This is a genomic window from Streptomyces sp. HUAS YS2, assembly GCF_033343995.1.
In the GTDB taxonomy this organism is placed as follows: Bacteria; Actinomycetota; Actinomycetes; order Streptomycetales; family Streptomycetaceae; genus Streptomyces; species Streptomyces solicathayae.
In genome coordinates this window covers 6,331,560-6,782,086 of record NZ_CP137573.1, presented here as the reverse complement: position 1 = coordinate 6,782,086, position 450,527 = coordinate 6,331,560, and the positions used below count along the sequence as shown (strand labels likewise).

Below are 450,527 nucleotides of genomic sequence, written 5' to 3'. Positions count from 1 at the left end.
CGAGCCAGGCGTACCGGGTGGTGTTCATGGCCTGCTCGCCGACCTGGTCGACGGTGCCGCCGATCACGTCGTCGACGAGGGCGGGGTCGATGCCGCTGCGGTCGACGAGGGCGCGCAGCGTGTGGGAGAGCAGGGCGACGGGGTGGACCTCGGCCAGTGCTCCGTTGGCCTTGCCCCGCCCCATGGGCGTACGGACGGCTTCGACGATGACGGCGTCACGCATGATCACAGCTCCTGAACCGAACGACGTAGGTTGGAAAACTGGACTAACACTCACGAGTAACATAGCCCAGTGAATCCAGTTTTCAAACCCTCTCTTCGTCCTGCCCTACCCTGGTCCCCATGAAGGCCGCGCCCCGCCCCTGCTCCATCGCCGACACGCTGGCCCTGGTCGGCGAGAAGTACTCGCTGCTCGTCCTGCGCGAAGTGCTGCTCGGCGTGCACCGGTTCGACCGGATCGCCCGCAACACCGGCGCGCCGCGCGACATCCTGACCGCGCGGCTGCGCCGCCTCGTGGAGGCCGGGATCCTGGAGAAGGTCCCGTACAGCGAGCGCCCGCAGCGCTTCGAGTACCGCGCGACCCCGGCCGGCGCCGAACTGCAGCCGGTGCTGCTGGCTTTGATGGCCTGGGGCGACCGACACCTCAACGAGGAGCCGCCGGTGGTCCTGACCCACCGCTGCGGCGCGGAGCTGAGGCCGAAGGTCGTCTGCTCCGACTGCGGAGGAGACACGGACCGGGCGAGCCTGACCGCCCGCGTGGACGCGCCGGGTTGGACCACGACGGGCCCGGCGGACGCCTGACCCCCGACGCGCCCGGAGCTGCGGCCGATGGGCGGGGACCGGCCCCTGCCCAGGGCGGGCGGCGGGCCATTCACCCGAGGGCGGTACGCTGCGGGGCGACCGGCGGTCGATCATCGACCGCCCCGCCCATGACCGCACGCGCACACTCGGGACGGCCCTAGCCCCATGAGTTGGTTCGAATCATTCATCCTCGGGCTCGTCCAGGGGCTGACGGAGTTCCTCCCCATCTCCTCCAGCGCGCACCTGCGCCTCACCGCGGCGTTCGCGGGCTGGGAGGACCCGGGCGCGGCCTTCACCGCGATCACCCAGATCGGCACCGAGGCCGCGGTCCTGATCTACTTCCGCAAGGACATCGCCCGGATCATCTCCGCCTGGTTCCGCTCGCTCACAAACAAGGCGATGCGCAGCGACCACGACGCGCAGATGGGCTGGCTGGTCATCGTCGGCTCGATCCCGATCGGCGTCCTCGGCGTCACGCTCAAGGACCAGATCGAGGGGCCGTTCCGCGACCTGCGGCTGACCGCGACGATGCTGATCGTCATGGGCGTCGTGCTCGGCGTGGCCGACCGGCTGGCGGCGCGCGACGAGATCGGCGGCCGGCACCGCGCCATCCGCGAGCGCAAGACGCTCCAGGAGCTGTCCGTGAAGGACGGCCTGATCTTCGGCCTCTGCCAGGCCATGGCGCTGGTCCCGGGCGTCTCCCGCTCCGGTGCGACGATCTCCGGCGGTCTGCTGATGGGTTACACCCGTGAGGCCGCGGCCCGTTACTCGTTCCTGCTCGCGATCCCGGCGGTGCTCGCCTCCGGTCTCTTCGAGCTCAAGGACGCGACCGAGGGCGGTCATGTGTCCTGGGGGCCGACGATCTTCGCCACGATCATCGCGTTCGGCGTCGGCTACGCGGTGATCGCGTGGTTCATGAAGTTCATCACGACCAAGAGCTTCATGCCGTTCGTGATCTACCGGATCGCCCTCGGCGTCCTGCTCTTCATCCTCGTCGGCGCCGACGTCCTGAGCCCGCACGCGGGCGAGTCGGGCGACTGACCCACGCGCGAGTCGGGCTCGACCGACCCCCGCGCCTCCGCGCGACCACTGGGCGGGCCCGGCCGCCGCCGGGCACCGGGGGGCGGGGCGGCGGGCGGCCGGGCTCGCGTCGCGAACGGGCGGGAACCGGTTCTCCGCGCCGGAGGGGGACGGGTCGCCGGACTCGGGGGGTCTCCCGGCGGCCCCAGGTGCGCCCCGCCCGAACGGACCTGCCGATCCTCCCGCGCCTCGGCCCACCACCACGAGCGTGTGCGCGGCACCGGTCGCCGTGCGCCCTTCACACCCCGTGCGAAACAGCGGCCCGGGGCGCGACCCGGCCGACGGGGCGCTGCACGGCTCTTGGCCCCGCGGGCCCGGGGGCCGACACTGTGGCGATGACGCAGCGCGTGGATCTCGCGACCGTGATGGACCGGATGGCCGTCGACGAGGTGGTCACCGGATACGCGGCGGCCGTGGACGACGGCGACTGGGCGGACTACCGGGCCCTGTTCACCCCGGACGGCCGCGCCGACTACCGCGGTTCGGGCGGCATCGAGGGCCCGGCGACGGAGGTCGCCGACTGGCTGGCGGAGACGATGCGGCTGTTCCCGGTACGCCAGCACCTGATCGTGAACCGGCGGATCCGCCTCCAGGACCTCGGCGGCTACCCCGGCGACACCGCCGACGTACGGGCCGACTACGTGAACCCGATGAGCCTGGAGTCGGGCGGTGACTTCGTCTGCGGCGGCCGGTACGCCTTCGGGCTGCTGCGCACCGAGGCGGGCTGGCGGCTGCGCTCGGTGGTCGTGCACGAGAAGTGGCGCCGTATGCCGTCCGGCTGACCCGCTCGATCCGGCCGGCCGCCCTCGTCGCGCCCTCTGTTCGCTCGCGCGCCCCGCGCGCCACACTGGAGGCGACACCGCTCCCCCGGCGGTCGGCAGGAGGAGGCGTCGCGGTCATGCGGATTCCGGTGGCGGCCCGCGGTACGGCTCGCAGCACGGCCCGCACCGCCCTGGCTTCCCCATGGTGGCGGGCCGTCCTCGCGGTGACGGCCGGCGCGCTGCCCGCGCTCACGTTCCCCGAACCGTCGCTGTGGTGGTTCGCGTACGTGGCGCTGGTGCCGTGGATGCTGCTGATCCGCTCGGCGGACTCGGCCGGCCGGGCCGCCCTGGACGGCTGGCTGGGCGGGATCGGGTTCATGCTGGCCGTGCACCACTGGCTGATGCCGAGCCTGCACGTCTTCATCCTCGTCGTGGCCGCCCTGCTCGGGCTGCTCTGGCTGCCCTGGGGCTGGCTGGTACGCGCCATGCTGGGCCACGAACCGTCGGTACGGCGGGCCGTGGCCGCGCTCGCCGTGATCCCCTCCGGCTGGCTGATCGTCGAGCTGGTGCGGTCCTGGGAGGGCCTGGGCGGCCCGTGGGGTCTGCTGGGCGCGAGCCAGTGGGAGGTCGCACCGGCACTGCGGCTCGCGTCGGTGGGCGGAGTGTGGCTGGTGACGCTGCTGGTAGTGGCGGTGAACACTGCGGTCACGCTGCTGGTGTCGGCGGGCGCCGTGCGGATCACCGCACTGGTGGGGCTGCTGGTGTGCGCGGTCACCACGAGTCTGGTCTGGCTGTGGGTGGCGCCCCCACGGACCTCGGAGCACGTCCGGATCGCCGTCGTCCAGCCGGGGGTGTTCGACGGACCGGGCGGCGCGGACCGGCGGTTCGCCCGGGGCGAGGAGCTGACCCGCGAGCTGGTGGGCCGGGACGTGGACCTGGTGGTCTGGGGCGAGAGCAGCGTGGGCATGGACCTGGCCTCGCACCCCGAACTGGCGGACCGGCTCGCCGCGCTGTCCCGGGCGGTCGACGCACCGCTGCTGGTCAACGTGGACGCGCGCCGCTCGGACCGGCCCGGCATCTTCAAGAGCAGCGTCCTGATCGGCGCCGACGGACCCACCGGCGACCGCTACGACAAGATGCGCCTCGTGCCGTTCGGCGAGTACATCCCGGCCCGCGCCGTGCTCGGCTGGGCGACATCGGTCGGCAAGGCGGCCGGAGAGGACCGCCGGCGCGGCGAGGCGCCCGTGGTGATGACCCTGCCGGGCCGGGAGGGGCTGCGCGTCGGGCCGCTGGTCTGTTTCGAGTCGGCGTTCCCCGACATGACCCGGAGGCTGGTCAGGGACGGCGCGCAGGTGGTGATCGCCCAGTCGGCGACGTCCACCTTCCAGCACAGCTGGGCGCCGGAGCAGCACGCCTCGCTGGCGGCACTGCGGGCCGCGGAGTCCGGCCGGCCGACGGTGCACGCGACGCTGACCGGGCAGAGCGCCGTGTACGGCCCGGACGGCGCGCGCGTCGGCGAGCCGCTGGGCACGGACGCGAGCGAGGCTGCCGTGTACTCCGTACCGCTGTCCACGACGACGACCGCGTACGTCCGGTACGGCGACTGGCCGGTGTACGCGGCGCTCGCCGCACTGGCGCTGCTGTGCGCGGTGGAGGGCGTGGGGTCGCTCAGGAGGCCTGCGCGAGGCACTGGCGCACCACGTGCTCGCACAGCTCGTGGGTGAGCAGCGCGTCGCGGGCACTGAGGGTGCGCTTGTCGCGCACGGCGTCGAGGAAGAGGTGCACGGCCTGCTCGATGCCCCGCTGGCGGGCGACGGAGACCCAGTCGCCGCGCCGCCGTACGGTGGGCTGGCCCTTGTGGTCGATGACCTCGGCCAGGTTGACCACCTGACGCTTGGTGTCCTGGCCCGACACCTCCAGGATCTCCTCGGTGGACCCGCTGAGCCGGTTCATGATGCCGATCGCGGTGAACCCGTCGCCCGAGAGCGTCAGCACGACGTGGTGCAGCAGTCCGTCGCGGAGGCGGGCGCGCACGTCGGTGTGCTCGACGGGGCCGGGGAGCAGGAAGCGCAGCGTGTCGACGACATGGATGAAGTCGTCGAGGACGAAGGTGCGCGGGTCCTCGGGCAGGCCGATCCGGTTCTTCTGCATGAGGATCAGCTCGCGCGGGTGGTCGAGGCACTGCGCGTAGCCGGGCGCGAGCCGCCGGTTGAAGCCCACGGCGAGGCTGGTGCCACGCTCCTCGGCGAGCTCCACCAGCGTGGTGGACTCACCGAGTTCGTACGCGAGGGGCTTGTCCACGTACGTCGGCACCCCGGCCCGGAGCAGCCGGCCGGCGATCTCGGGGTGGGCGGCCGTCGAGGCGTGCACGAACGCGGCGTCGAGGCCGGCGGCGAGCAGTGAGTCGAGGTCGCGGTGGCGCCGGGCGACGGGGACGTGGTGGGCGTCGGCGACCCGGTCCAGCGTCTCCGGGGTGCGGGTCTGGAGGTGGAGCTCGACGCCCGGGAGGGTGGTGAGGACGGGCAGGTACGCCTTCTGCGCGATGTCGCCGAGCCCGATGCAGCCGATCCTCACGAGGGTCTCCCTGTCACTTCGTCACGTCATGTCCCCGCAGGTCCTGAGGGCCCCGCAGCTCCCGCTGTTCCCGCAGGTCCCGCCTGTCCGCAGCATACGTCGCACCCGGCGGGGACCAGTCGGCGATGCCGTCGAAACCGCGCAGCACGAGCCCGGGGCCGAAGCGCGAGACGGCGGCGACGAGGACGTCGCGGACGGCGACGCCGGGCCGGGAGGACATCGTCGTGAGCCGGCCGGCGCGGGCGGCCTTGCGGACGATGTCTGTGGTGCGGGGCAGCCGGTCGGCGGTGTACCCGGCGAGCGCCCGGCTCGGCGGCAGTCTGCCGGCGGCGTGGTGGGCGAGCACGATGCCGTCCTCGATGGCCTGGTTGCCGCCCTGGGCGAGGGTGGGCTCCATCGCGTGCGCGGCGTCGCCGAGCAGCGCCACCCGGCCGCGGTGGAAGGCGGGCAGCGGCGTGATGAGGTGGTGCACGTCGTGGCGGAGCACGCCCTCGGGCGACGTGGCGGCGAGGATCGCGGGGATCGGGTCGTGCCAGTCGCCGAAGTGCCGCAGCAGCTCGGCCCGTTCGTCGTCGGGGGCGCGGTCCCCGGCGGGGGCCACGGCCATGGCGTACGCGTAGATCCGGCCGTCCTTGAGCGGCTGGGTGCCCCACAGGCGGCCACGGCCCCAGGTCTCGTGCGGCGCGAAGGGCCGGTCGGGGGCGGGGACGACGACGCGCCAGGTGGTGAAGCCGGAGTACTCGGGCCCCGGGTGGTCGGGGAAGAGGCCGCGGCGGACGGCCGAGTGGATGCCGTCGGCGGCGACCACGAGACCGGCCTCGATCGTCTCCCCGTCGCCCAGAGCGACCACGGCCGGACGCTCGTCGTCGCCCGGGTCGGCGACCGAGGCCGTCACGCCGGTGCGGACGGTGCCCTCGGGGAGCGCGGAGACCAACAGGTCGACCAGGGCGGCGCGGTGGAGCAGGACGAGCGCGCCGCCGAAGCGCGCGGCGACCGCCGCGGCGTCGAGGCGGACCAGCCAGCGGCCGGACGGGGTGCGCATCCCGCCGTCGCCCTGCCAGGCGGCGAGCTCGCGGACGCGGTCGCCGAGGCCGATGACGTCCAGGGCCCGCTGGGAGTTGGGGGCCAGGCCGATGCCGGCCCCGACGGGGGCGAGGGAGGCGGCCCGTTCCAGGACGGTGACCGGCCGGCCCTGCTGGTGGAGTGCGACGGCGGTGGTGAGTCCGCCGATGCCGCCCCCGATGACGACGGCGTGCTGCTGCATGACCCCTCCTCGGGACTACATCTGTAGTGACCTGTCGACCGTACTACACCTGTAGTCGCCTGGCCAGGGAGCGGCCGATAGGTTGGCCCCATGACCGCTCGCACCCCCGCCGCACCGCCCTCGTCACGGGCCGACCTGATCGGCGACGCCGCCCTCGCCCTCCTCGCCGAACGCGGGATGCGCGGGCTCACCCACCGCGCCGTGGACGAGCGGGCCGGCCTCCCCCAGGGCTCGACCTCCAACCACGCCCGCACCCGGCAGGCCCTCCTGGAGATCGCCGTGGCCCGCCTGGCGCACCACGAGGCGCAGGTGCTCGGGCCCGACGAGCTGCCGCCGGCGGACGGCGGCGTCCAGGCCGTGGTCGACGCGCTCGCGCTCGCGCTGCACCGCTACCTCACCGACCACCGCCCGCTCCTGGTCTCCCGCTACGAGCTGGCGCTGGAGGCGACTCGCCGCCCGGAGCTCCGCAGCTTCTTCGACCGGGCCGGCGCGGCCTTCCACGGACCGGTGATCGCGATGATGACGCAGGCCGGTTCGCCGACGCCCGAGCGGCACGCGCTGTCCCTGATCGCCTGGTGCGAGGGGCTGATGTTCTCCTGCGCGGCGGGGTCGTTCCACTCCGCGGTGCCGAGCCTCGAGGAACTGCGCACCGGTTTCGCGGAGTTGCTGCGCGGCATGCTCCCGGACCGCCAGGGGTAAATGCCTGGCGCGCCCCCGAGGTCGTGCGTGACGATGCCGGACATGACTGTAGAACGCATCGAACCCCCCACCATCGCCGGCGAGCGCGAGATGCTCGAGACCTGGCTGGACTTCCATCGGGCCACGCTGGCCACGAAGTGCGAGGGCCTGGACGACGCCCAGCTGCGCACCGCCTCGGCTCCCCCGTCGAACCTGACGCTCTTCGGCCTGGTCCGGCACATGGCGGAGGTCGAGCGCGGCTGGTTCCGGCGGGTCCTCGTCGGCGAGGACGCCGGGCCGATCTACTACACCGAGGAGGACCGGGACGGCGACTTCCACCCGGGTCCGGAGGCCACCTTCGAGGAGGCGTACGCGACCTGGCAGGCGGAGATCGAGCGGGCCCGCGAGCTGGCCGCGGGCCGTGAGCTCGACGAGGTGGGTACGGGCAAGCACCGCTCCGGCGAGGAGTTCAACCTGCGCTGGATCTACGTCCACATGATCGAGGAGTACGCGCGGCACAACGGGCACGCCGACCTGCTCCGCGAGGCGGTCGACGGTGTGACCGGGGACTGACCCCGGTACGCCTCGGGCCGGCGCCCCGGCGGCGGCCGGGAACCGCGCGGCACGAAGATCACTCGTGCGGGGCATTCCCGGCCGGTAGGGGCGCGAAGAACCCGTGCGGGCTGCAAGGTTGCGCGGGTGCATCGAACGAGAACCACAGCGAAGCTCCTGGTCGGAGTGGCCGTCGCGGCCGTCTCCGGCTGCGTGTCGGTGGAGCCGCCGCCCGTCGCGCCGCCGTCCGCGCCACCGCCCGGGATCGGCCGGCCCGCCCTCGACGAGCCACCCCGGCTCGTCGAGGCGCCCGCCCGGGAGGCCCTGGAGGCCGCCACCCGGCCGGAACCGGCGAGGACGTCCCCGCCGCCCCCGCACGGCGCCCCGGAGCGGGCCCACGGCAGGAACGCGGAGACGGACCGCCCGGGCAAGGGCAGGAAGACGGGTGACGGCCGCCTCCGGGGCGGCCTGCCAGTCACCCTGCCGCCGCTCCTGCCGAAGCTCCCCGACCGTCCACCCCGCTCCCGGGGTGAGGTCTGCGCCCTGGGCGAGAAGTACGGGGGCTGGCGCGCGGACAGTGACCAGGCCCGGATCTGCCGCGGCACGTACGGCGCTGGCAAGGGCTGAACGAGGCCGGGCCGCGGGCCCGCCGGGTCCCCGCCGCCGCGGCCGCTATTCGGTCCGCAGCCGGCTCTCCAGCCGTCCGATCGCCGCCCGCACCCCGTTGCCGTACCCGTCGTCGTCGAGCACGTCGGACGCGGCACGGGCGCGGTCCAGGTGGACCCGGGCGGCGTCCGGACGGCTCAGCTTGACGTAGTCGGCGGCGAGATTGAGGTGGAGCGAGGGGTACAGGGAGCGCAGCGCGACGGCCGAGTCGTGCCGGGCGACCCGCTCCTCGCTCAGCTCCTCCGCCGCGCTCAGGGCCCGGAGGTCCCAGGCGAGCTCGGTGTCCGGGTCGTCCTGGGTGTCGGCCATGTAGTGCGCGAGGGTGCACCGGTGCAGGGGGTCGCCGTCGGCCCCGATCTCCGCCCACAGCGCGCCGAAGCGGTTGCGGGCCTCCTCCCGGTCCCCGCCGTGGAGCAGCATCGTCGCCTGCCCGATCCGGGTCATGACGGCGTCGTCCGGCGTCTGCTGCTGCTCGCCCACTGCGGCCTCCCTGAGTGCGGTCCGTCGATCTGCCGGCGGCACATCGACGGACCGACGCTAGCCCCCGCCGTGCCCGATCGCGGTCAGGCTCGGGCGGGCGCCCGGGCCTGTGTCGTGCGTCCGGGTCCGTTCCGGGGTCAGCCCAGGTCCGGGATCCGCCAGTCGATGGCCTCGTGACCCTGGGCCGCGACGGCCTCGTCGATCTGGGTGAAGGGGCGGGAGCCGAAGAACTTCTTCGCCGACAGCGGCGAGGGGTGGGCACCCTTCACCACGACGTGCCGCTCCTGGTCGATGAGCGGGAGCTTCTTCTGCGCGTAGGCGCCCCAGAGCACGAAGACCGCCGGGTCGGGCCGCGAGGCCACGGCGGTGATCACCGCGTCGGTGAACTTCTCCCAGCCCTGGTTCTTGTGCGAGTTCGCCTCGCCGGCGCGGACCGTCAGCACCGCGTTGAGCAGCAGGACGCCCTGCTCGGCCCAGGGCATCAGGTAGCCGTTGTCCGGGACCGGGTGGCCGAGCTCGGCGTGCATCTCCTTGTAGATGTTGCGCAGCGAAGGCGGCGTCTTCACACCGGGCCGCACCGAGAAGCAGAGCCCGTGGCCCTGCCCCTCGCCGTGGTACGGGTCCTGGCCGAGGACCAGGACCTTGACCTTGTCGTACGGAGTGGCGGCGAGGGCGGCGAAGACCTCGTCGCGCGGCGGGTAGACCGGCCCCTTGGCCCGCTCCTCCTCGACGAACTCGGTGAGCTGCTTGAAGTAGGGCTTCTGCAGTTCCTCGCCGAGGACGCCGCGCCAGGACTCGGGCAGCATGTCGGTGTCGGTCACGTCAACAACCTCCGGTAGGCGATCACTTCTACGAGCAAGAACCTACCGGGGGCCACTGACAACGCCCGTGGGCGGGCGTCCTACCAGCTGGCCTTCCGGCCGAGCTCCCACATCTGCATGACCGTCTGCGGGTCCAGGGCGCGCTCCCCGCCGGAGACCTCCTCGCTGGCCGCCACGTACAGCTTGCCCTGCCACAGCGGCAGCAGCCGGACGTCACCGGCCATGATCTCCTGGGCGGTCTCGAAGTCCTTGCTGACCGAGCCTCGGTCGCTGACCTTGCGGGACCTCGGCAGCAGCGTCCCGGTGATCTGCGGGCTCTCGTACGGCGTGCGGAGCACGTTGTCCTTGCCGACGAACGGGGCGACGAAGTTGTCCGGGTCGGGGAAGTCGGGGAACCAGCCGCGGCCGAAGACCGGGTACTGGCCGTTCTGGTAGCCCTTCTGGAAGTCTTCCCACTTCTTGCCCTGGATGGTGACCTTGAACAGGCCCGAGGCGTCGAGCTGCCGCTTGATCTCGGCGAACTCGGCGGCGGTGGCGGAGCCGTACCGGTCGGTGGCGTACCAGAAGGTCAGCTCGACGGGCTTGGTGATCCCGCCCTCCCGGAGGATCTTGCGGGCCTTGTCGACGTCGGGGTCGCCGTAGCGGTCGAAGAACTTGGTGGTGTGGGCGGCGATGCCCTTGGGGACCATCGAGTACAGCGGCTCGGCGGTTCCCTGGTACACCTTGCCGACCAGTGCGTCCCGGTCGATCAGCTGGGCGATGGCCCGGCGGACCGGGAGCTTGCGGGCGACCGGGTCCGCGGAGTTGAAGACCAGGTAGCGGATGTCCGCACCGGAGGACTCGACGAGCTGCAGCCCCTCGTTGCCCTTCTTCTTCTCCTGGAGGTCGACGACCTCCTCCGCGGTCAGACCGCGGTAGATCGCGTCGATCTCCTTCTTCTTCAGCGCCGTGACCATCGGCTCGGACTTCTCGAAGTACTTGATGGTCACGCCGCCGTTCTTGCGGTCGGCGAATCCCTTGTAGCTGGCGTTCCTGGTGAGGACGGCCTCTTTGCCCTTCTCGTACGAGTCGAGGACGTAAGGGCCGGAACCGAGGAGCTTGCCGTCCTCGCGAAGTTTGTCCTTCGGGTATTCGGCCGGGTCCACCAGGGACATGGCGGGCGTGGCCAGAACGAACGGGAAGGTCGCGTCCGACTGGTTCAGCTTGAAGACGATCTTGTTGGCGCCGACGGTCTCGATCGTGTCGAGCGAGCCGAGCATTCCATTCGGACCACCCTTGTGGTTGATCGTCCGGATGCGCTCGATGGAGTGCTGCACGGCCTTGGCGTCCAGCGGGTGCCCGTTGGAGAACTTCAGACCGCTACGGAGCGTGCACTCGAAGACCTTGCTCGTGGCATCACTGAATTTGCAGTCCGCTGCGTCCGGCTGCGGGGTCGAACTTCCCGTCGGGAAAGCCACCAGCGTCTGGAAGACATTCCGGTACAACTCCCACGAGTTGTCCCACGCGGCGGCCGGGTCCAGGCTGGTCGGGGAGCTGGTCGTGCCCACGACGAGCTTCATGTCCGTCGCGGACTCCTTGTCCGCGAACAGACCGCAGCCACTCACCAGGGATATGGACGCAAGGGCTGCAGCGACCTGCAGACTGGTCCGGTTGAACACGTGCACACTCCTCGTTCAGCCATGGGTCGGCCGACCATACCGCAGTGCCCCGCCAGGTCAATGTGGAGCCCTGGCGGGGCACTTGAGGCATTCGGCGCGTAACCGGGAACAATCCGGTCACCCGGCGGCCCCGAATTCGGTAACGCGACGGTCACGCCACTCCGGCGTTGAGGAACAGACCGCCGTCCACGACCAGTGTCTGGCCGGTAATCCAGTCCGACTGCGCGGACGTGAGAAATGCGGCGGTACCGCCGATGTCCTCGGGAAGTCCGAGCCGGCCCATCGGGTACCCGGCGGCCGCCTCGGCCTCCCTGCCCTCGTACAGGGCCTGCGCGAACTTCGTCTTGACCACGGCCGGCGCGATCGCGTTGACCCGGACCTTCGGGGCGAACTCGTGCGCCAACTGAAGGGTCAGATTGATCATTGCGGCCTTGCTCATGCCGTACGCGCCGATGAACGGCGAGGCGGAGACTCCGGCGATCGACGCGATGTTCACGATCGCGCCGCCGTTCTCCTTCTGCCACGCCTTCCAGGTCTGCTGGGCGAATCCGAGCGCCGAGACCACATTCGTCTCGAAGACCTTGCGCGCCACATTCAGGTCGAGTTCGGCGATCGGCCCGAAGACCGGATTCGTCCCGGCATTGTTGATCAGGAAGTCGACGCGGCCGAAAGCAGCCATCGTCGCCTCGACGGCGGCGGCCTGGTGGGCCTCGTCGTGCGCCTTTCCGGGCACCGCGATCACCCGGTCCGCGCCGAGCCTCTCCACGGCCTCCTTGAGGGCCTCCTCGCCGCGCCCGGTGATGCACACCCGGTCGCCGCGGGCGACCAGCGCCTCGGCGACGCCGTAGCCGATGCCCCGGCTCGCGCCGGTGATCAGCGCGACCTTCCCGGAGAGCGGCACAAGCTCCTGCTCGGTCATGTCACTGCCCCTGTCTCGTCGGAACGGTCGGCGTCAGTTGAGCGGGCCGCCGGCCACGTACATGACCTGGCCGGAGACGAAGCCGGCGTCGTCGCCCGTGAAGAAGGCGATGGCGTTGGCGACGTCCTCGGGGCGGCCCACGCGCGCCACCGGGATCTGGGTGGCGGCGGCGGCCTGGAACTCCTCGAAGCCCATGCCGACGCGGGCCGCGGTCTGCGCGGTCATCTCGGTGACGATGAAGCCCGGGGCCACGGCGTTGGCGGTGATGCCGAACTTGCCCAGCTCCTTGGCCAGGGTCTTGGTGAAGCCCTGCAGGCCGGCCTTGACGGCGGAGTAGTTCGCCTGGCCGCGGTTGCCGAGGGCGGAGGACGAGGAGAGCGAGACGATACGGCCGAAGCCGGCGTCCACCATGTGCTTCTGGACGGCCTTGGCCATCAGGAACGCGCCCTTGAGGTGCACGTTCATCACGATGTCCCAGTCGGACTCGCTCATCTTGAACAGCAGGTTGTCGCGCAGCACGCCGGCGTTGTTGACGAGGATGGTCGGCGCGCCGAGTTCGGCGGCGACCCGCGCCACGGCGGCCTCGACCTGGGCGCTGTCGGAGACGTCGCAGCCGACGGCGATGGCCCGGCCGCCCGCCGCGGTGATCTTCTCGACGGTGTCCTTGCAGGCCGCCTCGTCGAGGTCGAGTACGGCAACGGCCCGGCCCTCCGCGGCCAGCCGGACGGCGGTGGCCGCTCCGATGCCCCGTGCCGCACCGGTGACGACGGCTACGCGCTGCTCGGTGGTCATGCTGGTTCTCCTCGCCCTTGGATCGTCCCTGGATGCGGAACGAGACCGCCCGGCCCGCACATGAGCGACCGCTTAGTACCTTCCGCAGACGAGACGCTAGAAGCCCTGGCACCCGGTGTCAACGGCCCACCGGGTGCACCATCTCACCCGCGTCCGGCGGTCGTCGGGCTCAGCGCACCAACAGATCGAGAAGTCTTTCGACCTCGGCTTCCGGATCGGTGGTCAGACCGGTGTGCACGGGCCCCGGCTGGACCACCGTCGAGCGCGGCGCGATCAGCCACCGGAAGCGCCGTCCGGCGTCGTCCCGGGCCGCCTGCCCGGCGTCCTCGCCGCCCAGGCAGACCCCCTCGACCGCGTGCAGCGCCGCCCGTACGCCGGTGACGTCGGCGGCCGGGTCGAGCGCGGCCAGCTTGGTCTCGTCCAGGTGCACGCGGGCGGCCACGTAGGAGCGGGCGCGGCAGTAGACGACCACTCCCGCGTTGAAGCACTCGCCGCGCTCGACGCGCGGCACCACGCGCAGCAGCGCGTACTCGAAGACGTCCCGGTCGCTCACGTGCTGCTGTCCTTCGTACGGTCCTTCTTGGTGGGGTGCGGCCACGGCGTGAGGTGCTCGGTCAGCCACCCCGGCGCCTGTGAGGCGCGGCGCTCGGTGCGCGGCCCGAGCTCGATCCGCTCGTGGATCGTCGCGGCGCGCGGCAGCAGCGCCTCGACGTACGCGCGGCGCAGCGCGTCGGTGGTCTCGAAGCCGGGCTCGTCGACGAGCCATTCGTCGGGCACGTCGGCGGCGACCTCGGTCAGCAGCTCCTCGGTGACCAGCGGCGCGAGCTCCTCGGCCGCGGCCGCGACGTCCGGCGAGAACGGCGCGAGCGCGTGGTCGGAGGCGTCGTACGACTTGGCGGCGGATGCCTGGGCGCCGGGCCAGTTGTGGTGCCAGATCATGGTGGCGCCGTGGTCGATCAGCCACAGGTCGCCGTGCCAGACGAGCATGTTCGGGTTGCGCCAGGACCGGTCGACGTTGTTGATCACGGCGTCGAACCAGACGACCCGCCCGGCCTCCTTCGGGTCCACCTCGTACGCCAGCGGGTCGAAGCCGAGCGACCCGGGCAGGAAGTCCATCCCGAGGTTCAGCCCGCCGCTCGCCTTGAGCAGCTCCTGGACCTCCTGGTCGGGCTCGGAGAGCCCGATGACCGGGTCGAGCTGCATGGTCACCAGCTCCGGCACCCGCAGCCCGAGCCGCCGCGCGAGCTGCCCGCAGATCACCTCGGCGACCAGCGTCTTGCGCCCCTGCCCGGCGCCGGTGAACTTCATGACGTACGTACCGAGATCGTCGGCCTCGACGATCCCGGGGAGCGAGCCGCCCTCCCGCAAGGGCGTGACGTAGCGGGTCGCTGTCACTTCTGTAAGCATTTCCCCAGGCTATCCGGCGGCCGATCTTCACGATCCGAGGACCGGGCGGGAGGAGCCTGCCTCGTTCCGACGTGCGAAGCGCTCCGGCGAATGCTCAACTGGCTCTGGGGACCTCCCAGCTGTGTTTGGAGTGCTCATGAGTGACGATTTCGAGGACATGGGACCGGTTGACTATCTGGTCATCGAGTTCCCCGGCAACCGGATGACGGGCGAGGGGTTCCCCCTGCTCCTCGACCTGGTCGACAGAGGCATCGTCCGCATTCTCGACCTCATGTTCGTCCGGAAGGACACCGACGGCAGCGTCGTCGCACTGGAGCTGAGGGATCTGGACGCCGACGGCGAGTTCGACCTGACCGTGTTCGAGGGATCCTCGTCCGGGCTGCTCGGGCAGGACGACCTCGACGAGGCGGGGGCGAGTCTCGAACCGGGCAATTCGGCTGGAATCCTGATCTACGAGAACCTCTGGGCGGCTCCTCTCGCGCGGGCCCTGCGGCGCTCCGGTGCGCAACTCGTGGCCGGCGGGCGGATCCCCGTGCAGGCGATCCTGGCCTCGCTCGACGCCGCGGAGGCGGCGGAAGCCGGCGGAGCCGCTGCTTGACGCCCCCTGGACCGGGAACCCGATCAGTCGAGAGCGGTCAAGGAGGACCGACATGCCAGGACTTCTTCGAGGAGTAGCACGCACCGCGGTGGTGGCCGGGACGGCGACCGCGGTGTCCAACAGGGTCTCGCGGCGCCAGGCGGGCCGCTGGGCCGCACAGCAGGACGCGCAGGCCGAGCCGTACCAGCAGCAGTACCAGCAGCCCCCGCCGCAGCCCGCGGCGCCCCCGCCCGCGGCGCCGGGCGACGACATGAGCGCCAAGATCGCCCAGCTCAAGGAGCTCGGAGAGCTGAAGGACCAGGGCGTACTGACCGAGGAGGAGTTCGCGGCTCAGAAGAGCAGGATCCTCGGTTCCTGATCGCGCGGGCGTTGCCAGGGCGCACTCCGTCCGGCGCTCCCCGCCGGTTCACGGCCGCCCGGCCGAGCCACGACGCGCTCGGCCGGGCGGCCGCTCGGCGAACGCGGGGATGCGCGGACCCTGCGGCAGCAGTTCGCCGACGACGAAGGACACGACGGCGGCCAGCACCACCAGGGCCACCGTCTCCACGTTGCCGAGCAGGAGTACGACCAGGACCACGCTGCTCACGGGCAGCCGCAGGGCCGCGGTCACCGAGGCCGCCATGCCGACCGCCATCGCCGGCACCACACCCAGGCCGGGCAGGGGGGCCAGCAGGACACCGGCCGCCCCGCCCAGGAACAGGGCGGGGAAGACGGGGCCACCGCGCAGGCTGCCCAGACACAGTGCGTACGCCAGGCCCTTGAAGGCCAGCACCGCGACCAGGGCGCCGACCGACCAGGCGTGCGGGTCCTGTGCCAGGTCGGACAGGGTCGCCTCGCCGGACAGGCCCGCGTCGGCCGGCGAACGACCGGTGCTGACGGCGAAGAGGGTGACGCAGACAGCAGCGCCCACCGCGCACAGGAAGGTGTTCCGTACCGTCCGGGACGCCACGAAACGGGCCGTGAACCGGCCGCCCACGAACGTCCAGTGCACGAAGAACGCGATGGCCGGCGCAAGCACCAGCGCCCACAGCACGTCCGCCCAGTCGAGCGGCGGGGGCGGGGGAAGGCCGATGTCCAGGCTCCCCGTGTCGAAGCCCGTCCAGTGGACGAACCCGGTGAAGATCAGGTCTCCCACCCCGCTGGCCAGCAGGGCCGGCAGCATCACCGCGAACAGCTGCGGCCCGCCCACTCCCGCCACCTCCATCAGCAGCACGGCACCCACCACGGGGTTCCCGAAGAGCGCGGAGATGGCCGCCGCCGCTCCGGCCGCACCGAGCAGTGCCGTGCTCGATTCGGTCTGTGGGGCCCGGGCCAGGCTCGCGAAGAACAGCGCCAGACCACCACCGAGGGCGATGAGCGGCGCCTCGGGGCCCAGTACGGCGCCGAGCGGCAGACCGACCAACGCGGCGATCACGACACCGGGCAGTGCCTCCTTCCCCGCCCCGCCCGCATGCAGCCCGCCGGCCGGGATGTGCCCGCCCCGGCCGGGAAGGCGGGCGACCACCAGACCGACGACGAGCCCTGCCACCGGCAGCAGCACGAGCCCCCACCACCAGGGGGCCTGCTTCCACCCCAGGTCCTTCGGCCAGTCCGTCCAGATGAGCCGTTCCAGCTCGTGGACTCCCACGAGGAACCAGAAGGCGATGAGTGCCACCGGAACGCCGATCAGTCCGCTGAACACCAGTGCCTTGCGGTACTCCGGTCGGCTCAGCATCGTCCGCAGCAGGTCGGCTTCCTGAGGCTGACTGCCCGGCGGGGTCCCGGAGGGGCTCTGCGACGCGATTCCGGCGATGGGGTCCTCCTTGGCTCAGCGCCCGCACAAGGTGGTGAAACTGGCGCATTTGCGGACGTACACCATGCAGACCGCATGCTCAAAGCCCCACGCACCGCCGGCAGGTCGGGAGCACCGAATGGCCCACCGTCAGAGCCACCGGTTCCCCGAGCGAGGCCCCATGCTTCGGAACGGTCCTCCCGGGTCGGGGGCATGACGTCTCGGGGCCCCGCCTCTTGAACGCCGGGCGCTGATGGTGCGTACTGCTCACTGAAGGCATCGATCCGGATCAAGGGGAGCGGCAGATGAGCGCAGTGGCACGGCGGACGGTGGTCGCGGCGGCGGGCGGGGCCGGGCTGATCGGAGTGCTGGCCGGATGCGGCAGTACGGGGGACGCCGGCGCGGACTCCCCCGGCGCCGGCGGCACCGGCGGTTCCGCGTCGGGCGGCGGCACGGCCTCCGGCGGCGGGGCGGGTTCCGGCGCGGTGCTGGCCAAGACCGGAGACATCCCGCAGGGCGGCGGCAAGGTGTTCGCCGACCGGGGCGTGGTGGTCACGCAGCCGACCGCGGGCGAGTTCAAGGCCTTCTCGTCCTCGTGCACCCACTCGGGCTGCGCGGTCAAGGACGTCACCGACGGCACGATCACCTGCCCCTGTCACGGCAGCGCGTTCTCCGCCGCCGACGGCAGCGTGAAGCAGGGCCCCGCGACCCGGCCGCTGCCGCCGGCCGCCATCAAGGTCGACGGGGACTCGATCACCCTCGCGTGACGCTCCGGGGTCGCTTCCAGCAGCCGAGCACCTCGTCGGTGGTGGTCACCGTGGAGACGAGGGCGAGGGTGTGGCGGATCATCGCGGGGGTGTATTCGGCCGGCACCCCCGCGACGGCATCCCCCGGCACGACGACCGTGTAGCCGAGATTGACCGCGTCGAAGACGGCGTTGGGGATGGCCACGTTCGCGGAGACACCGCTGACGATCAGGGTCCGGCAGCCCAGGTTGCGCAGCAGCGCGTCGACGTCGGTGCCCGCCACCGGGGAGAGCCCGTGCAGCCGGCGCACGACCAGGTCCTCGTCGGCGACCTCGATCGGTTCGGCGATCCGTACCGCGGCGCTGCCGCTGTGCTGCTGCACCGGCAGCCGGGAGGCGGCCCGGAACAGCCGGGCATTGCTGTTCGCGCCGCGGCCGTCCGGCCGCCGCTCGGCGACCGCGTGCATCACCTGCACGCCGGACTCGTGCGCGGCGGCGACCAGCCGGGCGATGTTGCTCAGCGCGCCCGACGCGCGGGCGGCCGCGGCGAGTTCGGGCAGCGCGCTCTCCCGCCCGACCACACCCTGCTGGCATTCGACGGTGAGCAGCACGGTGATGGCCGGATCCAGCTGTTCCGCGAGCCGTGCGGACGACTGCGCCATGGCTTCCCCCTTCTCCACGTCCTGGGCGCGCGAGGCTAGCCACCATTGCGTCCGGGCGGAAGAGCGTCCATCATCTTTCTGACATTCCGTCAGAACTACGAGGAGGGGCGGCAGATGACCGTCGCACAGCGCCGCGGACGCAGGATCATGATGACCTCGGCCGAGCGGGACGCCTTCCTCGCCGAGCAGCGCACCTGCCGGGTCGCGACCGTCTCGGCCGACGGCCGTCCGCACGTCAGCGCCCTCTGGTTCGCCTGGGACGGCACCTCGCTGTGGCTGTACTCGATCACCCGCAGCCGCCGCTGGGCGGAGCTCCGGCGCGACCCGCGGATCGCGGTGGTCGTCGATTCCGGCGAGGAGTACGGGGAACTGCGCGGCGTCGAGCTGTCGGGCACCGCCGACTTCGTCGGCGAGGCCCCGCGCACGGGTGAGCCCTGCCCCGAACTCGACGTGCCGGAGCGGCTGTTCGCGCGGAAGAACTTCGGCCTCGACGAGATGCCGCACGACGGCCGGCACGCGTGGCTGCGGCTGACGCCGGACGCGATCGCGTCCTGGGACTTCCGCAAGCTGGCCGATCTCTGACCGATGGGGCGGCCGTACCCGTCGGCCCCCGCCCCGTCAGTCCTCCGCCAGCCGGCCCGCCCCCCGGAGCGCCTCGACCGCCGCGCGGATCGACGGCCGCCGGTCGGCGTCCGTCCGCCACACCGCGTAGATGTGCCGGCGCATCCGCTGCCGTACGGGCACGAGCACCACGCCCTCCGGCACCGGACCGCGGCCGAGTCGCGGCGTCACGCAGACACCCAGCCCGGCCGCGATCAGGGCGAGCTGGGTGTGGTGTTCGCCCGCCAGGTGGGCGATGTGCGGCTCGATGCCCTGGGAGCGCAGGGTGAACATCAGCCAGTCGTGGCAGAACTCGCCCTCGGGCCAGGACACCCAGTCGTCCTCGCAGAAGTCGACGAGGTCGACCTCGGTCCGGTCGGCGAGCGGGTGGTCCGCGGGCAGCGCCACGTCGGCGGAGTCGTCGAGCAGATGGGCGCGGGCCAGGCCACCGGGCACCGGCATCCGCTTGTTGCTCCAGTCCAGCACGATCGCGAGGTCCGCGTCCCCGCGCAGCACCTCCCGGATGCCGCGCTCGGGCTCCAGTTCGCTGGTGCGTGCCCGCAGTTCGGGGTGGTCGGCGCGCAGTGCGCGCAGGGCGGCGGGGAACAGTCCGCGGGCGGCCGTCGGGAAGGCGGCGATGCGCACCTCCCCGACCACCCGGCCGCGCTGCGCCTCGATGTCGGCCTGAGCCATCTCGACCTGCGACAGGATCCTCGCGGCGTGCTCGGCGAGGAGCTGTCCGGCGTCCGTGAGCCGCACGCCGCGGCCGTTCTTGGCCAGCAGCTGCTGGCCGACCTCGCGCTCCAGCTTGGACAGCTGCTGCGAGACGGCGGAGGTGGTCACGTGCAGCCCGTCCGCCGCGCCGCTGACCGAGCCGTGCCGGGCGAGGGCGTCGAGGGTGCGCAGGCGCTCCAGGTTCAACATGTAAGCGATGCTACGAGAAAGCGCGCAGGAAATCTCGCTTGTCCTACGAGGTACCGCGGGCCACTCTTGACGTCATGACCGCCGCCTCCCGCTCCGGGACCCTGCCGACCCCCTCCCCCGCCCGCCGCTCAGTCGACTGGCGCGTCCGCTTCGGCGTTCTGGCCCTGATCTGGGGCTTCAGCTTCGTGTTCATCAAGGTGGGCAACGAGAGCTTCGCGCCCTTCCAGGTGACCTTCGGCCGTCTGCTGTTCGGTACGGCGGTGCTCGCCGTCGCCATGGCGGTCAAGCGCGAGCGGCTGCCGCGCGGCCTGCGCACGTGGGGGCATCTCATGGTGGCGGCGTTCCTGCTGAACGCGCTGCCGTTCTCGCTGTTCGCGTACTCCGAGCTGACCATCCCGTCGACGCTCGCGGGCATCTGCAACGCCACCACCCCGCTGTGGGGGATGCTGCTCTCCCTGGTCGCGCTCTCCGAGGACCGCCCGACCCGGCTGCGCGCGGCGGGCCTGGGCATCGGGTTCATGGGCGTGCTGACCGTGCTCGGCGCCTGGCAGGGCTTCTCCGGCCTGGACGTCACCGGCACGGCGATGGCGCTGCTCGCGTCCTTCAGCTACGCGGTCGGCTGGATCTACGTGCGCCGCACGCTGGCCGGCAACGAGGCCTCGAACCTGTCGCTGGCGGGCGCCCAGGTCGGCCTCGCGACGCTGCAGCTGGCCGTCGTCACGCCGCTGTTCACCACGGTCCCCAGCTCGGTGGAGGTCCTCCCGCTGCTGTCCGTGATCGCCCTCGGCGCGCTGGGCACCGGGTACGCGATGCTCCTCCAGTACGGCGTGGTCGCCGAGGTCGGCCCGACGACGGCGGCGATGGTCACGTACTTCATCCCCGTCATCGCGACGGCGGCGGGCGTGGCGCTCCTCGGCGAGTCGCTGTCCTGGAACACCCCGGTCGGCGCGGTGATCGTCCTCGCGGGCGCCGCCCTCACCCAGACCCGCGGCCCGGCGCCCCGCACCACGAAGCGGCCCGTGGCGACCGGCGGCCCCGAGACCCCGCCCCACCAGGCCCCGGCCGAGGCGAACGCCCACCGGTAGGCGGGCACCGGCAGACCTCGCGCTCCCGCGCCGGCCGTACGCGCGGGCCGGCGCCCCCGCCTCAGCCGTACGCGCGGGCCGGCGCCGGGCCCGCGGCCGACGCGATCGCGTCGGCGAGCGGTTCGAGTTCGGTGAGGGCCAGGCCGGACACCGTCACCCGGATCGCCGGGCCCGTCGCCATGCGGAAGCGGGCGCCCGGGGCCACGGCCCAGCCCGCGGCGAGCAGACTGGTGACCGCGCCGGTCTCGTCGGCGACCGGCACCCAGACGTTCATGCCGCTGACGCCGTGCGCCGCAACGCCCCGCGCGGCCAGCCCCGCGACGAGCCCGTCGCGCCGCTCCGCGTACCAGCGGGCCACCGCCGCCCCGTCCAGCGCGTCGCTCGTCCACAGGTGGGCGACGGCGCGCTGGAGCATCTTGCTGACCCAGCCCGGGCCGAGCCGCTGACGGCCCATCACCCGGTCGAGGGTCACCGGGTCGCCGGTCAGCGCTGCGACGCGCAGATCGGGCCCGTACGCCTTGGCGGCCGAACGCACCAGCGCCCAGTGGTCGGTGCCGCCGGCCAGCGGGTGGAACGGCAGGTCGACGATGCCGTGGCCGTGGTCGTCCTCGACGAGCAGCGTCGCGGGGTGCGCGGCGAGCACTGCGCGCAGTTCGGCGGCGCGGGCGGCGGTCACCGCCGCGCCGGTCGGGTTCTGCGCACGGTCGGTCACGACCACGGCCCGCGCGCCCGCGCGCAGCGCGCGGGCGACCTCGTCGGGCAGCGGCCCCTCGTCGTCGACCGGCACCGGCGCGGGCCGCAGCCCGAGCGCGGGCACGAGGTCGAGCAGCCCGCCCCAGCCCGGATCCTCGACGACGACCGCGTCGCCCGGCTTCAGGTGCGCGGCGAGCACGCGCTCGATGGCGTCCAGCGATCCGGAGGTGGCGGCGACCGGCCCGGCGGGGACGCCGTCGGCGTCCATCGCCGCCCGCGCCACCCGTGCGAACTCCTCGTCCACCGGCGGCTCCCCGTACATCACCGGCCGCTCGGCGTTGCGGCGCGCCGCCGCCGCGAAGGCCTCGCCGAGCGGGGGCAGCAACGACACCTCCGGGTTGCCCTTGCTGACGTCGCGGACGCCGGGCGGGGCCTCCACCCGGATGGAGCCGCGGGCCGTGGTCGCGGGCTTCGGCCGCACCCGGCTGCCCCGCCGCCCGGCGGTCTCGATCACCCCGCGTTCGCGCAGCGTCCGGTACGCGGCCGCGACGGTGTTCGGGTTGACGCCCAGATGCGTCGCCAACTCCCGCATGGGCGGCAGCAGTTGCCCCGGCTGAAGCTCGCCCGAGCCGACCCCGCGCTCCACGCTGGCGGCAATCTCCGACGCACGACGACCTTCGATCCGATACTCTCCTAGCACAAAGCAGATTATGCACTAGTGCAATGGAGAGCGCAATGCCGGAGAACAGCACCGCGTACGAGCCGACCGAGCGCACCGTCCCGAGCCGCAACCGCCGCCGCGCCTCGTACGACCGCGAGCTGGTCCACTCGATACTCGACGAGGCGTACGTCTGCCACCTCGGCTTCGTCCGCGACGGCGCGCCCGTCGTGCTGCCGACGCTGTACGGACGGATCGGCGAGCGGCTGTACGTGCACGGCTCCACCGGCTCCCGGCCGGCCCGCATGGCCGACCCCGGGCTCGCTGTCTGCCTGACCGTCACCCACGTCGACGGCCTGGTCCTGGCCCGGTCCGCCTTCCACCACTCGATCAACTACCGCTCGGTCGTGGTGCACGGCACCGCCCACCAGGTGACCGACCCCGACGAGTTGCGCGAGGCCCTGGACGCGCTGGTCGACCAGGTCGTCCCCGGCCGCTCTTACGACTCCCGGCCCGCGAACGCCAAGGAGCTGGCCGCCACCGCGGTGCTCCGCCTCGACCTCGACGAGGTCTCCGCGAAGGTCCGCGCCGGCGGCCCGAACGACGAGCCGGAGGACCTGGACCTGCCGCACTGGACGGGCGTGGTCCCGGTGGCCACCCGTTACGGCGCCCCCGTCCCGGCCGACGGCCTCGACCCGGCCGTCGCCGTGCCGGACTACCTCACGGTGCTGTGAGGACGGTCTCGCGCGGAGCGGCCTCGCGGCGGCGGGCCGCCGCCGTGCGCGCCTCGGCCGCGGCGAGGCCGGTGACCGCGGTCAGCAGCAGGAGCGTGCCGGCCACGGTCGCGGCCGTGAGCCGCTCGCCCAGCAGCGTGACCGCGATCAGCGCGGCGCTCACCGGCTCCAGGAGCATGATCACGGAGACCGTCGCCGCCCGGACGACGGCCGCCCCGGCGAAGTAGAGCGCGTACGCGAGTGCCGTCGGCACCGCCGCGACGTAGACCAGGAGCGCGAGCACCTCGACCGGCCGGCCGGTCTGCGGGAGCAGCCCCTCGAAGGCCGCCATGGGCAGCAGCCCGACCGAGCCGACGGCGAAGGACCAGGCGGTCGTGGACAGCGAGTCCGCCCCGCCGCCGTCCCGCCCCAGCCACCGGGTGAGCAGGGTGATCGCCGCGTACCCGGCGGCGGACAGCACCGCGAGGGCGATGCCCAGCGTGCGTACCTCCGCCCCGCCGCCGCCGAGAACGAGCACGGCGAGGCCGGCGAGCGCGCCGGCGACCGCCAGCGTGCCGCCGCGGCCGAGCCGTTCGCCCATCAGGACCCGGGCGCCGACCGCGATGAGGACGGGGCCCGCGCCGAGGGTGACGACGGTGCCCACGGCGAGGCCGGTCGTCTCGACCGCCGCGAAGTACGCGCTCTGGAAGACGGTCAGGCCGATGCCCGTACCGAGGATCCGCACCAGCCGCCGGGCGTGCGGCTCGGCCACCGCCGGCCCCGCGCCGCGGGACCGCCCGCGCCGGAGCAGGACGGCGGGCAGCAGCAGGACGAGCCCGCCGACGCACCGCCAGAAGGAGAGCGCGAGGGGGCCGAGGTCGCTGGCCCGGAACACCAGGGACGCGGCGGCACCGGCCGTGCCCCAGGCGATTCCGGCGACGACGAGGTAGACAAGGCTCCGCCCGACCGCGGGGGCGTCCGAGGACGCGGTCGCGGGCGCGGACGAGTGAGAGGAATGGTTCGACACGTGTTCTCCGTGTGAAGACAGATGGGTTGGCCGCTCGACTCCGCACGCGGGCAGCGACGAACCGCCCGGGGCGTCGGCCGCCGGTCCGGTCTTCGTCGGGAGGGGGCCGCCCGCGCCTAGGCGGCGGGAGGCGGAAGCACGGTCGAATGCATGATCAGCACCTTACGAGGCGGTCCGGCCGGCGGACAACTCGGGCTGCTCGGCCGCGCGGGCGGCCGGTCCGGAGCCGGCCACCGGCTCCGGGGACGCCGCCTTCGGCGTGGAGGACTGCGCGATGAACGCGCCGACCAGCACCACCGCGCCGCCGATGATCTGCGGCGCGTCCAGGTGCTCACCGAGCAGCACCCAGGCGAGCACGGTCGCGATCACCGCCTCCAGACAGGCGACCACGCCGGCCACCTGCGGCGACAGCCGGCGGACCGAGACGACGCCGGTGACGTACGCGACGACGGTCGCGATCAGCACGATCCAGCCGAGCAGCAGCCAGGCCGGGACCTCGGAGCCGTTCATGTCGGCGGCGCCGCCGAGGACCGCCCAGTCCATGCCCCACGGGCGGGCCACGACGGTGAGGACGAGCGCGCCGATCAGCAGTCCGTACGCGATGATGCCGAGCGGATCGGCGGGCTCGGCCTCGTCGCTGCCCTGGTCGGACAGGACGAAGTAGCCGACCTGGCAGCAGGCGGCGGCCAGGGCGAGAAGGAGACCGAGGAGGTCGAAGCTCAGCCCGGACCAGACCTGCACCACGCAGGCGAGGCCGCCGACGGCGAGGATCACGCCGAGCGCCGCGGCCCGGGTCACCGGGCGGCGCTGGACGAACCGCACCCAGCCGAGGACGAGCGCCGGGGCCAGGTACTCGATGAGCAGTGCGACACCGACCGGGATGCGCGAGATCGCGGCGAAGTAGCAGGCCTGGACGCCGGCGACGGCGAGCAGGCCGAAGCCGGCGAGGAGAGCGGGCTTGCGGCGCAGCAGGTCGCGGTGGCGCCAGGCCACCGGCAGCATGACGAGGGCGGCGCCGGCCACCCGGAGCCACACCACGTGCAGCGGGTCGAGGCCCGCCTCGATCAGCGGCTTGGCCGCCACTCCTGAACCACCGAATGCGAAGGCCGAGGCCAGGGCGAGTCCCAGGCCGGCGCTTCTCCCCTGAGACGCGTGCATCGGGCCATCATGACAGGGCGCCGTCAGGGGCGTAACCCCCGTTACACCTGTTGAGACAGCTCGGCGATCCGGGCGGTCAGGGCGTCGGGTTCGACCCCCGCGCGCAGCAGGACCTCGAAGGCCCGGCAGTCGGGGTCGGAGGCGACGACGGCGAGCACGTCGAGTCCGGTGGCGCGGTCCTCGCCGCGCAGCGCGGCCCGCTCGAGGGCGCCCTCCATGGCGGCCGCCGCGGCGGGCGACCAGCCGCCCGGCCCGGCGACCGGCCTGCTCGCGGCCTCGGCGGAGGCCCGCCAGCGCAGCCCGTACCCGATGCTCCGCTGCACGAGGTAGCCGAGCACCCGGGCGAGCTGCGCCCCGCCCTCGAAGGCGGCGCGGACCGCGGGGTCGGACTCGACGAGGGAGTGCAGCAGATGGGCGGTGTCGACCTGGCGGTCCCCGTCCCGCAGGGCTCGGCGGCGCGCCCCGGAGACGACCGTGGCCAGTTCGAGGGTGAGTCGGGCCTCGGTCTCGACACGGTGCGGCGCGGGCTGGGCGGGTATCCGTGGGACGGGATGGTGCACCCTTCCACTCCACCATTCCCCGGCGGCCGGAACATCCCCGGCGAGAAGCATGTGCGCATCCCACTGGAGTTGGGCACGGACGACCGGCCCCTCCTCCCTGCGGATGAGATTGTGCGGAATCCGGACAGGTGGAGCGCGCCGCCTTGCCCTGCGCCCCCTGCGCAACCATGGCCCCGTCCGGATTCGTCCTAGAGGTATGTTCTGGATGGTCGCTCTCGTCGCCCTGGACGGACGGCAGTACGTCTACCGCGTGTACGCACCGCGCGAGGCGCTGCCCGCCGATCTTTTCTGGGCCGCCTTCCACTGCCACGAGGAGGGCGGCGGACCGCGCGCCTCCGACTGGTTCGACGCGGCGGAGATCCGCTGGGTCGGCGGCACCGGGGAACTGGCCGTACGAAGCTGACTCCCTGACCCCCAGCACGAACTGACGGTTCATCAGTATTGAATGTTCACGCCCGCGCCGCTACGTTCCGCGACACCGGAAGCCCGACGAGAAGGGGTGGTCGCATGGCCGAAGTGAGCGCGGAGGCACGGATCGAGGCGCCGGCCGAGAAGGTCTGGGCGCAGCTGACCGACTTCACCGCGTACGGCGAGTGGAACGCCACCCACACCAGCTTCCCGAACGGAGGCCCCGACACCCTGGAGACGGGCGCCACCTTCGTGGAGAACATGAAGCTGATGGGCTTCCCGGCCGAGGTGACCTGGACGGTCGAGGAGCTGGAGACCACGCGCGTACTGGCCATCAGGGGCAAGGGTCCGATGGGCGTCAACGTCGGCACGCGTTACGCGCTGGCAGCTGACGGCGCCGCCACCACCGTCCGCATCGACGGCGAGTTCACGGGCGCCGCGGTCTCCCTGATGGCGGGCAAGCTCAAGGACTCGGCGACGGCGGCGCTCAACGAGTCGCTGCGGAAGCTGGCGGGCCTGGTGACCTGAGACGCGCAAGAGACGAGGGGCCCCGCGGCGGATCACCGCGGGGCCCCTTCCTCTTCTATTGGCGTCGGCTACGAGTTCTTGTCGGCGCCGGATACGAAGCCCTCGACTCAGTGCTCGTCGGCCAGGATGAGGTAGAGCTTCTTCCGGGCCTCGTTGATGACCTCGACGGCCTTCGTCCGCTGCTCGGCGTCGCCCGTCTTCCAGACCTGCCCGAACGCCTCCATCAGGCCGAAGCCGGCCTGCCGGATCTCGTTCACGGCGTCCCAGTCGACGCCGCGCCCGGCCTCCTCCCAGGGGGCGTCCGCACCCGACTCGGCCTCGGTGCGGCCGGCGTCGGTGAGCGTGAACAGCTTCTTGCCGCCCTCGCTGGCACTGGCGATCAGGCCCTCGTCCTCCAGGAGCTGGAGGGTCGGATAGACCGAGCCCGGGCTGGGCTTCCAGGCCCCGCCGCTGCGCTCGCCGATCTCCTGGATCATCTCGTAACCGTGCATCGGGCGGTCCTTGAGCAGCGCCAGGATCGAGGCGCGCACATCACCGCGCCGCGCCCTGCCCCGGCCGCCGCCGCGTCCGCGGCCACCGCCGAACGGACCCCCGTACGGGCCGCCGAAGCCCGGTCCGAACGGACCGAAGGCCGCGCGCCGCCCTTCGAAGTCGCCGCGGGAGAACTCGCCCCGTCCCCGATGGCCGGGGCCGCAGTGTCCGTGTCCGCGGCCGTACTCGTGGTCGTGTCCCTGTGAACGCATCGCTACGCTCCTTCCATCGTTGATCTGTCGCGATGCTTCAACGATATATCGGAATACTTCGTTTGACAACAGCCCGCCGAGCAGTCGGCCGCGCGGTCCCGGTCCAGACATCCCGGATTGGCCTTGGCCTGCGGCTTCGCCGACCACGTAGCGTCGCGTCCATGCGCATCCGAATCGTCGACGCCTTCACCGACCGCCCCTTCGCCGGCAACCCGGCCGGGGTCCTGCTCCTCGACGCGTTCCCGGACGACCACTGGCTGCAGAAGGTCGCCGCGGAGGTGAACCTCTCCGAGACCGCCTTCGCCCACCCGCTGCCCGCCGGCGGCGAGGCCGACTGGGCGCTGCGCTGGTTCACGCCGACCACCGAGGTCGACATGTGCGGCCACGCCACGCTCGCCACCGCGCACGTCATCAACGCGGCCGGCCTCGCCGAGGGGACCCTGCGGTTCGCGGCACGCTGCGGCATCCTCGGGGCGACCGCCGAGGCCGACGGGACGATCACCATGGACTTCCCCACCTCGGACCTGAAGCCGGTCCCGGTGCCCGACCGGCTCACCGAGGCCCTCGGTGCCGACGTGGTCTCGGTGCACGACACCTCCGCGCACATCGGCGACCTCGTCGTCGAGCTGGAGGACGAGGAGACCGTACGGGGGCTCACCCCGGACCACGCGGCGCTGAAGGACCTCTCCGACCGCGGCGTCATCGTCACGGCGCCCGCCGAACGGCCCGAGCGTGGCTACGACTTCGTCTCGCGCGGCTTCTTCCCGGGCGTGGGCATCGACGAGGACCCGGTCACCGGCAGCGCGCACACCGCCCTCGCCCCCTTCTGGTCGGCCCGGTTCGGGCGCGAGGACCTCACCGGACGGCAGGGCGGCGCCCGCACCGGCATCGTCCGCACCCGGCTCCGCGGAGACCGCACGCTGCTCAACGGGCACGCGGTGTCGGTGATCGAGGGCGACCTGAACGTCTGAACCGGGGACGCCGGGACGCCGGTGGCACCGGGAAACGGGTGACGCCGGGAAACGGAGAAGGGGCGTACGGCCGTTGCCGTACGCCCCTTCTCCGCTCCCGCCCGGTCACACGGTCGGCAGCCAGTCCACCTTCCCTGCCAGCAGCCCGTAACCGACGAAGGCGACGATGTCGAGCAGGGCATGCGCCGCCACCAGCGGCCCCACCCGGCCCCACCTGCGGTAGAGCAGCACGAACACCACGCCCATCACCATGTTGCCGATGAAGCCGCCGATCCCCTGGTACAGGTGGTACGAGCCGCGCAGCACCGAACTCGCCGCGAGCGCCGCCACCGGCGTCCACCCCAACTGGCCCAGTCTGCGCAGCAGATAGCCGACCACGATGACCTCTTCCAGGACGGCGTTCTGCACCGCCGAGAGGATCAGCACCGGGTACTTCCACCACACGTCGGGGAGCGCCTCCGGCACCACCGTCAGGTTGAACCCGGCCGTGCGCGCCACCAGATAGAAGGCGAGCCCGGCACTCCCGATGCCGGCCGCCACCAGGGTGCCGCGCCCCAGGTCCTGCCACGGCCGTGTGCGGTCGAAGCCGATCGCCCGCATCCCGGTGCCTTCGCGCATGAGCAGATGCGCCACCAGCGCGACGGGCACCAGGGCGCTCGCGATGCCGAAGAGCTGCCAGGCCAGATCCAGCCACGGCCGCCCCGGAGCGTACGAGCCGTTGAGCGTCGCGGCCTGGTCCTTCAGACCACCCGGCTTGGTCACCGAGCCGATGAAGCTGATCAGCGCCGACACACCGCTCGCACCCAGCGAGAGCGCGAGGACCAGCAAGGTCTCGGACCGCAGGATCTTCCGCGAGAACCCCTCCGGGGGAAGAGAATCGGCCACCGCACCCGACTCTGTCTGCACACCTGCCTCCAGTTCGCCATTCACCCCTCGGGCCCCATTCCGTCCCGCTAGGGTCTCGAATGCAATTCCGAAGACCGCGCGCGACAGGCCGGGGACCCGCGTCAATCCGACGGCGAGGTCCCCTTTCGCCTGCTCGGCCTTGTTCAGGATTCAAGGCTCAAGGTTCAAGGAGGGTTCCACCGCCATGGGACGTCACAGCTTGCCCGACGACCGGCCCGCCAGGGCAGCCGGGGCAGCGGGAGCCGGAGCAACGGGACAGACCGGCGGAACCGGAGGAGGGGACGGCGCGGGCGGTGGGCGGCTGCGCCGCCGCACCGTCGCGCTCGCCACCGTGCTCGTCCTGGCCGTCGCCGGCGGCGTCGGCCTCGCCGCCCGCAACGGACTGCTCTCCACCGGGCCCGACTGCGACGACGCGGGCGGCCGCCTCGACGTCGTCGCCTCCCCCGACATCGCCCCGGCGCTCCGGGAGATCGCCGACGACCTCCGCGCGCAGCGCGTCACCTCCGACGGCAACTGCCTGGACGTGCGGGTGACCGCCCGCGAGAACTCCGTGGTGGCCACCTCGCTGGCGACCGCGCGGAACACGCCCGACTTCGACGTGTGGATCGCCGACTCCTCCGTGTGGACCGAGCGCGCCAAGGGCAGCGGGGACGGCGTGCCACTGCTCTCCGCGGGCGGCGTGGCCTCCTCCCCCGTCACGCTCGCCACCGCGCCGGCCGCCGCCCGCACCCTCGGCTGGCCGTCCCGCACCCACTCCTGGGCGCAGCTCGCCGCCCTGGCCGGCGAGCCCGGCAAGCTGCGGCTCGGCTCGGCGGACCCGGCGCGCAGCGCCACCGGCCTGCTGGCGCTCGCCGGAATATCCGTGTCCACCCGGGGCCCGGAGAGCGACACCCGGATCGCCGCCACCGCGAAGGCCCTCTCCGCCCGGACCAGCGACACCGACGGCGCGGTGCCGCGCACCCTCGCCCTCGACCCGGCGGACGCGTCCCGTGCGGACCGCAACGACGCCGTGTTCCTCTCCGAACAGGCCGCCTTCACGCACAACCGGAAGACCTCCGACGACAAGGACCTGCGGCTCCTCTACCCCAGCGACGGGGTGCCGCGGCTGGACTACCCGTACCACCTCGTCGACGAGCGGAGGCAGTCCACCGACCAGAGCCGGGCGGCGGTGCGGTTCATGGGCCTGCTCGGCAATCGCGACGCGCTCGACGTGCTGCAGAAGCACGGGTTCCGCACCGCCGACGCCCCCGCCGCCGCGACCGACTCCCTGGTCCGCACCGCGGGCGGGCAGGCGCCGCAGCCGTACGCGCAGGCCTCCGCCGGGCCCGCGGGCCGGCCGTCCTCCGAGCTGATCGCGCAGACCCTGGGCATGTGGACCATCACCGTCCAGAGCGCCCGGCTGACCACCGTCGTGGACGCGTCCGGCTCGATGGCGGCGCCTGTGCCGGGGCGGGACGGGCAGTCGCGGATGGACGTCACCAAGGCCTCGCTGATCCAGGCGCTCCGCCAGTTCACGGCGGAGGACGAGGTCGGGCTGTGGGACTTCGCCACCACGCTCGACGGCGACCGCGACTACCGCCGACTGGTGCCGACCGCCGAACTCGGGAGCCCCGTCCGCGGCGGCACCACCCACCGCGCCCGGCTGAACGCGGCCTTCGCGCGGCTCGCCCCCGTGCCCGGCGGGGCCACCGGGCTGTACGACACCACGCTCGCGGCCTGGCAGGAGGCCCAGAAGGGGTACGTGCCCGGCAAGTTCAACGCGGTGGTGATCCTGACGGACGGGTCGAACCAGGACCAGGCGAGCATCGGCCGCGCCGCCCTGATCTCGCGCCTCCAGGCACTCGCCGACCCGCAGCGCCCCGTCCCGCTGATCGCGATCGCGGTCGGCCCGGACGCCGACCGCGACGACATCCACGAGATCGCCAGGACGACGGGCGGCGCGGGCTACCAGGTGAGCGACCCTGCGGAGATCCAGGTGGTGATCCTGAAGGCCATCATGACCGCGGGCGACACCGCCCGGGCCGCGGCGAACGCGCCCTAGGCTCCGCGCGGCTCCGATCCGCCCGACGCGCCCTGGCCGCCGAGTCCCACCGGCCAGGTGTGCACCGGTTCACCGGTGTGCATCAGCTCGGTGTAGCGGCGGGTCATCGCGGCGAGCGCCTCCTGCCGGCCGAGCCCCGCCGCCCGCGCCCGGTGGAACGTTTCGGCCTGCCAGGCCGCGCCGTTGGTCCGCCGCCGGCAGCGCTCCTCGACGATGCCGAGGTAGTGGTCGCGGTCGGCCGGGTCGATCTGCCACGCGTCGAGCCCGGCCGCGGCGAGCGGCAGCAGTTCGTCCCGTACGAGCTTCACGGCCGGTACGGTCGCGACACCGCCGCCCCTGCCCGGCCGTGGCCAGCGCAGCTCCGCCTCGACCCCGTACCGGCAGGCCGTGTCGAAGTTGTCGGCCGCGTCGGCGAAGGACAGCCGCTTCCAGACCGGACGCGGGTCGTCGGCGAGCGCGCGGACCAGGCCGTAGTAGAACGCCGCGTTGGCGACCACGTCCTCGACCGTCGGCCCGGCCGGCAGCACCCTGTTCTCCACCCGCAGGTGCGGCACGCCGTCCACGAGCCCGTACACCGGCCGGTTCCAGCGGTAGACCGTCCCGTTGTGCAGCACCAGCTCCTGCAGCGACGGCACGCCGCCCTCGTCCAGGACCCGGAGCGGATCCTCGTCGTCCATCAGCGGCAGCAGCGGCGGGAAGTACCGCAGGTTCTCCTCGAAGAGGTCGTACGCCGAGTCCACCCAGCGCTCCCCGAACCAGGTCCGCGGACGCACCCCCTGCGCCTGGAGCTCCGGCGGCCGGGTGTCGATCGCCTGCTGGAACAGCGGTGGCCGCGACTCCCGCCACAACTCGCGCCCGAACAGGAACGGCGCGTTGGCCCCCACGGCGACCTGGACCGCCGCCGCCGCCTGCGCCGCGTTCCACACCGCGGCGAACCGCGCGGGGGTGACCTGGAGGTGCAACTGCACGGACGTACAGGCCGCTTCGGAGGCGATCGAGGAGGTACTGCAGCGCAGCCGCTCCACCCCCTCTATGTCCAGCGCGAAGTCCTCGCCCCGGGCGGCCACGATCTGATCGTTGAGAAGCAGGTAACGGTCCACGGCGGAGAGGTTCCCGGTGACCATGTCACGCTGTTCCAGCGTCGGAAGAATTCCGATCATGAGAACGCCGGCGTCCACTTCCCGGGCCTTGCGGTCGGCATATCCCAGACCGGCCCGGAGTTCCTCCGCCAGTTGATCGAAGACGCGTCCGCCGAGCCGGTGCGGGGCGATGTTCACCTCGAGGTTGAACATGCCGAGTTCCGTCTGGAAATCGCGGCTGGCGATGCGCTCGAGGACCTCGGCATTCATCATGCGGGGCATGCCGTCGGCGCCGGCGAGATTCAGCTCGATCTCCAGCCCCATCAGATTCCTCGGCCGATCGAACCTCTTCTCCGCCAGCAGTCGCGCCAGTCCCGCCAGGCACTGCTGCAACTTCCTTCGGTATTTCTGCCGATCGGACAGGTCGAACCCGTCTGCCACGACCTTCTCCCCCATCGGAGGGTCCCTCCTCGAGTGCGCGGCCCGCGGCTGAAGTCGCTCGCGTCACGGACGATAATGCCCCGACTGACTGATCCATAACGCCTGCGCGAGAACCGATCGGACGGTAGGCTGTGAACGTCGAGCCGTCCGGCACTTACCCCGGGCACGAAGCACCATGCATATTCCGCACCCCGCGCGTAATCCGGCACCGGTCCCATTCGGCCGTCCGTCGCGACGGAGAAGTCGCAGGCAGCGGACCCGCGTTCGGCGAAAGGGCGTTGAATCGCCTTGAGAACAAGGCCTGATTGCGCCTTGCCCGGAATATCGAGCGCGGCTAGCGGAAACACTGTGTGAACAGGCGTCGTATAAACTCCGCGGACGAGGCAGAGAGAGTCGGCGCCCGGTCATGTCTCATGTCCCGCAGCCGACAGCGCCGTCCGCGACTGCCCGCATCACCCTTGTCTCTTGAGCGAGAGGCGACCCATCATGCTTCAGCCCTCCCCGGCTCCCGCGCCGGCCCTGCGCAGTGTCCTCGCGGCCCTCGGTTCCCCCACCGCCGTCCGCGAAGCACGAACTCCCTCCCTGCGGTCCGCCCAGGGACCGCTGAGCCCCGAACTCCCTCTGCCCGTACACGTACTGGACGTACGGGACCAGGTCGCCCCGCCCGCAGGCACCCCGCGCACCCGGCTCGCCGGCTGGCGGTTCCTGATCCGCGGCCCCGAACGCGCCGTCGCGGCCGGAGACACCCTCCTCACGCCCGACGGCTGGGCCTTCTCGCACTTCTTCGAGGGCCCCTACCTCGCCGCCACCGAACGCGCCCTGCTCCAGGCGGACTCGCTGCCCGGGACGTACCAGCCGCGGCTGCTCTCCGTCCCCGAGCTGTACATGCTGACCCTCTGGCTGCACGGCGACACCGAGGCCGACGGGGCCGACGGCGCCCCCGACCCGGCCGACCTGCTCATCCCCCTGGCGCCCGCGCCCCCCGGCATCGCCGCCCACCGGCCGCACCGCGTCGCCGATCTGCTGCCCGTCCTGACCCTGCGCCTGGCGCCCGCACCGCTGTTCGGCACCCCGGCCCCCGCGGCCTGAGCCGCCAGGACCGGCATCCCACGCCCCGCCTCGGACCCCGTCCGAACCCCCGCCCCGCGGCCGCCCCGGCCGCGGGGCACAGTTGTGCGCCCGGATGGCCCGTACGGACTAGCCCGCCGGGACCACTGCGAACCACCCGAAGAGACCGTGCAGTTGAGTTGAACCGCCCGGGCGGGTGATACGTCTTCTTGCAATAGGAACAGCTGCCGCGAAATCCCTGCGGATCGACGTCCGTAGGGGAAGACTGGGACCGGACCGAACCGACCACGGGGGGCGGCCATGAACACCGCATCGAGCCGCAGGACACTCACCACCACGCAGCGAAAGAACCCATCCATGTGCCAGCATCAGCCCGCCTGTCCCACCGCCGACTCCGCCGATCGGGAGGCGGCCCGCCTGGTGGCTCACCACCCGGAGCAGGGCTGGAGCCTCCTGTGCAACGGGGTCCTGCTCTTCGAGGACACCGGTGAGCTGCTGCCGGACGGCCAGATCATCGCGCCGCACCGGCCGTTGACGGCCGGGCAGGTGGCCAAGGCGGCCTGAGGGGGCCGCCCGGCACACCGCGCACGGGCACGCACACGACGAAGGGCCGGCCCGGAGAGGATCTCCGGACCGGCCCTTCACTCATGCTCAGTTGTCGTACTCGTCCAGCGGCGGGCAGGAGCAGACCAGGTTGCGGTCACCGAAGGCACCGTCGATGCGGCGCACCGGCGGCCAGTACTTGTCCGCGGCCGAGACACCGGCCGGGAAGGCGGCCACGTCGCGGCTGTAAGCGTGGTTCCACTCGCCGCCCAGCGCGGCCGCGGTGTGCGGCGCGTTGACGAGCGGGTTGTCGTCGGCGGGCCACTCGCCCGAGGCGACCTTCTCGATCTCGGCGCGGATCGCGATCATCGTGTCGCAGAAGCGGTCGAGCTCGGTGAGGTCCTCGGACTCGGTCGGCTCGATCATCAGCGTGCCGGCGACCGGGAACGACATGGTCGGCGCGTGGAAGCCGTAGTCGATCAGGCGCTTGGCGATGTCGTCGACGCTGACGCCGGTGGCCTTGGCCAGCGGGCGGATGTCGACGATGCACTCGTGCGCGACCAGCCCGGCCGGGCCGGTGTAGAGCACCGGGTAGTGCGGCTCCAGGCGCTTGGCGATGTAGTTCGCCGCGAGCACCGCGACCTGGGTGGCGCGCTTGAGGCCCTCGCCGCCCATCAGGCGGACGTACGACCAGGAGATCGGCAGGATGCCGGCCGAGCCCCACGGGGCGGCCGAGATCGGGCCGACGCCCGTCTCCGGGCCGGCGGTCGGCTGGAGCGGGTGGTTCGGGAGGTACGGGGCGAGGTGCGCACGGACGCCGACCGGGCCGACGCCCGGGCCGCCGCCGCCGTGCGGGATGCAGAAGGTCTTGTGCAGGTTGAGGTGCGAGACGTCGCCGCCGAAGTGACCCGGCTTGGCGAGACCGACCAGCGCGTTGAGGTTGGCGCCGTCGACGTACACCTGGCCGCCGGCCTCGTGGACCTCGGCGCAGATATCGGCGACGTGCTCCTCGAAGACACCGTGCGTGGACGGGTAGGTGATCATCAGCACGGACAGCTCGTCGCGGTACTGGGCGATCTTGGCGCGCAGGTCCTCGACGTCGACCTCGCCGTCGTCGGCGGTCTTGACGACGACGACCTTCATGCCGGCCATCACCGCGGAGGCGGCGTTGGTGCCGTGCGCGGAGGACGGGATGAGGCACACCGTGCGCTGCTCGTCGCCGTTGGCGCGGTGGTAGGCGCGGACGGCCAGCAGACCGGCCAGCTCGCCCTGCGAACCGGCGTTGGGCTGGATGGACACCTTGTCGTACCCGGTGACCTCGGCGAGGCGCTCCTCCAGCTCGGTGATGAGCGTGAGGTAGCCCTGCGCCTGCTCGACCGGCGCGAACGGGTGGATCTGGCCGAACTCGGGCCAGGTCACCGGCTCCATCTCGGTGGTCGCGTTCAGCTTCATCGTGCAGGAGCCGAGCGGGATCATGCCGCGGTCGAGCGCGTAGTCGCGGTCGGCGAGCTTGCGCAGGTAGCGCAGCATCGCGGTCTCGGAGCGGTGCGCGTGGAAGACCGGGTGGGTCAGGTACACGTCGGAGCGGAGCGCGTCGACGGGCAGCGCGTCCTCGGTGACGGCGTCGAGGGCCTCGACGTCGCCGGCGACGCCGAAGGCGCTCCAGACGGCGGCGAGCTGCGCGCGGCCGGTGGTCTCGTCGCAGGAGATCGAGACGTGGTCCGCGTCGGCGCGGTACAGGTTGACGCCTGCCTCGCGGGCGGCGGCGACGACCTCGTCCGCCTTGCCCGGGACGCGGGCGGTGAGGGTGTCGAAGAAGGCACCGGTGGTGAGCTCCACGCCACCGGCCTTCAGGCCCGCGGCGAGGATCGCCGCATAGCGGTGGGTGCGCTGCGCGATCGTCTTCAGGCCGTCGGGACCGTGGTAGACGGCGTACATGCCCGCCATGACGGCGAGCAGCACCTGCGCGGTACAGATGTTGCTGGTGGCCTTCTCGCGGCGGATGTGCTGCTCGCGGGTCTGCAGGGCCAGGCGGTACGCGCGGTTGCCGTCGGCGTCCACGGAGACGCCGACGAGGCGGCCGGGCAGCGACCGGGCGTGCTTGTCCTGGACGGCCATGTAGCCGGCGTGCGGGCCGCCGAAGCCCATCGGGACGCCGAAGCGCTGGGTGGTGCCGACGGCGATGTCGGCGCCGAGCTCGCCGGGCGAGGTGAGCAGGGTGAGGGCGAGCAGGTCGGCGGCGACGGTGACGATCGCGCCGAGCTCGTGGGCCTGGTCGATGACCGGCTTGATGTCCCGGACGGCGCCGGAGGCACCCGGGTACTGGAGCAGCACGCCGAAGACGCCGCGCTCGGCGATCTCGGCGGGGATGCCGGCGGAGAGGTCCGCGACGACGACCTCGACACCGGTCGGCTCGGCGCGGGTCTCGATCACGGCGACGGTCTGCGGCAGGGCGTCGGCGTCGACCAGGAAGACGCCGTTCTTGACCTTGCCGACGCGGCGGGAGAGCGACATGGCCTCGGCGGCGGCGGTGCCCTCGTCGAGCAGCGAGGCGCCGGAGGTGGGCAGACCCGTGAGGTCGGCGACCATGGTCTGGAAGTTGAGCAGCGCCTCCAGGCGGCCCTGCGAGATCTCCGGCTGGTACGGCGTGTACGCCGTGTACCAGGCGGGGTTCTCCATGACGTTGCGCAGGATGACCGGCGGCGTGAAGGTGCCGTAGTAGCCGAGGCCGATCATCGGGGCGAGGACCTGGTTGCGGTCGGCCAGCTCGCGCAGCTCGGCCAGGACCTCGGCCTCGGTGCGGGCGGCCGGCAGGCCCAGGGCCTCGGCGCTCTTGATCACGTCCGGCACCGCGGCGGCGGTGAGCTCGTCGAGGGAGCCGTATCCGACCTGCGCGAGCATCTTGGCCCGGGCTTCGGCGTCGGGCCCGATGTGCCGCTGCTCGAAGGGGATGCCCTGTTCGAGAACGGAGAGCGGGGGGCGGTTGGCGGTCATGGCGGAGGCCTCCTGGTCTGTCACGACCCTGAAGGGGCACCACGGCGCGGGTGCCCGGACGGCCTCCCCCTCTGTCATCTCAACCTGAGAGCTTCACCGGCACCGCGTGGGGGCGGGCCGGCTTTCACCGTCGGTGAGAGCGGGTGCCGTCGGGCTTCCGCTCTGCTTTCCAGAGTGACCTCGTCCGCGCGGTACGGGTGCCTGAGAGATTCCGGGGAGGATTTGCTCCTTCGGCGTCTCCGTGAGGATTCTGAGGATTCCCCGGAGACTCTCCCGCGCGGGGTCGACAGCCACAGCCAGCCTACCAGCGCGCTTGCGTCGCCAGATCGCTCAAGTGGCCGATATCTCGGTTGTGCACTTTCGTAGTGGTTGGAGAGCAGTTGCGACCATGTGGAGGGACCGTGCAGACCGATATCGATCCGCGCAGCCTGATCGGCCGCAAGGCGTACGACCGCAACGGACACAAGATCGGAACCGTGGACGAGGTGTACCTGGACGACGCGACGGGTGTCCCGGAGTGGGCCGCCGTCCGCACGGGCCTGTTCAGCCGGGACGCGTTCGTCCCGCTGGAGCCCAGCGAACTGGCCGGCGACGGCCTGCACGTCCCGTACGAGCGGGCGCTGATCAAGGAGGCCCCGGACTTCGGCGTGGGCCGCCACCTCTCGCCGGAGCAGGAGCTCCAGCTCTACCGCCACTACAGCATCAGCCTGCCGCCCGCGCCCCACGAGGTCCGCGACTTCGGTCGGCTGGCCGGCCAGGACGAGGCCTGAGGGGGCAGAGCGGAGGATCGGGGCCGGGCCGAGGCCGGCGGCCGGATCGGGGTGGGGCCCGCGGAACCGGCCGGAGGCCGGGCACGTCCCCTACGCCTGCCCGCCCGGCACCAGCGGCAGCGGTTCGGACCGCTCCAGATCCGGATCGTCGACGAAGAAGGTCCGCACCCGCCCCGGAACCGTCGACCCCGGTACCTCGAAGCGGACGGTGACCCGTCCGACCCCGCTCCCCTGCACCCACCCGGGGCCGTACTCCGCGTGCCGGACGTCCTGCCCGGCCGCCCACCGCCGTTCCGCGGGCGGCTCCGGCGTGGGAGCGGCCGACGCGTCGGCGGACTGCTCCACGTCGGCCTCCTCCGCGGCCTCCGCCGCCCCCGCCTGCGCGAACAGGTCCTCCTGGGTGTAGTCCGCGAGCCCGCTCACCCCGACGCCGAGCAGCCGCACCCCGCCCGTGGTGTCCACGCCCTCCAGGAGCCTGGCCGCCGCCTCCCGTACGACGACGTGGTCGTCCGTGGGCCCCCGCAGCGTCTCCGACCGGGTGAGCGTCGAGAAGTCGAACCGGCGCACCTTGAGCACGATCGTCCGCCCGGAGTGCCCCGAGGCCCGCAGCCGCGCCACGCACCGCTCCGCGAGCCGTTCCACCTCGGTCCGGATCCGCACCCGGTCGTGCAGGTCCACGTCGAAGGTGTCCTCCACGGACACCGACTTGGCATCCCGCTCGGCCACCACGGGCCGGTCGTCGTGGCCCTGGGCCATCCGGTGCAGCGAGGTCCCGTGCGCCCGCCCCAGCAGCCGTACGAGCTCGTCCTCGCCGGCCGCCACCAGGTCCGCGACCGTCGTCATGCCCGCCCGCCGCAGGTGCTCGCCGGTGGCCGGCCCGACCCCCGGGATGATCCGTACGGACTTCGGCCCCAGCAGCTCGCGCTCCGTGCCCGGCTCGATCAGCACCAGGCCGTCCGGCTTGGCCTCCTCCGAGGCGATCTTCGCGATCATCTTCGACCCCGCCAGCCCCACCGACCCCGTGAGCCCCGTGGTACCGAGAATGTCCCTGCGCAGCCGCTCACCGGCCTCCCGCGCGCTCGCCGCGTCCCAGGCCGTACCCCCGGCCTCCAGGTCCACGAAGGCCTCGTCCAGGCTCAGCGGCTCGACCAGCGGCGACAGCCGGCCGAGGAGTTCCATGACCTGCTCGCTGACCGACCGGTACAACGAGAACCGGGGCACCAGATACGCCGCGTTCGGCGCGAGCCGGCGCGCCTGCGCCATCGGCATCGCCGAGTGCACCCCGAACCGCCGGGCCTCGTACGAGGCCGTCGCGACGACCCCGCGCGGCCCCAGCCCGCCGACCACCACCGGTTTGCCGCGCAGGCTGGGCTTCGCCGCCTGCTCTGCGGCGGCGAAGAACGCATCCATGTCCAGATGCAGGATCGTCGGCGCGGCTCTCACGACTCCGATGCTGCCCTACGCCACTGACAATGGGACCCGCACTGACGTGCGAGTCCCTCAGGGTGTCACCGGCTCAGACCGCCCGGTCGCGCCGGCGGCGCGCCAGCTCGTCGCTCGGGTTGTGTCCGATCAGCGTCTCGCCGGTGTCCACGCGTTCGCCGTGCAGCTGCGACAACGCCGCCTCGACGTCCCGCCACACCACGCCCACCGCGATCCCGAAGACGCCCTGCCCGCCCTGGAGCAGGTTCACCACCTCGTCGGGCGAGGAGCACTCGTACACGGTCGCGCCGTCGCTCATCAGCGTCATGCGCTCGAGATCCCGGAAACCCCGGGCCCGAAGGTGCTGCACCGCTGCACGGATGTTCTGCAGCGCGACACCGGTGTCCAGGAAGCGCTTGACGATCTTCAGGACGACGACGTCGCGAAAGCTGTAGAGCCGCTGCGTCCCCGAGCCGTACGCGGGCCGGACGCTGGGCTCCACAAGCCCGGTGCGCGCCCAGTAGTCCAGCTGCCGGTACGTGATGCCGGCCGCCGCGCACGCGGTCGGCCCCCGGTATCCGATGGTGTCGGTTCCGATGTCGGTGCCCGTGCCGGCCGCGCCCTCCTGGAGCGGGTACAGCCCGCCGTCTCCCGGAGTGCGTCCGAGAGCGCCCCCTGCCGTGCCGTCGCCGCTGCTCATCACGCCGACCCTCCGTCCTTGACCTGCCCACTCGACGGTAGGCAGTCACTCGGGGTGCGTCAACGATCGCCACACTCGGCACGCCGAGTGATAATCACCCTGAGAGTGGTTTCCCGTGTCCCTCGCCGGGAAAGGCTTCTCGAATGCGCTGAAAGCGCCCCGAGGGACGAAGGTCGGCGGAGCCGGCCGGACGGTCGCCGGCCGGCCGCCGTCACTGGCTGTTCGTGCCGAAATCCTCGGGAGAGATCTGGTCGAGGAACTCGCGGAACTTCTCCACCTCGTCCTCCTGCTCGTCCGGAATCGCGATGCCGGCGTCGTCCAGGACGCCGTCGCTGCCGTAGATCGGCGTTCCCGTGCGCAGCGCCAGCGCTATCGCGTCGGACGGCCGCGCGCTCACCTCGACACCACTGGCGAAGACCAGCTCCGCGTAGAAGACGCCTTCACGGAGGTCGGTGATCCGGACCTCGGTGAGCTCCTGGCCCACCGCCTCCAGGACGTCCTTGAAGAGGTCGTGCGTCAGCGGCCTCGCCGGAGCCATGCCCTGCTGGGCGAAGGCGATCGCGGTCGCCTCCCCGGGGCCGATCCAAATGGGGAGGTACCGGTCGCCTCCCACTTCACGCAGGAGCACGATCGGCTGGTTCGAGGGCATTTCCACCCGGACACCCACAACGTCGAGCTCGTTCACACAGCAACCCTAGGACGTGCCCGACCGGTTTGGATAGTCGGGCCCCTCCAAGATCACGGCAGCCGGAGCCCCAGCGCGGTCTGGACCAGTGCCGCGTGAAGCCGTACGGAGAGGCCCGCCAGCTCCTTCGCGGTGGCCTCCGCATGTGCTCTGGTCTGCGGATTCCGGTGCCGGCGCAGCGGTGCGACCATCTGTTCGACCAGTCCGGCCTCGCGATCCGCGGCCGCCTTCACCGCCCGGAGGTGCCGCGGTTCCAAACCGAATCTCCCCAGATCCGCGACAAGTCTGGCGACGGTGACCGCCTCCGCGTCATAGCCGCCCTCGGCCCCCGGAACGAGGAGCCCGTACGACTCCCACTCGGCGAGCTCCGCCTCGGTGACCTCCGCGGCGGCCAGCAGCTCGGCCCGGCCGATCCGCGCCGCCGTCGGCCGGTCCTGCTCCGGGTCCCAGGCTCCGTCCAGCAGGTCCCGCTGCGGACTCGGGGAGGGCAGTTTGACCTGCTCGCCCCGGGCGAGCGCGTCGAGATGCTCGCGGATCACCTTGAGCGGCAGGTAGTGGTCACGCTGCATCCGCAGGATCTGGGCGAGCCGCTCCACGTCCTGCGGGCTGAACTTGCGGTAGCCGGAGGCCGTCCGCTGCGGCTCGACGAGCCCCTCGGCCTCCAGAAACCGGATCTTGGAGATGGTCACTTCGGGAAACTCGTCGCGCAGCTGGTTCAGCACCGTCCCGATGCTGACCAGCCGGTCGCCCGCGGTGGCGGTGCCGTGACCGGCACCGCCCGTCGGTGTTCGCAGCATGGACCTTCCCTGAAGGGTTCCCGGAGGGGTCACACGCCCCGCTGGCTGGAGTAGAACACCAGCCGGTACTTGCCGATCTGGACCTCGTCGCCGTTGTTGAGCCGGATCGCCGTCTCGATCGGCTCACGGTTGAGGTACGTGCCGTTGAGGCTGCCGACGTCGCTCACGGTGAAGCCGCCGTCGGGCTGCCGACGGAACTCGACGTGGTGACGCGACACGGTGATGTCGTCGAGGAAGATGTCGCTCTGCGGGTGGCGGCCGGCCGTGGTCAGCTCACCGTCCAGCAGGAACCGGCTGCCCGAGTTCGGACCGCGGCGCACCACCAGGAGCGCCGAACCGGCCGGCAGGGCGTCGACCGCGGCCTGCGCCTCGGGCGACAGCGACGGAAGCTGCGTCTGGCCCGTGACCTCGGCGTCGTACGCCTCCAGGCCCGAGATCGAGATCGTGGACGTCGTCTCCGACGGACGCTCGGCCGGGGCACCACGCAGCGGCGCCCCGCAGTTGGAGCAGAACCGACTGTCCGCGGCATTGCGGTGGCCGCACCTCGTACACACCGGCATGGACGCATCCTCCTGCCGCGGCTGCCCCGCGGAGGCGTGGGTCGCATACGGGTCGGGGGCAAACCCTCCACCCGCACTTGAGGTTGATGGTTCTCCGAAACCTATGCGGCCGGGACCGGCAGGGTCAACAGAAGACGCGCCCTGTCCGCCCGGAATGTCACCGCCCTGCGCACCGACCTCGTCGCGGAAGAGAGGGCGCTCGGCCTCCTGCTCCCCGCTCTGGGCCTGGCGCGGCGCGCGGTGCTTGGCGTTGCCGCCGTCCTCGCGTGCGCTCTTGCCGAACAACTTCGCAAACAACTTCACGGGCGATTCCCCTTGACCGAAACAGACCCGCCCGTGGGGCAGGACGAACCCTGACTGAACACACCTGCCGACCCGGACACTTTCACAACGTCCGTATCCTCCGGACAGTTTCCACCACGCACCCTGCTTGTGATGCGGCGACCCCCCGCAACGTCACGTCCTTGTCCCCCGGCCCCCATGCACCCCTGCCTCACTGCGATGACGACCGAGCGTAGTCAGGCCGCTCCGCCGGTCGCAAGGCATCCACGACGATCTTGTTCGAGCGGGTCACCGTGGCGGTGGCCTGCTCCTTCTCCAGCGTCTGCACCACACCGCCGGGAATGTTCAGCGCCGGCTCCAGGTCCTCCGGCTTGCCGATGACCTTGAACCGGTACGGAGCGTCGATCTTCTTGCCGTCGACCTCTATGTCGCCGTCCCCGCCGGAGAAGTAGCTGTCCGCCACCACCCGGACGTCGTTGACCTGGATCGCCTCGGCGCCCGCCGCACGCAGCTCCTGGATCGCGTCCAGCAGCATGTCCGACTCGACCGAGCCGGCACCGTCCGTGACCGTCAGCGTGATCCCCGGCCCCTGCGCGGCGACCGTGCCGGCCAGGATGCCGAGCTGCCGCTCCTTCTCGAGCGTCTGCTTGCGGGCCTCCTCCGCCTGGTCGGAGCTGCTCTCCAGCTCGGAGCGCTGGCTCTCCAGGCGGGTCTTCTCGTCCTCGAGACGCTGGGTGCGGTCGTCCAGCTCGTCGAGGATGCGGACCAGGTCCTCCTGCCGCGCCCCGCGCAGCGCGCTGTTGTCACTCGTCGAACGGACCTGGATCGCCAGACCCAGACCGAGCACGAACAGCAGCAGGGCCACGACGAGTTGGGCGCGGCTGAATCGCGGCGGCCACAGCCCGGCGGCCAGCCGCTGGCGACCGGTCTGCTCCGGCTTCGATGCCTCGGCGGCCTGCGCCGGCGTCTCCTCGGGCGTCTCCGAGGGGGTGTCCTCGGGCGTCCCCTGGGGGTTCTCCTCGGTACTCATCGGCCTCACGCCCGGAACACGTGACGCCGGATGGCGGCCGCGTTGGAGAAGATCCGGATACCGAGCACGACCACCACACCGGTCGACAGCTGCGCGCCCACGCCCAGCTTGTCGCCGAGGAACACGATCAGCGCCGCCACGACCACGTTCGACAGGAACGAGACCACGAAGACCTTGTCGACGAAGATCCCGTCGAGCATGGCCCGCAGGCCGCCGAAGACCGCGTCCAGTGCCGCGACCACGGCGATCGGAAGATAGGGCTCGACCACCGCAGGCACCTCGGGCCGGACCAACAGTCCGACCACGACTCCCACGACCAGGCCCAGTACGGCGATCACGATGTGCCCTTCCCTGTGTCGGCCGAAGCCTCTCCGGTGGCCTCCGCGGCCCCGGCGCCCCTCGGCTCAGCTGTGCGTACGATCAGGCTCGGCGCGGCCGGCAGGCGCACCTCGTCCTCGACGGAGATGCTGCTGCGGATCCCGAAGTTCTCCTGGAGCACATGCAGGTACTGGCCGTCGGCGCTGTCCTGGAACGCGGTGCTCAGCCGCTGCCCGTCCCCCACCGCCAGCACGGTGTACGGCGGCACCAGCGGACGGTTGTCGACCAGTATGGCGTCACCCGCCGCGCGGATCGCCGACAGCGAGGTCAGCCGCTGGCCGTTGATAGACACGGCCTCCGCGCCGGACTGCCACAGCCCGTTGACCACTCGCTGCATGTCCCGGTCGCGCACCCGCCCCGTGTCCGCGAAGCCACTGCTCTCGCGCGGACCGCCACCGCCGTCCTCGGCACCCTTGGCGTCGTCCACGACCAGCTTCACACCCGGCCCGCGCACCGGCGTCGCGCCGGACAGCAGCGCCACCAGCTCCGCCTGGTCGCCGCCGTGCTCCTCCAGGGCCTTGCGCTGCCGCTCCCCCACCTCGGCCCGGACCTTCTCTACGTTCTGCTCCAGCTCGTCGGCGGCCGTCGTCTCCGCGTCGATGCGGTCGATCAGCTCCTGCCGCTCCTTCGCCACGATCGGCGCGGCTATCTGTGCCTGCGCCGCACCCAGGGTGACGACCGCGGCCGCCAGGACGAGGCCGGCGGCGAGCCCGAGCTTGGCCCGCAGCGGACGCGGCATTCCGCCGCCCTTGGCGGCCCGCCGGGCCGTCGCCTCGGCATAGCCGTCGTCGAGGGCGTGGTCCATCACGTTGTTCAGCAGCGACATCGACGCGTCGGGACGCGGAGGCGGGGAGCCGGTGCTCCGAACGGGGGGCTGCTGCGACATGCCGCACATCGTCGCACGTCGTAGGGGCTACCGCCGAATGGCCCCACCAAAGCGCCAGGCGGCCCCCCTGCGGAGACCGCCCGGCACACCCGTCACAACGTCACCTACCGGCACTCTCCACGACGCCGGACCACTCGTCGAGCAGCGCCTGCGCGGACGTGTCGTCCGGCCCCTCGGCCCACAGATGGGTGACGGCCTCCGCCGGGTCGGGCAGCACCATCACCCAGCGCCCGTCCGCCTCCACCACCCGCACACCGTCGGTGGTGTCCACGAACCGGTCCCCGGCCGCCTCCACCACCCGGCGCATCACCAGACCCTTCACCGCCCACGGCGTCGCCACGTCCCGCTTGATCACATGGGCCCGCGGAATCCGCGCGTCGATCTGGCTGAGCGTGAGCTGCGTACGGGCCACCAGACCGATCAGCCGGACGAAGGCGGCCGCGCCGTCGAAGACGCTGCTGAACTCCGGCACGATGAACCCGCCGCGCCCGTCCCCGCCGAAGATCGTCGACTCCTCGCGGCCCACCCGCGTCAGGTCGTCCGGCGAGGTCGTCGTCCACTCCACCTGCGTCCCGTGGTACGCCGCCACCTGCTCGGCGATCCGGGTCGTCGTCACGGGCAGCGCCACCCGGCCCGACCGCCGCTCGGCGGCCACCAGGTCCAGCATCACCAGCAGCGACCGGTCGTCCTCGATGATCCGGCCCCGCTCGTCGACCAGCGACAACCGCTCGCCGACCGGGTCGAACCGCACCCCGAAGGCCGCCCGCGCCGACGCCACGATCTCCCCGAGCCGCACCAGACCCGCCCGCCGCGCCTGGACGGACTCGGTGGGACGGGACTCGTCGAGTCCCGGGTTGATGGTCAGCGAGTCGACCTGGAGGCGGCCCAGCAGGCTCGGCAGAACGAGCCCGGCACTGCCGTTGGACGCGTCCACGACCACCTTGAGCCCGGCCTCGGCGATCCCCGTGGTGTCCACCTGCCGCAGCAGGGACCCGGTGTACGAGTCGAACACGCTGGCCGGGAAGGACAGGTCACCGATCTCCCCCGGGAACGCCCGCCGGTACTCCTGACGCGCGTACACCCGGTCCAGCTTGCGCTGCCCGGCCTGCGAGAGGTCGGCTCCGCGCTCGTCGAAGAACATGATGTCCACCGAGTCCGGAACGCCCGGGGAGGTCCGCACCATGATCCCGCCGGCACTGCCCCGCGCGGTCTGCTGCCGCGCCACCGGCAGCGGCACGTTCTCCAGGTCGCGTACGTCGATGGCGCTGGCCTGCAGCGCCGAGATCACCGCCCGCTTCAGCGCCCGCGCCCCCCTGGAGTGGTCCCGCGCGGTCGTGACCGTCGAGCCCTTCTTCAGCGTCGTCGCGTACGCCCCGGCCAGCCGCACGGCCAGCTCGGGCGTGATCTCCACGTTGAGGATGCCGGACACCCCGCGCGCGCCGAAGAGATGCGCCTGGCCGCGGGACTCCCAGATCACGGAGGTGTTGACGAAGGCGCCGGCCTCGATGGTCTTGAACGGGTAGACGCGGACGTTGCCCTGCACGATCGATTCCTCACCGATCAGGCACTCGTCCCCGATGACGGCCCCGTCCTCGATCCGCGAGGCCCGCATGATGTCGGTGTTCTTCCCGATCACACAGCCGCGGAGATTGCTCTGCTGCCCGATGTACACGTTGTCGTGGACCACGGCCTTGTGCAGGAACGCCCCGGACTTCACGACCACGTTCGAGCCGACGACGGTGTGCTCGCGGATCTCCGCGCCCGCCTCGACCTTCGCGTAGTCCCCGATGTACAGCGGCCCGCGCAGCACGGCGTCCGGGTGGACCTCCGCCCCTTCGGCGACCCACACCCCGGGTGAGATCTCGAACCCGTCGAGCTCGACCTGCACCTTGCCCTCGAGGACGTCGGCCTGGGCCTTGACGTAGCTCTCGTGGGTGCCGACGTCCTCCCAGTAGCCCTCGGCGACATAGCCGTAGATCGGCTTGCCCTCCTTCATCAGCTGAGGGAAGACGTCACCGGACCAGTCGACCGGAACATCGGCCTCGACGTAGTCGAAGACCTCCGGCTCCATCACGTAGATGCCGGTGTTCACCGTGTCGGAAAAGACCTGCCCCCACGTCGGCTTTTCGAGGAAGCGCTCGACTTTTCCCTCCTCGTCGACGATCGTGATGCCGAATTCCAGCGGATTGGGAACCCGCGTGAGGCATACGGTGACGAGGGCGCCCTTCTCCTTGTGGAAGGAGATGAGATCGCTGAGGTCGAAGTCGGTGAGCGCGTCCCCGGAGATGACGAGGAAGGCGTCGTCCTTCAGCGCCTCCTCGGCGTTCTTCACGCTCCCGGCGGTTCCGAGTGGCTTCTCCTCATTGGCGTACGAGAGCTCCATTCCGAGGTCCTCGCCGTCGCCGAAGTAGTTCTTGACGAGAGAGGCGAGAAACTGGACGGTCACGACGGTCTCGGTGAGACCATGCCGCTTGAGCAGGCGCAGCACATGCTCCATGATCGGCCGGTTGGCGACCGGCAGAAGCGGTTTGGGCATGCTCGAGGTCATCGGGCGAAGTCGCGTACCTTCGCCACCAGCCATCACGACGGCCTTCATGTCGGAAGCGTCCTCCTTGAGAGACGACGGTCTGACCGACCTCACCCATCCGCACAGTGGACCACTCGCGTCATTGCTGGTGCCGGCGACACTGCACGGCACGGGCAGACGGGCTCAATCGGCCTCGGTGTCCGCCTTGACGAGGCGGCGGACCTGGACCACGTAGAGGATCCCTGCCCACCAATAGAGACTTGTACCCCATCCGGCGAACGCCCACCCGAAAACTTCAGCGAGTGACGCAAGCAACCCCTCTCCGTCACTGAGGAGAAGCAACGGGAAGGCGTACATCAAGTTGAAGGTCGCAGCTTTTCCGAGGAAGTTGACCTGCGGCGGCGGATAGCCGTGCCGGCGGAGGATTCCCACCATCACCAGCAACATCAGCTCCCGCGCCAAAAGCGCGAGGGTGAGCCAGAGCGGAAGGATCTCCCGCCAGGTGAGTCCGACCAGCGTGGAAAGGATGTACAGCCGGTCCGCGGCGGGATCCAGCAGCCGGCCGAGACTGCTGATCTGGTTCCAGCGGCGGGCGAGCTTCCCGTCGAGATAGTCGCTGACCCCGCTCAGCGCGAGAACCAGCAACGCCCAGCCATCGCTGTTGGGACCGCCGAACTCGGGACGGAGAATCAGCCACAGGAAGAGCGGCACGGCCGCCAGACGCGCCATGCTGAGGATGTTGGGGATGGTGAGGACCCGGTTCGTCTGAACGCGAGTCTCCTGGACCTCCACCCGGGGGCCTCCTGTGGGAAATGAGCCAACGATGCCCACTGACCTTACCGGCAGCCGCCGCCGGGGCGTGCACAGGGGTGCCGGCAACTTGGTCGTGAACGCAGGAAAGCCCCGCACCATAAGGTGCGGGGCTTTCCCACAATGATTGTTCGGCGGCGTCCTACTCTCCCACAGGGTCCCCCCTGCAGTACCATCGGCGCTGAAAGGCTTAGCTTCCGGGTTCGGAATGTAACCGGGCGTTTCCCTAACGCTATGACCACCGAAACACTATGAAGTTGAACTCAACCGGCAAAGGGAGTTCGTTACTTCAGAACTAACACAGTGGACGCGAGCAACTGAGGACAAGCCCTCGGCCTATTAGTACCGGTCAGCTCCACCCATTACTGGGCTTCCACATCCGGCCTATCAACCCAGTCGTCTACTGGGAGCCTTACCCTCTCAAGGAGGTGGGAATACTCATCTCGAAGCAGGCTTCCCGCTTAGATGCTTTCAGCGGTTATCCCTCCCGAACGTAGCCAACCAGCCATGCCCTTGGCAGGACAACTGGCACACCAGAGGTTCGTCCGTCCCGGTCCTCTCGTACTAGGGACAGCCCTTCTCAATATTCCTGCGCGCACAGAGGATAGGGACCGAACTGTCTCACGACGTTCTAAACCCAGCTCGCGTACCGCTTTAATGGGCGAACAGCCCAACCCTTGGGACCGACTCCAGCCCCAGGATGCGACGAGCCGACATCGAGGTGCCAAACCATCCCGTCGATATGGACTCTTGGGGAAGATCAGCCTGTTATCCCCGGGGTACCTTTTATCCGTTGAGCGACGGCGCTTCCACAAGCCACCGCCGGATCACTAGTCCCGACTTTCGTCCCTGCTCGACCCGTCGGTCTCACAGTCAAGCTCCCTTGTGCACTTACACTCAACACCTGATTGCCAACCAGGCTGAGGGAACCTTTGGGCGCCTCCGTTACCCTTTGGGAGGCAACCGCCCCAGTTAAACTACCCATCAGACACTGTCCCTGATCCGGATCACGGACCGAGGTTAGACATCCAGCACGACCAGAGTGGTATTTCAACGGCGACTCCACAACCACTGGCGTGGCTGCTTCAAAGTCTCCCACCTATCCTACACAAGCCGAACCGAACACCAATATCAAACTGTAGTAAAGGTCCCGGGGTCTTTCCGTCCTTCTGCGCGAAACGAGCATCTTTACTCGTAGTGCAATTTCACCGGGCCTATGGTTGAGACAGTCGAGAAGTCGTTACGCCATTCGTGCAGGTCGGAACTTACCCGACAAGGAATTTCGCTACCTTAGGATGGTTATAGTTACCACCGCCGTTTACTGGCGCTTAAGTTCTCAGCTTCGCCCTGTCGAAACAGAGCTAACCGGTCCCCTTAACGTTCCAGCACCGGGCAGGCGTCAGTCCGTATACATCGCCTTACGGCTTCGCACGGACCTGTGTTTTTAGTAAACAGTCGCTTCTCGCTGGTCTCTGCGGCCACCCCCAGCTCAGAGTGCAAGACTCATCACCAGACGTGGCCCCCCTTCTCCCGAAGTTACGGGGGCATTTTGCCGAGTTCCTTAACCATAGTTCACCCGAACGCCTCGGTATTCTCTACCTGACCACCTGAGTCGGTTTAGGGTACGGGCCGCCATGAAACTCGCTAGAGGCTTTTCTCGACAGCATAGGATCATCCACTTCACCACAATCGGCTCGGCATCAGGTCTCAGGCTATGTGCTGTCCGGATTTGCCTAGACAGCGCCCTACACCCTTACCCCGGGACAACCACCGCCCGGGCTGGACTACCTTCCTGCGTCACCCCATCGCTTACCTACTACCACCTTGGGTCAGCGGCTCCACCACTCCCCTTTGCCCGAAGGCTCCGGGGCGGCTTCACGGCCTTAGCATTAATGGGCTCGATATTGGGCGTTTCAAAGCGGGTACCGGAATATCAACCGGTTGTCCATCGACTACGCCTGTCGGCCTCGCCTTAGGTCCCGACTTACCCTGGGCAGATCAGCTTGACCCAGGAACCCTTAGTCAATCGGCGCACACGTTTCTCACGTGTGTATCGCTACTCATGCCTGCATTCTCACTCGTGAACCGTCCACAACTCGCTTCCGCGGCTGCTTCACCCGGCACACGACGCTCCCCTACCCATCACAGCGGGCGTTGGCCCTATTGCTGCAATGACACGACTTCGGCGGTACGCTTGAGCCCCGCTACATTGTCGGCGCGGAATCACTTGACCAGTGAGCTATTACGCACTCTTTCAAGGGTGGCTGCTTCTAAGCCAACCTCCTGGTTGTCTCTGCGACTCCACATCCTTTCCCACTTAGCGTACGCTTAGGGGCCTTAGTCGATGCTCTGGGCTGTTTCCCTCTCGACCATGGAGCTTATCCCCCACAGTCTCACTGCCGTGCTCTCACTTACCGGCATTCGGAGTTTGGCTAAGGTCAGTAACCCGGTAGGGCCCATCGCCTATCCAGTGCTCTACCTCCGGCAAGAAACACACGACGCTGCACCTAAATGCATTTCGGGGAGAACCAGCTATCACGGAGTTTGATTGGCCTTTCACCCCTAACCACAGGTCATCCCCCAGGTTTTCAACCCTGGTGGGTTCGGTCCTCCACGAAGTCTTACCTCCGCTTCAACCTGCCCATGGCTAGATCACTCCGCTTCGGGTCTTGAGCGCGCTACTGAATCGCCCTATTCGGACTCGCTTTCGCTACGGCTTCCCCACACGGGTTAACCTCGCAACACACCGCAAACTCGCAGGCTCATTCTTCAAAAGGCACGCAGTCACGAGACGTGCAAGCACGTCCGACGCTCCCACGGCTTGTAGGCACACGGTTTCAGGTACTATTTCACTCCGCTCCCGCGGTACTTTTCACCATTCCCTCACGGTACTATCCGCTATCGGTCACCAGGGAATATTTAGGCTTAGCGGGTGGTCCCGCCAGATTCACACGGGATTTCTCGGGCCCCGTGCTACTTGGGTGTCTCTCAAGCAAGCCGTACAGATTTCAGCTACGGGGGTCTTACCCTCTACGCCGGACCTTTCGCATGTCCTTCGCCTATCCATACGGTTTCTGACTCGCCTCACAGCCGGCAGACTGTGAAAGAGAGATCCCACAACCCCGCATGCGCAACCCCTGCCGGGTATCACACGCATACGGTTTGGCCTCATCCGGTTTCGCTCGCCACTACTCCCGGAATCACGGTTGTTTTCTCTTCCTGAGGGTACTGAGATGTTTCACTTCCCCTCGTTCCCTCCACATGCCCTATGTGTTCAGGCATGGGTGACAGCCCATGACGACTGCCGGGTTTCCCCATTCGGAAACCCCCGGATCAAAGCCTGGTTGACGGCTCCCCGGGGACTATCGTGGCCTCCCACGTCCTTCATCGGTTCCTGGTGCCAAGGCATCCACCGTGCGCCCTTAAAAACTTGGCCACAGATGCTCGCGTCCACTGTGTAGTTCTCAAGCAACGACCAGCCACCCATCACCCTGCTGCAAGCAGCAAGTTCACTGGGGCCGGCATCGCGAAGGTCGACCGTTACGGCCGTACCCTCAGATACCCAACAACGTGCCAGGCACGAGTCCCGTCCGTGTCGTTCCTTTCCACGCCGAAGCAGTACTGGGAAGACCTTCAGGTCACTCGTGCCAACTAATCAACGTTCCACCCATGAGCTGACCGTGCAGAACGTTTGTCTGCAATCGGTGCTGTGCTCCTTAGAAAGGAGGTGATCCAGCCGCACCTTCCGGTACGGCTACCTTGTTACGACTTCGTCCCAATCGCCAGTCCCACCTTCGACGGCTCCCTCCACAAGGGTTGGGCCACCGGCTTCGGGTGTTACCGACTTTCGTGACGTGACGGGCGGTGTGTACAAGGCCCGGGAACGTATTCACCGCAGCAATGCTGATCTGCGATTACTAGCAACTCCGACTTCATGGGGTCGAGTTGCAGACCCCAATCCGAACTGAGACAGGCTTTTTGAGATTCGCTCCGCCTCGCGGCATCGCAGCTCTTTGTACCTGCCATTGTAGCACGTGTGCAGCCCAAGACATAAGGGGCATGATGACTTGACGTCGTCCCCACCTTCCTCCGAGTTGACCCCGGCGGTCTCCTGTGAGTCCCCATCACCCCGAAGGGCATGCTGGCAACACAGGACAAGGGTTGCGCTCGTTGCGGGACTTAACCCAACATCTCACGACACGAGCTGACGACAGCCATGCACCACCTGTATACCGACCACAAGGGGGGCACTATCTCTAATGCTTTCCGGTATATGTCAAGCCTTGGTAAGGTTCTTCGCGTTGCGTCGAATTAAGCCACATGCTCCGCTGCTTGTGCGGGCCCCCGTCAATTCCTTTGAGTTTTAGCCTTGCGGCCGTACTCCCCAGGCGGGGAACTTAATGCGTTAGCTGCGGCACCGACGACGTGGAATGTCGCCAACACCTAGTTCCCAACGTTTACGGCGTGGACTACCAGGGTATCTAATCCTGTTCGCTCCCCACGCTTTCGCTCCTCAGCGTCAGTAATGGCCCAGAGATCCGCCTTCGCCACCGGTGTTCCTCCTGATATCTGCGCATTTCACCGCTACACCAGGAATTCCGATCTCCCCTACCACACTCTAGCCTGCCCGTATCGAATGCAGACCCGGGGTTAAGCCCCGGGCTTTCACATCCGACGCGACAAGCCGCCTACGAGCTCTTTACGCCCAATAATTCCGGACAACGCTTGCGCCCTACGTATTACCGCGGCTGCTGGCACGTAGTTAGCCGGCGCTTCTTCTGCAGGTACCGTCACTTTCGCTTCTTCCCTGCTGAAAGAGGTTTACAACCCGAAGGCCGTCATCCCTCACGCGGCGTCGCTGCATCAGGCTTTCGCCCATTGTGCAATATTCCCCACTGCTGCCTCCCGTAGGAGTCTGGGCCGTGTCTCAGTCCCAGTGTGGCCGGTCGCCCTCTCAGGCCGGCTACCCGTCGTCGCCTTGGTAGGCCATCACCCCACCAACAAGCTGATAGGCCGCGGGCTCATCCTTCACCGCCGGAGCTTTCCACCCGGGAAGATGCCTTCCCAGGTCGTATCCGGTATTAGACCCCGTTTCCAGGGCTTGTCCCAGAGTGAAGGGCAGATTGCCCACGTGTTACTCACCCGTTCGCCACTAATCCACCCCGAAGGGCTTCATCGTTCGACTTGCATGTGTTAAGCACGCCGCCAGCGTTCGTCCTGAGCCAGGATCAAACTCTCCGTGAATGTTTACCGGTTATCCGGTGACACTCGCGTTGAGCGGAACGTCCGGTCGGAATAGGACCGAACGTTCACAGCGTCCTCGCTGTGTATGTTGCCTACCTGCCACATGGGCCAGTAGGACTTCAAAGGAACCTCGACCATCCGAAGATGGACGGGGTATCAACTAATCTGGCGTTGATTTTTGGCACGCTGTTGAGTTCTCAAGGAACGGACGCTTCCTTCGTACTCACCCTCTCGGGCTTTCCTCCGGGCTTTTCCCTTCGGTCTTTCGTGTTTCCAGCTTAGCAGATCCGTTTTCCGTTTCCGCCACCCGCTGGAGCGGGCTTGCCGAATTGGATTCGCTTTCGCGTTTCCTTTCGGCGAGGTCAAACATTACCAGGCTTTTTCGCTCCCCCCGACCACCCTCCGGCGGGCACGAGGGCACGCAGAGGTGTAGACCACTGGGGTTAGGATCTGGCTTGGCAGGTGCTGCCGACCCACGACTCAAAGTCGCGTTGGGGTCAGGCAGGAGTACGACAGTACATCCCACCGTCAGTGGAGGCAAATCGTTTCCGGTCGTTCGTAGGTCCACCAACTCGTACAAGTCGGTACTAGTAGGGCGGAACCGGGACTTCCTATGACATACGCTTCTGAGCAGTACGCCGTCCGGGACAGGTAGCGACGGCGCCACACAATCTCCGCCCCTGGGAGGCTTCCCATGACAACCGTGACGTCGCCACTCGCTGGACGCGCCATCGGTCTCACCGCAGTGCCCGACCCCGTCTTCTCCGGCGCGATGGTCGGCCCCGGTACCGCCATCGACCCCGTACGTGAGCCCTCCGAGGCAGTGGCTCCCGTGGACGGGGTCGTCGTGTCTCTGCACCCGCACGCGTTCGTCGTCGTCGACGGCGAAGGACACGGGGTGCTGACGCACCTCGGCATCGACACCGTTCAGCTCAACGGGCAGGGCTTCGAGCTGCTCGTGAACAAGGGGGACACGGTGACGCGCGGACAGGCGCTCATCCGCTGGAACCCGGCCGAGGTGGAGGCTGCGGGCAAGTCCCCCATCAGCCCCGTCGTGGCCCTGGAGGCCACGGCCGACACGCTCTCCGATGTCGTCGAGGACGGCGACGTGAAGTCCGGCGACCAGCTCTTCGGCTGGAACTGACGCCTGGTTCGTCCTCGTGACGAGCACGCGTACGACATTCATCGCGGCGGCCGGATGCCGCCGCTCTATCGGAGACGGGTGAGATGGAGACAACGCTGCGAGGCGTCGGCGTCAGCCACGGGGTGGCGATCGGCGAGGTCCGGCACATGGGCACGGCGGTGCTGGAGCCGCCGGCCAAGCAGATTCCCGCGGACGAGGCGGAACGCGAACAGGGGCGCGCCCGCCAGGCCGTGGAGGCCGTGGCGGCCGATCTGATCGCGCGCGGCAATCTGGCCGGCGGGGAGGCGCAGCATGTGCTGGAGGCCCAGGCGATGATCGCCCAGGACCCCGAGCTCATCGCGGACGTGGACCGTCGTATCGCGGTCGGCAGCACGGCCGAGCGCGGTATCTACGACGCCTTCTCGCACTACCGCGAGCTTCTCGCGGGTGCGGGCGAGTACATGGCCGGCCGGGTGGCCGACCTCGACGACGTGCGGAACCGGATCGTGGCGCGCCTGCTCGGAGTGCCGATGCCGGGCGTGCCGGACAGTGACGAGCCGTACGTGCTGATCGCGCGGGACCTGGCTCCCGCGGACACCGCGCTGCTCGACCCGACGCTGGTGCTCGGGTTCGTCACGGAGGAGGGCGGGCCGACCAGCCACAGCGCGATCCTCGCGCGGGCGCTGGGTGTGCCGGCGGTCGTGGCACTGCCGGGCGCCGGTGAGCTGGCCGAGGGCACCGTGATCGCGGTGGACGGCAGCACCGGCGAGATCTTCGTCGAACCGAGCGCCGAGAAGCGGGCGGGGCTCGAGCGGGCCGCCGCGGAGCGCAAGGCCGCGCTGGCCGCGTCGAGCGGTCCGGGTGCGACGTCCGACGGGCACAAGGTGCCGCTGCTGGCGAACGTCGGCGGGCCCGCGGACGTGCCGGCGGCGGTCGAGGCGGGCGCCGAAGGCGTCGGTCTGTTCCGTACGGAGTTCCTGTTCCTGGACGACAGCCAGAAGGCGCCGTCCGAGGAGAAGCAGTACGAGGCGTACCGGAAGGTCCTGGAGGCGTTTCCCGAGGGGCGCGTCGTCGTGCGGGTGCTCGATGCCGGCGCCGACAAGCCGCTGGACTTCCTGACGCCGGCGGACGAGCCCAATCCCGCGCTGGGCGTGCGGGGTCTGCGGTCGCTGCTCGACCACCCCGAGGTGCTCCGGACACAGCTGACCGCGCTGGCGAAGGCGGCCGAGGGGCTGCCGGTGTACCTCGAGGTCATGGCGCCGATGGTGGCGGACCGTGCGGACGCCAAGGCGTTCGCGGACGCCTGCCGCGCGGCGGGGCTGCGGGCGAAGTTCGGCGCGATGGTGGAGATTCCCTCCGCCGCGCTGCGGGCGCGTTCGATCCTGCAGGAGGTCGAGTTCCTGTCGCTGGGGACCAACGACCTCGCGCAGTACACCTTCGCCGCCGACCGGCAGGTCGGCGCGGTGTCGCGGCTGCAGGACCCGTGGCAGCCGGCGCTGCTCGACCTCGTGGCGCTGTCCGCGGAGGCCGCGAAGGCCGAGGGCAAGAGCTGCGGTGTGTGCGGTGAGGCCGCGTCGGATCCGCTGCTGGCGTGTGTGCTGACGGGTCTGGGCGTCACCTCCCTGTCGATGGGTGCGGCGTCGATTCCCTACGTGCGGGCGACGCTGGCGAAGTACACGCTGGCGCAGTGCGAGCGTGCGGCGGCCGCGGCCCGCGCGGCGGACTCCGCCGAGGAGGCGCGGGTCGCCGCGCAGGCGGTGCTGTCCGGGGAGTGACGCGGTCGGGGCCGTACACGCGGTTCCGGGTGTCAGGGCCTCCTCGCCACGGCGTGGCGGGGAGGCCCTTCCTTTCTTTCTTCTGTCAGTGGTGGTCCGGCCAGGGGGTCTCGGGGCTGACGTCGAAGCCGGCGCGGTAGTCGACGTGGGGTTCGGGTGCGAGGGGTTCGCCGGTCTCCGCGTCGGTGCAGTAGGCGTTGAAGACCTCCGCCTCGGTGAGCGGCTGCAGGCTGCCGTGGTCGAGCCGCCAGCCGTGGAGCCGGTCGCGGGCGCCGGGGCGGAGGGTGCGCAGGACCAGTCCCCCGGGTCCCTGGAGCGCGATGCCGGCGGCGAGGACGGTGACGAACTCGGCGCCGGGGCCGCCGGCGGCGAGTGGGACGGGCTGGGCGGCCCGGGTCTCGGTGTGGAGGACGGCGAGCAGGGTCTCGTCGGCGGCGGGGATGCTGCAGACGAGGTGATGGGTGCCGGGTCCCGCTGCTTCGAGGAGTCGTTGCAGGAGCAGGACGGCCCGCGTGTACGCGGCGCGGCCGATGTGCTTGCCGCATTCGGCGCACTCCCCCGCGTCGGCGAGTAGCAGTCCGGCGTACTCCTGCGTCGCCTGGCGGACGGCCGTGTCGACGAGGATGGGGACCAGCTCGCTCATGGGCTGGCCGGTGTACGCCACGCGGGCACCCGTGGCGATCATTTCGGCGGTGTAGCGGCTGCGGGAGGCCGGGCTGTCGGGGTCTAGTCCGGTGTCGGTGCAGTAGTCCGCGTACTCCTCCGGGTCGAAGAGCCCGACGGTGGTGTGGCCGCCCTCGGCCGCGAGGGCCTTGAGGAGGCTCTCGACCTGGTGGAGGTAGGCGGGGTGGTCGTCGAAGGCGAAGCCGGGGTAGCGGCTGCCCATGGTCGCGAAGTCCTCGGTGTCGACGAGGAGGCCGACGGTGCGGGCCGTCTCTCGGCGGAGGGTGCGGCGGAGTGATGCGGGCGCGGACGGGCGCTTGTTCTTTCCCCTGCCCGGCTTTCCTGCCTTGGTGGGCTTGGTGCTTCGTGTCGTGCGCATGGCTCCCCCTTGGTCGCGGCGTACCTGCCGATCAGTGCTCACTCACCGTAATCGTGAGCACTGACAGTGACCATCGGGAGAGCCGGCGTGCGCATCCGTCAGTGCTGGGGGCGCTTCAGCTGTGTGTAGAAGGTGAGGAGCTCGACGTTGTCCACCGAGCCCGGGTTCACCGCCTTGGACATCGGGGTGCCCTGGAGGAGGCGCTTGACCGGGACCTCCAGGCGCTTGCCGGTGAGGGTGTGCGGGACGGCCGGGACCTCGATGATGTCGTCGGGGACGTGGCGCGGGGAGAGTTCGGTGCGCAGGGTCTGCTTGATGCGGGCGACGAGTGCGTCGTCCAGGGTCGCGCCGTCCGCCAGGTGCACGAAGAGCGGCATCCAGTAGCCGCCGTCCGGCTCCTCCAGGCCGATGACGAGGGACTCGCGGATCTCCGGCAGGCGTTCGACGGCCTCGTAGATGTCGGCGCTGCCCATGCGGACGCCCTGCCGGTTCAGCGTCGAGTCCGAGCGGCCGTGGATGACGACCGAGCCGTGGTCGGTGATCGTGATCCAGTCGCCGTGGCGCCAGACGCCCGGGTACATGTCGAAGTAGCTGTCCCGGTAGCGGCTGCCGTCGGGGTCGTTCCAGAAGTGGATCGGCATCGAGGGCATGGGGTTGGTGACGACCAGCTCGCCGACCTCGCCGACGAGCGGCTTGCCGGCCGGGTCCCAGGACTGGAGGTCGGTGCCCAGGCAGGCGGCCTGCAGTTCGCCGATGTGGACGGGGAGCGTCGGGACCGCGCCCGCGAAGCAGGAGCAGACGTCCGTGCCGCCGCTGACCGAGGCGATCCACAGGTCGTCGCGGACCTCGTCGTGGAGCCAGCGGAAGCCGTCGGGCGGGAGCGGGGAACCGGTGGTGGCCACGCACTTCACGCGCGAGAGGTCGAAGTCCCGGCCCGGGTGGACGTCCGCCTTCGCGCACGCCATGACGTACGCGGCGGACGTGCCGTAGAGCGTCGCGCCGGTGCGCTCCGCGATCCGCCACTGGGCGGCGGTGTCTGGGTAACCGGGGCTGCCGTCGTACACGACCACCGTGGTGCCGGTGAGCAGACCGGAGACGAGGAAGTTCCACATCATCCAGCCGGTGGAGGTGTACCAGAAGAACACGTCCTCGGGGCCGAGGTCACAGTGCAGACCGAGCTGCTTGTAGTGCTCGACGAGAATGCCGCCCTGCGACTGGACGATCGCCTTCGGCAGGCCCGTCGTGCCGGAGGAGTAGAGGATCCAGAGCGGGTGGGCGAAGCCGACCTGCTCGAAGACCGGCTCGGCGTCGCCCGACACCAGGTCCTGCCACTCCAGGGCGCCTTCCGGGGCCGCCGTGCCGAGCAGCGGGATGTGCACGACCGCCCGCAGCGTCGGCAGCTCCGCGCGGAGCTCCGCGACCGTGTCCCGGCGGTCGTGCTCCTTGCCGCCGTACCGGTAGCCGTCCACCGTGAAGAGGACGACCGGTTCGACCTGCTGGAAGCGGTCGAGCACGCTGCGGGCGCCGAAGTCCGGGGCGCAGGAGGTCCACACCGCGCCGACCGAGGCCGTGGCCAGGAGGGCGGTGACGGCCTGCGGGATGTTGGGCAGGTAGCCGCTGACCCGGTCTCCCGGGCGTACGCCGAGGGCGCGGAGTTCGGCGGCGAGGGAGCCGACCTGGCGGCGGAGTTCGGCCCAGGTCACCGGCACCGGCTCATGCGTCTCGTCCACATGGAGGAGTGCCGTGTCGTCGGGGCGCTCGTCGGCGGTGCGCAGGGCGTGCTCGGCGTAGTTGAGGGTGGCTCCGGGGAACCAGTGGGCGCCGGGCATGTCACGGTCGCCGAGGACCCGCTCGTACGGGGTCGAGAAGCGGATGTCGAACCACTCGGCCAGGGCCTGCCAGAACGTCTCCAGCTCGGCGACGGACCACGCGTGCAGGGCCGGGTAGCCACCGTCGGCGGGGGCGCCGAAGCGTTCGGCGGCCCAGGCCTGAAAGCGGGTGACCGCTGCGGAGTCGATGCGGTCCTGGTCCGGCTGCCACAGCGGCTCGGTCTGCGATGACGTCATTTGGGGCGGCTCCCTGGCTCCTACGCGGGGTCTGCGTGGTCCGCGCACGTGCTGGGGTGTGCGCGTGACGCGGCTGACAGGGACGATGCCATGTGATCGTCTTTCGCACCAGGGTTCCCCGCCCATGGTCCGGCGGTTGAATATGTGCTCCCACCACGGGTGAACGGCAGTTGAACGAACCTCTCCGAGCGCTTGCCGGGTGGCAGGGTGACCGTCATGAACGGTGATCGTGGGCTGGGGCGGGACGTGGGGCGGTCGGTGCGGTCGGTACGGGTGTTGGGTGCGGTGCGGGGGTTGCAGGGGTTGCGTGCGGCGTTGCGGCGGCGGCGTACGGACGCGTGGGGTCTGCCGGCCCGCGGGGCGGAGCGGGCGAGGGTGCCGGGGCCGGTCGGGGAGGCCGAGCCGTTGCCGGGCGGTGGGATCGTCCGGTTCGCCCGGTCCGAGCTGCGGGTGAGCGTGTCGGTCGGCGGCACGGTGTTCTGGGGGTGGGACGGGGCCGAGCCGCTTCCCTCGTACGCGCTGGCCGGGGAGCCGCCGGAGCCGGACGCGCGGGCCGTGCTGGAGCCGGACACGGACGGCGGCTGGCGGGTGGTGTCGGAGCGGGTGACGGTCGCCGTGTCCCGCCACGGCGCCGTGGAGGTCCGCACCCCGGGTGGTGTTTTACTGCGCCGGGATCTGCCGCCGCGCTGGTGGGAGCCGGTGGCGGGCGGGCCCGCCCGTTGGGTGCAGCGGAGCGAGGTGCCGGCGGACGCGCGGTTCTTCGGTCTCGGCGGGCGGGCGTCCGGGCCACGCCTGCGGAACGGTACGTACCGGCTCTGGAACACGGACCCCAAGGGCGGGTTCTCGACCGGTGACGATCCGCTCTACATCACCATGCCGGTGCAGGTCGTCGTCTCCGACGCGGGGACGCATCTCGCTTTTCACGACAACTCCTGGGACGGGCGGGTCACCGTCGCCGAGGGCGAGGAGGGGGCGGGCTCCGGTCACGACCGGCCGGGCACGAGCGAGGTCCGGATGTCCGGGGGGCCGCTGCGCTGCTGGGTCGTGGTCGGCACGCCCGCGCGGGTGCTGCACGGCTGGGCCGCGCTGACCGGGGCCCCGGCGCTGCCGCCGGCCTGGGCGCTGGGGCCGCAGCACGCGCGCTGGGGGTTCGGCAGCGAGCGGGAGGTCCGGCGGGTGGTGGCCGGGTACCGGGAGCGGGGGCTGCCGCTGTCGGCCGTGCACCTGGACATCGACCACTACGACGAGCACCGGGTGTTCACCGTGGACCGGGAGCGGTTCCCCGACCTTCCGGGGCTCGCGGCCGAGCTGCGGGAGGAGGGCGTGCGTCTGGTGTCGATCGTCGATCCGGGGGTGAAGGCGGAGGCCGGGGACGCCGTGTACGACTCCGGGGTCGCGGCCGGGGCGTTCGTGCGCGATCCGCGGGGGCAGGAGGTGCGCGGGGTGGTGTGGCCCGGTGAGTGCGCCTATCCGGACTTCACGGACGCCGGGGCGCGGGAGTGGTGGGGCGGGCTGTACGAGGAGCGGCTGGCGCAGGGGTTCTCCGGGTTCTGGCACGACATGAACGAGCCGGTGTCGTTCGCCCCCTTCGGTGACATGACCCTGCCGCGGTCGGCGCGGCACGCGCTGGAGGGACGGGGCGGGGACCACCGCGAGGCGCACAACGTGTACGGGCTGACCATGGCCCGGGCGGGGTACGAGGGGCTGCGACGGTTGCGCCCCGACGAGCGGCCGTTCTTGTTCACCCGCTCGGGGTGGGCCGGGATGCAGCGGTACGGCGGGACCTGGTCGGGCGACGTGTCGACGGGGTGGCCGGGGCTGCGGGCCTCGTTGTCCCTGGTGCTCGGGCTCGGGCTGTGCGGGGTGCCGTACTCGGGGCCGGACGTGGGCGGGTTCGACGGGTCGCCGTCGCCCGAGCTGTTCCTGCGGTGGTTCCAGCTGGGGGCGTGGCTGCCGTTGTTCCGTACGCACGCGGCGATCGACGCGGGGCGGCGGGAGCCGTGGGAGTTCGGGCCGGAGGTCCTGGAGCACGCGCGGGCCGCGCTGGTGGAGCGGGAGCGGATGCGGCCGTACTTCGTGACGCTGGCGCAGCTGGCCCGGCTGACCGGGGCGCCGTACGTGCGGCCGGTGTGGTGGGGCGCGCCGGACGACCGGGCGCTGCGGGACTGCGAGGACGCGTTCCTGCTGGGCGACGCGCTGCTGGTCGCGCCGGTGCTGGCGCCGGGCGCGGACCGGCGTGCGGTGCGGCTGCCGCGGGGGCGCTGGTACGACACGGTGACGGAGCAGGCGTACGAGGGGCCGGGGCAGGTGCTGCTGGATGCGCCGATGTCGCGGGTGCCGGTGCTCGCGCGGGCGGGCGCAGTGGTGCCGGTGCGGGGGGAGGAGGACGGCGCGCTGGAGCTGGAGGTGTGGGCGCCGGCGGCGGGGCGGACCGGGGGTGGACTGGTCGTGCGGGATCGGGGGGACGGGTGGGATGCGGCGGCGATCGAGCGCTATTCCACTCGTCTGGTGGACGGCCGTGTGGTCGTCGAGCGGGTCACGGAGGGCGGCACCGAGGAGGTGCGGGGCCTTTCTGTGCGGGTGCGGGGGCTTGCGTGAGTGGTGGGCGTGCGAGCGTTCGGGGGTGGCGGGGCGTTCGGGGGTGGCGGGGCGTTCGTGGGTGGCGGGGCGTGTGGGTGGTGACGTGGGGGACGTTCCGGGGGTCGCATTCGGGACTGCATGATTTACGGCGCGTTCGGGTTCCTTGAGCGCGAAGCGTTTCCCGCGCGCCACGAATCACGCTTCACGTCCCGAACGCGACCCCCTCCACGTCCCCCACTCCCGTTCGTCTCCTCCCCCCCCGCGTGGAGGGCTTACCCGTACTCACCTGCGAACCATCTGCGCGCCGCCTCAGTGTGGAGGGGGAAGCCCAGGTCCGTCGGCTCCGTGAGGAGGTGCCAGCCTGTCGTCTCGTTCGTGGGGGCCGGGGGTGGGAGCGTCGCGGCCTCGCGTGGTGGGAGGAGGCCGAAGAGGAGGAGGTGGTTCGGGGAGCTCATCGCGTCGGCCAGGCGGACGTCTTCGGCCGGGGCTTCGATGCCGGTTTCCTCACGGAGTTCGCGGACCACCGCTTCGCACCAGTCCTCGCCGTGGTCGATGAAGCCGCCCGGCAGGGCGACGGAGCCTCGGGCCGGTTCGATGGTGCGGGTGATGACGACGAGGCCGGTGCCGGCTGTGTCTCTGGCGGGGAGCAGGGCGACGGCCACCGGCAAGGGGTTGCGGTACGCCACGGCGCCGCAGGCGCTGCAGGTGCGTGGCCAGTTCGCGTCGGTGGGGTATGCCGTGCCGCAGTGGGAGCAGTGCGAGTCCTTGGTCACGTACAGGACCGTAGCCGTCTTTCCCCTGCTTCCTGAACCTGATAGACGGTGCACATGACTGGACTTGCTTCCGCTTTCCGTGCCCTGGGTGTGTTCGCCGCCGCCGGTCTGCTCGCCGCCACCGCGCCGGCGGCGCAGGCGACGCCCGAGCCCAAGGCTCCGCAGGAGTTCGTGGCGCTGAGCTCCGTCGACCCGACGATCATTCAGGAAATGCGCTACACCACCCCGCACAACTTCGTGGGCGAGCCCGTCGACGGGTACCGGCAGCCCTTGTGCATCCTCACTCGTTCTGCGGCCGAGGGGCTGCGGCGGGCGCAGACCGCGCTGCGGGCGGAGGGGTACTCGCTCAAGGTGTACGACTGCTATCGGCCTCAGCGGGCCGTCGATCACTTCGTACGCTGGGCCCAGGACTTGGACGACGAGTCGATGAAGGAGGAGTTCTATCCGCATGTCGACAAGTCGCGTTTGTTCGCGGACGGGTACATCGCCGAGAAGTCCGGGCACAGCCGTGGCTCCACCGTCGATCTGACCATCGTGCGGTTGCCGGCCGCTCCCACTCGACCGTACGTGCCCGGTGAGCCGCAGGTCGCCTGTTACGCGCCGCAGGCGGAGCGGTTCCCCGACAACTCCGTGGACATGGGGACCGGGTACGACTGCTTCGACACGCTGTCGCACACCGACGACCCGCGGATCCAGGGCGAGCAGCGGGCCAACCGGCAGAAGCTGAAGGCGACGCTGGTGGCGCAGGGCTTCGTGAACCTGCCAGAGGAGTGGTGGCACTTCACGTTCAAGCCGGAGCCGTTCCCGAGCACCTTCTTCGACTTCCCCGTGGCGCGGCGGTCGGTGGCCGGTCACTGAGTCGACGGCCGGTCGGGGCCACCCCCGTGGGTCCCGACCGGCCGTCCTCTTTCCAGACGCCGATCCGGCCCCCGTGGTTCTCACGTTTCCTCATCCGTGGCACACTTCTGACGCTTCGTCAGATTGCGAAGGGGGATCATGCCGTGACAGTGACTCGCAGACCGGTGGTGGCCGGCTGGTTCACCGGGGACGACGAGGCGGATTTCCGGCTCCTCGGCACCCGCTGCACGGCCTGTTCCTCGGTGTTCTTCCCGCGTGCGGACGACTTCTGCCGCAACCCCGGCTGTCAGGGGGACGGCGAGCTCGCCGAGGTGCCGCTCTCCCCGCGCGGACGGGTCTGGTCCTGCACCGACGGCCGCTACCGGCCGCCCGCGCCTTATGTATCGGACCCCGATACGCCCTGGGAGCCGTACACCTTGGTGGCGGTGGAACTGGACGCCGAGGCGATGGTCGTGCTCGGGCAGGCCGCGCCGGGAGTGACCGTGGCGGATCTGCCCGTCGGGTCCGAGGTCGAGGTGGTTCCGGGGATCCTGAACGAGGACGACGAGCACGTCTGGACCACCTGGCACTGGCGGCCCGTTCCGGCGGAGGTGACGCGATGAGCGCCGACGTCGCCGTGCTGGGTGCGGGCATGCACCCGTGGGGCAAGTGGGGTCGCAGCTTCGTCTCGTACGGGCGGGCCGCGGCGCGCGAGGCGCTGGCCGACGCCGGGCTCGACTGGCGGGACGTGGACGCGATCGTCGGCGCCGACACCGTGCGCGGCGGGTATCCGGGGTACGTCGCGGGCGCCACCTTCGCGCAGGCGCTCGGCTGGCAGGGCGCACGGGTCACCAGCGTGTACGCGGCGTGTGCCTCGGGCGCGCAGGCGATCGGCGCGGCGCGGGCCCAGATCCTCGCCGGGCTCGCGGACGTGGTGCTCGTCGTGGGCGCGGACGCCGCGCCGAAGGGCTTCTTCGCCCCGGCGGGCGGGAACCGGCCGGACGACCCTGACTGGTTGCGGTTCCGGGTTCTGGGGGCGACCAACCCGGCCTACTTCGCTCTTTACGCCCGTCGCCGGATGGCGCTGCACGGTGACACCGTCGAGGACTTCGCCCAGGTCAAGGTGAAGAACGCGGCAGCCGGCGCGCTCAATCCGCGGGCCCGGTACCGCAAGCGGGTGAGCGCGGAGGAGGTGGCCGCGTCGGCGGTCGTCGCCGATCCGCTGCGGTTGCTCGACATCTGCGCCACGTCCGACGGCGGGGCGGCGTTGGTCCTTTCGAGCGTGGAGTTCGCCCGGCGGCACGGGCGATCGGACCCGGTTCGCATCCGTGCGGTCTCCACGGTGACGCCCGTCTATCCGAAGACCGTGCTCGACCTGCCCGACATCGCCACCGACTCGGCCGTCGCCGTCTCGCCCGTCGCGCATTCATTTCGTGCGTCGATCGCACGGGCCGCGTACGAAGAGGCGGGCATCGGGCCCGAGGACCTGTCGCTGGCCGAGGTGTACGACCTGTCCACCGCGCTGGAGCTGGAGTGGTACGAGGACATCGGGCTGTGCCCGATGGGCGAGGGCGCGAAGCTGGTGCGGGAGGGGGCGACGGCGCTCGGCGGGCGGACCCCGGTCAACGCGAGCGGTGGGTTGGCCTCGTTCGGTGAGGCGGTGCCGGCACAGGCGATCGCCCAGGTCTGTGAGCTCACCTGGCAGTTGCGGGGCACGGCGGGCGACCGGCAGGTGGCGGGCGCCCGGGTCGGGATCACGGCGAACCAGGGGCTGTTCGGGCACGGGTCGGCCGTGGTGGCTGTGCGCTGAGCCCACGAACTGGGGTTCGTGTCACAACTATTGACGCTCTCTCAGGAGAGTTGAAGACTGCCGTCTCGTCGCCCCCCGTCATGGAACCGTTCCCACCCGGAGCTGGAGCCGCCATGAGCAACGGAGACATATTCCTCGGCGAGACCATAGGAACAGCGATCCTGATCCTCTTCGGTGCCGGCGTGTGCGCCGCCGTCACCCTGCGTTTCTCCAAGGCGAGAGCCGCCGGCTGGGTGGTCATCGCCTTCGGCTGGGGCTTCGCCGTGCTGGCCGGCGCGTACACGTCCGCGCCGCTGTCGGGCGGCCATCTCAACCCGGCGGTCACGGTCGGCGTGGCCGTGGACACCGGGGAGTGGGAGAAGGTCCCGGTGTACGTCCTCGGGCAGATGACCGGCGCGGTCGTCGGCGCCGTACTGGCCTGGCTGGTGTACTACGCGCAGTTCGCCGCCAACGCCGACGACGCGCACGCGCTGCCGACGCTGGGGATCTTCTCGACCATCCCGGAGATCCGCAATCCGGTGGCCAACCTCGTCACCGAGATCATCGCGACCGTCGCGCTGGTGCTGCCGATCCTGGCGTTCGGCCGGAACGACGGGATCGGTGTCGGTCAGATCCCCGGCCTGGACGCCGGGATCTACGGGTCGGGCATCTCGATCCTCTTGGTGTCGCTGCTGGTCGTGGGCATCGGTCTGTCGCTGGGCGGTCCGACCGGGTACGCCATCAACCCGGCGCGCGACCTGGGGCCGCGGATCGCCCACGCGGTGCTGCCGATCCCGAACAAGGGGACCTCTGACTGGGGTTACGCGTGGATCCCGGTCGCCGGGCCGCTGATCGGCGGTGTGCTGTCCGGGGTCGTCTTCAACCTGGCCTACTGATCAAGGAGCCGTCATGACGGACTCGTACGTCGCCGCGATCGACCAGGGCACCACGTCCAGCCGCTGCATCGTCTTCGACCAGGACGGCGCGATCGTCGCCGTCGACCAGCGCGAGCACGAGCAGATCTTCCCCCGGCCCGGCTGGGTCGAGCACGACGCGGCGGAGATCTGGGAGCGGGTCCAGGGGGTCGTGGCCGGGGCCCTCGAACGGGCCGGGCTACGGGCCGACCAGCTCAGCGCGCTCGGCATCACCAACCAGCGCGAGACGACCGTGCTGTGGGACCGGGCCACGGGGCGGCCGGTGCACCACGCGATCGTCTGGCAGGACACCCGGACCGCGGCGCTGTGCGCGGAACTCGGCGGCGCCGACGGGCAGGATCGTTTCCGCGATGCCACCGGGCTGCCGCTGGCGAGCTATTTCTCCGGGCCGAAGGCGGCCTGGCTGCTGGATAAGGTGCCCGGGTTGCGGGAGCGGGCGGAGCGCGGCGAGATCGCGTTCGGCACCATCGACACCTGGCTGATCTGGAACCTCACCGGCGGCGTGGACGGCGGTGTGCACGTCACGGACGTGACCAACGCGTCCCGGACGATGCTGATGAACCTGGAACGGCTGGAGTGGGACCCGGAGATCCTCGACGCGATGCGGATCCCGGCGGCGATCCTGCCGGAGATCCGGTCGTCCGCCGAGGTGTACGGGGCGGCGGTCGGGCAGCTGGCCGGCGTGCCGGTCGCCTCGGCGCTCGGGGACCAGCAGGCCGCGGTGTTCGGACAGGCCTGCTACGACCCGGGCACCGCGAAGAACACGTACGGGACCGGCAGCTTCCTGCTGCTCAACACCGGGAACCGGCCGGTGCCGTCGAAGAACGGGCTGATCACCACGGTCGGGTACCGGATCGGCGCGGAGCGGCCGGTGTACTGCCTGGAGGGCTCGATCGCGATCACCGGGGCGCTGGTGCAGTGGTTCCGCGACCAGCTCGGGATCATCTCCGACGCGGCCGAGATCGAGACGCTGGCGGCGAGCGTGGAGGACAACGGCGGCGCGTACATCGTGCCGGCGTTCTCCGGTCTCTACGCCCCGTACTGGCGCGCCGACGCGCGCGGGGTCGTCACCGGTCTCACCCGCTACGTCACCAAGGCCCATCTGGCCCGGGCCGTGCTCGAGGCGACGAGCTGGCAGACGCGTGAGGTCGTCGACGCGATGTACCAGGACAGCGGGGTGCCGATCACGACGCTGAAGGTCGACGGCGGGATGACCGCGAACGGGCTGCTGATGCAGCATCAGGCGGACGTGCTGGGCGTGCCGGTGATCCGGCCGCGGGTCGCGGAGACGACCTGTCTCGGTGCTGCGTACGCGGCAGGGCTGGCGACGGGCGTGTGGTCGGGCCTCGACGAGCTGAAGACGCACTGGCGGGCGGACGTGGAGTGGTCGCCCCGGATGCCGGCGGAGACGCGGGAGCGCGAGTACGCGAAGTGGCGCAAGGCGGTGGAGCGCAGCTTCGGCTGGGAGGACGACGCGTAGCACCGCCTCCTCATGAACGCACGGCCGCACCCCTGTCGGTGGGGGTGCGGCCGTGCTCCACGTGGTTCAGGTCCTCGCCGGCTCCCTCTCGCGGTCCGCCAGGACCAGGGCGTGTTCGACGACGGCGACCAGGACGTTCTTGACCGACTCCCGGTCGCGGGCGTCACACATCACGAGCTCGACCTCCGGGTCCAGGTCCAGCGCCCCGCGCACGCTCTCGGCGGGGAACCGCTGGGCGCCCTCGAAGCAGTTGACCGCCACCGTGAAGGGGATGCCGCGCCGCTCGAAGTAGTCGATGGCCGCGAAGCTGTCCTCCAGGCGGCGGGTGTCCGCGAGGACGACCGCGCCGAGCGCGCCCTGCGCCAGCTCGTCCCAGAGGAACCAGAAGCGGTCCTGCCCGGGCGTGCCGAAGAGGTACAGGACGAGGTCCTCGCGCAGTGTGATCCGGCCGAAGTCCATGGCGACGGTGGTCGTGGACTTGTTCTCGACGCCGTGCAGGTCGTCGACGGGCCGGCCGGCCTCGCTGAGCGTCTCCTCGGTGCGCAGCGGTCTGATCTCGCTGACCGCGCCGACCAGAGTGGTCTTGCCGACACCGAAGCCCCCGGCGACCAGGATCTTCAGGGTCACCGGTTCGACCGGGGCCGGCTTGCGGCTAGAGCGCCCGAAGGCCATTGATCACCTCGCGAAGGATGCTCACGTCCGGCAGCTCGGCCGGCGGAACGGGGCGGGTCACATGGACGAGTTCCTCCTCGACGAGGTCGCCGACGAGGACCCGGACCACCCCGACGGGGAGGTCGAGTCCGGCGGCGAGCTCGGCGATGGACTGCGGGAGGTCGCTGCAGCGTTCGACGATCTCGACGTGCTCCGGCGAGAGCGTCTGGTCGCGCCCGGGGTCGTCGGCCGCCGGTTCGGGCACCACCAGCGCGATCAGGTCGAGGCGGTGGCGGGAGGCCGTGCTGGTCCGGCCGCGGGTCATCGCGTACGGGCGGACCACCGGTCCGGCGTCGTCGTCGTACCAGTGGTGCGGCTGTTCCGGAGTCCGCTCCCCGCGGCCTGCGTCACTCATGCCACTCCCACTCACCCTCCGGCGGCCAGGCCGGACCGGGGCGCGGTGGTGAGGTGCGCGCCGACCCGCTTGACCATCAGGGTCATCTCGTAGGCGACCTGGCCGACGTCGGAGTCGGCGTCCGCGAGGACGGCCAGGCAGCTGCCGTCGCCGGCCGCGGTGACGAAGAGGAAGGCGTCCTCGAGCTCGACGACGGTCTGGCGGACCTTGCCGGCCTCGAAGTGACGGCCGACGCCCTTGGCGAGGCTGTGGAAGCCGGACGCGACGGCGGCGAGGTGCTCGCCGTCCTCGCGGGTCAGGTCCTGCGAGGCGCCGGTCGGGAGGCCGTCGCTGGAGAGCACCAGGGCCTTCCGGATCGACCCGACCCGCTGGACCAGCTCGTCGAGGAGCCAGTTCAGCTCGCCGTTGCTGCTTCCGGAGGTGTTGGGTGCTGCGGCGTTCGGTGCGGTCATCGACCGTCCCCCTCGGGTGTCGTTCCTGGTGCTGATTCGGCGTTCTGCCGTCGTCCGCGCTGCCAGCCGCGCTGCATCGAGGCCATGCGGCGGCGCACGTCCTCGGCGTCGCGCTCGACGTCCGGCTCGGTCGGTCCGGACGGCTGGGCTTCCGTGGTCCCGCGGGCCGAGGTGTCCCGCAGCTGCGGGGCGAGGCTGGCCTGGCGGACCCGGCGGGGCAGCCCGCCGAACGGCGCGGGGCCCTCCGGCGGTACGGGGACGAGCGTGGGCGCGGCCGGGGCCGCTGGTCCGGGGGCCGGCGCCGGGTCCGTACGGCGGGTGGGGAGCAGCGTCGGCAGTGTGGGGCGGTCGGGGCGGTCGGTGGCCCGGCCGGGCGCGGGGTGCGCGCGGCCCGGTTCGTCGACCCGGCGGCCGTGGTCGCTGACCAGTGTGGGCGGGCGGCGGCGGGGCAGCGGGACGGGGCCGTCGGGCCGGCCCTCGTCCTGCCCGGCGGCGCCGTGCTCGTACGCCTGCTGGTGCTGCTCGTTCGCCCCGCCGCGGCGCAGGTCGCGGGCGCGGAAGATGCCGCCGCGCTCGCTCTCGGTGTCCTCCAGGTCGCCGCTCGCGCCGAGCAGGGCGTCCATGTCGGAGAGCGGGGCCTCCAGTTCGACCGGTCCGTCGAGGACCGCGGGCGCGCCGCGCCGGGCGGCGGTGCCGCCGCTGGGGACCTGGGCGAGGGCCGGCCGGACCACGGGGGCCTCCGCCGGGCTCTTGCGGTCGAGCCGGAAGCCGGCGCCCTGGGTCTCGGGCGCGTCGGTGAGCAGCGCGGCCGGGATGAAGACGACGGCGGTGGTGCCGCCGTACGGGGAGGTCTGCAGGGAGACCCGGACGTTCTGCCGCTGGGCGAGCCGGCTGACCACGAACAGGCCGAGGCGGTCGGTGTCGGAGAGTTCGAACTCGGGGGTCTCGGCGAGCCGGAGGTTGGCGTCGAGCAGGGCGTCGGGGTTCATGCCGAGGCCTCGGTCGTGGATCTCCAGGGTGAAGCCGTTGGCGACCCGTTCGCCGAGGACCTGCACCGCGGTGTGCGGCGGCGAGAACACCGTGGCGTTCTCCAGGAGTTCGGCGACCAGGTGGGTGAGGTCCGCGACCGCCGGGCCGCCGACGCCGATCCGGGGCAGCCGGCGTACCTCGATCCGCTCGTAGTCCTCGACCTCGGCGACCGCGGCCCGGACCACGTCCATGAGCTGGACGGGCTTGCGCCACTGCCGGGAGGGGGCGGCACCGGAGAGGATGACCAGGCCCTCGGCGTGCCGGCGCATGCGGGTGGTGAGGTGGTCGAGCCGGAACAGGTCGGCGAGCTCCTCGGTGTCCTCGGTGCGGCGCTCCATCGTGTCGAGGAGGGTGAGCTGGCGGTGCAGCAGGACCTGGTTGCGGCGGGCGAGGTTGACGAACACCTCGGCGACGCCGCGGCGCATGTCGGCCTGCTTGACCGCGGCCTCGACGGCGGCGCGCTGCAGCGTGTTGAGGGCCTGGCCGACCTGGCCGACCTCGTCCTGGTCGTACTGGAGGCGCGGCACCTCGGTCTCGACGTCGACCTGCTCGCCGGCGGCGAGCCGGCGCATGACGCTGGGCAACCGGACGCCGGAGACCTCGTGCGCCTCCTTGCGCAGCAGCCGCAGGTCGCGGACGAGTTCACGGCCGATGCGTACGGAGACGATCACCGAGACCAGCAGCGCGAGGAAGCCGAGCACGCCGGCGACGCCGGCCTTGAGCAGGACGCTGTACGCGGCGGGCTGCACCCGGTCCTGGTAGCGGTCGCCGGCCTCGGTGTTCTCGCGGGCGAGGTCGTCGAGGACCGGGGTGGCCATCTCCTCCCAGCGGGGGGCGTCCGTGCCGCGCGGGTTCTTGGTGGGGCCCGCGTCGATCAGCGCGTCCTCGGCGTCGCGCAGCTGCCCGGTGGCCGGGCTGCTCCAGTACTCCTCGAACCGGCGCCGGTCGTCGGCGGGCAGGACCTCGAGGTTGACCTCGTAGGTCAGCTTGCGGTTGGCGACGAGGTCGGAGATCGCTCGGATCTCCGCGGAGGAGACCCGGCGGGCCGTCAGGGCGGAGACGACGAGGGCGTCCTCGCGGGAGAGCATCTCGCGGGCCCGGGTCACGCCGACGAGGGCGCGGCCCTGCTTGTCCATCTCCACGCTCTCGAGGGCGTGCAGGGTCATGAGGAAGCTGTAGCAGGGGTCGACGAGCCGGTTGTAGAACGTCAGCGCCTGGAGGCGGTCGACGCTGCGCCGGTCCACGGAGGTACGGAGCGAGTCGAGCCCCTTGAAGGCCTCCAGGAGCGAGCCGAGCCGCTGCGAGGCGGTCGGCCGCATCTCGCTGCGGACGCCGGAGTCGGCGGCGTTGGCGCGGATCTGGGTGATCATGCGGTCGGTGGCCTCGCGCTGCTTGCGCAGGGCGGCGAGGGAGTCCGAGGCGCGCGGATCGGCCAGGTAGATCAGGGACTGCCGGCGTTCCTTCTGGATCACCCGGACGGTGTCCTCGATCGGGTAGCCGACCTTCTCGACGATGTAGCCGACGTCGAGCAGCTGGTCGGCCTCGCGGCCGGTGAGGAGCGTGGCGAAGCCCCAGAGGCCGGTGAGCGAGATGAGCGGCACGAGCAGCAACGCCACGATCTTCCGGCGGATGGACTTCCCGCGAAAGCGCATGGCCTCCCCCAGCTCGACCCTCGCCCGCGGCGGGGGTTCTCACGTCGTCGTCTCGACGCCCGGCGTCAACACGCGGCGTCAATCTTCGGTTTCAACAAACGGCGGCGCGAGCCTACTACTGCATCACAGCCAACTCGAAGGCGTGTCTCAGCGATTTTCAGCCTTCCGAGTGACCGTTGATCATGAGATGTCCCGGTATTCAGGGAGTTGGGATTCGCCAGTGTGGCGCAGGCCACGTGGCGCAGCGTCAGTTTCCCTGCCGTGACAGATGGCTGGAACTTTTCGTTCCGGTCTGTTCCCGATGTGTCCGAACCGGTCTGACGAGGAAACCTTTCCCTCAGTTCGCTCGTCTTTCGTACGGGGAGGGAACTCGTAGGTGGGGAGTGACAGCACGATGGGGCAAGAGGCGCGGGCGCCGAGGCAGTTGTGGGTGGACGACGAGAGGGGGCGGCGCCGGATGCCCGATCCGGTCCGCTCCGCGGCGGTGCGGGCGGTCCTGCTCACGTCCGTGACCCTCGTCCAGGCGATGGTGGCGTTCTTCTGCACGCTGACCGAGTCCTGGCTGGCGTTCCCGATGGTGCTCAGCTCGGTGGGCAGCACGATCGTGGCCACATGGAGCGTGCTCGACGTATGGGTGACCCGGCAGGTCTGGAACCAGCGGAACGGCGTGGTGTCCGCGCCCAGCAGCACCGCGCGCCAACTGCGGCGCGAGCGGCGCCGGGCCCGGCGGGCGGCGAAGCACGACGGGGGTGAGCCCGCGGGAGCGGGCGGCATACCGCTCACCGCGGATGCGCTGTCCGAGGCAGCTTAGGAAAGCGACCGGCCCCGGCCCCTTCACAAGGGTGCCGGGGCCGTCGTCGTGCCCGAGCGGGCCGTCGTCGTGCCGAGCGGGCCGTCAGCCGTCGGACGGCTGGTGCTGCTGCGCCTGGGCGTCCGGCGTGCGGCGGAACATCCGGGTCGCCGTGATCTCCCCGTGCACCGCCTCGCCCTCCGCGCTCGGCTGCGGCAGGCCGGGGCGCAGGTGCTCCTCCACGCTGATGTACTTCAGGCCCGCCCTCAGGTCCGCGTCGTTGCGCAGCCGGATCACCAGCGGGAACTCCGCGAGCGCGGTCGTGTCGAACAGACCGGTCGTGTACAGCAGCTGGACGCCGAGCGCGTCCGAGACCGCCCGCTGGAGCTCCAGCAGATACGTGGCGTTGGCGCGGCCGATCGGGTTGTCGAGGAACAGCGTGCCCGCGTGCCGGTGCTTGTCCCGGCCGCGGTCGTTGGAGCGCAGCGCGGCCATCGTGCAGTACAGCGCGATGGCGGCGGTGAGCAGCTGGCCACCGGAGAACACGTCGCCCATCTGCCCGACCGGCACCCGTTCGGCGCGCAGCACCGCGTCCGGCTTGAGGATCTCGACCGCGACGCCGCGCGGTTCGAGCGCCGCGTGGACGCCGCGCAGCAGCAGGGACATGCCGTCCCGGCGCAGGTCGGAGTTCTTCCTCACGGCCGCGCGGGTCGCCTCGTCGACGACCTCGCCGAGCCGCTCGGTGAGCGTGGCCTGGTCCGGCTCCTCGAACCTTATGCGCAGGAACTCCTGGCCCGACCACTCGCCGAGCCCCTCCGGCAGCCGGGACAGCCGCTGCGCCGAACGCAGCGTCGTGAGCGCGGACTCGACCAGACCGCGCAGCCGGTCCACGATCGAGTCCCGGTTCCGCTCCAGCTGCGCCAGCTCGTCGGTGAGGACGCGCAGCCGGGGCGCGAAGGCCTCCGCCCACTTCGCGGCGTGCTCGGGCAGCGCGGCGGCCGGGAGTTCCCGGATCTGCTGACGGGCGGGGGTGCGGACCTGCTCGTACCGGTTGGAGTTGGCGTGCCGGACGAGGATGTCGCTCGCCTCGCGCACCGACGCCTCGGCGGCCGACAGGTCGGCGGCGCAGCCGCGCAGCGAGCGCCGGGCCTCGGCGGCGGCCCGGCGGGCCTCCTCCAGGTCGCCCGGGTACGGCTCCGGCTGCTCCTGGTCGTCGTCGGCGTGCTCGCGGAGCAGGTCGCGCAGCAGGGCGGCGGTCTCGTCGAAGCCGCCGGCCGCGTCCTCGGCGGCGCGGTGGGCCTGGAGCAGCCCGGTGTGCGCGGCGCGCGAGGTCTCCAGGGCGTCGGTACGGGCGGCGAGTTCGGCGGTGGCGCCGCGCAGCAGCGCCTGGGCCTGCTCGGCGTCGGCCGGGACCTGCTCCTCGGGCAGCTCGGTGTGCGCCTCGCCGTCCTCCGGCGCGAGGCGCTCGGCCTCGCCGCGCAGCCGGCCGAGCTTCTCGCTCGCCTCGGAGGCCCGCGACTCCAGCATCTGGACGAGGGACTCGGCACGGGCCGCGGCGGCCTGGCGGGACGGGCCGTCGGCGCCGTCGGTGGACTCCAGGAGCTGCTCGGCGCGGGTGCGGACCTTGTTGGTGAGCCGGTCCAGTTCGGCGAGCGCGGCGGACTCGTCGCTCTCGGCGCGGGACTGCTCGGCGCGGAGGTCGGCGCCGACGCCGACCTTCTCGTACACCTGGGAGGCGGCGCGGTACGCCTCCCGGAGGGTCGGCAGCGCGACGCGCGGAGCGTCCGGGTCGGCCTCCGGGAGGTTCTCCGGGGCGCCTGCGATCTCCGCACGCTCGGCGCGCAGCGCGCGGGCGGTGCGGTGCGCGTCGTCGGCGGCGCGCTGGGTGGCGCGGCGGTCCTCGTCAGCGGCCTTGGCCCGCTCCAGGCAGGTCTGGGCGCGGGCCTCGGACTCGGCGGCGTCGTCGGCGAGTTCGCGGAGCCTGGCCTGCCAGGCGGAGCGCTCGCGCAGCCGGAAGGCGAGGCCCGCGAGGGCGTCGGCGGCGCGGCGGGCGCGCTGCGCGGCGTCCTGCCGCTCGTCGCGCACGCGGGCGGCGTCGGCCGCCGCCTCGTCGGCCTCGGCGCGTACGGTACGGGCTTCCGCCAGCGCGGCGATCGCGTCCTCGGCGGCGGCGCGGGCCGCGACGGCGGCGGTCTTGAGCTCGGCGAGCATGCCCTCCGGGCAGTCGGCGCGCCAGGCGCCGATGCGGGCGGCGAGCGCGCGGTCGCCGGCGAGGCGGGCGGCGAGGGTGCGGATCTCCTCGTCGCGGGACGCGGCGCGGGCGCGCAGGGCCTGGCGCTCCTCGTCGGCGGCGTGCTCGTCGTGCATGGCCGGGTTCGGCGGCACGAGGAAGACGTCGGTCTCGCCGTCGCCGGCCTCGGCGGACGGGACCGGCGCGAGCAGCGCGGCGGCGGTGCCGACCGCCACGGTCGACCGCGGCAGCAGCGCGGCGCCGCCGAGCACCTCGCGGGCGCGGGCGTACGAGACGGGGTCCGTGATCACGACGCCGTCGACCAGCTCGGGGCGGGCGGCGAGCACGCGGGCGTGGTCGGCCGGGTCGACGGCCTGGGCGAGGTAGCGCCAGCCGGGCAGCGCGGGGATGCCGTGCTCGCCGAGGTACTCGACGGTCGCCAGGACGTCGGGCCCGGGCGGCAGCAGTCCGCCGTCGCCGAGAGCCCCGAGGATGCGGGCGTCGTCGGCGGCGGCGGTGCGCAGGTCGAAGAGGTTCCGCTCGGCGGAGGCGATGGACTGGTCGAGGAGTCGGCGCAGTTCGTCGGCGTACCGGTCGAACTCGTCGACGGTGAGCGGGCCGTCGAGGGGGTGGACGGGGGCGGGCACCGAATCGGCGGTGCGGGTGGCGGTGCCGGCGGTGCCGAAGGCACCGGGGCCGGCCGAACCGACCGGCAGGGCCCCCACGCCGGGAACGGAGCCGGCCGTGCCGGCGGGCGGAGCCGCGTCTTCGGCGGCGTGGGAGTCGGCCGCAAGACCCTGCGCGGAGCCCGCGGGGTGTGCGGGGCCCGCAGCGGCGCCGTCGGCACCGCGGGCACCCGGCACGGAACCGTCCACGCCGGCCGGGCCGGCGGCGCCGCTCGCGCCGGGCTCGGCATCCGCGCCGTACGCGGAAGCCGCCGGCCCGGTCGAGCCCGTCGCGCGCTGGGACGGCAGCGGGGTCTGGGTCGGGGGGAGACTGAGGAGTTGGGCGAGGCGGTCGTCGGCGGCGATCGACTCGGCGGCGCGGTGCTCCGCCTCGTAGGCGGACTCGGCGGCCGAGGCCGCGTCCTCGGCGCGCGCGGCGGTGAGTTCGGCGCGGGTCTCGGTCGCGGCGGCCTCGCGGGCGCGGTCGGCGGCCGTGCGGGCCGCTTCGCGGGCCGCGTCCCATGCCGCGACGGTCGTCTTCTCCGCGTCGCTCGCGGCGAGCGCCGCGCGCGCCGGGTCGGCGTCGGGCGCGGTGTCGTCGAGCCAGCCGGCGCGTACCGCCTCGGCCGTCTCCTGCTCGACCTCGGCGAGGCGCTGCCGCAGGTGCTGCGCCTCGCTGCGGGCGCGCTGCGCCTCGGTCGCCGCGGCGGTGGCGTCGCGGTGCGCGGTCTCGCCGACGTCCTGGAGCGCGGCGGAGCGCTCCTCCTGCTCCGCCGCGTGCCGCTCACCCTCCTCGGCGGCGGCGTGCAGGGCCCGTACGAGGTCGGCGGCGGCCGTGGCGCGGGCGGCGAGCGCCGGGGCGGCGTCCCGCTCGGCCTCGCGGATCGCGGCGGCGACGCGGGCCGAGCGGTCCGCGGCGGCGCGGTGCCGCAGCACGGCCTCGGCGGCCTGCCAGGCGGAGTGCAGGGTGCGCGCGTCGATGAGTTCGCGGCGCTGGGAGGCGGCGCTCTTCTCGGCGACGGTCAGCGCCAACGAGGCGTGCCGGTAAGCGAGTTCCGCGGCGATGAGGGAACTGCGGCCGCGCGCCTGCTCGGCCTCGGAGACGGCGTGCGCGGCCGAGGTGACCTGCTGGGCGAGGTCGGCGGTGCGACCGCGTTCGCCGGCGGCGCGGGCGGAGAGCCGGCGGGCCAGGGTACGGGTGCGGCGCTCCGCGCCGGCGTGCACGTCGCGGGCCCGGCCGCGGGTGTCGGCGGCCTCGACGATGCGGCCGAGCAGGTCGACGGAACCGGCGGTGAAGTCGCGCTCGGCGGTGAGTTCGGCGCGGCGGCCGAGCTTGTTGCCGAAGCCGCCGACGAGGTCGGCGAGGCCGTCGGTGTCGCGGGTGTCGGTGACGGCGCGCAGCAGCAGGTCGGTGAAGTCGGAGTCCTTCTTGACCGCGAAGAGGCCGGCGGCCTCACCCTCGTCGGCGTTCATCTCCCGCTGGTAGCGGAAGAGTTCGGGGTCGAGGCCGAGGTCGCCGAGGTGCTCGTTCCAGCGGTCGTGGATCTCCTCCCAGTACACCTCCAGGTGCGGGTACGCCTTGCCCGCCTCCGTGATGGCGTCGCGGAAGCCCTTCATGGTGCGGCGGCGGCCCTGCGCGCCGGACGCGCCCTCGGCGGGCGGGCGGACGGATGTGGCCTCCGCGACGGGGAGGTTGTCGAGGCTCAGCCCGGGTCCGGGGCGGAAGGAGTACCAGGCCTCGGCGAACTTCCGCGGGTCGTTGGAGACCTGGCGACCGCGCCACTCGCTGGCCTTGCCGACGACGACCAGCTCGCCGGTGAGGGTGTGCTGCCACTCCAGGGCGACGTGTCCGCAGTCGTCGGCGAGGAGGAACTTGCGCAGCACGCCGGAGCTCGCGCCGCCAAGGGTGTTGCGGTGGCCGGGCAGCATGACGGAGAAGATCAGCTTCAGGAGGACGGACTTGCCGCCGCCGTTCTCCAGGAAGAGGACGCCCGCGGGCGCGGGGCGGCGCGGCGGGCCGACCGGCTCCTCCTCGAAGAACTCCGCCTGCATGGGGGCGGGGTTGGGCACGGGCTCGCCGACTCCGCGCAGGTCCAGGACGGTGTCGGCGTAGCGCGCACCGGCGGGACCGATGGAGTAGAGGCGGACCCGGGACAACTCGTACATGGCGGCGGACTCTCGTCGTCTGTCTGGTTCGGGTGGTTACGCGGGGCGGTTACGCATGGAACGGAAGGCCGGCGTCGGCGGCCAGCTCCAGGTCGTCCCCGTCCGGCGGCGGGAGGAGGGTGGCGGAGCCGTCTGTCACCGGGACGACGCCGAGGTCGAGCAGCTCGGCCATGGCGGCGGTGCCGGCCATGTCGCGGACCTGGAGCTGGTAGCGGGCGGTGGTGCGGTACGCGCCGCCCGCGTCGTCACCGGTGCGCTGGAGGAAGCCGGAGTCGGTGAGGAAGGCGACGGCCTTGCCGACGATGCCGGTGGTGGAGCCGGCGAGGCGGCGGGCGTCCTTGGTGGCGCCGGTGGCGCTGCGGCGGGCGTAGATCCGCCAGGCGGCCTCCAGGCCGGGGGCGTCGGTGGCGGGGTCGGTGTTCTCGCCCTGCTCCTCGGCGCGCTCTTCGAGCCGGCGGCAGGCCTGGCGTACGAACGCGTCGACGCCGTTGACGGTGAGGCGGCCGATGTACGAGTCGTCCGCGAGGTCCTCGGGACGGGGGAACGCCATGGCGGCGACGGCGAGGTGGGCGAGGCCGTGCAGGAACCGGTCGGCGGAGTCGGTGTTGGCGCGGCGGGCGTAGTCGCCCATGCGGACGGCGAAGACGGAGTCCTCGCCGGCGGTGACGGCCATGCCGGCGCGCGGCGAGACCTCCAGGACGACGAGGCCGAGGCCGGTGGCGACGGCGTCGGCGAGGCGTGCGAAGGCGGGGTCCTCGCGGTAGCGGCGGAGCAGCTCGGCGTACTCGGCGTCGCGGGCCGGGAGCAGCTTGGGCTGGAGCCCGAAGGACACGAGCCGCGCGGCGTCGGCGGCGTCGGCGGGCGTGACGCCCCCGCTCGGCGCGGGCGCGGCGGCCTGCGGGACCTCGGGCTCGCTCCACGCGGCGGCGTGCTCGGCGTGGTGGTCGCTCACGGCTGGGACTCCTCGGCGGGTACGGACTTGCTTGCGGAACGCTTCAGTGGCAGCGCGACGGGCTGCACGGCCGGCAGTACGGGCGGCGGCTCGGCGGGCGACGGCTCGGTGAGCCGCACGACCCGCACGTACGGCCGCGCGACGGGCACCGTCGCGCCCCCGACGTCGACCCGCACGACCCGCGCCCGCGGCGCGGGGCCGTCAGCGCCTTCGGCGCGGGGGTCGGCCGCGGCCGACGAGGGGGCGGCGACGGGTGCAGCGCCGTCGGCGGCCTCGGCCGGAGTGGTCGGCGCACCGGTCACGGCGCTCGGGGCGGTGCCGGATCCGGCCTGCGGCGGGGCGGCTGCGCCGTCCCGCGGGCCGGGTACCGCCGCGGCAGCGGGCTCCCCGCCACCGGCACCAGGAACCGCCGCGTCCACGTGCGCGTGCGCCGCCGTCTCCCGCGGGTCGACGGCCGGGATCTGGCGGTCCTCCGGCACGGCCCCGGTCGCCGAGGTCCCCCGGGGCTCCGGGACCACGGGCTCCGCGGCCTCGTCCGTCGTGGCGGTCTCCGCCGCCTTCGCCGTCGTCACGCCGACTCCGTGCGGTCCGCGGCCATGCCGACCGCGTCGAGGAGGGCCGTGCCGACGATCAGGTCGGCGCCGCCGAATTCGGGGTCGTTCAGTTCCGTGCCGTCGTCCACGGCGAAGAGGAGGCGCTCCTCGCCCTGGCGGTAGGCCGTGCCGACCGGGGGGCTCGCGGCGTGGACCGCGAGGAGGGCGACCAGGTACGGGAGGTCCGGGTCGCGGCGGCGGGCGTCGGCGAGGAGACCGGAGAGGCGGCGCGGGGCGTCGTGCTCCAGGTCGAGGAGTTCCATCGCGCTCGCGAGCTGCTCCTCGCTGAAGCGGCTGTCGTCGGGCGTCGCGATCAGGTCCGGTTCGGGCATCTCCGCGCCCAGGTGCTCCCGCTCCACGGGCGGGGTGAGCAGCATCTCCACCAGGTCCCCCACGCGTACCGACACGGGCGTGCGCAGGCCCGTGCCGCGGGCGAAGAACGCGTCGGTGACGCGCGTCGCCTGCTCGACGGGGAGCGGCAGCAGCGGTGCGACCAGCTGGCCGTACAGGTCGATGCCGGTGTACGCCGTCGGCGTGGCGAACGCCTGCCGGTCCTGTTCGGCCCGGAACAGCGGCCCGGCCTCCAGAAGCCTGGACTGCAGCTGGGTGTGGCGGCGGATGCAGTCCTTGACTATGTCGACGAGCTCCGCCGCCCGGCGCTTGTTCTCCTGCTCCTCGGCCTCGTCGCGGGCCTTGCGGATGTTCGTCAGGATCGCGTTCTCGTGCCGGTAGCGGTCGGCCACGTGGTCCAGCGCCTCGGCGATCATGTCGGGCACGGCGTTGAGCCAGTCGACCGCGCGGACGTTGCGCCGCGTCGCCTCCAGCGTCTTCCGGAGCGTCTCCGCGTACTGGACCGTCCGGTACCGGGCCTGCTCGGCCGCGAGCTGGGCGTCGGCCAGCCGGCCGCGGCTGATCAGGACCTCCAGCTTGACCTCGGCGGCGATCTGCGCGCTGGTGACGTCCGTGTCGAGCGCGCCGACGAGGACGTTGACCGCCTCGTCCGTCGTCCGGAGGTACACGCCGCCGCCGTAGCCGGGGACCTCCTCGATGAGCTTGAAGTCGTAGTCCCGCCGGACGTACACCCCGTCGGGCCCGAACGTGCCGTAGACGGCGCGGAAGCCTCGGTCGACGCTGCCGACGTTGATCAGGTTCTCCAGGACCCAGCGGGCCACCCGCTCGTGCTCGGCGACGGGGCGCCCGGGGGCCTGCGCGGCGACGCGCGGCAGCAGGCGGGCGACGATCTGCTCGTGGTCCGCGCCCGTGTCGAAGTCCATGTTGAGCGTGACGAGGTCGATCGCGGCGAGCGCGACCTCGGCCATCGCGTAGACCGAGTACTCGCCCGCGAGATTCGCCTTGCGGGTGTCCAGGTCGTGCAGCGGAGCGGTGCACGCGAGCGCGCGGAGCCGCCGCGCCAGCCCCTCGTCGGCGGCCGGGCCCTGCGCGGGGCGCGGCCCCGCGCTGAGCTGGGGCGGAACGAATTCCGTCGAGGCAGGCGAAGTCACGGTGCACAGATTAGGTCCTGGAACTGACATGGGTCGAAACGGCGCAGATGCGACCGGCCCCGCCGGCGGCTCGCCAACGGGCCCGCGCCGCACGGGACGTGACCGGTGTCACGCCTCCCCGACGCCGGGTCCCGCCCCGGACCCCGTGCCCGGTCCTGCGCCCGGCGCCGCCACCGACCGGGCGTAGACCTCGACCATCCCGTCCCGCGAGTCGTCGAGGTAGCGCGCGAGCAGTCGTTCCGCCGCCGCCCGTTCCCCCGCGGCAAGCGCGTCCAGAATCTCCCGGTTCCGTACGAGATAGGGCTCGTGCAGCCCGCGCGTGTCGTCCACGACGTGGAAGGCGAGCCGGAGTTCGGCGAGCACGCCCCGCATCAGCTCGTCGGTGCGGGCGCTGCCGGCCAGCGCGACGAGTTCGCGGTGGAAGTGGATGTTGGCGGTGGCGGCGCCGGTCCAGTCCCCGGCACGGGCGGCCTCCTCCCCCTCCGCGACGGTCTCGGCGAGGGCGTCGAGCGCGTACGGGGGCCGCCCGAGGCCGCGCACTACGGCGCACTCGACGAGCCGGCGGGTGCGGTAGATGTCGGCGACGTCGTCCACGGCGAGCACCCGGACGAAGACCCCGCGGTTCAGTTCGTGGACGAGCAGCCGTTCGTGCGTGAGCAGCCGGAACGCCTCGCGAAGGGTGTTGCGGGAGACCCCGAGCGCGCCACCGATGCTCTCCTCGGAGAGCCGGGCGCCTGGCCGGAAGAAGCCCTCGGCGATCCGGCCGCGCAGGATGTCCGCGACCCGCTCGGCCGTGCTCGTGCGCCCGAGCAGCGCCCGGTCGCCCGCCAGCCCGTCGGCCACCTCGTCGGTCCCGCCCACCACGCCCCGCCTCTCCTCGCGTCTCCCGCCGAGTCAACCGCAAAGCGGTGGACGCGACAACATGCCTCTTGTCGGATTGTTCAACAATCCCCTACCTTGAGGGAGCGACCGCACAGCACCGGCAGGAGGGACACCACCCCATGACGTGGGCCTCGATCGACCTCAACGCCGACCTCGGCGAGGGCTTCGGCCGCTGGCGGCTGACCGAGGACGAGCAGCTGCTGTCGGTGGTCACCAGCGCCAACGTGGCCTGTGGCTTCCACGCCGGGGACGCGGTCACGATGCGCCGGGTCTGCGCGCTGGCGGCCGAGCGCGGGGTGCGGATCGGCGCCCAGGTGTCGTACCGCGACCTGGCCGGCTTCGGCCGCCGCTCGATGGACGTCCCGGCCGAGGAGCTGACCGCGGAGGTCGCGTACCAGATCGGCGCACTGCAGGTGTTCGCGCGGGCGGCCGGCACGCGGGTCTCGTACGTCAAGCCGCACGGCGCGCTCTACAACCGGGTGGTGCGCGACGAGGAGCAGGCGGGCGCGGTCGTGGACGGCGTACTGCTCAGTGGAGAACGGCTGCCGCTGCTCGGGCTGCCCGGGTCGCGGCTGCACACGGTCGCGGAGAAGGCCGGACTCCCGGTGGTCACCGAGGCGTTCGGCGACCGGGCGTACACGGCGGAGGGCACCCTCGTGCCCCGGGGACAGGAGGGCGCCGTCGTCACCGACCCGTCCCAGGTCGTCGAACGGTCGGTTTCCATGGCCCGGTTCGGGACGGTCACCTCGCACTGCGGGCGGTCGGTCGCGGTGCGGGCGCGGTCGCTGTGCCTGCACGGTGACACCCCGGGGGCGGTCGACCTCGCCCGCCGGGTGCGGGAGCGCCTCGAGACCTCCGGAGTGCGCGTGGAGGCGTTCGTATGAGGACGCGGCCGGTCGGCGACCACGCGCTGCTGGTCGAGCTGGACGACGGCGCCCAGGTCCGCGCGCTGCACACGGAGTTGCTGCGGCGGCGGGCGGCCGGCGCGCTGCCTGCCGTTCGGGAGATCGTGCCGGCGGCCCGGACCGTGCTGCTCGACGGCCTGGCCGAGACGCGCCGGCTCGCCGCCGAACTGCCCGGCTGGGACCTGGCCGAGCTGCCCGAGCGGGCCGCCGACCCGGTCGTCGTGCCGGTCCGCTACGACGGGCCGGACCTCGCCGAGGTCGCCGCACTGTGGGGGGTCTCGCCCGAGGCGGCGGTACGGATCCACAGCGCGGCCGAATTCACCGTCGCGTTCTGCGGGTTCGCGCCCGGGTTCGGGTACCTGACAGGGCTCGGCGCGCGGTACGAGGTGCCGCGCCGGGCCACTCCGCGCACCGCCGTACCGGCGGGGGCGGTCGCGCTGGCGGGGCCGTACACCGGGGTGTACCCGCGCTCGTCGCCCGGTGGCTGGCAGCTGATCGGCAGCACGGACGCGGTCCTGTGGGACACGGCGCGGGAGCCCGCCGCGCTGCTCTCCCCCGGCACGCCCGTGCGGTTCACGGCGGCCGGCCGATGACCGACCGCGCGTTCGCCGTCGTACGGGCCGGGGCGCTCACCACCGTGCAGGACCAGGGGCGGCCCGGACACGCCCACCTCGGGGTGCCGCGGTCCGGCGCGCTCGACCCCGGCGCGGCGCGGCTGGTCAACCGGCTGGTCGGCAACCCGGAGGGGGCGGCGGTCCTGGAGACGACGGTCACCGGCTGCGCGGTACGGCCGCGCGGCGCGGTGACGGTCGCGGTCGGCGGCGCGCCGTGCCCGGTGACCGTGGACGGCCGCCCCGCCGCCTGGGGTGCGCCGGTACGCGTCCCCGCCGGGGCGCTCCTGGAGGTGGGCGCGGCGGTGCGCGGGCTGCGGTCGTACGTGGGCTTCGGCGGCGGGATCGCGGTGGAGCCCGTACTCGGCAGCCGGTCGGCCGATCTGCTGTCCGGGCTAGGGCCGGAGCCGCTGACGGACGGGGCCGTGGTGCCGCTGGGAGCAGCCTCTTTCGTACCGGGAGCTGTCGGTGCGGCTCCCTGGCCGGGGCCGCCGGAGATCCTCGTGCTGCGCGCGCGGCTCGGGCCGCGGGACGGGTGGTTCACGGGCGAGGCGCTGCGGACGCTGGCCTCGGCGACGTTCCGCGTGTCCTCGGCGAGCAACCGGATCGGGCTGCGCACGGAGGGGCCGGCGCTGGAGCGGGCCGTTGCCGGCGAGCTGCCCAGCGAGGGCATGGTCTCGGGCGCGGTCCAAGTCCCGCCGGACGGGCGGCCGGTGGTGTTCCTCGCCGATCACCCGACGACCGGCGGCTATCCGGTGATCGCCGTCGTCCGGGAGGACGACCTGGCCGCGGCGGCGCAGGCCCGGCCGGGGACGCCGGTGCGGTTCCTGCCGTACCGGTGAGGCCCCTGGGGTGGGCGGTCCCGTGCGCGAAGCGGTCTCCGGGGTTGTGCCCACTCGTTCCGCCCCGCGAACGCATGCCCGCAACGGTTCAAGAGGCCGTCGGTGCGCAGCCGCCGCCTTCCGGCCCTGGCGGACTGCCGTACCCCCCGCCACCCGGCGTGCGCAGGATCAGGACGTCGTCGGGGCCGACCTCGACCGTGGCCACCCCCTCCAGGCGCTCGGTCGTGCCGTCGGCGCGCCGCACCTCGTTCTCGCCGAGGGCGCCGGGCGCGCCGCCCGCCATGCCGTACGGGGGGACGCGACGGTGGCCGGTCAGCAGGGCGACGGTCATGGGCTCCAGGAAGCGCAGGCGGCGCACCACGCCGTCGCCGCCGTGCGTGCGGCCCTGGCCGCCGCTGCCGCGCCGTACCTCGAACGCGTCGACGCGGACCGGGTAGCGCCACTCCAGGATCTCCGGGTCGGTGAGCCGGGAGTTGGTCATGTGGGTCTGGACGGCGTCCGCGCCGTCGAAGCCGTCGCCCGCGCCGGAGCCGCTGGCCACCGTCTCGTAGTACTGGACGCGGTCGTTGCCGAAGGTCAGGTTGTTCATGGTGCCCGAGCCCTCGGCCTGGACGCCGAGGGCCGCGTACAGGGCGCCGGTCACCGCCTGGGACGTCTCGACGTTGCCGGCGACGGTGGCCGCCGGGTACGCGGGCGCGAGCATCGACCCGTCCGGCACGCGCACCTCAAGGGGTTCCAGGCAGCCGCTGTTGAGCGGGATGTCGTCGTCGACGAGGGTGCGGAAGACGTACAGGACGGCCGCCGTCACCACGGACTTCGGCGCGTTGAAGTTGCCGGGCTGCTCCGGCGAGGTACCGGTGAAGTCCAGTACCGCGGACCGGCCTTCCCGGTCGACGCGGACCGCGACCTCGATGACCGCGCCGCCGTCGGTCTCGTAGCGGTACGAGCCGTCGCGCAGCCCCGCGACGATCCGGCGCACCGACTCCTCCGCGTTGTCACGGACGTGCCGCATGTACGCCTGGACGACGTCGAGGCCGAACTGGTCGACCATTCCGCGGAGTTCCTCGATGCCCTTCTCGTTGGCGGCGATCTGGGCGCGCAGGTCGGCGAGGTTGGTGTCGGGGTCGCGGGACGGGTGCGCGGCGCCGGTGAGCAGGGCGCGGGTCTCGTCCTCGCGGAGCCTCCCGTCCCGCACGAGCAGCCAGTTGTCGAAGAGGACGCCCTCCTCGTGGACGGTCCGGCTGAACGCGGGCATGGAGCCGGGGGTGATGCCGCCGATCTCGGCGTGGTGGCCGCGGGAGGCGACGAGGAAGCGCAGGTCGGCGCCGTCGGGGCCGAACACGGGGGTGACGACGGTGACGTCGGGCAGGTGGGTGCCGCCGTGGTACGGGTCGTTGATCGCGTAGACGTCCCCGGGGCGCAGGTCGCCGGCGCGGCGGCGCAGCACCTCCTTGATCGACTCGCCCATGGAGCCGAGGTGGACGGGGATGTGCGGGGCGTTGGCGATCAGGTTGCCCTCGGCGTCGAACAGGGCGCAGGAGAAGTCGAGGCGTTCCTTGATGTTGACGGAGTGGGCGGTGTTCTCCAGGCGGACGCCCATCTGCTCGGCGATCGCCATGAAGAGGTTGTTGAAGACCTCCAGGAGGACCGGGTCGACTTCGGTGCCGACGGCGACGCGGGCGGGCCGGGCCGTGGCGCGGGTGAGCCGCAGGTGGCCCTGTTCGGTGGCGGTGGCCTGCCAGCCGGGGTCGACGACGGTGGTGGCGTCCGCCTCGGCGACGATCGCGGGGCCGGTGACGGTGTCGCCGGGGCGGAGGTCGGCGCGGCGGTACAGCGGGGTGTCACGGGGATCGCCGTCGGTGTGCGTGGTGACGGTGTCGTACGGGGTGAGGGGGCCGGGGCGGGCTGACCGGTCGGCGGTGACCGGCTCGTGCGGGCCTGCGGCGCCGGTCGCCTCGACCTGGACGGCCTCGACGACGAGCGGCTTGTCCATGGTGAACGAGTACCGGGCGCGGTGGACGGCGGTGAACGCCTCGGTCATCCGGTCGACCGGGCCGAGCGGGACGGGCAGGCTCGCGTCGGTGCCGGCGTACCGCAGCAGGACGCGGGCCCGCGTGCCGATCGCCGTGTCGGGGAGGCCGTCGGCGCGGAGTTCGGCGCGGGTGCGGTCGGCGAGTTCGGCGCACAGCTCCTCGACGTGGGCGAGCGCGGCGGCGTCGAGTTCGGTCTCGACGGACTGCTCGCGCAGGGCGGTGGCGTCGGCGAGGCCGATGCCGTACGCGGAGAGGACGCCGGCGAGCGGCGGGACGAGGACGGTGTCGATGCCGAGGGCGTCGGCGACCGCGCAGGCGTGCTGGCCGCCGGCGCCGCCGAAGCTGGTCAGGGCGTAGCGGGTGACGTCGTGGCCGCGCTGGACGGAGATCTTCTTCACGGCGTTGGCCATGTTGAGGACGGCGATCTCCAGGAAGCCGGCGGCGACCTCCTCGGGGCTCCGGCCGCCACCGACCTCGTCGGCGAGGGCGGTGAACTTCTCCCGTACGACGTCGGCGTCGAGCGGCTGGTCGCCGTCCGGGCCGAAGACGGCGGGGAAGTGGGCGGGTTGGACCCGGCCGAGCATCACATTGGCGTCGGTGACGGTCAGCGGGCCGCCGCGGCGGTAGCAGGCAGGGCCGGGGACGGCTCCGGCCGAGTCGGGTCCGACGCGGTAGCGGCGGCCGTCGAAGTGCAGCACCGAGCCGCCACCGGCCGCGACGGTGTGGATGTTCATCATCGGCGCGCGCATCCGGACGCCGGCGACCTGGGTGCCGAGTTCGCGCTCGAACTCGCCCGCGTAGTGGGAGACGTCGGTGGAGGTGCCGCCCATGTCGAAGCCGATGACCCGGTCGTGGCCGGCCTGCCGGGACGTACGGGCCATGCCGACGACGCCGCCGGCCGGGCCGGACAGGACGGCGTCCTTGCCGCGGAAGTGGGCGGCCTCGCGCAGCCCGCCGTTGGACTGCATGAACATCAGCCGGATTCCGGCGAGTTCGCGGGCCACCTCGTCGACGTAGCGGCGCAGGATCGGCGAGAGGTAGGCGTCGACGACGGTGGTGTCGCCGCGCGGCACGAGCTTGATCAGCGGGCTGACCTCGTGCGAGCAGCTGACCTGCGGGAACCCGGCGGCGCGGGCGAGGGCGGCGATCCGTGCCTCGTGGTCCGGGTGGCGGTAGCCGTGCAGCAGGACGACGGCGGCGCTGCGGTAGCCGTCGGTGTGGGCGGTGCGCAGGGCGGCGGCGACTGCGTCCTCGTCGAGCGGGCGGACGACGCGGCCGTGCGCGTCGACCCGTTCGGGAACCTCGACGACCCGCTCGTACACCGCCTCGGGCAGGACGATGTGCCGGTCGAACAGGCGGGGGCGGTTCTGGTAGGCGATGCGGAGCGCGTCGCGGAAGCCCTCGGTGACGAGCAGGACGGTGGGTTCGCCGCGGCGCTCCAGGAGGGCGTTGGTGGCGACGGTCGTGCCCATCTTGACGACGTCGATCCGGTCGGCGGGGACCGGGTCGTCGGGGCCGAGGCCGAGGAGCAGGCGGATGCCGGCGACGGCGGCGTCCTGGTGGCGGGCGGGGTCGTGCGAGAGCAGCTTGCGGGTGACGAGGCGGCCGTCCGGGCGGCGTCCCACGACGTCGGTGAAGGTGCCGCCACGGTCGATCCAGAACTCCCAGCGCCCGGTCATTCCCCCATTCTGGCGCGGGGGACGTCGAGTGACACGGCCGCGAGTGCGGCGTTCAGGGCGTGTTCGGCGCGGTGGTCGAGCCGGACGCCGGTGCCCTGGGCCCAGTGGCGGAGCTCTGCGCCGGCGAGGACCAGCAGCTGGGGCAGCAGGTCGTGGCAGCGCCGGACGACCCAGCCGGTGCCGGAGGTGGCGAGCCAGAGCAGGGTGTCGGCGCGATTGGGCGGCGGCTGGGTGGGTTCGCGGGCGGGCGGCGCACCGTGGGCGAAGCCCTCGGCGGTGAGCAGCGCGTGGAACCGGGCGGCGATGGCCCGGTGCCCCCGCTCGCCCGGGTGCAGCCGGTCGGCGCTCCACAGGGTGCGGTCGTCGGTCCAGCCGGGGTCGGCGAGGTGGAGGTGGACGGTGCGGTGCCGGCCGCACAGGGCGTGTACGACGGCGTTGACGGCCCGCTGACGGCGGGCGAGCGGCCGGGCGAGCGGCGGGGGCAGGCCGAGCATCCGGCCGGGGTCGGGCAGGCAGGCGGTGAGGAGGACGGTCCCGGTGGCGGCGAGGTCGCCGCAGGTCCGGTCGAGGCTGCCGGCGAGCTGTGCGATGTCGAAGGTCCGGCGGAGTGTGTCGTTCACGCCGACGACGACGGCGGCCAGGTGCGGCCGGAACGCAAGGGCCCGCGGGGCCTGGGAGGCGGCGACGTCCGCGCTGAGGGCTCCGCTGACGGCGAAGTTCCGGAACTCCACGGGGTGTTCGGGACCGCCGAGATGCTCGGCGAGCAGCGCGCCCCAGCCGCGCCACCGGCCGTCGACCCGGTCTCCGACGCCCTCGCTGAGGGAGTCGCCGAGGACGGCGAAGCGGATCGTCTCCGGAGCGGCGGGGCGGCCGGGGGGCCGGTCGGGTCCCCGGGCCGGTCTCTGCGCCGGGGCCGGGGCCGGAACCGGTGGGGTGTCGGTCGTCGTCATCGGGAGGCTCCCTCGGTGGTGAGGGCGTCGTGGGCGCGGAGGAAGGCGGCGGTCGAGCGGTCCCAGGAGAAGAGTTCGGCGCGGGTACGGGCGCGGGCGCGGCGCGCGGGTTCGGGTGCGGCGAGCAGCGTGCGGATCGCGGCGGCGAAGGCCGCGGGGTCGTCGGGGGCGGACGCGCCCGCGTCCCCGAGGACCTCGGGGAGCGCCGAGGACGCGCTCGCCACGACGGGGGTGCCGCAGGCCAGCGCCTCCAGGGCGGACAGGCCGAAGGTCTCGGCCGGTCCGGGGGCGACGCAGATGTCCGCGGCGGCCTGGAGGTCGGCGAGCGCCTCGCGGTCGGCGACGTGTCCGAGGAACCGGACCGGCAGCCCGCGGGCCCGTGCCCGCCGTTCCAGGGCGGCCCGCAGCGGCCCCTCGCCGGCCACCACGAGGGCGGCCGGGACCCCCGCCGCGCGCAGCTCCTCCAGCGCGTCCAGTGCCGTGCCGGGCCGCTTCTCCACCGACAGGCGCGAGCAGAGCAGCAGCAGGACCGGTGCGCCGTCCGCGTACCGGGCCCGCGGCACGGCGCCGCGGCGGTCCGGGCGGCAGCGGTCGAGGTCCACGCCGAGCGGGGCGCGGACGACGTTGCGCGCCCCGATGCGGACGAACTCGCGCTCCGCCCACTCGGTCGTGCACACGATCCGCGAGTACGCCCAGGCGCTGCGCCGGTTGAGGCGGTCCGCCGCGCGCGCGGCGGCGGCGGGCGGCACGCCCCAGGTGCGGAGCACGCCGTCGGCGGTCTCGTGGGACACCATCACGGACGGGACGCGGGCGCGCCGCGCCCACTCCCCCGTCCAGCGCAGGGTCGTCCGGTCGTTGACCTCCAGGCGGTCCGGCGCGAGCTCGTCGAGCAGCCGCCGGACCCGGCCCCGGTCGGCGAGCGCGCGGTAGCCGCCGGTGCCGGGCAGGACGGTCCCTGGGAGCGTGACGATCCGGCCCTGCTCGGTGATCCGGTCGTCGTACGCCGTGCCGGGGACGACGAGCACCGGTTCGTGGCCGGCGGCGAGGTAGCCCCGGCCCAGCCGGTCGAGGGCGGTCCGCAGGCCGCCCGAGGTGGGGGTCACGAAGTTGGCCACCCGTACGATCCGCAGCCCGCGGGAGCCGCGCGGGCCGCCTATGCCGTCTATGCCGCTCATGCCGCCACCGCCGTGCGACGGGCGTCCAGGATCTCCGTGTAGTGGCCGAGGAGCTGGTCACCGACGGCCTCCCACGTGCGGGTCCGTACGGCCGCGCGGGCGGCGCGGCCGTGGACCGCGCGGAGGTCGGCGGAGGCCGTGAGCGCGGCGACCGCGGCGCGGAGGGCCTCCGGGTCGTCGGGCGGTACCAGGAAGCCGGTGGTGCGGTGGTCGACGAGGTCGAGGGGGCCGCCGGCGGCGGGGGCGACGACGGGCACGCCGCTCGCCATCGCCTCCTGGACGGTCTGGCAGAAGGTCTCGTACGGGCCGGTGTGCGCGAACACGTCGAGCGAGGCGAAGATCCGGGCCAGTTCGTCGCCGGTGCGCCGCCCCAGGAACACCGCGCCGGGCAGGGTGGCCCGCAGCCCGGACTCGCTCGGCCCGTCGCCGACCACGACGACGCGGACTCCCGGCAGCCCGCACACCCCGGCGAGGAGGTCGACGCGCTTCTCGGGGGCGAGCCGGCCCACGTACCCGACGAGCACCTCGCCGCCGGGCGCGAGGGTGCGGCGCAGGGCCTCGTCGCGCCGCTCCGGGTGGAACCGGACGGCGTCGACGCCCCGCTGCCAGAGCCGTACCCGGGGGACGCCGTGCTCCTCCAGGTCCCGTACGGCCGCGGAGGAGGGCGCGAGGGTCCGGTCGGCGGCGGCGTGCACGGCGCGCAGCCGCCGCCACGCGGCGGCCTCGCCGGCGCCGACGTAGGTACGCGCGTAACCGGCGAGGTCGGTCTGGTAGACGGCGACGGCGGGGATGCCGAGCCGGGCGGCGGCGGTCATGCCGCGCACGCCGAGCACGAAGGGGCTGGCGAGGTGCACGACGTCCGCGCGGTGCGCGGCGATCGCGGCCGCCACGCGGCGGCTCGGCAGGGCGACTCTGACCTGCGGATATCCGGGGAGCGGCAGGGACGGGACGCGCACCACGGGGCAGGGTGCGGCGGCGTCCGGGGCGGCGGCCGCGCCGGCGTGCGGCGCGGCCGGGGCTATCACGAGCGGGTCATGACCGCGCCGGACGAGATGCCGGGCGGTCTGCAGGGCGCAGTGCGCCACACCGTTGACGTCGGGGGGAAAGGATTCGGTGACGATGACGACACGCATACCCGTGTTGTCGTCGGGCCCGGGGTTCCCCCTTCAACGTGGATCTTTCCGCCCGCCGAACGTCCCATGAGCGTTTCCCCCGCCCTTGCGCGGGGGCGAGGGCGGGCCGGGGCCTCTCCACGTAAGCGGCTTCGCGCCGCACGCCGACGGCCCGGAGCCACGGCGCTGCGCGTGCTCCGCCGGGCACCGGGCGGGGCCCGCGCGGCGGGCTACGACCGCGCCGGGCGACACCACCCGCGCGCCGGGCCGGGGCCCCGGCCCGGCGGTGCTACCGGTCCCGGGCCGATCGGCCGGCGGTCGGCCGGTCGCCGATCGGAAGCCGGGGCGCCGACCGAGCCGGTCGGGCCTGCGAGTGCCCTGGTCCCGGTCCGGTCGGGCGGCCCCGGGACCGGTCGCGACCGTCCGGTCGGACTCGGACCTCGGACCTCCGAACCGGTCCCGAGCGGGTCGACCTGCGACGGTCGCGGCTCGGGGCCGGGCCTGTCCGGTCCTCGTCCCGTCAGACCTGCAGATCCGGGCCGATCCGGTTGTGGATCGCGTCCTGGACCTCGGCCTCCTCGGCCGGGTCGGCGGCCAGTCGGCGCAATCGTTCGGCGACCCGGACGTCCCCGGTCTCCGCGTGCTGGGCCGCGATCTCGCGGGTCGTCTCCTCGCAGTCCCAGAGGCACTCGACGGCGAAACCGGTCGCGTACGTGGGGTCGGTCGCGGCGAGCGCGCGGGCGGTGCGGCCGCGCAGCTCGGACGAGGAGGTCTCGCGGTAGACGTGGCGCAGGACGGGCGCGGCGCAGGCGATTCCGAGCCGGCCGGCGCCGTCGACGAGCGCGTACAGGGCGGTCGCGTCGGGGCCGTCGGAGCGGACGGTCTGGCGCAGGGCGCCGAGCACGAGCGGGGCGTCGTGCGCCGCGCCGCGGTCGGCGAGTACGGCGGCGGCCGACGCGCCGAGCGCGTCAGGACGGTGCACCCAGCCGCGGGCGCGGTCGACGGCGGCCTCGCCGCACATCCGCTCGAAGGCACTGACGGCGGCTTCCGCGACGATCCGGGAGGGGTCGGTCGTCGCGGCCTCGATCAGGTCGAGCACGGCAGGGTCACGGGCCTCGGCCAGGTAGTGCAGGGCGGCGCAGCGCGCCCCGTCGGGTCCGCTGCGGGCGGCTTCGACGATGGCGGGCCGGTCGTCGGGCCCTGCGACGGCGGTGAGGCAGCGGGCGGCGGGCCCGTGCAGCACCGAACCGCGCTCCAGGCCCTGCTGGGCCCAGTCGAAGACGGCCTGGACGCTCCAGCCGGGGCGGGGCCCGGTCGGCCGCATCTGGCGGGTCCAGCGGTCGAACGACCCCTGTTCCTGCGCGGCGCGCACGCGGGCGCCGACGACGTCCCGCTGGTCCTCGGCCCACAGCCGCCAGGGCCGGGGCTCGAAGGCGTCGCGGACGGCGCTCGCCAGCTCGGCGTCGCCCTCCGGTCCGGCCGGGAAGCGGCCGAGGACGGGCAGGGCGAGCGCGCGCAGGCCGGCGTCGTCGTCGCGCAGGGCGAGTTCGTCGAGCGCCCAGGCCCAGTTCGACCCCGTCGCCGCGTAGCGCCGGAGCAGGAGGAGGGCGTCCCGGCGGCCGTAGGCGGCGAGGTGTCCCAGGACGGCGAGCGCGAGCCCGGTCCTGGAGTCCTCGGTGTCGAAGTGGTCCTCGGCCCCGAACAGGTGCGCCTCGATCTCGTCGAGACCGCCGTGCAGGTCCAGGTAGAGGCGGGCGTAGTAGAGGGAGCGGTTCTCGACCCGCCAGTCCTGACGCGGGTCGTGCAGCACGCAGTGGTTGAGGGCGGCCAGCGCCTCGGCACGTGGCGCGGCGAGCGCGTGGAGGGTGCCGTCGCCGCGGCCCCTCTGCAACAGGCCGAGCAGTGTGCCGCTCGGCGCTATGACTGGATCGAACATGGAAAATGCCTCACATCAAGCTGTCGACGCAACCGGGGAAAACCGGACAGGGGTGATCGCCTAGGCCGCGCGGCAACATGTCGAGCCGCTCGTCGTCCGTCGCTTGGTGATGACCATCTTCCGCTGCCTCTCGTCGGTGGCCCCCTGTGGGCTTGCCGTCATGATGACCCAGCCGTTTCCGGACGTCGACCACATTTACGGCACCGCTCTCACCTGCTGTTCAGTACCCGTTCACCGGGCTCCGAACAGTTCCAGGAGCTCGGCCTTGCCGAACATGCGGGCCGTGTCGACGGCGGACGGAGTCCCGGCTTCCGGATTCGCCCCGCCGGCGAGCAGCGCGCGGACGACGGCGTCCTCGCCCTTGAAGACCGCACCGGCGAGCGGGGTCTGACCACGGTCGTTGGCCCGGTCGGCGTCGGCGCCCCGGGCGAGCAGGGCCGCGACGGCGTCAGCGTGGCCGTGGTAGGCGGCGAGCATCACGAGGGAGTCGCCCCGGTCGTTGGTGAGGTTCGCGGGGACGCCCGCGTCGACGTACGCGGCGAGGGTGTCGGCGTCGCCGGTGCGCGCGAGGTCGAAGACCTTGGTCGCCAGCTCGACGACCTCGGGGTCCGGGGTCTCGCTCATCGTGTTCCGCCTCCTTGCCGGCCGCGCACGGCAACCGCAGCCGTACGAGTGAATCGACAGGGTACTGCCCGTCACACGACATGAGGGGGCGCGTCCACGGCAAAGATCACCCGCGGGCGGTGCGACGACCGGCCCTCCTACCGCACCCCGGGGCTTTCGCCACCCGGGGAACGCCCTCACGTCCGCCGGTCAAGTGAAATCGCCCTCATTTCACCCGTTTGCACCTTTTATCGCATCAATACTTCCTGTGAACCTGGAAGGACTCATGGTGACTGTCCCCTCAACCAGGAGAACCCCAAATGATCCTGTCCATCTCAGGTGTGGTGCTGCTCGGAATCATCTGCTTCCTGTTCTTCAAGAAGGACGGACTCAAGGCATCCCACGCCTTCGTCTGCGCGCTGTTCGGCTTCTACCTGGCCGGCACGGCGATCGCACCGAGCATCACCGCGGGCGGCCAGAGCCTGGCCAGCCTCCTGGGCGGCATCAAGTTCTGACGCCGACGCCCCACAGCCCCTTCCACAACTCCAGGAGTACGACGTGGCCCGGCGACCACTCCCCCGCATTCTGACCAGCGGCAGCGACCGGATCGCTCGCAGTCGAGAGATCGCTCGCACGGCCGCCGACAGCGCCACCGACGTGCTCCATCCGCTGATCACGATCACCCGTGGTCTACGGAGGCTGGCCGCGACCGCGCGCGCCAAGTGGGCCGCGACCCCCAAGGAACGACGCGGTCCCACGCTGTTCCTGGTCGCGGCCTGCGTCCTGGTCGTCGCACTCGTCCCGTACGGGCCCCTGCTGGCGCTCGTCGGGGTGATGGGCGCGGCCGCGTGGAAGGGGCGTGAACGGCCCGTCGTCAAGACGGGCCCCGACGAGGCCGAACTGGCCCGACTGCAGGGCCTGTACGAGGCGCTCGTGCCGTACTTCTCGGTACCCGACGACCCCGCGCCGCTCTTCGCCCACGGCGGCGAATGGAGCAGCGCGTTCGGCGACCACACCTTCGACGACGACGGCCGGCTGACCCGGCTGCGGATCAAGTACCCGGCGTACTTCACCGACGGCGAGGCCGCGTCCCGGGCCCGGATCGAACAGCTGCTGCACGCCAAGTCCGGGCGTGGCCGGGAGTACCGGTTCGACTGGGACGAGGAGGGCAACCAGCTCGTCATGACCGTTCTGGCGCCCCTGCCGACCGCGATCGCGGCGCAGCGGTTCGTGACCGCGCCCGGCGAGACGGTGCTCGGCTTCACCGACGCGGACACGGTGCAGCGGACCGTTCCGGTCGTCACCGCGGAGGGCGAGGAGGACGCGCCGGCGGTGGTCTGGCGCACCGGGCCGCGTTCCACCGAGCCGCACCTGCTGGTCGTCGGCCAGCCCGGCAGCGGCGTCAGCTCGTTGCTCCGCTCGATCGCGCTGCAGGCCCTGCCGCACGGCGACGTGCTGATCGTGGAGGGGGCCGGCACCGGCGAGTACGCGTGCCTGGCCGGACGGGCCGGGGTGCTCGCGGTGGAGTGCGGGCTGTCCGGAGCTCTGGCGAGCCTGGAATGGGCGGCGCAGGAGACCGAGCGGCGGCTGATCGCGGCGAACCGCGCCCGGCAGGCGGGCCTGCCCGCCCCCGAGGACACCAAGCGGCCGCTGTGGCTCCTGCTCGACCGGCCGAGCGTCCTCACCCACCTCGCGGCGGCGGACGACCGCACCGACCCGCAGACCCTGCTCCAGGTGCCGCTGCGGCACGGCCGGGCGGCGCAGGTCACCGTGGTGGTGGCGGAACAGTTCGACAGCGTGGACGCGGTCGGCGAGGCGGTACGGAGCCACACCCGGGCCCGGGTCGTGCTCGGTCCGGCGTCCCCGGCGCAGACCGCGTCGGTCCTCGGCACGGAGCCGCACACCACGCCGACGCCGGACGTCCCCCCGGGCCGCGGCTACGCCCGCCTGGGCACGGCCCCGGTGTTGCGCCTCCAGGTCCCGGCGACGCCCGACCCGTACGACGACGCGGCCCCGGCCGCGCACCGCCAGGCGGTCACGTCCCTGCTGCCGCCGCGCGCCAGCGCGCTCGCGCCGGACCCGGTCCCGGACCAGGACCTGCTCTCGGAGCCGGACACGGAGTCGACGCAGCAGCACGCGGCGGTCACGGCGGAGACCTGACCGGCAGAGCCCGAAAGAACGGCCCGTACGCGGCGCGCGAGCGCGCCATGTACGGGCCGTTCCACGTCAGGTGGCCGATGCCGCCGCGCGTCAGGCCACGAACGTCCGCGGTGGTTCCGCGCCCGTCGCCGCGCCGGAGGCGACCAGGCGGGCGGCGGCGGCGAGGCGGGCGGCGGCCTCCTCGGCGACCGGGCCGCCGACCGTGAAGGGGAGCCGGACATAGCCCTCGAACGCGCCGTCGACGCCGAAGCGCGGGCCGGACGGCACCCGGACACCGACCCGCTCGCCGACCTCGGCGAGCCGCGAGCCGGACAGGCCGCCGGTGCGGACCCACAACGTCAGGCCGCCCTTCGGGACCTGGAACTCCCAGTCCGGCAGCTCCGCCCGCACCGCCGCCACCAGCGCGTCGCGGTTCTCCCTGGCCTGGGCGCGGCGGATCGAGACCGCCTGCTCCCAGCCGCCGGTCCGCATCAGCCAGTGCACGCCCAGCTGCTCCAGGACCGGGGTGCCCAGGTCCGCGTAGGCGCGCGCCGCGACGAGCGAGCGGATGACGTCGGGCGCGGCCCGCACCCATCCGATCCGCATCCCGGCCCAGAAGGCCTTGCTCGCGGAGCCGACCGTCAGCACCGTCGCCCCGGCCGGGTCGAACGCGCAGACCGGCCGTGGCATCACGATGTCGTCGTCCAGGTACAGCTCGGTCATCGTCTCGTCGACGACGAGGACCGTCCCGGCCGAGCGGGCCGCGTCGACGAGCTGCCGCCGCTGGTCCTCGTCGGCGAGCGCGCCGGTCGGGTTGTGGAAGTCGGCGACGACGTACGCGAGGCGCGGCGCCGCGTCCCGCAGCACCTGCCTCCAGCGGCCGAGGTCCCAGCCGCGGAGGCCCTCCGCCATGGCCACGGGGACCAGCCGGGCGCCGGCCTCGCGCATGAGCTGGAGGATGTTCGCGTACGACGGCGACTCGACGGCGATCCGCTCGCCGCGCCCGGCGAAGAGGTGGCAGATCGCGTCGATGGCGCCCATCGCGCCGGTCGTCACCATGATCTGTTCGGGCATGGTCGGGATGCCGCGCTCGGTGTAGCGGTCGGCGATCATCTGCCGGAGCACGGGCAGGCCCGCCGGGTAGTCGCCGTGGGTGTGCGCGTACGGAGGCAGTTCCTCCAGGGCACCCTGGACGCTTCGGGTGAGCCACGGCTCCGGCGCGGGCAGCGCCGCGCAGCCGAGGTCGATCATGGAGCCGAGCGACTCCGGCGGCAGGGGTTCGAGCCCGCGCGCGGGCAGCGGGTTGCCGGCCGGGACGGCGGTCCAGCTGCCGGCGCCGCGCCGGGACTCGAGGAAGCCCTCCGCGCGCAGCGCCTCGTACGCCGCGGCGACCGTCGTCCTGCTCACGGTGAGCGCGAGCGCGAGTTCCCGCTCGGCGGGCAGCCGGGCGGCGACCGGGACCCGGCCCTCCAGGACGAGCAGCCGGATGCCGTCGGCCAGCGCGCGGTAGGCGGGCGGCTTGCGGGCCCCGGGGCCCGCGGGCCGGGGCTGCTGCGCCGAGAGCTGGCGGGCCAGCTGCGCCGCACCCACTGCTGAAGTCCAGTCAGCCATGGAATTCAGTCCACCTTCCTCGAATTGGCCATGGTTGGGGTCCACTCCCCCGCCACAGAGTGTCATGTGTCAGTCCACATCCACCAGACAGGGGGGTACTTCCATGTCCATCGCCTCCGGCCTCCGCGGCCGGCACCTGACCCGCCGCCTCACCCAGCTCTACGTGGGGCTGGCGCTGTACGGGGTGAGCTCGGCGCTGCTCGTGCGCGGCGGGCTCGGCCTGGAGCCCTGGGGCGTCCTCCATCAGGGTCTCGCGGAGCGGACCGGACTGACCATCGGAGTCGTGTCGATCATCGTCGGCGCGATCGTGCTGCTGCTGTGGATCCCGATCCGGCAGAAGCCGGGGCTCGGCACGGTCTCCAACGTCTTCGTGATCGGCATCGCGATGGACGGCACCCTCGCGCTCGTCCCGGACGCCCACGACCTGGCCTGGCGGATCGGCCTGATGGTCCTGGGTGTCGTGCTCAACGGCCTCGCCACCGGCCTCTACATCGCCGCCCGCTTCGGCCCCGGCCCGCGCGACGGCCTGATGACCGGTCTGCACCGGCTCACCGGCCGTTCGATCCGGCTGGTCCGCACCGCCATCGAGGTGGCCGTGGTGGCCACCGGCTTCCTGCTCGGCGGCTCGCTGGGCGTCGGCACGGTGCTGTACGCGCTGAGCATCGGCCCGCTGGCGCAGTTCTTCCTCCGCTTCTTCGCCGTCCCGCAGGAGGGCGCCGTCAGCACGGTCGTCGCCTCGGGGACACCGGAGCAGGCCATACTGCGTGCGTGACTCGCGTACGACACCCCTACCTGGACCACCCGGCCCCGATTCCGTTCGCCCACCGAGGCGGTACGGCGGACGGCCTGGAGAACACCGCGGCCGCGTTCCGGCGCGCCGCCTCGACGGGCTACCGCTACTTCGAGACCGATGTGCACACCACGTCCGACGGCGTGCTGGTGGCCTTCCACGACACGACGCTGGACCGGGTCACGGACACCGCCGGCCGGATCCGGGACCTGCCGTGGAGTGCGGTGCGCGAGGCGCGGGTGGCGGGCAAGGAGCCACTGCCGCTCTTCGAGGACCTGCTCGACGAGTTCCCCGAGGCCCGCTGGAACGTGGACCTGAAGGCGGAGTCCTCGCTGGAGCCGCTGGTCGACCTGATCCGCCGGACCGGCGCCTGGGACCGGGTCTGCGTGGGCTCCTTCGACGAGGGCCGGGTGGCCCGGGCGCAGCGCCTGGCGGGGCCGCGGCTCGCCACCTCGTACGGCGTGCGCGGGGTCGTCGGCCTGCGGCTGCGGTCGTTCGGCGTGCCGGCGGCGCTGCGCGCGGGCGTGGTGGCGGCGCAGGTTCCGGAGAGCCAGGGCGGGATCCGGGTGGTGGACCGGCGCTTCGTCCGGGCGGCGCACGCGCGCGGGGTCCAGGTCCACGTGTGGACGATCAATGATCCGGAGCGGATGAACTCTCTCCTCGACCTGGGAGTGGATGGCATCATGACCGATCATCTGGAGACGCTGCGCGACGTCCTGACCGCTCGGGGCGCGTGGAGCTGAGCGCGCGTCCCGGCATCGGGGACGAATCAAGGGGGCCGCGGACGTGACCGCTGACACCGCCGAACCGGAGGGCCGCACGGCCGATCCGGCGGACCGCAAGCGCGAACAGCGCGGCTGGTACTTCTACGACTTCGCCTGCTCGGTGTACTCGACGAGCGTGGTGACCGTTTTCCTCGGCCCGTATCTCACCGCGGTGGCCAAGAAGGCCGCGGACACCGAGGGCTTCGTGCACCCGCTCGGGATACCCGTGCGGGCCGGCTCGCTCTTCGCGTACGCGGTGTCGGCGTCGATCGTCATCGCGGTGCTCCTGATGCCGCTGGTCGGCGCGGCCGCGGACCGGACCGGCCGGAAGAAGCCGATACTCGCCGCCGCGGCCTACGTGGGCGCGGCCGCGACGACCGCCATGTTCTTCCTGGAGGGCGACCGCTACCTGCTGGGGGCGTTCCTGCTGATCGTGGCGAACGCCTCGCTGTCCGTGTCGACGGTCGTGTACAACGCCTATCTGCCGCAGATCGCCGAGCCCGACGAGCGGGACGCGGTCTCCTCGCGCGGCTGGGCGTTCGGGTACACCTCGGGCGCGCTGATGCTCGTGCTCAACCTGGTCCTGTACTCGCAGCACGACGCGTTCGGGCTGAGCGAGGGCACGGCGGTACGGATCTGTCTGGCGTCGGCCGGTCTGTGGTGGGGCGCGTTCACGCTGGTGCCGCTGCGCCGGCTGCGGGACCGGCGGATGGAACCCGCGGTGCGCGAGCACGCGGTCGGCAGCGGCTGGAAGCAGCTGGTCGCGACGTTGCGGGACATGCGCCGGTATCCGCTGACGCTGTCGTTCCTGGCGGCGTACCTGATCTACAACGACGGCGTGCAGACCGTGATCTCGCAGGCGTCGATCTACGGCTCGGAGGAGCTGAAGCTGGAGCAGACGACGCTGATCACGGCGGTGCTGCTGGTGCAGGTGCTGGCGGTGGCGGGCGCTCTCGGGATGGGCCGGCTGGCCCGTACGTACGGGGCGAAGCGCACGGTGCTGGCCTCGCTGGCGGTGTGGACGCTGATCCTGGCGGCGGGCTACTTCCTGCCGGCCGGGGCTCCGGTGGCGTTCTTCTGTCTGGCGGCGGCGATCGGTCTGGTGCTGGGCGGCAGCCAGGCGCTGTCCCGGTCCCTGTTCTCGCATCTGGTGCCGCGCGGCAAGGAGGCGGAGTACTTCGCCGCGTACGAGATGAGCGACCGGGGGCTGAGCTGGCTGGGACCGCTGGTTTTCGGTCTCGCGTATCAGCTGACCGGCAGCTACCGGGATGCGATCATCTCCCTGGTGATCTTCTTCCTGGTGGGATTCGTGCTGCTCGCGCGGGTGCCGGTGCGGCAGGCGGTGGCCGCCGCGGGCAACCCCGTACCCGCGCGGATTTAGACGCCGGAACGAAAGTCCGGTAGTGTACACCTTTGGCCTGCCAGCCGGACCGTTACTGCGTGCCGACTTGGTGAAAGCGCTGGGTGACATCTGCTGCCAGATGTGACAAACCGGGCACTGGTGGGTACAACAAGGGGCGGCACGACGGGCGACGCATGACCCGCAACGGGAATCTTTACCGCCGACCGGACGTTGACCGGATGACGACGACAGCGACACCTGTCCTGTGGGCGACAAGCCCGGGAGGCACGATTCATGAGTGAGCGAGCTCTTCGCGGCACGCGCCTCGTGGTGACCAGCTACGAGACCGACCGCGGCATCGATCTGGCCCCGCGCCAGGCGGTGGAGTACGCATGCGAGAAGGGGCATCGTTTCGAGATGCCGTTCTCGGTCGAGGCGGAGATTCCGCCGGAGTGGGAGTGCAAGGTCTGCGGAAGCCAGGCACTCCTGGTTGACGGGGACGGCCCCGAGGAGAAGAAGGGCAAGCCGGCGCGTACGCACTGGGACATGCTCATGGAGCGACGCACCCGCGAGGAGCTCGAGGAGGTGCTGGCCGAGCGGCTGGCGGTCCTGCGTTCCGGCGCCATGAACATCGCCGTGCATCCGCGCGACAGCCGGAAGTCCGCCTAGCGGACGACCCGGTCAGCACAACGCCGCGGGGCCCGGTACACCGAGTGTGTACCGGGCCCCGCGGCGTTGTGCGTGGATCACGGCGTGATCGGCGGGCGGGGCTCCTGGGTCGGCCGGGCCCCCTGGGACGCGTCCTCGCGGATGACCTCGCCCTGGACCACCTTCCCGTCCGGGCGGTGGATGCGGGCCTGCTGGAAGGCGTCCTGGAGACTGCCCGGCGCCGCGGCCGCCATCATCCGGCGCTTCATAGCCTTCTCCGCGTACCGGCCGAGAGCCGAGCGGATCGGCGGCACGAGCAGCAGCAGACCGGCCACGTCGGAGATCAGGCCGGGGATCATCAGGAGCAGACCGCCGAGCATCAGGAAGCCGTTGCGGTCGTCCGAGCCGTTACGGCCGGCAGTCGGGGCCAGGCCGCTCTGCGCCGCCGCCTGGGCCTCCTTGAAGGTCTCGGAGAGGTTGGCGAACGCGCGCCGCCCGGCCTTCTTGATCACGACGGCGCCGAGCACAGCGCCGCCGACGAGGAGCAGGAACACGGTCAGCCCGCCGACCGCGCCCGCCACCACCGTCAGCAGCCAGATCTCCAGGACCAGCCAGACGGCGAGGGCGAGCGGGAGGAAGGTGCGCGCTCGGGAGCGCTTCGGGGTGGTGGGAGGCGGTGCGCCGGTCGTCATGCCCCCCAGTGTGCCTGGCCCCCGGCAGGAACGTCGTAAAGGAGGGACAGGGGCCGGGGAGGCTCAGCGGGCGGACCCGCGGCCGAGCAGCTTGCCGACCTTGCGGGCGCGGTCGCCGATGCCCCAGCCGGCGACCCGCCAGACCGCCTCGACGAGGATGTCCTTGCTCATCTTCGAGTCGCCGATCTCGCGCTCGACGAAGGTGATCGGCACCTCGACCACGTGGAAGCCGGCCGCCACCGCGCGGCGGGCCAGGTCGACCTGGAAGCAGTAGCCGGCCGACACCACGTCGTCCAGGCCGAGGCCCTCCAGGGTCTCCCGGCGGAAGGCCCGGTAGCCGCCGGTGACGTCGCGCAGCGGGAGGTCGAGCAGGACGCGCGAGTAGAGGCTGCCGCCGCGGGAGATGACCTCGCGGGACTTGGGCCAGTTCACGATCCGGCCGCCGGGGACCCAGCGGGATCCGAGCACGAGGTCGGCGCCCTTGAGCGCGGTGAGCAGCCGGGGCAGTTCCTCGGGCTGGTGCGAGCCGTCGGCGTCCATCTCGACGAGGACGCCGAAGTCGTGCTCGATGCCCCAGCGGAAGCCGGCCAGGTACGCGGCGCCGAGGCCCTCCTTGCCCTTGCGGTGCAGGACGTGGACGTGGTCGTCGCCGGCGGCCAGCTCGTCGGCGAACTTGCCGGTGCCGTCGGGGCTGTTGTCGTCGGCGACGAGGATGTGCGCGTCGGGGACGGATGCCCGCACCCGGGCGACGATCGGCTTGATGTTCTCGGCCTCGTTGTAGGTCGGGATGATCACCAACGCTCTGCCGAGCGGGCCGTATCGCCTCTGGCCACCGTCGTTCACTGCTGCCCCTTTGACGTCCGTTCGCGAGTCCCCACCATAGCGACCCCTTCGCGCAGGTCGACGGTGCGGGCGCGCGCGGCGGGGCGCGCCGATCCGGCACGGAAGGTTCCGGATGTGCTGCGGATAGGGGCCCGGCGTCCTTCGGGCCGACCTGGGCCCCGCTGGCTGCGGGTTGCCGAGAGCCGTTGTCTACTGAACGCCCGGGCCCCACCCGGATCACACCCTCCGCCGGAAAAACCTTCCCTCGCCCCCGAGGCGCGGGCGCTGAACCTGGCTCCGGAACGGGAGCGCGCCGGTCGTGGCGCGCCCCGTCCCATGACCCAGCGGCGTTCGACGACTGCGTGGAGGTGTGAACCGGTCGGACGTCCCGTGGTGGACGCGCTGAACCTACCGGCGGGTGCGGGCTTCCTGTCAACACTCGTTTGACCTGCGCCGACGAGCGGAAAGGCCAGGTCAGCGACGAAGATCCGCAGGTCGTGGCAGAGCTCTTCGATCATCGTTGGGCGGTACGAAATGTCCCGATGTCACTCGTTCGGCCGTACGAAAACCGTTTGTCCGAAGACCACCGTCCGCAGGCAGACGGGGAGTTCGCGGCCGGGGGTCAGATCGGGCAGACCGGGCGTGCCGGACCGCGGATCGGTCGACCAGCGGGCCACCCGGTCGTCCGGCGCCTGCACCACGAGTTCGCCGGTCCGCCAGACCGCGTAGTCGGCCGGAGCACCGGGGACCAGGGCGCCCGCGTCGTCGCGGCCGATCGCCCGCCAGCCGCCGCGGGTGTGCGCGGTGAACGCGGCGCGGACCGAGACACGGTGCTCGGGGGTCCGGTGGAAGGCGGCGGCCCGGACGGCGCCCCAGGGGTCCAGCGGGGTCACCGGGCTGTCCGAACCGAGCGCCAGCGGGACACCGGCGCGCAGCAGGGCGGCGTACGGGTTGAGGGTGCGGGCCCGCTCGGCGCCGAGGCGTTCGGCGTACATGCCGTCCTCGCCGCCCCAGGCCGCGTCGAACGCGGGCTGGACGGAGGCGGTGAGGCCGAGTTCGGCGAAGGCGGCGATCGTCTCCGGGGTCATCATCTCGGCGTGCTCGACGCGGTGCCGGGCGGCCCGGATCCGGGCGAGCCCGACCTTCTCCGAGGCGGCCCGGACGCCCTCGACGACGGCGGTCACGGCGGCGTCGCCGATGGCGTGGAAACCGGCCTGGAGTCCGGCCTCGGTGCAGGCCACGACGTGCGCGGCGACGGCGGCCGCGTCGAGGTGGGCGGCGCCGAGGTGACCGGCGGCGGCATCGGCGTACGGCTCGTGCAGGCAGGCGGTGTGCGAGCCGAGGGAGCCGTCGACGAACAGGTCGCCGGCCGCGCCGCGGGCGCCGAGCGCGCGGGCCCGCTCGATGTCCAGGTCGGCCCAGTAGCCGACCACCCGCGGCCCGGGACCGTCGAGGCCGAGCAGGCCGGTGAAGTCGTCCTCGGAGGAGATCTGCGGACCGCCGCACTCGTGGACGGTGCCGATGCCGAGCGAGGCGGCGTGGGCGAGCGCGGTGCGCTGGGCCTCGGCGCGCTGCGCGGGCGCGACGGCGGCGTACGCGGCGGCGCGCACCGCGTGGTGGGCGTCGCCGGTCAGCGGTTCGCCGTCGCGGAAGCCGTCGAGCGCGCGGACGCCGGGGACGAGGTCGAGCAGGGCGGTGGTGACGACGGCCGAGTGGACGTCGATCCGGGTCAGGTAGAGGGGACGGCCGCCGGTGAGCTCGTCCAGCTCGTCGCGGCGGAGCGGGCGGCGCTCGGGCCAGCGAGCCGCGTCCCAGCCGTGGCCGATCAGGATCCGGTCGTCCGGCCGGGCCTCGGCGTACGCGCGGATGCGCGTCGCGGCGTCGGCGAGCGACCGCGCCCCGGACAGGTCGAGCCCGGTCAGCGCGAGGCCGGTCGCCGTGGTGTGCACATGCGCGTCGACGAAGGCGGGGGTGACCAGCGCGCCGTCGAGGTCGACCACCTCGTCGACCCCGTCGGCGAACGCGTCGGCCGCGCCCTCCGAGCCCACCCAGGCGACGTGCCCGCGCTCCACCACCATGGCGGTGGCGAAGGGGTCGGCGGGGCTGTGGACTTCTCCCCGGCGCAGCAGGACGGTGCGGTGCGCGTCCTCGGGGAGGTTCCGGTTCAGGCTGTCGGTCATGGTGACCAGCCTAGGCAGGGGCCGGGCCCCTGCCTGACAGCGGCCTAGATGCGCGGCGGCCTGGCTTCGTACGGGGTGGACAGGACGACGGTGGTGCGGCTGGACACTCCGGCCTGCGAACGGATCCGGGTGAGCAGGTGCTCCAGCTCCAGCGGGGTGGCCACGCGCACCTTGAGGATGTAGTTCTCCTCGCCGGCGACGCTGTGACAGGCCTCGATCTCGGGGATGTCGGCGAGCCGGTCGGGGGTGTCGTCCGGGGCGCTGGGATCGAAGGGTTTCACCGAGATGAAGGCGGTCAGGGGCAGCCCCACGGCCTCGGGGTCGACGACCGCGGCATAGCCGCGGATCACCCCGCGCTGCTCAAGACGGCGGACGCGCTGATGCACCGCCGACGTGGACAGGCCGGTGGCCTTGCCCAGGTCGGTGTAGCTCATGCGCCCGTCCTTGACCAGCAATTCGACGATCTGACGATCCAGCTCCTCCATGCGGTCAACCTATTGCCCCGGATGCGGAAAGGCACGGCCGGCCGGCACCCCAATGCACACGAATGGGCACGCGTGCGGCACCTGCGACGGGCATGTGACGAACGCCACAGCTCACCGGCCGAGTGGATCGTGACCTCGCGGTTACCGCGCGGGCGCGATGGGCATTGCTTGCTGTGGTCGAGGCCATACGTACTGGTCGACCCACCCGAGGGGGAGATTCTCCATGCAGGAGCCTGTTGATTCCGTCGTGACCACCGAGGACGACGTCCTCGACGCGTACGACACGTTCGAGATGTACCGGGTCGTCTGCCCGGACTGCGCCCAGCCGATCGCGCTGCTCGCGGACGAGGACACCCTCCCGGAGCACGCGCTCTGCCCGACGCCGTGGAACCCGTTCACGCTGACCGTGTGCCCCGGCACGGGTCGCGCGGCCGCGGACGCCCGCCCGGCGGACGAGACCCTCGACGTCCAGGAGCAGGACACCGCCCTCCTGCTGACACTCCCCCAGGGCCTGGACTGGCGGATGCAGCCCTTCTCGCACGTCGGCGGTCCGGGCTCGCGTCCGATCAGGGTGCCGCAGATGCGCCGCGCCGCCTGACGACGGCGCCGCACCCCACCATCCCTACCAGTAGTCCCCGCGCACCATCGCCGCGAGCGTGGCGTGGTGCAGGATCAGACCGTCCGGATTCTCCGGCACCTCCACCTCTCCGAAGTGCGCCTGCCGGTACGCGACCCTGAGCATGACGATCGCGTGCCGCAGGGCCGCGTAGAGGGTGTGGAAGTCCATGTCGCGCGGCGTGTGGCCGGTCAGTCCGGCGTAGCGCCGCTCGATCGCGTCCCGGCGCAGGAAGTCCGGCAGTCCGGGCTGGCCGAAGCTCACCGTGAGGTCCTGGAAGAACCGGTGCAGGTACACGGTCCAGCCGAGGTCGACCTCGCGCGGGGCGTACCCGGCCATCTCCCAGTCGAGCACGGCGGCCGGTTCGAAGCCGTCGTAGACGATGTTCCCGATGCGGGCGTCGCCCCAGTTGAGGACGGCGGGGCCCTCGTCGGCCGGCCAGTGGTCCTCCAGCCAGGCGAACGCGGACTCGATCAGCGGTGACGGCGCGAGGCCCTCGACCACCCAGGCGTAGTAGGCGCGTTGGGCGTCCACGTGGCGGCGCAGCGGGCTGCCGTCGCCGGCCGGCATGAGGAACTCGGCCTCCTTCGCCGGGAACTGGTCGTGCAGCCGGGCGAGGACGGCGACCGAGGCGGCCTCCAGCCGGGCGCGTTCGGCGTCCGTGGCGGAGTGCAGCCAGTTCCCCTCGTACGTGTAGGGCATGACGTCCGGCGGGACGCGGCCCTCGGCGCGTTCCATGACGAAGAACGGCGCGCCGAGCGGGCCCGGGTCGGTCTCCAGCCAGAGCACCCGGGGCACGGGCAGGTCGGTGTGTTCGCCGACGAGCCGCATCACGCGGTGCTGCCGCTCCATGTCGTACACCGGGAAGATCGTGTACGCGGCGGGGTCGGCGGCCAGCCGCAGGGCGCAGCCGCGGACGGGGGCGTCGGGGTGGTCGACGGTGAAGAGCAGGGTCTCGCTGGACATGCCGTTGGAGCCGGGGACGGCGATGTCGGTGATCCTGGCCCCGGTCAGCTTCGGGTCGAGCCAGGCGGTGAGCCGCCGGCCGAGCTCCTCGGGGTCGCGGGTGGTGGTGCGGGGGCGGGGTGCGGTGGCCATGGGCTGCTCCTCACTCGGCGGTGGCGGCGTAGTCGGCGAAGCCGCTGGGGTCGTGGCGGCCGAAGGACCCGTGCTCGAAGATCCCGTATCCGGTGCGGCCGTCGAGGGTGAAGCGGGCGGCGTGGTCGGTGACGCCGAAGGCGGCCATGGGGTGCGCGGCCGGGTCGGAGAGGTCGTACACCCGGCGGTCGGTCCAGCCGCGGCCCTGCCAGGTGCCGTGCTGCCAGTCGGCGGCAGGCGGGTAGCCGGCGCCGACGGCGAGCGGGGAGGAGGCCAGGATCTCGACGCCGATCTCGACGGGCTTGCCGGCCGGGTCGGTGAGGTGGACGACGGCCCGCTCGGGGTGGCGGGTGCCGGAACGGTAGGCGATGTCGGTGCGGGGCCAGCCGAGCTGGGTGTCGCGCTGCCCGTTGCGGACGAGGACGGCCTCGTTGAGGGTGCGGTAGCCGTCTGCGTCCTCCTGGGCGATGACCATGACGAAGCGGTCGTCGAAGCGCATCGGGATCCAGAGCCAGTGGAAGCCCTCGGGACGGAACTCGTCGGCACGGCCGGGTTCTTCGCCGGGGATGGGGCGGACGCCCCAGCTGCGGTCGCGGGTTCCGGTCCACTCCCCCGCGGTGACCGCGAACTCCTCGCCGCCGGCCCGGATCACGCCGGTGCAGTGGCCGGCCTGGACGAAGCGCCGGCCCTCCAGGGTGAGGCGGTCGCCGCGGCGCTGGGTGTGGTGCGGTTCCCAGACGGCGGGGAAGTCGCCGGTCCAGGTGAGGTCGAAGGAGAGCCCGTCGGGGTCGCCGGGGTCGGCGGCACAGTGCAGGGTGAGCCGCTCGAGGGGTTCGTCGACGGTGATCCGCAGCGGGCCGACGGAGAGGTCCATGCGGTCCTCGCCGAGGGCGTCGGAGGCACGCACCGCGTGCAGCCGGTCGCCGGTGCGCAGGGTGGCGTAGGCGTCGATGACCCCGGTGTTGGGGTAGACGCCGAGTCCGGCGATGAGCAGGGCGCGGCCGGTGTGGTCGAACACATGGAAGATGCACCGGTCGTAGGCGTTGCGGTCGCCGCTGACGTGGTGCTTCATCGAGAGCGGCGCCTGATGGACCGGGTACTCGTCGAGGGCGACGGGCCGGTCGTCGGCGTGCGGTCCCACGGGCATGGCTGACCTCCTGGTCACGAAGGGAAATTGACGGTACGTCAGAAACTCCTCGGTGGACCAGAGTCGTGCGCGTCGCGCTTCCCCGCTCCGGTACCGCCTCCCCGGCCGCACCGGCCCCGGGTAAGGGACGAACCTTCGCTCGATTGCCCGCGACGGTGACCCGGCCGGGGCGGAACGCGTTGAGCCGGGCATGACCTCGACCTACACCGCGCCGAGCGGGTACGGACGCTGGCGCCGGGTGGACACGAGCGCTGAAGAATCGGTTCCGCAGCAGGCCCCGCCGCCCGCCGACCCGCCCATCTACCAGGCGCTGCTGCGTCAGTGGGCCAGCCATGGCCGCACGCTGCCGGGCCGCCGCGACCCGGAGTGGAGCCGGCTCGCCGCGGCGCCCGTCTGGGCCGACCGGACGGTGCGGGCGAGCGGGGTCAGCGGGACTCTGGTCCCACGACCTGACGTGCGATGACCATCCGCTGGATCTGGTTGGTGCCCTCGACGATCTGCAGCACCTTCGCCTCGCGCATCAGCCGCTCCACCGGGAAGTCCGCGGTGTAGCCGTAGCCGCCGAGCACCTGGACGGCGTCGATGGTCACCTGCATCGCCGCGTCCGAGCAGAACAGCTTGGCCATCGCGGCCTGCTTGGCGAACGGCCGGCCGGCGTCCCGCAGCCGGGCCGCCTCCAGGTACAGCGCGCGCCCGGCCTCGATCCGGGTCGCCATGTCCGCGAGCAGGAAGCGCAGCCCCTGGAAGTCCGCGATCGGCCGCCCGAACTGCCGGCGGCCGGTCGCGTACGCGACCGCCTGGTCGAGCGCGGCCTGCGCCACCCCGACGGCGCACGCGGCGATCCCGAGCCGTCCGGAGTCCAGCGCGGCGAGCGCGATGGTGAAGCCCTGCCCCTCCTCGCCGATCCGGCGCGCGTCGGGCACCCGCACCCCGTCGAAATGGAGCTGGGCGGTGGGCGAGCCCTTCATGCCCATCTTCTTCTCGGGCGCGGCGGCACTCAGTCCGGCGGCGTCCCCGGGTACGAGGAAGGCGGTGATGCCCTTGGGGCCCTCGGCGCCGGTCCGGGCCAGCACGGTGTAGAAGTCGGCGATCCCGCCGTGCGTGATCCACGCCTTGGTCCCGGTGAGCACCCAGCCGTCGCCGTCCCGGACCGCCCGGGTGCGCAGCGCGGCCGCGTCCGAGCCGGAGGACGGCTCGGACAGGCAGTACGCGCCGAGGAGCCCGCCGCCGAGCATCGCGGGCAGGTGGGCGGACCGCTGCTCCGGGGTGCCGAAGTGGGCGAGCGCGTGGCAGGACAGCGTGTGCACGCTGACGCCGAGGCCGACGGTGAGCCGGACGGCGGCCAGCTCCTCGAGGACCTGGAGGTAGACCTCGTACGGCTGGTCGCCGCCGCCGAAGGCCGATTCGTACGGGAGCGCCAGCAGCCCGGCGCCGGAGAGCAGGGTGAAGACCTCGCGGGGGAAGTGCCCGGCGGCCTCCTCCTCGGCCGCGCCGGGCGCGATCTCGCGCTGGGCGATCTCACGGACCAGGGCGAGCAGATCCCTCGCCTCGTCGGTGGGCAGCCGGCGTTCCACCTGCTGCGGGGCGCGGTCGGACATGGCGGGCGCTCCTCCCTGTGTGGCGCACAGGGCCGATGTATGCCCGTTCGACGGGCCGCTCAGGCCCGCCGCGCGGGTCACATGAGGCCGGCGCGGGTGACGAGGACGGCGAGGAGCACGACCAGGGTCCAGCCCAGGACGTGCTCGAGGATCTTCGGGCCGCGGTCGTCCGGCCCGCCGGTGCGGGAGCGGGCACGGGCGCGGGGGGCGGTGTGGGCGGTGGCGGTCATGCCGACCACAGCGCCAGGGAACCGGGGCCCCGCGAGGGAGACCTTCCTCACGGGGCCCGGGCCCGGCCGGCGGCTCAGCCGATGCCGACGGCCGCCAGTGCCTTGCGCTGTGCGGGGGTCGGCTGCGCCGGGAAGTACACGTAACAGACGCCGCCCGTGCCGGACACCACCTTCCCGCTCGCGTTGTAGCGCTTGGTCCGCAGCCAGATGTTCTCCCACTCGCGGCGCTTGTAGACCCGGCGCACCGCCTCGTTGCTCGGTGAGGCCGGGTCGTTCGCGACGACGTCGCCGTCGGCCGTGAAGCCGATGACGGTCATCAGGTGGCCGGAGGTGCCGTAGCCCGCGCCGGTCAGCTCCTCCTTGCGGAAGGACTGTGACGTTATGACCGGGATGCCCGCCGCGATCAGCGTCTCCACGTCGGTGAGCGAGCGCAGCCGCGTCACGACCGCGCTCATGTCGTCGTACGAGGCGGCGTAGGCGGCGTTGAAGGGCCAGTTGCCGCAGCCCGCGTACTGGTGGTCGTAGGTGTACCGGGCCGCGTGACAGACCTGCGGGTCGGCGAAGGAAGGATTCACCCAGGCCAGCTGGTCCGCGGTGGGGCGGCGCCCCCAGTACTCGACGATCATCTGCGAGGAGGTGGGGCTGCACCACGCCTCGCCGCCGTTGTCGTACTCCGGGTACTGCCCGACGTGCGTGTTCTGGGAGTAGCGCGGCACAGCCAGCTCCCGGGCGGGACCGGGCTCCGAGGCGGGGACGGTGAAGCGGTCCGGAATGTCGGAGGCCATCGCGCCGAGCCGCCACACCGTGGGCGTCAGGCCCGAGCCGGGGGTGCGGTACAGCGTGAGGCGCAGCCGGTACGAGAGCAGGCGCAGGCCGCTCGACGCGTCGTCGACGGCGAGGGTGTCGGTCCAGATCGTGCTCCTGCCGTCCGTCTGGTCGTCGAGCGAGGTGCGTCGGATGTCGCCGTCGCCGGAGGCCCAGCGGCCCAGGACGAACCAGGGGGTCGCGGTGCCGTCCGAGTACCTGCCGGTCAGCTCGACCTGGAGCCAGGTGCCGGCCGGGGTGTCCGCGTTCCAGGAGGCGATGACCTCGGTGGCCGGGACGGTGGAGACGTGGACCGGGGAGGTCCAGGCGGCGTACTCCCACGTGGATGTGGTGCCGGTGTGCGGGTCGGTGTAGTCGGTGCGCCCGTTGGGCGTGTCGATCACGAGGCCGGGGCGTCGGCCGGCGACGGCGCGGACGCCGGCGGCGTCGCCGGAGCGCCAGTCGGTGTAGGTGGTCCAGCCGCTGTTGTCGACGAGCCCGGGCTCGGGCGTGTGCCGGCCGGCGGAGGGTTCGGCGACGGCGGATGGCGCGTCGCGGTCGGCGGCGCTCGCCGCGGGCGCGGCGGCAGCCGCCCCGGCGGCCGCGGCGAGGGCGGCGGTCAGCACGGTCCTGCGCGGAGTGGAACTGGTCATGTGACCCCCGGTCGGGTTCGGCGGGAACGGCGGGTGAGGGACGGTCTGCGCGTGGGAGCTGCGGGCCACTATCGCGGGTTCGCGGCGGCTTCTGCCAGCGCTTCGCGCCGCGTCGCTCGACCAATATTGGTCTCGACCACTGGCGTCCACGCCGGGCTGACCTGCGGCGCCGCCGTCCTCCCTCGATACGCTGGCTCCATGGACCTGCTCGCCCACGCCGCCGCCCTGCGCGCCCTGCCGCCGTCCTGCGGCCCCGTCAGGCTCGTCGCGGTGGACGGCCACGCCGGCTCGGGGAAGTCCACCTTCGCCGCGCGGCTCGCCGAGGCGCTCGGCTCCGCACCGGTCCTGCACCTCGACGACCTGGCCAGCCACGAGGACCTGTTCTCCTGGACGGACCGGATGCTCGCCGAGGTGATCGCCCCGCTGTCCCGGGGCGAGACCGCGCACTACCACCCGTACGACTGGAATCTGCGCACCTTCGGGCCGCCCCGCCCGCTGCCCGCCGCCCCCGTGGTCCTCGTCGAGGGCGTGGGGTCCGGACGCCGGGCACTGCGCCCGCATCTGGCGCGGCTGCTGTGGATGGAGCGGGAGCCCGAGGCGTCCTGGATCCGGGGCCGGCACCGGGACGGACCGGCCCAGTCCACCTTCTGGGACGGCTGGACGGTGGCGGAGACACGCCACTTCGCGACGGACCCTTCGCGTCCGTTCGCGGACGCGCTGGTGCACGAGCGTCCGGAGGGGTACGAGTGGCTCCCGGGGCCCTCTGAGGCGCCAGGCCCGAACCAGATTTTCACGTACCGTGACCACATCGGACGGGCGTACTGAGCAGTCGGACATCGACTTCCGAGAGTGCTCCAACTCCGCTTGACCGACGGGGCGTACAGGTCTTACGTTCTCAATGTGCGGCTTTCCGAAGCCGCCGCGGACACGAAGCCCCCGGTTGTTCCCCCGTGATCGGGGGCTTCGTTCTGCCCTCCTTCACCCTCTCCCCCGCACCGCGCGACCCCGGATGCTTACCCAGGGTTACTGTCGCCGGATCGCTCACGAGCCCTCACCCGCCCGCGCGCTGCGCAGGTACGATGCCCCCAGGTGCGGTCAAATCCCGTCCACGAGAAGGCGGTTGGGTAGTGGGGGACCCGATGGACAGTGGCGCGCGCGGCGCGCTCGCCCCGGCCGAGCTCGCCTGGCTGCGCGGCGTCGACGCGTACACCATGGGCGCGTACCCGCAGGCCGAGGAGGAGTTCCGGGCCGCGGTGCGGACCGACCCCGGCATGGCGGACGCCTGGCTGGGACTGCACGCGCTGCGCGTCGACACCACCACCGCGCTGCTGCGGATGTACCGCAACCGGGACCGGTTCGGCGAGCAGCGGACCCGGCACCGCCGCACCCTGAACTCCTGGTACTGGCTGGGCTGGTGGGTCCAGCCGGTCCTGGAGAGCCCCCGCGACCTGCTCCTCGCGCACGCCTCGCACTGGCTGGACGGCCGGCACGTGCCCGAGCTGGACCGGGCGCTCGCCGGACTGCCGCCGGTGGACACCGATCCGCAGGTCCGCTTCCTGCACGCCTGCCGCGCCTATCTGGTGAAGGACTGGGACCAGTTGGTCCGGCACACCGAGCCGCTGGTGAACGACGCGCTGCTCGGGATCGAGGCGGGACTCTTCGGCGGCATGGCCCGGGTCCGCCTGGAGATGTACGCGCAGGCCGAGCCGCTGCTGTCCGCCGCGCTGATGCGCTGCCGCAGCGAGCAGCCGCAGCGCAAGGAGCTGCGGTACTGGCTCGCCCGGGCGCACGAGGGCACCGGCCGCAGCGCCGCCGCGCTCCCGCTGTACCGGGCGGTGCACCGGATCGACCCGGCGTTCATGGACACCTCGGCCCGGCTCGCCGCGATCGCGGAGTACGACGGCTTCGAGGGCGCCGACGACCCGGCGGGGTACGCGGCGGTGGCGCTCGGCGGTCTCGGCCAGGACAGCGTGGACGCCGACCGGTGCGAGACCGAGGGTGCCCTCGGAGAGGGGCTCCGGCTGGCCGGCGAGCCGCCGCAGCCGGCGCCCGGGGCGGTGCCGCCGGCCCCGCCGCCGGACGGCGTGCGGGAGAAGGCGGTCGTCCCGGCACAGCAGCCCGGGCCGCCGCGCTTCCCGGCCGGCACCACGGACCCGGCCCTGCTCGCCGAGGCCCTCGCCGAGCTGGAGCGGATGGTCGGCCTGGAGCCGGTGAAACGGCAGGTCAAGGCGTTGTCGGCGCAGCTGGAGATGGCGCGGCTGCGGGCCGAGCAGGGTCTTCCCGTACAGCCACCGAAGCGGCACTTCGTCTTCTCCGGCCCGTCCGGCACCGGGAAGACCACCGTGGCGCGGATCCTCGGCCGGGTCTTCTACGCCCTGGGACTGCTCGGCGGCGATCACCTCGTGGAGGCCCAACGGGCCGATCTGGTGGGAGAGTTCCTCGGTCAGACGGCGGTGAAGGCCAATGAGCTGATCGACTCGGCGGTGGGCGGGGTGCTCTTCGTCGACGAGGCGTACTCGCTCTCCAACTCCGGCTACAGCAAGGGCGACGCGTACGGCGACGAGGCCCTTCAGGTGCTGCTGAAGCGGGCCGAGGACAACCGCGACCACCTGGTGGTGATCCTGGCCGGCTATCCCGAGGGCATGGACCGGCTGCTGGCCGCCAACCCCGGCCTCTCGTCCCGGTTCACGACCCGGGTGGACTTCCCCTCGTACCGGCCGCTCGAACTCACCGCGATCGGCGAGGTGCTGGCCGCGGCGAACGGGGACGGCTGGGACGAGGAGTCGCTGGACGAGCTGCGCTCGATCAGCGGCCACGTGGTCGACCAGAGCTGGATCGACGAGCTCGGGAACGGCCGCTTCCTGCGGACCCTGTACGAGAAGTCCTGCGCGTACCGGGACCTGCGGCTCTCCGGCTATCCCGGCACTCCCACGCGCGAGGACCTGGCCACCCTGCGGCTGCCGGACCTGATGCAGGCGTACGGCGAGGTCCTGTCGGGTCGCGGCCCGTCGGACCGCGACCCCCAGGACCCGCCGGGCACCTGACGGCGCCGGGTCAGCCGGTCAGCGCCTTCTCCGCGCCCTCCGCTCGCGCGGCCGCCGGGACGGTGACGCGGTGGGCGGGATCGCGGACCTCGCCGACCAGGAGTTCCAGGACGTCCTCCAGCGCCACGAGGCCGAGGACCCGGCCGGAGGCGTCCGCGACCTGGGCGAGATGGGTGGCTGCCCGGCGCATCACGGTGAGGGCGTCGTCGAGCGGCAGCTCGGCCCCCAGCGTCGCCATCGGCCGCCACATCTGCTGCGGCACGGCCCGCTCCCGGTCCTCCACATCGAGCACGTCCTTGACGTGGACGAACCCCATGAACGACCCGTACCGCCCGCCGCCCCCGACCCGGACCGGGAAACGCGAGTAGCCGGTCCGCACGGTCAGCTCCTCGATCTCCCGCGGGGTGACCGACGGGGTGACCGTCACCAGGGCAGCCGGGCGGATGAGGACGTCCGTCACCGGGCGGCTGCCCAGCTCCAGCGCATCCTCCAGTCGCTCCTGCTCGGCCGGGTCGAGCAGTCCGGCCTGGCCGGCGTCCTCGACGAGGCGGCCGAGCTGGCTGCTGGTGAAGACCGCCTCCACCTCGTCCTTGGGCTCGACCCGGAAGGCCCGCAGGACCACCCGGGCGCAGGCGCCCAGCGCGTGCGTGACCGGCCGGCAGAGCCGGGCGAAGCCGACGAGCGCCGGGCTCAGCAGCAGCGCGGTGCGCTCCGGAGCCGCCATCGCCAGGTTCTTCGGCACCATCTCGCCGACGACGAGGTGCAGGAAGACCACCAGAGCGAGGGCCACCACGTAGCCCAGTGGATGGATCAGGCCCTCGGGGACGTGGACCGCGTGGAAGACCGGCTCCAGGAGCCGGGCCACGGTCGGCTCGGCGACCGCGCCCAGTGTCAGCGAGCAGACCGTGATGCCGAACTGGGCCGCGGCCATCATCTGCGGCAGGTTCTCGAGCCCGTACAGCACCTGGCGGGCCCGCTTGCCGGGCAGCGGTTCGATCTGGCTGCGGCGCACCGAGACCAGCGCGAACTCGGCGCCGACGAAGAAGCCGTTCGCGACCACCAGGAGCAGGGCGAACAGCAGTTGGAGGGCGCTCACCGGGCCGCCTCCGGGACCTTCGCGGTACGCACCAGGCGCACCCGCTCCGCGCGGAACCGGTCGACCTGCCGCACGGAGAGCCGCCAGCCGGGGAGTTCGGCTCGGTCGCCGGGGGCGGGGATCCGTCCCAGCAGGTCCGCGACCAGTCCGGCGACGGTCTCGTACGGCCCGTCGGGCACCTCGAGGCCTATCCGGTGCAGGGTGTGGACCCGGCAGCTGCCGTCCGCCTCCCAGGCCGGCTGGCCGTCCTCGGCGGCGACGGAGGTCAGCTCGGGGCGCTCGTCGGCGGCGGTGTCGTGCTCGTCGCGGACCTCGCCGACGAGTTCCTCGACGATGTCCTCCAGGGTGACGACCCCGGCCGTGCCGCCGTACTCGTCGACCACGACGGCGATCGGCTGCTCGCGGCGGAGCCGTTCGAGCAGCTGCTGAGCCGGCAGGGTCTCCGGCACCAGCAGCGGCGGGACGGCGATCCGGCCGACGGAGGTGCGCAGCCGTTCGTGCACCGGCACGGCGAGCGCGTCCTTGAGGTGGACCATGCCGGTGATCTCGTCGATGCGGTCGCGGTAGACCGGGAAGCGCGAGAGGCCGGTGGCCCTGGTCAGGTTGAGGACGTCGGCGGCGGTGGCGTCGGACCGCAGCGAGCTGACCTTCACCCGCGGCGTCATGACGTGCTGGGCGGTGAGCCCGCCGAGCGACAGGGTCCGTACGAAGAGGTCCGCGGTGTCCTGTTCGAGTGCCCCGGCCCGGGCCGAGTGGCGGGCCAGCGCGACCAGCTCGCCGGGGGTGCGGGCGGAGGCCAGCTCCTCGGTCGGCTCGACGCCGAACAGCCGGACTAGCCGGTTGGCGACCGTGTTGAGCAGGGCGATCACCGGCCGGAACGCCGAGGAGAACAGGTACTGCGGGCCGGCGACGAACCGGGCCACCTGGAGCGGCCGGGAGACCGCCCAGTTCTTGGGGACGAGTTCGCCGATCACCATCTGGACGGCGGAGGCCAGCAGCATGCCGGTCACCACCGCGATGCCGGGGACCGCGCCGGCGGGCAGTCCGGTCGCGGCGAGCGGCGGGGCCAGCAGCGCGGCGAGCGCGGGCTGGGCGAGCATGCCGACCACGAGCGAGGTGATGGTGATGCCGAGCTGGGTGCCGGAGAGCTGGAACGACAGCTCGCCCAGGGCCTTGACGACGGTGCGGGCGCGCCGGTCGCCGGCGGCCGCGGCCTGTTCGGCGTCGGGGCGTTCCACGGTGACGAGGCCGAACTCGGCGGCCACGAAGAAGCCGTTCGCGACGATCAGGAGCAGGGCCGTGAGCAGCAGGAGCAGAGGGATGATCATGCCGCCGCCTCGCTGGAGGGGGCGGCGCAGGTACTACCGGACGATCCGTCCATTGCCGGAGGGAGTCACTCCTCAATTCACAGGGAGGCCCCGCGGGCCGCGGCGAGCGGCCCATGACGCGAGGCGGTGGCACCGCTCGGTGCCACCGCCTCCAGATTAGTCACGCCGACCCGCCCGGGGGCAGGGGGTCGGCCCCGTATGGGGGACCGGGCATCGCTCCGGGCCGGCTGTCAGCCGGCGTCGGGCCCGGTGCCGCGGGCGTCCGCGAGGGCCCGCAGCGCGCGGGCGTCGCGGATGGCCTGCTGCTTGGCGATCCCGGGCTGGATGCCGAGCACGGGCATGCTGGTGCCGTCGCTCAGGTCCAGGAAGACCCAGGGGTCGCCGGGCCGCAGGTTGACCCGGAGGATCTCCGCCCAGGCCAGCCGGCGGGTCCGGGTCAGGTTGACCACCGTGACGCCCTCGTCGTCGGCGACGACCTTGGGGCGGCTGAGCAGCACCAGGACGCCGAGGAAGAGCGCGGCGGTGAAGACGAAGCTCGCCCGCTCCCCCGGTCCGACCTTCTCCAGCAGCATCCCGACGGTGGTGATGACGACGAACATCGTCACACCGCTGGTCAGCAGGACCGCCCGGGTACGTGCCGGTCGGAACGTGACCGGGAGGGCGGGGGCGGTGGTGTCGGCCATGTGCTTCCTTGCTCTTCCGGGTCCGGCCTCAGAGGCGGCAGGCGTGGATGGCCGTGGTGAGGATGGCCCGGGCGCCCAGCTCGTACAGGTCGTCCATGATCCGCTGGGCGTCCTTGGCGGGGACCATCGCGCGGACGGCGACCCAGCCCTCGTTGTGGAGCGGCGAGATCGTCGGCGACTCCAGGCCGGGGGTGAGCGCGACCGCCTGCTCCAGGTGCTCGGCGCGGCAGTCGTAGTCCATCATCACGTAGCTGCGGGCCACCAGGACGCCCTGGAGGCGGCGCAGGAACTGCTCGGCCTGCGGGCTCTCGGCGTCGCTGCCGTTGCCCCGGATGACGACGGCCTCGGAGGTGAGGATCGGCTCGCCGATGACCTCGAGGCCGGCGTTGCGCAGGCTGGTGCCGGTCTCGACGACGTCCGCGATGATCTGGGCGACGCCGAGCTGGATGGCGGTCTCGACCGCGCCGTCCAGGTGGACGACGGAGGCGTCGATGCCCAGGTCGGCGAGGTGCTTGGCGACGATGCCCTCGTACGAGGTCGCGATCGTCATGCCCTGGAAGTCCTCGGGACCCTTCGCCGTGCCGGGCTTGGTGGCGTAGCGGAAGGTGGAGCGGCCGAAGTTCAGCGGCAGGATCTCCTCGGCGCTCGCGCCGGAGTCGAGCAGCAGGTCACGGCCGGTGATGCCGATGTCGAGCTTGCCCGAGGAGACGTAGATCGCGATGTCCTTGGGGCGGAGGTAGAAGAACTCCACCTCGTTCTCGGGGTCGACGACCACGAGCTCCTTGGACTCCTTGCGCTGCCGGTAGCCCGCCTCATGGAGCATCTCCATCGCAGGTCCGGAGAGAGAACCCTTGTTGGGGACGGCGATGCGCAGCATGAGGTGGGCTTCCTTCGCTTTCAGGAGTTTCGGGGCTGGTACTGCTCGGTCGTGCTCAGAGGTGGGCGTAGACCTCGTCGAGCGAGATCCCGCGGGCGACCATCATCACCTGGACGTGGTACAGCAGCTGCGAGATCTCCTCGGCGGCGGCTTCCTTGCCCTCGTACTCGGCGGCCATCCAGACCTCGGCGGCCTCCTCGACGACCTTCTTGCCGATCGCATGGACGCCTTTGCCGACCAGCTCGGCGGTACGGGAGGTGCTGGGGTCGCCGTTGGCGGCCTTGAGCTGGAGCTCGGTGAAGAGCTCTTCAAAGGTTTTGTTCGCCATGATGCCCTTAGAGTACGGGTTCACCTGGGGCCCGCGGCGCCAGGGTTCACTCCGTGGACTACCGCCAGGGTTCGCTGACCGTCCGCAGGGTCATGGCGGTGGACACGGCGGCGGTGACCGCTTCGTGCCCCTTGTCCTCGTTCGACCCCTCCAGCCCGGCGCGGTCCAGCGCCTGCTCTTCGTTGTCGCAGGTCAGTACGCCGAAGCCGACGGGGACTCCGGTGTCGATCGACACCTGGACCAGGCCCTGGGTGACCCCCTGGCACACGTACTCGAAGTGCGGGGTTCCGCCGCGGATGACCACGCCGAGAGCGACGATGGCGTCGTAGCCGCGTCCGGCGAGGACCTTCGCGACGACCGGGAGCTCGAAGCTGCCGGGGACGCGCAGCAGCGTCGGCTCGTCGATGCCGAGCTCGGAGAGGGCGCGCAGGGCGCCGTCGACGAGACCGTCCATGATCTTCTCGTGCCACTGGGCAGCGATCACCGCGACCCGGAGGTCGCCGCAGTTCTTCACGCTGAGGACGGGTGCGCCCTTGCCGCTCATGTTGCTCCTTGCCGGTCGTTCGTAGCGAAATTACTGGTTGCCGCAGGTGGTGGCGCTCGCGCCGTCCAGCCAGGGCAGGTCGTGGCCCATCCGGTCCCGCTTGGTGCGCAGGTACCGGAGGTTGTGCTCGCCCGCCTGGACCGGCATGGCCTCGCGGCCCTCGACCGTCAGGCCGTGCCGGGTGAGGGCGTCGATCTTGTCGGGGTTGTTGGTCATCAGCCGGAGGCTGCGGACGCCGAGGTCGGCGAGGATCTGCGCGCCGGCCGCGTAGTCGCGGGCGTCGGCGGGCAGCCCGAGCTCCAGGTTGGCGTCCAGGGTGTCCCGGCCCTGCTCCTGGAGCTCGTACGCGCGCAGCTTGGACAGCAGACCGATGCCGCGTCCCTCGTGGCCGCGCAGGTAGACGACGACGCCGCGGCCGGCCTCGGTGATCCGCTCCATGGACGCCTGCAGCTGGGGGCCGCAGTCGCAGCGCAGCGAGTGGAAGATGTCGCCGGTCAGGCACTCGGAGTGGACCCGGACCAGGACGTCCTCGCCGTCGCCGATCTCGCCGTGGACGAGGGCGATGTGCTCGACGCCGTCGACGGTGGAGCGGTAGCCGTACGCGGTGAACTCGCCGTGCGCGGTGGGCAGGGCGACCTCGGCCTCGCGGCGGACGGTCGGCTCGGAGGAGCGGCGGTAGGCGATCAGGTCCTCGATGGAGATGATCGTCAGGCCGTGCTTGCGGGCGAACGGGATCAGCTCGGGCAGCCGGAGCATGACGCCGTCCTCGCCGGCGATCTCGACGATCGCGCCGGCCGGGCGCAGGCCGGCGAGCCGGGCCAGGTCGACGGCGGCCTCGGTGTGGCCGTTGCGGACCAGCACGCCGCCTTCCTTGGCGCGCAGCGGGAAGATGTGGCCGGGGCGGACGAAGTCGCCGGGCTCGTACGTGCCGCTCGCGAGCATCTGGAGGGTGACGGCGCGGTCGGCGGCGGAGATCCCGGTGGTGACGCCGTGCGCGGGCCCGGCGTCGACGGAGACGGTGAAGGCCGTGCGCATGGACTCGGTGTTGTGCTCGACCATCTGCGGCAGCTGGAGGCGCTCCAGCTCGTCGCCCTCCATGGGCGCGCAGATCAGGCCGCGGCACTCGCTCATCATGAAGGCGACGACCTCGGGGGTGGCCTTCTCGGCGGCGATGACGAGGTCGCCCTCGTTCTCGCGGTCCTCGTCGTCGACGACCACCACGGGGCGGCCGGCGGCGATGTCGCGGATGGCCTGCTCGACGGGGTCGAGGGTCAGGTCGGTGGCGTCCCAGATCGGCAGCGCGCTCATGCCGGGGCTCCTTCCAGGGCGGGAGCGGTACGCGTCCGGAGCCACCAGTCGCGCATGCCCCAGATGACGAGGGCGAAGTAGATCACGTAGACGATGCCGGAGAAGGCCAGGCCGCTGTTGAACGCGAGCGGGACGCCGACGAGGTCGACGAGGAGCCAGGCGAACCAGAACTCGACCAGGCCGCGGGCCTGGGCGACCATCGCGACGAGCGTGCCGACGAAGATGTACGCGTCGGCCCACGGGCTCCAGGAGAGCGACGGGTAGAGGGTGAACAGCCCGCCGACGGCGAGGGTGCCGAGCACCGCGCCGGCCAGGAGCAGCCCGCGCTCCTTCCAGCTCGCGAAGCGGACGGCGATGGAGCCGTCCTGCGCCTGCTGCCTACCGCGGGTCCACTGCCACCAGCCCCAGCCGGCGACGGCGATGACCAGGAGCTGCTTGCCGACGCCGCCGCTGAGGTGGGCGGAGGCGTACGCACCGACGAGGATCAGGCCGGACAGCAGCTGGGCGGGCCAGGTGAGGACCGAACGGCGCCAGCCGAGGGCGAGCGCGATCAGTCCGATCGTGTTGCCGATCATGTCGGACCACATGATGTGCTGCCCGAGGACGGTGAACGCCTCGGAGTTGAGCCAGTTCACTTGACGTTCTCCTGGGCGTTCGGGCCGAGCAGCCGCTCGACGTACTTGGCGATGACGTCGACCTCGAGGTTGACCGGGTCGCCGCTCTGCTTGATGCCGAGGGTGGTCAGCGCGAGGGTGGTGGGGATGAGGCTGATGGTGAACCAGTCCTCGGCGGCCTCGACCACGGTGAGGCTGACGCCGTCGACCGTGATGGAGCCCTTCTCGACGACGTACCGGGTCAGTTGCGCGGGCAGCGCGACCTTGACGATCTCCCAGTTCTCGGACGGGGTCCGCTCCAGGATCGTGCCGGTGCCGTCCACGTGCCCCTGGACGATGTGCCCGCCGAGGCGGTCGCCGACGGCCATCGGGCGTTCCAGGTTGACCTTGGAGCCGACCTCCAGCGCGCCGAGCGAGGAGCGCTTCAGCGTCTCCGCCATGACGTCGGCGGTGAACTCGCCGTCGCCGAACTCGACGACCGTGAGACAGACGCCGTTGACGGCGATGGAGTCGCCGTGCTTGGCGCCCTCCGTCACGACGGGGCCGCGCAGCCGGAAGCGGGACGCGTCGTCCAGCTTCTCGACGGCGGTGACCTCACCCAGTTCTTCGACGATTCCGGTGAACACGGTCAGCGCTCCTTGGGAGTGGCGGTGATGCGGAGATCGGGGCCGATGCGGACGGTCTCGGTGACGTCGAGCCGCAACGCGTCGGTGATGGTGCTGATTCCGGCGTCCCGGAGGGCCGTGGGGCCCGCGCCGAGAAGGACCGGGGCGAGATAGCCGACGACCTGGTCGACGGCGCCCGCGGCGACGAAGGCACCCGCGAGGGTCGGGCCGCCTTCGAGCAGGACGGAGCGGACGCCGCGGGTGTGCAGGGCGTCCAGGAGGGCGGGCACGGACAGGCCGCGGTCCGCCCTGGGGAGGCGTACGAGGAGGGCGTCGTCGAGGTCGCTCGGGGCGTCCTCGGCGAGCGCGATCAGGGTGGGCGCCGTGTCGTCCAGGACCCGGGCGCCGGGCTTGACGGCGGTGCCCTCGGTGTCGACGACGACCCGGAGCGGCTGGACCGCGCCCTCGATGCCGCGGACCGCGAGGTGCGGGTCGTCGGCGCGGGCGGTGCCGGAGCCGACGACGACCGCGTCGGCCTCGGCGCGCAGCCGGTGGACGTCGGCGCGGGAGTCGGCGGAGCTGATCCAGCGGGAGGTGCCGTCGGCGGCGGCGATCCGGCCGTCGAGGGTGGCGGCGTACTTCCAGCGGACGAAGGGGCGGCCGCGGCGGACGGAGGTCAGCCAGGCGAGGTTGCCGGCCTCGGCCTCGTCCTCCAGGAGCCCCTGGAGCACCTCGACGCCGGCCGCGCGCAGGGTGTCGGCACCGCCGGTGGCCTGCGGGTTCGGGTCGCCGACCGCGTACACGACGCGGGCGATCCCGGCCTCGATCAGGGCCTGGGCGCAGGGACCGGTGCGGCCGGTGTGGTTGCAGGGTTCGAGGGTGACGTACGCGGTGCCGCCGCGGGCCAGGACACCGGCCGCGCGCAGGGCGTGGATCTCGGCGTGCGGGCCGCCGGCGCGCTGGTGCCAGCCCTCGCCGACCACATGACCGGAGGCGTCGGTGACGACGCAGCCGACGACGGGGTTGGGGCTGGTGGCGCCGAGACCGCGGGCGGCCAGCGCGACGGCGCGCCGCATGGCGGTGATGTCGGACGGCTCTGCCACCGGGTCCTCCTGCCTCTTCGGGCACGGACTCCGGGGCCTGTCGATGACGACAGAGAGCGGGAACAACGCCTCACGCAGGGACGCCGAGGCCGGATACGCCGATCGACGCCGGGACCGGCGGACCGGTGGCGGCGACCAGCGGAATACGGCCGGCGCACCCGAAGAGGGGTCGCCCGCCGCGCACTGCCTCCCATCCGGACTTTCACCGTCGGTCCAGGAATTTCACCTGGTCAACCGGCCGCTGGCTGCGGACGGGTCGCGGACTATACCGCCGGTTCGGAATTACACCGACCCCGGAGTGCGCTGCTGCTGATACAGGGCCAGTGTGCCACGGGCGGCCGTCGGCCATACAGACGAGTTCTTGTGGGCTGGCTCACAACGATCGCGAGCGGCGACTTTGGTCCAGACCTATTGACCGACTGGTCTAGTCCTCTTAATCTCCGTGTCACCTCCGAGGTACGGCCCGCCGGTGTGCGCACGCCACGGGCCCAACACGACCCACCCCCCTGTTCGTTGTGTTCTTCAGACCTCCCCGGGAGGAACCGATCGTGCCGTCCCCCACGAAGCAGAGAGTCACGCTGCTCGCGTCCGGCGTCGCCGCCGCCGGACTGCTGTTCAGCTCGCTCTCGGGCGGAGTCTCGTACGCCGCCGACAACGAGAGCTGTCGCCCCGACGGGCTGTACAAGACCCCGGGCGTCGACGTCCCCTACTGCTCCGTCTACGACACCGAGGGCCGCGAGAAGATGGGCGCGGACCACCAGCGCCGGGTCATCGGATACTTCACCGGCTGGCGCACCGGGAAGAACGGCGAGCCCGCCTACCTCGCCAACAACATCCCGTGGGACAAGATCACCCACATCAACTACGCCTTCGGGCACATCGGTTCCGACAACAAGCTGTCGGTCGGCACGGACGGGCCGAACAACGCGGCCACCGGCATGACCTGGCCGGGCGTCGCGGGCGCGGAGATGGACCCGGCGTACGCGTACAAAGGCCACTTCAACCTGCTCAACAAGTTCAAGAAGCAGCACCCGGCCGTCAAGACGCTGATCTCGGTCGGCGGCTGGGCCGAGACCGGCGGCTACTTCGACGACAACGGCACCCGGGTGAACTCCGGCGGCTTCTACTCGATGGCCACCAACGCGGACGGCTCGGTCAACCAGGCCGGCATCGACACCTTCGCGGACTCGGCCGTCGCCTTCGTCAAGAAGTACGGGTTCAACGGCGTCGACATCGACTACGAGTACCCGACGACGATGAAGGACGCGGGCAACCCGCTCGACTGGCAGCTCTCCAACGCCCGCCGCGCGGGCCTGGTCAAGGGCTACGACGCGCTGATGAAGTCGCTGCGCGAGAAGCTCGACCGGGCCGGCGCCGCCGACGGCAGGCACTACCTGCTGACCGTCGCCGCGCCCTCCTCCGGCTACCTGCTGCGCGGCATGGAGACCTTCCAGATGCAGAAGTATCTGGACTACGTCAACATCATGTCCTACGACCTGCACGGCGCCTGGAACGAGTACGTGGGCCCGAACGCCTCGCTCTTCGACGACGGCAAGGACGCCGAACTGGCAGCCGCGGGCGTCTACGGATCCTCCCAGTACGGCGGCATCGGCTACCTCAACACCGACTGGGCGTACCACTACTTCCGCGGCTCGATGCCGGCCGGCCGGATCAACATCGGCCTGCCGTACTACACCCGCGGCCACAAGAACGTGCAGGGCGGCACCGACGGTCTGTGGGGCAAGGCCGCCGCGACCACCTGCCCGGCCGGCGCCGGCCTGACCAAGTGCGGCGACGGGGCGGTCGGCATCGACAACCTGTGGCACGACAAGGACACCAACGGCGCCGAGTCGCCGGCCGGTTCCAACCCGATGTGGCACGCCAAGAACCTGGAGAAGGGGATCGTCGGCGACTACGTCACGCAGTACGGCTTCCCCGCGAACACCAGGCTGACCGGCACCTACGCCCGCAAGTACGACGCCACGCTGGTCGCGCCGTGGCTGTGGAACGCCGAGAAGAAGGTCTTCCTCTCCACGGAGGACGAGCAGTCGGTGGCCGCCAAGGCCGACTACGTGGTGGACCGCGGCATCGGCGGCACCATGGTCTGGGAGATGGCCGGCGACTACGCCTGGAACGCGGCCAAGGGCCAGTACGAGATGGGCTCCACGCTCACCTCGCTGATGTACGACAAGTTCAAGGCGGCCGGCCCGTACGGCGCGAAGAAGTCCGACAAGGCCCTGCCGGCGCAGGCGGTGAACGTGGGCGTGGAGTTCGGCGAGTTCAAGCTCGGCGACTCCAACTACCCGATCACGCCCAAGCTGAAGATCACGAACAACACGAACACCGCGCTGCCGGGCGGCACGGAGTTCCAGTTCGACTACGCGACGGCCGCGCCGGGCAACGCCTCCGACCAGTCCGGCTTCGGCACCAAGGTGATCAGCAGCGACCACACCGGAAGCAATGTGGGCGGCCTGAAGGGCAACTTCCACCGGGTGTCGCTGAAGCTCCCGGCCTGGCAGTCGCTGGCCCCGGGCGCGAGCGTGGACCTGGCGTTCAACTACTACCTCCCGGTCTCCACGCCGTCGAACTGGACGGTCGGCATCAACGGCGCGCAGTACGCGCTCGCCGGTGACCTGACGCGCGGCGCCTCGGTGGTCGAGCCGGGCGGCTCGACGCCCACGCCGACCCCGACCGACCCGACGCCCACTCCGACTCCGACTCCGACGAACCCCGGCACCTGCACGGCGCCGGCGTACGTGGCCGGTCAGATCTACAACGCCGGCAACGAGGTCGCGCACAAGGGCCACAAGTGGAAGGCCCAGTGGTGGACGCAGAACGAGGAGCCGGGCACGACCGGCGAGTGGGGCGTCTGGAAGGACCTCGGCGCCTGCTGACGTCCCGTCCCTGAAGGCTCCCGGCGGCGGACCACCCGGCCCTGCCGCCGCCGGGACACTCCCCGTCCGCGCCGCGACCCGCACGTGCGGGTCGCGGCGCGGACGTCCACGCTGGAGGGATGAGCACGATGCTGGTGACCGGCGGCACGGGAACGCTCGGGCGTCCCGTCTGCGAGAAGCTGCGCGCGGACGGGCACGAGGTACGGGTGCTGAGCCGGCACTCCCCGCCGTACGCCGTCGACCTGCGCGAGGGCGGACCGCTCCTGGACCGGGCGGTCGACGGCGTGGACGCGGTCGTCCACTGCGCCAACGTGCTGCGCCGCGACGAGGCGTCGACCCGGAACCTGATCGAGGCCGCGCGCCGGGCCGGGGTCCCCCACCTGGTGTACATCTCGATCGTCGGCGTCGACCGCGTACCGCTGGGCTACTACAAGGCCAAGCTGGCCGCCGAGCGGATGTTCGAGCGGTCCGGGCTCGGCTGGACGGTTCTTAGGGCCACCCAGTTCCACGACCTGATCCTGCAGCTGCTCCAGGGGCTGGCGAAGCCGCCGGTGATGCTCCTGCCGAAAGGCGTCCCCGACCAGCCGCTGGAGGTGACGGAGGTCGCCGCCCGGCTGGCGGAGCTGTCCGCGGGTCCCCCGGTCGGCCGGGCCGCGGACATGGGCGGCCCGGAGATCCTCACCTTCGCCGAGCTGGCCCGCGCCTACCTGGCGGCGGCCGGGAGGCAGCGCCGGCTGGTCGAGGTGCCGCTGCCGGGGCGCGTCTACCGGGGCCTGCGGCACGGCGGCCACCTCGCGCCGGAGCACACGGTGGGGCGGGTGACGTTCGAGGAGTTCCTGGCGCGGAGGTTCGGGGCGGACTCCGCGTCCTAGCTCAGGGCGCGCCCGGCCCGAAGAGCTCGTCCTGGGCGGCGTCGCGCGCCGCGAGCAGCGCGCCGCGCAGGACGGCGCCGTCGCCGAGCGCCGTCGGCCGGACGTCGGTGCGCAGCGGGGAGAGCCGGGCGAGGCGGGCCTCGACGCGGGCCGCGAGCGGCTCGCCGCCCGCGTGGCCGGTCCGGCCGCCGAGGACGACGCAGCCGGGGTCGAGGACCGAGACGACCGCCGCGGCGCCGACCGCCAGCCGCTCGGCAAGGGCGTCGAGGAACGCACCGTCGCCCGAGGCGAGGGCGGTCCGCGGGTCGAGCCCGTGCCGTGCCGCCAGCGCGTCGACCGCCGCGGCGCAGGCCAGTTCGTGGAAGCCGCCCGCGCAGTCGGTCGCCGAAGGCAGCCCGGAGGTGCCCGGCACCGGAAGGAAGCCCAGCTCGCCCGCGCCGCCCGAGGCCCCCCGGCGCAGCCGGCCGTCCAGGACGACGGCCGCGCCGACGCCCTGGCCCAGCCACACCAGGACGAAGGTGTCGCGGTCGCGGGCCGCGCCGACGCGCTGCTCGGCGACCGCGGCCAGGTTGGTCTCGTTCTCGATCAGGACGGTCGCGGGGATCCGTCCCTGCAGGGCGGGCACCAGGCGCCGGTGCCAGGCGGGCAGCCCGGAGGAGTCGTTCAGCTCCCCCGTCGCCGGGTCGATCAGACCGGGCGCGCCGATGCCGACACTGTGCAGCCGGGCGACGCCGGCGTCCTTGGCGGTGCGCTCCAGGAGCGCGACGGCCTGTTCGACGGCGGGGCCGGGCGCCGGTTCGGCGGCGGTGCCGTCGCCGACGGGCAGGGTCGCCTCGGCGAGCGTGGTGCCGAGCAGGTCGGCGACGACGACGGTGACCGAGTCGGTGCGCACGTCGAGCGCGGCGAGATGGGCCCGGTCGGCGGCGATGCCGTACAGCTTGGCGTTGGGGCCGCGGCGCTCGGCGCCGGCCTCCCCCACGACCCGGACGAGCCCGGAGCCCTGGAGCCGTTCGACGAGGTCGGCGACGGTGGGCCGGGACAGTCCGGTGAGCGTCTTCAGTTGTGTCGCCGTCAACGGGCCCTCGTCCTGGAGCAGGCGCAGGGCGAGCCGGTCGTTGATGGCCCGGGCGGTGCTCGGGGATGCGGCCATGCGGGGATCCTCTCAGACGCTCGGCTGTCGGCCCGGCCGGCGCTCTATTTATCAGGCAGGGTTCCTGATAGTTTACGCGGCACCGCGATTCCAGAGGGACAGGGAGGGGCCCATGACGGGCGAGACCACGAGCCGGACCGGCTTCACTACCGAACGGCTGCGGCGGGCCCGGTTCGCCGTCGCCGCCGTCTTCTGCGTGCACGGCGCCGTCACCGGCAGCTTCGCGACCCGCATCCCGTGGATCCAGGAGCACGCCGGCGTCGGAGCCGGGCAGCTGGGCCTGGCCCTCGCCTTCCCGGCCGTCGGCGCGTCCCTGGCGATGCCCCTCGCCGGGGCGATCAGCCACCGCTTCGGCGCGCGCAACGCGCTGCGCGGCCTGCTCGCCCTGTGGACGGCGGCGCTGATCCCGCCCTCCCTCGCGCCGAACGTGTACGGGCTCTGCGCCGCGCTGCTCGTGTACGGCGCCACCGCGGGCATGTCCGACGTGGCGATGAACGCGCTCGGCGTCGAGACCGAGAACCGGCTGGGCAAGTCGATCATGTCCAGCCTGCACGGCATGTGGAGCGCGGGCGCCCTGATCGGTTCCGCCGCCGGCACCGTCGCCGCCCACCTCGGCACGGACGCCCGGCTGCACCACGTGCTCGCCGCCGGCGTGCTCACCGTGCTCGGCCTGGTCTGCTGTCAGGGCGTGCTCGACCTGCACAGCGCCCCCGACGAGGAGCCGCCGCCGCGCTTCACCCTGCCGCCGAGGTCGGCGCTGGTCATCGGCGCGATCGGATTCTGCGGGGTGTTCGCGGAGGGCGCGAGCCTGGACTGGTCGGCGGTGTACCTGGAGGACGAGCTCGGCGCCTCGGCCGGGCTCGCGGCGGGCTGCACCACCGCGTTCGCGCTGACGATGACGGTGGCCCGACTGGCCGGCGACCGGGTCGTGGACCGGTTCGGCCCGGTACGGACGGTCCGGGTCGGTGGCGCGGCGGCGACGCTCGGCGGTGTCCTGGTGGTCCTCGCCCCGCATCCGGCGGTCGCGATGGCCGGTTTCGGACTGATGGGGCTCGGCGTCGCGGTCGTCGTGCCGCTGGCCTTCGCGGCGGCGGCGCGCAGCGGCCCGAACCCCAGCCAGGCCATCGCGGGCGTCGCGACCATCACGTACACCTCGGGTCTGATCGCCCCCTCGGCGATCGGCGGCATCGCCGACGCGACCTCGCTGACGTTCTCCTTCGGACTGGTCACCCTGCTCGCCGTCGGCCTGGTGCTCGGCGCCGGGGTGCTCCGGCCCGGCGGCCGGGGCACCGCGAAGGCCGTGGTGGCCGAGAGCGTGCCGGATCCCCGCTGACCAGCGGCGCACTACCATATGGCTGATCATTTTTCGGCCGATGTATCGCACGGCGAACCGGCCACCGGAACCGCAGAACGGGAGCGACCTCATGAACCTCGGCGTGCGCTGGAGTCTGCACGGCGACGGACGGACACCCGCTCCCGGCGCCGTCGTCCGGCCGGACGAACGGCTGTCCTGGCCGCGTACGTTCGGCCTCGGGGCCCAGCACGTGGTGGCCATGTTCGGCGCCTCCTTCGTGGCGCCCGTCCTGATGGGTCTCGACCCGAACCTGGCGATCATGATGTCCGGGGTCGCGACCATCGTCTTCCTGCTCGCGACGCGCGGCACGATCCCGTCGTACCTCGGCTGCTCGCTCGCCTTCGTCGGCGTGGCCGCGGCGATCCGGGCCTCCGGCGGCACCAGCGCCACGGTCACCGGCGCGGTGTTCGTCGTCGGCGGAGTGCTCTTCCTGGCCGGTCTCGCGGTCCGGAAGTTCGGCGCCCGGATCATCCACGCGACGATGCCGCCGATCGTGACCGGCGCGGTCGTCATGCTGATCGGCTTCAACCTGGCGCCGGTGACGGCGTCGGTGTACTGGCCGCAGGACCAGTGGACGGCGCTGCTCGTGATGCTGTTCACCGGTCTCGCCGTGGTCTGTCTGCGCGGCTTCTGGTCGCGGATCGCGATCTTCCTGGGCCTGATCTTCGGCTACGGCATCTCCTGGGTCTTCGACCTGGTCTTCGGCAAGATCCACTCGATGGGCCCGGGAGGCCAGGTCACCGACCACTGGCGGCTCGACCTGTCGGGCGTCGCCAAGGCGGACTGGGTCGGTCTGCCGACCCTGCACGGCCCCAGCTTCGAGTGGTCGGCGATCCTGGTCGCCCTGCCGGTCGTGATCGCGCTGATCGCCGAGAACGCCGGACACGTCAAGGCCGTCGGCGAGATGACCGGGGACCGGCTCGACGACAAGCTGGGCACCGCGATCGCCGCCGACGGCGCCGCGTCCATGCTGTCGACCGCGGTGGGCGGCCCGCCGAACACCACGTACTCCGAGAACATCGGCGTCATGGCCGCCACCCGCGTCTACTCCACCGCCGCCTACTGGGCCGCGGCCGGCTTCGCGCTCCTCTTCGGCCTCTGCCCCAAGTTCGGCGCGGTCGTCGCCGCGATCCCCGGCGGCGTCCTCGGCGGCATCACCGTGATCCTTTACGGCATGATCGGCCTGCTCGGCGCGCAGATCTGGATCAACGCCAAGGTCGACCTGCGCAACCCGCTCAACCTGGTGCCGGCCGCGGCGGGCATCATCATCGGCGTCGGCGGCGTGAAGCTGACCTTCACCGACACCTTCGAACTCGGTGGCATCGCGCTGGGCACCCTGGTCGTCATCACCGGCTACCACGTCCTGCGCGCCTTCGCCCCGGCCCACATGAAGGAGCAGGAGCCGCTCCTCGACGAGGGCACCAGCTCGTACGACGAGGACACCGATCCGGCGAAGTCCTGAGCTGTTCGCCCGTTCCGGTGAGCCCGGGGCCGAGGAGTTCCCTCCCGGCCCCGGCGACTGGGAACCTGCCCCCATGGCGCAGATCGGGCAATTCATGGCGGTCGACCCCGTGGTGGACCGGATGCGGGCGCTGCGATCGGCCTGGCATCCGGCCGACGGGGTCGCGGTGTTCAACCGGATCTATCTGACCGTCACCGAGGAGATCGGCCGTGCCATCGAGGCGGGCGCGTTCGGCGACCGGCGGGCCGCGGCGACCCTCGACGTACGGTTCGCCCGGCGCTATCTGACCGTCGTCGACGCCTGTGCGACGGGCGCGCCCGTGCCGGCCTGCTGGCGGCCGCTGTTCCACTACCGGCGCCATCCCGGGGTGCGGCCGCTGCAGTTCGCCCTTGCCGGGATCAACGCGCACATCGGCCACGACCTCGCCCTCGCGGTGGTCGACACCTGTGACGCGCTCGACTGCGCGCCGCGCGACCTGGAGGACGAGTTCGACCAGGTCGGCGACCTGCTGGTGCTGCTGGAGGAGCGGATCCGCGAGGAGCTGATGCCCGGCCCGGACCTGCTGGAGATCACGGATCCGCTGACGCACCTGCTGGGCTGCTGGAGCCTGGAGCGGGCCCGCGACGGGGCCTGGTTCGCGGCCCGCTCGTTGTGGCAGCTGCGCGGACTGCCCGACCTGGCCGAGGAGTTCACGGAACGCCTCGACCGGTCGGTGGGTCTGGTGGGGCGGATGCTGCTCACGCCGCTCGCACGGTGCGGCTGAACGCTCGCGCGTCCGCTCACGTTCCGCTGCGGCCGCCCCGCTCCCCCGACGTGCCTCAGTCCTCCGGAAGTTCCACGGGGGCGATCTCGTCGTACACGTCGCCCGGACCCGGGTTGGTGGCGTCGGTCGCGCCGCCGAGGTGGTGCATCACGCCCCACACCGCGTTCAGCGCCGTCTGCACCGCGCCCTCGGCCCAGCCGGCCGTCCACGAGATGTCGTCGCCCGCGAGGAAGATGCCCCGCTTGTCCTCGGGCAGCCGGTCCTGCATGAAGTGCGTGAACAGGCGGCGCTGGTAGCGGTAGTGGCCCGGCAGGTTGGCCTTGAACGCGCCCATGAAGTAGGGCTCGTTCTCCCAGGACACGGTCACCGGGTTGCCGATGATGTGCTTCCGGATGTCTACCTTCGGGTAGATCTCGCCGAGCGACTTGAGCATGACCTCCATCCGCTCCTGGGCGGACAGCGGCAGCCACTTCAGGCTGTCGTCGCACCAGGTGTACGAGAGGCAGATGACGGCCGGCTTGTCCGGGCCGTCGTCCAGGAGGTAGGTGCCGCGGGTCATCCGGTCGGTCAGCGTCATCGACATGACGTCCCGGCCGGTCTCCTCGTCCTTGTCCAGCCAGAACGGCCGGTCGACGGGCACGAACAGCTTCGAGGACTCCATGTAGTGGGTGCGCTCGATCGCCGTCCAGTGGTCGATCGGGAAGAGCGTGTCGTCGCAGGCGATCTTCGACAGCAGCATCCAGGACTGGGCGGTGAAGATAGCCGCCTGGTAGGTGCGGATGTCGCCGGAGGCGTCGGTGACGGTGATCCGGTTGCCGGCGGCGCGGGTCAGCCGGGTCACGGCCGGACGCGGGTCGCCCTCGTGCAGCGACTGCAGCGAGGTGCCCTGCGCCCAGTGGACGATCTTCTCCGGCTCGCGCTCCCACAGGCGGAGCGGCAGCTGCTGCGAGCCGCCGACGATGCCGCGGTGGTGGTCGTCGGCCTCGGTGTAGACGACGCGCAGGATCTCCAGGATGGAGTTCGGGAAGTCGGTGTCCCAGCCGCCGGTGCCGAAGCCGACCTGGCCGAAGATCTCCCGGTGGCGGAAGGACTTGAAGGCCTCGGAGTCGCACAGGAAGCCGTAGAAGGTCTGGTTGTCGAGCTTCTCGACGAGCTTCGCCCAGATCTCACGGATCCGCGGGACGTCGCGCTCTCGCATGGCGCGGTTCATGTCGGAGAAGTCGGCGCCCTCGTCGAGGCACTTGTTCCAGGCCTCGGCGACGTCGCGGTAGACCTGCGGCAGGTCGTCGATGGTCTCGGCGTAGTGGGACTCGCCCTTGAGGTCGACGACCGTCGACGGGGTGGCCTCGGCCAGCGGGTTCGGGAACGGCGCGGTCTTCAGGCCGACCAGGTCGATGTAGTGCTGCAGGGCGGTGGAGGACGGCGGGAAGCGCATCGCGCCCATCTCCGCGGTCAGCCCCTCGGTCTCCGGGCCCTCGAAGCCGACGGTGCGCAGCCGGCCGCCGATCTGGTCCGCCTCGTACACGACGGGCTTGAGGCCCATCTTCATCAGCTCGTACGCGGCGATGATGCCGGAGAGCCCGCCGCCGATGACGGCCACCTCGGTGCCGTGCTCGGTCGCGGGTATCTGGCCGAGGCCGGCCGGGTGGGCGAGGAAGTCGTCGTACGCGTACGGGAAGTCCGGACCGAACATGGTGATCGGCGGCGATGCGTCGGTGTGCGGGACAGCGGTGGGCACCGTGGACGTCATGAGGTCGGACTCCTTGCGGGACAAGACGGGGGAGGGAGAAAGGCTGAGGGTGACGCTCGGGTCGGACCGGTCTACTCGGTCAGGGCGGAGTAGAAGCCGGGGCGCCGGTCCCGCAGATACGGGTTGGCGGCGCGGGAGGCGGCCAGCAGCTCCGGGTCGACGTCGCCGACGACCAGTTCCGTGCCGCGGCCGGCCCGGGCGCGGGCGGTGCCGTCGGGCCCGGCCAGCGCGGACAGGCCGACGAAGTCGTACGGGCCCTCGGGCCCGGTCCGGTTCACGTACGCCACGTACATCTGGTTCTCGAAGGCGCGCACCGGGATCACGGACTCGGCGACGAACTCGAAGGGGTGCATCTGCGCCGTCGGCACGGCCAGGAGGTCGGTCCCGGCGAGCGCGTGGGCCCGGACGTTCTCCGGGAACTCGACGTCGTAGCAGATCATCAGGCCGAGGGTGAGGCCGTTCAGCTCCGCCTGCACGACCGGCTCGTCGCCGGCGGTGAACCACTTCTGCTCGAAGTCGCCGAAGAGGTGCGTCTTGCGGTAGTGCGCGAGCCGGGCGCCGTCGGGCCCGATCAGCTGCGCCGCGTTGTACAGGGCCTCCCCCGCGCGCTCCGGGTACCCGTACACGATCGCCAGGCCGTGCCGCACGGCGACGGCGGCGACGGCTTCGGAGCCGGGGCCGTCGGCGGCCTCGGCCAGCCGGGCGAGGTCCTCGCCGATGGCGTAGCCGGTGAGGAACAGCTCCGGGGCGATCAGCAGCCCGGCGCCCGCGGCGGCGGCGCGGGAGGCCGCGTCGTCGAGGGCGGCGAGGTTCGCGGGGACGTCGCCGGGAACGCCGGAGCTCTGGAGCAGGGCGGTGCGCAGCGGCGGCATGGGCGGACCTCGGTCGGGTGAAGAAGAGGTGGAGAGGAGACGTCAAAACCGTACGGTTCGGACTCCCGCCCGGACAAGGCGAGACCGTTGCGGACCGACCGTCGAACCGTTGCGCGGTTTCTCGGGTCCGCGGCGATTCGTTGCGCGCGGTTTCCTCCGCAGGTCGTACGTCTCCCCCGCCGCGCGGCGGAGACGGGAACCGTCCTGCGGCCCGACGCCCGGCGGCGGACCGGGCGGAAGAGTGGTGGTCGTCCGGTTGACCAGCGGAAAGGACCACCTCATGAACCGCCGTACGAAGATCGCCGCCGTTGCCGCCGCGTTGCTGATGACCGCGGGGGCGGCGGGCTCCGCCGTCGCCTCGGGCGACGGCGCGAGCGGCAACCGGGAGGCGGCGGCGCTGACCGGCTCGGCGAAGCTCTACCGGCCGGCCGGGGACGACATCACCATGAGCTTCGACGCGCACCTGGCGAAGGACGTGCCGCCCTCGGAGGCGACGGGCACCTTCAGCTTCAGCCACTACAAGGGCGAGTTCGCGGCGGCGGCCGACGTGAAGGTCGACTGTCTGGTCACGGGCGGCAAGGTGGCCGTGGTGACGGGCGTGATCACCCGCGGGGAGGGGCTGCTCGCCCCGGCCGTCGGCAAGCGCGTCGGCATCTCCGTGCACGATACGGGCAAGGGGCGGGACCGTCTGGGCTACAGCTGGATGGCGTCCAACAACCCGCTGAAGGACGAGGTGCCGAAGTGCACCAGCGCCGCCCCCTTCGAGCGGACGAAGGAGGGCACCGGCGACCTCAGGGTGCTGCCGTGGGAGTTCGAGTACCCCACCGAGTAGCCCGCGAGCCGCCCCACGGGGGTGGGCGGGCGGCGCGCGGTGCGGGAACCACGGCCCGCACCGCACCGGCCGCCGCGGCCCGCGGGGCTACGCGGGCGAGCCCGAGGAGAAGCGTCGCAGCAGCGGCGAGAGCACCAGGACGGACTTGGTGCGCTCCACGAAGGGCTCGCCCGCGATCCGTTCCAGGACCCGCTCGAAGTGCCGCATGTCGGAGGCGAAGACCTGGACGACGGCGTCCGCGTCGCCGGTGACGGTCGACGCGGACACCACCTCGGGGTACCGCTCCAGACCTCGCCGGATGTCGTCCGGCGAGGTGTTGTGGCGACAGTAGATCTCGACGAACCCCTCGGTCTCCCAGCCGAGCGCCGCCGGGTCCACCCGTACGGTGAAGCCGGTGATGGCGCCCTCGGCCCGCAGCCGGTCCACCCGCCGCTTCACGGCGGGGGCGGACAGGCCGACGAGCGAGCCGATGTCGGCGTACGAGCGACGGGCGTCCTCCGCGAGGGCGTGGACGATGCGTTCGTCGAGGTCGTTGAGTCGCACTACGGGTGGATCACTTCTCTGCTGATGCTTCGGTGGCCAGGCGGGAGCGGCGCATGCCGTACAGGAAGTAGAACACGAGCCCGGCGGCCATCCAGCAACCGAAGACCACCCAGGTGACGGCGTCCAGGCTGAACATGTTGTACGCGCAGAACAGGAAGCCGAGCACCGGGAAGAGCCAGCCGAGCGGCACCTTGAAGGTGCGCGGCATGTCGGGGCGGGTGTAGCGCAGCACGATGACGGCGATGTTGACCAGGCCGAAGGCGAACAGCGTGCCGATGCTGGTGGCGTCGACGAGCTTGCCCAGCGGGATCACGGAGGCGAGCGCGCCGCAGAACAGCGAGACGATGACGGTGTTCACGCGCGGCGTGCCGGTCTTGCCGTTGACCTTGGCGAAGACCTTCGGCACCAGACCGTCGCGGGACATCGCGAACAGCACGCGGGTCTGGCCGTAGAGCACGGTCAGGACGACGCTGGCGATGGAGATGACGGCGCCGAGGGCGAGCAGGGTGCCCCAGAAGGTCTGGCCGGTGACGTCGTTCATGATCGCCGCGAGGGTGGCCTCGGAGCCCTCGAAGTCCTTCCAGTTCCACGCGCCGACGGCGACGGCGGCGACCAGCACGTAGAGGACGGTGACGATGAGCAGCGAGAGCATGATCGCGCGCGGCAGGTCGCGCTTCGGGTCCTTCGCCTCCTCACCGGCCGTGGAGGCGGCGTCGAAGCCGATGTACGAGAAGAACAGGCTGGCGCCGGCGGCGCTGACGCCTGCCATGCCGAGCGGCATGAAGTCCTTGTAGTTGCCGGACTTGAAGCCCATGAAGCCGATGGCGCAGAACAGCACCAGGGCCGCGATCTTCACGAACACCATGATGGTGTTGACGACGGCGGACTCACGGGCGCCGCCCAGCAGGAAGACCATGGCGAGCAGCACGACGATCAGACCGGGCAGGTTGATCACGCCGCCCTCGCCGGGGGCCGAGGAGAGCATGGCGGGGATGGTGACGCCGATGGTGCCGTCGAGCAGCTCGTTGAGGTACTCGCCCCAGCCGACCGCGACCGCGGCGACGGAGACGCCGTACTCCAGGACCAGACACCAGCCGCACACCCAGGCGACGAGTTCGCCCATCGTTGCGTACGCGTACGAGTAGGAGGAGCCGGCCACCGGTATGGCGCCGGCCAGCTCGGCGTACGAGAGGGCGGAGAAGAGCGCCGTGAGGCCGGCGATGACGAACGCCAGGGTGACCGCGGGGCCGGCCTTCGGGACGGCGTCGCCGAGCACGACGAAGATGCCGGTGCCGAGCGTGGCACCGATGCTGATCATGGTCAGCTGCCACATCGAGAGCGAGCGGCGGAGCGAGCCGCCCTCACCCTGGCCACCCTCGGCGACCAGGCGTTCTACCGGCTTGCGCCGGGTCAGGGCGGAGAGCCCGGAGGTCTTGCGGGAGGTGGTCTCGTCGACCGGTGGGGCTGCGCCGTGGTCCAGCACTGCGGAGGCTCCTTATCGCTGCCTGTCGAGGGCGCGACGACCGCGGCGGCGCGTGGGCATGCGGAAGCATGCCCACGAGGGAGGGGAACCGCCGAGCGGGCGGTCGACGCCACTCCTGGTACGGGGCACGAGCCTAAGGGTTGAGCCGTTGCGGTTGTAATGCAGGGTTGTTGCGCACCGGCAGATGATCATTGCGCGCTCGCGGCACAGACGGGGAAACATTGCGCCCCGGTGCACGAATCCACACATCGGGGCCTGAAGCGCCCCCTCGCGGTCATTGACTCCTCGAGCTCTTTGACCCACCCTGCACAGCCATGGACCGGGACGGGACATGGCAGGACGCGGGGCCCTTTCTGCGGGGCACGGCCTGGTTCGACGAGACGGGCCGGGTGGTGCGCGCCGATCCCGGGGACCTCGACCGGCTGCCCTGGGACGCGGCCGAACGGGCGGCGCTGCCGATCGGCGTACGGCTGGAGTTCACGGCCGCGCCGGGCACCAGGGCGGTGGCGGTCCACTATCGCGCCAGGGTCCCCGGACGGGGTGAAGGGCTGCGCGAGCTGGCGCACTGCTTCGCGCTGTGGGAGGGCGGGACGCTGGTCGGCGAGACCTTCGCCCGGCCGGCCGAGGACGCCGTGGTGACGCTCGAACTGCCGCCCCGGCCGGGCCCGTTCACGATCCATCCGCCGGAGCCGGCGGCCCCGCGACTGCTCCGGCTGCGCGGGCTCGGCGGCGCGGTGGCGCCCGCCCCGCCCCAGCCCCGCTGGGTGGTGCACGGCGACTCGATCACCGAGGGCTGGTGGTCCACCCGCCCCGCGCACTCCTGGCCGGCCGCCGCGGGCCGCGCGCTCAACCTGGACGCGGTCAATCTGGGCTACGCGGGCGGAGCGCGCGGCGAGCTGCCGATCGCGGAGCACCTGGCGGCGCTGCCCGCAGATCTGCTCACGCTCGCGTTCGGCACCAACTGCTGGGGCCGGGTCCCGCACTCCGCCCCGCTGCTGTACGAGACCACCCGGGCGTTCCTGGCGCTGGTACGGGCCGGCCAGCCGCGCACTCCCCTGCTGCTCGTCTCCCCCGTGCTGCGCCCGGAGGCCGAGGCCACCCGCAACGCGCTGGGCGCGACCCTGGCGGAGCTGCGGACGGCCATGGAGGAGGCCGTACGCGACCGCGTGGCGGCCGGCGACGCGCGGCTGGCCCTGTTGCCCGGCCGCGGTCTGCTGGGCCCTCAGGACCTCGCGGACGGCCTCCACCCGAACGACCGCGGGCACGCCCGGCTGGCCGCGGCGGTCGCCGGGGCGCTGCGGGACGCGGGGTTCGTCGGCCCCGCCGCCTGACCGGGATTCGTGCGCGGTTCGGCGCGGCCCTGCGTCCGGCCGCGTACGGGAACGCCGAGGACCCCCGGGGAAGATTCCCCGGGGGCCCTCGGCGACGACGGGCTCCGGTCGGTCGGAGTCCGCGCCGGGACTAGCTCCAGCTGGCGTGCAGCGGCTTGCCCTCGGCATAGCCGGCGGCGCTCTGGATGCCGACGACGGCCTTCTCCTCGAACTCGGCCAGCGAGGCCGCGCCCGCGTAGGTGCAGGAGGAGCGGACGCCCGCGATGATCGAGTCGATCAGGTCCTCGACGCCCGGACGGGCCGGGTCGAGGAACATCCGCGAGGTGGAGATGCCCTCCTCGAACAGCGCCTTGCGGGCCCGGTCGTACGCGGACTCGTCGCTGGTGCGGTTCTTCACGGCGCGCGCGGAGGCCATGCCGAAGGACTCCTTGTAGGCACGGCCCTGGGCGTCGTGCTGGAGGTCGCCCGGGGACTCGTACGTACCGGCGAACCAGGAGCCGATCATCACGTTGGAGGCGCCGGCGGCGAGCGCCATGGCGACGTCGCGCGGGTGCCGGACGCCACCGTCGGCCCAGACGTGCTTGCCGTACTTCTTCGCCTCGGCGGCGCACTCCAGGACAGCCGAGAACTGGGGCCGGCCGACGCCGGTCATCATGCGGGTGGTGCACATGGCGCCGGGGCCGACGCCGACCTTGATGATGTCCGCGCCCGCCTCGACGAGGTCCTTGACGCCCTCGGCGGCGACGATGTTGCCCGCGACGATCGGGACGTGCGGGTCGAGGCCGCGGACGGCCTTGATCGCGGAGATCATCGACTCCTGGTGGCCGTGCGCGGTGTCGATGACGAGCGTGTCGACACCCGCGTCGAGGAGCTGCTTGGCCTTGCCCACGAAGTCGCCGTTGATGCCGACGGCGGCGGCGATGCGCAGCTTGCCGTCGGCGTCGGTGGCCGGGGTGTACAGGGTGGCGCGCAGCGCGCCCTTGCGGGTGAGGATGCCGACCAGGCGGCCGTCGGCGTCCACGGCGGGGGCGTAGCGGCGGTTGTGATGGTCGAGGGTGTTGAAGGCCTCGCGCGGCTCGATGTCCGCGTCGAGCAGCAGCAGGTCCTTGGACATGACCTCGGACAGCTGCGTGAAGCGGTCCACGCCGGTCAGGTCCGCGTCGGTGACGACGCCGACGGGGCGGCGGTCGGCGTCCACCACGACCCCGGCATCGTGCGCCCGCTTGGGCAGCAGCGCGAGCGCGTCGGCGACGGTCTGGTGGGGCTCCAGGACGATCGGCGTGTCCAGGACGTGGTGGCGGCTCTTGACCCAGCCGATGACGTCGGTGACGACCTCGATCGGGATGTCCTGCGGGATCACGACGAGGCCGCCGCGACGCGCGACCGTCTCGGCCATGCGGCGGCCGGCAATGGCGGTCATGTTGGCCACGACCAGCGGGATCGTCGTCCCGGTGCCGTCGGGCGACGCGAGGTCCACGGCCTGCCGGGAACCCACGGCCGAGCGGCTCGGCACCATGAACACATCGTCGTACGTCAGGTCGTACGGCGGCTTGACGTCATTGAGGAAACGCACGTGCTGAACATCCCAGTCGATCGGATCGGCCCCTAGGCATTTCAGCCAGGGGAAAAAGCACGTAGTTCATTCTCCCACGGGGGTCCCGTTCTCCGGCCGTGGCGCATCATCCAGGACTTGCGCCGGGCCGTTCGTCGGATCCTCCAAGGGCGAGGAGCACGGTGAGGCGGGTGGGGCGTTCGTCGACCGCCGAGGCGAAGACCTCCTGGGCCGTCGCCCAGTCGTCCGGGCGGGCGTCCGCATAAGCGTGCCACCCGCGCACGACGAGCGCAGTGGGTTCGGCCAGATCGGTGAGGCAGTCCGCGAGCGCGTCCCAGTTCCGTCCGAACCAGTCGGGCAGCCGCAGCGCGCCGGCGCAGCGGTCCATGAAGGCGGCCTTGTCCGTCACGCCGGTCAGGTCGAGGACGACGGCGTCATCGATCCGCATCGGGCAGCACCTCCCGGAACGACGCGTAGTGGTCGTCGGTGTAGTAGTCCTCGCCGCCCCGGCCGGTGACGATCCGGCGCGCGCCGCGGTCGTCCTCTCCCGGGGTGCGGACGGTGTACTCGCGGTAGTACCCGCGCTTGTGCGGCGGCAGGATCCGCTCGAAGTTGCCGAAGACCGCGCCGTCCTTCTCGTACGGGAAGGGGCCGCCGGCCGCGATGAGCCGGAGGGTCTCGCGCGCCTCGGGCGGCAGCTCGGAGACGCGGACGACCGGCAGCCCGGAGGTACCGGTCGGGGTCGGGGCGGCGGGGGCACGGGCCCCGCTCGCGGCGGACGAGCAGCCGACGAGCAGCCCCAGGGACAGCAGGGCGCCGAGCAGACGGAGGAGCATGCCCCGACGTTACGGCGCGCCCGGACGTGGGGCGGGGCGCACACACCCGTAAGGGTGGCGGGCCCCGCCTCGCCGCGACGGACCGCGGCAACTGCCCCTGGTGCGTCAGGAGCCGTCCGGGTCCGCTCGGTCGAGAGCGGGACGCGGGCCGGGGGTCGCCTCGCTGAGCAGGTAGTCGGCCGCGGAGCGGTCGGTGACCAGGCTGGTCACCAGGCCGGAGCGCAGCACCGCGCCGATCGCCGCCGCCTTCCGCTGGCCGCCGGCGATCGCCACGACCTCCGGGATACGGCGGAGCCGGTCCGCCTCGACCGTGATGCACCGCTCGCCGAGGTCGCGGCCGACGCGGCGGCCCTCCGCGTCGAAGAGGTGCGCGGACATCTCGGCCGCGACGCCCAGGGAGGCGTAGTGGGCGCGCTCCTCGTCCGAGAGCATGTCGTGGACGGTGGAGATGCCCGGCTCCCAGGAGCCGATGGAGACACAGGCGACGGTGACCTTGTCGAAGTACTCGAAGGCCCGCGCGATACCGGTCTGGTTGCGCAGCGCCGCCGCCGTGGCGGGGTCGGGCAGCAGCATCGGCGCGTAGATCGGGTGCGCCTCGCCGCCGGAGACCTGGGCGGCCCGGCGGACCGCCTCGACCGAGCCGCGCTCGGCGGTCCCCGCGTCGTACACGCCGGTGAGCTGCACGACCGTGCAGGGCGGCAGGCGGTCGAGCGCCGCCGCCATGTGGATGGTCGAACGGCCCCAGGCCAGGCCGAGGACGTCGCCCTCGTTCACCAGCTCGCCCAGCAGATCGGCCGCGACCTCGCCGAGGTTCTCCGGGTCGGGCGACTCGTCCTCGCCCTCGGCCGGGGACTCGACGACGACCGCGTGTCGCAGCCCGAACCGCGCGCGGAGCGCGTCGGAGCGTTCGGCGTCCAGCTCGGCGGGGACGCGGATCTCGATACGGACGAGATCGCGCTCCAGCGCCGTCTCCAGGACGCGGGCGACCTTGAAGCGGCTGACGCCGAACTCCTCCGCGATCTGGATCTTGGACTTGCCCTCCAGGTAGAAGCGACGCGCCATGGCCGCCGCCTGCACCAGCTCCGCGGGGCCCATCCGCAGGGCTGATCGTCCCGCCGACATACCCGCCACCGCGATCTCCTCACTGCTGTTCATGTACTGCTGCCGCTGCTCACGCACTGCGCTTCAGGTACTGCTGTCCTGCTGCCCTGCCGCTGTCCACGTACTGCAGGTGTTCACACTCTGGACTCGCCGTCCATCCTGTCAGATCCGGCGATCCTTGATCAGTCCTGTCGGTCCGCCGTCGGACCGCGTTCATCTGCCCGAGGCTCAGTGGCCACACGCCCACGCCGCGGAGGCGGTCGCGGACTCGGCCTGCGCGCGCAGCGAGCGGACCGCCTCGGCCGGATCCCTGGCGCCGTAGACCGCCGAGCCCGCGACGAACACGTCCGCGCCGGCCTCGGCGCACCGCTCGATCGTCGACTCGGCGACCCCGCCGTCGACCTGCAGCCACAGCTCCAGGCCGTGCTTCGAGATCAGCTCACGGGTGCGGCGGATCTTCGGCAGCATGATGTCCAGGAACGCCTGGCCGCCGAAGCCGGGCTCCACGGTCATGATGAGCAGCATGTCGAGCTCGGGGAGCAGGTCCTCGTACGGCTCGATGGGCGTCGCCGGCTTGAGCGCCATGGACGCCCTGGCGCCCTTGGCCCGGACCTCCCGCGCCAGCCGGACCGGGGCGGCGGCCGCCTCGACGTGGAAGGTCACCGACCCGGCACCGGCCTCCACGTACTGCGGGGCCCAGCGGTCCGGGTCCTCGATCATCAGGTGGCAGTCCAGCGGGGTGTCCGTGGCCCGGCTCAGCGACTCGACCACGGGCACGCCCAGGGTCAGGTTGGGCACGAAGTGGTTGTCCATCACGTCGACATGCAGCCAGTCGGCCCCGTCGACCGCCTTCGCCTCCTCGGCGAGCCGGGCGAAGTCCGCGGACAGGATGCTGGGGTTGATCTGCGCCATGTGCCAAGCCTGCCATGCTCTTGAGCACTTCTTTGCCGCGAAGCGGTTTCGAGCGAGGTTCGGGACGAAAGTACGGAACACCGAACCGGTCTAGACCACGGCAATCCCGGCGATTCCGCCGCGAGGCACTCGGGCGGCGCGCGGCGGAACGACGGTACGGCGCTCAGGCGGTGCGACGGATCAGCGCCAGATACATGGCGTCCGTCCCGTGCATGTGCGGCCACAGCTGGACGTCCGGGCCGTCGCCGAGCGCGGGCACGCCGGGCATCATCGGACGGGCGTCGATCAGCTCGGCCCCGCCGACCTTCTTCAGCACGTCGTCGACGACGATCCGGGTCTCGGCGAGGTGCGGCGAGCAGGTCGCGTACCCGACGACACCACCGACCCGCACCGCCTTCAGCGCCTCGGTCAGCAGCCCGCGCTGCAGCGTCGCGAAACCGTCCAGGTCCTCCGGGCGGCGGCGCCAGCGGGCCTCGGGGCGGCGGCGCAGCGCGCCCAGACCCGAGCAGGGCACATCCATCAGGACCCGGTCGAAGGAGCCGGGCCGCCACGGCGGCCGGGTGCCGTCGGCGGCGATGACCTGGTACGGCCCGGGATTGCCGGCCAGCGCACGCTCGACCAGCCGGGCACGGTGCGGCTGCTTCTCGGAGGCCAGCAGCGTGGCGCCGCGCTCCGCGGCCAGCGCGCCGAGCAGGGCCGCCTTGCCGCCGGGGCCTGCGCAGCCGTCCAGCCAGCGCGCGTCGGGGCCCTCCAGGGGCGCGTCGGCCAGGGCGATCGCGACGAGCTGGCTGCCCTCGTCCTGGACGCCTGCCCGGCCGTCCTGCACGGCCTCGATCGCGCCGGGCTCGCCGCCCTCGGCGAGCCGCACCGCGTACGGGGACCACCGGCCCGGCAGGGTCTCGACGGCGGCCGCGAGTTCCTCGGTGGTGGAGCGGCCGGGGCGGGCGACGAGGGTGACCTCGGGGCGCTCGTTGTCTGCCTCCAGCAGGTCCTCGATGCCGGCCCGCCCGCCGCCGAGCGCGTCCCAGAGCGCCGAGACGACCCAGCGAGGGTGCGAGTGGACGACGGCCAGATGGTCCTCGGCGTCGTCCTCGTACGGCGGGGCGACCTGCTCGATCCAGCCGTCGAGGTCGTGCTGCGCGATGCGGCGCAGCACGGCGTTGACGAACTTGGCCCGGCCGTCGCCCAGCACCACGCGCGCCAGCTCGACGCTCGCGGAGACGGCGGCGTGGCTCGGGATCCTGGTCCCGAGCAGCTGGTGCGCGCCGAGCGACAGCACGTCCAGGACCGGCGGGTCGACCTCGCGCAGCGGCCGGTCGACGCAGGCCGAGATGATCGCGTCGTACGTGCCCTGCCGGCGCAGCGTCCCGTACACCAGCTCGGTCGCCAGCGCCGCGTCCCGCGCGTCGAACTTCTGCCCCTCCTTCTCCCGGGCCTTCTTCAGCAGCGGCGGCAGGACGAGGTTGGCGTAGGCGTCCCGCTCGTCCACCGCCCTCAGCGCCTCGAAGGCCAGGATCCGGACCGGGTCCTTCTGGGGACGTCGGTAGGGCTTGTGGGGACGGCGACGTGCCTGCTCGCTCAAAGGTGCTCCGCGTACGAAAGGAAGAGGGAATTGCCCCTTCAGCCTACGTCGGCGGCGCCGACCCGCTCCCCCGGGGCGATCCGGACCCCACGGGCCCAGTCCGCGGCGCGCATCGGCTTCTTGCCCTGCGGCTGGACCCAGAGCAGCTCCACGGCGTGCGAGCCGGTGCCGACGAACACGTTGTTCTTGCCGGCGGAGAGCTCGCCGGGGGCGAGGTCGGTGCGGTCCGGGACGAGGGCGGCCTGGATCAGCTTCAGGCGCTCGCCGCGGAAGACGGTCCAGGCGCCGGGCGCCGGGGTGCAGCCACGGACCACGCGGTCGACGCGCAGGGCGGGGGCGGCCCAGTCGACGTGGGCGTCCTCGACCTGGATCTTCGGGGCGAGGGTGATGCCCTCGGCGGGCTGCGGGACGGCCTTGAGGGTGCCGTCCTCGATGCCGTCCATGGTGGCGGCGAGCAGCCCGGCGCCGGCGAAGGCGAGCCGGGTGAGCAGGTCACCGCTGGTGTCGGTGGGGCGGACGTCCTCGGTGATCACGCCGTACACCGGGCCGGAGTCGAGACCCTCCTCGATCAGGAAGGTCGAGGCCCCGGTCACCTGGTCCCCCGCCATGAGGGAGTGCTGCACGGGCGCGGCGCCGCGCCAGGCGGGCAGCAGCGAGAAGTGCAGGTTGACCCACCCGTGGGCGGGGATGTCGAGGGCGACACGGGGCAGCAGCGCGCCGTAGGCGACGACGGGGCAGCAGTCCGGGGCGATCTCGCGCAGCCGGGCGAGGAACGCCTCGTCGCGCGGCCGCTCCGGCTTCAGGACCTCGATGCCGGCCTCCTCGGCGCGCTGGGCGACCGGGCTGGCGACGAGCCGCCGCCCGCGGCCGGCGGGCGCGTCGGGGCGGGTCACGACGGCGGCCACCTCGTGCCGGCCGGAGGCGAGCAGGGCGTCCAGGGCGGGGACGGCGACCTCGGGGGTGCCTGCGAAGACCAGCTTCACTCGGAAAAACCTCGTCTCGGGGCGATGGGGTACCTCCCTGCTCGAACGCAGCCGAGAGCTTGGGGGAGGGCAGCGCACCAGTCTAGGTCGTGCCGCCAGGGGGCGTACTCAGGTATGTGCGCCCTGTGCATATGCGTGTACGCCCCCGCACCGTGACCCAAGCTCCCGTGGCGCGTTGGTCAAGAGAGATTGACCCGAAACGGGCCGCCGCACTGCCGTGGCCCGACCCCTTTTCAACGCCGGTTCGAGAGGCTTTCACATGGCCGACCACGCAACCCACGACGCCCAAGCCCGGGCAAGTCTGCACCTGCTGGTGCGGGACATCGAGCGGGTCCGGCGGCAGGTGGACGCACTGCGCACGCTCACGGCCCAGCTGGGCAATGTGTACCGCCCGCGTCGCTCCGGCCCGTCGACGGGCTTCGTCGTCTACGGGCGCGCGCCCGCCCCGACCGTCCGCCTCGCGCAGGAGCTCCGGGACAGCGTCGAGACCCTGGTGACCGCGGCGGTGGACTTCGACCGCTCGCTGGGCTTCTCGTGGGACGCGGTGGGCTCGGCGCTCGGTGTCACCAAGCAGGCGGTCCACCGCCGCTACGGCGCGCGGCGCACGCCCCAGCAGGGTGTCGCCGTCGACCCCGACCACACGGAGCCGGGCACGACCCGCACGCTCCCGGTGCCCCCCGCCGTCCCGGCGGCCCGCTCGATGCCACCCCAGCCGACCGCAGCCGCCCACACCTTGCGCGACGACCCCCGCCCCACGGCCTTCCCCGGCCCCCGCAACGGCTGACACAGCAGAGAAGCCGGCCCGCCGCACCCCGCCCGGTCGCGAAGGGCCGGCTTCTGCACGTCCGGGCAGGAACTGAAGCCCATCGGCGGGCGCGAAGCTGCCGGGGACACCGCCCTGCCGGAGACGCCCACCGAGGGCGACGGCACCACCGGGAGCAAGGGCTCCCGGCGCGAAGCTGCCGGGCCAGGCGCAGGGCGAAGCCCCGCTGCCCCCATCAACCAGCCGGGCCGGGCGCAGGGCGAAGCCCCGCTGCCCCCCACCCACCAGCCGCGGGGGCCGCGGCGCCGGAGGCACCGGGAGCAAGGGCTCACGGCGCGAAGCCGCCGGGCCAGCAGCGGGGCGGAGCCCCGCTGCCCCCACCCCCTACTCCCACCCCCGGGGTCCGGGGCGGAGCCCCGGTTTCGGGAAGGGGCGGGGTGGGGGAACAACCGCCGGAGGCCCGCCCCGTCCCGCCCCGCTCAGCCGATGTCCGGGGGGTCGACGCGGATGCGGATCGGGGCCGGCTCGCCACGCGTCGAGCGCGCCGCTCTGGCCGCCTTGAGCGAAGCCGCCAGCGCCGCCCCGCTCCCCGGGGGCACCCGGAGCAGCGCTCGGTCCCAGGACTCGCCCGGCGGGGGGTCGCCGGGGCGCTGGGGGCCGCCCGGCCGGACCACCGGCAGCGGCACCGGGCCCAGGATCTCCGCGTCCGGCGGCAGCCGCGCCGCCGCCAGGAAGCCCGCGAGGGCCTCCTGGGGCCCCGCCACCGAGGCCATCCGGGAGACCGGCGGGAAACCCAGCTCGGCCCGCTCCGCGAGCTCCCGCTGCGCGTGGCCGACGGGGTCCCACCGCACCAGCGCCTGGACCGGCCGCAACGTCGGTTCCGCGACGACCACGACCGTCCCGCCGTCGCCCTGCCCGCGCACCAGCGAGGCCGCGTCGATCCAGCGCCGCAGCGCCTCCTCCCCGGCCCGCAGGTCGGGGCGGCTGAGCATGGCCCAGCCGTCGAGCAGCAGGGCAGCCGCGTAGCCGCCCTCCGCGACCGGTTCGGCGCCCGGCGTGGAGACGACGAGCGCGGGCCGCCCCGGCACCGAGTCGAGGACGTGGTCCCGCCCGGAGGTCCGTACCGGCACCGCCGGGAACGCCCGGCCCAGCTCCTCGGCGGTCCGCCGCGCGCCCACCACCTGCGCCCGCAGCCGCGTGGCGCCGCACTCCACGCAGTGCCAGTCGGGGGCACCGCGCCCGCACCAGCCGCAGCGCAGTTCCTGCTGCTCCGGTGCCTCCAGCGGACCGGCACAGTGCCGGCAGCGGGCGGGGGTACGGCAGCGCTCGCAGGCGAGCCGGGGCACGTACCCGCGCCGCGGCACCTGCACCAGCACCGGGCCGGTCTTCAGACCGTTCCGTACGGCCTCCCAGGCCAGCGACGGCAGCCGGGCCGCCCGCGCGGCCTCGTCGCGGGCCAGCTGCTCGTCGCCGACGGTGCGGACCCGCGGGGCCGCGGCCCGTACCTGTTCCCGCCCGGCGACCAGCGGCAGCGCCCACCCGGACTCGACGAGCTGTGCCGCCTCGACCGTGCAACTCGTGGAGCCGAGCAGGAACGCGCAGCGGTCGTGCGCGGCCCGCAGCAGCAGGACGTCCCGGGCGTGCGGCTGCGGTGCGTGCGGCTCGCTGTGGCTGCCGTCGCCGTCGTCCCAGATGACCACCAGGCCCAGGTCCCGTACCGGCGCGAACATGGCCGCGCGGGTGCCGACGACCGCGCGGACCGAGCCGCGCCGGACGGCGAGCCACTGGGCGTACCGCTTCTCGGGCCCGGCCTCGGCGGTGAGCACCGCGTGCCGCCCCTCCCCCAGGACCGCGGTCAGCGCCGCGTCGACCCGGGAGACGGCCCGCCCGTCGGGTACGACGACGAGTGCGCCGCGCCCCGAGGCGAGCGCGGCGGCGACGGCCCGGGCCAGCTCCTCGGCCCAGTGCGGCCCGGGCAGCGCGTTCCACACGGCCCGCGGCGAGCCGCCGCCGGCCAGCGACTCCAGGAACGCCGGCCCCCGCTCGTACCGCGCCCAGGTCCCCGGCTCCGGCGCGGCGGGCGGCGGCAGCGGCTCGGGTGACGGCTTGGACTCGGCGCGGGCGCTGCGCGGCGGGATCGCGAGCTGGAGGACGTCGGCCAGGCTGCCCGCGTACCGGTCGGCGACCGCGCGGGCGAGCCCGAGCAGCTCGGGTCCGAGCACCGGCTCGGGCGAGACGACGTCGGCGAGCGCGGCGAGCGGCCCGTTGTAGTCCGACGCGGCGAGCCGCTCGACGAGGAAGCCGTCGATCAGCCGCCCGCCCTCCCGCCGGCCGCCCCTGACCTGGTGCGACCCGGCCCCGAACCGGACGCGGACCCGGACGCCGGGCTGCGCGGCCTCGTCGAGCTCCTCGGGGACCGCGTAGTCGAAGTACCGGTCGAGATGGAGGACGCCCTTGTTGACCACGATCCGGGCGACGGGCAGCTCCTTGGCGAGCGCGGCCCCGCGCCAGGTGCGCGGCTTCGCGCGCGGGACCTTCGCCTTGCGCACGGTCTCCCGGATGAGCGCGAGCTGCTCGGGCGGCTCGCCGGCCGCCGCGCCGCCGCCCGCCGCCCCGTCGGGGATCTCGTTCTCGCTGCTCACAGTGCATTCCTACCAAACGGCGCCGACAACGCCGACGGCCCCGGACCGTGCGGTCCGGGGCCGTGCGGGCACGGTGGTGCGGGCGATCAGACGCCGGCGGCCTTGCGCAGCGCCTCCACGCGGTCGGTGCGCTCCCACGTGAAGTCGGGCAGCTCGCGGCCGAAGTGGCCGTACGCGGCCGTCTGCGCGTAGATCGGGCGCAGCAGGTCGAGGTCGCGGATGATCGCGGCCGGGCGGAGGTCGAAGACCTCGGCGATGGCGTGCTCGATCTTGTCCGTGTCGATCGTGTTGGTGCCGAAGGTCTCGACGAAGAGACCGACGGGCTCCGCCTTGCCGATCGCGTACGCGACCTGGACCTCGCAGCGCGAGGCGAGGCCGGCGGCCACGACGTTCTTGGCGACCCAGCGCATGGCGTACGCGGCCGAGCGGTCGACCTTGGACGGGTCCTTGCCGGAGAACGCGCCGCCGCCGTGGCGGGCCATGCCGCCGTACGTGTCGATGATGATCTTGCGGCCGGTGAGGCCGGCGTCGCCCATCGGGCCGCCGATCTCGAAGCGGCCGGTCGGGTTCACCAGGAGGCGGTAGCCGTCGGTGTCCAGCTTGATGCCGTCCTCGACGAGCTGCTTGAGCACGTGCTCGACGACGAACTCGCGGATGTCGGGCGCGAGCAGCGACTCGAGGTCGATGTCCGAGGCGTGCTGCGAGGACACCACGACCGTGTCGAGGCGGACGGCCTTGTCGCCGTCGTACTCGATGGTGACCTGGGTCTTGCCGTCGGGGCGCAGGTACGGGATGGTCCCGTTCTTGCGGACCTCGGTGAGGCGGCGGGAGAGCCGGTGGGCGAGGTGGATCGGGAGCGGCATCAGCTCGGGGGTCTCGTCCGACGCGTAGCCGAACATCAGGCCCTGGTCGCCGGCGCCCTGCTTGTCGAGCTCGTCCTCGTCGCCCTCGACGCGCTTCTCGTACGCCGTGTCGACGCCCTGCGCGATGTCCGGGGACTGCGACCCGATGGAGACCGAGACGCCGCAGGAGGCGCCGTCGAAGCCCTTCTTCGAGGAGTCGTACCCGATCTCGAGGATCTTGTTGCGCACCAGGGTGGGGATGTCCGCCCAGGCCTTGGTGGTCACCTCGCCGGCCACGTGGACGAGACCGGTGGTGATCAGGGTCTCCACGGCGACGCGGGAGGTGGGGTCCTCCCGGAGCAGCGCGTCGAGAATGGTGTCGCTGATCTGGTCAGCGATCTTGTCGGGGTGACCCTCGGTCACGGACTCCGAGGTGAACAGACGACGGGACACAACGCTCCCTGTGGTTGCAGCGGCTGCTGGCTGATCATTTGCGGAACAGCAGGGGGCTGCGCCCCGCGTCGTTCCGAGAACAGTTTATCGGGCGCTCTCGCCCGTTGGGCCAGGTGTCTCGCAAGGTGGGAGGCGGATCACCCGGGAGTAAGGCTTGTTCCGTACGGCGAATGGCCCCCCGCCTCACCCGAAAGGCCCAGTTCCGTACGGTTCGGTCCCTTGTGAGGGGAGAGAGAAATTTCTCCCGAGTCTACGCGGACACGGGTCGGAGCCGCGGCGCGACCAGATCCCAGACGGTCTCGGCGAGCGCCTCCTTCGGCCCGTACGGGACGGGAGTCTCGGCCCCGTCCGACGCGAGGACCACGGCCTCGTTCTCCTCCGAGCCGAAGGTCTTGCGCTCCCCCACCTCGTTCACCACGAGCAGGTCGCAGCCCTTGCGCCGGAGCTTGTCGCGGCCGTTGGCGAGGACGTCGTCGGTCTCGGCGGCGAAGCCGACGACCACCTGACCGGGCAGGGCCCGCTCGGCGGAGATCTCCGCGAGGATGTCCGGATTCCTGACCAGTTCGACGGTCGGCGCGCCGTCGTCGCCGGTCTTCTTGATCTTGCCGGGCGCGTAGACGGCCGGGCGGAAGTCGGCGACGGCCGCGGCCATCACCACCGCGTCGGCGTCCGAGGCGGCCTTGAGCACCGCCTCGCGCAGCTGGACGGCGGTGCCGACATGGACGACGTCGACGCCGGCCGGGTCGGGGATGCCGGTGTTGGCCTCGATCAGCGTGACCCGGGCTCCACGGGCGGCGGCGGCCTTGGCGAGGGCGTAGCCCTGCTTGCCGGAGGAGCGGTTGCCCAGGTAGCGGACCGGGTCGAGCGGCTCGCGGGTGCCGCCCGCGCTGACCACGACGTGCCGGCCTGCGAGGTCGGGGGCCACGGCACCGCGGGCCAGGACCCGCCGGCAGATCTCGAAGATCTCGGCCGGGTCGGGCAGCCGGCCCTTGCCGGTGTCCACTCCGGTCAGCCGGCCGACGGCGGGCTCGATCACGATCGCGCCGCGGCGGCGCAGCGTGGCGACGTTCTCCTGGGTGGCCGGGTGCTCCCACATCTCGGTGTGCATCGCCGGGGCGAAGACGACCGGGCAGCGGGCGGTCAGCAGGGTGTTGGTGAGCAGGTCGTCGGCGAGGCCGTGGGCGGCCTTGGCCAGCATGTCGGCGGTGGTGGGGGCGACGACGACGAGGTCGGCGGCCTGACCGATGCGGACGTGCGGGACCTCGTGGACGGACTCCCAGACCTCGGTGGAGACCGGGTTGCCGGAGAGCGCGGACCAGGTGGCCGCGCCGACGAAGTGCAGCGCCGAGTCGGTCGGGACGACGCGTACGTCATGGCCGGACTCCGTGAGGCGCCGCAGCAGCTCACAGGCCTTGTAGGCGGCGATGCCGCCGCTGACCCCCAGAACGACCTTCGGCTTCGCGACCACTGCCACTCCCCGCACTCGACTGCGTACGACGTCAGATGCGTACGACTCCATGAGACACCACAGGCCCGGCGGTCGTACCGCCGGGCCTGAGGTGATGAACGTTACGTGCTTACTGCGCCGGGCCCTCGATGGCCTCGGAGGTCAGCAGACCCGCGTTGATCTCACGCAGGGCGATCGAGAGCGGCTTCTCGTGGACGTGGGTGTCCACCAGCGGACCGACGTACTCCAGAAGGCCCTCGCCCAGCTGGGAGTAGTACGCGTTGATCTGACGCGCGCGCTTGGCCGCGTAGATCACGAGGCTGTACTTCGAGTCCGTGGCCTCGAGCAGCTCGTCGATCGGCGGGTTGATGATGCCCTCGGGCGCGGTGATGGAAGAGGACACGCTCTACCTTCCGAAAGGTGGGAAAAGATCAAACAACTCGCATCAAGGCTAGCAGCTCACGTGCTACGTCCTCGACGGAGGTGTTGACAAGGGTGGTGTCGAACTCGGTCTCGGCGGCCAGCTCGACCTTGGCGGCCTCCAGCCGGCGCTCGATGACCTCGGGCGACTCGGTGCCGCGGCCGGTAAGCCGGCGGACCAGCTCGTCCCAGCTCGGCGGGGCCAGGAAGACCAGCTGGGAGTCCTTCATGGACTCCTTGACCTGCCGGGCGCCCTGGAGGTCGATCTCCAGCAGGACCGGCTCGCCCGCCTCCAGGCGGTCGAGCACCGCCCGCCGGGGGGTGCCGTAGCGGTTGCCCGCGAACTCGGCCCATTCGAGAAGCTCTCCGTTGGCGACGAGCTTGTCGAACTCGTCGTCCGAGACGAAGAAGTACTGGACTCCGTGCTTCTCGCCGGGTCGCGGCTTCCGTGTCGTGGCCGACACCGAGAGCCAGACCTCGGGGTGGACCTTGCGCATATGAGCGACGACCGTGCTCTTGCCGACCCCGGAGGGGCCGGAGAGCACGGTCAGCCGCGGACGTACCTCTGCTGCCATGCAGCGATTATTCCAGCTTTGCGGGTGTGCCCAGGACGATGTCCCGGACTCAGGCGCCGGTGCTGCCGAACTCGCGCTCCAGGGAGGCGATCTGGTTGGAGCCGAGACCGCGCACTCGGCGGCTCTCGGAGATGCCGAGCCTCTCCATGATCTGCTTGGCGCGGACCTTGCCCACGCCCGGCAGGGACTCAAGGAGCGCGGAGACCTTCATCTTGCCGATGACGTCGTTCTCCTGGCCCTGCTTGATGACCTCGTGCAGGGAAGCGCCGGAGTGCTTGAGTCGATTCTTGACCTCGGCCCGCTCCCGGCGAGCCGCGGCGGCCTTTTCGAGCGCGGCTGCGCGCTGTTCAGGGGTAAGGGGCGGAAGAGCCACGCCTACGTCACCTCGGATGTCGATCTGTCGGATACGGACCGCTGAGGAACCTGGTCGCCCCACATGCGGCGAGTCACATGGCAGTGGCCTGGGCCGTTTGCCACGACGACTCTGCGACGGAGACTAGCGGCCAAGACCGCTCCCGTCAGCGAGAACAGACGAAAAGTCCTGGTCAGGATCGAGTATGGCTCGACCGACCAGGACATTCCGGTCATTATGCATGGGATTTTCGGCCTCGCCTTTCACCAGGCGAGACGCCCGGGTCCGCTCAGACCGCGACGGCGGCGCGGATCTCGTCCGCGAAGCGCTCGGCGGCGCCGCGCAGGGCGGCCGCGTCGGGGCCCTCCTTGAGGACGCCGCGGCTCACGTTCGGCACCACGTTGCGCACGGCCGGGCCGAACACGGCCGGCAGATCGGCGGCCGTGGCGCCCTGGGCGCCGATGCCCGGGGCGAGCAGCGGGCCGTTGATGTCCAGCTCGAAGGAGGACAGGTCGCCCAGGGTGGCGCCGACGACCGCGCCGAAGGAGCCCATCGGGCTCTCCCCCGCGTTCTCCTCGGCCAGGTGGCCGAGCATGGTCGCGCCGATCGTCCGGCCGTCCTCGCGCACCGCCCGCTGGACCTCGGCGCCCTCCGGGTTGGAGGTCAGCGCCAGCACGAACAGGCCAGCCCCGCTCTCCCGGGCCAGGTCGACGGCCGGCTTCAGGGAGCCGTAGCCGAGGTACGGGGAGACCGTCAGCGCGTCCGAGAAGAGCGGCGAGCCGGGGCGCAGGAAGGTCTCGGCGTACGCAGCCATGGTGGAGCCGATGTCGCCGCGCTTGGCGTCCATCACGACCAGGCCGCCCGCGGCGCGCAGGTCGGCGACGGCCTGCTCCAGGACGGCGATGCCGCGCGAGCCGAACCGCTCGAAGAAGGCGGACTGCGGCTTGAAGACGGCGACGGTGTCCGCCAGCGCCTCGACGACGGTCCGGGTGAAGGTCTCCAGGCCGTCGATGTCGTCCTTCAGGCCCCAGGAGGCGAGGAGCGAGGCGTGCGGGTCGATGCCGACGCAGAGGGGGCCGCGCTCGTCCATGGCGGAGCGGAGTCGTGCACCGAAGGAGTCGTTCATGCGGTGGCCTTTCGGGTGTCGGCGCCGACGGCTTCGGCGAGGGTGGCGTACGGGGAGGCTGCCAGGCGGGCGGCCAGGCCCTTGTGGATCGCGCGGGAGTAGAACGGGCCCTCGTAGATGAAGGCGCTGTAGCCCTGGATCAGGGTGGCGCCGGCGAGGATGCGCTGCCAGGCGTCCTCGGCGTTCTCGATGCCGCCGACGCCGACGAGGACGAGACGGTCGCCCACGCGCGCGTACAGGCGGCGCAGGACCTCCAGGGAGCGCGCCTTGACGGGCGCGCCGGACAGTCCGCCGGTCTCCTTGACCAGGGCCGGGTCCGACTTCAGGCCGAGGCCCTCGCGGGCGATGGTGGTGTTGGTGGCGATGATGCCGTCCAGGCCCAGCTCCAGGGCGAGGTCGGCGACCGCGTCCACGTCCTCGTCGGCCAGGTCGGGGGCGATCTTGACCAGGAGCGGCACGCGGCGGTCGGTGACCGTGCGGTCGGCGGCCTCGCGGACGGCCGTGAGCAGCGGGCGCAGCGACTCGGTGGCCTGGAGGTTGCGCAGGCCGGGGGTGTTCGGCGAGGAGACGTTCACGACGAGGTAGTCGGCGTGGGCGGCGAGGCGCTCGGTCGACTTCACGTAGTCGGCGGCGGCCTCGGCCTCCGGGACGACCTTCGTCTTGCCGATGTTGACGCCGACGACCGTCTTGAAGACCGGCTCCCGGGAGCCGAGCCGCTCGGCGACGGCGGCGGAGCCCTCGTTGTTGAAGCCCATGCGGTTGATCAGGGCGCGGTCCGGGACGAGCCGGAAGAGCCGCTTCTTGGGGTTGCCGGGCTGGGGCTCCCCCGTGACCGTGCCGATCTCGACGTGGTCGAAGCCGAGCATCGACATGCCGTCGATCGCGACCGCGTTCTTGTCGAAGCCGGCCGCGAGCCCGAACGGGCCGTGCATGCGCAGGCCCAGCGCCTCGGTGCGCAGCTCCTTGTACCGGGGCGCGAGGACGGCCGCGACGAAGGTGCGCAGCACGGGGGTGCGGGCGGCGAGGCGGATCCAGCGGAAGGCCAGGTAGTGGGCCTCCTCGGGGTCCATCCGCTTGAAGACCAGGTTGAAGAAGAACTTGTACATGTGTCCGTCGTCCAGGTGTGCTCATGACGAGGGGGACACCGCAGGTCCTGCCGGTGTCCCCCTCCTCGTACGGGCTGCTAGTCGCGGGCCGCGGTCAGGTGCTCCGCGTGCTCCTGGAGCGAGCGCACGCCCACGTCGCCGTGGTTGAGCGCGTCGATGCCCTGGACGGCCGCGGCGAGCGCCTGGACCGTGGTGAGGCACGGGACGCTGCGGGCGACCGCCGCCGTACGGATCTCGTAGCCGTCGAGACGGCCGCCGGTGCCGTACGGGGTGTTGACGATCAGGTCGACCTGGCCGTCGTGGATCAGCTGGACGATGGTCTTCTCGCCGTTCGGGCCGACGCCCTCGGACTGCTTGCGCACGACCGTGGCGTTGATGCCGTTGCGCTTGAGGACCTCGGCGGTGCCGGAGGTGGCGAGCAGCTCGAAGCCGTGCGCGACCAGCTCGCGGGCCGGGAAGATCATCGAGCGCTTGTCGCGGTTGGCGACCGAGATGAACGCACGGCCCTTGGTGGGCAGCGGGCCGTAGGCACCGGCCTGCGACTTGGCGTACGCCGTGCCGAAGACGGTGTCGATGCCCATGACCTCACCGGTGGAGCGCATCTCCGGGCCGAGGACGGTGTCCACGCCGCGGCCCTGGATGTCGCGGAAGCGGGTCCACGGCATCACGGCCTCCTTGACGGAGATCGGCGCGTCGAGCGGCAGGGTGCCGCCGTCGCCGGTCTTCGGCAGCAGGCCCTCCTCGCGCAGCTCGGCGATGGTCGCGCCCAGGGAGATCCGGGCGGCGGCCTTCGCCAGCGGCACCGCGGTCGCCTTCGAGGTGAAGGGGACGGTGCGGGAGGCGCGGGGGTTCGCCTCGAGCACGTAGAGGATGTCGCCGGCCATGGCGAACTGGATGTTGATCAGGCCGCGGACGCCGACGCCCTTGGCGATGGCCTCGGTGGAGGCGCGCAGCCGCTTGATGTCGAAGCCGCCGAGGGTGATCGGGGGCAGGGCGCAGGCCGAGTCGCCGGAGTGGATGCCGGCCTCCTCGATGTGCTCCATGACGCCGCCGAGGTAGAGCTCCCGGCCGTCGTAGAGCGCGTCGACGTCGATCTCGATCGCGTCGTCGAGGAAGCGGTCGACCAGCACGGGGCGGGTCGGGGAGATCTCGGTGGACTCCGCGATGTACGACTCGAGGCGGGCCTCGTCGTACACGATCTCCATGCCGCGGCCGCCGAGCACGTACGACGGGCGGACCAGGACCGGGTAGCCGATCTCGTCGGCGATGGCCTTGGCGCCGGCGAAGGTGGTCGCGGTGCCGTGCTTCGGGGCGGGCAGGCCGGCGTCGGCGAGGACCTGGCCGAAGGCGCCGCGGTCCTCGGCGGCGTGGATGGCCTCGGGCGAGGTGCCGACGACCGGCACGCCGTTGTCCTTGAGCGCCTGCGACAGGCCCAGCGGGGTCTGGCCGCCGAGCTGGACGACGACGCCGGCGATCGGGCCCGCGAGGGACTCGGCGTGCACGATCTCCAGCACGTCCTCGAGCGTCAGCGGCTCGAAGTACAGGCGGTCGGAGGTGTCGTAGTCCGTCGAGACGGTCTCCGGGTTGCAGTTGACCATCACGGTCTCGTAGCCCGCTTCGCTGAGCGCGAAGGAGGCGTGGACGCAGGAGTAGTCGAACTCGATGCCCTGGCCGATGCGGTTCGGGCCGGAGCCCAGGATGATCACCGCGGGCTTCTCGCGCGGCGCGACCTCGGTCTCCTCGTCGTAGGACGAGTAGAAGTACGGGGTCTTGGCGGCGAACTCGGCGGCGCAGGTGTCGACCGTCTTGTAGACCGGGCGGACGCCGAGGGCGTGCCGGACCTCGCGGACGACGTCCTCGCGCAGGCCGCGGATCTCGGCGATCTGGGCGTCGGAGAAGCCGTGCCTCTTGGCCTCGGCGAGCAGCTCGGGCTCGAGCTTCTCGGCGGCGCCCAGCTCGTCGGCGATCTCCTTGATCAGGAAGAGCTGGTCGACGAACCACGGGTCGATCTTCGTGGCGTCGAAGACCTCCTCGGGGGTGGCGCCGGCGCGGATGGCCTGCATGACGGTGTTGATCCGGCCGTCGGTGGGGCGGACCGCCTCGGCCAGCAGCTCGGCCTTGTCGCCGGGCTCGCCGGTGAAGGCGAACTGCGAGCCCTTCTTCTCCAGGGAGCGCAGGGCCTTCTGCAGGGCCTCGGTGAAGTTGCGGCCGATGGCCATGGCCTCGCCGACCGACTTCATGGTGGTGGTGAGGGTGGAGTCGGCCTGCGGGAACTTCTCGAAGGCGAAGCGCGGGGCCTTGACCACGACGTAGTCGAGGGTGGGCTCGAACGACGCCGGGGTCTTCTCGGTGATGTCGTTCGGGATCTCGTCCAGCGTGTAGCCGACGGCGAGCCGGGCCGCGATCTTGGCGATCGGGAAGCCGGTGGCCTTGGAGGCGAGCGCGGAGGACCGGGAGACGCGCGGGTTCATCTCGATGACGATGATCCGGCCGTCGTCCGGGTTGACCGCGAACTGGATGTTGCAGCCGCCGGTGTCGACGCCGACCTCGCGGATGATCGCGATGCCGATGTCGCGCAGCCGCTGGTACTCGCGGTCGGTGAGGGTCATCGCCGGGGCGACGGTGATCGAGTCACCGGTGTGCACGCCCATCGGGTCGAAGTTCTCGATGGAGCAGACGACCACGACGTTGTCGTTCTTGTCGCGCATCAGCTCCAGCTCGTACTCCTTCCAGCCGAGGATGGACTCCTCCAGGAGCACCTCGGTGGTCGGGGAGAGCGTGAGGCCCTGGCCGGCGATGCGGCGCAGCTCCTCCTCGTCGTGCGCGAAGCCGGAGCCGGCGCCGCCCATGGTGAAGGAGGGGCGGACGACGACCGGGTAGCCGCCGAGGGTGTCGACGCCCTTGAGCACGTCGTCCATCGAGTGGCAGATGACCGAGCGGGCGGACTCGCCGTGGCCGATCTTGGCGTTGACGGCCTCGACGACGCCCTTGAACAGGTCGCGGTCCTCGCCCTTGTGGATGGCCTCGACGTTGGCGCCGATGAGCTCCACGCCGTACTTCTCCAGCACACCCTGCTCGTGCATGGAGATCGCGGTGTTGAGCGCGGTCTGGCCGCCGAGGGTCGGCAGCAGCGCGTCGGGGCGCTCCTTGGCGATGATCTTCTCGACGAACTCGGGGGTGATCGGCTCGACGTACGTGGCGTCGGCGATCTCCGGGTCGGTCATGATCGTGGCCGGGTTGGAGTTGACCAGGATGACCCGCAGGCCCTCGGCCTTGAGGATGCGGCAGGCCTGGGTGCCGGAGTAGTCGAACTCGGCGGCCTGGCCGATGACGATCGGGCCGGAGCCGATGACCAGGACGGACTGGATATCGGTGCGCTTAGGCACGCTCGGCCTCCATCAGAGAAACGAAGCGGTCGAAGAGGTACGCGGCGTCGTGCGGGCCCGCGGCCGCCTCGGGGTGGTACTGGACGGAGAAGGCCGGCTGGTCGAGCAGCTGCAGGCCCTCCACGACGTTGTCGTTCAGGCAGACGTGGGAGACCTCGGCGCGCCCGTAGGGGGTGTCCGAGACCTTGTCGAGCGGCGCGTCGACGGCGAAGCCGTGGTTGTGCGCGGTGACCTCGACCTTGCCGGTCGTGCGGTCCTGCACCGGCTGGTTGATGCCGCGGTGGCCGTACTTCAGCTTGTAGGTGCCGAAGCCGAGGGCGCGGCCCAGGATCTGGTTGCCGAAGCAGATGCCGAACAGGGGCGTCCTGCGCTCCAGGACGGCCTGCATGACGGCGACGGGGCCGTCGGCGGTGGCCGGGTCGCCCGGGCCGTTGGAGAAGAACACGCCGTCCGGGTTCACCGCGTAGACGTCCTCGGCGGTGGCGGTGGCGGGGAGCACGTGCACCTCGATGCCGCGCTCGGCCATCCGGTGCGGGGTCATGCCCTTGATGCCCAGGTCGACCGCGGCGACGGTGAACTTCTTCTCACCGATCGCGGGGACGACGTAGGTCTCCTTGGTGGCGACCTCGGCGGAGAGGTTCGCGCCCTTCATCTCGGGCTGCTGGCGGACCTCGGCGAGCATGGTGCCCTCGTCCGGCAGCGCGCTGCCGGAGAAGATGCCGACGCGCATGGCGCCGCTCTCGCGCAGGTGGCGGGTCAGGGCGCGGGTGTCGATGCCCTGGATGCCGACGACGCCCTGGTGGCGCAGCTCCTCGTCGAGGGAGCGCTGCGCGCGCCAGTTGGAGGAGACGCGGGCGGGGTCGCGGACGACGTAGCCGGAGACCCAGATGCGGGCGGACTCGGGGTCCTCGTCGTTGACGCCGGTGTTGCCGACGTGCGGAGCGGTCATCACGACGACCTGGCGGTGGTACGACGGGTCGGTCAGGGTCTCCTGGTAGCCGGTCATGCCGGTGGAGAACACGGCCTCGCCGAACGTCTCCCCCACGGCCCCGTAGGCGCGGCCGCGGAAGATGCGGCCGTCCTCCAGGACGAGTACGGCGGGAACCTTGCTGGTTCCCCTTGTGGAGGTCGTCATCGTGCGGTGCCTTCCGTCGTGCTTGCGTGGTTCGTGGAGTTCATGGAGTTGACGGCCTCGACCCAGGCGGCGTGCTCGGCCGCGTGGTCGGACCGGAAGCCGGAGTCGATCAGCGTCTCGCCGTGCGCCCAGGTGACGATCAGCAGTCCGCCCTCGGTGAGGACCTTGCCCGCGATGCCCTTGTCGAGGCGCGCCTCGCGCAGGGCCTCGGCGGGGATGAAGAAGTCGTTCGCGCCGGGGCGGACGACGGCCAGGCCCTGGTCGGTCAGGGTGAGCTCGACCCGGCTGCGGGTGCCGAGCCCGTGGGCGACGATCCGGTCGAGCCACTGCCCGGCCGTGGTGGAGCCGTGGTAGCGCCCGCTGAGCTCCAGTTTCGCCTCGCCGAGGGTGTCCGGCACGGCGGGGAGCTCCGGGAGCCCGGACTGGAGGGTGCCGCGCCACTTCCATCCCTGGCGCATCAGCCAGTAGACGAAGCCGATGAAGATCAGCAGTCCGGCGACCCAGCCGAGCCGTGCGGCCCAGTCGGTCACCTCCGCCGACTTGGGCTCTGCGGCCAGATTGATGAGTGGTGTCACGCCAGCTTCCCGTCCACGACCGTCGCGCGGCCCCGCAGGAAGGTGTGCGTGATGCGTCCCGGCAGCTCGCGGCCCTCGTAGGGGGTGTTGCGGCTGCGGGAGGCGAAGCCCGCGGGGTCCACGGCACCACGGTATGCCGGATCGACCAGCGTGAGGTTCGCGGGCTCACCAGCCGAGACGGGCCGGCCGTGGCCCTTCGCCTGGCCGATGCGGGCCGGGGCGACGGACATCCGGTCGGCGACGCCGGCCCAGTCGAGCAGGCCGGTCTCGACCATCGTCTGCTGGACGACGGAGAGGGCGGTCTCCAGGCCGACCATGCCCATGGCGGCCGCGGCCCACTCGCAGTCCTTGTCCTCGTGCGGGTGCGGGGCGTGGTCGGTGGCGACGATGTCGATCGTGCCGTCGGCCAGGGCCTCGCGCAGGGCCATGACGTCGCGCTCGGTGCGCAGCGGCGGGTTGACCTTGTAGACCGGGTTGTACGTGCGGACCATCTCGTCGGTCAGCAGGAGGTGGTGCGGGGTGACCTCGGCGGTGACGTCGATGCCGCGGGACTTGGCCCAGCGGACGATCTCGACGGAGCCGGCCGTGGAGAGGTGGCAGATGTGGACGCGGGAGCCGACGTGCTCGGCCAGCAGCACGTCGCGGGCGATGATCGACTCCTCGGCGACGGCCGGCCAGCCGCCGAGGCCCAGCTCGGCGGAGACGATGCCCTCGTTCATCTGGGCGCCCTCGGTGAGGCGGGGCTCCTGGGCGTGCTGGGCGACGACGCCGCCGAAGGCCTTCACGTACTCCAGGGCGCGCCGCATGATGACGGCGTCGTCGACGCACTTGCCGTCGTCGGAGAAGACGGTGACACCGGCGGCGGAGTCGTGCATGGCGCCCAGCTCGGCGAGCTTCTTGCCCTCCAGGCCCACGGTGACGGCGCCGATCGGCTGCACGTCGCAGTAGCCGTGCTCCTTGCCGAGGCGGTAGACCTGCTCGACGACACCGGCGGTGTCGGCGACCGGGAAGGTGTTGGCCATCGCGAAGACGGCGGTGTAGCCGCCGGAGGCGGCGGCCTGCGTACCGGTGAGCACGGTCTCGGAGTCCTCGCGGCCGGGCTCGCGCAGGTGGGTGTGCAGGTCGACCAGGCCGGGCAGGAGGATCTGGCCCTCGGCCTCGATCACGGTGGCGCCGGTGGCGTCCAGGTCCGTGCCGACCGCCGCGACGGTCTCGCCGTCGATCAGGACGTCCTGCGCCTCGCCGCCCAGCACCTTCGCACCGCGGATCAGAATCTTGCTCATGCTTACTTGCTCTCCTCGGTGGCAGAGGGGCGGCGCGTAGCGCCTCGCTCAAGGGTGGTGGTGGGCGACGGGTGGGCGGCGGCGGCTTCGTTGCCGCCCAGAAGCAGGTAGAGGACGGCCATCCGGATGGAGACGCCGTTGGTGACCTGCTCGACGACCGTGCAGCGGTCGGAGTCGGCGACCTCGGCGGTGATCTCCATGCCGCGGACCATCGGGCCGGGGTGCATGACGATGGCGTGCTCCGGCATCTTCGCCATCCGCTCGCCGTCCAGCCCGTACCGCCGCGAGTACTCGCGCTCGGTCGGGAAGAAGGCGGCGTTCATCCGCTCGCGCTGCACACGCAGCATCATCACCGCATCGGACTTCGGCAGCACGTTGTCGAGGTCGTAGCTGACCTCGCAGGGCCAGGTCTCGACGCCGACCGGGACCAGGGTGGGTGGGGCGACCAGGGTGACCTCGGCGCCGAGGGTGTGCAGCAGGTCGACGTTCGAACGGGCGACCCGGCTGTGCAGCACGTCGCCGACCAGCGTGATCCGCTTGCCGGCCAGGTCCTGGCCGAGGCCGGCGTCCCGGCCGACCAGGCGGCGGCGCATGGTGAAGGCGTCCAGCAGCGCCTGGGTGGGGTGCTGGTGGGTGCCGTCGCCGGCGTTGATCACGGGGGCGTCGATCCAGCCCGAGGTGGCCAGGCGGTACGGGGCGCCGGAGGCGCTGTGCCGGATGACGACGGCGTCGACGCCCATCGCCTCCAGGGTCTGGGCGGTGTCCTTCAGGGACTCGCCCTTGGAGACGCTGGACCCCTTGGCCGCGAAGTTGATCACGTCGGCGGAGAGGCGCTTCTCGGCGGCCTCGAAGGAGATCCGGGTCCGGGTGGAGTCCTCGAAGAAGAGGTTGCAGATCGTGCGGCCGCGCAGCGTGGGCAGCTTCTTGATCGGCCGGTCGGCCACCCGGGCCATCTCCTCGGCGGTGTCGAGGATCAGGACGGCTTCGTCGCGGGTGAGATCGGCGGCCGAGATGAGGTGACGCATCATCGGGGTGTGCTCCGTCGTGTGGAGAGAGGGGCCTGGGGGTGTCCCCCAGAGGGCCGAGTCGGGGGTGCGGGCGGGCAGGGGTGTGCCCTGGCCCGGCGGGTGCCGGTCCTACGCGGAGGCGGACTTCGAACCGAGCAGCACGGTGTCGCGACCGTCCTCCTCGGCGAGCTGGACCTTGACCGTCTCCCGCAGCGACGTGGGGAGGTTCTTGCCGACGTAGTCGGCGCGGATCGGCAGTTCGCGGTGGCCGCGGTCGACGAGGACCGCGAGCTGGACGGCGCGCGGGCGGCCGATGTCACCGAGCGCGTCGAGCGCGGCGCGGATGGTGCGACCGGAGAAGAGCACGTCGTCAACGAGGATCACCAGGCGGCCGTCGATGCCGTCGGCGGGGATCTCGGTGCGGCCGATGGCGCGGGCCGGCTTCATCCGCAGGTCGTCGCGGTACATGGTGATGTCGAGGGAGCCGACCGGGATCTTCCGTCCGGTGATCTCCGCGAGCTTGTCGGCCAGCCGGCGGGCGAGGTACACGCCCCGGGTCGGGATGCCGAGGAGCACCACGTCGTCGGCGCCCTTGGCGCGCTCGACGATCTCGTGGGCGATGCGGGTGAGGACACGGGCGATGTCGGGGGCCTCGAGCACGGGGCGTGCGTCGGGGGAACCCTGAGTGCCGGGAGTGCCCGGAGTGCCCGGGGTCTCCTGCGTGTCCTGGCTGTGCTGGTGCTGTGCGTCCATGTGAAAACGGACCCCCTTCTCCGCCTCACGGGACGGACCTTAAAGGACGTCGGAATTGCGCCGTCAACCCTACCAGGGGCGGGCGGCCGTCAGGCTCACGCCCCCGTCGCCGCTCCGTGCCCCGTCCCCCGGGAGGGGCCGGTATGGACCATTCGGCTTGACGGAGCCAAGTAACGCTGCGTAACCTCACAGTGAGTTACCAGCCGCGCGGCGCAGCCGCATGTCGTCACAGCGTCCGGGAGCGTTATGTCCAGCGAATACGCAAAGCAACTCGGGGCCAAGCTCCGCGCTATCCGCACCCAGCAGGGCCTGTCCCTCCATGGTGTGGAGGAGAAGTCCCAGGGGCGCTGGAAGGCCGTCGTCGTCGGCTCGTACGAGCGCGGTGACCGTGCGGTGACCGTGCAGCGTCTTGCCGAGCTGGCGGACTTCTACGGCGTGCCGGTGCAGGAGCTGCTGCCGGGCACGACCCCGGGCGGGGCCGCCGAGCCGCCGCCGAAGCTCGTCCTCGACCTCGAGCGCCTGGCGCACGTCCCGCAGGAGAAGGCGGGCCCGCTGCAGCGCTACGCGGCGACCATCCAGTCGCAGCGCGGCGACTACAACGGCAAGGTGCTGTCGATCCGCCAGGACGACCTGCGCACGCTCGCCGTGATCTACGACCAGTCGCCCTCGGTACTCACCGAGCAGCTGATCAGCTGGGGCGTGCTGGATGCGGACGCGCGTCGCGCGGTCGCCCACGAGGAGAGCTGAACCCAGCCGACTCCGCAGTAGCAGAAACGTGCCGCCGGGGCGGCGGGAGGCCACTGAGGCCCTCCTGCCGCCCCGGCGGCGTTCTGCGTGCCGGTACGGGCGTCAGGAGGCCCCGGGGCGCGCCCAGGGGCTTGTGTACGGCGAAGGGGCCCGCAGCACGGTGTGCTGCGGGCCCCTTCGACTGCCGGGGCGGAACCGGACGGACTAGGCGTCCGCGTCGGCGTCCCGGCGAAGGCGCGGCTTCAGGTCCTTGAAGCGCGCGAGGAGACCGTTGACGAAGGTCGGGGACTCGTCGGTGGAGAACTCCTTGGCGAGCTGGACCGCCTCGTCGATCGCGACCGCGTCCGGCGTCCCGTCCTCCCAGATCAGCTCGTACGCGCCGAGGCGCACGATGTTCCGGTCGGCGACGGGCATCCGGTCGAGCTCCCAGTCCACCGCGTAGGTGGCGATGAGCTCGTCGATCCGCGCGATGTGCTGCGCGTATCCCTCGACGAGCTGCATGGTGAACTCGCTGACCGGCGGCTGCCGGTCGTCGGACCGCGCGTGCCGCACCCAGTCCGCGAGGACCTGCTGCACGGACGCACCGCGCTGGTCGGCCTCGAAGAGGATCTGGAAGGCCCGCTTACGGGCGTTGCTGCGAGCAGCCACGGTTAGCTGTTCACCCGGCCGAGGTAGTCGCTGCTGCGGGTGTCGACCTTGATCTTCTCACCGGTGGTGATGAAGAGCGGGACCTGGATCTCGTGACCGGTCTCCAGGGTGGCCGGCTTGGTGCCGCCGGTGGAGCGGTCGCCCTGGACGCCCGGGTCGGTGTGCTGGATGGTCAGCTCGACGGCGGCCGGGAGCTCGACGTAGAGCACCGAGCCCTCGTGCTGCGCGACCGAGGCGGTGAAGCCCTCGATCAGGAAGTTGGCGGCGTCGCCGACGGCCTTGCGGTCGACGTGCAGCTGGTCGTAGGTCTGCATGTCCATGAAGACGAAGTAGTCGCCGTCCATGTACGAGAACTGCATGTCGCGGCGGTCGATGGTGGCCGTCTCGACCTTCACGCCGGCGTTGAAGGTCTTGTCGACGACCTTGCCGGAAAGCACGTTCTTGAGCTTGGTGCGCACGAAGGCCGGGCCCTTGCCGGGCTTGACGTGCTGGAACTCGACGACGGACCAGAGCTGGTCCCCGTCGAGCTTGAGCACCATGCCGTTCTTGAGGTCGTTCGTGGAAGCCACGGTTGCGGAATCTCCTGGACTGACGCGGGACCAGGGAGGCGTACGCGCCCTACAGCGCGAGCAGCTCCTTGGTCGTGATGGTGAGTAGCTCGGGTCCGCCGTCCGCCTCTTGGCGTACGACGAGCGTGTCATCGATCCGGACCCCGCCCCGGCCCGGGAGGTGGACCCCCGGTTCGACGGTGACCGGCACACAAGCGTCCAGTTTACCCATGGCGGAAGGTGCGATCTGCGGGTCCTCGTCGATTTCCAGGCCGACACCGTGCCCGGTACGGGGCGCGAGGGCCTCTCCGTGCCCCGCGCCGTCGATGATCTGGCGGGCCGCCCGGTCCACGTCGCGGTACTCCGCACCGGGCACGAGGGCCTCCCGGCCGGCCCGCTGAGCGGCGAAGACGAGGTCGTACAGCTCGATCTGCCAGTCGGCGGGCGTGGTGCCGATGACGAAGGTGCGGCCGATCTCGGAGCGGTAGCCGCGGTAGTTCGCGCCGAGGCAGACGGAGAGGAAGTCGCCCTCCTCGACCCGGCGGTCGGACGGCCGGTGGCCGCCGCGGCCGGAGTTCGGGCCGGTGCCGACCGAGGTCGGGAAGGCCGCGCCGTCCGCGCCGTGGTCGACGAGCCGGCGCTCCAGCTCCAGGGCGAGATGGCGCTCGGTGCGGCCGACCAGGATCGACTCCAGCAGCTCCCCCAGAGCCTGGTCGGCGATCTCGGCGGCGATCCGGAGGCAGGCGATCTCGTCCTCGTCCTTGACGATCCGCAGCTGTTCGACGGCTCCGGCGAGGTCGGCGAGGCGCAGCTGGGGCGCGACCGAGCCCATCGCACGGTGACGGGCCACGGTCAGATGGTGCTCCTCCACGGCCAGCGAGTCGGCCCCGGCCCTGCGGGCCGTGTCGACGGCGGCGACGGCCGGATCGGCGATCGCCGCACCGGCGGGCAGCACGCTCAGCCGGAGTTCCTCGTCGAGCCGCCCGTCGGCGGGATCGCCGCCGGGCGCGACGGGGCTGAGCAGCAGGTCCTCGTCGGGGCCGAGCAGCAGAACGGCGCCCGGGGGCGAACCGCCCGCGAGATAGCGGACGTTGGCGGGGCGGGAGACCAGGGCCGCCGTGCTGCCGGCCGCCGCGCAACGATCGCGCAGTCGGACGCGGCGGTCCGCGTACACCTCTGACATGCTTCCGAGCGTACGAGCGTCCGGCCGACCCGGCCTGTCAGGAAGGTCCGACCGGGGCCGGTCCGCCGCGTCCGGCTACCAGCTCGGAGGACTCGCGATGGACCGGGCGAGGACGTCGTCGAGGACGCGGGCGGTGGTTTCCACGTCGTACTTGGAGTTGTCGATGATCGGCAGTCCCGAGCCGTACCAGCCGGCCATCCGGCCGTGGATGGAGGCGACCTCCTCGTCCGAGAGCCTGCGGTTCCCGCTGCGCTCGGCGTTGCGCTCCAGGACGATCTCCAGGCCGGGCAGCAGGACGACGGGGAGCAGCCCCGGGCCGACGTGCCGCTTCCAGCCGCCCAGGCCGACGACCGGGCGGTCCGGGAAGACGGCGTCGTCGAGGATGCAGGAGATGCCGTTCGCCAGGAAGTTGCGTGCGGCGAAGCCGCAGGTGCGGCGGGCGAGCCGGTACTGCGCCTCGGAGTGTTCGTTCCAGCCGGCCTGCGGGTCGGCGAAGCCGGAGCAGACCCACTCGCGGACGTCGTCGAGGCTGATGTGCGCGGTGGGCACCCGGCGGCTGCGCGCCCAGTGCCGGGCGACGGTGGTCTTGCCGGCCCCGGCGGGCCCGATGAGCAGCACGGCGAGCGTCGCGCTCCCGGTGCCCAGCTCGACGGGTGCGGGGGCGGGTACGGCGACCGGCCCCCCGGGCGGCAGGGGTATGTGCCCGGTGGTGTCGCGGGGCATCCCGCTCCCCCACGCGGGGCCCGGGTGCTGCGACTGCCCTGCGGACGGCGGGCCGGGGTGCGGCGGCTGCTGGGCGGGCGCGCCGGGGTGCGAGGGCTGCGGCTGCCCTGCGGGAGCTCCCGGGTGCGGCTGCCCCGCGGGCGCGCCGGGATGCTGGGGCTGCAACCCGCCCGGAGCACCCGGGTGCTGTGCTGCGTACGGCTGCGGGTGCGCCCCCGGCGCGGGCGCGCCGCCCAACGGCGGTACGGGCGGGTTGCCCCCGCCCCCGGGCGGCACGGCGGCCTGGACGATCTGCATCCGCGGCTCGACGCCCTGGACGCCGTGCGGCGCGGTGGGCGCCGGACCCGGCGGCGGACCGGCCGGTGCGGGCGGGACCGGGCTTCCGGGCATCGGAGCGACCGGGCCACCGGCCACGGGTGGGACGGGGCCCTCGCCCTGCGCGTGGTCGGCCGTGGGCGGCCAGGCGCCCGGCTCCGGCGGCAGAGAACCCATCCCGTGCTGCATCCGGTGCGACTCCGTCTCGTTCGTACGTCCGATGCCTCCGGGCACGGTACCGCCCCCGGCGCTCCCTGAGGGAACGGCCGGGGGCGGTCCAGGGTGCCCGGTCAGCCAGTGAGCTCGTCGGCCAGTGCGCGCAGCGCCAGCAGATAGGAGCCGATGCCGAAGCCCGCGATCGTCCCGGTCGCCACCGCCGCGACGACGGAGGTGTGCCGGAATTCCTCACGTGTGTACGGGTTCGAGATGTGCACCTCGATCAGCGGCGCCGTCCGCTGGGCGGCCGCGTCGCGCATCCCGTACGAGTAGTGCGTGAACGCACCGGGGTTGAGAACGACTGGAATCGAACCGTCCGCCGCCTCGTGGAGCCAGCGGATCATCTCGCCCTCGTCGTTGGTCTCCCGGACCTCGACGTCGAAGCCCAGCTCCGTGCCGAGCGTCCGGCAGGAGTCCACCAGGCCCTTGTACGACGTGGCCCCGTAGATGTCCGGTTCCCGCGAGCCGAGCCGTCCGAGGTTCGGCCCGTTGAGGACGAGCACGCGCCGCAGGTCGCTCACGCGGACACCTCGCCGAAGGCCGCGACGAGCACCGCCGGGTCCGGGCCCTCGAGGACGGTGGGCTTGCCGAGTCCGTCGAGCACGATGAAGCGGAGCAGGTCGCCGCGGGACTTCTTGTCGACCTTCATGGTCTCCAGGAGCTTGGGCCACTGGTCGCCGCGGTACGTGAGCGGCAGCCCGACCGACTCCAGGACGGTGCGGTGCCGGTCGGCGGTGGCGTCGTCGAGCCGGCCGGCCAGCCGGCCCAGCTCGGCGGCGAAGACCATGCCGACGGAGACGGCCGCGCCGTGCCGCCACTTGTACCGCTCGTTCTTCTCGATCGCGTGGGCCAGCGTGTGCCCGTAGTTGAGGATCTCCCGCAGGCCCGACTCCTTCAGGTCGCTGGAGACCACGTCCGCCTTGACCTGGATCGAGCGCACCAGCAGCTCGGCGGTGTGCGGCCCGGCGGGGGTGCGCGCGGCGGCCGGGTCGGACTCCACCAGGTCGAGGATCACCGGGTCGGCGATGAAGCCGGCCTTGATGATCTCGGCGAGGCCGCTGACGTAGTCGTTGACCGGCAGCGACTCCAGCGCCGCGAGGTCGCACAGCACACCGGCCGGCGGATGGAAGGCGCCGACGAGGTTCTTGCCCTCGGCGGTGTTGATGCCGGTCTTGCCGCCGACGGCCGCGTCGACCATCGCGAGGACGGTGGTCGGCACGGCGATCCAGCGCACACCGCGCAGCCAGGTCGCCGCGACGAACCCGGCCAGGTCGGTGGTGGCCCCGCCGCCGACGCCGACGATGACGTCGGTGCGGGTGAAGTTGGTCTGCCCGAGCGCCTTCCAGCAGTACGCCGCGACCTCGGCGGTCTTGGCCTCCTCGGCGTTCGGCACCTGGATGGCGACGGCCTCGTAGCCCTGGTCGGCGAGGTCCGCGCGGAGCGCCTCGCCGGTCTCGGCCAGCGCCTCCGGGTGGATCACGGCGACCCGCTTGGCCTTGTCGCCGATCAGGCCGCCGAGCTCGCCGAGCAGCTGCCGGCCGACCAGCACGTCGTACGGGTCGTGTCCGGCGCTGCCGCCGACGTGGATCCGCGTCACCTGGTCCTGGTCCGTCATACGTCCTTCAACTCCAGTGCGTCGAGGACCGCCTGGGCGACCTCTTCGGGGGTGCGGTCGTCGGTGGCGACGACGACGCGCGCGACTTCGGTGTAGAGGTGGCGGCGCGCCTCCATCAGTTCGCGCCACTGCCGGCGCGGGTTGACGGCGAGCAGCGGTCGCGCGGCGCCGAGGCCGACCCGGCGGACCGCCTCCTCGACGTCCATCGAGAGATAGGCGACGGGCAGCCCGGCCAGCAGCTCCCGGGTGCCGGCGTCGAGGACGGCGCCGCCGCCGAGCGCGAGGACACCCTCGTGCTCGGCGACGGCGGCGCGCACCGCCGCGCGCTCGAGGGCACGGAAGTGCTCCTCGCCGTCCTCCACGAAGATGTCGGAGATCTCGCGGCCCTCGGCGGCGACGATGTCGGCGTCGGTGTCCCGGTACGGCGCGCCGAGCCGCTCGGCGAGCAGCGCGCCGACGGTGGACTTGCCCGAGCCCATCGGCCCGACCAGGACGACCAGCGGTCCGCCGGTCACCGGATGTGCAGGTTGTCGAGGTACGACTGCACGTTGCGGCGGGTCTCGGGGACCGAGTCGCCGCCGAACTTCTCCAGGACGGCGTCGGCGAGCACCAGCGCGACCATCGCCTCGGCGACGATGCCGGCGGCCGGGACGGCGCAGACGTCGGAGCGCTGGTGGTGAGCCGCGGCGGCCTCACCGGTGGCGACGTCGATGGTGGCGAGCGCGCGCGGCACGGTCGCGATGGGCTTCATCGCGGCACGGACGCGGAGCAGCTCGCCGGTGGTCAGGCCGCCCTCGGTGCCGCCGGAGCGGCCGGAGGTGCGCTTGATGCCGTCCTCGGTGCGCACGATCTCGTCGTGGGCCTTGGAGCCGGGGATCCGGGCGAGCTCGAAGCCGTCGCCGACCTCGACGCCCTTGATCGCCTGGATACCCATGAGCGCGGCGGCCAGCCGCGCGTCGAGCCGGCGGTCCCAGTGGACGTGCGAGCCGAGGCCGACGGGCACGCCGTACGCGAGGACCTCGACGACGCCGCCGAGGGTGTCGCCGTCCTTGTGGGCCTGGTCGATCTCGGCGACCATCGCCTTCGACGTGTCGGCGTCGAGGCAGCGGACCGGGTCGGCGTCGAGCTTCTCGACGTCGGCGGGGGTCGGGTAGAGGCCGTACGGGGCCTTGGCGGCGGCCAGCTCCACGACGTGGCTGACGATCTCGATGCCGGCGGCCTCCTTGAGGAAGGACCGGGCGACGGCGCCGAGGGCGACACGGGCGGCGGTCTCCCGGGCGCTGGCGCGCTCCAGGATCGGCCGGGCCTCGTCGAAGCCGTACTTCTGCATGCCGGCGAGGTCGGCGTGGCCGGGACGGGGCCGGGTCAGGGGCGCGTTGCGGCCCGTCTCCTTGAGCTCCGAGGGGTCGACGGGGTCCGCCGACATGACCTTCTCCCACTTGGGCCACTCGGTGTTGCCCACCATGACGGCGATCGGCGAGCCGAGCGAGAGCCCGTGCCGGACACCGCCGAGGAAGGTGATCTCGTCCTGCTCGAACTTCATCCGGGCGCCACGCCCATAGCCGAGGCGCCGCCGCGCGAGGTGGTCCGCCACCAGCTCGGTGGTGACGGGGACGCCGGCGGGAAGACCCTCCAGCGTCGCGACCAGCGCGGGTCCGTGGGACTCCCCAGCGGTCAGCCAACGCAACCTGCTCAACGATGCTCCTCATGCTCGCGCCTGGCACTGCGACGGCGCGACCGGGTGCGCGGCCCTGGCCCGCCATGTCCGATCCTCCCACGTCCGGGCCTCTTGCCCGGCCGCCGGTCCAGCTGTCGGACGCGAAATGGCCATGAGACGGCCGCGAACGGCATTGACGAGTACCTGCCCTGTCGAAATGATGATCAACTCATCGCAAGATCAATTCGGAGGGGAAGCGATGCGCAAGATCACCAAGGCCCTGTTCACGGTGGGGACCGCGATCGGTCTCACGCTGGGCATGGCCACCGCGGCGTCCGCCGCGTCGAACCCGGTCTCGGTGTGCGGTTCCGGCTACTACGTGCAGGAGTCCCACAACCTCGGCTGGTACCTGCCCACGGACGAGCCGCAGGCCAAGGTCTACCTGCTCTACAACAGCTCGACCGGCTACAACTGCGTGGTCACGGTCGTCACCGGTGGTCAGGTCAGCAACCCGATCAACGCGGGCCTCCGGGTCGAGGGCGGCTCCTGGGTCACGGACCCGGGCCAGTACAACTCCTACGCCGGCCCGATCCGCCTCAAGGCCAACGGGAAGTGCGTGCAGTACATGGGCAGCACCCGCTACTGGACCGGCAGCGGTGTCCCGTACACCGACACGTACACCAGCCCGCTCGGGCACTGCGGCTGACCGAGGCCGCGTCTCGTCGGGCCCGCCGGTTCACCGGCGGGCCCTTCGCGTGCCCTCAGCGCTCGGCGAGTGCCTGCTCCCCCGCCGCGCGCATGGCCGCGAGCGGGGCCTTCGGGACGCCCGTCATCTGTTCGACCTGGAGAACGGCCTGGTGCACGAGGAGGTCCAGGCCGCCGACGACCTTGCCGCCGCGGTCGGACCAGGCCGCCGCGAGCGCGGTCGGCCAGGGGTCGTACAGGACGTCGAACAGCGTGCCGACCCGGTCGGGAACGGCGGTCGCCAGGGCGTCGGTGGTGCCGGCCGGGGTGGTCGCGATCACCAGCGGCGCGGCGAAGGCCTCCGCCGCCCGCTCCCAGTCGGCCGTACGGACTTCCACGCCGAGCCGCTCGCCCCAGCCGCGCATCTCCTCGGCCCGCGCCTCGCTCCGCACGTACGTGGTGACGGGGCCCGAGCAGATCCGCGCGAGCGCGGCCAGAGCGGAGGAGGCGGTGGCCCCGGCGCCGAGGATCGCGGCGGACTCCACCTTGTCGACGCCCCGCTCGCCCAGGGCGGCGATCATCCCGGGGATGTCGGTGTTGTCGCCGACCCTGCGGCCGTCCTCGCGGAAGACGACGGTGTTGACGGCCTCCACGGAGGCGGCGGTGGCGCTGATCTCGTCGAGCAGCGGGATGATCGCCCGCTTGAGCGGCATGGTCAGCGACAGCCCCGCCCAGCTCTGGTCGAGCTCGCCGACGAAGCCCGGCAGCGCCGCCTCGTCGACCTCGAACCGCCCGTACGACCAGGCTTCGAGGCCGAGTGCGGCGTACGCGGTGCGGTGCAGCACGGGCGAGAGCGAGTGGCCGATCGGCGAGCCGAGCACGGCGGCGCGGCACCGTTCAGCTGTTGGCATTGAACTTGTCCTTGAGCTTGAGGAACTCCGCGTGCGTCTTGGCGAACTCGGTCTTGTGCTCGCCGTCGGTCGCCACGAAGTAGATCCAGCCGTCCTTCGTCGGGTTGAGCGTGGCCGCGAGCGCCACGTCGCCCGGGTTCCCGATCGGGCCGGGAGGCAGACCCTTCTGCGTGTACGTGTTGTACGGGTCCTTGTTGTTGAGGATCTCCTTCTCGGAGATCTTGATCTCGCTCTGGCCCTTCAGATAGTTGAAGGTGGAGTCGAACTGGAGGAGCTGGTAGGTCTCCCGGTTGTCCGGCTTGAGGCGGTTGTAGACCACCTCGGCCATCTTCCGGAAGTCGTCCTCCGTCTTCCCCTCGGCGTTGACCAGGCTCGCGACCGTGACGAGCTCCCACGGGTCCTTGAGTCCGAGCGACTTCGACTTCGCTTCCAGGTCGAGCTTGTCGTACTCCTGGTTCGCCCGCGCGACCATCTTGCGCAGCACGTCCTCGGGCTTCGCGCCCTTGGCGACCGGGTAGCTGGCCGGGTAGAGGAAGCCCTCCAGCGGGTCCTTGACGTCCTCGTGGTTCTTCGCCCACTCGGGCAGGCCCAGGTCGTTCGCCTTGGCCTTCGCGACGCCCGCGGTGGTACCCGCGTCCAGGCCGAGACGCTTGTCGATCTCGCCGTAGACCCAGCTGTTCCGACGCCCCTCCGGGATGGCGAAGTTGGTCTGGCTCGCGGGGTCGAGCATCAGGTCGATCGCGCTCGCGGCAGCCATCCCCTTCTTCAGGGTGTAGACGCCCGCCTGGAGCGACTTGCCCTTGGGGTTCTTCTCCTGCGCCGAGACGAACGCGTCGACGCTCTTGATGACGCCGGCCCTCTTGAGGATGTTGCCGATCTCGTAGCCGCCGGCGCCCTTCGGGATCTCGACCTGGACCGAGCCGCTGCCCGCGCCCTCGTAGTCGGGCGCGCCACCGAACTGGCCCTGCCAGAACTGGTAGCCGACGTAGCCGACGCCGCCGACGCCACCGACCATGACCAGCGCGACGAACAGGCAGGCGACGCCGTTGCGGCCCTTCTTCTTGCCCTTCCCCCGGCGGTCACGACCGCCACCGCGGGAGTCCGGCTCGTCGTCGTACTCGTCCTCGTACGTGTCCTCGCGCTCCGGCACCCGGCCCCGGCCGCGCCGACGGCTGGGCTCCTCGGGGGCCGGTGCGTCCTCGCCCGTGAAGAACGGGTGGTTCTCCTCCTCCGGCTCCTCCGACTGCCAGTCGTTCACCGGCTCCGGCGGGCCCTGCCGCCGGCCCGGGGGCTGCGGCGGCGGGTACGCCTCGGGGGTGCCGTAGAGGTCCTGGGGCTGCCCGGTGCCGTACGGGTCCGCGCCCGGCGCGCCGTACGGCATGGCCGCGTGCTGGCCGGTGTCCCAGCCTCCGTCGTACGGCTGTGCGGGATACCCGGGCGTGTCGTAGCCCTGCCCGGGATGCCCTCCGTACTGCTGCGGATACTGCTGCTGCGGGTACTGCTGACCGCCGTAGGCCTGCTGCTGCCCGTACGGATCCTGCTGTCCGTAGGGGCTCTGCTGGCCCTGCTGCCCCTGATGCTGCTGGGGGTACTGCTGCTGGCCTCCCCACCCCTGGTCCCCGTACAAGGGGTCCTCGGGGTGCCACGGTTCGGAGCCGGGGCTCCGGCCATACTCAGTCATCGATCCCCAACCAGCCGCGAGGCTTCCGGACGATCCGCCTCTACGTTGTGCGGCAGCTGTTCGAACGCCACCGCATCGCGCGGAACGTTACCGTATCGCGATCAGATGATCGCTTCGACGCCCTCGCCGGGCGGATTACCAGATACCCGTTCGGACTCAAGAGCGTTCTGAAGGATGATCACGGCGGCGGCCTGGTCGATGACGGACCGGCCCTTCTTCGACTTCACGCCCGACGCGCGCAGGCCCTGAGTGGCCGTCACCGTCGTCATGCGCTCGTCGACCAGCCGGACCGGGACCGGCTTGATCCCCCGGGCGAGCTCCTGTGCGAAGGCCCGGACCTTGGTGGCCGCGGGGCCCTCCCGCCCGCTCAGCGAGCGGGGCAGGCCCACGACCACCTCGATCGGCTCGTACTCCTCGACGAGCCGGCGCAGCCGCCGGTGGGCGGCCGGGACGTCGCGTCCCGGCACGGTCTCCACCGGCGTGGCGAGGACCCCGTCGGGGTCGCACGAGGCGACCCCGATCCGGGCGTCCCCGACGTCGATGGCGAGTCGCCGTCCTCTGCGCATTACGCGGTCTCCACGACCAGACGCTCGACCGCGGCGATGGCCTCGCCGACGGCCTGCGGGTTCTGGCCGCCGCCCTGGGCGACGTCCGGCTTGCCGCCGCCACCGCCGCCGAGGGTCTTGGCGGCCGTACGGACCAGCTCGCCGGCCTTGAGACCGCGCTCGCGGGCGGCCTCGTTGGTGGCGATGACGGTCAGCGGCTTGCCGTTGGCCGTGGTGAACAGGGCCACGACGGCCGGGCGGTCGGCAGGGATGCGGCCGCGCACGTCGAGGACCAGCTTGCGCAGGTCGTCGGCGCCGGTGCCGTCCGGCACCTGGCCCACGACGAGCGCCACGCCGCGGATGTCCTGGGCGTTCTCGGCGAGCCCGGCGGCGGCCTGGAGGACCTTCTCCGCGCGGAACTTCTCGATCTCCTTCTCGGCGTCCTTCAGCTTGCCGAGCATCGAGGAGATCTTCTCCGGCAGCTCCTCCGGGCGGCCCTTGACCAGCTCCTGGAGCTGGGCGACGACCGTGTGCTCGCGGGCCAGGAAGTTGTACGCGTCGACGCCGACCAGGGCCTCGATGCGGCGCACGCCGGAGCCGATCGACGACTCGCCGAGCAGCTTCACCAGACCCAGCTGGGCGGTGTTGTGGACGTGGGTGCCGCCGCACAGCTCCTTGGAGAAGTCGCCGATGGTGACGACGCGGACCTGCTCGCCGTACTTCTCGCCGAACTCGGCGATGGCGCCCTGACGCTTGGCCTCGTCGATCGGCATGACCTCGGCGTGCACGTCGAGCTCGCGGGCCAGCACCTCGTTGATCTTCTGCTCGACGTCCGTGAGGACGGCGCCGGGAACGGCGTTCGGCGAGCCGAAGTCGAAGCGGAAGCGGCCGGGCGAGTTCTCCGAACCGGCCTGGGCGGCCGTCGGGCCGAGGGCGTCGCGCAGCGCCTGGTGGGTCAGGTGGGTGGCGGAGTGGGCGCGGGCGATGGCCCGGCGGCGGCGCACGTCGATGGTGGCGTACGCGGTGGAGCCCACCGTCACCTCGCCGACCTGCACCGAGCCCTTGTGCACGGAGACGCCGGGCACCGGCTGCTGGACGTCGCGGATCTCGATCACGGCGCCGCTGTGCAGCTTGATCCGGCCCTGGTCGGCGAGCTGGCCGCCGCCCTCGGCGTAGAACGGGCTGCGGTCGAGCACGACCTCGACGTCGTCGCCCTCGGTGGCGGCCGGCGACGGGACACCGTTGACCAGCAGGCCGACGACGGTGGTCTCGCCCTCGGTGTTGGTGTAGCCGGTGAACTGGGTGGCGCCGTTGCTGTCGGCGATCTCCCGGTACGCGGTCATGTCGGCGTGGCCGGTCTTCTTGGCCTTGGCGTCGGCCTTGGCGCGGTCCCGCTGCTCCTTCATCAGGCGGCGGAAGCCGTCCTCGTCCACGGAGAGGCCCTGCTCGGCGGCCATCTCGAGGGTGAGGTCGATCGGGAAGCCCCAGGTGTCGTGGAGCAGGAACGCCTTGTCGCCGGCGAGGACCGTGCCGCCGGCGGCCTTGGTCTCGGTGACGGCGGTGTCGAGGATGTTGGTGCCGCCCTTGAGGGCCTTGAGGAACGCGGCCTCCTCGGCGAGGGCGACGGTCTCGATCCGCTTGCGGTCGGTGACCAGCTCCGGGTACTGCTCGCCCATCGTGTCGATCACGACGTCGACGAGGTCCTGGACGACCGGGCCGGTGGCGCCGAGCAGGCGCATGTTGCGGACGGCGCGGCGCATGATGCGGCGCAGCACGTAGCCGCGGCCCTCGTTGCCGGGGGTGACGCCGTCGCCGATGAGCATGACGGAGGTGCGCATGTGGTCGGCGACCACGCGCAGCGAGACGTCGCTGTCGTGGGCCTTGCCGTAGGCGACGCCGGTCAGCTCGGTGGCCTTGTCGATGACGACCTTGAGGGTGTCCGTCTCGTACATGTTCTGGACGCCCTGGAGGATCATCGCCAGGCGCTCCAGGCCGAGGCCCGTGTCGATGTTCTTCGACGGCAGCTCGCCGAGGATCGGGAAGTCCTCCTTGCCGGAGCCCTCACCGCGCTCGTACTGCATGAAGACCAGGTTCCAGATCTCCACGTACCGCTCGTCGTTGACGGCCGGGCCGCCCTCGACGCCGAACTCCGGACCGCGGTCGTAGTTGATCTCGGAGCAGGGGCCGCACGGGCCGGGAACGCCCATCGACCAGTAGTTGTCCTTCTTGCCGAGGCGCTGGATGCGCTCGGCGGGGACGCCGACGACGTCGCGCCAGATGCGCTCGGCCTCGTCGTCCTCCAGGTAGACGGTGATCCAGAGCTTCTCCGGCTCAAGCCCGTAGCCGCCGTGCTCCACCGGGGTGGTCAGCAGCTCCCAGGCGAGCTTGATGGCGCCTTCCTTGAAGTAGTCGCCGAAGGAGAAGTTGCCGCACATCTGGAAGAACGTGCCGTGCCGGGTGGTCTTGCCGACCTCCTCGATGTCCGGCGTGCGCACGCACTTCTGCACGCTGGAGGCGCGCGAGAACGGCGGCTTGACCTCGCCCAGGAAGTAGGGCTTGAACGGCACCATGCCGGCGGGGACGAGCAGCAGAGTCGGGTCGTCCGCGATGAGCGACGCCGAAGGGACGACGGTGTGCCCGCGCTCCTCGAAGAAGCTCAGCCAGCGGCGGCGAATTTCAGCCGACTCCATCAGTAGTCCTCATTCCGGTTGTACGAGTGCTTGTGGGGAAGAGCAGCCAGGCGGCGCTGCGCGGGAAGTGCGCGGTCCTGTTCGACCGGGGCCTCCAGGCCGAGCGCGTCGCCGAGTTCGGCCTCGCGCTGGACCATGCCGTCCCGGACGTCGAGGGCGAAGTCCTTGAGTCGGTGTCCGGTCTCGATCGCCTTGTTCGCCGCCTGCGCGGCAAGGCTCTCGGGGGTCAGCTGCTTGAGCTTGCGGTTGACCTTCGTGGTGGCCCAGACGCCGGCGGCTGCGCCGGCGGTGAACCAGAACGTGCGGCGGAACATGGTGCTCAGCCCTTCTGCTTCCGGCGTCGCGCGGACGGCACGGTACGGCCGACGATCACAGTGCGGCGGGTCCGCTCGCTCCGCTCCTCGCGGGGCTGTTCGTCGCGCGAGCGGCCGAGCGCCCGGCGGACGCCGTAGCCGAAGGCCGCGACCTTGACGAGCGGGCCGCCGAACGTGGAGGCGACGGTCGTGGAGAGCGCCGACGCGTTGGAGGTGACCTCCTGGACGTCGGAGGCGATGGCGTCGACCCGGTCGAGCTGGGTCTGTGCCGAGCGGACCGTCGCGGAGGCGTCGGCCAGCAGCGGAACCGCCTGCTCGGTCACGTCCGCCACGAGCTTGGTGGTCGCCCTGAGCGTCTGTGCCAGCCTCACCAGCACCACGGCGAGGAAGGAGACGAGAATCGCCCAGAACACGGCCACCAGGATCCCGGCAACCTCTCCACCGGTCACGCTGCACCGCTCTCTGCTGTCGTTGGGCCCTTGCGAAAAGTCGTTCTCCGACCCTATCGCGCCCGGGGTATCTCCCCGTACCGCATTACCGCCGGTGCGGGGCCCGGAACCCGGGGATCTGCGAACCGATTGTACGGAGTGCGTGCGGATGGGTACGCTCCGTGTCCCATGCGACGGAGCAATCTCCCGGCGGAGCTCAACCGGTTCGTGGGCCGGGCCGGCGAGCGGGACGAACTGGGGCGGCTCCTTGAGGAGTTCCGCCTGGTCACCGTGGTCGGAGTGGGCGGGGTGGGCAAGACCCGGCTGGCGCTGCGCTGCGCAGCCGCGGCGGAGAAACGCTACGTCGACGGGGTGCGGCTGGCCGACCTCTCGGCGCTGCGCGACCCGGCGGTGCTGGAGCACGCGCTGGCCGAGGCGTTGGGGCTGACGGACCACACCACGCGCTCGCCGCGCACGATGCTGGCCGAGCATCTCGCCGGGCTGCGGCTGCTGCTGGTCGTCGACGGCTTCGAGCATCTGGTGGAGGAGTGCGCGCCGCTGCTGCGGGAGCTGCTGGGCCGGGCGCCGGGGCTGACCGTGCTGGCGGTGGGGCGCAGGCCGCTGCGGGTGGACGGCGAGGCGGTGTTCACGCTGGCGCCGATGACCGACGGGGACGCGGTCGAGCTGTTCGGGGCGCGGGCGGCGGCGGCATCGGGGTCCGCGGCGCCCGCGGCACCGGGGGCCGCGGTGCTCGAACTGTGCCGTCGGCTCGACGGGATCCCGCTGGCGTTGGAGCTGGCCGCCGGACGGCTGCCGCTGCTGACCGTGGAGCAGGTGCTGCACCGGCTGGACGACCGGTTCCGGCTGCTGACGGACGGGGCGCGGGGCGCGCTGCCCCGGCATCAGACGCTGCGGACGGCGATCGGCTGGAGCCACGAGCTGTGCACGCCCGAGGAGCGGCTGCTCTGGGCGCGGCTCTCCGTGTTCGCCGGGCCCTTCGACCTGGAGGCGACGGAGTACGTGTGCGGGAGCGCGGACCTGCCGCCGGAGCGGGTGCTCGACGTACTGGGCGGGCTGCTCGCCCAGTCGCTGGTGCTGCGCGAGGACACCCCGGCGGGCCCGCGGTTCCGGATGCTGGACACGGTGGCCGCGTACGGGGCGGAGTGGCTGGCCTCGCTGGAGGACACCGCGCGGATGCGGCGGCGGCACCGTGACTGGTACATGGGCCTGGCGACCTGGTGCGAGCTGGAGTGGTTCAGTCCGCGGCAGGCGGAGGTGGCGGCGGCCACGGACGCGGCGCTGCCGAATCTGCGGGCGGCGCTGGAGCTGTGTCTGGAGCAGCCGGACGACGCGCATCTGGCGCTGCACCTGGCGGGCACGCTGTGGTTCTACTGGGCGGGCTGCGGCCGGCTGGCGGAGGGCCGGCACTGGCTGGACCGGGCGCTGGCGACGGAGCCGGAGCGGCCCGGGCCGCACGGGCACCACGACCCGCGGCTGAAGCCGCTGTGGGTGCTGGGCTACGTGGCGATCCTGCAGGGCGACGACACGGCGGCGGTGGCGGCGCTGCACGAGTGCGGGGACCGGGCGCGACAGGCGGGCGACCGGGTCGCCGAGGCTTACGCGACGCACCGGATGGGCTGTCTGGCGCTGCTCTCGGACGACATGCCGCGGGCCGAGGACCTGATCCGGCGGGCCCTCGACGCGTACCGGGAGTTGGGCGAGCTCAACAGCAACGTGCTCATGGGCCAGGTCGAGCTGGCGATGACGCGGATCTTCCAGGGTGATCTGGAGGGCGCGGTGGCGCTGGTCGCCGAGGTGCGGGAGGTCTGCGAGGAGCGCGGCGAGCGGTGGACGAAGGCTTACGCGCTGTACGTGCTGGCGTACGCGGCCTGGACGCGCGGCGATCACGCCGAGGCGCGCGGGCTGCTCGCGGAGTGCATCACGATCGACCACGTCTTCCACGACATGGTCGGTCTGGTGCTGGCGATCGAGCTGCTGGCGCTGGTGACGGCGAGCGAGGGCGATCCGGCGGAGGCGGCGGTGCTGCAGGGCGCGGCGGCCCCGGTGTGGGCCTCGGTCGGGCTGCCGCTGTTCGGCTCGGGCTACTTCAGCGGGCCGCGGGAGCTGTGCGAGCGGCAGGCGGGCGAGCTGCTGGGGCCGGAGCGGTACGAGGCGTCGGTGCGGGAGGGGCGGGCGCTGTCGCTGGACGAGGCGGTGGACCGGGCGCTTGCCGGGCGGCGGAGGCCGGCCGTCGGCGTGCCGGGGACGCGGACGCCGCGCCCGTTCCGTACCGGGGTCCCGGAGACGCGGAAGCCCGCCGGCTCCCCCACCGGGAAGGGTGGGGAAGCGGCGGGCTGAACACCGCGGAGGTGGTACTGCGCTCGGCTGAGGGAGATCAGCGGGCGTAGTACTCGACGACCAGCTGCTCGTCGCAGATGACCGGGATCTCCTTGCGGTTCGGGTCGCGGTCCAGGCGGAAGGCCAGGGCCTTCAGGTTGACCTGGAGGTAGCGCGGGGTCTCACCCTCGGCGGCGAAGCCACCCTCGCGAGCGACCTCGAACAGCGGCTTGGTGCGGCTGCGCTCGCGGACCATCACGACGTCGTCGGGACGGACACGGAACGACGGCTTGTCGACCTTGGTGCCGTTGACCTGGATGTGGCCGTGGACGACCATCTGGCGGGCCTGGTAGATGGTGCGGGCGATGCCCGAACGCAGGACCAGGGCGTCGAGGCGACGCTCGAGCTCGACGACCAGCGCCTCGCCCGTCTTGCCCTCGGCCTTCTTGGCGCGGTCGTAGGCGCGCGCCATCTGGCGCTCGCTGATGTCGTACTGGGCGCGCAGACGCTGCTTCTCGAGCAGACGGACCTTGTAGTCCGAGTTCTGCTTGCGGCCACGGCCGTGCTCGCCCGGCGGGTAGGGGCGGGCCTCGAAGTACTTGACGGCCTTCGGGGTCAGCGCGATGCCGAGGGCACGCGACTTCTTGACCTTGGGACGGGACTGGTTCGCCATGAACCAACCTCTCTATCTGTACGAATACGGCTTCACCAGGGTTAGGGGAGGTCGCATCCGCAGCCGGGGAAACCCGTCGGGTCCGTGAGGACCTTGCCGGGCAGCCGCTCCCTGGTCTGGGCACGTACGTGCAGCACGCGAACGACCCACCGCCGCTCCCGGGAATCCGGGTGGTGATGGGTTGCCCGCGACACCTTCGAAGGTGCGCGACGCTCCTGGAGATCCCGCCCGAGAGCGGGGCTCCGGCTGTCTGTCCCGCCTGGTGGCGCCGACCGGAGTCGGACACGGGACGCAGCACTCCACAGGAGTGTACCGGGTCGGCCGGGCCCCCGTGCACCGGCCCCGGGCGGGCGGTCGGGCGGAGCCCCGGGCGGGGGCGTCGTCAGCCGCCCTCGCCGCGCAGCCGCTCGCGGACCTTCTCGACCACGTCGGCGTAGCGGGCCTCTGCGCCGTACCGCGTGGGTTCGTAGTACCGCCGGCCGTGCACCGCGTCGGGCGCGTACTGCTGGGCCGCGATGCCGCCGGGGACGTCATGCGGGTAGACGTAGCCCTGGGCGTGGCCGAGCTTGGCGGCGCCCTTGTAGTGGCCGTCGCGCAGATGCGGCGGTACCGGTCCGGCGAGGCCGTTGCGCACGTCCGCCTGGGCGGCGAAGATCGCGGTCGTCGCCGCGTTGGACTTGGGGGCCAGGGCCAGTGCGATGGTGGCGTGGCTGAGCGTCAGGGCCGCCTCGGGGAAGCCGATCATGGCGACGGCCTGGGCGGCGGCGACGGCGATCGGCAGCGCGTTCGGGTCGGCGAGGCCGATGTCCTCGCTGGCCGAGATCATCAGCCGCCGGGCGATGAACCGGGGGTCCTCCCCCGCCTCGATCATCCGGGCCAGGTAGTGCAGGGCCGCGTCCACGTCCGAGCCGCGGATGGACTTGATCAGGGCGCTGGCCACGTCGTAGTGCTGGTCGCCGTCCCGGTCGTACTTCACCGCCGCGCGGTCGACGGTCTCCTCGAGCGTGGCGAGCGTGATCTCCGGCTCGCCCTTGGCGATGGCCGCGCCGGCCGCCGCCTCCAGGGCGGTCAGCGCCCGGCGCGCGTCGCCGCCGGCGATCCGCAGCAGGTGCGCCTCGGCGTCCTCGGGGAGCGTGACGGCGCCGCCGAGACCTCGGTCCTCGGTGAGCGCCCGCTTGAGCAGATCGCGCAGGTCGTCGTCGGTGAGCGGTTCGAGGGTGAGCAGCAGGGAGCGGGACAGGAGCGGCGAGATGACGGAGAAGTACGGGTTCTCCGTGGTCGCGGCGATGAGGGTGACCCAGCGGTTCTCCACGGCGGGCAGCAGCGAATCCTGCTGGGCCTTGCTGAAGCGGTGGATCTCGTCGAGGAAGAGGACGGTCTCCTTGCCGTAGCCGCCGGCCGCGCGGCGGGCGCCGTCGATGACCGCGCGGACCTCCTTGACCCCGGAGGTGATCGCGGAGAGCTCCACGAACCGCTTGTTCGTCGCCTTGGAGACGACGTACGCGAGGGTGGTCTTGCCGATGCCGGGCGGGCCCCAGAGGATCACCGAGGAGGCCCCGGCCGGGCCTCCGTCGCCCTCCCCCACGAGCCGCCGCAGCGGCGAGCCCGGCTTGAGCAGGTGCTGCTGGCCCACGACCTCGTCGAGGGTGCGCGGGCGCATCCGGACGGCCAGCGGGCTGCTGGCCGGATCCTTCTCCTGGCGTTCTTCGGCGGCGGCGGTAAAGAGGTCGGGCTCCACGCAAGAAGCCTAGGTCACGCCACCGACAGCCCGGTCAGCTCGTCCAGAAGTCCCACCAGCGGGTCAGGATCAGCATGCCGATGATGCCGATGTGCAGCACCGGCAGGACCCAGGTGAACTCCTCGAAGAAGGTCTTCAGGGCGCCCGGGGCGGGAATGACGCCGGAGCGGACGTTCTGCGAGGTCACGTACCAGAACATGACGATGGTGGCGACCCACGCCAGGCAGCACCACAGGCAGAGCGCGTTGATCTCGTACAGCGACTGGTACATCAGCCAGGCGCAGAACCCGACGCCGAACAACGTGCCGGCGTTGAGGCCGAGCCAGTACCAGCGGCGGTAGCGGGCGCCGGCGAGCAGGGCGACGCCGATCGCGATCACCATGCCGTAGGTGACGAGGCCGAGCATCGGGTTGGGGAAGCCGAAGGCCGAGGCCTGCTCGCTCTTCATGATGCTGCCGCAGGAGACGACCGGGTTGAGGCTGCAGCCCGGCGTGAAGTTCGGGTCCTCGAGCAGCTTGAACTTGTCGAGCGTGATGACCCACGCGGCCAGCAGACCGGCCGCGCCGGTGATCACCAGCATCCAGGCGAAGGCCCGGCTCGCGCCGATCGTCCCGGAGTCCCCCTTGGACGACGTGTCGTCCAGCGCTGCACTCGTCATTTCGCCGTTCCATGGTCGTCGCGGGCGGATGGGCATGGTCATTCTGCCGTACCACGCCCTCTGTCCACCGTTCGATGGACATAAGGACGACCGGCCGACGGTCGTGGAGGCCGGGCCTCCGCAGGACGCTCTGGTCATGACGAACACAGGAACCGCGGTACGCGTCCGTGGACTTCGCAAGCGGTACGGCGAGATCGCCGCCGTCGACGGGCTCGACCTGGACATCCGGTACGGCGAGGTCTTCGGCGTCCTCGGCCCCAACGGGGCGGGCAAGAGCACCACGGTGGGCATCCTCCAGGGGCACCGCTCCCGGGACGCCGGCGAGGTGTCGGTGCTCGGCGCCGACCCCGCCACCGGCGACCGGCTCTGGCGCTCCCGGATCGGGGTGGTCTGGCAGGACGAGTCCCCTCCTGCCGAGCTGACGGTGCGGGAGACCGTGACCCAGTTCGCCCGCTACTACCCGCGGCCGCGCGACCCGGCCGAGGTGATCGCGCTCGTCGGCCTGGAGAAGAAGGCGTCCAGCCGGGTGCGGACGCTCTCCGGCGGTCAGCGCCGCCGGCTCGACGTGGCGCTCGGTGTGATCGGCGGTCCGGAGCTGGTGCTGCTCGACGAACCGACCACCGGCTTCGACCCGGCGGCCCGGCGGCAGTTCTGGGAGCTGGTCAGGCGGCTCGCCGCCGAGGGCACCACGATCGTGCTGACCACCCACTACCTGGAGGAGGCCGAGGCGCTCTCCGACCGGCTCGCCGTGGTCGCCGGCGGCCGGGTGGTCGCGGAGGACACCCCGGCCGGTCTGCGCGCCCGGTACGGGGAGGGCGCGACCGTCGCCTGGCGCGAGGCGGACGGCTCGCCGCGCAGCGAGGAGACCGCCACCCCGACCCGCACGGTCGCGGAGCTGCTGCACCGCTTCGACGGGGAGATCCCCGGACTGACCGTCAGCCGCCCCACGCTGGAGGACGTCTACCTCCGGCTCACCGGACAGGAGGCCGCCCGATGACGCTCACCACGGAACGCGCGGGCGACAGGACGGCGGCCCGGCTGCCCGGGGCCTGGTCGCTCGGACTGCACCAGGGGGCCCAGGAGATCCGGCAGTTCTTCCGGGCTCGCGAGCAGGTGGTGTTCACCTTCGCCTTCCCGATCGTCTTCCTGTTCCTGTTCGCCTCGATCTTCGGCGACGCGATGGAGGGCACCGGCACGACGGCCTCGCAGCACTACGTGGCCTCGATGATCGCTGCCGGGATCATGTCGACGAGCTTCCAGTCGCTGGGCATCTCGATCGCGATCGAGCGGGACGAGCACGTGCTGCGCCGGCTGCGGGCGACGCCGATGCCGCCGGCCGCGTACTTCCTCGGCAAGGTGTGGCTGGTGCTGTTCACCTGCGTCCTGGAGACCGCGGCGCTGCTGCTGTTCGGCACGACGCTGTACGACGTCGAACTCCCCGCGGACCTGTCCGGCTGGCTGACGTTCGGCTGGATCTTCGTCCTCGGGCTGACCGGCTGTTCCCTGCTCGGCATCGCGATCAGCAGCGTGCCCCGGTCGGGGAAGAGCACGACCTCGGTCGTCGTGCTGCCCTTCCTGGTCCTGCAGTTCATCTCCGGGGTGTACATCCTGGTGGACGCGCTGCCGGACTGGATGCTCACGATCGGGGCGGTGTTCCCGCTGAAGTGGATGGTGCAGGGGCTGCGCGGGGTGTTCCTGCCGGACGCCGCCGCGGTCCTGGAGCCCGCGGGAAGTTGGGAGTTCGGGCGGATCGCCCTGGTGCTGGCGGCCTGGTGCGTCGGAGGATTGGTGCTGTGTCTGCTGACCTTCCGCTGGAAGAACCGGGACGACGGCTGAACGGGCCGGACGGCCCCCGGGAGTCCGACGTGCACACCCGGACGTTCCGCAACTGGGACCTGTACTTCGCCGTGGTCTGGGCGGGCACGCTGGCCTTCGCGCTCGGCGCGGAGCACCCGGCGTGGCCGGTCCGGGCCGCGGCGGCCTGCGTGTTCGCGCTCCAGGTGCCCTGGTACCTGCTGGTCGGACGGCCGCAGATGGTGGCGCTCGCGCCGGCCGGACCCCGGGCGGTGCTCCATGTCGGGGGCGCGGTGCTGCTGTTCCTGGTGCCCGCCCTGCTGGTCGGGGAGACCCGGCTGGCCACCTTCGCGCTCGTGCCGCAGTGCTTCATGCTGCTGCGGCTGCGCACGGCGCAGCTCGTGGTGGCGGTCGTCAACGTGGCGCCGGTGGTGGGCTGGGCGCTGCTGTGGCGGCCGCAGGCCGGGGTGGTGTTCCTGGACTCGGTGTTCGCCGTCGTCTCGCTGTGCTTCTCGCTGGTCCTGGGGACCTGGATCATCCGGGTGGTCGACCAGAGCGAGGAGCGGGCGGCACTCATCGCCGAACTGGACGCGCACCGCCTGGAGGTGGCGCGGCTGTCGGCGGCGAACGGGGCGCGGGCCGAGCGTGAGCGCTTCTCCCGCGAGATCCACGACACCCTCGCCCAGGGCTTCACCAGTCTGCTGATGCTGGTTCAGGCCGTGCAGTCGGAGCTGGACCGCGATCCCGCGGAGGCGCGCCGCCATCTGGCGATGATGGCGGAGACCGCCCGGCAGAACCTGGCCGAGGCGCGGGCCCTGGTCGCCCACGGCGCGCCCGCCGACCTGGCGGGCACCACGCTCCCCAACGCACTGCGCCGACTGGTCGCCGGGCACTACTACGCCTCTCGGTTCAAGGCGACCGGCTCCGAACACCCCCTGCCCGCGGCTCTGGAGGTGATCGCGCTGCGGTCCTGCCAGGAGGCCCTGGCCAACGTCCGCCGGCACGCGGGCGACGGCGCGGGCGTTCTCGTGTCGCTCGCGTACGGCGAGGACGAGCTGACCCTGTCCGTACGGGACGACGGCCACGGCTTCGACCCGCTGGCGCCGCACGAGGGCTACGGGCTGCGCGGGCTGCGGGCCCGGGCCGCCGAGGTCGGCGGCACCGCCGAGATCCGCAGCGCCCCCGGCGCCGGCACCACCGTCACCGTCCGTCTTCCCGTCCCCGCCAGGAGTGCGCCGTGATCCGGATCCTGCTCGCCGACGACCACCCGGTGGTACGGGAGGGACTGCGCGGCATGCTGGCCGCGGAGCCGGACCTCGACGTGGTCGGCGAGGCGCCGAACGGCCCGCGGGCCGAGGCGCTGTGCGCCGAACTCCGGCCGGACATCGTGCTGATGGACCTGAGGATGCCGGGCGGCGGCGGGGTCGAGTCGATCCGCCGGATCCGGGCGGCCGGTCTGCCCTGCCGGGTCGTCGTCCTCACGACGTACGAGACGGACGGGGACATCCTGCGCGCGGTGGAGGCGGGTGCGGCCGGCTACCTCCTGAAGGACCTGGCGGGCGCCGAACTCGCGGAGGCGATCCGGTCCGCGGCCCGGGGCGAGACCGTGCTGGCTCCGTCGGTGGCGGCCCGGCTGGTGGACCAGCTGCGGACGAAGCCGGAGCGGCCTCGGCTGTCGGAGCGGGAGACGGCGGTGCTGCGGCTGGTCGCGGAGGGCTGCACGAACGCGGAGATCGGCCGCCGGCTCTACATCGGGGAGTCCACGGTGAAGACGCATCTGCTGCGGGTCTTCGGCAAGCTCGGCGTCGACGACCGCACGGCGGCGGTGACGAGCGCGCTGCGGCACGGACTGCTCGACGGCTGACGACGGCCGCAGGGGCCCGGTCCGCTCGGAAGCGGGCCGGGCCCCTGCGGGCGTTCGGAACCGGGTCAGGCCAGCTTGGCCCGTACGGTCTCCACGAGCTTGTCCACTGCGACCGCCTCCTGCTCTCCGGACTCCATGTCCTTCAGCTGGACGACACCCTCGGCGAGGTCGCGCTCGCCGGCCACGATCGTGTAGCGGGCGCCGGACCGGTTGGCGTTCTTCATGTGGCTCTTCAGGCCCTTGGCGCCGTAGCCGAAGTCCGTCGCCACCCCGGCCTTGCGCAGCTCGGTGACGACACCGAACAGCACCCGGCGGGCCTCCTCGCCGAGCGGCACGGCGAAGACGCTGGTGGCCGGCGGGACGTCCAGCTCGATGCCCTCGGCCTCCAGGGCGAGGACGGTGCGGTCCACGCCGAGCGCCCAGCCGACCGACGGGAGCGCCGGGCCGCCGATCATCTCGGACAGGCCGTCGTAGCGGCCGCCGCCGCCCACCGCGGACTGCGAGCCCAGACCGTCGTGCACGAACTCGAAGGTCGTGCGGGTGTAGTAGTCCAGGCCGCGGACCAGCTTCTCGTCGTCCTCGAAGACCACGCCCGCCGCGGTCAGCAGCTCGCGGACCTCGGAGTGGTAGGCCTTGCAGGCCTCGCACAGGTAGTCCTTGAGCAGCGGCGCGCCGACCAGCTGCTTCTGCACGTCGGCCCGCTTGTCGTCGAGCACCCGCAGCGGGTTGATCTCGATCCGGCGGCGGGTCTCCTCGTCGAGGTCGAGGCCGCGCAGGAAGCCCTGGAGCGCCTCGCGGTAGACGGGGCGGCACTCCTTGTCGCCGAGCGAGTTCAGCAGGATGCGGAAGTTCCGCAGGCCGAGCGAGCGGTACGCCTGGTCGGCCAGGATGATCAGCTCGGCGTCGAGCGCCGGGTCCTCGGCGCCGATGGCCTCGGCACCGACCTGCGAGAAGTGGCGGTAGCGGCCCTTCTGCGGGCGCTCGTAGCGGTAGTACGAGCCGGAGTACCAGAGCTTGACCGGCAGGCCGCCGGCCTTGTGCATGTTGGCCTCCAGTGCCGCGCGCAGCACGGAGGCGGTGCCCTCGGGGCGCAGCGCCAGGTTGGCGCCGCCCTTGGTGGTGAGGGTGTACATCTCCTTGGTGACGATGTCGGTGGACTCACCGACACCGCGGGCGAAGAGGTCGACGTCCTCGAAGCCCGGCGTCTCGACGTAGCCGTAGCCGGCCGTGCGCAGCGGCGTCGAGATGGCGTCCCGGACGGCCAGGTACGTCGCGGAGAACGGCGGGATCAGGTCGAACGTGCCCTTGGGGGCCTTGAAGGTGCTCACGGAAGTCTCTCGTCACATTCCTCGTCGGGGAGCCTGCGTGCTCCCGAGGCCGGCGGCCACTTCCCGGAGATACGGGTTGGTGGCGCGCTCCTGGCCGATGGTCGTCTGGGGACCGTGTCCGGACAGCACCACGGTCGAGTTGTCGAGCGGCAGGCACACGCGGGCCAGCGATTCGAGCATCTCGTCCATGTCACCGCCGGGCAGGTCGGTGCGTCCGATGGAGCCGGCGAACAGCAGGTCGCCCGAGAAGAAGACCGAAGGGATCTCCTGGGTCTTGGGCATCCGGAAGGTCACCGACCCCTTGGTATGGCCGGGCGCGTGCGCGACGGAGAACTCCATGCCGGCCAGCTCCAGCTTCGCGCCGTCGGAGAGCTCGCGGACGTCGTCCGGCTCCCCCACGGTCAGCTCGCCCATGAGCGGCATCCCGATGGACCGGCCGAGGGCCTTCTCCGGGTCGCTCATCATGTAGCGGTCCTGGGGGTGGATCCACGCGGGAACGTCATGGGCACCGCAGACCGGGACGACGGAGGCGACATGGTCGATGTGGCCGTGGGTGAGGACCACCGCGACCGGCTTGAGCCGATGCTTCTTCAGCGTCTCCTCGACCCCCTGGGCGGCCTGGTGGCCCGGGTCGATGATCACGCACTCCTCGCCTGCGGCGGGGGCGACCAGGTAGCAGTTGGTCCCCCAGGCCCCGGCGGGGAACCCGGCAATCAGCACGATCGTCCTTAACTGTCGTCCGGCACGAGACTGCGGCAGAGCGGAATGCAGCAGATCAGAGCCTACCGGCGCTGCTCATTCCACAGCCAACCCGTATACGGTACGGGCACACCCGGCCAGGACAGGAACAAGCGACCGACAAGGAGCGACCCGGTGGTCAGCAGCGATCAGCGGCGGCGGCAGCTCGCCAGGGAGAAGTTCGAGCGGCAGCAGCAGCGCCGGGAGGCGGCGCGCAGGAAGGCCAGGCGCCGCAACGCGATCGTCGCGGCGGGGCTCGCCGTGGTGCTCGCCTCGGGCGGCGCCGTGTACGCCTCGGTCGCGCTGACCGACGACGACACGGACAAGAGCTCGGACAACGCGGCGCCGAGCGGCAGCCCGACGCCCACCGCGTCCGAGTCGAAGGCTCCCGAGCCGAAGATGGCGATCGACGCCGAGGCGAAGTACACGATGTCCCTGGACACGAGCCGGGGCGCGATCTCGATCGCGATGGACGCGGCGAAGACCCCGCGCACGGTGAACTCTTTCAAGCACCTCGCGGACAAGGAGTACTTCGACGGCACGAAGTGCCACCGCCTCACCACCTCCGGCATCTTCGTCCTCCAGTGCGGCGACCCCAAGGGCGACGGCACCGGCGGCCCCGGCTACACGATCCCGGACGAGAACCTGACGGCGCTCGGCAAGGCGGGCGCGGACGGCTCCGTGACCTTCCCTGCCGGCACTGTGGCCATGGCCAACACGATGCAGCCGAACACCGGCGGCAGCCAGTTCTTCCTCGTCTACAAGGACACCAAGCTGCCTCCGCAGTTCACCCCCTTCGGCACGATCGACGCGGCCGGCCTGAAGGTCGTCCAGGAGATCGCGAAGGCCGGTGTCGCGGGCGGAGCCACGGACGGAGCGCCCAAGACGACCGTCACCGTGGAGAAGGCCGCGGTCCGGAAGGCGTGAACCGCTGAACTTCGCTCGCGCTGAGAGCGGACAGCCGGGCGGCCGGTCGCCTAGATTGGCGTTGTGCAGCGCGGACGTGATTCCGCGCCGAGGAGGGCGGGCGAGGCCCGCCGCGAAACTGTGGACGATGCCCAGGGGGCGAGGCCCCCTCGTACGGCATCAGGTGGAGGAGGCGCTGTGAGCAGCGACCCGTGGGGCCGCGTCGACGAGACGGGCACCGTGTACGTGCGTACGGCCGACGGCGAGAAGGTCGTCGGTTCCTGGCAGGCCGGCACCCCTGAGGAGGCACTGGCCTACTTCGAGCGCAAGTACGAGGGCCTGGTTGTCGAGATCGGCCTCCTCGAGCGTCGGGTGAGGACCACCGACCTCTCGGCGAAGGACGCCACGACCGCCATCGAGCACCTGCGTCAGCAGATCGACGAGCACCACGCCGTCGGTGACCTGGACGCGCTGGCGAAGCGGCTGGACAAGCTGGTCGAGACCGTGGACTCGCGCCGCGAGGAGCGCAAGGTCCAGAAGGCGAAGCAGGCCGACGAGGCGCGCCACGCCAAGGAGGCGCTGGTCGTCGAGGCGGAGGAGCTGGCGCAGAGCGAGCAGTGGCGGGCCGCCGGTGAGCGGCTGCGCGCGCTGGTGGACACCTGGAAGGGCCTGCCGCGGCTCGACCGGAAGTCCGACGACGAGCTGTGGCACCGCTTCTCGCACGCCCGCTCGGCCTTCTCGAAGCGCCGCAAGGCGCACTTCGCGTCGCTGGACGCGCAGCGCGAGGAGGCCCGCAAGGCGAAGGAGGCGCTGGTCGCCGAGGCGGAGTCGCTGTCGAACTCCACCGACTGGGGTGCGACGGCCGCCCGCTACCGCGAGCTGATGGCGGACTGGAAGGCGGCGGGCCGGGCCCAGCGCGAGCACGAGGACGACCTGTGGAACCGCTTCCGCGGCGCCCAGGACGTGTTCTTCGCGGCCCGCTCCGGGGTCTTCGCCGAGCGCGACGCCGAGCAGACCGAGAACCTCAAGCTGAAGGAGGAACTCGCGACCGAGGCCGAGAAGCTGGTGCCGGTGACGGACCTGAAGGCGGCCCGCGCGGCCTTCCGGAACGTCAACGAGCGCTGGGAGGCCATCGGCCACGTGCCGCGCGACGCCCGCCCGAAGGTCGAGGGCCGGATGCACGCGGTGGAGCGGGCGATCCAGGAGGCCGAGGAGGCCGAGTGGCGCCGGACGAACCCGGAGGCGCGGGCGCGTGCCGCGGGTCTGACCGGTCAGCTCCAGGACGCGGTCGACAAGCTGCAGAAGCAGATCGACGCGGCCCGTGCGGCGGGCAACGACGCCAAGGCCGACAAGCTCGCCAGGGAACTGGAGGGCCGCCAGGCGCTGCTCGACCAGGCGCTGAAGGGCCTTGAGGAGTTCGGCGGCTGAGCGGAGAGCCCCGTACGAGGAAGGGCCCCCGGGACATGGTCCCGGGGGCCCTTCCTCGTACGCGCTGCTACGGCCGGCGGGCCGAGGTGACGCGGTAGACGTCGTACACGCCCTCCACGCCGCGGACCGCCTTCAGGACGTGTCCGAGGTGCTTCGGGTCGCCCATCTCGAAGGTGAAGCGCGAGGTGGCCACCCGGTCGCGGGAGGTCTGCACGGCCGCGGACAGGATGTTCACGTGCTGGTCGGAGAGCACGCGGGTGACGTCCGAGAGCAGGCGGGACCGGTCCAGCGCCTCGACCTGGATGGCGACCAGGAACACCGAGGACTGGGTGGGCGCCCATTCGACGTCCAGCATCCGCTCGGGCTGCTGGGACAGCGAGTCGACGTTGACGCAGTCGGCGCGGTGCACCGAGACGCCGCTGCCGCGGGTGACGAAGCCGATGATCGGGTCGCCGGGCACCGGGGTGCAGCAGCGGGCCAGCTTCACCCAGACGTCCTCGACGCCCTTGACGACCACGCCCGGGTCGGCGTTCGACCGGCGCTTGGTGCGGCCGCGGGACGGCGGCGCGGTCTCGGCGATGTCCTCGGTGGCGGCCTCCTCGCCGCCGAGCGCCTGGACCAGCTTCTGCACGATGGACTGCGCGGTGACATGGCCCTCGCCGATCGCCGCGTACAGCGAGGAGATGTCGGTGTAGCGCATCTCGTGGGCGAGGGTGACCAGGGAGTCTCCGGTGAGGATCCGCTGGATCGGCAGGTTCTGCTTGCGCATGGCCCGCGCGATGGCGTCCTTGCCCTGCTCGATGGCCTCGTCGCGGCGCTCCTTGGAGAACCAGGCGCGGATCTTGTTGCGGGCCCGCGGCGACTTGACGAAGCCGAGCCAGTCCCGGGACGGGCCGGCGCCGGCGGCCTTGGACGTGAAGACCTCGACGAGGTCGCCGTTGTCCAGGGTCGACTCGAGCGGCACCAGGCGTCCGTTGACGCGTGCGCCTATGGTGCGGTGGCCCACCTCGGTGTGGACCGCGTACGCGAAGTCGACGGGGGTGGCGCCGGCGGGCAGCGCTATGACGTCGCCCTTCGGGGTGAAGACGAAGACCTCGTTGCGCGACAGGTCGAAGCGGAGCGACTCCAGGAACTCCGAGGGGTCCTCGGTCTCCTTCTGCCAGTCGAGCAGCTGGCGCAGCCACGCCATGTCGTTGATGTGGTCGTCCTTGCCGGCCTTCTTCGGCACGTCGGTGCGCACCTTGGAGGCGCCGGCGACGGCCTCCTGCTTGTACTTCCAGTGCGCGGCGATGCCGTACTCGGCGCGGCGGTGCATGTCGAAGGTGCGGATCTGCAGCTCGACCGGCTTGCCGTTGGGTCCGATGACCGTCGTGTGCAGCGACTGGTACATGTTGAACTTCGGCATCGCGATGTAGTCCTTGAACCGGCCGGGGACCGGGTTCCATCGCGCGTGGACGGTGCCGAGGGCGGCGTAGCAGTCGCGGACCGTGTCGACGAGGACGCGGATGCCGACCAGGTCGTAGATCTCCGCGAAATCGCGGCCGCGGACGATCATCTTCTGGTAGACGCTGTAGTAGTGCTTCGGCCGGCCGGTGACGGTCGCCTTGATGCGGGCGGCGCGCAGGTCGGACTGGACCTCGTCGGTCACTATCGCGAGGTACTCGTCCCGCTTGGGGGCGCGCTCGGCGACCAGGCGGACGATCTCGTCGTACATCTTGGGGTAGAGGATCGCGAAGGCGAGGTCCTCCAGCTCCCACTTGATGGTGTTCATGCCCAGGCGGTGGGCGAGCGGCGCGTAGATCTCCAGGGTCTCGCGCGCCTTCTTCTCCTGCTTCTCGCGCTTGAGGTACCGCATGGTGCGCATGTTGTGCAGGCGGTCGGCGAGCTTGATGACCAGGACGCGGGGGTCCTTGGCCATGGCGACGACCATCTTGCGGACGGTCTCGGCCTGGGCGGCCTCGCCGAACTTGACCTTGTCCAGCTTGGTGACGCCGTCGACGAGCAGGGCGACCTGGTCGCCGAAGTCGCGGCGCAGCGTGTCCAGGCCGTACTCGGTGTCCTCGACGGTGTCGTGCAGCAGGCCGGCCATCAGGGTGGCCGGGTCCATGCCCAGCTCGGCGAGGATGGTGGTGACGGCGAGCGGGTGCGTGATGTACGGGTCGCCGCTCTTGCGCTTCTGGCCGCGGTGCCAGCGCTCGGCGACCTGGTAGGCCCGCTCGACCTGGCGCAGCGTCGCGGTCTCGATCTTCGGGTCGTTCGACCGGACGATCCGCAGCAGCGGTTCGAGGACCGGGTTGTACGGCGACTGGCGCTGGACGCCCAGCCGGGCGAGGCGGGCCCGCACCCGGTTGGAGGAGCCGCCCGGTCGGGCGGCGGAGCTCGGCGTGGGCCGGGGAGTGGCGAGCGGCGCCGGGGCGGCCGGGGCACGGTCGGGCGCCGGCCGGTTCTCCGCAGGCTTGTCCTGGGGCGTGGCGGGTCCCGGCGCGGCCTTCTCAGCCTGCGGGTCGGGCTGCGCGGCGGAGAGTGGCTGGACCTCGTCTGGCAAGAGCGCTCCTCTGGGGGTCCCCCCGGACGGAGTCTGGGGGAGGATCCGGGTCCCCCGGTCAGGCCCGGAAAACCCATGGTATCGACCCGCCCGCCACCGCGCGCACGCGTCCGCCACCTGAGCGCTCCCACCAGGATCCGGCCACCTGGGTGCCGAGGGCGGCGGGCAGCGCGAAGGGGCGCCCCGGGAGATCCCGGGACGCCCCTTCACAGGCACGGCGAGCGTGCTCAGACCGTGATCAGCGCCTCCAGCGGAGCGCCGTCCAGGACGGGCTCCAGGCGGGCGCGGCCCGGCAGGAAGCCGAGTTCCATCAGGACCGCGACGCCCGCGACCGAGGCGCCGGCGCGGCGGATCAGCTCCAGCGAGGCCTCGGCCGTGCCGCCGGTGGCGAGGACGTCGTCGATGACCATGACGCGGTCGTCCGCGGTCAGGTCCTCGGCGTGCACCTCGATCTCGGCGGTGCCGTACTCCAGCTCGTACGCCTGCTTCAGCGTGGCGCCGGGCAGCTTGCCGGCCTTGCGGACCGGGATGAAGCCCAGGCCCGCGCGGACGGCGACCGGGGCGGCGAGGATGAAGCCGCGGGCCTCCAGGCCCGCGATCTTCGTCGCCCCGTTGCTCAGACACAGCTCGGCGAGCGTGTCGGTAAGCGCCGAGAATGCCACCGGGTCCGCGAGCAGCGGCGTGATGTCCTTGAACAGCACGCCCGGCTTCGGGTAGTCGGGGACGTCCCGGATCCTGCTGAGCAGCAGGCCGTGCGGGTGACGCGGGTCCTCGGTCATCGCCGTCCGTCCGTGGACCGGCCGCGCCGGCCGCGCTGGCCGACGACGGCCGCCGGAACGGCGTCCTCGTGGCTCTCCGGCTCGTCCACCGACTCGCCCTTGGCGGCCGCGGAGGCCCGCTTGGCGAGCACGCGCTTCCTCAGCGCCTTCATGGCCGGCTCGCGCTCCTTGAGGTCGGCGACCAGCGGCGTGGCGATGAAGATCGACGAGTAGGCACCGGCGGCGAGACCCACGAAGAGCGACAGCGAGATGTCGTTCAGCATGCCCGCGCCGAGGACGCCGCCACCGATGAACAGCAGACCGGCGACCGGCAGCAGCGCCACGACCGTGGTGTTGATCGACCGGATCAGGGTGCTGTTGATCGAGATGTTGGCCAGGTCGCCGTAGGTGTACCTGGTCTGCTTGGTGGCGTCCTTCGTCTGCTCCTTGAGTGAGTCGAAGACGACCACCGTGTCGTAGAGCGAGTAGCCGAGGATCGTCAGCAGACCGATGACCGTACCGACCGTGACCTCGAAGCCGACCAGCGAGTAGATGCCGACGGTGATGGTGAGGTCGTGGATCAGGGCGACCAGCGCCGCGATCGCCATCCGCCATTCGAAGGCGATGGCGAGGTACAGCACCACCAGGATCATGAAGACCCCGAGGCCCGTCCAGGCCTTGGTGGCGATCTGCTCGCCCCAGCTGGGGCCGACCAGCTCGGCCGCGATCGTCGACTCGGTGACGCCCAGCTCCTCGGCCAGCTCCGTGCGGATCTGGTCGGACTTCTCGGTGTCGATGCCACCGACCTGGATGCGCAGCTTGCCGTCGCCGAGCTGCTGGACGATCGCGTCGTGGCCGGAGGCCTCCTCGGCGAACTCCTGGGCCTGGGAGACCGAGACCTCGGTCTTCGGCGTGGTGAAGACCGCGCCGCCCTGGAACTCGATGCCCATGTTGAGGCCGCGCACGGCCAGGGCCACGATCGCCGTGATGGTGATCAGTATCGAGATGCCGTACCAGATCTTGCGGTTGCCGATGAAGTCGTAGACGACCTCACCGCGGTTGAGCCGGGCGCTGAGACGGTCGCGCTTCGACATCTCACGCCTCCTTCGGGTGGTCGACGGGGCCTGCGGCACTGGAGGCGGCGCGACGCGTGCGGCGCAGCGGGGGCTTGGCTCCGAGTCGCTTCGGGTCCAGGCCGGACCACGGGTGACCGTCGCCGTAGAACTTCGTGCGGGCGAGCAGCGTCATCAGCGGCTTGGTGAAGAAGAAGACCACGACCACGTCGAGCAGGGTGGTCAGACCGAGGGTGAACGCGAAGCCCTGGACCTTGCCGACCGTCACGACGAACAGCACCGCGGCGGCGAGGAAGGACACGAAGTCGGACACGAGGATCGTGCGCCGGGCCCGCGGCCAGGCACGCTCGACGGCCGGGCGCAGCGTGCGGCCCTCGCGGACCTCGTCGCGGATGCGCTCGAAGTACACGATGAACGAGTCCGCGGTGATGCCGATGGCGACGATGGCGCCGCAGACGGCCGGCAGGTTCAGCGCGAAGCCGATGGCCGGGCCGAGCAGCGACATGATCACGTAGGTGAGGATCGCCGAGGCCAGGAGGCTGGGCAGCGCGATCAGCGAAAGGCCGCGGTAGTAGACGATCAGGTAGAGCACGACGAGGGCCAGACCGATCGCACCGGCGATCAGACCCGCCTGGAGCTGCTCGCCACCGAGGGCGGCGGTGACGGTGTCGACGCTCTGGGTGTCGAAGGCCAGCGGCAGGGCACCGTACGACAGGATGTTGCCGAGGTCCTGCGCCGACTGCTGGTCGAAGCTGCCGGAGATCTGCGCGTTGGCGCTCAGCGTCTGCCGCACGGACGGGGCCGAGGTGACCTCGCCGTCGAGCACGATCGCGAAGCGGTTCATCGGGTCCTGCTGCTGCGACAGGCGACCGGTGATCGTCTGGAACTTCTTGGAGCCGGCGTCCGTGAACGTCATGTTGACGATCCACTGGCCGCTGTTCTGGTCGATCGCGGCGCCGGCTTCCTTGACGTCCCTGCCGTCGACCTCGGCCGGGCCGAGGACGTACTTCTCGACGAAGCCCTTCTCGGGCGTGCTGCACGCGACGATGGGCTCTTCGGCCTTGGTGGCCTTGCCGGCCGCAGCACGCTGCTTCGGGTCGGTGCAGTCGAGCGCGGCGAACTTCTGCTGGAGCGCGGCCTCGCCGTTCGCGGGCGGCTTCGGCGACTCGGAGGCCTTCGGCTTCTTCGAGGCGGAGCCGCTCGGGGTCGGGGTGGGGCTCGGGGCCTTCAGGGCCTCGGAGACCGGACGGCCCTGGGTGGTGGCGCTCGCCTTGGGCGTGGCGGTGGACTTGTCCTTACCGTCCTTGCCCTTGTCGGCGGTCGCGCCGGAGGCGGACGCGGACGGCTTCGGCGACGGGGAGCCGGAGGGGGACGCGGACGGCGTCGCCTTCGGGTCCATCGCCTGCGTCTGCGCGGTCAGGACCGGACGGAAGTAGAGCTGGGCGGTCTTGCCGACCTGCTCCTTGGCCTGCTCCTCGTTCGTCCCCCGAGGAATGTTGACGACGATGTTCTCGCGGCCCTGGGTCTGTACCTCGGCCTCGGAGACGCCCAGACCGTTCACACGGCGCTCGATGATGCTGACGGCCGTGTTCATGTTGGTCTCGTTGACCGCGGATTCCTTGCCGGGCTCCGCCGTCGCCTTGAGCGTGATCGTCGTACCGCCCGCGAGGTCGATGCCCAGTCGCGGCGTGGTGTGACCCGACCAGAACATCCCGCCGGTGAGCGCGACCATGGCGATCAGGAACAGTACGAGGACTCGCCCCGGCCTGCCCTGTCCCCCCGCCGGCCTTCGGCCCTTCTTCGGTGCTGCCACCTTGTCGTTTCTCCCTGTCCAACCGCCCCGCGCCGGGTGTGCGCGGGGCGGCCACGAAGTGATGTGGGGACCTGCCCCCGCAGAGGTAGACACGGTCCGGGGACCGCGGGTACGCCGGTGGGCGTGCCCGTGGTCCCCGGCTGCGAGCTACTTCGCGTCGGTGTCGCCGTCCGCCTTGCCGTCCTTGACCTCGGCCTCCGCGCCGGCCTCGGCCGGCTCCGCCTTCTTGGTCAGGTCGGCCTTGGCGTCGGAGGCGTCGTCCTTCTCGGTCAGCGAGGAGACGTCATCCGGTACAGCGTCGCCGGTGATCTTGATGTCACTGTCGGCGTCGGCCTCGTCGCCGTGCACGATCCGGTTGTACTCCTCGTCGGAGAGCACCGCGCCGATCGCGTTCTTGGCGTAGACGGCATGCACGCCGGGCGCCACCTCGAGGGTGACGGTGTCGTCACCGATCTCCTTGACGGTGGCGTACATCCCCCCGATCGTGCGGACGCCGGAGCCGGGCTGCATCTGGTTGCGCATCTCCACCGCCTGCGCCTGCTTCTTCTTGGCAGAGCGGGTCATCAGGAACATGGCCCCGATGAGGACGATGAAGGGGAGGAGCATGCCGATGTTATTCACGGGACGGAAATCCTTCGCATGGTCGCGGCGGTTCCGCGGCCTGATCTTCGGGGGTGGGTGCGCCGACCGAGAAGGGCGGCATCGGCGGAGTCTAGGCGAGTCCGCATCGATGGAACAACGCCCAGCATCGCCGATTGGTTCCTCCTTCGGCGAGCCTCCGCGCCGTTAGCGTCGTCACGCCCCGAAGAGCCCCTGTTGTCCGCTTCCCTGGATTCCCGGCCCTCCGGCCTGCGGCGGGACCAGTCCGAGATGGGTCCAGGCCGCCGGAGTGGCGACCCGGCCACGGGGCGTGCGCGCCAGCAGACCCTCCCGTACGAGGAAGGGCTCGGCGACCTCCTCGACGGTCTCGCGCTCCTCGCCCACGGCGACCGCGAGCGTGGACAGACCGACCGGGCCGCCGCCGAACAGCTTCAGCAGTGCCTCCAGGACGGCCCGGTCCAGCCGGTCGAGGCCGCGGCCGTCCACCTCGTACACCCCGAGGGCCGCGGCGGCGATCTCCCTCGTGACCCGGCCGTCGGCCCTGACCTGCGCGTAGTCCCGTACGCGGCGCAGCAGGCGGTTCGCGATGCGCGGCGTGCCGCGGGAGCGGCCGGCGATCTCGGCGGCACCTTCGGTGTCGATCTCGACGTCGAGCAGTCCGGCGGAGCGGTGGATCACGCGCTGGAGCTCGCCCGGGTCGTAGAACTCCATGTGCGCGGTGAAGCCGAAGCGGTCGCGCAGCGGTGGCGGCAGCAGGCCGGCCCGGGTGGTCGCGCCGACCAGCGTGAAGGGCGGCAGCTCCAGGGGGATGGCGGTGGCGCCGGGGCCCTTGCCCACGATGACGTCGACGCGGAAGTCCTCCATCGCCATGTACAGCATCTCCTCGGCGGGCCGGGACATCCGGTGGATCTCGTCGAGGAAGAGGATCTCGCCCTCCTGGAGGGAGGAGAGGATCGCGGCGAGGTCGCCGGCGTGCTGGATGGCCGGGCCGGAGGTGATCCGGATCGGCGCGTTCATCTCAGCCGCGATGATCATGGAGAGGGTCGTCTTGCCGAGGCCGGGGGCGCCGGAGAGCAGCACGTGGTCGGCGGTGGCGCCGCGCTGGCGGGCGGCCCGGAGAACGAGGTCGAGCTGCTGGCGGACCTTCTCCTGGCCGACGAACTCGCTGAGGTCCTTGGGGCGCAGGGCCGCCTCGACGGCCTGGTCCTCGCCGTCGGCGGCGGCGCCGACGAGGCGCTCGGCGCCGGTGCCGGTGTCCGTGTCGTCGTCCCAGTTCACGTGGTCTGCCTATCTCGGTGGTGGTGCGGTGGTCGATGGGCGCGGTCGGTCGGTGCCTGCGGGAGAGGGGCCGCTGCGCGGGGCTTCTTCCCCACCCCGCCCTTTCCCGATCTGGGGCGAGCCCCAGGCCCCCGAATCGCTCCGCGCGGCGGCCCTCAGCGGGCGCGGTTCAGGGTCTGCAGGGCGGCTCTCAGGAGCTGCGGGACCGGCGCCGAGCCGCTCGCGGCGATCGACTCCTCCGCCTGCGGCGTCACCGCGGCCACCGCCTCCTCCGCCTCGCGGCTCGCGTAGCCGAGGCCGATCAGCGCCGAGAGCAGCTGCTCCGTCCAGGGGGCGGGGCCGGCGGCCGCGCGCTGCGCGCCGACCAGCCCGCTGGTGCCCAGCGGCGCGCCGAGCTTGTCCTTCAGTTCGAGCAGCAGCTTCTGCGCGCCCTTCTTGCCGATGCCGGGCACCGCCGTCAGGGCCTTCTCGTCACCCGTCGAGACGGCGAGCCGCAGCGCGTCCGGGGTGTGCACCCCGAGCATCGCCTGGGCGAGCCGCGGGCCGACCCCGCTCGCGGTCTGGAGCAGTTCGAAGACCTGTCGCTCGTCGTCGTCGGCGAAGCCGTACAGCGTGAGCGAGTCCTCACGGACCACCAGGGAGGTCGCGAGCCGGGCCTCCTGACCGACCCTCAGTCCGGCGATGGTCTGCGGCGTGCACTGGACGGCCATCCCGACGCCGCCGACCTCGACGACCGCGGTCGTGGGGGCCAGGGCGGCGACGGGTCCGCTGACAAAGGCGATCATGACGTGCGGCCTTTCGCTGCGTGCAGGGCGACCGCCTGCTGGAGGCGGTTCTGGGCGGGGGCCCGCCAGATGTGACAGATGGCGAGCGCCAGGGCGTCGGCGGCGTCGGCCGGCTTCGGCGGCGCGGAGAGCCGCAGCAGCCGGGTCACCATCGCGCCGACCTGGGCCTTGTCGGCCCGGCCGCTGCCGGTGACGGCGGCCTTGACCTCGCTGGGGGTGTGCAGGGCGACGGGGATGCCGCGGCGCGAGGCGCACAGCATGGCCACCGCGCTGGCCTGGGCGGTGCCCATCACCGTACGCACGTTGTGCTGGCTGAACACCCGCTCCACGGCGACCAGTTCGGGCGAGAACTGGTCCAGCCACTCCTCGATGCCGCGCTCGATGCCGACCAGGCGGGTGCCGATGTCCGCGTCCGCCGAGGTGCGGACCACGCCGACGCCGAGCATGGTGAGCGGCCGTCCGGCGACGCCCTCGACCACGCCGATGCCGCACCGGGTGAGCCCCGGGTCCACCCCCAGTACGCGCACTTCGCCCCCTCCCTGATCGCAAGTCTGTTTGTGCAGGGCAGGCTATCGGCTGCCACTGACAACGCAGCGGGCCGACGGGGTGTGTCCCCGTCGGCCCGCTGCCGAGAAGGTCGCGATCAAGCCCGCGCTCAGGCGTCGACCTTCTCCATGACCTCGTCGCTCACGTCGAAGTTGGCGAAGACGTTCTGCACGTCGTCGCTGTCCTCGAGCGCGTCGATCAGCTTGAACATCTTGCGCGCGCCCTCTTCGTCGAGCTCGACCTGCATGGTCGGGACGAAGCTGGACTCGGCCGAGTCGTAGTCGATGCCGGCCGCCTGGAGGGCGGTACGGACCGCGACCAGGTCGGTGGCCTCGCTGATGATCTCGAAGGACTCACCGAGGTCGTTGACCTCCTCGGCGCCCGCCTCGAGCACCGACTCCAGGACGTCGTCCTCGGACAGCTCGCCCTTGGGGAGCACGACGACACCCTTGCGGTTGAACAGGTACGAGACCGAGCCCGGGTCCGCCATGGAGCCGCCGTTGCGGGTCATGGCGACGCGCACGTCGGAGGCGGCGCGGTTGCGGTTGTCGGTGAGGCACTCGATGAGCACCGCGACACCGTTCGGGCCGTAGCCCTCGTACATGATCGTCGCGTAGTCCACGCCGCCGGCCTCGAGGCCGCCGCCGCGCTTGACCGCGGAGTCGATGTTCTTGTTCGGAACGGACGACTTCTTGGCCTTCTGGATGGCGTCGAAGAGGGTCGGGTTACCGTCCGGGTCGGCACCGCCGGTGCGGGCCGCGACCTCGATGTTCTTGATCAGCTTCGCGAAGAGCTTGCCGCGCTTGGCGTCGATCACGGCCTTCTTGTGCTTCGTCGTAGCCCATTTAGAGTGGCCGGACATCTGCCTGTCTCCTTCGCGTAACCAAATCCTGAACGAACCCGAGAGATCTTACCGGGACGGTGTCACCGCTCCGCGCGCACCATGTCCACGAAGAGCTCGTGGATCCGGTGGTCGCCGGTGAGTTCCGGGTGGAACGAGGTGGCGAGGACGTTGCCCTGCCGCACCGCCACGATGTGACCCTCGTGCTCGGCGAGCACCTCGACCGTACCGCCGACGGACTCCACCCAGGGGGCGCGGATGAAGACGCCCTCGACGGGGGTGTCTATTCCGGCCACGGTGACGCCGGCCTCGAAGGATTCGTTCTGCCGCCCGAACGCGTTCCGGCGCACGATCATGTCGATGCCGCCGAACGTCTCCTGGCCCGAGCGCGGGTCGAGGATCTTGTCGGCGAGCATGATCAGGCCGGCGCAGGTGCCGTAGACCGGCAGGCCCGCGGCGATGCGCTCGCGCAGCGGCTCCATCAGGCCGAAGAGCTCGGCCAGCTTGGAGATGGTGGTGGACTCGCCACCGGGGATGACCAGGCCGTCGACCTCGGCGAGCTCCTCGGGGCGCCGGACCGGCCTGGCCACGGCGTCAGCCGCGGCCAGGGCGATCAGGTGCTCCCGTACGTCGCCCTGGAGGGCCAGGACACCAATGACGGGAGTGCTGCTCATCGGTGGTTACCAGCCCCGGTTGGCGTAGCGCTCGGCCTCGGGCAGGGTGTCGCAGTTGATGCCGACCATGGCCTCGCCCAGGTTGCGGGAGGCGTCCGCGATGACCTTCGGGTCGTCGAAGAAGGTGGTGGCCTTCACGATGGCGGCGGCGCGCTTGGCCGGGTCGCCCGACTTGAAGATGCCGGAGCCGACGAAGACGCCCTCGGCGCCGAGCTGGCGCATCAGCGCGGCGTCGGCCGGGGTGGCCACACCACCGGCGGAGAACAGCACGACCGGCAGCTTGCCGAGCTCGGCGACCTCCTTGACGAGCTCGTACGGGGCGCGCAGCTCCTTGGCGGCGGCGAACAGCTCGTTGTTGTCGAAGCCGCGCAGCTTGGCGATCTCGTTCTTGATCTGGCGCAGGTGGCGGACGGCCTCGACGACGTTGCCGGTGCCGGCCTCGCCCTTGGAGCGGATCATGGCCGCGCCCTCGGCGATGCGGCGCAGGGCCTCGCCCAGGTTGGTGGCGCCACAGACGAAGGGGGTGGTGAAGGCCCACTTGTCGGAGTGGTTGACCTCGTCGGCCGGGGTCAGGACCTCGGACTCGTCGATGTAGTCGACGCCGAGGGACTGCAGGACCTGGGCCTCGACGAAGTGGCCGATGCGGGACTTGGCCATGACCGGGATGGAGACGGCGCCGATGATCTCTTCGATCATGTTCGGGTCGGACATGCGGGCGACGCCGCCGTCCTTGCGGATGTCGGCGGGGACCCGCTCCAGGGCCATGACGGCCACGGCGCCGGCGTCCTCGGCGATCTTCGCCTGCTCGGCGTTGACCACGTCCATGATCACGCCGCCCTTGAGCTGCTCGGCCATGCCGCGCTTGACGCGGGCGGTGCCGGTCTCGGGGGACTGGGGGGTGGTGGAAGGCGTGGTGGACACGGGTACCTCACTCATGACAACAGTGGTTGACGAGAAGAGGAAACCGGCCACCAGGGGGCCACTGCAAGGGCCAATGTGGAGCCCGTGGCTCGTTTTCGCGAAATCCGAAGGCTACGGGCCGTCAGGCGGGGCGATCCGCAAGCGCAGCGGGCGGTTCATCGTCCATTTCGAAGGCGAGCGGGAACGGGGCGTGGCCTGCCAGTCGGAACCAGCGGACCTTGCGGTGACGGCGGAGCGCGCGGGCGGCGCGCACGGCGTCGTTGTGGAACCGGCGGGCCATCGGTACGCGCCGGACGGCCTGCGCGAGCTCCTCGGCGGCCTCCTCGCCGCCGGGGGCGGCGCGCACCACCTCGACCTGCCCGGCCTCGCCGAAGACCGCGCGCAGGGCCTGGCTCAGTTCGCTCTCGGCCACCTCGCGATGGTCCTCGGCGGCCTGCCGGGCCGCGTGCGCGGCCTCGTACAGCACGATCGACGCGGCCGGGTCGAGGACCCCGGAGGTGGCCAGTTCCTGCGCCACCGACGCACGCCGCAGCAACTGCGCGTCGAGCGCGGCACGGGCGGCGTCGATCCGCGCGTGCAGCCGGTCGAGCCGCCCGGCGGTCCAGCTGAGGTAGAGGCCGATCGCGACGAGGCCGACGAGAATCCAGATGAACGTTGCGGTCACGTGCGCACACGCTACCGGCGCCCGGCCCACTCACCGACCTCCAGGCCCCTCCGCGCCCGGGCCGGCTCCGGCTCGGGTCAGTCCCTCGCCAGGCCCCATCTCGCGCGCAGGCCCGTGCGTTCGTCCGTGGCCACCGAGGCCGCGCCGTCCGTGACCGTCTCGTAGACCGCGAGGATGTCCGCGCCGACCGTCGCCCAGTCGAAGCGGCGGACGTGCGCGCTGCCGCGCGCCCGCAGTTCCTCGCGGCGGGTCTCGTCGCCGAGCAGCCGGATCGCCGCGTCCGCCAACGCGTCGGCGTCCTCGTTCGCGAACAGCTCGCCCGCCGCGCCCTGGTCCAGGACCTGCGCGAACGCGTCGAGGTCGGAGGCGAGCACCGGCGCGCCCGCCGACAGCGCCTCGACCAGGATGATCCCGAAGCTCTCGCCGCCCGTGTTCGGCGCGACGTACACGTCGACGCTGCGCAGCAGCCGCGCCTTGTCCTCGTCACTGACCATCCCGAGGAACTCGACCCGGGACCGCATCTCCACCGGCAGGGACGCGACCGCCTCCTCCTCGTCGCCGCGCCCGGCGACGAGCAGCCGGGTGCCCGGCCGCTCGGTGAGGATCCGCGGCAGGGCCTTCATCAGCACCGGCAGGCCCTTGCGGGGTTCGTCGATCCGGCCGATGAAGCCGATCGTCCCGCCCTGCCACTCCTTCTTCGGCTCGGCCCGCGCGAAGAAGTCCACGTCGACGCCGTTGGGGATGACGACCGCGTCGCCGCCGAGATGCTCCACCAGCGTGCGCCGCGCGTACTCGCTCACCGCGATCCGCGCGCTGATCTTCTCCAGCGCGGCCTGGAGGATCGCGTAGGCCGCGACCATCGCGCGCGAGCGCGGGTTCGACGTGTGGAAGGTCGCCACGATCGGGCCCTGCGCGGCCCAGCAGGCCAGCAGCCCCAGCGAGGGCGTACCCGGCTCGTGGATGTGGATGAGGTCGAACGCGCCGTCGTGCAGCCAGCGCCGCACCCGCGCCGCCGAGAGGAAACCGAAGTTCAGCCGGGCCACCGAGCCGTTGTACGGCACGGGCACGGCCCGCCCCGCGGATACCACGTACGGCGGCAGCGGCGTGTCGTCGTCGGCGGGGGCCAGCACGGACACCTCGTGCCCGAGCCGGATCAGATGCTCCGCGAGGTCCCGGATGTGGAACTGGACGCCGCCCGGCACGTCCCAGGAGTACGGGCAGACGATGCCGATCCTCACGAGCCGGCCTCCCCGGGCCGCTCGGCGGGGGCGGCGACGTCCCCCGGACGCTCGGCGACGGCGCCGTCCTCCGGGCGCTCCTCCAGGTCCGCCAGCCACAGTCGTTGCAGCATGTGCCAGTCCTCCGGGTGGTCCGCGATGCCGGTGGCGAAGGCGTCGGCCAGCGCCTGTGTCATGACGGACGTCTTCTCGGCCCGGGTGCCTGTCTCCGGCACCTCGATCGGCGGGTGCACCCGCCCCTGCATGACCGGCGAGTCGTCGTACCAGAGCGTCACCGGCAGCAGCAGCGCGCCGGTCTGCTGGGCGAGCATCGCGGGCCCCGCGGGCATCCGCGCGGTCTCGCCGAAGAACTTCACCTCGACGCCCGAGGCGGACAGGTCGCGGTCGGAGACCAGGCAGACCAGGCCGCCCGCCCGCAGCCGCCGCGCCAGCGTGCCGAACGCGGCGCCGCCGGTGTGCGGCAGCACCTCCATGCCCAGCGACTCGCGGTACGCGACGAAGCGGTCGTACAACGACTCCGGCTTGAGCCGCTCGGCGACCGTGGTGAACGGCACGCCCAGCGCCCGGGTCACCCACACTCCGGCGACGTCCCAGTTGGCCAGGTGCGGCAGCGCGAGTATGACGCCGCGGCCGGTGGCGAGCCCGTCCGTCAGGTGGTGGATGTCCTTCGGCGCGAAGCCGCCCGCGGCCCGCTCCTGGCTCCACGTGGGCAGCCGGAAGGATTCCATCCAGTACCGCATGTACGAGCGCATGCCGGCCTTCGACAGCTCGGCCAGCCGCTCCGGCGTCGCGTCCGGGACGACTCGCGCCAGGTTCGACTCGAGCCGCAGCACGCCCTTGCCGCGCCGCTTCCAGACGGTGTCCGCGATCTTCCGGCCCAGGCCCGCGGCCACCGGCTCGGGGAGCTTCTTGACCGTGGCCCAGCCGAGCCCGTACAGGGCATCGGTCAGGCTGTCCTTCGCGCCGCTCATGACGCCGCCTCGCTCCCCCGCGCGGCGGCCTCGTCGGCCTCCGCGGACTCTCGTCGCACCGTCACCACCCGTTGCCCCAGCGTCACCGCGCTGCCCACCGCCACGATCCACAGGGCGATCGGCAGCAGCACCTGGATGCCCGGCACACCGAAGGTGTGCAGACCCGCCAGACCCGCCGCGACCAGCGAGATGACGAGCCGCTCGGCCCGCTCGACCAGGCCGTTCACCGCGACCGGCAGACCGATCGACTCGCCGCGCGCCTTGGTGTACGAGACGACCTGCCCACTGGCCAGGCAGAAGATGGAGACCGCGCACATCACGTTGTCGTCTCCGCTACCCGCGTACCAGAGCGCGAAGCCTCCGAAAATCGCGCCGTCGGCGACCCGGTCCAGCGTCGAGTCGAGGAACGCGCCCCAGCGGCTGGAGATCCCGGCCTGGCGCGCCATGTTCCCGTCGACCAGGTCGGAGAACACGAACAGGGTGATGACGATCGTGCCCCAGAAGAACTCGCCCCGGGGGAAGAAGACCAGCGCTCCCGCCACCACTCCGGCCGTGCCGATGAGCGTGACCGCGTCGGGGCTCACCCCCTTGCGGAGCAGAAACGCGGCGAACGGTGTGAGGACACGCGTGAAAAACGCACGCGCGTACTTGTTCAGCATGGCCTTCCCTGAGGGGTCGGTGGGCCGCGCGGCCCCTACGGCCACCGGCTGGCCCATCGTAGTCACGCGCCTCCCGGTGCACGGGCGCGCACCCTGCACGGCGTGTATCGGCCGCCGGGCGTACGACGTATGGACGCGCCGTGACAGCGGTGCAAAGCTCGAAGGACCATCGCGGGCGTCGCCGGAGCTGCCCCGCACTCCCAGCCCCGCCCGCGTCCCACCTCGCGTGCGAGCAGTCGGGAGGACACATCATGGGCGACAAGGCGAACGCACAGCCCGGAGCCGCCGGCAGGGCACCAGCGGCCGACCGGCCCTCGGCGGTACGGAACGTGGTGCTGGTCGGCCACAGCGGTTCGGGAAAGACGACTCTGGTCGAGGCCCTGGCCCTGACCGCCGGAGCGGTCAACCGGGCCGGCCGGGTCGAGGACGGCGGCACGATCTCCGACTACGACGAGATCGAGCACCGTCAGCAACGGTCCGTACAGCTCTCCCTCGTCCCGCTGGAATGGGGCGGGTACAAGATCAATCTCCTCGACACCCCCGGGTACGCCGACTTCGTCGGGGAGCTGAGGGCCGGTCTGCGCGCCGCGGACGCGGCCCTCTTCGTCGTCTCGGCGGCGCAGGAGGCGGACGCGGTCCCGGGCGCCACCCGCATGGTGTGGGAGGAGTGCGCGGCGGTCGGCATGCCCCGGGCCATCGTCGTCACCCACCTCGACACGGCCCGCACCGACTACACGCGGCTCACCGAGGTCTGCGGACAGCTCTTCGGCGGCGACGATCCCGACGCCGTCCTGCCGCTCTACCTGCCCGTGTACGGCGCGGAGGGCCCGGACGGGCACGCCCCGGCCACCGGTCTGGTCGGCCTGCTGACCCGGAAGATCTACGACTACTCCACCGGCGAACGGAAGGAGAACCCGCCCGACGAGGCGCAGCGGCCGCTCCTGGAGGAGGCCCGCAACCGGCTGATCGAGGGGATCATCGCCGAGAGCGAGGACGAGACCCTGATGGACCGCTACCTCGGCGGCGAGGACATCGACCTCAAGACCCTGATCGACGACCTGGAGAAGGCCGTGGCCCGCGGCACCTTCCATCCCGTGCTCGCCGCCGCCCACGCCCACGACGGCGGCCGCCAGGGCCTGGGCACGGTCGAGCTCCTGGAGCTGATCACCGGCGGCTTCCCCACCCCGCTGGAGCGCGAGGCCCCCGCCGTCACCACCCCGTCCGGCGCGCCCCGCCCGGCCCTGTCCTGCGACCCGGACGGCCCGCTGGTCGCCGAGGTCGTCAAGACCGCCTCCGACCCGTACGTCGGCCGGATCTCCCTGGTCCGGGTGTTCTCCGGGACCCTGCGGCCCGACGAGACGGTGCACGTGTCCGGGCACGGGCTCACCGACCGGGGCCACGAGGACCACGACGTCGACGAACGCGTCGGCGCGCTGACCTCGCCGTTCGGCAAACAGCAGCGGCTGCAGGGCGAGTGCATCGCCGGCGACCTCGCCTGCGTCGCGAAACTCGGCCGCGCCGAGACCGGCGACACCCTCTCCGCCAAGGACGACCCGCTCCTGATGGAGCCGTGGAGCATGCCCGACCCGCTGCTGCCGCTGGCGATCCAGGCGCACAGCAAGGCCGACGAGGACCGGCTCTCCCAGGGTCTGGCCCGGCTGGTCGCCGAGGACCCCACGATGCGCCTGGAGCAGAACCCGGACACCCACCAGGTCGTGCTGTGGTGTCTCGGCGAGGCGCACCGGGACGTGGTCCTGGAGCGGCTGCGCACCCGGTACGGCGTGCAGGTCGACACGGTCCCGTACAAGGTGTCGCTGCGCGAGACCTTCGGCGCCCCGTCCGGGGGCCGCGGCCGGCACGTGAAGCAGTCCGGCGGGCACGGCCAGTACGCCATCTGCGAGATCGACGTCGAGCCGCTGCCGGCCGGCAGCGGGATCGAGTTCGTCGACAAGGTGGTCGGCGGCGCCGTGCCGCGGAACTTCATCCCGTCCGTGGAGAAGGGAGTCCGGGCGCAGGCCGCGCGCGGTGTGTCCGCCGGGTACCCACTGGTGGACGTGCGGGTCACGCTGCGGGACGGCAAGGCCCACTCGGTCGACTCGTCCGACGCGGCCTTCCAGACCGCGGGCGCGCTGGCGCTGCGCGAGGCGGCCGCCGAGGCGCCGATCCACCTGCTCGAACCGGTCGCCGAGGTACAGGTGATGGTGCCGGACGAGTACGTCGGTCCGGTGATGAGCGACCTGTCCGGCCGGCGCGGCCGGGTCGTCGGCACCGAACAGGCGGGCCCCGGCCGGACAGTCGTACGGGCCGAGGTGCCGGAGATCGAGATCGGCCGGTACGCGGTCGACCTCCGCTCCCTGTCGCACGGCACCGGAAGCTTCGACCGCGCGTACGCCCGGCACGAGGCCATGCCGCCGCAACTGGCGGGCAAGATCCGTGAACAGGCGGATTCCGGCGTGTAGTCGAGCCTCCGTCACCGGATGCCGCCGTTCCCGCCCCGAGGAGAACGGCGGCATCCGGCCGTCACCTGACGCGCACGCCGTGTGCCCGATACGCTGGGGTGCCCAGCTCAGAAGGTGTGCGGGGCGCGGTAGTTGGGAACAGGCCGCACAGAGATGACGCGGTGGACCACGCGGTGCACGCGGCGATGGGGGCTGATGACGATCGTGTACGGACCCGGGGCGCAGGTCCCCCTCCAGGGCTCGGACGGCCAGACGGCGGCGACGTTCGCGCTCGCCTCCGCCGCGTACCGCGACGGGCCGATGGACAAGATCCTCGAGGCGAACAGCGACTGGCACAAGTCCACGGTCAAGAAGGGCAAGTGGCACGACCTCTTCCGCCCGGACCTCGGCGAGGCGTTCTCCCGGGCCGTCCAGGTCCGCATGCTCGGCGGCGCCCGCAAGGCGCTCATCCAGTCCTTCGGCACCGAGCCGCAGCCGGTGGTCGAGCACTGTCTGGCGGCCACCAACATCCGCCGCCGCCGGGACATCAGACTCACCCTGGTGACCGTCCTGTTCGGCGTGGTGTTCCTGCCCGGGCTGCTGCTCTGGCTCGGCGTGATCCAGCTCCGCCGCAGTCTCGCCGGAGCCGCCGACAAGCGCGCCGGCGCGCTCGGCACCGCCCTGCTGCTCGGCATGGGCCTGCTGGCCGTGATCTTCCTGATCAAGCTGCCGGTCGACAGCGTCCTCGGCCTCTACCTGCGAGCCATGGTGATCGCCCCGCCGCTCGGCTGGGTCCTGGCCAAGCGCATCTGCGAGTCCACCGCGGTCGACCTCCGGGAGCGCTGGGACGGCCTGCTCAGCGGCGGCGGGGTCGCCGCGAAGATCCCCGAGGCGGTCCCCACGGACCCGGCCGAGAGCTCCGCGGAGGAGCTGCGCCAGAACCTGGAGAAGCTCACCGCCGAGCAGCAGTCCAACATCGTCTTCTACGCCGGCCCCAAGGGGATACTCGGCATGGGCACCCGCTGGGGCAGCTGGACCCTCGCCGAGGACCTGGTCCCCCAGGAGGGCAAGGAGATCCACGACTTCCGCGCCTGGGACGTGATCCGGCCGATCCACGACCAGCTCAAGCTGCTGGAGCGCGGCTCGCTCAAGACCGGCTTCCCCAAGCCCGTGGTCAAGCACTGGATCGTGTCGCCGGTCGGCGAGGGCGCCACCGAGGTCGCCCGCCCTGAGGGCGAGAACATCGTCACCTTCCAGGTACGGCCGCACGAGATACAGCGGATCTGCAACGACCAGCAGTTCGGCAGCGGCAACCGTCACTACCTGGGCGTGCAGTTCACGCTCTGGGACGGGCAGCTCGTGCTCACCATGATGATCACGGTCACCTCGCTGCTGCACACCCTGCGCGTCGAGGTCACCGGCCATGCGCTGGGCCCGGTCCACTCGCTCTTCACCAGCAAGCCGAAGGCCAAGACCAAGGAGGTCTCCAAGACCGTCCGGTTCTGGGAGACCCGCGAGATCAAACTGCCCCTGGTGGAGACGGACGAGGTGGTCCGGCTCGCCGTGCGCGCCCCGCTGACCTGGTTCCCGCCGGTCCTGGACTTCCTCGGTGGCAAGCTCGTGCTGCCCGAGCCGTTCGGCCTGCGGCACGCCTGGGCCGACAAGCCCTGGCGCCACCGCTTCATGGCGGACGACGCGATCCGCGCCGCGACGCCCGTCATGCGGGCGGTGCACACCGCGACCATCAAGGTCCTGCAGGACCACGGCGTGGACACCGAGCGCTTCGCGAACCGCTCGCTCGTGCTCAGCGGCCTGATCCAGGACCCCGGCCCGAAGAAGGCCGACGTCTACGACGCCTGACGGACGCCCCTGACCGACGGAAGACGGAACGACGACGACGGCCGGGCCCGAGGGCCCGGCCGTCGTCGTCGTTCCGTGACGCGTGCCGCTAGTCGACCGGCCAGGCGTCGGCCAGCATCTTGCGGGTGTCGGCGAGCAGCTGCGGCAGCACCTTCGTGTGGCCGACGACCGGCATGAAGTTGGTGTCCCCGCCCCACCGCGGCACCACGTGCTGGTGCAGGTGGGCGGCGATGCCGGCACCGGCCGCCGCGCCCTGGTTCATGCCGATGTTGAAGCCGTGCGCGCCCGACGCGGTACGCAGCGCGACCATCGCCCGCTTGGTCAGCTCGGCAAGCTCGATCGTCTCCCCCGTGTCCAGCTCCGTGTAGTCGGCGACGTGCCGGTAGGGGACCACCATCAGGTGTCCGCCGTTGTACGGGTACAGGTTCAGCACCGCGTACACGTGCCGGCCGCGCGCCACGACGAGCCCGTCCTCGTCCGACATCGACGGGATCGAGCAGAACGGACAGCCGTCCCCGGCCTCCGGACCGGTCGGCTTGTTCTCGCCCTGGATGTACGCCATTCGGTGAGGCGTCCACAGGCGCTGGAACGCGTCCTGCGTCCCCACTCCGATCTGCTGCTCCGGCTCAATCGTCATGCTGTGCAGCATATTGCTTCGCCCGTTCGGACCGTGTCGCCGGGGCGACGGATCATGCTCACCGGAGATGCTGATCAGATGAACGACAGGTCGCAGCGGCAGGAGCAATGGGAGGACCGGACCGACGCGCTGCTCGCCGTGGCGTCGCTGGCCTTTCTCGCCGGGTACGCGGTCCGGATCCTGGGCCACGACCTCCCCCAGGTGTGGCAGGACGTCTGCCTCGCGATCACCTTCGCGGCCTGGGCCGTCTTCGTGGTGGACTACGTGGTCCGCATGTGGCTGAGCGGCCTGCGCCCCCTGCGCTTCGTGCGCAGCCATGTGCTCGACACGATCGTCGTGCTGCTGCCCCTCCTTCGCCCGCTGCGGATGGTGACCAGCTACGACAAGATCCAGCGCCGCCGGGACAAGGCGCGGCTCACTCTGTACGTCCGGGTCATGGCCTACGCCGGGCTCTCCTCGCTCCTGCTCGGCTTCGCGAGCGCGCTGACGGTCTACTCCTACGAGTACGGGGCTCCGGGCGCCACGATCCGTACCTTCGGCGACTCGGTCTGGTGGGCCTGCTCGACGCTGTCGACGGTGGGGTACGGGGACGTGTCCCCGGTCACCCCGGGCGGGCGGGTCACCGCCGTCGGGCTGATGGCCTGCGGTCTCGCACTGCTCGGTGCGGTGACGGGCTCGTTCTCCTCCTGGCTGATCCAGACGTTCACCAGGGAGGACGAGAAGAGGCCCCCGGGAGATTTCCCGGGGGCCTCCTGAGCACGGCCGTAGGCACTGTCCGCGGTCGGACCTGCCTGCCGTCGTCGGGTCAGACCTGGACGCGGTCCTCGACGATCTTGGCGATCTTGGCGATGGCCTCGTCCGCCGGGATGCCGTTCTCCTGCGAACCGTCGCGGTAACGGAACGAGACGGCGCCGGCGGCCATGTCGTCGTCACCCGCGATGATCATGAACGGCACCTTCTGCTTCTGCGCGTTCCTGATCTTCTTCTGCATCCGGTCCGCGGAGGCGTCGACCTCCACCCGCAGGCCCTGCTTCTTCGCCTTGGCGGCGAACTCCTGCAGGTACGGGATGTGCGCGTCGCCGATCGGGATACCGGTCGCCTGGACCGGCGCCAGCCACGGCGGCATCGCGCCCGCGTAGTGCTCCAGGAGCACCGCGAAGAACCGCTCGATCGAGCCGAACAGAGCGCGGTGGATCATGACCGGGCGCTGCTTGGTGCCGTCCGGGGCGGTGTACTCCAGGTCGAAGCGCTCCGGCAGGTTGAAGTCGAGCTGCACGGTCGACATCTGCCAGGTGCGGCCGATGGCGTCGCGCGCCTGCACGGAGATCTTCGGGCCGTAGAAGGCCGCGCCGCCCGGGTCGGGGGTCAGCGGGAGGCCCTGCTTCTCGGCGACCTGGCGGAGGGTCTCGGTGGCCTCCTCCCAGATCTCGTCGGAGCCGACGAACTTCTCCGGGTCCTTGGTGGACAGCTCCAGGTAGAAGTCGGTCAGGCCGTAGTCGCGCAGCAGGTTCAGGACGAAGGTGAGGGTGCGGTCCAGCTCCTCCGCCATCTGCTCCTTGGTGCAGTAGATGTGCGCGTCGTCCTGGGTGAAGCCACGGGCCCGGGTCAGACCGTGGACCACGCCGGACTTCTCGTACCGGTACACGGTGCCGAACTCGAACAGGCGCAGCGGCAGCTCACGGTAGGAGCGCCCGCGCGCGTCGAAGATCAGGTTGTGCATCGGGCAGTTCATGGGCTTGAGATAGTAGTCCACGCCCTCGTCGAGCTGCATGGGCGGGTACATGCCCTCGGCGTACCAGTCCAGGTGGCCCGACTTCTCGAACAGCTTGCCCTTGGTGGCGTGCGGCGAGTAGACGAACTCGTAGCCCTCCTCCTCGTGGCGCTTGCGCGAGTAGTCCTCCATGACCCGGCGGATGATGCCGCCCTTGGGGTGGAAGACGGCGAGACCGGAGCCGATCTCGTCCGGGACGGAGAACAGATCGAGCTCGTTGCCCAGCTTGCGGTGGTCGCGCTTCTCGGCCTCGGCGAGGAAGTCGAGGTGGGCCTTCAGCTCCTCCTTCGACGGCCACGCGGTGCCGTAGATGCGCTGGAGCATCGGGTTCTTCTCGCTGCCGCGCCAGTAGGCGGCCGCGTTGCGCATCAGCTTGAACGCCGGGATGTTCCGGGTGGTGGGCAGGTGCGGACCGCGGCAGAGGTCCTTCCAGCACAGGTCACCGGTCTTGGCGTCCAGGTTGTCGTAGATGGTCAGCTCGCCGCCGCCCACCTCGACGTTCGCACCGTCGTCGGTGGAGGCGGAGCCCTTGATGCCGATGAGCTCCAGCTTGTACGGCTCGTCCGCCAGCTCCTCGCGGGCCTCCTCGTCGGAGACGACGCGGCGGGAGAAGCGCTGGCCGCGCTTCTGGATCTCCTGCATCTTCTTCTCGATGGCCTTGAGATCCTCGGGGGTGAACGGCTTCTCGACGTCGAAGTCGTAGTAGAAGCCGTCCCGGACCGGCGGGCCGATGCCCAGCTTGGCCTCCGGGAAGAGCTCCTGCACGGCCTGGGCCATCACGTGCGCGGTGGAGTGGCGCAGGATGTTCAGGCCGTCCTCGGAGGAGATCTCGACGGGCTCGACGACGTCGCCCTCGGCGAGCGGGTACGCGAGGTCCTTGAGCTCACCGGCGACGCGGGCGGCGATCACGGTGCGGTCGTCGGCGAACAGGGCGCCGGCCGTGGTGCCCGCGCTCACCGCCCGTTCCTCGGAACCTGAGGCGGACTGGACGGTCACACGGACATCAGACACTGGTGCTCCATACATAGGGGCGCAGGCAGGCACGAGGTGCCGGCGCCGACGGTGCGCGGCAGAGACGAGGTGCCGCGTCGTCGTTGATCGTACCGACCTCGGGACCTCCCCCGCGAAACGGTTTCCGCGGGGAGTCGCCCGGCCCGCTCCCCTCGTCAGTCGCCCCCGCAGGCCTCCTCGAAGAAGTCGAGGTTCTCGTGCAGGGACTTCATCAGCCGGTCCCGTTCCGCCTCGTCCACCTGGACCGGGACCACGCCCGAGGCGTCGTTGAGGCGGCGGAAACCGCCGCGGCGCTCCAGCCGGCCGACGACCCGGATCGGCAGTCCGACCAGGTGGGCGTGCACGGCCGTGCGGTACGACTCCTCGTCCAGGGCCACACGGACGTGCGGCACCTCCGCCCCGGCAAGCACCCGCAGCCGCACCGTGCCCTCGCCGCGCGGCCCGGAGCGGCGCATCCGGACCACCGCGCCGGTGATCCGTACCGGCATCGACGGCTCGTCCGTCAGGTACCGCGCGCCGGCCTCGCGCAGCGCGGGCAGGTCGCCCGGCGAGAACTCGACCGGTTCCGGCCGCGCCGCGCAGCCCTCCGGCACCCCGGCCGCCGGCGCCCACTCCAGCGCGATCCCGGCCCCCTCCGAGCCGCGCACCAGGGCCACGATCGCCTCGGTCAGCTCGCGGCTCACGCCGGTCCGCACCGCCGCGTCGAACGCCTCCATGCCGCCGGTGGCCCGCTGGTAGTCCACGGCCTCCCGGGTCGCGTACAAGGCGTGGTAGAGCCGTACGGCGATGGGGCGGCCCGCGTCCACCGGCACGAACGCGGTCAGCCCCCGCCCGCCCGGCGCCGCGCCGACGACCACGCCCTCCAGCGAGGCCTGTGCCTGCCGGCGGTGCCGGCCGCCGTAGTAGCCGGCCCGCCCGCGCACCGCCAGCGCGCCGGCCAGCAGCAGCTGCCGGGCCGCCGAGCGGAGCTGTTCCTGCGCGTTCCAGGTCAGCGTGCCGGCCGGACCCTGGGGCACGTCGCGCGACCAGCGGATCTCGTCGCTGGGCACGCTCAGGCCCACCAGGACCTCGCGCGCGGCCGGTGTGCCGCTGCGGGCGAGCGCGGTGAGCGCCTCGCCCAGCAGGTCCTCGCAGTCGGGGAACGCCCGGCTCTCGGGCACCAGCAGGCTGGTGCCGTGCGCGCCGGGCCCTGGTGGGGTCCAGCGGGCGTAGCGGCCGGCCGCGCCGCCGCGCCGCCGCCAGCCGTGCCGGTCCAGGAGCGCGCCCAGGACCAGCGGGTCCACCCGGGCCGGGTCCGGGACGCCCGGCTCGCCGACCGGCGTCTGGGGGTGGGGCCGGAGCGGGACGGATCCACCCTCGGGTTCGTCGATCGGCCAGTGCATCAGGGTCTCCCTCCCGCCCCGACCCGGGTCATGATCTCGCAGAGCGCCCGGTCGTCGAAGATCCGCGCGGTGGGTATCCGCACGGTGGTCCGGCGCCGCCCGGTGACCGGGTGACCCGCCAGATTGATCCAGTAGCAGCAGTGCCTCAGGTCGAGCCGGTCGTGTCCGGCCCGCAGCCAGTCCTCCTGGGCGCGGGGCACGAGCATCACGACCAGGATCTTGTGCACCGAGACCGGGGTCCGCGCCAGCTTCACGAGGTGCTCGTTGTCGAGCGTGAACGAGAACGCGGGTCCCGGGGGGTGCGGTGCGATCTGGTAGGTGCACTTGAGCTGCACCTTGATGGTCACTTCGTCGTCGACGACATGGCCGGGAGCGCCGTGGCTCACGTGCCAGTCGATGCCGTTGTCCGGAAACGGCTGCGACAGCGAACATCCCGCCGCTGCCGCGACCGCGTGCAGATAGCCCACCTGGAGGGTCTCCATGCAGGCGGTGGTGGCGAGCGAGCCCCGCAGCGGTGCGTCCCGCTGCGGCGGCAGCAGCCCTCCGCCGGTGCCTGCGGTGCGGGACGGTCCCCCGGGCTCGGGCTGCGGGAGCGCCATGACTGAAATCCCTTCCCCGTCATCTGTGTTGTCACCGCCCGGCGTACGGCGCAAACGGCCCGGGTATCACCGGTTCGGGCAGCGGGACAAGCCCATCTGCCGCCATCTGCCGCTGAGGTGCGAGGAGTTCGGGGATGACGCACTGGTACGAGGGCCCCCTGGCCGCATTCGACACGGAAACCACAGGAGTTGACGTCGAGCAGGACCGGATCGTGTCCGCCGCGCTCGTCGTCCAGGACACGGCGGGCGGCCGGCCTCGGATCACCCGATGGCTCGTCAATCCGGGGATCCCGGTCCCCCGGGCCGCCACCGAGGTGCACGGCCTGACGGACGATCACCTCCAGCACCACGGGCGCTGGCCGGCCCCGGTGATGGAGGAGGTGGCGCGGGCGCTGGCCGAGCAGTCGGCGGCGGGCCGCCCGCTGGTGGTGATGAACGCGCCGTTCGATCTGACGATCCTGGACCGGGAACTGCGCCGGCACCGGGCCTCGTCACTGGCCCGCTACATGGAGAACGTGCCGCTGTGCGTGCTCGATCCGCGGGTGCTCGACAAGCATCTGGACCGCTACCGCAAGGGCCGCCGCACACTGACGGATCTGTGCGCGCAGTACGAGGTGGAGCTGACCGGCGCGCACGACGCGGCGGCGGACGCGGTCGCCGCGCTGGATGTCGTACGGGCGGTGGCGCGGCGGTTCTCGTCCCGGCTGGAGCGGCTGACGCCGGCGGAGCTGCACGCCCGTCAGGCGGTGTGGCACGCGGCGCAGGCGCGCGGGCTGCAGGCCTGGTTCACCCGGAACGGGACGCCGGAGCTGGTGGATCCGGCGTGGCCGCTTCGTCCGGAGATCCCGGCGGCGGCGTGAGCGACAGGGCGGGCGCGGGAACGAAGAAGGCCGGTCCGTCTGAGACGGACCGGCCTTTCCCGGTGGGCGATACTGGGATCGAACCAGTGACCCCTTCGGTGTGAACGAAGTGCTCTCCCGCTGAGCTAATCGCCCGGGAACGGGTTGAACCATACAGGCCCTGCGGCCTTCGATTCAAACCGCTTGCAGGTGGGCCGCCAGTCCGCGTCGTCCGCCGCGCATCATCAGGGCGTGGTTGGCGCGGAACACGGGCCTGCCCGGCACCGAGAACGCCCGCATGAGCCGGGCGCGGACCTCGACCTCCTGCTCGTACACCGCCCGCGTCGAGGTCCCCTCCCCGGTCAGTGTCCAGCGCGCCCAGCCGTCGAGGTCGCCGCTCAGCCCGACCTCCAGGACCCCCGCCCCGGGGTCGTGGCGCAGGGCGACGACCGTCACGACCAGGTCGTACGGGAGGACGGAGCGGAACCGGGCGGTGCCGGTGGCCTCGTCGACCGGGGTGACCTCGCGGACCTGCGGCCACCAACGCGGGTAGTCCTCCGCGCGTTCGAGCACGGCGTAGACCCGGTCCGGCGGCGCGGCCAGTCGCCAGACGCTGCGGAAGCGATAACGGCACCAGTCCATGTACCCAGTGTGGACGTACTCAGGGCGGAAGATGAGTACCCCGACGCATCCCCACCGCGGGTGTCCCGAGCCACACTCCGCCCATGGAGAATGTTCTGCCGCCCGCCGACGAGCTGGTGCTCGTCGACCGCGAGCTGGCCCAACTCGACGCCCGCCGGTCCCACTTGCTGGCGCGGCGCGCCTGGCTGCTCCAGGTGCTGCGGGCGCCCGCGGCCCCCGTGCCGGCGCCGGCCGCCGCTGCGGCCGGCTGGACGGTGCCGCCGCGCCCCGCCCCCGACTCGACCCCGCCGAGCGCGCAGAACGTGCTGCTCACCCTCGGCGGTGTCCTGCTCACGATCGCCGCGATCGCCTTCACCCTGGTCAGCTGGGGCTCGATGGGCATCGGCGGCCGGGCGGCCGTGCTCGGCGTGGTGACGTCCGCGACGCTGGCCGCGCCGGTGGCACTGCTGCGCCGCGGCCTGGTCTCGACGGCGGAGTCGGTCGGCGCGCTCGGGCTCGTCCTGACGATCCTCGACGCGTACGCGCTGCATGCGGTGGCCCTCTCGGACACCGACGGCGTGGCGTACACGGCGGCGGCCTCGGCGGTGCTGGCCGGGACCTGGACGGCGTACGGCCTGGCGCTGGGCGGCCGGCTGCGGATCCCGCTGCCGGTCGCCGTGGTGACCGCCCAGCTGTCGCTGCCGCTGGCCGCGGTGGCGGCGGACGCGGGCGCGTACCCGCTGGGCTGGGCGGCGCTGGTGACGGCCGCCGCGGACGCGGCCCTGGTGCTGTGGGTGAAGCGGCCGTCGGTGCGGATGACGGCGGCGGTGGGCCTGTGCGTGACGGGCGGCTGGGCGCTGCTGACCGGCGGCTGGTTCTCCCTGACGGACGCGGTGCCGGGCGCGGGCCTGCTCCTCGCGGGCGGCGCGCTGGCGCTGTTCGTGGGGTGGCGCACGCCGGCGGTGACGGTGTTCGGCGCCGTGGTGGCCGCGCTCGCGGCGGTGGCCGCGGTGGGCGGCGTGCTGCGGTCGGTACTGCCGGGTGACGACTGGATGGTGCCGGGGTACGTGGCCTGCGCGGTGGCCCTCGCGGCGGTGCTGCGCACCACGCTGCCCAAGCCGGTGAAGCAGGGCGCGGTGGGCGCGGGCGCGGGGGTGCTCGGCGTCGGTGTGCTGTGGGCGCTGCCTCCGGTGGCGGCGGTGCTGCTGGACTCGGTGGTCCGGACGACCCCGGTCTGGTCGGGCCCGTCGTCCCCGAAGTTCTCCGACTACCCGGCGACCGCGCCCCTGGTGCTCCTGACGGCCGTGGCCGCTCTCGTACCGCTGCGCCGCGTCTGGTCCCGCTGCCTGGCGCTGCTCCTGACCTGGGCGACCGTGCTCTCCCTGCCGGTGTCCCTGGACCTCCCGCACCCGGCCCGGCTGACCCTGCTGCTGCTCACGGCCGTGGCCGCGGTGGCGGTCGCCTGCCTCCCGGAGCACCTGCTCCGCGGAGTCCGTACGCCGGAGCCCGAGGCCGCGCCCGCGACCGAAGCGGCCTCGGAGGCCTCGGAGGCTTCGTCCACAGGTGCCGCCGAATCCGAGGCGCCGGCCGCCGGTGCCTTCGGGCCGCCCACCTGGCCCGGCTGGGGCGGGACGGGCGCCCCCAAGCCGGTACGGGCCGCGGCCTCGGTGGCGCCGGCGACGGCGGTGGCGTGGAGTGCGTTCGGGGCCGGCCTTGCCTCGGCGGCCGGGGCGCTTGCGGCCGGGCTCGACACCCGTGCCGGGACCTTCACCGTGCTCGGTGTGCTGCTCGGGCTGTTCGTCGCGGCAGCGGCGTTCGGGGTCCGCGCGGTCCGCACCGTGGCCGCCTGTCTGGCCGTCGCGGCCGGCGCCGGGCTCGTACTCGCCGGGGCCCGTGCCGCGGAGCTGCCGGACCACCGCACGGCCGTGTGGCTGCTGGTCGTGCCGACGGCCACGGTCGGCCTCGGCGCGCGGCTGCGCCGCCACCCGCTCGTGCTGCCGGTCGAACTGTCCGGCGCGGCCGTCGGGCTGCTCGCCATCGGCCTGGCCGCCGACCGGCCGCCCGTCCTCTCCATGGTGCTCGCCGTCTGCGGCGTGCTCGCCGCGGCTGCCGCGGTGCTCCCGGAGGGCCGGCGCGCGGCGGGCTGGACGGCCGCGGTGCTCTTCGTCCTGGCGACGTGGGTGCGGCTCGCCGCGTCGGACGTGACGACGCCGGAGGCGTACACGCTGCCGGTGACGCTGCCCGCCCTGGCGGTCGGCGTGCTGCGGCGCCGCAAGGACCCGGAGGCGTCGTCCTGGACGGCGTACGGGCCCGGGCTCTCCGCGACCCTGGTGCCGAGCCTGTTCGCCGCCTGGACCGACCCGCACTGGGGCCGTCCGCTGCTGCTCGGCCTCTGCGCGCTCGCGGTGACGCTGCTCGGCGCCCGGCACCGGCTCCAGGCGCTGCTGGTCCTGGGCGGCGCGGTGCTGGCCCTGGACGCGCTGCACGAGCTGGCGCCGTACGTGGTGCAGGTCGTCGGGGCGCTGCCGCGCTGGCTGCCGCCGGCCCTTGCCGGTCTGCTGCTGCTCGCGGTGGGCGCGACGTACGAGCAGCGGCTGCGGGACGCCCGCCGACTGCGGGAGAAGCTGGGCCGGATGCGCTGACGCGGGGGCCTCGGCGGAAACGCCGAGGCCCGGAGACTGCAGCGCAGACGCCGAGGGCCCGGAGACTGAATCAGTCTCCGGGCCCTCGGTCCGGGTGGTGGGCGATACTGGGTTCGAACCAGTGACCTCTTCGGTGTGAACGAAGCGCTCTCCCACTGAGCTAATCGCCCGGGCGCACCGCAAACATTACCCCATGTCAGCGGGCCCCTTTGACCATCCCCGGGTCACTGGTCGATCTTCCACGGCATCACGAAGCCGAACTTCCAGAGGTAGATCCCGAGCAGCACGGCGATGATCACCAGGCCGATCGTGGTCAGGACGATGTTCCGCCGCCGCACCTTCGGGTCCAGCGCCTTCTGCGCGGCCTCGGTGACCTTGCGCTTGGTCCAGCGCAGCACGAGCTGCGCCCAGACGAACTCGGTCGCCCAGATCGCCATGCCGCCGAAGATCACCAGCCAGCCCGGTCCGGGCAGCGGCAGCATGATGACGCCGGCCACCACGACGGCCAGGCCGACGACGAAGACGCCGACCTGCCAGCTCATGTGGAGGGTCCGGCGCGCCTTGATGAACTCGGGCGCGCGGGAACCGAGCGGCCGCTCGGCTCCCTCCTCCTGCGACGCCTCCGGAGCGCTCCGCGCTTCCGTCACGTCCCCCGTCGCGGGCTTGTCGGCCGCGGCTGCGGCCTCGCTCCGCTCGTCACTCTCCGCATTCATGGACCCAACCTACCGGACCGGCGCCGATCACCGGAATGGAGTCATGCCCGCACGACATACACCCCCGTCCGGGCGACCTGAACGATCACAAAACAGACAGAGGGGTTTACAACGGCACCGTACGTGGCATGTCGATTTCGCCGACGTGCGAATCCCCGAGCGCACACTGAGCGAAAGGCCCTGGCGCTTATGAACACCACGGTCAGCTGCGAGCTGCACCTGCGCCTCGTTGTGTCGAGCGAGTCCTCACTGCCTGTACCGGCGGGCCTGCGGTATGACACGGCCGATCCCTACGCCGTGCACGCCACCTTCCACACCGGAGCCGAAGAGACGGTCGAATGGGTCTTCGCCCGCGACCTTCTCGCCGAGGGCCTGCACCGGCCCACCGGTACCGGCGACGTCAGAGTCTGGCCGTCCCGCAGTCACGGTCAGGGCGTCGTCTGCATCGCCTTGAGTTCCCCCGAGGGCGAGGCCCTGCTCGAAGCCCCCGCGCGGGCCCTGGAGTCGTTCCTGAAGCGGACCGACGCCGCGGTGCCGCCCGGCACCGAACACCGCCATTTCGACCTCGACACGGAGCTCTCCCACATCCTGGCGGACAGCTGACCGGCTGACAGCCAGGCCGAGAGCCGCACGGCGCCGTCCGACTCGGGGAGACGGCGCCGCGCGGACAACCGCATACGGCAGGGATCGGCGCCCGCACCGCGTATCCGACGCGGTGCGGGCGCCGACGTCCTCGCCGGGAATCCGCGTACGGACACCCCGCACGGAGCCCGACCCTCCACTTCCCTCCGCCCGGCGAACGCGGACCGAACGCTTTCGGCCCCGTTCCCGCCCGCTCCGGGCCGGGCGTACGGGAGCCGCTAGAGTCAGCGCAATTCGGCGGGCGCCCGCCCGCAGCTGGCCAGGGAGCGGAACGTGCTGATCCCCCACGACACCCGGATCGCCCTCGACACCGTCGTCGATCTGATGAACACCGCGCCGGAGGGCGACCGGGGCGACGAGCTCGGGGACCTCGCGGCGCTGCACGTGTTCGTGCGGGCCCACAACATCAGCGACGTCGGCGAACTCGACGACCGCGACGTCGCCGCCGTCCAGGCCGTGCGCTCCCGGTTCGCCGCCGTGTTCTCCGCGCCCGACGCCCGGGTCGGGGCCGCGCTGATCAACCAGCTGGTGGCGGCCGCGGGCACGACGCCGCAGCTCACCGACCACGACGGCTACGACTGGCACGTGCACTACTTCGCGCCCGGCGCGTCGGTCGCCGATCACCTCGCCGCGGACTGCGGCATGGCGCTCGCGTTCATCGTCGTCGCCGGCGAGCAGGAGCGGCTGCGCCGCTGCGAGGCCCCGGACTGCGGACGCGCCTTCGTGGACCTGTCCCGCAATCGTTCGCGCCGCTACTGCGACAGCCGGACCTGCGGTAACCGTCTGCATGTGGCGGCGTACCGGGCGCGCCGTAAGGAAGCGGCCGGCTGAGCGGTCCACGGCCCGTTCACAGCAGGAACAGGTCGTGCACGGAGGCCATCAGGAGCAGAAAGCCGATCACTGCGAGGAAGATCATCAGCGGTGGCTGGGAGAGCGCGAACAGACAGCCGCGCGGCTCCTCTGTGGGGGCGGGGGCGTGATCCCGCGAGGTATCCAGCATCTCGGGGCGATGATGGCGCAGAGAACGCCCCAAGGATCAAGCAACACGCCCCACGCGCGGGGCACTTCATCAGATCCGTTGGTTCGTCGCCGTCCCGCCGCGGGTGGCCCGCCGGTCGTCAGAGGCCGTGCTTCTTCAGAATCGCCTCGATGTCGCTGAAGTCCTCGCCGTCGGCCGCCGCCGGAGGCTTGGCCGCCGCGCCACGCTGCCCCCGGCCGAGTGCCGGCCCGGACGCGGACGGCTCGGCCGCCGCCTTCCGCTCCTTGCCGGGCACACCCTTTCCGGCCTCTCCGGTCCGCCGCCGCTCCACCGCGCGGGTGGTCATGAACAGCATCCAGGCCACGCCGAGCACACCGAATCCGGCCCAGGCCATCGGACTGAAGGCGGTGTCGGCCAGCCACTGCACGGCGCCGGTCATCACCAGGCCGAGCGGTACGAGCGCGTAGGCGGCGATCCGGGCCGCGGACAGGAACCGCTTGCGGTACGCCGTGATCGCGGCGATGCCCAGGCCCGCCGCGGCCACCGCGGAACACACAGTCTCGGCAAGCATCCGGTCCTCCTGGCAGTGGCATGGGCGATACGTCCCTTCCATCCTGCACCGCCGGGGCGGTGCGGGGCCACGGACCGGGTCGCCCGGAGCCGGATCTCCGGGACATCTCCGGGACGGATCTCCTCCCCAGGTCCCGGTGGGGCGGTCCGGGAGCGGGCTGGAAGACTGGTCCCCATGAGCGACCCCACCACCGGTGCCCCCTTCTCCCCCGTCGTCCTGGAGGCCTGGTTCGACCTCCAGTGCCCCGACTGCCTGCGCGCCCTCGACGACGTGCGCGCGCTGCGCGCGAAGTACGGCGAGCGGCTCGACGTACGGCTGCGGCACTTCCCGCTGGAGAAGCACAAGCACGCGTACGCCGCCGCGCAGGCCGCCGAGGAGGCGGCCGACCAGGGCAAGGGCTGGCCGTACGCGGAGGCGCTGCTGGCCAGGACGGCCGAGCTGGGCGACCGGGGCGAGCCGGTGCTGCTCGAGGTGGCCGGTGAACTGGGGCTCGACGCCGAGGAGTTCGACACCGCGCTGATCGACGGCCGGCACCTGCTGATCGTCGACGCCGACCAGGCGGAGGGCAAGGCCATCAAGATCACCGGCACCCCGACGTACGTGATCGACGGCGAGCGCCTCGACGGCGGCCAGAGCCAGGACGGCCTGCGCGAGCGCATCGAGACGATCGCCGACCGCCTGCTGGCGCAGGGCTAGCCGCCGCGGCGGCCGGGCCCGCCGTCGCCACAGGCGACTACAGCAGCGTCTTGTAGCTGTTGACGTGGGTCGTGCGGTAGCCGAGCGACTCGTAGAGGGCCAGGGCCGGGGTGTTGCCCGCGAAGACGTGCAGTCCGAGCAGGCTCGCCCCGGCATCCGCGGCGACCCGCTCGGCCAGGAGCATCAGGGCCCGGCCGTAGCCGTGGCCGCGCTGCTCGGCGTCGACCAGGACGTCGTACACGTACCAGCCGCTGACGCCCGGCTCCAGCTCGCGCCGCGCGGTCCACACGTGGCCGACGAGCGCTCCGTCCCGCAGGACGACTTCGATGGAGACGCCGGGGCTGTCGAGCCCCTCGGGCAGCAGGTCCCGGTGGCTCGCCTCGGCCTTGGCGTGGGCCTGGTCCTCGGGCACGCCGCGGGCGATCCAGCTCTCCGCGTAGCTCTGCCGGCCCGCCGCCTCCCAGACGACGAACTCCTCCCGCGTCATCGGCCGCGTCTCGATGCCGTCAGGCAGCGCCGGGGGCGGTCCGGCGAGGTCCTTGACCATGTTGCGGCTGCGCTCGGTGTAGCCGAAGGCCTCCACCATCCGCTGCGCGATCCCGGCCTCGGGGGGCACCGAGACGTGCACCTGGGTGCAGCCCCAGCCGCGCAGCACCTCCTCCGCCGCGAGCGCGGCGACCGTGCCGCGGCCGCGCCGCCGGTCCGCCTCGTCGATCCGCAGGGACTCGATCACGCCGGCCTCCCGGCCGAACCCGGGGTCGGTGGCGAGCCGGACGACGCCGACCGGTCTGCTGTTCACGCACACGTCGTACGCGCGAGAGCGCGTGCCGTCGGCGGCCGTCTGGAGCGGCCCGGTCGGCCGCAGGGTGGTGGTCATCACGGTTGTTCTACCTGCCCCGCGGCCCGACGTCACCAGGTTTTGCGGTCCTGTGCCCTACAAGCGCGGGTCCTTGTCGGCCGCCGCCCGCTCGTCGAAGACGCGCATGGCCTTGGCCGTGACCGGCCCGGGCGCGCCGGGCAGCTCGTGGCCGTCGACCCGGTGCACGGCCTGGACGTCGCGCAGCGTGGAGGTCAGGAAGACCTCCTCGGCGTGCTCCAGGACGTCCAGCGGCAGGTCCTTCTCCACCGCGCCGGTCCACTCCACGGCGAGCGCGCGGGTGATGCCGGCCAGGCAGCCGGACGAGACGGGCGGGGTGTGGATGCGGCCGTCGAGGACGACGAAGACGTTGGAGCCGGTGCCCTCGCACAGCTCGCCCACGGTGTTCGCGAACAGCGCCTCGGAGGCGCCGTGCTCGCTCGCCCGGGCGAGGGCGACGACGTTCTCCGCGTACGAGGTGGTCTTCAGGCCCACCAGCGCGCCGCGTTCGTTGCGGGTCCACGGGACGGTGATCACCGCGGTGCTGTCCGGGCGCCGCCGGGTCTCACCGAGCGCCACGACCAGGCCGGGCCCGGCGTCGCCGCGCTCGGAGCCGAGCGGCGAGACGCCGCCGGTGTACGTGATGCGGAGCCGGCCGAGCTCCATCGGGTTGGCCTCGAGGACGGCGGCGCAGGCCCGGCGGACCTCGTCGAGGTCGGGGTCGGGCAGGCCCAGGCCCCGTGCGGAGCGGGTGAGGCGCTCCAGGTGCAGGGTGAGCGCGAAGGTCTCGCCACGGACGGCCTTGACCGTCTCGAAGATCCCGTCGCCGACGGTCAGCCCGTGGTCCAGGACCGAGACCCGGGCGTCGGCCGCCTCGTGCAACCCGCCGTTGACCCACAGCTTCATCGCGTTCGTCGCGTTCAAAGAGAAACGGCCCTTTCGCTCGCCTCGTACGTGCCCGACGCTACCGCGAGCAGTCGGGACGCCTTCAGCTCGGTCTCGTCCCACTCGCGTTCGGGGTCGGAGCCCCAGGTGATGCCGGCGCCGGTGCCGAACCGCAGGGCGGGCCCGCCTGGGGCGGCGCGGTCGATCCAGAAGGTGCGTATGCCGACGGCCAGCTCGGCGGTGTCGGCGTCGGCGTCCACCCAGCCGATGCCGCCGCAGTAGGGGCCGCGGGGCGCGGTCTCCAGGGACTCGATGATCCGCAGGGCGCTGGACTTGGGCGCGCCGGTGACCGAGCCGGGCGGGAAGGTCGCGGCCAGCACCTCGCTCCAGCCGGCGTCCTCGCGCAGCAGGCCGCTGACGGTGGAGACCAGGTGGACGAGGCCGGGGTGCTCCTCGACCTCGCAGAGCGCGGGGACGGTGACGGTGCCGGTCTCGCAGACGCGTCCCAGGTCGTTGCGGACCAGGTCGACGATCATCACGTTCTCGGCGTGGTCCTTGGGGAGAAGGTCGGCCGCGGTCCGGCCGGTGCCCTTGATGGGGCCGGAGGAGATCCGCACGCCCTCGCGGCGCAGGAACAGCTCGGGCGAGGCGGTGGCGATCTCCACGCCGTGCGCGGGCAGCCGAATCGTTCCGGCGTACGGGGCGGGGTTGCCGCGGGCCAGCAGCGCGGTCAGGGCGTCGACGTCGGCGGCGTCGGGGTCGGGCAGCGGCGCGGAGAGCACCCGGCAGAGGTTCGCCTGGTACACCTCGCCGCGCGCGATGTGCGCGCGGACCCGGCGGACGCCCTCGGTGTAGGCGGTCCGGTCCAAGGAGGAGGTCCAGGCGTCGGCGGCGGGGCCGCGCCAGCCGCCCGCGACGGGCGCGGGGACGGGGGCCGGGCGGACGTCCGCGAAGCGGGCACAGGTGAGCCTGCCTTCGAAGTCGGCCGCGACGGCCCAGAAACCGGAGGAGTCGAGCGCCTCGGGGTCATGGGTGACGTCCCTGAGGTCGGTAGCGACGAGGCCGCCGAAGCGGGCCAGAGGAGCGAGGTCGTGCACGGTTGTGAGTCTAGGGCCGCGGTGGGTGGTGCGCCGGGGCGAGCGGCGGGCGCACGCGCGAGGGGGTCCGGGAGGCACCGATGGGCCACGCGGAGTGAACGCGCGGCGTACGGAGATCGGCGTCGGCTCGGCCACAGGTCAGCACGCTGCGGAAACGCGTTTTTGTACTGGCCGGAGAATCCGCTAGAGTTCAACACGTCGCCGGGACGCGCAAGCGAAACGGAAACGACAAGCGGACGTGGCTCAGTTGGTAGAGCATCACCTTGCCAAGGTGAGGGTCGCGAGTTCGAATCTCGTCGTCCGCTCGATGTGGGGGATCTTCCCGAACCCCCGTATTCACTCCTGGTGGAGTGGCCGAGAGGCGAGGCAACGGCCTGCAAAGCCGTCTACACGGGTTCAAATCCCGTCTCCACCTCCAAGCGCGATTAGCTCAGCGGGAGAGCGCTTCCCTGACACGGAAGAGGTCACTGGTTCAATCCCAGTATCGCGCACGCAGCACAACTGAAGATCCGGTCCACATGGACCGTCCCGCGCGATTAGCTCAGCGGGAGAGCGCTTCCCTGACACGGAAGAGGTCACTGGTTCAATCCCAGTATCGCGCACGCAGTAACACCTGGTCCTGTATGGTTTGGGACCGTCCCGCGCGATTAGCTCAGCGGGAGAGCGCTTCCCTGACACGGAAGAGGTCACTGGTTCAATCCCAGTATCGCGCACCACCCGGAACCCCCGGCCGCATCTCGTGGCCGGGGGTTCCGTCGTTCTCCCGGTCAGGAGGAGAAGAGCATCCGGCCGAAGCCGCGCTGGTGGTGGTGACCGCCGTGGTGGCCGTGGCCGCCGTGGTGCGGGGCACCCCAGGCGGGAGCGGCCGGCGGGGCGGCGGGCGGGGCCTGCTGGACCCACTGGGACTCGAGCCGGGTCAGGGCCTCCAGCTCGCCGTAGTCCAGGAAGATCCCCCGGCAGCCGCTGCACTGCTCTATCTGGATGCCGTTGCGGTTGTACGTGTGCATCGGGGCATGGCACTTGGGACACTGCATGCTCGGCTCAACTCCTCGCCGTTCGAATGGGGTACTCACCCTACGATGACGCCAGACCGTCCAACTCGGTTCGGACGGAAGCGATTCGGGCGCAGGTGTCGATCATCACCTGCTCCACCTCGTCGAGCGGGCGGTCCTCCTCGGTGCTCTTCACCAGCGCGAGGGCCGCGGTCTGCACGGTCAGGGCGCGGGCGGGGACGTCGAGTTGGGGCCACGGGTCGCCGTCGGCGGGAACGGCGGGGCCGCCGGACGCACGGTACGCGCCCAGGAAGTCCGACCAGATCTCGGGCGGCAGGATCCCGGCGGCGTACCAGGCGGCGGGGCGCGCCAGGTCCCAGGCGGGTTCGCCGAGGCCCAGGTCGTCCACGTCGATGAGGAGCCAGGGGCCGTCGGGGGCGGGATGGCGGACCAGCTGCCCGAGGTGCAGGTCGCCGTGGCAGAGGACGTCCCCACGGGGCGGGGGCGCCTCGTCGCGGGCCCAGGCGGGCAGGCCCGCCCATGCGCGCAGCACGGGTGCGGCGGCCGGGTGCGGGAGCTTCGCGGTGAGCCGGGCGACGGCGTGGGCGGCCTTCGCGGGGCCGCGGTGCGGCGGGAGCGGGCCGGCAGCGGTCGCGGGCGGCGGGGTGCGGTGCAGCAGGGCGAGGAGGCGGGCCGTCTCCGCCCAGGGCGCGGCGTCCGGGTCCGACGGGTCCACGGGGGCGCCGTACGGCCAGGCGGTCACGGGGCGGCCGGCGACGGTGGCGTCCGCAAGGGGTAGGGGTAGGGGCAGTGGCGGCAGGAGGATGCCGCGGAGGGCCGGGGCCGCGGCGACGGCGACGCGGGCGGCGTGGCCCGCGGGGTCGGTTCCGGGCGCGTGGGCCTTCGCGACGGCGGCGCCGTGCCGGACGACGGTGCCGTCGGCCCGGTCGGCGAGCACGTCCGCGGCGGTGCGGCCGGGGGCGGCAGGGGTGTTGCCGCAGGCGCGGCAGGGGTCCCGGGGTGCGGGGACGCGACCGACCGTGGGGTGCGCGGCGGCGCGGGCGAAGCGGCTGAGTTCGCTCAGGACGGCGGTGCTGTGTTCGGCCACGGAAGGAGCGTACGGGGCCCGGACAGCGCGATGGCCGGTCAGCTCCCCAGCTGACCGGCCAAACGCTGTCGTCCGCCGCACCCCCGTCCCCACGGGGTTGGTGGCCGGATGTCCCCGACCCGGGCCGCTCTCCCGGGTCCGGGGCGCCGCTCAGCGCCCCAGCATCACGCCCACGGACGACGCCTGTGTGACCACCGCGTCCCAGCCGCCGAAGACGACGACGAGCAGGGTCGCGAGCGGGAGGACCATGGCCGTGGCCACCAGCGGGTGGCGGCGGCCCTGCGTACGGCTCATCGTGCGGGGTGCCGTGTGCGCCATGGTTCCTCTCCTGTCATGTCCGACAGCGGCGGGTGTCTGACCTCGGGGGACGAGTGCGCCACCCGCCGCTTGACCTCAACATTAGGGAAGCGACAGGGCCCCGGCGTCATGCCCGCGTACCGGCTTCCGGGCCTCCCGGAGGATGAGCCCACCCCTTGCGGCGTACTCCCCTGGGTGGAGACGCCCGGCCCGGCCTGGGGGACTTCCCGGAGGGGGAGCCCCCGGGCCGGGCCCCTGGCCTGGGGCTCAGCCCTCGGAACCCTCCCCGGCGGCCTCGCGGGGGACGGGCTGCTCGACCAGGGCGAGGACCCGGTTCGCCATGAAGCGGGCGGTCCGCACCACGGCCCCGTTCCGCGTGACTTCGCTCACTTCCACCACCCCCCGGCGCACCGCGGTCTCGACCCTGCGGCCCGCCCGGCTTGCCACCACTTCGTACGTCCGCGTCGTGTCCCCCGCGTCCACGACTATCTCCACCCGGTCACCCTTCATCGATCCAATCCCCCTTCTGCGACGGGCCATTGGGAACGTGCAGGACCCGGGGGCCGCCGCACGGCGGCCTCCTGACCACCCCTCAAGTCTCCCACCGGGCACTGACAATCGATCGGGCCGGGAGGGCGCGGCCTATGAGCACACCGGGGCGGCACTACGTAAGCTGTGCCACGTCAGAACGGACGACCAGGGGACGGACATGGCGATGATGCGGCTCCGGCGCGAGGATCCGCGGATCGTCGGGTCGTTCCGGCTCCACCGGCGCCTCGGCGCGGGCGGGATGGGGGTCGTCTATCTCGGCTCGGACCGGCGCGGACAGCGCGTCGCACTCAAGGTGATCCGGCCGGACCTGGCGGAGGACCAGGAGTTCCGTTCGCGGTTCGCCCGCGAGGTGTCCGCCGCGCGGCGGATCCGCGGCGGCTGCACGGCCCGGCTGGTCGCGGCGGACCTGGACGCCGACCGGCCCTGGTTCGCGACCCAGTACGTGCCCGGCCCGTCGCTGCACGACCGGGTGGCCGAGGAGGGCCCGCTGCGGGCCGCCGACGTGGCCTCGATCGGCGCGGCGCTCTCCGAGGGCCTGGTGGCGGTGCACGAGGCCGGGGTGGTCCACCGGGACCTCAAGCCGTCGAACATCCTGCTCTCCCCCAAGGGCCCGCGGATCATCGACTTCGGCATCGCCTGGGCGACCGGGGCGAGCACCCTGACGCACGTCGGGACCGCGGTCGGCTCCCCCGGCTTTCTGGCACCCGAGCAGGTGCGCGGCGCGGCCGTCACGCCGGCCACGGACGTCTTCTCGCTGGGCGCGACGCTCGCGTACGCGGCCATGGCGGACTCGCCCTTCGGGCACGGCAGTTCCGAGGTCATGCTGTACCGGGTGGTGCACGAGGAGCCGCAGCTGCACGGCGTCCCGGACGCGCTGGCCCCGCTGGTGCGGGCCTGCCTGGCGAAGGACCCGGAGGAGCGGCCGAGCACGCTGCAGCTGTCGATGCGGCTGAAGGAGATCGCGGCGCGGGAGGCGCAGGGTCTGCCGGACGCGCGCCCGCCGGCGCAGCGGGAGCGGGTCGAGCAGACCCGCCAGACGGTACGGCCGACGGAGCGGTACACGGAGCGGACGACCGGCGCCGGGAGCACGGCCTCCGGTCCGGCGCGGGGCAAGAACCCGCCGTCGCGGCCGTCCGGGCCGCGGACGGGCGGGACCTCGGGCCGGTCGCAGGCGTCGCGTACCGGTGGGGGACGTCCGCCGGCCTCGCGGCCGGGCGTGCGGACCACGTCGACGGGCCGCCGGCCCGCCAACCCGAGGCTGCTGCGGCAGCGGCTCTTCGTCTTCGTGGTGGTGACGCTGATGGTCGCCCTGGGCATCGCGGCCCTGCAGGCGCTGCAGGGCTGAGCCCGACGGCCCGCGGGGCCGCTCGGTGCCTGCGGCCCGGCGGCTTGCCGGGCCGCTCGGTCTCAGTGGCTGCGGGCGGCCCGGCGGCTCCGGAGCCTGTCGGTCCTGCCCTGCTGCTTGCGGGGGTGTCGGTCCCCCGGGCCTGCCCTGCTGCTAGCGGGGGTTTCGGTCCCCCGGGCCTGCCCTGCTGCTAGCGGGGGTGTCGGTCCCGCGGGCCTGCCCTGCTGCTTTCTGCGGCTGTCAGTCCTGCGGGCGGCCCGTCGCCACCGCGTAGAACGCGACGGCCGCCGCCGCGCCCACGTTGAGCGAGTCGACGCCGTGCGCCATCGGGATCCGGACCCACTCGTCGGCGGCCATCAGGGCCTGACGGGACAGACCGTCGCCCTCCGCGCCCAGCATCAGCGCGACCCGCTCCAGCTTGTGCGGGGCCGCCTCGTCGATCGAGGCGGCGCGCTCGGCCGGGGTCAGGGCCAGCAGCTTGAAGCCCGCCTCCCGTACCGCCTCCAGGCCCTTGGGCCAGGACTCGAGGCGGGCGTACGGGACCGAGAAAACCGCGCCCATGGAGACCTTCACGGAGCGCCGGTAGAGCGGGTCCGCGCAGTCCGGGGAGAGCAGGACCGCGTCCATGCCCAGGGCGGCGGCGCTGCGGAAGATCGCGCCGATGTTGGTGTGGTCGTTGACCGACTCCATGACGACGACCCGGCGGGCCGTGCGGAGCAGCTCCTCGGCGCTCGGCAGCGGCTTGCGCTGCATGGACGCGAGCGCGCCGCGGTGCACGTGGTAGCCGGTGACGCGCTCGGCGAGGTCCGGCTGCACCGCGTACACGGGGGCCGGGACCTCGTCGATCACGTCGCGCATGACGTCGACCCACTTGGCGGAGAGCAGCATCGACCGCATCTCGTACCCGGCCTGCTTGGCGCGCCGGATCACCTTCTCGCCCTCGGCGATGAACAGGCCCTCGGCGGGTTCGCGTCTGCGGCGCAGCTCGACGTCGGTCAGGCCTGTGTAGTCGCGCAGGCGGGGGTCGTCGGGGTCGTCGACGGTGATGAGATCAGCCACGGGTCGATACTGCCTTGTCCGGGGTGTGGTGCCAATGCGTGGGGCGGGGGTTGGTTACCCCCGGTTACTGACGGAGGGTCACTTGACCTTCTTGTCGGGGCCCTCCGCGACCACGTCACCGATCACGATGACGGCCGGCGGACGGACGTCCTCCGCCTTCACCGTCTCGGCGACCGTGGCGAGCGTCGCGTCCACCCGGCGCTGGGTGGCCGTGGTGCCCTCCTGGACCAGGGCCAGCGGGGTCTCGGGGGCCTTGCCGTGGGCGATCAGCGCCTCGGCGATCTTCCCGATCTTGTCGACGCCCATGAGGATCACGAGGGTGCCGGTCAGCTTGGCGAGGGACGCCCAGTCGACCAGCGAGCGCGGGTCGTCGGGCGCGACGTGGCCGCTGACCACGGTGAACTCGTGCGCAACGCCCCGGTGGGTGACCGGGATACCGGCCGCGCCGGGAACCGAGATCGAGCTGGAGATGCCGGGCACGACGGTGCAGGCGATGCCCTCGGCGGCCAGCGCCTGGGCCTCCTCCATACCGCGGCCGAACACGAACGGGTCGCCGCCCTTGAGACGGACGACGGCCTTGCCGGCCTTGGCGTGCTCGATCAGCGCGTTGTTGATGGCCTCCTGCGCCATGAACCGGCCGTACGGGATCTTCGCGGCGTCGATCACCTCGACGTGCGGGGGCAGTTCGCTGAGCAGGTCGCGCGGGCCGAGGCGGTCCGCGATGACGACGTCCGCCTCGGCGAGGAGCCGGCGGCCGCGGACGGTGATCAGGTCCGGGTCACCCGGACCGCCGCCGACGAGCGCGACGAACGGGGCGCGGGTGCGGTGCTGCGGCGCCGAGATGGAGCCGTCGCGCAGGCCCTCCACGATCGCGTCGCGCACGGCGGCGGAGCGGCGGGGGTCGCGGCCGGTCAGCACGGCGACGGTCACGCCCTCGCTGTGGCCGGTTGCCGGCGTCCAGGCGGTGGCCGCCTCGGCGTCGTCGGAGCGGACGCACCAGGTGCGGGTGCGCTCGGCCTCGGCGGAGACGGCGGCGTTGGCGACGGGGTCGCCGGTGGCGACGAGGACGTACCAGGTGTCGGCGAGGTCGCCGTCCTGGTACCGGCGCTTCGTCCAGGAGATCTCGCCGGCCTCCGCCATGGCCTCCACGGAGGGCGTCGCCGAGGGGGAGATCAGGGTGACGTCGGCGCCGGCCGCGACGAGGGCGGGGAGACGGCGCTGCGCGACCTGGCCGCCGCCGATGACGACGACGCGACGCCCGGCGAGGCGGAGTCCGACGGGGTAGGCGGGGTGCTCGGCGTGCGGCGCGGTCTCGGGCATGGGGTGGCGGCTCCTCGGAACGGCGGGGTGCGTGTGCGGGGTGCGGTGCGCGCGGGGCGCGTGCGGGCCGCTGCGGCGGTGGAGCGGCTGGTGGGGTGGGGTGTTGGCCCCTGTGCCCACGATATCGGTGACTCGGGGTGGGCACGCTGTGACCCTTGTCCCGTCCGCGCTCCCCCGCCCCCCCACCACCGTGTGGGCAATCGTCCCGCAGGGCGGGACGGGTGGGCACACGGGACGGCGCCCCTGCGGGCGCGTTCCGCACTTGTTCATGCGGCGCCCGCGGGGTCGGCGCCCCTTGCAAGCGTGGCCCCGCACGGGCTCGGCTACGAGCTTGGGGCGGAGGCGCCCGCCAAGGGCGCCGTTCCGTTGTGCCCACCCGTTCCGCCCCAGCGGAACGAATGCCCACAACGGAGCGGCGTGGCGCGGCCTACTTCTCCGTGACGCCCGCGGAGTCGAACGTGGCCACCTCGTGCATCGCGCGGGCCGCGCTCTGGACGACCGGGAGGGCCAGGAGCGCGCCCGTGCCCTCGCCGAGGCGGAGGTCGAGGTCGACCAGCGGGCGCAGGCCCAGCTTGTTGAGCGCGGCAACGTGGCCGGGCTCCGCGCTGCGGTGGCCCGCGATGCAGGCCGCCAGGGCCTCGGGGGCGATCGCCCGTGCCACGAGGGCCGCCGCGCCCGTCGAGACGCCGTCCAGGATCACCGGCGTACGCAGCGACGCACCGCCCAGGATCAGGCCGACCAGCGCCGCGTGCTCCAGGCCGCCGACCGCGGAGAGGACGCCGATCGGGTCCGCCGGGTCCGGCTTGTGGAGGTCCAGGGCGCGTCGCACCACGTCGACCTTGCGGGCGTGCATCTCGTCGTTGATCCCGGTGCCGCGGCCGGTGACCTCGGTGGGGTCGACGCCGGTGTAGACCGAGATCAGGGCGGCGGACGCGGTGGTGTTCGCGATGCCCATCTCGCCGGTCAGGAGCGCCTTGTTGCCCGCCGCGACCAGGTCGCGGGCGGTCTCGATGCCCACCTCGATCGCCGCGAGGACCTCCTCGCGGGTCATCGCGAGGCCGGTGGTGAAGTCGCCGGTGCCCGGGCGGACCTTGCGCGGCAGCAGGCCGGGCGTCGCGGGCAGGTCGGAGGCCACGCCCACGTCGATGACGCAGACCTCGGCGCCGACCTGGTTGGCGAACGCGTTGCAGACCGCTCCCCCGCCGAGGAAGTTCGCGACCATCTGGCCGGTCACCTCCTGCGGCCAGGCCGTGACGCCCTGGGCGTGCACGCCGTGGTCGCCGGCGAAGATCGCGACGGCGGCCGGCTCCGGGATCGGCGGCGGGCACATCCGGGACAGTCCGGAGAGCTGCGCGGAGATGATCTCCAGCATGCCCAGCGCCCCGGCGGGCTTGGTCATGCGCTTCTGCCGCTCCCACGCCTCGCCGAGCGCCTTGGCGTCCAACGGGCGGATGTTGGCGACCGTCTCCTGGAGCAGGTCGTGCGGCTCCTCGCCGGGCAGCGCCCGGCGGCCGTACGTCTCCTCGTGGACGACCCAGGACAGCGGGCGGCGCTTGGACCAGCCCGCCTGCATCAGCTCGGGCTCCTCCGGGAACTCGTCGACGTACCCGACGCACAGGTACGCGACGACCTCCAGGTGCTCGGGCAGGCCGAGCGAGCGGACCATCTCGCGCTCGTCGAAGAAGCTGACCCAGCCGACGCCCAGGCCCTCGGCGCGGGCGGCGAGCCACAGGTTCTCGACGGCGAGGGCCGAGGAGTAGGGGGCCATCTGCGGCTGCGTGTGGCGCCCGAGGGTGTGCCGCCCGCCCCGGGTGGGGTCGGCGGTCACGACGATGTTGACCGGGGTGTCGAGGATGGCCTCGATCTTCAGTTCCTTGAACTGCTTTGCCCGGCCCTTGGGCAGCGACTTGGCGTACGCCTCGCGCTGCCGGGTGGCGAGCTCGTGCATCGTCCGGCGGGTCTCGGCGGAGCGGATGACGACGAAGTCCCACGGCTGGGAGTGGCCGACGCTGGGCGCGGTGTGCGCCGCTTCGAGGACGCGCAGGAGCACCTCGTGCGGGATCGGGTCGCTGCGGAAGCCGTTGCGGATGTCGCGGCGCTCGCGCATCACGCGGAGGACGGCCTCGCGCTCGGCGTCGTCGTAGCCGGGGGCGGCGGGGCTCGCCGCCTGCTCCTCGTCGGCCGGCTCGGCCTCTTCGGTGACCTCGGTGACTTCGGTGGCGATCTCCGCGGCCTCGGGGGCCTCCGCGACGGCGACCGCGGGCTCTTCGGCGACGGGCTCCGCCGGTGCGGCGGGCTCGGTCTCGGCCTCCGTGGCCTGGGGCGCCTCGGCGACCGCTTCCGCGACGGGCTCCGGCTCGACGACCGGCTCCGCGACGGCCTCGACGACCGGCTCCGGCTCGGGGGTCGGCTCCGGCTGGACCGTCGGCTCGTCGGCGACCGGCTCGGCCACCACCGGCTCCGTCACGACGGGCTCCGCCGCCGGCGCCTCGGCCTGCGCCGGCTCGGCCACCGCGTCGGCCACGGGCTCGGGCTCCGGGGCCGGCACCGGCTCCACGACGACCGGCTGGGCGGGGGCGGGGACCGGTGCCACTGGGGCCTGCTCAGCGACGACGGCCTGCGGGGCCACCGGAGCGGCGGCAACGGGCTCGACGGCGATCGGCTCCGCGACCGGCTCGGCCGCGGGGACCGGCTCGGGCGCGGGCGTCTCGGCGACCGGCTCGGCGGCGGCAACGGCGACGGGAGCCTCGGGGGCCGGCTCCGGGACGACCGGGGCGGGGGCCGGGGGCGGGGTGGGGGCCAGGTGCGGGGTCGTCGGGACCATGCCCTCGACCTGCACGAACTGGCCCGACGGGGTCGCCTCGCCGGCCTGCGCCGGGACGACCGTTTCTGCGGGGGCGGCCACGGGGCCCTGCTGCGGCTCCTGGGGCAGTACGGCCTCCGGCGCCTGCGGCGTCCACGGGACACCGCCCTGCGGGACCTCACCGATCCGCTGGCCGGGCAGCGGGGCCGCCTCGTCGCGCGGGATGTCCAGGTACTCGGGGCCGTTGGTGGGCGGGCCCTGGAGCGGGGTCGGCATCGGGGCCTGCGGGGTCCCGGCGGGGCCCCGGTCGGCGAGCGAGCGGACCACGCCGCCGGTGCTGTCCGGGGCCGGCGGGCCCATGTGCAGCGGGCGGCGGGCCGGTGGCGGCGTCGCAGCGGTGGCCTGGGGCGCGCGGACGCCGCCGAGGTCCAGCGAGCCCGAGTCCCGCCCGGCGGCCTCGTGCGCGCCGGTGTCGACGACGCCCTGGTCGTACCCGTAGGCGGCCTGCGCGTCGACCGGCAGCGGGCCGGTCAGCGGGTCCGTGAGGGGGTCGGGCAGCGGGTCGGTGAGCGGGTCGCCCATCTGCATCGCCTGCGGCGCGGGCACGGCGACCGGCGGCGCGGGGACGACACCCGGCTGGTGCTCGCTCCACGCCCCCTGGGCGCCCGGCATCAGCAGAATCTCGTCGTCCTCGGCTGCGCTCTCGGAGGGGTCCAGGAAGGTGTACGCGCCCGGAGCGGGGATGCCCGGCTGCTCGACCATGCCTGCGTTCTCCGGCAGCCCCTCGCCCGGGACCTGGCCGGTGTCCGTCATGCGTACCCCTCGCCCATCGGTTGTGCTCCTTCAGACCTTCGCCCGTCAACAAGAACGAGCGTCCGCGCCGCGCGGCACGAATGGCACGCGAACACGAAGCATTCTCGCGGCCTCCGGCCATCGTGGCAGGGAGATCCGCCACGGTGCGCTGTGGACTGCGCCACGTCGCGCGTCCCCCGGTTGACCCGTACCACAGGAGCGACCCAATCGGGCCACCTTTTCCGGACATTGGTGAACCAATTGCCGAACGCCTGGGTGCGGTACAACGATCGGCCAGCCTACCTGGCGCCGGGTGCGCCCAAGGTCACGGGTGGGAGTCGCCCCTGCGAAGGGACGGGGCGTCGACACGGCGTCCGGACAGCAGGAACACGACCGATCGTTCGCGTTCCGACCAGTCGCCCGGGTCGAGTTCGACGGACTGGAGCAGCGCGCATTCGACGGTGTAGCCGCCGTCGGCGAGGGCGGTGCCGATCGCCTCGGCCCCGTCACGGGTGGTGGCGTGCGCGACGATGCGTTCGGGGCGGCGGTCGGCGACGGCGGTGACCACCGCGGCGCCGCCCGCCCCGATGCGGACGACGTCGGGCTCGGGCAGCCGTTCCAGGACGTGCGGGGCGCGGCCGGGCACGGCCTGGAGCTGGACGCCGAAGCGGCGCGCGGCGGCCTCGACGCGGGCGCAGGCGGCCGGGTCGGCGTCGACGGCGATGACCGCGGCGCCGAACCGGGCGGCCTCCACGGCGAGCGCGCCGGAGCCGCTGCCGATGTCCCAGACGAGGTCGCCGACGCGGGGGCCGAGCCTGGCCAGCTGGGCGGCGCGCAGGGTCGGGGACTCGCCGGGGCCGGTGTCCTCCCCGTACTCGTCCGAGGGCAGGACCCAGTCGCGTTCGGCGGGGGTGTCGTGGCCCATCAGCCAGCCTCCGCCCGCGGGGGCTCCGCCGCCGATGACGAGGACGACGTTGGGGTCGCGCCAGACGTGGTCGGCGGCCTTGTCGGAGGTGAGGACGGTGACCTGCTCGCGGTCCGTGCCGAGTTCCTCGCAGATGACGAAGGTGCGGTGGACGCCGTCGAGGAGCAGGGCGAGTTCGGCGGGGCCGGCGCCGGGCGAGGTGAGGACGCAGACCTTGGGGTGGGCGCGGCAGACGTTGACGGCGCGGCGCAGGGTGCGCTGGTGGGCGACGACGACGCGGGCGTCGTCCCAGGGCATGCCGGCCCGGGCGAAGGCGGCGGCGACGGAGGAGACGGCCGGGACGACCTCGACCTCCAGGCCGTGCTCGGGGGCGCGCAGGGTGCGGACGACGCCGAAGAAGCCGGGGTCGCCGTCGGCGAGGACGACCGCGGTGCCGCGGTGTCCGGCGATGCGGCGGGCGGCCAGGTCGACGCTGCCGAGGCGGATGCGCTCGGCGCCGGGCGGCACCTCGGGCAGGGCGAGGTGGTGTGCGGCGCCGGCCACCAGCGTGGCGGCCGAGAGCGCGGACCGGGCCGCCGCGGTGAGGGGAGATCCGTCCCAGCCGATCACCGTGACCCGGTCGGCCATCGTCGCGTGTCTCCTGAGGTCGTGGCTGGTCCGGAAGACAGACCCTGCCCGAGGGTACCCGGATCAGCTCCAGTCGGCGAAGGAGGTGTATCCGGCGTCTGCCATCTGGTCCGCGACGCCCTCGAGGTCCTCGGGGAGCAGGCTCCAGACGATCAGGTCGGTCCTGAGCTCGGTCCAGTCGCCGGCGTCGGTCTGGTGGCGCACGATCCAGGCGTTGCGCAGCACGCCCTCGCTGATGCAGCCGATCTTCTGGGCGACCTGCTGGGAGGCGGTGTTGTCGGCGGCGGTGCGCAGCTCCATGCGTTCGAAGCCGCGGTCGCGGAACAGCCACTGGGCGACCGCGAGGACGGACTCGGTGGCGTAGCCCTCGCCGCGGGCCCAGGGGGCGGTCACGTAGGCGACCCCGGTGGCTCCGGTGCGCCAGTCGGTGCTGTGCAGGTGGACGGTGCCGACCAGACGCTGCGTCAGGAACTCGGTGACGGCGAAGACGATGCCGCGGCCTTCGGTTCTCTCCGCAGGAGCGATCCTGCGCACCCAGTCCTCGGCGTCGGAGCGGGTGTACGGATGCGGAACGGAGGTCCAGGCGGTGACGAGTTCGTCGTTCATCATCTCCACGAAGGCGGGGATGTCGGCCTCTTCGTACGGGCGCAGCACCAACCGGTCCGTGCTGATGGAGATGTCCGGAAAGGTGGTAGTCATGCGCAGCTCCATGCCGAGAAGCGTCCGAAGAGACCGTGAACGCACAGCATGCAGCATGGGGCCGCGGGTGTGCATGGCCGGGTCGGGGGTGGGCGGCAGGCGGCGAAGGCCCCGCGCACCGGACGGGATGCGTAGGGCCTTCGTCACAAGGACAGTACTGCGCGTGCCGCTTGACGGCACGTCGGATGTGGCGGGGTGTTACTTCGCGGCGCCGAAGGCCGGGATGACCGAACCGGTGTACGTGTCCTCGATGTACTTCTTCACCTCGGGCGAGTTGAGGAGCTCGGCGAGCTTGGCGACGCGGGCGTCCTTCTCGTTGCCCTCCTTGACGGCCAGGAAGTTGGCGTACGGGTTGCCGTCCGCCTTCTCCAGGACCAGCGCGTCGGTGGCGGGCTTGAGGTCGGCCTCGATGGCGTAGTTGCCGTTGATGACGGCGGCGTCCACGTCGTTCAGGGCGCGGGGCACGGTGGCGGCCTCCAGCTCCTTGAACTCCAGGCCCTTCTTGTCGGTGATGTCGGAGAGCTTGGCGTCGGTGCCGACGCCCGCCTTCAGGGTGATCAGGCCGTTGTCGGCGAGCAGGTGGAGCGCGCGGCCCTCGTTGGTGGTGTCGTTGGGGACCGCGACGGTCTGGCCGGCCTTGATGTCCTTCACCGACTTGACCTTCTTGGAGTAGAGGCCGAGCGGCTCCAGGTGGACGTTGACCACCGGGACGATGTGGGTGTTGTTCTTCTTGTTGAAGTCGTCGAGGTACGGCTTGTGCTGGAAGAAGTTGGCGTCGACCTGGCCGGACTCGGTGGCGGTGTTCGGCAGGACGTAGTCGGTGAACTCCTTCACCTCCAGCTTCAGGCCGGCCTTGGCGGCCAGCTTGTCCTTGACGAAGTTCAGGATGTCGGCGTGCGGCGTCGGGGACGCTGCGACGACGAGCGGCTTCGACGCGTCGGCCTTGCCGCCCTCGCCCTTGGCGGACGGGTCGGAGGAGGTGCCGCAGGCGGTGAGGCCCAGGGCGATCGCGGCGGTGGCGGCGGCAGCGGCGGTGAGCTTGATGTTCTTACGCACGAAGAGTGCCTCTTTCTGGTGGTGCGGACTTCGCCCGAGCACGACAAGTGCGGGCTGCTGGGGTGGAGAGGGTTCGAGGGGCTACGCGGTGCGACCGCGGCGGGCGAGGAGGCGGACGACGCCGTCCCCGACGAGCTGGACGACGGTCACGATCGCGATCAGGACGACGACGGTGACCAGCATGAACTGGGTGTCGAAGCGCTGGTAGCCGTAGGTGATGGCCTTGGAGCCGAGGCCTTCGCCGCCGACCGCGCCGGCCATCGCCGAGTAGCCGATGAGGACGATCACGGTGGTGGTGATCGCGGAGACGAGCGAGGGCAGGGCCTGCGGGAGGAGCACCTTGCGGATGATCGTGGGCACCGAGCCGCCCATGGACTGGACGGCTTCGACCAGTCCGTGGTCGACCTCGCGGACGGCCGTCTCGACGAGGCGCGCGAAGAACGGGATGGCGCCGATGGCGAGCGGGACGATCATCGCGGTCGGGCCGATGAACGTGCCGACGACGAAGGTGGTGAAGGGGATCAGGGCGATCAGCAGGATGATGAACGGCAGCGAACGGCCGATGTTCACGATCACGCCGATCACCTTGTTGACCGCGGTGTTCTGCAGCAGGCCGCCCTTGTCGGTGAGGACGAGGAGGAGGCCGAGCGGCAGTCCGCCGAGCACGGAGACGACCGTGGCCCACAGGACCATGTAGAGGGTGTCGATCGTGCCCTGCTCCAGCAGGGGCTGCATCTCCGACCAGGTCACCGGGCACCGTCCTTCGCCAGCGTGGGGTTCTGCGCGGGGATCGCGGGCGCGTCCTCGGCGTCGACGACGTCGACCTGGAGGCCCTGCTCTCGCAGGAAGCCGACCGGGACGACGTTCTCCTCGTACCGTCCGGGCAGTTCGATCCGCATGCGGCCGATCTGCTTGCCCGCGACGGTGTCCATCGCGGCGCCGAGGATCGAGATGTCGATGTTGTACGTGCGGGAGAGCTGCGAGATCACCGGCTGGGAGGCGGCCTCGCCGTGGAACGTGACGTCGACGACGGTGCGGTCGGTGCCGGTGGCGGCGCCGGTGAGCGGGAACAGCTCGGCGGCCAGCTCGGAGCCGGGGGTGGCGAGCAGCTCGTTCACGGTGCCGGACTCGACGATCCGGCCCTTCTGCATCAGCGCGGCGGAGTCGCAGATCGTCTTGACGACCTCCATCTCGTGCGTGATGAGCAGGACGGTCAGGCCGAGCTGCCGGTTGAGGTCGCGCAGCAGCTGGAGGATGGAGCGGGTGGTCTCCGGGTCGAGGGCGCTGGTGGCCTCGTCGGAGAGCAGGACCTTGGGGTTGCCGGCGAGGGCGCGGGCGATGCCGACGCGCTGCTTCTGGCCGCCGGACAGCTGTCCGGGGTAGGCCTTGGCCTTGTCGGCGAGGCCGACCAGGTCGAGCAGTTCGAGGGCGCGGCGGCCGCGCTCGGCGCCGGTGACGCCGAGGATCTCCAGCGGCAGTTCGATGTTGTCCTTCACCGTGCGCGAGGACAGCAGGTTGAAGTGCTGGAAGACCATGCCGATGCGGGTGCGGGCCCGGCGCAGGTCGGCTCCGGCGCGCCGGCCGCGGCCGGCGAGGGCGGTGAGGTCGACCCCGTCGACGGTCACGGTGCCGGAGGTGGGGCGCTCCAGGAGGTTGACGCAGCGGATCAGGGAGGACTTGCCGGCGCCGCTCTGGCCGATCACGCCGAAGACCTCGCCCTCGCGGACATGGAGGTCGACGCCGTCCAGAGCGGTGACCTGGCGGTCTCGCGACTCGTAGACCTTGGTCAGGCCCGAAGTGGTGATCACAGGGGTTTCCGTCACTGTCGAGTGCGCGGCGCTGGGTCCGCCGGGCACGGGCATTCGCAAAAGGGGACAGTCAGGCGCACGGGGTGCGCAGGGCAGGCACGTTCCGGGCGTGGTGGTGTCCGGACGCGGCTTGGCTGTCGGTCTCGCTTCGGGGCGCGAAACTCAGGCAGGGGCCCTCAGAAGGCGCACATTCGACACATACAACGAGCACCGGGCGTCGTGATCGCCTCGGTCGCAAGGATGCGGTTGCTCGTCGTGGTCATGGCTGCAAGTAAAGCACGGGGCTTACGGGACGGAAGCGGAGTGTCCGAATAGCGGACACGCGTGGGACGCCAGGCGGACACCGGGCGGGTACCGGACGCGTCCGGCAGGGGCCCGCATCCCCGTCCTGGCCTGGCCGGACGCCGCCCCGGGGGCGACCGCGCGGACGGGCCGGCGAGGGCCTCCGTGTGGCCAAGGCCACGGCCGGGGCGCGCTCCGGGGGCCGAGCGCATCGGGCCCGTCCCCGCGTAATACCCTCGGGCGCATGCTCGACGCCCTGACGATCGCGGTCTCCGCGACCGCGCTCGCCCTCGCCGCCTGGTGCGGCTTCGCCGCGTACCGCGACCAGCCGACCAAGGACTGGCACTTCATCGGTATGGCGGTGGTGACGGTGCTCGCCCTCGTCCAACTGGTGGTCGGCATCGTGCAGCTGGCCCGCGGCCAGGAGGCCGAGGAGGGCACGGCGATCTTCCTGGCGTATCTGGTCGGCGCGCTGTGCGCGATCCCGGCGGCGGCCTTCATGTCGCTGACGGAGCGCAGCCGCTGGGGCTCGGCGACGGTCTCCGCGGGCGCGGTGGTCCTCGCGGTCCTCGAAGTACGTCTCTTCGACATCTGGACGGTGGGCTGACGATGACCGCGACCGACGAGAGCAGGCCGCGCACCAAGCTCGTCAAGGGCCCCGGGCTGCTGCTGGTCTGGCTGTACGGAGTGATGTCGGTCGGCGCGGTCTCGCGCTCGGTGCTGCAGATCTCCACCGAGTTCGAGCACGCGCCGCTCGCCTACTCGCTCTCCGCCGTGGCGGCCGTCGTGTACGCGTTCATCACGTACACGCTGGTCCGCGGCGGCGAGACGGCCCGCCGGGCGGCGCTGGTGTGCTGCGCCGCCGAGCTGGCGGGCGTGCTGATCGTGGGCACCTGGACGCTGCTCGACCCGGCGGCCTTCCCGGACGCCACGGTCTGGTCGGACTACGGGTACGGCTACATCTTCATCCCGGTGCTGCTGCCGGTGACGGGCATCCTCTGGCTGCGCCGCTCCCGGACCGCCCCGGCCGCCTGAGCTAGGCGGCCTTCTCCAGGGTCACCAAGGTGAGCCGCGGTCCGGCCACGCGGGTGGCGATCTGCTCGTACCCGCGGCTGCGGTAGAGGCGCAGGTTTCCCTCGCTGCGGTGGCCGGTGAACAGCTGGAAGCGCTTGGCGGTGGGGCCGGGGTCGGCCGCGAAGTGCTGCTCGATCGCGTCGAGGAGCCGGCCGCCGAGGCCGTGCCGCCGCATCCGCGGGTGGACGATGAGCTTGGCGATGTGCGCCGTACCGGCCTCGTCGACCGTGCCGCGCACCGATGCCACCACCTCGTCGCCGAGCGACGCCACGAGGCAGTGCCCGCGCTCCAGCTCGGCCCGCAGCTCGTCGAGCGTCTGGGTGAGCGGCTCGATGCGGTAGTCGCCGTACAGCTCCGCCTCGCTCTGGTAGCAGAGGTACTGCAGCTTCAGAATCTGCTCGGCGTCCTGCGTGCCTGCCGCTGAGATGGTCACGCTCATGCCCATGTGCGCATGCCTCCCGCTCACCTGTTCCCGGACGGTCTACCGCTCCTTTCCCCGGAGTTCGGGAGCGGGAACCTCTGCGGCCAGCATTCTGCGCAGGCATCCCAGGCAGCGGGAACGCATCGGCCCCAGGCTGCCTTGTGAGATACCCAACTCCCCTGCGATCTCACGGTACGTGGGGTCCTCGGGGGACAGCATCGCGGTGAGCAGCCGCGGGCACCGGCCGGGGGTGCGGCGGACGGCGGCGCGCACCACCCGGCGGCGCTCGGCGACCAGGGCGGAGCGTTCCGGTGAGCCGTGCGCCGGGGACGCCTCCGGCGGGGCGGCCGGTTCGTGCGGGTAGGCGCGCTCACGGCCGGCGGTCCGGCGGGCCCGGCGGGCCTCGTCCCGGACGGCCCGGCGCAGCCAGTCGGCGGGGCGGGCGGGGGCGTCGTCGTCGCGGAGTCGCTCCAGGAGGCGCAGCCAGACGGCCTGTTCGAGGTCTCCGGCTTCGATTCCGGCGCCGACGGCCTCGGCCCGGGACTCGGCGGCGAGCAGCGGGGCGAGCTCGGCGACGAGTCCGGGGGCGGGGGCCGGCCCGGCAGCGGGGGCCGGCTCGGAGGCGGCGTCATGAGTCGTCATGCCGGGCACGACGGGCGGCCGCCCCGGCCGGTTGCGCGCTGCGGCGCGAACCACCCGGTCGGGTGCACCCCGCCCGTCCCGGTGGCGGCTCAGCCCTCCGTGCGGCCCGCGAGGTCCGCGGCGGCGAGCAGGGCGGTGTCCGTGTTGTCGGAGAAGATGCCGTCGATCCCGGTGGCCAGGTAGGTCTTCAGCGCGCCGAAGGAGTCGCCGTAGGCCGTCGGGTCGGTGCCGCGGCGGAAGTCGGCGGGCAGGAAGCTGTTCTCGTTGCGGTGGGTGTACGGGTGGAGGATCAGGCCCTCCGCGTGCGCGTCGCGCACCAGGGTGGTGGGGCTGCCCAGCTTGCCGGCGGCGTCCTTGGGGATGACGAGGTCCAGGGTGGGGCCGATGCCCTGGGCGTACGAGGCGATCCACGCCAGGCCCTCGGGCGTGACCAGGTCGGCGACCGTACGCGGGTCCCCCGCCTGGACGAAGTCCCAGGGGCGGCTGCTCGCGGCGGAGAGCAGGACCACGCGCGGCGAGTCGACCAGCTTCGCGAGCCGCTGGATGCTGCTGGGCTCGAAGGACTGGAGGAAGACCGGGGAGTTCGCGCGGTGGCGTCCGTAACGGCGCAGCAGCTTCGCGAGCCGCTCCTCCAGGCCGAGGCCGAGCTCGCGGAAGTACGTGGGGTGCTTGGTCTCGACGTGCAGCCACACCTCGCGGCCGCGCCGACGGCCCTCCTGCTCGGCCCAGCGCAGCACCTCCTCGAAGGAGGGGATCTCCCAGCGGCCGTCGTAGAGGGTGTTCTCCTGGCGGGTGGCCGGGATGCGCTCCTTGGCGCGCAGGGTCTTCAGCTCGGCGAGCGTGAAGTCCTCGGTGAACCAGCCGGTGAGCGCGACGCCGTCGACGGTCCTGGTGGTCTTCCGGGAGGCGAACTCGGGGTGGTCGGCCACGTCGGTGGTGCCGGAGATGTCGTTCTCGTGCCGGCACACCAGGTGCCCGTCCTTGGTGGGGACGAGGTCCTGCTCGATGACGTGCGCGCCCAGGTCGAGGGCGAGCTGGTACGAGCCGAGGGTGTGCTCGGGGCGGTAGCCGCTGGCGCCGCGGTGGGCGATCACGGTGGGGACGGGCAGGGAGCGGTAGCCGTGGCGGGCACCGGCGGCCTCGGCCGCCCGGGGCGCGGCCTGGGCGGTCGTCGTGCCGAGGGCCGCGGAGCCGAGCACGGCCGCTCCCGCCGCGCCGAGGACGGTCCGCCGGGCCGGGGTCGTACGCGAACCCTGGGTCATGCGTGGCTCCTTCTGCCGAGGTGGCTGTGATGTCCCGCACCTGTCAACCGGGGCTCCGAACGTAGGCGCAGACGCCTTCCCTGCGGCAGACGCTGGGCGAACGTGGCGAAAACTCACGTCAACACGACGTATCAGCTCCGTGAACCCGATGTGCGAAGGGGCGCCAGCCGCGAGTATCGTCCTCACCTGCACTCTTCGCCCGCTCGCCCGACACCGGAGGAACCGTTGTCCCGTCTCGCGCTCATCAAGGCAGTGCTCGGACCGATCCTGCGTCTGATGTTCCGGCCACGGGTGGAGGGCGCCGAGAACATTCCCGGCACGGGACCGGTCATTCTGGCCGGAAACCACCTCACCTTCATCGACTCGATGATCATGCCGATCTGCACGGACCGTCCGGTCTTCTTCATCGGCAAGGACGAGTACGTGACCGGCAAGGGCCTCAAGGGCCGGCTGATGGCCTGGTTCTTCACCGGCGTCGGCATGATCCCGGTGGACCGGGACGGCGGCCGGGGCGGTGTCGCGGCGCTGATGACCGGGCGCCGCGTCCTGGAGGAGAGCAAGGCCTTCGCGATCTACCCGGAGGGCACCCGCTCCCCCGACGGCCGGCTGTACCGCGGCCGTACCGGCATCGCGCGCCTGACGCTGATGACCGGGGCGCCGGTGGTGCCGTTCGCGATGATCGGCACGGACAAGCTCCAGCCGGGCGGCGCGGGCCTGCCGCGGCCGGGCCGGGTCACGGTGCGCTTCGGTGAGCCGATGGAGTTCTCCCGGTACGACGGCATGGACCGCGACCGGTACGTGCTGCGCGCGGTGACGGACTCGGTGATGTCCGAGGTGATGCGGCTGTCCGGTCAGGAGTACGTGGACATGTACGCCACCAAGGCGAAGGAAGCGGCCTGACCCTCCGTACGGCGTCGGAACAGGGCCGGATCCCCGCACGGGGGTCCGGCCCTTCCGTTGCGCCGCCGGCCGCTACTGGCGGCTGAGGGCGCGGGTGATGCCCGCCGCGATGGTGGTGGCCAGGGTCCAGCCGGTGACGATCAGCAGGTACGAGAGCCACTGCTGGGCCCCGCTCGGCGCGAAGGCCGCCTCCTGGCCGAAGCCGATGATCGGCAGCAGCAGGTCGAGGGTGTAGAACACCGGGTTGAAGTCCGGCGCCTCGCCCGCCTTGAGCGGCGGGGGGTGGTGGAAGGCGAAGGCGAGCGACCCGGTGAGCAGCAGCGCCAGCAGCCAGCCGGCCGCGCGCATGGGCCGGAATCCGTAGCCGACGGTGCCGTCCTGGAGCAGGCCCCAGACCCGGGCGTAGCGGGGCAGGGTCCGCCGATGGCGGCGGAGTTTGGCCAGTTGGACGGTGCGGACGGCCGCCTCGTCACCGGCCGTGCGATAGGCCGCCGCCAGTTGTTCGTAGGCGAAGGGCGTGTAGCCGTGCGCGTCGCGTTCCAGGGCCGGAAGGCGCTCCTCGGCGGGCAGGTGGGGGCCGAGGCTCCGGTAGGTCAGGCCGTCGACGCGGACCTCGTCGGGCCAGACCTCGGGTGCCACGAAGAGCAGGTCGCACTGGGTGCGGCGGAGGTTGACCGAGCCCTGGATCCGGGGGCACTCGCGCAGCCATATCTCGCCGGCGGTGCAGCTGCTGGCACGCAGCGCGGTGCCGCCGGGGTTGGCGAGCCGGGCGAGGGCGAGATTGAGCTGGCCGGGAATGCGCGCGCCGGTGAGGTTGACCCGGCCGGTGGCGCGCATCCGCATGGCCCGCAGGTCGGTGCCGACGGAGAGGGTCTCGGCGTGCAGGGCGGTGCCGTCGGGGCAGTTCAGCTCGGCGTCGTCGAGCATCACCTGTCCGCCGACGGTGGTGGCGTTGAGCAGGAAACGGCCGTGGGTGACCAGCCGCTTGGCCCGGACGTCGGTGCCGATCGAGGCGTGGTTGAGCAGCAGCACCGGCGCGTCGGGGTCGTCGGGATCACGGGATCCCGGGGTGCCGATGACGGCGTCGTTGAGGAAGACCCCGTTCGCGACCTGGGCGCCGGACAGTCGGAGCGGGCCGTTGATCCGGCAGCAGGAGAGCCGCAGCGACACGTCGACGCGGAGGTTCGACGCCTCCAGGCCGGGGAGCACCGAGTCGCTCAGGACGAGCGTGCGCACCCGGGCCGCGTAGAAGTCGGGGCGCTCGTCGAAGTGGCAGCCCCGCAGGCGTACCGGATGGTCGACGTCCCCGTACTTGAGGTGCAGCACGCCGGTGATGCGGGCGCCGGTGACCTTCAGGCCGGGGATCGCGCCGTCCTGGGTGGGCCCGTCGAGGAGCAGGGCGCGCAGGACCTCGGCGCGCAGCGTGCGCTCGGGACCCCAGGACGCTGCGGTCCCGGGGTCCTCGTCGGGGTGTTCGCGGAAGTCGACGCCCTCGTCGCGCGGGAACGCCTCCCAGATGCGGCGTTCGGCCGGTGTCAGGTCGTTGATCTCCATCGCGGGGATCGTGTCGCGCGCCTGTTCACACTGTCAACTCGTGGCTGACCGGCCCTCCCTGAGCACGGGTCAGTGCTGGACGCCCTCCTCCAGCCTCTGACCCTTCAGCAGGAACCAGGCCGCGACCGCGGTCGCGAGCAGGACCGCCGCGCCGACGCCGGACGCGATGCGCAGGCCGTCGACGAAGGCCTCCTGGGCCGCCGAGACCAGGGCCGTGGCCGTGTCCGGGGCCAGCCCCGTGGAGGCCTCGACGGCGCCGCCGAGCGACTCGTGCGCCGAGGCCGCCACGTCGGCGGGGACGCCGGCCGGGGCCGCGAAGCCGGAGTAGACGCCGGTCACGATCGAGCCGAGCAGCGCGATGCCGAGGGCCGCGCCGAGTTCGTACGCGGTCTCGGAGACCGCGGAGGCCGAACCGGCCTGCTCCTTGGGCACGCTGGACAGGATCACGTCCGCCGTGACGGTGAACGAGAAACCGGCGCCCAGGCCGACGACCAGCAGCGCTCCGCCGAGGAGCGGGTAGCCGGTCTCCTTGTGGACCAGGGTGATGACGGCGAGCGCGAGTCCGATCGCCCCGAGACCGCCCGCGACGACGGCGCGCACCGAGTACCGGCGGGCGTAGCGGCCGGCGATCAGACCGGTGACCACCGCGCCGATGGCGGCGGGCAGTTCGGCGAGACCGGCCTCAAGCGGCTCACGGCCCTGTACCAGCTGCAGGAACTGGGAGAGGAAGAAGACCAGTCCGGACAGTCCGAAGACGGTGAGCAGGTCGGCGAGGACCGCGCCGGAGAAGCCCCGGTGCTTGAACAGACGCATGTCGAGCAGCGGTGCGGCCAGCGCGTGCTGGCGCCGGACGAAGGCGTACAGGGCGACGACGCCGATGACGGCGGCCGCCGCGACGTCCAAGGTCGGGCCGTGGGAGGCGAGTTCCTTCACCGCGTAGACGACGCCGATGACGCCGACGAGCGACAGGCCGACGCTGATCAGGTCCCACGGTCCCGCGACCGGGTTCTTGGACTCCGGTAGCAGCTTGATGCCGACGACGACCAGGATCGCCATGACGGGCAGGTTGATCAGGAAGACCGAGCCCCAGTAGAAGTGCTGGAGCAGCGCGCCACCGACCACCGGGCCGATGGCGGCACCCGCCGAGGCGGTGGCGCCCCAGATGCCGATGGCGAGGCTGCGCTCCTTGGGGTCGTGGAAGATGTTCCGGATCAGCGCCAGGGTCGACGGCATCAGCGTCGCGCCGGCGACGCCGAGCAGCGCGCGGGCCACAATCATCATCTCGGGGCTGGTGGCGTACGCGTTGAGCACCGAGACCGCGCCGAACGCGGTCGCACCGGTCAGCAGCAGCTTCTTGCGGCCGATGCGGTCACCGAGGGAGCCCATGGAGACGAGCAGACCGGCGATGACGAACGAGTAGATGTCGCCGATCCACAGCAGCTGCGTGCCGGACGGCTCGAGGTCCTCGCTCAGCGAGGGGGTGGCGAGTCCGAGCACGGTGGCGTCGACCGCGACCAGCAGAACCGCGAGGACGAGCACCGACAGCGCGAGCCACCGTCCGGGGCTCCTCACCTCCGTCCCCGTCGAGGGGTTCAGCTGCTGGGTCCTGCTCATTGCTCCACACTCCGTCGTGCGCCGCCGAGCAGCAGCTCGGCGATCATGTATTGGTAGTCTTTCGCCGCGACCCGGCCGTCCAGGACGGCCCAGGCGCCGCTCCCGATGAGCCCGTAGAGGGCCTCGGTGAGCCATGCGGGTGTCAGATCGATCCGGAAGACGCCCTCTTCCTGACCGCGCCGGAAGAGCGCGGCGACCCGGGCGTCGAGCCGGGCCCAGCCCTCGTTCTGCCCTTCGCCCTCGAAGAGCTGGTTCTCGGTGACGAGGAACGAGAGCAGCGGGGCGACCGGCTCCACCGCGGCAATGAGCCGTCGTACGGCTTCGTCCGCGGGCCCCTCGTCGAGCGCGGCCGAGTCGTGGGCGGCCTCCAGCTCGTCGATGCCCATCTCCTCCAGCGCCCTGATCAGCGCGTCCCGGCCGGCGAAGTGCCGGTGCAGGGTGGCGCGGCCGATGCCGGCGGCCCGGGCGACCTCGTCCATCGTGGCGGTCGCCTTGCGGGCGAGCAGGACGGCGGCGGCCCGGAGCACCTGGGTGCGATCGACTGACATGAGACGACCATACACCGAATGAGACGTCGATGTCTCATTCGATAAATCAACGCCTCATTGCGAGGCCGGAAGGAATGCTGTGGACATGACGAAGCCACTGCTGCTGATCGACGTGGACGGCCCGCTGAACCCGTACGCGGCACAGGCCGAGCGCCGTCCGGAGGGGTACACGACGCACCGGATGCGGCCGGGCGGCTGGTTCGAGACCAAGCCGCTGCGGGTGTGGCTCAACCCGGCCCACGGGGAGGAGCTGCTGACGCTGGCCGACGCGTACGAACTGGTCTGGGCGACGACCTGGAAGGGCGAGGCGAACGACTGGATCGCGCCGCATCTCGGGCTCCCCGAGCTGCCGTTCATCGACTGGCCCAAGATGCACGGAGCCGCCCCGCGCGGGACGTTCTGGAAGACCCAGTACATCCTGGAGTACGCGGCGGGGCGGCCGTTCGCATGGGTGGACGACGACATCACGTCGTACGACCACGAGTACGTGGAGCAGAACCACCTCGCCGCCGCCCTGTTGCTGCACATCGACCCCCGACACGGACTGCTCCGGCCGGACTTCGACGCGCTCGCGGACTGGGCGGCGGCGCTGTGACGCTCCGTGCGGTGACTGCGGTTACTTCTTGGCGTCCGCCCAGGCGTGCTGGATCACCAGGTCGGCCTTCACCTCGACGAGCTGGGCGGCGACGGCCGACGGGGCCGTACCGCCGCGGCCGTCACGGGAGGCGAGAGCGCCGGGGACGTTGAGCACGGTGCGGACCTCGGGGGTGAGGTGCTCGGAGATCTTCACGAACTGGTCGTCCGTCAGCTCGTCCAGCTCCTTGCCCTCCGCCTCGGCGACCTTCACGCACTCGCCGGCCACCTCGTGCGCGACACGGAACGGCACGCCCTGCTTGACCAGCCACTCGGCGATGTCGGTGGCGAGCGAGAAGCCGGCCGGGGCCAGCTCCTCCATGCGCTCCCGGTTGACCGTGAGCGTGGCCATCATGCCGGTGAAGGCGGGCAGCAGGATCTCCAGCTGGTCGCAGGAGTCGAAGACCGGCTCCTTGTCCTCCTGGAGGTCCCGGTTGTAGGCCAGCGGCAGGGCCTTGAGAGTGGCCATCAGGCCGGACAGGTTGCCGATGAGCCGGCCGGACTTCCCTCGGGCCAGCTCGGCGATGTCCGGGTTCTTCTTCTGCGGCATGATCGACGAGCCGGTGGAGAAGGCGTCGTGCAGGGTCACGAAGGAGAACTCCTTCGTGTTCCAGATGATGATCTCCTCCGCGATGCGGGAGAGGTTCACGCCGATCATCGCGGTGATGAAGGCGAACTCGGCGACGAAGTCGCGCGAGGCGGTTCCGTCGATGGAGTTGCCCGCGGAGCCGCGCTCGAAGCCGAGGTCCTTGGCGACCGCCTCCGGGTCGAGCCCGAGCGAGGAGCCGGCGAGCGCGCCGGAGCCGTACGGGGAGACCGCGGTACGGGTGTCCCACTGCCGCAGCCGCTCCGCGTCCCGCGACAGCGACTGGACGTGCGCGAGCACGTGGTGCGCGAAGAGCACCGGCTGGGCGTGCTGGAGATGGGTCCGGCCCGGCATGGCGACGTCCGGGTGCGCCTCGGCGAGGCCGACCAGGGCGTCCTGGAGGTCGGCGATCAGGCCGCCGATGATGCGGGCATGGTCCCGCAGGTACATCCGGAAGAGGGTGGCGACCTGGTCGTTCCTGGACCGACCGGCACGCAGCTTGCCGCCGAGGTCCGGCCCGAGGCGCTCGAGCAGGCCCCGCTCGAGAGCGGTGTGCACGTCCTCGTCGGCGATGGTCCCGACGAAGGAGCCGTCGGCGACGTCGGCCTCCAGCCGGTCGAGCCCGGCCAGCATTCGCGTCAGCTCGTCCTCGGTGAGCAGCCCCGCCTTGTGCAGCACGCGCGCGTGGGCCCGGGAGCCGGCGATGTCGTACGGCGCGAGGCGCCAGTCGAAGTGGACCGACGCGGAGAGCTTCGCCAGGGCCTCGGCGGGCCCGTCGGCGAACCGCCCGCCCCAGAGCCGGACGTCACCGTTGTTGCTGCTCACTTCTGGTTGCTCCTCGCCTCGACTGTCCGAAACCCTTGATGCATGAGTATGCAGAACTCTGCATGATTCGTCAATTTTGGCATTGGGGGTGGTGGGCAGGGGTTGCCGCCCGCCCGGTTACAGTCCGCCGCATGACGAGCGAGCGACCGGGGCCCACCCACCACCTTCACGGGGACGAGCGTCTTCCGCACGGCAGCGACGCGGCTTCGACGGCGGGTGCCGGGCGGGCGGAGGACCGGGTACGGCTCGACTCCGACGTCTTCCACGGGAGCCGCGCGGTGGCGCTCAGGCACTCCCCCGACGAGCTGGCCGCGGTCGCGCTCGGCCATCGCGACCGACACGTCCGGCGGCTCGCAGCGCGCCTCCTGCCGGAGCTGCCCGGCGCCGACGCGGCCCTGGAGCGGCTCCTGTCCTCGTCCGACGGCCTCGTCCGGGGCACGGGCGTGGCACGACTGCGGGCCGGCGACCTCGTACCGCACCTGACGGACCCCTCCCCCTGGGTGCGCGGGCTCGCCCACCAGGGCCTGCGGGAGGCCGACGACGATCCGCACGCCCGTCTCCGCGCGCTCTGCGCCGACCCGGCCGCCGCGACACCCTCGGCGGTCAGCGGACTCGCGGAGCAGCGCGACCCAGCGGACGCCCCGTTGCTCCGGAACCTCACCCGGCACGCCGACGGGGCCGTACGAGCCCGGGCGCTCGGCGGACTGCGGCTGCTCGGCGCCCTGGCGGACACCGAGCTGCCGCCGCACGCCGACGATCCCGACCCGCGCGTCGGAGCGGTCGTGCTGCGCGCCCTGCGGGACGACCCCGAGGCCCTGCGCGGCCTGCTCGGCCACCGGCACGCGCGCGTGCGCGCCCGCGCGCTCGTCCTTCTCTCGCACCGCCACGGCCTCGGCTGGGACGAGGCCCTGCCGCACCTCGCCGACCCGGCGCCGGAGATGGCCCGCGCGGCGCGCGGAGCACTCCGGTACGCCGCCGGCGAGGTCCCCACGGAGCGGCTCATCGCCCTCACGGCCCCCGGCGAGGCACCCGCCCGCCGGGCACTGGCCATGGAACTCCTCGAACACGACTTCGCACCCGCGGCCCTGCTCAACGCCCTCCGCCTGCTGGACGACCCCCTCCCGGAGGTGCGCACGGCCGCCCGAGCCCAGGCGCTGCGAGTGGTCTGGGACCGCGACGCCGCCAAGGGCCCGCACGCGGACGAGATCCGCGCCCTCGCCGAGGCGAACGGCGAGCGGATCGCCACCTGGCGGGCCGAGAAGAGGAGGCGCATCCGCGCGGCACGCGCATCTGAACACCGGCCCCCGGCGCCGCCGCTCCCCCACCCGGCTCAGTGGCGTGGCAGCGGGCCGGTGGCGGGCCTTAGCGTCGCGCCATGCGCATGCTCCTCGCCGCCGGCGCCGTGCTCGTCTCGCTGACCGCCGCTCCCGCGTCCGGTCCCGTCCCGCTGCCCGAGCGAATGGCGGACACCGGGGGCGGGTCCCAGCTGATCACCGCCGAGGCTCCGGGGTTGAACTCGACCACCGGGACCGTCGTCTGGTGGGAGCGGCGGGGCGCCGCATGGGACGAGGTCGGCTCCGCGCCCGCGCGGTTCGGGGCGAACGGGCTCGCCGACGGGGCCGACCGGCGGCAGGGGACCAGCACCACACCGACCGGGCTCTACTCGTTGCCCTACGCCTTCGGCGTCGAGACGCGGCCGGCGGGAACCGCGTACCCGTACGCGCGGGTCACCGAGCGCTCCTGGTGGTGCCAGGACAACGAGTCCCGGGCGTACAACCGGTGGGTGGAGGGGCTGCCCGGGGACTGCCGGGCCGGCGAGTCCGAGCATCTCGTCTCGTACGGGACCCAGTACGCGCATGCGCTCGTCATCGGGTTCAACTACGACCGGCCCGTGCGCGGTCGCGGCGCCGGGATCTTCCTGCACGTCAACGGGCGCGGTGCGACGGCCGGTTGCGTGTCCGTGCCGGCCGATGCCATGCGCCGCATCCTGGCCTGGGCCGACCCGGTCCGCCGCCCGCACATCGCCATCGGCACGAGCGGCGGGACGACCGCGGTCACCGGGTACTGACGGGTGACCTGACGGGTACGGGTGCCTGCGGTCAGCGGTCGTTCTGGGCGAGCCGCAGCAGGTGGTCGGCCAGGGCCTGGCCGCCGGCCGGGTCGCGGGAGATGAGCAGCAGCGTGTCGTCACCCGCGATCGTCCCGAGGATCGCGCGGAGTTCGGCCTGGTCGATGGCCGATGCGAGGAACTGGGCCGCGCCGGGCGGGGTGCGCAGCACCACCAGGTTGGCGGAGGCCTCGGCGGAGATCAGCAGTTCGCCGGAGAGGCGCCGCATGCGCTCCTCCTTGGCGGACTCGCCGAGCGGCGCCTGCGGGGTGCGGAAGCCGCCCTCGCTGGGCACCGCGTAGATCAGCTCGCCCCCGGTGTTGCGGATCTTCACCGCGCCGAGCTCGTCGAGGTCCCGGCTGAGCGTCGCCTGGGTGACGCTCAGCCCGTCGTCGGCGAGGAGCCGGGCGAGCTGGCTCTGCGAGCGCACCGGCTGCCGGTTGAGGATGTCGACGATCCTGCGGTGGCGTGCCGTGCGGGTCTGCGGAACGGACGGACCGCCCTGGTCGATTCCCTGCGCATCGGTCATCGTCGTCTCATTCTCCGGTTCGTCCTTCCCCGTTCACCGCGTCGAGGACACCGGGGAGCGCCTCCAGGAAGGCGTCCGCCTCCGCGTCTCCGATGATCAGCGCCGGCATGATCCGTACGACATCGGGGGCGGGCGCGTTCACCAGGAGGCCGGCGTCCTGAGCCGCCTGCTGCACCTGGGGCGCGAGGGGCTCGGTGAGCACGATACCCAGCAGCAGCCCCGCACCACGGACGTGGGAGACCAGCGGATCGCCCAGACCCTCGATTCCGTCGCGCAGCTTCTCGCCGAGCCGCTTGACCTCGTCGAGCGCCCCGTCCCGGCCGAGGGTGTCGAGGACGGCCAGTCCGGCGGCGCAGGCGACCGGGTTGCCGCCGAAGGTCGTGCCGTGGTGGCCGGGCGCGAACAGCTCGGCCGCCGCACCGAAGGCGACGGTCGCGCCGAGCGGCAGCCCGCCGCCGAGGCCCTTGGCCAGGGTGACGATGTCGGGGTCGACGCCGTCGTGGGCCTGGTGCTCGAACCAGGTGCCGCACCGGCCGATGCCGGTCTGCACCTCGTCGAGGACGAGCAGGGTGCCGGTGGCCCGGGTGATCTCGCGGGCGGCCTGGAGGTATCCGGCCGGCGGCACGACCACGCCGTTCTCGCCCTGGATCGGCTCGATGATCACGAAGGCCGTCTCCTCGGTGACGGCGGCGCGCAGCGCCTCGACGTCGCCGTACGGAACGTGGGTGACGTCGCCGGGCAGCGGCAGGAACGGGCCCTGCTTGCCGGGCTGGCCGGTGAGCGCGAGGGCGCCCATCGTCCGGCCGTGGAAGCCGCCGTCGGTGGCGACCATGTGGCGCCGGCCGGTGAGCCGGCCGATCTTGAACGCCGCCTCGTTGGCCTCCGCGCCGGAGTTGCAGAAGAACACCCGGCCCGGGCGGCCGAAGAGCTGGAGCAGCCGCTCGGCGAGCGCGACGGGCGGTTCGGCGACGAAGAGGTTGGAGACGTGGCCGAGGCTCTGGATCTGACGCGTCACGGCCTCGACGATCGCCGGGTGGGCGTGGCCGAGGGCGTTCACCGCGATGCCGCCGACGAAGTCGAGGTACTCGGCGCCCGAGGCGTCCCAGACCTTGGCGCCCTCGCCGCGGACCAGCGGCAGCTTGGGGGTGCCGTAGTTGTCCATGAGCGCGCCCTGCCACCGCTGGGTCAGCTCCGCGTTCGTCATGCCGTCTCCCCCTTGTCGCCCCGGTCGCCCTTGTCGCCCCGGTCGCTCTTGCTGTCGGCCGGGGCGTCCGGCACGACCATCGTTCCGATGCCCTCGTCGGTGAAGATCTCCAGCAGGATGGAGTGCTGCACCCGGCCGTCGATGACGCGGGCCGTGCGGACCCCGTTCCGTACGGCGTGCAGGCAGCCCTCCATCTTGGGGACCATGCCGCTGGAGAGCTCGGGCAGCAGTTTCTCCAGCTGGCTCGCGGTGAGCCGGCTGATGACCTCGTCGCTGTTCGGCCAGTCCTCGTACAGGCCCTCGACGTCGGTCAGGACCATCAGCGTCTCGGCGCCCAGCGCGGCAGCGAGTGCCGCGGCCGCCGTATCGGCATTGACGTTGTAGACATGCCCGTCGTCCTGGGAGCGGGCGATGGAGGAGACGACCGGGATCCGGCCGTCCTCCAGGAGCGCCGAGATGGCGCCGGTGTCGATGGCGGTGATCTCGCCGACCCGGCCGATGTCGACCTGCTCGCCCTCGATGACCGGCTGGTGCTTGGTGGCCGTGATGGTGTGCGCGTCCTCGCCGGTGAGGCCGACGGCCAGCGGGCCGTGCTGGTTGAGCAGCCCGACCAGCTCGCGCTGGACCTGGCCGGCCAGGACCATGCGGACGACGTCCATCGCGTCCTCGGTGGTGACCCGCAGGCCGGCCTTGAACTCGCTGACGATGCCGTGCCGGTCGAGCGCGGCGCTGATCTGCGGCCCGCCGCCGTGCACCACGACCGGCTTCAGACCTGCGTGGCGCAGGAAGACGACGTCCTGCGCGAAGGCGGCCTTGAGCTCCTCGTCGATCATGGCGTTGCCGCCGAACTTGATGACGACCGTCTTGCCGTGGTGGCGGGTCAGCCAGGGCAGCGCCTCGATGAGCGTCTGCGCCTTGGGCAGCGCCTTGTGCTTCCGCGTGGTGCTCTGGTCGGCGGTCTTGTCGCCGGGCTGATTGCTCATGACGAGTACGCGCTGTTCTCGTGGACGTAGTCGGCGGTGAGGTCGTTGGCCCAGATGACGGCGGACTCGGACCCGGCGGCAAGGTCGGCGGTGACGGTGACCTCCCGGTAGCGCATGTCGACGAGGTCGCGGTCCTCGCCCACCGAGCCGTTCTTGCAGACCCAGACGCCGTTGATGGCGACGTTCAGCCGGTCCGGCTCGAAGGCGGCGGCGGTGGTGCCGATGGCGGAGAGCACCCGGCCCCAGTTCGGGTCCTCGCCGTGGATGGCGCACTTGAGGAGGTTGTTCCGGGCGATGGACCGGCCGACCTCGACGGCGTCGTCCTCGGTGGCCGCGTTGATCACCTCGATCCGGATGTCCTTGCTGGCGCCCTCGGCGTCGCCGATGAGCTGGCGGGCGAGGTCGTCGCAGACGGCCCGTACGGCGTCGGCGAACTCGCCCTGCTCGGGCGTGACGCCGGCCGCGCCGGAGGCGAGCAGCAGGACGGTGTCGTTGGTGGACATGCAGCCGTCGGAGTCGACCCGGTCGAAGGTGAGCCGGGTGGCGTGCCGCAGGGCGCCGTCGAGGTCCTTTGCGGCCACGTCGGCGTCGGTGGTGAGGACGACGAGCATGGTGGCGAGGCCGGGGGCGAGCATGCCCGCGCCCTTCGCCATGCCGCCGACGGTCCAGCCGTCCTTGGTGACGACGGCGGTCTTGTGGACCGTGTCGGTGGTCTTGATGGCGATGGCGGCCTTCTCTCCGCCGTGCTCGGAGAGCTCCGCCGCCGCCTGCTCGACGCCGGGCAGCAGCTTGTCCATCGGGAGCAGGACGCCGATGAGGCCGGTGGACGCGACGGCGACCTCGCCGGCGCCGATCTCCAGGACCTCGGCGACCTTCTCGGCCGTGGCGTGGGTGTCCTGGAAGCCCTTCGGGCCGGTGCAGGCGTTGGCGCCGCCGGAGTTGAGCACGACGGCTGTCAGCTCGCCGCCGGCCAGCACCTGCTGGGACCACAGCACCGGCGCGGCCTTGACACGGTTGGAGGTGAAGACGCCCGCGGCGGCGCGGCGGGGGCCGTTGTTGACCACGAGGGCCAGGTCCGGGTTGCCGTTCGCCTTGATCCCGGCGGCGATGCCCGCCGCCGTGAATCCCTTCGCTGCCGTCACACTCACTGTGCTTCTCCGTTCGCCCCGCCGCGGTAGCGGCTGATGTCGCTGTCGCCCGCGCAGCGCAGAGGTGCGGGCTTCGTCGTCGTCTGCGGACCGGTGGCTGCGCACGCGTCGCTCACGGCGCAACTCCCATCGTGGAAAGTCCGGTGTCCTCGGGAAGTCCGAGGGCGATGTTCATGCTCTGCACCGCGCCACCGGCGGTGCCCTTGGTGAGGTTGTCGATGGCGCTGATCGCGATGATCCGGTTCGCCTCCGCGTCGTACGCGACCTGGACCTGCACGGCGTTGGAGCCGTACACGGCCGCGGTGGACGGCCACTGCCCCTCGGGGAGCAGCCGCACGAACGGCTCGTCGGCGTACGCCTTCTCGTACGCGGCCCGGACCGACTCGGCGGTGACGCCGGGCTTCGCGTACGCGGAGCAGGTGGCGAGGATGCCGCGGGGCATCGGGGCGAGGGTCGGGGTGAAGGACACGGTGACCTGCCCGCCCGCGACCGCGCTGAGGTTCTGGATCATCTCGGGGGTGTGCCGGTGGCCGCCGCCGACGCCGTACGGGGTCATGTTCCCCATGACTTCGGCACCGAGCAGGTGCGGCTTGAGCGCCTTGCCGGCGCCGGAGGTGCCGCTGGCGGCGACGATCACGGCATCGTGCTCGGCGAGGCCGTCCGCGTAGGCCGGGAAGAGCGCGAGCGAGACGGCGGTGGGGTAGCAACCGGGCACCGCGATGCGCTTGGACCCCTCCAGCGCGGCACGGGCGCCCGGAAGTTCGGGAAGGCCGTAGGGCCAGGTCCCGGCGTGCTCGGTGCCGTAGAACCGGTCCCAGTCGGCGGCGTTCTGCAGCCGGAAGTCGGCGCCCATGTCGACGACGAGGACGTCCGGTCCGAGCTGGTCCGCCACGGCGGCGGACTGCCCGTGCGGCAGCGCCAGGAAGACGATGTCGTGCCCGGCGAGCACCTCGGCGGTGGTCGGCTCCAGGACCCGGTCCGCGAGCGGCTGCAGGTGCGGCTGGAGCCCACCGAGCCGCTGACCGGCGTTGGAGTGCCCGGTCAGGGCGCCGATCTCGACGTGCGGATGCGCGACAAGCAGACGCAGAAGCTCCCCGCCCGCATACCCACTCGCGCCCGCCACTGCTGCTCGTACCGTCATCGAACCCTCCTCCTGGATGGCATGACTATACGCAGCGCAGCAGATTTATGCAAAGGCATCGCGTCCCCGGGCGCACCGTGAACCCCTTCTGCCTCATCGGGCAACAACCCGCGAGGGGCGCTCGCGTCCCGAGCAGCTGAATGCCCTTGAGCAGGAGGAAAGTTGCAGAGCAGCGAGATCGCCCGGTACCGAGATCCGAGCCGCCGGCCGCGCCGGTTTGGCAAGCCGATCGTCGCGGCTTCCTGTGCCGCGCTTGTTCTATCTGTGGTCGTCAGCGCTCCCACTCAGGCGGTGACCACGTCGACCGCGCCTGGCGCGTCCGGGCGGCCGGGCGTCACCGTCACCCTCATCACCGGCGACCGCGTCAGCATCGACGCCAAGGGACGGCTGGGGAGCATCGACCATGCCCCGGGCCGCGAGCGGATTCCTGTGCGGATCTCCTCCGAGGACGGTCACACCTTCGCGGTCCCGCTCGACGCGCAACCGCTGATCGCCGCGGGCCGGCTCGACCCGCGGCTGTTCGACGTGACCGAGCTGGCACGCGCCGAGAACGTGAAGGCGCAGCGCGGCGGCCTGAAAGTGATCGTCGGATACTCCGGCGCGGCCGCCCCGAAGGCCAAGGCAGGGGTGAAGGCCGCGGGCGGTACCAAGGTCGCGCGGTCCCTCACGTCCCTGAACGCCGAGGCCGTCGTCACGCCCCGCGCGCACGCCGCGGAGTTGTGGACCGCGCTCACGGACGGCACGGGCGCCGGCACGACCACTACCGCCGGCATCGCGCACGTCTGGCTGGACGGCGTGCTCAAGGCGACGCTCGACAAGAGCGTCGCGCAGATCGGCGCGCCCAAGGCCTGGTCCGCCGGATACGACGGCAAGGGCGTCAAGATCGCCGTACTGGACACGGGCGTCGACGCGACGCATCCGGACCTCAAGGGGAAGGTGATCGCCCAGCAGAACTTCACCGAATCCCCGGACGCCATGGACCACTACGGCCACGGCACGCACGTCGCCTCCATCGCGGCGGGTACGGGAGCCGCTTCGGGCGGGGCGTTCAAGGGCGTCGCCCCCGGGGCCGAGCTCCTGAGCGGCAAGGTCCTCGACGACGAGGGACGGGGCAGCGAGTCGCAGATCCTGGCGGGCATCGAGTGGGCGGCGGCGCAGGGCGCCGACGTCGTCAACCTGAGCCTGGGCGGTCGCGGCACCGAGGGCACGGACCCCGTGGAGGCGGCGATCGACCGGCTCTCCGCCGAGCGGGGCCTCCTGTTCGCCGTGTCCGCGGGCAACAACGGCGGCCCCGTCGGCAGCCCGGGCACCGCCCGGTCCGCGCTCACCGTCGGCGCCGTGGACGACGCCGACGCGCTCGCGCCCTTCTCCAGCAGGGGGAGCACCGATCCCGCGACCGTGAAGCCCGACGTGACCGCGCCGGGCGTGGACATCACCGCTGCCGCCGCCCCCGGCAGCGTCATCGAGCGCGAGGTCGGCCAGCGGCCCGAGGGCTATCTGACGATCTCGGGCACGTCCATGGCCGCTCCGCACGTCGCCGGCGCCGCCGCGCTCCTCAAGCAGCGGCATCCCGGCTGGAAGGCGTCCGAGCTCAAGGGCGTGCTGACGGGCTCCACCAAGGGCGGCCCGTACACGCCGTTCGAGCAGGGCAGCGGTCGTGTCCAGGTCGACCGGGCCATCGAGCAGACGGTGTTCGCCGAGCCGGTCTCACTGGGCTTCGGCCTGGCCCGGTGGCCGCACGCCGACGACCCGGCCATCACCAGGAAGGTGACCTACCGCAACGCCGGCGACAAGGACGTCACCCTCGCCCTCGCGCTGACCACCCTCGACCCGCAGAGGCAGCCCGCCCCCGCCGGGTTCTTCGCGCTCGGCGCGACCTCGGTGACCGTCCCGGCGGGCGGCACGGCGTCCGTGGACCTGACGGCGGACACCACGCTCGGCGCCGCCGACGGCACGTTCTCCGCCTACGTGACGGCGACCGGCGACGGCCAGAGCGTGCGCACGGCGGCGACCGTGGAGCGCGAGGTGGAGTCGTACGACGTGACGGTCCGGCACATCGGCCGCGACGGGAAGCCGACGGCCGACTACCGGACCCGATTCGGCTTCTGGGGCGAACTGCCGCAGGACTCCTCGGGAACGACGAAGCTCCGCGTGAGGAAGGGGACCTACCCTCTCACCTCGTACCTTCCGGTGGACCCGGCGGACTTCGCGAAGGGGTTCGACTGGCTGGTCCAGCCCGCCCTGAAGGTGGACGGGGCGACGACGGTGACGCTGGACGCGCGGGCCGCCGAGCCGGTGGACATCACCGTGCCGGATCCGAAGGCGAAGCCGTCCGGCGCAACGGCGTTCCACACGTTCCGACAGGGCTACATGACCTCCGTCTTCGGCTTCGACCTGGACTCGTTCGCGGGTGTACGCACCGCGTATCTGGGGCCCGACATGGAAGAGGGCCTGCGCGAGTCGTGGAACACCAGTTGGACCACGGGCGACGACGTCGGCTACCACGTGACCCTGGGCGGCCCCGTCAAGCGCTTCTCCACCGGCTACACACGGCACCTGGAGCGGAAGGATCTGGCGGCCGTGAAGACCGGACTCGGGGCCTCGGCGCCGGGCAAGACCGGGCTGCTGCAACTGGCCGGGCTCCTGCCCGGGGCGGACATCTGGCCCGTCCAGAACCCCGTGGAACGGCCCCTGCCGAACACTCGCACGCTGTATCTGTCCACGCTCGACCAGGTCCGCTGGGAGTACAACTTCAGCCAGACGGTCCAGGGCTCGGACGGCCTGCCCGTCATCGAGGTGTTCCAGTGGCTGAACGACCAGAGCTACCAGGGCGGAAGGAGCTACGCACTCGCTCTCAACACGGCCGTCTTCGGGCCGCGGATCGGCGGCTACGCCGGCATCGGCCGTGAGGGCGACGAGATCCACGGCGATGTGCCGATGTTCGTCTCCGGAGCGGCGGACGGCGGCGACGAGGACCCCACCTCGGCCAAGACCCTGCTCTACCGCGACGGAACCCGGATCGGCGAGAGCGACGCCCCGCTGTCCCGCAGCGCCCCCTTCACCGTCCCCGCCGACGACGCCGGATACCGGCTGACGACCTCCGTCGTGCGCGACCCTGCCGTTGCGAGGACGTCCAGCCGCATCGACGCGAGCTGGTCGTTCCGCTCGAAGCGGACGGAGGAGGCGACGGCGCTCCCCGTCTCGATGGTCCGCTTCGGCGCGGCCACAGCCCTGGACGGCACCGCTCCGGCGGGCCGGATACAGCTGATGCCGGTGACGGTGCAGGGCGCGGCTGCCGGGAGCAACCTCAAGGCCCTTGAGGTGTACGCCTCGTACGACGACGCCCGGACCTGGACCCGGCTCGTGGTGACGGACGGGAAGGTGGCCGTCCGGAACCCGGCGAAGGACAAGGGCGTCGCGCTGCGCGCCGAGGTGACGGACAAGGACGGCAACGTGTCGACGGTGGCGATCCACGACGCGTACTTCGGCAGATAGCCGTGCGCGGCCCCGCCGGAGCCCGTGCGGGCTCGGGCGGGGCCGCTCCGCTCTCCCTCAGGGCGTGGGGCCCATGAGTTCCTCGCCCAGGAACGGCAGCGCGCAGAACCCGAAGAGGAAGAACAGGGCGACGGCTGCCGCCGTCCCGAGTATGAACGCCTCCCACCACTTCCCCCTGCCGTCGGCGCGGACCGCCTTGCCCGGATTGCGCGGGTCGTAGCTGACCTCGATGCGGAGGCGGCCGCTCCTGTCGACGTACTTCCAGGTGTTCCCGTCGAGGTCCCCGTACAGGTAGCCGTTCGGCCCCACGGCGCCGTGGGCATAGTCCGCGATCACCGTGATGCCGCGCCGGGGCAGCAGCCACCGATCGAGATGGTCCGGGAGCAGCAGTGCGACCGCGCCCGCGAACGGGAAGCCGATGACGCCCGTGATCAGCGCAAAGACGATCAGGACGGGGTGCGCGACGAACGAGACGAGCACGCACATCGCGACGATCGCGAGTACGGAGCCCCAGAGGATCCACTTCACCCGCCGCCAGAACGTTTCGATCGGGGTCGCGGACTCGGGCTCGGCGGCGCGGGTGACGACCAGGGCCGCGCCGTCGATCGCCGGGGCACCCTCGACGGCCGGCGGAAGCAGGGCGGTGACGGCGTCGGCGAAGGCGATGGCGGCGGCCTCGCTGACGCCCTCGACGCGGTGGGAGGCCGGCGCGGTCCCCTCGGGGGCCTTCAGCGTGACCTCGACGGCGCGCTGCCGGGCGTGGACGCGCGCGACGGCCGCCAGCGGTATCCCGTACTCCTGCTTGCCCTGACGGAGGGTCAACTCCTCGCCGTCGACACGGAGCACGGTGTTCCTGCTGCCACGCAGGACGGGGATGGAAGACGTGTTCGACATGGCCGGATCCTATTTCCCCACCAAGTCTCCCCACAGCCCTCACCGTTCCCACGGTCCCCACGCAAGGGTGCGTCGTCCGTCCCGGTGGGCCCGCGGGGCGGGGGCCGACGCCCCGGCTACGCTGCGCTTCATGATCGACAAGACCACGCACATACGCGTCGCCCGCCCCTCGCGCGACCTCGCCGCCGCCGAGCGCTTCTACGTCGACGGGCTCGGCCTGGTCGTGCAGTGGAGGTCCACCAAGGACACCCCCGGCGAGCACGATCTGCTCATGGTCGGCCCGGCGGACGGCGGCTGGCACTTCGAGCTCACACGCGACCCCGACCGGCCGATCGACCCGACGCCGACCGTCGACGACCTGTTCGTGGTCTATCTCGGCGCGCCCGTCACGGAGGAGCAGGTGGCGCGGCTGGTCGCGGCGGGCGGGGAGCGCGTGGCGGCGCACAACCCGTACTGGGACGAGTACGGCGTGACCGTCGTCGACCCCGACGGGTACCGACTGGTGCTCTGCTCCCGCACCTGGGGCTAGCGGCGCGAGCGCTTCACGGCACGCAGGACCACGAACTTCGGGTCGCTCGCGACCAGTTCGCAGTTGCCGAAGACGCGGCGCAGCGTCGCGTGGTAGCCGAGGTGCCGGTTGCCGACCACCCACAGCTCGCCGCCCGGGCGCAGGATCCGCCGCGCGCCGGAGAACATCCGGCGGGCGGTGCGGTCGGTGGTGGCCTGGTGGCTGTGGAACGGTGGGTTGTTCAGGACCACGTCCACGGACTCGGGCAGCAGCTCCGCGACCCCGTCGCCGACCAGGAACTCGGCCTTCCGGCCGGCCTCCGCGTTGCCCCGGAAGGTCTCCTCGGCGGAGGCCACCGCCTGGTACGACTCGTCGGTGAAGACCAGCTCGGCGTCCGGTTCGCGCAGCGCGACCGCGAGGCCGACCACGCCGTTGCCGCAGCCCAGGTCGACCACGCGGGCGTCGCCGAGGTCCTCGGGCAGGTGCTGGAGGAAGAAGCGGGTGCCGATGTCGAGGCGGTCGGCGCAGAAGACGCCGGCGTGGTTGGTGACGGTCCGCCCGGCGACCCCGCCGGCCGCGTCGGCGGGCAGCTCGTACCGGTACGGCCAGGGGTTCGGGCCCGGCCGGAGCGCGGGGTCCGGCGTGGTGTGGATCAGTCGGGCCTTCTTCACCGCGAGCGAGGTGCGGGTGGGGCCGAGGATCCGCTCGAAGAGCGTGAGGGTGGAGGTGTGGATCTCCTTCACCATCCCGGTGCCCACGACCACCGTGCCCTCGTGCACGGCGGGCGCGAGGCGGTGCAGCTGGTCCTCCAGGAGCGCCAGGCTCTTCGGGACGCGGACCAGGAGCACGTCGATGCGCTCCGGCGGGGCGTCCTGGGTCGTGAGGAGGCGTACCGCGCCGCTGACCGCGCCATCGTCCGGCACGCCCGCGCGGGCGAGGTTGGCGAGGGTCGCCTGCCGGCCGAGGTGGGAGTCGGTGATCTGGACGACTCCCCCGGCGGACTCGGCGAGCACGGTCGTCAGGGCACCCCACCGGTCGCCGACGACGGCCACCGTCCCGGAGAGGTCCTGGTCGGTCTCGTGGAGGTGCCGCAGCAGATACTCGTCGGCCGCGTCCCAGGCGCGCAGGGTGTCGCGCGGGTCCTCGGGGAAGCGGGTGAGCTCGAACTCGCCCCATGACGTGGTCAAACGGTTCATCGTGCCTCCCAGGCTAGCCGGTCGGCGGGCCTGCTCAGGGCCCCGGTGCGTAGCGGGGCACGCCCCCGCCGGCGTGGGCCGAGGCCTCCAGGTGCAGGTGCCAGAGGCCGGGGCGGCCGGTCAGGGTGACCGTCGAGAGCGGCCGGACGTCCACGTTCCAGTACGTCGCGGGCGGCGCCTTCAGCGCGTACACCAGGGCGGCGCGGACGACGGCCGGCTCGGCGACGGCGACGATCGCGCCGTCGTCGGCGGGCCGGGTGTCCAGCCAGTTCCCGATCCGGGTGATGAAGCCGAGCAGCGGTTCCCCGCCGTGCGGGGCGCTGCGGGGGTCGGCGAGCCAGGCGTCGACGGCGGCCGGTTCGAGCGCGGCGACCTCGGCGAGGGTCGCCCCGCGCCAGCGACCCATGTCGCAGTCGCGCAGGGCGGGCTGGACGAGCGGCGCGTAGCCGAGGGCCTCGCCGGTGGCGCGGCTGCGGGGCGTCGGGGAGCAGTAGCGCAGCTCGGCCGCGCCGAGCGGGACGAGCGCCTGCGCGGCGAGCTGCACCTCGTACCAGCCCGCCGCGTCGAGCGGGCGGTCGTCGTCGAACCGTTCCGCGAGCAGGGAGGAGCTGCGTGCCGCGGCGACGAGCGTGACCCGGAGTCCCATGGCCGCGATCGTGAGGCCGCGACCCGCGTAGGTCAATAGTTCGACACGCGCGGCCGGGGCCGGTTCCAGCCAAAGGCCGGCGCCGGTCGCCGATGGCGGACAGCGGGCCGATACCGGTCGGTAGGGCCCGTACGGGGTCAGCTCGCGCCGAGGGCCATCCACTTCGAGGGCTCGTCGAGCGGCTTGAACCCGACCTTCTCGTACACGCCGTGGGCGTCCGCGGTGGCGAGCAGGACACGGCGCAGGCCGAACGGCTCCAGGTGGTCGCGGACGGCCGTCACCAGCGCGGTGCCGAGTCCGGTGCCGCGGGCCGCGCGGTCGACGTACACGTCGCAGAGCCAGGCGAAGGTGGTGCCGTCGGTGATGATCCGCGCGTACGCGGCGATCTCACCGGTCTCCCGGTGGTACGCGCCGAAGTTCAGGGAGCCGTCGATGGCGCGGTCCTGCGTGGCCCGGGGGCGGCCGAGGGCCCAGTAGGCGTCCGTGGAGAGCCAGTGGTGGACGCGCTCGCGGTCCAGCCGGGAGGGGTCCGTGGAGACCTCGTAGGCGCCGTGCACGGAGAGGGTGTGGTCGTTCGCTTCGCTCATGGGCGAAGGCTGGCAGGGCGGCCGGACGACTGTCAGGTCATTTCCACGGGCCGGACGCCGCACCGGCCTCCGGGCGACGCCCGGCCTCGCCCGGGCGACGCGCGGCCCGCCCCTCCTCAGGGCGTCAGCTCGTCGATCGCCGTGCGCAGCCGCCGCACGCCCTCGGTGATCTCGCCCGGCCCCGCCACCCCGGCGAAGCTCAGCCGGAGGTGGCCGGCGGGCGGTTCTGCGCAGAAGTACGGCCGGCCCGGCGCCGCGGCCACCCCTGCGCGCAGCGCGGCAGAGTGCAGCGCGGCCTCGTCCAGGGTGTCGGGGAGGCGGAGCCACAGGTGGTAGCCGCCGGACGGGATGCGCGGCGGCAGCGCCAGCTCGGGCAGCTGCAGGGCCACGGCGGAGGCCAGGGTGTCGCGGCGGTTCCTCAGTTCGCCCGCCACGGCGCGCAGATGCCGGCCCCAGGCCGGCGCGCCGACGAGTTCCAGGGCGGCCTCCTGGAGCGGCCGGGGGACGAAGAAGCTGTCGACGACCTGGATGGCCCGCAGCCGCTCCAGGACGGGGCCGCGGGCGGCGAGCGCGCCGACGCGCAGGCTGGCCGAGGTCACCTTGGTCAGCGAGCAGACGTGGACGACGACGCCGTCGGGGTCGTCGGCGGCGAGCGTCGCGGGGAGCGGCCCGGCGTCCTCGTGGACCAGCCGGCGGGCGAAGTCGTCCTCGACCACGAACGCGCCGGCGGCGCGGGCGATGCGCAGCACCTCGCGGCGGCGCTCGCTCCGCAGGACGGCGCCGGTGGGGTTCTGGAACAGCGGCTGGCAGACGAACACCCGGGCGCCGGTGGCGCGGAAGGCCGCTTCGAGGAGGTCGGGGCGGACCCCGTCGGCGTCGCACGGGACGGGCACGGGCCGCAGTCCGGCGGCGCGGGCCACGGCGAGCATCCCGGGGTAGGTCGGCGATTCGACGAGTACGGGCGTGCCGGGCGCGCCGAGCGCCCGCAGGGCGGTGGTGAGCGCGGACTGGCCGCCCGCGGTGATGAGGACCTCGGCGGCGGTGACGCTGCCGCCGATCTCGCGGGCGAACCACTCGCGCAGCTCGGGCAGCCCGTCGGCGGGCGGGCGGCCCCAGGCGCCGGGGCGGCGGCCGGCCCGGGCCAGCGCGGCGGCGAGGGCGCGTTCCGGCTGGAGCGAGGGGTGCAGGTAGCCGCCGTTGAACTCGACGACCCCTGGCGGCGGGGCGGCCAGCGTGACGAGGACGCCGGAGGCGTCGACGGCCCGGGGCACGATCTCGGTGGCGGTGTCGGCGCTGAGCGCGACCTCCTGCCAGGAGGTGTCGCCCGCGGCGGGCGCGGCGGCGCGCGGCTCGGCGCGGAAGGCCCCGGCGCCGGGGCGGGTGACGACCAGGCCCTCGGCGGCGAGCTGGGCGAGCGCGCGGGTGACCGTGACCGGGGAGACCCGGTACCGCTCGACGAGGGCGCGACTCGACGGCAGCTTTCCACCTGGTGAGTAGCGGTCGAGCTCGGACCGCAGGGAAGACGCCAATTCAGCGACACTGCTACGCTCTTGCATGACAGGACAGGATAGCGCTACTCGCTCGATGACGATAGCGGTCGACAGCCCGCGAAGCTCCGGCCCGCAGGCATCGACCCCGCGCACGGCCGCACCGCGGACCGCCGCCCCGCGAACCGCGGCCCCGCAGACCGCCGCGGCCCGCCCGCGCCCCCTCGGCACGGTGCTGGCCGCCCTCGGCGTGGTCTCGTTCTCGCTCACCTTCCCCTCGACCGTCTGGGGTCTGGAGAGCTTCGGCCCGTGGTCCCTGGTCGCCGTCCGCTCCGTCCTCGCCGCCGCCATCGCGGGCGCGTTCCTGCTGAGCATGGGGGTCCCCCCGCGCGAGCGAAGCCGAGCGCGGGGGAGCGTCCCGCTCCCCGAGCGCCGCCATTGGGCCGGGCTCGCCGTCGTCGGCATGGGCGTGGTGGTGGGCTTCCCGCTGCTGACCACGCTGGCCCTGCAGACCTCCACCACCTCGCACGCCGCCGTCGTCGTCGGTCTGCTGCCGCTGACGACGGCCGCGTTCGCCGCAGTCCGCACAGGTCGCCGCCCGTCACGCACCTTCTGGGCGGCGGCGCTCGCCGGTGCCGCCGTCGTCATCGCCTTCACCCTCCAGCAGAGCGGCGGCGCGCTGTCGACCGGCGACCTGTACCTGTTCGGCGCGCTGCTGGTGTGCGCGGCGGGATACACCGAGGGTGGCCGGCTCGCCGCGCAGATGCCCGGCTGGCAGGTCGTCGGCTGGGCGCTGATCCTCTGCCTGCCGCTCATGGTCGCCGGCGCGGCCGTGGCCCTCGCGTACGAGCCCGTCACCCTCACCGCCCACGGCGTGATCGGCCTGGTGTGGGTGGCGGCCGGCTCGACGTTCTTCGGGCTGTACGTCTGGTACCGCGGCATGGCCGAGATCGGCATCCCGCGGGCCAGCCAGCTCCAGCTGGCGCAGCCGCTGCTCACGCTGGTCTGGTCGGTGTCCCTGCTGGGCGAGCAGCTGTCCCCCGCCGCCCCGCTCGCCGCCGCGGCGGTCCTGGTCTGCATCGCGGTCACCCAGCGGGCGAACACCTGACGGCCGGGCGTGCCGGCGCGGCCCCGCAGGACACCTCGGGGTGACGCAGGTCACAATGGCAGACGTAGACTCCGAAGCAGGAAGCGGTCGCGAGGAGGTCAGTCCCGATGCAAGCGAGCGTGGGCGACAAGTTGGTGGTGCACGGCCGCACCGTCGGTCATCACGACCGTACGGCCGAGGTCCTTCAGGTACTGGGCGACAACGGAACGCCGCCGTACCGCGTCAAGTTCGACGACGACGGCCACGAGGCCCTGATGTCGCCGGGCCCCGACACCGTCGTACGCCATCACGAGAACATGAAGTGAGGGCTGCGGTCCCTCACCGCGGTGTACGGACCCTGGTCGGGTAGTGATCGGCCACCACGGTGGCCATCGCCCCGATCCGGTCCGTCGCGACATCCTTGGCCGCGAAGAAGCAGTGCCCGCCCACCGCCGGGTACCGCCCGGCCACACTGAGGTGCCACGAGAGTTCCTTCGGTTCCTGCCAGGCGGTCGGCTGCGCCGGGTCGCCGGCCCGGTAGAGCGCCTCGCCGACGTAGAGCCCGACGCCCGTGCCCCGGGCCACCCCGTCCCACCAGGCCACGACCGTCTCGTAGTCGGCGGCGGCGTTGCCGAGGTGCCAGTACACCTGCGGGACGACATAGTCGATCCAGCGCTCCCGTACCCACTTCCGGGTGTCCGCGTACAGGTCGTCGTACGTCTGCACGCCGGCCCGGGTGTCCGAGCCGAGCGGGTCGGTGTCGAGGTTGCGCCACACCGCGAAGGGACTGATCCCGAACGCGACGTCCGGCTTGATCTGCCGGAGCTGCTGCACGGTCCCGCCCACGAGCAGGTCCGTGTTCGCCCTGCGCCAGGAGGCCTTGTCCGGGTAGTCCCCGCCGTACCAGCCGTACGCCTCGTCGTCGTCGAAGCTCTGCCCGGCGACCGGGTACGGGTAGAAGTAGTCGTCCCAGTGGAAGCCGTCGACGTCGTAGCGCCGGACGGCGTCGAGCATCGCGTCCTGGACGAAGGCGCGGACCTCCGGCAGCCCGGGGTTGTAGTACAGCTTCCCTCCGTACGGCACGACCCAGTCGGGGTGCAGCCGCGCCGGGTGGGTGGACACCAGCCGGCCCGGATCGGTGTGGTTGGCCACCCGGTACGGGTTGAACCAGGCGTGCAGCTCCAGGCCGCGGGCGTGCGCCTCGGTCACCGCGGTGCCCAGCGGGTCCCAGCCGGGGTCGCGGCCCTGGACCCCGGTGAGGTACTGCGCCCACGGTTCGTACGGCGAGGGCCACAGGGCGTCGGCGGTGGGCCGGACCTGGAAGACGACCGTGTTGAGGTTGTGCGCCGCGGCCGTGTCCAGATGACGGATCAGCTCCGCCCGCTGTCGGTCCGCGGTGAGACCGGGAGTGGAGGGCCAGTCACGGTTGGCGACGGAGCACAGCCACATGCCCCGGAATTCGGCCCCGCCGCGCGGCGCGCGCTGTGGTCCTTTTCTCATCTCCCCGGCCGCGCCCGGCCCCTCGTGCGCGAGCGCGCCGGGGTCGCCGTACGCGCTCGTTCCCCCGCCCAGCCCCAGTGCCGCCGCGGCACCGGCCGCCCCGGCCACAAAGCCCCTTCGTCCCATTCGCCGCATCGATGCCCCTTGGATGTCGGGTACGTCACACCTGTCCGCCCAGCATGCCCGTCCCGAACGATCGATCAAACGAGGCTGGCGGAGTAACGTCATGGGGTCGAGGCGGGGCACCGGAATCACACGGGACCCGCCGCCAGAGCAGAGCGAAAGACACGAGGTGACGGACTCCATGGGCGACATTGAGCGCGTCGGAGTGGTGGGCTGCGGCCAGATGGGCGCAGGCATCGCGGAGGTGTGTGCCCGCAGCGGCCTCGACGTGAAGGTCGCCGAGACCACCGGCGAGGCGCTGGAGATCGGCCGCACCCGGCTGTTCAACTCGCTGTCGAAGGCCGCCGAACGCGGCAAGATCAGCGAGGAGGAGCGGGACGCGACGCTGGCCCGGCTCAGCTTCACCACCGACCTCGGCGAGTTCGCCGACCGCGACCTCGTCATCGAGGCCGTCGTCGAGAACGAGCAGGTCAAGACCGAGATCTTCCAGGTGCTCGACCAGGTGATGACCCGCCCGGACGCCATCCTGGCCTCGAACACCTCCTCCATCCCGCTGGTCAAGCTGGCCGTGGCGACCTCCCGCCCCGACCATGTGATCGGCATCCACTTCTTCAACCCGGCCCCGGTGCAGAAGCTCGTCGAGCTGATCCCGGCCCTCACCACCTCCGAGGGCACCATCAGCCGCGCCCAGGTCTTCGCGGAGAAGGTGCTGGGCAAGCACGCGATCCGCGCGCAGGACCGCTCGGGCTTCGTGGTGAACGCGCTCCTGGTGCCGTACCTTCTCTCCGCGATCCGGATGTTCGAGTCGGGCATCGCCAGCCGCGAGGACATCGACAACGGCATGGAGTTCGGCTGCGCCCACCCGATGGGCCCGCTGAAGCTCTCGGACCTGATCGGCCTGGACACCATCGCCTCGATCGCCGACTCCATGTACTCGGAGTTCAAGGAGCCCCTGTACGCCGCTCCCCCGCTGCTGCAGCGCATGGTGGACGCGGGCCGACTGGGCCGCAAGACCGGTTCGGGGTTCTACGTCTACCCCTGAGCCGCACAGACCGCGCGCCCGGGCATCCGCTGCCCTCGGGCGCGTGCAGGCCGGACGGCCCGTACACCGCACAGGTACGGGCCGTCCGGCGCGTTCCGGCACCGTTCGACGAGCGGTCGGCGGTCAGCCGAGCCGCAGGTGATGGAGCATCAGCAGCCCGGCGGCCATGTTGGCGGCCGGGATCTCGCCGCGGGCGATCATGTCGGGGACGAGCTTGAGCGGTATCCACTCGCGGCGCGAGGACTCGAAGTCGTCCTCGGGCGGGCCGGTGTACGTGGCCTCCTCGCTCCAGTAGAGATGGTGCCGGGCGTCGGTGAGTCCGTTGGCCGGTTCGACGGTGAGGAGATGGCGCAGCGGGCCGGGCCGCCAGCCGGTCTCCTCCTCCATCTCACGGGCGGCGGCCGCCTCGATGTCCTCGCCGTCCTCGACGACGCCGGCGGCCAGCTCCCAGCCCCAGCTGTCGGTGATGAAGCGGTGGCGCCAGAGCATGAGTACTTCGTTGGCCTCGTTGACGGCCGTCGCGACGGCGACCGGGCGGAGCCTGATCAGATAGTGGTCGAGGTGGCGGCCGTCCGGGAGCTCGACGTCCGCGAGGTTCACCCGGAACCAGCGGTTCTCATAGACCGGTTGTTCGCTTAGTTTCGTCCACTGCACGTTTCTGCCACCTTCCGATTGGTCGGTGGCAATATGGCAGCAGTTTGGGGCTCACAGCGGAACGCGCAGCGCTCCGTCGATCAACTCGGCCGCCTCCCGTGCGTCCCCGCCGCCGCTCGCCAGCAGATGGTCCCGCACCAGCCGGAGGCGGTCGCGCAGCCGCTGCGACTCCATCCCGCGGGCCCGTTCGGTCATCTCCGACGCCGTCCGTGCCGCGCGGTCGGCGTCGCCCTCCCGCAACTCGATCTGGCACAGCATGGCCAGCCGGTGCACCCGCCCCCGGTCGTGCGCCGGCGTGCGGACCGCCGCCGCCGCGTGCTCGTGGGCCGCCGGAAGATCACCCAGGCTGAGCAGTGCTTCGGCGATCTGCACGTTCACGAGCCCCGGTTGCACGTAGCCCGTCTCGGCCGGCTCGGCACCCGGGCTGATCCGCTCCGCCTCCGCCTCGGCCCGACGGATGCACGCCAACGCCGCGCTCCGGTCGCCGAGGTGGGCGTACGCCTTGGCCTGCATCGCCGACAGGTCGGTGGCGAGCGCCGGGGTGATGCTGCGCCCGCCCGACCGCAGGGCCGCCTCCGCGAACGCCACCGCCTGGCGGTACTCCTCCATGAACAGCGACTGATTGACCAGCAGCGCGATCACGTACGCGCCGAGCCCGCGGTCCCCGCTCGCCTTCGCCAGCCGCAGCGCCTGGTGGAAGTAGCGCTGTGCGAGGCCGTGCGCGTCGGAGTCGTACGCACAGATGCCGGCGATCGCGACCAGGCCGCCGGTCGCCCGGTGCAGCTGCCGGCCCAGCTCGTCGTCGTACGAGCCGCGCAGCAGCGGCGCGGTCTCGGCGTTGAGGAAGCCGACGATCCGGGCGCGCGTCGCGAGCCCGCCGGCCTTGCGGTACATGAGCTCGTAGTGCACGCGGGCCGCGCGCAGCAGGGCGATGTCGGACGGCGCGACCCGCGCCTGACCCTCGCGGGACACGTCGGCGTCCTCCGGCGGGTTCTCCCACTCCCAGACCGGCATCACGGCGGGTGTCCCGGTGACTGCGGTCGCGCCGAGGACGTGCGGCCGCTGCTGCTCGTCGGAGCGCCACAGGGCGGTGGCCCGCTCCACGAAGCCGGAGAGCGGCGAACCGGTCGGGGCCGAGGACATGCCCGGGACACCGAGGCCGATGTCGTCCAGCGTGACGGTCCGGTGCAGCCGGCCGGCCAGCACCTCGCAGATCAGGTCGGGCACCTGGCCGCGCGGCCGCTGACCCTTCAACCACCGGGCGACGGCGGTGTGTTCGTACCGCAGCGCGAGACCCCGGGCACGGCCGGCCTGGTTCACGTGCGCGGCCAGGCCCGCGTGCGAGACGCCCGCCTCGTCGAGCAGCGCGTCGAGCAGGGTGTTGGGCTGCATGAGGCCCCTCCGGTGGATCGGTGTGCCCAGGGTAGGGGCGGTTCGCACGGGGTGTGAACGGAATGCCCGCATAAGCGCCCTGTGCACTCTGCCGCCGTACCGCCGGGGGCTGTTGACTGAGCGTCCTCTCCGGAGAGGGACCTGCCCCTCCCGGAGGAACCGCCTCCGACGAGGCGGCCGGGCCGTCCGCTCCCCCTCGTACAGTGCGACGGCCCGCCCGCGCCGTCCGCCCTGCCGATCTGCCCGACACTCCGTGGCAGGGCGGGCGGCGTGGACCGTCGGGCGCCCGTCGCTAACGCGGCGAGGGCGCCGGCCGGGAACGGCGCAGCCCGGGTTCGGCGGGCTGCGCCGGGACCCGCGCCCGGTCGTTGCGGACGACCAACAGGGCGACGTCGTCCGCGAGCCGGCCGCCCGTGTGCCGCAGCAGCGCGGTGTGCACGCGGCGGACCACGGCCGCGGGCGAGACGGGCGCGTCACGGACGGCGTCGGCGAGGACGGCGTCCAGGGCGAAGAAGCGGCCCGCCGCGTCCCGGGCGTCCTCCGCGCCGTCGGTGTGCAGCAGCAGCGCCTCGCCGGGGCGCAGCCGGGTGCACCGATGCGGGATCAGCTCGGCGGGCAGCGGGAACGCGCCGAGCGGGGGCAGCGGATCGCCGGCCGGGAGGGACTCCACCCGCGGGGCGAGCCGGTACGGGCCGGGGTGGCCGCAGTTGAGCGCGTACACCGTGCCGTCCGGGCGGATCTCCAGGAGCAGGACGGTGACGAACTCCTCCGCCGCCGGATGCTCGGGCTCGGCGCCGCCGGCCGCCGGGTGCTCGTCGCGGGCCCGCTCGCGCAGGTGCCGTCCGAGCGCGCGGTCCAACCGGCGCAGCACACCTCCGAGTTCGGGCTCGTCGTGGGCGGCCTCGCGGAAGCTGCCCAGGACGGCGGCGACGGCGCCGAGCGCGGCGAGGCCGTGCCCGCGGGCGTCCCCCATGAGGACGCGGACGCCGAACGGGGTGGCCGCCGCCCCGTACAGATCGCCGCCGACCTCGGCGCCCCGGGCGGCGGAGAGCTGGGCGGCGGCGAACACGAGCCCGTCGAGGCGCGGCGGCACCGGGCGCAGCAGGACGCGCTGCGCGGCGTGCGCGATCGCGCGCATCCGCTCCAGCTCGCGGGCGAGTCCGCGGCGGATGCCGAGGACGAGTCCGGTGCCGACGCTGAAGAACACCACGCTGGTCGCGATGCGCATGGGGAGCCCGGGCTGCTGGGCGAGCGGACAGCCGAGCTTCCAGGTGACGGCCACGGCGCCCCAGGCGCCGGGGAGGACGAGCGGGCCCAGCCGGCGGAACCGGGAGCCCTCGGAGAGCGACGATCTGGTACGGATCATGCACGGCCCTCCCTCAGGCCCTACAGCGCACAGGCCCGCCCCTGCGGCCGCGTCGATTCTGTCGACGGTCCGGGTCACGGGGGAACATCCGCCAGAGTTCTCACCCGAAGGAGTGAGCGCCAGGGGCGCGCCGCACCGCGCCAGGCCCCCGCCACCCGCACAGAGGCGGGAAGCCCGTACGGGTGCGCAGACCGGTCAGGCCGCCGTGCCGGTCACGATGCCGACGACCCGTGCGTAGAGCCGCTCCGCCCCGGTGAGGTCACCGCGCCGCTGCCGCACCGCGCCCAGGGCGTTCAGGGACGGGGTGAGGCGGGGATCGTCGGGGCCGTACGCCCGTGCGTAGAGGTGCAGCGCGAAGCGCAGGGTCTCCTCCGCCTCGTCGGCCCGGCCCAGCGCTGCGAGCAGGATGCCCAGCGCCGACGCCGCCTCGGCGGCTTCCTCGGAGGCGGCGCCGGCCGCGCTGCGGGCGAGCCGGAGAGCCGCGCGCAGCGCGCCCTCGGCCTCGGCGTACCGGCCCTCGGCCTCGTACCGCCTGGCACGCGCGAGGTGCCGGCGCACCCGGCGCCGCCGTGTCGTCGTGTCCACGATGCCCGCCGATCGGGGTGTCAGGCGGGGATCTTCGTCCCGGCCCCCGCGGTCCGCCGGCTCACGGCGTCTCCGGCGAGGTGCTTCACCAGGTGGTTCACGACGTGCTCCGCGTCCCGGCCGGCGCCGCCGATCAGCATCGACGCGAAGGCGTACTGGAAGGCCAGGCCGACGAAGTACAGGCCCGGCGACGAGGCGACCACACCGCGGCGCTCCCTCGGCCAGCCGTCCTCGTCCGTCACCGGCAGGTCGATCCAGGAGAAGTCCTGCCGGAAGCCGGTGCACCAGACGACGTTCGCGACGTCGAGCACCCGGCCGCCGTCGAGGACCGGCTGCCCCTCGCTCACGCCGACGGTCCGCTCCGGCGCCAGTTCGACGCCGACGCCGGTCAGATCGGCCCGCTTGACCCGGATCAGCGGCCCGCCGTGCGTACGGACCTCGGGACGCATCTTGCGGCCGACCGGCGTGCGCAGGGTCAGCACGTGCTGCGCCAGGAACCACAGGACCGGGAAGATCGCGTGCGCCGGTCCGCCTTCGATGTCGAACGGGATCTCGCCGTGGATGGTGCCGCTGAGCACGGTGGGATGACCGGCCGAGCCGGCCTCGTAGGCGATGTCCCCGCCGGAGTGCGAGGCGCCGACCACCAGCACGCCGCCGGGCCTCAGCTGGTCCGCGTTCTTGTAGGCGCTGGAGTGCAGCTGAGTGATCCGCGGGTCGAGCCCGCCTGCGAAGGCGGGGACGTACGGGGTCCGGCCGAAGGAGCCGGAGGCGACGACGACGTGGTCGCACAGGTAGGTCGTCGTGCCCGTCGCCACGACGTACTTCCCGTCCTCCCGGCCCACCCGGATGACGCGCTCGCCGGCGCGTACGGGCAGGTGGAAGGTCTCGGCGTAGGTCTCCAGGAAGTCGGCCATCTCGTCCTTGGTGGGAAAGGACATCGGCGGCGCCGGGAAGCGCATCCCGGGCAGCGAGGCGACCTTGGCCGGGCTGAACAGCCGCAGCGAGTCCCAGTGGCAGCGCCAGTTGTCGCCGACGCGGGCGTTGCCGTCGAGGATCACGAACGGCCGGCCACGTCGGGCGAGGTGGTATCCGGTGGACAGCCCCGCCTGACCGGCGCCGATGACGACCGTCTCGATGTGTTCCGTCCTGTCGGTGGGGTTCATCGTCGGCCTCCTCGTTCGTTCCGTGTCATCGACACTAGGACCGTGGGAGTCGTGACCGCTTCGGGAGAACGCCCCAACCGTGCGGCGCGCGGGCGATGGGTATTTCTGTCCAATGTGCCGGTCCCCGAGGCGCATCTGCTGGGCCTGGCCGTCGGCGCGGTGCTCCGGCGCACCCGCCCGCTGCCCCTGCCGGGGCCCCGGTCCGCGCACCGTCTCGTGGGTCTGCCGCTGATCACCGCGGGCGCGTGGCGGATCGGGCGGGCCGTGCGGGCCGCCCGGCGCACCCGCCTCGCCCACCCGGACCGCCTGGTGGTGACGGGGCCGTACGCCGTCTCCCGGAACCCCATGTACGTCGGCTGGGCGCTGCTGCACCTCGGCGGGGCGGTGGCCCGCGGCTCGGGCTGGGGGCTCGCCTCGTTCGTGCCGGTCGCCGCGTGGATGCACCGGGAGGTGCTGCGCGAGGAACGCGTCCTCGACGACGCCTTCGGCGCGGAGTACCGCCGCTACCGGGCCGCCGTGCCGCGCTACTCGGGCATCACCTGCCGCGGCCGGCCAGGCCGTGCTCGTACGCGTACGCCGTGGCCGCGGACCGGGAGGACAGGCCGAGCTTGCCGAAGATGTTGCTGAGGTGCCGGGCCACCGTCTTCTCGCTGAGGACCAGTTCGTCGGCGATCGCGTGGTTCGTGCGCCCCGTGGCGACGAGCCGCAGGACCTCGATCTCCCGGGGGCTGAGGCCGGCGTCGTCCTCCGGGCGGCCGTGGTCGGGCTCGTCGAGCCGGGCCAGGTCGGGGGCGGCGCCCAGCCGCCGGAACACCTGGCGCGCCGCGTCCAGATCCAGTCGGGCCGTGCCCGCGTCCCCGAGCCGTCGCCTGACCAGGCCCAGCAGCACGCGGGACCGCGCCTCGTCGTACGGGGCGCCGACCTCGCCCCAGGTCCGGCAGGCCTCCAGCAGCGCGTCGAGCGCCGCCTGCGCGTCTCCCTCGGCCAGGAGTACCGCCCCGCGCGCGTGGGCGGCGACGGCGCGCAGCATCGGGGCGCCGATGTCACCGGCGGTCAGCGACAGCTCCTCCGAGGCCTCCCGGGCCCGCGGCACGTCGTCGGCGGCCAGCATGATCTCCACGTACGCGGCCAGTACCTGCGCCCGGCGCAGCCGGCCCTTCAGCTCGTCCACCGCGCCGCGGATCGCCGCGGCCGCCTCGTCGACCCGGCCCCGGGCCAGCCACAGCTGCGCCAGGCCGGGCTGCGCCGGGTGACCGTACTCACCGGCCCGGCGGTAGCCCTCCTCGGCATCGGCGAACGCGCCGCGCATCCGGTGCAGCTCGGCCTGCTGGTAGAGGGCCATGCCGAGCACCGGCCGGTTCAGCGGCTCGGAGAGCCGTTCGCAGGCGCGGCGCGCCTCGTCCAGCGCGTCGGGCCAGGCCCCGCGGGTCTGCAGGACCTGGGAGCGGTGGACCAGGCACTGGCCGCGGTAGGGCACGAGATCCGGCTGGGCGGCGCACCAGCCGGACAGGGCCGCGGTCCACTCCTGGGCGCGGCGGAAGTCGAAGATCTCCTGGCAGGCCTCGATGGTGCTGCAGTAGACCATCCCGGTCACCAGCGGCGACAGCTCGCCGGACGCGACCGCGACCATGATCTCGTCGAGCAGCGCCACCCCGGCCTGGAGGTCGCCGCCGGCGATCAGGGCACGGCCCTGGCCGTGCCGGGCCAGGGCCACGAGATCCGGGTCCCCGAAGCGTTCCCCGATCGCGGCGGCCTCGTCGAAGGCGGCCCGCGCCGTCGCGGGGTCCTTGTACACCAGCCTCATCCCCTGCGGGAACAGCAGATAGCCCTGTTCCACGCAGTCGAGCCGCTGGTCGTCGAGGAGCCGCTTGGCCCGGGCGAGCCAGCCGCCGCCCCGGGCCGTCTCGCCCCGCAGGAGCAGGGGCACGGCCAGCCAGAAGGCGCACCGCACCGCGGGACCCGTCCGGCCGAGGCTCAGGTACGCCTGGTGCGCGCGCTCGGTCGCCGCGGCGCACTCCGCGTCGCGTCCGACCAGATAGGCGGCGGTGGCGAGCCGTACGAGGTCGTCGGGGTCCAGCCGCTGCTCGACGTCGGCCTCCGACAACCCGGTGTACGCGTCCGACCACGCCTGGCGGGCGAAGGCGTCCCGGGCCGATCCGAGTTCCGCAGCCACGTCCATGACGCCTCCCACGACCATTGCACCGCACGGTCGCACGCTTGTCAGATCAGGCCGACCCCGGGAAACGCCGGAGGGGGCCGGCCCGGTTCTTTCCGGGTCGGCCCCCTCCGTGTCGTCCCGACGGGGCGGGTTTCCGCGATCAGGCGCCGCGGAGCGTCGCTCCGGTGCGCTCCGCCGCCAGGGCGACGGCCGCGTCACGGGCCGCGGTGGCCTCGTCGACGGTGAGCGTGCGGTCCGGGGCGCGGAACTTCAGCGCGTACGCCAGGGACTTGCTGCCCTCGTCGATCTGGTCGCCGGTGTAGACGTCGAACAGCCGGATGGACTCGAGGAGTTCACCCGCGCCGTCGCGCAGCGCCGACTCGACCGTCGTGGCCGGGACGTCCGTGGGGACGACCAGGGCCACGTCCTGGGTGGCGACCGGGAAGGAGGAGATCCGCGGGGCCTTGAGCGGCCCCTCGTTCGCCTGCTCCAGGACGTCCAGGTCCAGCTCCATCGCACAGGACCGGGCCGGCAGGCCCAGCGCCTTGACGACGCGCGGGTGCAGCTCGCCGGCGTGACCGGCCAGGACCTTCTCGCCGTCCACCACGACGTGGAACGCGGCGCAGCGGCCCGGGTGGAACGGCGCGTGCTGGTCGGCACTGATGATCAGCTCGACACCGGCCTCGGCGGCGACGATCCGCCCGGCCTGGATCGCGTCGGCCCAGTCCGACGGACGGCCCTTGCCCCACCAGCCGGCCTGCTCGCGGGCGCCGGCGAGGACGACGGCGACGCGGTACGGCTGCGCGGGCAGCGCGGCGTTGATCCCGGCGATCTCCTCGTCGGTGGGACGCCGGTCGACGCCCAGCCGATCCGTCTCGCCCGGCTTCTCGCCCGGCCGGAAGACCAGACCGGTCTCGAAGAGCGCCAGGTCGTGGCTGCCACGGCCGTCGTTGCGGCGCAGCGCGCCGAGCAGGCCCGGCAGCAGGGTCGTACGGAGCGCGGGCTCCTCGTCGGACAGCGGGTTGACCAGCGTCACCAGGTTGCGGCGGGCGTCGTCGGCGTCCAGACCGAGCTGGTCGAGGACCTGCTCGCCGATGAACGGGTAGTTCAGCGCCTCGACGTAGCCGGCGCCGGCCAGCGCGCGGCCCACCCGGCGGCGGGTGCGCTGCGTCTCGGTCAGCCCACGGCCGGCGGGCGGCTTGGGCAGCGTCGAGGGCAGGTTCTCGTACCCCTCGAGCCGGATGACCTCTTCGGCGAGGTCGTTCGGCGCGGCCAGGTCGGGGCGCCACGACGGCACGGTGACGACGATCTCGTCCTGGCCGTGGACGGCGCAGCCGATCTCCTGGAGGCGGCGGACGACGGTCTCGCGGCCGTAGTCGACACCCGCGACCTTGTCGGGGTGGTTCGCCGGCATGGTGATCGTGCGCGGCGCGGACGGCGCGACGACCTCGGTGACGCCGGCCTCGGCCGTGCCGCCCGCGAGCAGCACCAGCAGGTCGACGGTGCGCTGCGCGGCAGCGGCGGCGGCCAGCGGGTCGACGCCCCGCTCGAAGCGCTTGGACGCCTCGGAGGACAGCTTGTGACGGCGCGCGGTGCGCGCGATCGAGATCGCGTCGAAGTGCGCGGCCTCGATGACCACCTCGGTGGTGCCGGTGACGACGCCGGTCTCCGGGTCGGTCACGGCGTCCGCGATCTCGGTGTTCGCGCCGCCCATGACGCCGGCGAGGCCGATCGGCCCGCGGTCGTCGGTGATGACCAGGTCCTCGTGGTGCAGGGCGCGGTGGGCCCCGTCGAGGGTGACGAAGTGCTCGCCCTCCTCGGCACGGCGGACGCCGATGGCGCCCTGGACACGGCTGCGGTCGTACGCGTGCAGCGGCTGGCCGAGCTCCAGCATCACGTAGTTCGTGATGTCGACGGCCAGCGAGATCGGGCGCATGCCGGCCTTCTGCAGGCGGCGCTGCAGCCAGATCGGGCTGCGGGCCTCCGGGTCCAGGCCGACGACGGTGCGCGCGGTGAAGCGGTCGCAGCCGGCCGGGTCGGCGATCTGGACGGCGTAGCCGTACGAGTTGGGCGCGGGCACGTCGAGCAGCGCCGGGTCGCGCAGCGGCAGGCCGTACGCGATGGCGAGCTCGCGGGCGACGCCGCGCAGCGAGAGGCAGTAGCCGCGGTCCGGGGTGACGGCGATGTCGAGGACCTCGTCGAACAGCTCCAGGAGCGCGGTCGCGTCGGTGCCGATCTCGATCTCGGGCGGCAGCACGATGATGCCGTGCGAGCCGTCGTCGCCCATGCCGAGCTCGTCGCCGGAGCAGATCATGCCGCGCGAGACCCGGCCGTAGGTCTTGCGCTCGGCGATCCGGAAGTCACCGGGGAGGACTGCGCCGGGCAGGGCCACGACGACCTTGTCGCCCTCGGCGAAGTTCCGGGCGCCGCAGATGATCTCCTGCGGCTCGCCGGTGCCGTTGGCCTGGCCGACGTCGACGGTGCAGAAGCGGATCGGCTTCTTGAACTCCGTCAGTTCCTCGATGGTGAGGACCTTGCCGACCACCAGCGGGCCGGTCAGGCCGGCGCCGAGCTGCTCGACGGTCTCGACCTCGAGGCCGGCCGAAATGAGCTTGGCCTGGACGTCACGCCCGGTCTCCGTCGCCGGCAGGTCGACGTACTCCCGCAGCCAAGAAAGCGGGACCCGCATCAGATCTCCATCCCGAACGGCCGGGTGAACCGGACGTCACCCTCGACCATGTCTCGCATGTCTTCGACGTTGTGGCGGAACATCAGCATCCGCTCGATGCCGAACCCGAAGGCGAATCCGCTGTACTTCTCGGGGTCCACACCGCAGGCGACGAGCACCTTCGGGTTGACCATGCCGCAGCCGCCCAGCTCGATCCAGCCCTCGCTGCCGCAGGTGCGGCAGGGGCGGTCGGGGTTGCCCACGGACTCGCCGCGGCAGACGTAGCAGAGCATGTCCATCTCGGCGGACGGCTCGGTGAACGGGAAGAAGTTCGGGCGCAGCCGGGTCTTCATGTCCGGGCCGAAGAGCGCCTGGACCATGTGGTCCAGGGTGCCCTTGAGGTCGGCCATGGTCAGGCCCTCGTCGACGGCGAGCAGCTCGATCTGGTGGAAGACCGGGGTGTGCGTGGCGTCGAGCTCATCGGTGCGGTAGACGCGGCCGGGGCACACGACGTAGACCGGGGGCTCCCGGTCGATCAGCGTACGGGCCTGCACCGGGGAGGTGTGCGTGCGCAGCACGACGCCGGACTCGTCGCCCGTGGTGCCCTCGGGGCCCTGGACGAAGAAGGTGTCCTGCATCTGCCGGGCCGGGTGGTCCGGGACGAAGTTCAGGGCGTCGAAGTTGAACCACTCCGCCTCGACCTCGGGACCCTCGGCGACCTCGTAGCCCATGGAGACGAAGACGTCGGAGACGCGCTCCATCAGCGTGGTCAGCGGGTGGCGGGCGCCGGCCGGGACGCGGTCGTACGGCAGCGTGACGTCCACCGCCTCCTCGACCAGGACACGGGCGTCGCGCTCGGCCTCCAGCTCGGTCTGGCGGGCGGCCAGCGCCTTGGAGACGGCGCCGCGGGCCTGGCCCACGAGCTTGCCGGCGGCGGCCTTGGCCTGCGGGGGCAAGGCGCCGATCTCGCGGTTGGCCAGCGCCAGCGGCGAGGTGCCGCCGGTGTGCGCCGTCTTGGCGTGCGCGAGCGCGTCGAGGTCGCCTGCGGCCGCGAAGGCGGCGAGCGCCTCGTCCCGCATGCGCTCGATCTCTTCCGGTTTCAAGGCTTCGACCTCGACCGGGTCGTACGACTTATTGGGTGCCGACATCTCTTCCCGTGCTTCCTTTGGCTGGCTGACTGGGCCCTGTGGGGGACACCCCCACACCCCCAGGCCCCCGCTCGACACAAGGGCGCAAACGTGCCAAAGGTCGAGTCTAACGGGGTGCAGGGACGCGAATGAGCCCGTGGGCGGCCCGCGCGGCTGGGATCTCGTCAGGCGAGATAGGCCGGGGCGCCGACGGGCAGGATAAATCGGAACTCGGCGCCGCCCCGGGGGCCGCGCCCGACGGTGATGGTCCCGCCGTGGGCCTCGACGATGCCCTTGACGATGTACAGGCCGAGGCCGGTGCCACCGCGCTTGCTCCCCCGCCAGAAGCGGGTGAAGACACGGCCCATCGACTCCTCGGGGATGCCGGGGCCTTCGTCGCTCACGGTGACGGCCGTGCCTTTCTCGTCGTCCTGCGCGGTCGCGGGTGCCACGTCGATGGTGACGGTTCCCTCGCCGTGCCGCACCGCATTTTCCAGCAGGTTGCCGAGCACCTGGTCGATCTTGTCCGGATCCGCCCAGAGATCGGGCAGTCCGGGCCGGACGCGGACGAAGAACCGGTCCGGGGACTGGCCGCCCGTGGTGTGCGCCTGGATGTGCCGGCCGACGGCGGCGGCGATGTCGACGGGCTGGCGGCGGACCTCGAGCCGGCCGGAGTCGATCCGGGAGATGTCGAGCAGTTCGGCGATGAGCCGGGTGACCCGGTTGGCGTCGGCGTCGACGGTCTCCAGCATCAGCCGCTTCTGGTCGTCGGTGAACCGCTCCCACTTGGCGAGCAGGGTCGCCGTGAAGCCCTTGACGGAGGTGAGCGGCGAGCGCAGCTCGTGCGCGACGGTGGCGATCAGCTCGGCGTGGCTGCGCTCGGTGCGCCGCCGGGCCTCGGTGCCGCGCAGGCTGACGACGACCCGGCGGACCGGGCCGGTGGGGGTGTCGCGGATGTACCGGGCGGAGACGAGGACCTCGCGGCCACCGGGCAGCAGCAGGTTCCGCTCGGGCTGGCCGGTGCGGGTGGCGAGCCCGCCGTACGGGTCGGTCAGCGCCCACCAGCGGCGGCCCTTGAGGTCCTCCAGGGGCAGCGCCTGCTCCAGCGGCCGGCCGAGGGCCTCGGCCGGGGCCACGGAGGTGATCCGGCCGGCGGCGGCGTTGAAGCGGACGACCCTGCCGGTCGCGTCGGCGACGACGAGGCCGTCGGGGAGCTCGTCGGGGTCGATCCCGCCGTCGAGGGGAGCGTGCGGCTCCTCGGTGGCGTGCGACTGTTCGGGAGCATGCGGCGACGCGCTCTGCCCGCGTGCGGGCTCGTCCGTGTCGACCGTCATCCCCGTACCCCACCCCTCCGTGTGACGCAGTGGGCCCCCGAGCCCGTCACCCTACTAGCTGAAGGTGACGGATTGGACCCCCTCAGTGGGTACGTCGGGGGCGCTGGGCCCGCGCGGAGGCGTAGAGGCACACGGCGGCGGCCGTCGCGAGGTTGAGGCTCTCGGCCTTGCCGTGGATCGGGACGCGCACGACGGCGTCCGCCAGCGCGCGGGTCTCCTCCGGGAGCCCCCAGGCCTCGTTGCCGAAGACCCAGGCGGTGGGGCCGCCCATGGTGCCCGCGTCCAGCTCGTCGTCGAGGTCGTCGTCGCCCGCGCCGTCGGCGGCGAGGATGCGTACGCCGGCGGCCTTGAGCCCGGCGACGGCCTGCTCGACGGGGACGCCGACGGCCACCGGCAGGTGGAACAGCGAGCCGACGGAGGCGCGGACCGACTTGGGGTTGTACAGGTCCACGGAGGCGTCGGTGAGGACGACGGCGTCGGCGCCGGCCGCGTCGGCGCAGCGGAGCACGGTGCCGGCGTTCCCGGGGTCACGGACGTGCGCGAGGACGGCGACCAGCCGGGGCTTCGCGGCGAGGATCTCGTCGAAGGGCGAGTCGAGGAAGCGGCAGACGCCGAGCAGGCCCTGCGGCGTCACGGTCTGGGAGACCTCGGCGAGCACGGCGTCGGAGGCGAAGTGGACGCGGGCGCCGGTGGCGCGGGCCGCCCCGACGATGTCGGCGTACCGCTCGGCGGCCTCGACGGTGGTGAAGAGCTCCAGGAGGGTGGGCTGCCCGTCGCCACCGCGGTGCGCGACGGCCTCCCGGACGGCCTGCGGGCCCTCGGCGATGAACCGGCGGTCCTTGCCCCGGAAGTTGCGCTTGGCGAGCCGCCGGGCGGCGACGACGCGCGGGGAACGCGGGGAGATCAGCTCGGGCGTGACCATGGGGTGCGGCGGTTCTCTCTTCGTGGTCCGAGGCGGTGGGGCGGTTGTCCCGGCGGGGCGCCGAGGGGGTGAACGCACCCGGACCCGCAGGCGCGTGCGCCTGCGGGTCCGGGCAGAAGTACTGCGGCCTGGAAGATCAGGCGGCGGCCTTCGGAGCGTTCACGTCGGCCGGCAGAGCCTTCTGCGCGACCTCGACCAGCGCGGCGAACGCGTTGGCGTCGTTGACGGCCAGCTCGGCGAGGATCTTGCGGTCCACCTCGATGTTGGCAGCCTTCAGGCCCTGGATGAGGCGGTTGTAGGTCATGCCGTTCAGGCGGGCAGCGGCGTTGATGCGCTGGATCCACAGCTGACGGAAGTCACCCTTGCGCTTCTTGCGGTCGTTGTAGTTGTAGACCAGCGAGTGGGTGACCTGCTCCTTGGCCTTGCGGTACAGGCGCGAACGCTGACCGCGGTAGCCGGAGGCCTGCTCGAGGATCGCCCGGCGCTTCTTGTGGGCGTTGACTGCCCGCTTGACGCGTGCCACTTCTTAACTCCTTGTAGCGGGGTCGTGGTTGGACTCACACGACCCGGATGCGAATGGGTCCCGGACTGGGCCGGAGGCCCTCGTCACCGAGGGCGGGAGATCAAGCTCAGATGCCCAGCATCTTCTTGATCTTGGCCGCGTCGCCCGGGGCCATCTCGGCGTTGCCGGTGAGGCGACGCGTCAGCTTGGACGACTTGTGCTCGAGCAGGTGGCGCTTGCCGGCGCGCTCCCGCAGGATCTTGCCGGAGCCGGTGACCTTGAAGCGCTTCTTGGCACCGGAGTGCGTCTTGTTCTTCGGCATAGCGCCGTTCTCTCCTCGTCAGTGGCGCTCCCCTCCGGTGCGGGCACCGGGCGACCGGGAGCGTCAATTCTTCGTTTGGTGGTGCCGGGCGGAGCCGGGGGCTGCCTGGTGGGCAGCCCCCGCCGGATCACGCCTCGGCGTTCTCGGCCGACGTGTCGGCCGAAGCCTCCTCGGCAGGGGCCTCGGGGGCCGCCTCGGACGACCCGCCCTGGCGCTCCGCCTTGCGTGCGGCCTGGGCCTCACGCGCCTCGGCCATGGCCTCGGTCTTCTTCTTGTGCGGACCCAGAACCATGATCATGTTCCGGCCGTCCTGCTTCGGGTTGGACTCGATGAAGCCAAGCTCCTGCACGTCCTCGGCGAGGCGCTGCAGCAGGCGGTAACCGAGCTCGGGCCGGGACTGCTCACGACCACGGAACATGATCGTGATCTTGACCTTGTCGCCCTGCTTGAGGAACCGGACGACGTGACCCTTCTTGGTGTCGTAGTCGTGCGGGTCGATCTTCGGCCGGAGCTTCATCTCCTTGATGACCGTGTGCGCCTGGTTCTTGCGCGCCTCACGGGCCTTCATGGCCGACTCGTACTTGAACTTCCCGTAGTCCATGAGCTTGCACACGGGCGGACGGGCGTTCGCGGCAACCTCAACCAGGTCGAGGTCGTACTCCTGCGCGAGCTCCAGGGCCTTGGCAAGCGGGACGATGCCCACCTGCTCGCCACTGGGGCCGACAAGACGCACCTCGGGAACGCGAATCCGCTCGTTGATGCGGGGCTCGGCGCTGATGGATCCTCCTCGGTAGCACCACGCGACCGCCTTGGCGGACGGACACGTCACGTGTAAAACGTTGAGACCAACCAAGCCGGCGCACGAAAAATGCCCCGGACGGGACACAGGCGGGGCTCCACGGAAATACCGGAGCACCACCACGGTGAACCGCGGGGCGCACATCGGACGACTCCATCGTCCGTACGGAACGATGGTGGCCGTCTGACCGGTGACCCGTCACCCGGAGGGCGACAAGGTGGGAGATCGGAGCCTCCACTTGTGGGCCGGGCACGTAGGTGTCCGGCCGGTCGTTACACAAGGTTAGCAGGTCGTCGGAGCAAGGGCTAACCGAAGGGCGTCGCTCCGTGGGGCATATCGTGGCCCCCATGAGTGACACGCCCAATGACACCCCCGACTCCCCCGACTTCGACTCCATGACCCGCGACATCGCGGAGGTCCCGGCGGTCGAGGTGATCGTGACGGTCGCCGTCAACCTGATGAGCGCCGCCGCGGTGAAGCTGGGGCTGACCGAGGAGGGCGAGGCCCACAAGGACCTGGACGAGGCCCGCAAGCTGGTGCACGCGCTGGCCGGCCTCCTCGACGCGAGCGCGACGGAGATCAGCTCGTTCCACGCGGCGCCGCTGCGGGACGGCCTGAAGTCCCTGCAGCTGGCGTTCCGCGAGGCGTCCATCGTCCCGGACGAGCCGGGTCAGGGGCCGGGCGAGAAGTACACGGGGCCGGTGTTCGGGTAAGGCCGGAGCAAGGCCTTCGCTCCGAGGGTCAGTTCTTGACGTAGAAGGGCTCGCCGGGAGGCGGGGTCGAGGCGGGCAGGAGTGCCAGGTCGAGGCCCCGCACCAGGCGGGCCCTCAGTGTTTCGTCGGCGGCGATCGCACGGGCCACCCGCTGGGCCGCCTCCGCCGGGGCATCGCCGTCCCCGAGGACCAGGGCGAGGGTGCCGTCCGCGGACCCCGGGCCCAGGTACGCCCGAAGGACCGCCGGCTCGGCCGCGACGGCGGCGCGCACCGCGTCCCGTACGGCCGGGTCGTGCAGCGGGTCCGTGCTCGTCCGGCCCTCCGCGAGGGCCAGCAGCGCGGAACCGGTCACCTGGTACGGCACCGGGCCGGCCAGGTCGAGCAGCAGGGTGTCGGCCTTCTCGTGGACGAGGGCGGCGAGCGCCTGCTGCAGCGGGACGGCGACGGGCCTGGCGGCCGGGTCCCAGAGCGTGAGCGAGGCGATCGAGGTGAACGCGGGCAGCGCCCGGCGGTCCCCCGCGGTGAGCGTCGGCACCGCCATGTCGCTCGTCTTCTCCTGCTTGAGCCCCGTCACGGGGTCCACCTCGACCTCGCCGAGGACGGCGACCACCGGCACCAGGAGCCGGGCGTCCCTGAGCGCCTCCAGGACCGGGCCGTGGGCGGTCCGGTCCTCCGCCCAGGCCGCGAGGGCCGCGGTGAGCCGCGGGTCCGCGGTGCCGTCGTCGTCGGAGAAACCGGGGTCCGGAATGTTCTTGAGCGCCACGCCCCGAGCCTAACCGGCGGCGCCCGTCACCAGGTCCGGCGGGTCACCAGGTCCGGCGGGGCCCGCGGCTGCCGCGCCAGAGCACGACGGCGGCGGCGAGCAGCAGCACGCCGAGGCCGCCGGCGGCGGGGGCGAGCAGCCCGACCGGCCTGCCGTCCGCCTCGTCGGGGATCGGGCCGGCGCCGAAGTAGCGGCCCTGGTGCCCGGCCGCGGCGGCCTGGTCCGCGGCGGCCTTGGTGACGGCGGCCACCTTCCCGCCGGCCCTGATGGCGGCGGCCGGGTCGACGGTGCCGTACCCCTTGTCGTCGTTCCGGCCGCCCTTGGGCCGGTCGCGGGCGGTGTCGACGAGGAGCTGCTTCACCTGGGCGGGCGTCAGGTCGGGGTGCGCGGCGCGCACGAGCGCGGCGGCGCCGGAGACGAACGCGGCGGCGGCGCTGGTGCCCCAGCCCTCGTAGTAGCGGCGGTCCGGGTCGGCGATGACGACGTCGACGCCGGGGGCGCTGACGGTGGCGTACCAGCGGCTGGTGGAGAACGAGGCGTGGGTGCCGTACATGTCGACGGCCGTGACGGCGATGACGCCGGGGTACGCGGCGGGGTACGAGATGTGGTCGCCCTTGTCGCCGCCGTTGCCGGCGGAGGCCACCACGACGACGCCCCTGGCGAGGGCGTACTGGACGGCGGAGTCCTCGCCGGCGTCCGGGTGGGCGGACTCGCTGTCGTCGCCGAGGGAGAGGTTGATGACGTCGGCGCCGTGGTCGACCGCCCAGCGGATGCCCTGGGCGAGGGCGCTGCCTCGGGTGGTGCGGGCCTTCGCGCGGGACTTGTCGGTGCCTTCGAGGATGACGCGCACGGGCAGGATGCGGGCCTGGGGCGCGATGCCGAGGACGCCGTCCTGACGTCCCGGGCCGTGGCCGTGTCCGGCGATGATGCCGGCCATGGCGGTGCCGTGGCGGGCCCAGGCGCGGTCGCCGCGGCGGGCACCGAAGCCGACGAGGTCGTTGCCCGCCAGGACGTTGCCGGCGAGGTCGGGGTGGGTGGCGTCGACGCCGGTGTCGAGGACGGCGACGGTGATGCCGCGGCCCTTGGTGGTGCGCCAGGCCTCGGAGGTGTGCATGGCTTCGAGGCCCCACTGGCGCGCGCGGATGGTGTCGGCGTGGGCGGGCCCGGCGGCGGGGAGGACGGCGAACGAGGCCGCGAGCAGCACGGTCAGGGCGCGGGACGCGCGGGACGCGCGCGGGGCGCGCAGGCGGCGGGGCGCTCGGTTCGGTCGCATCTGTCGGCTCTGTCGGCTCACGCGCGGTCCTTCGTGGCCGCGGAGACGGTCATGCGCAGCCCGCGCTCGATGCGGTCGGCGACGCCCTTGGCCTCGTGGCCGAGGCCGGCCTGGGCGGGGACGGTGGTCTGTGTGTGGCTCATGGCCTGGGCGGCGGGCTGGGGCGTGGCCACCGGGCGGCCGTCGGCGAAGCCGGAGACGGCGTACACGAGGACGGGCAGCTCGGGCACGGTCGCGAGGTGCCAGCTGGCGCGCTGCGGGTCGCCGAAGCGGGCGGCGGGGGTTCCTGGTGCCGGGAGGGCGTGTGGCATGTGGTCGGCCCGCTCGTCCCGGCCCTCGGCGACGAGCTGTCCGGTGAGGGTGCTCATCGCCGCGGCGTCGGCGTCGGTGAAGACCAGCCCGACGGTGATGACGTCGGTGGCGGTGGCGTCGGTATAGGTCGCGCGCACGACGCGGACGCAGCCGGTGGGCTGGAGGGTCGCGACGAGCGCGGGCGAGAGAACGGCCGCGGAACAGGGCGCGTCGGGGGCGACGGTCAGCCGGTTCCAGACGCGGTCGGCACCGCCGGGGCCCAGCCTGGTGCCCTTGACGGTGCGTGGGAAGAGCGTGTCGACGGGCGTGCTGTGCCAGGCGGTTCGCGCCTCGGCGTACCCGGGGGGCTGCTGGTCCCCGACGCCGCCCTGCCGCGCGAGAAGCACCCCGGCGAGGGCCCCGCCGACCAGTCCGAGCCCGAGCACGAGGCACGCCCCGGCCGCCACGACCCGCCCGACCCGCCGCTCGCGGATGGGCCGCAGCCGCGTGGTGGTCTCGTTGGGCGTCTCCGGCGGCGCCGAGTAGTACCGGTACGCGACGGGTGGCGCGGGCGGTACGGGCACCGGCCCCGTGTCGCGCACGGGCCGCAGCCGCGTGGTCGTCTCGACGGCGGGCGCGGCAGGGATGGCGAACCCGCCGGTGTGCGCGGCCGCGGCGAGGGGGCGAGGCGCGCCGGCGACGGGCGAGCCGCCCACAGGCGACCGCGGCGGGGCCGACGGCTGCGGGGGCGCCGAGGGCTCGCGCTGCAGTGCGGACGCGGGCGTCGCAGCGGGCGGCTGAGGCGGAGTGGGATGCGTGGGGGCCCCGGTCCCGACGGACGGCGCGCCAGGCTGCGGAGCCTGCGCGGGCGGGGCGGACTGCGAAGGGCCGGGCTGCGCGGGGGCACCGCCGATCCCGGCGGACGGCGCGGACGCCGCTCCGGACACGACGGGCGAGCCGGACGGCTGCGGGGCTCGCGCGGGTGCGGTGGCCTGCGGCGGGCCGGGCTGCGCGGGTGCGCCACCGGGCGCGGGCGCCGCTCCGGACGGGGCCGACTGCTGCGGGACCTGCGTAGGCGCGGTGGCGTGCGGCGAGCCGGGCTGCGTGCGCGCGCCACCGGGGGTGGCGGACGGCGCGCCCGGCTGCGGAGCCCTCGCAGGCGGGGCGGCCTGCGGCGGGCCGGGCTGTGCGGGTGCGCCACCGGAGGTGGCGGACGGCGCCGCTCCGGACGCGACGGGCGGGGCCGACGGCTGCGGAGTCCGCGCGGGTGCGGTGGCCTGCGGCGGGCCGGGCTGCGCGGGCGCGCTACCGGAGGCGGTCGACGCGTCCGCCACGCCCGACGCGGACGGGGCGTCCGCAGCCGGTCGCGGCTGCGGGGGCGCTCCGACGGGCGCGCCCGTCGATGCTCCGGCGGGCGCGGGCGGGGCCGGCAGAGGGCCCGGCTCGGGCTGCTGGCCGGAGTTCGGGGTGGGCTGCTGCTGTCGCGAGGCCGGGGTGGCGGGCGCAGGGGGTTCCGGGACGGCGGGGGACGTGGGGGGCTTCGGGTGCGGGGCGTGCTGCGCGTCGGTGCTCATCCGCGTCCCCCCGCTTGTCGTTCTCGTCCTGCTCGCACTACTCGTACGCGTGCTCGTACCGCCCTGGCAATGCCCGCCACTCTACGGGCTGTTCCCGCACCTGCGGGAACCCCGGGGGATCTGACCGGATCATCCCCCTACCCTCGGGTAGACCGGTCTGGCAAGCTCGGCGCATGACTCCCCGCGCCGCCGACCGGGCCCGGTACGACCGGGCCATCGCCCACCTCGACGCGCCGGTGGCGGTCGTCGATCTCGAGGCGTTCGACGCCAACGCCGACGACCTGGTGCGGCGCGCGGCGGGGAAGCCGATCCGGGTGGCGAGCAAGTCGGTGCGGTGCCGGGCGCTCATGGAGCGGGTCCTGGCCCGTGAGGGCTTCGCCGGGATCATGTCGTTCACGCTCGACGAGTCGCTGTGGCTGGCGCGGGCCGGGTTCGAGGACGTGCTCCTCGCCTACCCGTCCGCCGACCGCGCGGGCTACGCCGCACTCGCCGCCGACGAGAAGCTCGCCACCGCGGTGACCGTGATGATCGACGACCCGGCGCAACTGGACCTGATCGACCAGGCCCGGGCCGGCGGCACCGAGGAGATCCGGGTCTGCCTGGAGCTGGACACCTCGCTGCGGCTGCTGGGCGGCCGGGTGCGGATAGGAGCCCGCCGGTCGCCGCTGCGCGAGCCCGCGCAGCTCGCCGAGCTGGCCCGGTCGGTGGCCCGCCGGCCGGGGTTCCGGCTGGTGGGGCTGATGGCGTACGAGGGGCACGTCGCGGGTGTCGGCGACGCGGTCGAAGGCCGGCCGCTGCGCTCCCGGGCGATCCGGGTCATGCAGGGGGCGGCGCGCCGGGAGCTGGCGGCCCGCCGCGCGGCTGTGGTCCGCGCCGTCCGGGCCGTGGCGCCGGACCTGGAGTTCGTGAACGGCGGCGGCACCGGCAGCGTCCAGCACACGGCGGCCGAGGACGCGGTGACGGAGATCGCGGCGGGCTCGGGCCTGTACGTGCCGAGGCTCTTCGACAACTACACGTCGTTCTCCGGCCGCCCCGCCGCGCTGTTCGCGCTGCCCGTCGTGCGCCGTCCCGGCGTGGGCGTGGTGACCGTGCTCGGCGGCGGCTACCCGGCGTCCGGGGTCGCGGGCCGGGACCGGTTGCCCGTCCCGTACCTGCCGGAGGGGCTGCGCTACGACCCGCAGGAGGGGCCGGGCGAGGTGCAGACGCCGCTGCTCGGCTCCGCCGCCGACGACCTGCTGATCGGCGACACGGTGTGGTTCCGGCACGCGAAGGCCGGGGAGCTGTGCGAGCGCTTCGACCGCCTGCACCTCGTCGAGGGCGACCGGATCACGGCGACCGTGCCGACGTACCGCGGCGAGGGGCAGACGTTCCTCTGACCCCCGCCTGGCCCAGCCTGACTGACCCCGCCCGACGCCTGCCTGCCCCCGGCGCTACGCGAGCGGCTTGATGCCGGCCGCGATCTCGTCCATCACGGACAGCTTCGGCCCATTCGGGCCGCCGTCGAACACGAACCGGACGACGACCGGCGACTGGCTGCCGGTCGGTGACGTGAAGGCCAGCGACTGCACGACGCCGCCGGGGCCCGCCCCGGTGGTGACCTGCCAGCGGACCAGGTAGCCCGCGCGGCCTGCGACCACTGTCGGCTTCGCGGCGAGCAGCTTGTGCGAACGGACGCCGCCGTACGGGTCGTTGCCGAGGATGTCCTCGCCGTACGCCTGCTGGACCGCCTTGGCGATGTCGGCCTTGGCCAGGGCCTCCGGGGTGGTGGCGTCGGTGCTGGAGGGGGTCCGGGAGCTGACGGTGCCGTACGTGCAGGACTCGCCGACGTCGCCGGGGCACTGGTACTCGCCGGCGGTGGTGACGGTCGGGACGTCGTCGGAGGTGCTCTCCGGCTTCTCCCAGCCGGGGAGGATCGGCAGGGAGATGCCGTTGAGCTGGTCGGCGACCTCGGTCGGGGCGCTGCTCGGGCCGGGCTCCGTGCCGCCCGTCGCGGTGGCCGTGGCGCTCACCGACGGCCCCGCGACGGGCGGGGCCGGCGGCTCTTCGTCCTTGCCGGACACCACGACCGCGACGATCACGGCCACGGCGACGGCCACGACCGCTGCCGCCCCGCCCAGCAGCACCCCGCGCCGCGGCCCCCGTGACGCGGGCGGCACGACGACCGCCGTGGGGCCGCCGGGACCGGCGTACCCGCCGCCCCCGGCGGCCCGGGTGTGCCCGCTCCACGCGCTGCCGTCCCACCACCGCTCGGTCCCGGGCATCCCCGGGTCCGGGTACCAGCCCGCAGGCGTGCTCATGCTCATCGGGCCAGCCTAGAGGGCGGGTTCGGCGACCGGAACGCAGGCCTCCCCCGCCGGAGCGGAGCCCCTACAGCGGGGTGACGTACGCGCCGGAGATCCCGCCGTCCACCAGGAAGTCGGTGGCGTTGACGAAGGACGAGTCGTCGCTCGCGAGGAAGGCGACGGCCGCCGCGATCTCGTCGGCCTCGGCGAACCGGCCGACCGGGATGTGCACGAGCCGCCGCGCGGCCCGCTCCGGGTCCTTCGCGAACAGCTCCTGCAGCAGCGGGGTGTTGACCGGCCCCGGGCAGAGCGCGTTGACCCGGATGCCCTCGCGGGCGAACTGCACGCCGAGCTCGCGGGACATGGCGAGCACGCCGCCCTTGGAGGCGGTGTACGAGATCTGCGAGGTCGCCGCGCCCATGACGGCGACGAACGAGGCGGTGTTGATGATCGAGCCGCGGCCCTGCTCCCGCATGTACGGCAGGGCGGCCTTGCAGCAGAGGTACACGGAGGTGAGGTTGACCTCCTGGACCCGCTTCCACGCCTCCAGGCCGGTCTCCAGGATGGAGTCGTCGTCGGGCGGCGAGATGCCCGCGTTGTTGAAGGCGATGTCGACGGAGCCGTACGTCTCGTACGCGGTCCGGAAGAGCGCCTCGACCTCCTCCGGGTCGGTGACGTCGACCTTCACGAAGGTGCCGCCGACCGCCTCGGCGGCGGCCTTCCCGGCGGTCTCGTCGATGTCGCCGCAGACGACGTTCGCGCCCTCGGAGGCGAGCCGGCGGGCGGTGGCGAGGCCGATGCCGCTGCCGGCCCCGGTGATGACGGCGGTGCGGCCGACCAGGCGGCGGCAGATGATCTCTTCAGTGCGGTCTGTCATGGGTGCTCAGGCCTCCGTGCTGATGAAGACGTTCTTGGTCTCGGTGAAAGCGGTGAGGGCGTCGGGGCCGAGTTCACGGCCGAGGCCGGACTGCTTGTAGCCGCCGAAGGGGGTCCAGTAGCGGACGCTGGAGTGGGAGTTGACGGACAGGTTGCCGGCCCGGACGGCACGTGAGGCGCGGACCGCGCGGCCCACGTCGCGGGTCCAGATCGAGCCGGACAGGCCGTACGGCGTGGCGTTCGCCAGCCGGATCGCGTCCGCCTCGTCCTCGAAGGGCAGCACGACGGCGACCGGGCCGAAGATCTCCTCGACGGCGCAGGGCGCGTCCTCGGCGACGCCGGTGAGGACCGTCGGCGGGAACCAGAAGCCGGGGCCCTCGGGGGCCTTGCCGCGGATGCCGGGCAGGGAGTCGGGGACGTACCCGCGGACCCGGTCGAGCTGGGCCCGCGAGATCAGCGGTCCCATCTGGGTCCTCTCGTCGGCCGGGTCGCCGACGACGATCTCCTCGATCGCGGGGGTGAGCAGTTCCAGGAAGCGGTCGTACACGCTGCGCTGGACGAGGATGCGGGTGCGGGCGCAGCAGTCCTGGCCGCTGTTGTCGAGGAAGGCCATCGGAGCCGCCGCGGCAGCCGCCTCGATGTCGGCGTCGGCGAAGACGATGTTCGGGCTCTTGCCGCCGAGTTCGAGGGTCACCCGCTTCACCTGGTCGGCACACTTGGCCATGATCGACTTTCCGACCTTCGTCGATCCGGTGAAGACGATCTTGGCGACGCCCGGGTGGACGACCAGCGCGTCGCCTGCGACGGCGCCCTCGCCGGGCAGGACCTGGAGGAGTCCCTCGGGCAGCCCGGCCTCCAGGGCCAGTTCCGCCAGCCGCAGGGCGGTGAGCGGGGTGGTCTCGGCGGGCTTGAGGATCACGGCGTTGCCGGCCGCGAGCGCGGGGGCGGTGGCCCAGGCCGCGATGGGCATGGGGAAGTTCCAGGGCGCGATCACGCCGACGACGCCGAGGGGTTCGAGGAGGGTGATGTCGAGCCCGCCGGGGACCGGGATCTGGCGTCCGCTGAGCCGCTCCACTCCCCCGGCGGCGAAGTCGAGCAGGTCACGGACGTTGCCGGCCTCCCAGCGGGCGTTGCCGACGGTGTGGCCTGCCTCGCGGACCTCCAGCCGGGCCAGTTCCTCGATGTGGTCGTCGACGACGGCGGCGAAGCGGCGAAGCAGCCGGGCCCGGTCGGCGGGCGCGGCGGCGGCCCAGCCGCGCTGGGCGGCGGCGGCGCGTACGACGGCGGCGTCGACGTCCTCGGCGGTGGCGGCGGGGACGGTGGCGACGACGTCTTCGGTCGCCGGGTTCAGGACGAGCAGGTGGTGCGGCACGTAGGTCCTCACATGCGTTCGAAGGAGCGGCGCAGCTCCCAGTCGGTCACCGCGGCGTCGTAGGCGTCGAGTTCGACGCGGGCCATGTTGCGGTAGTGCGCGACGACCTCGGCGCCGAAGGCGGCCTTGGCGATCGGGCTGGTCTCCCAGAGCTCGGCGGCCTCGCGGAGCGTCGTGGGGACGTGCTCGTACTCGGCGGTGTAGGCGTTTCCGTCGCAGGCCGGGGGCAGTTCGAGCCGCTGCTCGATGCCGTACAGGCCGGCCGCGACGAGGCCGGCGACGGCGAGGTGCGGATTGACGTCACCGCCGGGGAGCCGGTTCTCGAAGCGCATCGAGCGGCCGTGCCCGACGACGCGCAGCGAACAGGTGCGGTTGTCGACGCCCCAGGCGACGGCGGTGGGGGCGAAGGAGCCGGGCTGGAAGCGCTTGTAGGAGTTGATGTTGGGGGCGTAGAGCAGGGAGAAGTCGCGCAGCGCGGCGAGCTGTCCGGCGAGGAAGTGCCGCATGACGTCCGACATTCCCCCGGGTCCGTCGCCGGCCATCACGTTGCGGCCGTCGGCATCCTGAAGGGAGAGGTGGATGTGGCAGGAGTTGCCCTCGCGCTCGTTGTACTTCGCCATGAAGGTGAGCGAGACGCCCTCCTGGGCGGCGATCTCCTTGGCCCCGGTCTTGTAGACGGCGTGCTGGTCGCAGGTGACGAGGGCCTCGTCGTACTTGAAGGCGATCTCGTGCTGGCCGGGGTTGCACTCGCCCTTGGCGGACTCGACGGTGAGTCCGGCGCCGGTCATCTCGTTGCGGATGCGGCGCAGCAGGGGCTCGATGCGGCCGGTGCCGAGGACCGAGTAGTCGATGTTGTACTGGTTGGCGGGGGTCAGGCCCCGGTAGTTCGCGTCCCAGGCCTGCTCGTAGCTGTCCTTGAAGACGATGAACTCGAGTTCCGTGCCGACGTGGGCGGTGAAGCCGTGCTCGGCGAGCCGTTCCAGCTGGCGCCGGAGGATCTGCCGGGGCGCGGCGACGACGGGCGATCCGTCGTTCCAGGCGAGGTCGGCGATCAGCATCGCCGTGCCCTCGTTCCACGGGACGCGGCGCAGGGTGGTGAGATCGGGGTGCATGGCGAAGTCGCCGTAGCCACGGTCCCAGGAGGACATCTCGTATCCGTCGACCGTGTTCATCTCGGTGTCGACGGCCAGGAGATAGTTGCAGCCTTCCGTGCCGTGCTCCAGGACCTCGTCCAGGAAGAACGATGCGGCGAACCGCTTGCCCTGGAGCCGTCCCTGCATGTCGGGGAAGGCGAGGACGACGGTGTCGATCTCGCCGCTCGCGACGAGGGCGCGTAGCTCCTCGACGGTGAGCGGGGGTTTGCGGTCTGCCACGGGATTGCTCCTCCTTCGGCCAGCCGGGAGCCATAAGGTATTACCGAAGACCATTGCTTGGGAAGGGAATCCGCGACGTGGCAAGGATCGAGGGTCCGTCGGACCGGCTGACGTCCGTGCTGCGCCCCGTTCGGGCGGGCAACGGCTTCGAGGAGGCGCTGGAGCAGATCCTGCGGGTGGTGCGGCTCGGCCTGGTGCCGGGCGGCGACCGGCTGCCGCCGGAGCGCGAGCTGGCCGAGCGGATAGGGATCAGCCGGGTCACCCTGCGCGAGGTGCTGAAGGTGCTGCAGGAGCAGGGCCTGGTGGAGAGCCGGCGGGGCCGGTACGGCGGCACGTTCGTCCTGGAGCGGGCCCGCACGGCCGGCGAGGACGAGCTGCGGCGCCGGATCGCGTCCGTCGACATCGAGGACACGCTGCGCTTCCGGGAGGCGCTCGAGGTCGGCGCGGCCGGGCTGTGCGCGGCGCACGGCCTGTCCGGCGGGGGGGCGGAGCGGCTGCGGGCGGCACTGGCGGCCACGCACGACGCGCCGCTGACGGACTACCGGCGGCAGGACACGCTGTTCCACCTGACCCTGGCCGAGCTGTCCGGTTCGCCGGCGCTGACCGCGCAGTACGCGGCGGTCCGGGCGACCGTGAACGACCTGCTGGACTGCATCCCGCTGCTCGTACGGAACCTGGAGCACTCGCAGCACCAGCACACGGCGATCGTGGAGGCGGTGCTGGCCGGGGACACCGCGGCGGCCTACGAGACGGCGCGCGAGCACTGCGAGGGCACGGCGGCGCTGCTGCGCGGGTTCCTCACCTGACCGGTCCCGGCCGTCGCGTAACCCGAAAGTAACGCACGGGGGTTGCGCTCCCGCCGGGCCGACGCAAAGGTATGGATCCATTCCATTGGTCCCGACGCGGGAGCTCTGCTGCCATGACGCTGGAACACACCTCCGGGAGCACCACCTCACCGCCCGACGACTATCTGGAACGCCGGGCCCTGCGCCGCGGCAGCGCGGGCTGGCTGCTGCTGACCGGTCTCGGCGTCGCGTACGTCGTCTCCGGCGACTTCTCGGGCTGGAACATCGGCCTCTCCAAGGGCGGGTTCGGCGGGCTCGCCGTCGCGACGGTCCTGATGGGCGCGATGTACGCCTGTCTGGTCTTCGCGCTTGCGGAGCTCTCCGCGATCCTGCCCACCGCGGGTGGCGGTTACGGCTTCGCGCGCCGGGCGCTCGGCACCTGGGGCGGGTTTCTCACCGGCACAGCGATCCTCATCGAGTACGTGCTCGCTCCGGCGGCGATCTCCATCTTCATCGGCGACTACGTCGAATCCCTGGGCCTGTTCGGCCTGGAGTCGGGCTGGCCGGTCTACCTCGTCTGCTTCGTGGTCTTCATCGGCATCCACCTGTGGGGCGTCGGCGAGGCACTGCGCTTCAGTCTGATCGTGACGGCGATCGCGGTCGCGGCGCTCGTCGTGTTCGCGCTGGGCGCGTTCAGCGACTTCCACGTCGACGGGCTGAACGACATCCCGGTCGACAAGGAGGCCGTCGGGTCGAACTCCTGGCTGCCGTTCGGACTGCTGGGCATCTGGGCCGCGTTCCCGTTCGGCATGTGGTTCTTCCTCGGTGTCGAGGGCGTGCCGCTGGCGGCCGAGGAGGCCAAGGACCCGGTCCGCTCCATGCCGAAGGCGCTCGCGCTGTCCATGGGCATCCTCGTGCTGCTCGCCGTCGTCACCTTCTTCGCCGCCACCGGGGCGCAGGGCTCGGCGGCCGTGCAGGAGGCGGGCAACCCGCTGGTCGTCGCCCTGCAGGGCGACGGGGAGCCCACGACGCTGAGCCGCTTCGTCAACTACGCCGGGCTCGCCGGCCTGATCGCCTCGTTCTTCTCGCTGATCTACGCCGGATCCCGGCAGCTCTTCGCGCTGTCCCGGGCCGGCTACCTGCCCCGGTTCCTGTCCCTGACGAGCCGCCGCAAGTCGCCCTACCTGGGTCTGCTGATCCCCGGCGCGATCGGCTTCGCGCTCGCGGCCGGCACCGGTAACGGCGCGCGGATGCTGAACATCGCGGTGTTCGGCGCGACGATCTCGTACGCGCTGATGGCGCTCTCGCACATCGTGCTGCGCCGCCGCGAGCCCGGGCTGCACCGCCCGTACCGCACGCCGGGCGGCGTCGTCACGTCCTCCGTGGCCTTCGTCCTCGCCCTGTCGGCGCTGGTGGCGACGTTCCTGGTGGACAAGGACGCGGCGTTCATGGCGCTCGGTGTGTACGTGATCGCCCTGGCGTACTTCGCGTTCTACAGTCGGCACCGCCTGGTGGCCAAGGCTCCCGAGGAGGAGTTCGCGGCGCTCGCGGCGGCCGAGGCCGAGCTGGAACGCGACTGACCGTCGCGACGGATCCCTCAGGAGGAAGCACGTGTCCAAGCCGCTCATCGGCGTGACGACCTATCTCGACCAGGCCCGGTGGGGCGTGTGGGACATGCCCGCCGCCCTGCTGCCCGCCCAGTACCCCCGGCTGGTGCAGGCGGGCGGCGGCCTCGCCGCGATGGTCCCGCCGGACGACCCGTCCGCCGCGGCCGCCGTGGTGGCCCGGCTGGACGCCCTGGTCGTCGCGGGCGGCGCGGACGTGGAGCCGGTACGGTACGGGGCCGCCCCCGACCCCCGTACCGGCCCCCCGGCCCGGGAACGGGACGCGTGGGAACTCGCCCTGATCGACGCGGCGATCGCCTCCGGCACCCCCCTGCTGGGCATCTGCCGCGGCATGCAGCTCCTCAACGTCGCCCGCGGCGGAACCCTGATCCAGCACCTGGAAGGCCACGTGGAGGCCCTCGGCGTCATCGGCCGCCACACGGTGAAGCCGGTCCCGGGAACCCTGTACGCCACCCTGGCCCCGGAGGCCACCCAGGTCCCGACCTACCATCACCAGGCGGTGGACCGCCTCGGCAAAGGCCTGTCCCCCTCGGCCTACGCCGAGGACGGCACGGTGGAAGCCCTCGAACTCCCCACCCCCGGCTGGACCCTGGGCGTCCAATGGCACCCGGAGATGGGCGAGGACCTCCGCCTGATCCGAGGCCTGGTGACGGCCGCCCGGGCCCGGCGGGGTTAGCCCCGCGTCAGCGACAGGAGGTCGCGGGCCGGGCCCGTGGGCCGGTGGCCGGTGGGCCAGACGGCGCGGAGGGCTCGGGCGAGGGGGGTCAGGTCGAGGGGGATCTCGACCAGGCGGCGGGAGGCCAGTTCCTCGGTGACGGCCAGTTCGCTGAGGACCGCCGGGCCCGCGCCGCTGACCGCGGCGGCCTTGACCGCAGTGGTGGAGGCCAGTTCGAGCAGGGGCTCGGCCAGGCCGCCCTGTTCGGCGAGGGCGGCGTCGAGGACCTGGCGGGTGCCGGAGCCGCGTTCACGCAGGATGAGCGGGGTCGCGGACAGTTCCGCGGCAGTCAGCGGGCCTCGGCGGCGCGCCCAGCGGTGGGACGGAGCGGCGACCACGACGAGCCGGTCGTGGGCGACGACCGCCCCCTCCAGGCCGTCCGGCACCGCGAGGCCCTCCACGAAGCCGAGGTCCGCCTCGTCTGCGAGCAGGCGCTCGGCGACCGCCGCGGAGTTGCCCGCGTGCAGCGAGACCGCCGTGTCCGGGCGCTCCGCGCGCAGCGCGATGAGCCAGCCCGGCAGCAGGTACTCCGCGATCGTCATCGACGCCGCCACCCGCAGCCGCGAGTCGCGGCGGCCGCGCAGCGCCTGCGCGCCCGCGTCGAACGCCTCGGCGGCCTCGACGATGCGCCGCGCCCAGTCGGTGACCAGCGCGCCGGCGTCGGTGAGCCGGGAGCCGCGCGGCGACCGGTCCACCAGGGCGACCCCGAGCTGCCGTTCCATGGAGCGGATCCTGCTGCTCGCGGCCGGCTGCGTGATCCCGACCTCGCGGGCCGCACGGCCCAGGCTGCCGTGCCGGGCGACCGCGAGCAGCAGCTCCAGGGCGCCGAGATCGGGCACCCGGTGGGCCAGCGGGGCGTGCGCGTCGTCGGGCGGTCCGTCACTGCTCATAAAGCCAGCTTATGACGTCATAGGGTCATGATCACTGGTCGGGCCCGCCGTCCGGCGGGACCGTAGGCCCATGGCAACCCTTGTTCAGCCTCGCCCCGCGCGCCCTGCCGACCGCCCCGCCGAGCCCCACCGGGCGAAGGCGGGGCGGGTCCGTCACCTCGGACCCAACTGGTACGCGTCGGTCATGGGGACCGCGGTCGTCGCCACCTCGGGCGCGACCCTCCCCGTTCACGTGCCCGGACTGCGCGCCGCCTCCGCGGTGGTCTGGGCCCTCTCGCTCGTCCTGCTCGCCGCCCTGCTCACGGCCCGCGCCCGGCACTGGATCCACCACGGCGACCGGGCCCGGGCGGACCTGCTCGACCCGGCGGTGGCCCCCTTCCTCGGCTGCCTGCCGATGGCGCTGCTCGCGGCCGGGGGCGCCACGCTGGTGGTCGGCCGGGACTGGATCGGCACGGACGCCGCGGTCGCCGTCGACGCGGTGCTGTTCACCGCGGGCACGGTGATCGGCCTGGCGGCCGCGGTGGCCGTCCCGTACCTGATGGTGGTGCACCACCGGATCGAGCACGCCTCTCCGGTGTGGCTGCTGCCCGTCGTCCCGCCGATGGTGTCCGCGGCGCTCGGCCCGCTGCTCGTCCCGCACCTGCCGGCCGACGGCCCGTGGCGCGAGACGCTGCTGTTGGCCTGCTACGCGATGTTCGGGCTGAGCCTGCTCGCGACCCTGATCGTGCTGCCGCCGGTCTTCGGACGGCTCGTCACCGGCGGCCCCCCGCCCCTCGCGCTCACGCCGACGCTCTTCCTCGTCCTCGGCCCGCTGGGCCAGTCCGTGACCGCCGCGAACAAGTTCGCCGACGCCGCTCCGGGCGTGCTGCCCGCCCCGTACGACCACGGTTTCGCCGCCTTCGCAGTGCTGTACGGCGTGCCGGTGATGGGCTTCGCGCTGTTGTGGCTGGTGCTCGCCGGCGCGATGGTGCTGCGGGCGCGCCGGCTGGGCATGGGCTTCGCGATGACCTGGTGGGCGTTCACCTTCCCGGTCGGGACGTGCGTGACCGGCGCGGAGGGGCTGGCGCAGCAGACCGGGCTCGACGTGTTCCGGTGGCTCGCGGTGGGCCTGTTCGCGCTGCTCGTCGCGGCCTGGCTGACGGCGGCCGCCCTCACGGCGCGCGGGCTGCTCAGCGGCGCACTGCTGCCACGGCCCGACGCAGCTCCCGGCTCAGCTCCCGGTGCGCCTCGGCCAGGGACGGCCCGTACCACGTGAGGTGGCGGCCGCCGACGAGCGCGGCGGGCAGACCGGGGAAGGCCTCGGGGCCGTCGTCCGCGGTGAAGCGGTACGGCTCGTCGGGCAGCACGACGAGGTCGGCGCCGGCGCGGTTCAGCTCGTCGAGCGGGATCCTCGGGTAGCGCTCGGGGTGGTCCGCGTACAGCTGGCGGACGCCGAGCCGGGCGAGCAGGTCGCCGGCGAAGGTGTCCCGGCCGAGGACCATCCAGGGGCGCCGCCAGATCGGCACGACGGCACGGTACGAGGGGTCCGGCGCGTCCTTCGGTGCCGCGTCGTCCGCCCACGCCGCCTCCGCCTCCACCAGCCAGTCCGGCCGGGGCGGCAGGCCGCAGGCCCGCAGGACGCGTTGCAGTTCGGCGAGCGCCTGCGGCAGCGTCCGGATCTCGGTGACCAGGACGTCGAGCCCGGCGGCACGCAGCGCGGCCAGGTCGGGCTCCCGGTTCTCCTCCTCGTTGGCGACGACGAGGTCCGGCCGCAGTGCGACGATCGCGGCGACGTCGGGGTTCTTCGTGCCGCCGATCCGGACCGCGCCGCCGAGGTCGGCGGGGTGGGTGCACCAGTCGGTGACGCCGGCGAGCAGGCCGATGGGGGTCCCCCCTGCTCGAGCGGAGCCGTGAGCTCGGGGGCGGGCCGCTGCCGCCGCCGTGACGGCGATGGCCTCCGTCAGGGACGGGACCAGGGAGACGACCCGCATCAGTCGGGTTCCGTCGCCTCGATGTGGTCGGCGACGGCGACGACCAGGAGCCGGGTGTCCGGTCCGGTCGCGCGCCAGCGGTGGCGCACCCCGCCGGTCAGATGCAGCGCGTCGCCGCGCTCCAGCCGGTAGGCGCGGCCCTCCGCCTCGACCTCGACCGAGCCGTCGGCGACGTACAGGATCTCGTCGTTGCGGTGCTGGTACTCGCGCCCGGCCTCCTGCTCGCCGGTGAACTCCACCGCGTGCAGCTGGTGGTGACCGCGTACCAGGGGCCGTACCCCCTCGGGCATCTGCTCGAGGTGTTCACCGGCCCGTACGACGTCGACGGTCCTGGCGGAGTCGGCGGCGGCGAGCAGCGCGGTGGCGGTGGTCTCCAGGGCCTCGGCGACCAGCTGCAGCGAGCGCATGCTGGGGCGGGCGCGCTCGTTCTCGATCTGGCTGAGGAAGGGCACGGACAGGCCGCTGCGCGAGGCGACGACGGCCAGGGTGAGTTCCAGTGCCCGGCGGCGCTTCCTGACCGCTGTGCCCACCCGTGGCGATTCCTTGTCGTCCATGACTGCGGCTCCCTCCCGATCCCGTCGTGCCCGTCGGCGGTGGTACAGGTCCCGTACTCGTCACGTGTACGCGTCATACGTACTCATCGGTTACCTGCACCTTACGCAGCTTTGGGGCCGGGAATCGTGTGCTGCGGGATTCGTCCGGTATCCGGTGCCGGAGGGTGGACGCACGAACACCGCGCGTGTGCGGCCGGCCCGGGAAGGGTCCGGCCGCTCGGGCGTGGCGTCGCGGGGGCTCACACAGCGGGTGAGGGGCGCTACGAGGGGTCGGCGGAACGGGTCACCGCGGGGCCATGCGGTCCGCGATGCCCGGGTTCTCCGCCATCCATGCCTTCACGGCCTCGTCCTCGTGGCCCTTGCCGCGCTTGGTGATCTCGTTCTCCAGGCCGGCGAGCTGCCGCTCGTCGAGCTTGAAGTTCTTGAACCACTTCGCCAGCTGCGGGTACTGCTTCGGGAAGGACGTGCTGGAGACGGTGTGGATCTTGTCGCCCTCGCCGAACAGCTTCTTGGAGTCGGCGAGCTTCGTCATCCCGTACTCGCTGTACGCCCAGTGCGGGGTCCACAGCAGGACGGCGATCGGCTCCTTCGCCTGGTAGGCGCGGCGCAGTTCGGCGAGCATGCCCGGGGTGGAGCCGTCGACGACCTTGTACTCCTCGTCCAGGCCGTAGCCGGGCAGCACCTTGTCCTTGACCAGGCCCATGACGCCGGTGCCCGGCTCGATGCCGACGATCCGGCCCTTGAAGCGGTCGCCCTTGCCCTTCAGGTCCTCGAGCGTCTTCACGTCCTTGACGTACGACGGCACCGCAACCTCCAGGGAGGTGGGGCTGTACCAGGGGCCGAGGTCGGTCAGCTTGTCGCCGTACTGGTCCCAGTAGTTCTTCTGGGTGTTCGGCAGCCAGCCGTCGAACTGGACGTCGATCTGTCCGCGGGACATGGCGGCGTACATCGGCCCGACCTCGAACTGCTTGAGGTTGAGCTTGTACCCGCGCTCCTCCAGGACCGCCTTCCACAGGTACGTGGCGGCGATGTCCTCCTCCCAGGGGAACCAGGCGACGTTCAGCGGACGGGCACGCTCGTCCTTGCCGCCGCCCGCGGCTCCTTTGGCGGCCTTGGACACAGGGGTCCACTTGTCGGCCAGGCCCGGGTTCTCCTTCAGCCAGGCGCGGACGGCCTCCTGCTCCTTGCCCTTGCCGGTCTCCTGGATCTTCGCCTCGAGACCGGTGAGCTGCTGCTCGGTCATCTTGAAGTTCTTGAGCCAGGCCCCGGCCTCGGGGTTCTCGGCGGCGAAGCCCTTGCGGGCCAGGGTGTGGACGCCGTCGCCCTTGCCCCAGGAGCCCTTGGGGTCCTTCAGCTTCTTCAGGTCGTACGTGGAGTAGGCCCAGTGCGGCGACCAGAGGGTGACGACGACCGGTTCCTTCTTGTCGTACGCGCGCTTCAGCTCGGCGAGCATGCCGGGCGTGGAGCCGTCGACGACCTTGTACTCACCCTCCAGGCCGTAGTCCTTGAGGACCTTGTCCTTGAGGATGCCCATCATTCCGGCGCTCGGCTCGATGCCGATGATGCGGCCCTTGAACTGGCCGGACTTGCCCTTGAGGTCGTCGAGCGAGTCGACGCCCTTCATGTACGAGGGGACGGACAGCTCCAGGGAGGTGGGGCCGTACCAGGAGCCCATGTCCTCCAGCTGGTTCTTGTACTTGTCCCAGTACTGGGCGTGGGTGACGGGCAGCCAGGAGTCGGTCTGGAAGTCGATCTGGCCGCCGGCCAGGCCGGTGTAGAGCGAACCGGCCTCCAGCTGCTTGGTGTCGACCTCGAAGCCGCGCCGTTCCAGGAGCTCCTTCCAGAGGAAGGTGGAGGCGATGCCCTCGTCCCACGGGATGTAGCCGACGGAGAGCTTCTTGCCCTGGCCGACGTTCGTGGCGTCGGCCGCGTCGGAGGCGGACTTGCCGCCGCCGAGGAAGCCCATGCCGCCGGCGACGAGCGCCAGGATCACGACGCCGACGAGGGCGGTGACGGGCTGCGGGCGGTGCTGGTAGATCTTCGGGGCGAGCGCCGACGTCGCCGCGCGGGCCTTGGCGAGCGCACGCCGGCCGAGCGGCGAGACCTGGCGGCCGAGCGCGCCGGTCATCCGGTCGAGGTACATCGCGAGGATGACGATGGAGACGCCGGCCTCGAAGCCGAGACCGATGTCGACATTGCCGATGGCCCGGTACACGGCGCCGCCGAGACCGCCGCCGCCGACCATGCCGGCGATGACGACCATGGACAGGCCCAGCATGATGACCTGGTTGATGCCGGCCATGATCGTCGGCAGGGCGAGCGGCAGCTGCACGCGCAGCAGGGTGTTGCGTGGGGTGGTGCCGAACGCCTCGGCCGCCTCGACCAGTTCGCCGTCGACCTGGCGGATGCCGAGTTCGGTCATCCGGACGCCGGGCGGCAGGGCGAAGACGATGGTGGCGATGATGCCGGGCACCACGCCGACGCCGAAGAAGATGATGCCCGGGATCAGGTACACCATCGCCGGCATCGTCTGCATGAAGTCCAGGACGGGGCGCAGCACGGCGCTGACCGTCTTGGACCGGGCGGCCCAGATGCCGAGCGGGACCGCGATCGCCAGGGTGACGAGGGTCGCGACGAGCACCAGGGAAAGGGTCGACATCGCGTCGTCCCACAACTCGATCGAGTCGATGAGCGCGAATCCGGCGAAGGCGAGCACGCCCGCGGTCAGGCCGCGCAGCCACCAGGCGCCGATGGCGAGGATGCCGGCGAACAGCAGCGGCGCGGGCGCGGACAGGACGGCCTCGATGCCGTCGTACAGGCCGGTGACGAGCGCGCTGATCGCGTCGAAGAACCAGGAGAGCTGGGCGCGGAGCCAGTCGACGGAGCTGTCGATCCAGTCGCCGAGACGGATCCTAGGCATCGGCGGTCACCGCCTCGGGCTCGCCGGGCGCGACTTCGCAGGCCATGGGCGGGCGCTGTTCGTCGCCGATGAAGCCGATGAGACGGGACTGCGGGACGACACCGAGGACGGCACCGTTCGCGTCCTTGACGGCGACGGCGTGCGGGACGCGTGCGCTGACGGCGCACAGCTCGGCCACCGGGGTGTCGGGGCGCACGGTCTCGCAGCCGCAGGCGTCGCCGGCGACGTTCGTGTCGGGGTCGGTCATGACCGCGGCCGCGGTGAGGACCCGCGAGCGGTCGACGTCCTGGATGAAGGAGGCGACGTAGTCGTCGGCGGGGCGCAGCAGGATGTCCTCGGCGGTGCCGAGCTGGACGATCCGGCCGTCGCGCATCACCGCGATCCGGTCGCCGAGGCGCATGGCCTCGTTGAGGTCGTGCGTGATGAAGACGATGGTCTTGCCGAGCCGCTGCTGGAGCTCCAGGAGCTGGTCCTGCATGTCGCGGCGGATCAGCGGGTCGAGCGCGCTGAACGACTCGTCCATGAGGAGCAGGTCGGCGTCGGTGGCGAGCGCGCGGGCCAGGCCCACGCGCTGCTGCATGCCGCCGGAGAGCTCGTCGGGCCAGGACTTCTCCCAGCCGGCCAGGCCGCACAGCTCCAGCGCCTCGGCGGCGCGCTTCTCGCGCTCCGCGCGCGGGACGCCCTGGACCTCCAGGCCGTACGCGGCGTTCTCGAGGACGTTGCGGTGCGGGAACAGGGCGAAGTGCTGGAAGACCATGCTGATCTTCTTGGAGCGCACGGCGCGCAGGTCACGGGCGCTGAGCGCGGTGACGTCCTCGCCGTCGAACAGGACGCGGCCCGAGGTGGGCTCCAGGAGCCCGTTGAGCATGCGCAGCAGGGTGGACTTCCCGGATCCTGACAGACCCATCACGACGAAGATCTGGCCGGGTTCGACGACGAAGGACGCGTCGATCACGGCCGCGGTCGTGCCGTCGGAGCGCAGCTCGTCGCGATCCGCCCCTCGGGCGAGTTTCTCGACGGCCTCGCCGGGTCGTCTGCCGAACACCTTGTACAGGTGGTCGGCCTGGAGCCTGGACACATACACCTCACGCGTAGCAACGAAAAACGGCCTGGCATCCCCCGCGGTCGCCGGGCCGTGGAGCGGGGCGGGATCGGCCCGCGGCTGCCCGGTGGGTGACTCATTTCGGTTCGTACCGTTGAATCCCGTACGGGGTCCGCTCCGAGCCCGCGCCTGCCCGGGCCGCCGCCGGGCAAACGCGAAGGTGACCGGGGTCACGGCGTGGGCGTGGAACCGCCCGGCGTTGTCTGTGGGGTGCGGCATCATCGGGGTGTGACGCGACGCCTGATGCTCCTCGACACCGCCTCCCTCTACTTCCGCGCGTACTTCGGCGTGCCCGACTCGGTCCGGGCCCCGGACGGCACGCCGGTGAACGCGGTGCGCGGCCTCCTCGACTTCATCGCCCGGCTCGTCCAGGACCACCACCCGGACGACCTGGTGGCCTGCTGGGACGCGGACTGGCGGCCCCAGTGGCGGGTGGACCTGATCCCGTCGTACAAGGCGCACCGCGTGGCCGAGGAGACCCCGGTGGGCCCGGACGAGGAGGAGATCCCGGACACGCTGGCGCCCCAGGTGCCGATCATCGAGGCGGTCCTCGCGGCGCTCGGCATCCCCCGGATCGGCGCCGAGGAGTACGAGGCGGACGACGTCATCGGCACGCTGGCGGGCCGGGCGAAGGGCCCGGTGGACATCGTGACCGGCGACCGGGACCTGTTCCAGCTCGTGGACGACGCGCGCGGCGTGCGGGTGCTGTACCCGCGCAAGGGCGTCGGCGACTGCGACCTGGTGGACGCGGAGCTGATCGCCACGAAGTACGGGGTCCGGCCGGACCAGTACGCGGACTTCGCCGCGCTCCGCGGCGACGCGAGCGACGGACTGCCGGGCGTGAAGGGCATCGGCGAGAAGACGGCCGCGCAGCTGATCACGGAGTACGGGGACCTGGCCGGGGTCCGCGCGGCGGCGGCCGACCCGAAGTCGAAGCTGACGCCGGCCAAGCGGCGCGGGATCCTGGAGGCGGCGGAGTACCTGGACGTGGCACCGAAGGTGGTCCGGGTCGCCGGTGACGTGGCGCTGCCCGAGTTCGACCCGGCGCTGCCGACGGCGCCGGCCGATCCGGAGCTGCTCGAGGCACTGGTGGCCCGCTGGGGTCTGGGCGGTGCGGTCGGCCGGGTGCTGTCCACATTGCGGGCCTGAGGTGCTAACTTAGGCAAGCCTAAGTATCCGAAACAGGGAGACCGTCGTGGCAGAGCAGCCGGCACGGAAGGCACCGAAGGCCCACGAGGCCCGCGTGGTGCGTACGGAGCGGATCACTCCGCACATGGTGCGCATCGTGCTGGGTGGCGAGGGCCTGGCGGAGTTCGAGCTCGGCGAGCACACCGACCACTACATCAAGCTGCTGTTCGGCGCCGACGGCGTGACGTACCCGGAGCCGTTCGACATGGACCGCATCCGGGCGGAGTTCCCGCGCGAGCAGTGGCCGACCACGCGGACGTACACGGTGCGCGCCTGGGACCCGGAACACCGCGAGCTGACGGTCGACTTCGTGGTGCACGGCGACGAGGGTCTCGCCGGGCCGTGGGCGGCCCGCGCGACCGAGGGCGAGACCGTGCGGTTCCTCGGCCCGGGCGGCGGTTACGCGCCGGACACGGCGGCGGACTGGCACCTGTTGGCGGGCGACGAGAGCGCGCTCCCGGCGATCGCGGCGTCGCTGGAGCGACTGCCGGCCGGGGCGCGGGTGCACGCCTTCGTGGAGGTCGCCGACGCGGCGGAGGAGCAGAAGCTCGCCACCGCGGACGGCGTCGCGGTGACCTGGCTGCACCGCGGGGCGCGGCCGGTGGGCGAGGCCCTGGTCGAGGCGGTCAGGGACCTCCGGTTCCCGCCGGGGGACGTCCACGTCTTCGTCCACGGCGAGGCAGCCGCGGTGAAGGAGCTCCGCCGCCACCTGCGCCTGGACCGCGAGGTGCCGCGCGAGCGGCTCTCGATCTCGGGCTACTGGCGTCTGGGCAAGACGGACGAGGCGTGGCGCGCGATCAAGCGCGAGTGGAACGACCGGGTGGAGCAGGAGCAGGAGCGCGGCTGATTCCCGGTCGTGCGGCGTGACCGCGGGGCCCGAAGGGTGATCACCCTCCGGGCCCCGCGGTCTTTTCGGGCCGCGCGTTCGTTCCGGGCCGCGCGGTCGTTGCGGGCCGCGCGGTCGTTGCGGGCCGCGCGTACGTATGGCGCCTCGCGTACGTTGCGGGCCGCCCGGTCGTATCGGGCCCGCTTTCGGTCGGGCGCCGCTTTCGGTGGGGCGCCGCGGGCGGTTCGGAGGCCGCCTCGGGGCCGGGTCGTCACTCGGATGGGGCGGGGGCCTCGTCGGAATCGCCGTAGTAGCGGGCAGAGGCGTCGACGTGGGCGAGCCTGCGCAGCGCGCCGAAGACCGCGTCACCCAGGACCGTACCGATGACCACGGTCTCCACCAGCCGCTCCCGGCCGACCCGCCGGGCCACGTACCCCAGGTCCGCCCGGGCCACGTCCTCCGCCGCCCCCGCGTACACGTCGAGCAGGTCGACGAAGTCGGCGTGCCCGACCTCGTCCAGAGCCGCGAGCGCCACCGCGAGCGCGTCCGCCGCCGGGCTCCGGTCGTCGACCAGCCAGCCGCGCCGCCGGATCAGCTCGGTCACCTTCCCCCGCGCGGCGAGCACCTCCCCCGGCTCGTCCGCGTACCGGGGCACGACGCGGTCCGCCGCCGTGCCCAGCACCTTGTGCACCGGCCGGTCGGGGTCGTCGACGGCTTCGAGCACCTCCCTGATCGCGGCGACCGACAGGCCCCCGACGTCCAGCAGGGCCCGCACGAGCCGCAGCCTGCGCTCGTGTCCCTCGTCGTACGACGCCTGGTTGGGGCTGGTCAGCCGGCCCGCCGGCAGCAGCCCCTCCCGGACGTAGTACTTGATCGTCGGCACCGAGACTCCGGTCCTGCGGCTCAACTCTCCGATGCGCACGTTGCGTTCACCTTTCCGGCCTTGCCATTCCCGGACCCATCATAGATAGTTCCACTATCAGATAGCGGTAAGCGCCACTATCTATTCTGTCTCCGGGGGTGCTCCATGTCCACGTCCGCCTTCCTCGCCCGCCGCACGGCGGGCCTGCACCGGCCACTCATGTGGTTCGCGGCCGCCATGGCCGCGACCGCCGTCCTCACCGGGATCGGGATCTTCGCCGACGACCGCCTCCTGGACGGCGTACCGGTCTGGTCCAAGCCCTTCAAGTTCGCGGTCTCTTTCATCGCCTACTGCCCGACGCTCGCCTGGATGCTGTCGCTCCTCCCCCGCGGCCGGCGCGTCGGCTGGTGGGCCGGCACGGTCGTCGCCGTCACCTGCGCCGTCGAGATGGCGATCATCACCGGCCAGGCGGCGCGCGGGCGGCACAGCCACTACAACCGCACCACGCCCCTCGACGCCGCGCTGTTCGACGCCATGGCGGTCACCGTCGTGATCCTCTGGCTCGCCGCGCTCGTCATAGCCGTCCTGCTGCTGCGCGCCCGCATTCTCGACCGCGCCCAGGCCTGGGCCGTACGGATCGGCTCCCTGCTCGCCCTCGCCGGCGCGGCCATCGGTTTCGTGATGACGCAGGCCACCTCCGAGCAGGTCGCGGCCGGCGGGCGCGACGGGTCCCCGTACGTCGGCGCCCACAGCGTCGGCGTCCCCGACGGCGGTCCCGGGATGGCCGTCACCGGCTGGTCCACCACCGGCGGCGACCTGCGCATCGCGCACTTCTTCGGCATGCACGCGCTTCAGATCCTGCCGCTGCTTCTGCTCGTGCTGGCCGCTCTCGCCCCGCGCTTCGCCCGGCTCGGCGACCCCCGGGTCCGGCTCCGGCTCGTCCTCGTCGGATCCGGCGCGTACGCGGCCGTCTTCGCGCTCCTCACCTGGCAGGCCCTGCGCGGTCAGCCGCTGCTGCGGCCCGACGCGGTGACGCTGCTCGCCGGCGGGGCGGCCCTCGTTCTGACCGTCGGTGCGGCGGCCTGGGCGGTGCGGGCCGCGCCGCGCGGCAGCGGGGCCGGGACCGGGAGCGTGTCGTCGTCTGCAGCTGTCTCCGCCTCCGCCTCTACGCCCACCGCTGACAAGGAGTACGTGGCATGACCGGATTCCTCTTCGAACTGTCCTTCTGGCTGGCCGCTCCCGTCTGGCTGGTCATGATCTTCGCCCCGTCATGGCCGCCGACCTCCCGCATCGCCGCCTCACCTCTGACCGTCGTACCGGTCCTGCTCGTCTGGCTCACCCTCGCCGTCCCCGTCGCCCCCGAACTGTGGGCCGCGGTCAGCAGCCCCGACGTCGACGTCTTCCGGGACCTGGTGGCCACCTCGAACGGCGCGGGCGCCGTCTGGGCACAGGTCATCGCCTGGGACCTGCTGATCGGCCAGTGGATGTTCCTGGAGGCGCGCCGGCTCGGCATCTCGCCGCTCGTGATGGGGCCCTTGATGGTCCTGACGATCCTCCTCTCGCCGATCGGGCTGCCGGTCTTCCTCGTCGTCCGCGCGGTCGCCGGTGGAACCCCCGGCCACCGAACGGCCCGCCGCCAGAAGGCCGTTACGCTGCCCTGATGAACCGCATCGACAGTGCCGTGGGAGCCGTGCTCGGCTCCGCCGTGGGGGACGCGCTGGGCGCTCCCTTCGAGTTCGGGCTGCCGGGGGTGTTCCGGGAACGGTTCCCCGACGGCGTGGGCGAGATGTGCGGGGGCGGCGGCTGGGACCCGGGCGAGGCGACCGACGACACCCAGATGGCCGTCCTGGTCGGGGAGTCGCTCCTCGACCGGGGCGGGCTCGACCTGCCGGACGTCTTCGACCGGTTCCGGCGGTGGGCGGCCGCCGAGCCGAAGGACATCGGCCTGCAGACCGAGGCCGTGCTCGGCAGCGGCGACCCGTGGGACACCGCCGCGGCCCTGCACTTCCAGGTCAACGGACAGGCGGCGGGCAACGGTTCGCTGATGCGGGCGGCCACCTCCGCCGTGCACTTCGCCGCGGCCGGCCGCGAGGCCACGATGCAGGCGGCGCGCCGGATCGCCGCGCTGACGCACGGGGACGCGGCTGCCTGGGAGGGCACCGCGATCCTGCACGAGCTGGTGCGGGTCGCGCTGGACGGCGGGGACCCCCTGGCGGCGATCCCTGCGACGCTGGAGCACGTCGCCGCGGCTCACCGGGCACGCTGGGCCACGGCCCTGACGCCGGACTGGCACCCGGACCACGCGACCGAGTTCAACGGGGCCGTGTGGCCGTGCCTGGCCTCCGCCGTGTGGGCGCTGCGCACGTCGCCGTCCTTCGAGACCGCGCTGGCTGCGGCGGTCGACCTCGGCGGCGACACGGACACCGTCGCGGCGGTGACCGGCACGCTTGCGGGAGCCGTCCACGGTGCGACCGCGATTCCGGCCCGCTGGACCCAGCCGTTGCACGTGCCGCTGCCGGGGTTCTCTGGGCGGGTGCTGCGGGAGGCGGATCTGCGCGGGCTCGCCGTGGCGTTGGTGTCGGTCGTCTAGGGCGTCGTGCGCGTGCGGGGGGGCCGTTCGTGTCTAGCGGGAGCGGATCGTGGCCAGTACCTGCTTGTCCGGCTGGAGCGTCAGGCTCGGTACCGGGCGTATCTCGCCGGGGGCGACCTCCAGGCGGTAGCGGCGGGCTATGACGGCGAGGATCAGGACCGCCTCGACCATCGCGAATCTGGTGCCCAGGCAGACGCGGGGGCCGCCTCCGAAGGGGAACCAGGCGTACTCGGGGATCGTGTCGGGTTCGTTCCAGCGTTCCGGGCGGAACTCCTCCGGGTCCGGGTACCAGCGGGCGTCGCGGTGAGTGGCCCACTGGCTGCTCCATACCCGGGTGCCGGCTCGTACGGGCCTGCCGGCGAGGACCGCGCCTTCCTTGGCGATGCCGGTCAGCAGCCAGATCGTGGGGTAGAGGCGCAGCGTCTCCTGCACGATCGCCTGGGTGTAGGTGAGTCGGGCGTAGTCGTCGAAGCCCGGGTCCCGGTCGCCCAGGACCTGGTCCAGTTCCGTCGCCAGGGCCTCGTACACGTGAGGGTTGCGGGACAGGAGGTACCACGCCCAGACCAGGGTGCTGCTGGTGGTCTCGTGTCCGCCGATGTAGAGGGTGACGGTCTCGTCGCGGATCTCCTTGTCGGAGAGGGTCGCGCCTGTTTCGTCGCGGGCGGCGAGGAGTCGGCTGAGCAGGTCGGGGCGCTCGTCGCCGTCTTCCCGGTGGTGGGCGACGAGGCGGGCGACCTCGGCGTCTATGACGGCGGTGGCTCGTTTGATCCTTGCCCGGCCGGGTGTCGGCACCCAGTCGGGCAGGATCGCGCCGAGGCCGCTGAACTCGGCGCCGATCTCCTGCTGGGCGACGTCCATCGCCCGGCCGATCGCCTCCGCGTCCGCGGCCGTGTCCGCGCCGAAGATGGTGCGGACGGCGATGAGTTGGGTGAGAGCCGCCATCTCCCTTTTGATGTCGATCTGGTGGTCCGGGCTCCAGCGCTCGGCAAGGTCGACGGCGCATTCGGCCATGGTGGCGGCGTAGGAGCGGACTTGCTTGGGCCTGACCGAGGGCTGGACCAGGGAGCGCTTGCGGCGCCAGTCGGCGCCCTTCGCGACGACGACTCCGTTGCCGAGGAGGGTGCGGACGGCGATCCCGAGGTCGGGCTGGTCGAAGGTGCGCTCGACCTCGGTGAGGAGTTCGCCGACCTGTTCGGGGTGGGCGATGAAGAGCGAGGGCTTGGGACCGAACTGCCAGCTGACCAGGTCCCCCTGGGCACGCAGCTTCTCGAAGAAGGCCAGCGGGTCCTTGCCGAACTCCGGCAGGTTGCCGAGCCCGGGTACGCCGCGTGGTCCCGGCACGATCTTCTTTTCCTCGGCGGTCGGACCCGTCTGCGTGGTCAACTGCTTCCCCTCCCCGCGCTGTTGCCCCGGTGTGTGAGTCCATGCAAGCGGACCGGGCATCGTTGACGCCACCCCTGTGGATAACTCTCTGTGAACAACGCGCAGGGGCCCGTGGCGATGTGCCACGGGCCCCTGCGGGGGTGTTGCCGACTAGCCCACCGAGCTGTAGGCGACTACTCCCCTGAGCAGTGACTCGACCGCCTTGCGGGCGTTCTTGGCGACCGTGCTGTTCTCCTTGGGCGCCGCGGCCGCGATCTGGCCGAGCACGTCGATGACCTGCTTGCACCAGCGGACGAAGTCGCCGGCCGGCATCTCCGCCTCGCGCAGCACCTCGTCGAGGCTCTTGTCGGAGGCCCACTGGTAGGCCGCCCAGGCGAAGCCGAGGTCCGGCTCGCGCTGGCCGACGCCCTCCGCCTGGTTGATCTTGAACTCTTCCTCCAGGGCGTCCAGGCGGCCCCAGATGCGCACCATCTCGCCGAGCGCCGCCTTGGCGTTGCCCGTGGGGAGCTTGGGCGCCACCGCGTCGTCCGCCTGGCGGGCCTCGAAGACCAGCGCCGAGACACAGGCGGCGAGTTCCGCCGGGGTCAGCCCCTCCCACACGCCGTCGCGCAGGCATTCGCTGGCGAGGAGGTCGAGTTCGCCGTAGAGCCGGGCCAATCGCTTGCCGTGCTCGGTCACTTCGTTCCCGCGCAGGTAGTCGAGCTCCGTGAGCAGGGCGACGATGCGGTCGAAGGTGCGGGCGATGGTGTTGGTGCGGCCCTCGATGCGCCGCTCCAACTGCCTCGTGTCGCGCTGGAGGCGGTGGTAGCGCTCGGCCCAGCGGGCGTGGTCCTCGCGCTCGTCGCAGCCGTGGCAGGGGTGTGCCCGCAGTTCGGCGCGCAGGCGGGAGATCTCACGGTCGTCCGCGGCGGCCGCGCGCTGCTTGCGGTGCCGCTCGGGCTCGATGTGACCGGCCTTGGTGCGCAGTGCGGAGGCGAGGTCCCGGCGCGACTGCGGGGAGCGCGGGTTGAAGCTGCGCGGGATCCGCATGCGTTCGAGTGCCTCGACGGGGACCGGGAAGTCGATCGAGGCCAGGCGCTTGACCTGCCGTTCGGCGGTGAGGACCAGCGGGCGGGGCCCGTCGTGGTGCTCGAAGCCACGGTGGCCGTTGGTGCGGCCGGCCGGGATGCCCGGGTCGAGGACGAGCGCGAGCCCGGCGAACTTGCCGGTGGGGACGTGGATGACGTCCCCGGGCTTGAGCCGCTCCAGGGAGGCGGCGGCCTGGGCCCGGCGCTGCGCGGCCCCTTGCTTGGCCAGTTCGGTCTCGCGGTCCTTGAGGTCGCGGCGGAGCCGCGCGTACTCCTCGAAGTCGCCGAGGTGGCAGGTCATGCCCTCCCGGTAGCCCTCGAGTCCTTCCTCGTTCTTCTGGACCTGGCGCGAGATGCCGACGACCGACTTGTCGGCCTGGAACTGCGCGAAGGACGTCTCCAGGAGTTCGCGCGAGCGGTGCCGGCCGAACTGGTCGACCAGGTTGACCGCCATGTTGTACGAGGGCTTGAAGCTGGAGCGCAGCGGGTACGTGCGGGTGCCCGCGAGGCCGGCCAGGTGGCCCGGGTCCATGCCGCGCTGCCACAGGACCACGGCGTGGCCCTCGACGTCGATGCCGCGGCGCCCGGCGCGGCCGGTGAGCTGGGTGTACTCGCCGGGCGTGATGTCGGCGTGCTGCTCGCCGTTCCACTTGACGAGCTTCTCCAGGACCACGGAGCGGGCCGGCATGTTGATGCCGAGGGCGAGCGTCTCGGTGGCGAAGACCGCCTTGACGAGGCCGCGGACGAAGAGCTCCTCGACCACTTCCTTGAACGTGGGGAGCATGCCGGCGTGGTGCGCGGCGATGCCTCGTTCGAGGCCTTCGAGCCACTCGTAGTACCCGAGGACGTGCAGGTCCTCGGACGGGATGGAGGCCGTGCGCTCCTCGACGATCTCGCGGACCTTGAGGCGCGCCTCCTCGTCGTTGAGCCGGAGGCCCGCGTACAGGCACTGCTGGACGGCGGACTCGCAGCCGGCCCGGCTGAAGATGAACGTGATGGCGGGCAGCAGCCCCTCGGCGTCGAGGCGCTCGATGACCTCGGGCCGGCCGGGCGTCCAGATCCGGGAGCGCTGGCGGCGCTCGCGCTCGCGGTCCGCCTCGCGGATCATCTTGCCGCGCCGACGCTCGCGGGGGTTGTACGTGCGCGAGTTCTCGGTGCGGGCGAGCCGGAGCAGGTCGGGGTTGACCTCACGGCGGGCGGAGCCGCGGCCGCCGTGGTCGGTCTCCTCCTCGAAGAGGTCGTACATCCGGCGGCCGGCCAGGACGTGCTGCCACAACGGCACCGGCCGGCTCTCGGAGACGATGACCTCGGTGTCGCCACGGACGGTGTCCAGCCAGTCGCCGAACTCCTCGGCGTTGGAGACCGTCGCCGACAGTGACACCAGCGTCACCGACTCGGGGAGGTGGATGATCACTTCCTCCCAGACGGCGCCGCGGAAGCGGTCCGAGAGGTAGTGGACCTCGTCCATCACGACGTAGCCGAGGCCGCTGAGGGCCTGGGATCCCGCGTACAGCATGTTGCGCAGGACCTCGGTGGTCATGACGATGACGGGCGCGTCGCCGTTGACGCTGTTGTCGCCGGTGAGGAGGCCGACCTTCTCGGAGCCGTACCGCTTCACGAGGTCGGCGTACTTCTGGTTGGAGAGCGCCTTGATGGGCGTGGTGTAGAAGCACTTGCGCCCCTGGCGCAGCGCGAGGTGGACGGCGAACTCGCCGACGATGGTCTTGCCCGAGCCCGTGGGGGCCGCGACGAGCACGCCCTTGCCCGCCTCCAGGGCCTGGCATGCCTCGATCTGGAACGGGTCCAGGCCGAACTCGTACATCTCGCGGAAGGGTGCCAGCGCGGTGGCCTGCTCGGCGTTGCGCGCCTTGGCGGCGGCGTACGCCTCGGCTGGTGTGAGGTCCTCTGTCATCTTGTCTTCGAGCCTACCCGCCCCCTCTGACAGTGACGCGATCTTTATCGAGGGAGGGGGCGGGGGGCACGAGGACGGGCGCCCTGCGGGATCAGGTGATGTCGTCGTAGCCGTTCAGCCGCTGCGACCTGCCGCCGTCCGCCTCGCCGGTGGCCTGCTCGGGCAGGGCCCGGGCGGCGCCGACGGACTCGATCCGGCCGACGCTCTGGGGCGTGAGGTCGAGCTCGGAGGCCTCGTCGTCGTCGAGGTGCGCGTCGGGGTCCTCGCGGCGCTTGCGCTTGTCGTTGACGAGGGCGATGCCGACGGCGATGAAGTAGAGCGCGACGATGGGCCCGGAGAGGGCGATCATGCCGAGCGGGTCGGTCGACGGTGTGGCGACGGCGCCGAAGACGAAGGTGCCCATGATCATGCCGCGCCACCAGCCGGCCATGCGCTTGCCGGTGACGACGCCTGCGAAGTTGAGCATGATCAGCAGCACCGGCAGCTCGAAGGCGAGGCCGAAGATGAGCACCATCCTGGTGGTGAAGTCCAGGACGTCGTCGAGCGAGAGCAGGTTCGAGGCGACTTCGGGGGTGATGCTGATGAGGACCCGCACGCTGATCGGCATGATCAGGTACGCGGTGTAGACGCCGGCGGCGAAGAGGGGAACGGCGGTGGCGGCGAAGTAGTACGTGTACTTCTTCTCGCTCTTGTGCAGTCCCGGGGCGATGAACGCCCACAGCTGGTAGACCCAGACAGGGGTGGCGGCGACGAAGCCCGCGAGCATGATCACCTTCACCGTGGAGGTGAAGGGCGACAGCATGTTCTGGTAGGCGATGATGACGCACTTGCCGCCGGTGCTCTCGGACATCGGCGTACCGGGCGCACACTTCGGCACCGGCGAGGCGAGGAAATCCATCAGCTGCTGGCTGAAGAAGGCGGCCACGATCGAGCAGGCGACGATCGCGAGCATCGCCTTGCCGAGGCGGTTGCGCAGCTCACGCAGGTGCTCCGCGAGCGGCATCCGCCCCTCGGGGTCCTTGTCCTTCTTGGTGCGGGCAGGCTTGAGCAACCCACGTCCTCATCTCGTGCGGCAGGCCGCCGCAGGGCGGCCTTGGGGGTCGAGCGGCGTAGAGCGCGAGGGGTCAGCGCTGCGGGGTGTCGGTGGTCTCGCCGACCGGACGGGCCGTGGTGACGTCACCGGGGGCGGCCTTGATGGTGCGCGGCGCGGTGGCGTTCTGGTCGGCCGGCGGGTCGGCGGGGGCGGTCTGCTGGCCCTCCGACTTCATGGCCTTCGCCTCGCTCTTCAGGATGCGGGCCGACTTGCCCAGCGAACGGGCCATCTCGGGAAGCTTCTTGGCACCGAAGAGCAGCACGACGACGAGGAGGATCAGGCTGATCTCGAGGGGACCGATCTGACGGAACATAAGCGTGGTCTACCTTCTCACCGATGCGGCGTGGGCTGGGCTGGCGGCCGCTGCCCGGACTGGTGTCCGAACCCCTGACCGTCAGGCGATCGTAACGCGCGCGTGTGAACGCAGGGCAATCCTTGTGCGTACACGCGTTTGCGACCAGCACCTCTTCACCGTGGCCGCGTATCGCAGCGTACCCCGCGCGCCTTCGGACGAGGAGACCGCGTCAGCGCAATGCTCCGCCGGTCCGGGTCAGGTCCTCGGCGGCCCGCTCCAGGTCCTCGGCCGCCCGGTTGATCCGCTCTGTGGTGTGCGCCACTTGACGGCCGAGCCGCTGGGCCTCCAGGAAGACCTTGATGGCGAGCACGCCGAGGACGGCGATGCCGAGGAAGCCGAGGGCGACGGCGAGCATGGGCCAGAACATGGACCGAGCCTAGACGGTGGAGTGGAGGCGCAGCGTCCGCACGCCGCCGCCGGTGAGGAGCTCCACGATCCGCTCCCCGGCCGGCTTGCGGACCGCGCTGCCGCACTCGGGGCAGGTGAACGAGTAGAAGGTGGTGCGGCGGCTGCCGCCGATGGCGAGGCGCAGCGCGCCCGCGGCGAGCTCGAAGCGGGAGCGGCAGTCGGGGCAGGCGGCCTTGAAGAGCACCGGACCCACTGACACCGAAATACCGTTCAGCACGGACATCTCCCTCACCTTTCCCCACCGCCCGGACTCACGCCGCCGGCCGGCCCGGACCTCGTCATGTGCGTCCTCGTATGCGGCGGACACGTCGTGTACTGCGTTCGACGCGTCCCGGGTGTCACCCCGTCACCGCGTCAGGCCGTCTCGTACGCCGCCAGCGCCTCCGCCGCCGCGCTCCTCGCGCTGTCCGCGAGGTCCTGCGGCGCGACGATCCTCCCGTCGCTGCCCAGCCGCAGCGCGAGCCGGCGCAGCGAGGCCGGGGACGGGGTCCGCAGAGTGATCCGCAGGCCGCCGTCGGGCAGCTCCTCGGCCCGGTCGTGCGGGTAGTACTCGGCGACCCACCGGCCGCCGGGCCCGACCTCGACCACGACCTCCGGGTCCTCTGCGGACGGCTGCACCAGCCCCTCCGACAGGTCCCGCAGCTCGATCTCCGGCGGCGCGGACGCCTCTTCCAGGATCCGGATCTCGGCGACCCGGTCCAGCCGGAAGGTGCGGCGCGCCTCGGAGAGGTGGCACCACGCCTCCATGTACGTGTGCCCGACGGCGAACAGCCGGATCGGGTCGACCTCGCGCTCGGTGAGCTCGTCACGCGCGGGCGAGTAGTACCGCACCCACAGCCGGCGGCGCTCCGAGATGGCCCGGTCGACCTCCGCGAAGACGCCGCCCTCGGACTCGAAGGTCACCGAGAGCCGGGAGCTCGCCCCGGCCGCCTCACCGGCCGCCGCCTCCAGCTTCGCGGTGGCCCGCAGCAGCGCCTCGCGGTCGCCCTCGCGCAGCCCCGGCAGCGTGGCGACGGCCCGCGCGGCGACGAGCAGCGCGGTCGCCTCGTCGGCCGCGAGCCGCAGCGGCTCCGCCGCCTCGGCGCCGAGCGCGTTCGGGTTGCGCCACCAGATCCGGTCGCCGTCGGTGTCGATGTCGAGCAGGTCGCCGCCCCGGAAGCTGGTGCCGCACATGGGCAGCACGTCCAGGTCGGAGATCAGCTCGTCCTCGGTGATCCCGAAGGCGCGCGCGACGTCCGCGACGTGCGCGCCGGGGCGCTCGCGGAGGTAGGTGACGAGGGAGAGCATCCGCCTCGTCTGGTCGATGGCGTTGGCTGCCACGGTCGTTCCTCTTCCCCTCAGCCCTTGGCCACGGCGCGCAGCCGGTCCACGACGTCGGCCCGCAGGTCGGCGGGCTCCAGCACGACCACGTCCGGTCCGAACTCGACGAGCCAGGCGTCCAGGCCGTGCCCGTACGGGATCTCCAGCTCGTCCCAGCCCTCGCCGGCGTCCCGGACCGAGGTGGCGCGGGCGCGCAGCGGGTAGCCGCTGCCGGCCTTCAGCCGGATCCGGGCCGAGCGGGTGGCGGTCTCGCCGGCCCAGCTCTCCACGGTCTCGCGCACGGTGACCGCGTCCGGCACGGGCGCGGTGAAGGCGCCGGCCCGGGAGCGGACCTTGCCGGTGATGCGGGAGAGCCGGAACACGCGCTCGGCGCCGCGGTCGCGGTCCCAGCCCGCCAGGTACCAGTGGCCGCGCCAGCACTCCAGGGTCCAGGGCTCGACCTGGCGGGGCTCGGGGCGGGCGGCGGTGGCCTTGCGGTAGTCGAAGGTGACCGGTCGCCGGTCGCGGCAGGCGAGCATCAGCGGCTCGAACGCGGCCTCGTGGACGGGGATGCGCGGTTCGAGGGCGCTGTGCTGGGTGTCGTACGCGTCCTCCGCCTCGGGCATGCCCGCGGCGCGGAGCTTCTGCAGCGCACCGCTGGCGGCGCCGGCGAGGCGGGCCTGCGACCACACCTTGGCGGCGAGGCCGAGCGCGGCGGCCTCCTCGGCGTCCAGGGTGATGGGCGGCAGGCGGTTGGAGTCGCGGCGGGCCAGGTAGCCGGTCTCGCCGTCCAGGTTCTCGACGGTCTCGATGACCAGGCCGAGCTCCCGCAGATCATCCTTGTCCCGCTCGAACATGCGGTTGAAGGAGTCGTCCGTGCCGGCTTCCATATAGGCCTCGATGGAGCCGCGCAGCTCCCGCTTGCTCAGCGGGCGGCGGGTTCCCAGCAGGCACAGCGCCAGGTTCATCAACCGTTCGGCCTTGGCAATGGCCATCGACGCCCCGCACCTCTTCTGCCGGATCCACTTCTCGGACGTCCGACCGTACCGCCCCGGGGTGTCCGGACAAAAGCCGAGGGCCCCCGCCGTGGAGGCGGGGGCCCTCGGGAGACCGTCGCGGTCCGGGTCAGCGCTTGGTGACGCCGACGAGGTCGCAGACGAAGATCAGCGTCTCGCCCGGGGCGATCTTGCCACCGGCGCCACGGTCGCCGTAGGCGAGGTGCGCGGGGATGACCAGCTGGCGGCGGCCGCCGACCTTCATGCCCTGAACGCCCTGGTCCCAGCCGGCGATGACCTGACCGGCACCGAGGCTGAACGGCAGCGGGGTGCCACGGTTCCAGGAGGCGTCGAACTCCTCGCCGGAGTCGAAGGAGACACCGACGTAGTGGACCAGGACGTCGTCGCCGGCCTCGGCGACGGCGCCGTCGCCCTCCCAGATGTCCTTGATCTCAAGGTCCTTCGGCGGCTCGCCGCCCGGGAAGTCGACCTCGGGCTTCTCGATGCTCACTGCAGTGTGCTCCTCAAACTGATGAACTGCGCAACCGGGACAGTCTTACATCTTCGCCAGGATGTCCAAGGCGAAGACGAGGGTCGAGTTCTTCGGGATGCCCTGCTTCTCCTCGGCACCGAACGCCATCGACGGCGGCGCGACGATCAGGACCCGGCTGCCGACCTTCTTGCCGACGATGCCGTCCTTCAGGCCCTTCAGCGTCAGCTGCGGGAGCGGGAAGTTCGCGGTCTTGCCCAGGTCGTACGTGGAGTCGAACTTCTTCCCGGGCGGCGGCGCCCAGGTCAGCGCCACGTAGTTCACGACGACGGTGTCGTTCGCCGTCACGGCGGCGCCCTTGCCCTCGATCACGTAGTTCGAGACGAGCTTGGTCGGCGGGTCGGCCTTGGGGACGACGACCGTGGGGGCCTTGCCGTCGGTGTTCGTGCCGACCTTCGGCAGGTCCTTGTCGTCCTGCGCGACCACGGTGCCCGTGGCGGACTTCGGGATCGTCGTGGCCTTCAGGATGTCCACGACGAAGACGAGGGTGGCGTTCGGCTTGATGCTCGGCGGCGAACCCTGCGCCCCGTAGCCGAGCTCCGGCGGAATGCCGATCTCGACCCGGCTGCCGACCTTCTGGCCCTCCAGGCCCTGGTCCCAGCCCTTGATGACCTGACCGGCGCCGAGCGTCACGTCGAACGGCTGGCCACGGTCGAAGCTGTTGTCGAAGGGCTTGTCCGAGTCCCACGCCTGGCCCAGGTAGTTGACCTGGATCGCGTCGCCCTTCTTCGTGACCGGGCCCTTGCCCTCGCTGATCACGTTGACCTTGAGGTCCTTGGGCGGGTCCCCCTCGCCCTTGGCGAGAGTCGGCTTCTCCCCGAACTTCTCGCCCGCGGTGATGGCGGGCAGCCCGTTCTTCATCGAGGCGGAATCGGAGCCCTTGTCGTCGCTGCCGCACGCCGCTGTCGAGAGCAGCAGCAGCGGGACGACGAGTAGGCCGGCAAGTCGGCGCACGTGTTCCTCAGATCTCAGACGGCACAGTAGTTGCCCGACACTCTAGGGGGTGCCCCTGTGTGCCTGGTGGTGTGCCGAGGGCCCCGTACGAAAACGTACGGGGCCCGGACCGTCACGCCCAAGCGCGGTCCTACATTCCGGCGATCAGCTTTTCGACCCTGTCGTCGACGGAACGGAACGGGTCCTTGCACAGCACGGTGCGCTGCGCCTGATCGTTCAGCTTCAGGTGCACCCAGTCCACCGTGAAGTCCCGGCGCTGCTCCTGGGCACGGCGGATGAAGTCGCCGCGCAGCCGGGCCCGAGTGGTCTGCGGGGGCACCGACTTGCCCTCGAAGATCTTCAGGTCGTTGCAGATCCGGGCCGCCTGCCCCTTCCTCTCCAGCAGGTAGTAGAGCCCTCTGCGGCGGTGGATGTCGTGGTACGCGAGGTCTATCTGCGCGACCCGCGGATGCGACATCGTCATGTTGTTCTTGGCCCGGTACCGCTCGATGAGCTTGTACTTCATCACCCAGTCGATCTCGGTGCCGATCCGGTCCAGGTCCTCGGCCTCGATCGCGTCCAGCGTGCGGCCCCACAGCTCCAGGACCTGCGCGACCGTGCCGGTACGGATGCCCCGGCGGTCGACGAAGTCCGCGGCCTTCTCGTAGTACTCGCGCTGGACCTCGAGCGCGGACGCCTCCCGGCCGCTGGCGAGCCGCACCTTGCGCTGCCCCGTGATGTCGTGGCTGACCTCGCGGATCGCCCGGATCGGGTTCTCCAGGGTCAGGTCACGCATCACCGTGCCCGCCTCGATCATGCGCAGCACCAGGTCGGTCGCGCCGACCTTCAGCAGCATCGTGGTCTCGGACATGTTCGAGTCGCCGACGATGACATGGAGCCGGCGGTAGCGCTCCGCGTCCGCGTGCGGTTCGTCACGCGTGTTGATGATGGGCCGCGACCGGGTGGTCGCGGAACTGACGCCCTCCCAGATGTGCTCGGCACGCTGGGACACGCAGTACACGGCGCCCCGAGGCGTCTGCAGCACCTTGCCCGCGCCACAGATCAGCTGACGGGTCACCAGGAAGGGAATGAGGATGTCCGCGAGCCGGGAGAACTCGCCGTGCCGGGCCACGAGATAGTTCTCGTGGCAGCCGTACGAGTTTCCCGCCGAATCGGTGTTGTTCTTGAAGAGATAGACGTCGCCCGCGATTCCCTCCTCGTGCAGGCGGCGTTCTGCGTCGACGAGCAGGCCCTCGAGAATGCGCTCCCCGGCCTTGTCGTGCGTGACCAGCTCGGTCACGTTGTCACATTCGGGCGTTGCGTATTCCGGATGCGAACCCACGTCCAGGTACAGGCGGGCGCCGTTCCGCAGGAAGACATTGCTGCTGCGGCCCCATGACACGACACGGCGGAAGAGGTAGCGCGCCACTTCGTCAGGAGACAGTCGGCGCTGTCCCCTGAACGTGCACGTGACGCCGTACTCGTTCTCCAGCCCGAAAATGCGGCGGTCCATGACTGAACATTACGCCCGATGGCCTGAGCTGAAACCGGGTTCGACAGCCGCGTTCCGATCATTTTCCGATGAGTACGCGGAGTTGTCGGCGTGTCCGGCGTGTCGCACCGAACGTCCCGGCACCGCCAGCACCCGTGTGGTGGCCAGCAGAACGAGCAGCGCGGCGAACCCGCCGGCCGCCGCCACCGCGAAGCTCGCGGACGTCCCCGACAGTTCGACCGCCGGGCCGGCGACCGCCGTGCCCAGCGCCGCGCCCACGCCGAACGTGGTCACCAGCCACGAGAAGGCCTCGGTGACCGTGCCCCGCGGCGCGTGCCGATCCACCACGATGAACCCGCAGGCGAGCGCCGGCGCCAGGAAGACACCCGCCACACCCGACAGGACCGTCATCGCCACGACACCCGGAGTGAGGATCAGCGGCAGGTAGCCGAGCGCGAGCAGCGCCACGATCACCCGCAGCCGCCGCTCGGGGGCGCCCGCCCACTGCCGCGCGCCGTAGAACACCCCGCCGATCAGCGCGCCCAGACCCAGCGCCGCCATCAGCCAGCCGTACACCGACGAGTCGCCGTGGTCGTCCGCGTACGCCACCCCGGCGACCGTGATGGACCCCAGCGCGATGCCGACGAACAGGAACGAGCCCAGCAGCGCCAGCAGACCCGGCGAGCGCAGCGCACCCAGCCAGTGGGCCTCGCGCGGGGCGGAACGCCAGTCCCTGGACGGCTTCGACACCACCACCGAGAGCGCGCCGAGCACACCGAGCACGTTGACGACCACCAGTGCGGCGGCGGGCGACTGCAGCGCCACCAGCAGGGTCACCAGGAGCGGACCGACCGTGAACATGACCTCCTGGGCGACCGCGTCCAGGGCGTACGCCCGGTGCACCCGGTCCTCGCTGCCCAGCACGCTCGGCCACAGGGCCCGCAGCCCGCCCTCCAGCGGCGGCGTGAACAGGCCGGCGACGACCACCGCCGCGTAGGCCGGCGGGAGCGGGGCGATGCCCACGACGGCGAGCAGGACCATGCCCAGGGCGGAGACGACCGCGGCCGGGAGCTGGACCCGTGGCTGCCCCTTGAGGTCCACCAGCCGCCCCAGGAGCGGTTGGCCGACGGCGTTGGCCAGGCCGTACGCCGCCGCGAGACCGCCCGCGAGGCTGTAGCTGCCGCCCTCGGACCGGGCGAACAGCACGATCGCGACCGGCCCGGTGCCGTTCGGCAGCCTCCCGACGAGGGTGCCGGCGAGCAGCCGGGCCGCGTGGGGCGCCCGGAGGATGTCGAGATAGCCGCTGCCGCGGCCGGCCTCCGTGGCCATTGCTGCCTCCTGTTTCCCGGGCGTCCCCCGAGGTTTTACGTATAACGTCGTGGGTCATACGTATCATGTCCCCCGTACGCGGGTCCACCCCGCGCACCACCCCACACCCCGGGACCGGCCACAGCGGAGGCACGCGTGCAGACCTCGGACACCCCCGGCGCACACCGGCCCACCAGCCGCGACGTCGCACGGGCCGCCGGAGTCTCCCAGGCCACGGTCTCCCTCGTCCTCGGCGACAAATGGCGCGGACGCGTCTCCGAGCGCACCGCAGGACTCGTCCGCGACGCCGCCGCCGAACTCGGCTACCGACCCAACCTCGCGGCCCGCAACCTGCGCCTCGGCCACACCCGCACCGCGCTCCTCGTCGTCCCCGCACTCACCAACGAATTCTTCGCCCGCGTCTACACCGGCGCCGCGACCGTCGCCGCCCGCCACGGCTTCGGCGTCGTCCTCTACCCCTCCCCCGAAGGCGTCGGCCCCGCCAAAGACCCCTTCGCCTCCGCCCGCGCCGCACTCGACGGCGTCATCGCCTCCTCCATGGCCTCCGACGCCCTCACCGCCTTCCGCGGCACCGACCTCCCCCTCGTCATGCTCGACAGCGACCCCGCCGACACCGACATCGCCGCCCGGGTCAACCTCGACATCGCCGACGGCATGCGGCAGGTGACGGACCATCTCCTCGCCCTCGGCCACCGGCGGTTCCTCCACCTCGCCTCCGCCGTGCCCTCCTGGACCTTCGACGTCCGCGCCGCCGCCCTCGCCGACACCCTGCGCGACGCCGACGTCCGCACCGTCCGCGCCCCGCTCGACGTCGCCGGCGCCCGAGCCGCCACCGAACAGGCCCTCACCGCACCCGGCCCCCGCCCCACCGCCATCATCTGCGACGACGACATCCTCGCCGCCGGCGCCTGCAAAGCCGCACGACGCCTGGGACTGCGCGTCCCCGAAGACGTCTCCGTCACCGGCTTCGACGACCTCGCCCTCGCCACCGCCGTCGAACCCGAGCTGACCACCGTCCGACTGCCCGCCGAGCGCATCGGCGAACAAGGCATGGCGGCGCTCCTCGCCGTCCTCACCGGCGAACAACCCGCCCCCGGAGACATCCCCGTCACCCTCGTCCGCCGCGCCTCCTCCGGCCCTCCCCCGGCCTCCTGAGCCCCACCGCGCGCGGACGCCGACGGGCCCTGCCCCTCCGCCGCAGCGGAAGGGCAGGGCCCGTCGCGTCATGCCGTACCCGGGGACTACTCCTCGGAGTCACCCTCGGGAATGTCGTCCGACGGATCGTCCGTCTTCGTCACCGCCGCGTCGTCCGCCTCCAGCAGACGCGACAACTGCCGCCCGACGATCCGCTTGAACTTCCGCTGCTGCGGACGCGTACGGTCGAGGACCGCCACCTCCAGCCGCTCCGCGGGGATCTCCCGCTCACTGCCGTTGGTGTCCCGCGACAGCGCCTGCACCGCCAGCTTCAGCGCCTCCGCCAGCGACATGCCGTCCCGGTGCCGCTGGTCCAGGAAGCTGCTGATCTGCTCCGCGTTGCCGCCGACCGCGACCGAGCCGTGCTCGTCCACGATCGAACCGTCGTGCGGCAGCCGGTAGATCTGGTCCCCGTCGGGAGCCTCACCGACCTCGGCGACGACCAACTCCACCTCGTACGGCTTCTCGCCCGCGCTCGAGAAGATCGTGCCCAGCGTCTGCGCGTACACGTTCGCCAGACCCCGCGCGGTCACGTCGTCGCGGTCGTAGGTGTAACCCCGCAGATCGGCGTAGCGCACCCCGCCGATCCGCAGGTTCTCGTACTCGTTGTACTTGCCGGCGGCCGCGAAGCCGATCCGGTCGTAGATCTCGCTGAACTTGTGCAGCGCACGGGACGGATTCTCACCGACGAACACGATGCCGTCGGTGTACTGGAGGACGACCAGGCTGCGGCCGCGGGCGATGCCCTTGCGGGCGTACTCCGCCCGGTCGGCCATGGCCTGCTGGGGAGAGACGTAGAACGGAGTCGACACCGGCTACCCGTCCCTTTCTGTCAGTGGCGAAGGAGTCAGAGCAGGGCCGCGCGCGGGCCGTCGGGCTGTTCGAGACGGCGCTCCAGGATCGAGCGCGCGATCTCCGACGACTCGGTGTCGGAGACCCGGCGGAAGCCGTCCTCGGTGATCACGGTGACGATCGGATAGATCCGGCGGGCCACATCCGGACCACCGGTCGCCGAGTCGTCGTCCGCCGCGTCGTACAGCGCCTGCACGACCAGGGTCGTCGCCTGCTGCTCCGTCAGATCGTCGCGGTAGAGCTTCTTCATGGAACCCCGCGCGAACAGGGAACCGGAACCGGTGGCCGCGTAGCCGTGCTCCTCGGAGCGGCCGCCGGTGACGTCGTACGAGAAGATCCGGCCCCGCTCGCGGTCCAGGTCGTAGCCCGCGAACAGAGGCACCACGGCCAGGCCCTGCATGGCCATGCCGAGGTTGCTCCGGATCATCGTGGAGAGCCGGTTGGCCTTGCCCTCCAGGGAGAGCTGGGCGCCTTCGACCTTCTCGAAGTGCTCCAGCTCCAGCTGGAAGAGCTTCACCATCTCCACGGCGAGGCCGGCGGTGCCGGCGATGCCCACGGCCGAGTACTCGTCGGCCGGGAAGACCTTCTCGATGTCGCGCTGCGCGATCATGTTCCCCATCGTCGCCCGCCGGTCACCGGCGAGCACCACGCCGCCGGGGAAGGTGGTCGCGACGATGGTCGTGCCGTGCGGCGCCTCGACGATCCCGTCGGGCAGCTTCCGGTTCCCCGGGAGCAGGTCCGGCGAGTGCGCGGACAGGAAGTCCATGAACGAGGACGAGCCCGGCGTCAGGAAGGCAGCTGGTAGACGCCCGGTGCTACGAGTGTTGGCTTCCACGCGTGTCCCTCCAGATATGAGATGGCCCGACGAAGGGTGTCGGGATCGTCTCCCAACTTGCCGATGGCCGAATTGCAGTTGAAGCACAGTACGCCACGGACCCTACCCGTCTCGTGACAATGATCCACATGCACGGCGGGCGCAGCCAGACAGATCGAGCAGATGCCCATCTGCTCCTTGATCATCTCGTCGCGCTCGGCCTCGGTGATGCCGTACGCCCGCTTAAGGTGGTTAGCCCGCCCTTCGATCGCCCGGCACGCCTTGCATCGCGTCGACAAGCCATCCGATGCGGTCCTGTTGCGGTCCCACTCGGAATGGGGCTTGGTCTCGCCGCACCGCCGACAGTATTTGTGCCCGGCAGGCACTTCCACCCTCGGCCGCACGTTCTTTCCCTTGGCGATCTGCCTCTGCTGGTGATATTCGGCTGCGCACGGCCTGCAGTAACACTGCAGGCCGTCCTGCACGGCCTTGTTACTGGCGAAAGCCTCACGCGGCTTCGTCTCGCCACACCGACTGCACCGCTTGACGGCTTCCGACAACGCCCCCTCCTCGGTCATTTCACCTTCGAATCTAAGGTGAAATCACTCCCCACCTTTCTGAACGAAGGACCGCACGAAATCCTCGGCGTTCTCCTCGAGCACATCATCGATTTCGTCCAGTACCGAGTCGACGTCGTCGCTCAGCTTCTCCTGGCGTTCCTTGAGGTCGGAGCTCTCCTCCGTGGTGGTCTCCTCGACTTCCTCGGTGGAACGCGTCGCCTTCTGCTGTCCGCCGCCGGTGTCCTTGGTCGCCATTTCCCTCACCCCGCTCGAATCGGCCCGCTCGGTTGAGACTCTCAAGATCAGACCCTACAAGCCGGGTCCGACATCGGCCCCCGGTTCGTGCGACGTCTCGCGCAGCTTCCGGGGGTCACTTCCATGATTCCCTTTTCGGGGAGCTTTCAGCCGTGCTCAGGCCCTGCTCAGTTTCCGGAGAGGACGCGGACCAGTTCCTCCGCAGTGCGGCACCGGTCCAGGAGTTCCTTGACGTGGTTCCTGGTACCCCGGAGGGGTTCCAGGGTCGGGACTCGCTGGAGCGAGTCACGGCCGGGCAGGTCGAAGATCACCGAGTCCCAGGAGGCCGCGGCGACGTCGTCCGCGTACTGCTCCAGGCAGCGGCCGCGGAAGTACGCCCTGGTGTCCTCCGGAGGCTTCGCCTCGGCCCTCTCGACCGCGTCCTCGGTCAGGAGCCGCTTCATGCGCCCGCGGGCCACCAGACGGTTGTACAGGCCCTTCTCGGGGCGTACGTCGGCGTACTGGAGGTCGACGAGGTGCAGCCGGGCGGCGTCCCAGTCGAGGCCGTCACGCCGGCGGTAGCCCTCCATGAGCTCGCGCTTGGCGATCCAGTCCAGCTCGCCGGCCAGGCTCATGGGGTCGTTCTCCAGCCGGTTGAGCGTGTCCTCCCAGCGGACCAGGACGTCCTTGGTCTGCTCATCGGCGTCGGCTCCGTAGCGCTCCTCGACGTACTTCCTGGCCAGCTCGAAGTACTCCATCTGGAGCTGGACCGCGGTGAGTGTCCGGCCGCTGCGGAGCGTGATCAGGTGCTGGAGGCTCGGGTCGTGGGAGACCTGGTGGAGCGTGCGGACGGGCTGGTCCACGGCCAGGTCGACGTTGATGAAGGAGTCCTCGATCATCGACAGGACCAGGGCGGTCGTGCCGAGCTTGAGGTAGGTGGAGATCTCCGAGAGGTTCGCGTCGCCGATGATCACGTGCAGCCGGCGGTACTTCTCGGCGTCGGCGTGCGGTTCGTCCCGGGTGTTGATGATGGGGCGCTTCAGGGTGGTCTCGAGGCCGACCTCGACCTCGAAGTAGTCCGCGCGCTGGCTGATCTGGAAGCCGTTCTCGCGCCCGTCCTGGCCGATGCCGACGCGGCCGGCGCCGGTGACGACCTGGCGGGAGACGAAGAACGGGGTCAGGTGGCGCACGATGTCCGAGAACGGGGTCTCCCGTTTCATCAGGTAGTTCTCGTGCGTGCCGTAGGAGGCGCCCTTGTTGTCGGTGTTGTTCTTGTAGAGGTGGATCGGCTGGGCGCCGGGGAGCTGGGCGGCGCGTTCGGCGGCCTCCGCCATGATCCGTTCGCCGGCCTTGTCCCAGAGCACGGCGTCCCGGGGGTTGGTGACCTCGGGGGCGCTGTATTCGGGGTGTGCGTGGTCCACGTAGAGCCGGGCTCCGTTGGTGAGGATCACGTTGGCGAGGCCGATGTCCTCGTCGGTCAGCTGGCTGGAGTCGGCGGCCTCGCGGGCGAGGTCGAAGCCGCGGGCGTCCCGCAGCGGGTTCTCCTCCTCGAAATCCCAGCGGGCGCGGCGCGCCCGGTGCATCGCCGCCGCGTAGGCGTTGACGATCTGGGACGAGGTGAGCATGGCATTGGCGTTGGGGTGTCCGGGGACGGAGATCCCGTACTCCGTCTCGATGCCCATTACTCGCCGTACGGTCATGCGGCCCTCCTTGCCCGGCGGCGTTCCTGTCCGGGAACGGCGCAACAAGTACCGACGAGCCTAGAGCGACTCCGCGCCGGTGGGGAGATCGTTTCGTGTTTTGCTGGGGTGGAATGCGACGGCTGCGGATGTCCGTCTCCGGACATCCGCAGCCGGCCGGCGTTCTAGAGGTACTGACCGGTGTTGGCCACCGTGTCGATGGAGCGTCCGGTGTCCGCGCCCTGCTTTCCGGTGACGAGGGTGCGGATGAAGACGATCCGCTCGCCCTTCTTTCCGGAGATCCGGGCCCAGTCGTCGGGGTTGGTGGTGTTCGGGAGGTCCTCGTTCTCCTTGAACTCGTCCACGCATGCCTGGAGGAGGTGGGAGACCCGGAGGCCCTTCTGGTTGTGGTCGAGGAAGGCCTTGATGGCCATCTTCTTGGCCCGGTCGACGATGTTCTGGATCATCGCTCCGGAGTTGAAGTCCTTGAAGTAGAGGACTTCCTTGTCGCCGTTGGCGTACGTGACTTCGAGGAAGCGGTTTTCCTCGGATTCGGCGTACATCTGCTCCACGACCGACTGGATCATTCCGTTCGCGGCGGCTTCCTTCGAGCCGCCGTGTTCGGTGAGGTCGTCGGCGTGCAGGGGCAGGGAGGCGGTGAGGTACTTGGCGAAGATGTCCTTGGCGGCCTCGGCGTCCGGACGCTCGATCTTGATCTTCACGTCGAGCCGGCCGGGGCGCAGGATCGCGGGGTCGATCATGTCCTCGCGGTTGGAGGCGCCGATGACGATGACGTTCTCCAGGCCTTCCACGCCGTCGATCTCGGCGAGCAGCTGGGGGACGATGGTGTTCTCGACGTCCGAGCTGACTCCGGATCCGCGGGTGCGGAAGAGGGATTCCATCTCGTCGAAGAAGACGATGACGGGGGTGCCTTCGCTCGCCTTCTCGCGGGCACGCTGGAAGACGAGGCGGATGTGCCGCTCGGTCTCGCCGACGTACTTGTTGAGGAGTTCGGGGCCCTTGATGTTGAGGAAGTACGACTTTCCGGCGGGCTGGCCGGTGACTTCGGCGACCTTCTTGGCAAGGGAGTTGGCGACGGCCTTCGCGATCAGCGTCTTGCCGCAGCCGGGGGGCCCGTAGAGGAGGATTCCCTTGGGCGGGCGGAGCTCGTGCTCCTTGAAGAGGTCGGGGTAGAGGTAGGGGAGCTCGACGGCGTCCCGGATCATCTCGATCTGGCCGCCGAGGCCGCCGATCTTGTCGTAGTCGACGTCGGGGACCTCTTCGAGGACGAGTTCTTCGACCTCGCTCTTCGGGATGACCTCGTAGACGTAGCCGGAGCGGGGTTCGAGCAGGAGGGCGTCGCCGGGACGGATGGTGGCGTCCAGCAGGGTGTCCGCGAGCCGTACCACTCGTTCCTCGTCGGTGTGCCCGATGACCAGGGCTCGCTCGCCGTCCTCGAGGATCTCCTTGAGGGTGACGATGTCCCCGGCGCGCTCGAACTCCATGGCCTCGACCACGTTGAGCGCCTCGTTGAGCATGACTTCCTGGCCGCGCCGGAGCTCGTCGAGCTCGACGCTGGGGCTGACGTTCACCCGGAGCTTGCGGCCGCCGGTGAAGATGTCGCAGGTGCCGTCGTCGTTGGCCTGCAGGAAGACCCCGAAGCCGGCCGGGGGCTGTGCGAGCCGGTCGACTTCTTCCTTGAGGGCCACGATCTGGTCGCGGGCCTCACGGAGTGTGTTGGCGAGTCGCTCGTTCTGGGCGGACACGCCGGCCAGGTTTGTCTGCAGCTCGACGATCCGCTCTTCGAGAATCCTCGTGTGTCGCGGAGAGTCGGCGAGCTTGCGGCGCAGGACGGCGATTTCCTGCTCGAGATAGGCAACCTGGCCGGCGGGGTCTTCAGACCCCCGCCCCGGCCGGATGCCGCGGTTGATGTCGTCGTCGTGGGCTGCCACGGTCCTCACCTCCTCCAAGGGGAGCTGGACGCTTCCTGACCCTACCTGCGTGGGTGATGATTGAAACCCCTAGATCACAAAGACTGTCGGGGCGTGTCCGATCTTCACCCTTGCGCTTCCCCTCACGCCAGGGGAATACCCACCCATCAAACATCGGAAAGCGGGCGGTTGTATCGTCGTCGGTGGTCAACACCCGTCAGGGGTGGCCCGACTTACTTCAGAATGCTTCAGCGGACGCAGGAAACGGCAGGAGATATGACCGTGCAGCACGAGGCACAGTCCACGGGGGCCGCAGAGGCGCTGGAGGTCTGGATCGATCAGGACCTGTGCACCGGGGACGGGATCTGTGCGCAGTACGCGCCGGAGGTCTTCGAGCTGGACATCGACGGCCTGGCGTACGTGAAGAGTGCGGACGACGAGCTGCTTCAGGACGTGGGGGCGACGACCCCGGTGCCGTTGCCGCTCCTGCAGGACGTGGTGGACTCGGCGAAGGAGTGCCCGGGCGACTGCATCCATGTGCGGCGGGTCGCCGACGGCGTCGAGGTGTACGGCCCCGACGCCGAGTGACGCGTCAGACGCTCTGCGCTGCCGCGGCGGCGGAGGTGCGGACGAACGTGCCGCTCTCCCATCGCCATTCGGCGCTCTCCTTGAGGTCGGGGCAGCAGCCGGGGACGTCGGCGGACGAGTAGCCGAGGAGCGTGGCGGTGACGACGCCGTCACGGACGGCGAGCGTCTGCACGCTCTGCCGGCCGGCGGGCTCGACGAGGGTGGCGACGACGCGGGCGGCGCCGTCCTTGCCGCGGGTCAGGACGTAGATCCCGCTGGGCGGGGTGCCCGATCCGGCGTCGCAGTGGGCGACGGCGACCGTTTCGGGGTTGCCGTCGCCGTCGAGGTCTCCGGTGGTCTGTCTGGCCACCTTGCTGGGCCCTCCCCCGCACTCCAGGGGGTACGTGGCCTTCGTCGCGTCCGGTGCGGGCTGCGGGGCCGCCTGGGGTCCGCGCGCGCTGGTGGCGGTGGCGGCGTCGGGCTGGAGCAGTCCGGCCGCGGCGACGACGGCGGCCATCGCGGCGGCGGTGGCGAGCCAGTGCACGGGGCGGGCGTGGGTGTGCGCGAGGTCCGGGAGGGCGGCGGGCTGCACGCGAGGAGTCTCCTGTGGGGTGGTGCGGCGGGAGTGGCCAGCATCGTGCCACACGTCACAGGAGGGCGGAACAGGCGGGGTGCGCGGAGTGCGCGGGCGCCCCTGGGTGAACGTGGCGGCGCGGCCGTCGAGTTCCCGCCGTGGGGCGGCGAACTCGACGGCCGCGCCGTCACGTTGTGGGTGTTGGAGCTCCGGCCGCGGCGGCGGCCTCGGCGGGGGTGAGGCGTCAGCCCTTGTTGGGGCCTTCGTAGTCGTCGCCGTAGGCGCCCTTGGCGGGGCGGCGGCGGCGCATGGGCGGCTCGACGCCGTCCGCGAGGCGGCGGGCGGTGACGAGGAAGCCGGTGTGGCCGATCATCCGGTGGTCCGGGCGGACGGCCAGGCCCTCGACGTGCCAGTTGCGGATCATGGATTCCCAGGGCTGCGGCTCGGCGTAGCAGCCGAACTCGCGGATGGACTCCACGGTGCGCGCGAGCTGGGTCGTGGTCGCCACGTAGCAGCAGAGGATGCCGCCGGGGACGAGGGCCTTGGAGACGGCCTCCAGGCACTCCCACGGGGCGAGCATGTCGAGGATGACGCGGTCGACGTCGGTGTCGGACAGGTTGTCCTGGAGGTCGCCGACGGTGAGCTGCCAGGCGGGGTGCGGGCCGCCGAAGTAGCGCTCGACGTTGCCCTTGGCGATCTCCGCGAAGTCCTCACGGCGCTCGTAGGAGTGCAGCATGCCGCTGTCGCCGATGGCGCGGAGCAGGAAGCTGCTGAGCGATCCGGAGCCCACGCCCGCTTCGACGACGCGTGCGCCGGGGAAGATGTCGGCGAAGGCCAGGATCTGCCCCGCGTCCTTCGGGTAGACCACGGCGGCGCCGCGGGGCATGGACAGGACGTAGTCGGGGAGCAGGGGGCGCAGCGCGAGGTAGGCGACGTTTCCGGTGGTGCGGACAACGCTGCCCTCGGGGGCGCCGATCAGTTCGTCGTGCGGGAAAGAACCCTTGTGGGTGTGGAAGTTCTTTCCCTCTTCGAGCGTGAACGTGTAGTGACGGCCCTTGGGGTCGGTCAGCTGAACCTGGTCCCCGACCTTGAAGGGCCCGCGTCGGCGGGCGGCACCGGTCGGTTCGGACATGTGACCAGAGTACCGGGGTCAGGAGGAGGGTCTTGCCATGGCCCGGACGAAGGCCTTCTCGACGTCGGCGGTGGACAGGACGCCGTAGATCTCGCCGGTGTCCTCGACGACGAGGTACTCGGTGGCGGGGCTGGCGCGGAGGTGGTCGAGGAGGGGTTGTCCGGTGAGTTCGGCGGGGACCTTCATGCCGTCGGTGAGTTCCTGGGTGAGGGCACTCACGGCGACCCAGGGGCGGCGGTGCTGCGGGACGCCGGCGATGGAGGTCTCTCGGACGAGTCCGGTGGGGTTGCCCTGGCCGTCGACGACGACGAGGGCGCGGGCGCCGGCTTCGTTGGCGCGGCGCAGGGCCTCGGAGAGGGGGGTGGCGGGTTCGACGGGGATGGCGCGGCGGGTGAGGGTGCGGGCGCGCAGTTCGGGGAGGTGCTCGCGCAGGCGGGCCATGCGCAGGCTGTTGCCGGCGCCGGTCCAGATGATCGCGGCGAGGATCGCGGCGAGCAGGGCGTCGGTGAGGGTGTTGAGGCCGCTGATGTCGTCGGTGGAGTTGCCGAGCAGGCCGGTGCGGGTGAGCAGGGGCAGGCCGACGAGGACGGCGACGGCGAGGGCGCGGCCGATCCAGGCGGCGGCGACGGTGCCGCTCATGGCGTTGCCGGTGAGCTTCCATACGACGGCGCGGAGCATCCGGCCGCCGTCGAGGGGCAGGCCGGGCAGCAGGTTGAACGCGGCGACGATGAGGTTGGAGATCATCAGCCCGGCGAGCAGGACGCCGGGGACGGTGCCGGGTTCGACGGCGATCATCGCGAGGTAGAAGACGCCGGACAGGACGAGGGAGAGCAGCGGGCCGACGAAGGCGAGGACGAATTCGCGTCCGGGGGTCTCGGCCTCCTTCTCGATCTCGGAGACGCCGCCGAAGAACTGGAGCTGGATGCGGCGTACCGGGAGTTTGAAGCGGAGCGCGGCGATGGTGTGGGCGAGCTCGTGGACGAGGACCGAGGCGTAGAAGGCGACGGCGAAGAAGAGGGAGACCAGGTAGCGGGCGGCGCCGAGCTCGGGCAGGACGCGGTCGATCTGGTCGCCGAAGACCCAGGTGATGAGGGCGGCGACGACGAACCAGCTGGGAGCCACGTACACCGGCACGCCGAAGGGGCGGCCCATGAGGATGCCGCCTCCGGGTTCGTCGGTGCGCCGCGGCTTGCCGTCGCCCGGTCCCGGTCCCGTCGCGCCGGACTGCGGCCGGTCGTTCTCGCCGCTGGCGTCGTCCTGGTTCACGGGTTCCCTTCGCAGCCTGTGCGCGCTGCCGTGCGCGGTGCCTCGTCGTCGCGGCACTCTTCGATCATGCAGCGTGACGGGGTGTGGAGTCGATGGTATTCCGCCGGTGTCCGTGGCGGGCCGTAGGGTCTGGGGCATGAGTACCAGCGAGCAGCCGCCGGCGGGGCCCCGTCCGCCTTCGTCGCCCTCGTCGTTGTCGCCGTCGCGGGCGAGCGATTTCATGCAGTGTCCGCTGCTGTACCGGTTCCGGGTGATCGACCGGCTGCCGGAGAAGCCGAGTGAGGCGGCGACGCGGGGCACGCTGGTGCACGCGGTGCTCGAGCGGCTGTTCGACGCGCCGGCGGTGGAACGGACGGCGCCGCGGGCGAAGTCGCTGATCCCCGGGCAGTGGGACCGGCTGCTGGGGGCGAAGCCCGAGCTGGCGGAGCTGTTCGCGGAGGATCCGGAGGGCGAGCGGCTGGCGCGCTGGCTGGGTGAGGCGGAGCAGCTGGTCGAGCGGTGGTTCACGCTGGAGGATCCGACGCGTCTCGAGCCGGCGGAGCGCGAGCTGTTCGTGGAGACGGAGCTGGAGTCGGGGCTGCGGCTGCGCGGGGTGATCGACCGGGTCGACGTTGCGCCGACGGGCGAGGTGCGGATCGTCGACTACAAGACGGGGAAGGCGCCGCGGCCGGAGTACAGCGAGGGCGCGCTGTTCCAGATGAAGTTCTACGCGCTGGTGGTGTGGCGGCTGAAGCGGGTGGTGCCGCGGCGGCTGCAGCTGGTGTACCTGGGCAGTGGCGAGGTGCTGACGTACGACCCGGTGGAGGCGGATCTGCTGCGGGTGGAGCGGAAGCTGCTGGCGCTGTGGGAGGCGATCTCGCTGGCCACCCGGACGGGTGACTGGCGGCCGCGGCCGACGAAGCTGTGCGGGTGGTGTGATCACCAGGCGGTGTGTCCGGAGTTCGGCGGGACTCCCCCGGTGTATCCGCTGGAGATCGTTTCCGCGCGCCCGGCGGAGTCGGGTGTCGGCGGTCAGGGCAGAATGGACCCGGTCCAGCCCGCCCCGTAAAGGAGTTCTCGTGGCCATCCGCGTCCTACTGGTCGACGACCAGCCGCTGCTGCGCACCGGCTTCCGGATGATTCTGGAGGCGGAGCAGGATCTCGCGGTGGTCGGGGAGGCCGGGGACGGCCTGCAGGCGCTGGAGCAGGTCCGGGCGTTGCAGCCGGACGTGGTGCTGATGGACATCCGGATGCCGCGGATGGACGGGGTGGAGGCCACGCGTCAGATCACCGGCCCGGGCCGGGACGGTCCGGCGAAGGTGCTGGTGCTGACGACGTTCGATCTGGACGAGTACGTGGTGGAGGCGCTGCGTGCGGGCGCGAGCGGGTTCCTGCTGAAGGACGCGCCGGCGAACGAGCTGGTGCAGGCGATCCGGGTGGTCGCGGCGGGTGAGGCGATGCTGGCGCCGAGCATCACGCGGCGTCTCCTCGACAAGTACGCGGGGCATCTGCCGTCCGGTGAGGAGCAGGTGCCGGACACGCTGAACACGTTGACCGAGCGCGAGGTCGAGGTGTTGAAGCTGGTGGCGCGGGGGCTGTCGAACGCGGAGATCGCGGCGGACCTGTTCGTCAGCGAGACGACGGTGAAGACGCACGTGGGTCACGTGCTGACGAAGCTGGGGCTGCGGGACCGGGTGCAGGCCGCGGTGTACGCGTACGAGAGCGGTCTGGTGCGTCCGGGGGCGCAGTAGGCCCTTGGTGGAGTGACGACGGGGGACGGGCCCGGCGCTGGATGCGCCGGGCCCGTCGGTGTTCGCGGCCGCGCCTCGTGGGCGCGGGGCGGGTCAGGTCTTCTTGAGCTCCCAGAAGCGGAAGACGGTGGAGGCGTCCAGGGTCCACTCGAGACCGGTGATGTTCTCGGTGGCCACGGCGTACTGCTTGCCCTGCCAGAGCGGGAGGATGGGGAGTTCCTCGGCGACCAGGTCCTGGAGTTCGGCGAAGTCGGCCTCGGTGGCCATGCGGTCGGCGGCGGCGGAGGTCTTCGGGATGAGCGCGCCGGTGATGCGGGCGTTCTTGTAGTTGTTGCCGAGGACGTTGCCCTCGCCGAAGAACGGGCTGGTGAAGTTGTCCGGGTCCGGGTAGTCGGGCACCCAGCCCTTGACGTAGACGCCGTACTTGCCGGCCTCGATGTCCTTCTCGTACTGGTCGATCTCGACGGACTTCACGTCCGCCTGGAACAGGCCGCTGGCGTTGAGCTGCTTGGCGATCGCCTGGAACTCCTGGTCGGTGGCGGGGCCGTAGCGGCTCGGCGTGGACCAGAGGGTGAGCTCGACCTTGTTCCTGATGCCGGCGGAGCGGAGCGCGGCCTTGGCCTTGGCCGGGTCGGGGCGGCCGCCGTAGGTGTCGAAGAAGGCCGTGTTGTGGCCCGCGACACCGGCCGGGACGATCGAGTACAGCGGGGTGGCCGTGGACCGGTACACGTCCTCGACGAGGGCCTCGCGGTCGACGAGGTAGGCGATGGCCTTGCGGACGCCGAGCTTGCCGACGACCGGGTCCTTCAGGTTGAAGACGAGGTGCTGGACCTCGGCGCTGCTGCCCTCGACGACCTCGACGCCCTGGTCGGCGTTGGTCGCGGAGGTTTCGAGCGCGGCGATGTCGTCGGCGGCGAGGCCTCGGTAGGCGACGTCGACGTCGCCCTTGGTGAGGGCCTCGGAGAGGGCCTCGCGGTCGCCGCGGTACAGCTTGAGGGTGACGCCCTTGTTCTGTGTCTTGGCGCCGCCCCGGTAGTCGGGGTTGACGGAGAAGACGGCCTCGGTCTCGCTGACGGAGTCCAGCTTGTAGGGGCCGGAGCCGACGGCCTTGCCGTCGGTGCGCAGCGCGCCGGCCTCGTACGAGCGGTGGTCGACGATCGAGCCGGCACCGGAGGCGATCTTGCTGGGGAAGGTCGCGTCGGGGACCTTGAGCGTGAAGACGACGGTCTTCTCGTCGGGGGTCTCGATCTTGTCGATCGTGGACAGCAGCGGGCCGGGGCCGGACGGGTCGTCGATCTTGAGGGCGCGCTCGAAGGAGAACTTGACGTCCTCGGAGGTCAGCGGGTTGCCGTTGCTGAACTTCAGGCCGTCGCGCAGGGTGCAGCGGTAGACCTTGCTGCCGGCTTCGAAGGCGCACTTGTCGGCGGCCTCGGGCTCGGGTTCCGTGCCGCCCTTGGGGAAGGCGAGCAGGGACTGGAAGACGTTGTTGAACAGCAGCCAGGAGCCGGGGTCGTACCCGGCGGCGGGGTCGGTGGCCAGGAGTTCGTCCGACATGCCGACCCGGACGGTGTCACCCGCGCCGCCCACGCCGCCGCCCGTCTCCGTGCCGCAGCCGCTGAGCAGGGCGGCGGACAGGCCCGCCGCCAGCGGGGCGGTCAGCCACTTGTTGTGCTTCACAGAACCTTGCCTTCGTGATCTCTTGCCGGCCGGCCGCGCGCGGTCGCGCGGCCGGGTAACGCAGGGGGTCAGGCGGTGCCCCGACCGAGCTCCCAGAGCTGCAGGTCGGAGGAGGTGTTCAGCGCCCATTCGACGCCGGTCACGTCGTCGCGGGCGGCGACGTACTGCTTGCCCTGCCACAGCGGCAGGACGGGCACGTCACCGGCGACGATCTTCTGCATCTGCGCGAACGCGGGGGCCGCGGCGCTGCGGTCGGCCGCGCGGCGCGACTGCGGGATCAGCTGGTCACGGACGACCTTGCTGACGTAGGGGGTGTTGAGGAAGTTGTCGGCGTCGAGGAAGGGCGCGACGTAGTTGTCCGGGTCGGGGAAGTCGGGGAACCAGCCGAGTCCGTAGACGGGGTAGTCGCCGCGCTTCTGCGCCGGCCGGAACTTGGCCCACTCGGTGCCCTGGACGGTCACGGCGAACAGGCCGGTGGCGTTGAGCTGGTCCCGCAGCGCCGCGAACTCCTTGGCGGTGCTGTCGCCGTAGCGGTCGGTGGTGTAGTGCAGGGTCAGCTTGACCGGGGTGGTGATGCCGGCGTCGCTCAGGATCTCGGCGGCCTTGGCCTTGTTCGGCTCGCCGTACTTGTCGAAGAACGAGTTGGTGTGGGCGGCGATGCTGGACGGGATCAGCGAGTAGAGCGGCTGCGCGGTGGAGCCGTACACCTCGCCGGCGATCCGGCCGCGGTCGACGACGGCGGCCATGGCCTGCCGGACGGCCTTGTTCTTGACGCTCGGGTCGGTGGTGTTGAAGGCGAGGTAGCGGATCTCCAGGCCGGGGACCTCGATGAGTTCGATGCCGGCCTTGGGCTTCTCGGCGAGTTCCTTGATCTGCTGGGGGTCCATGGCGCGGGTGGCCATGTCGATGGTGTCGGCCTCCAGCGAGTCGCCCATCGCGGCGGCGCTCTCGAAGGAGCGCAGTTCGACCTTGTCGTTGCGGAGCTTGATGTCGCCCTTGTACTTCGGGTTCTTGGTGAAGACGGCCTTCGTGACCTGGTCGCCCTGCTGCTCGACCTGCAGGGTGTACGGGCCGGAGCCGTCGACGTCGAAGCCGTCGCGGAGCTTCTTGCCGTCGTACTTGTCCTTGCTGACGATGCCCGCGACGGGCGTCGAGAGCTTGTACGGGAAGGTCGCGTCGGGCGTCTTCAGGTGGAAGACGATCTCGTTCTCGCCGGTGGTCTCGATCTCGTCGATGCCGGCGAGGAGCGCGGAGGGGCCGTTGTCGGACTTGATGGCGAGCACGCGCTCGACGGAGAACTTGACGTCCTCGGCGGTGACCGGGGTGCCGTCGGCGAAGGTGAGGCCGTCGCGCAGTGTGCAGCGGTAGCGCTCGCTGGCCTTGTCGGTGAAGTCGCACCGGGAGGCGGCGTCGGGGACGGGCTCGCCGCCGCCGCGCGGGACGTGCATCAGGGTCTGCAGGGTCTGGCGGAGGATGTTCCAGGTGCCGGTGTCGTACGCGTACGCGGGGTCGAGGGGCGCGGGGGCGTCCTCGGTGGCGACGAACTGGTCCGTGGTGCCGACGACGATGTGCTTGTCGCCGCCGCCCACTCCGCCCACGGTGGTTCCGCAGCCGGCGAGTACGGGGGCGAGCATGCCGGCGACGGCCGGCAGCACCAAGGTCTTGCGGTTCACGGAAACGATCTCCTCATCCGGCACTGTGATTCAGCGGGTACGGACACTCCGCCGCTGCCGCCCGGTCGGGGCGGAGCGATCGGGCCGGGTTTCAGCGATCGTTCCTGCGGGCGCGGCGTCTGGGGTTTGCGCCGGCGCACACGATGGGTGCGGCGAAGTACGACCGAAAGATTAGTGCGCGGCGCGGGGCAGGCCGGACGGGGTGGTGGACGGCCGGTGACCGCTGAGTGATCACTGATGCGGTGCCGCCGATAACCATGCGCGGGAATGATTCACGCAAGGATCGACGAATCAGGACACATGGAGGCGCCGGAAGCGCATGTTCCGGGCATGGGGAGCAGAAAGGCCACCTACCCTTCAGTACGCTGCGTGACCAAGGTCACTCGGGCGACTTCAGGACAGGTGGCCGGAAGAGAGCGGGGCGTGATCACGGAGAACGCCCGGTACGGAGCCCTGCGTTCCCGTACGCGCGTTCACTCGGACACGGCGGGGAGCCCGGTCACGAGGGTGCGCAGGAACGGCACGTCGACCTCTTCGAGGGAGCGGACCACGACGCGCCCGCCGGCGGGCGCGATGGGGGCGACCGACGGCACGGCGACGACCCGGCAGCCGGCCGCCTCCGCGGAGGCCACGCCGGTGGCCGTGTCCTCGATGACCGCGCACAGCACGGGGTCGGCGCCGATGCCGCGCGCGGCGGTCAGGTACGGCTCGGGGTGCGGCTTGGTGCGGGTCACCTCGTCGCCGGCCACGGTGAGCGTGAACCGGTCGCGGCCGACCGAGGCGAGCACCCGGTCGATGATCCGGCGGTGCGAGGCGGAGACCAGGGCGGTCGGGATGTTGTGCCGGGCCAGTTCGGTCAGCAGCCGCTCGGCGCCCGGCATCAGCGGCACGCCTCGATCGATGCGCTGCTCGAACTTCTCGTTGAGCAGCACGGTCAGCTCGGCGAGGGTGATGTCCGCGCCGGTGGCCTCGATCAGGTAGCCCGCGCTGCGGCTCATCGGGCCGCCGACGACGATGTCGCGCCAGGACTCGTCCAGCCGGTGGCCGAGCGCGGCGAAGGCCTGGACCTCCGCGTCCCACCAGAACCCCTCGGTGTCGACGAGGGTGCCGTCCATGTCGAGGAAGACCGCCTGCAGGGCGGAGCCTTCACCGGTACGAATCAGGGACGCGGGGACCGTACTGGTCATCCGGCACACCTCCACGGAGGGACGAAGAGGCCGGTCACGCCCCCCGGTACGGGGAGGCGAGACCGGCCTGCACTGGACCGACCAGTGTACGTCGCGATCACGCGAGGTGCAGGTAATTGCTCCTCGGGCGGGTCACCGGGCGGCTCACCGGGCGTTGAAGTACTTCGCCTCCGGGTGGTGGATCACGATGGCGTCCGTGGACTGCTCCGGGTGCAGCTGGAACTCCTCGGAGAGGTGGACGCCGATCCGCTCGGGACGCAGCAGTTCGGCGATCTTCGCCCGGTCCTCCAGGTCGGGGCATGCCCCGTAGCCGAGCGAGAAACGCGCGCCGCGGTACTTGAGGTCGAACATGTCCTCGACGTTCGCCGGGTCCTCGCCGGCGAAGCCGAGCTCGGCGCGCACCCGGGCGTGCCAGTACTCGGCCAGCGCCTCGGCGAGCTGCACGGACAGGCCGTGCAGTTCGAGGTAGTCCCGGTAGGAGTCGGAGGCGAACAGCTCGGCGGTGGCCTCGCCGATCTTCGAGCCGACGGTGACGACCTGGAGGCCGACCACGTCGGTCTCGCCGGACTCCTCCGGGCGGAAGAAGTCGGCCAGGCAGAGGCGGCGGCCGCGGCGCTGCCGCGGGAAGGTGAAGCGGGTCCGCTCGTTGCCCTGCTCGTCCAGGATGATCAGGTCGTCGCCCTTGGAGACGCACGGGAAGTAGCCGTGGACGACGGCCGCCTCCAGGAGGTTGTCGGTGTGCAGCCGCTCCAGCAGGCCGCGCAGCCGCGGCCGACCCTCGGTCTCCACCAGCTCCTCGTACGTCGGCCCGTCGCCGGCGCGGGTCTGCTTGAGGCCCCACTGACCCTTGAACAGGGCGCCCTCGTCGAGCCAGCTCGCGTAGTCCTTGAGCGGGATGCCCTTGACGACCCGGGTGCCCCAGAACGGCGGGGTCGGCACGGGGTTGTCGACGGCGACGTCGGAGCGGCCGCCGGGCTCGGGCTCGGAGACCTCCAGGACGGTGTCCCGCTTGGCGACCCGGCGCTGCTTGAGCTCCGGGAGGGAGGCGCCGGGGACGCCGCGCTTGACGCCGATCAGGGCGTCCATCAGGCGCAGGCCCTCGAAGGCGTCGCGGGCGTAGCGGACTTCGCCCTCGTAGATCTCGTGCAGGTCCTGCTCGACGTAGGCGCGGGTCAGCGCGGCGCCGCCGAGGATGACGGGGTAGTCGGCGGACAGGCCCCGCTGGTTCAGCTCCTCCAGGTTCTCCTTCATGATCACCGTGGACTTGACCAGCAGGCCGGACATGCCGATGACGTCGGCCCTGTGCTCCTCGGCGGCGTCGAGGATGGCGGAGACGGGCTGCTTGATGCCCAGGTTCACCACGTTGTAGCCGTTGTTGGACAGGATGATGTCGACGAGGTTCTTGCCGATGTCGTGGACGTCGCCGCGCACGGTGGCCAGCACGATGGTGCCCTTGCCCTCCGCGTCGGACTTCTCCATGTGCGGCTCCAGGTAGGCGACCGCGGTCTTCATGACCTCGGCGGACTGGAGCACGAACGGCAGCTGCATCTGGCCGGAGCCGAACAGTTCGCCGACGACCTTCATGCCGTCGAGCAGCGTGTCGTTGACGATGTCGAGGGCGGGGCGGGTGGTGAGGGCCTCGTCGAGGTCGGCCTCCAGGCCGTTCTTCTCGCCGTCGATGATGCGGCGCTTCAGGCGCTCCTCCAGCGGCAGGGCGAGGAGCTCCTCGGCCTTGCCGGCCTTCATGGACTTGGTGGAGACGCCCTCGAAGAGGGCCATCAGCTTCTGCAGCGGGTCGTAGCCCTCGGAGCGCCGGTCGTAGATCAGGTCGAGCGCGGTGGTGACCTGCTCCTCGTCGAACCGGGCGATCGGCAGGATCTTGGAGGCGTGGACGATGGCGGAGTCCAGGCCGGCCTTGACGCACTCGTCCAGGAAGACGGAGTTCAGCAGGACGCGGGCGGCCGGGTTGAGGCCGAAGGAGATGTTGGACAGGCCGAGCGTGGTCTGGACGTCGGGGTGCCGCTTCTTCAGCTCGCGGATCGCCTCGATGGTGGCGATGCCGTCGCCGCGCGACTCCTCCTGGCCGGTGCAGATGGTGAAGGTCAGGGTGTCGATGAGGATGTCGGACTCGGCGATGCCCCAGTTGCCGGTGAGGTCGTCGATGATCCGCTCGGCGATGGCGACCTTGTTCTCGACGGTGCGGGCCTGGCCCTCCTCGTCGATGGTGAGCGCGATCAGGGCGGCGCCGTGCTGCTTGGCGAGCGCGGTGACCTTGGCGAAGCGGGACTCGGGGCCGTCGCCGTCCTCGTAGTTGACGGAGTTGATGACCGCGCGGCCGCCCAGCATCTCCAGGCCGGCCTCGATGACCGGGACCTCGGTGGAGTCCAGGACGATCGGGAGGGTGGAGGCGGTGGCGAAGCGGCCGGCCAGCTCTCGCATGTCGGCGACGCCGTCGCGGCCGACGTAGTCGACGCAGAGGTCGAGCATGTGCGCGCCCTCGCGGATCTGGTCGCGGGCCATCTCGACGCAGTCGTCCCAGCGGCCCTCGAGCATGGCCTCGCGGAACTTCTTGGAGCCGTTGGCGTTGGTGCGCTCGCCGATCGCCATGTACGAGGTGTCCTGGCGGAAGGCGACCGACTGGTACAGCGAGGCGGCCGCGGGCTCGGGACGCGGGTCACGGGCGGGCGGGACCTGCCCCTGGACGCGCTCCACGACGTGGCGCAGGTGCTCGGGGGTGGTGCCGCAGCAGCCGCCGACCAGGGAGAGCCCGTACTCGGCGACGAAGCTCTCGTGGGCGTCGGCCAGCTCGACGGGCGACAGCGGGTAGTGCGCGCCGTCCTTGGTGAGGACCGGCAGTCCGGCGTTCGGCATGCAGGAGAGCTGGACGCGGGCGTTGCGGGCGAGGTGGCGCAGGTGCTCGCTCATCTCGGCCGGGCCGGTGGCGCAGTTCATGCCGATCATGTCGATGCCGAGCGGCTCGAGGGCGGTCAGTGCCGCGCCGATCTCGGAGCCGAGCAGCATGGTGCCGGTGGTCTCCACGGTGACCGAGCAGATCAGCGGCACGGTGTAGCCGGCGGTGTCCATCGCCCGGTGGGCTGCGATGATGGCGGCCTTGGTCTGCAGCAGGTCCTGGGTGGTCTCCACCAGGAGCGCGTCGGCGCCGCCGGCGAGCAGGCCCTCGGCGTTCTGCTGGTAGGCGTCGCGGATGGTGCCGTACTGGACGTGGCCGAGGGTGGGCAGCTTGGTGCCGGGGCCCATCGAGCCGAGGACCCAGCGCTGCCGCCCGGTCTTCGCGGTGTACTCGTCGGCGACCTCGCGGGCGAGGCGGGCGCCGGCCTCGGACAGCTCCTCGACGCGGTGGGCGATGTCGTACTCGCCGAGCGCGGAGAAGTTGCAGTTGAAGGTGTTGGTGCCGACGCAGTCGGTGCCGACGGCGAAGTAGGCGTCGTGGACCGACCGGACGATGTCGGGGCGGGAGACGTTCAGGATCTCGTTGCAGCCCTCGAGGTCCTGGAAGTCCTCGAGCGTCGGGTCCTGGGCCTGGAGCATGGTGCCCATGGCTCCGTCGGACACCACCACACGAGTGGCGAGTGCCTCACGGAGGGCGGCGGCGCGGGTCCGGCTGTCAGCGGAAGGGGTCGGCGACGAGGCCATGGATGTGCTCCCTGGGATGCGACGGCTGTCGGCTTTGCACCCCCGGTGGAGGGCGCACGGGGCCAGCGTAACCGCGGACCTGCCGGGGTGGACACGGTGTCCCACTGGCCGGACGGCATCCTTTGTCCGGGGACTCCCGGTCGCGACCCTTCCTGGCGGACACTTGCATGAGTGACGCAAGGTCGACATCGACCGATAGTGTTCAGCATTGTCGAACAGCGTGATCAACAGCGATCCACGCGATCCAGGGCAGGGAGAAAGGGCCGGGCGATGGCGAAGAACATCCAGTCGCTTGAACGGGCGGCGGCGATGCTGCGACTGCTCGCGGGCGGCGAGCGCCGGCTCGGCCTGTCCGACATCGCCTCCTCCCTGGGCCTGGCCAAGGGCACCGCGCACGGCATCCTGCGCACCCTGCAGGCGGAGGGCTTCGTCGAGCAGGACGCGGCCTCCGGGCGGTACCAGCTGGGGGCGGAGCTGCTGCGCCTGGGCAACAGCTACCTGGACGTGCACGAGCTGCGGGCGCGGGCGCTGGTCTGGACGGACGACCTGGCCCGATCGAGCGGGGAGAGCGTCCATCTGGGTGTCCTGCACCAGCAGGGCGTGCTGATCGTGCACCACGTGTTCCGGCCGGACGACAGTCGCCAGGTCCTGGAGGTGGGGGCGATGCAGCCGCTGCACTCCACCGCCCTGGGCAAGGTCCTTTCGGCGTACGACCCGGTGGCGCACAGCGAGGTCCTGGAGACGGAGCTGAAGGCGTACACGGACCGGACGGTGACCGGCCTGGGCGACTTCGAGACGCTGCTGGACACGACCAGGGCCCGCGGCTGGGCCGCGGACGTGGAGGAGACCTGGGAGGGCGTGGCCTCCGTGGCGGCGCCGATCCACGACCGGCGGCGGATGCCGGTCGGCGCGGTGGCCATCACGGGCGCGGTGGAGCGGGTGTGCGACTCCGGCGAGCTGCGCTCCGAGCTGGTCGCGGCGGTGCGCGACTGCGCCCGCGCGGTCTCCCGCGACCTGGGGGCCGGCCGCTTCTGACCTGGTCAGCCCCGGCCGGGCACGCCTGGAACGCGGTGGTCCACAACCCCTCGAACCCGTCGGTAACGATCGCGTTATCGGCGGGTTTTTCGCTGCCCGAACTCTTGACGCGCTGTTAACCGGAGGGCAAAACTTCCGTTCGTCGGTCGGCATTGTCGAACACCTACCGGGATTGGCCGCTAGAGTGTGACGGTGCCGAGGGCCGACAACGCCCTCACCTGAGGGCGCGGACCACCGGAGGGACCCGGGGTTCGCCTTCCCCTGGACGAAGGACAAAGGAGTCGCGGGTGTCCAGCTCCGACATCTTCATCGGCGAGACCATCGGTACCGCCGTACTCATCCTGCTCGGCGGTGGCGTGGTCGCCGCCGTCGTGCTCAAGCGCTCGAAGGCACAGAACGCCGGCTGGCTGGCGATCACCTTCGGGTGGGGCTTCGCGGTCATGACCGCGGTCTACATGACCGGCACCCTCTCCGGCGCGCACCTCAACCCGGCGGTCACCGTCGGCATCGCGATCAAGGACAACGACTGGAGCAATGTTCCGGTCTACTTCGCCGGCCAGATGCTGGGCGCGATGCTCGGCGCCTTCCTGGTCTGGATCGCGTACTACGGGCAGTTCCAGGCCCACCTGACCGACCCCGAGATCGTGGGCGACCCGACGAAGAAGGCCGTGGAGGGCCCGCACGACAACGGCGGCGCCGGCCCGGTCCTGGGTGTCTTCTCCACCGGCCCCGAGGTCCGCGTCGTCTGGCAGAACCTGGCCACCGAGATCATCGGCACGGTCGTGCTGGTCCTCGCCGTGCTCACGCAGGGCCTCAACGACAGCGGCAAGGGCCTCGGCGTCATAGGCGCCCTGATCACCGCCTTCGTCGTGGTCTCCATCGGCCTCTCGCTCGGCGGCCCGACCGGGTACGCGATCAACCCCGCCCGTGACCTCGGTCCGCGCATCGTGCACGCCCTGCTCCCGCTGCCGAACAAGGGCGGCTCCGACTGGAGCTACGCCTGGATCCCGGTCGTCGGCCCCCTGGTGGGCGGCGCCATCGCCGCGGGTATCTACAACATCGCGTTCGCCTGAGCCGTCCTTCTTCCAGACCTTCCTTGGAGCACACCGTGACCGACGCACACACGACCGGCACCTCCTCCCACGGCCACGGCCCGTTCATCGCGGCCATCGACCAGGGCACCACCTCGTCCCGCTGCATCGTCTTCGACAAGGACGGCCGGATCGTCTCCGTCGACCAGAAGGAGCACGAGCAGATCTTCCCGAAGCCGGGCTGGGTGGAGCACGACGCCGCCGAGATCTGGAACAACGTCCAGGAAGTCGTGGCGGGCGCGCTCGACAAGGCCGGCATCACCGCCGCCGACGTGAAGGCCATCGGCATCACGAACCAGCGCGAGACCACCCTCCTGTGGGACAAGAACACCGGCGAGCCGGTGCACAACGCCCTCGTGTGGCAGGACACCCGCACCGACGCGCTCTGCAGGGAGCTCGGCCGCAACGTCGGGCAGGACCGTTTCCGCCGCGAGACCGGCCTGCCGCTCGCCTCGTACTTCTCCGGCCCCAAGGTCCGCTGGCTGCTCGACAACGTCGAGGGCCTGCGCGAGCGCGCCGAGCGCGGCGACATCCTCTTCGGCACCATGGACTCCTGGGTCATCTGGAACCTGACCGGCGGCGTCGACGGCGGCCGGCACGTCACCGACGTCACCAACGCCTCGCGCACCATGCTGATGAACCTGCACACCATGGAGTGGGACGAGAAGATCCTCTCCTCCATGGAGGTCCCGGCCTCGGTGCTGCCGGAGATCCGCTCCTCCGCCGAGGTGTACGGCACCGTCAAGGGCGGCGTCCTCGACGGCGTCCCGGTCGCCTCCGCGCTCGGCGACCAGCAGGCCGCCCTGTTCGGCCAGACGTGTTTCGCCGAGGGCGAGGCCAAGTCCACGTACGGCACCGGCACCTTCATGCTGATGAACACCGGTGACAAGATCATCAACTCCTACAGCGGCCTGCTGACCACGGTCGGCTACCAGATCGGCGAGCAGAAGCCGGTCTACGCGCTGGAGGGCTCGATCGCCGTCACCGGTTCGCTGGTCCAGTGGATGCGCGACCAGATGGGCCTGATCAACTCCGCCGCCGAGATCGAGACCCTGGCGTCCTCGGTCGAGGACAACGGCGGCGCGTACTTCGTGCCGGCCTTCTCCGGCCTGTTCGCCCCGTACTGGCGCTCCGACGCCCGCGGTGTGATCGCCGGCCTCACCCGGTACGTCACCAAGGCGCACATCGCGCGCGCCGTCCTGGAGGCCACCGCCTGGCAGACCCGCGAGATCACCGACGCCATGACGAAGGACTCCGGCGTCGAGCTGACCGCGCTGAAGGTCGACGGCGGCATGACCTCCAACAACCTGCTGATGCAGACCCTCTCGGACTTCCTGGACGCGCCGGTCGTGCGTCCGATGGTCGCCGAGACGACCTGCCTCGGCGCCGCCTACGCCGCCGGTCTGGCCGTCGGCTTCTGGCCGGACACCGACGCCCTGCGCGCCAACTGGCGCCGGGCCGCGGAATGGACCCCTCGCATGGACGCCGACAAGCGTGACAGCGAGTACAAGAGCTGGCTCAAGGCCGTCGAGCGGACCATGGGCTGGATCGAGGACGAGGAGTAATACGAGATGACCACCCTGCAGAGCGTCCCTGCCCTCGGGACGCACCCGGCTGCCGGCTCCCTGCCGAGCCGCGCCGAGACCCGGGAACAGCTTTCCAAGGCGACGTACGACCTCCTGGTGATCGGAGGCGGCATCCTGGGCATCTCCACCGCCTGGCACGCCGCGCAGTCGGGCCTGCGGGTGGCCCTGGTGGACGCCGGCGACTTCGCCGGCGCCACCTCCTCCGCCTCCTCCAAGCTGCTCCACGGCGGCCTGCGCTACCTGCAGACCGGCGCGGTGAAGCTGGTGGCGGAGAACCACTTCGAGCGGCGTGCGGTGTCCCGTCAGGTGGCGCCGCACCTCGCGAACCCCCTGACCTTCTACCTGCCCGTCTACAAGGGTGGCCCGCACGGCGCGGCCAAGCTGGGCGCCGGGGTGTTCGCGTACAGCGCTCTCTCCGCGTTCGGCGACGGCGTCGGCCACCTGCTGTCGCCGGCGAAGGCCGCACAGGACGTGCCGGAGCTGCGGACGGACAACCTCAAGGCCGTGGCCGTGTACGGCGACGACCAGATGAACGACTCGCGCATGGCGCTGATGACCGTGCGGGCCGCCGTGGCCGCCGGGGCGACCGTCATCAACCACGCCGAGGTCACCGGGCTGCGCTTCACCCGCGGCCGGGTCACCGGCGCGGAGCTGCGGGACCGGCTCTCCGGCGATGAGTTCGGCGTCGGTGCCCGTCTGGTGCTGAACGCGACCGGCCCGTGGGTGGACCACCTGCGCAAGATGGAGGACCCGAACGCGGCGCCGTCCATCCGGCTCTCCAAGGGCGCGCACCTGGTGCTCAAGCGCACCTCCCCCTGGAAGGCCGCGCTGGCGACCCCGATCGACAAGTACCGGATCACCTTCGCGCTCCCCTGGGAGGACATGCTCCTGCTCGGTACCACCGACGAGGAGTACGAGGGCGACCCGGCCGACGTCGCCGTCAACGAGAAGGACATAGCCCAGATCCTCGACGAGGCCGCGTTCTCCATCCGCGACCAGCAGCTGTCCCGGGATCTGATCACCTACTCCTTCGCGGGTCTGCGGGTGCTGCCGGGCGGTCCCGGCGACACCTCCAAGGCCAAGCGCGAGACGGTCGTGACCGAGGGCCGCGGCGGCATGCTGTCGGTGGCCGGCGGCAAGTGGACGACCTTCCGCCACATCGGCCGGACGATCATGAAGAAGCTGGAGTCGCTGCCCGGCCACCCGCTCGGCGAGGACTACGAGCCGGTCTCGGCGCTGCCCAAGCGGCTGCCGCTGCCCGGCATCGCCAACCCGAACGCGGTCGCGCACCGGCTGCTGGTGGACGGCCCGGCGCCCGGCCCGCGGATGTCCGCCGACACCGCCAAGCACCTGGCCACGCACTACGGTTCGCTCTCCTTCGACATCGCGCGGATGGCGAACGAGAACCCGGAGCTGGCCGAGCGCATCCACCCGGACGCCCCGGAGATCTGGGCGCAGGTGGCCTACGCCCGCGACCACGAATGGGCGGAGACGGCGGACGACGTGCTGCGCCGCCGGACGACCCTGACGATCCGTGGTCTGGCGACGGACGAGATCCGCGGCAAGGTCGAGGACCTGCTCCGCAAGTAACGGCCTGTGCGTAAGGGGCGGTCTCTTTCGAGGCCGCCCCTTACGCGCGCCGCGTGGCGCGAACCGGCCCCCGCGGCGCCCGTGTGCCGACCGGCGTTCGTGGGTAGTCGATCAAGACCGGGGGCGAACCCGGCCGCGTACGGGGGCTGCGGCCCGACCCCCGGAAAGCCGTAAGGTTGGTCCGTACGACAGGAACTTCGAAAAGGAGGCACTGGGTGATCGAGCTCGAGGGGGTTCCCGAGCTGATCGACCCGGTCATGGTGGCCGCGTTCGAGGGCTGGAACGACGCCGGCGACGCCGCCTCCACCGCGGTCGCCCATCTGGACCGGGAATGGAAGGGCGAGGTGTTCGCGGCGCTCGACGCCGAGGACTACTACGACTTCCAGGTCAACCGGCCCACGGTGTGGATGGACGGCGGCGTCCGGAAGATCACCTGGCCCACCACCCGGCTCTCCGTGGTCCGGGTCGGCGGCGAGAAGCCGCGCGACCTGGTGCTGGTCCGCGGTATCGAACCGTCCATGCGCTGGCGGTCGTTCTGCAACGAACTGCTGGGCTTCGCCCACGAACTCGGCGTGGAGATGGTGGTGATCCTCGGCGCACTGCTGGGCGACACCCCGCACACCCGGCCCGTCCCGGTCAGTGGGGTCACCTCCGACCCGGACCTGGCTCGCACGATGGACCTGGAGGAGACCCGGTACGAGGGCCCGACGGGCATCGTCGGCATCCTGCAGGAGGCGTGCACGCACGCCGGCGTCCCGGCGGTGAGCCTGTGGGCGGCCGTGCCGCACTACGTGTCGCAGCCACCCAACCCGAAGGCGACGCTGGCGCTGCTGAACCGCCTGGAGGACCTGATCGGGCTGCGCATCCCGCTGGGCGAACTGCCCGAGGACGCGCGGGCCTGGCAGCTGGGCGTGGACCAACTCGCCTCCGAGGACAGCGAGGTGGCGGAGTACGTCCAGACGCTGGAGGAGGCCCGGGACACCGCGGAGCTGCCGGAGGCGTCGGGCGAGGCCATCGCCCGCGAGTTCGAGCGCTATCTGCGGCGCCGCGAGCCGGGGCAGGGTCCCGGGGTGGCGACGGAGGGCGGCGACGCCTCGTACCTGCGGGACCCGGGCAGCGAGCGGACCAGGCCGCCGAAGCCGCAGCAGCCGGGACCGGAGGCCGTGCCGGGCACGGAACAGCCGGAATCGGGCGCGGAGTCGGAGGCGGGACCGGGCGCGGAGTCGGAGACAGGACCGACAGCGGAGTCGGACGCGGGACCCGCTGCGGACACCGCCGCGGGCACCGAGGCCGAAGGGTCCGAGGGATCCGAGCGGCCCGAGCGGTCCGACGGCGGGGACGGCAAGGGCTCGGAGGACTGAGCGGTACGGGAGGGGCGGCGCGGCCGCCCCTCCCTTCGCCGTTACGGCGCCTGCACGCGCGGCACCGACACCGCGTCGTAGTCCACCGCCGTCGGGTCCTCGTCCAGGCCGAAGCGGGCGTTGGGCAGGTAGATCCGGTCGCCCCAGACCGCCGCCGTGGTCGGCACCCGGAACCGGTCCGGGTCGGTGATCCGCGCGATCGCGGTGCCGCGCGTGCCGGCCGCGTCGAGCCGGACCACGTCGATCTGGTTCTTCTGCTGCTGCACGATGTACAGGTCGCGGCCGAGCAGCAGCAGTCCGTCGCCGGCCGGGATCCGCAGGTCGCCGAGGTCGACCGTGCGGGCGGTGCCGGTGCGCGCGTCGACCCGCATCAACGAGCCGCCGTCCTTGACGCAGTTGACCACCAGCAGCGCCCGCCCGTCGGGGGTCCGCTCGATGCCGTTGGCGGTGAAGTCGGCCCCCTGGACCCAGTCGCCGCCGAGCGGGACGGTGGTCACCTCGTGGCCGGGCTCGCCGGTCCGGTCGAGGGCCAGCCGGTAGAGCTGCGGCTGGAAGGAGTCGGTGAACCAGGCCGCGCCCGGGGTGAGCACGACGTCGTTGACCATGGTGGTGTCGGCGCCGAGCCCGGTGAAGTGGCGCAGCAGCGCGCCGGAGCGCGCGTCGACGACCCGGATCTCCCGGCTCCAGCCGCCGGCGAGGAAGAGCCGGCGCTCCGCCCGGTCGATCTTGAGGCCGACGGTGCTCTTCTCCGCGCCGAGCCCCTGGTGGACGATCCGGCCCTCGCCGGTGGCCAGCGCGACCCGGTAGACGGATCCGTCGCCGAGCGAGCCGAAGTACGCGTACGGGCTGTGCCCGATGGCCACCCCCTCCGGCTGGAAGCCGCGGGGCAGCGGGAACGCGGTGGGCCACGGCCCGCCCGCGCCTGCCGCGTGGGCCGGGCCCGAGGTGAGCGGGCCGGTGAGAGCCGCCGCGCCGAGGGCGGCGGCGGCTCCCAGGAATCCTCTGCGTGCGAGGTGATGCTGCACTGAGCGCCCTTTCGTACAAGTGATCCATTGACGCTCACAGCTCATCACAACGCCCGCTTCCCCCATGGCGGTTGGCCGAATCTCGCCCGTCTCGGGCTCATGTCAGCCGCAGGCGAACCGCGCCGCGGCCCAGTCGCCGTGGTCGCCGCTCTTGGATCCGTTGGTGTCGGTGATCCTCAGGTGGACGTGCCGGGCGCCGGTGAGGTCGACATCCACCGGGACGGTCGCGGAGGCCCCGGTGACCTTCGGCGAGGTCCAGAGCACCTTGCCGTCCGCCTCGACCGAAAACGCGACCTCGCCGTACCCGTTGATCTCGTCGTCGATGCCGACGTCGGCGGTCAGCCGGGTGCACCGGCCGCCGAGGTAGACCTCGATGTCGGAGTCGGCGTGCGCGCCGATGCCCTTGTCGTAGGTCTTCCCGGCCAGGGTGAGGGTCCGTCCGTCGCCCGCGGCGGACTCGCCGTTGGAGCGGTCGCGTTCGGGCGGGCCCCAGCCGTTCGTGGATCTCAGCCACACCAGGTCGCTCGCCCAGGCGTCCGCCGTGGGCGGTTCCGGCATCACCCCGACGGCGAACCGCTGGATCGCGACCCGGTCCAGCGAGGCGGCGCGGTAGCCGGCGCTCGCGGTGAGCGTGGACTCGCCGGGTCGTGCGCCCGGCGGCGGGGTCACCGTCACCTGGACGCGCCGGGTCGTGCCGGCCGGGAGCCGGTCGATCCGGGCGGCCGGGGTGACCTTCCAGCCCTCGGGGGCGGTCAGGCCGACCGCGACGCCGGTGGCGTCCCGGTCGCCCGCGGTGACGTCGACGGAGACGGTGCCGGGCACGCCGGCGCCCAGCTCCTGGCCGGCCGGCGCGGACACGGTGGCGGCGGCGCCGGGCACGGCCCCGCCGACGGCTGCGGTGTCGGTGAGCGTCAGCTCGAAGGGCCGGTCGGTGCGGAGCGCGGCCGTCTTGACCCGGACCACTCCCCCTCGGTCGGCGGCGTCGTACCACCAGCCCTGCGTGGCCGCCTCGAACGCGGCGCGGCTCGTGTGGCGGGGCAGGGCGGTGCCCTCCAGCGCGACCTTGGTCGGCGCGTCGCCGGTGTGCACGGTGAAGGCGTAGGGCCGGGAGGCCGCCTTGCCGGTGTAGGCGCCCTGGCTCGCGCCGATCCGTACGGTCACGTCGCCGGCGCCCCGGGCGGGCGCGGTGACGTCGGCGCGCTGGGTGGCGTACCGGCCGGCCTTGTGGGCGCGGGTGACGCCGTCGTCCTCGTAGAGCGTGAACGACGAATTCCCCTGCGGGTAGACGTCCCAGGCGAGCTGGGAGCCGGGGGTGCGGTCGGTGTACGAGCGGATGCCGCCGGGCCACATGGGCACGGTCGCCCCGGCGCGGACGAACAGCGGCAGGGTGTCGAGCGGGGCGCTGTAGCCGTCGAGGGTCTGCGGGCCCTCGTGGACGCGGCCGCTCCAGTAGTCGATCCAGGTGCCCTTGGGGAGGTAGATCCCGTCGCGCCGGACGTCGTCCTTGTAGACCGGTGCGACGAGGAAGTCCTCGCCGCTGAGGAACTCGTACTTGGCGGTGTCGGTCGCGGCCTTCGGGTCGTCGGGGTACTCGAGGACGAGCGGCCGGGCGAGACCGACACCGGTCTTCGTCGCCTCGTGGGCGTGGCTGTAGATGTACGGCAGCAGGGACTCGTGGAGCTTGAGGTAGCTGCGGTTGATCGTGGTGTACGGCTCGCCGTAGCGGAAGGGCTGCTTGTCGTTGGCGGCCCAGCCGTCCATGGTCATCGTGACCGGCAGGAAGGTCTTCCACTGCAGGTCACGGGTGTACGTCTTGGCGCTGCCTCCGAAGATGCCGTCGACGTCGCCGGTGGTGTACGCGAGTCCGGACATGGACGCGCCCGCGTAGGTGGGAATCTGCCAGCGGATGTACTCCCAGGTGCCGGACTGGTCCCCGGACCACTGGACGCCGCAGCGCTGGGCGCCGGACCAGCTCTCCGGGGCCCAGGTGAAGCCGCGGGCGTCGCTGTTCGCCTCGATGCCCGCGTGGGCGGCCTTGCAGCCGTCGAGGGCGAACTTGTAGCCCGCGCCGACCCAGGCGACGTCGAGCTTGGCGACCCGCTGGCCGGCCTTGACCTGGTCGGCGAGCTTGTCGAGGCCGTCCTCGGTCCACAGTCCGAGCTGCATGCCGCGCTGCTGCAGGCCCGTGGCTGCCTCGCCGAGGTTCTCGTAGCCGCAGCCGTAGCCGTCGTTGACGAGCATCCAGCCGTTGGGCATGTCGTTCTGCACGTAGCCGTCGGCGACCTTCAGGGCGTCGAGGGTGCGCCGCTCGCCCCGGTTGGCGTTGTGCAGGTAGCAGTCGGCGTCGCCGATCTCGAGGCCGTACACGGGCGGCATGAAGGGCTTGCCGGTGAGGTTCGTGTACTGGCCGATGACGTCCTTGACCGCGTCGGCGCCCTCGCCGGCGAAGTAGTAGGCGTCGAAGCGGCGTTCGCGCGCGGAGGTCGTGACGGGCTCGCCGAAGGCGTAGGTGTTGGGGGCGTAGGTGTTGCGGAAGACGCCGTATCCGGCGGAGGAGAGGTAGAACGGGACGGAGTTGGGGTGGCCGCCGTCGTTCCAGTTGTAGTCGACGCCCACTTCCACGGTCTTGCCGCGGTGCGAGGTGTTGCCGCGGCCGTTCTGCATGCCGGCGCCGTAGAACTGCTCGGTCGCGCCGCGGGCCAGGGTCTGGACGGTGCGGTCCTGGTTCCAGGTCAGGCCCTTGGTCTCGGACCAGAGCGCGGTGCCGTCGGCGCGGTACGCGGCGAAGCGCAGCGGCGACTTGTAGGCGCGCAGGGTGACCCGGTCGGTGCTGAGCTCGTACCGGTCGCCGCGGTCCGTCCAGCGGGTGGTGGGCGGCGCGCCCTGCGGCAGGACGATGTCCTGCCCGGTGGGGTCGGTGTACTTGCCGTCGGGGGCGAGTTCGATGCGGAAGGTCTCGTCGGTGACGAAGCTGACCCGGGCCTCGGCGGCGCCCGCGGTGAGCCGGTAGACCGGGCCGTCGGCGGTGAAGCCGGTGACGTCGCCGACGGTACTGTCGGCGGGCTCGGCGGACTGGGCGGTTCCCGGTCCCGCGAACACCGCGAGGAGGCTGAGCACCGCCCCACCGAGTGCAGCTCTCATGCGCATTGATGATTGCATGGAGCGTTTTTAGCGCAGCTGCAAGCACAGGACTAGAGGGCAAAACGGAACCGCCCTCGGACTTCGGGGAGAAGTCCGAGGGCGGTTACCGAAAGAGGCTGCGCGGATCTGCGCGAATCAGCTCGCTAGAGAGCCACACCGAGCAGGGCGTCGGCCGCGCGGGAGACGAGGCCGGGCGCGGACTCGTCCGTGCCGCCCTCGCTCTCCTGGAGCGCGGCCCAACGGTCGATCGCGGCGAGCGCGGCCGGCGCGTCCAGGTCGTCCGCGAGCGCCTCGCGGATCTCCTCGACGAGTGCGTCGGCCGAGGGGCCGTCGGGCCGGGAGACTGCGGCGCGCCAGCGGTCGAGGCGGGCCACGGCCGTGTCCAGGACGTCGTCGGTCCACTCCCAGTCGGCCCGGTAGTGGTGCGCGAGCAGGGACAGCCGGATCGCCGCCGGGTCGACCCCGGCGCGGCGCAGCGCGGAGACGAAGACCAGGTTGCCCTTGGACTTGGACATCTTCTCGCCGTGCAGGGCGACCATGCCGGCGTGCACGTACGCCTTGGCCATGGGGTACTCGCCGGTGAGCGTCTGGGCGTGCGAGGCGCCCATCTCGTGGTGCGGGAAGATCAGGTCGGAGCCGCCGCCCTGCACGTCGAAGCCCATGCCGAGGTGGTCGAGCGCGATGGCGACGCACTCGATGTGCCAGCCGGGGCGCCCGGCGCCGAGGCTGCCGCCGTCCCAGCTCGGCTCGCCCTCACGGGCGGCCATCCACAGCATCGGGTCGAGCGGGTTCTTCTTGCCGGGGCGGTCGGGGTCGCCGCCGCGCTCCGCGGCGAGGTGCCGCATGAGCTCGCTGTCGTAGTTCGACACCGAGCCGAAGTGCGGGTCGGCCTCGACGGAGAAGTAGATGTCGCCGTCCAGCTCGTAGGCCGCGCCGGCGTCGCGCAGCCGCTCGACCAGCGGCACGATCCCCGGTATCGCCTCGACGGCGCCGATGTAGTGCTGCGGCGGGAGCATCCGCAGCGCGGTCATGTCCTCGCGGAAGAGCGCGGTCTCGCGCTCGGCGAGGCCGACCCAGTCGACGTTGTCGCGGATCGCGCGCTCCAGGAGCGGGTCGTCGACGTCGGTGACGTTCTGGACGTAGTGGACCTGCCGCTTGGTGTCGAGCCACACGCGCTGAACGAGGTCGAACGCGTTGTAGGTCGCCGCGTGACCCATGTGGGTCGCGTCGTACGGCGTGATGCCGCAGACGTAGATACGGGCGACGGGGCCGGGGGCGAGGGTCACTCGTCCGCCGGTCGCGGTGTCGTGGATCCGGAGGTCGCGGCCCTTGCCGGGCAGGGCGGGGACCTCAGAAGCGGGCCAGGCATGCATGCCCCGAGCGTAACCGGACGGGTGTTCCGGATACGAACCGGATCCTGGATCTTGTCCGATCAGGCGTTCTTGCGGGATCGCGCGGGATGTGCCAGGGGAAAGGCAGGCGGGCCGGCAGCGGTACGTCCTCGTCAGACCGGTGGCCAGGGGATCGCGGGCCACTGGCCGGACGGCTCGGGGTGGCGTCCGGTGGTGCGCAGCAGGGCCACCCGGGCCCGGATCGCGTCGATCTCGGCGGGGGTGAGCAACTCCGCCAGGCGGGTGGCGAGCGGGGCGCCGGGGGCCAGCTCGCCGTCGAGGCGGGTGAGCACGCCGGCGGCTTCGACGGGCAGCGGCTCGCCGGCCCAGCCCCAGAGCAGGGTGCGGAGCTTGTCGTCCACGTGGAAGGTGACGCCGTGATCGATGCCGTAGATCCGGCCGTCCGGGGCGGGCAACAGGTGGCCGCCCTTGCGGTCGCCGTTGTTGATCACCGCGTCGAGGACGGCGAGGCGGCGCAGCTCGGGCGTGTCGGCGTGCACGAGCAGCGCGGTGCGGTCCTCGGCGACCTGGGCCGTTCCGACGGCCTTCCAGCCGTCCCCGGGCTCCTCCCGGTCGACGAGGCCGAGCAGTTCGGCGCCCTCGTCCGCGTCGATCCAGAGCTGGACCATGCCCTCGCCGTACGGGCCGTCGCGCAGCACCGTGGGCGGCACGAGGCCCCAGCCGGTGGCCTCGGAGACCGCGTACGCGGCGACCTCGCGCTGCGCCAGGGTGCCGTCGGGGAAGTCCCACAGCGGGCGCTCGCCGGCGACCGGCTTGTAGACGCAGACGGCCGTCTCGCCCTCGTGGGCGACGGAGCAGTACAGGACGGCGTTGGACGCCTCGCGGACCTGGCCCTCGACGGTCAGCTCGCCCTTGGTGAGGAGGTCGAGCACCGTCACGCCCCCCGGCGGTATCCGTTCTGGCGCGGGCATACGTGTCCTTCCGGGTCGAGCGGGAGGCTGCACAGCGGGCACGGCGGCCGGCCGGCGTTGACCACGTCGAGGGCCCGCTTGGCGAAGGCGCGGGCCTGGGCGCCGGTGAGCCGGACCCGCAGCATGGGCGGTCCGTTCTCCTCGTCCTGGAGCAGCCGTTCCTCGGCCTCGGCGAGGTCCTCCTCGGACTCGACGTCGAGTTCGACGAGGGCCTGCGCCTCGACGATCATCCGCTGTTCCTCGCCGTCCCAGGCCAGGGCCATGGTGCCGACCCGGAACTCCTCCTCCACGGGGCTGTCCAGCGGGGCGGTGTCGGCGACGTCCGGCGGGGCGACGGCAGGCACCGGGGCGTTGCCGCCGGTGCGCCGCACGACCTCGTCGAGGAGTTCGTCGATGCGTTCGGCCAGGGCCGCGACCTGCGTCTTCTCCAGGGCCACGCTGGTGACCCGGCCCGAGGCGGAGGCCTGCAGGAAGAACGAGCGGCGGCCAGGCAGCCCGACCGTGCCGGCCACGAAGCGCTCCGGTGGGTCGTAGAGGAACACCTGACGGGCCACGTGCCTGTCTCCCTTGGGTCTCGACGCCGGAACTCGTCAGTCCGACGGTGTGTCTCGGCGGTGGATCTCGGCGGCAATCGGGCTACGGGGCCCCCGGGTTGTCCCGGCGGCAGCCCTCCGGCCCGTCCACCCTACTGCGCGGAGCGATCACGGTGCGCCCGCGCCGCCGCCGACCTCGGCGGCGCCGGTGTTCCCGCCGCGGTCGTCGCCGGTGTCGCGGGGGGCGAGGCCGGCGAGGTCGCCGGTGTCACCGAGCCGCAGGACGAAGGGGCGCAGCCGGGTGTAGCGGATCACCGTGACCGAGCAGGGTTCGACGTGGATCCGCTGGAAGAGGTCGAGGTGCATGCCGAGCGCGTCGGCGACGACGGACTTGATGATGTCGCCGTGCGAGCACATCGCGTAGACGGCGTCCTCGCCGTGCTCGGCCTCGATCCGGGCGTTCCAGTCCCGTACGGCGTCGACGGCCCGCTGCTGCATGCCGCGCATCGACTCGCCGCCGGGGAAGGCCGCGGCGGAGGCGTGTGCCTGGACGACCGCCATGAGGGGTTCGTCGGCCAGTTCGGCGAGTTTGCGGCCGGACCAGTCGCCGTAGTCGCACTCGCTGATCCGCTCGTCGGTGTGCAGCGGCAGTCCGGGCCGGGCGTCCAGGAGCGGCCGGAGGGTCTCCCGGCAGCGCTGCAGCGGGCTGCTGACGGCGGCGGCGAGGGGCACCCCGGCCAGCCGTCCGGGCAGGGCGGCGGCCTGCGCGGCACCCCGCTCGTCGAGCCCGATCCCGGGCGTCCGCCCGGCGAGCACCCCGGCGGTGTTGGCGGTGGAACGTCCGTGCCGGACGAGGATCAGCGTGGCCATGGCGGCAAGGGTAAGTGGCGGCGGGGGTGCGTGGGGCGGACGGGCGGGGAAGAATACGCGGCGTGATCGTGGACAGTGCCATCTACCGGGGCGGGCGCCGTACGACGGGGCCGCTGGATCTCTCGGACGCGCTGGCGGAGTGCCGGGCGTCCGGGGACGCCTTCGTGTGGGTCGGTCTCTACGAGCCCACCGAGACCGAGTTCGACCACGTGGCGGACGAGTTCGCGCTGCATCCGCTGGCGGTCGAGGACGCGCTGAAGGCGCATCAGCGGCCGAAGCTGGAGGTGTACGACGACTCGCTGTTCATGGTGCTCAAGCCGGTGGGGTACGAGCCGGAGAGCGACCGGGTCGTCGCCGACGAGCTGATGATCTTCATCGGCAACTCGTTCGTGGTGACGGTCCGGCACGGCGAGAGCTCGCCGCTCGCCCAGGTCCGCCGCCATCTCGAGGCGATGCCGGAGGTCCTGCAGAAGGGGCCCACGGCGGTGCTGTACGCGATCAGCGACGCGGTCGTGGACCACTACATCGACGTGGCGGGCGAGCTCCAGGTCGACCTGGAGGAGCTGGAGACGGCGGTGTTCGCGCCGAGCGGCAACGGGCCGGGCGGGGACCCGAAGAGCACCGCCGCCCGGATCTACACGGCCAAGCGGCAGGTGCTCGAGTTCCGCCGGGCCAGCGGCCCGCTCACCGCGCCGGTCTCGCGGCTCGCGGCCGGCACGGTGCCGTTCGTGCACGAGGCGGCGCGGCCGTTCTTCCGGGACGTCAGCGACCATCTGGCCCGGGCCAACGAGCAGGTGGAGGGCCTGGACCGGCTGCTGTCGGACGTGCTGTCGGCGCATCTGGCGCAGATGGGCGTGCGGCAGAACGACGACATGCGCAAGATCTCCGCCTGGGCGGCCATGGCCGCGGTCCCCACCATGGTGGCGGGGATCTACGGCATGAACTTCGAGCACATGCCCGAGCTGGGCCGGGTGTGGGCCTACCCGGCGGTGATCCTGCTGATGACCGGGGTGGTGCTGGGCCTGCACCGCCTGTTCAAGCGGCGGGGCTGGCTGTAGCGGGCGCGGGGGCCGGCCGGTGCGGGGTTCCTGTCAGAACGCCGGCGCGGGGGTGGCCGGTCCGCCCAGTGCGTCGCGCCGCTCGGGCATCTTCAGGTCGACCATGCGCCGCCAGCCGGCGGCCCGCTCGTACGCGTACATGGCACGGATGCCTGCGGCGAGGACGGCCGACTTGGCCCCGGGCCAGTGCAGCAGCCGTCCCATGTGGGACATCACGGCGAGGCTGACGTCGCGGTACACCCCGATCTCGGTGAGGGCGGACTCGCGCAGGGTGCGCTGGATCAGCCGGCCGTGGCCGGCGTACGCCAGGCGCAGCAGCTCCTCGTGGCAGTAGGCGAGGTGGTTGTCCTCGTCGTTGCAGATCATCCTGATCGCCCGGCCGAGTTCGGGATGGTCGCCGAAGTGCTTGACCAGCATGTCCATCTGGTCGGCGGCGCGCTGCTCGGTGACCCGGCTGTGCGCGAGGTAGACGATGATGTCGCGCTCGGTCAGCGGCTCGTCGCGCTTGAGCTTCTCGTGGGCGAGGCCGATCCCGCGCTTCTCCAGAAGCATGGTGTAGTCGGTCTCGGGCGGTACGTCGACGGGCGGCAGGCCGCGCTTCTTGAGCAGCGCGTTGAAGATCCTGCCGTGCTTGTCCTCGTCGGCTCCGTGCCGGGTGATCTTCGGCGCCATGTCCCGCATGCCGGCGGGTACGAGCGCGGCGATCCGGCCGTTCTCCCAGCCGCCCTGGGCCTCGCCGCTCGCGGCGATGGAGCAGAAGAGCTGGAAGGAGTCGTCGTCGTCGATGATTTCCTGGAACAGGCTTCGGGCCGAGAGCATTGCTGCCACCTCCAGCGGGACGTCCGCACGCCGCACGCCCGCAGAGGAAAAGTCAAATGCGCCCGGCCGACGGCGGCAACACGAGGGCCGGGCGACTGGGCCGAACGACGGAATCGCCCGGGGCCGTAACCGGGGGGCGCGGTGGCGCGTTGTGCTGCGTGACGGCCGTGGCGGGGAAGACCCCCCGAGCCCCCACCACGGCCGCAGACCTCGCCCGGTTTCCCGGGTGCTTCCCGTTACGCCAGGCCGGCCCGCTCCAGCGCCTCGACGCCGGCGCGGAGGGCGGTCACCCGCTCTTCGAGGGTGAATCCGGCCGGGGACAGCGTCAGCGTGTTGACGCCGGCCTCGGCGTAGGCCGTCATCCGGTCCGCCACGGATGCCACGTCGCCGAGCAGGGCGGTCTGCTCGATGAGCCGCCGCGGTACGGCGGCGGCCGCACCGGCCTTGTCGCCGGCCAGGTACTTCTCCTGGATCTCGGCGGCCTCCTTCTCGTAGCCCATGCGCTGCGCGAGCTGGTTGTAGAAGTTCTGCTTGCGGCTGCCCATGCCGCCCACGTACAGGGCGGTGTACGGGCGGAACATGTCCGCGAGGGCGTCGACGTCCGGGCCGAGGGCGATCGGCAGCGTCGGGTGGACGTCGAAGCCCTCCATGGTCAGGCCCGCCTTCTCGCGGCCGGCGCGGATGTGGCTGATCGCCGTCTCCTCCAGGTGCTCGGCGGACGGGAAGATCAGCAGCGCGCCGTCGGCGATCTCGCCGGTCTGCTCCAGGTTCTTCGGGCCGATCGCGGCGATGTACAGCGGGATGTGCTCGCGCTGCGGGTGCACGGTGAGCTTGATCGGCTTGCCCGGGCCGTCGGGCAGCGGCAGCGTCCAGTGCTCGCCGGAGTAGCTGAGGCGCTCGCGGGTCATCGCCTTGCGGACGATCTCCACGTACTCGCGGGTGCGGGCGAGCGGTTTGTCGAACTTGACGCCGTACCAGCCCTCGGAGACCTGCGGGCCGGAGACGCCGAGGCCGAGGCGGAAGCGGCCGCCGGAGAGCGAGTCCAGGGTGGCCGCGGTCATCGCGGTCATCGCGGGCTGGCGGGCCGGGATCTGCATGATCGCGGAGCCGACGTCGATCCGGGAGGTCTGGGCGGCGACCCAGGAGAGCACGGTCGGGGCGTCCGACCCGTAGGCCTCGGCCGCCCAGCACACGTCGTAGCCGAGCCGGTCGGCCTCCTGCGCGACGGCGAGGTTGTCGCCGTCCATTCCGGCGCCCCAGTACCCGAGGTTGATGCCCAGTCGCATGCCCAAACACCCTCTTTACCGATCAGTAACGTCCCTGTGGCCCGGACTCTAGCGCGGCGGACGGGATCCGTCAGGGGCGGGTTGTCCACAGGCTCTCTCCGCGTGGTGCCCTGGCCAGTAATCTCGCGCTCATGGAGCAGAGGCATCTCGGCCGTACCGGCCTGCGCGTGTCCCGGATCGGGCTCGGCACCCTCACCTGGGGGCGGGACACCGGCGAGCATGACGCCGCCGACCAGCTGAAGGCGTTCTGGGAGGCCGGCGGGACGCTGGTCGACACGGCGGACGTGTACGGCGGCGGCGAGGCGGAGTACGTGCTCGGGCAGCTCGTCGGGGGGCTGGTGCCGCGCGGTGATCTGGTGATCGCCACGAAGGCGGGCAGCGTCGCCGACCCGGACCGGCGGTGCGACGGCTCCCGGGGGCACCTGCTCGCCGCCCTCGACGCCTCGCTGGCCCGGCTCGGCACGGACCACGTCGACCTCTGGCAGCTCCACGCGTACGACCCGTACACCCCGCTGGAGGAGTCGCTGCAGGCCCTGGACCTGGCGGTGAGCAGCGGGCGGGCGCGGTACGCGGGAGTGGCGGACTTCTGCGGCTGGCAACTGGCGAAAGCGGCGACCTGGCAGCTCGGCGGCGCGGGCACGCGGACCCGGCTGGCCGGGACGCAGATGGAGTACTCGCTGCTCCAGCGGGGCGTGGAGCGGGAGGTGCTGCCGGCGGCGCGGGACCTCGGCATAGGCCTGCTGCCGTCGTCGCCGCTGGGCCGCGGGGTGCTGACCGGCAAGTACCGGCACGGCACCCCGGCGGACTCGCGGGGCGGCTCGGAGACGATGGCGCCGTTCGTGGAGCCGTACCTGGACGAGACCGCGAGCCGGATCGTGGAGGCGGTCGCGACGGCGGCGGACGGCCTGGCGGCGACGCCGCTGCAGGTGGCGCTGGCGTGGGTGCGGGACCGGCCGGGCGTGACGGCCCCGATCGTCGGGGCGCGCGACGCGCAGCAGCTCAGCGAGGCGTTGTCGGTGGAGACCCTTAGTCTTCCTGACGAGATCTGCCGGGCCCTCGACGACGTGTCGGCGCCCGTGCACCGCTACCCGGACCACGACTGGAGCACCCTGTGACCGTCCCAGACCCCTCGCGCGGCGAGTCCGCCGAGGTCCCCCCGTCCGACGCCGCCGCGGAGGCGGAGGTGGAGGTTCAGGTGGATTCGGAGGTGGACGCCGAGGTGGACGCCCAGGCCGGTGAGACCGGTGAGGCCGGCCCTGTGGGGGACGGCTCCGAGGGGGGCGCGGACGGTGGCCCGGACGGCGGTGCGAAGCCCGCCCCGACCGAGGCGGAGGCCGAGCTCGCGGCGCAGCGCGAGGAGCGGGCCCGGATCGAGCGACGGAAGGCCGACAAGGACGGGCCTGTCGAGAGCGGGGCCAAGCTGAGCGGCAAGGCCGCGGATCTGCTCGCGGCCGTACGGGCCGTGGAGGCCGGCGAGAAGTCCGGCACCGCGTTCTACGAGAACCCGGCGCCCGCGCCCCGGCGGTCCGCGCCCGAGCCGGCCGCGCCGGTACGGCACCGGCAGCCCGAGGCGGTGCCCGCGCCGCCCTCCGCCGCGCCGGAGACGCTCGCGGCGGTGCGCGAGGTACTGGCCGCGGGCGGGGCGCCGAAGTCGCTCGCCGAGCGGGTCGCGGCGCTGCTCGGCGAGGGCGCGGCGGAGGCGCTGCGGGAGGACCCGTGGCAGCTGCTCGCGGTACCCGGCGTCCAGCCGGACCAGGCCGACGGCTTCGCCCGGGCGCTGCTCGGCGGTTCCGCGGGCCCCGGCGACGCCCGGCGGGCGACCGCCCTGGTGGGCTGGCTGCTGGAGCGGGCCGCGCTGCAGGGGCACACGGCCCTGGAGCTCGCCTCCGTCCGCGCCGCGCTCGCCGAGCGGGCCGTGCCCGACGCGGAGGAGGCGGTCCGGCAGGCCGTCGCCGAGGGCGCGGTGCTCGTCTTCCAGGAGGAGGAGCCGGAGGCGGAGGAGTCCGAGGACGGGGGCGCGGAGGAGTCCGAAGGTGCCGGTGGGGCCGCCGTGGAGCCCGCGCGGGACAGCGGGCCGCCGGTTCCGGTGCTGCTCGGCCTCGACCGGTACGCCCTCGCCGAGGAGAGCCTCGCCGACGGCCTGGCGCGGCTGGCCAAGACCGTCACGGCGGCCGACTGGGACGGCCCCGAGCTCGCCCGCGCCTGCGGGGCGCACGGCCTGGTGACGCACACCGGCGGCGAGGCCGCCCGGGCCGAACCGCTCGCGCTGGTCCTGGGCGCGCGGGAGCGAGGGCTGCGCGCCGCCCTCGCGGTCCACACGGAGAACGGCCGCCGCCGACTGGGCTCGGACGCCGGCGCGGTGACCGTCGCGGACCTGCTCTCCGGGGCCGCCGGTCTCGCCCGCGACGAGGACGGCGCGCTCGCACTGGACCTGCTGGCCGTCCTCGACGCCCCGCAGCTCGACGTGGAGACCGCCGCGATTCTGGTCGAGGCCCTGCCCGACGGCTGCCGGCTGCTGCTGAGCGGCGACCCGGGCGTGCTCGGCGCCGCCGGGGCGGGCCGGGTCTTCGGCGATGTGCTGGCCGCCCGGGTGTGCCCGCAGGTCGCCTCCCGTACACCCGACCCGGGCCCGCTCGGCGAGCTCGTCTCCGGCATCGGGATCGGTGAGCTCACGCAGGTCGAGGCCCCCGGCAAGGAGGTCGTGATCGTCCCGGTGCGGGACGCCGGCGAGGCGGTGCACCGTACGGTCCAGCTGGTCGCGGACTCGGTGCCGCGGGCCATCGGCGTCCCTGCCGAGGAGACCCAGGTGATCACCGTCGGGCACGGCGGCGCGGCGGGCACGCGCGCGCTGAACGCGGCGCTCAAGCAGCGGCTCAACCCGGGCCCCGGCCGCTTCGGCGGCTTCGACCCGGGCGACCGGGTGGCCCACTCCCCCGTGCCGGGGCGGACGGTGCCGGCCACGGTCGTCTCGGCCGACGCCGAGGGCCTGCACCTGGACCGCGACGGCGAGAAGGTCGTCGTACCGAAGGAGCGGGTGGAGGCGTCGGTGCGGCACGGCTGGGCGCTGACCGCGCACCAGGCGGCCGGGATGCGCTGGCCCGCGGTGGTCGCGGTGCTGCCCGGCGACGCGGCGCAGGGGCTCAGCCGGGCGTGGGTGTACACGGCCTTCGGCCGGGCCGAGCGGCATCTCTCCGTGGTGCACGGCGTGGACCAGGCGCTGCCGCGTGCGGTCGCGGAGGGCCTCGCCCCGGCGCCCACGACCCGGCTGCGGCCTCTCCTGGAGGCGCTGCTGGCCGCTCCCGAGGAGGAGTAGCCCGCGCATGGACGCGACGGAGGGGCGGGACACCGGGTGTCCCGCCCCTCCGTCGTCGCGGCGTGCGCTCAGGCGCGTGCGGCGTCCTCGTCCGGCAGCTCGTCGTCGAAGACCGCGCTGACGTCGAAGCGGCACACGATCCGCTCCGGGTCGGCCTGCTCGAAGGGGGCCTCCAGCCACTCCCCGGGGTCCGGCAGCTCCTCGGCGGCGGAGACCCACAGCGTGGAGTCGCCCTCCTCCAGGCCGAACTCCTTGTGCCGGGAGGCGATTTCGTCCGGTTCGTACTCGCCGAACAGCACGCCGAGCGCGGCGTGCGTGCTCGCGCCCACCACCGCGGCGCTCTCGGGCCCGTCCTCGTCCGCCTCCAGGTCCGCGATCCGCTGGGCCTGGGCGAGCAGCCGCTGCGGTTCCACCACGGCGTAGTCGCGTCTGATCAGCACGCTCAGCGCGTGCGGCTCCTCGGGGCCGGCGTACGGCGGCAGCGAGCCGTCGGCTCCGGGGATCTCGAAGGGGGTGACCTCGTCGTACCGGTCGTAGAGCCGCTCGTCGTAGGCCTCGGCCGCCGCGGCAAGGGCGTTGAACGCGTCGTAGACGGCCGGGTCGTCGTCGCCGGTGCGGTGTTCGACCGCCTCCAGGTGACGGTCCAGTGCGGCTTTGACCGCCTCGGCGGCGGCACGTACCTCGGCAGCGGTGGGCTGCGCAGCATCAGACATAGGACAGACGCTATCCGTACGGGGCCCGTGCCCGCACAATAGATGCGATGCCGGAATACGAATTTGTCGACGTGTACGTGCCGCGAGGCGTCTCCCGCAAGGAGGCCACACGGCTCCTGACCGACCATGCCGAGTACGGACACTGGGAGTTGGACCGGTTGAGCCTGCTCCGGGACGGCAGCCGCAGGGTGCGACTGCGCCGGCGCATCATCCGCCAGCTCCGCGCGACCTGGTGACACGGGCCTGGTGACACGGACCCGGTGAATGACACCCGGTGACAGGGAAGGGGCCCCGCCGTGCGGGGCCCCTCTGCGTCGTGCCGCCGTGACTAGGCGGACGCGCGGGCGCGGCGGTAGAGGATCGCGCCGCCGAGCAGCAGGCCGGCTCCGGCCGGGAGGATCAGACCCAGCGAACCGCCGGCACCGGTCTCCGCCAGCTCCTCGGAGCCACCCTTCGGCGGGGTGATCGTGTGCGTACCGGGAGTGTTCGGCCCGGTCGGCGTGCCCGGGTGACCGGGCTCACCCGGGTTGCTCGGCGTACCCGGGTTGCTGGGGTTGCCGGGGGTGCTGGGGTTGCCCGGGTTGTTCGGGTTGCCGGGGTGGCTGGGCTCCCCCGGGTGGCTCGGCGTGGACGGCTCGATGCCGTTCTCGCACTCGTTCCCGTACGCGGTGTTGCCCGCGCCGATCACGGTGACGCTGTTCCCGCAGGCGTTCACCGGCACGTCGACCGGCACCTGCACGTTGTTGCCGGAGCCCACGCCCGGGGAGCCGCTGGTGTGGCCGCCCGCGGACGAGCCGCCGCTGCCACCGCCCGTCTTCGAGACGTTGGCGCACTTGTTCCCGAACGCCGGGTTCAGCACCCCGATCACGTTGATCGTGTTCCCGCAGGCGTTCACCGGCACGTGCACCGGAACCTGGACGGAATTGCCGGACGCGACGCCCGGGGAATTCTTCGCGACGCCGTCCGCATTCGCGTCGGCGTGCGCCAAACCGCCGCCGAGGGCGAATACCCCGCCCGCGGCCACCACGGTCATCAGGCCCTTGCGCGTGACCTGTCGCATAGCTTGTCCTGCCTTTTCGGCTGGAAGCCGTATCGGCTTCTCGTAAGTCCCTCCGGGGCACCGTGCCCGGAGGCTGAATGCCCACCGGCCCCGGAGTGCATGGCACGCACTCCGGGGCCGGCGTGGCTCAGACCCCCAGGGGGTCGAGGCTCAACGTCAGGCGTTGACGCAGGTGTTGCCGAAGGTGGGGTTCAGCAGCCCGATCACGGAGACCGTGTTGCCGCACACGTTCACCGGGACGTGAACCGGCACCTGGACGACGTTGCCCGACAGAACGCCGGGGGAACCGATGGCGGCACCCTGGGCACCCGCGTCGGCAACGGCCATGCCCGCGCCCGCGAGAACGAGACCGCCGGTGGCAGCCGCAGCAGCGACGACCTTCTTGATCATTATTCCTCCTTGTTGGCAAGCGGCCCCACTTGACGCGGACCGCACCACCTGTAACGAGGGGGAGTTAATGGGGCTACGAGCCTATGAGCGCATTCACTCTTTCCGGTCAAAAGCAAACGCACGGACGAATCCGGTGCTCGAATTCGCCCGCGCGGTCAGGGAGGGGTCAGGACGCGTCGATGAAGCGGTCGAGCACCCGCACCCCGAACTTCAGCCCGTCCACCGGCACCCGCTCGTCGACGCCGTGGAACATCCCGGCGAAGTCCAGCTCAGGCGGGAGCTGGAGCGGCGCGAAGCCGAAGCAGCGGATCCCGAGGTCGTCGAAGGACTTCGCGTCGGTGCCGCCGGAGAGCATGTACGGGACCGCCCGGGCGATCGGGTCCTCGGCCCGCAGCGCCAGCTGCATGGCGTCCACCAGGTCCCCGTCGAAGCTGGTCTCCAGCGCCTTGTCGCCGTGCACGTCCTCGCGCTTCACGCGGGGCCCGAGGATCCGGTCGAGATCAGCGAGGAACTCCTCCTCGTACCCCGGCAGGAAGCGCCCGTCGACGTGCGCGGTGGCCTGCCCCGGGATCACGTTCACCTTGTAGCCGGCGCCGAGCATCGTGGGGGCGGCGGAGTTGCGCAGGGTGGCGCCGACCATCTTGGCGATGCCGCCGAGCTTGGCGAGGGTGGCGTCCATGTCCTCGGGGTCGAGCGGGGTGCCCAGCGCGTCCGAGAGCTCGTCCAGGAAGGACCGTACGGTCTTGGTGACCCGCACCGGCCACTGGTGGCGGCCGAGCCGGCCGACGGCCTCGCAGAGCTCGGTGATCGCGTTGTCGTTGTTGGTCATCGAGCCGTGCCCCGCGGTGCCCTCGACGGTGAGGCGCATCCAGTGCATGCCCTTCTGCGCCGTCTCCACCAGGTAGAGCCGCAGGTTCTCGTTGACCGTGAACGAGAAGCCGCCGACCTCGCCGATCGCCTCGGTGACGCCGTCGAAGAGGTCGGGGTGCTTGTCGACGAGGTGCCGGGCGCCGTACGTGCCGCCGGCCTCCTCGTCGGCGAGGAAGGCCAGCACGATGTCGCGCGGCGGCTTGCGGCCGCTGCGCAGCCGGTCGCGCACGACCGCGAGGGTCATCGCGTCCATGTCCTTCATGTCGACCGCGCCCCGCCCCCAGACACAACCGTCGGCGACCTCGCCCGAGAACGGGTGGTGGGTCCAGTCCGCCGCGTCGGCCGGCACGACGTCGGTGTGGCCGTGGATCAGCAGGGCCGGCCGGGACGGGTCCTCGCCCTCGATCCGGGCGACGGTGGAGGCCCGCCCCTTGTGCGACTCGATGATCTTCGGTTCGAGGCCGACCTCGGCCAGCTTCTCGGCGACGTACTCGGCCGCCACCCGCTCGCCCGGTCCGGAGTGGTCGCCGTAGTTGCTGGTGTCGATGCGGATCAGGTCGCGGCAGAGGTCGACGACCTCGTCCTCGCCGGTGACGCCCCGGGTCGTGTTCGACTCGCTCACGCTGCTTCCTCCCACTTCACTGCCCCATCACTGCCGGTGGTTCCCCCTCATCCTCCCGGAAGCCCGGCCGGAACGGGGGTGGTGATCGACCCCCTCGAATGTTTGCTATGGTTTTCCACGTCGGAACGGCCCAGGCCGAGAAGACAGACACCTTGTCCGGGTGGCGGAATGGCAGACGCGCTAGCTTGAGGTGCTAGTGCCCTTTATCGGGCGTGGGGGTTCAAGTCCCCCCTCGGACACCAGCGAAGGACCCCACGTCGTGGGGTCCTTCTTGCATGTGAGGGCGGTGGGACCGGTGAGACGGAGAACGAGGACCCCGGCCGCGCCGCTGCCCCAGCGGGACGGGATCGATCCGGTGCGGGTCAGGCTTCCGGAGGATCCGGACGGCGTCTGGGCGACCGTGGGTGGGCATCTGCTCGAGCGGTACGCGGGGGCCATCGGGGCCGGGCGCGTGGCGGCCATGCTTCGCGAGGGGCGGTTCGTCGGGGTCGACGGGGTCGCCGTGGACGGTGGCGAGCCGTATGCCGCCGGGCGGTATCTGTGGTTCCACCGGGAGTTTCCCGATGAGGAGCGGGTGCCGTTCGAGGTCGAGGTCGTGTACCGGGACGAGCGGATCGTCGTCGTCGACAAGCCGCACTTTCTGGCCACGATGCCGCGCGGGCGGCATGTGACCGAGACGGCGCTGGCCCGGCTGCGGCGCGATCTGGGACTGCCCGAGCTGCAGCCCGCGCACCGGCTCGACCGGCTGACGGCGGGGCTCGTGCTGTTCGTCGTACGGCCGGAGGACCGGGGGGCCTACCAGACGCTGTTCCGGGACCGGGCCGTGCGCAAGGCGTACGAGGCGGTGGCGCCGTACGACCCGGGGCTGGCGCTGCCGGCGACCGTGCGGAGCCGGATCGAGAAGGAGCGGGGTGTGCTCGCCGCGCGGGAGGTGCCGGGCGAGCCGAACGCCGAGAGCCGGGTCGAGCTCCTGGTCTCCCAGGGCGGTCTCGCCCGGTACCGGCTGGTGCCGGTGACCGGGCGGACCCATCAGCTGCGCGTGCACATGAACGCGCTCGGGCTGCCGATCCTGAACGATCCGCTGTACCCGGTGGTGCGGGAGGACGGGCCGGAGGACTTCGGGCGGCCGCTGCAACTGCTCGCGCGGTCGCTGGTGTTCACCGACCCGTTCTCGGGTGAGCCCAGGAGGTTCCTGAGCCGGCGGCCGCTCAATGGCCTCGGTTGATCCATTCCTCCAGGTGGGGCGCCTCGGCGCCGATCGTGGTCGAGTCGCCGTGGCCGGTGCGGACGACCGTCTCCGGCGGCAGGGTGAGGAGCTTCGCGCGGATCGAGTCGATGATCGTCGGGAAGTCCGAGAACGACCGGCCCGTCGCGCCGGGGCCGCCCTGGAAGAGGGTGTCGCCGGAGAAGACGGTGCCGAGGTCGGGGGCGTACAGGCAGACCGCGCCGGGGGCGTGACCGGGGGTGTGCAGGACCTTCAGGTCCGTGCCGGCGATGGTCAGGACCTGGCCGTCGGCGAGGTCGCCGTCCGGGCTGTGGTCGGGGTGGGTGCGCTTCCACAGCGGCTGGTCGTCGGGGTGCAGCAGGATCCGCGCGCCGGTGGCGGCGGCGAGCGCCGGGGCTGCGTCGATGTGGTCGTCGTGCGCGTGGGTGCAGACGATCGCGCGCAGGGTGCGGCCGTCGAGCGCGGCGAGGATGGCGTCGGCGTCGTGGGCGGCGTCGATGACGAGGGCCTCGGTGTCGTCGCCGACGATCCAGACGTTGTTGTCCACCTCCCAGGTGCCGCCGTCGAGGGAGAACGTGCCGGAGGTGACCAGGTGGTCGATGCGGGCGGTCATCAGAGGACCACCACCGAGCGCAGCACGTCGCCCTCGTGCATGCGGGCGAAGGCCTTCTCGACGTCGCCGAGTCCGATGGTCTCGGTGACGAACGCGGCGAGGTCGATGCGGCCCTGCTGGTGCAGGTCGATCAGCATCGGGAAGTCGCGGGACGGCAGACAGTCGCCGTACCAGGACGACTTCAGCGCGCCACCGCGGCCGAACACGTCGAGCAGCGGGAGTTCCAGCGTCATCTCGGGGGTCGGCACGCCGACGAGGACGACGGTGCCGGCGAGGTCGCGGGCGTAGAACGCCTGCTTGTACGTCTCCGGGCGGCCGACGGCCTCGATGACGACGTCCGCGCCGAAGCCGCCGGTGAGCTCGCGGATCGCCTCGACGGGGTCGGTGGAACGGGAGTTGACGGTGTGGGTGGCGCCCATGGTGCGGGCGGTCTCCAGCTTGCGGTCGTCGATGTCGACGGCGATGATCCGGGCCGCTCCGGCGAGCCGGGAGCCGACGATCGCCGCGTCGCCGACGCCGCCGCAGCCGATGACGGCGACGGTGTCGCCGCGGCCGACCTGGCCGGTGTTGATCGCCGCGCCGATGCCGGCCATGACGCCGCAGCCGAGGAGGCCGGCGACGGACGGGGCGACGGCGGGGTCGACCTTGGTGCACTGGCCGGCGGCGACCAGCGTCTTCTCGGCGAACGCGCCGATACCGAGGGCCGGGGAGAGCTCCGTGCCGTCGAGCAGGGTCATCTTCTGCTTCGCGTTGTGGGTGTCGAAGCAGTACCAGGGGCGGCCGCGCAGGCACGCCCGGCAGGCGCCGCACACGGCGCGCCAGTTGAGGATCACGAAGTCGCCGGGGGCGACGTCCGTGACGCCCTCGCCGACGGACTCGACGACGCCCGCCGCCTCGTGGCCGAGCAGGAAGGGGAACTCGTCGTTGATGGCGCCCTGCTTGTAGTGCAGGTCGGTGTGGCAGACGCCGCAGGCCTGGATCTTCACCACGGCCTCGCCGGGGCCCGGGTCGGGGATCACGATCGTCTCCACCCGTACGGGCTCGTTCCTGCCGGGGGCGACGACCCCCTGGACGTGCTGCGGCATCGTGAACTTCCCTTCCTCGGACAGGATCTTGTAAGGCTCTTGGGTATCACTGTCTCCTGACGGAGCGCGAGACCCCCGCAGGCCACGCCTGCGGGGGTCTCGTACTCCCGTGGGGGATCCGTGAGGGACGTCAGTCCTGGTGCGTCCCGGCGGCCTCGCGGACCCGGCGGCGGACCAGGAACCAGCCGCCGACCAGCGCGGCCGCGATGAGCGGCAGGCAGTTGACGGTGGTGCGGCCGACGCCGCCGTCCATCCACATCAGGACCACGACCGCGGCCAGGAAGCCGAGCGTGACGATCTGGGTGTACGGGGCCCAGGGCAGGTTGTAGCCGGGGCGGACGACCTTGCCCTCGTTGGCGCGGCGGTGGAACAGCAGCGAGCAGACCATGATCATCGCCCAGGTGCCGATGATGCCGATGGAGGCGAAGTTCAGCACCAGCTCGAAGGCCTCGCCGGGCATCACGAAGTTGAGGAAGACGCCGACGACGCCGAAGCCCGCGGTGAGCAGGATGCCGCCGTAGGGGACGCCGCCCTTGTTCATGACGCCGGTGAACTTCGGCGCGGAGCCGGCCAGCGACATGGAGCGCAGGATGCGGCCGGTGGAGTACAGGCCGGAGTTCAGGCTGGAGAGCGCGGCCGTCAGGACGACGAGGTTCATCACGCCGGCGGCGCCGGGGATGCCGAGCTTGTCGAAGACCGTGACGAACGGGCTCTGGTCGCCGGAGTAGGCGGTGTACGGGAGGATCAGCGCGAGCAGGATCACCGAGCCGACGTAGAACACGCCGACGCGCCACATGATCGAGTTGATCGCCTTGGGCATGATCTTCTCGGGGTTCTCGGTCTCGCCGGCGGCGACGCCGCACAGCTCGACGGAGGCGTAGGCGAAGACGACGCCCTGGATCAGCAGCAGCATCGGCATGACGCCGTTGGGGAAGATGCCGCCGTTGTCGGTGATGTTGCCGAGGCCCGGGGTGTGGCCGCCGACGTCGTGCGAGGTGACGACGAGGAAGATGCCGACGAGCATGAAGGCGACCAGCGCGGCGACCTTGATGATCGCGAACCAGAACTCCATCTCGCCGAAGTACTTCACCGAGATGAGGTTGGCGGTGAGGACGACCGCGAGGGCGATCAGGGCGAGGACCCACTGCGGGATGTCGCTGAACATGGCCCAGAAGTGGGCGTAGGTCGCGGCCGCGGTGATGTCGGCGACGGCGGTGGTCGACCAGTTCAGGAAGTACAGCCAGCCGGCCGTGTAGGCGCCCTTCTCGCCCATGAACTCGCGGGCGTAGGAGACGAAGGCGCCGGAGGAGGGCCGGTAGAGCACCAGCTCACCGAGGGCCCGCACCACGAAGAAGGCGAAGACGCCGCAGACCGCGTAGGCGATGAACAGGGAGGGACCGGCGTTCGCCATGCGACCGCCGGCGCCGAGGAAGAGGCCCGTTCCGATCGCGCCGCCGATGGCGATCATGTTGATGTGCCGGGACTTGAGGTCCTTGCGGTACCCGGCGTCGCCGGCGTCCACGTGGGGGGAGGCTTGAGACGCCGCCGGGGCCGCCGGCGTGGCGGTCAGCGGGTCGGCCGCAGTGGAGATGCGGTCACTCATGGAGTTGTTCGCCTTCGTGAGGGGGAGGGTCTGTGCGTACCCGGCCGCCCGACGGAGGTCGTCCCTCGGTGCGGCCAGCGCACATCGTCAGGGCAGACACGCCTCACTGACAGTGAGCAAACTCACTGAACGCCCATATTTGAGCGAGTTCTGAGGTTACGCAGAGGTAGCGAGAAGTCGTCGGCGCGCCTACGGAGCGAGGACGTCCAGTTCCTTGAGCGCCCCGACGGCGATCTCGCGGGTGAGTCGCTCGGCCCGTTCGGCGTCCTTCTCGCGTACGGCCTCGGCGACCTGGACGTGGAGGGTGACGGCGGCGGGGTCCGGGTCCTCGAACATCACGTGGTGGTGGGTGCGGCCGGTGAGGACCTCCGCGACGACGTCGCCGAGCCGGGCGAACATCTCGTTGCCGGAGGCGTTGAGCACGACGCGGTGGAAGGCGACGTCGTGCACCAGGTACGCCTCCAGCTGGCGCCCGCGCGAGGTGGCGACCATACCGAGGGCCTGCTCGGTGAGTTCGCGGCACTGCTCGGGGGTGGCGTGGAGAGCCGCGAGCCCTGCGGCGACGGGTTCGACCGCGGAGCGCAGCACGGTGAGCGAGCGGAGCTGGCGGGGCCGGTCGGCGCCGGCCAGCCGCCAGCGGATGACCTGGGGGTCGTACACGTTCCAGGCCTCGGTCGGCTGGACGATCACGCCGACCCGGCGGCGGGACTCGACGAGGTGCATGGACTCCAGGACGCGCACCACCTCGCGGATCACGGTCCGCGAGACGTCGAAGCGCTGGGCGAGCTCGTCGGTGCGGAGCACGCTGCCGGGCGGGTACTCACCGGCCGTGATGGCGAGGCCCAGTGTGGCCAGAACCTGCGGGTGGAGCCCCGGGGCCGGTGTCGTCATGGGGCTCAGCCTACGGTCGCGCGCGAGCCGGGAACAAAAAGTACGACTTTTATGTCACACACACTTGAATACGTCGTACCCAATGGGTTTCATGAGCGCGACGGAAATCTGTCGACGAAGACAGCGAAGAACGCGAGGCACCCCATGAGCACCACCTCTCGCACGATCCACCGGGTCGTCGTCGTGATGGGCGTCGCGGGCACCGGCAAGACCACCATCGGTCCGCTGGTGGCCGAAGCGCTCGGCGTCCCGTACGCCGAGGGCGACGACTTCCACCCCGAGGCCAACGTGGCCAAGATGTCGGCCGGCATCCCCCTGGACGACAGCGACCGCGCTCCCTGGCTCGACGCGATCGGGCGGTGGGCACACACCCGGGACGGGCTCGGCGGGGTGGTGAGCAGCTCCGCGCTGAAGCGGATCTACCGGGACCGGCTGCGGGCGGCCGCGCCCGGGGTGGTGTTCCTGCATCTGACCGGCGACCGGGCGCTGATCGAGGAGCGGATGGCGGCGCGCAAGGGGCACTTCATGCCGACCGCGCTGCTCGACTCCCAGTTCGCCGCCCTGCAGCCGCTGCAGGACGACGAGGCCGGTGTCGCCGTCGACGTCTCCGGTTCCCCCGAGGAGATCACCGAGCGGGCCGTCGCCGCGCTGCGCCGGCTCGTCGTCTGACCCCCGTCCCCACGCGCGCCGCCCGTCCCCCGGGGCGGCGCGCCCCTCCCCCTCCTCTCCCCTTCCTCCCTAAGGAACCCCGTGACCAGACTCAGCGTCGAGATGCTGGCAGCGGACGCGACCGAGCCGATCACCTCGGCCGGCAACGCCCAGCTCGGCATCGCCGTGCTCGCCGGCATCGCCGTCATCGTCCTGCTCATCACCAAGTTCAAGTTGCACGCCTTCCTGGCGCTGACCATCGGCTCGCTGGCGCTCGGCGCGTTCGCCGGGGCGCCGCTCGGGGCGACCATCGACTCGTTCACCACGGGTCTGGGCAAGACGGTGGCGAGCGTCGGCGTGCTGATCGCGCTCGGTGCGATCCTCGGCAAGCTGCTCGCCGACTCCGGCGGCGCGGACCAGATCGTCGACACGATCCTGGCCAGGTTCAGCGGCCGGGGCATGCCGTGGGCGATGGTGCTCATCGCCTCGGTGATCGGTCTGCCGCTGTTCTTCGAGGTCGGCATCGTGCTGTTGATCCCGGTGGTGCTGCTGGTGGCCAAGCGCGGCAACTACTCGCTCATGCGGATCGGCATCCCGGCCCTGGCCGGACTGTCGGTGATGCACGGTCTGATCCCGCCGCACCCCGGCCCGCTGGTCGCCATCGACGCGCTCGGCGCGAACCTCGGCGTCACGCTGGCCCTCGGCCTGCTGATCGCCATACCCACCGTGATCATCGCGGGTCCGCTGTTCTCCCGGTACGCCGCCCGCTGGGTCGACGTCCACGCTCCCGAGACCATGATCCCGCAGCGTCCGTCGGAGGACCTGGAGAAGCGCCCCGGCTTCGCCGCCACCGTCGCCACGGTGCTGCTGCCCGTCGTCCTGATGCTGGTCAAGGCGCTCGTCGACATCGTCGTGGACGACCCGGAGAACGCGGTCCAGAAGGTCACGGACGTCATCGGCGCACCGCTCATCGCGCTGCTGGCCGCCGTGATCCTGGGCATGTTCACCCTTGGCCGCGCGGCCGGTTTCACCAAGGAGCGGCTCTCCTCGACGGTCGAGAAGTCGCTCGCCCCGATCGCGGGCGTGCTGCTGATCGTCGGCGCAGGCGGCGGCTTCAAGCAGACCCTGATCGACATCGGCGTGGGCCAGATGATCCTGGAATTCTCCGAGAACTGGTCGATCCCCGCGCTGCTGCTCGCCTGGCTGATCGCGGTCGCGATCCGGCTCGCGACCGGCTCCGCCACGGTGGCGACGATCTCCGCCGCCGGCCTGGTGGCCCCGCTGGCCGAGGGCATGAGCACCACGGAGACGTCGCTGCTGGTGCTCGCCATCGGCGCGGGTTCGCTCTTCTTCAGCCATGTGAACGACGCCGGTTTCTGGCTGGTGAAGGAGTACTTCGGGCTGAGCGTGGGTCAGACGATCAAGACCTGGTCGGTGATGGAGACGATCATCTCGGTCGTGGGCATCGTCTTCGTGCTGCTGCTGTCGCTGGTGTTGTGACGCCCGTGACGCGCGTGACGTAGGGCGTCCACGCCGTAGCGGGAGGGCCGTGCGCGGTCGACATCTGTCGACCGCGCACGGCCCTTCGTGCGTCAGGTGATCGCGAGCGGGGTGTCCGGGGCGAGGGCCGCCGCGATGCGCTCGGCCACCTCCTCGGCCATGTTGCCCTCGGGCGCGTCCGCGGTCTTGGTGGCGGAGACCGCGATGGCCAGGCGGTCGGACGGCAGGTACGCCTGGATCGCCCCGTAGCCCGAGAACGACGGGTTCTGGACCACCCAGCCGTTGACCACGATGACGCCGAGACCGAAGTGCGCCTGCTCGGTCTGCTTCAGACAGATCGACGCGGGACAGGTGGCGGTCGGCGTGCCCAGGCCGACCGTGCCCGGGTTCAGCAGGGTGCGGTACGAGCGGGGCGAGAGCAGCTCGCCGCTGCCGATGGCCTGCGCCGAGCGGGCCAGGTCGCAGATGTGGGTCGTGATGACCGCGCCGGGCGCGGTGGTCCACGACGGGTTCCAGAAGGTGGACTCCTCGTAGATGCCCCGGTCCGAGGTGAACGCGTGCAGCGCCGGCGCCGGGATGTCGGGGGTGAAGTTGTTCTGCGTGTTGCGCATCCCCAGCGGGCCGGTGACCCGCTGCTTCATCAGCTCGTCGATCCGGGTGCCGGTGATCTTCTCCAGCGCCTCGGACAGGAGCAGGTAGTTGGCGTGGGAGTAGCTCCAGTTGGTGCCCGGCGCGTACCAGAACGGGTGGCTGTAGGGGTAGGCGAGCAGGTCCTGCGGGGTCCAGTGGCGGAACGGGTGCGCCGTCAGTTCGGTGAGGAACGCCGGGTCGGTGACGTAGTCGTGCAGCCCGGTGGTGTTGGTGGCCAGCATCCGCAGCGTGATGTTCTCGGCGTCGGGCACGTCGGGCAGCCAGCGCTCGACGGTGTCGTCGAGGCGCACCTTCCGCTCCTCGACCAGCTGGAGGAGCACCGTGCCGATGTGGGCGAAGGCCACGGAGCCGGCGCGGAAGTGCATGTCCGGTTCGGCCGGGACCCCCGTCATGGACTCGCCGAGCGCGTCGGTGAGGACTTCGCGCCCGTCGACGGTGACCTTCACTTCCACGGAGTTCAGCTTGAGCTCGTCCTTGGCCCTCTGGGTGATGTCGCGGACCTGACGGGCCTCGCCGTCGAGCGGGCCCCGGGTCCGCTCGCAGGCGCGTCCGCCGTGTCCGCCGGGCCCGCCGGGTCCTTCGACGGACGCGGGTGCGGCGGCGGAGGCGGTCTGGATCGTGGCGGCGAGGAGGGCGGCGCAGAGGAGCGCCGTACGGGCCCGCGCGCGGGCGCGCGGACGCGTACGGAAGGGGGTGGCTGTCATGGCACCGCACTATGGCCGCGACCCCCCGGCACCGCCGCTGAACACTCCGCACGCGGCGCGAGACACGCCCGAGTGGGGCACATCCGGCACGCCGCCCGGCGGAGCCGGCGCCGTCTGCCCGACCGGCTCGGCGCGGCGGCTACCCCACCGCCCGCGCCGCCGCCCGCCCGGCCGCGCGGCCCGAGAAGATGCAGCCACCGAGGAAGGTGCCCTCCAGGGAGCGGTAGCCGTGCACGCCTCCGCCGCCGAAGCCGGCCGCCTCGCCCGCCGCGTACACGCCCTCCAGGACCTCGCCGCCCTCCTTGAGCACCCGCGAGTCCAGGTCCGTCTCCAGGCCGCCGAGGGACTTGCGGGTGAGGATGTTGAGCCGCACGGCGATCAGCGGGCCGGCCGCGGGATCGAGGAGCCGGTGCGGGGCCGCGGTGCGGATGAGCTTGTCGCCGAGGTACCTGCGGGCCCCGCGGATCGCCGTGACCTGGAGGTCCTTGGTGAAGGGGTTGGCGATCTCGCGGTCCCTGGCGACGATCTCGCGGCGCAGCTCCGCCTCGTCGATGAGCGGCTCGTCGGTGAGCGCGTTCATGCCCCGGACGAGGGCGGACAGGTCGTTCTCGACGACGAAGTCGACGCCGTGGTCCATGAACGCCTGGACCGGGCCGGGGACGTCGGCGCGGGCACGGCCGAGCACGTCGCGGACGGACTTCCCGGTCAGGTCGGGGTTCTGCTCGGAGCCGGAGAGCGCGAACTCCTTGCCGATGATGCGCTTGTCGAGCACGAACCAGGTGTGGTCGTGGCCGGTGCGCATGATGTGCTCGAGGGTGCCGAGGGTGTCGAAGCCGGGGAAGAGAGGGACCGGGAGGCGCCGGCCGCGGGCGTCGAACCACAGGGACGACGGGCCAGGCAGGATGCGGATGCCGTGCCGGGCCCAGATGGGGTTCCAGTTCTCGATGCCCTCGGTGTAGTGCCACATCCGGTCGCGGTTGATGTGGTGGGCGCCGGCGTCCTCGGCGATGCCGAGCATCAGTCCGTCGACGTGCGCGGGGACGCCGGAGAGCATCCGGGCGGGCGGGGTGCCGAGCCGCTCGGGCCACTGCTTGCGCACCAGGTCGTGATTGCCGCCGATGCCGCCGGAGGTGACGATCACCGCCTGGGCGCGCAGCTCGAAGGAGCCGGTGACCTCGCGGCTGCTGGCGGTGCCGCGCTCCGCGTCGGAGGGCGCGAGGACGTCGCCGGTGACGGTGTCCACGCCGCCCGCGGTGCGGCCGAGGCCGGTCACCCGGTGCCGGAAGCGGAACGTCACCAGGCCTCGGGCGACGCCCTCGCGGACCCGTGACTCGAAGGGGGCGACGAGACCGGGGCCGGTGCCCCAGGTGATGTGGAAGCGGGGCACGGAGTTGCCGTGCCCGTTCGCGTCGTACCCGCCGCGCTCGGCCCAGCCGACCACGGGGAAGAAGCGCACTCCGCGGGCGTGCAGCCAGCTGCGCTTCTCGCCGGCCGCGAAGTCGACGTACGCCTCCGCCCAGCGGCGCGGCCAGTGGTCCTCGTCCCGGTCGAAGCCGGCGGTGCCGAACCAGTCCTGCAGGGCGAGCGCGTGGCTGTCCCTGATCCGCATCCGGCGCTGCTCGGGCGAGTCGACGAGGAACAGCCCGCCGAAGGACCAGTGGGCCTGGCCGCCCAGGGACTGTTCGGGCTCCTGGTCGAGCAGGATCACGCTCCGGCCGGCCTCGACCAGCTCCGCGGTGGCGACGAGGCCGGCGAGGCCCGCCCCGATGACGATCACATCAGCGTCGTACGACATGGACCGCATCTTGGATACAGCACTGTATCCAGTCAACCGTTCGGACCGGTGCACGTCACTCCCGCTTTCTAATGTTCGGCATTAGAATGGAGCGCATGGCAAGGACGTCGGGTCCCGAGACCCGGGAGAAACTGATCCGAGCGGCGGAGGAGATCTTCGCCGCCCAGGGGGTCCACGGCGGACAGCTGAGGGACGTCGTCGCACTGGCCGGCCAGGCCAATCCGTCGGCCGTGCAGTACCACTTCGGCTCGCGCGAGGGGCTCGTCGACGCCGTCATGGCGGGCCGCCAGCTCCGTACGAACGAAGTCCTCGCGCCGCTGCTCGACGCCGCGCCCGACGAGCTGCCCGCCCTGCTGACCACCCTGGTCACGGCCGAGGCGAGCGAGCTGCGCACCGCTCGCGGCCGGCGCTGTCTGCGGATCTCCGCCCAGCTCAGCCACGAGAGCGGGGTCCGCACCCGCACCCCTCATCCCACGCTGGACGGGACCCCCTACTGGCGGCTGTTCGAGCGGATCGAGGCCTGCCTGGCCGCACCGCCGGCCGCTCTGCCGGAGCCGCTGCGGCTCGAGCGCCTCGACCTGGCGCTCACCGTCGTCGGCGCGGCGATGGCCGACCGGGCCCGACAGTACCTCGACGGCGTCGAGCCGCTCACCGGCGAGGCGCTCTTCCTCGCGGACCTCGTCGCCACCACCAGCGCGCTTCTCCGGGCCGCACAGCCCCGGAGCGGCGAAGACACCGAGACGTCCCGAAAGGACATTCCATGAACGACCTCTCCGGCAAGACCGTCCTCATCACCGGCGGCGCCCGCGGCCTGGGCGCCGAGGCCGCCCGTCAGGCCGTCGCGGCCGGCGCGAACGTCGTGATCACCGACGTACTGGACGAGGAGGGCAAGGCGACCGCCGCCGAGCTCGGCGAGCGCGCCCGCTTCCTGCACCACGACGTGACCTCGGAGGAGGGCTGGGCGGAGGCCGTCGCGTACGCCGTCGCCGAGTTCGGCGGGCTGCACGGCCTGGTGAACAACGCCGGCATCGCGACCGGCGCCTTCCTGGAGACCGAGTCCGTCGAGACCTTCCGCCGCGTCCTCGACATCAACCTGACCGGTGTCTTCATCGGCATGAAGGCCGCGATCCCGGCGATGAAGGAGGCCGGCGGCGGCTCGATCGTCAACATATCCTCGGCCGCCGGCCTCATGGGCCTGGCGCTGACCGGCGGCTACGGCGCGTCCAAGTGGGGTGTACGCGGCCTGACCAAGATCGGGGCGGTCGAGCTGGGCACCGCGAAGATCCGCGTCAACTCCGTCCACCCGGGCATGACGTACACGCCGATGACGGCCTCGGTCGGCATCGAGAAGGGCGAGGGCAAGTACCCGAACACGCCCATGGGCCGGGTCGGCGAGGCGGACGAGATCGCCGGCGCGGTCGTCTTCCTGCTGTCCGACGCAGCCTCGTACGTGACGGGCGCGGAGCTGGCGGTGGACGGCGGCTGGACCACCGGCCCGACGGTGAAGTACGTCATGGGTCAGTGAGTGCGGGGCGGTGGGTGTCGTACCCCGGTGCCCACCGAAGACGGCAGTATGAGGACATGAGCGCCGCTGACGAAGTACTCGACATCGTCGACGAGAACGACGAGGTGATCGGACAGGCCCCACGCGGCGAGACGTACGCGGGGGGCCTGATCCATCGCTGTGCCTTCATCCTGGCCAGGGACGCCGAGGAGCGCGTGTTCGTGCACCGCCGGACGGCGACGAAGCTTGTCTTCCCCTCGCTGTACGACATGTTCGTCGGCGGGGTCGTCGGGGCGGGCGAGAGCTACGACGAGGCGGCTCTGCGCGAGGCGGAGGAGGAGCTGGGCGTCTCGGGCCTGCCGCAGCCCGTCCCGCTGTTCAAGTTCCTGTACCGCTCCCCCGAAGGCGTTCCGCGCTGGTGGTCGGCGGTGTACGAGGTGCGCTGCGAGCTGCCGGTGGACCCGCAGGTGGAGGAGGTGGCGTGGCACGCCTTCCTGACCGAGGAGGAGCTGGCCGCCCGGCTCGGGGAGTGGGAGTGGGTGCCGGACGGGCTGGCGGCTTACCAGCGGCTGTCCGCGTTCCGGGCGACCGGACATCCGGACATATAAAGTGCCCGCGTGAGCGACTTCGTGCAGAGCCTGCGCCTGTGGTTCTCGCCGCAGCGGATCCGGGAGGAGGGCGAGACCCCCGACTACCGCTTCTCGCTGGCGAACGAGCGGACCTTCCTGGCCTGGCTCCGGACCGGCCTGGCGCTGGTCGGCGGCGGTTTCGCGGTCGACCAGTTCCTGCCCGACCTGCGCTGGGGCGTACGGGTGGGGCTCGCGCTGGCGCTGCTCGGCGCGGGCGTGCTGTGCTCGCTGCGGGCGGTGAACCACTGGGTGCGCTGCGAGCGTGCGATGCGGCGCGGGGAGGACCTGCCGGTGTCGCGGTTCCCGACGGTACTGAGCCTCACGGTGGCCGTGGTGGCGGTGGCGATGGTGGTGGTCGTGCTGTTCGGCTGGGCGGGCCGGTGACCCAGGGCCGCGATCCGGGACTGCAGCCGGAGCGGACGCGGCTGGCGTGGCGGCGCACGACCCTGTCGGCGACGGTGGTGGCGGTGTTCGCCGCGAAGCAGGCGATCCACGACGAGGTGACGGCGGCCGGCCTGTTCGGCGCGGCGCTGTCGGTACTGGTATGGCTGGGGTTCCTCGCGGTCGCGCACCGCCGGATCCAGGCCCTGGGCGCCGCGCGCCCCGAGACCCTGTCGCACCGGGCCGCCCTGCTGGCGGCGGGCGCGACGATCGCGCTGGCCGCCTTCGGGGTGGCCGTGGTGGTGTGACGGCCGGACGATCCGGGCCGCCCCGCTCGACGGTCGCCCGGACCCGGCCGGCGTGCGGCCTAGTCCGCCTCGCCCGGGTCCGTCCACGGGACGGTGACCACGACCTTGCCGTTCAGGCCGCCCTCGGTGTGGGCGCGGTGGGCCTCGGCCGTCTCCTCCAGGGGGTACGTCCGGGCCACCCGGACCGTGAGCGCGCCCTCCTCGGCCAGGCGGGCCAGGGCGGCCAGGTCCTCGGCGTCGGGGCGCACCCAGACGTACCGGCCGCCGAGGCCGATCACCTCGCCGTCCGCGATCGAGACGAGACGGCCCTCGGGGGCGAGGACGTCGAGGGTCTGCTTGAGGAACGTGCCGCCGATGGTGTCGAGGGCCGCGTCCACGCCGTCCGGCGCCAGCGCGCGGACCTGGTCGACGAAGGACGACTCGTCGTAGACGACCGGCTCGGCGCCCAGCTCGCGGATCCGGTCCTGGCCCGGCTCGCGGGCCGCGCCGATCACCCGTGCGCCGAGATGCCGGGCGATCTGAACGGCGGCGGAACCGACCCCGCCCGCCGCCGCGTGCACGAGCACGGTCTCGTCCGCGCGGACCCGCAGGGCCCGGTGCAGTGCCTGGTACGCGGTGAGCCCGGCCAGCGGCAGCGCGGCGGACTCCTCGAAGCTCATGTTGCGCGGTTTGCGGGCCAGGGTGCGCACCGGCGCGGCAACGTACTCGGCGAAGGTGCCCCGGGACAGGAAGTCCTCGCGGACGTAGCCCATGACCTCGTCGCCGACCGCGAACTCGGTGACCGAGACGCCGGGCTGGACGACGACCCCGGACACGTCCCAGCCCGGGATCACGGGGAAGACAGCGTCCAGCATCCCGTCCAGGTGGCCGGCCTGGGCCTTCCGGTCGACCGGGTTGACCGCCGCCGCGCGCACCTTGACGAGCACCCCGTCGGGCCCGATCTTGGGCTGCGGCCGGTCGCCGTACTCCAGCACCTCGGGACCGCCGTACCGGCTGTAGCTGATCGCCTTCATACCCCGAACCATCGGGGCGCTCCCCAGCCGCCGCAAGCGGGACTCCCCCGGGCGGGCGTCAGCCGCCGAGCGCCGCCGGCGGCGGCAGCATGGTGCGCGGGTCCCGGCCGGCGTGCCAGAAGCCGATGAGGAACGCGGTGGTCGCCTCCAGCAGATCGGCGCGGGCCAGCGGACCGGCGACCAGCGGATCGCAGCCCATGTCCTTCGCCAGCCCGGCGACGGCGGCGAGGGCGTCCGCGTCGTCCCCGCAGAGCGGGACGGTCAGCGGACCGTCGGCGAAGACCGGCGGGGTGCGGCTCCACACCGTCGGGGTGACGTGGTTGAACGCCTTCACCACCCGGGCTCCGGTGGCCGCGGCGATGCGCCGGGCCGCGCCCGGGCCGGGGCCGGTGGTGAGCAGCAGGCCGGGGCCGATGGCGTTGGTGCAGTCGATCAGGATCCGGTCGCCCAGGTCGCCGGCGCCCCCGAGCACGTCGAGCACGGTGTCGTGCGGGAGGGCGAGCAGGACGGCCTCGCCGAACCGGGCCGCCTCCTTGAGAGTGCCGGCGCGGGCGCCGATCCGCCCGGCGAGGGCGGCGGCCCGCTCGGCGCTCCGGCCGCCGACGAGGATCTCGTGTCCGGCCCGGGCCCACTGGCCGCCGAGTGCCTCCGCCATGTTGCCGGTGCCGAGTATTCCTATGCGCATGTCCGCTCCCTGTGATGTGTGATGACCTGGGTGGTCCGGGACGGCACGGGTGCTCCCGGGTGATGCGAACGACGTTAGGAAAAGCCATGGTTACCGGATGGTGCGTGAGCGGGCGGTGCGGCCGATGACCGACCGGTTACTGGCCGACTGCCGGGCCCGGCTCGGGTTCGACCTGCTGGCGAACACCTGGAATCCGGTGCTCCTGTACGCCCTCGCTGAGGGGCCGCGCCGCCCGGGCGAACTGCGGGCGGAGATCGGCGGGATCAGCGCCAAGGTGCTCACCGAGACGCTGCGCCGGCTGAGCGGGTACGGACTGGTGGAGCGGCGTGCGTACGACGGGTCACAGCGCGTCGAGTACGCGCTGACCGCGCTGGGGCGGACGCTGCTCGGCCCGATCGAGGCGCTCGGGCGATGGTCCGCGGAGCACGGCGACGCGTTCGTCACGGCACAGGGCTGGGACGAGGACGACTCGGGCATTTCGGACTAGCCTGAGGAGGTCACCACTCCCCTCACAGAGGCGACGTCATGACCCTCCTCCACCACGAGCACCCCACCCACGCGCACACCCACGGGCCGACGTGCGGGCACACCGCCGTCGAGCACGGGGACCACCTCGACTACGCCCACGACGGGCACCTGCACCGCGAGCACTCCGGCCACTGGGACGAGTGCGAGCCCGTGAACCACGTCCAGCACACACACCCGGACCACACACACGGGCCGGAGTGCGGCCACACCGCCGTCACGCACGGCGACCACCTCGACTACATGCACGACGGACACCGGCACGCGGCGCACGGCAACCACTGGGACGACCACTGAGCCGAGCGGTGCCCCCGGGCGCGCGCCCGGCTTTCCCCCGCGGCGGTCCGACTGGCAGGCTTTCGCCGAACCGTCGAGCCCGCCGGGGGGATTCTCATGGCCGCGACCGATCCTTACACCGTCCGACTCGCCCCGGGAGTGCACGCGTTCGTGCAGCCCGACGGCGGCTGGTGCCTCAACAACGCGGGCATCCTCGGCGACGCCGGGGAGAGCCTCCTGGTGGACACGGCGGCGACCGAGCGCCGCGCGCTGCTGCTGCGGGACGCGGTGCTCGGCGCGGGACTTCCGCTGCCCCGCACGATCGTCAACACCCATCACCACGGCGACCACACCTACGGCAACGGGGTGTTCACGCCGGCCGCGCGGGTCGTCGGGCACGACTCCTGCCGGACCGAGCAGCTCGCCGCCGGACGGCAGCTCCATCTGCTGTGGCCGCAGACCGACTTCGGCGAGATCCGGATCACGCCGCCCTCCCTCACGTACAGCGAGCGGCTGACCCTGCACGTCGGCGGGCTCGAGGTCCGGCTGGTGCACCCGGGCGTCGCGCACACCACCGGCGACTCCGTCGTCCATCTCCCGGAGCAGGGCGTGGTGTTCACCGGCGACCTGATCTTCCACGGCGGGACGCCGTTCGTGCCGATGGGGTCGGTCGCCGGTTCGCTGCGCGCCCTGGAGATGCTGCGCTCGCTGGACGCGGAGCGGGTGGTGCCGGGGCACGGGCCGGTGACGGACCCGTCCGCGTACGACGCGACGGAGCGCTATCTGCGCTGGGTCGCCGAGCTGGCCCGCGAGGGGCACACCAGGGGCGCGAGCCCGCTGGAGGCCGCGCGCACGGCCGACCTCGGCGAGTTCGCGGCCTGGCGGGAGAGCGAGCGGCTGGTGGCCAACCTGCACCGGGCGTACGCCGAGCTGGACGGGCTGCCGCCCGGCTCGCCGCTCGACCCGGCGGCGGTCTTCGGCGACATGGCGGCGATGAACGGCGGCGTGCCGGTCGCCTGCCACGCCTGAGGCCCGCCCGGGGGCCGGAATCAGGGGGCTGTCGGGCCGGCCCGACAGCCCCCTGTCCGGCGTTCCGGCGGGACCCCTCTGGACTACATACCGACTGGTCGGTCATGATGGCGGCGACCGGTCTGCCACTCCCGTCCCGGAGGTACGCACCATGAGCTCCAGTCCCCCACCAGGCCTCGACCCCGAGCGGCTGCGCGGCTTCCTCGACCGCGAGCGGCCCGGTCTGGTGAGCGGACCGCTCCGCGCCCGGCTCATCGAGGGCGGCCGCTCCAATCTCACGTACGTCGTCACCGACGGCGCCGGCCGGTGGGTGGTGCGCCGCCCGCCGCTCGGCCACGTCCTGGCCACCGCGCACGACATGAAGCGCGAGCACCGGGTGATCAGCGCGCTGCACCCGACCGGCGTGCCCGTCCCGGAGCCGGTGCTGCTCTGCGAGGACGAGTCGGTGCTCGGATCGCCGTTCTACGTCATGGAGTTCGTGGCCGGCACCCTGTACCGCTCGGCGGAGCAGCTCGCCCCGCTCGGCCCGGAGCGCACCCGCGCCGCCGTCCTCGGCCTCGTCGACACGCTGGTCGACCTGCACGCCGTCGACCCCGCCGCCGTCGGCCTCGGCGACTTCGGCCGCCCCGAAGGCTTCCTCGACCGCCAGCTGCGCCGCTGGGGCAAGCAGCTGGACGCCTCTCGCAACCGCGAGCTGCCCGGCATCGACGAACTGCACGCCGCCCTCGGCCGCGCGCTGCCGGTCTCCCCCGCGCCGACGGTCGTGCACGGCGACTACCGGCTGGACAACGTGCTGATCGGCGAGGACGACCGGATCAAGGCCGTCCTGGACTGGGAGATGTCCACCCTCGGCGACCCGCTGACCGATCTCGGCCTGCTCGTGATGTACAGCGCGAAGCTGGACCTGCCCGACTCGCCCGTCAGCACCACGGCCGGCGCCGCCGGGCACCCCGACCCGGCCGAGCTGATCGAGCGGTACGCAGCCCGCTCGGGCCGCGACACCTCCGGCCTCTCCTGGTACACGGCCTTCGCGTGGTTCAAGCTCGCCGTGATCCTCGAGGGCATCCACTACCGCTACACCCTCGGGCAGACCGTCGGCGCCGGCTTCGACCGGATCGGCGACCTGGTCCCCGTCTTCATCGAGCACGGCCTCACCACCCTCCAGGAAGGCTGACCCCGCATGGACTTCGCATTCGACGCCCGGACCGAGGAACTGCGGGCGAAACTGCTGGCCTTCATGGACGAGTTCGTCTACCCGGCCGAGGAGGTCGCGCACGAGCAGCGGGCCCGGCTCGCCTCGCCGTGGGACACCCCGCAGGTCGTGGAGGACCTGAAGGCCGAGGCCCGGCGGCAGGGCCTGTGGAACCTCTTCCTTCCGGACAGCGCGTACGGCGCGGGGCTCACCAACCTCCAGTACGCGCCGCTGGCCGAGATCACCGGCCGCAGCCCGCAGTTGGCGCCGACCGCACTGAACTGCGCGGCCCCGGACACCGGAAACATGGAGGTGCTGGCCCTCTTCGGCGACGAGGCGCAGCGCAAGCAGTGGCTGGAGCCGCTGCTCGCCGGGGAGATCCGGTCCGCGTTCGCCATGACGGAGCCGGAGGTGGCCTCCTCGGACGCCACCAACATCGAGACCCGGATCACGCGCGACGGCGACGACTACGTCATCAACGGCCGCAAGTGGTACATCTCCGGGGCGATGAACCCGGACTGCAGGATCTTCATCGTCATGGGCAAGACCGACCCGGACGGCCCGGACATCCGCCGCCAGCAGTCGATGATCCTCGTCCCCCGGGACACCCCGGGCCTGGACGTGCGGCGCGCGATGCAGGTGTACGGGTACGAGGACCACTCCCACGGCGGCCACGCCGAGGTGGTCTTCGAGGACGTCCGGGTGCCCGCCGCGAACCTGATCGGCGAGGAGGGCGGCGGCTTCGGCATCGCCCAGGCCCGGCTCGGCCCGGGCCGGATCCACCACTGCATGCGGCTGATCGGCATGGCCGAGCGGGCCGTGGAGCTGATGTGCCGCCGCGCGGTCTCCCGCAACGCCTTCGGCAAGGCGCTCGCCCAGCAGGGCGTGGTGCAGAACTGGATCGCGGACGCACGGGTGACGATCGAGCAGCTGCGGCTGCTGGTCCTGAAGACCGCCTGGCTGATGGACACCGTCGGCAACCGGGGCGCGCACACGGAGATCCAGGCCATCAAGATCGCCACCCCGCGCGCGGTGGTGGACATCATCGACAAGGCGGTCCAGCTGCACGGCGCGGGCGGCGTCTCGCAGGACTTCCCGCTGGCCGAACTCTGGGCCGGGGCGCGGACGCTGAAGCTGGCGGACGGTCCGGACGAGGTGCACCAGCGGTCGCTGGCGCGTCAGGAGCTGAAGAAGTACCGCTGAGCCCCCGCCTGCCCGGCCGCATGATCCGCCTGCCCGACCGCATGTTCCGCGTGCCCGACCGCCCGATCCGGGTGGCCGGGCACGCCGCTACGGGCGCAGCGCCCGGAGCAGCAGGTCGGCCAGGTGGTCGGCGACCTGCTGCGGAGTGAGCGGACCGTCGGGGCGGTACCAGGTGGACAGGTGGTGCACCGAGCCGAAGTGGTAGTCGACCACCAGGTCGGCCGGGGTCGCGGAGGAGAACACCCCGCTCTGCTGGCCCTCCTCGATCAGCGCCCGGAACCGCTCGTGGTAGCGCCGGCGCTCGGACCGCACCTGCTTGTTCTTCTCCGGGCTCAGGTGGTGCATCGAGCGGAAGAAGATCGAGGCGTCGTCGAGGTTCTCGATGGTGGTGACCACCACGTCGGCCGCGGCGCCCCGCAGCCGCTTCTCGATCGGCTCGTCGGCGTCGGCGAAGGCGTCGAGGCGCTCCTGCTGGAGGCGCAGTACCCGCGCGTAGACCTCCTGGAGCAGGTCCTCCTTGGAGCCGAAGTAGTGGTACAGCGCGCCCTTGGTGACGCCGGCCGCCTCGACGATCTCCTGTACGGAGGTCCGGTCGTACCCCTGCTCGGCGAAGAGCCGGGTGGCGGCGGCCAGCAGCCTCTGCGGGACGGGCGTACCGCTCCCGTCCGTCGTCCTGGCCATGTGCCGCCACCTTTCTCTCGTGATCCGTGTCCTGCTTGCGACGCTACTTCCGGGAACGCAGTTCCCTTCTGAGGATCTTCCCACTTGTCGTCTTGGGCAGCTCCGCCAGGATCTCGACCTCGCGTGGGTACTTGTACGCCGCCAGCCGCTCCTCGCAGTACGCGGAGAGCTCGGCGGGCCCGGCGGCGGCGCCGGGGCGCAGGCTGACGTACGCCTTCACCGACTCGCCCCGGTAGGCGTCGGGGACGCCCACGACCGCGGCCTCGCGGACGGCCGGGTGGGTGTAGAGCACGTCCTCGACCTCGCGGGGCCAGACCTTGAACCCGGAGGCGTTGATCATGTCCTTCTTGCGGTCGACGACGTACAGCCAGCCCTCGGGGTCCATGAAGCCGATGTCTCCGGTGCGCAGTTCGCCGTCCGGGAAGGTCTGCGCGGTGGCCTCGGGGAGCCGCCAGTACCCGGGCACGACCTGCGGTCCGCGCACGGCTATCTCGCCCTGCGTGCCGAACGGGACCTCGCGGCCCTCCTCGTCGAGGATCCGGACGAGCGTGTCGGGTCCCGGCACGCCGACGGAGAGGGTGCCGGAGGCCGGGTCGACCGGGGCGTCCTTCTCCGGGGGGACGGCGGCGCAGGGGGCGGTGCACTCGGTCAGGCCGTAGCCGTTGCGGATGTACGGGCCGAAGCCGGCCCGGAACCGCTCCACCAGGGCGGGCGGCACGGGGGCCCCGCCCGAGGAGATCACCAGGAAGGAGGCGAAGTGGTCGCGGGTGACGCCGGGATGGGCGGCGAGCGCCATGAACGCGGTGGACGGGCCGACGGTGTACGCCGGGCGGTGCTCCAGGAAGGCGTCGAGGACGACCCCGGCGTCGAAGCGGTACGCGAGGGCGAGGGTGCCCGCGTTGGCGAAGCAGGCGCCGAGCTCGCAGACCATGCCGGTGATGTGGAAGAGCGGGGCGAGCGCGAAGTACGTGCCACCGGGCGGGACGGGGTGGCCGGTGCGCTGGCGCTCCGCGTTGTGGACGATGCCCCGGTGCAGGTTCATGGCGCCCTTGGGGGTGCCGCTGGTGCCGGAGGTGTAGCTGATCAGGGCGATGTCGTCGGTGCCGGGCGTGCGGTCCTCGGGGGCCGGGTGGCCGGCGCGGGCGACGGTGAGCAGGTCGTCCGCCTCGTCGGCCGGGACGGGGGCGGGCTCGAAGCCGAGGACCCGCGGGTCGTCGCGGGTCTGCAGCTCGCGCTCGCAGGCGGTCAGGACGATGCGGACCGGGGAGGCGGCGGCGGTCTCCCGCAGGTAGGCGTGCCAGGTCCGGTCGGCGCAGACGAGGGCGGTGGCGCCGGAGTCGTCCAGGACGTGCGCCACCTCGGCGGACTTGTACATCGGGTTGAGCGGGACGACCGTCGCACCGGCCTTCCACGCGCCGAGCAGCGCGAGCACGAAGTGCGGGCTGTTCTGGAGCATGACCGCCACCCGGTCGCCGCGGCCGAGGCCGCGGGCGGCGAGGTGTCCGGCGACGGAGTCGGAGAGCGCGTCGGTCTCGCGGTAGCTCAGCCGGCCGTCGAAGTAGGCGAGGGCGGCGCGGTCGGGGTGGGCGGCCGCGGCGGCCCGGAAGGCGTGCAGGACGGTCGGCGGCGGGGTGACGGGCGCGCGCTGGGCGTCGGTGAGCTGTGCCAGCCACGGCATGGCCGCGTAGACCGATTCGACGCCTTCCCTGGAGTCCGTCACGCGCCCGCTCCTTCCCACTTCCGCTGGATGTGGTTCATGTTGCCGAGCCAGCGTTCGGGGTCGGCGGCCCGGGCGCGGTAGTAGTCGGCGACCTCGGGGTGCGGCAGGATCAGGAAGCGGTCGGCCTCGATGCCCTCGAACAGGGCGTCGGCGACGTCCTCGGGCTCGATGGCGGTGGGTGCGAGGACGAGTTCGCCGGCCGATCCGGCGGCGGTCAGCATGTCGGTGCGCACGCCCTGCGGGCAGATCGCGTGGACCTTGATCCCGCGGTGCCGGTAGGTGAGCGAGAGCCATTCGGCGAAGGCGTACGCGCCGTGCTTCGAGACGCTGTACGGGGCCGCGCCGACCATGGTGAGCAGCCCGGCGGCGGAGACGGTGGAGACGAAGCGTCCGCTGCCGCGCTCCAGCCAGTCGGGGAGCAGCGCGCGGGCGGCGCGGACGTGGGCCATGACGTTGACGTCCCAGGCGGCGGCCCAGACCTCCTCGTCGGCGAAGGCGTCGCCGGGCGAGGCGAGCCCGGCGTTGGCGCACCACACGTCGACCCTGCCGCCGAGCGCCTCGCGGGCCTCCTCGACGATCGCGGAGGCGTCGCCGGGGACGGCGGTGGCGCCGATCTCGTCGGCGACCGCCTTGGTGCGGCCGGGGTCGAGGTCGTTGACGACGACCCGCGCGCCCTCGGCGGCGAACCGGCGGGCCAGCGCGGCACCGATCCCGCCGCCCGCGCCCGTGACGACCACTCCCGCTCCCTGCACCGAGCTCATCGATACCCGCCTCTCCGTTGCGACCGTGCGACCGTGGGACCGCGCGAGCAGACTAACCAGTCGGTATGTAGCGAGGGAAGTCCCCGTGCGCACGCCTCGTTCCCCCGCCGCCGACTCCGCGCTAGCGTGCGTGGCCATGTCAGGAAAGGCGATCAAGGAGGTATCCGCATGAGCCTGTCCAGACGGGGCCTGCTGGCCGGCGGCGGCGCGCTGGGCGCGGTCGCGGTCACCGGCGGGCCGGCGCGCGCCCAGGACGAGCGGCGCGGGCGGGTGCGCACCGGCTTCGAGCGGCTGGCCGCCGACGGTTTCGCGGCGCTGTCCGGACAGAAGGTCGGCGTCGTCACCAACCCCACCGGCGTCAGCCCCGACGCCCGGCACATCGTCGACGTGATGCACGCCGACGACCGGGTGAACCTGGTCGCGGTGTTCGGGCCGGAGCACGGCTTCCGGGGCACGGCGCAGGCCGGCGGCTCGGAGGGGCGCTACGACGACCCGGCGACCGGGCTGCCGGTGTACGACACGTACCTGAAGAGCGGTCAGCCACTGGCGGACGTCTTCACCGCCTCGGGCGTGGACACCGTGGTCTTCGACATCCAGGACGTGGGCTCGCGCTTCTACACCTACATCTGGACGATGTACGACTGCATGGTCGCGGCCGCGCTGGCGGGCAAGCGGTTCGTGGTCCTCGACCGGCCCAACCCGGTGACCGGGCGGGCGGCGCTCGGTCCGGTCCTGGACCGGGCGTTCGCGACCTTCGTGGGCCGCGAGCCGATCGCGCAGGCGCACGGAATGACGGTGGCGGAGCTGGCGCTGCTGTTCAACGCGGAGTTCCTGGCGCGGCCGGTGGCGCTGGAGACGGTACGGATGACGGGCTGGCGGCGGTCGGAGTTCTTCGACGCGACCGGGCTGCCGTGGGTGCCGCCGAGCCCCAACATGCCGACGCCCGACACGGCCCTGGTGTACTCCGGGACCTGCCTGTTCGAGGGCACCAACCTGTCCGAGGGCCGGGGCACGACCCGGCCGTTCGAGCTGCTCGGTGCGGAGGGCGTGGACCGGCGCTGGGCCGAGGCGGCGAACGCGCTGGAGCTGCCGGGCGTCCGGTTCCGGGAGGCCTACTTCGCGCCGACGTTCTCCAAGTTCCAGGGGAAGACGGTCGGCGGGGTGCAGCTGCACGTGCACGACCGGGCGGCGTTCGACCCGGTGCGGACCGGCGTCGCGCTGCTGGTGACGGCGAAGCGGTCGTGGAGCGGCTTCGCCTGGCGGCCGGACAACTGGATCGACAAGCTGACCGGTTCGACCCGGGTGCGCACCCTGGTCGACGCGGGCGCGGAGCCGGACGAGGTCGTGGCGGCCTGGGACGCCGACCTGGCGGCCTTCCGGTCGGTGCGCGAGGGGTACCTGCTGTACAGGTAAGCGGCTGCGGCAGGTCTGGTCGTCCCTCCGGTTCCGCAGGATGCTGCCAGGGCAGCGGTCCTCGACGCGGAGGGACAGGCCCATGAGTGTGCAGCCGTACCTGGAGGTCGTGTTCGACAAGGACGGCGACGGCGCGGCGGGGCAGCGCGAGGTCCTCGCCCGGCTCGGGGTCACCGACCTGGTGCTGTTCGCGCACGGCTGGAACAGCTCACGGTCCGTGGCCTCCCGGCTGTACGGGGCGTTCCTGGCGCCCTTCCCCGGACTGGTGGGCGCCGGGGCGCGGGTCGGTTACGCGGGCGTGTTCTGGCCGTCGATGATGTTCACGGACGAACCGATCCCGGACTTCGAGGGCCTGACCGCGCAGTTCCCGGGCAAGGAGGGCGCGGTCGGGCGGCTCGGCGCGCTGCTGACAGAACGGCCCTCGGACGAGGGGGCGTTCGCGGAGTTCGGGGCGCTGCTGCGGGACCTCACGGACGTCGGCCGGGCGGGCGCGGTGCCGGACGGCGGGGCCGAGGAGGGCGTGCCGGAGTTCCTGACCGGGGACCCGGTCGAGGTGTACGGGATGTTCGCCGAGGCGCTGGAGTCCCTGACGGACGGGGGCGGGCCGGCGCTGTTCGGCGGCGGGCTCGGCCGGCTGTGGAAGGGCGCCGAGGAGGCGCTGCGCCAGGCCACGTACTACACGATGAAGCGGCGGGCCGGGAAGGTCGGCGAGCGGGGCCTCGGGCCGCTGCTCGGGGAACTCGCCAGGACGACCCCCGCCCTGCGGGTGCATCTCGTCGGCCACAGCATGGGCGCCCGGCTGGTCTCCTTCGCGCTGCGCGGACTGCCCTCCGGGACCCGGAACGTGAAGTCCGTGACGCTCCTCCAAGGGGCCTTCTCCCACTACGCGTTCGCGTCGAGCCTGCCGCACGACCGGGACGCCTCCGGCGCCCTGCGGGACATGCAGCGGCGGGTGGACGGACCCGTGGTCGCCTGTTACTCGCGGCACGACTCGGCGCTCGGGGTCATCTACCCGCTGGCCTCGCGGCTGGCCCGCGACGACTCGCAGGTGGTGGGCCTGGACCGGCGCTGGTGGGCGATCGGGCACGACGGCATCCAGGCGGTGCCGGGCACCCGGTCCCTGACGCTGGACGAGGCGCTGCGGTCCGGGGTCCCGGGGTCCGGGTGCGTCAACGTGGACGCGGCGTCGGTGGTGCGGACCGGCGGGCCGCCGTCGGGCGCGCACAGTGACATCTGCCATCCGGAGCTGGCCCGGGTGGTGGTGTCGGCGGGCCGCTTCGGGCGCTGAACGAGGGCGCGGAGGCGGACGTTCCGCCGCATTCCCACCCGTCGCTTCCACGCCATTGATGGCTCCCATCGGAATTTCGATGGAACACGGAAGGCCACTCGTTCGTCCCTCTCATGACGCCGAAGCACCAGCGACGGAGGTGGCGGAGCGATGGCCGGTTTCCGGAGTCTCGCCAGACAGGTACGTGATCCGGGGTGCGATCCCGCGCTGCGGAGGTACTCGCTGCGCAAGTGCCTGGAGCGGTTCGCGCCGTACGGGCACCGGGCGACCTGGGCGCATCTGTGCCGCAGGCACGGGTTCGGGCAGGAGGACCGGGACCCCGATCCGGGGCGGCTGGTGGCCGCGCTCGACGAGCTGGAGGAGGCGCGGGCGGTGTGGCTCGCGTACGAGGCGGAGTTCGCCGCACGGCGGCGCCGCGAGAAGCACGGCGGACTGCGCCGGCCCGGCTCGGTGGACGACTGGCACCGCCGTACGTGGGGCGGCAACGGGGTCGCGCGGTGCGACGATCCGGCCGTACATCCGTCGGAACCGCTGGCCGAGGTGTTGCGCCGGCTCATATCCGCGCTGCGGGCCGCGCCGGGCGCGCACTGCCCGGTCTGCGCGGGGACACGGATCGAGCGGCGGCCCGAGCCGGTGTGCGGGACGTGCGGGGTGACGCTGCCGGCGGCGGTCCTGACGCCGGGGGCGGGGCACGCGCGCCTGGTGTCGGCGGCGTGACGCAGGGAGCGGTGATGCGGGGAACCGTGAGCCGTTATGCGGTGAGCCGTGTCGCGGTGAGCCCGTGAGCCGTTATGCGGTGAGCCGTGTCGCGGTGAGCCCGTGAGCCGATGATTCAGGTCTGTCTCAACGGGAGCCGGGGCCCCGGGGACGCGGCGGCGGTGCCGATGTCGCCCGGGGCGATGGCCGCGTCGGCGGCCGCTGCGGTCGCCGCCGGGGCCGCGGACGTCCATGTCCACCCGAAGACGCCGTGCGGCAGGGACACGCTCTCGCCGCGCGTCCTCGCACAGGTGCTCCCGGCGATCCGGTCGGCGGTCTCCGTGCCGCTGGGCGTGACGACGGGCGCCTGGGCGGAGCCGGACCCGGTGCGGCGGGTGGAACGCGTCCGCGCCTGGACGGTGCTGCCCGACCACGCCTCGGTGAACTGGCACGAACCGGGTGCGGAGGAATTGGCCGCGGCGCTGCTCGACCGCGGGGTGGCGGTGGAGGCGGGCCTGTGGTCGGGCACGGACGGCCCGTCCCGGTTCCTGCGCTCCCCGCTGGCGCCGCACGTCCTGCGGGTGCTGGCCGAGGTGACGGACCGTGATCCGGCAACGGCCGTCGGGACGGCGCGCGCCCTGCTCTCGGAACTGGGAACGGCGCACGGCCGGCCGGTCCTGCTGCACGGCGAGGAGGGGGCCGCCTGGCCGGTGCTCGACCTGGCCCTGGCGTCCGGCCTGGACACGCGGATCGGCCTGGAGGACACCCTCGTCCTGCCGGACGGGACGCCGGCCCGGTCCAACGCCGAACTCGTAGCGGAGGCAGGGGCCCGCGCCCGGGACGCCGCGCGACGCTAACAGAAGCGAAAACCCGTGGCCCAGGGGTTTTCCGGCTCGGCAGAGTGCCACCGATGACGCAGAAACCCGAGCACCCGGAGCCCTGACATGTCCACCCTGCGCGTGACCGCCGAAGTCCTGGCCGTACACCCCCATCCCAACGCCGACGCACTGGAGCTGGCCCAGGTGGGCCTCTACCGCGCCGTCGTGGCCAAGGGGGCCTACCGGACCGGTGACGTCGCCGTCTACATCCCCGAACAGGCCGTTCTCCCGGCCGGGTTGATCGAGGAGCTGGGGCTCACCGGGCGACTCGCGGGCAGGGCGTCGGACCGGGTGAAGGCGGTCCGGCTGCGCGGCGAGCTGTCCCAGGGGATCGTGTGCCGGCCGAAAGCGCTGGCGGACGTGGACCTGGTGGCGGCAGCGACCGAGGGCCGGGACTTCGCGGAGCGGCTCGGGATCAGCAAGTGGGCGCCGCCGATCCCGACGACGATGGACGGCGACGTGGAGCAGGCGCCGGACCTGCTGCCGTGGACGGACATCGAGAACATCCAGCGGTATCCGGACATCTTCGAGCCGGGTGAGCCGGTGGTGCTGACGGAGAAGCTGCACGGCACGGCCTGCCTGGTGACGTACTTCGCCGAGGACGGCCGCGTCCAGGTCTCCTCCAAGGGCTTCGGCGCGAAGGGCCTGGCCCTGAAGGAGGACCCGCGCAACCTGTACTGGCGGGCGGTGCTCGGACACGGCGTCCCGGCGGTCGCGGCGGCGCTGGCCGAGCGCCTCGGCGCGCGCCGGGTCGGCGTCTTCGGCGAGGTGTACGGCGCGGGTGTGCAGGACCTGGCGTACGGGGCGAACTCCCGTACCGAGGAAGGCGTCGGCTACGCGGTCTTCGACGTGTCCGCCGAGATCGACGGCGCGGTCGTCTGGCTCGACCCGGCGCAGGTCCTGCAGGACGGCGAACTGCCCCTCGTACCACGGCTGTACACCGGACCGTACGACGTCGAGCGGGTGCTCGAGCTGTCCAGCGGCCGGGAGACGGTGTCCGGGAAGGAACTGCATCTTCGGGAGGGCGTCGTGATCCGGTCCGCGACCGGGCGGTACAGCCCGGTCGTCGGCGGCCGGGCGATCGCCAAGTCCGTGAGCCCGGCCTACCTGACCCGCAAGGGCGGCACCGAGTACGAGTAGGCCGGCGGCGAAGCCGGTGGGGACCCGCGCGGGGGGCGGGTCCCCACCACCCGACGTTCCGGCCGGTCCGCCCGGCGTTCGGCCGGGGCGCGTCGCGCACGGGCCGTGTCCGTCGGCCCCGCCCGTCACTGCGCCGGCTTGCGCTCCGCGAACAGCCGCGAGCCCGTCAGCCCCTCTCCGACCACGTCGTCGGGGTTGGACAGCACACAGGTCTCGAGCGACAGACATCCGCAGCCGATGCAGTCGGTCAGGTGGTCACGGAGCCGGCCGAGCTGCTTGATCCGCTCGTCGAGTTCGGACCGCCACGTCTCGGAGAGCCGCGCCCAGTCCTCGCGGGTCGGCGTGCGCTCCTCGGGCAGTTCGGCGAGTGCCTCGCGGATGGTGGCGAGCGGGATTCCGACCCGTTGCGCGGCCCTCACGAAGGCGACCCGGCGCAGTGCGTCGCGCCCGAAGCGGCGCTGGTTGCCCGTCGTCCGGCGGCTGCTGATCAGGCCCTTGGACTCGTAGAAGTGGAGGGCGGACACCGCCGCCCCGCTGCGCGCGGACAGCTGACCGACCGTGAGCTCGTGGATCTTCTCTGGAATCTGCGGCACTCCCCGAACCCTACTGTCCCGCCATTGACAGGAGCCCGCGCACCCCACATGCTAAGCAGTCGCTTAGTTTTCATCGTGAGAGGGAGCAGGGACATGGCCGAGCCGAGGATCTTCACCTCCGCCGAGGAGCTGCGCGCCGGGGTGGGCGAGCAGCTGGGGTACAGCGACTGGCTGGAGATCGAGCAGAAGCGGATCGACCTCTTCGCCGACGCCACCGGGGACCACCAGTGGATCCACGTGGACCCGGAGCGCGCCGCGGCGGGCCCGTTCGGGAGGACGATCGCGCACGGCTACCTGACGCTCTCCCTGCTGCCCACCCTCGTCCCGCAGATCATGCGGGTGGAGGGCATGAAGATGGGCCTCAACTACGGCACCAACAAGGTCCGGTTCCCCGCCCCCGTGCCGGTCGGCTCGCGGCTGCGCGCCTCCGCCGTGCTCACCGAGGTCACGGAGGCCGGTGGCGGCGTGCAGGTCACCGCGACCGTGACGGTCGAGCGCGAGGGCGGCGACAAGCCGGTCTGCGTCGCCGAGTCGGTGTCCCGCTACTACTTCTGACCCGCTTCCCGGCTACTTCCGCGCACCCACCATGCGCAGGACGAGGTCGGCGTAGAGCGCGCCGACCTCGTCCGCCGTGTGGCGGCCCTGGGTGTTGAACCAGCGGGACACGTCGATGCACAGGGACAGGATGGCGACGGTGGTGCCGGGCACGTCGGACGCGTTGAACTCGCCCGCCGCGACGCCCTCCTCGATGACCCGCCGCACCGCCGCCTCGCTCTTGCGCCGCAGGTCCACGATCTCGGTGCGGTGCTCGGGGGCGAGCGCGTCCAGCTCGTACTGGACGACGCGCGCGGTGGTGTGCCGCTCGGCGTGCCAGCGGACGAAGGAGCGGACCGCGGCGGCGAGCCGCTCGGCGGCGGTGCCGGGTCCGGCGGCCGCTTCCTCCAGGATCTCCAGGGCCCTGTCGTGGCCGATCCGGCTGATCCGGTGGAGGAGCTCCTCCTTGGTCTTGTAGTGGATGTAGAGCGCGGCCGGGCTCATACCGGCCCGCCCGGCGATGTCCCGGGTCGTGGTGGCGTGATAGCCGCGCTCGGCGAACGCCTCGACCGCCGCCACCAGCAGCTTCCGGGCAGCCTCGGGGGTGACCTCACCCCACGGCTTGTCCTCGCCGAGGACCGTCTCCTCCGCCGCGGTCATGGTTCGCCCTTTCTCCGGCCGTCAGGACGAACACCATACAACGAACCTGAGCAAGCGCTTAGAGCTTCTGGAAAGGGTCGTGATCGGCGAGCAGCTTCTCCAGGCGCGCCTGGTCCACCCTGCTGACGATCTGACCGGCCTCCTGCCGGTCGCGGACCACCTTGGAGAGCGTGAAGGCCGAGGTGGTCAGGTACAGGACCGCGATCCCGAGGAAGGCCCGCACCCAGACGTCCGCGTCGAGGTTCAGGATGCCGAGGCCCACGGCGCCCAGGGCGATCCCGAAGGAGATCACGGCCTGCATGTAGTAGGCGGCGGTGTTCTGCTGCTTGATCGGTGTGTCGCTCATGACCGACAGGATCGGGCGGATGTGCCCCGTGCCACATCCGCCCGGGTACTCAGGCGCGTACTCAGAACGCCAGGCTCTCAGAAGGCGGAGACCCCCGTCAGCGCGCGGCCGATGATCAGCTTCTGGATCTGGCTCGTGCCCTCGTACAGGGTCATCACGCGGGCGTCGCGCAGCAGCTTCCCGACCGGGTACTCGTCGATGTAGCCGTAGCCGCCGAAAACCTGGAGGGCGTTGTTGGCACAGCGCACGGCGGCCTCGGAGGCGTACAGCTTCGCCTTGGAGGCGGCGGTGGCGAACTCCTCGCCGCGGTCGATCAGGTCGGCGACCCGCCAGGTCAGCAGCCGGGCGGCGTCCACGTCCACGGCGATGTCGCTGATCAGCTCCTGCACCAGCTGGTACGAGGCGATGGACTTGCCGAACTGCTCGCGCTCCCCCGCGTACCGCACCGCCGCGTCGAGCGCGGCCTGGGCGATGCCGACGCAGCCCGCCGCGACCGACATCCGCCCCTTGGCCAGCGCCGACATGGCCACCGCGAAGCCCCGGCCCTCGGGACCGAGCATGGCGGAGGCGGGCACGCGTACGTCCTGAAGGACCAGCTCGGCGGTGGCCTGGCCGCGCAGACCGAGCTTGCCGTGGATCGCGCGGCGGGTGAGGCCCGCGCTGTCGGCCGGGACGAGGAAGGCGGAGACGCCCTTGTGGCCGGGGGTGTCGTTCGTCCGGGCGAAGAGCAGCACGATGTCGGCCCACGTGCCGTTGGTGATGAAGGTCTTCGAGCCGTTGATCACGTACGCGTCGCCGTCGCGGACCGCGCGGGTCGCGAGGTTGCCGGCGTCGGAGCCGGTGCCCGGCTCGGTCAGTCCGAAGCAGCCGACCGCGTCGCCGGCGGTCAGCCGGGGCAGCCAGGCGCGCTTCTGCTCCTCGTCCCCCCAGGCGGCGACGGTCTTGGCGACCAGTCCGAGCGAGACGGAGACGATGCCGCGCACGGACGAGTCGCCGCGCCCCAGCTCCTCGGTGACCAGGCAGTACGCGAGGTGGTCGCCGCCGGAGCCGCCGTACTCCTCGGGGATCGTCAGACCGAGGAAGCCGACGGCGCCGAGCTTCTTCACGATCGCCCGGTCCACCTCCTCGGCCCGGTCCCAGGCGGTCGCGTACGGGGTGACCTCGCGCGCGACGAAATCCGCGGCGAGCTGCCGTGCGGCCTCCTGCTCCTCGCTCAGCTCCAGGTTCATGCGTCACCCCTCGGTCACCCGCGGCACTGCCCGTACCGGGTTTAATTACCACTGCTAATTTTAAAGTGCACGCCTACTATGTGCGCCATGGCCCGACCGCGCAAGCCCCTCCTCAGCAGAGACCGGATCGTCGAGACGGCGGGAGCGCTCGTGGACGCCGAGGGCCTCGCCGCCCTCTCCACCCGGCGGCTCGCGGCCGAACTGGGCGTCAGCGGCCCCTCGCTGTACAACCACTTCCGCACGAAGGACGAGATCCTCGACGCGGTCGCCGACGCGGTCAGCGCGAAGATCGACCTGTCGATGTTCGACGAGACCGACGGCCGGGACTGGCGCACCGCCCTGCACGACTGGGCGGTCTCCTACCGGGCCGCCCTCGCCGACCACCCGCACGTCGTCCCGCTGCTCGCCCATGGCCCGGGCCGCCGCCCGGCCGGCCTCAAGGTCGCCGACGCGGTGTTCGGCGGGATGGTCCGGGCCGGCTGGCCTGCCGCCCAGGCGACGTACATCGGCGCGCTGATGCGGTACTTCATCACCGGCTCGGCGCTGGGCTCGTTCGCGCGCGGCTTCGTCGACGACGAGGCCGCGTACGACCCCGCCGACTATCCTCACCTGGGCCAGGCTCACCTCCTGGCGGAGCGTCAGGAGAAGGTCGACGAGGGTGCGTTCGAGACGGGACTGCGGGCTCTGCTCGACGGGCTGGCGCTGCAGTACGAGACGGGGGTACGGGGACAGTGGACGGCGCGGAGCTCATAGCGGCGGTACGGGACGGGGACACGGAGGCGATCCGGCGGCTGACCGACGCGGGCACGGACCCGGACACGGCGACGGAGGACGGACTTCCGGTGCTCTGCACGGCGATCGCGTCGTACTCCGTGGAGGTCGCGGAAGCGCTGACGGAGGGCGGCGCGGACCCGGACCGGCCGCTGCCGGACGGGACGACACCGCTGCTGCGCGCGATCGAGGCGGGTTCGCCGGCGGTGTTCGAGGCGGTACAGGGGGACGACCTCGGACTGCGGCTCCGGGGGCCCGCGGGAGAGCGGGCCCTCGCGACCGCGCGGAGCTGGTACGAACGGTCCCGGACGGCGGCGGGTGAGCGGACCCGGGTGCCGGACGACGAGTACCACCACGTCGACGAACTCGTCCTGGACGGACGCCGGGTACGCGCCGGCCACGGCGCGATCCTGACCGACCTGGAGTGGGCGCTGCGCCTCCTGACGCCGGTGGACGAGCTGGTGGACCGGGCCGTGCGGTGTCCCGAGCCGGATCACGTCGACTGGAGCGCCGTCGCCTGGGTCCTCTCCCAGCGCCGGAGCCCGCAAACCCGGTCGGCCGTCGTCGCGTACCGGCGGCACCCCGATCCCGCGCACCGGCGGTTCGTGCTCGACGTCCTCCGGTTCGGCGCGCTGTCCGGCCGCAGCGCGCGGAACTCGTACGAGAGGGAGAACGCCGAACTCCTTGCGGACTGGTCGGCGGAGGAGACCGATGCGGGCGTGCTCGCCGCGGTCCTGAGCGTCTTCACGGATCACGAACACCCTGCCATGGAGGCCGTCGGACTCCGCCACGCAGGCCATCCCGATCCCCGCGTACGCGCGGAGGTGCCGTTCGCCCTGTGCACGTGGGGCAGTCCGCTCACACCCGTCGCCCGGGAGACCCTCCTGGCCCTCGTCCGGGATCCCGACGCCCGCGTCCGCGCCTGCGCCTGCCACGTCCTCGGCGACTGGTACGACCACACCGCCGAGGTCAGGGAAGCGCTGCTGTCCCTGCTCCGGGACCCGGAGGTGCGTGGAAGGGCCGCGACCGGGCTCGCCGCGTGCGGGGACGGCACGCCCGCCGTCGCGGACGCGCTGTACGCGCTCCTCGACGAGGAGGACCTGCTGCTCCGCCTGGAGGTCGCGTACGGCCTCGCCAAGCGGAACGACCCGCGGACGGAGGAGGCGTACCGGCGAGTCGGGCCGACCGGACCGGGCTTCGAGGACGACCACCGGCTGGGCGAGCACTTCTGGTACCGCGAGCGGCAGCGAAACGCTTCGGCCGACGCCGAACGGTGAACGCGGCATCCTGGGGGCATGGCCTCTCGTGACCTCGCCGCCCTCGCCTCGCTCTTCGCCGACGAGACCCGCGCCGCGTTCTGTCTCGCCCTGCTCGACGGACGGGCCTGGACGGCCGGTGAGCTGGCGCGGCACGCCGGAGTGGCGGCGTCGACGGCCAGCGAGCATCTGGGGAAGCTGATCTCCGGCGGGGTCCTCGCGGAGGAACGGCAGGGGCGGCACCGGTACGTGCGGCTCGCCGGGCCCGGGATCGCCCAACTCGTCGAGGACCTGGCCGCGGCCGCGGCCCCCGCCGCGCCGGAGCCGCCGCGTTCGCTGCGGGCCGCGAGCGCCGGGCGGGCGCTGGCCCGGGGGCGTACCTGCTACGACCATCTCGCCGGACGGCTGGGCATCGTGGTCACCGACGCGATGACGGAGCGCGGACTGCTGCGCCAGGACACCGGGTTCGCGCTCACCGACCGGGGCGTGGCCTGGTTCGGCGAGCTGGGGATCGCGCTGGAGACGAAGGGGCGGCGGCCCATGGCCCGGGGCTGTCTCGACTGGACAGAGCGCCGCCCGCATCTCGCGGGGACCGCGGGCGCAGCGCTCTGCCGGCACGCGCTCGACGCCGGATGGTGCGTACGGATCGGGTCGGAGCGCGCGGTGAAGGTCACCGCCGAGGGCGAGCGCGCCCTGTACGAGACGCTCGGCGTCGAACCGGCCGCCCTGCGCTGAGCGGCGTCACGCCCCGAGCAGGCGCCGGGCCAGTCCGGCGAGCGACTCCTCGATCCGCTCGTGCGAGAGGCCGCGTTCGAAGCGCTGGAAGCGGTAGAGCTCGGGGGCCAGCGGGCTGAGCACGATGTCGATCAGCGCGTCCGGGTCGGCCGCCCCGGCGTCGACGAGCAGCGTACGGACGTGCACGCGCCAGAACCCGTACGCGCCGGTCTCGAACCTGGCCTGTCCGGTCTCCGCGCCCAGCGCCAGCGGCAGGTGGTGCCGCAGCAGGTCGAGCATGCCCGCGTAGAAGGCGGCGAGCCGCTCGGCGGGCGGCGCGCCCGGGCCCAACGGGGGCGGACCGTAGACGAGTTGCTGCTGGAGCCGGCGGTCGTGCTCGTCGAGGAGGGCGACGGCGATCGAGGACGGGTCGGGAAAGCTGCGGTAGAGGGTGGCCCGGCCCACGCCGGCCGCCTTGGCGACCGCGTCCATGGTGACCGTCCCCGGGTCGCGCTCGGCGAAGAGCCGCTCGGCGGCGGCCAGGATCTGCTCGCGGTTGCGCACCGCGTCCGCCCGCCGGCGCGGCCCGGCCGCCCGGCCGTGCTGCCCGTCCCCGCCCGTGTCGCCCATGGCGCCTGCCTCCTCGCTCATACCCCGACCTTACTTCCCCCACCCGAATAAGTGGACACCTTGTCCATTTGGCTCGGGCGTGGCAGGCTAAACGGACACAGCGTCCACTTATCTATGGCGCGGGCCTCGCCATGCCTGCGCCAGGGGGGATTCAGATGCACACCGCACTCCTCGCGGTCGCCCTGCTCGTCGGCTGCCTCCTGGCCGTCCAGGCCTCGGCGAACCTCCAGCTCAACAAGGCCGTCGGCACCCCGTACGGCGCCTCCACGCTCCAACTCGGCCTCGCGACCGGGCTGCTCGCGGTGCTCGCGGCCGCGGCAGGTGCGCTCGGCGCGCTAGGTCGGCTGCCCGACGTCGACGGGTGGATGCTGCTCGGCGGGCTCGCCAGCCCGCTGTACATCACCAGCGGCATCCTGCTGTTCCCCCGGCTCGGCGCTCTCGCGGCCGTGGGCCTCTTCGTCACCGGCCAGATGTTCGCCTCGCTCGCGCTCGACCTCTTCGGCCTGATCGGCCTGGAGCGGCGCGCCCCCAGCGCCGGAGTCGTGCTCGGCGCACTCGCGGTGCTCGCCGGGATCGTGGTGATCATCCGTGCCCAGCGGGCCGCCGGACCCACCGGCGCCGGTACCGGTCTCTCCCGGGCCGGCCGGATCGGCTGGCCCGCCCTCGGCATCGTCGCGGGCGCCGCGCTCCCGGTGCAGGGTGCCGTCAACGCCCGGCTGCGGGCCCGGCTGGAGGAGCCGCTGGCGGTGGCCGTGGTCAGCTTCACCGTGGCCACCTTCGCGATCGCCGTGGTCCTGCTCGTCCTGTACGCGACCCGGCGCACGCCGAAGCCGCAGGTCGCGCCGCTGAAGAAGATGCCGTGGTGGGGCTGGCTCGGCGGGGCCTGCGCCGCCGCCTACGTCACCGGCACCTTCCTGCTGATCCCGGAGATCGGCGCGGCCGTCACCGTCGCGCTCACCGTGACGGGGCAGCAACTGACGTCCGCGCTCATCGACCAGCGCGGCCTGTTCCGCCTGCCCCGGCGGGCCCTCAGCGGCCCCCGCGCGACCGGCCTCGGGCTGCTGCTCGCCGGTTCGCTCGCCATCCAGCTCGCCTGAACCCCATCGCACCTCACGACACCCATGGAGGGACTCATGTCCGCCACGACCACGACCCCGCCCGCCGGAGTCATCACCGTCTACTCCGACATCTGGTGCTCCTTCGCGCACATCGCCGTCCACCGGCTGCACGCCACCCGCGCCCGGCTGGGCCTGGAGGAGCGGGTCCGGTTCGATCTGCGGGCCTTCCCGCTGGAGCTGCTGAACGACGCGCCGAGCCCGCGGCCCGGCACGGACAGCGAGGTGGCCCGCATGGCGAGCCTGGAGCCCGCCGCGGGCTGGCAGCTGTGGCAGGCCAAGGACTGGCTGTACCCCTCGACGACGCTGCCGGCGCTGGAGGCGGTGCTCGCCGCCAAGGAGCAGAGCCTGCACGCCTCGGAGCAGCTCGACCTCGGTCTGCGGCGGGCGTTCTGGGCCGAGTCCCGGTGCGTCAGCAACCGGAAGGTGATCCTCGACGTGGCCGCCGCCACCGGCGCGGTCGACGTCCGGGCGCTCGCCGACGCGCTGGACGACGGCCGGGCCCGCGCGGAACTCTCGTCCCACGCGCGCCTGTCCGCCACCGACGCGATCACCTGCAGCCCGCACCTGTTCCTGCCGGACGGCTCGGACCACGCCAACCCGGGCGTCGACGTGGGCTGGGAGGGCGCGTACGGGGTCGGCTGGCCGGTGATCAAGGGCGACGACCCGAAGGTCTACGAGGACCTCCTGCTGCGGGCCGCCGCTCAGGCCGACTGACTACGGGAAGACGACCAGGGCCCGGCCGCCCCTGCCCGCGATCATGTTGTCGAAGGCGCCCGGGATGCCGTCCAGGGTGATGCGCTCGGTGACCAGGGCGCTCAGGTCGAGGCGGCCGGCCCGGATGTGCTCGGCGAGGACCGGCAGGTCCCGGGCCGGGTCGGAGTTGCCGTACACGCAGCCGGAGAGCGTGCGGCCCCAGTGGAACAGCTCCAGGGCGTTGAAGGTGACCTGCTGGTCCTTGCCGCCGATGCCGACGACCGTGGTGCGTCCGCCGCGCCGGGTGGAGTCCCAGGCGGTACGGATGGTGGCCGCGCGGCCGACGCACTCGACGGCCACGTCGGCGCCGTGGCCGCCGGTCAGCTTCCGGATCTCGCGGGCGGTGGTGTCGGAGGCGACCACGTACTCGGTCGCCCCGGCCGCCCGGGCCAGCGACTCCTTCTCCGGCGAGACGTCGACCGCGACGATCGGGCCGGCGCCCGCGATCCGGGCGGCCTGCAGGGTGGCCAGTCCCACGCCGCCGACGCCGAAGACCACCACCGACTCCCCCGCCCGGACCCGGGCGGAGTGGTGCACGGCGCCCCAGCCGGTGAGGACGGCGCAGCCGAGCAGGGCGGCGTCCTCCAGCGGGACGCCGTCCGGGACGGGCAGCACGCAGTTGGCGGCGACCACGGTCTCCTCGGCGAAGGCCGCCACGTTGAGGCCTGGGTGCAGTTCGGTGCCGTCGTCGGCGACGGCGTACACGCTCCCGGCGCCGGTCAGCGCGTCGGCACAGAGCCAGACCTCGCCGATCGAGCAGTGGTGGCAGGCCCCGCAGGACGGGGCCCAGTTGAGGACGACGCCGTCGCCGGGCGCGACATGGGTGACGCCCTCGCCGACGGAGACGACCGTGCCGGCCCCCTCGTGCCCGAGGACCGCGGGGACGGGCACCCGCATCGTGCCGTCGGTCAGTGACAGATCGGAGTGGCAGACCCCGGCGGCGGCCAGGCGGACCCTGACCCGGCCGGGGCCGGGCTCGGGCAGTTCGACGCCGGTGATCTCCAGCGGAGCACCTACGGCGGGCAGGACGGCGGCGCGGATCACGCGTGGTCTCCTTCGGCTCTCAGAACTGCAGGGACTTGGTCTGGAGGTACTCCGCCAGACCGTGCGTGCCGAGTTCGCGGCCCACACCGGACTGCTTGTAACCGCCGAACGGCGCCAGCGGGTTGAACCGGCCGCCGTTGATGTCGACCTGGCCGGTGTCCATGCGACGGGCGAAGGCGACGGCCTCGTTCCGCTCGCCCCAGACCGCGCCGCCGAGCCCGTACACGGTGCCGTTGGCGAGGGCGAGGGCCTCCTCCTCGCCCTCGTACCGCAGGATCGAGACGACCGGGCCGAAGATCTCCTCCTGCGCGATGGTCATCTCGGGCGTGACGTCGGCGAACACGGTGGGGGCCACGTAGTAGCCGGTCTCGAGCGGGGCCTCGGGGCCGCCCGCGACGAGCCGCGCGCCCTCCGCGATCCCCTGCTCGATGTAACCCCGCACCCGGGCCTGCTGCACGGCGCTGACCAGCGGACCGATGCGCTCGCCGGGAACGTACTTGGCGACCGCCTCGGCGGCCAGTTCCACCGCCTCCTCGTACCGCTCGGCGGGGACGAGCATCCGGGTCCAGGCGCTGCACGTCTGGCCGGAGTTGGACATGACGTTGGCGATGCCGACCGAGACCGCCTTGGCCAGGTCGGCGCTCGGCAGGATCACATTGGCGGACTTGCCGCCGAGTTCGAGGGCGACCCGCTTGACCGCGCCGCCCGCGAGGGCGCCGATCCGCCGGCCGACGGCGGTCGAGCCGGTGAAGGAGACCAGGTCGACGTCCGCGTGCTCGGCGAGCGCCTGGCCGGCGACCGGGCCGAGGCCCGTGACCAGGTTGAAGACCCCGGCCGGGAACCCGGCGGCATCCACGGCCTCGGCGAACAGCTGGGCGGTCAGCGGGGTGTCCTCGGCCGGCTTGAGCACGAGGGTGCAGCCGGCGGCGAGGGCCGGGGCGACCTTGGCGACGATCTGGTGGAGCGGGTAGTTCCAGGGCGTGATCGCACCGACCACGCCGACCGGCTCGGCGTACACGACGGAATTGCCGATCTCCTCCACGAAGGAGTGCGTGGCGGCCAGCTCGGCGTACGAGGCGGCGACGGCGATGGGCAGTTCGGTGTGCACGGCGGACGCGAGCTTCGCCGGGGCGCCGAGCTCGGCGGTGACCGTGGCGGCTATGTCCTCGGCGCGCTCCCGCAGGCCGTCGCGGAGCGCGCCCAGGAGGGCGGCCCGCTCGGCGGGCCGGGTGGCCGCCCAGCCGGGGAGCGCGGCGCGGGCGGCCCGTACCGCGGCGTCGACGTCCTCGGCGGTGCCGGCCGGAACGTGGCCGATGACCTGCTCGTCGGCGGGGTTGAGGACGGCGATGCTCTCGGTGGAGGCGGCGGGACGCCATTCCCCGCCGATGTACAGGGCGTCGTGGGCCTTCATCCGCTGCTCTCCTTCGTCACGTCCGTTCTCGACCCCGCCAAACTAGCGCTGATAGTTTTCGGGCGCCAGAGGCTCCGGACGTGCCCCAGGTCTCAGAAGTCGGCCCGGGTCGGCTCGTCGAGCCTGCCCACGGACTCCTGTGTGTAGGCCTTCTTGTACGCCTCCCTGACCTGCTCGATCCCGGGATCACGGAGCTTCGCCTCGACCGCCGGGTACAGCAGGATCAACTCGTAACTGCGCTCCCTTTCGATCGTGCCGCTCTGGTCCCGCCACTGTCCACGGCCCTCCTGCACCGTGAGGCCGTCGGGGAAACGGGGCGTCACCTCCCTGTCGACGAAGGCCATGAACTGCGCGTCGGTGACGGCCGGACCGCCGTCGGGGCGCTCGGTGCCGAACAGCAGCCGGGTCTCGCGGTACGCCTCGCCCCGGAGCGCGGGGGCGGCGGAGGTGGCGGCCGAGCCCGGTGCGCTCGGAGCGGCCGGCTCCGAGCCGAGCGTGGCGTACGCGGCGGGGGCGCCGCCCAGCAGAAGCAGACCGGCGACGCCGAGGGCGAGGCGGGTGCGGGTGCGGGTGCGGGCGGGTGACGGGGTGTGAGCCATGGGGGGTTCCTTCTTGTCACACGGTGATCACGGAGCGTCGCCCACTCTCGCAGTCGTACGCCGCGGGCCCGGACAGAACCGCCGCCCCTGCGCCGGCAATTCCCCAGTAACGGCCACCTCCTGGCGTCCGCGCCCCCTTCACTTCTCGCGGGTGACGTCGGTGAGCCGGCCGCGGACGTCGATGCCGGAGCCGCCGTCGACGGCGATCACCCGCACCCGCGCCGTGGCGCGGTCGGCGGCCTCGTCGCGCGGCACGGCCCCTGCGGTGTGGGCGCGTACCTCCTCGACGGTGAACACGGCGGTGAGGCCGTCGGCGCGGGTGACGCGGACGGTGTTGCCGCGCTGGAGCGCGCCGAGGCCGTGCAGGACGCCGGGCCCGTGGGCGGCTCCGCCCCGGCCGACGATGACGGCGGTGCCCCGTTCGCCGGGGCTGGGGCCGTTCGCGTGCCAGGCGACGGCCTCGGGGTCGTCGAGCGCGGGCGCGGCCGGTACGGCGGTGCCGGCGAGCGGCAGGGCGACGACCGGCGCCTCGACCGTGATGCCGGGCAGCGCGAGCAGGGTGGCGCGGGCGCGGGCGAGCGGGGCGGGCGGGCGCTCGGCGGCCGTGTCGTAGCCGGGCTTGTGGTCGACCCGGGCGGCCGCGACCGGGGCGGCGGAGTCGCCGGAGTCCTCGACGAGGGACCAGCAGCCGAGGCCGGTGACGAGGACGGCGGCGAGTCCCGCGGTACGGGTGAGCCGCTTCAGGCGGCGGCGCTCCCGCGCGGGCCGGGGGTTACGCGGGCTCATCGTCGCGACGGCGGCTGCGGTGGGCGAGGACGAGTCCGGCGCCGCCGGCGAGCAGGGCGGCGAGGCCCGAGCCGACGCCGAAGACGGTGCTGTCTCCGTCGGCCCGTTCGTCGTCGGCGGAGGTGACTTGAGCCCCTTCCGCCCGGATGCCCTCGTAGGGTGCGGGCGCGGCCGCGGCGCGGGCGTGCGGAGGGGCGGCGTTGCCGTTCTTCGCGTCTTCGCCCGCCGCGTCGGGCGGGCAGGAGACCGTGAACGCCTTGTGCGTACCGACGCCCTCGGCGCCCTGGCGGGCCCAGCCGAGCCGGTAGGTCCCGGCGGGGAGCGCGAGCCGACTGGTCTGGCCGCTGCCGCCGGTGAGGCTGATGCGGCCGGCGACGCTGTGGCCGTCGGCCTCGTGTGGCTGCGGGGCGATCGTCCAGGACACGGCGTCGAGGGCACCGAAGCCGGTGGCCGCGAGATAGAAGGCGCAGACCGTGGGATCGGTGCGCGGATCGTCGAAGGGCGTGCCGATCTGGTGGATCCGCACGTCGCCGCCCTCTCCCGGGGCGGGGCCGGGGGCCGCGGCGGCGGGAACGGGGGCGGCCGTGAGGGCGGCGAGGGCGGCGCCGGCGGTGAGCGCGCCGGCGGACAGCAGGGGACGGACGGACATGCGGATTTCCTCCAGCCGTGGGGACGTCGGATGGATCAACCGGTGATCTGACTATCCGTCAAAGAAAGACTACGGAGGGTGGCCGCAACGCGTGCCACCCTCCGTAGTCCGCCCGTTCGGCCGATGGCCGCGGCGGCGGGGTCAGATGATGCCGAAGAGGATCCCCGCGGCCAGCACCACCAGCGAGGTCAGCGCCGCCCACTTCACGGTGAACCTGGTGTGGTCGCCGAACTCGACCTTCGCCATGCCCACCAGGACGTACACGGCGGGGACGAGTGGGCTCGACATGTGCAGCGCCTGGCCGACGAGGGAGGCCCGGGCGATCTCCAGCGGCGAGACGCCGTGCGCGGCGCCGGCCTCGGCCAGGACCGGCAGCACGCCGAAGTAGAAGCCGTCGTTCGACATGAAGTAGGTGAGCGGGAGGCTCAGCACACCGGTGACCAGGGCCATGTGCGGGCCCATGCCTTCGGGAATGGTGCCGACGAGCCAGTCGGCCATGTGCTCGACCATGCCGGTACCGGTGAGGACGCCGGTGAAGACCGCGGCGGCGAAGACCATGCCGGAGACGTTCAGGACGTTGTCCGCGTGGGCGGCGATCCGCGCCTTCTGGTCGGCGACGGTCGGGAAGTTGACGGTCAGGGCGAGGGCCGCGCCGATCAGGAAGAGCACCGGGATCGGCATGAGCTCCAGGATCATCGCCGCGAGCAGGGCGACGGTGAGGCCGGCGTTGAACCAGTACAGCTTGGGACGCAGGGTGGGGCGGTTCGGGTCGAGACCCTGGAAGCCCTCGCCGTGGCTGTCGGCCTTGGGGGCGTCGGGGGCGTTGGGGGCGCCGGGGGCGTCGGGGAGGCTGCCGGCGCCGGCCGCGCTGCCCTTCGCGCCGGTCTTGACGCCGTCGGACGCGCCGCCGCCCGCCTTCACCAGCACCGTCTCGGCCTCCGGGGTGAGGGCCTCGTCAAGCGTGAGGTGGCCGATGCGCTTGCGCTCGCGGCGGCCCAGGACGTACGCGAGGGCGAAGACGAAGAGCAGACCGACACCGAGCGCCGGGATCATCGGGACGAAGATGTCCGCCGCGTCCAGCTTGAGCGCCGTGGCCGCGCGGGCGGTGGGCCCGCCCCACGGGAGCGTGTTCATGACGCCGTTCGCGGTCGCGGCGACGCCGGTCATGACCACCAGGCTCATGCCGAGCCGCTTGTACAGCGGATACATCGCCGAGACGGTGATCATGAAGGTCGTCGAGCCGTCGCCGTCCAGCGAGACGATCGCGGCGAGCACCGCCGTGCCGACGACCACCCGCACCGGGTCGGCCTTGCAGAAGCGCAGGATGCCTCGCACGATCGGGTCGAAGAGCCCGACGTCGATCATCACGCCGAAGTAGACGATCGCGAACATCAGCATGGCCGCGGTGGGCGCGAGCTTGCCGACGCCCTCGATGACGTAGTCACCGAGCTGCGCGCCCTGTCCGACGAGGACGCAGAAGAGCGCGGGAATGAGGACGAGCGCCGCGATCGGCGACATCTTCTTCATCATGATCAGGACCAGGAAAGTCGCGATCATGCCGAAACCGAGGACGGTCAGCATGGAGGACACCTCACGTTCACCCTTGAACCCCGCCAGAGCGGCGGTGCGGACGACGGTAGGTGCCCCGTTCTGCCGTTAACAAGACGTTGACGCGTGAGCAATAAGAGCAAAACCCCAGGTCACAGCTGTGGTGCTAGCCGGCGTCGGGCGAGGGGAGCGCGGCCGGGGCGGGGCGGTCGAGCACCGGTCCGAGGTAGGCGTGCAGCAGGTTCCGGGTCTCGGCGATCAGCGCCGGGTCGCCGGACGGGTCGGCGCGGAAGGCGAGTTGGAGCAGGGCGTCGGTGGCCTCGACGCCGACCAGGACCTGGCGGCGCAGTGTCGCGTCGGCGCTCCGGCCGAGGTGGGCGGCGAGCAGGTCGCAGATGCGGTCGGCGACCATGTGGTTGGGGTCGTCGGGGACCACGTGGCCGGGTTCGTCGCCACCCGCCTCGCCGGGGGCCGGAACGCCGAAGTCGACCCGCGCGAAGCCGGGGACGGTGCGCTTCATCGCGATGTACTCGTCGAGGACGGTGTCGATCGCGTCGTACGGGGTGGCCGGCGGCCGGGCGACGAGGCGGGCGGTGATCCGCTCGGCGTAACTGTCCAGGTTGCGGTGGGCCAACGCGGCGGCCATGGCCCGCTTGTTGCTGAAGAAGCGGTAGACGGACCCGATCGGGACACCGGCACGCTGCGCGACGGCGCGGGTGCTCAGCTGCTCGTACCCCGTCTCGTCGAGGAGTTCGGCGCAGGCGTCGAGGATCCGGGCGAGCCGTTCGGCGCTGCGTTGCTGCACGGGGGCGCGGCGGAGCGGCTGCGGGGCGGGCTGAGCTGCGGGTCGGCGGGGGGAAGTCGGCTGGGGCACGGGGTCCATGATGCCGTTCCGGTCGGGGTCAGGCGATGAGCAGGCCGATGCCGCCGAGGGTGTACGCGATCATCAGCACGAACAGCGGGAGCTGGCCGGCGACGGCCCGGTCGGGCGGGAAGAGCCGCACGGAGCGGTCGTGGGCGGCGACGACACCCAGGACGTGGCCGGTGACGATCGCGGCGACCTGGAGGGCGGCGAGGCCGCCGGGGGTCAGCGGTGGGGCGGGTGCGGGGGCGTTGTCAGTGCCGAGTGCCACCATGACTGTGCGTGGCCCTTCGGTGACGAAGAGCGAGAAGTAGTGCGCGACGAGATAGCCGAGCGCGATCGGCAGGAGGGAGTGGGCGAATGCGGTGAGGGGGTGGGAGAGGGCGCGGTTCAGCAGGCGCAGGGCTCCGGCGCAGAGGCAGTACAGCGCGGCGACCAGGGCGACGGCGGCAAGCAGCCCGAGGGTCGCGGTGGGGGTGGGGCCGAGCGACGAGGTCTGGACGGTGGTGATCCAGCGCGGGGAGTCGGAGAAGCCGTCGTACGCGGTGGATCCGAGGAGGACGCAGACGGCGGCGACGAGCCCCGGGGCGGGCGGGGTCGCGTCGAGGCCGTGGAGGGGGTTGCGCAGGACGAGTCGGCCGTCGGCGCGGCGGCCGAACGGGGAGAGCCGGGCGAGCAGGCCCGAATAGACCTCGAAGGGGTCGGCGCGGGCGTACCACTCGGGGCCGTACCGGGCGGCGCCGAGCAGCTGGACGGCGGTGTGGGCGGCGAGGAAGAGAAGGAGGGCGGTGGCGGACGCGGGGTCGGGGGCGACGAGTTCGAGCCAGGTGAAGACGAAGAGGCCGGCGGCGGCCGGCCGGATGCCGAGGCGTGTGGAGAGCGGTCGGCGACGCGAAGGGAGGAGGAGCGAGGGGACGAGGCGCGAGGCGAGGGAGTACAGGGCGCGCATCGGGTTGCACAGGCGGCCGACCGGGCCGAACAGGAGGGAGGCGGGGGCCAGACCGACCCACAGGAGGACGTAGACGGCACCGGGAGCGGGGTTCTCCTGGGCGTCGTCCGGACCGAGGAGGAGCCACAGGACGACGGCGAGCAGGCCGGCGGCCCCGAGCGCCCGCAGGGCGGTGCGGGTGGGCCGGGCGTCGGCGAGGCGCTGGAGTGCACCGGGCAGGGCAAGGCCGGAGCGGTCGCCGCGGAAGCGGGAGTCGGACCAGAGCAGGCCGAGGGCCAGGAAGGAGACGAGCAGGGCCGTGAAGGCGCCGGCGTAGGCGTAGAAGGGAGAGATCGGCAGGTCGTGCTGGGAGCCGACGCCGTGGGCGAGCAGGCTCACCGGACCACCAGCTGGGTCAGCACCAGCCCCGACTCGTGGGTCTCGACCTCGAAGAGACCGGTGCGGTCGGCGGTGAAGGTGAGCGTGGCGGGCCGGCCGGCGGCAAGCGGGAGTTCGCGGTCGTAGCCGTGGACGTGGAGGGTGTCGGCACGGTCGCTGGTGACGCGGAGGGTGACGCGGTCGCCCTTCTTCAACTCGACGCGGGAGGGGGGTGGTTGGACGGAGCGGCCGGTGATGGTGAGGGTGACGGTGCGGCCCTGGTCCGCGGTCGGGGTCGGTGTCGGCGTCACGGCGGGAGCGGACGGGGACGGGGCGCCCGGTCCGAGGGGGACGACGGCCTCGACGGGGCGGCCGGCGACGGCCCACACCGTGTGGTCGTCGGCGTGCAGGCGGACGGTGACACTGCGCGCCCCGGGCGGCACGTACGCCCAGGGGCCGTAGAGCCGCGCGATCTCCTTGCCGTCGACGAGGAGGTGAGCGTGCCCACGGCCGGGCACGGCGCCGCCGCCGGCGCTCTCGGGCGTGAACCGGAAACGGGTGACGTCGAGCCGGAGGTTCCAGCCGCCCTCGCTGTCGGGCCGCGCCTCGGCCCGCACGGCGGGCGCCCGGGCGGCCGGGACCTCGCGGAGCCGGTGCCCGGTGCCGTCCTGGGCGGTGAGCAGGGTGCCCGTGGTGCCGGTGGCCTCCTCGTGGCTGGTGCCCGGCTTGTGGTGCGTGGTCGGCCGCCCGCCGCACCCGGCGGCCAGCAGGGCCACGAGGGCGAGGCTCACCGCGGCGGCGCCCCGTGTGCGTACGGGCCGGGTCACGAGGCGGCCTCGTCCGCGTCGGGCCGCGAGCCCTGCTGCGTCACGCCGCCCTGCGCCGTCGCCCCGCCCTGCGCCGGCGCCTCCGCCGGCTCCGTGCCCTCGGACTCCGGGTCCGTGCTCTTCGGCTCCCTCGCCTCGGTCGGGTCCGCGGCCGTCGGGCGGGTGGCGGCGGTCAGGGCCCAGAGGACCCAGACGACGGCGAGGACGGCGCGTGTCCAGGCAGGGCTGACCGGGGTGCCGGGGATCATCAGGACCGCCTTGTCGAAGGCGTCCAGGAGGGTCAGCGCGCCCAGGGCGACGGTGGTCCAGCCGAAGGCGGGGCGGTCGGCGCGCAGCCGGAGGCCGATGACCGTCCACCAGGCACCGGTGAGCAGCAGCGCGAGGGCGGGCACGGGGCCGGCGGCCAGGTCGCGGGTCGAGCCGGCCACGTCGAGGGCGAGCCCCGCCAGGCCCGCCAGGGTCGCGATCGCGGCGACGCGGTCGCCGCGCAGCCTGCGCCGCCAGAGGGCCAGGCCGACCAGCGCCAGGACGGCGGCGCAGCCGAGCGCGATCTGGGTCTCCACCCGCTGGATGCCGCGCGAGCCGTACCAGTCGCAGCCGGCCGGCAGCCGGCGGGCCTGCACGTTGTAGTCGGCGCAGACCAGCAGGTGGGCCAGCTTGGCGGGTTCGCCGACGAGCCGGTCACTGTTCCCGGACACCTCGCCGAGCCGCTTCCCGCACTCGGGCAGCGCGAGCGGCGTGGAGCCCGACGTGTCGCCCTGCCAGCAGTTGCCGCCGCCCTGCCCGTCCCACCAGACGTCGATGCGGTTGGGCCGGGAGGCACCGGACCTGTCGACGCCGAGCCGGTTGCCGGCGTAGCGGTTGTGGTGGGAGGTGTCCGCCTGCTTGCCCCAGGCGGACTCGCCCCGGATGAAGGCGGGTACGGCGCTCAGGAAGAAGCCCGCGTTCCGGTGCCCGTACACCCAGTTGTTCTCGTACCGGTTCCAGTTGCCGCCCGCGGTGATGATGCCGGTGCCGGGCGGCATGGAGATCTGCGGGCAGACGACGCCCTGCTCGTAGCCGCGCTCGACGGGCGCCTTGGCGCAGGTGCCGTCGGCGACGTACCGGTAGTAGTTCGCGTTGTTGTCGTGGATCAGGTTGCGCTCGAACCGGGCGTGGTTCTGCGGGAGTCCGGGGTGCCCGGGGAAGGCGGAGTCCATCGACGCGCCGCCCATGTTGTGGTCGAACTCGTTGTCGTGGACGTAGACGGAGTCGCCGGCGGTGCCCGAGTAGCCGACCATGTTGTGGTGGCTGCGGCAGCCGGTGATCTCGATGGAGTACCGCGGGACGTCGTAGCCGCGCCCGTTGTTCACGTCGGAGGCGGAGCCGGGGTAGATGCCGGAGTCGCCGTTGCCGTACGACTCGCAGTTCTTGTAGAGCCCGTGGTCCGAGGCGAAGGTCAGGAAGCCGTACTCGTCGTTCCAGCGGGTGAGCACGTCGTCGATGACGAAGCCGTCGGCGGCGAGCACGTACAGCGAGTTGAACGTGGTTCGCTGCGCGGTGAAGTTGCGGAAGTAGATGCCGTCCGAGCCGTCCGCCCGGATCGCGTTGAGCTTGGCGTACTTGGCGTCGAAGACGACGTCGAGGCGTGACGCCCCGGTCCCCTCGATCTGCAGGTTCTTCTTGCCGAGGATCGCGACCAGGTTCTGGTTGTGCGGGCACTGCTTCTGCTGCTCGTAGCTGAGGATCTGGTAGCCGAGCGAGGACTTCGGCGCCTTCATGCTCGCGCAGGCGCCGGTGGGCGCGGGCAGCGAGGGCTCCTCCTCGTACAGGCCCGGCAGGACGGCGATGGTCATGCCGGGCCGGTTCACGGCGTCGACCGCCTGCTGGAGGTGGCGGTAACCGCTGCGCGCGCACCGCTCGTACAGGGCGAGGTTGCGCGCCTTCAGCGGGGCCGGGAAGCCGGCGATCCGGCGTTCGAAGGCGGGCCGGTCCGTCTTGCAGACCAGCAGATCGGGCTCCTCGGTGCGCAGCGTGGGCACGCTGCCGGAGCCGTCGGGGAAGGTGACGGGCCGCTCCTCGTGGGCCTGGGCGACGGGCGCGGCGGCGAGCGAGAGGGCCAGGGCGGCGACAAGGGCGGCCGGCACGGCGAGGAGCCGGCGGATCCGCGGGGAGCGCGACATGGGCGTGAGAGTAGAGCATTGTTCATCTTTTGGAACCCCTCATGCACGGGATTCGTCCAAGGCCCGCCCCGTTGACGTGGAGGGCGCGGAATCCTACGGTCATACAGAGGAATGCAGGATTGCGTTTTCCAGACCAGGAGCGGGCATGACAGGCACGGCCGGCACGGCGCACACGGAGCAGGCACGCAAGACGGCGGAGGGACTGGCGTACTCCCTCGGATTCGGCAACGAGCACAGCTCGGAGGCCGTGCCGGGCGCGCTCCCGCCGCGTGGCAACTCGCCGCAGCGGGCCCCGCTGGGCCTGTACGCGGAGCAGCTCAGCGGCAGCGCGTTCACCGAGCCCCGGGCGCACAACCGCCGCTCGTGGCTGTACCGGATCCGCCCCTCGGCCGCGCACCCGGCGTTCACCCGGACCGACAACGGCGCGCTCCGCAGCGCACCGTTCACCGAGACCGTCCCCGACCCCAACCGGCTCCGCTGGAACCCGCTGCCCGCCCCGGCGCCCGGCACCGACTGGCTCGCGGGCCTGTGGACCCTCGGCGGCAACGGCGACGCGACGCAGCGCACCGGCATGGCGGTGCACCTGTACCACGCCAACGCCCCCATGGAGCGGGTCTTCAGCAACGCGGACGGCGAGCTGCTGATCGTCCCCGAGCAGGGCGGCCTGCTGGTCCGCACCGAGCTGGGCCTGCTGTCCGCCGGCCCCGGCGAGGTCGTGCTCATCCCGCGCGGCGTCCGCTTCCGCGTCGAGCTGCTCGACGACGACAGCGCCCGCGGGTACGTCTGCGAGAACTACGGGCAGCCGTTCCAGCTGCCCGACCTCGGCCCGATCGGCGCCAACGGCCTGGCGCACGCCCGGCACTTCCGCGCCCCGGTCGCCGCCTACGAGGACACCGAGGGCCCGGTCGAGGTGGTGAACAAGTACTGCGGCAACCTGTGGTCCGCGACGTACGACCACTCCCCGCTGGACGTCGTCGCGTGGTTCGGCAACCACACCCCGTACGTGTACGACCTGCGGCTCTTCAACGTCATCGGGACGATCTCGTACGACCACCCGGACCCGTCGATCTTCACGGTGCTCACCTCGCCGTCCGACACCCCCGGGCTCGCGGGCGTGGACTTCGTGGTGTTCGCGCCCCGCTGGCTGGTCGGCGAGGACACCTTCCGGCCGCCGTACTTCCACCGGAACGTGATGAGCGAGTACATGGGCCTGATCGAGGGCGCGTACGACGCCAAGGCCGAGGGCTTCGTACCGGGCGGCGGCTCGCTGCACAACATGATGTCCGCGCACGGACCCGACCGGGACACCTTCGAGAAGGCGAGCGCCGCCGAGCTGAAGCCGCAGAAGATCGACGACGGTCTGGCCTTCATGTTCGAGACGCGCTGGCCGGTGACGGCGACCGCGCAGGCAGCGAACGCCGACCATCTGCAGAGCGGCTACGACGGCGTATGGCAGGGTCTTGAACGCCACTTCCGGCCGTAGTGTCTCGTAGTCGTCGTTCGGAGTCCGCCGTGACCGCCTTCGCCCCCGACTCGCTGGTCCTGAACCGCAAGCTCCCGCTGTGGTACCAGGTCTCGCAGTCGCTCCGCGCCTCGATACTCGGCCGCACGCCCGACGCGTCGCTGCGGCTGCCGACCGAGGAGCAGCTCGCCACCCACTACGGCGTGAGCGTGCTGACGATGCGGCAGGCCCTGAAGGAGCTCGAGGAGGAGGGCCTGATCAGCCGGCACCGGCGGCGCGGCACCTTCATCGAGCCGGGGGCGCGGCGCAGTGCGCCGCGCCGCCTGCTCGGCTCGATCGACGCGATCGTGGCGCAGCAGTCCGGCGAGCGGACGACGGTCCTGGGGCACGGCGCCACGCCCGTCCCCGGCGAGCTCGCCGAGCACTTCCCGGGCGTGGCGGAGGTCGTCGCGTACCGGCGGCTGCGCCGCGACGGGGAGACCGGCGAGCCGACCAACTGGGCGGAGAACGCGGTGCGGCCCGATGTCGCCGCGAAGCTGGACCCGGCGGATCTGGAGCGCTGGCCGATGACGAAGGTGCTGCGGGACGTGGTGGGGGTGCGCATCAGCCGGATCACGGACACCGTCGAGGCACGGCTCGCCGACCCCGAGACGGCGTCCCTCCTGGAGGTGCCGCTGCTCTCGCCGATCCTGCACTACACGGGCGTGACGTACGACGAGGACGGCCGGGTCGTGGACGTCGCCCGCATCCGCTACCGGGGCGACCGGTTCTCCTTCACGGTGACCGTCGAGGCGCAGTGACGCCGGTCAGCTCTCGCTGACGTCCGCCCCACGCTCGCCCTCGGCCTGGGAGGGGGTGGTCCGCGCGGTCTGCGGGTGGTGCACCTGCTCCTTCTGCTGGGCGTCCATGTCCTCCTCGAGCCGTTCGCCTTCGGCCTGCGAGGGAGTGGTGTAGTCGTACTGGCTGTACTTCATCTCCGACCTCCCGGGTCGGTCCATAGCCCCACAGAAGGAGCGTAGTCCCTCTGTGGCCCGAAGGACCGGCTGACTAGCATCTGCGGCGTGACCCAGAGCCCGAACCCGAGCCCGAACCCGAACTCGAGCCCGAGTCCGCGCGCGAGCGGGAGCGGGAGCCCCGCCGGCGAAGCGCCCCTGCTCGACGACCTCATGCCCTGGTCCGTGGCGCCGCTGCGGCTCGGCAGGAGCTGGATCGTGGCGCCGGACGTCCGGACGCTGCGGGCCCGCTGGGACCGGCTGGTCGGCGCCGAGGGGGACGAGCGGGCGGCGCTGTTCCGGCCCAGCCGGGCCCGGACGCCGTCGACGTCGGTGGCCGCGCTGCCCGGGCAGCGGACCGGTACCGTGCGGTTCTCCCGGGAGACCGGCCGCTGCCCGGAGCCGGTGCGGATCGCGCACGGCCCGTTCGACGAGCAGTGGCTGCTGCCGGACCACCGACTGATCGACACCGGCCGCCCCGAGCTGTGGCGGGTCGCCGACGAGCGACAGCTCTTCGCGGTCGAGCAGGGGTACGTGCCGGGGGCCGCCGGACCCGCGCTCCTGGTCACCGCGGTCCTGCCGGACGGCCGCTCCCCCGCGGGCCGGCCGGGCCGGATCCGGCCGCTGTTCCGCCGCCCCGGTGGCGAGGAACCGAACGTCGCGCCCGGCCTGCTGCCCTTCCTGAGCGAGCGGTACGGGCACGACGTCACCGCGGCCGACCTGCTGGCCTGGGCCGTGGCCGCCGCCCGCCCCTCCCCCGCCGGCTGCCGCGTCCCGCTGCCCGCGGACCCGGCCCGATGGGCGGCCGGCACGGCGCTCGGCCGGCGGCTGACCGGCATCCAGCTGCGCGGCGCCCGGGGCGGCGAGCGGCCCCGGCTGCCGGGCGGGCGGCGGCCCTACGTCCGGGCGCCGGTCCCGGCGCGGCCGGGCCCGCCGGAGTACGACCCGGCCGACGAGACACTGGCGCTGGGCGACGGCCGCATCTCGCCGGTGCCGGCCGAGGCGTGGGAGTTCCGCGTCGGCGGCGTACGGATGCTGGAGCAGTGGTGCGCGCACCGGACCGCGCCCGCCGAGCCGGGCACCCTGGAGGCGATCGGGCCGGCCGGCTGGCCCCAGGAGTGGACCTCGGAGCTGCTCGAACTGATCACGGTGCTGGCCCTGCTCGGCCAGAGCGAGCCCGAACGCGCCGCGCTCGACGACGCACTCGACGGCGGCGAGGAGCTGACGCGCGAGGTTCTGCGGGAGGCCGGCGTCCTGCCCGTCCCGGACGGGCCCCGGCGCCCGGCGTCCGTGCTGGACCATCAGGAGGAGGGCCCGGAGGGCCAGTTCGCGCTGCTGTGACCGCGCCGGACGGACCCTAGGGCGTGACGAAGGAGTCGAGGACCCGGCGCAGCGTCCGGCTGAAGACCTCCTCGGCGTCGAGGGGTTCGACCCCGGACTCCGCGAACACGGCCGCCAGTCTGGGGAATTGACCGCCCGCGAGCTGCCGCATCAGGTACGCGCCGCGTACGGCCTGCTCCTGCTCCTCCGACCAGGGCAGTCCGCGGGCGCGTTCGGCGAGGGCGATCTCGTTGGCGACGACGGTCATCACCGTGCCGTTCACCGTCGCGATCAGCTCCATCTTGACGCCGCCGGGCAGGTCGAGGTCCTTCAGGCACTCCAGGCAGTGCTCCAGGAAGCGCAGGGCGTTGGGGCCGAAGGCGTAGCCGGTGGTCATCAGGCGGATCACCCACGGGTGGCGGTGCAGGATCCCCCGGGCCTCGCGGGCCACGTGCAGCATGTCCGCGCGCCAGTCACCGCTCGGGCCGCGGGAGAGGTCGTACTCGCCGCTGGCCGCGTCGACCATCAGCTCGTACAGGTCCTCCTTGCGCGGGACGTAGTTGTACAGCGACATGGTGCCGCAGCCGATCTCGGCCGCCACCCGCCGCATCGAGACCGCGTCCATGCCGTCGGCGTCGGCGACGCGCACCGCGGCCGCCACGATGTCGGCCCGGCTGTACGCCGGTTTCGGACCGCGGCCCGTGCGCTCGGGGCGCGCCCAGATCACTTCGGGTTCGGCCGCTCGGCCCGCCATGGATCATCACCTCGCCCCCCATCGTAGTTACGTACAGCGTACGTAGTGCGGTACGGTCATGCCATGACTACTACGTACGCTGTACTGAGTGAGGGTCTACGGAAGCGCTACGGGGACGTCCATGCCCTGCGCGGACTCGATCTGGCGGTCCCCGAGGGCACGGTCTGCGGCGTCCTCGGCCCCAACGGCGCCGGCAAGACCACCGCCGTCAAGGTCCTCACCACCCTCGCCGCGCCCGACTCCGGCAGCGCCCGCGTCGCCGGCCACGACGTGGTCCGCGACCCGGCGGAGGTCCGTCGCCGGATCTCCGTCACCGGCCAGTACGCCTCCGTCGACGGCGACCTGACCGGTGCCGAGAACCTCCGGCTGTTCGCGAAGCTGCTGCGCGCCCCGCGCTCCCGCGCCGACGAACTCCTGGAGCGGTTCGGCCTCACCGGGGCCGCCGACCGTCCCGCCCGCACCTACTCGGGCGGCATGCGCCGCCGGCTCGATCTCGCCGCGAGCCTGATCGTGCCGCCGCAGGTCCTCTTCCTGGACGAGCCCACCACCGGGCTCGACCCGCACAGCCGCAACGACATCTGGGACGCCGTACGGGGGTTGGCGTCCCAGGGGACCACCGTGCTGCTCACCACGCAGTACCTGGAGGAGGCCGACCAGCTCGCGGACGACATCGTGCTCGTCGACGAGGGCCGGGCCGCGCACCGCGGCACACCCGCCGAACTCAAGGCGCGGATCGGCAACTACGCGGAGGTGGTGGTCGCCGCCCCCGCGCTCCTGGAGGCCGCCGCGGCCGTGCTCGACCAGCTCACCGGCTCGGCCCCGGCGCTCGACGCCGAGCGCCGCACGGTCGGCGCGGTGAGCCTCGACGGCACGCTGACGCTGCCCCGGATCGTCCGCGAGATCGACGCGGCCGGGGTGCACATCGTCGACGCGTCGCTGCGCCCGCCCACCCTCGACGAGGTGTTCCTGCGCCTCACCGACCGCACCACCCCCGCCGACCACGAGGAGCTGATCGCATGAGCGCGCTCGTCCACGACGGGACCGCGGTCCTCGGCCGGCACCTCCAGCGCATCAGACACGCGCCGGCGATGACGCTGATGACCCAGACGATGCCGCTCGTCTTCCTGCTCTTCTTCGGCTACGTCTTCGGCACCGCGCTCGCCATGCCGGGCGCCGAGTACCGCGCCTATCTGGTGCCCGGCCTGCTGGTCGCGACGGCCGCCGGCGGGCTGATGACCGGCATGTTCCAGGCCGCCCAGGACTCGCACCGGGGCGTGATGGACCGGTTCCGGACGATGCCGGTGAGCCGGGCAGCCGTGCCGCTGGGGCAGGCCCTCGCCGACCTGGTCACCAGCGCCCTCGGCATGGTCCCGATGATCCTCGTCGGCCTCGCGATGGGCTGGCGGATCGAGGGCACGGCCCTGGACGCCCTGGCCGCCTTCGGGCTCCTGCTGCTGTTCCGCTTCGCCATGACCTGGGTGGGCATCCTGCTCGGCCTCGCTTCCCGGAGCGAGGAGGCGGCCGGCCAACTGGGCAGCGCCACCTTCATGCTGCCGCTGCTGTCGAACGCGTACATCCCGACCGACGGCATGCCGGGCTGGCTCCGCACGGTCGCCGAGTGGAACCCGATCTCCGCGGTGACCACGGCGGTGCGGGAGCTGTTCGGCAACGCGGCCGTCCCGGCGGACGCGGCCTGGCCGGTGGCGCACCCGGTTGCCGGGGCGCTGCTGTGGTCGCTCGCCCTGATCGCGCTGTGCGGGCCGGCGGCGGTCCGCCGGTACGCGGCGGTGTGACGAGTCCACAGGTGACAAGCGGGTCGCGGGCGCGATAGGCACACAGGATGAGCACCAGCACCCAGCCGCTCCCGCTGGACGGGATCACCGTCGTCGCCGTGGAGCAGGCCGTCGCCGCGCCGTTCGCCACCCGGCAGCTCGCCGACCTCGGCGCCCGGGTGGTCAAGATCGAGCGTCCGGACGGCGGCGACTTCGCCCGCGGGTACGACACGGCGGCGGCCGGGCTCGCCTCCCACTTCGTGTGGTGCAACCGCGGCAAGGAGTCGGTCGCGGTGGATCTGAAGGACCCGCGGGGCATCGCCCTGGTCCGCCGGCTGATCGCGGACGCGGACGTCTTCGTGCAGAACCTCGCGCAGGGCGCGGCGGCCCGGCTCGGCCTCGACGCGGCCACGCTGTGCGGCCTGCATCCGCGGCTGGTCGCGGTCGACATCTCGGGATACGGGGCGGACGGGCCGTACGCGCACAAGCGGGCCTACGACATGCTCGTGCAGTGCGAGGCCGGCCTGGTGTCGGTGACCGGGACGGCGGAGCATCCGGTGAAGGCGGGCATCCCCGCGGCCGACATCGCGGCGGGGATGTACGCCTTCTCGGGCGTTCTGGCCGCGCTGGTGCGCCGGGGCACGACCGGCCGCGGCGGCCCGGTGGAGGTGTCGATGCTCGACGCGCTCGCCGAGTGGATGGGACACCCGCTGCACCACGGGATGCACGGAGGCGCGGCACCGGCGCGCACGGGGCTCGCGCACGCCGTGATCGCGCCGTACGACGCCTATCCGACGGCGGACGGGAGCCTGGTGCTGCTGTCGGTGCAGAACGACCGGGAATGGCGCCGGCTGGCCGAAAAGGTGCTGGAGCGGCCGGAGCTCGCGGACGATCCGGAGTTCGCCACGAACCGGGCCCGGGTGGCCCGGCGGGCGGACACGGACGCGGCGGTCGCCGCGGCGCTGGCGCCGCTGCCGGCGGCGGAGGCGGTGGCCCGGCTGGAGGCGGCGGGGATCGCCTGCGCGCGGCTCAACTCCGTGGCGGACCTCGCTGACCATCCGCAGCTGGCGGCGCGGGACCGCTGGCGCGCGGTGGACTCGGCGGTGGGGCCGCTGCGGGCGATGCTGCCGCCGATCGTCTTCCCGGACGGGCCGGAGCCGGCGATGGGCGCGATCCCGGCCCTGGGCGAGCACACGGAGCGGGTGCTCGCCGGGCTCGGCGTCGACGGGACGGAGTGCGCGGAGCTGCGGAAGGCGGGCGTGATCGCCTGAAGTCCGGGCGCCGGCGTCCTCGGGGCGGGCAGCACGAAGCCCGGACGGGTGGGGAACACGTCCGGGCCGTGGCGACGACGGTCGGCCGGGTGAGCGGGAGGGTGCGCCGGGCAGGCGGGCCCGGCCGACCGGTGGTGGCTAGTGCCGGCTGCCGAAGAGCGAGCGGCGCAGGCGGCGCAGGGGTGCGAAGAGCGAGACGCGGGCACTGCGGCTGCGGTGGCCGTGCACGCGGGTCGCGGGCTCACGCGCCGTCAGTTCGCGCATGAGCAGCGTGGCCTCGGCGGCCTCGCGCTGCGGTATGGCGGGTCCGCCGAGCACCGCGAGATGGCGGTCGAGACGCGAACTGGTCGCGCTGCTCCCGCAGGTGATCGCAGGCACGCGCGGCCTGCTTCGCATCGTTATCTGTTCCATGTCACTCCCCACCCGTACGAGGGCACCCGGCCCGGGCAGATTAACCCTATCGCCCCGCACTGACACTCGTGTATCCCGCCCGCAGGATTCACCGCACTCGAAAGGGGGTTGACGGTCACTGTCCGAATCCATCTGATTCCAGGGCGAGTTGGACAGCGATCGAACACCTGCCGAACCGTCATGAACCATCCTGCACACAAGGGCGTCACCAGCGGACATCTGACGGTGTGTGATCTCCACCACCAAGATCGTTGGTGTCCGAGGTGGGGGCAGAAGACCGTTCCTGAGCTAACTTGGAAGGGTTTCTGCCGTGATGCCGTGTCGGCGCGGACCGACGGAGGGGGACCCATGAGCGGAGCGTCGCCGGAGGGCGATCGGCTGATCGCGGGCCGGTACCGACTCCTCGGCGCCCTCGGCGAGGGCGGCATGGGCGTCGTCTGGCGGGCCCGCGACGAGGTGCTCGGCCGCGAGGTGGCGGTGAAGGAGGTCCGGGCCCCGGCCGGACTCGCCGCCGACGACGTGCGCCGCCTGTACGCCCGGCTGGAGCGGGAGGCGTGGGCGGCCGCCCGGATCCCGCACCGCAACGTCGTCACGGTCTACGACGTCGTGACCGAGGACGGCCGGCCGTGGATCGTGATGGAACTGGTCCGCGGCCTCTCGCTCTCGGAGGCGCTGGACGCGGAGGGGCCGATGCCGCCGCAGCGGGCCGCCCGCATCGGGGCGGAGGTGCTGCAGGCACTGCGGGCCGCCCACGAGGCCGGTGTGCTGCACCGCGACGTGAAGCCGGGCAACGTCCTGCTCGCCAACGACGGCCGGGTGGTGCTCACGGACTTCGGCATCGCGCTCGTGGAGGGCAGCTCGAACCTCACCATGACCGGCGAACTGGTCGGCTCCCCCGAATTCCTCGCCCCCGAGCGGGCGTTGGGGCGGGCCACCGGACCGGCGTCGGACCTGTGGTCGCTCGGCGTGCTGCTGTACGCGGCGGTCGAGGGCAACTCCCCGTTCCGGCAGGACACTCCGCTCAGCACGCTGCGCGCGGTGGTGGACGAGGAACTGCCGCCGCCCCGGCGGGCGGGCGCGCTGACGCCGGTGATCGAGGGACTGCTGCGCAAGGAGCCCGACGAGCGGCTGTCGGCGCGGGAGGCTGCCGAGCAGCTGCGGGTGATCGGCGCGGGCGGAGCGCCGCGTACGGGGCCGATCGCGTCGGGCCAGGACACGACGACGGTCATGGCGGGGACCCGAGCGGACGGCAACATCGGCCCGACGCGGGCGGGGCCCCCGCAGCCTCCCCCGCCCGGCGGGCCGGACACGCCGACGCCGGCCGGCGAGGGCCCAGGACGGCCGCGGCGCGCGGTGGCGACGCTGGCCGCCGGGATCGCCGTCCTGCTGCTGGCCGTGGGCGGGCTGACGTACACGCTGCTGCGCGAGGACGACCCCGGTGGCACGGGCGGTACCACGGCCGGGAGCGACGACGGCGGTACGTCCGCCGGCACCGCCACGGCGGGCGGCGGCACCTCCGCGCCGCCGACCACGCCGCCCGCCACGACTCCGCCGGCAACCACACCGCCCGCGACCGGGCACGGCACGACCGCGCCGCCGAAGCAGACGGTGACCGCGTGGGCGAAGGCGGTGCGCGGGAGTTACAGCGGGACCTGCCCGGCGCCGGCGGCGGAGGCACCGGCGTTCACCGCGACGATCGGCGTGGGGAACCTCCCGGCGACCGTGGAGTACCGCTGGGCCACGGAGAGCGGCACGAGCTCGGCCGGCGGCTGGAAGACCCTGGAGTTCGCGGCGGACGGCGCGAAACAGCGGCAGGTGGAGCACACGGAGCTGACGTACGAGGCGGGCGGGACGCGCCACGACCGGATCCGGGTGGAGGTCCGGAACCCGGTCGAGGTGCGCTCGAACTGGGTGGCGTTCTCGGTGACCTGCGAGGAGGCGACCCCGACGGGCGGGGCCACCTACCCGACGGGATCGGTCACGCCACGTTTCTGAAGCTGGGCAGGTAGCCGCCGGACTGGCCGGAGGCGGTGGGGTGGTAGGACTCGCCGATGTTGAGCCAGTTGACGCTGTGCAGCCACGCCGAGCCGGAGCAGATCTCGTGCCCGGTGAAGGCCGGGACGACGCTCGCGAAGGTGAAGCCGTGGTCGGCGGCGCGCTTCGCGGTGGCGGCGTTGAGGTAGTCCGAGCCGCTGTTGATGGCGGCGCGCTCGTTCTCGCTCAGCCCGGCGATGCAACTGCCGCCGAGCTTGTAGAAGCGGGGGTAGCCGAGAACGACGACGCGGGCCGACGGCGCCTTGTTCCGGATCGCGTTGTACACCGCGTCCAGCTTGCCGGGCAGGGTGGTGTCGACATAGCTCTTGGCTTGATTCACGCGGCTGATGCAGGTGGCTTCGGACTGGAGCACACAGGTGGTCATGACGTCGGCGAAGCCGGCGTCATTTCCCCCGATCGTGACGGAGACCAGGTCGGTGGCGGCGGACAGGGGGCCGAGCTGATTGGCCGTGACATCACCCGTACGAGCGCCCGAGCAGGCGGTGAAGGCGAACGAGGAGGGTGAGTTCGCGGCAGCCCACAGGACCGGATAGGCCTTCGTGGACCGCTTGCAGGAACCGCTGGCGCTGTCGTAGCTCCCGGCACCCACGCCGGAGGAGTACGAGTCGCCCAGGGCCACGTAGTCGAGCGCGGCGCTCTCCGCGGCCTGCGCCGCCCCCGCCCCGGTGAGGGCGAGGACGGCGCCGAGGAGCAACGAGGAGGAGAATGCCGCGAATCGGGACAGTTTCATAGGACCTCCCTTTAGCAGGATCTCTGCCTACTCCGTGGTAGCACCGCGCGTAGATCTCTGGAAGTGTCCATGCCAAGAACATCTACGGAGGGTTCCGTGACGACTCGTCACGACCCTCGAGATCCGGCCAGTCGAGCGTTCGCACGCAACTGATTCGAAATCAGTTCACCCAGGCGCTGCGGGCCACACGGATCGTCCCGTTCAAAACACCGTGCACCCAATGCCCGATTGCCGGATCATGGGCGCCATGCCCGACACCCCCGCGGAACCGCACCGCGTGCTGCCGATCCGGCTCACCGTCGACGACAGCGACTCCCCGTCCGACGTCGTCGACGCGCTCTTCCTCGGCCGGTTCGCCACCGGCGAGCAGCCGCACGCGCACAGCACCACGCTGGACCGGGTCAAGCCCGGGGCGACCCTGCTGCCCGCCGGCGCGAAGGTGCTGCGGGCCGCCAAGGACGACGACCGCAGCGCCCTGCTCGCCGAGGGCGAGGGCTGGACGCTGCTGGTGTCGCGGTGGAACCGCGGCGCCGACGTCACCGTCACGGCGACCGGGCCGGAGCTGGCCGAGCGCGTCCTGAAGGACGCCACGGACGGCGCCAAGGACGAGCCGGAACCCCAGCCGGAGAACGTGACGATGGGGTTCTGGTACGTGTCGCCCCGGCGCGGCCCGCACCGTACGACCCGGCAGATCACCGCCGGCACCTGGGACGAGGTCCGCCCCAACTACACCGCGCCGGTGGCCGAGGCGATGGACCGGCTGATGAAGGTCACGCCCGAGGACATCGCGGGCCGACTGCTGCTGCTCCACGGCCCGCCCGGCACCGGCAAGACCTCCGCGCTGCGCACTCTGGCCCGGTCGTGGCGGGACTGGTGCCAGGTGGACTGCGTGCTCGACCCGGAGCGGCTGTTCAACGACGTCGGCTACCTGATGGACATCGCGATCGGCGAGGACGAGGGCACCGCGAAGGGCCGCTGGCGACTGCTGCTCCTCGAGGACTGCGACGAGCTGATCCGCGGCGAGGCCAAGCACACCGCGGGCCAGGCCCTGTCCCGGCTGCTCAACCTGACGGACGGTCTGCTCGGGCAGGGCCGGAACGTGCTGGTGGGGGTCACCACGAACGAGGACCTGGAGCGGCTGCACCCGGCGGTCGTCCGGCCCGGCCGCTGCCTGGCCCGGATCGAGGTGGGCGCGCTGACCCGCGGCGAGGCGGTCCGCTGGCTCGGCCGGGAGGACGGCGTGGGCCGCGACGGCGCGACGCTCGCCGAGCTGTACGCGCTGCGCCGCGGCGCGCAGACCCCCTCCGTCCCGGAGTCCCGTACGGCGGACGCGGGCCTGTACCTGTAAGCCCCGGGTAGGGCGTCAGGCCTCGTACGCGGCCCGCAGGCCTTCCTCGACCGCCGCTCGGGCGTCCTCCCGGGTCGCACCCAGCCGGTGCGCCTCCTGGGCGAACGCCGCGGCGGCCGCCGCCAGGCGCCGGGTCGCGGCATCGCCCGCCGCCGCGACGAAGGTGCCGTGCCGGCCTCGGGTCTCGATCACGCCGTCCGCCTCCAGCGCCTTGTACGCCTTGGCGACGGTGTTGGCCGCGAGGCCCAGCTGCTCGGCCAGGCCGCGTACCGTCGGGAGCTTGTAGCCGACCGGCAGCACCCCGGAGCGCGCCTGTTCCGAGATGCCGGAACGCAGTTGTTCGTACGGGGCGGTCGACGAGTCCGTGTCCACGGAGATCTTCAGGGTCACGGACGGATTGTCGCAGGCCGGCCACCACGAGCGGCGGAAAATGGGAGGCGGCTCCGGCGGGCCCGCGCGTAGCGTGCGACACCATGACTGTGATCGTCCGTGACGTCCGGCCGGAGGACGCCGAGGGCTTCGCCCGCGTGCGCCGCGCCGCCCTCCCCTTCATGCTCGCCACCCCCGAGCAGGTCGCCTTCGACTGGGCGCACGCCCACCCCGACGCCCGCTACCGGCCGCTCGTCGCCGAGGCGGACGGCGAGATCATCGGCTCCGCCCAGGTCGGGCTCGCGTACGACAGCCCCCAGGAGAACGCCGGTTACGCCAACGTGTACGTGCATCCGGAGAGGCGGGGGCGGGGCGCCGGGACGCTGCTGGCCCGGGCCTCGGAGGAGTACCTGGTGGAGCAGGGGGCGAAGGACCTGTACACCTGGATCCTGGACGAGCCGGGCAACCGGGCCTTCGCCGAGCGGCACGGGTACGCGTCCAGGCGCTCGGCGCACTTCCTCCGCCTCGACCTGGCCTCCGCACCGCTGCCGCCGCTCCAGGAGCCGCCCGCCGGTGTCGAGCTGCGGCCGGCCGCCGCGTTCGCGGGTGACCCCCGGCCGCTGTTCGAGCTGGACGCGCTGACCACCGCCGACGAGCCGGGCGACGTGGGCACCGAACTCGCCGACTACGACCACTGGCTGGCGACGACCTGGCGCCACCCGCTGTTCGACGCCGAGCTGACCACCGTGGCCGTGGTCGACGGCGTGCCCGCCGCGTTCAGCGCCGCGCGGACCGACGGCACGGGCCGGTACGGCACGGGCATGACCGGCACCGCGCCCGCCTTCCGCGGCCGGGGCCTCGCGAAGCTCGCCAAGAACGACTCGCTGCACCGGGCCCGCGTGGCCGGCTGCACGGAGGCGTTCACCGGCAACGACACCGGCAACGGCCCGATGCTGGCGATCAACAAGTGGTTCGGTTACGAGATCTGCGCAACGGAGGTCAGGTATGTCCGCCGCGTCGGCTGACGTCGAGGTCGAGGTCGAGATCGTTCTGGTGAAGGCGGGCCGGACGAAGATCCGTTACCCGGCGGAGGTGGTCGCCGACGACGGCGTCCGGCTCAGCGTCCGCGCGCCCTGGGCCGCCGACGGGGTCCGTGACTTCGGGTTCGTCCGGTTCGAGCCGGGCGACGTGTTCACCGAGCACTACTGGCGGGACCGCTGGTACGCGGTGAAGGAGGTCCGGTCCGGCGACGGCACGCTCAAGGGCTGGTACTGCGACGTCACCCGGCCCGCCGCCGTGGACGCCGGGCAGGTCGTGGTCGAGGACCTCGACCTGGACCTGTGGGTGTCCGCGGACGGCGGCGAGGTGCTGCGGCTCGACGAGGACGAGTTCGCGGCGAGCGGCCTGGCCGGCGCCGACCCGGAGGCGGCCGCGTGCGCCGTCGCGGCGCTCGACGAGCTGGAGGCCCTGGGCCGCGACGGCCTGCTTGACCTGCTCCGCTAGCCGAGTGTGACGGCTGCGTCCCGCAGCGCCCGGAACTCGGGCAGCGGGATGCCGATCGCGTCCGTCGTGAGCTGCATCAGGGTGGCCTGCACCCGGGCGTCACCCGGCCGGTAGGCGGGGTCCCGGACGACCGAGGAGTTGCTCCAGGTGTGCACCCGGCCGTCGCAGACGGCCCGGGTGCCACCGATCCCCTGCGACCGCTCGTCCTGGACCAGGGTGCTGCTCACGAACACCGGGCCCGCGCTGTCGTCGAGGCACCGGTACGTGCCGAACAGCGTCACCGTGCCGTCGGCGGCCAGGGCGCCGGTGCTGTCGACGGAAACGCCGTCCGCGGGGGCCGTGGGAACCGCGTGGGCGGTCGAGGCGGCGGCGAGCAGGAGCGCAGCGGCGACGGTGCCGAGGACGAGACGAGCGCGCATGGAGGAGGGGTCCCTTCGGGATGGGGCGCCGGGGGTGGCGCCGCCCGCCAGGGATACCGGACCGCGCCGCCGATCCGCCCGAACCTCACTCCATCGGTGGCGCGTTGAGGATCTTCCGGTAGTGAATACGGTCGTACCGTCCTTCTTCGAGCCGCCGCTCCACGACCTCGTACCCGTACCGCTCGTACAGCTTCTGGTTCTCCCACATCATCGCGTTGGTGAGCAGCCGGACCTCGGGGGTGCCGAGGGCCCGGGCGTGCGTCTCCACCCAGTCGAGCAGGACCCGGCCGAGGCCGGTGCCCTGGGCGTCGGGATGCACGGCGACGGTGTCCAGGTAGAGGTGATCGGCCTCGGGGAACAGCACGACGAGCCCGGTCACCGGCTCGCCGCAGACGAAGACCCGGCCCGCGGCGACGTTCGCCGCGTGGTCCGCCCGCATCGGGGCCGGCACGAGGCCGATCCGGTCGATGTAGTGGGTGAAGGCCGCGTCGATCACGGCCTTCACGGCGGGTACGTCGGCGGCCGTCGCGGGCCGGGGTGCGTCGTGCGTCGTACGGTCGGTCATGCCGCCACGGTACGGCGGCGGTTGATCACCTTCCTCACCAGGGGCCAGGCGAGCAGGAGCAGGATCACGGCGTACACGGTGACCGCGAAGGGCGTGTTCACCAGGCCGGTGAGCGAGCCGTCGCTGATCTGCAGGGCGCGGCGCAGTTGCTGTTCGGCGGCCGGGCCGAGGATCACGCCGATGACGGCGGGCAGCACGGGCAGTCCGTACCGGCGCATGCCGAACCCGATCAGGCCGATGACCAGCAGGACGACGAGGTCGAACGCCTCGCCGCCGACCGCGTACGCGCCGACCGCGGCGAAGAACAGGATGCCGGCGTACAAGTACGGGCGCGGGATGCGCAGCAGCTTCGCCCAGACCGGGGCGAGCGGCAGATTGAGCGCGAGCAGCAGCACCATGCCGACGAACAGCGAGGCGATCAGGCCCCACACCAGCTCTGGTTCGCGCTCGAAGAGCAGCGGGCCGGGCTGGATGCCGTACTGCTGGAAGGCGGCGAGCATGACGGCGGCGACGGCCGTGGTGGGCAGGCCGAGGGTGAGCATGGAGACGAGCGTGCCGGCCGCGGAGGCGGAGGCGGCGGACTCGGGTCCGGCGACGCCCTCGATGGCGCCGCGGCCGAACTCGTCCTTGTGCTTCGACAACCGCTTCTCGGTGACGTACGACAGGAAGGTGGGGATCTCCGCACCGCCGGCCGGGATCGCGCCGAACGGGAAGCCGATCACGGGCCCGCGCAGCCAGGACTTCCAGGTGCGCCTCACGTCGTCCTTCCCCAGCCACGGGCGGCCGACCGGGATGGCCTCGCCGGCGGTGCGGCGCAGGTGGGCGGCGACCCACAGGGCTTCGCCGATGGCGAACAGGCCGACCGCGACGATGACGACGTCGATGCCGTCGGCGAGCTGGAGCGAGCCGAAGGTGAGCCGCTGCTGGCCGGTCATCTGGTCGAGGCCGACCAGGCCGAGGGTGAGTCCGATGAGGAGCGAGGCCAGGCCGCGGATCCGGGAGGAGCCGAGGACGGAGGTCACGGCGATGAACGCGAGGACCATGAGAGCGAGGTAGTCGGGGGCGCCGATGTCGACGGCGAGCTTCGCGACCGTGGGCGCGAGGACGACCAGCAGCATCGTGCCGATCATGCCGCCGGCGAAGTGGCCGACGGCCGCGGCGGCGAGCGCCTGCGCGCCGCGCCCGCCCTTGGCCATCGGATTGCCCTCGATGGCGGCGACCACCGCGGCGCTCTCGCCAGGGGTGTTGAGCAGGATGGACGTGGTGGAGCCGCCGAACATTGCGCCGTAGTAGATGCCGGCGAACATGATGAACGCGCCGGTCGGTTCGAGTCCGTACGTGACGGGCAGCAGCAGCGCGACCGCCATGGCGGGTCCGATGCCGGGCAGGACGCCGATGGCGGTGCCGAGGAGCACGCCGATGGCGGCCCACAGCAGGTTCATCGGGGTGAGCGCCGTGCCGAATCCGTCGATCAGGGAGTTCAGGGAATCCATGGGTCAGAGCACCCCCATCAGCGGGCCGCCGGGCAGCGGGACTCCGAGCAGGTTGTTGAAGACGACGTAGGTGACCAGCGCGAGGGCCGCCGCGATGAGCGGGTCGCGGTGCAGGTGGCGGCTGCCGAGGGCGTACGCGGCGCCCCAGAAGAGCAGCGCGCCGGAGACGGGGAAGCCGAGCGGACCGATGAGGACGGCGAAGCCGAGGAAGACGCCGGCGAGGAGCAGGACGGTGCGCCGGTCGCTCGGCTCGGACAGGTCGACGTCCTCGCCGCCCTCGGACTCGCCGCGGCCGCCGCGGAGCACGTCCACGGCGAGCAGCACGGCGACGACGAGGAGTCCGGCGCCGACGACCAGCGGGACGGTCTTCGGGCCGACGGGGCCGCGCTGGGCGATGTCGACGCTCATGGTGAGGGCGTCGGTGAGGACGAGGCCGCCGAGGAGCAGCAGGATGAGACTCACCCCGAGTTCGGAGTGCTCGCGCAGCCAGGAGGACCGTCCGGGGGTGGTCGTCGTGGGCGTGTCGGAGGTCGTGGTCACAGTCCCAGCTCCTTCAGTACGGAGCCGACGCGCTCGTCCTGCTCGGTGAGGAAGTCGCCGAACTCGTCGCCGGTCATGAAGGCGTCGTTCCAGTTGTTCTTCTTGAGCGACTGCTTCCACTCCGGGGAGTCGTGCAGCCGGGTGACCAGGCCGACGAGCTTCTGCCGCTCGGCGTCGGTCAGTCCGGGCGGGGCGACGATGCCACGCCAGTTGATGAACTCGGTGTCGAGTCCGGCCTCGCGCAGGGTGGGCGCGTCGAGGCCGGGGATCCGCTCGGCGCCGGTCACGGCGAGCAGGCGGAGTTCGCCGGACTCGATCTGGTCGAGGTACTCGCCGACACCGGAGACGCCGAAGGCGACCTTGTTGCCGAGGATGGAGGCGAGGAGTTCGCCGCCGCCGTCGAAGGGCACGTAGTTGACGCTCTTCGGGGCGATGCCGGCGGCCTGGGCCATCAGCATCGGGGCGAGGTGGTCGGGGCCGCCGGGCGAGGAGCCGCCGCCGACGGGCAGCTTGCCGGGGTCCTTCTTCCAGGCGGCGAGAAGGTCCTGAACGGTCTTGTACGGGGAGTTCTTGCTCACCACGACGATGTCCTGCTCCATGGTGAGCCGGGCGATCGGGGTGGTGTCGGCGAGGGTCTTCGGGGTCTTGTTGGTGTGGACGGCGCCGACGACGCCGAGTCCCATGGACATCGCGAGCCGGCCGTTGCCGTGCTCGCCGACCAGCCGGGTCAGGCCGACGGTGCCGCCGGCGCCGGGCAGGTTGAAGACCTCGATGTCGCTGGTGAGCCCGGCCTCCTCGGCGTTCTTGGCCGCGGTGCGGGCGGTGATGTCGTAGCCGCCGCCGGGGGTGTTCGGGACCATGACGCGCAGGCCCGGTATCCGGGTGCCGGTGTCGGAGCCGCTGCCTGCGGACAGCAGCGGCGGCCCCACCAGCACCAGCAGCGCGGCCCCGAACAGGGCGAGGGGAGTGCGCAGACGCACGTGTGCCGCCTCTCGGTTGGGGATGTGAAGTGGCCCACATGTTGCCCGCGCGTTAAGAAGCTGTCTCTCTTCCGCAATCAACGGACGTTGTGGTCCTTGTGGTCGCGACCTAGCGTGTCCGCGTGACGAACGTGCTGGTGGTGGACGACGACTTCATGGTCGCGAAGCTGCACGCCCGGTATGTCTCGGCCGTGGAGGGTTTCTCCGTCGTCGGGGTCGCCCACAACGGCACGGACGCGCTGCGCGCGGCGCGGGCGCTGCGCCCGGACCTCGTCCTGCTCGACATCTTCCTGCCCGACATGGACGGCATCGACGTCCTGCGGGAGCTGCGTGCGGCCGGTCTCGGCATGGACGCCCTGTTCATCACGGCGGCGCGGGACGCGGGCACGGTCCGCTCGGCGCTGCGGGCGGGCGCGCTGCACTACCTGATCAAGCCGTTCAACCAGGCCGCGCTGCGCGAGCAGCTGCTGCACGTGGCCTCGCTGCGGGCCCGCCTGGACGGGCTCGAGGAGGCCCGCCAGGAGGACGTGGACCAGATCTTCGGCACCCGCCCGCCGGGCTCCCGGGAACTCCCCAAGGGCCTCGCCGCGCACACTGCGGACCTGGTGGAGGGCATCCTCCGCGCCCACCCGGAGGGCCTGTCGGCCACGGAGTGCGCGGAGGCGGGTTCGTTGTCCCGGGTGAGCGCCCGCCGCTACCTGGAGTACTTCGCGGAGACGGGCCGCGCGGAGGTCACCCTCAAGTACGGCGGCACGGGCCGCCCGGAACGCCGGTACCGGAGCTCCGGGCGGGGCCGCTAGCGGCCGAGCGGGTACGCGGCGAGTTCGCGGATGTCGTCGGGCAGCGACGTGTCGGCGGCGAGCCGCGTCAGCGCGGCGCGGCTCGCCGGGAGATCGACGGTGCCGCGCAGCGCGGAGACAGCCTGTTCGGCGGCCAGGCCCCGAAGGGCGTACTGCTCGGCGAGTTCCGGGAACCACGGGGTGAGCGAGTCGAGGTCGTCGACCATGAGCCCGCACCACTCCAGGGCCTTCTCGACGATCCACCCGGTGATCCGGCGGACCCAGACCTCCTGGAAGTCCGTGGTGTCCAGCCCCCGCCGGGCACACTCCGCCTCGGCGGCGGCCATCTGCCCGGCGGTCACGTGGACGCCGTCGACGTGGTCGTACAGCACCGGCCAGACGAGCACCCAGTCGGGCACCTCTTCGTCGTCGGCGTAGAACTTCTCGTCGGCGTGCCCGAGGAAGGGCGGTTCGGGCACCGCGAGCGGCGCCGCCGGCAGCGCCGCTTCCAGTACGCCGCGGGCGAGCGCGAGCAGCTCGGCGTTCTCGTCGGAGGGCCACGCTCCCCACCCGAAGGGCGAGGCGCGCAGCGCTTCCGGCAGCAGCGGGGTGTCGTTCGCGCTCACTTGACTCCCAGGTAGTCCATCGCGCTCTTCGGGTCGTTCATCTTGCCCGAGTCGAGCGCCGCCCGCTTCTCCGCGTCGGACTTGGCGTTCCACGCGTCGTTCATGGACTTCATCTGCTGCGGGGTGAAGTCCTGACCGGCGATGCGGACGCCGAGGCCGTTGTCCGCGAAGGTCTGGGCCGGGGTGCCCGGAGGAGTGGTGCCGTCCTTGCCCTTCTGGTAGCCGTCGAAGATCTTGTGCCAGTCCTTCTGCTGCTCGATCTCGTACCGGGCCACCCGCGGCGGGTTCGCGCCGTCCGCCTTGGCCCAGTCGGCGAGGTTCTTCGCCTGGGCCGGGATGGTCGCCTTGGTGGCCGCGTTCGCGGTGTTCTTGACCTCGACGGCGTTGACGTTGCCGTCCTTGCCCCGGTACAGGACGTCGACGTCGTCGACGGCGCTGACGTCGACCTTCGTGCCGTCGCCCAGGTCCACGGACTGGCGGCCCTTCTTGGCGCCGACCGCGCCGTACACCTTGGTGCCGGGCGCCGCCTCGGCCACGGACCGCTGGGCGGCCCTGACCTCGGCCATGGCCTCGGCCAGCTGGTGCCGGTCGGTCGCCTTGAGGACGGTCGAGGCGAGGGAGCCCCGGGTCTGGTTGTCGATGGCCTTGTTCTTCAGCATCGCGTCCAGGTCGTTCAGCGCGGAGGCCAGTTCCTCCTTGCTGTACTCGCCCTTCCTGTAGTCCGGGTCGTCCTTGGCCCTCTTGACCAGGTTGTCGATGCCCTTCTCGTTCAGCTGGAAGCGGTCCTCCTTGGGCGTCTTCTGCTTGTCGCGGGCGTCGAGGATCGTCTGCTTGACCTTGTCCGCCGAGGCGTCGAGGTCCGCCGCGTCGGCGATGTTGTCGGCCTCATCGGCCTGCTTCTGGGCCTCGCGGGCGTTGTCCGCCGCCTCGCCCTCACACCGCTCGGGACCCTGCGCGAAGACCACCGGGACCGCGGCCGGCGGGGCCGCGACTACGCCGGTGCCGTTGCCGGGGACGCCGAAGGGCCGTGGTGTGCCGCCGCCGTACGGGACGCGCCGGGCACCGCCGAGGGCCAGGGTGCAGGACCCCGCCTCCTCGACCTTCTTCTTCGCGTCGTCAGCGGCGTCCTGCGCCTCCTTCGCGGCGTCCCGGGCGCCCTTGGTATCGCCCGCCGCCGCGGCCTTGCGCGCCTTGCCCGTCGCGTCCTTGGCCTTGTCGACGACCTCGGTGATCTTGTTCACGACCTTGCCGAGGCGGCCGAGCTTGCCCAGCTTCGCCGCGGCCTTGGCCTCGCCGTAGCCGGGGATGAAGAGCGAGCCGACGTTCCAGATGACGTTGGTCGCCGCCTGGGTCTTCTCGCCGTTGTTCCACTTGTCGCGGACCTCGTCGCCGATGAACATGTCGTCCAGCGGCTTCTTGACGACGTCGACGGCGCCGCCGCCCCAGTCGCCCAGGGCGCCGAGGTAGTCGCCCTTGTCCCACTTGCTGCCGGCGTCCTTGGTGCTCTCGTTCCAGGTGTCACCGAGCAGGCTGCCGTAGTCGCCGAGCCCCGAGATGCTGTCGATCGGGTGGATGATCGTGTTCCAGGTGTCGGTCAGATCGCCCCAGATGCCGTCGACGAAGAGACCCTCGACGACCTGGCCGCCGTAGTCGGCGGAGCAGCCCCAGAAGCCGGAGCAGTCGTTGTTCTCGCCGCCCTTGTCGTCGCCCTCGTCGTCCTTCTTCGGGCCGTCGCCGATCTGCTCGTAGGGGTCGGTGGGATCGCCGCCCTCGTCGTCGCCCTCGGACGCGCCGGGCAGGTCGGTGCCGGGTCCGTCCTGGGTGTTGCCGCCCGTGTCCCCGCCGGTGGCGCCGTCCGCGCCGCCGTCGCCGGTTCCCCCGTCCGCGCCGCCGTCCGCACCCCCGGACGCGCCGCCGTTCTCGCCCTTGCCCGCCTGGGTCGTCTCGTCGCCGCCGCCGTCGGCGGGGCAGGACTGACCGACCACCTCGCAGACGGACTCCTTGAACTCGCCGGCCATCCGCCCGCCGGTGTTCGTCATCAGCAGGGCCGTGACGATCGCCACGACCAGGATGATCATGCCGGTGTACTCGAGCGCGGACTGACCGCGGTCCCGGCGCCAGGTGATCATGTGCGCCAGGGAGAACGCCTGCTCCTCGCTCCGCTCGGACACGTCCGAGTCGAACCACTCCCTGGTGTCCCGCACGCACAGGAACGCCAGGATGACGACGGGCAGCAGGAGTTGGGTGAAGCCCTGGATCGAACCGGTGCGCAGGTTCCCCAACGCGCCCATCATCAGCCAGATCTGAACGGCTATCAGACCCCAGCGGAGCTTGTTCCCGCCCGTCCCCGCCCGCCGCACCAGCACCCATCCGGTGATGCCGGGCGCCGCCGCGTACAGCAGCACGCCGAGCACCAGGCCGTCGAACGCGCCGACTTGGACGGCGGACAGCATCAGGCCGAGGCCGCCGAAGATCGTCGCCCCGAACAGGACGTACACCAGCCAGCGGGCCACCACCAGTGGCGTCGGCATGGTGCGTCGTGCGGAACCGCCCGCTCCGGCGAGGCCGGCGGCGTCAACGTAAAAGGACATAGGTCAGTCCACCCCCCGGCGACCGAGAATAGGTCATGTGCACGACCAACGCGTGACACCCCCGTCCCGACTCTGTCCCGGACCTGTTCCTTAAGGCGGCGCTTACCCCCGCCTTAACGCCGCCCTAAAGATCGGTCCGGGGCCGTTCCGGCGGCGGATTCCGGGGTTTCGTAGGGGCCGAGCCACCGGCTCCACACCCTCGAACCGCCTCCAAGGAGACCGCCGCCATGACCGCTCGCCGCAAGGCCGCCGCCGGATCCCTCGCCCTCGGGCTCGCCACGCTCGCGCTCGCCGGACCGGCCGCGTTCCCGGCCGCCGCGCACGGGTCGATGACGGACCCGGTGAGCCGGGTGTCGGCCTGTTACGCGGAGGGGCCGGAGAGCCCGAAGTCGGCCGCGTGCAAGGCGGCCGTCGCGGCGAGCGGGACGCAGGCGTTCTACGACTGGAACGCGGTGAACATCGCCAACGCCGCCGGCAAGCACCGCGAGCTGATCCCGGACGGCAAGCTCTGCAGCGCGGGCAACGACAAGTACCGCGGCCTCGACCTGGCCCGCGGCGACTGGCCGGCCAGCCGGCTGAAGGCCGGGAAGCACACCTTCCGCTACAAGGGGACCGCCCCGCACCGCGGTTCCTTCGCCCTGTACGTCACCAGGGACGGGTACGACCCCACGAAGCCGCTGAAGTGGTCGGACCTGGAGGACAAGCCGTTCGCCACGGTCACCGACCCGCGGATGGAGAACGGCGACTACGTCTTCCAGGGCGACGTCCCGAAGAAGTCGGGCCGCCACCTCGTCTACTCGATCTGGCAGCGCTCGGACTCCCCCGAGGCCTTCTACACCTGCTCCGACGTGGTGTTCGGGAAGGACAGCGGTACGACCGCGCCCGCGCCCAGCGCCCCCTCCGACGAGCAGATCGACGAAGGCGCGGGCAAGTCCTCCGTCGAGCACGGCGGCCACGGCGACGACGACGCCCACACCGGCGCCGCTTCGAGCACGGCCCCGACCGCCGCCGCTCCGACCCCCGCCGCCCCCAACGCGCCCGCCCCGGCGGGCGAGGCCGCCGGGGCGGACGAGAAGCTCGCCGCGACCGGTGGCGACGCCGCGACCCCGTACCTCGCGGTCGGCGGCGCCGCCGTGCTCGCGCTAGGCGCGACCGTGCTGTTCGCGACGACCCGCCGGACGCGCCGGACGAACTAACCGATCACCGACGCGCAGGTGGTCGGCGTCGCGCGGGCCGGGTCGAGGGCGTTGGCGACCTCGTGGAAGGTGATCCGGTCCACCGTCCCGATCGCCACGTGCTCGGACAGGTCCAGCGCGCACTTGTCCTGGATCAGGACGTTGGTGACGTGCTCACCGGACAGGAACTGCGAGCGGTACGGGGTGACCACCTCGTCGTACCGGCTGGCGATCACCGTGTACGTGACGCCGGGCACGGTGTCCCCGCCCTCGTTCAGCTTCGTGAGGAACGGCGAGCCCGCCACCTGGTCGGCGAGGCCCGGGGTGTGCGCGCTGATCAGGTCGGCGGCGCCGGGGAAGTACGGCAGCAGCCTGGTGAGGCCGAGGAGCGTGGTGCCGTGGTTGTCGGGGGCGATCCCGACGAGCGCGTTCACCTTCTCGGCCCCGCCGAGGAACTTCAGGTAGTGACGGGGCATCATGCCGCCCTGCGAGTGGCCGACCAGGTCGACCTCGCCGGCGCCGGTGGCGGCCAGGACCCGGTCCACGTACGCGTCGAGCTGTTCGGCCGACTTGTCGATGGGCCCGAGCCCGTGGAAGAAGGGCACGTTCGGCAGCTGCCCGTAGTCGAGGGAGAAGACGCAGTACCCGCGGTTGACGAGGTAGGGGGCGAGGACGAGCCAGTTGTCGACCGAGTTCCCGAGGGTGCCGTGGACCAGGACGACGGGGCGGGGGTGGGCCGACGAGGGCTTGCAGGAGAAGTCGTTCCAGCCTCGGCTGGGGGCGGTGTCGGCCTGGGCGGCCGCCGTGGGGGCGAGCGTCGCGGCGACGGCGAGAAGGAGCACGGAAAGTGCTCTGAGCACGTGTTTCCAGGGCAGCATCGATCGATCTCCTTGCGGCTCAAGGGAAATCAGGAACGAACGACGGCAGGAGCCCTGCGGCCCGGACCACAAGTGGGGATGCTCTGCTCATGCCAAGCTACGCACGGGTAGCGTCGACTGGGAAGTTACGCGTCGGTAAAAAGTGACTTCTCGTCAATAAGGAGTGATCGGCCGGCCGTCAGAGCCATCGCCCCGGGCTGACAGGCTGCGCCGGCTCGCCTGTCAGGCCGCGTCGGCCCCCGGCTTCCGCCGCGCCAGCGAGCCCGGCAGAACCGCCCGCGGCCCGTACTTCGCCCGCGCCCGGTCGGCCACCGCCTCGATCCGCCGGACCTTCTCGTCCACCGGGTCGAAGGTCAGCTGGTGCGCCGCCCCCTCCGCCGGCCCGAGCCCCTCCGCGCGCAGCGCGATGCCCCGCACCCGGGCCCGCTGCAGGCCGAACGACGCCAGCACCGCGTACGCCGCGTCCGTGAGGGCCGCCGTGTGCGCGGTCGGCTCGCGCAGGGTGCGCGTCCGGCTCGTCACCGTCCGGTCCGCGTACCGCACGGTCACCACGAGCGCCCGGCAGACCTGGTGCTCCGCCCGCATCCGGGCGCCCAGCTCCTCGGTCAGCGCGAGCACCGCCCTGCGGTGTTCGGCCGGGTCCAACTCGTCGCGGGAGAAGGTACGTTCGGCCGCCGTCGAGCGCGCGGCCGCGTTCGGTACGACGGCGCTGCGGTCGATCCCCCGGGCCCGCTCCCACAGTTCGCGCCCGGTGCGCGCGCCGACCAGCCGCTGGAGCACGGCGAGCGGGGCGTCGGCGACCCGGCCGACGGTGTCGAGTCCGTAGCCGCACAGGGTACGGGCGGTGGTGCGGCCGACCCCGTCGAGCGCGGCGACCGGGCGGTCGCGCAGGAAGGCGGCCGTGTCCTCGACGAGCAGGGTGGTGCCGGGCCGGGCCTCGCGGGCGGCCGTGCGGGCCGCCATCGGGGTGGGGCCGACACCGATGACGCACTCCATGCCGTACAGGGCGAGCGCCCTCACCCGCACCACCGAGGCGAGTTCGGCCGCGGTCCAGCCGAAGTAGCGCAGCGCGCCGCGCACGTCGGCGAGCGCCTCGCCGGGCGGCACCGCCTGCACGATCGGGGTGAACTCGCTCAACAGCCGCACCAGGCGGGGAAGTTCCGCGTCGGTGGCGTCGGTTCGGAGCCGTACGCAGAGGATCATCCCGCGCTCCCCGGACTCGAGTGCCACAGCTTCTTCGGCGGCGTCGCCGCGCCCTCGCCGGCCGGCCTGAGGTCGGCCCACGGGTTCATCTCGTACCCGGTGGACATCCGGATCCGGCGTCCGTCGTCGGCCCGCTCCCCGTCCTCGGCCGCCGGCTGCTGCGGCTCCGCCAGCCGCGCCGCCACCGCGTCGAGGCCGCCCTCGCGGCGCAGTTCGACCAGTTCCGCGAGGTCCCAGGCCGCCGCGCCGACCACGCTGACGCTGCGCGGCCCGCGCCGCTGCACGACGCCCCGGACGAGCAGCAGCCAGGAGTGGAACACGGTGTGGGCGCAGGCGTCGTGGGAGTCGTCGAAGAAGGCGAGGTCGACCAGGCCGGTGCCGTCGTCCAGGGTGGAGAAGATCACCCGCTTGCCGGACCGGATCGGCGGGGTCTGGGTGGCCGCCTTGGCGCCCGCGACCAGCACGGTACGGCCGTGTGCGGCGGCCCGCAGCTGCTGGGCGGAGACCACGCCGAGTTCGCGCAGGAAGCCGTGGTGGTCGCTCATGAGGTGGCGCGAGGCGTCCATGCCGAGCACGCCCAGCTCGGCGCTGAGCCGCTCCGACTCGTCGAGGTCCGGCAGGCCGACGGGGGCGGTCTTCCGGCCGTGCGCGAGCGGGAGCTGACCGCCGTAGGAGGCCGCGCCGCGCTGGACGCGGTGGAGTTCGGAGAGGTGCAGCAGCAGGTCACGGCGGTTGGCCCCGAACGCGTCCAACGCCCCCACCTGTGCGAGGCGTTCGGCGATCGGGCGGCGCGGCCGGGCCCGCTCCCAGAAGTCGAGCAGGGAGGCGTACGGCTGGCCGGCCTCGATCCGGACGGTCTCCGCCTCGCTGATGCCGTGCACGTCGCAGAGCGCGAGCCGCAGCCCCCACCGCTCCGGCCCACCCTCACCACCGGACACCAGTTCGATTCTGTGTGCGGCCCCGGACCGGTTCACGTCCAACGGCAGCACCGGCACCCCGCGCCGCCGTGCGTCCGCGAGCAGCAGCCGCTTCGGGTACATGCCGGGGTCGTGGGTGAGCAGCCCGGCGTAGAAGGCCGCCGGGTGGTGCGCCTTGAGCCAGGCGGACTGGTACGTGGGGACGGCGAAGGCGACGGCGTGCGCCTTGCAGAAGCCGTACGAGCCGAAGGCCTCGACGATCTCCCAGGTGTGGGCGATGACCTCGTAGTCGTAGCCGCGCCGCTCGGCCTGCTGGGCGAACCAGACCTTGATCCGGGCCTGCGACTCGGGGTGGGAGAGCCCGCGCCGCACCTGGTCGGCCTCGTCCCGGCCGCAGCCGGTCATGATGCTGACGATGCGGATGATCTGCTCGTGGAAGACGACCACGCCGTAGGTCTCCCTCAGCGCCTCCTCCAGGTCGGGGTGCGGGTAGCGGGCGGGCGTCCGGCCGTGCCGGGCCTCGATGAAGGGGCGCACCATGTCGGCGGCGACCGGTCCCGGCCGGAAGAGCGAGATGTCGACGACGAGGTCGTGGAAGGTCGCCGGCTGGAGCCTGCCGACCAGGTCCCGCTGGCCGGGCGACTCGATCTGGAAGCAGCCGAGCGTCTCGGCGGACCGGATGAGCCGGTACGTCGCGGGGTCGCCCGGCGGGATCGCGTCGATGTCGACGCGTTCGCCGGCGGCCCGTTCGATCTCGGCGACGGCGTGCGCCATCGCGGACTGCATCCGCACGCCGAGCACGTCCAGCTTGAGCAGCCCGAGGTCCTCCACGTCCTCCTTGTCGAACTGGGACATCGGGAACCCCTCGCCGCTGGTGGGCATCACGGGGGTACGGGTGAGCAGCGAGGCGTCCGAGAGCAGCACCCCACAGGGGTGCATGGCGATGCCGCGGGGCAGCGCGTCGAGCCCCTCGACGAGCTCCCAGAGCTTGCCGTAGCGCTGCTTCTCGCCCGCGAGCGCGCGCAGTTCGGGCAGTTCGTCGAGGGCGGCGAGGGCGTCCCGGGCCCGGATGTGCGGGAAGGACTTGGCGATCCGGTCGATGTCGGCCGGGTCCATCGACAGGGCGGCGCCCACGTCCCGTACGGCGTGACGCACCCGGTAGGTCTCCGGCATGGAGACGGTGGCGACACGCTCGGCGCCGAACCGGTCGATGATCGCGCGGTAGACCTCCAGGCGGCGGGCGGACTCGACGTCGACGTCGATGTCCGGCAGCGCGGTGCGGCGTTTGGACAGGAAGCGCTCCATCAGCAGGCCGTGCTCGACCGGGTCGGCGTGCGCGATGCCGAGGAGGTGGTTGACGAGGGAGCCGGCGCCGGAGCCGCGGGCGGCCACCCGGATGCCCATCCCCCGGACGTCGTCCACGACTTGAGCGACCGTCAGGAAGTAGGTGGCGAAGCCGTGGTGGGCGATGATGTCCAGCTCTCGGTGCATCCGGTCCCAGTACGCGCGGCGGCCCTCGTAGCCGCGTCGCACCATTCCGGCGGCGGCCCGGGAGGCCAGGACGCGCTGCGCGGTGCGGTCCGCGGCGCCGACGAGGTACGGCTCGGGGAAGTGCGCGGAGCCCATGCCGAGGTCGTCCTCGGGGTCGACGAGGCAGTCCGCGGCGGTCTCCTCGGTGGCGGCGAGCAGCCGGTGCGCGGCCTCGCGACGGAAGCCGGCCGCCTCGGCGACCCGCTCGGCGATCCGGTGCATGGCGTCGGCGTCCTTGAGCCAGCGTTCGCCGCTGTCGAGGCCGCCGAGTGCGGTGACGGGGACGAGCCGGCGGGCCGCGTCGAGGACGTCGGCGACCGGCCCCTGGCCGGGGTCGGCGTACCGGACGGCGTTGCTGAGCACGGCCCGTACGCCCTGGTCGGCGGCGAGGCCGAGGGTACGGGCGGCCTGGCGCAGCGAGCCGGGGCCGGTGCCGTCGCGGCCGTGGTGGACGACCTCCAGGCGCAGCGCGTCGCCGTACCGCTCCAGCCAGGGGGCGAGCAGCCGGGCGGCCCGGTCGGGGCGGCCGGCCGCGAGGGCGCGGCCGACCTCGGAGTCGGGCCCGAGCAGGACGGTCAGCCCGTCGCCGTGGTTGGCGTCCCAGGACAGCAGCGGCCCGGGGCCGCCGGCGGAGCGGGGTGCGGCGGCGGTGGCGCGGGCGGCGCCACCGTCGCCCGCCGGTACCGGCCCGGTCCCCGCGTGGGCGGCCGTGACCAGGCGGCAGAGGTCGGCCCAGCCGGTGCGGGAGCGGGCGAGGAAGACGGCGCGGGGCGCGGACTCGTCGAGGAAGGCCCCGCCGCGCACGGGAACGCGCCGCGCCGAGGTCTGCCGCGCTCCGGGTTCCGGCCGGCCCGGCGCCGCGTCGGCCGCCCCGCCGACCGCCAGGTCGGTGCCGAACAGCGGACGGACGCCCGCCGCCTCGCACGCCTTGACGAACCGGACCGTGCCGGCGAGCGAGTCGCGGTCGGTCAGGGCGAGCGCGTCCATGCCCCGCTCGGCGGCGCGCTCGGCCAGCCGGTCGGGGTGCGAGGCCCCGTAGCGCAGGGAGAAGCCCGACACGGTGCGCAGATGCGTGAAACCGGGCACCCGCACCTCCTGATCGATCCGTTCATCACCTCCCCTCCTCCACCATAGACCAAAGTTCGAACGCATGTGCGAGATGCGACGGCGGGTCCGTTCGCTCCGCCATTCGGCCCCGCCCCGCCTGCACGGACCCCGGCGGCCCCGGAGCGTGGAGGGCATGAGTTTCGTCGACGAGGTGAAGAACGCCGTGTCCCCCCGGGCCGCCCTGCTGGTCCTCGGGGTGCTCGCGCTGCAGCTGCTGTTCATAACGTCCTACGTGGGCGCCCTGCATCATCCGAAGCCGAAGGACATCCCGGTCGCCGTGGTCGCCCCCGACCAGCTCGCCGCGCCGCTCGCCGACCGCCTCGACCGGCTGCCCGGCTCCCCGCTGGACCCGCGCACGCTCGCCGACGAGCGGGTCGCCCGCGACCAGATGCTGAACCGGGACATCGACGCCGCGCTCGTGGTGGACCCGCGCTCCACCACCGACACCCTCATGATCGCGTCGGGTCAGGGCACCTCCGAGACCCAGGCGATCACCCGGATCTTCGAGGAGGTCGCCAAGGAGCAGCAGCGCACCCTGCGGCTCGACGACGTGGCGCCCGTCTCGAACCAGGACGCCGGCGGCCTGTCCTCGTTCTACCTGGTCGTCGGCTGGTGCGTGGGCGGCTACCTGTGCGCCGCGGTGCTGGCGATCAGCGCCGGCGCCCGGCCCGCCAACCGGGAGCGCGCCGCGATCCGGCTGCTGGTCATGGCGGCGTACGCGATCGTCACCGGCCTGCTGGGCGCCCTGATCGTCGGCCCGATCCTGGGCGCGCTGCCCGGCAGCGTGCCCTCCCTGTGGGGGCTCGGCGCGCTCACCGTCTTCGCGGTCGGCGCCGCCACCCTCGCCCTCCAGGCGGTCTTCGGCATCGTCGGCATCGGCCTGGCGATCCTGTTCGTCGTGATCGCCGGCAACCCGAGCGCGGGCGGCGCCTACCCGCTCCCGCTGCTCCCCGACTTCTGGCGGACCATCGGCCCGGGCCTCCCGCCCGGCTCGGCGACCTGGGTGGCCCGCTCCATCGCGTACTTCCGCGGCAACGCGGTCGCCACCCCGCTGTTCGTGCTCACGCTGTGGGCCGGTGCGGGCGCCGTCATCACGCTGGTCTTCTCGTCCCTACGCCGCAAGGACGAGATCGACGCCCTGGTACGCAACGGCCCGGCGCTCTCGGCCGCGCCCCCCAATGCTCCCGAACGCGCCTCGTACATCCGCGCGGAGAGGCGGTTCGAGGGATGATCAGTACCCCGAGCGGGAATGGGGGAGGTCGGTTCCTGTAGAGGCGTGCACGACTGAGGAGGCGGCGGGTTGCGAGGGCGAATGCGCGTGTCGGACGGTCGCCATCTGATGGTGGAACGGCTCGGGGACCCGCAGGGCAGTCCGGTGTTCCTGCTCCACGGCACCCCGGGAAGCCGGCTCGGTCCGGCGCCGCGCGGCATGGTGCTGTACCAGCGCGGGATGCAGCTGATCGCGTACGACCGCCCCGGGTACGGGGGGTCGGACCGGCTGGAGGGGCGCAGCGTCGGTGACGTGGTCCACGACGTGACGGCGATCGCCGACGAGCTCGGCCTGGAGCGGTTCGCGGTGGTCGGCCGTTCCGGCGGCGCCCCGCACGCCCTGGCCTGCGCGGCGCTGATCCCGGAGCGGGTGACCCGGACCGCCGCACTGGTGGCACTGGCCCCGAAGGACGCGGACGGGCTCGACTGGTTCGAGGGCATGGCCGCCTCCAACGTCCGGGAGTACACCAAAGCCTCCCAGGACCCGGGCGGGGTGGCCGCCCGGCTCACCCCGCGCGCCGACGA

The 450,527-nt window shown here is 72.3% G+C and carries 416 protein-coding genes, 8 tRNA genes, 3 rRNA genes and 2 riboswitches (2 of these 429 cut by a window edge); of the genes, 148 read left to right on the top strand and 279 right to left on the bottom strand.

Annotation, left to right across the window (positions count from 1 at the left end; translation table 11 throughout):
* Positions 1–223 carry the start of a thiolase family protein gene (locus R2D22_RS31445; RefSeq protein ID WP_318108332.1) on the bottom strand. 947 nt of this gene lie to the left of the window's left edge, so 223 of the gene's 1,170 nt are visible here — the first part of the coding sequence; its start codon is at positions 221–223; its stop codon lies beyond the left edge, outside the window.
* 119 nt (positions 224–342) lie between these two features.
* Between R2D22_RS31445 and R2D22_RS31440 the strand changes: the two genes are divergently transcribed.
* From R2D22_RS31440 to lnt, 4 genes are all read left to right on the top strand, one after another.
* Positions 343–801 (top strand): winged helix-turn-helix transcriptional regulator, encoded by a 459-nt coding sequence (locus R2D22_RS31440; RefSeq protein WP_318108330.1) that lies wholly within the window; start codon positions 343–345, stop codon positions 799–801.
* A 165-nt stretch (positions 802–966) separates the two neighbouring features.
* On the top strand, positions 967–1,842 hold the full coding sequence (locus R2D22_RS31435) for an undecaprenyl-diphosphate phosphatase (protein WP_318108329.1): 876 nt from the start codon (positions 967–969) through the stop codon (positions 1,840–1,842).
* Between the two features lie 374 nt (positions 1,843–2,216).
* Positions 2,217–2,663, top strand: a complete 447-nt coding sequence (locus tag R2D22_RS31430) for a nuclear transport factor 2 family protein (RefSeq protein ID WP_318108327.1) — start codon at positions 2,217–2,219, stop codon at positions 2,661–2,663.
* Between the two features lie 116 nt (positions 2,664–2,779).
* Positions 2,780–4,366, top strand: a complete 1,587-nt coding sequence (lnt, locus tag R2D22_RS31425; protein ID WP_318108325.1) for an apolipoprotein N-acyltransferase — start codon at positions 2,780–2,782, stop codon at positions 4,364–4,366.
* Here lnt and R2D22_RS31420 read toward each other — a convergent pair.
* A complete protein-coding gene (locus tag R2D22_RS31420) occupies positions 4,311–5,216 on the bottom strand; it encodes a Gfo/Idh/MocA family protein (protein WP_318108323.1) in 906 nt (301 codons plus the stop codon). The genes lnt and R2D22_RS31420 overlap by 56 nt on opposite strands.
* 13 nt (positions 5,217–5,229) lie before the next feature.
* Positions 5,230–6,480 carry an FAD-dependent monooxygenase gene (locus R2D22_RS31415; RefSeq protein WP_318108322.1) on the bottom strand — a complete coding sequence of 417 codons (1,251 nt, stop codon included), beginning with the start codon at positions 6,478–6,480 and terminating at the stop codon, positions 5,230–5,232.
* A gap of 90 nt (positions 6,481–6,570) precedes the next feature.
* Between R2D22_RS31415 and R2D22_RS31410 the strand changes: the two genes are divergently transcribed.
* From R2D22_RS31410 to R2D22_RS31400, 3 genes are all read left to right on the top strand, one after another.
* Positions 6,571–7,179: a TetR/AcrR family transcriptional regulator gene (locus R2D22_RS31410; protein WP_318108320.1), complete on the top strand. Its 609-nt coding sequence runs from the start codon at positions 6,571–6,573 to the stop codon at positions 7,177–7,179.
* A 42-nt stretch (positions 7,180–7,221) separates the two neighbouring features.
* The gene (locus R2D22_RS31405) at positions 7,222–7,731 is read left to right on the top strand and encodes a DinB family protein (RefSeq protein ID WP_318108318.1); all 510 of its coding nucleotides are present in this window, start codon (positions 7,222–7,224) and stop codon (positions 7,729–7,731) included.
* A 126-nt stretch (positions 7,732–7,857) separates the two neighbouring features.
* On the top strand, positions 7,858–8,337 hold the full coding sequence (locus R2D22_RS31400) for a hypothetical protein (protein WP_318108317.1): 480 nt from the start codon (positions 7,858–7,860) through the stop codon (positions 8,335–8,337).
* A 45-nt stretch (positions 8,338–8,382) separates the two neighbouring features.
* Here R2D22_RS31400 and R2D22_RS31395 read toward each other — a convergent pair whose 3' ends face one another.
* The 7 genes from R2D22_RS31395 to R2D22_RS31365 all read right to left on the bottom strand — a co-directional run bounded on the left by R2D22_RS31395 (position 8,383) and on the right by R2D22_RS31365 (position 14,453).
* Complete coding sequence (locus R2D22_RS31395; protein WP_318108316.1) at positions 8,383–8,856, bottom strand: hypothetical protein; 474 nt, start codon at positions 8,854–8,856, stop codon at positions 8,383–8,385.
* A 137-nt stretch (positions 8,857–8,993) separates the two neighbouring features.
* Positions 8,994–9,677 (bottom strand): uracil-DNA glycosylase, encoded by a 684-nt coding sequence (gene ung, locus R2D22_RS31390; protein WP_318108314.1) that lies wholly within the window; start codon positions 9,675–9,677, stop codon positions 8,994–8,996.
* Between the two features lie 80 nt (positions 9,678–9,757).
* A complete protein-coding gene (locus tag R2D22_RS31385) occupies positions 9,758–11,335 on the bottom strand; it encodes an ABC transporter substrate-binding protein (RefSeq protein WP_318108312.1) in 1,578 nt (525 codons plus the stop codon).
* 151 nt (positions 11,336–11,486) lie between these two features.
* Positions 11,487–12,254 carry an SDR family oxidoreductase gene (locus R2D22_RS31380; RefSeq protein WP_318108310.1) on the bottom strand — a complete coding sequence of 256 codons (768 nt, stop codon included), beginning with the start codon at positions 12,252–12,254 and terminating at the stop codon, positions 11,487–11,489.
* Positions 12,255–12,287: 33 nt separating this feature from the next.
* Positions 12,288–13,046: a 3-oxoacyl-ACP reductase FabG gene (gene fabG / locus R2D22_RS31375; RefSeq protein WP_318108308.1), complete on the bottom strand. Its 759-nt coding sequence runs from the start codon at positions 13,044–13,046 to the stop codon at positions 12,288–12,290.
* A 169-nt stretch (positions 13,047–13,215) separates the two neighbouring features.
* Positions 13,216–13,599: a DUF3037 domain-containing protein gene (locus R2D22_RS31370; RefSeq protein WP_318108307.1), complete on the bottom strand. Its 384-nt coding sequence runs from the start codon at positions 13,597–13,599 to the stop codon at positions 13,216–13,218.
* Positions 13,596–14,453, bottom strand: a complete 858-nt coding sequence (locus R2D22_RS31365; RefSeq protein WP_318108306.1) for a HipA family kinase — start codon at positions 14,451–14,453, stop codon at positions 13,596–13,598. Before R2D22_RS31365 ends, R2D22_RS31370 begins: the two co-directional genes overlap by 4 nt.
* Positions 14,454–14,589: 136 nt before the next feature.
* Between R2D22_RS31365 and R2D22_RS31360 the strand changes: the two genes are divergently transcribed.
* Positions 14,590–15,051 carry a DUF6325 family protein gene (locus R2D22_RS31360; protein ID WP_318108304.1) on the top strand — a complete coding sequence of 154 codons (462 nt, stop codon included), beginning with the start codon at positions 14,590–14,592 and terminating at the stop codon, positions 15,049–15,051.
* Positions 15,052–15,103: 52 nt separating this feature from the next.
* Entirely contained in the window at positions 15,104–15,409 is a 306-nt protein-coding gene (locus R2D22_RS31355) for an SHOCT domain-containing protein (RefSeq protein ID WP_318108303.1), read from the top strand.
* Positions 15,410–15,457: 48 nt separating this feature from the next.
* Here R2D22_RS31355 and R2D22_RS31350 read toward each other — a convergent pair whose 3' ends face one another.
* Positions 15,458–16,765: a chloride channel protein gene (locus R2D22_RS31350; RefSeq protein WP_318108302.1), complete on the bottom strand. Its 1,308-nt coding sequence runs from the start codon at positions 16,763–16,765 to the stop codon at positions 15,458–15,460.
* A gap of 362 nt (positions 16,766–17,127) precedes the next feature.
* Between R2D22_RS31350 and R2D22_RS31345 the strand changes: the two genes are divergently transcribed.
* The gene (locus R2D22_RS31345; protein ID WP_318108301.1) at positions 17,128–17,589 is read left to right on the top strand and encodes a Rieske (2Fe-2S) protein; all 462 of its coding nucleotides are present in this window, start codon (positions 17,128–17,130) and stop codon (positions 17,587–17,589) included.
* Here the strand turns inward: R2D22_RS31345 and R2D22_RS31340 are convergent.
* Positions 17,576–18,229, bottom strand: a complete 654-nt coding sequence (locus R2D22_RS31340) for a cysteine hydrolase family protein (RefSeq protein ID WP_318108299.1) — start codon at positions 18,227–18,229, stop codon at positions 17,576–17,578. The two genes, R2D22_RS31345 and R2D22_RS31340, sit on opposite strands and share 14 nt — an antisense overlap.
* A gap of 114 nt (positions 18,230–18,343) precedes the next feature.
* On the opposite strand from R2D22_RS31340, the gene R2D22_RS31335 reads away from it, so the two are divergent.
* Positions 18,344–18,811 (top strand): pyridoxamine 5'-phosphate oxidase family protein, encoded by a 468-nt coding sequence (locus R2D22_RS31335; RefSeq protein WP_318108297.1) that lies wholly within the window; start codon positions 18,344–18,346, stop codon positions 18,809–18,811.
* A gap of 36 nt (positions 18,812–18,847) precedes the next feature.
* On the opposite strand, the gene R2D22_RS31330 is transcribed toward R2D22_RS31335, so the two are convergent.
* Positions 18,848–19,753, bottom strand: a complete 906-nt coding sequence (locus tag R2D22_RS31330; RefSeq protein ID WP_318108295.1) for a LysR family transcriptional regulator — start codon at positions 19,751–19,753, stop codon at positions 18,848–18,850.
* A 74-nt stretch (positions 19,754–19,827) separates the two neighbouring features.
* On the opposite strand from R2D22_RS31330, the gene R2D22_RS31325 reads away from it, so the two are divergent.
* A complete protein-coding gene (locus tag R2D22_RS31325; protein ID WP_318108293.1) occupies positions 19,828–20,838 on the top strand; it encodes a DMT family transporter in 1,011 nt (336 codons plus the stop codon).
* 61 nt (positions 20,839–20,899) lie between these two features.
* Here the strand turns inward: R2D22_RS31325 and R2D22_RS31320 are convergent, their stop codons facing one another.
* Positions 20,900–22,231, bottom strand: a complete 1,332-nt coding sequence (locus R2D22_RS31320) for an aminotransferase class I/II-fold pyridoxal phosphate-dependent enzyme (protein ID WP_318108292.1) — start codon at positions 22,229–22,231, stop codon at positions 20,900–20,902.
* A 35-nt stretch (positions 22,232–22,266) separates the two neighbouring features.
* Here R2D22_RS31320 and R2D22_RS31315 point away from each other — a divergent pair, with 35 nt between their 5' ends.
* Complete coding sequence (locus R2D22_RS31315; protein ID WP_318108290.1) at positions 22,267–22,923, top strand: pyridoxamine 5'-phosphate oxidase family protein; 657 nt, start codon at positions 22,267–22,269, stop codon at positions 22,921–22,923.
* On the opposite strand, the gene R2D22_RS31310 is transcribed toward R2D22_RS31315, so the two are convergent.
* The 3 genes from R2D22_RS31310 to R2D22_RS31300 all read right to left on the bottom strand — a co-directional run bounded on the left by R2D22_RS31310 (position 22,910) and on the right by R2D22_RS31300 (position 25,647).
* Positions 22,910–23,929: a DMT family transporter gene (locus R2D22_RS31310; RefSeq protein ID WP_318108289.1), complete on the bottom strand. Its 1,020-nt coding sequence runs from the start codon at positions 23,927–23,929 to the stop codon at positions 22,910–22,912. The genes R2D22_RS31315 and R2D22_RS31310 overlap by 14 nt on opposite strands.
* A 162-nt stretch (positions 23,930–24,091) precedes the next feature.
* Complete coding sequence (locus tag R2D22_RS31305; protein ID WP_318108288.1) at positions 24,092–25,087, bottom strand: EamA family transporter; 996 nt, start codon at positions 25,085–25,087, stop codon at positions 24,092–24,094.
* A gap of 41 nt (positions 25,088–25,128) precedes the next feature.
* Entirely contained in the window at positions 25,129–25,647 is a 519-nt protein-coding gene (locus tag R2D22_RS31300) for a Clp protease N-terminal domain-containing protein (protein ID WP_318108287.1), read from the bottom strand.
* Positions 25,648–25,843: 196 nt separating this feature from the next.
* Here R2D22_RS31300 and R2D22_RS31295 point away from each other — a divergent pair, with 196 nt between their 5' ends.
* Both R2D22_RS31295 and R2D22_RS31290 read left to right on the top strand, forming a co-directional pair.
* Positions 25,844–26,050 carry a hypothetical protein gene (locus R2D22_RS31295; RefSeq protein WP_318108286.1) on the top strand — a complete coding sequence of 69 codons (207 nt, stop codon included), beginning with the start codon at positions 25,844–25,846 and terminating at the stop codon, positions 26,048–26,050.
* 104 nt (positions 26,051–26,154) lie between these two features.
* Entirely contained in the window at positions 26,155–26,583 is a 429-nt protein-coding gene (locus R2D22_RS31290; RefSeq protein WP_318108285.1) for a type II toxin-antitoxin system Rv0910 family toxin, read from the top strand.
* Positions 26,584–26,690: 107 nt separating this feature from the next.
* Here the strand turns inward: R2D22_RS31290 and R2D22_RS31285 are convergent, their stop codons facing one another.
* Complete coding sequence (locus R2D22_RS31285) at positions 26,691–27,326, bottom strand: PadR family transcriptional regulator (protein ID WP_318108283.1); 636 nt, start codon at positions 27,324–27,326, stop codon at positions 26,691–26,693.
* 161 nt (positions 27,327–27,487) lie between these two features.
* On the opposite strand from R2D22_RS31285, the gene R2D22_RS31280 reads away from it, so the two are divergent.
* Positions 27,488–28,297: a PhzF family phenazine biosynthesis protein gene (locus R2D22_RS31280; RefSeq protein WP_318108282.1), complete on the top strand. Its 810-nt coding sequence runs from the start codon at positions 27,488–27,490 to the stop codon at positions 28,295–28,297.
* 105 nt (positions 28,298–28,402) lie between these two features.
* Here the strand turns inward: R2D22_RS31280 and R2D22_RS31275 are convergent, their stop codons facing one another.
* Entirely contained in the window at positions 28,403–29,182 is a 780-nt protein-coding gene (locus R2D22_RS31275; protein WP_318108281.1) for a CPBP family intramembrane glutamic endopeptidase, read from the bottom strand.
* Between the two features lie 205 nt (positions 29,183–29,387).
* Between R2D22_RS31275 and R2D22_RS31270 the strand changes: the two genes are divergently transcribed.
* On the top strand, positions 29,388–31,244 hold the full coding sequence (locus tag R2D22_RS31270; protein WP_318108280.1) for a substrate-binding domain-containing protein: 1,857 nt from the start codon (positions 29,388–29,390) through the stop codon (positions 31,242–31,244).
* Here R2D22_RS31270 and R2D22_RS31265 read toward each other — a convergent pair.
* Complete coding sequence (locus R2D22_RS31265) at positions 31,241–32,779, bottom strand: glutamate-cysteine ligase family protein (protein WP_318108279.1); 1,539 nt, start codon at positions 32,777–32,779, stop codon at positions 31,241–31,243. The genes R2D22_RS31270 and R2D22_RS31265 overlap by 4 nt on opposite strands.
* A gap of 471 nt (positions 32,780–33,250) precedes the next feature.
* Here R2D22_RS31265 and R2D22_RS31260 point away from each other — a divergent pair, with 471 nt between their 5' ends.
* Positions 33,251–33,853, top strand: coding sequence for a hypothetical protein (locus R2D22_RS31260; RefSeq protein WP_318108278.1), 603 nt, complete (start codon positions 33,251–33,253; stop codon positions 33,851–33,853).
* A gap of 336 nt (positions 33,854–34,189) precedes the next feature.
* A complete protein-coding gene (locus tag R2D22_RS31255) occupies positions 34,190–34,396 on the top strand; it encodes a DUF5999 family protein (protein ID WP_318108277.1) in 207 nt (68 codons plus the stop codon).
* Positions 34,397–34,483: 87 nt separating this feature from the next.
* Here the strand turns inward: R2D22_RS31255 and gcvP are convergent, their stop codons facing one another.
* On the bottom strand, positions 34,484–37,369 hold the full coding sequence (gene gcvP, locus R2D22_RS31250) for an aminomethyl-transferring glycine dehydrogenase (protein WP_318108276.1): 2,886 nt from the start codon (positions 37,367–37,369) through the stop codon (positions 34,484–34,486).
* 179 nt (positions 37,370–37,548) lie between these two features.
* Positions 37,549–37,655: riboswitch (glycine riboswitch) on the bottom strand.
* Positions 37,656–37,770: 115 nt separating this feature from the next.
* Here gcvP and R2D22_RS31245 point away from each other — a divergent pair.
* Entirely contained in the window at positions 37,771–38,139 is a 369-nt protein-coding gene (locus tag R2D22_RS31245; protein ID WP_318108275.1) for a PRC-barrel domain-containing protein, read from the top strand.
* Positions 38,140–38,229: 90 nt separating this feature from the next.
* Here the strand turns inward: R2D22_RS31245 and R2D22_RS31240 are convergent, their stop codons facing one another.
* The 13 genes from R2D22_RS31240 to R2D22_RS31180 all read right to left on the bottom strand — a co-directional run bounded on the left by R2D22_RS31240 (position 38,230) and on the right by R2D22_RS31180 (position 53,460).
* Complete coding sequence (locus R2D22_RS31240) at positions 38,230–39,582, bottom strand: DNA polymerase IV (protein WP_318108274.1); 1,353 nt, start codon at positions 39,580–39,582, stop codon at positions 38,230–38,232.
* Positions 39,583–39,655: 73 nt separating this feature from the next.
* Entirely contained in the window at positions 39,656–40,261 is a 606-nt protein-coding gene (locus R2D22_RS31235; RefSeq protein ID WP_318108273.1) for a MerR family transcriptional regulator, read from the bottom strand.
* Positions 40,262–40,472: 211 nt separating this feature from the next.
* Positions 40,473–40,946, bottom strand: coding sequence for a bifunctional nuclease family protein (locus R2D22_RS31230; RefSeq protein ID WP_006123076.1), 474 nt, complete (start codon positions 40,944–40,946; stop codon positions 40,473–40,475).
* A 53-nt stretch (positions 40,947–40,999) separates the two neighbouring features.
* A complete protein-coding gene (gene ftsR / locus R2D22_RS31225; protein ID WP_318108271.1) occupies positions 41,000–41,743 on the bottom strand; it encodes a transcriptional regulator FtsR in 744 nt (247 codons plus the stop codon).
* A gap of 29 nt (positions 41,744–41,772) precedes the next feature.
* A complete protein-coding gene (locus tag R2D22_RS31220) occupies positions 41,773–42,714 on the bottom strand; it encodes an FHA domain-containing protein (protein ID WP_318110100.1) in 942 nt (313 codons plus the stop codon).
* A gap of 82 nt (positions 42,715–42,796) precedes the next feature.
* Complete coding sequence (locus tag R2D22_RS31215) at positions 42,797–43,615, bottom strand: DUF881 domain-containing protein (RefSeq protein WP_318108270.1); 819 nt, start codon at positions 43,613–43,615, stop codon at positions 42,797–42,799.
* Between the two features lie 5 nt (positions 43,616–43,620).
* Positions 43,621–43,953, bottom strand: coding sequence for a small basic family protein (locus tag R2D22_RS31210; RefSeq protein WP_003970459.1), 333 nt, complete (start codon positions 43,951–43,953; stop codon positions 43,621–43,623).
* Complete coding sequence (locus R2D22_RS31205) at positions 43,950–44,879, bottom strand: DUF881 domain-containing protein (RefSeq protein ID WP_318108269.1); 930 nt, start codon at positions 44,877–44,879, stop codon at positions 43,950–43,952. The genes R2D22_RS31210 and R2D22_RS31205 overlap by 4 nt, the downstream gene beginning before the upstream one ends.
* A gap of 100 nt (positions 44,880–44,979) precedes the next feature.
* Complete coding sequence (locus R2D22_RS31200; RefSeq protein ID WP_318108267.1) at positions 44,980–47,475, bottom strand: sugar phosphate nucleotidyltransferase; 2,496 nt, start codon at positions 47,473–47,475, stop codon at positions 44,980–44,982.
* A gap of 114 nt (positions 47,476–47,589) precedes the next feature.
* Positions 47,590–48,198 (bottom strand): cardiolipin synthase ClsA, encoded by a 609-nt coding sequence (gene clsA, locus R2D22_RS31195; RefSeq protein WP_318108266.1) that lies wholly within the window; start codon positions 48,196–48,198, stop codon positions 47,590–47,592.
* 147 nt (positions 48,199–48,345) lie between these two features.
* A 5S ribosomal RNA gene (rrf, locus tag R2D22_RS31190) occupies positions 48,346–48,462 on the bottom strand.
* A 73-nt stretch (positions 48,463–48,535) separates the two neighbouring features.
* Positions 48,536–51,652, bottom strand: a 23S ribosomal RNA gene (locus R2D22_RS31185).
* 284 nt (positions 51,653–51,936) lie between these two features.
* Positions 51,937–53,460: ribosomal RNA gene (locus R2D22_RS31180) — 16S ribosomal RNA — on the bottom strand.
* The 16S, 23S and 5S rRNA genes sit together here, the layout of an rRNA operon.
* 694 nt (positions 53,461–54,154) lie before the next feature.
* Here R2D22_RS31180 and R2D22_RS31175 point away from each other — a divergent pair.
* Complete coding sequence (locus R2D22_RS31175; RefSeq protein ID WP_318108265.1) at positions 54,155–54,604, top strand: PTS sugar transporter subunit IIA; 450 nt, start codon at positions 54,155–54,157, stop codon at positions 54,602–54,604.
* Positions 54,605–54,687: 83 nt separating this feature from the next.
* Positions 54,688–56,358 carry a phosphoenolpyruvate--protein phosphotransferase gene (gene ptsP / locus R2D22_RS31170; RefSeq protein ID WP_318108264.1) on the top strand — a complete coding sequence of 557 codons (1,671 nt, stop codon included), beginning with the start codon at positions 54,688–54,690 and terminating at the stop codon, positions 56,356–56,358.
* A gap of 85 nt (positions 56,359–56,443) precedes the next feature.
* Here the strand turns inward: ptsP and R2D22_RS31165 are convergent, their stop codons facing one another.
* Positions 56,444–57,400: a hypothetical protein gene (locus R2D22_RS31165; protein WP_318108263.1), complete on the bottom strand. Its 957-nt coding sequence runs from the start codon at positions 57,398–57,400 to the stop codon at positions 56,444–56,446.
* Between the two features lie 98 nt (positions 57,401–57,498).
* A complete protein-coding gene (locus tag R2D22_RS31160) occupies positions 57,499–59,466 on the bottom strand; it encodes an acetoacetate--CoA ligase (protein ID WP_318108261.1) in 1,968 nt (655 codons plus the stop codon).
* 216 nt (positions 59,467–59,682) lie between these two features.
* Here R2D22_RS31160 and R2D22_RS31155 point away from each other — a divergent pair, with 216 nt between their 5' ends.
* Complete coding sequence (locus tag R2D22_RS31155; RefSeq protein ID WP_318108259.1) at positions 59,683–62,064, top strand: glycoside hydrolase family 31 protein; 2,382 nt, start codon at positions 59,683–59,685, stop codon at positions 62,062–62,064.
* 254 nt (positions 62,065–62,318) lie between these two features.
* Here R2D22_RS31155 and R2D22_RS31150 read toward each other — a convergent pair whose 3' ends face one another.
* Positions 62,319–62,819 carry an NUDIX domain-containing protein gene (locus R2D22_RS31150; RefSeq protein ID WP_318108257.1) on the bottom strand — a complete coding sequence of 167 codons (501 nt, stop codon included), beginning with the start codon at positions 62,817–62,819 and terminating at the stop codon, positions 62,319–62,321.
* A 54-nt stretch (positions 62,820–62,873) separates the two neighbouring features.
* Between R2D22_RS31150 and R2D22_RS31145 the strand changes: the two genes are divergently transcribed.
* The 5 genes from R2D22_RS31145 (at position 62,874) to glpK (R2D22_RS31125) (ending at position 67,860) form a co-directional block, all read left to right on the top strand.
* Positions 62,874–63,677: a M15 family metallopeptidase gene (locus R2D22_RS31145; protein ID WP_318108255.1), complete on the top strand. Its 804-nt coding sequence runs from the start codon at positions 62,874–62,876 to the stop codon at positions 63,675–63,677.
* A 143-nt stretch (positions 63,678–63,820) separates the two neighbouring features.
* Complete coding sequence (locus R2D22_RS31140) at positions 63,821–64,279, top strand: Zn-ribbon domain-containing OB-fold protein (RefSeq protein ID WP_318108254.1); 459 nt, start codon at positions 63,821–63,823, stop codon at positions 64,277–64,279.
* Positions 64,276–65,466 (top strand): lipid-transfer protein, encoded by a 1,191-nt coding sequence (locus tag R2D22_RS31135; protein WP_318108253.1) that lies wholly within the window; start codon positions 64,276–64,278, stop codon positions 65,464–65,466. The genes R2D22_RS31140 and R2D22_RS31135 overlap by 4 nt, the downstream gene beginning before the upstream one ends.
* Before the next feature lie 113 nt (positions 65,467–65,579).
* Entirely contained in the window at positions 65,580–66,341 is a 762-nt protein-coding gene (locus tag R2D22_RS31130; RefSeq protein WP_318108251.1) for an MIP/aquaporin family protein, read from the top strand.
* A gap of 13 nt (positions 66,342–66,354) precedes the next feature.
* Positions 66,355–67,860 carry a glycerol kinase GlpK gene (glpK, locus tag R2D22_RS31125; RefSeq protein ID WP_318108249.1) on the top strand — a complete coding sequence of 502 codons (1,506 nt, stop codon included), beginning with the start codon at positions 66,355–66,357 and terminating at the stop codon, positions 67,858–67,860.
* Positions 67,861–67,926: 66 nt separating this feature from the next.
* Here the strand turns inward: glpK (R2D22_RS31125) and R2D22_RS31120 are convergent, their stop codons facing one another.
* The 4 genes from R2D22_RS31120 to R2D22_RS31105 are packed head-to-tail and all read right to left on the bottom strand — an operon-like array spanning position 67,927 to position 72,059.
* Complete coding sequence (locus R2D22_RS31120; protein ID WP_318108247.1) at positions 67,927–68,532, bottom strand: GTP-binding protein; 606 nt, start codon at positions 68,530–68,532, stop codon at positions 67,927–67,929.
* A complete protein-coding gene (locus R2D22_RS31115; RefSeq protein WP_318108245.1) occupies positions 68,513–68,926 on the bottom strand; it encodes a DUF742 domain-containing protein in 414 nt (137 codons plus the stop codon). Before R2D22_RS31115 ends, R2D22_RS31120 begins: the two co-directional genes overlap by 20 nt.
* Positions 68,927–68,937: 11 nt before the next feature.
* Positions 68,938–69,378: a roadblock/LC7 domain-containing protein gene (locus R2D22_RS31110; RefSeq protein WP_318108243.1), complete on the bottom strand. Its 441-nt coding sequence runs from the start codon at positions 69,376–69,378 to the stop codon at positions 68,938–68,940.
* Positions 69,375–72,059, bottom strand: coding sequence for a sensor histidine kinase (locus R2D22_RS31105; protein WP_318108242.1), 2,685 nt, complete (start codon positions 72,057–72,059; stop codon positions 69,375–69,377). The genes R2D22_RS31110 and R2D22_RS31105 overlap by 4 nt, the downstream gene beginning before the upstream one ends.
* A 394-nt stretch (positions 72,060–72,453) precedes the next feature.
* On the opposite strand from R2D22_RS31105, the gene R2D22_RS31100 reads away from it, so the two are divergent.
* Positions 72,454–72,870, top strand: coding sequence for a hypothetical protein (locus R2D22_RS31100; RefSeq protein ID WP_318108241.1), 417 nt, complete (start codon positions 72,454–72,456; stop codon positions 72,868–72,870).
* Between the two features lie 84 nt (positions 72,871–72,954).
* On the opposite strand, the gene R2D22_RS31095 is transcribed toward R2D22_RS31100, so the two are convergent.
* The 5 genes from R2D22_RS31095 to R2D22_RS31075 all read right to left on the bottom strand — a co-directional run bounded on the left by R2D22_RS31095 (position 72,955) and on the right by R2D22_RS31075 (position 81,818).
* On the bottom strand, positions 72,955–77,910 hold the full coding sequence (locus R2D22_RS31095; protein ID WP_318108240.1) for a hypothetical protein: 4,956 nt from the start codon (positions 77,908–77,910) through the stop codon (positions 72,955–72,957).
* Positions 77,911–77,959: 49 nt separating this feature from the next.
* The gene (locus tag R2D22_RS31090; RefSeq protein ID WP_318108239.1) at positions 77,960–78,862 is read right to left on the bottom strand and encodes a hypothetical protein; all 903 of its coding nucleotides are present in this window, start codon (positions 78,860–78,862) and stop codon (positions 77,960–77,962) included.
* Positions 78,859–79,434 carry a hypothetical protein gene (locus tag R2D22_RS31085; RefSeq protein WP_318108238.1) on the bottom strand — a complete coding sequence of 192 codons (576 nt, stop codon included), beginning with the start codon at positions 79,432–79,434 and terminating at the stop codon, positions 78,859–78,861. The genes R2D22_RS31090 and R2D22_RS31085 overlap by 4 nt, the downstream gene beginning before the upstream one ends.
* Positions 79,431–80,957 (bottom strand): hypothetical protein, encoded by a 1,527-nt coding sequence (locus R2D22_RS31080; RefSeq protein WP_318108237.1) that lies wholly within the window; start codon positions 80,955–80,957, stop codon positions 79,431–79,433. The genes R2D22_RS31085 and R2D22_RS31080 overlap by 4 nt, the downstream gene beginning before the upstream one ends.
* 108 nt (positions 80,958–81,065) lie before the next feature.
* The gene (locus tag R2D22_RS31075) at positions 81,066–81,818 is read right to left on the bottom strand and encodes a GntR family transcriptional regulator (RefSeq protein ID WP_318110098.1); all 753 of its coding nucleotides are present in this window, start codon (positions 81,816–81,818) and stop codon (positions 81,066–81,068) included.
* A gap of 140 nt (positions 81,819–81,958) precedes the next feature.
* Here R2D22_RS31075 and R2D22_RS31070 point away from each other — a divergent pair, with 140 nt between their 5' ends.
* From R2D22_RS31070 to R2D22_RS31060, 3 genes are read left to right on the top strand one after another with little or no spacing between them, the layout of a single operon-like run.
* The gene (locus tag R2D22_RS31070; RefSeq protein WP_318108235.1) at positions 81,959–82,723 is read left to right on the top strand and encodes a LamB/YcsF family protein; all 765 of its coding nucleotides are present in this window, start codon (positions 81,959–81,961) and stop codon (positions 82,721–82,723) included.
* A complete protein-coding gene (locus tag R2D22_RS31065) occupies positions 82,720–83,337 on the top strand; it encodes a 5-oxoprolinase subunit B family protein (RefSeq protein WP_318108233.1) in 618 nt (205 codons plus the stop codon). Before R2D22_RS31070 ends, R2D22_RS31065 begins: the two co-directional genes overlap by 4 nt.
* On the top strand, positions 83,334–84,197 hold the full coding sequence (locus R2D22_RS31060; RefSeq protein ID WP_318108232.1) for a 5-oxoprolinase subunit C family protein: 864 nt from the start codon (positions 83,334–83,336) through the stop codon (positions 84,195–84,197). Before R2D22_RS31065 ends, R2D22_RS31060 begins: the two co-directional genes overlap by 4 nt.
* Positions 84,198–84,285: 88 nt before the next feature.
* Here R2D22_RS31060 and R2D22_RS31055 read toward each other — a convergent pair whose 3' ends face one another.
* The 6 genes from R2D22_RS31055 to R2D22_RS31030 form a co-directional block, all read right to left on the bottom strand.
* Positions 84,286–87,909: a hydantoinase B/oxoprolinase family protein gene (locus R2D22_RS31055; protein WP_318108230.1), complete on the bottom strand. Its 3,624-nt coding sequence runs from the start codon at positions 87,907–87,909 to the stop codon at positions 84,286–84,288.
* The gene (locus R2D22_RS31050; RefSeq protein WP_318108228.1) at positions 87,906–88,859 is read right to left on the bottom strand and encodes an SGNH/GDSL hydrolase family protein; all 954 of its coding nucleotides are present in this window, start codon (positions 88,857–88,859) and stop codon (positions 87,906–87,908) included. The genes R2D22_RS31055 and R2D22_RS31050 overlap by 4 nt, the downstream gene beginning before the upstream one ends.
* Positions 88,856–90,034, bottom strand: a complete 1,179-nt coding sequence (locus R2D22_RS31045; RefSeq protein ID WP_318108227.1) for a glycosyltransferase — start codon at positions 90,032–90,034, stop codon at positions 88,856–88,858. The genes R2D22_RS31050 and R2D22_RS31045 overlap by 4 nt, the downstream gene beginning before the upstream one ends.
* On the bottom strand, positions 90,031–91,167 hold the full coding sequence (locus R2D22_RS31040) for a glycosyltransferase family 4 protein (protein ID WP_318108226.1): 1,137 nt from the start codon (positions 91,165–91,167) through the stop codon (positions 90,031–90,033). The genes R2D22_RS31045 and R2D22_RS31040 overlap by 4 nt, the downstream gene beginning before the upstream one ends.
* A gap of 499 nt (positions 91,168–91,666) precedes the next feature.
* On the bottom strand, positions 91,667–93,082 hold the full coding sequence (locus R2D22_RS31035) for a HEAT repeat domain-containing protein (protein ID WP_318108225.1): 1,416 nt from the start codon (positions 93,080–93,082) through the stop codon (positions 91,667–91,669).
* Between the two features lie 231 nt (positions 93,083–93,313).
* A complete protein-coding gene (locus R2D22_RS31030; RefSeq protein ID WP_318108224.1) occupies positions 93,314–93,706 on the bottom strand; it encodes an ankyrin repeat domain-containing protein in 393 nt (130 codons plus the stop codon).
* 299 nt (positions 93,707–94,005) lie between these two features.
* On the opposite strand from R2D22_RS31030, the gene R2D22_RS31025 reads away from it, so the two are divergent.
* Both R2D22_RS31025 and R2D22_RS31020 read left to right on the top strand, forming a co-directional pair.
* Positions 94,006–94,200: a hypothetical protein gene (locus R2D22_RS31025; protein WP_318108223.1), complete on the top strand. Its 195-nt coding sequence runs from the start codon at positions 94,006–94,008 to the stop codon at positions 94,198–94,200.
* 43 nt (positions 94,201–94,243) lie between these two features.
* Positions 94,244–95,845 carry a hypothetical protein gene (locus R2D22_RS31020; protein WP_318108222.1) on the top strand — a complete coding sequence of 534 codons (1,602 nt, stop codon included), beginning with the start codon at positions 94,244–94,246 and terminating at the stop codon, positions 95,843–95,845.
* Positions 95,846–95,935: 90 nt separating this feature from the next.
* Here R2D22_RS31020 and R2D22_RS31015 read toward each other — a convergent pair whose 3' ends face one another.
* Positions 95,936–97,435, bottom strand: coding sequence for an SCO1417 family PLP biosynthesis transcription factor (locus R2D22_RS31015; protein ID WP_318108219.1), 1,500 nt, complete (start codon positions 97,433–97,435; stop codon positions 95,936–95,938).
* Positions 97,436–97,538: 103 nt separating this feature from the next.
* Between R2D22_RS31015 and yczE the strand changes: the two genes are divergently transcribed.
* The 4 genes from yczE (at position 97,539) to R2D22_RS30995 (ending at position 101,000) form a co-directional block, all read left to right on the top strand.
* A complete protein-coding gene (yczE, locus tag R2D22_RS31010; protein ID WP_318108218.1) occupies positions 97,539–98,207 on the top strand; it encodes a membrane protein YczE in 669 nt (222 codons plus the stop codon).
* Positions 98,204–98,968, top strand: coding sequence for a glycerophosphodiester phosphodiesterase family protein (locus R2D22_RS31005; protein WP_318108217.1), 765 nt, complete (start codon positions 98,204–98,206; stop codon positions 98,966–98,968). Before yczE ends, R2D22_RS31005 begins: the two co-directional genes overlap by 4 nt.
* Positions 98,969–99,011: 43 nt before the next feature.
* Positions 99,012–100,370: an MFS transporter gene (locus R2D22_RS31000; protein WP_318108216.1), complete on the top strand. Its 1,359-nt coding sequence runs from the start codon at positions 99,012–99,014 to the stop codon at positions 100,368–100,370.
* 255 nt (positions 100,371–100,625) lie between these two features.
* Positions 100,626–101,000, top strand: coding sequence for an RNA polymerase-binding protein RbpA (locus tag R2D22_RS30995; protein ID WP_026278069.1), 375 nt, complete (start codon positions 100,626–100,628; stop codon positions 100,998–101,000).
* Positions 101,001–101,077: 77 nt separating this feature from the next.
* On the opposite strand, the gene fxsA is transcribed toward R2D22_RS30995, so the two are convergent.
* From fxsA to R2D22_RS30975, 4 genes are all read right to left on the bottom strand, one after another.
* A complete protein-coding gene (gene fxsA, locus R2D22_RS30990; RefSeq protein ID WP_318108211.1) occupies positions 101,078–101,671 on the bottom strand; it encodes an FxsA family membrane protein in 594 nt (197 codons plus the stop codon).
* Positions 101,672–101,734: 63 nt separating this feature from the next.
* Complete coding sequence (locus R2D22_RS30985) at positions 101,735–102,514, bottom strand: polyprenol monophosphomannose synthase (RefSeq protein ID WP_318108210.1); 780 nt, start codon at positions 102,512–102,514, stop codon at positions 101,735–101,737.
* A gap of 524 nt (positions 102,515–103,038) precedes the next feature.
* Complete coding sequence (locus R2D22_RS30980; protein WP_318108209.1) at positions 103,039–104,673, bottom strand: amidohydrolase; 1,635 nt, start codon at positions 104,671–104,673, stop codon at positions 103,039–103,041.
* Between the two features lie 44 nt (positions 104,674–104,717).
* A complete protein-coding gene (locus R2D22_RS30975; protein ID WP_123450256.1) occupies positions 104,718–105,158 on the bottom strand; it encodes an Lrp/AsnC family transcriptional regulator in 441 nt (146 codons plus the stop codon).
* A gap of 223 nt (positions 105,159–105,381) precedes the next feature.
* Between R2D22_RS30975 and R2D22_RS30970 the strand changes: the two genes are divergently transcribed.
* The gene (locus R2D22_RS30970) at positions 105,382–105,756 is read left to right on the top strand and encodes a hypothetical protein (protein ID WP_318108206.1); all 375 of its coding nucleotides are present in this window, start codon (positions 105,382–105,384) and stop codon (positions 105,754–105,756) included.
* 24 nt (positions 105,757–105,780) lie between these two features.
* Here R2D22_RS30970 and R2D22_RS30965 read toward each other — a convergent pair whose 3' ends face one another.
* Both R2D22_RS30965 and R2D22_RS30960 read right to left on the bottom strand, forming a co-directional pair.
* On the bottom strand, positions 105,781–106,872 hold the full coding sequence (locus R2D22_RS30965) for a phosphotransferase family protein (RefSeq protein WP_318108205.1): 1,092 nt from the start codon (positions 106,870–106,872) through the stop codon (positions 105,781–105,783).
* Between the two features lie 10 nt (positions 106,873–106,882).
* Positions 106,883–108,019 carry an Rv3169 family protein gene (locus R2D22_RS30960; protein ID WP_318108204.1) on the bottom strand — a complete coding sequence of 379 codons (1,137 nt, stop codon included), beginning with the start codon at positions 108,017–108,019 and terminating at the stop codon, positions 106,883–106,885.
* Positions 108,020–108,209: 190 nt separating this feature from the next.
* Between R2D22_RS30960 and R2D22_RS30955 the strand changes: the two genes are divergently transcribed.
* Positions 108,210–108,482 (top strand): hypothetical protein, encoded by a 273-nt coding sequence (locus tag R2D22_RS30955; RefSeq protein ID WP_318108203.1) that lies wholly within the window; start codon positions 108,210–108,212, stop codon positions 108,480–108,482.
* On the opposite strand, the gene R2D22_RS30950 is transcribed toward R2D22_RS30955, so the two are convergent.
* The 3 genes from R2D22_RS30950 to R2D22_RS30940 all read right to left on the bottom strand — a co-directional run bounded on the left by R2D22_RS30950 (position 108,445) and on the right by R2D22_RS30940 (position 111,304).
* Positions 108,445–109,617: an acyl-CoA dehydrogenase family protein gene (locus tag R2D22_RS30950; protein WP_318108202.1), complete on the bottom strand. Its 1,173-nt coding sequence runs from the start codon at positions 109,615–109,617 to the stop codon at positions 108,445–108,447. The genes R2D22_RS30955 and R2D22_RS30950 overlap by 38 nt on opposite strands.
* Before the next feature lie 77 nt (positions 109,618–109,694).
* Positions 109,695–109,847 carry an SCO1431 family membrane protein gene (locus tag R2D22_RS30945; RefSeq protein ID WP_318110096.1) on the bottom strand — a complete coding sequence of 51 codons (153 nt, stop codon included), beginning with the start codon at positions 109,845–109,847 and terminating at the stop codon, positions 109,695–109,697.
* Positions 109,848–109,921: 74 nt separating this feature from the next.
* Positions 109,922–111,304, bottom strand: coding sequence for a peptidase C39 family protein (locus R2D22_RS30940; protein WP_318108201.1), 1,383 nt, complete (start codon positions 111,302–111,304; stop codon positions 109,922–109,924).
* Positions 111,305–111,502: 198 nt separating this feature from the next.
* Between R2D22_RS30940 and R2D22_RS30935 the strand changes: the two genes are divergently transcribed.
* Positions 111,503–112,129 carry a uridine kinase family protein gene (locus tag R2D22_RS30935; RefSeq protein WP_318108200.1) on the top strand — a complete coding sequence of 209 codons (627 nt, stop codon included), beginning with the start codon at positions 111,503–111,505 and terminating at the stop codon, positions 112,127–112,129.
* 314 nt (positions 112,130–112,443) lie between these two features.
* Complete coding sequence (locus R2D22_RS30930; protein ID WP_318108198.1) at positions 112,444–114,348, top strand: AAA family ATPase; 1,905 nt, start codon at positions 112,444–112,446, stop codon at positions 114,346–114,348.
* Positions 114,349–114,358: 10 nt separating this feature from the next.
* Here the strand turns inward: R2D22_RS30930 and R2D22_RS30925 are convergent, their stop codons facing one another.
* From R2D22_RS30925 to ribD, 10 genes are all read right to left on the bottom strand, one after another.
* The gene (locus R2D22_RS30925) at positions 114,359–115,444 is read right to left on the bottom strand and encodes a hemolysin family protein (protein WP_318108196.1); all 1,086 of its coding nucleotides are present in this window, start codon (positions 115,442–115,444) and stop codon (positions 114,359–114,361) included.
* Entirely contained in the window at positions 115,441–116,772 is a 1,332-nt protein-coding gene (locus R2D22_RS30920; RefSeq protein WP_318108195.1) for a hemolysin family protein, read from the bottom strand. The genes R2D22_RS30925 and R2D22_RS30920 overlap by 4 nt, the downstream gene beginning before the upstream one ends.
* 230 nt (positions 116,773–117,002) lie before the next feature.
* On the bottom strand, positions 117,003–117,455 hold the full coding sequence (locus tag R2D22_RS30915; RefSeq protein ID WP_318108194.1) for a PH domain-containing protein: 453 nt from the start codon (positions 117,453–117,455) through the stop codon (positions 117,003–117,005).
* Positions 117,456–117,483: 28 nt separating this feature from the next.
* A complete protein-coding gene (gene hisG / locus R2D22_RS30910) occupies positions 117,484–118,332 on the bottom strand; it encodes an ATP phosphoribosyltransferase (RefSeq protein ID WP_318108192.1) in 849 nt (282 codons plus the stop codon).
* Between the two features lie 55 nt (positions 118,333–118,387).
* The gene (locus tag R2D22_RS30905; protein ID WP_318108190.1) at positions 118,388–118,660 is read right to left on the bottom strand and encodes a phosphoribosyl-ATP diphosphatase; all 273 of its coding nucleotides are present in this window, start codon (positions 118,658–118,660) and stop codon (positions 118,388–118,390) included.
* Positions 118,661–118,718: 58 nt separating this feature from the next.
* Positions 118,719–119,204 carry a 6,7-dimethyl-8-ribityllumazine synthase gene (ribH, locus tag R2D22_RS30900; RefSeq protein WP_318108188.1) on the bottom strand — a complete coding sequence of 162 codons (486 nt, stop codon included), beginning with the start codon at positions 119,202–119,204 and terminating at the stop codon, positions 118,719–118,721.
* Between the two features lie 30 nt (positions 119,205–119,234).
* On the bottom strand, positions 119,235–120,512 hold the full coding sequence (locus R2D22_RS30895; RefSeq protein ID WP_318108186.1) for a bifunctional 3,4-dihydroxy-2-butanone-4-phosphate synthase/GTP cyclohydrolase II: 1,278 nt from the start codon (positions 120,510–120,512) through the stop codon (positions 119,235–119,237).
* Entirely contained in the window at positions 120,509–121,099 is a 591-nt protein-coding gene (locus R2D22_RS30890; RefSeq protein ID WP_318110094.1) for a nicotinamide mononucleotide transporter family protein, read from the bottom strand. The genes R2D22_RS30895 and R2D22_RS30890 overlap by 4 nt, the downstream gene beginning before the upstream one ends.
* A 44-nt stretch (positions 121,100–121,143) precedes the next feature.
* A complete protein-coding gene (locus R2D22_RS30885; protein WP_318108185.1) occupies positions 121,144–121,752 on the bottom strand; it encodes a riboflavin synthase in 609 nt (202 codons plus the stop codon).
* A gap of 2 nt (positions 121,753–121,754) precedes the next feature.
* Complete coding sequence (ribD, locus tag R2D22_RS30880; protein WP_411977173.1) at positions 121,755–122,807, bottom strand: bifunctional diaminohydroxyphosphoribosylaminopyrimidine deaminase/5-amino-6-(5-phosphoribosylamino)uracil reductase RibD; 1,053 nt, start codon at positions 122,805–122,807, stop codon at positions 121,755–121,757.
* 203 nt (positions 122,808–123,010) lie between these two features.
* A riboswitch (FMN riboswitch) is annotated at positions 123,011–123,140 on the bottom strand.
* Positions 123,141–123,382: 242 nt separating this feature from the next.
* Between ribD and R2D22_RS30875 the strand changes: the two genes are divergently transcribed.
* Both R2D22_RS30875 and R2D22_RS30870 read left to right on the top strand, forming a co-directional pair.
* The gene (locus tag R2D22_RS30875; RefSeq protein ID WP_318108183.1) at positions 123,383–125,728 is read left to right on the top strand and encodes a chitinase C-terminal domain-containing protein; all 2,346 of its coding nucleotides are present in this window, start codon (positions 123,383–123,385) and stop codon (positions 125,726–125,728) included.
* A 119-nt stretch (positions 125,729–125,847) separates the two neighbouring features.
* Entirely contained in the window at positions 125,848–126,600 is a 753-nt protein-coding gene (locus R2D22_RS30870; RefSeq protein ID WP_318108182.1) for an SDR family oxidoreductase, read from the top strand.
* Position 126,601: 1 nt separating this feature from the next.
* On the opposite strand, the gene R2D22_RS30865 is transcribed toward R2D22_RS30870, so the two are convergent.
* Complete coding sequence (locus R2D22_RS30865) at positions 126,602–127,750, bottom strand: ROK family transcriptional regulator (RefSeq protein WP_318108181.1); 1,149 nt, start codon at positions 127,748–127,750, stop codon at positions 126,602–126,604.
* A gap of 112 nt (positions 127,751–127,862) precedes the next feature.
* On the opposite strand from R2D22_RS30865, the gene R2D22_RS30860 reads away from it, so the two are divergent.
* The 3 genes from R2D22_RS30860 to R2D22_RS30850 all read left to right on the top strand — a co-directional run bounded on the left by R2D22_RS30860 (position 127,863) and on the right by R2D22_RS30850 (position 131,329).
* Positions 127,863–129,083 (top strand): MFS transporter, encoded by a 1,221-nt coding sequence (locus tag R2D22_RS30860; RefSeq protein ID WP_318108180.1) that lies wholly within the window; start codon positions 127,863–127,865, stop codon positions 129,081–129,083.
* A gap of 91 nt (positions 129,084–129,174) precedes the next feature.
* On the top strand, positions 129,175–130,566 hold the full coding sequence (locus R2D22_RS30855; protein WP_318108179.1) for a uracil-xanthine permease family protein: 1,392 nt from the start codon (positions 129,175–129,177) through the stop codon (positions 130,564–130,566).
* 73 nt (positions 130,567–130,639) lie between these two features.
* Entirely contained in the window at positions 130,640–131,329 is a 690-nt protein-coding gene (locus R2D22_RS30850) for a DUF5995 family protein (RefSeq protein ID WP_318108177.1), read from the top strand.
* Between the two features lie 55 nt (positions 131,330–131,384).
* On the opposite strand, the gene R2D22_RS30845 is transcribed toward R2D22_RS30850, so the two are convergent.
* Both R2D22_RS30845 and R2D22_RS30840 read right to left on the bottom strand, forming a co-directional pair.
* A complete protein-coding gene (locus R2D22_RS30845) occupies positions 131,385–133,079 on the bottom strand; it encodes a flavin monoamine oxidase family protein (RefSeq protein WP_318108175.1) in 1,695 nt (564 codons plus the stop codon).
* A 71-nt stretch (positions 133,080–133,150) separates the two neighbouring features.
* Positions 133,151–133,951, bottom strand: a complete 801-nt coding sequence (locus tag R2D22_RS30840) for a carbon-nitrogen hydrolase family protein (protein ID WP_318108174.1) — start codon at positions 133,949–133,951, stop codon at positions 133,151–133,153.
* 280 nt (positions 133,952–134,231) lie between these two features.
* Between R2D22_RS30840 and R2D22_RS30835 the strand changes: the two genes are divergently transcribed.
* Positions 134,232–134,783: a Repetin gene (locus R2D22_RS30835; RefSeq protein WP_318108173.1), complete on the top strand. Its 552-nt coding sequence runs from the start codon at positions 134,232–134,234 to the stop codon at positions 134,781–134,783.
* A gap of 87 nt (positions 134,784–134,870) precedes the next feature.
* Here R2D22_RS30835 and R2D22_RS30830 read toward each other — a convergent pair whose 3' ends face one another.
* The gene (locus R2D22_RS30830) at positions 134,871–135,326 is read right to left on the bottom strand and encodes an Lrp/AsnC family transcriptional regulator (RefSeq protein WP_015032260.1); all 456 of its coding nucleotides are present in this window, start codon (positions 135,324–135,326) and stop codon (positions 134,871–134,873) included.
* A 10-nt stretch (positions 135,327–135,336) separates the two neighbouring features.
* Complete coding sequence (locus R2D22_RS30825; RefSeq protein WP_318108169.1) at positions 135,337–136,809, bottom strand: amino acid permease; 1,473 nt, start codon at positions 136,807–136,809, stop codon at positions 135,337–135,339.
* Positions 136,810–137,123: 314 nt separating this feature from the next.
* Here R2D22_RS30825 and R2D22_RS30820 point away from each other — a divergent pair, with 314 nt between their 5' ends.
* Entirely contained in the window at positions 137,124–138,140 is a 1,017-nt protein-coding gene (locus tag R2D22_RS30820; RefSeq protein ID WP_318108167.1) for a GDSL-type esterase/lipase family protein, read from the top strand.
* A 130-nt stretch (positions 138,141–138,270) separates the two neighbouring features.
* On the opposite strand, the gene R2D22_RS30815 is transcribed toward R2D22_RS30820, so the two are convergent.
* The 7 genes from R2D22_RS30815 to fmt form a co-directional block, all read right to left on the bottom strand.
* Positions 138,271–139,713, bottom strand: coding sequence for a GuaB1 family IMP dehydrogenase-related protein (locus R2D22_RS30815; protein ID WP_318108165.1), 1,443 nt, complete (start codon positions 139,711–139,713; stop codon positions 138,271–138,273).
* Positions 139,714–139,819: 106 nt separating this feature from the next.
* Positions 139,820–140,140 carry a barstar family protein gene (locus R2D22_RS30810; protein ID WP_318108163.1) on the bottom strand — a complete coding sequence of 107 codons (321 nt, stop codon included), beginning with the start codon at positions 140,138–140,140 and terminating at the stop codon, positions 139,820–139,822.
* Positions 140,127–140,528 carry a guanyl-specific ribonuclease gene (locus R2D22_RS30805; RefSeq protein ID WP_318108162.1) on the bottom strand — a complete coding sequence of 134 codons (402 nt, stop codon included), beginning with the start codon at positions 140,526–140,528 and terminating at the stop codon, positions 140,127–140,129. Before R2D22_RS30805 ends, R2D22_RS30810 begins: the two co-directional genes overlap by 14 nt.
* A 105-nt stretch (positions 140,529–140,633) precedes the next feature.
* The gene (locus tag R2D22_RS30800; RefSeq protein ID WP_318110092.1) at positions 140,634–141,683 is read right to left on the bottom strand and encodes a sugar-binding transcriptional regulator; all 1,050 of its coding nucleotides are present in this window, start codon (positions 141,681–141,683) and stop codon (positions 140,634–140,636) included.
* A 174-nt stretch (positions 141,684–141,857) separates the two neighbouring features.
* Positions 141,858–142,541, bottom strand: a complete 684-nt coding sequence (gene rpe, locus R2D22_RS30795; RefSeq protein ID WP_318108161.1) for a ribulose-phosphate 3-epimerase — start codon at positions 142,539–142,541, stop codon at positions 141,858–141,860.
* A 163-nt stretch (positions 142,542–142,704) separates the two neighbouring features.
* The gene (locus R2D22_RS30790; RefSeq protein WP_318108160.1) at positions 142,705–144,123 is read right to left on the bottom strand and encodes an RsmB/NOP family class I SAM-dependent RNA methyltransferase; all 1,419 of its coding nucleotides are present in this window, start codon (positions 144,121–144,123) and stop codon (positions 142,705–142,707) included.
* 38 nt (positions 144,124–144,161) lie between these two features.
* Entirely contained in the window at positions 144,162–145,106 is a 945-nt protein-coding gene (gene fmt, locus R2D22_RS30785) for a methionyl-tRNA formyltransferase (protein ID WP_318108159.1), read from the bottom strand.
* 259 nt (positions 145,107–145,365) lie between these two features.
* On the opposite strand from fmt, the gene R2D22_RS30780 reads away from it, so the two are divergent.
* On the top strand, positions 145,366–145,890 hold the full coding sequence (locus R2D22_RS30780; protein ID WP_318108158.1) for a hypothetical protein: 525 nt from the start codon (positions 145,366–145,368) through the stop codon (positions 145,888–145,890).
* Positions 145,891–146,348: 458 nt separating this feature from the next.
* On the opposite strand, the gene R2D22_RS30775 is transcribed toward R2D22_RS30780, so the two are convergent.
* The 14 genes from R2D22_RS30775 to pyrR all read right to left on the bottom strand — a co-directional run bounded on the left by R2D22_RS30775 (position 146,349) and on the right by pyrR (position 162,971).
* On the bottom strand, positions 146,349–148,511 hold the full coding sequence (locus tag R2D22_RS30775; protein WP_318108157.1) for a primosomal protein N': 2,163 nt from the start codon (positions 148,509–148,511) through the stop codon (positions 146,349–146,351).
* Positions 148,512–148,597: 86 nt separating this feature from the next.
* Entirely contained in the window at positions 148,598–149,806 is a 1,209-nt protein-coding gene (gene metK, locus R2D22_RS30770; RefSeq protein WP_318108156.1) for a methionine adenosyltransferase, read from the bottom strand.
* A gap of 250 nt (positions 149,807–150,056) precedes the next feature.
* Positions 150,057–151,325 carry a bifunctional phosphopantothenoylcysteine decarboxylase/phosphopantothenate--cysteine ligase CoaBC gene (coaBC, locus tag R2D22_RS30765; protein ID WP_318108155.1) on the bottom strand — a complete coding sequence of 423 codons (1,269 nt, stop codon included), beginning with the start codon at positions 151,323–151,325 and terminating at the stop codon, positions 150,057–150,059.
* A 58-nt stretch (positions 151,326–151,383) separates the two neighbouring features.
* Positions 151,384–151,656 (bottom strand): DNA-directed RNA polymerase subunit omega, encoded by a 273-nt coding sequence (gene rpoZ, locus R2D22_RS30760; RefSeq protein ID WP_005319902.1) that lies wholly within the window; start codon positions 151,654–151,656, stop codon positions 151,384–151,386.
* Positions 151,657–151,684: 28 nt separating this feature from the next.
* Positions 151,685–152,248 carry a guanylate kinase gene (gmk, locus tag R2D22_RS30755; protein ID WP_318108113.1) on the bottom strand — a complete coding sequence of 188 codons (564 nt, stop codon included), beginning with the start codon at positions 152,246–152,248 and terminating at the stop codon, positions 151,685–151,687.
* Positions 152,249–152,297: 49 nt separating this feature from the next.
* Positions 152,298–152,621: an integration host factor gene (locus tag R2D22_RS30750; protein WP_026246651.1), complete on the bottom strand. Its 324-nt coding sequence runs from the start codon at positions 152,619–152,621 to the stop codon at positions 152,298–152,300.
* Between the two features lie 268 nt (positions 152,622–152,889).
* Positions 152,890–153,726 (bottom strand): orotidine-5'-phosphate decarboxylase, encoded by an 837-nt coding sequence (gene pyrF / locus R2D22_RS30745; protein WP_318108110.1) that lies wholly within the window; start codon positions 153,724–153,726, stop codon positions 152,890–152,892.
* A complete protein-coding gene (locus tag R2D22_RS30740; protein WP_318108108.1) occupies positions 153,723–154,832 on the bottom strand; it encodes a quinone-dependent dihydroorotate dehydrogenase in 1,110 nt (369 codons plus the stop codon). Before R2D22_RS30740 ends, pyrF begins: the two co-directional genes overlap by 4 nt.
* A 77-nt stretch (positions 154,833–154,909) precedes the next feature.
* The gene (gene carB / locus R2D22_RS30735; RefSeq protein WP_318108106.1) at positions 154,910–158,218 is read right to left on the bottom strand and encodes a carbamoyl-phosphate synthase large subunit; all 3,309 of its coding nucleotides are present in this window, start codon (positions 158,216–158,218) and stop codon (positions 154,910–154,912) included.
* Positions 158,211–159,353: a glutamine-hydrolyzing carbamoyl-phosphate synthase small subunit gene (carA, locus tag R2D22_RS30730; protein WP_318108105.1), complete on the bottom strand. Its 1,143-nt coding sequence runs from the start codon at positions 159,351–159,353 to the stop codon at positions 158,211–158,213. The genes carB and carA overlap by 8 nt, the downstream gene beginning before the upstream one ends.
* Positions 159,350–159,928 (bottom strand): PH-like domain-containing protein, encoded by a 579-nt coding sequence (locus tag R2D22_RS30725; RefSeq protein ID WP_318108104.1) that lies wholly within the window; start codon positions 159,926–159,928, stop codon positions 159,350–159,352. Before R2D22_RS30725 ends, carA begins: the two co-directional genes overlap by 4 nt.
* The gene (locus tag R2D22_RS30720) at positions 159,925–161,211 is read right to left on the bottom strand and encodes a dihydroorotase (RefSeq protein ID WP_318108103.1); all 1,287 of its coding nucleotides are present in this window, start codon (positions 161,209–161,211) and stop codon (positions 159,925–159,927) included. The genes R2D22_RS30725 and R2D22_RS30720 overlap by 4 nt, the downstream gene beginning before the upstream one ends.
* A 2-nt stretch (positions 161,212–161,213) precedes the next feature.
* Positions 161,214–162,239 (bottom strand): aspartate carbamoyltransferase catalytic subunit, encoded by a 1,026-nt coding sequence (locus R2D22_RS30715; RefSeq protein WP_318108101.1) that lies wholly within the window; start codon positions 162,237–162,239, stop codon positions 161,214–161,216.
* Positions 162,240–162,347: 108 nt separating this feature from the next.
* Positions 162,348–162,971: a bifunctional pyr operon transcriptional regulator/uracil phosphoribosyltransferase PyrR gene (gene pyrR / locus R2D22_RS30710; RefSeq protein WP_318108100.1), complete on the bottom strand. Its 624-nt coding sequence runs from the start codon at positions 162,969–162,971 to the stop codon at positions 162,348–162,350.
* A 246-nt stretch (positions 162,972–163,217) separates the two neighbouring features.
* Here pyrR and bldD point away from each other — a divergent pair, with 246 nt between their 5' ends.
* Positions 163,218–163,718 carry a transcriptional regulator BldD gene (gene bldD, locus R2D22_RS30705; protein ID WP_005319862.1) on the top strand — a complete coding sequence of 167 codons (501 nt, stop codon included), beginning with the start codon at positions 163,218–163,220 and terminating at the stop codon, positions 163,716–163,718.
* 204 nt (positions 163,719–163,922) lie between these two features.
* Here bldD and nusB read toward each other — a convergent pair whose 3' ends face one another.
* The 8 genes from nusB to aroC all read right to left on the bottom strand — a co-directional run bounded on the left by nusB (position 163,923) and on the right by aroC (position 170,662).
* Positions 163,923–164,366 (bottom strand): transcription antitermination factor NusB, encoded by a 444-nt coding sequence (nusB, locus tag R2D22_RS30700; RefSeq protein WP_318108097.1) that lies wholly within the window; start codon positions 164,364–164,366, stop codon positions 163,923–163,925.
* Positions 164,367–164,368: 2 nt separating this feature from the next.
* A complete protein-coding gene (gene efp, locus R2D22_RS30695; RefSeq protein WP_318108096.1) occupies positions 164,369–164,935 on the bottom strand; it encodes an elongation factor P in 567 nt (188 codons plus the stop codon).
* A gap of 49 nt (positions 164,936–164,984) precedes the next feature.
* Positions 164,985–166,097: an aminopeptidase P family protein gene (locus R2D22_RS30690; protein ID WP_318108095.1), complete on the bottom strand. Its 1,113-nt coding sequence runs from the start codon at positions 166,095–166,097 to the stop codon at positions 164,985–164,987.
* A 75-nt stretch (positions 166,098–166,172) separates the two neighbouring features.
* A complete protein-coding gene (locus R2D22_RS30685) occupies positions 166,173–167,117 on the bottom strand; it encodes an AAA family ATPase (RefSeq protein WP_318110090.1) in 945 nt (314 codons plus the stop codon).
* Positions 167,118–167,425: 308 nt separating this feature from the next.
* The gene (aroQ, locus tag R2D22_RS30680) at positions 167,426–167,863 is read right to left on the bottom strand and encodes a type II 3-dehydroquinate dehydratase (protein WP_411977172.1); all 438 of its coding nucleotides are present in this window, start codon (positions 167,861–167,863) and stop codon (positions 167,426–167,428) included.
* A gap of 5 nt (positions 167,864–167,868) precedes the next feature.
* On the bottom strand, positions 167,869–168,966 hold the full coding sequence (gene aroB / locus R2D22_RS30675; RefSeq protein WP_318108092.1) for a 3-dehydroquinate synthase: 1,098 nt from the start codon (positions 168,964–168,966) through the stop codon (positions 167,869–167,871).
* Positions 168,963–169,481 carry a shikimate kinase gene (locus tag R2D22_RS30670; protein ID WP_318108091.1) on the bottom strand — a complete coding sequence of 173 codons (519 nt, stop codon included), beginning with the start codon at positions 169,479–169,481 and terminating at the stop codon, positions 168,963–168,965. Before R2D22_RS30670 ends, aroB begins: the two co-directional genes overlap by 4 nt.
* Entirely contained in the window at positions 169,478–170,662 is a 1,185-nt protein-coding gene (gene aroC / locus R2D22_RS30665) for a chorismate synthase (RefSeq protein WP_318108090.1), read from the bottom strand. Before aroC ends, R2D22_RS30670 begins: the two co-directional genes overlap by 4 nt.
* A 220-nt stretch (positions 170,663–170,882) precedes the next feature.
* Here aroC and R2D22_RS30660 point away from each other — a divergent pair, with 220 nt between their 5' ends.
* Entirely contained in the window at positions 170,883–171,329 is a 447-nt protein-coding gene (locus tag R2D22_RS30660) for a hypothetical protein (protein ID WP_318108088.1), read from the top strand.
* A gap of 55 nt (positions 171,330–171,384) precedes the next feature.
* Here the strand turns inward: R2D22_RS30660 and R2D22_RS30655 are convergent, their stop codons facing one another.
* The 6 genes from R2D22_RS30655 to R2D22_RS30630 form a co-directional block, all read right to left on the bottom strand.
* Complete coding sequence (locus R2D22_RS30655) at positions 171,385–172,218, bottom strand: shikimate dehydrogenase (RefSeq protein ID WP_318108087.1); 834 nt, start codon at positions 172,216–172,218, stop codon at positions 171,385–171,387.
* Entirely contained in the window at positions 172,205–173,899 is a 1,695-nt protein-coding gene (gene mltG / locus R2D22_RS30650) for an endolytic transglycosylase MltG (RefSeq protein WP_318108085.1), read from the bottom strand. Before mltG ends, R2D22_RS30655 begins: the two co-directional genes overlap by 14 nt.
* Before the next feature lie 101 nt (positions 173,900–174,000).
* Positions 174,001–174,465 carry a Holliday junction resolvase RuvX gene (ruvX, locus tag R2D22_RS30645; RefSeq protein ID WP_318108084.1) on the bottom strand — a complete coding sequence of 155 codons (465 nt, stop codon included), beginning with the start codon at positions 174,463–174,465 and terminating at the stop codon, positions 174,001–174,003.
* On the bottom strand, positions 174,465–177,134 hold the full coding sequence (alaS, locus tag R2D22_RS30640; RefSeq protein WP_318108083.1) for an alanine--tRNA ligase: 2,670 nt from the start codon (positions 177,132–177,134) through the stop codon (positions 174,465–174,467). The genes ruvX and alaS overlap by 1 nt, the downstream gene beginning before the upstream one ends.
* The gene (locus R2D22_RS30635) at positions 177,134–177,448 is read right to left on the bottom strand and encodes a DUF6167 family protein (protein ID WP_318108081.1); all 315 of its coding nucleotides are present in this window, start codon (positions 177,446–177,448) and stop codon (positions 177,134–177,136) included. Before R2D22_RS30635 ends, alaS begins: the two co-directional genes overlap by 1 nt.
* A 5-nt stretch (positions 177,449–177,453) precedes the next feature.
* On the bottom strand, positions 177,454–177,897 hold the full coding sequence (locus R2D22_RS30630; protein WP_318108079.1) for a DUF948 domain-containing protein: 444 nt from the start codon (positions 177,895–177,897) through the stop codon (positions 177,454–177,456).
* Between the two features lie 168 nt (positions 177,898–178,065).
* On the opposite strand from R2D22_RS30630, the gene R2D22_RS30625 reads away from it, so the two are divergent.
* Positions 178,066–180,234 (top strand): ATP-binding protein, encoded by a 2,169-nt coding sequence (locus R2D22_RS30625; RefSeq protein WP_318108077.1) that lies wholly within the window; start codon positions 178,066–178,068, stop codon positions 180,232–180,234.
* Between the two features lie 37 nt (positions 180,235–180,271).
* Here the strand turns inward: R2D22_RS30625 and rpsD are convergent, their stop codons facing one another.
* The 3 genes from rpsD to R2D22_RS30610 form a co-directional block, all read right to left on the bottom strand.
* On the bottom strand, positions 180,272–180,886 hold the full coding sequence (gene rpsD / locus R2D22_RS30620) for a 30S ribosomal protein S4 (protein ID WP_318108076.1): 615 nt from the start codon (positions 180,884–180,886) through the stop codon (positions 180,272–180,274).
* Positions 180,887–181,268: 382 nt separating this feature from the next.
* Positions 181,269–182,624, bottom strand: a complete 1,356-nt coding sequence (locus tag R2D22_RS30615; protein WP_318108075.1) for a replication-associated recombination protein A — start codon at positions 182,622–182,624, stop codon at positions 181,269–181,271.
* Between the two features lie 34 nt (positions 182,625–182,658).
* A complete protein-coding gene (locus R2D22_RS30610; protein ID WP_318108073.1) occupies positions 182,659–183,282 on the bottom strand; it encodes a vitamin K epoxide reductase family protein in 624 nt (207 codons plus the stop codon).
* A gap of 136 nt (positions 183,283–183,418) precedes the next feature.
* Between R2D22_RS30610 and R2D22_RS30605 the strand changes: the two genes are divergently transcribed.
* From R2D22_RS30605 to R2D22_RS30590, 4 genes are read left to right on the top strand one after another with little or no spacing between them, the layout of a single operon-like run.
* The gene (locus R2D22_RS30605) at positions 183,419–184,279 is read left to right on the top strand and encodes an ABC transporter ATP-binding protein (protein WP_318108071.1); all 861 of its coding nucleotides are present in this window, start codon (positions 183,419–183,421) and stop codon (positions 184,277–184,279) included.
* On the top strand, positions 184,276–185,118 hold the full coding sequence (locus R2D22_RS30600; protein WP_318108069.1) for an ABC transporter permease: 843 nt from the start codon (positions 184,276–184,278) through the stop codon (positions 185,116–185,118). Before R2D22_RS30605 ends, R2D22_RS30600 begins: the two co-directional genes overlap by 4 nt.
* Positions 185,076–186,317, top strand: coding sequence for a sensor histidine kinase (locus R2D22_RS30595; protein WP_318108068.1), 1,242 nt, complete (start codon positions 185,076–185,078; stop codon positions 186,315–186,317). Before R2D22_RS30600 ends, R2D22_RS30595 begins: the two co-directional genes overlap by 43 nt.
* Positions 186,314–186,940 (top strand): response regulator transcription factor, encoded by a 627-nt coding sequence (locus R2D22_RS30590; RefSeq protein ID WP_318108066.1) that lies wholly within the window; start codon positions 186,314–186,316, stop codon positions 186,938–186,940. Before R2D22_RS30595 ends, R2D22_RS30590 begins: the two co-directional genes overlap by 4 nt.
* 65 nt (positions 186,941–187,005) lie before the next feature.
* Here the strand turns inward: R2D22_RS30590 and hisS are convergent, their stop codons facing one another.
* Positions 187,006–188,268 carry a histidine--tRNA ligase gene (gene hisS / locus R2D22_RS30585; protein ID WP_318108065.1) on the bottom strand — a complete coding sequence of 421 codons (1,263 nt, stop codon included), beginning with the start codon at positions 188,266–188,268 and terminating at the stop codon, positions 187,006–187,008.
* A gap of 12 nt (positions 188,269–188,280) precedes the next feature.
* The gene (locus R2D22_RS30580; RefSeq protein WP_318108063.1) at positions 188,281–188,988 is read right to left on the bottom strand and encodes an MBL fold metallo-hydrolase; all 708 of its coding nucleotides are present in this window, start codon (positions 188,986–188,988) and stop codon (positions 188,281–188,283) included.
* A 153-nt stretch (positions 188,989–189,141) separates the two neighbouring features.
* Here R2D22_RS30580 and R2D22_RS30575 point away from each other — a divergent pair, with 153 nt between their 5' ends.
* Positions 189,142–189,933 (top strand): peptidylprolyl isomerase, encoded by a 792-nt coding sequence (locus R2D22_RS30575; RefSeq protein ID WP_318108061.1) that lies wholly within the window; start codon positions 189,142–189,144, stop codon positions 189,931–189,933.
* A gap of 177 nt (positions 189,934–190,110) precedes the next feature.
* Positions 190,111–191,340, top strand: a complete 1,230-nt coding sequence (locus tag R2D22_RS30570; protein ID WP_318108059.1) for a DUF349 domain-containing protein — start codon at positions 190,111–190,113, stop codon at positions 191,338–191,340.
* A gap of 67 nt (positions 191,341–191,407) precedes the next feature.
* Here the strand turns inward: R2D22_RS30570 and R2D22_RS30565 are convergent, their stop codons facing one another.
* From R2D22_RS30565 to pgsA, 15 genes are all read right to left on the bottom strand, one after another.
* Positions 191,408–193,885 (bottom strand): RelA/SpoT family protein, encoded by a 2,478-nt coding sequence (locus R2D22_RS30565; RefSeq protein WP_318108057.1) that lies wholly within the window; start codon positions 193,883–193,885, stop codon positions 191,408–191,410.
* A 227-nt stretch (positions 193,886–194,112) separates the two neighbouring features.
* Positions 194,113–194,664, bottom strand: a complete 552-nt coding sequence (locus R2D22_RS30560) for an adenine phosphoribosyltransferase (RefSeq protein ID WP_318108055.1) — start codon at positions 194,662–194,664, stop codon at positions 194,113–194,115.
* Positions 194,661–195,737: a protein translocase subunit SecF gene (gene secF / locus R2D22_RS30555; RefSeq protein ID WP_318108053.1), complete on the bottom strand. Its 1,077-nt coding sequence runs from the start codon at positions 195,735–195,737 to the stop codon at positions 194,661–194,663. The genes R2D22_RS30560 and secF overlap by 4 nt, the downstream gene beginning before the upstream one ends.
* A 1-nt stretch (position 195,738) precedes the next feature.
* Positions 195,739–197,529, bottom strand: coding sequence for a protein translocase subunit SecD (gene secD / locus R2D22_RS30550; RefSeq protein ID WP_318108052.1), 1,791 nt, complete (start codon positions 197,527–197,529; stop codon positions 195,739–195,741).
* Between the two features lie 147 nt (positions 197,530–197,676).
* Positions 197,677–198,135 carry a preprotein translocase subunit YajC gene (gene yajC, locus R2D22_RS30545; RefSeq protein ID WP_318110088.1) on the bottom strand — a complete coding sequence of 153 codons (459 nt, stop codon included), beginning with the start codon at positions 198,133–198,135 and terminating at the stop codon, positions 197,677–197,679.
* 189 nt (positions 198,136–198,324) lie between these two features.
* Positions 198,325–199,407 (bottom strand): Holliday junction branch migration DNA helicase RuvB, encoded by a 1,083-nt coding sequence (gene ruvB, locus R2D22_RS30540; RefSeq protein ID WP_318108051.1) that lies wholly within the window; start codon positions 199,405–199,407, stop codon positions 198,325–198,327.
* Between the two features lie 155 nt (positions 199,408–199,562).
* A complete protein-coding gene (gene ruvA, locus R2D22_RS30535; RefSeq protein WP_318108049.1) occupies positions 199,563–200,192 on the bottom strand; it encodes a Holliday junction branch migration protein RuvA in 630 nt (209 codons plus the stop codon).
* Entirely contained in the window at positions 200,189–200,719 is a 531-nt protein-coding gene (ruvC, locus tag R2D22_RS30530) for a crossover junction endodeoxyribonuclease RuvC (protein WP_318108047.1), read from the bottom strand. Before ruvC ends, ruvA begins: the two co-directional genes overlap by 4 nt.
* Positions 200,720–200,847: 128 nt before the next feature.
* Entirely contained in the window at positions 200,848–201,600 is a 753-nt protein-coding gene (locus tag R2D22_RS30525; protein ID WP_318108046.1) for a YebC/PmpR family DNA-binding transcriptional regulator, read from the bottom strand.
* 62 nt (positions 201,601–201,662) lie between these two features.
* Positions 201,663–202,253: a pyridoxal 5'-phosphate synthase glutaminase subunit PdxT gene (gene pdxT, locus R2D22_RS30520; protein ID WP_318108044.1), complete on the bottom strand. Its 591-nt coding sequence runs from the start codon at positions 202,251–202,253 to the stop codon at positions 201,663–201,665.
* A gap of 6 nt (positions 202,254–202,259) precedes the next feature.
* Positions 202,260–203,174, bottom strand: a complete 915-nt coding sequence (gene pdxS / locus R2D22_RS30515; RefSeq protein WP_318110086.1) for a pyridoxal 5'-phosphate synthase lyase subunit PdxS — start codon at positions 203,172–203,174, stop codon at positions 202,260–202,262.
* A 121-nt stretch (positions 203,175–203,295) separates the two neighbouring features.
* Entirely contained in the window at positions 203,296–203,838 is a 543-nt protein-coding gene (locus R2D22_RS30510) for a hypothetical protein (RefSeq protein ID WP_318108043.1), read from the bottom strand.
* Between the two features lie 77 nt (positions 203,839–203,915).
* Positions 203,916–205,076 carry a glycosyltransferase family 4 protein gene (locus R2D22_RS30505; protein WP_318108042.1) on the bottom strand — a complete coding sequence of 387 codons (1,161 nt, stop codon included), beginning with the start codon at positions 205,074–205,076 and terminating at the stop codon, positions 203,916–203,918.
* The gene (locus tag R2D22_RS30500) at positions 205,073–206,047 is read right to left on the bottom strand and encodes a phosphatidylinositol mannoside acyltransferase (RefSeq protein ID WP_318108041.1); all 975 of its coding nucleotides are present in this window, start codon (positions 206,045–206,047) and stop codon (positions 205,073–205,075) included. Before R2D22_RS30500 ends, R2D22_RS30505 begins: the two co-directional genes overlap by 4 nt.
* Positions 206,044–206,763, bottom strand: coding sequence for a phosphatidylinositol phosphate synthase (pgsA, locus tag R2D22_RS30495; RefSeq protein ID WP_318110084.1), 720 nt, complete (start codon positions 206,761–206,763; stop codon positions 206,044–206,046). The genes R2D22_RS30500 and pgsA overlap by 4 nt, the downstream gene beginning before the upstream one ends.
* Positions 206,764–206,957: 194 nt before the next feature.
* On the opposite strand from pgsA, the gene R2D22_RS30490 reads away from it, so the two are divergent.
* Both R2D22_RS30490 and R2D22_RS30485 read left to right on the top strand, forming a co-directional pair.
* Complete coding sequence (locus tag R2D22_RS30490; RefSeq protein WP_318108039.1) at positions 206,958–209,165, top strand: elongation factor G-like protein EF-G2; 2,208 nt, start codon at positions 206,958–206,960, stop codon at positions 209,163–209,165.
* A gap of 195 nt (positions 209,166–209,360) precedes the next feature.
* Positions 209,361–211,004: a hypothetical protein gene (locus tag R2D22_RS30485; protein ID WP_318108037.1), complete on the top strand. Its 1,644-nt coding sequence runs from the start codon at positions 209,361–209,363 to the stop codon at positions 211,002–211,004.
* A gap of 88 nt (positions 211,005–211,092) precedes the next feature.
* Here R2D22_RS30485 and R2D22_RS30480 read toward each other — a convergent pair whose 3' ends face one another.
* Positions 211,093–211,653 carry an HIT family protein gene (locus R2D22_RS30480; RefSeq protein WP_318108036.1) on the bottom strand — a complete coding sequence of 187 codons (561 nt, stop codon included), beginning with the start codon at positions 211,651–211,653 and terminating at the stop codon, positions 211,093–211,095.
* A gap of 66 nt (positions 211,654–211,719) precedes the next feature.
* Here R2D22_RS30480 and R2D22_RS30475 point away from each other — a divergent pair, with 66 nt between their 5' ends.
* On the top strand, positions 211,720–212,397 hold the full coding sequence (locus R2D22_RS30475; protein WP_318108035.1) for a potassium channel family protein: 678 nt from the start codon (positions 211,720–211,722) through the stop codon (positions 212,395–212,397).
* 49 nt (positions 212,398–212,446) lie between these two features.
* Here the strand turns inward: R2D22_RS30475 and thrS are convergent, their stop codons facing one another.
* From thrS to R2D22_RS30460, 3 genes are all read right to left on the bottom strand, one after another.
* On the bottom strand, positions 212,447–214,423 hold the full coding sequence (gene thrS / locus R2D22_RS30470) for a threonine--tRNA ligase (protein WP_318108034.1): 1,977 nt from the start codon (positions 214,421–214,423) through the stop codon (positions 212,447–212,449).
* A 155-nt stretch (positions 214,424–214,578) separates the two neighbouring features.
* Positions 214,579–215,805, bottom strand: a complete 1,227-nt coding sequence (locus R2D22_RS30465) for a hypothetical protein (RefSeq protein ID WP_318108033.1) — start codon at positions 215,803–215,805, stop codon at positions 214,579–214,581.
* Positions 215,805–216,404 (bottom strand): DUF4365 domain-containing protein, encoded by a 600-nt coding sequence (locus R2D22_RS30460; protein ID WP_411977097.1) that lies wholly within the window; start codon positions 216,402–216,404, stop codon positions 215,805–215,807. Before R2D22_RS30460 ends, R2D22_RS30465 begins: the two co-directional genes overlap by 1 nt.
* Positions 216,405–216,538: 134 nt before the next feature.
* Between R2D22_RS30460 and R2D22_RS30455 the strand changes: the two genes are divergently transcribed.
* Positions 216,539–217,264, top strand: coding sequence for a 3'-5' exonuclease (locus R2D22_RS30455; protein ID WP_318108031.1), 726 nt, complete (start codon positions 216,539–216,541; stop codon positions 217,262–217,264).
* 63 nt (positions 217,265–217,327) lie between these two features.
* Here the strand turns inward: R2D22_RS30455 and R2D22_RS30450 are convergent.
* Together R2D22_RS30450 and R2D22_RS30445 are read right to left on the bottom strand one after the other, a co-directional pair.
* Positions 217,328–217,399 (bottom strand) — tRNA-Val (locus R2D22_RS30450).
* Positions 217,400–217,438: 39 nt separating this feature from the next.
* Positions 217,439–217,885 (bottom strand): SRPBCC family protein, encoded by a 447-nt coding sequence (locus R2D22_RS30445; RefSeq protein WP_318108029.1) that lies wholly within the window; start codon positions 217,883–217,885, stop codon positions 217,439–217,441.
* Positions 217,886–217,968: 83 nt separating this feature from the next.
* Here R2D22_RS30445 and R2D22_RS30440 point away from each other — a divergent pair, with 83 nt between their 5' ends.
* Complete coding sequence (locus tag R2D22_RS30440; protein WP_318108028.1) at positions 217,969–220,506, top strand: SCO7613 C-terminal domain-containing membrane protein; 2,538 nt, start codon at positions 217,969–217,971, stop codon at positions 220,504–220,506.
* 95 nt (positions 220,507–220,601) lie between these two features.
* Here the strand turns inward: R2D22_RS30440 and R2D22_RS30435 are convergent.
* Positions 220,602–220,676 (bottom strand) — tRNA-Val (locus R2D22_RS30435).
* 54 nt (positions 220,677–220,730) lie between these two features.
* Positions 220,731–221,219: a TIGR02611 family protein gene (locus R2D22_RS30430; RefSeq protein WP_318108027.1), complete on the bottom strand. Its 489-nt coding sequence runs from the start codon at positions 221,217–221,219 to the stop codon at positions 220,731–220,733.
* 189 nt (positions 221,220–221,408) lie between these two features.
* Here R2D22_RS30430 and R2D22_RS30425 point away from each other — a divergent pair, with 189 nt between their 5' ends.
* Both R2D22_RS30425 and R2D22_RS30420 read left to right on the top strand, forming a co-directional pair.
* A complete protein-coding gene (locus tag R2D22_RS30425; RefSeq protein ID WP_015032345.1) occupies positions 221,409–221,822 on the top strand; it encodes an SsgA family sporulation/cell division regulator in 414 nt (137 codons plus the stop codon).
* A 312-nt stretch (positions 221,823–222,134) separates the two neighbouring features.
* Complete coding sequence (locus R2D22_RS30420) at positions 222,135–222,692, top strand: CGNR zinc finger domain-containing protein (protein WP_318108017.1); 558 nt, start codon at positions 222,135–222,137, stop codon at positions 222,690–222,692.
* 16 nt (positions 222,693–222,708) lie between these two features.
* On the opposite strand, the gene R2D22_RS30415 is transcribed toward R2D22_RS30420, so the two are convergent.
* Both R2D22_RS30415 and R2D22_RS30410 read right to left on the bottom strand, forming a co-directional pair.
* Positions 222,709–222,861 carry a hypothetical protein gene (locus R2D22_RS30415; protein WP_318108015.1) on the bottom strand — a complete coding sequence of 51 codons (153 nt, stop codon included), beginning with the start codon at positions 222,859–222,861 and terminating at the stop codon, positions 222,709–222,711.
* 118 nt (positions 222,862–222,979) lie between these two features.
* Positions 222,980–223,411, bottom strand: coding sequence for a hypothetical protein (locus R2D22_RS30410; protein ID WP_318108013.1), 432 nt, complete (start codon positions 223,409–223,411; stop codon positions 222,980–222,982).
* Positions 223,412–223,585: 174 nt separating this feature from the next.
* On the opposite strand from R2D22_RS30410, the gene R2D22_RS30405 reads away from it, so the two are divergent.
* On the top strand, positions 223,586–224,107 hold the full coding sequence (locus R2D22_RS30405; RefSeq protein ID WP_318108012.1) for a DsbA family protein: 522 nt from the start codon (positions 223,586–223,588) through the stop codon (positions 224,105–224,107).
* A 37-nt stretch (positions 224,108–224,144) separates the two neighbouring features.
* Here R2D22_RS30405 and R2D22_RS30400 read toward each other — a convergent pair whose 3' ends face one another.
* From R2D22_RS30400 to R2D22_RS30390, 3 genes are read right to left on the bottom strand one after another with little or no spacing between them, the layout of a single operon-like run.
* Positions 224,145–224,984 (bottom strand): GNAT family N-acetyltransferase, encoded by an 840-nt coding sequence (locus tag R2D22_RS30400; protein WP_318108011.1) that lies wholly within the window; start codon positions 224,982–224,984, stop codon positions 224,145–224,147.
* Positions 224,985–225,041: 57 nt separating this feature from the next.
* Complete coding sequence (locus R2D22_RS30395) at positions 225,042–225,869, bottom strand: aminotransferase class IV (RefSeq protein WP_318110079.1); 828 nt, start codon at positions 225,867–225,869, stop codon at positions 225,042–225,044.
* A 14-nt stretch (positions 225,870–225,883) separates the two neighbouring features.
* The gene (locus R2D22_RS30390) at positions 225,884–226,945 is read right to left on the bottom strand and encodes a chorismate-binding protein (RefSeq protein WP_318108009.1); all 1,062 of its coding nucleotides are present in this window, start codon (positions 226,943–226,945) and stop codon (positions 225,884–225,886) included.
* A 232-nt stretch (positions 226,946–227,177) separates the two neighbouring features.
* Between R2D22_RS30390 and R2D22_RS30385 the strand changes: the two genes are divergently transcribed.
* The 5 genes from R2D22_RS30385 to R2D22_RS30365 all read left to right on the top strand — a co-directional run bounded on the left by R2D22_RS30385 (position 227,178) and on the right by R2D22_RS30365 (position 227,661).
* Positions 227,178–227,250 (top strand) — tRNA-Gly (locus R2D22_RS30385).
* A 39-nt stretch (positions 227,251–227,289) separates the two neighbouring features.
* Positions 227,290–227,363 (top strand) — tRNA-Cys (locus tag R2D22_RS30380).
* Between the two features lies 1 nt (position 227,364).
* Positions 227,365–227,436, top strand: a tRNA-Val gene (locus R2D22_RS30375).
* Between the two features lie 39 nt (positions 227,437–227,475).
* A tRNA-Val gene (locus tag R2D22_RS30370) sits at positions 227,476–227,547 on the top strand.
* Positions 227,548–227,586: 39 nt separating this feature from the next.
* Positions 227,587–227,661, top strand: a tRNA-Val gene (locus R2D22_RS30365).
* Positions 227,662–227,712: 51 nt separating this feature from the next.
* Here the strand turns inward: R2D22_RS30365 and R2D22_RS30360 are convergent.
* From R2D22_RS30360 to R2D22_RS30345, 4 genes are all read right to left on the bottom strand, one after another.
* Positions 227,713–227,979, bottom strand: a complete 267-nt coding sequence (locus R2D22_RS30360; protein WP_318108008.1) for a TFIIB-type zinc ribbon-containing protein — start codon at positions 227,977–227,979, stop codon at positions 227,713–227,715.
* Between the two features lie 40 nt (positions 227,980–228,019).
* Positions 228,020–229,045, bottom strand: coding sequence for a phosphotransferase family protein (locus R2D22_RS30355; protein WP_318108007.1), 1,026 nt, complete (start codon positions 229,043–229,045; stop codon positions 228,020–228,022).
* Between the two features lie 150 nt (positions 229,046–229,195).
* Positions 229,196–229,363, bottom strand: a complete 168-nt coding sequence (locus R2D22_RS30350) for a hypothetical protein (protein ID WP_318108005.1) — start codon at positions 229,361–229,363, stop codon at positions 229,196–229,198.
* 246 nt (positions 229,364–229,609) lie between these two features.
* Positions 229,610–229,852 (bottom strand): hypothetical protein, encoded by a 243-nt coding sequence (locus tag R2D22_RS30345; protein ID WP_318108004.1) that lies wholly within the window; start codon positions 229,850–229,852, stop codon positions 229,610–229,612.
* A gap of 199 nt (positions 229,853–230,051) precedes the next feature.
* Between R2D22_RS30345 and R2D22_RS30340 the strand changes: the two genes are divergently transcribed.
* Entirely contained in the window at positions 230,052–231,239 is a 1,188-nt protein-coding gene (locus tag R2D22_RS30340) for a serine/threonine-protein kinase (protein WP_318108003.1), read from the top strand.
* A 240-nt stretch (positions 231,240–231,479) separates the two neighbouring features.
* Here the strand turns inward: R2D22_RS30340 and R2D22_RS30335 are convergent, their stop codons facing one another.
* The 8 genes from R2D22_RS30335 to R2D22_RS30300 form a co-directional block, all read right to left on the bottom strand.
* On the bottom strand, positions 231,480–232,298 hold the full coding sequence (locus R2D22_RS30335) for a TrmH family RNA methyltransferase (RefSeq protein ID WP_318108001.1): 819 nt from the start codon (positions 232,296–232,298) through the stop codon (positions 231,480–231,482).
* 78 nt (positions 232,299–232,376) lie between these two features.
* The gene (gene cobA / locus R2D22_RS30330; protein WP_318107999.1) at positions 232,377–233,618 is read right to left on the bottom strand and encodes a uroporphyrinogen-III C-methyltransferase; all 1,242 of its coding nucleotides are present in this window, start codon (positions 233,616–233,618) and stop codon (positions 232,377–232,379) included.
* A 427-nt stretch (positions 233,619–234,045) separates the two neighbouring features.
* Entirely contained in the window at positions 234,046–237,234 is a 3,189-nt protein-coding gene (gene cobT / locus R2D22_RS30325) for a nicotinate-nucleotide--dimethylbenzimidazole phosphoribosyltransferase (protein WP_318107998.1), read from the bottom strand.
* A gap of 304 nt (positions 237,235–237,538) precedes the next feature.
* Positions 237,539–238,765: a precorrin-6y C5,15-methyltransferase (decarboxylating) subunit CbiE gene (cbiE, locus tag R2D22_RS30320; protein WP_318107996.1), complete on the bottom strand. Its 1,227-nt coding sequence runs from the start codon at positions 238,763–238,765 to the stop codon at positions 237,539–237,541.
* A gap of 63 nt (positions 238,766–238,828) precedes the next feature.
* Positions 238,829–239,476 (bottom strand): GNAT family N-acetyltransferase, encoded by a 648-nt coding sequence (locus R2D22_RS30315; RefSeq protein WP_318107994.1) that lies wholly within the window; start codon positions 239,474–239,476, stop codon positions 238,829–238,831.
* A 186-nt stretch (positions 239,477–239,662) separates the two neighbouring features.
* Positions 239,663–240,520, bottom strand: coding sequence for a MetQ/NlpA family ABC transporter substrate-binding protein (locus R2D22_RS30310; RefSeq protein ID WP_318107992.1), 858 nt, complete (start codon positions 240,518–240,520; stop codon positions 239,663–239,665).
* Positions 240,521–240,601: 81 nt separating this feature from the next.
* A complete protein-coding gene (locus R2D22_RS30305; protein ID WP_318107991.1) occupies positions 240,602–241,270 on the bottom strand; it encodes a methionine ABC transporter permease in 669 nt (222 codons plus the stop codon).
* Positions 241,267–242,328 (bottom strand): methionine ABC transporter ATP-binding protein, encoded by a 1,062-nt coding sequence (locus tag R2D22_RS30300; protein WP_318107990.1) that lies wholly within the window; start codon positions 242,326–242,328, stop codon positions 241,267–241,269. The genes R2D22_RS30305 and R2D22_RS30300 overlap by 4 nt, the downstream gene beginning before the upstream one ends.
* Positions 242,329–242,854: 526 nt before the next feature.
* Here R2D22_RS30300 and R2D22_RS30295 point away from each other — a divergent pair.
* Together R2D22_RS30295 and R2D22_RS30290 are read left to right on the top strand one after the other, a co-directional pair.
* A complete protein-coding gene (locus R2D22_RS30295; RefSeq protein ID WP_318107989.1) occupies positions 242,855–243,217 on the top strand; it encodes a hypothetical protein in 363 nt (120 codons plus the stop codon).
* 2 nt (positions 243,218–243,219) lie between these two features.
* Positions 243,220–243,645, top strand: coding sequence for a hypothetical protein (locus R2D22_RS30290; RefSeq protein ID WP_318107987.1), 426 nt, complete (start codon positions 243,220–243,222; stop codon positions 243,643–243,645).
* Between the two features lies 1 nt (position 243,646).
* On the opposite strand, the gene R2D22_RS30285 is transcribed toward R2D22_RS30290, so the two are convergent.
* From R2D22_RS30285 to R2D22_RS30275, 3 genes are all read right to left on the bottom strand, one after another.
* On the bottom strand, positions 243,647–244,129 hold the full coding sequence (locus R2D22_RS30285) for a GNAT family N-acetyltransferase (RefSeq protein ID WP_318107985.1): 483 nt from the start codon (positions 244,127–244,129) through the stop codon (positions 243,647–243,649).
* A 36-nt stretch (positions 244,130–244,165) separates the two neighbouring features.
* Entirely contained in the window at positions 244,166–244,747 is a 582-nt protein-coding gene (locus R2D22_RS30280) for a sigma-70 family RNA polymerase sigma factor (protein ID WP_318107983.1), read from the bottom strand.
* An 89-nt stretch (positions 244,748–244,836) separates the two neighbouring features.
* Positions 244,837–246,009 carry a glycerophosphodiester phosphodiesterase gene (locus tag R2D22_RS30275; protein WP_318107981.1) on the bottom strand — a complete coding sequence of 391 codons (1,173 nt, stop codon included), beginning with the start codon at positions 246,007–246,009 and terminating at the stop codon, positions 244,837–244,839.
* Positions 246,010–246,234: 225 nt separating this feature from the next.
* On the opposite strand from R2D22_RS30275, the gene R2D22_RS30270 reads away from it, so the two are divergent.
* The gene (locus R2D22_RS30270) at positions 246,235–246,909 is read left to right on the top strand and encodes a lysophospholipid acyltransferase family protein (protein WP_318107980.1); all 675 of its coding nucleotides are present in this window, start codon (positions 246,235–246,237) and stop codon (positions 246,907–246,909) included.
* A gap of 72 nt (positions 246,910–246,981) precedes the next feature.
* On the opposite strand, the gene R2D22_RS30265 is transcribed toward R2D22_RS30270, so the two are convergent.
* From R2D22_RS30265 to R2D22_RS30255, 3 genes are all read right to left on the bottom strand, one after another.
* Positions 246,982–248,463: a membrane-associated oxidoreductase gene (locus tag R2D22_RS30265; RefSeq protein WP_318107979.1), complete on the bottom strand. Its 1,482-nt coding sequence runs from the start codon at positions 248,461–248,463 to the stop codon at positions 246,982–246,984.
* A 69-nt stretch (positions 248,464–248,532) separates the two neighbouring features.
* Positions 248,533–250,077, bottom strand: coding sequence for an MFS transporter (locus tag R2D22_RS30260; protein WP_318107977.1), 1,545 nt, complete (start codon positions 250,075–250,077; stop codon positions 248,533–248,535).
* Positions 250,074–250,625: a TetR/AcrR family transcriptional regulator gene (locus R2D22_RS30255; RefSeq protein ID WP_318107976.1), complete on the bottom strand. Its 552-nt coding sequence runs from the start codon at positions 250,623–250,625 to the stop codon at positions 250,074–250,076. Before R2D22_RS30255 ends, R2D22_RS30260 begins: the two co-directional genes overlap by 4 nt.
* Positions 250,626–250,710: 85 nt before the next feature.
* Here R2D22_RS30255 and R2D22_RS30250 point away from each other — a divergent pair, with 85 nt between their 5' ends.
* Complete coding sequence (locus tag R2D22_RS30250; protein WP_318107975.1) at positions 250,711–251,220, top strand: HAD domain-containing protein; 510 nt, start codon at positions 250,711–250,713, stop codon at positions 251,218–251,220.
* A gap of 21 nt (positions 251,221–251,241) precedes the next feature.
* Here R2D22_RS30250 and argH read toward each other — a convergent pair whose 3' ends face one another.
* On the bottom strand, positions 251,242–252,669 hold the full coding sequence (gene argH / locus R2D22_RS30245; protein WP_318107974.1) for an argininosuccinate lyase: 1,428 nt from the start codon (positions 252,667–252,669) through the stop codon (positions 251,242–251,244).
* A gap of 131 nt (positions 252,670–252,800) precedes the next feature.
* Between argH and R2D22_RS30240 the strand changes: the two genes are divergently transcribed.
* Complete coding sequence (locus R2D22_RS30240) at positions 252,801–254,087, top strand: hypothetical protein (protein WP_318107971.1); 1,287 nt, start codon at positions 252,801–252,803, stop codon at positions 254,085–254,087.
* Positions 254,045–254,737, top strand: a complete 693-nt coding sequence (locus R2D22_RS30235; RefSeq protein WP_318107970.1) for a L,D-transpeptidase family protein — start codon at positions 254,045–254,047, stop codon at positions 254,735–254,737. Before R2D22_RS30240 ends, R2D22_RS30235 begins: the two co-directional genes overlap by 43 nt.
* Positions 254,738–254,768: 31 nt before the next feature.
* On the opposite strand, the gene R2D22_RS30230 is transcribed toward R2D22_RS30235, so the two are convergent.
* The 5 genes from R2D22_RS30230 to argC form a co-directional block, all read right to left on the bottom strand.
* Positions 254,769–255,305, bottom strand: a complete 537-nt coding sequence (locus R2D22_RS30230) for an arginine repressor (protein ID WP_318107969.1) — start codon at positions 255,303–255,305, stop codon at positions 254,769–254,771.
* A gap of 7 nt (positions 255,306–255,312) precedes the next feature.
* A complete protein-coding gene (locus R2D22_RS30225) occupies positions 255,313–256,509 on the bottom strand; it encodes an acetylornithine transaminase (protein ID WP_318107968.1) in 1,197 nt (398 codons plus the stop codon).
* Positions 256,506–257,492: an acetylglutamate kinase gene (argB, locus tag R2D22_RS30220; RefSeq protein ID WP_318107967.1), complete on the bottom strand. Its 987-nt coding sequence runs from the start codon at positions 257,490–257,492 to the stop codon at positions 256,506–256,508. The genes R2D22_RS30225 and argB overlap by 4 nt, the downstream gene beginning before the upstream one ends.
* Complete coding sequence (gene argJ, locus R2D22_RS30215; protein WP_318107964.1) at positions 257,489–258,640, bottom strand: bifunctional glutamate N-acetyltransferase/amino-acid acetyltransferase ArgJ; 1,152 nt, start codon at positions 258,638–258,640, stop codon at positions 257,489–257,491. Before argJ ends, argB begins: the two co-directional genes overlap by 4 nt.
* Positions 258,641–258,752: 112 nt before the next feature.
* A complete protein-coding gene (gene argC, locus R2D22_RS30210) occupies positions 258,753–259,781 on the bottom strand; it encodes an N-acetyl-gamma-glutamyl-phosphate reductase (protein WP_318107963.1) in 1,029 nt (342 codons plus the stop codon).
* A 291-nt stretch (positions 259,782–260,072) separates the two neighbouring features.
* Here argC and R2D22_RS30205 point away from each other — a divergent pair, with 291 nt between their 5' ends.
* Positions 260,073–263,276: a S8 family peptidase gene (locus R2D22_RS30205; RefSeq protein WP_318107961.1), complete on the top strand. Its 3,204-nt coding sequence runs from the start codon at positions 260,073–260,075 to the stop codon at positions 263,274–263,276.
* A 57-nt stretch (positions 263,277–263,333) separates the two neighbouring features.
* Here the strand turns inward: R2D22_RS30205 and R2D22_RS30200 are convergent, their stop codons facing one another.
* Positions 263,334–264,170 (bottom strand): hypothetical protein, encoded by an 837-nt coding sequence (locus R2D22_RS30200; protein ID WP_318107960.1) that lies wholly within the window; start codon positions 264,168–264,170, stop codon positions 263,334–263,336.
* A gap of 130 nt (positions 264,171–264,300) precedes the next feature.
* Between R2D22_RS30200 and R2D22_RS30195 the strand changes: the two genes are divergently transcribed.
* A complete protein-coding gene (locus R2D22_RS30195) occupies positions 264,301–264,699 on the top strand; it encodes a VOC family protein (protein WP_318107958.1) in 399 nt (132 codons plus the stop codon).
* On the opposite strand, the gene R2D22_RS30190 is transcribed toward R2D22_RS30195, so the two are convergent.
* From R2D22_RS30190 to R2D22_RS30175, 4 genes are all read right to left on the bottom strand, one after another.
* The gene (locus tag R2D22_RS30190) at positions 264,696–265,874 is read right to left on the bottom strand and encodes a methyltransferase (RefSeq protein WP_318107957.1); all 1,179 of its coding nucleotides are present in this window, start codon (positions 265,872–265,874) and stop codon (positions 264,696–264,698) included. The genes R2D22_RS30195 and R2D22_RS30190 overlap by 4 nt on opposite strands.
* A gap of 34 nt (positions 265,875–265,908) precedes the next feature.
* The gene (locus R2D22_RS30185) at positions 265,909–266,520 is read right to left on the bottom strand and encodes a histidine phosphatase family protein (protein WP_318107956.1); all 612 of its coding nucleotides are present in this window, start codon (positions 266,518–266,520) and stop codon (positions 265,909–265,911) included.
* A 137-nt stretch (positions 266,521–266,657) separates the two neighbouring features.
* Complete coding sequence (locus R2D22_RS30180) at positions 266,658–267,107, bottom strand: GNAT family N-acetyltransferase (RefSeq protein ID WP_318107954.1); 450 nt, start codon at positions 267,105–267,107, stop codon at positions 266,658–266,660.
* Between the two features lie 116 nt (positions 267,108–267,223).
* Complete coding sequence (locus R2D22_RS30175; RefSeq protein WP_318107953.1) at positions 267,224–268,663, bottom strand: aminotransferase-like domain-containing protein; 1,440 nt, start codon at positions 268,661–268,663, stop codon at positions 267,224–267,226.
* Between R2D22_RS30175 and R2D22_RS30170 the strand changes: the two genes are divergently transcribed.
* Together R2D22_RS30170 and R2D22_RS30165 are read left to right on the top strand one after the other, a co-directional pair.
* Positions 268,662–269,702, top strand: a complete 1,041-nt coding sequence (locus R2D22_RS30170) for a DMT family transporter (protein WP_318107950.1) — start codon at positions 268,662–268,664, stop codon at positions 269,700–269,702. The genes R2D22_RS30175 and R2D22_RS30170 overlap by 2 nt on opposite strands.
* A 107-nt stretch (positions 269,703–269,809) precedes the next feature.
* A complete protein-coding gene (locus R2D22_RS30165; RefSeq protein ID WP_318107949.1) occupies positions 269,810–270,007 on the top strand; it encodes a DUF1918 domain-containing protein in 198 nt (65 codons plus the stop codon).
* 13 nt (positions 270,008–270,020) lie between these two features.
* On the opposite strand, the gene R2D22_RS30160 is transcribed toward R2D22_RS30165, so the two are convergent.
* The gene (locus R2D22_RS30160) at positions 270,021–271,316 is read right to left on the bottom strand and encodes a glycoside hydrolase family 10-like protein (protein ID WP_318107948.1); all 1,296 of its coding nucleotides are present in this window, start codon (positions 271,314–271,316) and stop codon (positions 270,021–270,023) included.
* Between the two features lie 169 nt (positions 271,317–271,485).
* Between R2D22_RS30160 and R2D22_RS30155 the strand changes: the two genes are divergently transcribed.
* Entirely contained in the window at positions 271,486–272,346 is an 861-nt protein-coding gene (locus tag R2D22_RS30155) for a 3-hydroxybutyryl-CoA dehydrogenase (protein ID WP_318107946.1), read from the top strand.
* Between the two features lie 123 nt (positions 272,347–272,469).
* Here R2D22_RS30155 and R2D22_RS30150 read toward each other — a convergent pair whose 3' ends face one another.
* The 5 genes from R2D22_RS30150 to R2D22_RS30130 all read right to left on the bottom strand — a co-directional run bounded on the left by R2D22_RS30150 (position 272,470) and on the right by R2D22_RS30130 (position 277,506).
* The gene (locus R2D22_RS30150) at positions 272,470–273,000 is read right to left on the bottom strand and encodes an NUDIX hydrolase (protein WP_318107945.1); all 531 of its coding nucleotides are present in this window, start codon (positions 272,998–273,000) and stop codon (positions 272,470–272,472) included.
* A 51-nt stretch (positions 273,001–273,051) separates the two neighbouring features.
* The gene (locus R2D22_RS30145; protein ID WP_318107943.1) at positions 273,052–274,392 is read right to left on the bottom strand and encodes an NsdA family TPR-like regulatory protein; all 1,341 of its coding nucleotides are present in this window, start codon (positions 274,390–274,392) and stop codon (positions 273,052–273,054) included.
* 292 nt (positions 274,393–274,684) lie between these two features.
* Positions 274,685–275,758, bottom strand: a complete 1,074-nt coding sequence (locus R2D22_RS30140; protein ID WP_318107942.1) for a PP2C family protein-serine/threonine phosphatase — start codon at positions 275,756–275,758, stop codon at positions 274,685–274,687.
* A 195-nt stretch (positions 275,759–275,953) separates the two neighbouring features.
* Entirely contained in the window at positions 275,954–276,343 is a 390-nt protein-coding gene (locus R2D22_RS30135) for a tetratricopeptide repeat protein (RefSeq protein WP_318107940.1), read from the bottom strand.
* Between the two features lie 20 nt (positions 276,344–276,363).
* Positions 276,364–277,506 (bottom strand): flavin-containing monooxygenase, encoded by a 1,143-nt coding sequence (locus tag R2D22_RS30130; RefSeq protein WP_318107939.1) that lies wholly within the window; start codon positions 277,504–277,506, stop codon positions 276,364–276,366.
* A 51-nt stretch (positions 277,507–277,557) separates the two neighbouring features.
* On the opposite strand from R2D22_RS30130, the gene R2D22_RS30125 reads away from it, so the two are divergent.
* The gene (locus R2D22_RS30125) at positions 277,558–278,133 is read left to right on the top strand and encodes a methyltransferase family protein (protein ID WP_318107937.1); all 576 of its coding nucleotides are present in this window, start codon (positions 277,558–277,560) and stop codon (positions 278,131–278,133) included.
* On the opposite strand, the gene R2D22_RS30120 is transcribed toward R2D22_RS30125, so the two are convergent.
* The 8 genes from R2D22_RS30120 to infC all read right to left on the bottom strand — a co-directional run bounded on the left by R2D22_RS30120 (position 278,042) and on the right by infC (position 287,368).
* Positions 278,042–279,685, bottom strand: a complete 1,644-nt coding sequence (locus R2D22_RS30120) for a LuxR C-terminal-related transcriptional regulator (protein WP_318107936.1) — start codon at positions 279,683–279,685, stop codon at positions 278,042–278,044. The two genes, R2D22_RS30125 and R2D22_RS30120, sit on opposite strands and share 92 nt — an antisense overlap.
* A 139-nt stretch (positions 279,686–279,824) precedes the next feature.
* Positions 279,825–282,353 (bottom strand): phenylalanine--tRNA ligase subunit beta, encoded by a 2,529-nt coding sequence (gene pheT, locus R2D22_RS30115; protein ID WP_318107935.1) that lies wholly within the window; start codon positions 282,351–282,353, stop codon positions 279,825–279,827.
* Positions 282,353–283,480, bottom strand: coding sequence for a phenylalanine--tRNA ligase subunit alpha (pheS, locus tag R2D22_RS30110; protein WP_318107934.1), 1,128 nt, complete (start codon positions 283,478–283,480; stop codon positions 282,353–282,355). Before pheS ends, pheT begins: the two co-directional genes overlap by 1 nt.
* A gap of 164 nt (positions 283,481–283,644) precedes the next feature.
* Positions 283,645–284,793 (bottom strand): sensor histidine kinase, encoded by a 1,149-nt coding sequence (locus tag R2D22_RS30105; protein ID WP_318107933.1) that lies wholly within the window; start codon positions 284,791–284,793, stop codon positions 283,645–283,647.
* An 82-nt stretch (positions 284,794–284,875) separates the two neighbouring features.
* The gene (locus R2D22_RS30100; protein ID WP_318107932.1) at positions 284,876–285,715 is read right to left on the bottom strand and encodes a TrmH family RNA methyltransferase; all 840 of its coding nucleotides are present in this window, start codon (positions 285,713–285,715) and stop codon (positions 284,876–284,878) included.
* 136 nt (positions 285,716–285,851) lie between these two features.
* The gene (gene rplT, locus R2D22_RS30095; RefSeq protein WP_019884941.1) at positions 285,852–286,238 is read right to left on the bottom strand and encodes a 50S ribosomal protein L20; all 387 of its coding nucleotides are present in this window, start codon (positions 286,236–286,238) and stop codon (positions 285,852–285,854) included.
* A gap of 106 nt (positions 286,239–286,344) precedes the next feature.
* The gene (rpmI, locus tag R2D22_RS30090) at positions 286,345–286,539 is read right to left on the bottom strand and encodes a 50S ribosomal protein L35 (RefSeq protein ID WP_015032399.1); all 195 of its coding nucleotides are present in this window, start codon (positions 286,537–286,539) and stop codon (positions 286,345–286,347) included.
* 127 nt (positions 286,540–286,666) lie between these two features.
* Entirely contained in the window at positions 286,667–287,368 is a 702-nt protein-coding gene (gene infC / locus R2D22_RS30085) for a translation initiation factor IF-3 (RefSeq protein ID WP_318107916.1), read from the bottom strand.
* A 317-nt stretch (positions 287,369–287,685) separates the two neighbouring features.
* Here infC and R2D22_RS30080 point away from each other — a divergent pair, with 317 nt between their 5' ends.
* Positions 287,686–288,051 (top strand): DUF1844 domain-containing protein, encoded by a 366-nt coding sequence (locus R2D22_RS30080; RefSeq protein ID WP_318107915.1) that lies wholly within the window; start codon positions 287,686–287,688, stop codon positions 288,049–288,051.
* A 28-nt stretch (positions 288,052–288,079) separates the two neighbouring features.
* Here R2D22_RS30080 and R2D22_RS30075 read toward each other — a convergent pair whose 3' ends face one another.
* From R2D22_RS30075 to R2D22_RS30065, 3 genes are read right to left on the bottom strand one after another with little or no spacing between them, the layout of a single operon-like run.
* Positions 288,080–288,814 carry an SseB family protein gene (locus R2D22_RS30075; RefSeq protein ID WP_318107913.1) on the bottom strand — a complete coding sequence of 245 codons (735 nt, stop codon included), beginning with the start codon at positions 288,812–288,814 and terminating at the stop codon, positions 288,080–288,082.
* A 43-nt stretch (positions 288,815–288,857) separates the two neighbouring features.
* Positions 288,858–290,087, bottom strand: coding sequence for a type VII secretion-associated serine protease mycosin (gene mycP / locus R2D22_RS30070; RefSeq protein WP_318107911.1), 1,230 nt, complete (start codon positions 290,085–290,087; stop codon positions 288,858–288,860).
* Between the two features lie 17 nt (positions 290,088–290,104).
* Positions 290,105–291,952: a hypothetical protein gene (locus tag R2D22_RS30065; RefSeq protein WP_318107909.1), complete on the bottom strand. Its 1,848-nt coding sequence runs from the start codon at positions 291,950–291,952 to the stop codon at positions 290,105–290,107.
* A 173-nt stretch (positions 291,953–292,125) separates the two neighbouring features.
* On the opposite strand from R2D22_RS30065, the gene R2D22_RS30060 reads away from it, so the two are divergent.
* Entirely contained in the window at positions 292,126–293,328 is a 1,203-nt protein-coding gene (locus tag R2D22_RS30060) for an amino acid deaminase/aldolase (RefSeq protein ID WP_318107907.1), read from the top strand.
* Between the two features lie 54 nt (positions 293,329–293,382).
* On the opposite strand, the gene R2D22_RS30055 is transcribed toward R2D22_RS30060, so the two are convergent.
* The 4 genes from R2D22_RS30055 to R2D22_RS30040 all read right to left on the bottom strand — a co-directional run bounded on the left by R2D22_RS30055 (position 293,383) and on the right by R2D22_RS30040 (position 297,855).
* A complete protein-coding gene (locus tag R2D22_RS30055) occupies positions 293,383–294,255 on the bottom strand; it encodes a DUF2510 domain-containing protein (protein ID WP_318107906.1) in 873 nt (290 codons plus the stop codon).
* A gap of 64 nt (positions 294,256–294,319) precedes the next feature.
* Complete coding sequence (locus R2D22_RS30050; protein ID WP_318107905.1) at positions 294,320–295,111, bottom strand: 3-oxoacyl-ACP reductase; 792 nt, start codon at positions 295,109–295,111, stop codon at positions 294,320–294,322.
* Between the two features lie 6 nt (positions 295,112–295,117).
* The gene (locus R2D22_RS30045) at positions 295,118–296,482 is read right to left on the bottom strand and encodes an aldehyde dehydrogenase family protein (protein ID WP_318107904.1); all 1,365 of its coding nucleotides are present in this window, start codon (positions 296,480–296,482) and stop codon (positions 295,118–295,120) included.
* Positions 296,483–296,490: 8 nt separating this feature from the next.
* Positions 296,491–297,855 (bottom strand): glutamine synthetase family protein, encoded by a 1,365-nt coding sequence (locus tag R2D22_RS30040; RefSeq protein WP_318107903.1) that lies wholly within the window; start codon positions 297,853–297,855, stop codon positions 296,491–296,493.
* A 77-nt stretch (positions 297,856–297,932) separates the two neighbouring features.
* Between R2D22_RS30040 and R2D22_RS30035 the strand changes: the two genes are divergently transcribed.
* The 3 genes from R2D22_RS30035 (at position 297,933) to R2D22_RS30025 (ending at position 300,941) form a co-directional block, all read left to right on the top strand.
* Complete coding sequence (locus tag R2D22_RS30035) at positions 297,933–298,661, top strand: FadR/GntR family transcriptional regulator (RefSeq protein WP_318107901.1); 729 nt, start codon at positions 297,933–297,935, stop codon at positions 298,659–298,661.
* A gap of 113 nt (positions 298,662–298,774) precedes the next feature.
* Positions 298,775–300,220, top strand: coding sequence for an ethanolamine permease (gene eat, locus R2D22_RS30030; protein ID WP_318107900.1), 1,446 nt, complete (start codon positions 298,775–298,777; stop codon positions 300,218–300,220).
* 31 nt (positions 300,221–300,251) lie between these two features.
* Positions 300,252–300,941, top strand: coding sequence for a gamma-glutamyl-gamma-aminobutyrate hydrolase family protein (locus R2D22_RS30025; protein WP_318107899.1), 690 nt, complete (start codon positions 300,252–300,254; stop codon positions 300,939–300,941).
* Here R2D22_RS30025 and R2D22_RS30020 read toward each other — a convergent pair.
* Complete coding sequence (locus R2D22_RS30020; protein ID WP_318107898.1) at positions 300,938–301,870, bottom strand: LysR family transcriptional regulator; 933 nt, start codon at positions 301,868–301,870, stop codon at positions 300,938–300,940. The two genes, R2D22_RS30025 and R2D22_RS30020, sit on opposite strands and share 4 nt — an antisense overlap.
* Before the next feature lie 70 nt (positions 301,871–301,940).
* On the opposite strand from R2D22_RS30020, the gene R2D22_RS30015 reads away from it, so the two are divergent.
* Positions 301,941–303,125: a TDT family transporter gene (locus R2D22_RS30015; RefSeq protein WP_318107896.1), complete on the top strand. Its 1,185-nt coding sequence runs from the start codon at positions 301,941–301,943 to the stop codon at positions 303,123–303,125.
* On the opposite strand, the gene R2D22_RS30010 is transcribed toward R2D22_RS30015, so the two are convergent.
* The 4 genes from R2D22_RS30010 to R2D22_RS29995 form a co-directional block, all read right to left on the bottom strand.
* Entirely contained in the window at positions 303,040–303,840 is an 801-nt protein-coding gene (locus tag R2D22_RS30010) for a helical backbone metal receptor (RefSeq protein WP_318107895.1), read from the bottom strand. The genes R2D22_RS30015 and R2D22_RS30010 overlap by 86 nt on opposite strands.
* Positions 303,840–304,394, bottom strand: a complete 555-nt coding sequence (locus R2D22_RS30005; protein WP_318107893.1) for a helix-turn-helix domain-containing protein — start codon at positions 304,392–304,394, stop codon at positions 303,840–303,842. Before R2D22_RS30005 ends, R2D22_RS30010 begins: the two co-directional genes overlap by 1 nt.
* A 283-nt stretch (positions 304,395–304,677) precedes the next feature.
* A complete protein-coding gene (locus R2D22_RS30000) occupies positions 304,678–307,314 on the bottom strand; it encodes an ABC transporter permease/substrate binding protein (protein WP_318107891.1) in 2,637 nt (878 codons plus the stop codon).
* Positions 307,307–308,392 (bottom strand): quaternary amine ABC transporter ATP-binding protein, encoded by a 1,086-nt coding sequence (locus tag R2D22_RS29995; RefSeq protein WP_318107889.1) that lies wholly within the window; start codon positions 308,390–308,392, stop codon positions 307,307–307,309. The genes R2D22_RS30000 and R2D22_RS29995 overlap by 8 nt, the downstream gene beginning before the upstream one ends.
* Positions 308,393–308,659: 267 nt before the next feature.
* On the opposite strand from R2D22_RS29995, the gene R2D22_RS29990 reads away from it, so the two are divergent.
* Together R2D22_RS29990 and R2D22_RS29985 are read left to right on the top strand one after the other, a co-directional pair.
* Positions 308,660–309,565 (top strand): 5'-3' exonuclease, encoded by a 906-nt coding sequence (locus tag R2D22_RS29990; protein WP_318110077.1) that lies wholly within the window; start codon positions 308,660–308,662, stop codon positions 309,563–309,565.
* Positions 309,566–309,611: 46 nt separating this feature from the next.
* The gene (locus R2D22_RS29985; protein ID WP_318107888.1) at positions 309,612–310,451 is read left to right on the top strand and encodes a siderophore-interacting protein; all 840 of its coding nucleotides are present in this window, start codon (positions 309,612–309,614) and stop codon (positions 310,449–310,451) included.
* 250 nt (positions 310,452–310,701) lie between these two features.
* On the opposite strand, the gene R2D22_RS29980 is transcribed toward R2D22_RS29985, so the two are convergent.
* Complete coding sequence (locus R2D22_RS29980) at positions 310,702–311,352, bottom strand: MerR family transcriptional regulator (protein WP_318107886.1); 651 nt, start codon at positions 311,350–311,352, stop codon at positions 310,702–310,704.
* A gap of 177 nt (positions 311,353–311,529) precedes the next feature.
* Between R2D22_RS29980 and R2D22_RS29975 the strand changes: the two genes are divergently transcribed.
* Genes R2D22_RS29975 through R2D22_RS29965 form a run of 3 tightly spaced genes read left to right on the top strand, consistent with a single transcriptional unit; the run spans position 311,530 to position 313,882 of the window.
* Positions 311,530–312,492, top strand: a complete 963-nt coding sequence (locus tag R2D22_RS29975) for a hypothetical protein (protein ID WP_318110075.1) — start codon at positions 311,530–311,532, stop codon at positions 312,490–312,492.
* The gene (locus R2D22_RS29970) at positions 312,489–312,953 is read left to right on the top strand and encodes an ABA4-like family protein (RefSeq protein ID WP_318107884.1); all 465 of its coding nucleotides are present in this window, start codon (positions 312,489–312,491) and stop codon (positions 312,951–312,953) included. The genes R2D22_RS29975 and R2D22_RS29970 overlap by 4 nt, the downstream gene beginning before the upstream one ends.
* On the top strand, positions 312,953–313,882 hold the full coding sequence (locus R2D22_RS29965; protein ID WP_318107883.1) for an ADP-ribosylglycohydrolase family protein: 930 nt from the start codon (positions 312,953–312,955) through the stop codon (positions 313,880–313,882). The genes R2D22_RS29970 and R2D22_RS29965 overlap by 1 nt, the downstream gene beginning before the upstream one ends.
* 33 nt (positions 313,883–313,915) lie before the next feature.
* On the opposite strand, the gene R2D22_RS29960 is transcribed toward R2D22_RS29965, so the two are convergent.
* From R2D22_RS29960 to R2D22_RS29905, 12 genes are all read right to left on the bottom strand, one after another.
* Entirely contained in the window at positions 313,916–315,265 is a 1,350-nt protein-coding gene (locus R2D22_RS29960; protein ID WP_318107881.1) for a cytochrome P450, read from the bottom strand.
* Positions 315,266–315,415: 150 nt separating this feature from the next.
* Positions 315,416–318,244 (bottom strand): DEAD/DEAH box helicase, encoded by a 2,829-nt coding sequence (locus tag R2D22_RS29955; RefSeq protein WP_318107879.1) that lies wholly within the window; start codon positions 318,242–318,244, stop codon positions 315,416–315,418.
* A 91-nt stretch (positions 318,245–318,335) separates the two neighbouring features.
* Positions 318,336–319,247 (bottom strand): twin-arginine translocase subunit TatC, encoded by a 912-nt coding sequence (gene tatC / locus R2D22_RS29950; RefSeq protein WP_411977171.1) that lies wholly within the window; start codon positions 319,245–319,247, stop codon positions 318,336–318,338.
* A 121-nt stretch (positions 319,248–319,368) separates the two neighbouring features.
* Positions 319,369–319,650 carry a Sec-independent protein translocase subunit TatA gene (gene tatA / locus R2D22_RS29945; protein ID WP_318107877.1) on the bottom strand — a complete coding sequence of 94 codons (282 nt, stop codon included), beginning with the start codon at positions 319,648–319,650 and terminating at the stop codon, positions 319,369–319,371.
* A gap of 211 nt (positions 319,651–319,861) precedes the next feature.
* Entirely contained in the window at positions 319,862–320,059 is a 198-nt protein-coding gene (locus tag R2D22_RS29940; RefSeq protein WP_318107876.1) for a hypothetical protein, read from the bottom strand.
* A 9-nt stretch (positions 320,060–320,068) separates the two neighbouring features.
* The gene (locus R2D22_RS29935) at positions 320,069–320,323 is read right to left on the bottom strand and encodes a CpXC domain-containing protein (protein ID WP_318107874.1); all 255 of its coding nucleotides are present in this window, start codon (positions 320,321–320,323) and stop codon (positions 320,069–320,071) included.
* A gap of 131 nt (positions 320,324–320,454) precedes the next feature.
* Entirely contained in the window at positions 320,455–321,420 is a 966-nt protein-coding gene (locus R2D22_RS29930) for a helix-turn-helix transcriptional regulator (RefSeq protein ID WP_318107873.1), read from the bottom strand.
* 17 nt (positions 321,421–321,437) lie between these two features.
* The gene (locus R2D22_RS29925; RefSeq protein ID WP_318107872.1) at positions 321,438–322,394 is read right to left on the bottom strand and encodes a helix-turn-helix transcriptional regulator; all 957 of its coding nucleotides are present in this window, start codon (positions 322,392–322,394) and stop codon (positions 321,438–321,440) included.
* A gap of 130 nt (positions 322,395–322,524) precedes the next feature.
* Positions 322,525–322,905, bottom strand: coding sequence for an FKBP-type peptidyl-prolyl cis-trans isomerase (locus R2D22_RS29920; protein ID WP_318107871.1), 381 nt, complete (start codon positions 322,903–322,905; stop codon positions 322,525–322,527).
* Between the two features lie 45 nt (positions 322,906–322,950).
* The gene (locus tag R2D22_RS29915; protein WP_318107870.1) at positions 322,951–323,898 is read right to left on the bottom strand and encodes an FKBP-type peptidyl-prolyl cis-trans isomerase; all 948 of its coding nucleotides are present in this window, start codon (positions 323,896–323,898) and stop codon (positions 322,951–322,953) included.
* 130 nt (positions 323,899–324,028) lie between these two features.
* Complete coding sequence (gene pafA, locus R2D22_RS29910; protein ID WP_137990376.1) at positions 324,029–325,390, bottom strand: Pup--protein ligase; 1,362 nt, start codon at positions 325,388–325,390, stop codon at positions 324,029–324,031.
* A gap of 9 nt (positions 325,391–325,399) precedes the next feature.
* Entirely contained in the window at positions 325,400–326,698 is a 1,299-nt protein-coding gene (locus tag R2D22_RS29905) for an MFS transporter (RefSeq protein ID WP_318107868.1), read from the bottom strand.
* 135 nt (positions 326,699–326,833) lie between these two features.
* Here R2D22_RS29905 and R2D22_RS29900 point away from each other — a divergent pair, with 135 nt between their 5' ends.
* Positions 326,834–327,853, top strand: a complete 1,020-nt coding sequence (locus R2D22_RS29900; protein WP_318107867.1) for a LacI family DNA-binding transcriptional regulator — start codon at positions 326,834–326,836, stop codon at positions 327,851–327,853.
* An 86-nt stretch (positions 327,854–327,939) separates the two neighbouring features.
* Here R2D22_RS29900 and prcA read toward each other — a convergent pair whose 3' ends face one another.
* The 6 genes from prcA to arc all read right to left on the bottom strand — a co-directional run bounded on the left by prcA (position 327,940) and on the right by arc (position 333,983).
* A complete protein-coding gene (gene prcA, locus R2D22_RS29895; RefSeq protein WP_318107865.1) occupies positions 327,940–328,704 on the bottom strand; it encodes a proteasome subunit alpha in 765 nt (254 codons plus the stop codon).
* Positions 328,705–328,739: 35 nt separating this feature from the next.
* Positions 328,740–329,579, bottom strand: coding sequence for a proteasome subunit beta (prcB, locus tag R2D22_RS29890; protein ID WP_318107864.1), 840 nt, complete (start codon positions 329,577–329,579; stop codon positions 328,740–328,742).
* Complete coding sequence (locus R2D22_RS29885) at positions 329,531–330,136, bottom strand: endonuclease VII domain-containing protein (RefSeq protein WP_318107862.1); 606 nt, start codon at positions 330,134–330,136, stop codon at positions 329,531–329,533. The genes prcB and R2D22_RS29885 overlap by 49 nt, the downstream gene beginning before the upstream one ends.
* A 24-nt stretch (positions 330,137–330,160) precedes the next feature.
* Positions 330,161–330,373, bottom strand: a complete 213-nt coding sequence (locus R2D22_RS29880; RefSeq protein ID WP_318107861.1) for a ubiquitin-like protein Pup — start codon at positions 330,371–330,373, stop codon at positions 330,161–330,163.
* 167 nt (positions 330,374–330,540) lie between these two features.
* Positions 330,541–332,052 carry a depupylase/deamidase Dop gene (dop, locus tag R2D22_RS29875; RefSeq protein WP_318107860.1) on the bottom strand — a complete coding sequence of 504 codons (1,512 nt, stop codon included), beginning with the start codon at positions 332,050–332,052 and terminating at the stop codon, positions 330,541–330,543.
* A 164-nt stretch (positions 332,053–332,216) separates the two neighbouring features.
* On the bottom strand, positions 332,217–333,983 hold the full coding sequence (arc, locus tag R2D22_RS29870) for a proteasome ATPase (RefSeq protein ID WP_318107859.1): 1,767 nt from the start codon (positions 333,981–333,983) through the stop codon (positions 332,217–332,219).
* Positions 333,984–334,238: 255 nt separating this feature from the next.
* Between arc and R2D22_RS29865 the strand changes: the two genes are divergently transcribed.
* Positions 334,239–334,550, top strand: a complete 312-nt coding sequence (locus R2D22_RS29865) for a ferredoxin (RefSeq protein WP_318107858.1) — start codon at positions 334,239–334,241, stop codon at positions 334,548–334,550.
* A 4-nt stretch (positions 334,551–334,554) separates the two neighbouring features.
* Here the strand turns inward: R2D22_RS29865 and R2D22_RS29860 are convergent, their stop codons facing one another.
* The 3 genes from R2D22_RS29860 to R2D22_RS29850 all read right to left on the bottom strand — a co-directional run bounded on the left by R2D22_RS29860 (position 334,555) and on the right by R2D22_RS29850 (position 337,501).
* Positions 334,555–335,121 (bottom strand): hypothetical protein, encoded by a 567-nt coding sequence (locus tag R2D22_RS29860; RefSeq protein ID WP_318107857.1) that lies wholly within the window; start codon positions 335,119–335,121, stop codon positions 334,555–334,557.
* Between the two features lie 226 nt (positions 335,122–335,347).
* Positions 335,348–336,235: a tRNA (adenine-N1)-methyltransferase gene (locus tag R2D22_RS29855; protein ID WP_318107856.1), complete on the bottom strand. Its 888-nt coding sequence runs from the start codon at positions 336,233–336,235 to the stop codon at positions 335,348–335,350.
* 18 nt (positions 336,236–336,253) lie between these two features.
* The gene (locus R2D22_RS29850) at positions 336,254–337,501 is read right to left on the bottom strand and encodes a site-2 protease family protein (protein WP_318107854.1); all 1,248 of its coding nucleotides are present in this window, start codon (positions 337,499–337,501) and stop codon (positions 336,254–336,256) included.
* 136 nt (positions 337,502–337,637) lie between these two features.
* Here R2D22_RS29850 and R2D22_RS29845 point away from each other — a divergent pair, with 136 nt between their 5' ends.
* Positions 337,638–338,549: a RecB family exonuclease gene (locus tag R2D22_RS29845; protein WP_318107852.1), complete on the top strand. Its 912-nt coding sequence runs from the start codon at positions 337,638–337,640 to the stop codon at positions 338,547–338,549.
* Between the two features lie 10 nt (positions 338,550–338,559).
* Positions 338,560–339,231 (top strand): response regulator transcription factor, encoded by a 672-nt coding sequence (locus R2D22_RS29840; protein WP_318107851.1) that lies wholly within the window; start codon positions 338,560–338,562, stop codon positions 339,229–339,231.
* Positions 339,232–339,324: 93 nt separating this feature from the next.
* On the opposite strand, the gene R2D22_RS29835 is transcribed toward R2D22_RS29840, so the two are convergent.
* The 4 genes from R2D22_RS29835 to metH form a co-directional block, all read right to left on the bottom strand.
* Positions 339,325–340,908: an ABC transporter substrate-binding protein gene (locus tag R2D22_RS29835; RefSeq protein ID WP_318107850.1), complete on the bottom strand. Its 1,584-nt coding sequence runs from the start codon at positions 340,906–340,908 to the stop codon at positions 339,325–339,327.
* A gap of 68 nt (positions 340,909–340,976) precedes the next feature.
* Complete coding sequence (locus R2D22_RS29830; protein WP_318107848.1) at positions 340,977–342,581, bottom strand: ABC transporter substrate-binding protein; 1,605 nt, start codon at positions 342,579–342,581, stop codon at positions 340,977–340,979.
* A 473-nt stretch (positions 342,582–343,054) separates the two neighbouring features.
* Positions 343,055–343,768, bottom strand: a complete 714-nt coding sequence (locus tag R2D22_RS29825; RefSeq protein WP_318107847.1) for an HAD family hydrolase — start codon at positions 343,766–343,768, stop codon at positions 343,055–343,057.
* A gap of 144 nt (positions 343,769–343,912) precedes the next feature.
* Complete coding sequence (gene metH / locus R2D22_RS29820) at positions 343,913–347,422, bottom strand: methionine synthase (protein ID WP_318107844.1); 3,510 nt, start codon at positions 347,420–347,422, stop codon at positions 343,913–343,915.
* 270 nt (positions 347,423–347,692) lie between these two features.
* Between metH and R2D22_RS29815 the strand changes: the two genes are divergently transcribed.
* The 5 genes from R2D22_RS29815 (at position 347,693) to R2D22_RS29795 (ending at position 354,085) form a co-directional block, all read left to right on the top strand.
* Positions 347,693–348,457, top strand: coding sequence for an IclR family transcriptional regulator (locus R2D22_RS29815; RefSeq protein WP_318107842.1), 765 nt, complete (start codon positions 347,693–347,695; stop codon positions 348,455–348,457).
* 287 nt (positions 348,458–348,744) lie between these two features.
* On the top strand, positions 348,745–349,530 hold the full coding sequence (locus R2D22_RS29810) for an MIP/aquaporin family protein (protein ID WP_318107841.1): 786 nt from the start codon (positions 348,745–348,747) through the stop codon (positions 349,528–349,530).
* Positions 349,531–349,565: 35 nt separating this feature from the next.
* Complete coding sequence (gene glpK, locus R2D22_RS29805; protein ID WP_318107839.1) at positions 349,566–351,113, top strand: glycerol kinase GlpK; 1,548 nt, start codon at positions 349,566–349,568, stop codon at positions 351,111–351,113.
* Between the two features lie 6 nt (positions 351,114–351,119).
* Positions 351,120–352,724 (top strand): glycerol-3-phosphate dehydrogenase/oxidase, encoded by a 1,605-nt coding sequence (locus tag R2D22_RS29800; RefSeq protein ID WP_318107837.1) that lies wholly within the window; start codon positions 351,120–351,122, stop codon positions 352,722–352,724.
* Positions 352,725–352,939: 215 nt separating this feature from the next.
* Positions 352,940–354,085, top strand: a complete 1,146-nt coding sequence (locus tag R2D22_RS29795) for a PAC2 family protein (RefSeq protein ID WP_318107835.1) — start codon at positions 352,940–352,942, stop codon at positions 354,083–354,085.
* 41 nt (positions 354,086–354,126) lie between these two features.
* Here R2D22_RS29795 and R2D22_RS29790 read toward each other — a convergent pair whose 3' ends face one another.
* The 6 genes from R2D22_RS29790 to R2D22_RS29765 form a co-directional block, all read right to left on the bottom strand.
* Positions 354,127–355,110 carry an SMP-30/gluconolactonase/LRE family protein gene (locus R2D22_RS29790; RefSeq protein ID WP_318107834.1) on the bottom strand — a complete coding sequence of 328 codons (984 nt, stop codon included), beginning with the start codon at positions 355,108–355,110 and terminating at the stop codon, positions 354,127–354,129.
* A gap of 102 nt (positions 355,111–355,212) precedes the next feature.
* Positions 355,213–358,269, bottom strand: a complete 3,057-nt coding sequence (locus tag R2D22_RS29785; protein ID WP_318107832.1) for an NPCBM/NEW2 domain-containing protein — start codon at positions 358,267–358,269, stop codon at positions 355,213–355,215.
* 125 nt (positions 358,270–358,394) lie between these two features.
* The gene (gene mshC, locus R2D22_RS29780; RefSeq protein WP_318107831.1) at positions 358,395–359,624 is read right to left on the bottom strand and encodes a cysteine--1-D-myo-inosityl 2-amino-2-deoxy-alpha-D-glucopyranoside ligase; all 1,230 of its coding nucleotides are present in this window, start codon (positions 359,622–359,624) and stop codon (positions 358,395–358,397) included.
* A 131-nt stretch (positions 359,625–359,755) separates the two neighbouring features.
* The gene (locus R2D22_RS29775) at positions 359,756–360,574 is read right to left on the bottom strand and encodes an SCO1664 family protein (protein ID WP_318107829.1); all 819 of its coding nucleotides are present in this window, start codon (positions 360,572–360,574) and stop codon (positions 359,756–359,758) included.
* A complete protein-coding gene (locus tag R2D22_RS29770) occupies positions 360,538–361,128 on the bottom strand; it encodes a DUF3090 domain-containing protein (protein WP_318107828.1) in 591 nt (196 codons plus the stop codon). The genes R2D22_RS29775 and R2D22_RS29770 overlap by 37 nt, the downstream gene beginning before the upstream one ends.
* A 147-nt stretch (positions 361,129–361,275) precedes the next feature.
* Positions 361,276–361,977, bottom strand: coding sequence for a histidine phosphatase family protein (locus R2D22_RS29765; protein ID WP_318107826.1), 702 nt, complete (start codon positions 361,975–361,977; stop codon positions 361,276–361,278).
* A 53-nt stretch (positions 361,978–362,030) separates the two neighbouring features.
* Here R2D22_RS29765 and R2D22_RS29760 point away from each other — a divergent pair, with 53 nt between their 5' ends.
* Entirely contained in the window at positions 362,031–363,035 is a 1,005-nt protein-coding gene (locus R2D22_RS29760) for a magnesium and cobalt transport protein CorA (protein WP_318110073.1), read from the top strand.
* A 33-nt stretch (positions 363,036–363,068) separates the two neighbouring features.
* On the opposite strand, the gene R2D22_RS29755 is transcribed toward R2D22_RS29760, so the two are convergent.
* Both R2D22_RS29755 and R2D22_RS29750 read right to left on the bottom strand, forming a co-directional pair.
* Positions 363,069–363,854 carry a ferritin-like domain-containing protein gene (locus R2D22_RS29755; protein WP_318107825.1) on the bottom strand — a complete coding sequence of 262 codons (786 nt, stop codon included), beginning with the start codon at positions 363,852–363,854 and terminating at the stop codon, positions 363,069–363,071.
* 236 nt (positions 363,855–364,090) lie between these two features.
* Positions 364,091–365,140, bottom strand: a complete 1,050-nt coding sequence (locus R2D22_RS29750; protein WP_318107823.1) for an LLM class F420-dependent oxidoreductase — start codon at positions 365,138–365,140, stop codon at positions 364,091–364,093.
* A 131-nt stretch (positions 365,141–365,271) separates the two neighbouring features.
* Here R2D22_RS29750 and R2D22_RS29745 point away from each other — a divergent pair, with 131 nt between their 5' ends.
* On the top strand, positions 365,272–366,255 hold the full coding sequence (locus R2D22_RS29745; protein ID WP_318107822.1) for an aldo/keto reductase: 984 nt from the start codon (positions 365,272–365,274) through the stop codon (positions 366,253–366,255).
* Complete coding sequence (locus R2D22_RS29740) at positions 366,240–368,453, top strand: helix-hairpin-helix domain-containing protein (RefSeq protein WP_411977170.1); 2,214 nt, start codon at positions 366,240–366,242, stop codon at positions 368,451–368,453. Before R2D22_RS29745 ends, R2D22_RS29740 begins: the two co-directional genes overlap by 16 nt.
* A 68-nt stretch (positions 368,454–368,521) precedes the next feature.
* Here R2D22_RS29740 and R2D22_RS29735 read toward each other — a convergent pair whose 3' ends face one another.
* Positions 368,522–369,166, bottom strand: coding sequence for a hypothetical protein (locus tag R2D22_RS29735; RefSeq protein WP_318107818.1), 645 nt, complete (start codon positions 369,164–369,166; stop codon positions 368,522–368,524).
* 47 nt (positions 369,167–369,213) lie between these two features.
* Here R2D22_RS29735 and R2D22_RS29730 point away from each other — a divergent pair, with 47 nt between their 5' ends.
* Positions 369,214–369,402: a DUF5703 family protein gene (locus R2D22_RS29730; protein ID WP_189217267.1), complete on the top strand. Its 189-nt coding sequence runs from the start codon at positions 369,214–369,216 to the stop codon at positions 369,400–369,402.
* A gap of 92 nt (positions 369,403–369,494) precedes the next feature.
* Here R2D22_RS29730 and R2D22_RS29725 read toward each other — a convergent pair whose 3' ends face one another.
* From R2D22_RS29725 to R2D22_RS29715, 3 genes are all read right to left on the bottom strand, one after another.
* Positions 369,495–370,226 (bottom strand): chaplin, encoded by a 732-nt coding sequence (locus R2D22_RS29725; protein ID WP_318107815.1) that lies wholly within the window; start codon positions 370,224–370,226, stop codon positions 369,495–369,497.
* Positions 370,227–370,382: 156 nt separating this feature from the next.
* Complete coding sequence (gene chpH / locus R2D22_RS29720; RefSeq protein WP_318107813.1) at positions 370,383–370,616, bottom strand: chaplin ChpH; 234 nt, start codon at positions 370,614–370,616, stop codon at positions 370,383–370,385.
* A gap of 166 nt (positions 370,617–370,782) precedes the next feature.
* A complete protein-coding gene (locus tag R2D22_RS29715) occupies positions 370,783–372,108 on the bottom strand; it encodes a M20/M25/M40 family metallo-hydrolase (protein WP_318107812.1) in 1,326 nt (441 codons plus the stop codon).
* A gap of 154 nt (positions 372,109–372,262) precedes the next feature.
* On the opposite strand from R2D22_RS29715, the gene R2D22_RS29710 reads away from it, so the two are divergent.
* Both R2D22_RS29710 and R2D22_RS29705 read left to right on the top strand, forming a co-directional pair.
* Positions 372,263–372,350, top strand: a tRNA-Leu gene (locus R2D22_RS29710).
* Positions 372,351–372,403: 53 nt separating this feature from the next.
* Positions 372,404–373,333 carry an RluA family pseudouridine synthase gene (locus R2D22_RS29705; RefSeq protein ID WP_318107810.1) on the top strand — a complete coding sequence of 310 codons (930 nt, stop codon included), beginning with the start codon at positions 372,404–372,406 and terminating at the stop codon, positions 373,331–373,333.
* On the opposite strand, the gene R2D22_RS29700 is transcribed toward R2D22_RS29705, so the two are convergent.
* From R2D22_RS29700 to R2D22_RS29685, 4 genes are all read right to left on the bottom strand, one after another.
* Positions 373,317–373,946 carry an MBL fold metallo-hydrolase gene (locus tag R2D22_RS29700; protein WP_318107809.1) on the bottom strand — a complete coding sequence of 210 codons (630 nt, stop codon included), beginning with the start codon at positions 373,944–373,946 and terminating at the stop codon, positions 373,317–373,319. The two genes, R2D22_RS29705 and R2D22_RS29700, sit on opposite strands and share 17 nt — an antisense overlap.
* Positions 373,946–375,031 (bottom strand): S-(hydroxymethyl)mycothiol dehydrogenase, encoded by a 1,086-nt coding sequence (locus R2D22_RS29695; protein ID WP_318107807.1) that lies wholly within the window; start codon positions 375,029–375,031, stop codon positions 373,946–373,948. The genes R2D22_RS29700 and R2D22_RS29695 overlap by 1 nt, the downstream gene beginning before the upstream one ends.
* Before the next feature lie 130 nt (positions 375,032–375,161).
* Entirely contained in the window at positions 375,162–376,634 is a 1,473-nt protein-coding gene (locus R2D22_RS29690; protein WP_318107806.1) for an amino acid permease, read from the bottom strand.
* Positions 376,635–376,823: 189 nt separating this feature from the next.
* Entirely contained in the window at positions 376,824–377,525 is a 702-nt protein-coding gene (locus R2D22_RS29685; protein ID WP_318107805.1) for a FadR/GntR family transcriptional regulator, read from the bottom strand.
* Between the two features lie 144 nt (positions 377,526–377,669).
* Here R2D22_RS29685 and R2D22_RS29680 point away from each other — a divergent pair, with 144 nt between their 5' ends.
* Positions 377,670–378,194: a gluconokinase gene (locus tag R2D22_RS29680; RefSeq protein WP_318107804.1), complete on the top strand. Its 525-nt coding sequence runs from the start codon at positions 377,670–377,672 to the stop codon at positions 378,192–378,194.
* 81 nt (positions 378,195–378,275) lie between these two features.
* Positions 378,276–379,673, top strand: coding sequence for a GntT/GntP/DsdX family permease (locus R2D22_RS29675; RefSeq protein ID WP_318107803.1), 1,398 nt, complete (start codon positions 378,276–378,278; stop codon positions 379,671–379,673).
* Between the two features lie 92 nt (positions 379,674–379,765).
* On the opposite strand, the gene R2D22_RS29670 is transcribed toward R2D22_RS29675, so the two are convergent.
* Positions 379,766–381,028, bottom strand: coding sequence for a serine hydrolase domain-containing protein (locus R2D22_RS29670; protein WP_318107801.1), 1,263 nt, complete (start codon positions 381,026–381,028; stop codon positions 379,766–379,768).
* A 139-nt stretch (positions 381,029–381,167) separates the two neighbouring features.
* Positions 381,168–382,823, bottom strand: coding sequence for an FAD-binding dehydrogenase (locus R2D22_RS29665; protein ID WP_318107799.1), 1,656 nt, complete (start codon positions 382,821–382,823; stop codon positions 381,168–381,170).
* 95 nt (positions 382,824–382,918) lie between these two features.
* On the opposite strand from R2D22_RS29665, the gene R2D22_RS29660 reads away from it, so the two are divergent.
* The 5 genes from R2D22_RS29660 to R2D22_RS29640 are packed head-to-tail and all read left to right on the top strand — an operon-like array spanning position 382,919 to position 385,645.
* Entirely contained in the window at positions 382,919–383,587 is a 669-nt protein-coding gene (locus tag R2D22_RS29660; protein ID WP_318107797.1) for a TetR/AcrR family transcriptional regulator, read from the top strand.
* Entirely contained in the window at positions 383,584–384,348 is a 765-nt protein-coding gene (locus R2D22_RS29655) for a glucose 1-dehydrogenase (protein ID WP_318107796.1), read from the top strand. Before R2D22_RS29660 ends, R2D22_RS29655 begins: the two co-directional genes overlap by 4 nt.
* Before the next feature lie 56 nt (positions 384,349–384,404).
* A complete protein-coding gene (locus R2D22_RS29650; RefSeq protein WP_318107794.1) occupies positions 384,405–384,935 on the top strand; it encodes an NUDIX hydrolase in 531 nt (176 codons plus the stop codon).
* A gap of 9 nt (positions 384,936–384,944) precedes the next feature.
* A complete protein-coding gene (locus tag R2D22_RS29645) occupies positions 384,945–385,340 on the top strand; it encodes a YidH family protein (RefSeq protein ID WP_318107793.1) in 396 nt (131 codons plus the stop codon).
* On the top strand, positions 385,337–385,645 hold the full coding sequence (locus R2D22_RS29640) for a DUF202 domain-containing protein (protein ID WP_318107792.1): 309 nt from the start codon (positions 385,337–385,339) through the stop codon (positions 385,643–385,645). The genes R2D22_RS29645 and R2D22_RS29640 overlap by 4 nt, the downstream gene beginning before the upstream one ends.
* A gap of 59 nt (positions 385,646–385,704) precedes the next feature.
* On the opposite strand, the gene R2D22_RS29635 is transcribed toward R2D22_RS29640, so the two are convergent.
* Complete coding sequence (locus R2D22_RS29635; protein WP_318107791.1) at positions 385,705–386,658, bottom strand: NADP-dependent oxidoreductase; 954 nt, start codon at positions 386,656–386,658, stop codon at positions 385,705–385,707.
* Positions 386,659–386,716: 58 nt separating this feature from the next.
* Entirely contained in the window at positions 386,717–387,343 is a 627-nt protein-coding gene (locus R2D22_RS29630; protein WP_318107790.1) for an NADPH-dependent F420 reductase, read from the bottom strand.
* 124 nt (positions 387,344–387,467) lie between these two features.
* Between R2D22_RS29630 and R2D22_RS29625 the strand changes: the two genes are divergently transcribed.
* The 5 genes from R2D22_RS29625 (at position 387,468) to R2D22_RS29605 (ending at position 391,568) form a co-directional block, all read left to right on the top strand.
* Entirely contained in the window at positions 387,468–387,830 is a 363-nt protein-coding gene (locus R2D22_RS29625; RefSeq protein WP_318107789.1) for a winged helix-turn-helix transcriptional regulator, read from the top strand.
* A gap of 38 nt (positions 387,831–387,868) precedes the next feature.
* Complete coding sequence (locus tag R2D22_RS29620) at positions 387,869–388,165, top strand: hypothetical protein (RefSeq protein WP_318107788.1); 297 nt, start codon at positions 387,869–387,871, stop codon at positions 388,163–388,165.
* Between the two features lie 96 nt (positions 388,166–388,261).
* Positions 388,262–389,173, top strand: a complete 912-nt coding sequence (locus R2D22_RS29615; protein WP_318107787.1) for an MBL fold metallo-hydrolase — start codon at positions 388,262–388,264, stop codon at positions 389,171–389,173.
* 151 nt (positions 389,174–389,324) lie between these two features.
* On the top strand, positions 389,325–390,347 hold the full coding sequence (locus tag R2D22_RS29610; RefSeq protein ID WP_318107786.1) for a phosphotransferase family protein: 1,023 nt from the start codon (positions 389,325–389,327) through the stop codon (positions 390,345–390,347).
* Positions 390,348–390,353: 6 nt separating this feature from the next.
* Positions 390,354–391,568, top strand: coding sequence for an acyl-CoA dehydrogenase family protein (locus R2D22_RS29605; RefSeq protein WP_318107784.1), 1,215 nt, complete (start codon positions 390,354–390,356; stop codon positions 391,566–391,568).
* An 87-nt stretch (positions 391,569–391,655) separates the two neighbouring features.
* Here R2D22_RS29605 and R2D22_RS29600 read toward each other — a convergent pair whose 3' ends face one another.
* From R2D22_RS29600 to R2D22_RS29590, 3 genes are read right to left on the bottom strand one after another with little or no spacing between them, the layout of a single operon-like run.
* On the bottom strand, positions 391,656–392,249 hold the full coding sequence (locus tag R2D22_RS29600) for a TetR/AcrR family transcriptional regulator (RefSeq protein ID WP_318107782.1): 594 nt from the start codon (positions 392,247–392,249) through the stop codon (positions 391,656–391,658).
* A gap of 43 nt (positions 392,250–392,292) precedes the next feature.
* A complete protein-coding gene (locus tag R2D22_RS29595; protein WP_318110071.1) occupies positions 392,293–393,927 on the bottom strand; it encodes an AMP-binding protein in 1,635 nt (544 codons plus the stop codon).
* A gap of 38 nt (positions 393,928–393,965) precedes the next feature.
* Positions 393,966–394,730 (bottom strand): SDR family oxidoreductase, encoded by a 765-nt coding sequence (locus R2D22_RS29590; RefSeq protein ID WP_318107781.1) that lies wholly within the window; start codon positions 394,728–394,730, stop codon positions 393,966–393,968.
* Between the two features lie 168 nt (positions 394,731–394,898).
* On the opposite strand from R2D22_RS29590, the gene R2D22_RS29585 reads away from it, so the two are divergent.
* From R2D22_RS29585 to R2D22_RS29565, 5 genes are all read left to right on the top strand, one after another.
* On the top strand, positions 394,899–396,143 hold the full coding sequence (locus R2D22_RS29585) for an exo-beta-N-acetylmuramidase NamZ family protein (RefSeq protein ID WP_318107780.1): 1,245 nt from the start codon (positions 394,899–394,901) through the stop codon (positions 396,141–396,143).
* An 82-nt stretch (positions 396,144–396,225) separates the two neighbouring features.
* Complete coding sequence (locus R2D22_RS29580; protein ID WP_318107779.1) at positions 396,226–397,431, top strand: alpha/beta hydrolase; 1,206 nt, start codon at positions 396,226–396,228, stop codon at positions 397,429–397,431.
* Between the two features lie 150 nt (positions 397,432–397,581).
* On the top strand, positions 397,582–398,148 hold the full coding sequence (locus R2D22_RS29575; protein ID WP_318107778.1) for a hypothetical protein: 567 nt from the start codon (positions 397,582–397,584) through the stop codon (positions 398,146–398,148).
* Between the two features lie 110 nt (positions 398,149–398,258).
* Positions 398,259–398,984 (top strand): 3-keto-5-aminohexanoate cleavage protein, encoded by a 726-nt coding sequence (locus tag R2D22_RS29570; RefSeq protein ID WP_318107777.1) that lies wholly within the window; start codon positions 398,259–398,261, stop codon positions 398,982–398,984.
* A gap of 87 nt (positions 398,985–399,071) precedes the next feature.
* Complete coding sequence (locus R2D22_RS29565) at positions 399,072–400,145, top strand: RNA ligase (ATP) (protein WP_318107775.1); 1,074 nt, start codon at positions 399,072–399,074, stop codon at positions 400,143–400,145.
* Between the two features lie 125 nt (positions 400,146–400,270).
* Here R2D22_RS29565 and soxR read toward each other — a convergent pair whose 3' ends face one another.
* Positions 400,271–400,738, bottom strand: a complete 468-nt coding sequence (gene soxR / locus R2D22_RS29560) for a redox-sensitive transcriptional activator SoxR (RefSeq protein WP_318107773.1) — start codon at positions 400,736–400,738, stop codon at positions 400,271–400,273.
* A 93-nt stretch (positions 400,739–400,831) separates the two neighbouring features.
* Between soxR and R2D22_RS29555 the strand changes: the two genes are divergently transcribed.
* Positions 400,832–401,293: a MaoC family dehydratase gene (locus R2D22_RS29555; protein ID WP_318107771.1), complete on the top strand. Its 462-nt coding sequence runs from the start codon at positions 400,832–400,834 to the stop codon at positions 401,291–401,293.
* Positions 401,294–401,305: 12 nt separating this feature from the next.
* Here the strand turns inward: R2D22_RS29555 and R2D22_RS29550 are convergent, their stop codons facing one another.
* From R2D22_RS29550 to R2D22_RS29540, 3 genes are all read right to left on the bottom strand, one after another.
* Complete coding sequence (locus tag R2D22_RS29550) at positions 401,306–401,932, bottom strand: TetR/AcrR family transcriptional regulator (RefSeq protein ID WP_318107770.1); 627 nt, start codon at positions 401,930–401,932, stop codon at positions 401,306–401,308.
* Between the two features lie 58 nt (positions 401,933–401,990).
* Entirely contained in the window at positions 401,991–402,278 is a 288-nt protein-coding gene (locus tag R2D22_RS29545; RefSeq protein ID WP_318107769.1) for a YiaA/YiaB family inner membrane protein, read from the bottom strand.
* A 77-nt stretch (positions 402,279–402,355) separates the two neighbouring features.
* Positions 402,356–403,507: an acyl-CoA dehydrogenase family protein gene (locus R2D22_RS29540; protein WP_318107768.1), complete on the bottom strand. Its 1,152-nt coding sequence runs from the start codon at positions 403,505–403,507 to the stop codon at positions 402,356–402,358.
* A gap of 78 nt (positions 403,508–403,585) precedes the next feature.
* On the opposite strand from R2D22_RS29540, the gene R2D22_RS29535 reads away from it, so the two are divergent.
* From R2D22_RS29535 to R2D22_RS29525, 3 genes are read left to right on the top strand one after another with little or no spacing between them, the layout of a single operon-like run.
* Positions 403,586–404,260, top strand: coding sequence for a TetR/AcrR family transcriptional regulator (locus R2D22_RS29535; RefSeq protein WP_318107767.1), 675 nt, complete (start codon positions 403,586–403,588; stop codon positions 404,258–404,260).
* Positions 404,239–405,555 carry a HEAT repeat domain-containing protein gene (locus R2D22_RS29530; protein WP_318107765.1) on the top strand — a complete coding sequence of 439 codons (1,317 nt, stop codon included), beginning with the start codon at positions 404,239–404,241 and terminating at the stop codon, positions 405,553–405,555. The genes R2D22_RS29535 and R2D22_RS29530 overlap by 22 nt, the downstream gene beginning before the upstream one ends.
* A gap of 18 nt (positions 405,556–405,573) precedes the next feature.
* Positions 405,574–406,269 carry an ArsR/SmtB family transcription factor gene (locus R2D22_RS29525; RefSeq protein WP_318107763.1) on the top strand — a complete coding sequence of 232 codons (696 nt, stop codon included), beginning with the start codon at positions 405,574–405,576 and terminating at the stop codon, positions 406,267–406,269.
* Positions 406,270–406,275: 6 nt separating this feature from the next.
* Here R2D22_RS29525 and R2D22_RS29520 read toward each other — a convergent pair whose 3' ends face one another.
* On the bottom strand, positions 406,276–406,899 hold the full coding sequence (locus tag R2D22_RS29520; RefSeq protein ID WP_411977095.1) for a TetR/AcrR family transcriptional regulator: 624 nt from the start codon (positions 406,897–406,899) through the stop codon (positions 406,276–406,278).
* Positions 406,900–407,033: 134 nt separating this feature from the next.
* Here R2D22_RS29520 and R2D22_RS29515 point away from each other — a divergent pair, with 134 nt between their 5' ends.
* A complete protein-coding gene (locus R2D22_RS29515) occupies positions 407,034–407,975 on the top strand; it encodes a DMT family transporter (RefSeq protein WP_318107761.1) in 942 nt (313 codons plus the stop codon).
* Between the two features lie 36 nt (positions 407,976–408,011).
* Positions 408,012–408,710, top strand: a complete 699-nt coding sequence (locus tag R2D22_RS29510; protein ID WP_318107759.1) for a DsbA family oxidoreductase — start codon at positions 408,012–408,014, stop codon at positions 408,708–408,710.
* On the opposite strand, the gene R2D22_RS29505 is transcribed toward R2D22_RS29510, so the two are convergent.
* The 10 genes from R2D22_RS29505 to R2D22_RS29460 form a co-directional block, all read right to left on the bottom strand.
* Entirely contained in the window at positions 408,711–409,793 is a 1,083-nt protein-coding gene (locus R2D22_RS29505) for a Zn-dependent alcohol dehydrogenase (RefSeq protein ID WP_318107757.1), read from the bottom strand. It lies immediately after the preceding gene.
* A 19-nt stretch (positions 409,794–409,812) separates the two neighbouring features.
* Positions 409,813–411,204 (bottom strand): aldehyde dehydrogenase family protein, encoded by a 1,392-nt coding sequence (locus R2D22_RS29500; RefSeq protein WP_318107755.1) that lies wholly within the window; start codon positions 411,202–411,204, stop codon positions 409,813–409,815.
* 92 nt (positions 411,205–411,296) lie between these two features.
* Positions 411,297–411,803: a DUF3574 domain-containing protein gene (locus tag R2D22_RS29495; protein ID WP_318107754.1), complete on the bottom strand. Its 507-nt coding sequence runs from the start codon at positions 411,801–411,803 to the stop codon at positions 411,297–411,299.
* A gap of 138 nt (positions 411,804–411,941) precedes the next feature.
* Positions 411,942–412,589, bottom strand: coding sequence for a sortase domain-containing protein (locus R2D22_RS29490; RefSeq protein WP_318107752.1), 648 nt, complete (start codon positions 412,587–412,589; stop codon positions 411,942–411,944).
* A complete protein-coding gene (locus tag R2D22_RS29485; RefSeq protein WP_318107750.1) occupies positions 412,576–413,238 on the bottom strand; it encodes a hypothetical protein in 663 nt (220 codons plus the stop codon). The genes R2D22_RS29490 and R2D22_RS29485 overlap by 14 nt, the downstream gene beginning before the upstream one ends.
* 141 nt (positions 413,239–413,379) lie before the next feature.
* Positions 413,380–414,819: a CitMHS family transporter gene (locus tag R2D22_RS29480; protein ID WP_318107748.1), complete on the bottom strand. Its 1,440-nt coding sequence runs from the start codon at positions 414,817–414,819 to the stop codon at positions 413,380–413,382.
* Between the two features lie 133 nt (positions 414,820–414,952).
* A complete protein-coding gene (locus R2D22_RS29475) occupies positions 414,953–415,669 on the bottom strand; it encodes a TetR/AcrR family transcriptional regulator (protein ID WP_318107747.1) in 717 nt (238 codons plus the stop codon).
* 19 nt (positions 415,670–415,688) lie between these two features.
* On the bottom strand, positions 415,689–416,975 hold the full coding sequence (locus R2D22_RS29470) for a hypothetical protein (RefSeq protein WP_318107746.1): 1,287 nt from the start codon (positions 416,973–416,975) through the stop codon (positions 415,689–415,691).
* A complete protein-coding gene (locus R2D22_RS29465; protein ID WP_318107744.1) occupies positions 416,972–417,781 on the bottom strand; it encodes a hypothetical protein in 810 nt (269 codons plus the stop codon). The genes R2D22_RS29470 and R2D22_RS29465 overlap by 4 nt, the downstream gene beginning before the upstream one ends.
* The gene (locus tag R2D22_RS29460; protein ID WP_318107742.1) at positions 417,778–419,943 is read right to left on the bottom strand and encodes a right-handed parallel beta-helix repeat-containing protein; all 2,166 of its coding nucleotides are present in this window, start codon (positions 419,941–419,943) and stop codon (positions 417,778–417,780) included. The genes R2D22_RS29465 and R2D22_RS29460 overlap by 4 nt, the downstream gene beginning before the upstream one ends.
* Positions 419,944–420,088: 145 nt before the next feature.
* Between R2D22_RS29460 and hmgA the strand changes: the two genes are divergently transcribed.
* Positions 420,089–421,426, top strand: a complete 1,338-nt coding sequence (gene hmgA, locus R2D22_RS29455; RefSeq protein WP_318107741.1) for a homogentisate 1,2-dioxygenase — start codon at positions 420,089–420,091, stop codon at positions 421,424–421,426.
* A 29-nt stretch (positions 421,427–421,455) separates the two neighbouring features.
* Positions 421,456–422,205, top strand: a complete 750-nt coding sequence (locus tag R2D22_RS29450) for a GntR family transcriptional regulator (RefSeq protein WP_318107739.1) — start codon at positions 421,456–421,458, stop codon at positions 422,203–422,205.
* Positions 422,206–422,211: 6 nt separating this feature from the next.
* Here the strand turns inward: R2D22_RS29450 and R2D22_RS29445 are convergent, their stop codons facing one another.
* A complete protein-coding gene (locus tag R2D22_RS29445; protein ID WP_318107737.1) occupies positions 422,212–422,379 on the bottom strand; it encodes a hypothetical protein in 168 nt (55 codons plus the stop codon).
* Positions 422,380–422,571: 192 nt separating this feature from the next.
* On the opposite strand from R2D22_RS29445, the gene R2D22_RS29440 reads away from it, so the two are divergent.
* Positions 422,572–423,738 carry a type ISP restriction/modification enzyme gene (locus R2D22_RS29440; protein WP_318110067.1) on the top strand — a complete coding sequence of 389 codons (1,167 nt, stop codon included), beginning with the start codon at positions 422,572–422,574 and terminating at the stop codon, positions 423,736–423,738.
* A 16-nt stretch (positions 423,739–423,754) separates the two neighbouring features.
* On the opposite strand, the gene R2D22_RS29435 is transcribed toward R2D22_RS29440, so the two are convergent.
* A complete protein-coding gene (locus tag R2D22_RS29435) occupies positions 423,755–424,471 on the bottom strand; it encodes a TetR/AcrR family transcriptional regulator (protein WP_318107735.1) in 717 nt (238 codons plus the stop codon).
* A 63-nt stretch (positions 424,472–424,534) separates the two neighbouring features.
* Here R2D22_RS29435 and R2D22_RS29430 point away from each other — a divergent pair, with 63 nt between their 5' ends.
* Genes R2D22_RS29430 through R2D22_RS29420 form a run of 3 tightly spaced genes read left to right on the top strand, consistent with a single transcriptional unit; the run spans position 424,535 to position 427,514 of the window.
* Positions 424,535–425,491 (top strand): ATP-binding cassette domain-containing protein, encoded by a 957-nt coding sequence (locus tag R2D22_RS29430; RefSeq protein WP_318107734.1) that lies wholly within the window; start codon positions 424,535–424,537, stop codon positions 425,489–425,491.
* Positions 425,488–426,264: an ABC transporter permease gene (locus tag R2D22_RS29425; protein WP_318107733.1), complete on the top strand. Its 777-nt coding sequence runs from the start codon at positions 425,488–425,490 to the stop codon at positions 426,262–426,264. Before R2D22_RS29430 ends, R2D22_RS29425 begins: the two co-directional genes overlap by 4 nt.
* 47 nt (positions 426,265–426,311) lie before the next feature.
* Complete coding sequence (locus R2D22_RS29420) at positions 426,312–427,514, top strand: CaiB/BaiF CoA transferase family protein (RefSeq protein ID WP_318107732.1); 1,203 nt, start codon at positions 426,312–426,314, stop codon at positions 427,512–427,514.
* Positions 427,515–427,652: 138 nt separating this feature from the next.
* Here the strand turns inward: R2D22_RS29420 and R2D22_RS29415 are convergent, their stop codons facing one another.
* Positions 427,653–427,925: a hypothetical protein gene (locus tag R2D22_RS29415; RefSeq protein WP_318107731.1), complete on the bottom strand. Its 273-nt coding sequence runs from the start codon at positions 427,923–427,925 to the stop codon at positions 427,653–427,655.
* Between the two features lie 348 nt (positions 427,926–428,273).
* Between R2D22_RS29415 and R2D22_RS29410 the strand changes: the two genes are divergently transcribed.
* The gene (locus tag R2D22_RS29410) at positions 428,274–429,920 is read left to right on the top strand and encodes a serine/threonine-protein kinase (RefSeq protein WP_318107730.1); all 1,647 of its coding nucleotides are present in this window, start codon (positions 428,274–428,276) and stop codon (positions 429,918–429,920) included.
* Here R2D22_RS29410 and R2D22_RS29405 read toward each other — a convergent pair.
* Positions 429,904–430,710 (bottom strand): SGNH/GDSL hydrolase family protein, encoded by an 807-nt coding sequence (locus R2D22_RS29405; RefSeq protein WP_318107728.1) that lies wholly within the window; start codon positions 430,708–430,710, stop codon positions 429,904–429,906. The genes R2D22_RS29410 and R2D22_RS29405 overlap by 17 nt on opposite strands.
* A 238-nt stretch (positions 430,711–430,948) precedes the next feature.
* Here R2D22_RS29405 and R2D22_RS29400 point away from each other — a divergent pair, with 238 nt between their 5' ends.
* Positions 430,949–432,058: a DUF5925 domain-containing protein gene (locus R2D22_RS29400; RefSeq protein WP_318110065.1), complete on the top strand. Its 1,110-nt coding sequence runs from the start codon at positions 430,949–430,951 to the stop codon at positions 432,056–432,058.
* 15 nt (positions 432,059–432,073) lie between these two features.
* Here R2D22_RS29400 and R2D22_RS29395 read toward each other — a convergent pair whose 3' ends face one another.
* Positions 432,074–432,448: a GntR family transcriptional regulator gene (locus R2D22_RS29395; RefSeq protein WP_318107727.1), complete on the bottom strand. Its 375-nt coding sequence runs from the start codon at positions 432,446–432,448 to the stop codon at positions 432,074–432,076.
* 83 nt (positions 432,449–432,531) lie between these two features.
* On the opposite strand from R2D22_RS29395, the gene R2D22_RS29390 reads away from it, so the two are divergent.
* Positions 432,532–433,452 (top strand): GNAT family N-acetyltransferase, encoded by a 921-nt coding sequence (locus R2D22_RS29390; protein ID WP_318107726.1) that lies wholly within the window; start codon positions 432,532–432,534, stop codon positions 433,450–433,452.
* Complete coding sequence (locus R2D22_RS29385; protein WP_318107725.1) at positions 433,433–433,930, top strand: ribonuclease FAU-1 family protein; 498 nt, start codon at positions 433,433–433,435, stop codon at positions 433,928–433,930. The genes R2D22_RS29390 and R2D22_RS29385 overlap by 20 nt, the downstream gene beginning before the upstream one ends.
* Here the strand turns inward: R2D22_RS29385 and R2D22_RS29380 are convergent.
* From R2D22_RS29380 to R2D22_RS29360, 5 genes are all read right to left on the bottom strand, one after another.
* Positions 433,927–434,349 carry a DUF6299 family protein gene (locus tag R2D22_RS29380; protein ID WP_318107724.1) on the bottom strand — a complete coding sequence of 141 codons (423 nt, stop codon included), beginning with the start codon at positions 434,347–434,349 and terminating at the stop codon, positions 433,927–433,929. The two genes, R2D22_RS29385 and R2D22_RS29380, sit on opposite strands and share 4 nt — an antisense overlap.
* 85 nt (positions 434,350–434,434) lie before the next feature.
* Positions 434,435–434,914, bottom strand: coding sequence for a GNAT family N-acetyltransferase (locus tag R2D22_RS29375; protein ID WP_318107723.1), 480 nt, complete (start codon positions 434,912–434,914; stop codon positions 434,435–434,437).
* Positions 434,911–436,407 carry a tripartite tricarboxylate transporter permease gene (locus R2D22_RS29370; protein WP_318107721.1) on the bottom strand — a complete coding sequence of 499 codons (1,497 nt, stop codon included), beginning with the start codon at positions 436,405–436,407 and terminating at the stop codon, positions 434,911–434,913. The genes R2D22_RS29375 and R2D22_RS29370 overlap by 4 nt, the downstream gene beginning before the upstream one ends.
* A gap of 3 nt (positions 436,408–436,410) precedes the next feature.
* On the bottom strand, positions 436,411–436,947 hold the full coding sequence (locus tag R2D22_RS29365) for a tripartite tricarboxylate transporter TctB family protein (RefSeq protein WP_318107719.1): 537 nt from the start codon (positions 436,945–436,947) through the stop codon (positions 436,411–436,413).
* Positions 436,944–437,927: a Bug family tripartite tricarboxylate transporter substrate binding protein gene (locus R2D22_RS29360; RefSeq protein ID WP_318107717.1), complete on the bottom strand. Its 984-nt coding sequence runs from the start codon at positions 437,925–437,927 to the stop codon at positions 436,944–436,946. The genes R2D22_RS29365 and R2D22_RS29360 overlap by 4 nt, the downstream gene beginning before the upstream one ends.
* A gap of 122 nt (positions 437,928–438,049) precedes the next feature.
* On the opposite strand from R2D22_RS29360, the gene R2D22_RS29355 reads away from it, so the two are divergent.
* Entirely contained in the window at positions 438,050–438,727 is a 678-nt protein-coding gene (locus tag R2D22_RS29355; RefSeq protein ID WP_318107715.1) for a response regulator, read from the top strand.
* Here the strand turns inward: R2D22_RS29355 and R2D22_RS29350 are convergent.
* Together R2D22_RS29350 and R2D22_RS29345 are read right to left on the bottom strand one after the other, a co-directional pair.
* On the bottom strand, positions 438,724–439,332 hold the full coding sequence (locus R2D22_RS29350; RefSeq protein WP_318107714.1) for a hypothetical protein: 609 nt from the start codon (positions 439,330–439,332) through the stop codon (positions 438,724–438,726). The genes R2D22_RS29355 and R2D22_RS29350 overlap by 4 nt on opposite strands.
* Positions 439,329–441,923: a hypothetical protein gene (locus R2D22_RS29345; RefSeq protein WP_318107713.1), complete on the bottom strand. Its 2,595-nt coding sequence runs from the start codon at positions 441,921–441,923 to the stop codon at positions 439,329–439,331. Before R2D22_RS29345 ends, R2D22_RS29350 begins: the two co-directional genes overlap by 4 nt.
* Positions 441,924–442,150: 227 nt before the next feature.
* On the opposite strand from R2D22_RS29345, the gene R2D22_RS29340 reads away from it, so the two are divergent.
* A complete protein-coding gene (locus R2D22_RS29340; RefSeq protein WP_318107712.1) occupies positions 442,151–443,119 on the top strand; it encodes a lytic polysaccharide monooxygenase in 969 nt (322 codons plus the stop codon).
* Here the strand turns inward: R2D22_RS29340 and R2D22_RS29335 are convergent.
* The 3 genes from R2D22_RS29335 to R2D22_RS29325 all read right to left on the bottom strand — a co-directional run bounded on the left by R2D22_RS29335 (position 443,116) and on the right by R2D22_RS29325 (position 448,712).
* The gene (locus tag R2D22_RS29335) at positions 443,116–443,976 is read right to left on the bottom strand and encodes an esterase/lipase family protein (RefSeq protein ID WP_318107710.1); all 861 of its coding nucleotides are present in this window, start codon (positions 443,974–443,976) and stop codon (positions 443,116–443,118) included. The two genes, R2D22_RS29340 and R2D22_RS29335, sit on opposite strands and share 4 nt — an antisense overlap.
* A 222-nt stretch (positions 443,977–444,198) precedes the next feature.
* Entirely contained in the window at positions 444,199–445,179 is a 981-nt protein-coding gene (locus R2D22_RS29330; RefSeq protein ID WP_318110064.1) for a DNA polymerase Y family protein, read from the bottom strand.
* Positions 445,176–448,712: a DNA polymerase III subunit alpha gene (locus tag R2D22_RS29325; protein WP_318107708.1), complete on the bottom strand. Its 3,537-nt coding sequence runs from the start codon at positions 448,710–448,712 to the stop codon at positions 445,176–445,178. Before R2D22_RS29325 ends, R2D22_RS29330 begins: the two co-directional genes overlap by 4 nt.
* 154 nt (positions 448,713–448,866) lie before the next feature.
* Here R2D22_RS29325 and R2D22_RS29320 point away from each other — a divergent pair, with 154 nt between their 5' ends.
* Positions 448,867–449,964, top strand: coding sequence for a DUF3533 domain-containing protein (locus tag R2D22_RS29320; RefSeq protein WP_318107707.1), 1,098 nt, complete (start codon positions 448,867–448,869; stop codon positions 449,962–449,964).
* 81 nt (positions 449,965–450,045) lie between these two features.
* Positions 450,046–450,527 carry the 5' portion of an alpha/beta fold hydrolase gene (locus R2D22_RS29315; RefSeq protein WP_318107706.1) on the top strand. It continues 373 nt past the right edge of the window, so the window shows 482 of its 855 coding nt (coding positions 1–482); the start codon lies at positions 450,046–450,048; its stop codon lies beyond the right edge, outside the window.

Excerpts from the sequence above, each read along its gene's own strand:
- R2D22_RS29785 (WP_318107832.1), bottom strand. The coding sequence starts at position 358,269 with ATGCAATCATCAATGCGCATGAGAGCTGCACTCGGTGGGGCGGTGCTC.
- ftsR (WP_318108271.1), bottom strand. The coding sequence starts at position 41,743 with ATGCTGCGAACACCGACGGGCGGTGCCGGTCACGGCACCGCCACCGCG.
- R2D22_RS30960 (WP_318108204.1), bottom strand. The coding sequence starts at position 108,019 with ATGCCCGTGGGACCGCACGCCGACGACCGGCCCGTCGCCCTCGACGAG.
- R2D22_RS31215 (WP_318108270.1), bottom strand. The coding sequence starts at position 43,615 with ATGAGTACCGAGGAGAACCCCCAGGGGACGCCCGAGGACACCCCCTCG.
- R2D22_RS30800 (WP_318110092.1), bottom strand. The coding sequence starts at position 141,683 with ATGAACAGCAGTGAGGAGATCGCGGTGGCGGGTATGTCGGCGGGACGA.
- bldD (WP_005319862.1), top strand. The coding sequence starts at position 163,218 with ATGTCCAGCGAATACGCAAAGCAACTCGGGGCCAAGCTCCGCGCTATC.
- R2D22_RS31060 (WP_318108232.1), top strand. The coding sequence starts at position 83,334 with ATGACCGACCGCGCGTTCGCCGTCGTACGGGCCGGGGCGCTCACCACC.
- R2D22_RS29970 (WP_318107884.1), top strand. The coding sequence starts at position 312,489 with ATGACCGGATTCCTCTTCGAACTGTCCTTCTGGCTGGCCGCTCCCGTC.
- R2D22_RS30460 (WP_411977097.1), bottom strand. The coding sequence starts at position 216,404 with ATGGCGCTCCCGCAGCCCGAGCCCGGGGGACCGTCCCGCACCGCAGGC.
- R2D22_RS30140 (WP_318107942.1), bottom strand. The coding sequence starts at position 275,758 with ATGATCCGTACCAGATCGTCGCTCTCCGAGGGCTCCCGGTTCCGCCGG.
- R2D22_RS29495 (WP_318107754.1), bottom strand. The coding sequence starts at position 411,803 with ATGGCTCACACCCCGTCACCCGCCCGCACCCGCACCCGCACCCGCCTC.
- R2D22_RS30160 (WP_318107948.1), bottom strand. The coding sequence starts at position 271,316 with ATGCGGCGAATGGGACGAAGGGGCTTTGTGGCCGGGGCGGCCGGTGCC.
- R2D22_RS30835 (WP_318108173.1), top strand. The coding sequence starts at position 134,232 with ATGAACCGCCGTACGAAGATCGCCGCCGTTGCCGCCGCGTTGCTGATG.
- R2D22_RS29635 (WP_318107791.1), bottom strand. The coding sequence starts at position 386,658 with ATGAAGGCGATCAGCTACAGCCGGTACGGCGGTCCCGAGGTGCTGGAG.
- R2D22_RS30400 (WP_318108011.1), bottom strand. The coding sequence starts at position 224,984 with ATGACCACCACCCTGCGGCCGACCGGGCCGCTCCAGACGGCCGCCGAC.
- R2D22_RS30445 (WP_318108029.1), bottom strand. The coding sequence starts at position 217,885 with ATGGACTGGTGCCGTTATCGCTTCCGCAGCGTCTGGCGACTGGCCGCG.
- R2D22_RS31345 (WP_318108301.1), top strand. The coding sequence starts at position 17,128 with ATGAGCGCAGTGGCACGGCGGACGGTGGTCGCGGCGGCGGGCGGGGCC.
- R2D22_RS29410 (WP_318107730.1), top strand. The coding sequence starts at position 428,274 with ATGAGCGGAGCGTCGCCGGAGGGCGATCGGCTGATCGCGGGCCGGTAC.
- R2D22_RS31350 (WP_318108302.1), bottom strand. The coding sequence starts at position 16,765 with ATGCTGAGCCGACCGGAGTACCGCAAGGCACTGGTGTTCAGCGGACTG.
- R2D22_RS30915 (WP_318108194.1), bottom strand. The coding sequence starts at position 117,455 with ATGGCCGACACCACCGCCCCCGCCCTCCCGGTCACGTTCCGACCGGCA.
- R2D22_RS29660 (WP_318107797.1), top strand. The coding sequence starts at position 382,919 with ATGGCAAGGACGTCGGGTCCCGAGACCCGGGAGAAACTGATCCGAGCG.
- R2D22_RS30345 (WP_318108004.1), bottom strand. The coding sequence starts at position 229,852 with ATGAAGGGTGACCGGGTGGAGATAGTCGTGGACGCGGGGGACACGACG.
- R2D22_RS29615 (WP_318107787.1), top strand. The coding sequence starts at position 388,262 with ATGGCCGCGACCGATCCTTACACCGTCCGACTCGCCCCGGGAGTGCAC.
- R2D22_RS31380 (WP_318108310.1), bottom strand. The coding sequence starts at position 12,254 with ATGACCGAGCAGGAGCTTGTGCCGCTCTCCGGGAAGGTCGCGCTGATC.
- ruvX (WP_318108084.1), bottom strand. The coding sequence starts at position 174,465 with ATGCGCAGAGGACGGCGACTCGCCATCGACGTCGGGGACGCCCGGATC.
- R2D22_RS30845 (WP_318108175.1), bottom strand. The coding sequence starts at position 133,079 with ATGACGTCCACGGTGCCCACCGCTGTCCCGCACACCGACGCATCGCCG.
- ruvA (WP_318108049.1), bottom strand. The coding sequence starts at position 200,192 with ATGATCGCCTTTGTCAGCGGACCCGTCGCCGCCCTGGCCCCCACGACC.
- R2D22_RS29630 (WP_318107790.1), bottom strand. The coding sequence starts at position 387,343 with ATGCGCATAGGAATACTCGGCACCGGCAACATGGCGGAGGCACTCGGC.
- R2D22_RS30865 (WP_318108181.1), bottom strand. The coding sequence starts at position 127,750 with ATGGCCGCATCCCCGAGCACCGCCCGGGCCATCAACGACCGGCTCGCC.
- R2D22_RS31100 (WP_318108241.1), top strand. The coding sequence starts at position 72,454 with ATGGGGCAAGAGGCGCGGGCGCCGAGGCAGTTGTGGGTGGACGACGAG.
- R2D22_RS30260 (WP_318107977.1), bottom strand. The coding sequence starts at position 250,077 with ATGAGCAGGACCCAGCAGCTGAACCCCTCGACGGGGACGGAGGTGAGG.
- R2D22_RS31175 (WP_318108265.1), top strand. The coding sequence starts at position 54,155 with ATGACAACCGTGACGTCGCCACTCGCTGGACGCGCCATCGGTCTCACC.
- R2D22_RS29570 (WP_318107777.1), top strand. The coding sequence starts at position 398,259 with ATGATTCAGGTCTGTCTCAACGGGAGCCGGGGCCCCGGGGACGCGGCG.
- R2D22_RS29610 (WP_318107786.1), top strand. The coding sequence starts at position 389,325 with ATGAGCTCCAGTCCCCCACCAGGCCTCGACCCCGAGCGGCTGCGCGGC.
- R2D22_RS29575 (WP_318107778.1), top strand. The coding sequence starts at position 397,582 with ATGGCCGGTTTCCGGAGTCTCGCCAGACAGGTACGTGATCCGGGGTGC.
- R2D22_RS30170 (WP_318107950.1), top strand. The coding sequence starts at position 268,662 with ATGACAGGACAGGATAGCGCTACTCGCTCGATGACGATAGCGGTCGAC.
- R2D22_RS29550 (WP_318107770.1), bottom strand. The coding sequence starts at position 401,932 with ATGACCGCGGCGGAGGAGACGGTCCTCGGCGAGGACAAGCCGTGGGGT.
- R2D22_RS30995 (WP_026278069.1), top strand. The coding sequence starts at position 100,626 with ATGAGTGAGCGAGCTCTTCGCGGCACGCGCCTCGTGGTGACCAGCTAC.
- R2D22_RS30185 (WP_318107956.1), bottom strand. The coding sequence starts at position 266,520 with ATGGGACTCCGGGTCACGCTCGTCGCCGCGGCACGCAGCTCCTCCCTG.
- R2D22_RS30905 (WP_318108190.1), bottom strand. The coding sequence starts at position 118,660 with ATGGCGAACAAAACCTTTGAAGAGCTCTTCACCGAGCTCCAGCTCAAG.
- R2D22_RS29585 (WP_318107780.1), top strand. The coding sequence starts at position 394,899 with ATGAGCCTGTCCAGACGGGGCCTGCTGGCCGGCGGCGGCGCGCTGGGC.
- metH (WP_318107844.1), bottom strand. The coding sequence starts at position 347,422 with ATGGCCTCGTCGCCGACCCCTTCCGCTGACAGCCGGACCCGCGCCGCC.
- R2D22_RS30690 (WP_318108095.1), bottom strand. The coding sequence starts at position 166,097 with ATGTCAGAGGTGTACGCGGACCGCCGCGTCCGACTGCGCGATCGTTGC.
- R2D22_RS31095 (WP_318108240.1), bottom strand. The coding sequence starts at position 77,910 with ATGTACGAGTTGTCCCGGGTCCGCCTCTACTCCATCGGTCCCGCCGGT.
- R2D22_RS30235 (WP_318107970.1), top strand. The coding sequence starts at position 254,045 with ATGCGCATGCTCCTCGCCGCCGGCGCCGTGCTCGTCTCGCTGACCGCC.
- R2D22_RS29880 (WP_318107861.1), bottom strand. The coding sequence starts at position 330,373 with ATGGCGACCAAGGACACCGGCGGCGGACAGCAGAAGGCGACGCGTTCC.
- eat (WP_318107900.1), top strand. The coding sequence starts at position 298,775 with ATGACGCTGGAACACACCTCCGGGAGCACCACCTCACCGCCCGACGAC.
- R2D22_RS30720 (WP_318108103.1), bottom strand. The coding sequence starts at position 161,211 with ATGAGCAAGATTCTGATCCGCGGTGCGAAGGTGCTGGGCGGCGAGGCG.
- hisG (WP_318108192.1), bottom strand. The coding sequence starts at position 118,332 with ATGCTGCGCATCGCCGTCCCCAACAAGGGTTCTCTCTCCGGACCTGCG.
- ribH (WP_318108188.1), bottom strand. The coding sequence starts at position 119,204 with ATGAGCGGCAAGGGCGCACCCGTCCTCAGCGTGAAGAACTGCGGCGAC.
- alaS (WP_318108083.1), bottom strand. The coding sequence starts at position 177,134 with ATGGAGTCGGCTGAAATTCGCCGCCGCTGGCTGAGCTTCTTCGAGGAG.
- R2D22_RS29475 (WP_318107747.1), bottom strand. The coding sequence starts at position 415,669 with ATGGACCCCGTGCCCCAGCCGACTTCCCCCCGCCGACCCGCAGCTCAG.
- R2D22_RS29990 (WP_318110077.1), top strand. The coding sequence starts at position 308,660 with ATGCTCCTCGACACCGCCTCCCTCTACTTCCGCGCGTACTTCGGCGTG.
- R2D22_RS29500 (WP_318107755.1), bottom strand. The coding sequence starts at position 411,204 with ATGAAGGCCCACGACGCCCTGTACATCGGCGGGGAATGGCGTCCCGCC.
- cobA (WP_318107999.1), bottom strand. The coding sequence starts at position 233,618 with ATGCCCGAGACCGCGCCGCACGCCGAGCACCCCGCCTACCCCGTCGGA.
- R2D22_RS30340 (WP_318108003.1), top strand. The coding sequence starts at position 230,052 with ATGGCGATGATGCGGCTCCGGCGCGAGGATCCGCGGATCGTCGGGTCG.
- R2D22_RS29340 (WP_318107712.1), top strand. The coding sequence starts at position 442,151 with ATGACCGCTCGCCGCAAGGCCGCCGCCGGATCCCTCGCCCTCGGGCTC.
- R2D22_RS29440 (WP_318110067.1), top strand. The coding sequence starts at position 422,572 with ATGCCCTGGTCCGTGGCGCCGCTGCGGCTCGGCAGGAGCTGGATCGTG.
- R2D22_RS29940 (WP_318107876.1), bottom strand. The coding sequence starts at position 320,059 with ATGTTCTGGCCCATGCTCGCCGTCGCCCTCGGCTTCCTCGGCATCGCC.
- pheS (WP_318107934.1), bottom strand. The coding sequence starts at position 283,480 with ATGTCGGCACCCAATAAGTCGTACGACCCGGTCGAGGTCGAAGCCTTG.
- R2D22_RS30635 (WP_318108081.1), bottom strand. The coding sequence starts at position 177,448 with ATGTTCCGCCGCACGTTCTGGTTCACCGCCGGCGCAGCCGCCGGCGTC.
- dop (WP_318107860.1), bottom strand. The coding sequence starts at position 332,052 with ATGACCGTACGGCGAGTAATGGGCATCGAGACGGAGTACGGGATCTCC.
- R2D22_RS31330 (WP_318108295.1), bottom strand. The coding sequence starts at position 19,753 with ATGTTGAACCTGGAGCGCCTGCGCACCCTCGACGCCCTCGCCCGGCAC.
- R2D22_RS29975 (WP_318110075.1), top strand. The coding sequence starts at position 311,530 with ATGGCCGCGACCGCCGTCCTCACCGGGATCGGGATCTTCGCCGACGAC.
- R2D22_RS31055 (WP_318108230.1), bottom strand. The coding sequence starts at position 87,909 with ATGACCGGGCGCTGGGAGTTCTGGATCGACCGTGGCGGCACCTTCACC.
- R2D22_RS29555 (WP_318107771.1), top strand. The coding sequence starts at position 400,832 with ATGGCCGAGCCGAGGATCTTCACCTCCGCCGAGGAGCTGCGCGCCGGG.
- R2D22_RS31430 (WP_318108327.1), top strand. The coding sequence starts at position 2,217 with ATGACGCAGCGCGTGGATCTCGCGACCGTGATGGACCGGATGGCCGTC.
- R2D22_RS30265 (WP_318107979.1), bottom strand. The coding sequence starts at position 248,463 with ATGGAGATCAACGACCTGACACCGGCCGAACGCCGCATCTGGGAGGCG.
- gcvP (WP_318108276.1), bottom strand. The coding sequence starts at position 37,369 with ATGACCGCCAACCGCCCCCCGCTCTCCGTTCTCGAACAGGGCATCCCC.
- R2D22_RS30000 (WP_318107891.1), bottom strand. The coding sequence starts at position 307,314 with ATGCCTAGGATCCGTCTCGGCGACTGGATCGACAGCTCCGTCGACTGG.
- R2D22_RS30740 (WP_318108108.1), bottom strand. The coding sequence starts at position 154,832 with ATGTACAAGTTCTTCTTCAACCTGGTCTTCAAGCGGATGGACCCCGAG.
- R2D22_RS30395 (WP_318110079.1), bottom strand. The coding sequence starts at position 225,869 with ATGAAGCTGTGGGTCAACGGCGGGTTGCACGAGGCGGCCGACGCCCGG.
- R2D22_RS29370 (WP_318107721.1), bottom strand. The coding sequence starts at position 436,407 with ATGGATTCCCTGAACTCCCTGATCGACGGATTCGGCACGGCGCTCACC.
- R2D22_RS29965 (WP_318107883.1), top strand. The coding sequence starts at position 312,953 with ATGAACCGCATCGACAGTGCCGTGGGAGCCGTGCTCGGCTCCGCCGTG.
- R2D22_RS29580 (WP_318107779.1), top strand. The coding sequence starts at position 396,226 with ATGAGTGTGCAGCCGTACCTGGAGGTCGTGTTCGACAAGGACGGCGAC.
- R2D22_RS30315 (WP_318107994.1), bottom strand. The coding sequence starts at position 239,476 with ATGGAGCTGCGCATGACTACCACCTTTCCGGACATCTCCATCAGCACG.
- ptsP (WP_318108264.1), top strand. The coding sequence starts at position 54,688 with ATGGAGACAACGCTGCGAGGCGTCGGCGTCAGCCACGGGGTGGCGATC.
- R2D22_RS31260 (WP_318108278.1), top strand. The coding sequence starts at position 33,251 with ATGCTTCAGCCCTCCCCGGCTCCCGCGCCGGCCCTGCGCAGTGTCCTC.
- R2D22_RS29865 (WP_318107858.1), top strand. The coding sequence starts at position 334,239 with ATGACCGTGCAGCACGAGGCACAGTCCACGGGGGCCGCAGAGGCGCTG.
- R2D22_RS29335 (WP_318107710.1), bottom strand. The coding sequence starts at position 443,976 with ATGCTGCCCTGGAAACACGTGCTCAGAGCACTTTCCGTGCTCCTTCTC.
- R2D22_RS31130 (WP_318108251.1), top strand. The coding sequence starts at position 65,580 with ATGAGCAACGGAGACATATTCCTCGGCGAGACCATAGGAACAGCGATC.
- R2D22_RS31070 (WP_318108235.1), top strand. The coding sequence starts at position 81,959 with ATGACGTGGGCCTCGATCGACCTCAACGCCGACCTCGGCGAGGGCTTC.
- R2D22_RS31340 (WP_318108299.1), bottom strand. The coding sequence starts at position 18,229 with ATGGCGCAGTCGTCCGCACGGCTCGCGGAACAGCTGGATCCGGCCATC.
- R2D22_RS30425 (WP_015032345.1), top strand. The coding sequence starts at position 221,409 with ATGAACACCACGGTCAGCTGCGAGCTGCACCTGCGCCTCGTTGTGTCG.
- R2D22_RS30660 (WP_318108088.1), top strand. The coding sequence starts at position 170,883 with ATGCGCAAGATCACCAAGGCCCTGTTCACGGTGGGGACCGCGATCGGT.
- R2D22_RS30840 (WP_318108174.1), bottom strand. The coding sequence starts at position 133,951 with ATGCCGCCGCTGCGCACCGCCCTGCTCCAGAGCTCCGGCGTTCCCGGC.
- R2D22_RS29885 (WP_318107862.1), bottom strand. The coding sequence starts at position 330,136 with ATGACCGAGGAGGGGGCGTTGTCGGAAGCCGTCAAGCGGTGCAGTCGG.
- R2D22_RS30350 (WP_318108005.1), bottom strand. The coding sequence starts at position 229,363 with ATGGCGCACACGGCACCCCGCACGATGAGCCGTACGCAGGGCCGCCGC.
- R2D22_RS30180 (WP_318107954.1), bottom strand. The coding sequence starts at position 267,107 with ATGAGCGAAGCGAACGACCACACCCTCTCCGTGCACGGCGCCTACGAG.
- R2D22_RS29650 (WP_318107794.1), top strand. The coding sequence starts at position 384,405 with ATGAGCGCCGCTGACGAAGTACTCGACATCGTCGACGAGAACGACGAG.
- R2D22_RS31120 (WP_318108247.1), bottom strand. The coding sequence starts at position 68,532 with ATGGCCTTCGGGCGCTCTAGCCGCAAGCCGGCCCCGGTCGAACCGGTG.
- R2D22_RS29605 (WP_318107784.1), top strand. The coding sequence starts at position 390,354 with ATGGACTTCGCATTCGACGCCCGGACCGAGGAACTGCGGGCGAAACTG.
- R2D22_RS31365 (WP_318108306.1), bottom strand. The coding sequence starts at position 14,453 with ATGCTTACAGAAGTGACAGCGACCCGCTACGTCACGCCCTTGCGGGAG.
- R2D22_RS31415 (WP_318108322.1), bottom strand. The coding sequence starts at position 6,480 with ATGCAGCAGCACGCCGTCGTCATCGGGGGCGGCATCGGCGGACTCACC.
- R2D22_RS30055 (WP_318107906.1), bottom strand. The coding sequence starts at position 294,255 with ATGAGCATGAGCACGCCTGCGGGCTGGTACCCGGACCCGGGGATGCCC.
- pyrR (WP_318108100.1), bottom strand. The coding sequence starts at position 162,971 with ATGGACGCACAGCACCAGCACAGCCAGGACACGCAGGAGACCCCGGGC.
- glpK (WP_318108249.1), top strand. The coding sequence starts at position 66,355 with ATGACGGACTCGTACGTCGCCGCGATCGACCAGGGCACCACGTCCAGC.
- R2D22_RS29525 (WP_318107763.1), top strand. The coding sequence starts at position 405,574 with ATGGCCTCTCGTGACCTCGCCGCCCTCGCCTCGCTCTTCGCCGACGAG.
- argC (WP_318107963.1), bottom strand. The coding sequence starts at position 259,781 with ATGACGGTACGAGCAGCAGTGGCGGGCGCGAGTGGGTATGCGGGCGGG.
- R2D22_RS30230 (WP_318107969.1), bottom strand. The coding sequence starts at position 255,305 with ATGACCGATGCGCAGGGAATCGACCAGGGCGGTCCGTCCGTTCCGCAG.
- R2D22_RS30605 (WP_318108071.1), top strand. The coding sequence starts at position 183,419 with ATGACGAACACAGGAACCGCGGTACGCGTCCGTGGACTTCGCAAGCGG.
- R2D22_RS29390 (WP_318107726.1), top strand. The coding sequence starts at position 432,532 with ATGACTGTGATCGTCCGTGACGTCCGGCCGGAGGACGCCGAGGGCTTC.
- R2D22_RS31280 (WP_318108282.1), top strand. The coding sequence starts at position 27,488 with ATGCGCATCCGAATCGTCGACGCCTTCACCGACCGCCCCTTCGCCGGC.
- R2D22_RS29515 (WP_318107761.1), top strand. The coding sequence starts at position 407,034 with ATGCACACCGCACTCCTCGCGGTCGCCCTGCTCGTCGGCTGCCTCCTG.
- coaBC (WP_318108155.1), bottom strand. The coding sequence starts at position 151,325 with ATGGAGTCGTACGCATCTGACGTCGTACGCAGTCGAGTGCGGGGAGTG.
- R2D22_RS31040 (WP_318108226.1), bottom strand. The coding sequence starts at position 91,167 with ATGCGTGTCGTCATCGTCACCGAATCCTTTCCCCCCGACGTCAACGGT.
- R2D22_RS30525 (WP_318108046.1), bottom strand. The coding sequence starts at position 201,600 with ATGTCCGGCCACTCTAAATGGGCTACGACGAAGCACAAGAAGGCCGTG.
- R2D22_RS31030 (WP_318108224.1), bottom strand. The coding sequence starts at position 93,706 with ATGAGCGAGACCCCGGACCCCGAGGTCGTCGAGCTGGCGACCAAGGTC.
- R2D22_RS30065 (WP_318107909.1), bottom strand. The coding sequence starts at position 291,952 with ATGAGCACCGACGCGCAGCACGCCCCGCACCCGAAGCCCCCCACGTCC.
- R2D22_RS29935 (WP_318107874.1), bottom strand. The coding sequence starts at position 320,323 with ATGTCCGTGCTGAACGGTATTTCGGTGTCAGTGGGTCCGGTGCTCTTC.
- R2D22_RS31435 (WP_318108329.1), top strand. The coding sequence starts at position 967 with ATGAGTTGGTTCGAATCATTCATCCTCGGGCTCGTCCAGGGGCTGACG.
- rpsD (WP_318108076.1), bottom strand. The coding sequence starts at position 180,886 with ATGGCGAACCAGTCCCGTCCCAAGGTCAAGAAGTCGCGTGCCCTCGGC.
- R2D22_RS30855 (WP_318108179.1), top strand. The coding sequence starts at position 129,175 with ATGAACCTCGGCGTGCGCTGGAGTCTGCACGGCGACGGACGGACACCC.
- R2D22_RS29405 (WP_318107728.1), bottom strand. The coding sequence starts at position 430,710 with ATGAAACTGTCCCGATTCGCGGCATTCTCCTCCTCGTTGCTCCTCGGC.
- R2D22_RS29625 (WP_318107789.1), top strand. The coding sequence starts at position 387,468 with ATGACCGACCGGTTACTGGCCGACTGCCGGGCCCGGCTCGGGTTCGAC.
- R2D22_RS30980 (WP_318108209.1), bottom strand. The coding sequence starts at position 104,673 with ATGACCGACAGCCTGAACCGGAACCTCCCCGAGGACGCGCACCGCACC.
- carA (WP_318108105.1), bottom strand. The coding sequence starts at position 159,353 with ATGACGACCTCCACAAGGGGAACCAGCAAGGTTCCCGCCGTACTCGTC.
- tatA (WP_318107877.1), bottom strand. The coding sequence starts at position 319,650 with ATGTTCCGTCAGATCGGTCCCCTCGAGATCAGCCTGATCCTCCTCGTC.
- R2D22_RS30890 (WP_318110094.1), bottom strand. The coding sequence starts at position 121,099 with ATGTGGTCCGACATGATCGGCAACACGATCGGACTGATCGCGCTCGCC.
- R2D22_RS31200 (WP_318108267.1), bottom strand. The coding sequence starts at position 47,475 with ATGAAGGCCGTCGTGATGGCTGGTGGCGAAGGTACGCGACTTCGCCCG.
- R2D22_RS29375 (WP_318107723.1), bottom strand. The coding sequence starts at position 434,914 with ATGACCGACCGTACGACGCACGACGCACCCCGGCCCGCGACGGCCGCC.
- R2D22_RS31355 (WP_318108303.1), top strand. The coding sequence starts at position 15,104 with ATGCCAGGACTTCTTCGAGGAGTAGCACGCACCGCGGTGGTGGCCGGG.
- R2D22_RS30175 (WP_318107953.1), bottom strand. The coding sequence starts at position 268,663 with ATGCAAGAGCGTAGCAGTGTCGCTGAATTGGCGTCTTCCCTGCGGTCC.
- R2D22_RS29620 (WP_318107788.1), top strand. The coding sequence starts at position 387,869 with ATGACCCTCCTCCACCACGAGCACCCCACCCACGCGCACACCCACGGG.
- R2D22_RS29755 (WP_318107825.1), bottom strand. The coding sequence starts at position 363,854 with ATGCTCTCGGCCCGAAGCCTGTTCCAGGAAATCATCGACGACGACGAC.
- R2D22_RS29695 (WP_318107807.1), bottom strand. The coding sequence starts at position 375,031 with ATGCCGCAGCACGTCCAGGGGGTCGTCGCCCCCGGCAGGAACGAGCCC.
- R2D22_RS29490 (WP_318107752.1), bottom strand. The coding sequence starts at position 412,589 with ATGAGCCCGCGTAACCCCCGGCCCGCGCGGGAGCGCCGCCGCCTGAAG.
- aroB (WP_318108092.1), bottom strand. The coding sequence starts at position 168,966 with ATGACGGACCAGGACCAGGTGACGCGGATCCACGTCGGCGGCAGCGCC.
- R2D22_RS30405 (WP_318108012.1), top strand. The coding sequence starts at position 223,586 with ATGAGCGACCCCACCACCGGTGCCCCCTTCTCCCCCGTCGTCCTGGAG.
- argB (WP_318107967.1), bottom strand. The coding sequence starts at position 257,492 with ATGAGCAATCAGCCCGGCGACAAGACCGCCGACCAGAGCACCACGCGG.
- R2D22_RS30005 (WP_318107893.1), bottom strand. The coding sequence starts at position 304,394 with ATGGACGACAAGGAATCGCCACGGGTGGGCACAGCGGTCAGGAAGCGC.
- R2D22_RS29460 (WP_318107742.1), bottom strand. The coding sequence starts at position 419,943 with ATGTCGCGCTCCCCGCGGATCCGCCGGCTCCTCGCCGTGCCGGCCGCC.
- pheT (WP_318107935.1), bottom strand. The coding sequence starts at position 282,353 with ATGCGGGTCCCGCTTTCTTGGCTGCGGGAGTACGTCGACCTGCCGGCG.
- chpH (WP_318107813.1), bottom strand. The coding sequence starts at position 370,616 with ATGATCAAGAAGGTCGTCGCTGCTGCGGCTGCCACCGGCGGTCTCGTT.
- tatC (WP_411977171.1), bottom strand. The coding sequence starts at position 319,247 with ATGCCGCTCGCGGAGCACCTGCGTGAGCTGCGCAACCGCCTCGGCAAG.
- R2D22_RS30100 (WP_318107932.1), bottom strand. The coding sequence starts at position 285,715 with ATGGTCACGCCCGAGCTGATCTCCCCGCGTTCCCCGCGCGTCGTCGCC.
- secF (WP_318108053.1), bottom strand. The coding sequence starts at position 195,737 with ATGTCGAAGCGCGACCGTCTCAGCGCCCGGCTCAACCGCGGTGAGGTC.
- R2D22_RS30560 (WP_318108055.1), bottom strand. The coding sequence starts at position 194,664 with ATGACCGAGGACCCGCGTCACCCGCACGGCCTGCTGCTCAGCAGGATC.
- R2D22_RS31410 (WP_318108320.1), top strand. The coding sequence starts at position 6,571 with ATGACCGCTCGCACCCCCGCCGCACCGCCCTCGTCACGGGCCGACCTG.
- R2D22_RS29750 (WP_318107823.1), bottom strand. The coding sequence starts at position 365,140 with ATGCGACTGGGCATCAACCTCGGGTACTGGGGCGCCGGAATGGACGGC.
- R2D22_RS31315 (WP_318108290.1), top strand. The coding sequence starts at position 22,267 with ATGCCGGAGAACAGCACCGCGTACGAGCCGACCGAGCGCACCGTCCCG.
- R2D22_RS30975 (WP_123450256.1), bottom strand. The coding sequence starts at position 105,158 with ATGGAGGAGCTGGATCGTCAGATCGTCGAATTGCTGGTCAAGGACGGG.
- R2D22_RS30810 (WP_318108163.1), bottom strand. The coding sequence starts at position 140,140 with ATGCGGATCGATGACGCCGTCGTCCTCGACCTGACCGGCGTGACGGAC.
- R2D22_RS30360 (WP_318108008.1), bottom strand. The coding sequence starts at position 227,979 with ATGCAGTGTCCCAAGTGCCATGCCCCGATGCACACGTACAACCGCAAC.
- R2D22_RS31025 (WP_318108223.1), top strand. The coding sequence starts at position 94,006 with ATGATCCTGTCCATCTCAGGTGTGGTGCTGCTCGGAATCATCTGCTTC.
- R2D22_RS31325 (WP_318108293.1), top strand. The coding sequence starts at position 19,828 with ATGACCGCCGCCTCCCGCTCCGGGACCCTGCCGACCCCCTCCCCCGCC.
- R2D22_RS30610 (WP_318108073.1), bottom strand. The coding sequence starts at position 183,282 with ATGACGAGTGCAGCGCTGGACGACACGTCGTCCAAGGGGGACTCCGGG.
- R2D22_RS30480 (WP_318108036.1), bottom strand. The coding sequence starts at position 211,653 with ATGCTGCACAGCATGACGATTGAGCCGGAGCAGCAGATCGGAGTGGGG.
- lnt (WP_318108325.1), top strand. The coding sequence starts at position 2,780 with ATGCGGATTCCGGTGGCGGCCCGCGGTACGGCTCGCAGCACGGCCCGC.
- R2D22_RS31165 (WP_318108263.1), bottom strand. The coding sequence starts at position 57,400 with ATGCGCACGACACGAAGCACCAAGCCCACCAAGGCAGGAAAGCCGGGC.
- R2D22_RS29925 (WP_318107872.1), bottom strand. The coding sequence starts at position 322,394 with ATGGCCATTGCCAAGGCCGAACGGTTGATGAACCTGGCGCTGTGCCTG.
- R2D22_RS29415 (WP_318107731.1), bottom strand. The coding sequence starts at position 427,925 with ATGGAACAGATAACGATGCGAAGCAGGCCGCGCGTGCCTGCGATCACC.
- R2D22_RS30415 (WP_318108015.1), bottom strand. The coding sequence starts at position 222,861 with ATGCTGGATACCTCGCGGGATCACGCCCCCGCCCCCACAGAGGAGCCG.
- R2D22_RS29510 (WP_318107759.1), top strand. The coding sequence starts at position 408,012 with ATGTCCGCCACGACCACGACCCCGCCCGCCGGAGTCATCACCGTCTAC.
- R2D22_RS31155 (WP_318108259.1), top strand. The coding sequence starts at position 59,683 with ATGAACGGTGATCGTGGGCTGGGGCGGGACGTGGGGCGGTCGGTGCGG.
- R2D22_RS29480 (WP_318107748.1), bottom strand. The coding sequence starts at position 414,819 with ATGCTGACCGTCCTCGGTTTCGGCATGATCGCGACTTTCCTGGTCCTG.
- R2D22_RS31440 (WP_318108330.1), top strand. The coding sequence starts at position 343 with ATGAAGGCCGCGCCCCGCCCCTGCTCCATCGCCGACACGCTGGCCCTG.
- R2D22_RS30285 (WP_318107985.1), bottom strand. The coding sequence starts at position 244,129 with ATGGGCATGAGCGTGACCATCTCAGCGGCAGGCACGCAGGACGCCGAG.
- R2D22_RS31265 (WP_318108279.1), bottom strand. The coding sequence starts at position 32,779 with ATGGGGGAGAAGGTCGTGGCAGACGGGTTCGACCTGTCCGATCGGCAG.
- R2D22_RS31045 (WP_318108227.1), bottom strand. The coding sequence starts at position 90,034 with ATGAGCGGCATAGACGGCATAGGCGGCCCGCGCGGCTCCCGCGGGCTG.
- R2D22_RS29545 (WP_318107769.1), bottom strand. The coding sequence starts at position 402,278 with ATGAGCGACACACCGATCAAGCAGCAGAACACCGCCGCCTACTACATG.
- R2D22_RS29425 (WP_318107733.1), top strand. The coding sequence starts at position 425,488 with ATGAGCGCGCTCGTCCACGACGGGACCGCGGTCCTCGGCCGGCACCTC.
- R2D22_RS29435 (WP_318107735.1), bottom strand. The coding sequence starts at position 424,471 with ATGGCGGGCCGAGCGGCCGAACCCGAAGTGATCTGGGCGCGCCCCGAG.
- R2D22_RS31270 (WP_318108280.1), top strand. The coding sequence starts at position 29,388 with ATGGGACGTCACAGCTTGCCCGACGACCGGCCCGCCAGGGCAGCCGGG.
- R2D22_RS31360 (WP_318108304.1), top strand. The coding sequence starts at position 14,590 with ATGAGTGACGATTTCGAGGACATGGGACCGGTTGACTATCTGGTCATC.
- fabG (WP_318108308.1), bottom strand. The coding sequence starts at position 13,046 with ATGACCACCGAGCAGCGCGTAGCCGTCGTCACCGGTGCGGCACGGGGC.
- R2D22_RS30780 (WP_318108158.1), top strand. The coding sequence starts at position 145,366 with ATGGCCGACCACGCAACCCACGACGCCCAAGCCCGGGCAAGTCTGCAC.
- R2D22_RS30455 (WP_318108031.1), top strand. The coding sequence starts at position 216,539 with ATGACGCACTGGTACGAGGGCCCCCTGGCCGCATTCGACACGGAAACC.
- R2D22_RS31050 (WP_318108228.1), bottom strand. The coding sequence starts at position 88,859 with ATGACGACGACCGACACCCCACCGGTTCCGGCCCCGGCCCCGGCGCAG.
- R2D22_RS31035 (WP_318108225.1), bottom strand. The coding sequence starts at position 93,082 with ATGTTCGATCCAGTCATAGCGCCGAGCGGCACACTGCTCGGCCTGTTG.
- R2D22_RS30255 (WP_318107976.1), bottom strand. The coding sequence starts at position 250,625 with ATGTCAGTCGATCGCACCCAGGTGCTCCGGGCCGCCGCCGTCCTGCTC.
- R2D22_RS29735 (WP_318107818.1), bottom strand. The coding sequence starts at position 369,166 with ATGTCTGATGCTGCGCAGCCCACCGCTGCCGAGGTACGTGCCGCCGCC.
- R2D22_RS31285 (WP_318108283.1), bottom strand. The coding sequence starts at position 27,326 with ATGCGTTCACAGGGACACGACCACGAGTACGGCCGCGGACACGGACAC.
- R2D22_RS30965 (WP_318108205.1), bottom strand. The coding sequence starts at position 106,872 with ATGGCCACCGCACCCCGCCCCCGCACCACCACCCGCGACCCCGAGGAG.
- R2D22_RS30145 (WP_318107943.1), bottom strand. The coding sequence starts at position 274,392 with ATGCAGCCCAACACCCTGCTCGACGCGCTGCTCGACGAGGCGGGCGTC.
- R2D22_RS29565 (WP_318107775.1), top strand. The coding sequence starts at position 399,072 with ATGTCCACCCTGCGCGTGACCGCCGAAGTCCTGGCCGTACACCCCCAT.
- R2D22_RS30430 (WP_318108027.1), bottom strand. The coding sequence starts at position 221,219 with ATGAATGCGGAGAGTGACGAGCGGAGCGAGGCCGCAGCCGCGGCCGAC.
- R2D22_RS30225 (WP_318107968.1), bottom strand. The coding sequence starts at position 256,509 with ATGACGAACGCGGAGCTGACCCAGCGGTGGCAGGGCGCGCTCATGGAC.
- R2D22_RS29590 (WP_318107781.1), bottom strand. The coding sequence starts at position 394,730 with ATGAGCTCGGTGCAGGGAGCGGGAGTGGTCGTCACGGGCGCGGGCGGC.
- R2D22_RS30010 (WP_318107895.1), bottom strand. The coding sequence starts at position 303,840 with ATGCGGGTCGTCTCCCTGGTCCCGTCCCTGACGGAGGCCATCGCCGTC.
- R2D22_RS31290 (WP_318108285.1), top strand. The coding sequence starts at position 26,155 with ATGGCCGAAGTGAGCGCGGAGGCACGGATCGAGGCGCCGGCCGAGAAG.
- R2D22_RS30105 (WP_318107933.1), bottom strand. The coding sequence starts at position 284,793 with ATGACGGTCGACACGGACGAGCCCGCACGCGGGCAGAGCGCGTCGCCG.
- R2D22_RS30820 (WP_318108167.1), top strand. The coding sequence starts at position 137,124 with ATGGACCGGGACGGGACATGGCAGGACGCGGGGCCCTTTCTGCGGGGC.
- pgsA (WP_318110084.1), bottom strand. The coding sequence starts at position 206,763 with ATGGGCCAGCCGGTGGCCGTAGGGGCCGCGCGGCCCACCGACCCCTCA.
- rpe (WP_318108161.1), bottom strand. The coding sequence starts at position 142,541 with ATGGCGCAGATCAACCCCAGCATCCTGTCCGCGGACTTCGCCCGGCTC.
- R2D22_RS30930 (WP_318108198.1), top strand. The coding sequence starts at position 112,444 with ATGGACAGTGGCGCGCGCGGCGCGCTCGCCCCGGCCGAGCTCGCCTGG.
- R2D22_RS31335 (WP_318108297.1), top strand. The coding sequence starts at position 18,344 with ATGACCGTCGCACAGCGCCGCGGACGCAGGATCATGATGACCTCGGCC.
- yczE (WP_318108218.1), top strand. The coding sequence starts at position 97,539 with ATGTCCATCGCCTCCGGCCTCCGCGGCCGGCACCTGACCCGCCGCCTC.
- R2D22_RS30200 (WP_318107960.1), bottom strand. The coding sequence starts at position 264,170 with ATGTCGAACACGTCTTCCATCCCCGTCCTGCGTGGCAGCAGGAACACC.
- R2D22_RS30465 (WP_318108033.1), bottom strand. The coding sequence starts at position 215,805 with ATGCACTGGCCGATCGACGAACCCGAGGGTGGATCCGTCCCGCTCCGG.
- R2D22_RS30130 (WP_318107939.1), bottom strand. The coding sequence starts at position 277,506 with ATGAACCCCACCGACAGGACGGAACACATCGAGACGGTCGTCATCGGC.
- R2D22_RS29540 (WP_318107768.1), bottom strand. The coding sequence starts at position 403,507 with ATGAACCTGGAGCTGAGCGAGGAGCAGGAGGCCGCACGGCAGCTCGCC.
- R2D22_RS29775 (WP_318107829.1), bottom strand. The coding sequence starts at position 360,574 with ATGCCCGCGCCAGAACGGATACCGCCGGGGGGCGTGACGGTGCTCGAC.
- R2D22_RS30020 (WP_318107898.1), bottom strand. The coding sequence starts at position 301,870 with ATGAGCAGTGACGGACCGCCCGACGACGCGCACGCCCCGCTGGCCCAC.
- R2D22_RS29485 (WP_318107750.1), bottom strand. The coding sequence starts at position 413,238 with ATGTCCGTCCGTCCCCTGCTGTCCGCCGGCGCGCTCACCGCCGGCGCC.
- pafA (WP_137990376.1), bottom strand. The coding sequence starts at position 325,390 with ATGGACCGCCGCATTTTCGGGCTGGAGAACGAGTACGGCGTCACGTGC.
- R2D22_RS31205 (WP_318108269.1), bottom strand. The coding sequence starts at position 44,879 with ATGTCGCAGCAGCCCCCCGTTCGGAGCACCGGCTCCCCGCCTCCGCGT.
- R2D22_RS29800 (WP_318107837.1), top strand. The coding sequence starts at position 351,120 with ATGACCACCCTGCAGAGCGTCCCTGCCCTCGGGACGCACCCGGCTGCC.
- R2D22_RS29430 (WP_318107734.1), top strand. The coding sequence starts at position 424,535 with ATGACTACTACGTACGCTGTACTGAGTGAGGGTCTACGGAAGCGCTAC.
- fxsA (WP_318108211.1), bottom strand. The coding sequence starts at position 101,671 with ATGACGACCGGCGCACCGCCTCCCACCACCCCGAAGCGCTCCCGAGCG.
- R2D22_RS30655 (WP_318108087.1), bottom strand. The coding sequence starts at position 172,218 with ATGCCAACAGCTGAACGGTGCCGCGCCGCCGTGCTCGGCTCGCCGATC.
- R2D22_RS30050 (WP_318107905.1), bottom strand. The coding sequence starts at position 295,111 with ATGACAGACCGCACTGAAGAGATCATCTGCCGCCGCCTGGTCGGCCGC.
- R2D22_RS30685 (WP_318110090.1), bottom strand. The coding sequence starts at position 167,117 with ATGCAGATCGTCCAGGCCGCCGTGCCGCCCGGGGGCGGGGGCAACCCG.
- R2D22_RS30860 (WP_318108180.1), top strand. The coding sequence starts at position 127,863 with ATGACGGGCGAGACCACGAGCCGGACCGGCTTCACTACCGAACGGCTG.
- R2D22_RS30955 (WP_318108203.1), top strand. The coding sequence starts at position 108,210 with ATGACCTCGACCTACACCGCGCCGAGCGGGTACGGACGCTGGCGCCGG.
- R2D22_RS30060 (WP_318107907.1), top strand. The coding sequence starts at position 292,126 with ATGACTCCCCGCGCCGCCGACCGGGCCCGGTACGACCGGGCCATCGCC.
- R2D22_RS31145 (WP_318108255.1), top strand. The coding sequence starts at position 62,874 with ATGACTGGACTTGCTTCCGCTTTCCGTGCCCTGGGTGTGTTCGCCGCC.
- gmk (WP_318108113.1), bottom strand. The coding sequence starts at position 152,248 with ATGGCAGCAGAGGTACGTCCGCGGCTGACCGTGCTCTCCGGCCCCTCC.
- R2D22_RS30475 (WP_318108035.1), top strand. The coding sequence starts at position 211,720 with ATGAACGACAGGTCGCAGCGGCAGGAGCAATGGGAGGACCGGACCGAC.
- pdxT (WP_318108044.1), bottom strand. The coding sequence starts at position 202,253 with ATGAGCAGCACTCCCGTCATTGGTGTCCTGGCCCTCCAGGGCGACGTA.
- R2D22_RS30600 (WP_318108069.1), top strand. The coding sequence starts at position 184,276 with ATGACGCTCACCACGGAACGCGCGGGCGACAGGACGGCGGCCCGGCTG.
- mshC (WP_318107831.1), bottom strand. The coding sequence starts at position 359,624 with ATGCATGCCTGGCCCGCTTCTGAGGTCCCCGCCCTGCCCGGCAAGGGC.
- R2D22_RS29520 (WP_411977095.1), bottom strand. The coding sequence starts at position 406,899 with ATGAGCGAGGAGGCAGGCGCCATGGGCGACACGGGCGGGGACGGGCAG.
- R2D22_RS30280 (WP_318107983.1), bottom strand. The coding sequence starts at position 244,747 with ATGACGACTCATGACGCCGCCTCCGAGCCGGCCCCCGCTGCCGGGCCG.
- R2D22_RS30250 (WP_318107975.1), top strand. The coding sequence starts at position 250,711 with ATGACGAAGCCACTGCTGCTGATCGACGTGGACGGCCCGCTGAACCCG.
- R2D22_RS29845 (WP_318107852.1), top strand. The coding sequence starts at position 337,638 with ATGAGTACCAGCGAGCAGCCGCCGGCGGGGCCCCGTCCGCCTTCGTCG.
- R2D22_RS30970 (WP_318108206.1), top strand. The coding sequence starts at position 105,382 with ATGCAGGAGCCTGTTGATTCCGTCGTGACCACCGAGGACGACGTCCTC.
- R2D22_RS29400 (WP_318110065.1), top strand. The coding sequence starts at position 430,949 with ATGGGCGCCATGCCCGACACCCCCGCGGAACCGCACCGCGTGCTGCCG.
- R2D22_RS29665 (WP_318107799.1), bottom strand. The coding sequence starts at position 382,823 with ATGTCGTACGACGCTGATGTGATCGTCATCGGGGCGGGCCTCGCCGGC.
- R2D22_RS30625 (WP_318108077.1), top strand. The coding sequence starts at position 178,066 with ATGCGACGGAGCAATCTCCCGGCGGAGCTCAACCGGTTCGTGGGCCGG.
- R2D22_RS30155 (WP_318107946.1), top strand. The coding sequence starts at position 271,486 with ATGGGCGACATTGAGCGCGTCGGAGTGGTGGGCTGCGGCCAGATGGGC.
- R2D22_RS30015 (WP_318107896.1), top strand. The coding sequence starts at position 301,941 with ATGGCAACCCTTGTTCAGCCTCGCCCCGCGCGCCCTGCCGACCGCCCC.
- R2D22_RS30240 (WP_318107971.1), top strand. The coding sequence starts at position 252,801 with ATGACGAGCGAGCGACCGGGGCCCACCCACCACCTTCACGGGGACGAG.
- R2D22_RS30490 (WP_318108039.1), top strand. The coding sequence starts at position 206,958 with ATGGGCGACAAGGCGAACGCACAGCCCGGAGCCGCCGGCAGGGCACCA.
- R2D22_RS29725 (WP_318107815.1), bottom strand. The coding sequence starts at position 370,226 with ATGCGACAGGTCACGCGCAAGGGCCTGATGACCGTGGTGGCCGCGGGC.
- R2D22_RS31255 (WP_318108277.1), top strand. The coding sequence starts at position 34,190 with ATGTGCCAGCATCAGCCCGCCTGTCCCACCGCCGACTCCGCCGATCGG.
- R2D22_RS29825 (WP_318107847.1), bottom strand. The coding sequence starts at position 343,768 with ATGACCAGTACGGTCCCCGCGTCCCTGATTCGTACCGGTGAAGGCTCC.
- R2D22_RS30940 (WP_318108201.1), bottom strand. The coding sequence starts at position 111,304 with ATGACCAGTTCCACTCCGCGCAGGACCGTGCTGACCGCCGCCCTCGCC.
- R2D22_RS29445 (WP_318107737.1), bottom strand. The coding sequence starts at position 422,379 with ATGAAGTACAGCCAGTACGACTACACCACTCCCTCGCAGGCCGAAGGC.
- R2D22_RS30275 (WP_318107981.1), bottom strand. The coding sequence starts at position 246,009 with ATGACCCAGGGTTCGCGTACGACCCCGGCCCGGCGGACCGTCCTCGGC.
- R2D22_RS31105 (WP_318108242.1), bottom strand. The coding sequence starts at position 72,059 with ATGCGCTTTCGCGGGAAGTCCATCCGCCGGAAGATCGTGGCGTTGCTG.
- R2D22_RS30715 (WP_318108101.1), bottom strand. The coding sequence starts at position 162,239 with ATGATGCGTCACCTCATCTCGGCCGCCGATCTCACCCGCGACGAAGCC.
- R2D22_RS29855 (WP_318107856.1), bottom strand. The coding sequence starts at position 336,235 with ATGTCCGAACCGACCGGTGCCGCCCGCCGACGCGGGCCCTTCAAGGTC.
- R2D22_RS29345 (WP_318107713.1), bottom strand. The coding sequence starts at position 441,923 with ATGTCCTTTTACGTTGACGCCGCCGGCCTCGCCGGAGCGGGCGGTTCC.
- R2D22_RS29690 (WP_318107806.1), bottom strand. The coding sequence starts at position 376,634 with ATGAGTGACCGCATCTCCACTGCGGCCGACCCGCTGACCGCCACGCCG.
- R2D22_RS30165 (WP_318107949.1), top strand. The coding sequence starts at position 269,810 with ATGCAAGCGAGCGTGGGCGACAAGTTGGTGGTGCACGGCCGCACCGTC.
- R2D22_RS29595 (WP_318110071.1), bottom strand. The coding sequence starts at position 393,927 with ATGCCGTGGCTGGCACAGCTCACCGACGCCCAGCGCGCGCCCGTCACC.
- R2D22_RS30080 (WP_318107915.1), top strand. The coding sequence starts at position 287,686 with ATGAGTGACACGCCCAATGACACCCCCGACTCCCCCGACTTCGACTCC.
- R2D22_RS31235 (WP_318108273.1), bottom strand. The coding sequence starts at position 40,261 with ATGAGCAGCGGCGACGGCACGGCAGGGGGCGCTCTCGGACGCACTCCG.
- yajC (WP_318110088.1), bottom strand. The coding sequence starts at position 198,135 with ATGCTCCTCCCCTTCATCGTCCTCATCGGGGCCATGTTCCTGATGACC.
- R2D22_RS29420 (WP_318107732.1), top strand. The coding sequence starts at position 426,312 with ATGAGCACCAGCACCCAGCCGCTCCCGCTGGACGGGATCACCGTCGTC.
- R2D22_RS29655 (WP_318107796.1), top strand. The coding sequence starts at position 383,584 with ATGAACGACCTCTCCGGCAAGACCGTCCTCATCACCGGCGGCGCCCGC.
- R2D22_RS31015 (WP_318108219.1), bottom strand. The coding sequence starts at position 97,435 with ATGGCTGACTGGACTTCAGCAGTGGGTGCGGCGCAGCTGGCCCGCCAG.
- cobT (WP_318107998.1), bottom strand. The coding sequence starts at position 237,234 with ATGACGGACACCGGCCAGGTCCCGGGCGAGGGGCTGCCGGAGAACGCA.
- R2D22_RS29685 (WP_318107805.1), bottom strand. The coding sequence starts at position 377,525 with ATGACGACACCGGCCCCGGGGCTCCACCCGCAGGTTCTGGCCACACTG.
- cbiE (WP_318107996.1), bottom strand. The coding sequence starts at position 238,765 with ATGGCCGACCGGGTCACGGTGATCGGCTGGGACGGATCTCCCCTCACC.
- R2D22_RS29745 (WP_318107822.1), top strand. The coding sequence starts at position 365,272 with ATGGAGCAGAGGCATCTCGGCCGTACCGGCCTGCGCGTGTCCCGGATC.
- R2D22_RS31295 (WP_318108286.1), top strand. The coding sequence starts at position 25,844 with ATGTTCTGGATGGTCGCTCTCGTCGCCCTGGACGGACGGCAGTACGTC.
- R2D22_RS30440 (WP_318108028.1), top strand. The coding sequence starts at position 217,969 with ATGGAGAATGTTCTGCCGCCCGCCGACGAGCTGGTGCTCGTCGACCGC.
- R2D22_RS30410 (WP_318108013.1), bottom strand. The coding sequence starts at position 223,411 with ATGCTTGCCGAGACTGTGTGTTCCGCGGTGGCCGCGGCGGGCCTGGGC.
- R2D22_RS29320 (WP_318107707.1), top strand. The coding sequence starts at position 448,867 with ATGAGTTTCGTCGACGAGGTGAAGAACGCCGTGTCCCCCCGGGCCGCC.
- R2D22_RS30295 (WP_318107989.1), top strand. The coding sequence starts at position 242,855 with ATGCTCGACGCCCTGACGATCGCGGTCTCCGCGACCGCGCTCGCCCTC.
- ribD (WP_411977173.1), bottom strand. The coding sequence starts at position 122,807 with ATGCGGCGCGCCGTCGCGCTGGCCGCCCGCGGTCTCGGCGCCACCAGC.
- R2D22_RS31065 (WP_318108233.1), top strand. The coding sequence starts at position 82,720 with ATGAGGACGCGGCCGGTCGGCGACCACGCGCTGCTGGTCGAGCTGGAC.
- R2D22_RS29815 (WP_318107842.1), top strand. The coding sequence starts at position 347,693 with ATGGCGAAGAACATCCAGTCGCTTGAACGGGCGGCGGCGATGCTGCGA.
- R2D22_RS30870 (WP_318108182.1), top strand. The coding sequence starts at position 125,848 with ATGAGCACGATGCTGGTGACCGGCGGCACGGGAACGCTCGGGCGTCCC.
- R2D22_RS30895 (WP_318108186.1), bottom strand. The coding sequence starts at position 120,512 with ATGAGCGCGCTGCCGATCTGGGACGCCACCGACCTGACCCTCGACCCC.
- R2D22_RS29730 (WP_189217267.1), top strand. The coding sequence starts at position 369,214 with ATGCCGGAATACGAATTTGTCGACGTGTACGTGCCGCGAGGCGTCTCC.
- R2D22_RS30920 (WP_318108195.1), bottom strand. The coding sequence starts at position 116,772 with ATGATCATCCCTCTGCTCCTGCTGCTCACGGCCCTGCTCCTGATCGTC.
- pyrF (WP_318108110.1), bottom strand. The coding sequence starts at position 153,726 with ATGAACGACTCCTTCGGTGCACGACTCCGCTCCGCCATGGACGAGCGC.
- R2D22_RS30485 (WP_318108037.1), top strand. The coding sequence starts at position 209,361 with ATGACGATCGTGTACGGACCCGGGGCGCAGGTCCCCCTCCAGGGCTCG.
- R2D22_RS31305 (WP_318108288.1), bottom strand. The coding sequence starts at position 25,087 with ATGCACGCGTCTCAGGGGAGAAGCGCCGGCCTGGGACTCGCCCTGGCC.
- R2D22_RS29330 (WP_318110064.1), bottom strand. The coding sequence starts at position 445,179 with ATGATCCTCTGCGTACGGCTCCGAACCGACGCCACCGACGCGGAACTT.
- R2D22_RS30500 (WP_318108041.1), bottom strand. The coding sequence starts at position 206,047 with ATGAGCGGCGCGAAGGACAGCCTGACCGATGCCCTGTACGGGCTCGGC.
- hmgA (WP_318107741.1), top strand. The coding sequence starts at position 420,089 with ATGACAGGCACGGCCGGCACGGCGCACACGGAGCAGGCACGCAAGACG.
- R2D22_RS31160 (WP_318108261.1), bottom strand. The coding sequence starts at position 59,466 with ATGACGTCATCGCAGACCGAGCCGCTGTGGCAGCCGGACCAGGACCGC.
- R2D22_RS30805 (WP_318108162.1), bottom strand. The coding sequence starts at position 140,528 with ATGCTCCTCCGTCTGCTCGGCGCCCTGCTGTCCCTGGGGCTGCTCGTC.
- R2D22_RS29905 (WP_318107868.1), bottom strand. The coding sequence starts at position 326,698 with ATGGCCACGGAGGCCGGCCGCGGCAGCGGCTATCTCGACATCCTCCGG.
- mycP (WP_318107911.1), bottom strand. The coding sequence starts at position 290,087 with ATGCGACCGAACCGAGCGCCCCGCCGCCTGCGCGCCCCGCGCGCGTCC.
- mltG (WP_318108085.1), bottom strand. The coding sequence starts at position 173,899 with ATGACTGAGTATGGCCGGAGCCCCGGCTCCGAACCGTGGCACCCCGAG.
- R2D22_RS30850 (WP_318108177.1), top strand. The coding sequence starts at position 130,640 with ATGGCGCAGATCGGGCAATTCATGGCGGTCGACCCCGTGGTGGACCGG.
- rpmI (WP_015032399.1), bottom strand. The coding sequence starts at position 286,539 with ATGCCGAAGAACAAGACGCACTCCGGTGCCAAGAAGCGCTTCAAGGTC.
- R2D22_RS29765 (WP_318107826.1), bottom strand. The coding sequence starts at position 361,977 with ATGGCCACGCTGATCCTCGTCCGGCACGGACGTTCCACCGCCAACACC.
- R2D22_RS30935 (WP_318108200.1), top strand. The coding sequence starts at position 111,503 with ATGGACCTGCTCGCCCACGCCGCCGCCCTGCGCGCCCTGCCGCCGTCC.
- R2D22_RS29670 (WP_318107801.1), bottom strand. The coding sequence starts at position 381,028 with ATGACAGCCACCCCCTTCCGTACGCGTCCGCGCGCCCGCGCGCGGGCC.
- R2D22_RS29380 (WP_318107724.1), bottom strand. The coding sequence starts at position 434,349 with ATGCGCGCTCGTCTCGTCCTCGGCACCGTCGCCGCTGCGCTCCTGCTC.
- R2D22_RS29535 (WP_318107767.1), top strand. The coding sequence starts at position 403,586 with ATGTGCGCCATGGCCCGACCGCGCAAGCCCCTCCTCAGCAGAGACCGG.
- R2D22_RS29700 (WP_318107809.1), bottom strand. The coding sequence starts at position 373,946 with ATGACCGCCCGCATCGACCACCTGGTCACCTCCGGCACGTTCTCCCTC.
- R2D22_RS30945 (WP_318110096.1), bottom strand. The coding sequence starts at position 109,847 with ATGACCGCCACCGCCCACACCGCCCCCCGCGCCCGTGCCCGCTCCCGC.
- R2D22_RS30120 (WP_318107936.1), bottom strand. The coding sequence starts at position 279,685 with ATGGACGTGGCTGCGGAACTCGGATCGGCCCGGGACGCCTTCGCCCGC.
- R2D22_RS30290 (WP_318107987.1), top strand. The coding sequence starts at position 243,220 with ATGACCGCGACCGACGAGAGCAGGCCGCGCACCAAGCTCGTCAAGGGC.
- R2D22_RS29680 (WP_318107804.1), top strand. The coding sequence starts at position 377,670 with ATGAGCACCACCTCTCGCACGATCCACCGGGTCGTCGTCGTGATGGGC.
- R2D22_RS30190 (WP_318107957.1), bottom strand. The coding sequence starts at position 265,874 with ATGAACCGTTTGACCACGTCATGGGGCGAGTTCGAGCTCACCCGCTTC.
- R2D22_RS31115 (WP_318108245.1), bottom strand. The coding sequence starts at position 68,926 with ATGAGTGACGCAGGCCGCGGGGAGCGGACTCCGGAACAGCCGCACCAC.
- R2D22_RS29955 (WP_318107879.1), bottom strand. The coding sequence starts at position 318,244 with ATGACAGAGGACCTCACACCAGCCGAGGCGTACGCCGCCGCCAAGGCG.
- R2D22_RS30950 (WP_318108202.1), bottom strand. The coding sequence starts at position 109,617 with ATGTCCGACCGCGCCCCGCAGCAGGTGGAACGCCGGCTGCCCACCGAC.
- R2D22_RS29385 (WP_318107725.1), top strand. The coding sequence starts at position 433,433 with ATGTCCGCCGCGTCGGCTGACGTCGAGGTCGAGGTCGAGATCGTTCTG.
- R2D22_RS29600 (WP_318107782.1), bottom strand. The coding sequence starts at position 392,249 with ATGGCCAGGACGACGGACGGGAGCGGTACGCCCGTCCCGCAGAGGCTG.
- R2D22_RS30195 (WP_318107958.1), top strand. The coding sequence starts at position 264,301 with ATGATCGACAAGACCACGCACATACGCGTCGCCCGCCCCTCGCGCGAC.
- R2D22_RS31135 (WP_318108253.1), top strand. The coding sequence starts at position 64,276 with ATGAGCGCCGACGTCGCCGTGCTGGGTGCGGGCATGCACCCGTGGGGC.
- R2D22_RS31110 (WP_318108243.1), bottom strand. The coding sequence starts at position 69,378 with ATGACCGCACCGAACGCCGCAGCACCCAACACCTCCGGAAGCAGCAAC.
- R2D22_RS31405 (WP_318108318.1), top strand. The coding sequence starts at position 7,222 with ATGACTGTAGAACGCATCGAACCCCCCACCATCGCCGGCGAGCGCGAG.